Here is a 461,373-nt window from a genome sequence, read left to right as displayed (position 1 = left end):
CAAAAATATCCCCATGTTCCGGACTTCCTCAAGCTGTACGCCGGCCGGGCCCTTCGGTGCCAACCTGGTGGTCAGCATGCGCCCCTTCAGCGCCGGCCAACTGGATCTGGTGCGCAGTATCTGCGCGCGCTACCCGCTGCTGCACGGTGCACCGGTGGCGGCCGGGGAACCGGCGCAATTGGGGATTGCGGATTTGCAGGCGCCGGATTTCGGCGAGGCCGTGGCCGTGCGGGAAGGCGAGGTACCGGTTTTCTGGTCCTGCGCCGTGACCGCCGGCGATGCGCTGCGGGGGGCGAACCTGGATTTCTTTGCGACCAACAGCCCGGGCCATATGCTGGTGACCGACCGGCTCGCGCGGGAGTTGGAAAATATTGCCGCCGGCAGCGAGCCACCCTGGCTGTAAGGCATGCGATGTGCGCCGGGCAGGGCAGGGTGCGCCGCGAAATGAAACCGGAGGCCGCCGTCACGCCTGTCCAGGCGTTCAAACAGGCTCTTACTGCAGGGCTTCGTATACCGCCGTTACCACGGCACCGTAGCGCCCGACGGAAAACAGGTCGCCGATAAAGCGGCCGGCATTTTTGCCGCTCTGGATCACCGGCGAGTGCTTCTTGTTGGTCAGCAGGACTATCCCCAGGTTGAACTCCGGGTCGATCACGGTGAGTGTACCGGTCCAGCCGGTGTGGCCGTAGGCGTGGCTGCTGGCGCCGCTGCCGAACATCCATTCCATTTCCCGGTCGCCATTGGTTCTCCAGCCCAGGGCGTAGCTCGGATCCGCTGCCGAAGGTTGCGTGAAAAGCTCGACGGTCTCGCGATCGAAGAATTCCTGCCGGCCGTAGCCGCCGCCGTTCAGCATCACCTGTAACAGTACCGCCAGGTCGCCGGTGGTGGAAAAGAGACCGGCGTGCCCGGAAACCCCGGCCATGGAATAGAAGGCTTTTTCATCGTGCACCTGGCCGAGCAGCGTGCCGGTGCGGATATTGGGAAAGTCGACAGCGCCGTCGCGGGTATTGCCCAGGGTTTCGGTCGCGGCGAAGTCGCCGGGGCTGAAGCCTTTCTGCAGCGGTACGAAGAGTGTGTGGTCCAGGCCCAGCGGCCGGTAGATCGACTGTTCCACATAGTCGTCGAGCCGCTGTCCGGTGATCCGCTCGACGATAATGCCCAGCAGCATATAGTCCACATCGCTGTAGACATTCCGGGTGCCCGGCGTATAGGCGAGCGGCGTCCTGCTGACCCGGGCGATGGTCCTGTCGCGCTGCTGGGAATAGAGCGCCCCGGCCACCGCCGGGTTGTGGTACTGGGGGTCCGGCGGAAAGCCGGCGCTGTGGTGCAGGATATCCACGATCCGCAGCGAATCCTTGCCCTTGATGGTATCGCCCTCGGTGTCGCGGAATTCGGGCAGGTACTGTTGGACCTTGTCGCGCAGGTCCAGCCTGCCCTCGCTGACCAGTTTTTGCAGGGCGAAGTTGGTCGCGTACATCTTCGTGTTGGAGGCCAGGTCGAACAGGGTCCCGCTCGTCATCGGGGCGAAGGTCGGCAGCGGTGCGGCGCCGGCAAATTTCTGCCGGTAGCCGTAGCTGGTGCTTTTGACGATCTTGCCGTCCTTGATGACGATCAGCGCCGCGCCGGGAAAACCCGCGGCGACTTCGCGCCGGATCAGCGCATCCACCCGTTGCAGTCCGCGGCTGGAAAAGCCGGCTGCTTCCGGGCTCGCGGCCCGGCCCAGGACCGGGTAGCGGATCGGCTCGCCGGCCCGGGCGGCGGATACGAGTAGGGCGAAAGCCGCCAGCAGGCTGAGGGCGCGACCGGCCAGATGGTGCATTGTTGTTCCCAGGTTCTTCTGAAGTGTTCGGGCAACCGGTTTCTGTACCGGCCTGTTTCCGCTTTGCTGCGGGCGCCATGCGCACCGGGATCGCTATTCGTCCGGCTGCAGTTCCGCAAGTACCCGGGTGTTGATTTCGCTGTAGCCGCTCAGTTTATCCGGAAAATACTTCTCCAGCAGTGCCAGCAGAATGGCGCGGGTCTGGTTGTCCACTTCGCCGTCGACCTTCCACGGCCGGAAGTGGTACTGGAAGGCGCGGGTGTAGAGACCGATATCCTCGTCGCTGGCGGTTTCCGGATCGATGCCGTAGCCGTAATCGGACAGCCAGCGGGCAAAGCGCCGGCGGATGCTGTCGCGGTCGCTGCTGGTGTTGCCGCGCAGGTTTTCCAGGTGGCGCTCGGCGGTGTCGTCGTCGTACCAGGCGCCGATACCGGCCGCGGCCAGCTGCTCCCACGGGAAGCGCGGGCCCGGGTCGACTTTCTGGTACGGGCGGATATCGCTGTGGCCGACGACGCGGGTGGGGGTGATTTCCGGGTAGCGCTCTAGAATGCTGTGGGAAAGCGCTATCAGCAGCTCGATCTGGCGATCGTCGAACTCGGGGAAGAAACACACCTCTTCGCCGGCCTTCTGCGCCACCATCTCCACCGGCGGGTGACAGCGGCCTTGATTGACGATTTCGATACCGATGGACTGGTCGTTGACCTGGGTGCGGTCCTCCCATTCCCCCGGGCCCGCGTGCCAGGCGCGCCGGCTCTCGTCCACCAGCTGGTAGACGCGGAGATCGGAGTGCGGATAGCTGGGGTCGCCACTCTCCGGCACCAGGTAGTGGGCGCTCACCGGGTAGGGGCTGGGTTGCGTCAGTATGCGCAGTGAGCTGGCAAAATCCTCGGCGGTATAGTGCATGACCAGGAAGCGCACCCGTTCGCTGGCGTTCTGCGATGCCACTGTCTCGAGCTGGAAATCGCCACTGGCGGCGCTGTTGAAGCCTCCGCCAGCGCCGCTGCAGGCGCTGAGGGTCAGGGTACAGGCGGACGCGATCAGCGCGCTCTTCCAGCCGCGCTTTGTTCCGGTAGTCGGCATTGGGGCTCCTCCAGTCTGATAGCCGGGTCGGGATACTGTACTGGTGGCGGTACCGGAAATGGCCCGGCGAGATCCGGCCGCCAGTCATGGTTATATTTGTCCCTGTCGCGTGCCTTTGCCCCGTAAGGGATCCTTCGGTTGACATAAAAGACAGTTAGTGCGGAATAGTCCGAATATTTATTCCCGCCACTGTGCGCCAGTACCGCCATTAAACATAAATAATTCTTGACCGTCTACATTCTCTGAAATAGTTTATTCCATAAGACAGCGCTGTCTTCGACGCGGGTCGCTCGACCGAAAGTGGATAACTCAATAAAAAAACGACGCGAGGGAATAAGATGCACAAGCTCGATCGGGCCATTCGGTCCGCCAACCAATCACTCGTCCGCCTGGGGTCCCTGGCAGCCCTGGCCATCGCTTCGACGGGCGCCCTGGCACAGGGCGGCGACAACCTGGAGGAGGTCACCGTCGTCGGCATCCGGGCCAGCCTGGAACAGAATATCGACATGAAGCGCAACGCCGACTCGGTGGTGGATGCGATCACCGCCGAGGATATCGGCAAGTTCCCGGACAAAAATGTGGCTGAGGCGCTGCAGCGTGTGCCCGGCGTCTCCATTTCCCGCGATTTCGGCGAGGGTGAGGATGTATCCATTCGCGGCACCGATTCTTCCCTGAATATGACCCTGCTGAATGGCCAGACAGTGGCGACCTCCCAGTGGAAGGTGCTGAGCGCGCTGTCCCGCGGTTTCAACTACGCAATGTTGCCGTCCGACCTGATCGCCAGCGCCGAGGTTTACAAAACCCCGCAGGCGGATATCGACGAGGGGTCGGTGGGCGGCACCATCATCCTGAGCACACGCAAACCGCTGGACATGGATTCCGGTACCGCGTCCGTGAGCCTGGAGAGCCAGTACAGCGAACTGCCGGAGCAGTGGGATCCGTCCGGCTCTGCCATGGCCTCCTGGAAAAACGAGGCCGGCACCTTCGGCGTGCTGGGGGCTGTGGTATTCCAGGATCGCACGGTCGAGCGCCACGGCGCGGAAGTGCTGGGCAACTACAGTGTCTACAACACCGCGGACACCGGCGAAGACGTCTATGTACCCTGGGGGCTGGGGTCCGCGCTGTTCAAGCAGGATCGCGAGCGCCGCGGTGTCGACCTGAACCTGCAGTACCGGCCCGGCGAGCGGTTCGACGCGACCCTGCACTACATGGCCTCGGAGCTGGGTGCCTCCAACAGCAACCAGAATTTCCTGCCGCTGCCGGGCAACGGTGTCCGCGACGGCGCCACCAATAGCCGGGTGGACGAAAACGGCGTGCTGATCGGGGCCGATATCGACGGCTCACAAGTGGGCTCGCACGTAGCCTACGATGTGATCTACCGCGATGGCTCGAGCATGGACACCGACGTGCTCGACCTGGACATGAACTACGATCTCGGCTTCGCCCGCGTTCACGCGCAGCTCGGCCGCACCACTTCCGAGGGCAGGGCCAACGACTGGTTCTACGAGTATTTCAACCAGGCGAACGACGATCGCGTGAACTGGAGTTACAGCAACGAGGGCGGTCCCAGCGGCAGCTTTGCCGACAGCGGCTGGATCACCAACCCCGGCGACGAGCTGGTCCTGAACGGTTACTTCGAATCCCGCATTCTCATGAGCGACGCCGAGGATTACGCCCAGGTCGACACGGAGTTCGATGTGGACTTCGGCCCGGTGGAGCAGATCAAGGTGGGCTACAAGCGCCGCGACCGGGACACCGGCCAGGACCGCGTCAGGACCTACGCCTCCAATCTCGATGCGGCGGGCGGCTACTTCGGTACCGCCGCGGACTTCTGGAGCGGTGCCGTGGTGAGTGGCCTGCACGGCGAGACCGGCTTCGCCCCCGGCGCCTACTTCGATCCGGACCGCGACAAGCTGAACGCCTATTTCGATGCGCTGCCGGACTGCCGGGCCGGCAGTGCGGAACTGTGCTCCAACCGCGACCAGACCTGGTATCCCTCGATCTTCGATATCAACGAGAAAGTGGACGCCGTCTACGTGAAAGCGGACTTTGCCGACGATGCGACCGGTGTTCGCGGCAATGTCGGTGTGCGCTACGTGACCACCGACACCACTTCCGGCGCCTGGAGCTTCTCCGATGAGCAGGGGGATTACCTCTACGACGAGGTCACCTCGGATTACTCCGACGTCCTGCCGAGCCTGAACCTGGCCTGGGACCTGAACGACGATGTGGTGCTGCGCTTTGCCGCCGCCAAGGTGATCGCGCGGCCGAGCCCCAGCCAACTGACGTCATCCGTTTCCCTGACGCCGGAGACCAGCTCTGGCTCGGGCGGCAACCCGGCGCTCAATCCCTACCGCGCGACCCAGTACGACCTGGGGGCCGAATGGTATTTCGCCGACAGTGCCATGGCGGCCGCGACCCTGTTTACCAAGAAGATCGACGACTACATCTTTACCGAGATTCGCGCGGAACAGGTTGTCAGCCCGGACGGCGTGGTCGATATCCAGTCGATGTCGCGGCCGCAGAACGGCCCGGGCGTGGACCTCAGCGGCCTCGAGGCGCAGTTGCAGTACAGCTTCGACAACGGTTTCGGCTTCGTCGGCAACTACACCTACACCGATGTGGGCGACGCGAAGACCGAGGATGGCCCGGTCACGCTGCCGGGTAACAGCGAGCATATGGCCAACCTGAGCGGTTTCTTCGAGAACGAAAAATTCAGCGCGCGCCTGGCCTATAACTATCGCTCCGAGTTCTTCCGCGCAAAAACGGCGGTCGGCAGCCTGTTCCGGGACGAGCAGGCATCGCTGGACGCCCAGTTCAGTTACTACCTGACCGACCAGCTGACGCTGCGTGCCGAGGCCCTCAACCTGGCCAATGAAACGGTCAACGAAATCTTCAAGGTGGACGGCGGTCCCACCCTGCAGGGCAGCGAGTGGGAAAACGGCCGCCGCTTCTTCCTCGGTGCAAACTACAAGTTTTAACGACCCCAACCCGTGAGGGGCCGACGCACCGCCCCGGTGTGGCCCCTCCGGTCTCTGTCTTGCCGGCGCCCTGCGCCGGCTTTTTTCACGCTTTATTCTTTGTTGTTGGGGTGGTCAGAATAATGTATTCTTTCAAATGGGATGATGATTGCGCTGACCGGGGGTTTGGCTGATCGCCATTGAGATGTAATGAAGACAATAACACTGCTTGGGGGCCTGCTTTTCGCCTCGTGGCTGTCCGCCTGTGCCGAATCGGCGGAACCGCCCCGCGAAGCGCCATCCGACGAATTTTTTACCGATGTGCCGGGTATTCGGGAGGAAATGCTCTCCGCTGACTACTGGGTACAGCGCCTCGAAGACGACAGTCTTCGCATGTCCGCCGGAGAGATCTCCGCTTTCAATGCCGGCAACCTCGCGCGCGGTGAGTACCTGCGCGACCTCAGCGCCCTGGGCGATACCCTGGACAGGGTCCGGGTGCTGGCGTTGCTCGACGGCGTCAGTCGGCCCGCCTCCTCCCCCCGCTACCACAGCGACGGATCCCCCGTCTCGGCGGCGGACTACGAACGGCTGCAGGCCAGCGTGCAGCGCGACAGGATCCCCGATACCGTCGATGTCCGCTGGGGGCTGGTCGTGCAGCGCGCGAGCATGCGCAGTTATCCCACCCGGCAGCGGATTTACAAGAGCCCCGCGGGTGGCGACCTGGACCGCCTGCAGGAAACCGGTGTCTTTCCCGGCCAACGGGTTGCGTTGCTGCACGAGAGTGCGGACGGCAACTGGTGGTTTGCGCTCAATTACCACTACGCCGCCTGGCTGCCCAAGTCCGCCGTGGCCACCGGCGACCGGGGCGAGATCGAGCGCTGGGCACATCGCGGGCCGCGGCTGCTGGTGACCGGTGCCCAGGTGCGTACCAACTACAACCCGGAGGATGCCCGCACGTCGGAGCGGCTGCTGGATATGGGGGTGTCACTGCCGCTGTTGAGCGCGCGTCAGGTGGGCCACAATGTGCACGGCCAGAATCCCTACGCCAGCCACATCGTCGAACTGCCGGTGCGCCGGGACGACGGCGGGCTGGGTTTCGAGCCGGCACTGATCGCCCGCAGCCGCGATGTGCATGTGGGGCATCTGCCCTACCGCCCGTCGGAACTCCTGCGACAGTCGTTCAAGTTTCTCGGTGAGCGCTACGGCTGGGGCCACGACTACAATGCCCGCGACTGCACCGGCTTTGTCGGTGAGGTGTTCAAGTCGTTCGGCGTGCTGATGCCGCGCAACTCCGGCCAGCAGGGGCACGGAAAGTTCGCTCCGACCCGTTTCTTCGACGAGGGCGACAGCGCGGCGCGGGAAAGGGCGCTGGCGTCGCTGAAAGTCGGCGACCTGCTCTATATCCCCGGCCATGTCATGATGTATATCGGCCGGGTGGGCGGCGAGCCCTATGTGATCCACGATGTGACCGGCCTGAATTATTTCGACGCAGGCAGGAAGTTCTACAGCGGTACCCTGTCCGGGGTTTCGGTAACGCCGCTGAAACCGCTGATGCTCAGTCGCGAGAAAAGCATCGTCGGCAGTATTTACGCAATAAAAAGCATTATTTGATCGGTACAGTTATGAAAATAGTCGACGTGAAGCTGGGCATGCTCAAAGTGCCTCTGATCACTCCCTTCAAGACCGCGCTTCGCACCGTGGAGTGTGTCGAGGATGTGATCGTGATGCTCGAAACCGATACCGGCCACATAGGCTACGGCAATGCCCCGGCGACGGCTGTGATTACCGGCGATACACACGGTTCGGTCATCGAGGCGATCCGCACCGTTTTTGCCCCGCGGCTGCTGGACCGCAACGTTGCCGACCTGAACCGGCTGACGCGGGAAATCGGCGCGGCGATGATTCACAACACCAGTGCCAAGGCGGCGATCGAGATCGCCCTGTATGATCTTTTTGCGCAGAGCTATAATGCGCCGCTTTACCGCATTCTCGGTGGTGGCGACAACAGCCTGACCACGGACATCACCATCAGCGTCGACTATATCGACAAAATGGTGGCCGACGCCGAAAACGCGGTGGAGCGCGGTTTCGAGATCCTCAAGCTCAAGGTGGGCAAGGATATCGGCCTGGATATCGAGCGGATCAAGGCGGTCTACTCGGCGGTAAAAGGCCGCGCGCTGCTGCGGCTGGATGCCAACCAGGGCTGGAGGCCCAAGGAGGCGGTGCTGGCTATTCGCGGCCTCGAGGATGCGGGTGTGATGCTGGAACTGATCGAGCAACCGGTGAAGGCCTCCGATCTCGAGGGGATGCGCTATATCTCCGAGCGGGTGAAAACCCCGATCATGGCCGACGAAAGTATCTTCGGGCCGCTGGAGGTCATGGAGGTGATCAAGCGTCGCGCAGCCGATATCATGAATATCAAGCTGATGAAAACCGGCGGCATCTCCAGTGCGCTGAAAATCGCCGATATCGCCGGCCTCTACGATGTCGAGTGCATGGTCGGCTGTATGCTGGAAACGAGTATCGGTGTGTCCGCCGCCGCCCACGTGGCCGCGGCCAAGTCCCCGGTAGTGTCAAAACTGGACCTGGATGTGCCCTCCCTGTGCCAGTATGATCCGGTGGTCGGTGGCGCTACCTACAGGGATGCGGATATCATCCTGAACGAAACCCCGGGATTGGGAATAGAAAAAATAGATGGACTGCAATTGCTGTAACAGCACCTGGACGGGCCGGCGGAGCGGTAAGTCATGACGTGTTTACTGAAAATGCGTGCAATGCGCGACCAGATGTCGGTCAACGAACGGAAGCTCGCCGACTTCATCATGGAGAACACCAAGCTGCTGCGCGATTACTCCTCGCAGCAGCTCGCCGATGCGGTGGGTGTGAGCCAGTCCAGTGTGGTCAAGTTTTCCCAGAAGCTCGGTTACAAGGGCTACCCCAGCCTGAAGCTCGCCGTCTATGAGAGTTACGCCGGCGTGCTCAACCATGCCGCCCCTGACGAGGTCTATACCCACCTGTCACAGGCGAACACCCCGATCAGCCAGTTGGGGCAGAAAAAGCTGGAAGTGCTGGAAAATACCGTCAGCATCAATGAACCGGAACAGCTACAGGCGGCGGTGGCCGCCATCCAGTCCGCGCGCTGTATCCAGGTGTCCGCCTGCAGCGGATCGGTGGCGGTGGCGCAATACCTGACTTACCAACTGCTGGAGCTGGGCGCCTGGGCCGTTTTTGACCAGGGTGGCCCGCTGCAGAAAAGCATGGCCGAATCCCTCGACGGGGAAGACCTGCTGTGCATCATCTGCGATATGGGCGGCGAGGAATCCCTGGTGGATATCGCCAACAGCGCCCGCGAGCGGGGCGTGAAGGTGCTCAGTCTCACCCGCTACAATTACAATGCGGCCAGCATTCACGCGGATATCAGTCTCTATGTCATGCCCGCAGAGGAGGAGCAGGCCGTGCAGCGGCTACTGTTCCGCTCGGCGCAGTTGCACGTGATCGAAAGCCTGATCGGCGGCCTGCTGATCGCGGATCAGTAGCCCGCCTCACTCCGCTTCCACCAGTTGCCAGTCGAGGCGGTAGCGCCACTGGTCGAAATACAGGTTGCCGCCGCGCCACTCCACCTCGCCCCGCTGGGAGTCCACGGTTTCCGAGCGGAAATGCTGCTTGGCCGGCACGAACGGCCGGCCGTAATCGGTGTTGAATATCAGCCGGTAGGCATCGAGGCCGCCGAGGTAGAACCAGTTCTCCCGCTCGGAATCGCCGGCCAGCAGGCCGTGGGTCACATCCATCGGCAGCCAGCCGTAGGGCGCGAGATGGAATTCCCCCCAGTCGTGCATGGTGTCGAAGCTCTGCGGTGAAAATTCCCAGCCGGACTGCCAGCGGGCCGGTATGCCGTTCAGGCGCATCAGGGTAATCAGCAGCAGCGTCTGCTGGCCGCAGTCTGCGTGGCCCGCTTCGGCGGCGTACTGGCTGATATTGCGGATGGTGGAATATTCGCGCGCGCCGGCCCAGGGGATGCTGTCCACATACGCAAACAGTTTCTGCGCAATGCGGTAGGGATTGCGCTCGTCGCCGACGATACGCTGCGACAGGGCGCGCAGTTCCGGCGTAAAGCGTATATGCGGCGGGCGCTCGGCCAGGAAGTCCGCCAGTGCCGCACTCGCGGGCGGTGTTTCGACTCGCTGCGGGTCGACCGGTGTAAAGCGGGCGATACTGTCGAAGCGGTAGCTGATACTGAATTCGGTAGGGCCTTCTGCGCTGGCCCGCCGCTCGAAATGGATGGTGCGCTGCGGTGTGCCCGCGGGGGCCAGTTCGTAGTCTGCGGGCGAGTGTTCCAGCAGCTCGATATTTTCCTGCCGCCCGGGCAGTTCCTGCGGGAAGGGCAGCCAGGCGCGAATGGTTTCACCGGCGGGTACTGCGCCCGCGTCGACCGACAGCGTGTAGTCGACCCGGATACGTTTCCTGACCGGTGCCGCAGAGCCGATGACTTCGCGGTGATGCGGGTGTATCCCATAGAGCGGCGCGCCGTCGGCAAATCCCCGGAAATTGCCGCTGCGCCGGGCGGCCTCCGCGGAAACCTGCAGCAGGTTGGACGCGGCCTTGTGGAAGTAGCGGCGCTCGCCGTCGATCACCTTGTTCTCCAGTAATCCCTCGCTGTTCCAGCGGCGAATGTCCTCCTCGCTGGCGTCGGGAATATAGTGGCGAATGGCGGCCGCCAGATCCTTTTCGCGCAGCGTGAACTCCTTCTCGATACGCCGCATCCTCTCCGCTTCGAACAGCAACTGGTGCCGGGTTTTCTCCGGCTGCGATTGGTCCAGCAGCTGCTGGATCCTGGTGCGGGCCTGGCGGTAGTGGCCCTTGTCCACCAGCACCTGCACGCGGTGCAGGTCGCCGCGGCTGTCGGCAATGGCCGATACGAGGGCAAACAGGGTGGAGAAGAGCAGGGCGAGTTTTCGCGGCAGTCGGCGGTCGGACACGGCGGGCTCCGGAAGTTTTTATCGACGTTTTAGAATAATTTATATTTACACGATATTCCTGTATTGATAAATTATTCTGAATGGTCACTTCCGTCAAGTGGTGCTGTAGCGGCGCCCGCTTGCGGCAACAGCATAAACGGCCCGGCAGAGGCTTTACAGGGGGCAACAGAATGCGAACGCAAATTCTCGCCATATCTGCGGTGCTGTTGCTGGCCGCCTGCTCCGGGCCGGCGGAACCCGCCGGGGAAGACGCCGCGTCCCTGGTCGCCCGGGTGCTGCAGGAGGAGCGGGTGCCCGGCGCCGCCGTGGGCATCTGGCAGCGCGGGGAGCCGGTGCTGTTGCGTGGTTTCGGGGTCACCAATGTGGACAATCCCCGCCCGGTCGACCCGCAGACGCTGTTCAAGCTGGCCTCCACCACCAAGGCCTTTACCACCGCCGCGCTGGCGCTGCTGGTGGAAGAGGGCAGGCTGCAGTGGGACAGCCGGGTGGTCGACTACCTGCCGGAATTCCAGCTGGGCGACCCCTGGATCACGCGCGAGTTTCGCGTCGAGGACCTGCTCACCCACCGCTCCGGCCTCGGTGCCGGGGCCGGCGACCTGATGCTGTGGCCGCAGCCGAATCAGTTCACCCGCGCGGACGTGCTGGCCGGGCTCAAGTACCTGCCGGTGACGAAGAAATTCCGCGCAGACTACGCCTACGACAATCTCCTCTACATTGTTGCCGGCGAACTGATCGCCGCGGTTTCCGGGCAATCCTACGAAGACTTTGTGCAGGAACACCTGCTGGCCAGGCTCGGCCTGCGGCACTGCTACGCCGGACCGGTGCCGGAAACGGCCCGCGACAACCTCGCCGACCCCCACCGGCTCGAAAACAACCGGCTGGTGGTGGATACGCCCAACCTCGCCGGCGACCAGCCGATCGTACTGGCGGCGGCCGGCGGCATGCACTGCAGCGCCGGCGATATGCTGCGCTGGCTGCGCACCCTGCTGGCCGGCGGCGTGACGCCCGATGGCGAGCGCATCTTCTCCGAGGAGAGCCGCGATCGCCTGTGGAAACCGGTCACGCTGATGCCGATGTCCGACGAGCGCGCACGGCGCGATGCCGGCCACTTCTACGCCTATGCACTGGGCTGGCGCGTGCAGGACATGCACGGCCTGCGGGTTATCCATCACACCGGTTCCCTGTCCGGCATGTACGCCTGGGCGGCGGTGGTGCCGGAGAAGGACCTGGCGCTGGTGGTGCTGATGAACCGCAGTGCCGGTGTCGCCCGGCAGTCGCTGATCTACGGCCTGCTGAAACCCTACCTGGGGGCGGAACCGCGCGACTGGCTGGCGTACTTCCAGGAGCTGTACGGCGGCGCAGCCGAACCGCTGGAGCCGGAACACTACCCGCCGCCGCAGATCGACTCCGCGGTGGCCGCGCGCGACCTGCCGGGCCGCTACCGCGATCCTTGGTTCGGCCCGATCCGGATCGAGGGCGACAGCGGCGAACTGCGCTGGCGCTCGCTGAAGTCGCCGCGGCTGGCGGGCGGACTGGAAATGGCGGCACCGGGTGTCTGGAGCCTGCGCTGGGACGACCGCAGCCTGCAGGCGGACGCCTGGCTGATGGCCGAGCGGGACGAAACCGGTACCCTGATACTGACCATGCAGCCGCAATCCCGCGGCGTCGATTTCAGTTACGATTTTCCCGACCTGCGCTTCGAGCGGGTCGGCGGCGAGGAGCAACAATGAACAGACGCGACCTGATCAAGGGCCTGGTGGCCGCGCCGCTGCTCGGTGGCCTGGCGGCCTCCGGCGCTGCCGCCGCTCCCTCCACCGGCGAGCTGCGGTTGCCACGGCGCCTCGAGCGGGGCATGACCGTGGGGCTGGTGACGCCGGCCAGCAACGTGTGGGAAAACGAGGATATCCGCTTCGCCATCGACGTGGTGAAGTCCCTCGGTTTCCAGGTCAAGGAAGGGGAGCATCTCTACCGGCGCAGCCAGTACCTGGCCGGGCCGGACGCCGCGCGGGCGCAGGATATCAACGCCATGTTTGCCGACCGCAGTGTCGATGCGGTCTTCTGCCTGCGCGGCGGCTACGGCACACCGCGGATACTGCCGATGCTCGATTACGACAGCATCCGCGAGAATCCCAAGGTGCTGCTGGGCTACAGCGATATCACCGCGCTGCTGAATGCGATTTCACAGCGCAGCGGCATGATCACTTTCCACGGCCCCATCGCCGCGCAGAATTTTACCGACTACACGCTGGAGGAATTCCGGAAGGTGCTGGTGCGCGGACAGTCGCCGGCCGGGATCGGCGCGCCGCCGCCGTTCGAGACGCGCCCCGGAAAGGTGGAGCGCGAAAACCGCATTACCCGTTTCCGCGGCGGTCGCGCACGCGGCCGCCTGATCGGCGGCAACCTGACACTGGTATGCAGCCTGTTGGGTACACCGTTTGAACCGGATTTCCGCGATAAGCTGTTGTTCCTGGAAGATGTCGGCGAGGCGCCGTATCGCATCGACCGGATGCTGACGCAGCTGTGGCTGGCGGGCAAACTGGAGCAGGTGGCGGGCATCGCTTTCGGCAAGTTTACCGAGGCGGATGTCGACGGCAACAGTTTCAGTATCGAGCATGTGCTGCGCGAGCGCTGCGCCGGTCTGGAAGTGCCGGTGGTGCGCGGCCTGATGATCGGTCATGTCGAGGACCAGACGGTGGTGCCCGTGGGGGCCATGGCGGAGCTGGATGGCGATGCCGGCAGTTTGAGATTGCTCGAGCCGGTGGTTCGTTGAAGATGGGCTTGCGGGTTAATTTCGGGTTAATTAAGGGAGCATGGTATCAATAAACGTGCGACTCTAACGGAAAAGAAAATATGAGTGAGATGCGAAGGCCCTGCTACCGGGGGAAGTTTGCGGGACACGCTGTAAATACTTCCCTGTACGCTCGTAATCGACATCCCTGTCTCATACGGTCCCGCAAACTTCCCCCGGTATCAGGGCCGCCACCTGTCTTTCTTATTCGCAACAAGCTGCCCGTTGTCGCTGCTCAATGATAACTCAGGTTTCGCGGTTCAGTTCAGGGAGCCGGGACGGGGTACGCCCTTCTGGGACACGGCTAGGCGCCCCCGCCGTGAATACATCCCTGTAGGCTTGTCCGCGAGGTCCCTCTCGCAGACAGTCCCAGAAGGGCGTACCCGTCCCGGCTTATGCCGTCTCCAACTCCGAAACTTGAGTAATAACCAATAAAAGCCGTATGAATGATTTAACCTGGATTACCCTGTTACCCCCCTTTCTTGCCATCGGCCTGGCACTGCTCACACGGCAGGTATACCTGGCGCTGTTTGCCGGTATCTGGCTGGGTTTTTTCCTGCTCAATGGCTCGGGTTTTTTCCCCTCGCTGGCCGAGGCGCTGGACGGCGTGCTGGCGGTGCTGGCAAATGCCGGCGACGCGCGGGTGGTGGTGTTCACGCTGGTGATCGGCGCGTTTATCGTGACCCTGGAGCGCTGCGGTGCGGTGAGTGGTTTTGTCCAGTTCCTGGAGCGCAGCCGCTGGGTGACCAACGGCAGGCGCGCGCAGTGGATGGCCTGGCTGGTGGGCATTGTCATCTTTATCGAATCCAATATCACCGTACTGGTGGCCGGCACGGTTTCGCGACCGCTGTTTGATCGCTTCCGGATTTCCCGTGAAAAACTCGCCTACATCATCGACTCCACCTCCGCCCCCATCTGCATGCTGATTCCGCTCAACGCCTGGGGCGCGTTCAACCTGGGCCTGCTCGACGGACTGGGCGTGAGCAATCCACTGTCCGTGCTGCTGGCCAGCATCCCGCTGAATCTCTACGCAATCTGCGCCGTCGCCCTGACCGCGTTTACCATCCAGAAAAACTACAACCCCGGCCCCATGGCGGCGGCGGAAGCGCGCACTGCGGCCGGCGACCCGGACGGTATCGAGTTTGCCGCGCACACAGAGGAACACCGCAGGGCCAGGCCGCGGCTGGTCAATATGCTGTTGCCGGTGCTGGTGCTGATACTGGCGATGCCGGCGGGTCTGTGGATCACCGGCGACGGCGAGCTGTTTGCCGGTTCCGGTTCCACTTCCGTGCTCTGGGCCTCGCTGTCGGCGCTGGCCGCGGTATCCATTCTGGTATTGATGCAGCGCATCATGACCCTGGACGAACTCAGCCACACCTGGATGGAAGGGGCGGGGCGCATGTTGCCGTTGGCCGTGATCCTGGTGCTGGCGCTGGCACTCGGCGGCGTGTCCAAGGCGCTGGGAACCGGTGAGTACGTCGCCGGCATGGTGGGCGACAGCATTCCGCTGGCGCTGCTGCCTCTGGTGATTTTCCTGGTCTCAGGTGTGATCGCCTTTTCCGTCGGCTCCAGCTGGGGCACCTTCTCGATCATGCTGCCGATCGCCATCCCGGTGGCATCGGCGCTGGGTGCCGAGCCGGCGCTGTTTGTGGCCGCGGTACTGTCCGGCGGTATCTTCGGCGACCACGCCTCGCCGATTTCCGATACCACCATCGTCTCCTCGCTCGCCTCCGGCACCGAGCATATCGAGCATGTGCGAACCCAGCTGCCCTACGCCCTGCGCGCCGGCGCCATCAGCGCGATCGGGTTTGTCGCGCTGGGCCTGTTCCTGTTTTAGGGGAGATATCGATGCGGTATTGCAGCCTGGTACTGGTCACCGAAGATGCGCCGTTCGGCGAACGCTGGGTCGCCGAGCTGGCCCAGGCCGCCGACAGCGATGGCGACGCGCCCGTGCGGCTGGAATTTTTCCAGACCGGCATCGCCGGCCTGGACGGTTTCCTGCGGCGGGGGGCCACCCAACTGGTGGCCCTGGACGAAGGCAGCCTGGGGGAAGAGGCGCTGGCGGAATGCCACCGTGCGATAAAAAGCCAGCGCGCCGAAATCGACTGCGCCCTGCTGACCACCGGTGCGATCCCGGCGCAGCCCCACGCCTTTGAATGTATCGTCTCCCGCGCCGAACCCAACTACGGTGTCGTCTATCGCACACTGCGCCGCATCCTGCTGCAGCGCACGGCCACGCCGTTTGCCGATGCGCTGAAAGAATACGTCTACGCCGCGCGCGACTCCTGGCACACGCCGGGCCACTCCAGCGGTGACAGCCTCAGCGCCAGCCCCTGGCTGTCGGATTTCTACCGCTTTATGGGCGAGCATATTTTCAATACCGACCTGTCCGTCAGCGTGAAAATGCTCGACTCGCTGCTGGAGCCCGTCAGTGTGATCCGGCAGGCACAGCAGATGGCCGCCGACACTTTCGGTGCCCGCCACAGCTATTTCATTACCAACGGCACCTCCACCTCCAACAAAATCGTACTGCAGCATCTGCTGCGCAATGGCGACCGCGTGATCGTGGACCGCAACTGCCACAAATCCGTCCACCACGCCGCGGTCATGACCGGCGCGCTGCCGGTTTACCTGGAATCCTCGGTCAACCGGCACTACGGCATCTACGGGCCGGTGGCCAGGGCGGATATCTTCGCCGCCATCGACGCCAACCCGTCCGCGCGTATGCTGGTGCTCACCTCCTGCACCTACGACGGCCTGCGCTACGACCTCAAGCCGATTATCGAGCGCGCCCACAGCCGCGGCATCGCGGTACTGATCGACGAGGCCTGGTACGCCCACGGCCGCTTCCACCCGCAACTGCGGCCCACTGCCCTGGAGTGCGGTGCCGACTTCGTGACCCAGTCGACCCACAAGATGCTGTCGGCCTTCTCCCAGGCCAGCATGATCCACGTGGGTGCCGCGGCGGAAGACTTCGACGCGGCCGGCTTCCGCGAAGATATCAACATGCACACCTCCACCAGTCCGCAGTACGGCATGATTGCCAGCCTGGACATGGCCCGCAAGCAGATGAGTATCGAGGGCTTCGAGGTACTGGAGAGAACCCTGGGGTACGCCGAAGCCATCCGCAATTTCGTACACGACGCCACCCCGTTCCGCTGCCTGACGGTCGAAGACCTCTGCAGTGCCGAGCTGGCCGGCGACGGTATCCGGCTGGACCCGACCAAGGTGACCATCGACGTCGGCTGCGCCGGTCTGTCGGCTCCCCGCGCCCAGCAGCAGCTGTTTGGCGAATTCGGCATTCAGGTGGAAAAAAACACCCACAATACCCTGTCGTTCCTGGTCACCATCGGCACCACCGAAAGCAAGGTACTACGCCTGAAGCAGGCGCTGGGAAAACTGGCCGGGACAGCCCCCGGTGGCGAAAACCGCGCGCCGGGAACACAGCCGCTGCCCGCACTCAGTAAAATTGCGGTGCTGCCGCGCACGGCCTATTTCGCCCGCGGCGAAAAACTGGCGCTGAACCGCGGGAGTATCGACACACTGTCGGGCCGCGTGGCCTGCGATGAAGTGGTGCCCTATCCACCGGGTATCCCGCTGCTGGTGCCGGGGCAGGCAATTACCGCGGAAATACTCGAGGCCATCCTGTCCTATGTCTTTGATCGGGCGGACCTGGAAATGCACGGGGTGCGGCGCGTGCAGGGAGAGATTGCGCTGCGGGTGATGTCGCCGGGGGAGGAATCCGATGGTGTTGCTGAAATGCAGCGAATGGCTGGCAAGGGCATAACGTAGGATTCAAGTCATTGACGTCCCGGGCAGACCGGCGCGGGGGTGCCATTGACTGGCTTGTCGAACTCCGAAACTTGAGTTGAGAAATAAGGGGTCGGAAAAGAAAACGATCGCCTGGAGTGAAGGTCCAGCTACCGGGGGAAGTTTGCGGGACCGTATGAGACATGGATGTCGATCCCGAGTGTACATGGATGTATTCACAGCGTGTCCCGCAAACTTCCCCCGGTAGCTGGGCCGCCCGAGGGTCCCCTTATCAGCACCAGGTGGTGGGCCGCTCGCAAAGTTAAGTAACAGTTCGCTTCGCCAAATCGTCCAGCTCTGCGTTGAGAAAGCTTGAAATAACGCTGCTATTCCAGCGCTTTCTCGCCTTGATCTGAACGATTTGGCTGTGCTCCTTTGTTACCGAACTTTACAAGCGACCCACTAGCTCGAGGAAAAAAGATGTATCAATCCGGAATTTTCCGCTATCTATTGGCATTGCCCATTGCGCTGCTGCCCGCTGGTCCGTCACTGGCCGGCAGTGAATTGCTGACCGGCGCCGAACAGCCCGGTCGCTACCTGCCGCTGCTGGAAAACCACAGCGTGGGCCTGGTGGTCAACCAGACCTCGCGCGTCGGCGACCAGCACCTGATCGACTTCCTGCGCCAGCGGGACCTGGATATCGAGCGGATCTTCGCGCTGGAGCACGGTATCCGCGGCGATGTCGAGAACGGCGGCGAGGTGGCCGACGGTGTGGACGGCCCCAGCGGCCTGCCGGTTGTTTCCCTGTACGGCGGCAACCACAAGCCGTCCCGCGAGGATGTGCGCGGCCTCGACTGGCTGCTGTTCGATATCCAGGACGTCGGCGTGCGTTTTTACACCTACATCAGCTCACTGCACTACCTGATGCAGGCCTGTGCCGATTACGGGATACCGCTGATGGTACTCGACCGCCCCAACCCCAACGGCGACTACGTCGACGGCCCCGTGCTGCAGCCGCAATACCGCAGCTTTATCGGCATGCACCCGATCCCGTTGGTGCACGGCCTGACCGTGGGCGAACTGGCGCGGATGATCAACGGCGAGGGCTGGCTCGATGGCGGTGCCCAGTGCGACCTGAGCGTGATTCCGGTGGCCGGCTACCGCAAGCGGATGCGCTATTCGCTGCCGGTAAAACCCTCGCCCAACCTGCCCAACGACCGCGCCATCCGCCTCTACCCGTCGCTGGGGCTGTTCGAGGGCACCAGCGTCAGTATTGGCCGCGGCACGCCCTACCCATTCCAGGTGATCGGCCACCCCGGCGACAACCGTGGGGACTTCTCCTTCAAACCCATTCCCATCCCCGGCGCCAGCGAAAACCCCAAGCACCGCGGCGAATTGCTCCGCGGCGACGACCTGCGTCGCGGCGACAGCGGCGACCGCTTTACGCTCGCCTACCTGCTCGACTGGCGCCGGCGTAGCGGCGAATCCGACCAGGCGTTTTTCTCCCGCGCGGATTTCTTCGACAAGCTGGCGGGCACCGATGCGTTGCGACTCGCCGTGTTGCGCGGCGACAGCGAGGCCGAGATCCGCCGCAGCTGGCAGCCGGCGCTGCAGCACTACCTGCAACAGCGCCGCCCCTACCTGCTCTACCCGGAGTAACGGACGGTGCTTTCCCGCCACAGCAACGAAATTCTCGCCGCCATGCCCGAGGGGCGGCTGGTGGCCGTCGACCTGCTGCGCGGGCTCGCCATCGCCGCCATGGTGGTGGTCAACAACCCCGGCAGTTGGTCCCATGTCTACGCGCCGCTGGCGCACGCCGAGTGGCACGGCTGGACACCCACCGACGTGATTTTCCCGCTGTTCCTGTTTGTTGTCGGCCTGTCGCTGGTGCTGGCCAATGGCGACCGGCGCGAGTTCCCGGCTGTGGGGCGCCGGCAGTGGTCGCGGGCACTGAAACTGTTTGCGCTGGGCCTGTTGCTGGCGGTCTTTTTCTACAATTTCCGCGACGCCGACTACAACTGGCTGCGGGATCGCCTCGAGCGCATCCGCTGGCTGGGTGTGTTGCAGCGCATCGCGCTGGTGTACATCATATGCTGTTACCTGCTGCGCTGGTGTTCGCCGCGCGGGCTGCTGGTGGCCACATTGACGCTGGCGATCGCGCCGTGGCTGCTGATGCTGTGGGTGCCCTACAGCGATGGTGCCGGCGAGATATTTCGCGGCCAGCTGTCGTTCGGCAACCATTTTTCCGCCTGGCTGGACCAGGCGATCCTCGGTAGTACACATGTCTACTACCGGACCGCACAGCCGTTCGCCTTCGACCCGGAAGGACTGCTGACCACACTGCCGGCGGCGGCCACCTGCCTGCTCGGTGTGCTGGCGGGGCTGGGGTGGCGCGCCTCGTCACAGTCGCCGGCGGCGAAAACGCGCCTCGCCGCATACTGGTTACTGGGCGGGCTAGTATTGCTGGCGTTGGGCCAGTTGCTGCACCCCTGGGTACCGGTCAACAAGGCGCTCTGGTCGCCGAGTTTTGTCGCCGTGACCGGCGGCGTATCGCTGATACTGCTGGCCGGCTGTTTTTACCTGGCCGATATCCGCGGGCAGCGCCGGGCGCTGGCGCCGCTGTTGGTGTTCGGGATCAACGCCATCGCCCTGTTCATGCTCGCGGGGATTGTCGGCCGGCTACTGATCGCGATTCCGGTGGGCGACCTGTCGCTGAAACAGTGGCTGTTCAATGGCGTCTATCGGCCGCTGTTCGGTGGCTACGGTGGTTCGCTGGCATTCGCATTGAGCTGCCTGGCGATTTTTTACGGTGCCCTGTGGCAGCTCTACCGGCGCCGGATTATCTGGAAGGTGTGATATGCACTCCAAGCGAGACCCCATTGTCGAGGCCCTGTGCCGCATCCTGCCCGGTGACCGCGTCATCAGCGGATGTGAACGTGTGGCGCCGTTCGAGTGCGATGCGCTGCCGGTATACCGAGAGCGCCCCCGCGCCGTGGCACTGGTGCGCAGCGAAGCCGAGGTGGTGGCGGTGGCCAGGCTCTGCCGCGAGTGGCAGGTACCGCTGGTCTCCCGCGGTGCCGGCACCGGCCTGTCTGCCGGCGCCAGGCCCGATGCCGGCGGCATACTGCTGGTGACCAGCCCCATGGACCGTATCCTGTCGATCGATCCCGATGCGATGACCGCGCGCGTGCAGCCCGGTGTCGTCAACCTGCAGATATCCCGCGCCGCCGCGGCCCAAAACCTGTTCTACGCCCCGGATCCGTCGTCGCAGATCGCCTGCTCCATCGGCGGCAATGTGGCGGAAAACGCCGGCGGCGTGCACTGTCTCAAATACGGGGTGACGGTGCAGAATGTCACCGGGCTGCGCCTGGTCACCATCGACGGCGAAGTACTGACCGCGGGGGGCGATTGCCCGGCGCAACCGGGTTACGATCTGCTGGCACTGGTGCACGGCTCCGAGGGCGGCCTGGGCATCGTCACCGAGGTGACGGTGCGGCTGACGCCACAACCGAGCCGCACGCGCATGCTGATGGCCGACTTCCCGACAGTGCGCGCGGCGGCGGACGCGGTCTCCGCGATCGTGCGTGCCGGCGTGATTCCGGCGGCGCTGGAAATGATGGACGCGCTGGCGATCGAGGCGACGGAAAAATTCTGCCACCCGGGCTACGCGCTCGATGCCGCGGCCATACTGCTGATCGACCTGGACGGCCAGCCGCAGGAGGTGGCCGCGGACATGGCGGTGGTCGAGCCGGTGCTGGCGCGGTCCGGCGCGACGAGGGTCCAGCGCGCCGCCGACGCCGCCCAGCGGGAACTCTGGTGGAAGGGCAGGAAGAGTGCTTTCCCGGCCGTCGGCCGCCTGAGCCCCGACTACTACTGCATCGACGGCACCGTACCGCGCCACCGCATCGGCGATGTACTGGAAGCCATCGATCGCTTCGCCGCGCGCTACCAACTGCGTGTGGCCAATGTCTTTCACGCCGGCGATGGCAACCTGCACCCGATCATCATGTTCAACGGCCGCGAAGTCGACGCCGTGGACCGGGTCGAACACCTGGCTGCGGATATTCTCGAGTACTGTATCGAGGTGGGCGGCACCATCACCGGCGAGCACGGCGTGGGCCTGGAGAAAATCGACCAGATGGCAGTGCAGTTCAGCGATGCGGAAATTGCCCAGTTCCTCGCCGTCAAGGACGCGCTGGACCCCGACCGGCTGCTCAACCCGGGCAAACTGATTCCCACCCTGGCGCACTGCCAGGAATACCGAATGTTGAGAAAATCCGATGGCTGAACGGGATTGCAGCCTGCAGCTGCAGGAAGAGGTCGAGCGGGTATTGCGGGCGGCCGCGGCCGGCGGCGCGGCGGGGGGCCTGGCTATCGCCGGCGGCGCCAGCCGCACCGGTTTCAATCTGCCGCTGGGCGGACATAGGCTGGACGTGGGCGAACACCGCGGCGTGATCGATTACCAGCCGGACGAACTGATGCTGCGGGTGCGCAGCGGCACGCCGCTGGCGGAGCTACAGGCACTGCTCGCCGCCGAGGGGCAGAGGTTTGCGGCCGATATCCCGCAGCCGGGCGCCGCCAGCACCATCGGCGGCGCCGTGGCCAGCGGTTGGGACGGGCCCGCGCGCGCTTTCGGACAGTCGCTGCGGGATTCCCTGATCGGCTGCCGGATGCTGAACGGCCGCGGCGAGATCGTGAATTTCGGCGGGCAGGTGATGAAGAATGTGGCCGGCTACGACCTGTCGCGGCTGCAGGTGGGCGCCCTGGGCACGCTCGGCGTGCTGTTGGACGTCAGCCTGCGGTTGTTGCCGCGGCCCGAGTGCAGCCTGACCCGCAGTTTCCTGGTGCCCGCCGCCGACCTGCCGCAGTGGTGGCAGAAGACGCGTTCGCTGCGCCCGCTGATCAGCGGCGCCTGTCACCGGAATGGACGGCTGTACCTGCGCCTCAGCGGGCGGCGGGCCGCGGTCAGGCCACTGCTGGATTCTCTCGGCGGCGAGGACAGCGATTTCGACTGGAGTGCGCTGCGGGACCTGCGCCACGACTTTTTCTCCGCGGAACAGCTCGCCGCCGTCTACCTGCCGCGGGGCGCGCCGCCGGCGCAATACAGTGGCGACGTCATGGTGGACTGGGAGGGCGCCCGTACCTGGGTGGCCGGTGGCGATCACCCGGCGCTGCAGCGCCGGGCCGGCGAGGCGGGCGGTTTCGTGCGCGTGCTGCGCGGGCGGCCCACGCAGGTTGCGGATAGTGGCCGCGGCTGGCAGCGGCGCATCAGGCGGGCATTCGACCCGCAGGGGATCTTCAATCCCCATCTCGCCGAAACCTGTTTTACCGGTGGGGAGGTGTAGGCCATGCAGGTAAAGCTGGTCGAGGGCCTGGTTTCCGAAAACGATTCCCGGCGTGCGGAAGAGATACTGAATGCCTGTGTGCACTGTGGCTTCTGCACTGCTACCTGTCCCACCTATCTGCTGGAGGGCAACGAACTGGACAGCCCGCGGGGCCGCATCTACCTGATCAAGGAAATGCTGGAAACCGGCGAGGCCGGCGCCGCCACGCGCACGCACCTGGATCGCTGTGTGACCTGCCAGAGTTGCGAGACCACCTGTCCGTCGGGGGTCGAGTACCACCACCTGGTATCCATCGGCCGGGAGACGGTCGAGCGCCTGGCGCCGCGCAGTTTCCCGCAGCGGGGCCTGCGCGCCCTGGTGCGGCAGTTGCTGCTGTCGCCGCGCCTGCTGCGGGTGTTGCTGGGGATGGGGCGGCTGGCCGCGCCGCTGCTGCCGCGCAGGCTGCGCCGCGTCTATTTCCCGTCGCGGCGGGGCGGGCGGGCGCCGGTAGCGGCCGGCGGGGAAGAGGGCCCCGATTCCGGGGCGGTGCTGTTGATGGGCGGCTGTGTGCAGCCGCTGCTGCGGCCGGGCATCGATTCGGCCCTGCAGCGCGTCCTGGCGCACTGCTCGGTACCGGTTCTGCAGGCGCCGTCGGCGGGTTGTTGCGGCGCCGCCAGCTTTCACACCAGCGCCGAGGAACAGGCGCGCGACATGGCGCGGAAAAATATCGATCTCTGGTGTTCGCAACTGGAGCGGCGGCCGCTGCGGGCGATTGTCTCCACGGCTTCCGGCTGCGCCGTGCACCTGAAGGACTACCCGGCGCTGCTGGCCGACGACCCCGGCTACCGGGAAAAGGCGCAACGGATCGCCGCACTGCTGCGCGATCCGGTGGAGCTGGCGGAGGAAGTGCTGCGCGAAACGCCGCTCGACAGCGATCTGCTGGGCGGATTGGACAATACGGTGTTCCATTGCCCCTGCACACTGCAGCACGGCCAGCGCCTCGGCGGCAGGGTGGAGGCGCTGCTGTCGCGCCTGGGGTTGCAGCTGCCGCCGGTGGAGGACGCGCATCTCTGCTGCGGCTCCGCCGGCACCTATTCCCTGCTGCAACCGGGCCGGGCGCGCGCCCTGCGAAAGGATAAGCTGCGCAAGCTGCAGGCGACGGATCCGGAGACCATCCTGACGGCCAATATCGGCTGCCTGCTGCACCTGCAGGGCGGAACGGACAAGCCGGTGCGCCACTGGCTGGAGCTTGTCGCCGATGCGCTGGATGAAAGGACAGTGGGTTAGCGGGCCGCTAGCCCTGTTTTGCCCCGGCGCTGTCGCCCTGTACCTGCTGCAGCGCGCGGCGCAGGAAACCATCGGCGTCGTCCAGGGCTTTTTCCGCGCTGTCTCTTTCGAGCCCGCTGAGGATCATCATGATGGCGATCTTGGCGTTGTGGTCGCACTGGCCCAAGACGCGGTCGGCCTCGGCCAGGGAGGCGCCGGTGGCCTCCATGACGATGCGGCGGGTGCGCCCGCGCAGTTTGGCGTTGGTGGCCTTCACGTCCACCATCAGGTTGTAGAAGCTCTTGCCGAGCCGGATCATGCTGGCGGTGGTCAGCATGTTGAGCACCAGCTTCTGGGCGGTGCCGGCCTTCATGCGGGTGGAACCGGTCAGGATTTCCGGCCCCACCTCCGGCAGGATCCTGATATCGGCCTCATCGGCGATGGCCGCGGTGCGGTTGCAGGACAGGGCGACGGTGGTGCAGCCCAGCTTGCGCGCATGGCGCAGGCCGCCGATCACATAGGGCGTGCGGCCGCTGGCGGCAATACCGACCACGACGTCCTTCTCCGTCAGGCCGATACCCTCGAGATCCGACTGCCCCAGCGCCGGGTTGTCCTCGGCCCCCTCCTGGGCGCGGTACACCGCTTCCCCGCCGCCGGCAATCAGCGCGATCACCATGTCTTCCGGCACGCCGTAGGTGGGCGGGCACTCCACCGCGTCCAGAATGCCGAGGCGCCCGCTGGTGCCGGCGCCCATATACACCAGCCGGCCGCCGGCCTTGAAAGCGTCGACGATGTGATCGACGGCCTCGGCGATCTGCGGAATCACCCGCTCCACCGCCTGCGGCACCTCGCGGTCGGCGACATTGATTTTCTCGAGGATCGAGACGGTGGGCAGCAGGTCGATATCCTGGGTGTCCGGGTTGCGCGCCTCACTGGCGAGCAGACTTAATTCCTGTATGAGATCTTCGTACATTGCGTTTTCCATAGGGGCGGGCCTGCCGGCCGCGGCTGGTGCCCGCCTTGCGTTGCGCCGAATCGGCGGAAATCAAACCAGTTCCATATCCCGCTGTGCCAGCGAGCAGGCGCCGTCCAGGGCCGTGCCGAGCGGGCGCACCAGCCGCGAGCGGAGGTCCGCGGACAGGTAGGGGCTCATTTTCCCGGCCAGGCCTCCCAGCAGGGCCAGCGGCAGTGCCTCATCGTCGCCGGCGGTGCGGATCAACCGCTCGAGGTCGACGGCCGTTTTCCCGACGATATCCTCCGCCAACCGGCTGTGCGGCAGATGTTCGAAAACGGCCGGGGCCAGCGCGGCGTACTCCCGCGAGCCGGCCCGCTGCAGCCAGGGGAGGATCGTCGAGCGCTCGTAGCCGACGTGTTCCATGATATGCCGGCAGAGCCCGCTCGCGGCGCGGCCGTGAATATCCAGTTCCCACAACAGGGCGCGCACCGCACTTTTGCCGATGGCGGCGCCGCTGCCCTCGTCGCCCACGGCCAGGCCCCAGCCGCCGAACTGGCGGATGCTGCCGTCCCGCCCCAGCCGCATGGCCACGGAGCCGGTACCGATCGCCGCCATCACCATGGGCTGGCCGGCACCGGCGCCGATCAGCGATGTCCTGGCATCCGAGGTGACCAGTACACGGGCGTAACCCGCGGCCTGCAGGCGCGTGCGGAGCTGTTCCGCGGCGACCGGGTTGCCCGCCCCCGCGACACCGCAGGCGATGGATACCTGTTTAGGGTCGATGCCGCGCTTTGCCAACAGTTGTCGCCCCAGGCCGACGATGCTGGCGATGGCTTCCGGCAGCTCGCGGCTCAGGGAACTGGCGCCGCTGCGTATTTCAAGCGGCGCCAGGTCGCCGCCGCCGAGCCGCCCCAGGGTCTTGGTGGCACCGCCGTCGATGCCGATGAAATAGTCGCTCATGCACTGGATCCCTCCAATGACCGGTTGTCGATCGAGACGGGCTCGGGCCTGCCCAGGCAGCAGACGGCAAAGGCGATCACGGTGCCCAGGCACAGCTGCCAGGTAAAGGCGATGTCGGTCGGGGCGGCGTCGCTCACCAGGCCGATCATCCAGGGTTGCTGGGCCAGCGTGACGAGAAAGCCCGCGGCCAGCGCCAGGCCGGCGCTGGTGCTGTTGCCGCGGCGGGTAAACAGCACGGTAAAGAAAACGCCCAGCAGGCCCGAGTAGGCGAACACCATCACCGACAGCGCAAAGGTGATCAGCGGCAGTTCGCTGTACTGCTGCCAGTAGTAGCAGACGACGGCCATACCGCCGAGCGCGAGGGCCAGCGCGCACATGGAAATGCGCCCGGCGAGGACGAAGTGGCGGGCCGGTTTATCGATATGGCGCTTGTTCAGCCAGCCGCGGTACAGGTCCTCGGTCAGCACGCTGGCCATGGAATTGAGGCTGGAATTGAGCGTGGACAGGGCGGCCGCCATGACGCCGACGGTCACCAGGCCGCGCAGGCCCTGCGGCATTTCGTTCAGTACATAGTGCATGAAAACGGTGATGTCGCCACCGGTGGGGGCCGGCCCGGCCGCGCCGGCCATCAGGTCCGGGCGCTGGTAGAACACGTACAGCAGCATGCCGATGGCCATGAACACAAACATCACCGGCACCACCATGACCACGGACAGCATCATGGCGCGGGCGCCGTCGCGGGGATTCTTGCAGGTGAGCAGGCGCTGGGAGACATCCTGGTCCAGCCCCAGGGTGGCAAAGTGCAGCAGCACGAAACCGGTGAAGGTGGCCCAGACATTGAACGGGTCGCCGAGGTCCCAGCCCAGGTCGACGACGGCGAGCTTGGAATCCAGGTTTTCGCCGGGTGACTGCAGCGCAGCGTTTATTTCCGGCAGGGGCACGGGGATCTGCGACAGCAGCACGGAGATGACCGCGACAGCCGCGCTGATATACACGGCGCACTGCAGGATATCGCTGTGGATGACCGAGCGCACGCCGCCGACCAGGGTCTGCAGCAGGCCCGCCAGGGTCAGGATCAGCACCGCGGTCACCACGTGGCCCGCGGCGATATCGTTGAACAGGATCATGGAGACGGCGATGGCGGCCATATAGAGCCTGGCGCCGCTGGCAAAGACGCGCCCCACCAGGTACATGGCACCGGCCCGGTGTTTGGTACTGGTGCCGAAACGCGACTGCAGCAGCTCGTAAACGGTGGTGACCCGTTGGGCGTAGAAACGCGGAATCAGCAGCCGGGAGACGATCAGCGCCGCGATGATCGCGCCCAGGTTGGTGAACAGGTAGCTGAAGTCGCCGCTGTAGCCCAGGTCGGGGCCGCCGAGAAACGTGGCCGCGGACTGGATGGTGGCGAGGGTGGAAATGGCCACCATCCACATCGGCATGGTGTTGCGGGCGAGAAAATAATCGCGGCTGTCGGCGGTTTTGCGGCGGCTGAAGAACCAGCCGCTGGCGGCCAGGATTGCACCGTAGAGGGCGAAAATGGCCCAATCAACCAGAGTGAACTGCAACTCCATCGGGGTTTACCCTTGTTTTCTTGTCAGTGGTGGGCGGGCGGGCCGCGCGGCGGACTCACCGCATCCGGGACCGCGTACTGAATTATTCCTGAATCCGGTTATTATTGGTATCATTTATTCTTTGCCAGATCAAAAATATTTACTGTCGATTGCCGCCGCTGTGGGGCTGCACGATTTATTCCGGTGGAGTTCCAGATGGTGGGGTCGATTGCCAAAATCCGCGCGATGCGCGAGTCCATGTCCAATCACGAGCGGCGCATCGCGGATTATCTGCTCGACAATGTCGAGGGGGTGCGCGCGCTGTCTTCGAAGGCGTTGGCAGACAGTGTCGGTGTGTCGCAGTCGAGCGTGGTCAAGTTCAGCCAGAAGCTCGGCTACCGCGGCTATACCGACCTGAAGCTGTCGCTGACGGAATCCCTGGCGCGGACCTCGGTATTGCCGAAGGCGATCCACGGCGATATTTCCACGGATGACGATCTCACCACCGTGGCGCAGAAACTGATTGCGCGGAAAACCGGCTCGCTGAACGAGACCCTGACGGTCAATCGCGAAGAGGTGCTGCTGAATGCGGTCGGCCTGCTTACCGCCGCCGGGCGCATCGTGCTGGCCGGCGTGGGCGCCTCCTCCCTGGTGGCGCGGGACTTTGCCTTCAAGCTGATGAAACTCGGCAAGGCCGTGCTGGCCGAAAGCGACACCCACGTGCAGGTCGCGAATGCGGCCACCCTCGGCCGCGGGGACCTGATCTTTGCCATTTCGGAATCGGGGCTGACCCGGGATGTCATCCGCGTGGCGGAAACCGGTGTGAATTGCGGCGCGGATGTCATTTCCCTGACCGGTTTTTCGCGCAATCCGCTGGCGGAACTGGCGGGGGTCAACCTGTTCTGCCTGTCCGGCGAGGCGGGTGCCCGCAGTTCATCCATCCTCGCGCGCACGGCGCAGCACATGGTGACGGACCTGCTGTTTATCCTGATGTCGCAGAGGGATGTGCGGGCGAAAGAGTTGTTCGAGCGCAGCCGCCAGGCGGTGGAAGTCTTCAGGAATCACAAGCGGATCAATTGAGCGCCACCGACCCGTGCCGGGGTTGCTTTCGTCGTGCAGGAATAATATATTCCTATTGCCTCATCATTTCGCAATAATCCGGTAGTGGTAGTGATCCGGGGCGTTGTGAACTTGGGCGCCGGGCCCGCCGGTTTCGTGGTTAGTGCCGGCGGGCTTGATTGTCACCTTGTTTTTCCAATTCCGGATTTCCCTTCCGATATCGAATTGGCTTTTCAGGGGGGGCTCCGTGCCCCCCCTTTTTTAATCCGCCCTCAACCGAATACCGTCACCGTCTGGCGGGTAAAGGCCACCAGCCTGCCACCGGCATCCCACAATCGCGCCTGCGCGACGCCGTAACCGTCGCCGGCCTGTTCCACTTCCGCCAGGTATTGCCACCAGTCGCCGACGCCCTGCGCCGGCAGCGGCTCAATGAATTCCACTGTCCAGGTCAGTGAGCTGGCCGGTGCCGGCTGTTTCAGCATTGGCAGCAGCGCCGGCGGCCAGGCGTCGATCAGTGCCAGCAGGTGGCTGACGGACGCCGGTGCCTGCGGCGCGTCGCCGCTGAAGCGCACCCAGCCGCCGAGGCGCGGCTCGGGGCTGCCGCTGAAGGGCATGTCGCCGGCGGCGATGCGGTAGTCGAAGTGCCGGGTGAACTCCGGTACCAGGTCGTGAATATAGGGCAGCGCCGGGCTCTCTTCCGGCGCGGAAAATGTCGGCGCCGGGGCCGGGTCCACGGCGATTACGGACTCGCGCCCGCTGCCGAAGCTGGCAAACGCGGCCAGTACCGCAGCGCCGTCCTGGAACGCGCGGCCTTCCACCTGGGTTACGGAGCGGCCGGCGCGCAGCGTGTTGGCACTCACTTCCAGCTCGCCGGTGGCGACGGGGGCGACAAAGGAAAAGGTCAGCGAGCGCAGGCTGGCATCGCCGGTTACCCGGGCGGCCATCTGCTCGTACAGCATGGCCGCCACCAGGCCGCCGAATGTGGCGCGCCCCTGGGACCAGCCGGGCGGGACCTGCTGGCGGCTGGCGCCGTTGCGCCAGAGATTGAGCTGTTCCTCAAAGTTCATGCGGTCTCTCCATCAACCCGTGGCCGGCGGGTATGCCGGCGGCGATACGCAGGGCGCGGGGCAGGGAGGCCACCAGTGCCTCGCCGTGCCCGAGGCCGGGAAACTCGTGGCTGTGGATTTCGAGCCCGGCGGTTCCCGCCAGCGCCTCGCGCGCGGCGGTAAATTCGGCGCTGGCGCGCCGGCGGATGGCGGCCGCCTGCTCCGCCGTCGCATCCCGGGGCACCCGTGCCTCGCGGTCGCCGCGCGCCAGCCATAAGCGGGTACCGGCCGGTGTGGCCTGCAAGCGCGCGACATAGCGCCCGATGACATGCCGGTGCCAGTAGAGCGCCGGACTTACCGGGATATAGTTCTTGAAACCGGCGCGATTGCAGAGCGCGAACAGGGTGAACAGGCCGCCGAAGGAGTGGCCCCAGAGGCTCTGCCTATCGCTGTCCAGTGGAACGCGCCGGGCCACTTCGGGCTTGATGCGCTGCTCCAGCAACTGCAGGAACGCGGCCGCGCCGCCGCCGGGGCGGTCCGGCCAGCGGGGATCCACGGCGATATCCTCGCCGGGAGCGGCCGGTGTGTAGTCGCGCTGGCGCGCGGTCACGTCGAACAGCTTTTCGGTATCGTAGCCCACCATGACCAGCACCGGCGGTTCCGCCTGCATCAGCGGTTGCAGCCAGCGCTCCCGCAGGTGGTGCAGCACGGCGTTGCCGTCGAGCAGGTAGAGCGACGGGAAGCCGGATGCGGGTGACCCGCCGCGCGGTATCGCCAGCCACACGCGGTAGTGGCGCTGCCCGTCCGCGGATTGCAGGGCAAAGGTCTCGAACCGGTAGTGGGCGGAACCCCGGTCGGCCAGGGTCCTGCCCATGGTGCGGCTCAGGTCCGGTTGCGCCCGGGACGCGGCGGGCAGTGCGGTCGCGGCCAGTAGCAGTTGCAGCAGCCGCCGGCGGTCGATGCTTGTAGACGGGGGCATCTGTAGCGACTCAGTTGAAGCTGTGTTCCGCGGTGGGAAACTGCCCGTTCTTGACCTCTTCGGCGTACTGGCGCAGGGCGCCGTGGATATCGCCGGTTTCCCTGAGGAAATTCTTGGAGAACTTCGGCGGTTTTTCCGTCAGGCCGAGCAGGTCGGTGATCACCAGCACCTGGCCGTCGGTGTCGCTGCCGGCGCCGATGCCGATGGTGGGCATGGAGACGGTGTCGGTGATGCGTTTCGCCAGTCGGGACGGCACGCATTCGAGCACCAGCAGGTCGGCGCCGGCCTCGTCCAGTACGGCGGCGTCGTCGAGTATCTGTCCGGCCTGTTCGTCGCTGCGCCCCTGGATGCGGTAGCCACCGAACTTGTGTACCGACTGGGGGGTGAGCCCCAGGTGGGCGCACACCGGGATACCGCGCTCGCTGAGCATCTTCACCGTCTCCGCCAGCCAGGTGCCGCCCTCGATTTTCACCATATGGGCGCCGGCCTGCATGATGCGGGCGGCGTTGGTGAGTGCCTGCTCCGGTGTTGCGTAGGTCATGAAGGGCAGGTCGCCCATGATCAGGGATTTCCTGTTGCCGCGGGCCACGGCCCCGATGTGGTGAATCATCTCTTCCATGGTCACCGGTACGGTGCTGTCGTAGCCCAGCATGGCCATACCCAGGGAATCGCCGATCAACACGGTTTCGACGCCGGCGCGCTGGGCGGCGCCGGCGGTGGGGGCATCGTAGAGGGCGACGCTGGTAAATTTCTCGCCGTCCGCCTTCATCTGGCGCAGTTTGTGGATGGTAACGGGTTTTTCCAATTCGGCTGGAGCGTAAGGCATATCAGACTCCGGGGTTATAGTAGTGGCGGCCGCTGGTGATGGTGAGCATATACTCCACCAGCTGGCGGTAGTCTTCCGGGCGGTCGACGATATCGATCTCTTCGCTGTTGACGATCAGCAGTGGCGCCTCGTCGTAGTAGTGGAAGAAATTGGTGTAGGCCTCGTTGAGTGTGGCCAGGTACTCGTTGCCGATGGCGCGCTCGGCGGCGATGCCGCGGGTGCGGATGCGCTCCTGCAATACATTGAGCGGCGCCTGCAGGTAGACCACCAGGTCGGGTTTGGGCGCCTGCAGGGTCAGGTGTCGGTAGACCTGCTGGTAGAGGGCCAGCTCGTCGGCGTCCAGCGTGACTTCGGCGAACAGCTGGTCCTTCTCGATCAGGAAGTCCGCCACGCGCACCGGTTTGAACAGGTCGTCCTGGCGCAGGGCCTGGATCTGTTGCGAGCGCTCCAGCAGGAAATGCAGCTGTGTCGGCAGCGCAGCGCTCTTGGGATCGCGGTAGAAGCGCTCCAGGAACGGGTTGGTTTCGGGCTGTTCGAGCAGGGTGTCGTAATTGAAAGTGGCGGCGAGCTTTTTCGCCAGCGTGGTCTTGCCCACACCGATATTGCCCTCGACGGCGATAAAGCGGGGCAGGGTCACACCGGAAATGTCCGGCTCGTGGGATTCGTCGGTATCGATTGCCACGGGATTTACTCCTTTCTTGTTTCCGCTCCCGCACAGCACACTGGCCCGGCTCCGGTGAGCGCCCCGCCGTATCAGATTTTCTGCAGCCGGTTCTGCGGGCAGCGCTGCAGCAGCTCTGCGATGGTCTCGCCCGACGGCAGCGTCAGCTCCGGGTCCAGCTCCGCCAGCGGCTGCAATACGAAATTGCGCTCGGCGATGCGCAGATGCGGTACCTGCAGGCGCGGTTCGTCGATGCGTTGCCGGTCGAACAGCAGTATATCCAAATCCAGGGTGCGGGCGCCCCAGCGCACGCTGCGCTCGCGGCCCTGTGCGTTTTCGATCGCCTGCAGCCGGTCCAGCAGTTCCAGCGGCGGCAGATCCGTTTCCAGCTCGGCCGCGGCGTTGACATAGTCGGGCTGTTCGCCCGGCCCCACCGGTGCGCTGCAATAGAAAGAGGAGTGATGCAGCAGTGCGGTGTGCGGAATCCCCGCCATCGACGCCAGCGCGCTTTGCAACTGCTGCCGGGGGCCGGACAAGTTGCTGCCGAGCCCGACAAATACCCGGGCCATTACTGGGACTTCTGTTCGGCCCGCGGGCGACGGCGGCGACCGCCGCGGGAACCGCGGCGCTTGTTGCCGCCGCCGTTGCGCTGCAGTTTGCGCACCATTTCCTGGCGCTGCTCACCGTCGGCCTGCTGGAAATCGGTCCACCACTGGCCCAGTCCGGGCGGGATTTCACCGCACTCTTCGCGCAGCAGCAGGAAGTCGTAGGCGGCGCGGAAGCGCGGGTGTTCGCTCAACCGCTGTGCGCGGCTGCCGCCGCGCTGGGGGAGTCGCTGCTGCAGGTCCCAGATTTCGCGCATGGGAATGGAGAAGCGCTTGGGGATCGCGGTGTGGGCCAGTTGCGAGCCGGTGACTTTCTGCGCCGCCTGGGCCAGCGCCGGTACCGGCGGCGTGCCCTTGCCGGCGATGCGTTGCTGTTCGCTGTAGACCGCGGGCCACAACAGCGCAGCGTAGAGGAAGGCCGGGGTCACGCGCTTGTCGTCGCGGATGCGCTGGTCGGTGTTGCGCAGGGCCAGGTGACTCAATTCCAGCGCCGCCGGCTGGTCCAGCATTGCCGCATTGTCCGGGAACAGGTGGTGCCAGAGGTGGTGGCGCTGCAGCAGTTCGAAGGTGCGCTCGCCGTATCCACTCATCAGCAGCTTGAGGACTTCGTCGAATAGTCGCGCGGGGGCGATATTGCGCAGCAGTGGCGCCAGCTCCTCCAGCGGGGCGGCGGTCTTGTCCTCGATCTCAAAATCCAGCTTGGCGGCAAAGCGTACCGCGCGCAGCATGCGCACCGGGTCCTCTTTGTAGCGGGTGGCCGGGTCGCCGATCATGCGGATCTTGCGCTGCTCGATATCGCGCATGCCGCCGGTGTAATCGTGGATCTCGAAGCCGTCGGTGGTGTAGTAGAGGGCGTTGACGGTGAAATCGCGGCGCACGGCGTCGCTCTCCAGGTCGCCGTAGACGTTGTCGCGCAGCAGCATGCCGTGCTCGGACTGCTGTGCCTCGTGCTCCTCGCCCTCGCTGTGGTGACCGCGGAAGGTGGTGACCTCGATGATCTCGCGGCCGATGCGGGCGTGCAGGATGCGGAAGCGGCGGCCGACGATACGCGAGCCGCGGAACAGCTTCTTGGCCTCTTCGGGGGTGGCGTCGGTGGCCACATCGAAATCCTTGGGGTGGCCACCCAGCAGCAGGTCGCGCACCCCGCCGCCGACGATATAGGCCTGGAAGCCCGCCTCCTGCAGCCGTTTCATCACGGTCAGGGCGGCGCGGCTGATATCGCGGCGCGAAAGGTTGTGGTCGCTGCGGGCAACGATACGGGGGAGGGAGGATCGCCCCGGCTTGCGCCAGCGCTTGATACTACTGATCAGGGAATTGAGCATACGGCTGTCTGTCTTGACTGCTGCCAACGGGGTTTGGCTTCACGAAGGTCCCGTCATTGCCAGAGGTTCTCATGCAGACAGGTCCCGATAAGGGCGGATTCTACCACAGGCAGGCGGCCGCAATCAGGCGGCGGCAAAAGTCGCCGAAAGCGGTATGGAATGGGGGAAAACAAAGGAAAATGGGAATTATTGTTATTAGGATGAAGGCAGCGGCTTCCTTGCGCTATCAATTTGCTGTCTAGCAAACACCCTCTCCCAGGTACAATCAGTCAGTTTGTAACGCGCTTGTCGTTATTTTTGTTGTCTTCTGCTTTATTTTTATTGTTTATTGTTATTTTTTGTTGTTTTTATTGTTCTGGATTCTTCTTCCGGTTTTGGTCCCTGTTTGCTTTTATTCTCGACCGCCCCGTTATTGTTATTGTGTTTCGCCCACTTATTGTCAGTTGTTATTAGGGCTTAAACAGTCATTTATTTTTATTCTTGGCTGTTCTTCTTGTTTGTACTAAGAAGAAAGCATGTAGTGTGCCAACTTTTAAAAGTCTTTATAAATCAATAAGTTACAAATTTGGGGTGGCATTGGGCGACAGCGGGGAGGGATTCTGCGTTACAGATGACGCGGCAGTTGTTACTCGCCGGGAGACTGGGGTAACACTTTCGGTGGTCACCGAAGTGGGACCTACCGGGCGTTAGCGATACCATCCTATCAATGGACAACAAATAAAGACGGGTGTTCGGAAAAGGGGAGCGGGATTTCGTCGGGGGTAGGGTTGGCAGGCGATTGGCCGGTGAAAATGCCTGCGATCACCGGCCGGGGCGATTGATTCAGGCTTCCGCCGCCGTCCGGCGGGTCTTTTTGCGCGGGATACCCAGTTTCTGGCGGCGTTCCCACAGGCACTTGCGGCTGACCCCGAGTTTCTTGGCCAGGTCCGTCTCGCTCATGGTGTCCTGGTGCTCGAGGACGAAGCGGGCGAAGTAATCCTCCAGGGACAGGTCCTCGCGCGGATCCGTATGCAGGCTGCGCGGGTGGCGCTCCGGATCGGCCTCTTCCACCGGAACCAGGTCCAGGTCGATATCCAGCGTGCGGTGATCGATCTCGGCGCTGTTGTCGTCGGTCAGGATGACCGAGCGCTGGATGGCGTTCTCCAGCTCGCGCACATTGCCGGGCCAGGTATAGGTGGTCACGGCCTGGATGGCTTCCGGTGACAGCTTCAGCGTGGGGCGCTCCACGCGCGCGCAGAATTTCTCCAGCAGGTGCTCGGCGATCGACAGCACGTCCTTGCCCCGCTCGCGCAGCGGCGCCAGGGTCATCTGCACCACGTTGATACGGTAGTAGAGGTCCTCGCGGAATTTGCGCTCGGCGGCCAGCTGTCGCAGGTTGCGGTGGGTCGCCGCCACCAGGCGCACATCCACCTTGCGCGATTCCACCGCGCCGATCGGCCGCACTTCCCCTTCCTGCAGCACCCGCAACAGGCGCGCCTGAGCCTCGAGCGGCAGTTCGCCGATCTCGTCCAGGAACAGGGTGCCGCCATCGGCGGCCGCCACCAGGCCCTCGCGGGCTGTCTGTGCGCCGGTAAAGGCGCCTTTTTCGTGACCGAACAGTTCCGCCTCGATCAGGGTTTCCGGGATGGCCGCACAGTTGACCGAGATCAGCGGCTTGCCGGCGCGGCGGCTCTCCTCGTGGATGGCGCGGGCCACCAGCTCCTTGCCGGTACCGGTCTCGCCGTGCACCAGCACGGTGGCGTCGGTGGGCGCCACCTTGTGGATGCGGCCGTAGAGTTCGCGCATCACCGGGCTGTCGCCGATCATGCCGGCGATGGTGCGGCCCGGCTCCCGGCCCGCCGGTGCCCGGGCGCGGCTCTGCTCGGCCTTGCCGATGACCCGGCGCACGGTGGCGATCATCTCGTCGTGGTCGAAGGGTTTGGCGATATAGTCGGCGGCGCCCATGCGCATCGAGTCCACCGCCGAGCGCAGGCTCGCGTAACTGGTCATGATCAGCACCGGGGTGTCGCCGGCCAGCTTCAGCAGGTCGGTGCCCGGGGCGCCCGGCAGGCGCAGGTCGGAAATGATCAGGTCGACCTGGTCGAGGCGGTGTTTGGTGGTCGCCTCGCGCACAGAACCGGCTTCGCTGACCTGGTATCGGTGCCGCTCCAGCAGTTTGCGCAGCGCCGTTCGAATAATGGCTTCATCTTCGACGATCAGGATGTGGCTCATGTGTTACGCCTGGTTACAAAATGCTCAGGAAGCGCCTAGTTTTACCTGCGAGGCGTTTCGATGCAACCCATGATTTCCGGGACTCGGGGGGCGGGGCTCTGAACATGTAGAGAAGTTTCGGTTCGCTTGTCGCCGGGGAGAGCAGAAACGCGGGCACTGCCGGGCCGTTATTCCTGAGGCCCGGCGCGACCGAGTCCCGAGTCCCGAGTCCCGAGTCCCGTCTGTTCCAATGGCAGCTGCACGATAAATTTGGCCCCGCGCCCGGTGTCCGGGTGCGCGGGACTGATCAGTTCCAGTTGCCCGTCGTGTTCCTCGACGATGCTGTAGACCATCGCCAGGCCCAGGCCGGTGCCCTGGCCCGGTTCCTTGGTGGTGAAGAAGGGCTCCAGGATGCGCTCGCGGTGTTCGGCGGAGATGCCCGGGCCGTCGTCTGTCACGGCGATGCAGGCGCAGCCGCGGGCGATGTAGCCGTCGACCCGAATACGGCCGCCGTCGGGGCTGGCGTCGCGGGCGTTGCTGAGCAGGTTGATGAATACCTGGATCAGGCGCTGGTTGTCGCCGGGGGCGAACAGGTCTGTCGGCACGGCGTTGTCGAAGGTGACCTGGGTCTTGTCCCGCTGCAGCGACAACAGTTGTACCGCCTCCTGCACGCAGGCGTAGAGGTCCACCGGCGCGCGTTGTGTCTCCTGGCTGCCGCTGTGGGAGAAATTCACCAGCGAGTGGACGATGCGGCTGATGCGCTGGGTCTGGCTGATGATCTGGTCGGCGGTGTCGCGCACATCGCTGCTGTCGGATTCGAAGTGCAGGTTCTGCGCCAGGCAGGCGATGCCGGTGACCGGGTTGCCCACCTCGTGGGCCACGCCGGCGGCCAGGCGGCCGACCGACGCCAGCCGTTCGCTGTGCATCAGTTCCTGCTCCAGCACCTGGGTCTCGGTGATGTCTTCCAACAGCAGCATCTGCGCGTCGCCGCGCTCCACCCGGGAGCGGCCGCCGCGGCTGCTCTTCAGGCGTGTCTTGTGCAGGTTGAGCCAGTGGCTGTTGCCGCCCAGTTGCACCTGCTGCTTGAAGCGGCTGGCCTCGGTGGAGTCCGCGAACTCGGTCAGCAGTGCCCGCCAGGGCTCCGCCAGGTAATCCAGTTTGGAGCCCAGCACCTCGGCGGCGGTGACGCCGGTCAGGTCCTGCATGGCGTAGTTCCACAACAGGATCTCGCCGTCGCGGCCCAGGGAGCAGGCCGCCAGCGGCAATTCCTCCAGCATCTGCCTGTGGTACAGGCGCAGGCTGTTCAGCTCTGCGGCCAGGCCGGTGAGCTGGTTCTTGTAGCGCGACAGGCGCGTCTCGATCAGGTGGATGTCCTTGTTGGCCGGCTGGTCGCTGTCCTTGAACGGGAAGTGGCGGTCGATGATCTGCCCGGCCAGTACGCGCCCCAGCAGGCCCGACAGGTTGGCCTCGAGCTTGTCGCGCAACTGGCGCAGCGCGTAGGGGCGGCGCTCGTCGTCCGGCAGGTCCAGTTGGCGTAGCGCGCGGTTCACTTCCTGGTTGGCGGTGGCGGCGCCGAGACTGTCGGACAGGCGCAGGCGGAATTCGGCCGCCGACTGCACGTCCAGCTCCAGCCGCAGCGCCTGGCTCAGGGTCTCATCGCTGCACAGGTCGGCGGCGTACTGCTCCAGGCTGGTGGTGCGGGTCAGCAGTGACAGGCCGACGAACAGCAGCACGTTGATCGCCAGCGACAGGGTGGTGACCCGGGTCCAGATCGACATCCCCAGCGGAATCTGGATGTCGGTGCCGGGCAGGGTGATGCCGCTGAGGCCGAAGATGGCCGGCAGCAGCAGGCCGCCGGCCCAGATGCACATGCCCGCCAGCAGGCCGGCGATAAAGCCGCGGCGGTTGCCCTGCGGCCAGTGGATCACCGCGAAGATGCCGGGCAGGAACTGCAGTGAGGCGATGAACGCCAGCAGCGCCAGGTCGGAGAGGGACAGTCGGTTGTTCAGCAGCAGGTAGAAGCCGAACCCGGCCAGGAACATCGCGGCCACCAGCGCCCGCCGCAACCACACCAGCTGGCGGTACATGTTGTCCTCGGAGTGCCAGCGGGTGCCCGGCAGCAGCCAGTGGTTCATGACCATGGTGGACAGCGCCAGGGTCATCATCACCAGCGCACCGGTGGCGGCCGACAGGCCGCCGATAAAGGCCAGGGTGGTCAGGGCCGCGGAGCCGCTGGCGCGCGGTACGGCCAGTGCGAAATACTGCACCGGTTCGGCCACATCCAGCGCGAAGCCGGCCCACATGATCGGGAAGATCGGCAGCGCCATCAGCAGCAGGAACAGCGGGAAACCCCAGCTGGCGTGGCGCAGGGTCTTGGCGGCGGCGCGCTCGGCGACGCTCAGGTAGAAAATGTGGGGCATCGCCACCGCGGTGGCGATAAACACCAGCAGCAGCGTGTGCGACGAGCCCTGTTTGATCGGGGTGTACAGCAGTTGCTGCATGTCGGGGTTCCGGGTCAACCACTGGTCGAGGCCGTTGAAGCCGCCGAAGACGCCGTAGATCGCATAGCCGCCCACCGCCAGCAGCGCCACCAGCTTGACTACCGACTCCAGCGCCATGGCACTGGACAGCCCGGCGCGGCGCTCGCGCGTGGCGCCGTACATGCTGGTGAACACCGCCAGCAGCACGCAGTAGAAGAAGGCGATCAGGTTTTTGCTGGTGACGCCGCTCTCCGCCAGTCCCAGTGCGGCGACGCTGTCGCGGGACAGCAGCGCCAGCGTCTCGGCCACCGCCTGTATCTGCAGTGCGATCAGCGGCAGCAGTGCCAGCAGCATGAACAGGGTGGCGAGGGTGCCGGCCTCGCGGCTGTGGTAGCGGAATACCAGCAGGTCCGCGGGCGAGGTTAACTGGTAGCGCTGTGCCAGGCGCGCCAGCGGCTCCAGCGCCACCGGTGCGAACAGGAACATGGCGCCGGTGCCCAGGTAGTAGGCCAGCACGCCGTAGCCGTACTGCCAGGCCAGGTCGACGATGCCGTAGAAGGTCCAGGCGGACATGGAAACGCCCAGCGACAGCACATAGATCAGCGGGTGGCGCACCCAGCGCGACGGCAGCCAGCCCTTGGATGTGGCGAAGGCGACGAAAAACAGCGCGGCGATATAGGCGACACCGATCAGCGCGATATGCGTCAGTTCAAAACCCATGGTCAAAGCTCATCCGACTTGCGCCTGGCCTGCACGAACACCGCCAGCAGGATCAGCACGAACCACAGGATAAACGGCCGGTACCAGGCCCCGGACGGGTTGATCATCCAGGTGAATATGGTCGGCGAGAAGACGTAGCCCACCAGAACCAGCAGGATTAAAAGCGTGCGGTTGGTCATAAAGGCCGGGACTCGGGACTCGGGACTCGGGACTCGGTCGGAGACATAGGAGGTATCTTCGCTGGCGCGCTAATGACTGAAGCGTGTAAGTATGCCGGGATCTACAGGGAATTTCAGTAGGGTGCGCTGTGCGCACCATTGATCAGGCCGGTGCGCACGGCGCACCCTACTTGAGTCCCGAGTCCCGAGTCCCGAGTCCCGAGTCCCGATCAGGCCAGATGGCGGTTGCGCAGATCTACCTGCCGCCTCTGCCAGCGGGCCGCCGCCCAGCTGAGAATCTGCTCCGGCGTCTCGCCAGAGAGTTGGGCTGGCAGATGAAAACCGAGAAAGCCCAGCGCCGTGCACAGGTTCTTCGATGCGCGGCGGTCGTCTATGGCCGGGGCGTGGTTCTGCTTGCTCAGTTTCTGCTGATTGTCGGGTCCCATCACCAGCGGAAGGTGACCGAACTGTGGCGGTTGTGATCCCAGCAGTTTGAACAGCCGTTGCTGGGCGCCGGTGGTGTCGAGCAGGTCGGCGCCGCGCACCACGTGGCTGATACCCTGGTCGATATCGTCGGCGACCACGGCCAGCTGGTAGGCGTAGAGACCGTCTTTGCGCTTGAGAATGGTGTCGTCGTCGATGTGTTGGCGCTGCGATCCCTGCCAGATATCGTCGAAGATCTCCTCGCCGCCGGCACTTTTCAGGCGCAGGGCTGCGCTGCCGTCGTCGCGCCGTTTTCCCCGGCGGCAGCCGCTGTTGTCGTGGCCGCCGGCTGCGCGGATCTGTGCGCGCGTGCAGCGGCAGGGATACAGCAGGTCCCGCTCGGCCAGTGTTGCAAGGACTTCCTCGTAGAAGCCGTGGCGGCGACTCTGCCACTCCAGCGGGCCCTGCCAGTGCAGGCCGTGGGCGTCGAGGGATTTGAGAATGCGATCGGCAGCGCCGGGTTCTTCCCGCGGCGGGTCCAGGTCCTCCATGCGCACCAGCCAGGTGCCGCCGTGGGCGACGGCGTCCAGGTAGCTGCCGAGGGCGCAGACCAAGGAGCCGAAATGTAGCGGTCCGGTGGGGGAGGGGGCGAAGCGGCCTGTGTAGGGGTGGGGGCTATCCAAGGCGCGGCTTTGATTCCAAGGGGGTGGTGCCAGTAAGAAAATTCCTGGGTGGCAGGACCTTCGCTTTTGGCTTCGGTACTCTTTTGAGCCGAGCTGTAGGGTGTGCCGTGCGCACCATTGACCTGCCGGTGCGCACGGCGCACCCTACTGAGAGTCCCGAGTCCCGAGTCCCGAGTCCCGAGTCCCGAGTCCCGAGTCCCGAGTCCCGAGTCCCGAGTCCCGAGTCCCGAGTCCCGAGTCCCGAGTCCCGAGTCCCGAGTCCCGACAAAAAATCAGCCCGAGATCTGCTTTTCCTTGATCTCCGCCAGGGTCTTGCAGTCCACACACAGGGTGGCGGTGGGCCGGGCCTCCAGGCGGCGGATGCCGATTTCCACGCCACAGGCCTCGCAGAAGCCGTAGTCGTCCTGGTCGATCAGTTCCAGAGTGGCGTCGATCTTCTTGATCAGCTTGCGTTCGCGGTCGCGGGTGCGCAGCTCCAGGCTGAATTCCTCTTCCTGGCTGGCGCGGTCGGCCGGGTCCGGGAAGTTGGCAGCTTCGTCCTTCATGTGGGAAACGGTGCGGTCCACTTCCGCCATCAGCTCGGCTTTCCAGGCCAGCAGCAAGTTGCGGAAATGCTCCTGCTGCTTCTCATTCATGTACTCTTCGCCCTTTTTCTCCTTGTAGGGCTCAAAGCCGTGCAGAGATTCGGTGCTCGCAGCAGTTCTGGGCATAATCGTTGCCTCTCTTTCTTTACGGACCCCCGTTTATGGGGGCGATACCACCAAATTCAATCAGCCTAGTCCGGAATTCTCCGTAGTGATGCATTTTTAACCCACTTGAGCGGGATGCGGTGACCGGCTATTCCTCCCCGGTGCGCCGATACCCCTGGCGACCGAGGGCGAAGAAGCTACCAAATCTCTTCTGTTCGCGCCACAAAATGTTGTCCGGTATATTGCGGCGTCCAAATTGTCAGTTTAGGTCGTCACGTGAAGCTGAATCCCCCCCTGGAAAAGGCCACTCTGCTGCGCCGCTACAAGCGTTTTCTCGCCGATGTCGTGACCGAGAAGGGTGAATCTTTCACAATCCACTGCCCGAATACCGGTTCGATGAAAAACTGCTGGGTTGAGAACAGCCACTGCTGGTACTCGGATTCGGGCAATCCCAAGCGCAAGTACCGCCATACGCTGGAAGTCACCACCACGCCGGAGGGGGCTCTGGCGGGGGTCAATACCGGTCGCGCCAACGCGTTGGTCGAGGAGGCGATCGAGACGGGGGTGGTGGTGGAGTTGCAGGGTTACGACAGCCTGCGGCGGGAGGTCCGCTACGGTGCGGAGAACAGCCGCATCGACCTGCTGCTGGCCGGCGATGGGGGTGATTGCTATGTGGAGGTCAAGAATGTGACCCTGGCCGAGGGCGGGCGCGGCCTGTTCCCGGATGCGGTCAGCAGTCGCGGCACCAAGCACCTGCGCGAGTTGCAGAAGCTGGCCGAGGACGGAGTGCGGGCAGTGCTCTTCTACTGTGTCCAGCACACCGGTATCGAGACGGTGGAGGCGGCGCGGGACATAGATCCGGCCTATGCGGCGGCGCTGGATGGGGCGCTGACGGCGGGGGTGGAGGTGCTGGCGTACCGGGCGCGGATCGATACCGGGGAGATTGTGCTGGCCGAAAATATCCCGTTTATTTGCGGCGCTTCAAACTGTCGCCGTTAGCGTTAGATAGTTCATTGGCGGCACTGCTACCGGTAGCAGCACCTTCGCATCGGCATTGAAGTTCTATTTGGCTACTTGGAAGTGTGGAAAGAACTGTGAAGCCGATGCAAAGGTCCTGATACCGGGGAAGGGTTTTGGGACTGTCTGCGAGAGGGACCTCGCAGACAAGCCTCCAGGGATGGATTCACGGCGTGTCCCGAAACCCTTCCCCGGTAGCAGGGCCGCCACTGGATTGTCTTATTCGCACCAGCTAAACAGGGCGAATACAAGGTTCGCCCCTACAACGAAGACCCTAAACTTTGTAGTCAGTCGGCCATCAACACATAGAGCCCCTCGGGCGAGTGCTCCACCGGCAGCGGTGTCAGCGCATCGCCGGCGCAGGGGCCGGCGATGCACTCGCCGGTTTCGATTTCGAACAGGGCGCCGTGGGAGGCGCACTGGATCAGCGCGCCGTCCGGATCCAGGAACTGGTCTTCCTGCCAGTCGAGGCCGATGCCCTGGTGTGGGCAGACATTTTTATAGGCATAGATCTCGCCGCCTTTCATTACGGCGAAAACATTGTCGACGCCCTCCGGCGTATCCCCCAGGGCAAAACCCTTCGACTGGCCTTCCGCCAACTCGTCATAGCGGCAAAGAAAATATTTCTGCACGGCAACTCTTGTCTGCAATGGATTATTCGGGAGCCGCGAGTGTAACGGATGTGCTTCTCTTTTGCCCGTCGCGCAGATAGCCCATGCTGATCTCATCGCCGGCGCGGTGATTTTCCAGCACATTCAGCAGGTCGTCGTAATTGCGCACCGGTTTGCTGTCCAGTTCGACGATGATATCGCCCAGTTGCCAGCCGCCGCCGCGTGTGCGGTAAACACCGCGCAGGCCGGCGCGCTCGGCGGGCGTGCCCGGCGCCGCGCGCAGTACCGCCACACCCTCGAAGCCATAGCGGCTGGCCCACTGGTCCGGCGCCGACTGGATGCCGATCACCGGGCGCACCAGGCGGCCGTGGGCGATCAGTTCCGGCACTATCTTCTTCACCGTATCCACCGGGATGGCGAAGCCGATGCCCACGCTGGCACCGCTGGGGCTGTAGATGGCGGTGTTGACGCCGATCAGCCGGCCGCGGCTGTCCAGCAGCGGGCCGCCCGAATTGCCCGGGTTGATGGCCGCATCGGTCTGGATCACATTGCGGATGGTGCGGTTGTTGGCCGCCTGGATCTCGCGGCCCAGGGCGCTGACCACACCGGTGGTCAGGGTGGTGTCGAGGCCGAAGGGATTACCGATGGCCAGCACCTTGCGGCCCACGGCGAGATTGTTGGAGGTGCCGGCCACCAGCGGTTCCAGGTGTTCGCGCGGGGCGTCGATTTTCAGTACCGCCAGGTCCTTTTCCGGTGCCGAACCCACCAGCTCGGCGGGCCACTCGCTGCGGTCCTGCAGGGTGATGGTGACCTCGCTGGCGCCCTCGATAACGTGGAAGTTGGTGACCACGTGGCCCTGGTCATCCCAGACAAAACCGCTGCCGGCGCCCTTGGGCACCGTGTGCAGGCGCAGGCTCCAGCGGTCGCGGACCACCGTCTCGTTGGTGACGTACACCACCGATGGGCTGGCGAAGTTGAACACCTGCATGGTGTTCCGCTCGTCGTCGGTGGAGAAGTCGGGAAGTGCCGGGGCGGCCGTGGCCAGGGTGGCCAGCAACAGCAGTGGTGCGGCCAGCAACAGTCTTTTCAGTTTGTTCATGGTCGGCGATCGGGTATTGCGGGTGGGCGGAAATGGTAACCCGGCCGCGGGCCGGGTTGATAGCGGCGTCTTGCGGGGCGGCCTTTACTGCGGCTGGCCCCGCAGTGCCTGGATACGGTCTTCCAGCGGCGGGTGGCTGGCCAGCAGCGCGCCCATGTTGCCGTAGATACCGAAGGCCTTCATATTGCTCGGCAGCGGCTGCTCCCGGCCCGCTTCGGACTCGGACTTGATGCGCTGCAGGGCGGCAATCATCGACTCCCGGTTGGCGAGCGTGGCGCCGGCGTGGTCGGCGCGGTATTCGCGGCGGCGGCTGAACCAGGCCACTACCATCATCGCGAAGACACCGAAGACGATATCCATGACGATCGAGGTCACGAAGTAGCCGATACCCAGCCCCTGCTCGTTGCGCAGAATGACCCGGTCGACGAAGAAGCCCACCAGCCGCGCAAAAAACATCACGAAGGTGTTCACCACCCCCTGGATCAGCGCCAGGGTTACCATATCGCCGTTGGCGACGTGGCCGATTTCGTGGCCGATCACCGCCCGCGCCTCGTCGCGATTGAAGCGCTCCAGCAGCCCGGCGCTCACCGCCACCAGCGCGCTGTTGCGGTTCCAGCCGGTGGCGAAGGCGTTGGCCTGGGGCATCGGGAAAATCCCCACATCCGGCATGCCGATGCCCGCTTTCTGCGACAGCTCGCGCACCGTGTCCACCAGCCACTGCTCGTCGGCGGTCTGCGGCTTGTCGATCACCTGGGTGCGGGTGCTCATGCGGGCGATGGTCTTCGACATCAGCAGCGAGATCAGCGCGCCGCCGATACCGAAAATGGCACACAGCAGGAAAAGGCCGGAGAGGTTCAGGTCGACGCCGTTGGCGGCGAGAATGCCCTGGATCCCCAGCAGATTGAAGATGATGCCAGCCAGGACCATGACGGCCAGGTTGGTCAGCAGAAACAGGCCAATACGCAACATCGGTGCTCTCCATCCAATGCAGTTACGAAAAGTGTAGATAGGGACGCCCGATACGCTTTCAAGACGGCTTGCGCCGAATTGAACGCTCTCTCGGTGACTGGAGGTTTCCGTTTTGCCCGGCGCTCCGCCGCAATCGGGAGATGGGCCGACGCCTGTTAATCTGTATCCTGCGAGGCCAGCAGGCGGTCGGCTTCGCTGGCCAGGCGCTGTTTCAGGTCCGGGTCCAGTTCGTTCCAGTGCACATCCATCAGCGCGCCCTGCAGGGCGTAGAGCAGCACGCGGGAGGCGTTGATACCGCGGCTGCGGATATTGATGAAGGCGTCGACCGGACCCACGCGGTGGAGGTCGTCACGGGAGCGGATACCGATGGAATGGAGGATATTGACGGAGGCGAGGCCCAGGTTTTTCAGCTTTAACAGCTCTGATTGACTCGGGTGCATGGATTATCCCTAACAGGTTGTACTTCCGTGTGTCTGCGGCCAGATCCCGCGGCCGATCCATTGAACATAGCATAAAATACTAATGGGCCAAACGTTCATTAGTATTGGTACTAAAAAGCATCCGGCACGCTGGTTCCCAACGGGTCTGGCGGCGGGTTTGGCATCTGGTAAAGTTGTTGTTCACTTTAGTCCGGTTTGTCCGTTGATTCTGTTTATTGAGGTCTGGTCATGTTGAGCGTGCCGCTGGAACGTATGCTGCTGGGGCTCGGCGACGAGCATGTGATCCTCGAGCCCCGCTCCGGGCAACTGTTGCACCCGGAGGCGCTGGTGGCCTTCGAGCGCCTGGCCGCCGACGCCCGCAATGCCGGTTTTGACCCGTTGGTGGTGTCCGGCTTCCGCAGCTTCGAGCGCCAGCGCACCATCTGGAACCGCAAGGCCTCCGGCCAGCGACCGGTGCTCGACAGCGACGGCGCCGAACTGGATGTAGCGCAGTTGTCGCCGGAACAGATCGTCTACGCCATATTGCGCTGGTCGGCCCTGCCGGGCGGCTCGCGCCACCACTGGGGCACCGACTTCGATGTGGTCGACGCCGCCGCCATGCCGGAGGATTACCGGCCGCAACTGACACCCCGGGAAGTGGCCGACAACGGACTCTTCGGCCCCTTCCACGTCTGGCTGGACGAACGCATCGCCGCCGGCGAAAGTCACGGCCTGTTCCGCCCCTACGCCGAGGACCGCGGCGGTGTGGCGCCGGAGCGCTGGCACCTGAGTTATGCGCCGCGCGCAATCGAGTTGCAGCAGCTGCTGACGCCGGAGCGGCTCTGTGAACAGCTTCAGCGCTGCGAGCTGGAATTGTGCGACACTGTGTGCGATCAGATTGATACGATCTATACGCGCTTTGTCGCGGTGCCGGATCACTGTTACCCGAATTTTGACAAGTAGTTCCCCCTCCCTTTCTGGAGGGGCCCCGGGAGAGGGCGGCTGCCGCTTCCGGTGACCGGAGAGGACCCCAATCATCAACGGCAATATCGAACAGCGGGATATCTGGGGCGCCATGCGCGCCGAGGCCACCGAAGCCGCCGCGGGCGAGCCGGTGCTGGCGAGTTATTTCCACAACACCGTGCTGCGCCACAAGTCCCTGGACGACGCGCTCGCCTATCAATTGGCGTCGGTGCTGGACCACAGCGCCCTGACGGCCACCGCCCTGCAGGAAGTGATCGCCAGCGCGCTCGAACGCGACACGGAAATCGGCCGCAGGATGCGCGAGGATATCTGTGCCTGGTATGACCGCGATCCGGCCTGCGACCAGTACCTGACGCCGTTTCTGTATTTCAAGGGCTTCCACGCGTTGCAGTCCCACCGCGTTGCCCACTGGCTGTGGCGAAACGGGCGGCACACGCTGGCGCTGTATTTCCAGAGTCGCGTGTCGGAGCAGTTTGCGGTGGATATTCACCCGGCGGCCCGCTTCGGCGGCGGTATCATGATCGACCACGCCACCGGCCTGGTGGTGGGGGAGACCAGTGTCGTCGGGGACGATGTTTCCATACTGCACTCGGTGACCCTGGGCGGCAGTGGCAGTGGCGGCGGCGACCGCCACCCGAAGATCGGCCGCGGGGTCATGATCGGCGCGGGGGCGAAAATTCTCGGCCCGGTCAGGATCGGGGCGGGCGTCAAGGTGGCGGCCGGCAGCCTGGTGCTGCGGGATGTGCCCGAACACTCGACGGTGGCCGGCGTGCCGGCGCGTATCGTCGGCAGTAAAAGTGCGGCGGTACCCGCCTACACCATGGATCAGTCGCTGGATTCAGACGACGCTTAAACAAAAAGAGGCAATGCCATGTCGCAACCCACCTACAGTGTGATTTTCCGCGGGGACCTTTTGCCCGGCTACACCGCCGGCGATGTCAAGGCGAACCTCGCGCGCCTGTTCAAGGCCGGCCCGGCGGCAGTGGAGAAACTGTTCAGTGGCCGCCCGCTGGCGATCAAGAAAGGCCTGCCGAAAGCGAAGGCGGAGCAGTTGCAGGCGACGCTGGCCAAACTGGGCGCGCAGGCCGCACTGAAGGCCGAGGGCGAGCCCGCGGCACCGCCACCCCCGCCCGCGGAGGCCGAACCCGCGGCACCGCAAGCGCAGGCAGCAGAGCCCGCTGCAGCGGCTGGCGGCGACTGGGGCCTGGCGCCGATGGAGGGCAACCTGGTCAAGGAACACGAGCGCGAGCGAAAAGAAGCGGTGCAGGTTTCGGTGGATCACCTGAGCCTGAAACCGGCGCAGGGCAATCTGGTTGAAGAGGGCGAGCATCGGCGGAAGCAGCCGGTGATGGTGGATATTCCGGATTGGCAGGTCAATTAGGTTTTTCTGCAGTTCGGGGGAATCCTGTGTTCGTTGTTTGACTCGCTGTGTCATTAGATGAGTCGGTGACGGCAGCAGCGCCTTCGCATCGGCAGCAGGTGCCACAATAGGGCGAATATAACGTATGTCCCTGCAACACAATGCCCACCTGCTGACTAAAGGAGCCTGGTCCGCCCAGCGCGGCTCAGTATTCCAACCGCAACCCTACCCTGAACTGCCGCCCATTTTCATAAAATCCCTGCGGAATCCCTGAGGCGCTGCGGATAGTGATCACTTCATCGGTCAGGTTGACCGCCTCCGCGGTCAGCTGTGTGTAATCGTTCAGCGCCCACTGCAGGCTGGCATCCCACTGGCGATAGGCGGCGGTCTCGCTCTGGGAGCCGGCCACAATGTCGCCGTAGGAGCGCGAGCGGTAGTTGTAGGACAGGCGGCCGCTGAAGCGCCGTTTCTCGAAATAGACACTGGCGTTGAACTGGCTGCGGGAATTGCCCGGCAGTTCCAGTGAGCGGCCGCCGTCGGGGGAGGGGACGCCGGCATCGGTATAGGTGTAGTTGCCCAGCAGGCCGAAGCCGTTGGCGAAGTCCTGCTGCCACTGCAGCTCGAGCCCACGAATATCCGCCCCCGGCCCGTTCTGCGGCCGGGTGATATACAGTGCCTGCCCGTTCACCTGCTCCTTCGCCACGTGGGGATAGACAAAGGTGGATATGTCCTTGAAGAACAGCGTGGCCGCGGCCATCGAGGCCTCGGCGAAATACCACTCCAGGCTCAGGTCCAACTGGTCCGCGCGGTAGGGCTCCAGGTCGGGATTGCCCGCCGCACCCGAGCCGCTGGTCGGATCGATGATGATACCCGGGCTCAGGTCCTGGTAATTCGGTCGCGCCATCACCTGCGCCAGGGCCGCGCGCAGCGACAGATCCTCGGCGGCGCGATAGTGGATATTCACACTGGGCAGCGTATCCCGATAGCGGTTGCGCACCGTCTGCAGCCGGTCTTCGCGGTAGGCGCTGGCCCGCTGGCGGGTTGCCACCGAGCGCAGGCCCAGGTTGCCCGACCAGGGGCCGCGTTCGAAATCGAGCCGGATATATTCCGCCAGGCTGTGTTCGCGAATGCGGAAATGGGCGTTGCGGTCCTCGCGGTACTGCATCAGGCCGCGGTCGTACAGCGGCTGTATGACCGATTGCAGCAGCGCCGGATCGGCGATCGCGTAGCGGGTCAGGGTGGCACTGTTGGCCGCCTGGGCGTTGAGTTCCGGCCCCGGGCCGCCGCTGACCCGATCGAGACCAACCCGTCGCAATATGGCCCAGTCCGGGTGACTGGTATCGATACTGCCGACGGTCAGGTTGTTCTCCACCGCGTGGTTGCGGTATTTGAAGCCGAACCTGACTGCACTCAGCCATGCGCCCGGCAACTGCCGCTCGAAATCCAGCTGGCTGTAGTTTTCGCGGTTCTCCATCGCGCGGATCCAGTCGCGGGAGACCGGCGAGAAGCTGTCCAGGCTCGCCGCATCGAGCGGGTCCAGGTCCAGGTATTCCACTTCCAGCGCATCGCGATCCAGCCGGAAGCGGACCCGGCTGTTGCCGGTAAAGCGGTACAGGCGATCGCGATCGGTGCCGCCGCGGGCCCGGGTGTTGCCGAGTTGCAGGTGACCGGTCCAGGTGTCGCCGCGATAGCGGATGTCCAGGTCGCTGACCGCGGTATCGATATAGGCCCGGCGCTGGATGCTGTCGAGCAGTGCCCCGGTGGAATCGGCGTTGGTCAGGGTGCCGCCCGCGAGCACCGGGTGGCCGTCGTCGGCGGAGATATAGCGCGGCTGTTCCACCGCGGCCGGCGGATCCTCGCGCAGCTTGTAGCCGCCGGGGGAGAACAGGAAGTTGTGGTTGCTGTTGTCGATATCCAGTTCCGAGCGCACCAGGTTCAGCGCGCTGTCCCAGCGCTCCCCCGGTGCCCACTGCAGGGTCAGGTTGGCGGTGGTGTGGGCGCGCTCCTGTTCGAGCAGGGCGCTGCCGCCGCCCCAGATGGCGTACACATCGTCGCGGCTGTTGCCGTCGGTATCGGTCACCCGGTAGAGGGTATTGTCGGCGAAGGTTTCCAGGCCGTCGCGGCGGCTGCGGCGCCGCTGGTGGTTGATCGATGCCAGCAGGCCGAGACTGCCGTCGGCGTTTTTCCAGCTACTCAACAGGGACGCCTGGGGCGCCATTGCGTCCGCCAGTTCACTGTATTGCTGTTCGAAGGAAATATGGGTCTCCAGTGGGTCCATGGCCAGCGGCCGGCGGGTGCGCACGATCACCGTGCCGCCGATACTGCCCTCGTCCAGGTCCGCGCTGGGTGTCTTGTGTACCTCCAGTGATTGCACCAGCTGCGAGGCCAGGGTGGAATAGTTGAAGCCGCGGCTCAGGTTGTCGTTGGCCCACCAGTAGGCGGAGGCCACATGCTGGCCGTTCAGCAGCGTGCGGTTGATATCCTTGTCGGTGCCGCGGATATTGACGTCGCGACCCTCGCCCCACAGCCGGTCCACCGACACGCCGGCGATGCGCTGCAGCGAATCGGCCACATTTCTGTCCGGAAACTTGCCGATATCCTCGGACGTGATAACGTCGACCAGGTTGCCGCTGCGCCGCTTGATCGCCAGGTTGCGCTCCAGCGTGCCGCGCACACCGGTGACATAGGTCTCCTCCAGCGTGCGCCGCGGCCCGCCATCGGGCTCGGCAGAGGTTTCCGGTACGGCGCGGGGCGCGGTGCCGGGCCGCACCACCAGGGTTCCGCCGCTGCCGAAACGGAAATCGAGCTGGCTGCCGTCGAGCAATCGGCGCAGGGCCACGTCGGGCGGCAGCCGGCCCTGAACCGGGAGGCAGTTCCCCTGGGGCAGTATGTCGGTGCGATAGAGAATCTGCAGGTCCGCCTGTTCGGCGAACAGGCGCAGGGCCCGATCCAGGGGCTGTGCCCCGATATCGAAGTCGACCGGCTCCAGGGCGGTGGCCGGCGGTCGCGGTCCGGCGGCCACACAGTCGGCGCCTGTGCTGGCGAGCAACAGTGCAAAGAGGGCGCCGCGCGCGGCTGTGCGCAGGGCTGCCTTTGAGGCTGGAGCGGGCGGTCTGGTCATTATTATCGTTCGAGTAGGGTGGCCCGGCTGCGGGGCCAACGCCCAGAAAATACTCGATTTGATTGCGCGCCCGCAAGCGGTCCGGTCGCGGTGCCGGAAGATAAGAATCATTTTGAAAAAGTTGTCGGGGAAATGCCGGATCCGGCGTTTAGGCCGTTTATGGGGAAGCGTTTGTCCGACGGGGGATCGATGGCCGTATCCAAAGCAAACCTGCGCCTTGTGAGCAGCAAGCCGGAGCCCGCGGACAGCGGCGACCGGGCCTATGTCGAGGAACTGTACACTGCGCACAGCGCGGCCCTGTGCCGCTATATCGCCCGTATGCTGCCGGGTGGGCGGCAGGATGTGGAAGTGATACTGCAGGAAACCTACGTCAAGCTGTTGCGACAGGAGAGCCTGCAGCACCTGCGGGAAAACCCGCGGGCCTACATCTACACCGTGGCCACTAACCTGGTCCGCGACAGCCTGCGCCGCCAGTTGCGCCGCCGCAGCGAGCAGCACCACAGCTACGACGACAGCGAGCACGAAAGCCGTACCCCCTCGCCGCCGGGAGCCGCCGAATGGCAGCAGAACCTGGGCAGGTTGAAACAGTCGCTGCTGGAGCTGAAACCGGTGGTGCGCCGCGTGTTCCTGCTGAGTCGTTTCGAACAGATGACCTATCCGGAAATTGCCGAGACCCTGTCGATCAGTACGCGCAGTGTCGAGCGGCATATGAGCAGGGCGATGGAGCACCTGCAGAGAGAGCTGAGCGATATCCTATGAAGCGCGTCGATGATATGACGGACGAATCGATAGAGAAAGCGGCCGCGGACTGGGTGGCCCGCGAGGACGGCGGCGCATTGAGTGCCGCCGGGCAGCGCGCGCTCGATCGCTGGCTGCGCCAGGACGAGCGCCACCGGCTCGCCTATGCCAACTGCCGCCAGCTTTCGCTGATGACCGGCTTCCTGGCCGACGATGGGGATTTGCGGGCGGAAACGGCGGCAGTGCGCCGGCGCTTCCGGCGGCGCGCCTTCGGCTGGAAGGCGTTGCTGCAGGTGGCGGCCGTCATGTTGCTGGCCCTGGCGGCAACGTGGCTGCAGCAGTATTTTGCCGTGGATTACTACCAGACACAGATCGGCGAACAGCGTGTGGTGCACCTGGAAGACGGCTCCACGCTGATGCTGAACACCGACAGCCGCGTGGGGGTGCGCTATACCCGCGGGCTGCGCGCGCTATTCCTGGAGCGCGGCGAGGCCTTCTTCATGGTGGCGAAAAATCCACAGAGGCCGTTTGTGGTCAATGTGCAGGGCAGCGAGGTACGGGCGCTGGGTACGGCGTTCAATGTGGCCCGGCGCGCCGGCGACGTACGCGTGGCGGTCACCCAGGGCGTGGTGGAAGTGCGGGCCGGGGACGCGGCGGGCAATCGCCGCTCCCTCGCCAGGATGTTGCCGGGGCAGGGCTTCAGCTACAGCCCGGAGCAGCCGCAGGACAACAGCGGCGTGGCACCGGTCAACCTGGAAAAAGTGACCGCCTGGCAGGCCAGCAGGATCTATTTCGACAACGACCGGCTCGACGACGCAGTGGTCGAATACAACCGCTACACCACTCGCAAGATTGTACTGGTGGGCGACGAACTGGCCGGGGAGCGGATCAGCGGTGTGTTCAATATCGGCGACGCCGACGCACTGGCCTTTGCCCTGGAGGAGAGTTTCGGCGCGCGGATCAATAAGAGCGAACAGCGGATCCTGGTATTGCCCGGCCGGGATTGATTCCCCGGCGGTTCACAATTCCGCGATGGAAAAGTGATGGCTGGCGATATCGAAGCCCTCGCGCAGATAAAAACGGTGGGCGGCAAAGCGCTGTACGCCGGAGTCCAGATGCATCTGACCACAGCCGATTTCCCTTGCATAGCCTTTCAGCCATTCGATCAGCAGGCGCCCGGCGCCTGTGGAGCGGCAGTTTTCATCGGTAACCAGGTCGTCGATATAAATGTGCTTTCCCCAGGCCAGTTTCTCGCCCAGGGTAAACCCGGCCACGCACAGGGCGCGGTCGCCCTCGATCACACAGGCCAGCTGGTAGCCGCCCTGTTGTTGCTTGCGGATCTGTGCCTTGATCTGCTCGAGGTTGTACTGGGGGCGGAGCTGCAACAGGGTTTTGGCGGCCGGATCGATTTCACTTTCCGGTGTGAGCAATTGTACTTGCATCGTTATTTGCCCACTCTACTCTAACAGGGCCGCTTGAAACGTTTGCGCAGGCGCTCGGCCTCGATGCGACTGACACATTCCTCGGCGTGGTCGTTGATCAGGCCCATCGCCTGCATGAATGCGTAGACGGTGGTGGGGCCGACAAATTTCCAGCCGCGTTTTTTCAGGTCTTTCGACAGCGCGATGGACGCGGCGGAGGTGGAGGCGGTCTGCGGTGGGGCCAACGCGTCCTCCGCCGGTTCGTAGCGCCAGATATAGGCGGCCAGCGACCCCTCCTGTTGCACCAGTTCGCGGACGCGCCGGGCATTGTTGATGACCGCCTCGATTTTGCCGCGGTGTCGGATTATCCCCTTGTCCCGAAGCAGCCGCTCCACGTCCCTGGCGGTAAATTGCGCCACCCGCTCGAAATCGAAATGGTGGAAAGCCTCGCGAAAGTTTTCCCGCTTGGCCAGTATGGTGCGCCAGCTGAGGCCGGATTGAAAGCTCTCCAGGCAGAGTTTTTCAAACAGGCGGCGGTCGTCCGCCACCGGGAAACCCCACTCTTTGTCGTGGTAATCAAAGAACTCCGGGGTGACGGTGCACCAGCCGCAGCGGAGTCTGCCGTCGGGGCCGGGGATCGGGTTGCTCATTGCGACGCTCCCTGTTGAAAATTGAAACTGAACTGGAGATCAGTCGAGAAGGAAAGCCAGCCGCTCATCCGTTTTCGACGGGCTGATCTCCAGAATCTCTGCGGTGACGATATGTTCGGTCACGAACGGATCGCTATCGACGAACGTCTCGAGGTCCTCGCGGGAAATGTTGTGGGCCAGGATGCCACCGCCCCGGGCCGGCTGCAGGCTTCCCGCCAGCAAGAATACACCGTCGTCGAGCCCCTGTTTCAGCCAGCTTTTATGCGCCTCCATAAACTCGCCCATACGCTCGCGATTTCCGGAAAACTTCAGCAATACGATAAACACGGCAGTCTCCTTCCTGTCATTGGTTGGTTATATCGTCCAGCCATTCGCACATCTGCCCGACCTCCCGCCGGACGAACTTCTCATCCCCAAAGGCGTTGAACAGCGTGGCCACGCCCTGGCTGCGGCTGAGCAGGTGGGCAGCCAGCTGGCCGGCATCCCGCCTGTGGCCCAGCTGCACAAACTGCGATTTCAGCCAGTCGTGAAACAGGGTGAAAAGCTCGTTGGCCTCGCCCTGTGCCGAGTGATTCAGCTTGGCCAGTTCGCTGCTCAGGGTGCCCACGGGGCAGCCATAGTTTCTGATCTTGTCGCCGTTGACCAGCAGGATATGAATGAAGCAGCGGATCCTGTCCCGCGGTGTATCCGCCTGCGCCTGCCAGCTCTCCAGCATTTTCCCGGTATTGGCCAGCCGGTGGCGGATCACCGCGGACAGGATTTCGTCCTTGGATTTGAAGTGGTAGTAGAAATTGCCCCGGGATATCCGCACCGCATCGGCGATATGGGCAAAGGAGGTGTGCTCGAAGCCCTGCTGGTAAAACAGCCGGTCCGCGGTTTCGATGATCTGTTCCCGGGTCGGTTTGCCGCTCAATGGCTGTCTCCCTCGTTGACTGTCCGTCTAGCCCGGATATTTCACCAGGCCGCTTAGTATTCAGCGTAACTCTATGTTTTCGTTAATGTTTTCAGGGATCTCCGCGGGGACAGATTGTCACCGGCCAACGCTGGCCACGCCCTCGCTTGATCTCTGCACGCTCAGCACATTTTTGCGGCTAATACGTGCAGTAAGCATGCATGTACGCCACAAAAATGCACTGAGCGCACAGATCTCGGCGCGATCATCGTGGCCCCTAGTGAAATATCCGGGCTAGGTCGTTTGTCCTAGATGTTAGGTCGACTGTCCTATTGCGTCAACAGTGTGCGGTGCAGAACATAAAAAAGGCGCCCGCAGGGGCGCCCAGGAAGGTGACAACATCGATGCCTGTTGTCAGAAGGACAGGCGCGCGCCCAGGCTGTATCGAGGGCCGTTTTCGTAGAAGCCCACCGGGATGCCGTCGGCGGTGCGCATGTAAATGACCTCGTTGGTGAGATTGACCGCGGTCAGGAAAATATCGACATTGTCGGTGGCCATCCAGTTGGCGGTGGCATCCCACTGGTCGTACTCGTCGGTGACCAGCTGCGAGCCGGAGGTGAGGCCGCCGTAGGACTCGGAGCGCATGTTGTAGGACAGGCGCACACTGAAGTCCGCATTTTCATAATAGGCGGAGGCGTTGAACTGGTCGCGGGAGTTGCCCGGCAGTTCCAGTCGGGTGCCGTCTTCGTTCGCCGGTACCTCGGCATCGGTCCAGGTGTAGTTGGCCAGGGCGCCGAAACCGCTGCCGAAATCGTGCTGTACCTGCAGCTCGATACCCTGGATATCCGCCCCCTTGTCCGCATTGTAGGGGCGGGTGACGTTGATGCGCTCGCCGTCTATTTCCTCCACCTGGGTGTCCTGGAATACGAAGGTACTCAGGTCCTTGTTGAAATAGGTCGCGGCCAGCAGGCTGGCATCGCTGAAGTACCACTCGGCGCCGAACTCGAACTGGTCGGCGAATATCGGGTCCAGCTTCGGGTTGCCGGCGGTGGCGGTGCCGCTGGTGGCGTTGATGACGATATTGGAGCTGAGGTTCTGGAAGGTGGGGCGGGCCATGGCGCGGGACGCGGCGGCGCGCAGTATGATGTCCTCACCGAGGTCGTAGATCACGTTCACACTGGGCAGCGCCTCGCGATAGCTGCGGCCGACGGAGCCGCGCTCGCCGTCGATATAGGCGTTGGAGGTCTGGTCGGTTTCCACCAGGCGCACGCCGAAATTACCGTGCAACCGGCCCCGCTCGAACTCCGCCTGCACATAGCCCGCGGTGATTTCCTCGTTGATTTTGTAGTAGGCCCTGGTGTCCTCGGCGTAGGTCATGGCACCGCTGTCCAGGATGCTGTCGATTTTCTGCCGCGCCAGGCCGATATCCATATAGGCGTATTGGGTCAGGGAGCCGGCGCTGGCGGCCTCGCCGTGCAGTGCCGGACTGGGACCGCTGGAGACGTCCGCCAGCGTGATCGCATTCAGCGCCGCCACCTGTTCGGCGATGGCGGGGTTGGTGACGTCCACTGAGCCGTTCTGTCGATTGTTTTCGATGGTGTGATCGCGGAACTTGAGGCCGGTGCGGATCGCGGTGATAAAGCCCAGCTGCAGATCGAAATTGCCGTCCGCCTGGAAGTAGTTCTCGTCGTCTTCCATGACCCGCACCCAGTCGCGCAGGTTGGCGGCGTTCAGGTGCAGTGCGGTGCCGTCGAGCGGGTCGATGCCGGGAAAGCTGAATTCGTTGGTGTTGGGGCCGAAGTTCAGGTCCTCGGCGCTCTCGCCCTCGAACCAGTAGTTGCGGTCTTTGCTGCTGCCACCCTCGGCACTGGTGCTGCCGGCCTGCAGGTGCAGCTGCCAGCCGTCGCCCTCGTAGTCGGCGGCCAGGTCCAGCACTTCGGATTCGACAAAGGAGTCGCGCACGATCGGTTCGTCGGCGACGCCGATGCTGTCCGGGTTTTCGATGGTGCCGCCCACCAGTGCCCGATTGCCGTCGCTGGTGGGAATGAATACCGGGTCGGTGACCGCATCGCCGTTGGGAATCTTGTAGCCACCGGCCACAAACAGGTAGTTCTGGTTGCTGTTGTCCATTTCCATATCGGAGGACACATAGTTGAGCGTGGTATCCCAGCGCTCACCGGGGCGGAACTGCAGGGTGATATTGGCGGTGTCGCGCTGCCGGTCCTGGTTGAAAATGGCCGAGCCGCCGCCCCAGGGCACATAGACATTGTCCGTGGTGTTGCCGTGCTGGTCGGTGACCGTGTACAGGTCGTTGGTGGGAAACACCTCCAGGCCGTCGCGGCGCATGGTGCGGCCCTGGTTGTTGAACGATGCGAGCACGCCGAAAGTCTCCGCCTCATTCTTCCAGCTCAGCAGGCCGGATACCTGTGGATCCCACTCGCCGGGCAGGTCGCTGTAGACGCCCTCGGTGGACAGGTTCACGGTCAGCGGATCCAGGTCCATCGGCTTGCGCGTGCGCACATTCACCATGCCGCCGATACTGCCTTCATCGTGGCGCGCTTCCGGGCTTTTGTAGACCTCCAGTGAGGACACCAGCTCCGAGGCGAGAATCGAATAGTTGAAGCCGCGGCTGGGATTATCGTTGGCCCACCAGTAGGCCGAGGCCACGTTCTGGCCGTTCATCAGGGTGCGGTTCAGGGTGCTGTCGGTACCGCGCACGAAAATATCCCGGCCCTCGCCCCAGATGCGGTCGACGGAAATCCCCGGCACCCGCTGTAGCGAATCGGCGACGTTTTTATCCGGAAACTTGCCGATATCCTCGGAACTGATGGCGTCGACAATGGAGGTGGCGTCGCGCTTTACGTCCAGCGACTGCTGCAGGCTGCCGCGAATGCCGGTGACCACAACCTCCTCGACGGTGTCGCTCTCCTGCGCCAGTGAGCTGGCGGACAGCAGTGCCACGGCAGTGGCCAGCAGGGTTTTTGGGAGGAAGGGGGGCTTGTGCAATCGGTGCGATGGAAGACGCAGACTGTGCATCGGGTTTCTCCATTCTATTGTTATTGGCATCGATGAAACTTCTCGATTGTTCCGCAGGCGAAAATCCCGGCCTGCAACAGGGGTAAACGCCGGCCGCGATAGAAACCCGCCAGTTTTTTTGCCGCGATAATGGGTGGGGTAACCGCACTCGGGACCCGGCGGCCACGGTGCCCCCGCTGCACCGCACACACCGGTAAAGGCATCTCCCCGGAAAGCGGGGATTGTCATAATCTGCTGCCGTATAAGGGGTTCGCCCGCAATGGCAGTAGACAGGAGAGGTAATGTCGACCGATAACAGAGAGAGGACCGGGGCCTGGCGGGATGTCGGGGAGAAACTGTTCGCCCCCGCCCACTACGGGTTTACCGAACGGCAGGCACTGTTGCAGTTCGTCGCCGGGCAGCCTTTTGCGCAGCTGGTTTCCAACGCCTGCGGCGATCTGCGGGTTACCGCCACGCCGCTGTTTCACGAACCGGAATCCGGCGGGCTCAACTTTATCGGCCATATCGCCCGCCGCAACGCCCACTGCGAAGCGATAGAGGATGGCGAGCGGGCGGTGGCGCTCTTCTGCGGACCGGATGCCTACATATCGCCGCGCTGGTTCCGGGACAGGCCCGGGGTTCCCACCTGGAGTTACCTGTCGGTGCAATTGCGCGGCTATTTCAATGCAATTCGCGACCGGGAGGAGACAATGTCGGTGCTGCGGCGCAGCATCGAGCAGATGGAGGCCCTGGCCCACAGGGATGGGGAGCGTCCCTGGACTCTGTCGGAGGCCCCGGAATCGCTGGTGGAGCGGTTGAGCGAGGGTGTGCTGGCATTCCGCTTTGTGGGTGAACGCATCGAGGGCGTGCGCCGGCTCAACCAGGACAAGGGCGAAGTGGACCGCGAGAGCATCATGGCCGGCCTGTCCGGCTCGCCACAGCGCGGCGCCGCGGCGATTCTGGAACTGATGTCTGCGGAACCGCAGTCATAGCGGCGCCCTCCGGGCCCTCGGGCCCGGCCCCGCCCATGTCTCTGCCAGAGGGGCGGGCCTCCCATTGTTGACCCTTTCTTGACAGTTTTAAAAGCGGTGTGGCAGCCTCGAGTACAGTAGTCGGCCCCCTTGTCCCCGGCTGTGTGCAAGAGGAATCCCCATGTCAGAAGAAGGCCTCCGCCCCGCATCGGCCACTTCGCACCTGCCGTCCCGCAAGGCACTGCCGCCCTTCGAGGCGCTGCGGGCATTCGATATCGTTGCCCGGCTCGGCGGCGTGCGCAAGGCCGCCCAGTACCTGTGCCGGGACCACGCGGTGATCAGCCGCCACCTGCGTACCATCGAGGACCGGGTTGGCTGCCGCCTGATCGAGCGCACGCCGGCGGGTGCGGTGCTGACCGAGGACGGTGCCCGCTACCACAAGCAGGTATCGGCGGCGATCGATTCGATCGCCAACGCAACCATCGAGCTGATGAAGCGCAATGACGACCATCTGCTGTACGCCTGGTGCATGCCCGGCTTCGCGCTGCAGTGGCTGGTGGGGCGCCTGGAGGCCTTCGAGAGCGCCAACCCGGTGTTGGATATCGAGCTGCGACCGGCGGATACGATTCCGGACTTCGAGCGCCATGAGGCGGATGTGGATATCCGCTTCGCGCCTGCCTACGGGCCGCAGTTGCAGTTGCCGCCCAGTGTGCGCACGGCGGAGATCGCGCGGCCGCCGACCGTACCGGTGGCGAGCCCCGGATACCTGTCCCGCAGCCCGGAGATCGAGCATCCGCGGGATCTGCTGTACCATCAGTTGCTGCACGAGGAGAGCTACGACAGCTGGCAGGCCTGGCTCGAGGCCCACGGTCTCGGCAGCGATCTGGAGCTGTCCGGGCCGCGCCTGTGGCACGGGCACCTGACGCTGGATGCGGCCCGGCGCGGGCGCGGCATCGCGTTGACCAACCATTTCGTCGCCGCGGAAGACCTGCAGTCCGGGCAACTGGTGGAAGTGGGGCCGGGCCTGGCCGGCTTCGAGCGGGTGCCGCTCGGTGCCTATCTCTTCATGGCCAGGAGCGACCGCTGGAACGCGCTGCCGGTGCAGCGCTTTCGCGAATGGCTGCTGAAAACCATTGCTTCAGAGTCACCAGGCGATCAGAATGTGGTCGCCTGAGTGACGGCGCCTGTGTTTTATGGCGTGTCTTCGATAATTCTGTCCTAATAAACCCTCTTTTTAAGCCACTTTTTCAACAGTGGTGCTTTTGGCGCACCGCACTTTGCGCATTTGTCATCTTCTGCCAAGCCTTCGGCCGTCCGTATGATCGGGGCATAACTCGATAAAACAGCAGCAGTGAGGTGCATATGCGAATTCCCGTTCAACCGATGGCGGCGAAAATGGCCCTGGGCAGGCTCGGGGCGCGCGGGCGGCAGCTCGTCGCCGCTTCACTGGCTTCCGCGATTCTCCTGTCTCCGGCTGTCCGGGCCGACCAGTCCGGCCTGGCGATGGAGATCAACAAGCGCGGCGAGAAAACCCTGGAGTTCGACTGGCCGATGGTGCGCGTGGGCACCGGTGAATACCCGGCCGGTCCCACCGGTGTCACCGTATTTCATTTCAAGCGCAAGGTGCTGGGTGCGGTGGATGTCAGCGGCGGTGCACCGGGCACCGTCAATGCGGAATTCCTGAAGCTGGGGTACGACCTGCCGGAGCTGGATTCAGTGGTGTTGTCCGGTGGCTCCTGGTACGGGCTGGAAACCGCTACCGCCGTGGCCACCGCGCTCAAGGACGACGGTGTGCGCGATGGCTACGCCTTCGGCGAGGATCCCAATATCGCCCTGTCGGTGGGCTCGATCATCTACGACTTCGGCTCGCGCCGCCTCAACGAAATCTATCCCGACAAGCGCCTGGCCCAGGCCGCCTACCGCGCGGCGGAGACGGGCTGGTTCCCGCAGGGCTCCGCCGGTGCCGGGCGCATGGCGTTGAGCGGTGTCTTCTTCGGTTGCAATGCCCACTCCGGCCAGGGCGGTGCCTTCCGCCAGTTGGGCGACCTGAAAATTGCCGCCTTTACCGTGGTCAATTCCCTCGGCGTGATCACCGACCGCGACGGCAACACCGTGGCCTGCTACCCCGGCAAGAACTGGCCCGAAGACCTGCGCACTGCGGACCTGATGCAGGATTTCCCGCGCAGCCGCGCCGAGGGCTGGGCCGGTGTATCCGCCGATGACCGCAACAAAAACCACAACACCACCGTCAGCCTGGTGGTGGTGAACCAGAAGCTGCCCCACGCGCAACTGCAGCGGCTCGCCAAACAGGTGCACGCCTCCATGTCGCGGGGTATCCAGCCGTTTGCGACCCAGTTCGACGGCGACGTGCTCTACGCCGTATCCACCGGCGAAATGGAAGCGACCGCTGACGACGCCATGTCGTCAGCCGACCTGGGTGCGGTGGCGTCCGAGGTGATGTGGGATGCAATCCTGTCCTCGGTGCCGGAGCAGCCGCAGGTGGTGCCGGCGAAGGACACCCCGGTGCCGGCAAAAGTCCTGCGCGACTACCAGGGCGATTACCACTTCAGCCGCTTCGTGACCCTCAGGGTGCAGCGCAAGGGCGATCGCCTGTTCGCGCGCTCCATCGGCGAACGCGATGCCTACACCATCGGCCGCGACAAGGCGGTGGAGCTGCAGCCGGTTTCGTCCACGCGCTTTACTGTACCCGGCCGCTTCCCGCTGGTTCTGGATTTTTCCCGCGAGGATGAACTGGTGATCAACCCCGGCCAGTGGCAGCAGCTGGGCGAGAAGATCTAGTGGCCGCTTGTAAAGTTCGGTAACAAAAGAGCACAGCCAAATGGTTCAGGTCAAGGCGAGAAAGCGCCGGAATAGCAGCGTTATTTCAAGCTTTCTCAACGCAGAGCTGGACGATTTGGCGAAGCGAACTGTTACCTAACTTTGCGAGCGGCCCACTAGCACTCATTTATTTTACAGGGACTGTCAGTTTGTAAACCCCAAGTAGTACCTGTGACCGGCCGGGTACGCAGTTTCGCCCGGCCTTTTTTATTCCCGATTTTCCCGGATGCCTGTCCGGGCCGATAACAATAAATTCCACTCCAGCGGTGGTGACTCAAAGTCAACAAGATGCGCGGATTTCGCAACTGGTTGGGCGCCGCCGGGCTGCCCTATAGTCGAAAACACAATCCGCCATCGATTAATAATAAGTGGGAAATCGACATGAAACACCATCAATCAGCAGCCGCAAAACTCGCCTGCCTGTCCGCGTTGTTGACGCCGATCAGCTGTGCCATCAGCGCCCAGGTGGCGGCGCAGAGCACCGGCAGCAACAGCTACGCGATCGAAGAGGTCATCGTGACCGCGAGCCGGCGCGAAGAGAGCCTGAGCAATGTGGCCGCCAGTGTCGCGGTCATGAGCCAGGAAAAAATGGATGTGCAGGGCATCCAGTCGGTCGAGGACGTGGCGCGGCTGACGCCGGGGCTGAATTTCTCCCGCCAGAGTTATTTCTCCGGCGCCAATACCGAGATTTCCATCCGCGGCATTTCCTCCGGCGTCGGCGCGGCCACCACCGCGGTCTATATCGACGACGTGCCCATCCAGTCCCGCTCCCTGAGCTTCTCCTCCGCCAACGTCTACCCGCGCACTTTTGACCTGCAGCGGGTGGAAGTGCTGCGCGGTCCGCAGGGCACGCTGTTCGGTGCCAGTGCCCAGGGTGGTGCGGTGCGCTTTATCACGCCGCAGCCGAGCCTGACGGAATCGTCGGTCTACAGCCGCTCAGAAGTGGCCTTTACCGACGGCGGCGACGCCAGTTACGAGACAGGTATCGCCGGCGGTGCGCCGCTGGTGGAAGACGTACTGGGTATCCGCGCCAGTGCCTGGTACCGCCGCGACGGCGGTTGGGTGGATCGCGTCAGCCATGCCGACGGCAGCGGGGAGGAAAATGCCAACGGCGAGGACGCGCGCGCGGCCAAGGTGGCGGTGACCTGGGCGCCGGTGCCGGAACTGCGTATCACACCCTCCATCTACTACCAGAAGAGCGAGGTGGAAGATACCAGCGGTTACTGGGAATCCCTGTCGGACCCCGACGAGGGCGAGTTTATCAACGGCCAGGTCCAGGCCCAGCCGGTGGATGACGAGTATATGCTGTCGTCCGTGGGGCTCACTTACGACTTCCCCGATATGACCCTGATTTCCAACACCTCCTATTTCGATCGCGACCTGCAGCAAGTGCGCGACTACACTGGATTCGATTCCGCACTGCTGAACCCGACCCAGCCTTACGTCACCATCGACGGCCAGATCGCCACCGGCTATTTCTCCGACCAGCAGGAGAATTTCACCCAGGAAATCCGCCTGCAGTCCCTGGATAGCGCCGAGTTCGAGTGGGTGCTGGGCTACTACTACAGCGATGAGGAGCAGTCGGCGCGCCAGCGCAACCAGGATTATTTCTACGAGCAGCTGCTGGGCAACTTCTTCGGCCTGGATTTCGATGCGATGGGCTGGTCTTACCTGGAGGACGGCTTTATCTACGATACGTCTTTCGAGAGCCGCACCAAGCAGCAGGCGCTGTTTGGCCAGATGGATGTCGCCCTGACCGACCGGCTGACCTTCACCCTGGGGGCGCGCGCGGCGGAGTTCGATGTCGAGCATTTCCAGAGTGGCACCGGCCCCTGGTCCGGTGGTGACTTCACCACCGACGAGGACTCCTCGGAAACGGCGGTAACGCCTAAAGTCGGCCTTTCATACCAGCATGACAATGACAATATGTACTACGTGACCGCCGCCGAGGGCTTCCGCCCCGGTGGTGGCCAGGCCCAGGTGGCGGTCACCACCGATGCCTGCCAGGCGGAACTGGCGGCACTGGGCCTGGAGGAAACGCCCACCCAGTATGACTCCGATACGGTCTGGTCCTACGAGATCGGTTCCAAGAACTACCTGTTCGGCGGGCGCATGCAGGTGGATGCCAATGTCTACTGGATCGACTGGAAAGATATGCAGACATCCATCTGGATGAACAGCTGTGGCAGCAGCTTTATCGACAACACCGGCGAGGCCACCAGCAAGGGGATCGACCTGGCGTTGCAGGGCCAGGTCACCGATGCCCTGAACGTAACCCTGAGTGTCGGCTACACGGATGCCACCTACGACGAAACCATCTCCGGCGGCGGGGTGGTCATTGCCGAAAAGGGCGATGCGGTGTTCGACGGCCCGCAGCTGATGGCGACCCTGTCCGCGCAGCAGGATTTCATGTTCGCCGGGCGCGACGCCTTCCTGCGCGTGGACTACTCCTACGCCGGCGAGGGCGAGGACGCCAATCCGGATATATACGGCTACGACCCCGAATTGCCGCCGGTACCGGAAACCGAACTGGTCAATGCGCGCCTGGGGATGGAAATGAACGACTGGAACCTGTCGCTGTTTGTGGACAACCTGACCAACGCCAGCGACGGCCTGAGCCGTTTCCACCATTTCCAGGCCTCGCCGCTGTTTACCAACACCAGCTTCCGGCCGCGCACCATCGGTTTTACCACCACCTATCGCTACTGATCGCACAGGATGCCGGGCGGGGCAGGGAGGCCCCGTTTTCGGTGCCCGGTTCAATTTGGAAAAGCCGTTGTCGGCATGCAGTATGAGGTAAAAAAATGTTGTACAGCGCGAGAAGCACTGCCGAATGGCAGGAACTGGATCGGCGTCACCACGTCCATCCGTTTAATGATATCCGGGCACTCAACCGGCAGGGCACGCGGGTGATCAACCGCGGTGAGGGCGTTTATGTCTGGGATACCGACAACCGCAAGATCCTCGACGGTATGGCCGGGCTCTGGTGTGTCAATGCCGGCTACGGTTGCCGGGAGCTGATCGAGGCGGCGCAGCAGCAACTGGGCGAGCTGGCCTATTACAACAGCTTTTTCCAGACCGCCACGCCGCCCCAGATCGAGCTGGCGCGACAGCTGTCGGAAATCACCCCATCCGGCCTGGATCATTTTTTCTATGCCAACTCCGGCTCCGAGGCCAACGACACCGTCGTGCGCCTGGTGCGGCATTTCTGGAAGCTGCAGGGAAAGCCGGGGAAGAAAGTGTTTATCGGCCGCACCCTCGGCTATCACGGCAGTACCCTGGCCGCCACCAGCCTCGGCGGTATGGCGCCGATGCACGCCATGGGCGATTCGCTGCTGCCGGGGTTCGAGCATATTCCGCACCCGCACTGGTACGCCAGCGGCGGCGACTTGGACCGGGACGAATTCGGCCTGCGCTGCGCGCGATACCTGGAAGAGAAAATCCTCGAGCTGGGAGCGGAAAATGTGGCGGCCTTTATCGGCGAGCCGATCCAGGGCGCCGGCGGGGTGATCGACCCGCCGCAAACCTACTGGCCGGAGATCCAGCGGATCTGCCGGCGTCACGATATCCTGCTGGTGGCCGATGAGGTCATCTGCGGCTTCGGCCGCACCGGCCACTGGTTCGGATCGGACACCTACGATATCCAGCCGGACCTGATGCCGATGGCCAAGGGGCTCTCGTCCGGCTATATGCCGATCTCCGCGGTGGCCTTCAACGATCGCGTGTTCGAGACGCTCAACGGCGGCGGCGAACTGCCCCACGGTTACACCTACTCCGGTCACCCGGTGGCCTGCAGTGTGTCCATCGCCAATATCGAACTGATCCGCCGCGAGGGCCTGGTGGAGAAGGTGCGCGAGGAAAGCGGCCCGTATTTCCGCGCCGGGCTGGAAGAGATCGCCGCAAATCACCCGCTGGTCGGGGAAGTGCGCGGTGCCGGCCTGATGGCGGGGCTACAGCTGGTGCGCGACAAGGCCGCCCGCGAGTTTTTCCCGGCGGAGGAAAAAGTGGCGGTGCGCTGCCGGGACTACTGCATGGAAAACGGCCTGATCCTGCGCGCGGTGGGCAACTCCATGGTGGCCTGCCCGCCGCTGATCATCGGCCGCGAAGAGATCGACGAACTGCTGGCGAAAACCCGGGATGCCCTGGACAAGACCGCCCGCGATTTCGGGCTATTGTAGAGCGACGCAAATACGATGAATACACGGCAGGTCCCCCCGCAACTGATCCGCGATATCTATTCCGGGCACCAGTTTCCCGATGTGCAGACGGAGACTTTCCGCCATACGGACCTGTTGTTCCCGACCCGCAGGATCGCCCGCGGTGAGAAAGCCGTGCCGCTGGAGCGCAGCGACGCGGAATTTCCACCATTGCAGATCCGCTCCCGCGGTGGCACTTTCGACCTGTACGACTACCTGTCGCGCAACCGGGTGGCCGGGTTGCTGGTATTGAAGGATGGCGGGGTCCTGCTGGAAAACTACCAGATGGGCAATATGGACTACAGCCGCTGGCTGTCGATGTCGGTGGCCAAGTCCGTCAGCTCGACCCTGGCCGGCGCAGCCATTTACGACGGTGCCATCGGCGGCCTGGACGACCGCCTGGGGCACTACCTGCCGGCACTCGACGACAGCGCCTATGGCGATGTCACCGTGGCGCAATTGTTGCGGATGTGTTCCGGGGTGCGCTGGAACGAGTCGCCAACGGACCCCGAATCCGACCGCCGCCGCATGCTGGAACTGCAGATCGCCCAGGAGCCCGGGGCCATCCTGGGCCTGATGGCGGGCCTGCCGCGCGCCGCTGAGCCGGGCAGCGCCTGGAATTACAGCACCGGCGAAACCCATGTGCTGGGCGCACTGCTGCGCGCCGCCACCGGCCGGCCGCTGGCGGACTACCTGTCGGAGAAAATCTGGTCGAGAATGGGCGCCGAGGCAGATGCCCACTGGTGGCTGGAATCCCCCGGCGGGCTGGAAGTGGCCGGCAGCGGCATCTGCGCGACCCTGCGCGATTACGGCCGCTTCGGCCTGTTCGTCGCCAACGACGGCGTCATCGACGGCGAGCGGGTGGTGCCGGAAGGTTGGTTCGACCTGGCCGGCGCGCCGGCGGAAGTGAACGGCGAGACGGTCAATTACGGTTTTATGTGGTGGCCGATTCCGGCCCCGGCCGGCTCCCCCAATCGCGGTGCTTTCGGCGCACGGGGGCTGTTTGGCCAGCACATCATGGTCAATCGCCGCGAGCGAGTTGTCGCCGTGGTGTGGAGCGCGCGCTCCAAACCGACCGGTGCCGAGGCGATCCTGGACAACGATTTTTTCAATGCCCTGGTGGAGGCGCTGGCTTGACTGCCGCCTGTCACCTGGCCCGGACATAGCATAATTTTCACAACTCGAGCTTCGGAACTGGGAAACCGGCAAAAAGCCGGGCGGGGCGGCCCTTTGCGGGACCTTATGAGACAGGGATGTCGATTAGAGCGTACATGGATGTATTCACCGCGTGTCCCGCAAAGGGCCGCCCCGGCCACCGAAACTCGAGTCAAAAACTGTCAGGCGCGGCCCGCGGTCGCGATCGGTGCTCGACATGACTCCTGAAACTGTAACCAGCGCTGCTCCCGGAAAGTCCCCGCGGACTTTTCTCGGCCACCCGACCGGGCTCGGCTACATCGTATTCACGGAAGCCTGGGAGCGCTTTTCGTTCTACGGCATGCAGGCACTGCTGGTGCTGTATATGGCCAACTACCTGCTGCACCCCGGGGCGGTGGAGCAGGTGGCCGCTTTTGCCGGTTTTCGCGCGCTGCTGGAAAGCGTGTTCGGCCCCTTGTCGACCCAGGCGCTGGCAACGCAGATTTTTGGTATCTACGGCGGCCTCATTTACCTGGCGCCGATCTTTGGCGGCCTGCTCGGCGACCGGGTGCTGGGACAGCGGCGCGCGGTGGTGCTGGGCGCGGTCATCATGTCTCTCGGGCACTTCCTGATGGCCCTGGAATCCGCTTTCCTGTTCGCACTGCTGGCGCTGGTGCTGGGCTGCGGCCTGCTCAAGGGCAACCTGGCGGCGCAGGTGGGTCGCCTGTATGAAAAAAATGACCAGCGCCGGGATGCGGCTTACTCCATCTACTATGCGTCGATCAATATCGGCGCCTTTATCGCACCCTTGATCTGCGGCACCCTGGGCGAACTCTACGGCTGGCACTACGGCTTTGGCGTCGCCGGCCTGGGGATGCTGGTCGGCACCGCGATCTACCTGGCCGGCCGCGACCGGCTGCCGCCGGACAACCTGGTCCGCAGTGACAGCGGCGATGGCCTGAAGCCGGGCGAGGGACGTGTGATCGTCGGCCTGCTGTTGGTGCTGGCGGTCACGGCACTCTTCTGGACAGCGCAGTTCCAGGTCTGGAATGCCTATGTGCTGTGGATCCAGGATCGCGTCGACCGGGTGCTGTTCGGCGCGACGGTGCCGGTCACCTGGTTCCCGTCCCTAGATTCGCTGGCGGTGCTGGTACTGGCACCGGCGATCATCGCTTTCTGGCGGCGCCAGAACAACCGCCGCCGCGAGCCCGGCGACCTGGACAAGATCGGTATCGGCTGCGGTATTTTCGCGCTGGCCTGTGCCTGGCTGTCCCTGGCCGATGTGCTGTCCGCCGGCGGCCCGGTAGCACTCTGGTGGCCGGCGGTGTTCCACTTTATCTGCGCCTGCGGCTACCTGTACGTGGCGCCCACGGCACTGGCGCTCTTCTCCCGCGCGGCGCCGCCGTCGATCAACGCGATGATGGTGGGGGTCTACTACCTTGGCCTGTTTTTCGGCTCCGTGTTCAGCGGTTTCCTCGGGCGCTTCTACGAGACCCTGCCGGCCGGCGGTTTCTGGTTCCTGCACGCGGTGATTGCCGGCGGTGGTGCACTGCTGGTGTGGCTGCTGCGCCGGCCGCTGTTGCGGCTGCTGGAAACGCCGGCAAGCCCGCGTTCGGAAAGTCGGGCCGATTCGGCGCAGGCGGCGCAGAACGCCTAGCGGGCCGCTCGCAAAGTTAGGTAACAGTTCGCTTCGCCAAACCGTCCAGCTCTGCGTTGGGAAAGCTTGAAATAACGCTGCAGTTCCAGCGCTTTCTCGCCTTGACCTGAACGATTTGGCTGTGCTCCTTTGTTACCGAACTTTACAAGCAGCCCACTAGAATTCCGCCATGTGGTAATGCCAGTTTCGCATGATGGGCAAAGCGGAGCGCGCCCATCAAGGCGGCGAAAGATGCGAAATATGGGCGCACTTCTTATTACACAGGCACAAAAAAGCCGGCGCGAGGCCGGCTTTTGCAGATCGGACGGCGTTCAGCCTTCCTCTTTCAGGTAGCGCTCGCGGGAGGCCAGTACCTCTTTGCGCGCGGCTTCGGCGTCTGCCCAGCCGTCGACCTTCACCCACTTGCCGGCTTCCAGCGCCTTGTAGTTCTCGAAGTAGTGCTCGATCTGCTTGATCAGCAGTTCCGGCAGGTCGCCGATTTCGTTGACGTGGTCGTACAGCTTGGTCAGCTTGGTGTGCGGTACCGCCAGCAGTTTGGCGTCTACGCCGGACTCATCGGTCATGTTCAGTACGCCGACCACGCGCGAGCGGATCACGGAGCCCACCATGACCGGATAGGGCGCTACCACCAGCACGTCCAGCGGGTCGCCGTCCTCGGACAGGGTCTGGGGCACATAGCCGTAGTTGGCCGGGTAGAACATCGGGGTGGCCACGAAGCGATCCACGAATACCGCATCCGCGTCCTTGTCCACTTCGTACTTGATCGGGTCGTGGTTGGCCGGGATTTCGATGATGACGTTGATATCGTTGGGCAGGTCCTTACCTGCAGGGATCTTATCGAAGCTCATTGCTGTTCCTGATTAAAAAGTGGACGAAAAATCGGGAGCGCGGATTATAAACCCTGGACCGCCCTGCGGAAAGTCGCGCAAAACCGTCGACTGCCGCGTCTCCACCGGCAATTCCGGCCCAGGCGGCGCCATCCCTTCGCCTGTCCCGCGCCCGCGGCCGCCCCAGCGGGTCTATCCTGACCAAGACTATCCTCCCATCCCCGCGACTTCGCGATAACAACAATTCGCGATAACGACAACGAGGCCCGCCATGTTGAAACCCCGGGATATCAGGACCGCCGAGGATGCCCGCGGCATCGTCGAGGAGCGCAGTCTCAGCCATGTGAAAGTCGGCCTGTTCGACAACGACGGTGTCCTGCGCGGCAAATACATGAGCCGCGACAAATTCTTCTCCTCGCTGGAGCACGGCTTCTCTTTCTGCGACGTGGTGCTGGGCTGGGACGTCAAGGACCAGCTCTACGACAACGCCCGCTATACCGGCTGGCACACCGGCTACCCGGACGCGCCGGTGCGGATACTGCCGCACAGCTGCCGCGAGCTGCCGTTCGAGGAGTCGACGCTGCTGTTCCTGGCGGAGTTCGACCAGCACGCGGAGGCCGTGTGCCCGCGCGCGACGCTGCGCCGGGTGGTGGAGAAATGCCGCGAGGCGGGCTTCGATCCGCTGGCGTCGCTGGAATACGAGTTCTTCCTGTTCGACGAAACCCCGGATTCCGCCCGTGAGAAAGGCTTTCGCAACCTGAAGCCGTTCACGCCGGACTGGTTTGGCTACTCGGTGATCCGCAACTCGGTACACGCGGAGCTGTATCGGGAGATCCTCGACCTGGCCGAGCGCATGGATTTTCCCATCGAGGGGCTGCACACCGAAACCGGTCCCGGCGTGCTGGAGGCCGCCATCGCCGTGGATGGTGCCGAGGCGGCCGCGGACAAGGCGGGCCTGTTCAAGACCTTCATCAAGGTGCTGGCCCAGCGGCGCGGCCTGATGGCCACTTTCATGGCCAAATGGTCCGGCGATTACCCGGGGCAGAGTGGCCATATCCACCTGTCCCTGCGCGATCGCGACAGCGGCAAGTCCGCCTTCCACGATCCCGGCCAGCCGCGGAATATCAGCGCCGTGCAGCGCCGCTTCCTGGCCGGCCAGCAGCGGCTGATGCCGGAGTTGCTGAGCCTGCTGGCGCCGACCGTCAACAGCTACCGGCGCCTGGTGCCCGGCTTCTGGGCACCCACCGATGCCACCTGGGGGGTGGAAAACCGCACCGCGGCGCTGCGCGTGATTCCCGGTAGCGACAAGTCCCAGCGCACCGAATACCGGCTCGGTGCCGCCGACGCCAACCCCTACCTGGCGCTGGCGGCGGCGCTGGGCTCCGGGCTCTACGGCGTACTGCAACAGTGGGAGCCGGGCGAGCCGGTGGACGGCAACGCCTATGCACTGGAACACCCGCGGGAACTGGCGCTGCCGCGCACCCTGTGGGAATCGGCGCAGCGGCTGAAAACCTCTGAAGCGGCCCGCGAACTGTTCGGCAATGCCTTCGTCGAGCACTTCGCCGCCAGTCGCGAATGGGAGGAGCGCGAGTACCGCCGCCATGTCGGCGACTGGGAGCTGGATCGCTATTTCGAAATTATCTGATCTGGACTCGGGACTCGGGACTCGAGACCGCGAACTTGTCTCGATCACCCATGAACCCTGGAACGGAACTCCATGCAAAAACTCCAGTGCCTATCCCCAATCGACAATTCCATCTACGTCGAGCGCCCCCTGGCCACCCACGACCAGATAGGCTGTGCCCTGGACGCCGCCAGCGGTGCCCAGCCCGCCTGGCGCCATACGCCGCTGGCGGAACGCGTGGCGATAGTGCGCCAGGCGGTCAACCTGCTGATCGATCGCAAGGACAAGCTCGGCGCAGAGCTCTGCTGGATGATGGGCCGGCCGATCCGCTGCGCCTCCGGGGAAATTCTCGGGTTTGCCGAGCGGGCCACCTATATGGCGGATATCGCCGAGTCGGCACTGGCGGATATCCAGTTGCCGGACAAACCCGGCTACACCCGCTTTATCCGCCGCGAGGCGCTGGGCGTCTCGCTGGTAATCGCACCGTGGAATTACCCCTACTTCACCGCCGTCAACGCGGTGGTGCCGTCATTGCTGGCCGGCAACAGCGTCATTCTCAAGCACTCGGCGCAGACGCCGCTGTGCGCCGAGCACATGGTGGAGGCCTTTGCCGAGGCCGGCCTGCCGGCGGGTGTTTTCCAGTACCTGCACCTGAGCCACGGCGACGTGGAACAGCTGGTGCGCGCACCGGAAATTCACCACATCGCCTTTACCGGTTCGGTCGCGGCCGGCACGGCGGTGGAGCGCGCCGCGGCGGGGCGGTTTATTCCGGTGGGGCTCGAGCTCGGCGGTGTCGACCCGGCCTATGTACGCGCCGATGCGGACCTGCCGCAGGCGGTGGCCAGCGTCGTCGACGGCGCCTACTTCAATTCCGGCCAGTCCTGCTGCGGTATCGAGCGCGCCTATGTACACGAGTCGCTATTCGATGAATTTGTCGAGCGCGCCGCGGCGCTGCTGCGCGATTACCGGCTCGGCCGCCCGGACAACCCGGATACCAACCTGGGCCCGCTGGTGCGCGCCGAGGCGGCGGATTTTGTCCGCGGACAGATCGACGAGGCCGTCGCCGCCGGCGCCGTGGCCCATATCGATACCGGTGCATTTTCGCTGGACCGCCGCGGCACGCCCTATATGGCGCCGCAACTGCTGACCAATGTGGACAGCAGCATGCGCGTCATGCGCGAGGAATCCTTCGGCCCGGTACTCGGCGTGCAGAAAGTCCGCGACGACAGCGAGGCGCTGGCGCTGATCAACGACAGCGACTTCGGCCTCACCGCCGCCATCTACAGCCGCGACGAACAGGCCGCAATGGCGCTTGCCGATGCCATCGAAACCGGCACCGTGTTCCTGAACCGCTGCGACTACCTGGATCCGGCGCTGGCCTGGACCGGTATCAAGCATTCCGGGCGCGGTTGTACGCTGTCTTCAGTCGGTTACGAACATGTCACCCGGCCCAAATCCTTCCATTTCAAATCGACCTGAATCCTGTCACCCCATCCCGGTTTGTGGGAAGGGGCCGGGGAAAGAAGAGGGTAGAAGAATGTGGCACCAATCCGTCGACTGGAATTATCCCACCCATATCCGTGTAGGTCCGGGACGTATCTCCGAACTCGCCGGCGCCTGTGAACAGCTCGGCATCCGCGCGCCGCTGCTGGTCACCGATCCGGGGCTGGCGGAGTTGCCGATGGTGCAGCGGGTGCTGGAATCGCTGCGCGGAGAGAAACTGGCAGCCGGGTTGTTCTTCGCCATCAAGGGCAACCCCTGTGGCGAAAATATCGAGGCCGGCGTCGATGCCCTGCGCGCCGGCTGGCACGACGGCGTCATTTCCCTCGGCGGTGGCTCGGCCATGGATGCCGGCAAGGCAATCGCACTGATGGCCGGGCAGCAACGGCCGCTGTGGGATTTTGAGGACGCGGGAGACAATTACCGGCGTGTCGATGTGGATGCCATGGTGCCGGTGATCGCGGTACCGACCACCGCCGGCACCGGTTCCGAGGTGGGCCGCTCGTCGGTGATCACCGATACACAGGCGCGGAAGAAACGCATTATTTTCCACCCGCGCATGCTGCCGGCACTGGTGATCCTGGATGCGGAACTGACGCTGGGGCTGCCGGCAACAATCACCGCGGCCACCGGCATGGACGCGCTGTCGCACAACCTGGAAGCCTTCTGTTCGCCGTCTTTCCACCCGATGGCCGAGGGTATCGCGCTCGAGGGGATGCGCCTGATTCGGGAGAACCTGCCGCGCGCGGTCGCCGACGGCAGTGATCTCGGGGCGCGCCAGCAGATGCTGGTGGCCTCCAGTATGGGCGCCACGGCCTTCCAGCGCGGTCTCGGCGCCATGCACGCGCTGGCGCACCCGCTGGGTGCCCTCTACGATGCGCATCACGGGTTGCTGAACGCGGTATTGATGCCCTATGTACTGCAGGCCAACCGCGCCGCGATCGAAGTGCCGATGGCGCGCCTGGCCCGTTACCTGGACCTGGCACATCCCGGATTCGATGGTGTACAGGACTGGATACTGGAACTGCGCACCGAGATCGGTATTCCCCACAGCCTGGAGGAAATCGGTATCGACAATCGCCAGGTGGAAAAGGTCGGGCGGATGGCGGTGGCCGATGCGGCCGCCGGCGGCAATCCGATTGCGCTCGATGCGGCGCAGTACAGCGCGCTGTTTGAGCGGGCCCTGCGCGGTGTGGTCTGAACGATTATCCCAGTTGGGTAGGGTGCGCCGTGCGCACCGTCTCTGCGTGGTTCTCGGTGCGCAGGGCGCACCCTGCATTTTACCCGGCGGGAAGCCGCACTTTTACGCGGTACTCCCTTCCCGCTTCGATATCCCCGATTCGGGGTCGCGCCAGCGGCGTGCCGTCCACTTGCACCTGCATCGAATCCACGGCCGGATCGCGTTGGTAACTGACCGAGAACTCGGCCCCGCGAAAGCGACGCTTTACCGATGCCCGCGACCACTGTGAGGGCAGCTTCGGCTCGATGTTCAGGGCATCGCCGTCGCCGCGCAACCCGAAGAGGTCCTCGATCACCGAGCGGTACATCCAGGCGCTGGTACCGGTATTGAACAGCTGGCTGGAGCGGCCGGCGGTGCGCGGAAACTGGTAGAAGGCGCCGCGATAGTAATTGGGCACGAATACCGGCATCTGGCCGCGCTGCAGATAGTCTTCCTCGTCCGGCCCCGGCAGCATGGCGCGCATCAGCCGGTAGGCCCGGTCCGCCTCGCCGATTTTATACAGTGCGTGGACGTAGAAAATGGCCGCGTGGTTGTAGACGGAGCCGTTTTCCGCGGCGCCCGGAAACTTCTGCGTTACCCGGCCCACATCCTCGCGCATACCGGTATAGGCCGGGGCCAGCATCATGGCGCCGTAGGGGGTTTCCAGTTGCTCTTCCACCGCCTGCAACAGGCTCTGTCGCTGCGCGGCGTCGGGCGTGTCGGCCAGCAGCGCCCAGCTCTGCGGATTCAGGTAGATGCGGCCCTCCGCATCGTCGGCGATACCGAAGCGTACACCGCCGTCGGTAATGCCGCGCGCGTACCAGTGGCCGTCCCAGAGATGATTGTTTACGGCCTTGTTCAACACCTGCGCGTATTCGAGAAATTCACCGCCCAGTTCCTTTTCATCCACCTGCTGTGCGATTTCCGCCCAGAGCCGGCAGGCGTGGGCACTGGCCAGGGTCAGCCAGCCGGAAACGCCGCGGCCCTGGTAGCCGACCATATTCATCGGATCGCACCAGTCCCCCTGGCCGATATAGCTGAGGTCGCGTTCGTCGCGGGCGGCGAACAGCCAGCGCAGGGCACGGGTAATGCGGTCGAAAACACTGGCGCTGCTGCCGTCCGTGGGGCAGTGGACCACTTCCCGCAAGAGTGCCAGATCGCCGCTCTCGTCCAGGTAGGCTTTCAGGCAGACCGGTAGCCAGACACAGTGGTCGGTGTGTGGCACCCGGTTGATATATTTCAGCTCGGCGGATTCGTCCAGCAGGATACCGTCGGGCATGGAAGCGTCCGCTTTCTGCTGGGACAGCGCCTGCAGGAAAGCCGCGCGGGTGACATCCGGGCGGATATAACTCATGCCCATATTGTCCTGCAGGTAATTGCGGGTCTGCGGGTCCGTGGTCAGGCGATTGACGTCGCCGTGGTAAAAGACCTGGCGCGGCAGCCAGTGATTGACGAAGGTGTCGAAGTGGCTGTCCGGTGTCTCGATACGGATAGCACCTTCGGCGCTGTCCCCGCCGGCCTCCGGTTGCGCGGTCGCGCCGTCGATATAGTCGCGCCGCAGGCGTGCGATCTCGCCGTCGTCCGCCGCCGGGCCGACGAGAAAGCGATAGTTCCCGCGCGCCCCCGGCGCCAGGGTCAGGCGGTATTGCAACGCGGCAACCGGCGTCTCATAGAGTGCTTCACCGTTGGCCAGCTCGGGCCCCCGCAGCGCATCGGGATCGTGCAGGCCGCCCTCGCCCTCGAACTGCTCGCGAATGGTTTCAAAGGCGCAGGGAGCATGGCTGTGCAGCACAAAGGTTTTGTCCTTGTTGCCGATACTTTTGAAGTATTCCTCGACCTTCTGGTAGGGTGCCACGCAACTGGCGACGATCCCGCCGAGGTCGTCGCGGTAGCGCGCCGACTGGTTCATCCAGCTCATATAGCCGATGGGAAAATACAGGTAGACACTCAGCTTTCTCTCGCGCTGCGACTCATTGCCGATGCGCAGGTCCCAGATTTCCAGCGGGTCCTCCTGTGGCAGGCTCAGTTTCAAGTCGGTGCCGATATCCCGGTGGCGGACACGCCACCGGATATCCGACTGGCCGGCGGAAAAGCAGAAGCTGTCCTGTTCGCGTCGCACCGGCTCGTAGGGAATCGAGAACAACTCGCCGCTGACCTCATCCTTGATATAGAAAAAGCGCCCCGGATGATGCGCGTAATAGGGTTGCTCCGGCTGCATGAAGGTTTTCGCTTCCAGGTTGGGGCCGTGCATGTATTTGGCCGGTTCCGGCTGCATAAACTGCGCAGTGGCAAAACCGCGGCAGTTTACCTGGATCATCATTTTGCGATTCCACAGGAAGGCTGCAGCGCGGGGCATTTTGGTTGGGCTCCACAGTTCGAAGCGGTCGCCCTGGCGATTTTCCTTTACCAGCATGATCGGTTTCCCGGTTGACTGAATGTTTGCGATAGAGAGTGGGCGGAAGTGCAGAATGGGCCAAAGCGCACAGCGACGTGCCCATCCCGCGTTGGTCGGGGGTTTCAGCTCAGGGGGCGATCCCTTCGGCATCCCCGCTGTCTTTCTCGGGTCCGCAGTCGGCGGTGTCGCGGTCATCGCGCCGCTGCAGATCCCGCTGTATCTGCGCCAGCTTTTCGCCGCCCAGGTGGTAGAAGCGCAGCGCGCCGATGGAGACGAAGGCGAAGAAAGCCGGTACCAGCGTCTGCAGCCAGACGATCGAGTCCAGCGAGGCATCCTGCTGCATGGTGTTGGCCCGGTAGCCGAAAAATGCCAGCACCCACAGAATACCCGCCGAACCCAGGGCTCCGCCCATTTTCTGGGAAAAGGTGGCGGCGGAAAATGTCATGGCGGTGGCGCGGCGGCCGGTCTTCCACTCGTTGTAATCCGCGGCGTCGGCGTACATGGACCAGGTGATGGGGGATTTGGGACCCAGCGCCAGGCTGATCAGGATATTGAGCACAAACATGGCGACGATCTGCCACGGCCAGTCGGCGCTGTCGCGGATCACGGTGCCCTGTTCGTCCAGCAGCGATACGCTGAAGAGACGCTTTTCATCGGTTTGCTCCGTCGCGGCCCCGATTACCAGGTGGGGCCCGTCGCTCGCGAGGGCTTTTGTCTCGCGGTCGAACCAGAAGGCGCCCGGCAGTTGTTCCACCCACTGGTAGCGGCCGGCTTCGGTGGTGTTATCGCCGAGCAGGTCGGTGGCGTGCAGGGTCTGCGCGCTTTCGCTGGACACAGTGACCACGCCAGTGTTGGCCGGTTTGGGAATAAATGCAAAGGCGACACTCAATGTGCCGACGATCCCCATCAACAGCATCAGCAGCCGCGCCTTGTCCGGCACCAGCCGCGTCAGCCAGGGGGACAGCAGGCAGCCCACGGCGTAGGCCGCCATCTGCACGCCGATGTAGGGCCCCATCAGGTCCGGACGTTCGACAAAATATTTGAAGTAGTAAGTGGCCGAACTGCCGCGGAAAACGATGGTCATCATGATGATCATCGCCAGCGCAAACAGCACCAGCCAGGGGCCGTTACCGGCCAGGTCGCGGATATCTTCGATCGGCCGGGTTTTCTGTTCCGGCGCCGGCTGTATCCGCTCGCGGGTGGTAAAGAAGACGGTAATGAAACAGCCGCTGGCCACGGCGCTGTAGAGTGCCATGGTGACCTGCCAGCCGAGGGCGTCGTTGCCGTCGCCGAAATAGGCCGCCAGGCCGGGGGTGAGGGCGCCGACGACGATGCCGGTACTGTAGGCAAAGAAAAAGCGCAGCCCGAATATCGAGTTGCGCTCCGCGGCATCGGCGGTGAGTACGCCGGCCAGGGACGAGTAGGGTGTGCTCAGTATCGTGTAGCACAGCATCATCATGGTGTAGGTGCCGTAGGCCCACAGCAGTTTGCCGCCGCCATCCAGCGCCGGTGTGGTCATGGTCAGTACCGCGGCGCCGGCCATCGGCAGCGCGCCGAAAAGCAGGTAGGGGCGGAAGCGGCCCCAGCGGCTGCGGGTGCGATCGGCCAGCGCGCCCATCACCGGGTCGGTACAGGCGTCCACGATCTTGGTCACCAGGAACATGGTGCCGGCCGCGGCGGCGGGTATACCGAAGATATCGGTATAGAAATAGGAAAGGTAGGATCCGATGATGATCCAGTAAAAGTTGAAACCGGCATCGCCCACTGCGTAGCCGAGTTTTTCGCCGGCGCCCAGCCTGGCGTTGCGCTGATACTCTGACATCGAGAGCCCCCGTGGTTATTGAAGGCATATCCGCAACGCCAACGCCGGGGAAATCCACAGCGATAACGGGGAATGCCCGGTTTTTATCTCGGGTGGTGCGAGCGACTGATGTATTTTCCCGGTAACTACCCGAACCCTGTCGTCGGTAAGCGGGATCGGTGCGACCACGCTGCCGTAAACTGCGGTGTTCTTTGCCAGGAACTGGGGCCTGGAAAAGGAGCGAGTAGTTCCATTTTTTATTTATCCCGGGATTCTGTCACAAAGCGGCCGCCCGTGCACCGTCCGTTGCCGCAATTCCGGGGGCGAAACCCCGCGAGCCGGCAGCGGGCCCGCCGGGCAGGTGACCGCCCGGAGCCGGGTACCTTGTTGATCACTTGTGAATCGCTCTTCCTGTCCGTGTCGGGGTTGGAGACGGAATTTGTGGGGAGGGTCACATAAAACCGGTCTGAAACGCCCCGTTTCATCTTTTCATCACACTTCCTCTGGCAGGGTTTCTGCTTTGCAAACCCTGTCCGCCAGCGGCGGGCGCCGGGGAGCCGCGGGAGTCTGGCGGCCCCCAATCGTTCAATACGCAAGGAATGACAAGATGAAAAGCACCGTGGTGCTACAGCTGACGCTGTGGCTTTTACTTCTGTCCGGCACCGCCCGCGCAGATTTGTTTTTTTCCGAATATATCGAGGGCAGCAGCTACAACAAGGCGCTGGAGATCTACAACAATACCGGTGCGCCGGTGGATCTCGGGGATTACTCGGTGGCCGTCTACTTCAATGGCGCCACTGCGGCCGGTACCACGGTCTCGCTGAGCGGCAGCCTGGCCGATGGCGAAGTGTTTGTGCTGGCCCATTCGAGCGCCGACGCCGCGGTCCTGGCGCAGGCGGATATGACCTACGGCGGCAGCTTGTTCAATGGCGACGACGCAGTAGAGCTGCGCTACCTGGGCGCTGCCGTGGATGTGATCGGCCAGATAGGTGCCGATCCGGGCAGCCAGTGGGGCGACAGCGGCCTCGGCACCCGGAACCAGACACTGCTGCGCAACCCGGCTGTGGCGGATGGCCGCAGCGATGGTAGCGCGGCTTTCGATCCGTCGCTGGAGTGGACCAGTACCGGCGCCGACAACTTCGACGACCTGGGTCAGCACAACGGCAGCGGTGATGGCGACGACGGAGATGATGGTGGCGACGATGTGGTGTTCGGCAGCTGCGGCGACAGCGCCACCGCCATCAGCGCGATCCAGGGCCCCGGCGCGGCCAGCCCGCTGGTCGGTGAACGCCACGAAGTGGAGGCTGTGGTGGTCGGTGTCTTCCAGGATATCGACACCGGTATGGCCGGCTTCTTCGTGCAGGAGGAGGATGCGGACCAGGACGGTCTCGACACCACCTCCGAGGGCCTGTTTGTCTACGATGCCGGCTTCGGTGTGGCGGTCGAGGAAGGGGACCTGGTGCGCGTCGGCGGTGTCGTCAGCGAGTACTATAACTTCACCGAACTCGGCCAGGTGGACGGTGTCAGCGTCTGCAGCAGTGGCCATTCGGTGACGCCCGCGCAGCTCAGCCTGCCGTTTGCCAGCGCCGATTTCCCGGAGCGCTACGAGGGCATGCTGGCGGACTTCAGCCAGACCCTGACCGTCAACGAAAACTACAACCTGGCCCGCTACGGCGAGCTGGGCCTGTCGTTCGGCCGTCTCCACACACCGACCAATATCGCTGAGCCGGGACCGGCGGCGGTGGCCCAGCAGGCTGCCAACGACCTGAACCGGATTGTGCTCGACGACGGTTCCCCGGTGCAGAATCCGGAGACCATCCCCTATCCGGGATCGGGGCTGAGCGCAGGCAACAGCCTGCGCGCGGGGGCCACGGTGGCCGGCCTGCGCGGCGTGATCGGTTACAGCTTCGATGTCTACCGCGTCTATCCGCTACAGGCGCCGGTGTTCGCCGACAGCAATCCGCGCACGGCGGCGCCGGCACTGCCGGGTGTCGGCAGCCTGCGTGTCGCCAGCATGAATGTGCTCAACTATTTTAACGGTGACGGTGACGGTGACGGTGACGGTGACGGTGACGGTGATGGTGACGGCGACGGCAGCGGCGGCTATCCGACCGCCCGCGGCGCCGATACCGAGGAGGAGTTCCAGCGCCAGCGCGCCAAGGTGATCGCCGCCGTGCTGGGGACCGGGGCCGATATCGTCGGCCTGATGGAAATCGAGAACGATGGCTACGGTCCGGACAGCGCAATCCAGGACCTGGTGGATGGCCTCAACACTGCCGCCGGCAGTCAGGTCTACGCTTTTGTGAACCCGGGCCTGGAAGAATTGGGCACCGACCAGGTGGCCGTGGGCATGATCTACCGCAGCGACCGGGTACAGCCGCTGGGCGGTGCCGAGACCCTGGCCGGCTATCCGTTCGACTACGGCAACCGCCAGCCGCTGCTGCAATCCTTTACCGAGCTGGCCACCGGCGAATCCCTGGCGGTGGCGGTCAACCACCTGCGTTCCAAGGGCAGCTGCCCCGGCGACGGCAGCCTCGACGACGCCCAGGGCGACGGCCAGGGCTGCTGGAACCGGACCCGTATCCAGGCCGCCGACGCGCTGACCGGCTGGATTGCCGGCGACCCCGCCGGCACCGGTGTGGATCGCGTACTGCTGATCGGCGACCTGAACAGCTACGCGCGGGAAAACCCGATCACCGCCATCAAGGCGGCCGGCTATACCGACCTGCTGGCGCAGTTCGGCGGCAGCGGGGTTTACTCCTACGTCTACGGCGCCCAGGCCGGCTACCTGGATCACGCCCTGGCCAGTGCCGGGCTGGCGCCGCTGGTGACCGGTGCCACCAGCTGGCCGATCAATGCCGACGAACCGCGGGCGCTGGACTACAACACCGAGTACAAGAGCGAGGCGCAGCTCGACAGCCTCTACAATGCCGACGCCTACCGTGCCTCGGACCACGATCCGGTGGTGGTGGAACTGGACCTGACCGGCGGCAACGCCGCGCCCAGTGCCGCTTTTACCAGCGAGCAGCGGGGCCGGCATATCCGCTTTACCGATACCAGCAGTGACAGCGACGGCCGTATTGTCGGCTGGCACTGGGATTTCGGCGATGGCGGCACCAGTACCGAGCGCAATCCCCGTCACCACTATCGCGAAGCCGGCAGCTACACCGTGACCCTGTCGGTGGAAGACGATAAAGGCGCCATTTCGACGGCGGAGCACCAGATTTCGATCGCCGATGGCCCGCCACTGCAAGCGCGATTCAGTGTGCGGAAGTTTTTCGGCTGGGTGCGGGTGCAGCACCGCGGCCGCGGAAAGGCGGGTGACCTGAGCTATCAGTGGGATTTCGGCGATGGCAGCACCGCCAGCGGTCCCGTGGCCTGGCACCGCTACGACGGGCGCGGACGCTATGAAATCACTCTGCGCGTCCGCGATACCGGCGGACGTGAAGCCAGCTCGAGCAGGCCTGTCAATGTCGGAGGTTCCTGGTTCTGGCCTTTCCTCCGTTAACAGGAAGACAACTTTATCTGGAAAGCGGGCCCTGTTGGGCCCGTTTTCTGTCTGCCCGAAAATATTTCCCTAGTCGACGCTGTTTTATTGGCGGAATTGATAATAAATGGTGTCGGAGTGAAATTGTTCTTCTGGTGATGCGGCCCTTACTGGGGTAGATTGATCGGCGCTATGCATCGACACAGACGGGCGCATTCGCCTGTGACAACAAGGAGGCGTTGACGGTGATGAATGGACCTTCGTGGGAAAAATTGAGACCGCTGAAAAACTATCTCGATGCGCCGGATAAACCCGGCGTCTATGAAATCGGCTTCAGGAAAGAGGCGTATATCGCCAACCAGGGAACGGCTTTCGGGCTGCACGCGGCGGGATACCCGACGAATTTTTTTCCCATGTATGTCGGCAAGCATGAGGGCTCGATCAGGAAACGGCTGGGGGAACACTTTATCGGTGTGAACGCCCGCGGGGAACACCGGACGGGTTCCAAAGCGAGTAAATCGATCAAGTCATACTATAAAGAGCTACTGCCGAAACTGCAGTCGATGCAGGCGAAAATTCCGGCCGAACTGAGTTTTCCGTTGGAAGGGCTCTACTTCACCTGTATCCCGCTCACGGAGCCGAAAAAATTCGAGTCGATGGTTCGGCTGGGGCATTTCGATTACCCGTGGAATCGCCGCGATGAACGGGCGGCGCGCGAATCGGCAGAGGGGACCGAGAGCCTGGATTTCGGCTATATCTATGGGCAGAAAGCGGTGCGTTTTATCGGTTGAGGTTTTGCGGTGATGGACCGCAAGCGGATCCGCAATTCAGTCGATCACAGTCGCCTTGCTTCCATTTTCGAAACCGGAGAGCCGTCCGGATAGCAACGCCATCTGCCCGTTGATCTGATCGCCTATACCGGGGCCTCCCAGGCCGCCGCAGGACCACTGCACCGCATACCACAGCAGCGACAGGTAGCCGTAGATAATCCGCCAGTGATCGAGGCGCTGCCGGTCCCTGTCCGACGTCGGGCGCTGGAGGTATTCCGCCAGCAGCGTTTCCCGCTGCCCCTTCTTCAGGTGCTGCCCTTCACAGATAACCGCCAGGTCGTAAAAGGGGTCGCCGCTGGCGGCGTATTCCCAGTCGATGGCGCTGAGTCTTCCATCAGTACCGGCGATCAGGTTGTCCGCCAGCAGGTCGTTGTGGCAGAGCACCTTGCCGCTGCCCAGCTCGCCGGCCGCGGCGATGTGCCGCTGTAGCGGCCGGTGCAGGGATTGTAGTGGCCGCAACAGACTGTTGTCCGTATCGATCGAGCGCCGGTAGCGGCCAACCTTGTCGCCGATATCCAGCTCGGCATCGATGGCCGGCAGCTTGTGAATCGCGCGCAACAGGGCCGCCAGTTGCGCGAAGGCGCCGGCGCCGTCCGGACGCCAGTGGTCGCCGGGGATATGGCGGGTGACCAGGTACCGCTGCCCCGGATCACAGTGGACCAGCGGCGCGCACAGCCCGGCCCTGTCCGCCAGGTGCAACGCCTGCGCCTCGGCTTCCCGGTTAAGGTCCAGTGCCTCGCTGATGGCGGAATTAATGCGCAGCACCAGCTGCCGCTCTCCGTCGGCCAGCAGGAAACTGCGGTTGGTCAGTCCGTTCGCCAGCGTGCGGATCAACCTGGGCCTGGTGGCACTCCAGCGCGGCCAGTCGTCCGGGATGATGTCCGTGGCAGGAGCTGTCATTGTGCAGCGCCGCTTTCCGCCATCGAGGGCTGATTGCTCTCGGGAAGCTGCCGCCGGTACAGCGCCAGCCAATTAAAAAACCCGATGATGACGATGATCACATACAGTACGAACAAAACCGCGGTCAGGTACAGTTCCCGGTCGATATACAGATAGATGGCCGCGCCGTCGACGACCACCCAGTAGAGCCAGTTTTCGAGTACCTTGCGGGTAACCATGTAGGTGGTTACCACCGCGCCCCAGGTGGTAAACGAATCGAGGTAGGGCAGTGCGGCATCGGTGTATCGCTGCAGTCCGTAGCCGAACACCAGCGTCAGCAGGCCGACGATCGACAGGGCGGTGATATGGGTGGCCGCCGGCCAGCGGTGAATCTGCAGTTCCCGCCGCTCGGCGCGCCGGTTTTTCCACTGCCACCAGCCGTAGATGGCGATCAGCAGGTAGAAGATCTGCAGCGCCGACTCCATCAGCAGGCTGACGTCCCAGAACAGGAACAGGTAGATTGCCGTGCTGGCGAAGGCCGCGTACCAGCAGAGGATTTTCTCCCGCATCGCCAGCAGCAGGTAGGCCAGCGCCAGTACCACCGCCGCCAGCTCCCACAGGGACATGGCGGCAAATGCGGTGGCGATGGCATCGCGAATTTCGGCGCTAGGCATCGGTGTTGTCCGGGTGCAGGTCGCCGTCGATAAATTTGCACACGAAAATGGCGCGGCCGAACTGCTCGTAGGACCTGCGCATCTCCGCTTTCAGTGTGTCCATCAGCAGGTCGTAGTCGCCGAATACCCGGGTGCTCATGGTGTTGGTGATGACCTGCAGTTGCGGGTGGCCGTTCAGGCGCTCGATAAAATCCTGAATCGCGGGAATATACGCGTCTTTCAGCGGGTACATGCTGATTTCCACGGATAGTTTCATAGTGCTGTTGTTCCAGTCTAGGTTTGTAGAAGTCAGTCAGTTAAGCCACGCTGTCGACGCAAAGGCCCTGATGCCGGGTGCAGCCTTGCGAGACTGTCTGCGAGAGGGACCTCGCGGACAAGCCTACAGGGACGTATTCACGGCGTGTCTCGCAAGGCTGCACCCGGTAGCAGGGCCGCCCCGATATCAACTAAGGCCCGGTGCAATCTCATCTTCCTAATCTTCAGTTGCTTAACTAGCCCGGATATTTCACCAGGCCGCTCAGAATGCAGCGTAACTCTATGTTTTCGTTAATGTTTTCAGGGATCTCCGTGGGGACAGATTGTCACCGGCCAACGCTGGCCACGCCCTCGCTTGATCTCTGCACGCTCAGCACATTTTTGTGGCTAATACGTGCAGTAAGCATGCATGTACGCCACAAAAATGCACTGAGCGCACAGATCTCGGCGCGATCATCGTGGCCCCTGGTGAAATATCCGGGCTAGCCGGCATTAGGCTCCTGCGATGGCCGTCTTTGCCATTCTGTTAAAACGTATAGCTGCCGGAAATACCCGCAATACGCGGCTCGCCCAGCTGGTAGTAGGCCTCCGGCGCATAGCCGTTGGCCGGGTTGTTGCCGAACTGGTTGCTGAAATAGAAGCCGCGGGTGTAGTAAACCTCGTCGGTCAGGTTCCTGCCCCACAGCGACACATCCCAGCGGTCGCCGCTGTAGGTCAGGCGCGCGTTGAACAGCTCGTAGGCGGTGGACTTTTCGTTGTGGCTGTTGGAAAAGTAGAAGTCGTCCTTGCCCTCCATTTCCAGGCGCAACACCAGGTTCGCCGGCAGTGCGTACTCGGCGCCGGTAAAGAACTGGTAGTTGGGCGCGTGAGCCAGGTCGCGGCCGTCCAGGTCCACCGGGGCGAACACCTCGCCGGTGTAGTCGTTGCGCGCATCCACATGGGAGGAGCTGGCGAAGTCCTCGAATTCCGCATTCAGCCAGCCCACCGAGGTAAACAGGCGCAGCCTGTCGGTGGCCCGGTAGTGCAGCTCCGCTTCCAAACCGGTGGTGCTGCCGCCGGCGGCGTTGGTGAGGAAGTCGTCGAAGGAAAAGTCGCCGGGATTGAAGACCGACTGCTTGGCCTGCACGTCGCTGCGGTCCTGGTAGAAGGCGGCCAGTTGCACCTGCAACCGGTTGTCGAGCCAGTTGCCCTTGATACCGAGCTCGTAGTTGAGCAGCTGCTCGGTATCGAACTCGAATACATCGCTACCGATCTGCGGGTTGCCGGCCGAGGCGGAAATGATGCGGCCGTTGACACCGCCGGCCTTGTAGCCGCGAGAGAGGGTGCCGTAGAGCATGGTACCTTGCGACCGGTGGTATTCCAGTGTGATATTGCCGCCCCACAGGTCTTCGTCGGTGGCCGTGGTAACGGCCAGGGAATCGGCATAATCCGCGCTGCGCTGTTCCAGCCGCAGGCCGGTTACCAGGTCGAAGCGCCGGCCGAGGGCGCTACGCAACTGGCCGTAGACGGCGTTGTTTTCGGTATCGAACTGGCTGCGGAAATTCCCGTTGCGCAGCAGCGATTCCTCTTCGCGGCGGATATAAATGCCGGCCACCCAGTCGGTGCTGTCGCCGAACAGCCGGGAGGCGTCGCTGGAGATAAAGCGGACATCGGCGCTGAGGTTGTCCCGGTCGCGGTGGTAATTGTCGGTGGAGCTGTATTCGTCGGGGTGGAAGCCGACGTAGGTCCAGTCTTCGTCGTAGCCGTATTCTGTTTCCGAGTCCGCCAGGCTCAGTACCGATTCGAGGGTAAACAGGTCGCTGCCGGTCCACCGGCCGCTCAGGGCGCCGGCCAGGGTTTCCTGGGTATCCCGGCCCGGCTGGTCGGAAATGGTATGGCGGGAATTGTCCAGTGAGAAGGCATCGTAGCCGTTGTCGACATCGATCTGCAGCAGTGAGAAATCCAGCTGCAGGTCGTCGTTGGCCCGATAGCGCAGCTTGCCGCGCAACATGGATTCGTCGATATCCTGGGTATCGTCGCGGTCCAGGTAGCGGTTCTCGACATAGCCATCGGACTGGCGCGTCTGCGCCGCGAGGCGGTAGGCCAGCTTTTCACCGTTTTCACCGTTTTCACCGAGGGGGCCGCTGGCGACGGCGGACAGGGTGCGACCGCCGTACTGCGCCGCTTCCGCCGATACCCGCGCCATGGGGTCGGCCGACGGCGCGTTGCTGGTCATGGTGATCAGGCCGGCCAGCGCATTGGCACCGTAGACGGTTCCCTGTGGCCCGCGCAGGATTTCCACCCGGTCCATATCCAGGGTACTGGCCGCGAGGCCCAGGCCGGTAAAGTCGATGCCGTCGATAACCAGGCCCACGGATGGGTTGACCGGATCGATAAACTGGCTGCGCTCGCCGATACCGCGGATCTGCACAAAGCGGCCGCGGGAGGCGCCGCTGGCAAAATTCACGTTGGGTGCCAGGTTGAGCAGCTGTTCCAGGTGGCCGGCGCCGCGGGCTTCAATGGTTTTTTCACCGAGCACACTGACGCTGGTGGCGGTTTCCAGTTGCGCGGTTTGGCGGAACTGGCTGGTGACGACGACTTCTTCCAACTCTGTGGTTTCGGGGTTCGCGGCTGCCACGGTGGCGCTGCCCAGGCAGCCGGCCAGGCCGATCCACCAACTGAGCGGTTTTATTCTGGTTGCTCGATTCATGGCTCTCTCTCGGGAATAGCGGAGTGAAAGAGACCCGGTGTGCGACGTGAAGAGGATGTGGTTTGGGGAACCACACTGGGTACCTATTCCTACGCCGGTATTAACCGGATCAGGTTCAAGGGTTTGCCAGACGGAAATTCCGTCTGCATCTCAGGCCGGAGCCACCCCTTAGGTTTTGCGGCGGCGATAGTAGCAGATGAGTGCCGGGGCGGGAAACGATATCGGCGGGCCGCGAAAGACCTGTTGACAGCTTGGGGTACGCCGTTAAAATCCCAGATATGAGATTTTTGTTCTTAAGTGGGAATCATGATGATGTACTCAGAGACCCTGTCCAATTACCTGAAGAAGTTGCGTACCGACAGGGACCTGACGCTCCAGGCGCTGGCGGAGCAGAGCGGTATCAGCCGCGCGTCCCTGTCCCGTATCGAAAAGGGGGAAGTCAGCCCCACTGCCGACACCCTCGGCGCGCTGGCGACGGTCTATGGCCTGCCGATTTCGGTATTGCTGTCGCCGCTGGAGCGGGATTTCGAGCCCCTGATCCGGCGGGGCGACCAGCAGCTTTGGTTGGATGACAGAAACGGGTTCGAGCGGAGAAGTGTCTCGCCGCCCTCCCGCTCGCTGAAATGCGAGCTGGTCGAGGGGGCCCTGTCCCCGAACCAGTCCATCGCCTACAGCGCGCCGGCCATGCCCGGCCAGGAACACCACCTGTTGTTGTTGTCGGGGGCGCTCTCCATCACCGTCGAGGGGAATGTCTATCAACTGAAGACGGGGGACTGTGTCCGGTACAGGCTGTATGGCGCATCGCAGTTTGAAACCGGCCGGCAGGCGGCCAGGTATCTCATTGCCCTGGCGGCGGGGGAGTAGCGCATGTCTGTGTCAATCGAGCTGGTGCGGGGCCGTTCGCTGGAAGGTTGTCTGGATGGTTATCTTGAAGGCCTCGCCGCTATTCTGGTGGACGGTGTCAATTCGGGGGCATCGATCAGTTTCCTGCAGCCTTTTTCCGCGGAGCAGGCAACCGATTACTGGCGACAGGAAGTCTTTCCCGGTGTTATCGGCGGGCAGCGCCTGCTGTTTGTGGCCGTGTTGGAAGGTGAACTGGTGGGCACCGTGCAGTTGGTGACCGGTCTCGTCCCCAATCAGCGACATCGCTGCGAAGTCTCCAGGTTGGTCGTGCTGTCCCGTGCCCGTCGCCGGGGGATTGGCAGGCTGTTGATGGAAGCGGTGCTGGAGCGGGCATCCGCACTGGGAAAAAAACTGGTCACGCTGGATACCCGCAGCGGGGATCCGTCGCAGAAGCTCTACCAGTCCCTGGGCTTCGAGGTGGCCGGGGAGATCCCGGACTTCGCCCTGGACCCGGATCGCCGGCATCTGTCGCCGACCACCTATATGTACAAGCGGCTCTGACGGCATCGGGGACTCTGCGTCGACAAGGTGGTGTATTAGTCCTGTGGAAATTATTTTGACCAAACCCTTCTTTGGAGCCGTCATTCCGGACTCGATCCGGGATCCAGTGAGGGTGCCGCGGTGGCCTGGATTCCGGATCGAGTCCGGAATGACGGTCGTATAAGAGAAATACGGGAGTCTGAAAGGTTGAATCCGCGTTGTTAAAACAATTATCACTCCCTTAAGAACTGACTGTCTATCAGGGCGGCCGCGGGCACTTTTAAGAGTGCCCCTGATGGCCACGTCGATCGGGCCCTGCGCCGTCTCCGCTCACTGCGACGCGCCGCGGTTGATCAGTTGCCGGTAGAAGCGGGTCGCCTTGACCATATTGTCGATACTGATGCGCTCGTTGGTACCGTGGAAGCCGCTGATATCCTGTTTGGTGACCACCATCGGGTTGAAGCGGTAGCTGTCGTCGGCCACGGTTTCGTAGTGGCGGCTGTCGGTGCCGGCAATGGTCAGGCCCGGGGCGACGATCGCCTGGCCGTGAGTGTGGCGGGCGGTTTCCGCCAGGGTGTGGAAAGCCGCCGACTCGCTGCTGGAGACGCGGGAGGCGGGCTGGTGGCGGTGGCGCTCGATGGCCACGCGCTCGTCGTCGATGACCGTCTGCAGGTGTTCGACAATACCGTCGACACTGTCGCGCGGGTGCACGCGGAAATTGACCGTGGCCACGGCCCTGATCGGCAGTACATTTTCCTTGATGCTGGCGGACAGCATGGTCGGCGCGACAGTGGTGTGCAGCATGGCGGCGGTGCTGGGGCTGTCTTCGAGCGCCGAGTCGATCAGGCCGCCGAACAGCCAGCGGTTGGCGAACAGCGCGCGCTGGCCGAAGGGCATGTGCGGGGCCACGGCGTCGAACATGTCGGCCCCCAGCCCTTCCAGCCCGCCGGGCAGCGGGTGTTTCTGCAGTTTCACCAGGGCCCCGGCGAGGATATCCACGGCGGTTTCCCGTGGTGGCATGGACGAGTGGCCGCCCTTGCCGTGGGCAATCAAATCCACGGTCAGGTAACCCTTCTCGGCCACGTTGATACTGGCCACCGGCTGCTCGATACCGGGAATGAATCCATCCAGCAGGAAGGAGCCTTCATCCAGGCTCCAGGCCAGTTGCACGCCGTCCCGTTTCAGTTTTTCCACCACCGCCAGGGCGCCGTTCTCGCCGCCGATTTCCTCGTCGTGGGTCAGGCTGATATAGACGGTGCGCTCGGGCTGGAATCCCTCTGCCAGCAGCCGCGTGGCGGCTTCCATCAGGCCGATGGCGGCGCTCTTGTCGTCCAGTGCACCGCGACCCCAGATATGGGTTGCATCGATATCGCCGCTGTAGGGAGGGTGTTCCCATTCGCTTTCCGTGCCGGGAATCACCGGTACCACGTCGTAGTGGGCGGACAGCAGTACCGGTTTCAGTTCCCGGTTCTTCCCCGGCCAGGTAAACAGCAGCGTGTACTCCTGGCCCGGGGTTTTGCCCAGCCGCTCCGGTGGCAGCGCGCTGTGTACCTGCGGATAGGTGGCGGCGAGCCAGTCGATAAACTGCTCGTACTGCTGCCGCGTTTGCGCTTTGCCCAGCTGTGCGGACACGGTCTGGAAACGGATCGCTTGCGACAGGTGCCGGGATGGTTGGCGGCCTTCCCGCCCCGTATCGGCGACGCGGTCCTGGGTTTCTTTCGGGAGCTGGGGCTGGGGCGGGGCCGCGTAGAGGGCGGTGCGCACCAGCACGACGGCGACCAGCAACAACAGTGCTGCGCCGAGTCCGATCGACAGTTTTTTCATGGTTGCCTCTGGATAGTGTTCGGGAAAATATGTTCTCGCCTTTTTATGTCACCACTGCATTGGTAAATCTCAGCTGGGGACTTTTTCGTGGATTGCATAATGTTGGTCCGTGCTATCGATTCGCTATCTTTTGGACCTGTTGGACTCTTGCACGAAACGCGAAAAGGCCGGGTGGGGTATCGCTTTCCGGGACCGTATGAGACATGGATGTCGATTACGAGCGTAGGGTCGGCCCCGCGAGCGAAGCGAGTGCTTTGGGTCCAGGGATGTATTCACAGCGTGTCCCGGAAAGCGATACCCCACCCGGTCCCGCACTTAGGCTGGTTTCGAGGACTTAAAAGGCCTCCTAAAAGTTGTAACCCAACTCGATACCGTAAGTTCGCGGCGTGCCCGCGAAGTGGGTAATGGTGCCGAAGAAATCCCGCGATGTGGTCGTCAGGTAATCTTCGTCGGCCAGGTTGCGGCCCCAGAGGGCGGCGGTCCAGCTGCCGTCTTCGCTCTCCAGCCCCAGGCGCGCGTTGATCAACTGGATATCGTCCACCCATCCGTACTGCACGGTATCGCCGGTTGCCAGGGTGCGGAACTGCTCATTGTCGGCGGTGTTGTAGTAGTCGTCGCGGAAGGAGTAGTCGATCCGCGCCAGCAGTTCGGCGCCCAGGGCCGGCAGTGGGTGATAGTAGCTGGCCGCCAGGTTGACGGAATAATCCGATGCGCCCGGCAGTTTGTTGCCGCTCACATCGGCACCGTTGGCGCCACCGCCGGGATAGTCGGCGAATTCCGCATCCAGCAGGCCGAAGGCGGCATTGAACTGCAGCCGGTCGGTGGGGCGGTAGGTGAATTCCGCCTCCAGGCCGCGGGTCTCCACTTCGGCGGCGTTGCGGATGCTGATGGAGGTGCGGCCGTCGCCCAGGTCGATAAACTGGTTGACCTGGTAATCGGTGTAGTCGGACTGGAAGACTGCCAGGTTGAAACCCAGGCTGCGGTCCAGCAGCGTGCCCTTCAGGCCGATCTCGTAGCTGTCCACCGTCTCCTTGTCGAAATCGATTCCCGCGTCCACGTCGCCCTGGCTGATGAAGTCCAGGTTGAAGCCGCCGCTCTTGAAGCCGTTGCTGTACTTGACGTAGCCGCTGATATCGTCGGAGAAGCTGTAGTTCAGGTTGACCGTGGGCGAGAAATTCTCGTCGGTGCGCTCGTCCTGCACGCTGGCGGTGGCCATGCCGAAGGCGCCGGAACCGCGGCCGTCGATACGCCAGTCCACCTCCTTGGTCTCCTCCGAATAGCGGAAGCCGAAGCCCAGCTTCCAGCGCTCGGACAGGTCGTAACTACCGTTCAGGAAGGCGGCGTAGCTGTCGGTGTCGACAGTGCCATCGGTGGTCACCGGCAGGTTCGGATCAGTGTAGAACAGCATGGCGCCCAGTTCGGAACTCTTGATCTGGCGCAGGCTGTTGCCTTCCTGCTGGTAGAAGTAGAGGCCGGCCACATACTTCATGGCCGCGCTCTCCGGCGAGATCAGCTGGAATTCCTGGGTCACCTGCTCGTAGCTGTCCGCGTAGGCGAGTTCGGCCAGGTCCAGCTCGGAATAGTCGACGTCGTTGGCGTAGAAGATCTCGGTATCGCGGGACGCGGTGATGGATTTTACGGAATAGCCGTTGCCGAAATCCCGGTTCAGGGTCAGGGCCGCACCGCGGATTTCCCGCTCCTCGCGCGGGTCCAGGTTCATGGCCACGGTATTGTCTTCCGGCGAAGCGGTCTCCGGCACACTGCCGAAGGTATCGGTGACGGCGTCGCCGGTGTAGGAGAGGCGCTCCGTGTCGGTGCCATCCAAAGCCAGGTGGGCGGTAAAGGCGCCGCCGGCATCGTAGAGCAACTGGGCGCGATAGGAGTCGCCGTCCTGCTCGTTGAGGTCGTTGCCGGTGCCCAGGTTTTCTACCAGGCCGTCGCGCTGCTGGCTGTTGACCGAGACCTTGCCGAACAGGTTGTCGGACAGCGGCAGGTTCAGGGACGCGGACAGCTGGCGCGAATTGTAGTTGCCGTATTCGACCCCCAGGCTGCCGCCGAAGGTGTCGTCGGGTCGTTTGGAGATCATGTTGATCGCCCCCGCGACGGTGTTTTTGCCGAACAGGGTGCCCTGGGGCCCGCGCAGTACCTCGATGCGCTCCAGGTCCAGCAGCTCCTGGTTCAGCGCCGGGGACTGGCCCAGGTAGACGCCGTCCAGGTAGACACCCACACGGGTGTCGAAGCCGATATTGCGGCTGTTGGCGCCGACGCCGCGGATGCTGACACTGGAGCTAAAGTCGGTGCCGGAGCTGATCTGCAGGTTGGGCACGAATTCGGCCACCTCCTTCAACTGGCGCACGCCGGTCTGCTCGATATTCTCAGTGCCGAAGTTGGTGATGGCGATGGGCACCTCGGTCAGGCGCTCGCTGCGCTTCTGCGCGGTGACGACGATCTCTTCCAGTTCGGCGGCAGCCGCCCAGGGTGCCATCTGTGCGGCCACCGCGGCGGCCAGGGCCTGGGGCAGGAATCGTGGAGCCTTCATGGAGTCTCTCCTACAGGGGTTATTATTTTCGGGAATGGTGTTGCTTGGCCGGCTGTTGCTGCGGCGTTGCAACCGGTTATAGCGCGGCGATGAACGGAGTGCCTCCGGATTTGCAAACCCGGAGAAAAGCCCTGCATTGCGGATTGCGGGTTTGCAAATCGGGATAAAAATTTTCTTTTAAATCAACAGTTTGCAGGAATTTTTGGGCCCGGTCAGTGGAGCGGCCGCAAACGGGAAAGCGGCGCCTTTTTGCAGGAATCGGCTATCGCCACCGGGCCCGGCTGCGCTAGTCTCTGCGCGACCAAACCGCGGTATGGAGTTTTTATGCGCGCTTATTCCCTGCTCGATCTGTCCCCCATCACCGATAACGGCGACGCCAGGCGGGCGCTGCTGAATTCGCGCGACCTGGCGCAGCACGCAGAGCGCTGGGGCTACCGGCGCTTCTGGATGGCCGAACACCACAATATGGCCGGTGTCGCCAGCGCGGCGACGGCGGTGGCGCTGGGCTTTATCGCCGCCGGCACCGAGCGCATCCGCGTCGCCGCCGGCGGGGTGATGCTGCCCAACCATGCGCCGCTGGTCATCGCCGAGCAGTTCGGTACCCTGGCGGCGCTGTATCCGGAGCGGGTGGACCTGGGGCTGGGTCGGGCACCGGGCACCGACGGTTCCACCATGATGGCGCTGCGCCGCGACCCGCGCCACGCCGCCGACCAGTTCCCGGAGGATGTGCGCGAGCTGCTGCACTATTTCGAACCGCAGAAACCCGGCCAGCGGGTGATGGCGGTGCCCGGTGTGGGGCTGGAAGTACCCATCTGGCTGCTCGGGTCCAGCCTCTACAGCGCCCAGCTGGCTGCAGCTCTGGGGCTGCCGTTCGCGTTCGCGTCGCACTTTGCGCCGCAGATGCTGGGCCAGGCACTGCATCTCTACCGCGAACAGTTCAAGCCGTCGCGCTATCTGGACAGGCCCTACGCCGCGGCCGGTATCAATGTCTTTGCCGCGGATTCCGACGACCGGGGGCGCTACCTGATGACCTCGCTGGAGCAGCAGTTTATCGCCCTGCGCCGTGGTACGCCGGGCCCGCTGAAGGCGCCGGTAGACGATATGGGCAGTGTCGCGTCACCGTCCGAGCGCCAGCAGGTGCAGCAGGCGCTGGCGGAGAGCGCGGTGGGGGCCCGGGATACGGTGGCGGCCTGGATCGATCGCTTCCTGGAGCGCAACCCGGTGGATGAAGTGATCGTGACCGGGGCCATCTACGATCACGCCGCGCGCCTCGAGTCCTTCCGGATCGCGGCCGAGATCCTGCGCGAGCGGTGTTAGCTTGAGGTGTAGCCCGGATGGAGCGCAGCGGAATCCGGGATTGTGGCCGGGTCGGCCCGCTACCGCGCCATCCCGGATTCCGGCGTTACCCCCCTGCCACACTCGACCCGACCGGCAAGCGGATCGCGAGTGGCTTCAAACACTGTCGCCGGCCGCGCGGGCATGGCGGAACTGCCGCGGTGTCTGCTGCAGGCGCTTCTTGAAGTGGTTGAAGAAGGTCGAGTTGGAGTTGAAGCCCGCCTGCAGGCCGATATCGGTGACCGACAGGTGGTCCATCGCATCGTCGCCCAGCAGGCGCGCGGCCTCCTCGACCCGGTGCTGGTTGATGAATTCATAGAACGACTGGCGGGCGAAGCCGTTGATGGTCTCGGACAGGTGGTGGGCCGGTAGCTGCATGGTATCTGCCAGGTCCGCGATTTTCAGGCCCGGCTCCAGGTGCGGCCGGTCTTCCGCCATAACCCGCTGCAGCGCCGCCCAGATGGCCCCGGCGCGGGCCTCCGTCAGGCTGCTGGTCTGGTATTTCTTTTCGCTTTTCCCCTCCGCCGCGGCGACTTCCGGCGCACTGCCCGCTTCGCTGTCCGCCAGATGGATCCTGCGCTGCTGCAGGCCGAACCAGCCCAGCAGCAGGCTCAGCAACAGCGGCGCCATGGCCTGCAGTTGCCCGGGAGTCAGCGCGCGCTCGGCGACGGTCATGCCGTACACCTCGATGGCCACCGCCACGGCCGTGGCGGCCAGGTAGAAATACACCAGGGTGGTGAGCCAGTGCAGGTTCACCTCCTCGATGGCCGAGTAGCTCTCCTTGATACGGCGCAGGTGCGGGCGCAGCAGGCACAGCGCCGCGGTGGCGTAACCGAACAGCGAGGCCATGGCCGTGATCCGGTGTACGAAGCGCGCGCGGTAGATGAGATCGCAGCCCGCGCCGCTGAAGCAGGGCAGGTTCAGCAGCCCGCCGTCGGACAGCGGCAGTTGCAGATACCACAGCAGCGCCATCGCCGGGGCCGGCAGCAGGTGTCGGATGTCGCTCCGGCGCCAGTGGAACTGCGGCCGGGTGAGGGCGCGGGTGTAGAAATACAGCATGGGGCCCTGTAGCAACTGCAGGGAGAAAATCAGGTGGTATTCCCACAACTGCCCGGATTCTTCGGCGATCGGGATCTGCGCGGCGGAAATGATGATGCTGACGAGCAGCAGCAGGGCCAGGCACTGGTTGGCGTTGCGGTTGCCCCAGGGCGCCATCCACAGCAGTAGCGACAGCGTCAGCCCGGTGGCGACACCGAAGAGAATCAGCAGGCTGGAGAGATGGAGAGTGAACTGCATGGGAACCGCCGTTGTTATTGGCGTGATACTAATCGAAAGTCACCCTTGGCAAAACTCGGCGGGAAGAGATCGGCCGGGCCCCCGGTGGTAACCGGATTGTAAAATTGGTCTTCCGAGAGCTGTGTGCACAGCCTCTGGCTGGTTGAAATTTGTTCGTTTTGAAGGTGAGGTGATCGATCCTGAAGTGTTTCCGGTGATGTTCCCGTGCCGTGCAGTGCTTTTCCTGTCTGACCAATTTCAATATCCTGTCAGATCCCTATAATCGGCAGCGGAGCGATTCCCGATTGTGGATCTCTGTGATTGAACGTTTTCTGCACAGGGGCAAGCCGGGCAGTGGCCCGCATTCGGACAAGAGAGCGGATACAGAAAGGAGACCGATCGAATGAAGATTGCATTGATGAACGAATTCAGCCAGGCCGCCAAGAACGCTATCGTGCTGAAGGAACTGGAGGATGTCGCGGGCGAGCTCGGCCACACCGTGTACAACACCGGCATGAGCGACGATAACGACCACCGCCTCACCTACATTCACTTGGGCATCATGGGCAGCCTGCTGCTGAACTCGGAAGCGGTGGATTTCGTCGTCAGCGGCTGTGGCACCGGCCAGGGCGCGCTGATGTCGCTGAACGCCTACCCGGGTGTCAACTGCGGCTACTGCATCGACCCGGCGGACGCCTTCCTGTTTGCGCAGATCAACAACGGCAACGCGCTGTCGATTCCGTTCGCCAAGGGTTTCGGCTGGGGCGCGGAGCTGAATATCCGCTACATGTTTGAAAAGGCCTTCACTGGCGTCAAGGGCCAGGGCTACCCGCCGGAGCGCAAGGAATCCCAGGTGGCCAATGCCGGTATCCTCAATCACATCAAGGAAGCCACGGCCAAAAACTACCTCGACGGTCTCAAGGCCATCGATCCGGAACTGGTAAAAACCGCGGTGGGTGGCGAGCGCTTCCAGGCCTGTTTCTTCGAGAACTGCCGGGATCAGGCGCTGGCGGACTTCGTGCGCGGGGTGCTGGATTCCTGAGTCCGGATAAAGGACGCATGGACGCGTCATCCGGAAAGCCCCACTTCGTCGACGTGGGGCTTATTTTTTGAGGACTTTCGTTAGCGCGCCGGCTTAATTGCTCGGCAGCCAGTCGTCCTCCTGCAGTATCTCCACCACATCGTAGAGTGTTACACAGGTATTGAAAGCGTCCCTGTCGTAACCTCCCGGACTCTCATCGGTCACCAGGCTGTATTCGCCCGGGCAGATAAACTCGAAAATTGACAGGTAGTTATCGACCTGGGGTTCGCTGGCCGTCAGCAGGACCGGAGGTTGGGCTGAGCCACTGTCGGACAGTGTTTTCATATAGGCGACGAGTGCGGCTTCGTGTTCGTCGGTCAGGCCGAGATTACCGACCAGCGGCGAGGGTGACTGCGTCTGTGGAAACTCGGCAGTGGGCCAGCAGTTATTGGCCAGTGCCACGGCCTCTGTCAACTCCGTACCCACAGGAATTTCGTCGCCCAGCATTGCCTCGCATTTGGGTAGTACATCGCGGGTGTTGTACCAGTGCACGACACTTTCGAGGCTTTTATGAAAACCGTTATGCATAAAAGCCTTGACGAAGTTGTTGCTGGCACCTTTGGTGACATTGCGTACAGTCGGTGTTTTGAAGAAGCCATTGCCGGAAAACAGTGCGCCGGTATGCTGATTCAGCCCGGTGTCGATCCCCTGCAGCTTTGGAATCTCCGGATTGGAGGGGACGCCGATATTATGGAAAGCCTGATCGGAGTATACCTGCTGGAGCTCGGCCCCATCATCGTTGTCCGGATCGTCGCTGTGGCAGAAGGCGCATTGCGAGGCCGGTAGATTCGGGTGGGTGCGTTGATCTCCGGGTACAAATGGCGGGTCGACATTGTAGAACAGGTCGTGCCCGAGGTTTTCCTGTGCTGTGAATCCGACCAGTGGAAACCTGCCGTATTCCTTGTCTGGATTGCTGTTCTGCAGCTGGCGTACCCGATGGCAAGTCTGCGGGTTGTAATAGTCCCTGAAGCTGTCGTCCACACAGGCGAGCTCGGATCGGATTGCGCGGTCCCGCCTGGAATCAAAGCGGTTCACATCGGCAAAGTGCTGGTAGGCGCCCACCGCAATGGCGAGGCGTTTGAAACTGATGTCGGTAAAAGTGTCCCCGCCCGCCGCGGTCTCGGTGCTGCAGTTGATATTCACTCCCCAGGAAAGCTGGAACAGCCAGGCATATTCGGAACTGGCGACATGTTCACAGACTACCTGCCGGGAAATATTCTGCTCAACCGGATTGGGAAAGGGGTTCAGCGCCTGGTCACTGATTGCTGAGATAAATCTCTCATATCCCAGCACGTTCGGGTTGATAATATCGTGGAAAATTTCTGTGCCGGCGTGGGGCGCAGCCAGGGGCGGTACAGGCAAGGTGCCGTCTGTTACCGGCTCCCGACCCTGGGCGCGCCCATCCCAGAAATTGCCGCCACAGAGCAGCGGAACGCCGCGATCACAGGCACTGAACGGGGGCGCGAAACTGGCGTAGGTGTTGGTTTGCGGTTTGCGCCTGCCGACGGTTTCCGGGTTGGCGCCGGTGATGGCCACCTGCGTCAGGTTGACTTCCGAATCCGGGCCGGTACCGCCTCTGATGGGGTCGTGACAGGTGACACAGCCCATCACCGGAGGATCTGAAAGTCGCGTATCAAAAAACAGCATTTTCCCGAGTAGTGGTAGCGCAATCGGATTTTTATCACTGTCTTGGGCCGTGACGCTAAAGCTCAGAGCGATAAAAATCGAGTGAAAAGCAATAAAAAACGGTAGCCGGTGTGCTCCACCATGCTGACGCCAAATATTCACAGCTGCCTCCTGGTTCGTCTTTTTCGGAAATATTCGTGCCTAGTGGTCCATGCGGAAAGTTGTGTAACTGTTCGCGTCGCCAAAGCGTCCAGCTCTGCGTTGAGAAAGCTTGAAATAGAACCACTACTCCTGCGCTTTCTCGCCTTGATCTGAACACTTTGGCTGTGCTCCTTAGTCGCCAAACTTTCCGCATGGACCACTAGTGGGCCGCTCGCAAAGTTGGGTAACAGTTCGCTTCGCCAAATTGTCCAGCTCTGCGTTGAGAAAGCTTGAAATAACGCTGCTATTCCAGCGCTTTCTCGTCTTGACCTGGTCTCTTGGTTTACAGGGAGAAATGCCGGGATGATTCAGTAAAAATGCTAGCCAAGAAAATTATTCTGGCTAAGTCCTGCCTGTTTAAAACAAGATAAAGCCCCGCCTTTTTTTGCGGTGCGATTGTAGTGTTTTCGTTTTTGTTGTCTTTTCGTCGTTGGAATATTCAATTTTAAAAATATCCCGTCGACTCCTTTATGAGGCCGTTTGGAAGTGTCTGCATCGGTGATGCCGGGCGTAGTGGCAGGGAATGCCAGCGTTGCGAGTGTCCCGGAACAGTGCCAGTTTCACTTTCCCTGTGCAGGGCAGTGCAAACGACAGCTCGGGTGGGTGAGAAGGCAGCTGGTTAACAGGGGTGCCGAACTGTTCGTCTTGAAAGCTGCCGGATTCGGCAGGTGGGGAATATTGTGCGCGACAGCCCCGGTGCCGGGGTGCCAACAGAGAGCCCCCGACTCAGGTCGAGGGGCTGTTCAGGAGAGGGGCAGTATCAAACGTCGAAGCTTTCCTCGAGTTTCTTTTTCACCAGCACCTTCTTCAGTCTCGCATATTGCGGCACACCGTCTTTGTAGGGCGGGTAGTCCTCGCCCTGGATCAGCGGCAGCAGGTAGTCGCGACCGGCGGCCGTGATATCGAAGCCGTCCTCGCTGATGTACTCCTTCGGCATCATCTTCTCGACGTTGGCGACCTCCGACAGCGGCGCTTCGCCCACAGACCAGCTGTAGTTGTCGCCGGCGCCGCGCTGGATGGTGGGCATGATGGCATTCTTGCCCGATAGCGCCATCTCCACGGCGGCGCGGCCCACGGCGTAGGCCTGCTGCACGTCGGTGGCGGAGGCGATATGGCGCGCGGCGCGCTGCAGGTAGTCGGCCAGTGCCCAGTGGTACTTCAGGCCCAGCTCCTCCTTCACCATATTGGCCAGGGTCGGTGCCACGCCGCCCAGTTGCTTGTGGCCGAAAGCGTCCACGCTGCCGGCGTCGGCGAGGAAGGTGCCGTCCTCATACTGGGCGCCCTCGGAGGCGACAATCACGCAGTAACCTTTTTCATCGACCGTCTTCTGTACCCGCGCCAGGAACTGCGCTCTGTCGAATGCGACTTCCGGCAGCAGGATGATATGCGGCGCATCGCCGTCCGCTTCCCGGGCCAGGGCGCCGGCGGCGGCAATCCAGCCGGCGTGGCGGCCCATGACCTCGAGGATAAATACCTTGGTGGAGGTGTCACACATGGAGGCCACGTCCAGCGCCGCTTCCTTTGTGGAGACGGCCACATATTTGGCCACCGAGCCGAAGCCCGGGCAGTTGTCCGTGACCGGCAGGTCGTTGTCGACCGTCTTGGGGATATGGATGGCCTGGATCGGGTAGCCCATTTTCTCGGAGAGCTGGGAGACCTTCAGGCAGGTGTCGGCGGAGTCGCCGCCGCCGTTATAGAAGAAGTAGCCGATATCGTGGGCCCTGAAAACCTCGATCAGGCGCTCGTACTCGGCGCGGTTCTGCTCCAGGCTCTTCAGCTTGTAGCGGCAGGAGCCGAAGGCGCCGGAGGGCGTGTGGCGCAGTGCGGCGATCGTGTCCACACTCTCCTGGCTCACGTCGATCAGTTCCTCGCGCAGGGCGCCGAGGATGCCGTTCAACCCGGCGTAGACAGTGCCTATTTCATCGCGATGTTCGCGGGCGGCCTCGATAACACCGCAGGCGGAGGCATTGATCACGGCGGTTACACCGCCGGACTGGGCATAAAAGGCATTCTTCTTCGGCATGGTTGTCCTGTTTCGTCATCTGTCATCTGCTAGGTGCGCTTGCGGGTGTTCAAGCCTGCAAAAACTGCGCCCCGGCGACCGGCGGTGACATGCCGGCAGGCGGGGCGCTCGCGGTGCCGGTGGCTCTTTCATCGAGAGCTCTACTCCCCCACAGGGGCGGAGGCCGGCAAATTTGGGGGCGGAGTCTAATGGAATGACGTGGCAAATGCACCGAAAATGGGGGATTTGGCAATTCCCCGCCACTACGGGCGTGATAAGCTTGCGCCGCACATTGCAGGAGTACAAATTTCCGCCATGCATATTCATATTCTAGGTATCTGCGGCACCTTTATGGGCAGCCTGGCGCAACTGGCGGTGGCCGAGGGCCACAAGGTGACCGGCTCGGACGCCAATGTCTACCCGCCCATGAGCACCCAGCTGCAGCAGGCGGGAATCCAGCTGACCGAGGGGTACGACCCGGTGCAACTGGAGCCGGCACCAGACCTGGTGATCATCGGCAACGCGCTGTCCCGCGGCAATCCGGCGGTGGAGGCGGTGCTGGAGCGGGGGCTGCCCTATACCTCCGGTGCCCAGTGGCTCTGCGACCATTTCCTCGGCAACCGCTGGGTGCTGGCAGTCGCCGGTACCCATGGCAAGACCACCACCTCCGCGATGCTGGCGTGGATCCTGGAGAAGGCGGATATGAAGCCCGGCTTCCTGATCGGCGGTGTGCCGGGCAATTTTGGTGTGTCCGCGCGTCTCGGCGAGACACCGTTTTTCGTGGTGGAGGCGGACGAGTACGACACCGCCTTCTTCGACAAGCGCTCCAAGTTCGTCCACTACCGCCCCCGTACCCTGATCATCAACAACCTGGAATTCGACCACGCGGACATCTTTGACGACCTGAAGGCCATCCAGCGCCAGTTCCACCACCTGGTGCGCACCGTGCCCGGCGACGGCCTGATTGTGGCCGCCGCCGACGAGCCGGTGGAGGAAGTGCTGGAGCTGGGCTGCTGGAGCGAGGTGCAGCGCTTCGCCATCGAGGGCGAGGACACGGTGCGCCTGGGCGACTGGCGGGCGGTGGATATCGCCGCGGACGGCGGTAGTTTTGCGGTGAACTTCCGCGACGCCGAGGTGGCCCGTGTGGCGTGGGACCTCACCGGCATGCACAATGTGCGCAACGGCTTGGCCGCGATCGCGGCGGCGCGCCACGTGGGCGTGGAGCCGCAGCTGTCGGCCCTGGCGCTGGGCAGTTTCGAGGGCGTCAAGCGCCGCATGGAGTGCCTGGGCGAGGTGGCCGGTATCCGCGTCTACGACGATTTTGCCCACCACCCGACCGCGATCGAATCCACGCTGAACGGCCTGCGGGCCAAGGTGGGCGACGACAAGATCATCGCCCTGATCGAACCGCGCTCCAACACCATGCGAATGGGCTGCCACCAGAACAGGCTGGCGCAGGCCTGTGCCGGGGCCGATATGGTGCTCTGGTACCAGCCGGAGGGCATGGACTGGTCCCTGGGTGAAGTGGTGCACCACTCGACCGTGCCGGCAAAGATTTTCGACAATATCGCCGCCGGTGTAGAATCCGCGGTCAACCTGGCCGGGACCGGAACGCATATCGTGGTCATGAGCAACGGCGGCTTCGGCGGCATCCACCAGCGACTGCTGGGGGCGCTGGAAGGGAAATACGGCCGGGACTCGGGGAATTGAGGCTTACAGGGCTCGGAAGAAATCTTGGTTCAATCCACCTTCACTAAAACTGTCACTCTCGCCATCACCGGCGCTTCCGGTGCCCAGTACGGCCTGCGCCTGCTGCAGTGCCTGCTGGCCGCCGACGTGCGCGTGTGGCTGTTGATGTCCGATGCCGCACGGGTGGTGATCGGGACCGAGACCGACTGCCAGCTGCCCGACGGTGACAACTCGGCGGTGGAGGCCTACCTGCGCGACCGCTTCGGCGCGCGCGAGGGCCAGATGAAGCTGTTTGCAAAGACCGACTGGTTCTCGCCGGTGGCGTCCGGCACCGGCGCGCCGGCCAGCATGGTGATCTGCCCGGCCAGCGGTGGCACCCTGTCGGCGATCAGTTGCGGGGCGTCCAACAACCTGATCGAGCGCGCCGCGGATGTGGCCCTGAAGGAGCGCCGCCAGCTGATCCTGGTACCGCGCGAGGCGCCCTATTCGGAGATCCACCTGGAGAATATGCTCAAGCTGACGCGCATGGGCGCGGTGGTGCTGCCGGCCAGCCCGGGCTTTTACCAACGCCCGCGGAGTCTCGAGGACCTGGTGGACTTTATCGTCGCGCGGCTGCTGGACCAGTTGGGCGTCGAGCAGGAACTGCTGCCCCGCTGGGGCGAATAGTCCCGCGGGCCGGGATGACAAAGGGAGGGGGATGCCGGTGAAACCGAGCGTGACCATTCATTACTGCGTCCAGTGCAACTGGATGCTGCGGGCCACCTGGATGGCCCAGGAGCTGCTCTACACCTTTGCCGAAGACCTCGGGCAGGTGGCGCTGCAGCCGGGCAGTGGCGGTGTGTTCGAGATCCGCGTCGGCGGGGAGCTGATCTGGGAGCGCAAGCGCGACGGCGGCTTCCCGGGCCCGAAGGAGCTCAAGCAGCGGGTGCGGGACCTGCTGTTCCCGGAGCGGGACCTGGGCCATATCGACAAGCCGTGAACACGGATTGGTAGAGCAGCCGCGCGACTACCTCACTGAATCGATATTTTATCGAGTCGTCCTACCGGTGAAAGGACATCAATAGGGGCGCACCTTGTGTGCGTCCATAGTGGCCAGGGCGCAGAACCCCATACGGCCCCACCAGATTAAGCGAAAACTTATGCTGTCAGCTTTCAAGACCTGTTACGAAAACCTGATCACCCGGCGCCCGAAACTGGTGCTGCTGTTTGTGGCCCTGCTCGCGCTGGGCGCGGCACTGGGGCTGCCGCGCTTCAAGATCGATGCGTCGGCGGACTCGCTGACACTGGAGGCCGACAAGGCGCTCGACTACTACCGCAAAATCGCCGAGCGCTACGCCAGCGGCGATTTTCTCGTGGTGACCTACCGCCATAAAGACGGCGACCTGTTCAGCGACCGCTCCCTCGCCACGCTGCGCGAACTGCGCGACGAGCTGGCGCAGGTGGACGGCGTCAGCAGTGTGCAGTCGATCCTCGATGTGCCGCTGCTGTACAGCCCCAAGATTTCGATTACCGATGTGGCCGACGGCATCCGCACCCTGTCCGCACCCGGCACCGACAAACAGCTGGCGCGGCAGGAATTCCTGTCCAGCCCCATCTACCGCGAATTGATCCTGAGTCCGGACGGCGAGACCACCGCGGTGCTGGTGAACCTGGCGCTGGACAGCCGCGGTATCGAGCTGGTGCGCGAGCGCGACGCATTGCGGCGCAAGCGCAACGAGGAGGGCCTGAGCGCGGAGGAGTCCGCGCGCCTGGAGCAGGTCAGCCAGACCTACCTGCAGCACCGCACTGCCCAGGAGCAGGCCTCGCGGGCGCGGGTCGAGACGGTGCGCGGCATTCTCGACGGCTACCGCGGCGAGGCGGAACTCTTCCTCGGCGGTGTGTCGATGATCACCGCCGATATGATTTCGTTCATCAAGAGCGACCTGGCCGTGTTCGGTGCCGGTATCCTGATCTTTATCGTCGTGACGCTGCTGATCATCTTCCGCCAGCTGCGCTGGGTGTTGTTGCCCCTGACCACCTGCGTGGTGACGGCGGTGACCATGCTGGGGATGCTCAGCTGGCTCGACTGGCGCCTGACCGTGATCTCCGCCAACTTTGTCGCGCTGCTGCTGATCATCACCCTGGCGATCACCATTCACCTGGCGGTGCGCTACCGCGAGTTGGCCGCGCAGCACCCGGAGTGGACGCGGGAACAGCTGGCGCTGGCGGCGGTGCGCTTTATGGCCAAGCCGTGCCTGTACACGGCCCTGACCACCATCGTCGCCTTTATGTCGCTGGTGGTCAGCGGCATCCGCCCGGTGATCGATTTCGGCTGGATGATGACCATGGGCGTGAGCCTGGCGCTGGTGCTGTCGTTCCTGATCATTCCGGCCGCGTTGATGGTGCTGTCGAAGCGCACCGGGGGCAGTGGTGAAGATAACTCCGGTGCCTTCACGCTGAAGTTCTCCCGCTTTGCCCACCGCCGCCGCGCGGTGGTGCTGGGCGTGTCGCTGCTGGCGGCGATCGCCAGCGTCGTGGGGATTTCCCAGCTCAAGGTGGAAAACCGCTTTATCGACTACTTCGACGATTCCACCGAGATCTACCAGGGCATGCTGGTGATCGATCGCCGCCTGGGCGGCACCGTGACGCTGGATATCATTCTCGACAAACCGGAAGAGCAGGAGCAGGCGCTCGAGGGTGGGGAGGATCCGTTCGCCGCGGATGCTGGCGGTAGTGAGGACCCCTTCGCCGCCGACGACCCCTTTGCATCGGGCGCGGATCCCTTCGGCGGTGGTGAGGAGGCCGTCGAGGACAGCTACTGGTTCACCACTGCCGGTCTCGCGAAAATCGAGCAACTGCACGACTACCTCGACGAGCAGCCGGAGATCGGCAAGGTGCAGTCGCTGGCGACCCTGTACAAGGTGGCGCGAGACCTGAACAACGGCCCGCTGAACGACTTCGAGCTGGCGGTGGCGCGCACCAGCCTGCCGGAGGAAATCAGCCAGGTACTGGTGGATCCCTACCTGTCCATCGAGCACAGCCAGGCGCGCATTACGCTGCGGGCGATGGAGACGGACCCGAACCTGCGCCGCGACGAACTGATCAACCGCATCTACCACTACGCCCAGGACGAGATGGGCATTGCGCCGGAAAACATCCACCTGACCGGCCTGCTGGTGCTCTACAACAATATGCTGCAGAGCCTGTTCAAGTCGCAGATCCTGACCCTGGGTGCGGTGTTTGTCGGCATCCTGCTGATGTTCCTGGTGCTGTTCCGCTCCCTGTGGCTGGCGGTGATCGCGCTGGTGCCGAACATGCTCGCCGCCTGTATCGTGCTCGGCGGCATGGGCCTGGCCGGTATCCCGCTGGACATGATGACCATCACCATCGCCGCGATCACCGTCGGTATCGGCGTCGACCACGCGATCCACTACCTGTATCGCTTCCGCGCCGAGTTCGCGAAAGACGGCGATTATGTGGCCACCATGCACCGCAGCCACGCGACCATCGGGCGGGCCATGTTCTACACCGCCATTACCATCATTGCCGGCTTCTCGATCCTGGCGCTGTCCAAGTTCGTGCCGTCGATTTACTTCGGCCTGCTGACCGCCCTGGCCATGTCAGCGGCACTGCTGGGCTCGCTGACACTGCTGCCACTGTTGCTGCTGCTGATCAGGCCGCTGCCGGCACCGGAGGCGCCGGGAAAGCCGTCTGAAGTGGCGGTGGAAGAGGAGAGTCTGGCCAGTTCCTGATCCGGGCGGCAGGTGTTTTCAGTAACTCAAGTTTCGGAGTTGAGAAACCTTGAAAATTGGCACGAAGCCGGGTGGCGTGGCCCTTTGTGGGACCTTATGAGACAGGGATGTCGATTAGAGCATACAGGGACGTACTTGCTGGGGGGCGCCTAGCTCGTGTCCCGCAAAGGGCCACGCCACCCGGCGCCCCGATCTGAACCCCGAAACTTGAGTCAGTAATCGACAGAAAAGCCGCGGACTGCCACGGCTTTTCTGTCTGTGCCTGTCCTGCCCGAAACCGGGATCATTCAGATACCCGCATACCATTCATAACCCCGATCCTCCCAGTAGCCGCCCCGGCCACCGGCGATCGGGGCGAAGCTGTCTACCAGCTCGATCGCCATGATGTACTTCGCCATCTTGTAACCCAATTGCCGTTCCAGCCGCAGGCGCAGCGGCGCGCCGTTGGCGATCGGCAGCGGTGCGCCGTTCAGTTCGTAGGCCAGCAGGGTCTGCAGGTGGTGGGCCTCGTCCAGGTCGATGCTCTCGTAGTAGGGCTCCTGCGCCGGGCCCCAGAGGTCCGCGCAGTGGAAGACCACAAAGCGGGCACCGGGCAGGGGCTCGACGCGCTCCAGCAGCGGCCCCAGGCGCGCGCCGCGCCACTGGCCGATGGCGCTCCAGCCCTCGACGCAGTCGTGGCGGGTGATCTGGCTGCGCGCCGGCAGCGCGCGGATCTCCGCCAGGCTGAGGCGCATCGGGTTTTTCACCAGGCCGCCGATCCGCAGCCGGTAGTCGGCGAAATGGTTCGCGGCCAGTTTGCGGTATTCGGGATTCTGTGGATTCGTCTGGCCGTTGGGGCGGAACACCGGCGAGATGTCGGCTTCCGTGTATTCCCGGGCCAGCGCCTGCCCGGTCAGCGCCCGCTGCAATGTTTCATTGACGGGCTCGACACTTTCCAGCAGCCGCACAAAGCGGTCCGAGCGGGACAGGCGGTCGCAGCCGCCGAGCCATGCGCCGCCCAGCAGGAGCAGGGATTTCAGCGCGCGGCGGCGTTCAGGGTCGGTCATCGCGATTCTCCCGCCGGCGGTTGCCGGGCGCAGCGCGGTAGTCGTAGTGGCCGGTAATCATCGAGCGCAGGTTGTTCCAGGGGCCGCTTACCAGCACCTGGAACACGTGTACCAGCGCAAACAGCACGAACCCCGCCGCGGCCAGGAAGTGCAGGCTGCGCGCCGACTGCCGGCCGCCGAACAGGTCCAGCAATGGTTCCAGTACCGTGTCTATGCGCGGCGACATGCACAACCCGGTCAGCACGATCAGCGGGCCGAGGCCGAAGATCACCGCCAGGTAGGCCAGTTTCTGCAGGATGTTGTAGCGGGTGGCGGCCTCGCCGCTGGCGTGGCGCAGCAGAAGGTGGTCGCGCAGCGACGGGCCCAGTCTGCGCCAGTCGACGCGGCCCGGCCACAGCCGGCGCAGGTGACCGCTGGCGGTGGACCAGGCCAGGTAGAAGGCGGCGTTGATCACCAGCAGCCAGGCGAAGAAGAAGTGCCAGCGGCGCCCCATGGCCAGCCAGCGCGGGCCGGGAATCGTCAGCCAGGCGGGGAAGGCGCGCTGTTCCGGGGCGGCGGCATCCCCGGAGGTGCCGAGCACGCCGCCGGTGTCGAAAGAGCGGCCGAGAACCTCCGTGCGCCCGCGCGGGCCCTCCGGCGTCAGTGTGGCGCCGATGCTGAGCCAGGGATCGTCGAAATCCGACGCGGCGCCCCAGTAGAGCGCCGCGTGGGCATTGAAGATTTGCAGGCCGCTCAACAGCAGTACAAACAGGCACAGGGCGTTGAGCCAGTGGGCGATGCGCACCGGCAGCGGGTGGCGGTAGTAGCGTTGGCGGCTTTCCCGGCCGTCGCGCACGGTTTTTTATCCGCGGGTGCTCAGTCGCTGCGGCTGGTGACTTCCAGCAGGTGGTAGCCGAACTGGGTCTTGATCGGGCCCTGGACCTTGTTCACTTCGCCGGAAAATACGGCCTGGTCGAACTCCGGCACCATCTGTCCCTGGCTGAATTCACCCAGGTTGCCGCCGGAGCGGCCGGACGGACACAGCGAATGCTCTTCCGCCAGGATGCCGAAATCGGCGCCGTCGTCGATCTGCTTTTTCAGGTCCAGGCATTTTTCTTCGCTGTCCACCAGAATATGGCGCGCTGTGGCTTTGGGCATGGGAGCTTCTCCTTGAGACTGTATCGGGACCTGTTGATCTTAGCATCCGGCGGCCAGCGATCTACCGGCCCCGGCCGCCGAGGGCGGCAAAGGTATTGCACTGGTTGACGTCACCGCTCTTGAAGCCGCGCGTGAACCAGTAGGCGCGTTGCTCTGCGCTGCCGTGGGTGAAGGCGTCCGGCGATACGGCGCGACCGGAGCGCTGCTGCAGGCGGTCGTCACCCACGGCCGCGGCCGCCGCCAGCCCCTCTTCCAAGTCGCCGGGCTCCAGCATCTGCCGGTCGCGGTGGGCGTAGAAGGCCCAGACACCGGCGAAGCAGTCCGCCTGCAGTTCCAGCATCACCGACAGCCGGTTGGCGGTGATCTTGTCCGACTGCGCGCGCGCCTGCTGTACCTTCTGCGATATCCCCATCTGGTTCTGCACATGGTGGCCCACCTCGTGGGCAATGACATAGGCAAAGGCGAAATCGCCGGGCGCACCCAGTTGCTTGAGGTCGTTGAGGAAACTCAGGTCCAGGTAGACCTTGCTGTCCGTCGGGCAGTAGAAAGGCCCCACGGCGGCGCTGTTGAGGCCGCAGGCGGAGCGCACCGCATCGCTGTAGAGTACCAGTCTGGGCGGGATATACTCCGAGCCGGCGGCCTGGAACAGCTGGCCCCAGGTATCCTCGGTATCCGCCAGCACCACCGAGACAAAGTCGGCCACCTCGTCGCCGCCGGCACCCGCCTGGCCGGCCTGTCCCGAGTCCACCGACGCCGGCTGTGGCGCGCCGCCCCGGAACAGTTGGCTGTCGCCGAAGAAGAGGTAGAAGGCGGCCAGGGCGGCGAGGATCAGCCAGCCCTTTTTGCTGCGCAGCAGCAGTGGCGCCAGCGCCAGCAGGTTGCCCAGCCCGCCCATACCGCCACCGCCGGATTCGCCGCGGCGGTCCTCGACATTGCTACTCCTGCGACCCTGGCGCCAACGCATGGCTCTTCTCCGAAACCCTGTTTCCAATCAGTCTAGCCCAGTTGGCACATAATTCTTTGTGCGATCGGATGGGCGCAGATGTTATCTTTGTGAATTATCGGTCCCGCAATCAGAAGAGGGTGTTTTGCCGCAGATCCCCCTGTTTCCCCTGAGCCTGGCGCTGTTTCCCGGCGTGACATTGCCGCTGCGCATCTTCGAGCAGCGCTACCTGCGCCTGGTGAGTGAATCGCTGAAGACGGATTCCGGTTTCGGTGTCGCGCTGATCCGCGAGGGCGGCGAGGTGGGGCGCGCGTCCGTGTGGCCGCTGGGCCTGCATGTGAAAATCGTCGACTGGAGCCAGGGGGAGGAGGGACTGCTGCACGTGCAGGTGCGGGGTGGTCGCCGCTTCCGCATCACCGACAGCCACCCCGACGGCGACGGCCTGCTGCTGGCCGATATCGAGTGGCTGCCGGAGCCGGACCTGCAGCCGGTGCCGCAGGAGTGCGACGGCCTGCTGGCGGTGTTGGACGAACTCAAGGAACACGCCACCATGCTGCCGCTGAAGTTCGCGCCGGTGGATTCCGCCGATGCCCTGTCCTGGCAACTGGCGCAACTGCTGCCGCTCGAGGACCGCGTGCGCGTGGAGCTGCTGTCGATCGAAGACCCGCTGGTGCGCCTGGCGGATATCGCCTCGAATCTGGATGAGTGGGCGAAAGAGTAGTTTCGGTCGGGCTCAAGCCACGGTTTCAGGTGGCGGAGAACAATGAATATCGCTGGGGAAGTTGTCCATGGTTTTGGGGGTTTTGTTCGGCTTGCTGTTGGTGCTGGGATCGATTCTCGGCCTGGTGGCCTTTTGCCAGTTGCAGACTCTGCGCAGGGAGGTGGAAGGGCTGCGGGAGCGCCTCTCGCGGCTGTCGTCACAGGGCGAGCCCGCCGCCGCAGCGCCCGCGCCGCCACAGGCGCAGGTGCCGCCGTCCGCCCCCGCCACTGAGGCGCCGCAGCGGCAGAGGGCGGCTCCCGCCGCGCCCGAGCGCCCGCGGCCGGCCCCGAAAAAGCCGCCATCCCGGCTCTGGCTGCGCCTGCGGGAAAACTGGATGGTGTGGCTGGGTGGCGGCTGCGTGGCGCTGGCGGGCATCTTCCTGGCCCGTTACGGCATCGAGCAGGGCCTGCTGGGGCCGGGCGCGCGGGTGACGCTCGGCCTGCTTGCCGCACTGGCGCTGTCCGCGGGTGCCGAGTGGTTGCGGCGCAAGACCGGCGCGCCCCACCCCGCCTTCGCCGCCATGGCCGGCGGCGGAGCCATCACCGCCTTTGCGGCACTGTTGTCCGCGCTCCACCTCTACCAGATGATCGCCCCGGGCGCGACCTTTGCGCTGCTGGCGCTGGTGGGCCTGGTCACCATGTGGATGGCGCGCCAGCACGGGCCGGTGCTGGCCGCCATCGGCATGCTCGGCGCCTACTCGGTGCCGCTGCTGGTGTCCACCGGCGACGGCAATGTGCTGGTGGCCCTGGTCTACAGCCTGATCATCAGCGCCTCGGTGCTGATGCTGTTGCGCGCCGTGACTGCGGCCTGGCTCTGGTGGGGGTTGCTGGCGGGCGGTCTCGGCTGGTGGGCCATCGCCCTGGCCGGCGACCAGGCGCACGGTTGGCGCGGTGCCTACCTGGCCCTGTTCGCCTACGGCCTGATGGCGATCCCGACCGGCGACTGGCTGCTGCGCGGCGATGGCCCCGGCCGCGGGCCGCACCTGTTCCCGGTGCTGTCGCTGCTGTTGCTGATCGCGGCCCAGTGCCTGTCCCTGTGGCGTGAAGGTTACGGTGACAACGCCCTCTGGGCCTGGAGTCCACTGGCGGTACTGTTGTTGCTGGCCGCGCGCCGGCGGCCGCCGATCGCCTTCGCGCCCTGGTTGCTGCTGCTGGGGCAGGGGCTGGCGCTGTTTGTGCAGCGCCTCCACCCGGTCGACGGCCAGTGGTTGCTGCGCCCGCTGCCGGCGGCGGAGCAGGGCGGCTTGCTGCTGTTCGCCGGCGCCACCGCGCTGTTGTTTTCCGCCTTTGCGCTGTGGAACCTGCGCCGTACACAGGCGCGCAGCGCCGCCTACTGGTGGGCCTCGCTGGCAGTCATGCCGCCGCTGCTGGCGCTGCTGCTCGGCTATTCGCTCGCCGGGGATTTCCTCTCCACCGGGCGCTGGAGCCTGCTCGCCGCTGTCTTCGGCGCGGTGGCGCTGGCCCTGGGGGGCCGCGGTGCGTCCGGGCAGTGGCCGCGGCCGGTGGTGGTGTGGCTGTTCGTGGCCGGGCACGCCGGCTACAGCCTCGCCGCCTGCCTGCTGCTGGAGCGGGCCGGGCTGACCCTGGCACTGGCGTTGCAGGTGGTTTCCCTGGCCTGGGTGGTGCGCCGTTTCGAGGTGCCGGCGCTGGGCTGGCTGCTGAAAGGCGCGGTGGCGCTGGTGCTGCTGCGCCTGACCCTGAACCCCTGGCTGGCCGGCTATCCGGCCGACAACCACTGGACCCTGTGGACCTACGGCGGCGCCACCCTGTGCGCAGCCGCAGCGGCGCGCCTGTTGTCCCGCTACCGGGACCTGGCGCGCTGGGCCGAGGGCGCGGCGCTGCACCTGCTGGTACTGACACTGTGGGCGGAGAGCCGCTACTGGCTCTGCGGCGGCGATGCCTTTGCCGGGCACTACGGCCTCGCCGAGGCGGTGATCAACCTGTGGCTGTTCGCCGCGCTGGGAATCGTCTACTACCGCCGCAGTCTGGTGAGCGAGGGGCTGGCGCCGCTGTACCGCGGTTACGGCGCCCTGTTGATGCTGGTCGCGCTGGGCAATTACCTCGCCATTGTCACCCGCACCCTGGCCAGTGAACCCTGGGTGTGGCAGTCGATCTCCGGGCGCCCGCTGTTCAACCTGCTACTGCCCGCCTTCGCCGGGCCGGCCCTGCTGGGCTGGCTCGCCAGCCGCTACTACGAGCCGGCGCTGCGCCGGGCGGCGGGCGTGTTTGCGGCGCTGGCCGGCTTCGTGTGGATTTCGCTGGAGATCCGCCATCTGTGGCAGGGCAGTGTCAGCCTCGGGGGCGGCGTTGCCACCGGCGAGCTCTACACTTATTCCGCAGTCTGGCTGCTGCTCGCCGCCGGCGCGCTGCTGCTGGGCAGCTGGCGTGGCTGGCAGAACTGCTACCGCGGCGGCATGGCGCTGCTGGCGCTGGTGATCGTGAAGCTGTTCATGGTGGATATGGCGGACCTGGAGGGGCTGCTGCGGGTGGCTTCGTTTATGGGCCTGGGGCTGGCGCTGCTGGCGATTGCCTACCTGCACCAGCGGCTGCGAAGCCCGCTCCGCTAGGGCCGCCAGGCAGCGGCAGATTCAGGTATACTGCGCGGCCCGTCGAATACAGCCATGGAGAGCCACAGTGAACAGTCCCGTCGCCGATACCGCCGACCAGCAATCCACCCGCGCGCGGCTGGAGGCAATGGGCCGCGCCGCGCGCGCGGCCGCCCGCGCCATTGCCCGCGCGGACACCGGCACCAAGAACCGCGCCCTGAAGGCCATCGCCGCGCAGCTGGACGCACAGCGCGACAGTATCGCCGGGGCCAACGGGAAAGATATGCAGGCCGGGCGCGACAACGGCCTGGACGCGGCGCTGCTGGACCGGCTGGAACTGACCGATGCGCGCATCGACGGCATGATCGAGGGGCTGGCGCAGATCGCCGAACTGCCGGATCCGGTGGGCGAGATCGAGGATTTGAAATACCGCCCCAGTGGCATCCAGGTGGGCAAGATGCGGGTACCGTTGGGCGTGGTCGGCATCATCTACGAGTCCCGCCCCAATGTGACCATCGACGCCGCCAGCCTGTGCCTGAAATCCGGCAATGCGACCATCCTGCGCGGCGGCAGTGAGGCGCTGCACTCCAACGGCGCCATCGCCGCCTGTATTGCCGCGGGCCTGAAGGAGGCCGGATTGCCAGAGGAGGTGGTGCAGGTGGTGGACACCACCGACCGCGAGGCCGTGGGCGCCATGATCAGCATGCCGGAATACGTGGACGTGATCGTGCCCCGCGGTGGTACCGGCCTGATCGAGCGCGTCAGCCGCGACGCGCGGGTGCCGGTGATCAAGCACCTGCACGGCGTCTGCCACGTCTACCTGGACGACCGCGCCGATCGCGAAAAGGCGTTCAATATTGCGCTGAACGCCAAGACGCACCGCTACGGTGTCTGCAATGCGATGGAGACGCTGCTGGTGGCGGACGGCATCGCCGACGAAATCCTGCCGCGCCTGGCCGCGGCCTATCGCGAAAAGGGCGTGGAACTGCGCGGCTGCGAGCGCACGCAACAGATCCTCAGCGATTGCGTGGCCGCCAGCGAGGCGGACTGGAGCGAGGAATACCTGGCGCCGGTGTTGGCGATCCGTGTGCTGGCGGATATGGACGCGGCCATGGACCACATCGCCGCCTATGGCTCCGGCCACACCGAGGCCATCGTCACCGAGGACTATACCCGCGCGCGGCGCTTTCTCAGCGAAGTGGATTCCAGTTCCGTCATGGTCAACGCCTCCACCCGCTTTGCCGATGGCTTCGAATACGGGCTGGGTGCCGAAATCGGTATCAGCACCGACAAGATTCACGCCCGCGGGCCGGTGGGGCTGGAGGGGCTGACGTCGCAGAAGTGGATAGTGTTGGGCGATGGGCAAATTCGCCAATAAAGGTGCCAATAGGTTGGGGATTGCCCTGGAGTGCCGAGAGCGAGGGCCCTTTCCGGGACCGTATGAGACAGGGACGTCGATTACGAGCGTACAGGGATGTATTCACAGCGTGTCCCGGAAAGGGCCCTCGCTCTCGGCGCGGAGCAGATCAAAGCCGGGCGGAGCCTGGAAATGAGTCATACACGACACACCATCGCCCTCTTCGGCGGCACCTTCGACCCGGTGCATTTCGGCCACCTGCGCATGGCGCTGGAACTGCGCCAGGCACTGGGGTTCGACGAGATGCGGCTGCTGCCCAGCCACCGGCCGCGCCACCGCGAGAGCCCCGGGGTGTCCGCGGAGCACCGGCGGCAGATGCTGGCGCTGGCGCTGGCCGGCTGCGACGAGCTGGCGCTGGACGACCGCGAGCTGCGGCGCGGCGGCGATACCTATACCGTGGATACGCTGGAGGAACTGCGCCGCGAGCTGGGCTGCGATGTCTCGATCAGCTTCTGCATGGGGCTCGATTCGCTGCTGACTCTGCCCGCCTGGCACCGCTGGCAGCGGCTGCTGGAACTGGCGCACCTGGTGGTGGTCGCCCGGCCCGGCTGGCAGTTGCCGCGTCGGGATGCCGGCGGCGCCGAAGCGGCGGTCGCGGAGCTGCTGGAGCGCTGCGCCGGCAAGGCAAAGCAGCTGCACAGCGAGCCCTGCGGGCGGCTGGTGGTGCGGGAGCAGACACTGTTGCCGATCTCCGCCACCGATATCCGCCAACTGATCGCCAGTGGACAGTCGCCGCGCTTCCTGCTGCCGACGGCGGTACTGCAATATATTGAAGACAATCAACTCTACCGACAGGCCGCCGCCGCGGCCGGTGAATGCAAGTAAATGAAAGTGGTTATGCAAAATTTCAAAGAAATCGCCGTGGAGGCGCTGGAAGACCTGAAGGGCCAGGACATCGTGGCCCTGGATGTATCGGAACTTTCCGACGTGATGGAGACTCTGGTTATCTGTACCGGTACCTCCAACCGCCAGGTGAAGTCCCTGGCCAGCAACGTGGTGGACGAACTCAAGAAAGTTGGCGAGCGCCCCATCGGGGTCGAGGGCACCGAACAGGGCGAGTGGGTGCTGGTGGATTACGGCGACCTGGTGGTACATGTGATGCTGGCGGATGTACGCAGCTTCTACGACCTGGAAAAGCTCTGGTCGATGACGCCGAATACCCGCGAAGACGCGGACGGCAGCGACCCGCACACCTCCTGAGCCGCCCGCTGTGAAGATCCGTATCCTCGCCGCCGGCGGCAGGATGCCCGGCTGGGTGCAGCAGGGCTACGCCGAGTACGCCAAACGCCTGCCGCGGGAAATCGCGCTGGAGATGGTGGAAATTCCGCTCGGCAACCGCGGCCAGAAGAACTCGCCGGCCCTGGTCGAGAAGGCCCGCCAGAAAGAGGGCGAGGCCATGCTGGCGGCGCTGGCGCCGCGCGACCATGTGGTGGCCCTGGATGTACAGGGCAAACCCTGGGGCACCGGGCAATTGTCGCAGCAACTCGATCACTGGCGGATGCAGGGCGACAATGTGGCGCTGCTGATCGGCGGGCCCGACGGCCTGGCGCCGGACTGCCTGGCGCGGGCGCAGCAGCGCTGGTCCCTGTCGCCGCTGACCCTGCCGCACCCGCTGGTGCGGGTGGTACTGGCGGAACAGCTCTACCGCGCCTGGACGCTGCTGGCGGGGCACCCCTACCACAAGTGATGAATACGGGATGATGAATGCCATGTCAGTGGAACGGCTCAAGGGCCGCGACCGGCGTTTCTTGCCAGCGAGCAGGTGAATGCGCGGCCACAATTTGTGACCCAGGTATGTCGCTGGTTCGCGTATTCCGCATTCCGCATTCATCATTCCGCATTAAAGCTGTACACTCAGTAGTCAATTAAATACGCGCCAGTCACCGAATCACCCGATGCCCCAGGACCTGCACCTCAAAGATCACCACTCCGAACTGCGGCTGTTTCGCAACCGCATGCTGGTGGCGCTCGTCGGGGTGGCGGTATTGCTGGGGGTGCTGGTGGCGCGTTTCTACAACCTGCAGGTGGTCAACTACGACGACTACCGCACCCAGTCCGACGAAAACCGCATCCAGGTGCGCCCGGTACCGCCCACCCGCGGCCTCATCTACGACCGCAACGGCACCCTGCTGGCGGACAACCGCCCCAGCTACAACCTGTCGATCGTGCACGAGCGGGTGCAGGACATGGACGCGACCCTGGAACTGATCGGCCGCCTGATCCAGCTCGACGACGCCGACGTGCAGAAATTCCGCCAGCGCATGCAGCGCCGCCGCCCGTTCGAACCGATACCACTGCGCTTTCGCCTCAGCGAGGAGGAGATCGCCCGCATCAGCGTGAACGAATTCCGCCTGCCGGGCGTATCGGTGGAGGCGGAACTGGTGCGCTACTACCCGCTGGAAAAACTGTTTGCCCACAGCGTCGGCTATGTGGGGCGTATCAACGAGCGCGAGCTTGGGCGCTTTACCGAGGAAGACGTGCGCCGCTACCGGGGCACCCAGAGTATCGGCAAGGTGGGGCTGGAACGCTCCTATGAGGACCGGCTGCTGGGCGAGGTGGGTTACGAGAATGTGGAAACCAACGCCCGCGGGCGGGTGCTCCGCGTGCTGGAGCGCCACGACCCCAAACCCGGGCAGAGCCTGACCCTGAACCTGGACGCGCGCCTGCAGAAGGTGGCGACAGAGACACTGGGCGACAACCGCGGCTCTGTCGTGGCCATCGATGTGAAAACCGGCGGTGTGCTGGCGTTTGTCAGTAAGCCCTCGTTCGATCCCAACCTGTTCGTCACCGGGATCAGCTTCCAGGACTACCGCGCACTGTCCGATTCCCTCGACGTGCCGCTGTTCAACCGCGCCCTGCAGGGGCAGTACCCGGCCGGTTCGACCCTGAAACCGATGATGGCCCTGGGCGGCCTTGCCGACGGTGTGGTCGACGCCGAATACACCGTCAACGACCCCGGCTACTACGTGTTGCCCAACGACGACCGCCGCTACCGCGACTGGAAGCGCTGGGGGCACGGCAAGAACGTGGACCTGATCCAGGCGATTACCGAGAGCTGTGACGTCTATTTCTACGATATGGCGGCGCGCTGGAATATCGACCAGATGCACGATGTCGCCACCCGCTTCGGCCTCGGCGCCAAGACCGGTATCGACCTGCCGGTGGAGCGCCCCGGTCTCTTTCCATCGCGGGAGTGGAAACGCGGCGCCCGCGGCCTGCCCTGGTTCCCCGGCGACAGCCTCAACGCGGTGCTGGGGCAGGGGTTCGTACTGGCCACGCCGCTGCAACTGGCGGTGATGACCGCCACTATCGCCAACCGCGGCACCCACTACCGGCCACAGGTGGTGAAGGCAGTGGGCGGCCGGGAACAGCCGCCGGAAATCCTGCACCATGTGGAAGCCAGGCCGGAGCACTGGGACCTGGTCTTCAAGGGTATGGAACAGGTGGTCTACAACATTCGCGGTACCGGCAAGGCCGTCGGCAAGGGGCTGGATTTCAAGGTGGCCGGCAAGACCGGCACCGCCCAGGTGGTGGGTATCGCCCAGGGCGAACGGTACGACTCGGAGGCGCTCAAGGAGCGCCACCGCGACCACGCCCTGTTCGTGGCCTTCGCGCCGCTGGACGATCCGCAGATCGCAGTGTCGGTGCTGGTGGAGAACGGCGAGCACAGTAGCGAGGTGGCCCAGCCGGTGGCGCGGGAAGTGTTCCGCGACTGGATGTCGCGGCCGCTGGAGGAGACCGCCGACGCGGGCAATACAGACAGCAACGGGGAGGGGACACGTGGCTAGCCGCGATTACATGCACCGGCTGCCGGATTCCCACGGCGGCCTCAGCCGGCCGGTGAGTTTCTCCCGGCGCTGGCATATCGATGTGCCGTTGCTGGTACTGTTGCTGGTGCTGGCCGGTGTGGGGCTGGTGGTGCTCTACAGTGCCTCCGGCGGTGAAGTGCACTATGTGCGCCGCCAGTCGGTATTCCTCGGCCTGGCGCTGGTAGTGATGCTGGTGGCGGCGCAGATTCCGCTGGATATGTACCGGCGCTGGTCGCCGTGGCTCTATGTCGGCGGTTGCGGGCTGCTGGTGGCGGTGCTGTTCTTCGGGGTTGGCGCCAAGGGCGCGCAGCGCTGGCTGGAGATCGGCGGTTTCCGCTTCCAGCCGTCCGAGGCACTGAAACTGGCGGTCCCCATGTCGGTGGCGGCCTTCCTGCACAAGCGCAACCTGCCGCCGTCCTTCTTCACGGTGCTGGGCGCCCTGGCGATAGTCGGGGTGCCGGCGGCACTGATCGTGCGCCAACCGGATCTCGGCACCGCTATCCTGATCGCGGCATCGGGGATTTTCGCCCTCTATCTGGCCGGGCTCAGCTGGAAGCTGATCGGCGGGGCCCTGCTGGCCCTGGCCGCCGCCGCCTACCCGATGTGGGAGTGGGGCATGCGCGACTACCAGCGCCAGCGTGTCCTGACCCTGTTCGACCCGGAAGCGGATCGCCTCGGCGCCGGCTGGAATATCTTCCAGTCCAAGGCGGCGATCGGTTCCGGCGGCCTCTACGGCAAGGGCTACATGCAGGGCACCCAGTCGCAACTGGATTTTTTGCCTGAAAGTCACACGGATTTTATTATCGCGGTGCTGTCGGAGGAGTGGGGCCTGCGCGGTGCGCTGTTGCTGCTGCTGCTGTATGTGCTGATCATTGCCCGGGGCATCTATATTAGTTTTATGGCCCAGCATGTATTCGGTCGCCTGCTGGCGGGGAGTATTACGCTGACATTTTTTGTCTATGTGTTTGTGAACATCGGGATGGTGAGTGGCCTGCTGCCGGTGGTGGGGGTGCCCCTGCCGCTGGTCAGCCACGGCGGCACCTCTGTCGTCACCCTGATGGCGGGTTTCGGCATCCTGATGGCCATAGGCACCGAGCGGCGCCGGGTATCCTTCTAGGGGAGCCGCCATTCGGGCAGTATAAGAACTTGGACGTAGAGAAGTAGGATATGAGAACAGGAGCGGTTGTTTTGAAGTGGACCACGGGACTTTTGGCTGGAATGGGCATGATGCTCGCCGCCTGCGCTCAGGAAACCGGCCACGGCGACAATGCCAATGCCAAAATCTTCGTCGATTATATGGTGGAGAAACACGACTTCGACCGCGATGACATGATGGTGCTGATGCGCGAGGCCAAGCGCAAGGACTCCATCCTCAAGGCGATCAAGCGCCCCGCGGAGAAGGCCAAGCCCTGGTATGAGTACCGCAACCTGTTCCTGACCCCGGCCAGCATCGCCGGCGGTGTGGATTTCTGGGACAAGAATGCCCAGGCCCTGGCGGAAGCCTCGGAAAAATACGGCGTACCGGCGGAGATGATCGTCGCCATCATCGGCATCGAGACCCGCTACGGCGGCAACATGGGCGGCTACCGCGTGCTGGATGCACTGGCGACCCTGGCCTTCAACTATCCCCGCCGCTCCAAGTTCTTTACCAAGGAACTGGAAAACTACCTGCTGCTGACCCGCGACGAGGGCGTGGATCCCACTGCGCTGAAGGGCTCCTATGCCGGCGCCATGGGCTACGGCCAGTTCATGCCATCCAGCTACCGCGCCTATGCGGTGGATTTCAACGGCGACGGCCACGTGGATATCTGGGAGGACACCGAAGACGCCATCGGCAGTGTGGCCAACTACTTCGCCGAACACGGCTGGAAACGCGGCGAGCCGGTAGCGGTGCTGGCGACGCCGCGCCCCAATGCGGACATGACCGTGGTCAACGATTCCCTCGATCCCAAATGGACCGTCGGCGAACTGGCGGAAAAGGGCTTCACCACCACCGCCCAGGTGTCGCCGGATATGCCTGCCAATGTATTCTCCCTGCAGACGGAGAATGGCAAACAGTACTGGATCGGGTTGAACAACTTCTCGGTCATCACCCGCTACAATCGCAGCCGCCTGTACGCCATGGCGGCCTACGACCTGTCCCAGGAGATCGTCAAGGCGCGGGGCGGCAGGTCATAATATCGGGACTCGGGACTCGGGACTCGGGACTCGGGACTCGGGACTCGGGACTCGGGACTCGGGACTTGAGCGAGCCCCAATTGGGAAGTATTGCCCCCACTCCCTGTGGGAGAGGGGGCGGCCGAAGCACCCGGGGAACCAAAAACAAAACCACTAATCGAACCAATTCAATTTAATCAAACATCTACCAATAAAGTGGCTTGGGGGCGGTAATTTCGCCGCACGCCGGGGGGAATCATGTTTCAGTGCAAAGCGCGACTGGGAGTGGCATTGGCCGCTCTGGTGCTGGCGGCCTGTAGCGGCCAGCCGGGCAGGCCGGCAAAAACGCCGGATCCGGTGAAAGACAGCGGTCCGCCGCAGCCGGTGGATATGCTGGCTACGCCCGAGCCTACCCCGGTACGCGAACCCATCGGCAAGGCCGGCAACAAGTCCCCCTACCGGGTCGACGGCGTCACCTACCGTGTACGCAAGGGCGTCAAAGGCTATCGCGAGAAAGGGCATGCCTCCTGGTATGGCACAAAATTTCACGGAAGGCGCACCGCCAATGGCGAGGTCTACAATATGTACGCCATGTCGGCAGCGCATAAAACCCTGCCATTGCCCAGCTACGCCAAGGTCACCAACCTGGAAAACGGCCGCAGTGTGATCGTCCGTGTCAATGACCGCGGCCCCTTCGTGCCCGGACGCATCATCGATTTGAGTTACACTGCCGCGCAGAAGCTGGGGTATATCAACAAGGGCGTGGCGCGGGTCGAGGTGGTGGCCCTGGACCCGGATACCCTGCCGTCGGCCAATGAAACCCTGGCGGTGGAAAAAGATGTTGCCGCGCGCGAGGTGCTGGCGCAGGATGCGAGCTTCAAACTGCCCGCCAATACGTTCCTGCAGGTCGGCGCCTACGGCAACGCCGACAAGGCCGAGCAGATACGGGCACAGGTTGCGGCGCTGGTCGACTATCCTGTATCCGTCAGTTCTGTGGCGCGTGGCGGGGCGAGGCTCTACCGCGTGCGTATCGGGCCGTTGAGTCAGCAGCGCGCGTTGGTTGCGGCGCGCGAATCGGTCCAGGAGAACCGTCTGGGCGAACCGCAAGTGGTTTACGAGTAATCGAACAGCGTCCGCTGTCAGGAAATTAAAGAACACGAGGAAAAGAGAAGTTCTCCCATGATCAAACGCATCGCTGCCTGCTTAATCCTGTTACTCGGTACCGCACTCGCGCACGCCGAAAAGCCGCTGATTCCGGCGCCGCCGCAACTGGCCGCCACAGCCTATCTTTTGCTCGATGCCCACACCGGCCAGGTGCTGGTGGAGCACAACGCCGACGAGCAGATTCCGCCGGCGAGCCTGACCAAGATGATGACTGCCTACATCGTCTCCGAGGAGATCGAGAATGGCAGCATCAAGGAGGACGACCCGGTGCGCATCTCGGAGAAGGCCTGGAAAAAGGGCGGCTCCAAGATGTTCGTCAAAGTCGGCGACAAGGTGCCGGTCATCGACCTGCTGCGCGGTGTGATCGTGCAATCCGGCAACGATGCCAGTATCGCGCTGGCGGAGTATGTCTCCGGCAGTGAGTCCGTCTTTGCCGAGGTCATGAACCAGCAGGCGGAACTGTTGGGCATGGAGAACACCCACTTTGTCAACGCCACCGGCTGGCCGGCGGATGGGCACCTGACCACCGCGCGCGACCTGGGCACTCTCGCCCGCGCAGTGATCGCAGACCACCCGGATCACTACGATATCTACTCCGAGAAGTATTTCAGCTACGCCGGCATCAACCAGCCAAACCGCAACCGCCTGCTGTGGCGCGATCCGGCCGTGGACGGCATCAAGACCGGCCACACCGAAGAAGCCGGCTACTGCCTGGTGGCCTCCGCCGTGAAGCGCGGCATGCGCCTGATTTCCGTTGTGGTAGGCACCAAAAGTGATGAAAATCGTGCCGCAGAATCCCAGAAACTGCTGGCCTACGGCTTCCGCTACTACCAGACCCACAAGGTCTACAGCAGCAGCGACGTACTGCAGACCGAGCGCGTCTGGGGCGGCAAGGCGCCGGAAGTGGGTATCGCCGTGGCCGAGGATGTCTATGTCACCATTCCCCGCGGCGGTGAGGACAGCATCAAGGCGGACCTGATCATCGACGGCGAACTCGAAGCGCCGCTGGAGAAGGGCCAGCCGGTGGGCAAGGTGGTCGTCACCCTGGACGGTGAAACCGTCGCCGACATCAAGGCCGTCGCCGCCGAAGATGTCGAGAAGGCCGGTTTCTTCAAGCGTATGTGGGATGCCCTGAAGCGCTTTATCATGGGATTCTTTCAGTAAACTGCCGGGACTCGGGACTCGGGACTCGGGACTCGGGACTCGGGACTCGGGACTCGGGACTCGGGACTCGGGACTCGGGACCGCGGAGCCCCAGCTCGGCCAGCGGGCCACAGGCCCGCCCGATCCCGGCACTGGCCAAGCTGCCGCGCCCCCCGGCCATTCCACCTCGCCCTCCCTGTCCACATAACCAGCACCCCTGTATAATCCCGCCCCGGCCGCAGCCCGATCCATCTCCATCCGCGCGGCCCCGGAGAGTGGTATGAGTCAAGATCCCAACCAGCAGCAGCCTTCCAAGATCGAATTCCCCTGTGAAGACTATATGGTCAAGGTCGTCCGCGACGCCGATGACCAGGTGCATGAGTTTGTTCTGGAAGTGATGCGCCGCCACGCCCCGGACCTGGACGAGGAGCGGGTCACCCTGCGCGACAGTCGCAACGGCCGTTTCACCTCCATGACCTTCTATATCGTCGCCACCGGCGAGCCGCAGCTGCGGGCGCTGTTCGAGGAGTTGAAGGCCCATCCCTCAGTACATATGGTGATGTGAGCGTGGCCGTCGTCAGGAACCTGGGCCGCCGCGACTATGAATCCGTCTGGCACGCGATGGCCCACTACACCGACACCCGCGATGGCGACAGCACCGACGAGATCTGGTGCGTGGAGCACGAGCCGGTATTTACCCAGGGCCAGGCGGGCAAGGCCGAGCACCTGCTGGATACCGGCGATATCCCGGTGGTGCAGGTGGACCGCGGCGGCCAGGTGACCTACCACGGCCCCGGCCAGTTGGTGGTCTACCCGCTGCTGGACCTGCGGCGCTGCAAGGTGGGTGTGCGCGACCTGGTTACGGCGCTGGAAACCGCCACCGTGGAGATGCTGAAAAAGTACGACATCGCCGCCGCGCCGCGCCCCGACGCCCCCGGTGTCTACCTGACCGGGGGCCCGCGGGCGGGCCACAAGATCGCCTCCATCGGTTTGCGCGTGCGCCGCGGTTGCAGTTTCCACGGCATCGCCATCAATCTCGATATGGACCTGGCGCCTTTCCTGCGCATCAACCCCTGCGGCTACGCGGGCATGCAGATGGTGCAAATGGCGGAGCTGCTGGAATCGCCCCCCGAGTGGCTGCCGGTGGCCGAAATCTATGTGCGCGCACTACAGCGCGCGCTCGCACTGCCCGAGTCTAACTGGCAACCCCTGGACGAAAACCTGTTTTCCCGATTGGCGCAGAGGATAGAGACGAGCAATGGCTGACAAACCCGACCTGGTACCGGTAAAACGCACCCGCCGCCTGCAACAGGGCGAAAAGCTCCGCGACGGCGACAAGGTGGAGCGCATCCCGGTCAAGGTAATCGCCAGCGACAATGTATTGCGCAAGCCAGACTGGATCCGCGTCAAGGTACCCGCTTCCAGGGAAGTGGAGCGCATCAAGAAAATCCTGCGCTCGCAGAAACTGTCCACCGTGTGCGAAGAGGCCAGCTGTCCGAACCTGCACGAGTGCTTCAGCGGCGGCACCGCCACCTTCATGATCATGGGCGAGATCTGCACCCGCCGCTGCCCCTTCTGCGACGTGGGCCACGGCAAGCCGCTGCCGCTGGACCCGGAAGAACCCAAGCACCTGGCAGAAGCCATCGCCGCCATGAGCCTGCGCTACGTTGTCATTACCTCGGTGGACCGCGACGACCTGCGCGACGGCGGCGCCCAGCATTTCGCCGACTGTATCCGCACCTCCCGCGAGCATTCACCGGACCTGCAGGTGGAAATCCTGACACCGGATTTCCGCGGCCGCATGGATACGGCGCTGGACATTCTCGAGGCCGAGGCCCCGGACGTGTTCAACCACAACCTGGAGACGGTGCCGCGCCTGTACCGCGAATCCCGCCCCGGCGCCAACTACAAGTGGTCGCTGAAACTGCTGCAGGAATACAAGAAGCGCCGCCCGGACGTGCTGACCAAATCCGGCCTGATGGTGGGCCTGGGTGAGGAGAAAGAAGAAATCTTCGCCGTGCTCGACGATATGCGCGAACACGATATCGACATGCTGACCATCGGTCAGTACCTGCAGCCGAGCAAGGAACACCTGCCGGTACAGCGCTACGTACACCCGGACGAGTTCGAGGAGTACCGCCGCTACGCCGAACAGATCGGTTTCAAGCACGCCGCCTGCGGACCGCTGGTGCGCTCCTCCTATCATGCCGACAAGCAGGCGCACGGGGAAAAGGTGGGGTGATCGGTAGAGTGCGCCGCGCGCACCGCAAGACACTGCCGAATACAAAAAAGCGGGTGCGGAAGCCATTCCACACCCGCTTTTTTACGGGCAGTGCCCCTCTGTAGGAGCCTGCCTTGCAGGCGAACAGCATCGTGGCCGGTTAACCATTCGCCTGCAGGCAGGCTCCTACAACGCTTCAGCGGATATACTGATTGATCAGGTTCTCGAACAGTTCCTGCTTGCCACTGGTCGCCGCCGGCTCGCCGTACTCCTGCGCCAGTTCGGCCAGTGCCGCCAGGCCCAGTTCGCCGTTGCGGAAGGCCTGGCCCTTGCCGTCGCGGAAACTCTGGTAGCGTTCCGCCTTCCATGTTTTATAGGGAGATTCCTGCAGCAACCGGTGGGCGATTTCCAGGCCGCGGGCGAAGGTGTCCATGCCGCCGATATGGCCCAGGAAAATATCCTCCATATCCACGGATTCGCGCCGCACCTTGGCATCGAAGTTCAGGCCGCCGCTGCTGAAGCCGCCGTCGGCCAGTACCACCATCATCGCCGTTACCGCATCGTACAGGTCGGTGGGGAACTGGTCCGTGTCCCAGCCGTTCTGGTAATCGCCGCGGTTGGCGTCGATGGAGCCCAACAGGCCGGCGTCGGTGCACATCTGCAGTTCGTGCGCAAAGGTGTGGCCGGCCAGGGTGGCGTGGTTGGCCTCGATATTGAGCTTGAAGTCGCTGTCCAGGCCGTAGTGGCGCAGGAAGCCGATCACCGTCTGCGCATCGAAATCGTACTGGTGCTTGGTGGGTTCCATGGGTTTGGGTTCGATCAGGAAAGTGCCCTTGAAGCCGATGGAGCGGCCGTAGTCCCGCGCCATGCTCAGGAAGCGCGCGAGGTTTTCCTGTTCCATGCGCGTATCGCTGTTCTGCAGGCACATATAGCCTTCGCGGCCGCCCCAGAACACATAGTTCTCGCCGCCGAGGGCGACGGTGGCGTCCAGCGCGGCCTTCACCTGGGCGCCGGCCCGGGCCACTACCTTGAAGTCCGGGTTGGTGGCGGCGCCGTTCATATAGCGCGGGTTGGTGAACAGGTTGGAGGTACCCCACAGCAGCTTGAGGCCGCTGCTCCTCTGGCGTTCCGCGGCGAGTTCCACCATGGTTTGCAGGTTGCGCTCGCTCTCGCGCGCATCGGCGCCCTCGGGGGACATATCGATGTCGTGAAAGCAGTAGTAGGGCACGCCCAGTTTGCTGGCGAACTCAAACGCGGCGTCCATGCGCTGGCGCGCCGCGGTCATTGCGTCCGGGGCATCGTCCCAGGCGAATACCTGGGTGTCGCGTCCGAAAGGATCGGCGCCCTTGCCGCAGAAGGTGTGCCAGTAGCAGACGGCGAAGCGCAAATGCTCTTCCATGGTCTTGCCGCCGACCACTTTATTCGGCTCGTAGAATTTGAATGCCAGTGGGTTGTCGGATTCGCGGCCTTCGAACGGAATGGCGTCGATATCGGGAAAATAGGCCCGCTCGCCGGTAAAAACGGATCTGCTCATCTTCTTTTCTCCTCGGTTTTATTATCTGTTGTCGCTTTCGGTGCATACCGCTTCGCCGACCTGCGGGTGCAGTTGCTGCAGGGTGTCGATGAAGTGGCGGTAGTGTTCGCGGTATTCGGCCGCGGTGTCGGGATCCGGGTTACAGCAGGCCTCGCCGTCTATTTCCAGGTGACGGGCGATGGTGTCGGCGAGGGAGATATCCTCGCCTGCATGACGCTGCAGGGCCCAGACTGACTGCAGCGCTGCGCCCAGGGCGGCGCCCTGGTTGTTGCGCAGCGGCTGCACCGGCAGCTCGAAGATATCCGCAATCATCTGCCGCCAGCCGGGGCTGGCGGCGCCACCACCGGTCAGTCGGACAGCGGAAAAACGCTGCCCGGCGCGGGCGAAGGCATCCAGGCCGCGGCGCAGTGCAAAACTGGCCCCCTCCATCGCGGAGCGGTAGAGGTTGGCGGGTGTGGTGTTGTCGTTGTTCATGCCCAGCAGGCTGGCGCGGGCATCGGGCAAATTGGGGGCCCGCTCGCCGCTGAAAAAGGGCAGGGTGACCAGGCCGTCGGCACCGGGCTTCGATTCCGACAGCAGCTGTTCGCAGGCGTCCAGGTCCCGCCCCAGATAGCCGCGGGTCAGATCCGTGGACAGGGTGCAGTTCATGGTGCACAGCAGTGGCAGCCAGCCGCCGCTGGAGGAACAGAAAGCGGCCAGTTCGCCGCCCGGATCCAGCGCCGCGTTGTCGCTGTGGGCGAACAGGGTGCCGGAGGTGCCGAGACTCAGTGTCAGTACACCGGGCTCCACCGAGCCGGTGGCCAGCGCCGACATCATATTGTCGCCGCCGCCGACGGACACGCGCACACCGGCCGGCAGATCGAATTCGGCCCTGGCCGCTTCGCCCAGGGGCACGCTGTCGCCGGCTTCGAGGATCGGTGGCAGCAGTGGCGACAGGTCCCTGTCCGGATCTATCGCGCCCAACATCCCGGCATCGTACCGACGCCGGAAAATATTCAGGTAGCCGGTGCCGGAGGCATCGCCGCACTCGGTGAAAATCTCGCCGGTCAGATAGAAGTTGAGGTAGTCGTGGGGCAGCAGGATATGCCGCAGTGCATCGTAGGCTTCAGCGTTGTGTTTTTTCAGCCAGGCGATCTTGGAGGCGGTGTAACCGGGCAGTATCGGGTTGCCGACCATATCGACACAGCGCGCTTCGCCGCCGAAGCGCGCGGTGATCTCGTCGCACTCGGTCGCGGTGCTGGTATCGCACCAGAGCTTGACCGGCGCCAGTACCCGGCCGCCGTCACCGAGCGGTACGAAGCCGTGCTGCTGGCCGGATACGCCGATGCCGGCGACGCGCTTGCGCAAATCGCCGGGCAGTTTCGCCATACACTGCCGCAGCGCCGCAAGCCACCACTCGGCGCGCTGCTCGCGGCTGCCATCGGCGCGGCTGTCCAGTTCCAGTGCTGTGCTGCTGACATGGGCCACCTCACCGCGGTCCGCGTCGAAGGCGAGCAGTTTGACGCTCTGGGTGCCGGCGTCTATGCCGAGGAATACACTCATGATGCCGCCTCCCGCACCGGTGCGCCGGCCGACAGCTGTTCCTCCAATGCCCGTTGGTCCTGCACGAACTTGCGGATACCTTCACCGAGCTTCTCGTGGGCCATGGCGTCGCCGTTGTGCTCGAGGCGGAAATCGCTCTCGCCGAGCCCGGCCTCGGCCGGGGCGCTCGCCCCGCCCGGTGTCAGGGCGCGGGGCAGGGAGCCGGAATCCTCCGCCAGTTCACCCAGCAGCTGTGGGCTGATGGTGAGGCTGTCGCAGCCCGCCAGCGCCTCGATCTGGCCGCAGTTGCGGAAGCTGGCCCCCATGACCGTGGTGTCGTAGCCATGCTCCTTGTAGTAGTGGTAGATGCGGCGCACCGACTGCACACCCGGATCTTCCGCCGGGGCGTAGTGGTCGCGGTCGCCGTTCTTCAGGTGCCAGTCGAGTATGCGGCCGACAAACGGTGAGATCAGCGTGACGCCGGCGTCGGCACAGGCGCGCGCCTGGGCGAAACTGAACAGCAGTGTCAGGTTACAGTGAATGCCATCGCGCTCGAGGATTTCCGCCGCGCGAATGCCCTCCCAGGTGGCGGCGATCTTGATCAGCACCCGCTCCGTCGACACCCCCTGCTGCCCGTAGAGCCCGATCAACCGCCGCGCCCGCGCCACGGTGGCCCCGGTGTCGAAGGACAGGCGCGCGTCTACTTCCGTGGAGATACGGCCGTCGATGATCTGCAGTATTTCACTGCCGATTGCCACCGCCAGGTGGTCGCAACAGAGCGCCATCCGTGTGTTGCCGTCGCCGGGCTGGCGTGCGGCCCAGGCCTGTGCAGACGCCACCAGCGGGCGATACTCCTCCAGCGCCGCTGCCTTCAGCAGCAACGAGGGGTTGGTGGTGGCGTCGATGGGGCGATAGCGGCGGATCGCGGCGATATCGCCGGTATCGGCCACTACATCGGTCATGGTTCTGAGCTGGCTGAGTTTATCCATTGTTGTTCCCTGCCGAGGTCGGTCTGGCGGTACATCTGCCGCTGTTGGACTGAAAATGTAAACGTTTACATTTTCAGCTAAGTGTGCCTGAGGTTAACGGAGACTTCTAGGGGAAATACGCGACTTTTTAGTGTCGTCGTGGCAATGGGTGAAAAAGGGGCGGGAGGGGGCGCGCTCGTTTGTGGAATGGTGATCCACGCCAGGCTCGACGATCGCCAGGTCCCAGCCTGGGTTCCGCTGCCGGGAAGTCACCTCGTGACTGGAGTATCGACTGTGATCTTCGTTCACTGCTGCTGCATTGCGCCCGGGGAAGGTGAAAGGTGGGTATCGTAGTAGTGGTTCCCGCCTTCATCCCGGTACTCGTCAACCTGTGAGAGCCCGGCATCCGACAATGCGGCTCTGTACTCCTCGGCTCCCAGGGAGTGTGATCTTCTGCCCGTCAACACGTCTGCCCATACACATGTCTGTGCCGGGGAGGTGAACAGAAACCGGCCGCCCGGGTTCAATGCCGCGGCGGCCTTGAAAATGAGGTCCCGTTGTACTTTCGCAGGCAATAGAAACATCACGCCTATCGCGATCACGCCATCGAACGTCGAAGAAGCGCGAGTCCTCGATAGCCTCACAGGCAACCTGTGCATGGGGTAAGTGGCGGCGAAATGCGGCAATGAGACTTTCCGAAGCGTCTATGCCATACACGGCAAGCCCCTCCTCGGATAATACCGTTGAGATCGGCACTCCCGATCCACAGCCGAGATCCAGAACGGTACCATTTTTGGGGAGGGCACGGGCCCATATCCGAACCGTCGCGGTACCGACGCTCGACTGCTCACGGTGGCGCATGAACTCTGCGGCGGCGGCATCGTAGCCGTTCGATGGGTCGTGGGTTGCCGTGTTGCTCATCAGTTTTGCTCCCGTTTTTTACATCTACAGTTTATAAGGAGTAGTATATTTGGTTTTTCTGGTCTTCATGGGCTTACGTTATTCGCCAGAGTCTGTGGCATGATGCGGTTGTTTGCGTCAGTTGATGTTGATGAACATCCCGATTTTCTCGGAACCGTCGAAAAATTCCGTCTAAATATGTGATTTTTACTTGAGTGATATCAATGACGGAAGCAGAAAATTATCATTCCCAGTATTCAATGATTTTTGAAACCTTATCGCCTTCAAACTCAAAAACTGATAGGTGAATATTTCCGCTGGCAACCTCTAGCCTTTCTACCGCTGCAGCGTCTGACCCTGGTAAAATCCTAAGTACTTTATATCTGCCTTCAGTCAGCTTGTAATGTTTGGTGGTAATATACTTAGCGGCATTGTCATAAAGTTCTTCTCTTGTGTAGGTGCCGCCATAAATTTTATGCACATAAACAAAATCATCCGTATACATATCAAACAATGTATCCAGGTCATTGATAGATGCAGTGGCAAGCATTGCTCTGTTTTGTGCTTTATTTACAGATTTTACTGCCTTTTCGATGTCGATTGAGGAAGTAGTTCCTGCTCCAACACTTGAAGAAATACTAAATGTCAGAAGAATGATAAAAATATTCAGATTCTTCATAAATAATCCAAATTATTTAAGATAACGAAAGCGAAGATAAATGCTGCTAAAAATATAGGAATAAATACCAAACCAATAGCTATACCAAATTTGAATGTACGATTAGCTTGACTCTCAATAAATGCTCTTTCTTCCTTTGAGTAGACCGTCTCGCATCCTGGGCAGACAATCTCGTTATGTTTAACTACATGATCACAATGTGGGCAAGAAGTTGCTCGCTGCTCAAATAATTCTCGTACTGATCCGAAAGTAATCATGCTTTTAAGCCCATCTCTTTAGTTAACTCGACCACACTCGACAGAGAACGAGGACGCAGAAACTGGCAGAAGAAGCGCGTTGCGTAGGCCGTCCGTCAACATGGTCTGGTTATAGGGCAGGGGCAAGCGGCAGCCTCCTTAATCCAGTAGCAATTAATGTGACAAAAAGCGAAGTTACAGTAAATTGGCCTAGCATGTGAATAGCGAGTTTTGGCCAGAAATCTATTTCTTCAGTAAACAAAGGATGCCAGATGTAAATGAGCGTCAAGTTTCCGGGGAATAGAAAAAATCTATACCCAGGCATGCCTCCACCCCACACAGTCCAATTTACGATAAATACAATTAGTCCAACAAGTACTGCTCCGATACCTGCATAAACTGCGATTTTAATTATACTTGGCTGATTCATGGTGCACTATAACGTTGCCAGTGGGAGCGGTGAAGCCAGGCCTTTTTATAAACTCTTTGCAACATACCAATTTTTGCTCTTTCATGTGCTGATCAAGAAATAAGCCAATGAAAACATAATAATTTCCACTGCATAGAATATTTGAGAAATACCAAAGCCGAACTCGACAAGATCCCAAAACAATGATGCCAGCATAATGGCGCCAATCACAAAAAATGTAACTCTTATGTTTTTCCCCTTAAGCAAATCCCAAATTATCCAGGCTATAGCTAGAACCCAAACTGCGTTAATTCCGAGCATAAATGGGTCTCCAAAGCCCGCCTCTTCAAATTCTATTCCATCAAAATAGACAGCAGTTAGCGTCGAGAAGCATGAAACAATTAACGCAACTGCTGCTTTTTTAATGTCAGTAGGAAAATTTAAATCTCCTTGTATGCGGCTTGTAACACTCTAGTGGGCCATGCGGTTAATTCTGTAACGATTGTTTTGCGCGTTCGACCGAAGCCAAAATTTGGCTGGCGGGCTTTGTCCATTTGAACGGCTTTGCGCTCTCCGCGTTATGGGCTTTGATAAAGTTCTCCAGCTTCACCTTTAAGTCTGAAACACTGGTGAATACTCCACGATACAATGCTCGACGCTCCAATTGAGAAAACCAGCCCTCCACAGCATTCAGGCAAGAAGAGCTGGTTGGAGTGAAGTGTAAATGGATGCGAGGATGAGTATCGACCCATTCCCGAATTTCTTTTGTTTTGTGCGCGCTGAGATTGTCCAAAATGATGTGGAGATCCTTATCCGAATTTGTACGTCGATCAATCAACTTCAAGAAGGATAAGAATTCCTTGCTGTTCGTCCGCGCTGCCACTTTCCCAATCACTTTGCCCGTCAAAGTATTAAAAGCTGCGTACAAACTGGCCGTTCCGTGCCTTTTATAATCGTGCGTCCGGCTGCCAATTCGGCTTGGATTGAGCGGGAGACCTGGTTGCGTTCGATCCAAAGCTTGAATCTGTGTTTTTTCATCAACACTTAGAATAATGGCGTTTTCTGGTGGATTCATATACAAACCCACGATGTCTACGACCTTATCAGAGAACTCTGGATCATTGCTGATCTTGAACGTTTTTAATCGGTGTGGACGTAAATCTGCGGCTGCCCAGATCTGCCGAACTTGCCAAGGTGTTATTTCCGCGTATTTGGCCATCAACTCAACGCTCCAATGTGTAGCTTCTTCAGGAATACGTTTTGTTGTCAGGTACAGTACCCGATCTACGACCTCTTTATCGAGTACAGTTGGTCGGCCGCTACGAGGACGCTCAAGTAACCCATTAAGACCTTCCTCCTCAAACCGATTTCGCCAACGGTGAACTGTCTTGGGCGAAGTTCGTTGCGCTTCGGCGACTTCAGTGGGAGTCATGCCTTCGCTGAGCTGCAGAATAATCTTCGCCCGCATAATCTGCCCATGCGGCAGAGTCGTCGAACGGCATAGTTCATTCAGGGCGTCCGTGGTTTCGCTGGAAATTTGAAAAGGTTTTGGTGTGCGCATAAATAGATGATACGCTCACTTGCCCATAAGTTACACTATTTTCCGCATGGACCACTAGTAACCGGCAGCCGAAGCGTAGCGTAGGCTATCCAATGTGCGTCTTTCGCGTGTGATCTATCCTTATTTCGTTAAATTATTTTTGGCACTGTGATTTCCACTGGCTGATTGAACTTAGCCAATTTACCGGACTCGATAATTGAACCACGATGTATGAATGTGCAATACACCTTCCATTGCTCGCTACCTCCCCAGGTAAATGGCCCGAGTTTTTTATAGGTCCCGCCCACCTCGTACCCACTATGCGATAACTTTAGTAATCCACTTGAGTCAGATTTTTCATGGGCTTCATTTATTTCTTGGGCAATTTTATCACTTGGCCATATTCCATTTCCGTTACAACTGGCACTTACTCCAGAAACGGGATCTGCGTCTTGATTTTTAAAAATAATTTGGTAGCTCTTTGAGGGAGTTAATCCATCCCAAGTTACTCTGGTTGCACAGCCAGAGAGCATAAAAATACTAGCGATAAGTACGAATCTCGGCATCATAATTTAACGCTTAGCGTTGGCTGTCGCTCTGCCGCTGTTTGTTAGATGATATTAGTTGCATGACTTACTAATGCCATTTTGAGCCTCTTTCGTTAACCACTGGTAGTGATGTGCCTGCGGATAGTCAGGATAGTGGCTTAATGAGTACACTTTCTTATGGCTAAAAAATTCGCGCCAGACAACCACACCTATTTTACAATTTTTTCGATAGGGCACTCCCTTTGGTATCCGAGCCTCTACAATTTGTCCATCAGCTTCGATATTAACTACTATATCGGATTGGCTTACAAAAGGGTGTTTAACTGACAGAGTTTTCCCATCGATATAGTGGAACTCGCCAAGCATGTAAACATAGGTCAAAAAACTACCGATCACAGCCAATAAAAATATCCCTGTCAGATTGGTAACGCTGCTTTCATTGCATTTTTTTCTAGGATAAAGCCACCAAAAAGCGAAGCCACCTACGGCACCAATAAGAGTAAAACTGCTAATCGATTGAAGGCTATAAACTATAGGCACGTTGTGCTTCGTAAACAGCAAAACTCCTGGAGTGGCACATAAGGCGCCGCCCAGAGCAAAATATGGCCAGCCGTAGATTCTAAATTTATTTAGAATAAGGTAAAGGGGAATACCAATGATGGCAGCACAAGCATAGGCGACAGGCGCTCCAATGATGAAGACGAATATCCCTGCAGGCAGCGCTAGTAGGCTCGCAATACCTATCGGAATTGCTGGAGCTATGGCGAAAGCCTTTGCTACTTCTTTCTTTTCATCAGTCCAGTACATGGTTTGGTTTGATTTCATCTAACGAGGCTGTAGAAAAGCTCCAGCCCCTCCTTGCTGTTCATATTTTAATCAAAATCGCGCTTCTACGTGAATTCTGCACCTGTTCTCCATGACGAAAAGCATTTCAGGGCGCTCTCCGCACGAGAAATTAACATGCTCCAGAATTACTCGAGTTTTTCTACAGCCTGAACGCCCAGCGTTGGCTGTCGCTCTGCCGCTGTTTGTTATGTGCTACGGATTACCGGCCTGGTTGCCACTCTGGGTGCGCGTGAATATGGTCACCGTACTCCAACCAAGAAATCTCATGGGATTTCCAGATACCAAACTCTGCCTTAACCCCAGGATCATCATCTAAAGTAGCTACACGAAGAACGTAATTTGGACTTCCTTCTTTTTCAGCGATTAGCTGAGATCCGCAATTTGAGCAAAAGTACCGAACTTTTCCAGGCGAAGATTCATAACCTGAAATTTTATCCTCGCCCTTTACCCACCTAAAACTCTTCTTTGAAACAGCAGCAGCTGTATTAAATGCAGCTGAATGCGCCTTTCTACACGTTTTGCAGGAGCAATGTTGAATTGGGCTTTCTAGCTTTTCTATTTGATACTGAACCTGACCACACAAACAGCTTCCTTTCATACGAATAATGTTCCTTCAGTACTCTGGCACATAACGCCCTGGTCACGGGCTCGTCGCGCGCACCTTCTTATTAAGTGCCTTCTGAGCCAGCACTCAACCTCTGAATAAGTTCTACGCAGCACAGAGTGGTAAACATATAGCGCCCTGTTTCGGAGGCCACCTCTACCAACACCCCTTCACTATCTAGAACCTTGTCTGCGACAACCCAATCTAGGAATTTTTGCTCCAATTGAAGGTGAGAATAATCTTCACCGAGCATTACCACTTTGGCCGATACATATTGATCTGGACCAGAATCAAACCTGACCGTGTCGCCCAACAATACTCGCTCACCCGATTCGTAGTTCATAAGCACTTAACGCCGCCAGCACGCGAAGCTTTGTAGTGGAGGCGAAGCCGCAACGTAAAAGCCGTCGCTGTGCCTGGCCTTGTGTACGCCCAGCATGGGCATGAACTAATGGTGTGAGAGTCCCCTGTAGGAAGATCACCGTTAAATGACAATTTAACGTCAACCTGAAGAAGGTCGGGTTGGCGACACTGCGCGACGGATGGATCAAGCTTCACTACTCTGATTGAAACGCCCTGTGCGGACCCGCATGCAGGGTGTTGTGGGGAGGACGGGCTAAACACCCGCCCTTACCCGATTAGGTGTCCGCTCCAAGTTCCACCCGAACCCGCTTTGAATGGAGCTGTATCTCTTGCAATCGGCGGAGGAGACTACCGCTATTGATTGCCGAAAGAGACTCGGCATGGACGAACAGCAACTTCACATCGCCGGGCCACCCTGGCCCGCCCCCGGAAATCGCATCCAAGAAGGCAGAGGCGTTTCTACCGAAGAAATCCGCACCTTCAGGACGCACTATATCTATGTATAATTGCCAGAAATCGCTCTCGTCTCTGACATCCTGGCAGTCGATGATTATGGTATCCATACACACCTAACAGTTAATTCAAAAGCCACCGCTGCATATCCCCCAAGCTTCTATCTACAACCGAAAGAAATTCAAAAAGCTTAAAACCTGGTAACAATCAGCAAAATTTGAATTTCCTGCCTGATTTTTATACAGAGATATAAGGCGAAGCCGCCGGCCGCTTTATTCCTTGTTTGGCTATTGATCCTATTGAGTGCTCCTTAAAAGTCAATCACTTACGGAGCGATCTCAGTAGATAGAAGCACGCGGCTTCTGATCCCGCCAAAGTGGTTCACTTGTCCAATTTTGGCTGTACATTTTTTCAGCTTTCTGTCCTGGCTTATTGGGGTAGAGCTGGGGTTTTTACTTGTAGTCTTGTAACTGCAGGGGGGAGTAGTTGCTCGCTGTGGCAACGCCGAAAGCGGCTTGAGAGTTTCCAGGATATTGTCGGCGCTGGGCGAGGTTGTTGTCGGTAATCTCTGAGCTGGACGTCCAGGTTGGAGGACCCGGTGGAGGACCCGGTGGAGGAATAAGTGGTCCGGCATCGGTCGAGTGTGATCTGGAGCCTGGCATCGGCCACGCTTTGATTCGGTTCACCTTCCCGGCACTGATGCGCCAGCCCGCTTGTCACTTGCCCACTTCCCGCCCCCATGCAACAAGGCTGAGACTGAACAGTCGCCCCGCGTCGCGCCCGGAAGCAGCTGCCTGATGTAAGTGTATGCTAACATCCGTTTCCCGCGCGGGTTGCGCCCGTGCCAGTTTTCGAAATGCAAAGTGGGAACCGGGCCGGGGAATCTGGTAATCACCTCCGGCGCCGTCTCCGTGGTAGTCTCCGTTTCGGTGCCGGGCGCCACCCCGCCCAGCGATGTTGATGAAACGAGACAATAAGCATAACGAGGTGATCTATGGCCGGGGTCCAGGTTCCCGTCAGTGATGTGCGTGCGTCCGCCGGTGAGGCGGGGGGCAATTTCCGCTTTGCGCTGACTGCGTTGACTGTTCTGTTCTTTATGTGGGGCTTCCTTACCTGCCTCAACGATATTCTGATTCCGCACCTGAAGGCGGTCTTCGACCTGAGCTACACCCAGGCGATGCTGATCCAGTTCTGTTTCTTCGGTGCCTACTTCACGGTCTCGCTGCCGGCCGGCGCGCTGGTCAAGCGTATCGGCTACCAGAAAGGCATCGTCGGCGGCCTGCTGGTGGCCAGTGTGGGTTGCCTGCTGTTCTATCCGGCGGCGGATTACCATTCCTACCCGCTGTTCCTGGGGGCGCTGTTTGTACTGGCCTCCGGCATCACGCTGCTGCAGGTATCCGCCAACCCTTATGTGACCGCGCTCGGCGATCCGGCCACGGCCTCCAGCCGCCTGACCATGACCCAGGCGTTCAATTCCCTGGGGACCACGGTGGCGCCTTTCTTCGGCGGGATGTTGATCCTGTCCGCGGCCACGGTGGCGGTGGACTCCATGAGCCCGCAGGCGGAGGCCGCGGCGGTGAAGATGCCCTATCTGATGCTGGCCGGTGTACTGGCGCTGCTGGCGGTGATTTTCAGCCGCCTGAAACTGCCGGTCATCGCCTCGCAGGAGGAGGGCGCCGGTGAAGCGGTTGCCGATGCGCCGGCCTGGAGCCACCGCCACCTGGTGCTGGGTGCCGTGGGTATTTTCGTCTACGTGGGGGCCGAGGTGTCCATCGGCAGTTTCCTGGTGAACTTTCTCGGGCTGGACAGTATCGCCGCGCTGGAAGAGGCCCGGGCGGCGCACTACATCGCCTACTACTGGGGCGGTGCCATGGTGGGGCGCTTTATCGGCGCCGCGGTGATGCGCAGCGTCAATCCGGGCACGGTGCTGGCGTTCAACGCCGTTGCGGCGATCCTGCTGGTGGCGGCGGCCATCGCCGGTTCCGGCGCGCTGGCCATGTGGGCCATCCTGCTGGTGGGGCTGTTCAATTCGATCATGTTCCCGACCATCTTCAGCCTGGCGCTGAAGGACCTGGGCCGGCAGACCGGCCAGGCGTCCGGCATCCTGTGCCTGGCGATCGTCGGCGGCGCGCTGGTGCCGCTGTTGCAGGGTGTGGTGGCGGATAGCGCCGGTCTGCAGTTGTCCTTCCTGGTGCCGATTGTCTGCTATGTGTATATCGCCTTCTACGGCCTGAAGGGGTCCGAGGTGGTCGCGAAGTAGCGCCGGGGGCTTGGAAGCAGTGCTGTAGAGCGAAGGAAAGCCTTCTCGTAGGAGGCTGCCGTGCAGGCGAATGTGAATAGAAGACATCGCTCTTTATCGCCTGTAAGGCAGGCTCCTACGGGTGTTGCCTGACTTGGTAGTATTTGGATTGGACAAAAAGCGGGTGTGGGGCCGGACCTCACACCCGCTTTTTTATTGCGTAACTGGCCGGCTCAGTGGCAGGTACAGGTCAGGCACTTGGGGGATTCGCCCTGCCTGCCGACATCGATGCCGTCCGCGGAGCACTCGAAATCGTCGTTGAAGCTGCAGTCCGCCACCTTGCAGGCGCCGACGCCGGCGGCGCGGTGGCTGCGGGTGTGGGTGTCGTTGGTGAAGTAGGTGTCGCATCCGGGGTTGTCGCCATCGCCGATGGTGATGGCGCGGGCGTGACAGCTGTCATCGGTGTTGTAGGCGCAGCTGGCCACGGTGCAGTGGGCGACTTCCGGCATATCGGTGGCAATAATCATAGCGAACCTCGCTGACTGGGTTGCCTCCCAATAGCTTAGTGCCGGGAGCGGGCTCCGGCGAAAGGGCTTTGCCGGATCGATTCCGTCAACAGGCCAGCGGGGCGCAGCACTGGATTCCGGGTCAGGGCCCGGGATGGTGTTGCGCCGAAGTCCGGCTCAGTGCGTCGTATAGGTCAGGCAGTTGGCTTCGCTGCCCCGGTTGCCCACCTGGATACTGTCGGCGGTGCACTCGAAGTCCCGATTGTGGGTACAGTCCTCGATCTTGCAGGCACCCACGCCGGCCGTGCGGCCGCTGTGGGTGTGTTTGTTGCTGTCGAAGAAAGTGTCGCAGTCCGGGTCGTCGCCGTCGCCGATGGTGATGGCGCGCGCGTGGCAGGCATCGTCGGCGTTGTAGGCGCACTGGCTGATGACGCACTTGGCGACTTCGGGCATATCGGTCGCGATGATCATGGCTTTGCTCTCTCTGCTGGGGCTTTTACGTTCGAGTTTAGCAGCCGGCCCGGCCGGCATTGGCCCTGCCATCTCGACCAATTGCCAATGGCGGCCCGACCGGCCGATCGGTTATAAAGATCACTCACGCGTCAGAACAACAAGCCGGAGTGCGCGGATGATCGGCAAGCCCTACCTGCTGTTTTTTGCCCTGGTCTATGTGGCGCTGCTGTTCGTGGTGGCCTGGCGCGCCGAGCACCGCAAGCAGTGGCTGCTGCGCTACCGGCCGCTGATCTATGCGCTGACGCTCGCGGTTTACTGCAGTTCCTGGACCTTCTTCGGCGCGGTCGGCCAGTCGGCCACCAGCACCTGGGACTACCTGCCGATCTACCTGGGGCCGATGCTGCTGTTCCTGTTCGGCGGCGCCTTCCTGCGCAAGCTGATGCTGGTGAGCGAGCGGCAGAAGGTGACCTCCATCGCCGACTTCATCGGCTCGCGCTATGGCAAGAGCCAGGGGTTGTCGGCACTGGTGACGCTGCTGGCGATCGTCGGGAGCCTGCCGTATATCGCGCTGCAGCTGCGCGCGGTGACCATGGCCTGGGATACGGTCGGCGCCGGGCCGGAATCCGGCAGCCTGATCAATCTGGATACCGCCTTCGTCACCGCGCTGCTGATGGGCGTCTTCGCGATGCTGTTCGGCACCCGCCATCTGGAGGGGCGCGAGCGCAACCGCGGTGTGGTGGCGGCCATTGCGCTGGAATCGGTGGTCAAGCTGCTGGCTTTTGCCGCGGTGGCGGTGTTGGCCACCGGGCTGTTGTTCGGCGGCGAGCGCTACGCCGATATCGAATTGCGCCTGGACCCGCTGGTGCCCGATGCCAATTTCCTCACCCAGACACTGCTGGCCACGGCGGCCATCATCTGCCTGCCGCGCCAGTTCCATATGGCGGTGGTGGAGTTCCAGGACCGCCGCGACCTGAAGAGCGCGCGCTGGTTGCTGCCGCTGTACCTGGGGCTCTTCTCGCTGCTGATCCTGCCCATCGCCCTGGCCGGGCAGCCGCTGCTGGCGCAGGGGTTGCCGGAGCCGGACGGCCTGGTGTTGATGCTGCCGATGGAAAGCGGCAGCAGCGTGCTGACACTGCTGGCCTATATCGGCGGATTTTCCGCTGCCACGGGCATGGTGATCGTGGCCGCGGTGACCCTGGCGGTGATGATTTCCAACGAACTGGTGGCGCCGCTGTGGCTGTTCCTCAGCCGCTTTACACCGCTGTCGGCGGCGTCGCTCGGCAACCACCTGCGCCTGATCCGGCGGCTCAGTATCCTGTTGTTGCTGCTGCTCAGTTGGGGTATGCACCGGGCCATCACCGGCGTGGCGCCGCTGGCCTCCATCGGCCTGTTGTCCTTCGCCGCCGCCGCGCAGCTGGCACCGGCGCTGGCCGGCGCCCTCTACTGGCGCCGTGCGCACCGGCTCGGTGTGCTGGCGGGGCTGGTGGCCGGCTACGGCCTCTGGTTCTACTGCCTGGTGCTGCCGGCGGTCTACCCCGGGCACCGGCTGCTGAGCGAGGGGCTGTTCGGGCAGGACTGGCTGCGGCCGCAGCAGCTGTTCGGCCTGGAGGGGCTGGACCCGCTCAGCCACGGGGTCTTCTGGAGCCTGCTGGTCAACCTGCTGCTGTTTGTGGCGGTGTCGCTGCTGTGCCGGCCGCTGGCGCGGGACCGGCGCCAGGCGGAGGCGTTTGTCGAACTGTCGGAGGTCGATAAGGGCGAGGACCTGGACCTGAGCGACATCCAGGTGGGGCAGCTGAAAAGCCTGATGCAGCCGTTCGTCGGCCGCAAACGCCTGGAGCAGATCTGGAACGGCTTCGAGCGCCGCAGCCAGCAGCGGCTGCTGGCGGACGATGCGGCGCCGCGCTTTGCGGTGCAGGAGGCGGAGAGCACGCTGGCCGGTATCGTCGGCTCCGCCACCGCGCACCAGGTGATGGACCTGCTGCGGGTCAATCGCCCCTTCCAGCTGGAGGATATCGCGCGGTTGGTGGACGGCACTTCGCAGAAGCTGCGCTTTTCCCAGGAGCTGCTGCAGACCACGGTGGAAACCGTGGGCCAGGGCATCAGCGTGGTGGATGCGGAGCTGCGGCTGGTGGCCTGGAACCGCCACTATATCGAGCTGTTCGACTACCCGGAGCGGCTGCTGTATATCGGCTGCCCGGTGGAAAAACTCTATCGCCACAACGCCGAGCGCGGACTCTACGGTGGGGGCGTCGACCTGGAGGCCCAGATCGAGCGGCGCCTGGAATTACTGCGCCACGGCAGTGCGCACCGCTTCGAGCGGCGGCTGCCGAACGGCACTATCGTCGAGGTGCGTGGCACGCCCATGCCCGGTGGCGGCTTCGTAACCACCTTTACCGATATCAGCGACTACCGCGCCGCGGTGGATGCGCTGGAGGAAAACCAGCGCACGCTGGAAGAGCGGGTGGCGCAGCGCACCTCGGAGCTGCAGGCCAGCAACGAGGCACTGCAGGCGGAGAACCTCCGCCGCGCCGAAGTGGAGGCGCAGATACGCGAGCTGCACGGGGCCAAGACCCGCTTCCTGGCGCATACCAGCCACGATCTGCTGCAGCCGATCAATGCCGCGCGCCTGTTTATCGCCTCGGCGCAGCAGAAGGCCGCGCGCAGCGACTGGGAGCAGACCCTGGAGGATATGGGGCACGTCGACAGCGCGCTCAATACCGCCGAGCAACTGATCGGCGCGCTGCGCGAGATCAGTCGCCTGGACGCCGGCAACCTGACGCCGAAGCGCGAACATTTCCCCATCGGCGAGTTGCTCGACGCGCTGACGGTGGAGTTCCAGGCCATCGCCGCCAGCCGCGGCCTGCGGCTGCGCTACCGGCCCAGCCGGCTGTGGGTGCACAGCGACCGGCACCTGCTGCGCCGCATACTGCAGAACTTCCTCAGCAACGCGCTGCACTACACCGGCCGCGGCCGGGTGCTGCTGGGCGCGCGCAGGCGCGGCGATGAGCTGGAAATCCAGGTGTGGGACACGGGGCCGGGCATAGCGCCGGAGGCGCAGGCGCAGATCTTCGACGAATTTGTACGGCTCTCTGCCTCCGAGCGGCCGTCGGACAAGGGGCTGGGCCTGGGGCTGGCGATCGCGCGGCGCAGCGCGGAATTGTTGCAGCACCCGATCGGCGTGCAATCCCGCCCCGGGCGCGGTGCCATGTTCTGTATCCGCGTGCCGCTGGGCGCGGCCGATAGCGCCCGGCGGCCGCGCCCGCAGCCACAGCCGGCGGGTGCCGACCTGTCCGGAATCCGCGTGCTGTGCATCGACAACGAGTCCTCGATCCTGCGCGGTATGCACAGCCTGCTGAGCGGCTGGGGCTGCCGGGTGACGGCCGCGCGCTCGCTGCGCGAGGCCCTGGCGGCCTGGCCCGGCGAGCGGCCGCCGCAACTGGTGATTGTCGACTACCACCTGGACCGGGACGAGACCGGGATCGGCGCGTTGCAGGCCCTGAATACACACTGGCGGCGGTCGCTGCCGGGTATCCTGATCAGTGCCGACATTTCCGAACAGGTGCGCGCCGCGGCCGCGGAGTGCGGCTGTCTCTACCTGTCCAAACCGGTCAAACCCGCCGCGCTGCGCAACCTGGTGCGCCGGCTGGCCCGGCGCCGGCCCCCGGTTCACACCAGAACGTAGACAGGTAGGGTGCGCCGTGCGCACCGCGGGGTTGGATGGTGCACACAGTACACCCTACGATTTCCCGAGTCCCGAGTCCCGAGTCCCGAGTCCCGAGTCCCGAGCCTTCAGGCCAAGGCCGGCGAATGTTTCGGCGGCGGGGTGAACTGCCCCGGTGGCTCCACATCCAGGCTGCCCAGCGCCAGCACCGCCTGGGTGCGGGAGTTGACGTCCAGTTTGCGGAACAGCGCCGTCAGGTGCGCCTTGACGGTAGCTTCGGTGACGTGCATTTCGTAGGCGATCTGCTTGTTCAGCAGGCCCTCGGCGAGCATGGTGGCGACGCGGAACTGCTGCGGCGTCAGCGATGCGACCACATCCGCCACGGCCAGCTCCGGGGATTCGCCGGCGCACTGTGCGGCCACGCCGTCGGGCAGCCAGATGTCGCCCGCCAGTGCCTGCCGCAGCGCCGCACTGATGGTTTCCACCGGCGCCGATTTGGGCAGGAAACCGCAGGCGCCGTAGTCGATCGCGCGGCACATGACTTCCGGCTTCTCGTTGGCGGACACCACCATCACCGGCAGTTCCGGGTACTGGCCGCTGAGAAAAATCAGGCCGCTGAAGCCGCGCGCACCCGGCATGTGCAGGTCCAGCAACAGCAGGTCGCAATCGCCGTGTTCGGCCGCGCAGCGCTGCAGGCTCTCCATATCCTCCGCCTCGTGCAGCTCGGCTTCGGGAAAGGCGCTGGCAATGGACTGGCGCAGCGCGCTGCGGAACAGCGGGTGGTCATCGGCGATAATGAATTTACGCACCGTATTATCGGTATTCGAGTGCATACCCATCGCTCCCTCATCGTCAACGGGCCCTCCGGGGAGGGCACATCAGTTTACGGCGGCGGTCCGCCGCTTTCTTATTATTTATAACTATCGGGTACAGCTCTGGGGTACTTCACTTTTGCCGGGGCCTGCCTGCGGGGGATTCGAGGGCCCCGTGTCAGGCGCTCTGCGCCAGCGCCGCGTGTTCCTCGATCAACTGTTGCACCACGGATGGATCCGCCAGGGTGGAAATGTCTCCCAACTGGTCGCATTCGCCGGCGGCGATCTTGCGCAGTATGCGGCGCATGATCTTGCCGGAGCGGGTTTTCGGCAGGCCCGGGGCCCACTGGATCACGTCCGGCGTGGCGATGGGGCCTATCTCGCTGCGCAGCCAGCCGCGCAGTTCCATGCGCATCTTCTCGTCCGGCTCCAGGCCGCTGTTCAGGGTCACGTAGATATAGATGCCCTGGCCCTTCAGTTCGTGTGGGAAGCCGACCACCGCCGCCTCCGCCACCGCCTCGTGGGCCACCAGCGCGCTCTCCAGTTCGGCGGTGCCCATGCGGTGGCCGGAGACGTTGAGCACGTCGTCCACGCGGCCGGTGATCCAGTAGTAACCGTCGGCATCGCGGCGCGCGCCGTCGCCGCTGAAGTACATGCCGTCGAAGGTGCTGAAGTAGGTGTCCACAAAGCGTTGGTGGTCGCCGAACACGGTGCGCATCTGCCCGGGCCAGCTGTCCAGCAGCACCAGGTTGCCCTCGGCGGCGCCGTCGAGAAGTTTGCCGTCGTTGTCCACCAGCGCCGGCCGCACGCCGAAGAAGGGGCGGGTGGCGGAACCGGGTTTCAGCGCGGTGGCGCCGGGCAGCGGCGTGAGCATGGCGCCGCCGGTTTCCGTCTGCCACCAGGTGTCGACGATCGGGCACTGGCCGCGGCCGAAGGTGCGGTGATACCACTTCCAGGCTTGTGGGTTGATCGGTTCGCCCACGGTACCCAGCAGCCGCAGGCTGGACAGGTCGGCGCCGGCCACGGGTTTGTCGCCCTCGGCCATCAGCGCGCGAATCGCGGTGGGGGCGATATACAGGATATTGATGCGGTGGTCGTCGATGATCTGCGCCACACGCGTCACATCCGGGTAGTTGGGCACGCCCTCGTACATCACTGTGGTGGCGCCATTTGCGAGTGGGCCGTAGAGAATGTAGGAGTGGCCGGTGATCCAGCCGATATCGGCCGCGCACCAGTAGCGTTCGCCGCGGCGGTAGTCGAATACGTATTCGTGAGTCAGGGCGGTGTAGGCCAGGTAGCCGCCGCCGGTGTGCAGCACGCCCTTGGGTTTGCCGGTGGAGCCGGAGGTGTAGAGGATAAACAGCGGGTCCTCCGCATTCATTTCCTCCGGCGGGCAGTCGTCGTCCTGCTGCGCGACCAGTTCGCCGTAGTCGCGGTCGCGCCCTTCGTGCCACTGGATCTTGTCGCTGGTGTCATTCACTACCACCACGTTGTCGACGCAGGTTTCCCGGCACAGGGCCACGGCTTTGTCGACATTGTCTTTCAGCGGCACCGGCCTGCCGCCGCGCACGCCGGCGTTGGCGGTGATCAGCGTGTGCGACCTGCCGTCGTCCATGCGCCCGGCCAGCGCCTCCGGAGAGAAGCCGGCAAAGACCACCGAGTGCACCGCGCCGATGCGCGCACAGGCCAGCATGGCCACCGCGGCCTCCGGGATCATCGGCATGTAGATGGTGACCACATCTCCCCTGCGCACGCCGAGGGACTTGAGTCCGTTGGCGAAGCGGCACACATCCCGGTGCAGTTCGCGGTAGCTGATTTCCCGGGAGACGCCCGGTTCATCGCCGATCCACAGGATGGCGGTATCGTCGCCGTGTTCATCCAGGTGGCGGTCGAGGCAGTTGGCGGCCACGTTCAGGGTGCCGTCGGCGTACCAGCGGATATGCAGGTCGTCCCTGGCGAAGGATACGTCCTTGACCCGGGTGTAGGGCCGGATCCAGTCGAGCCGCCGGCCCTGTTCGCGCCAGAAGCCCTCGCTGTCCTCGATGGAGCGGTTGTAGAGTTCGAAATAGGCGCTTTCATTCAGCAGGGAGCGGCCGGCGTAGGCCGCCGGTACGGGGTAGACGGTTTCCTCGGGCACAGTGCACCTCATCATCTTGCCTGTTCTTATTGCCCGCATTCTGCATCGGCCTGGCGAGCGGGCGTATTAGACATAAGTCGAAGGCGCAGGGAGGTTTAGACCAATGGTTAATACCCAAAGCGGCGCAGACAGGTTTCCATCGTCGGTGACAAGGCAGTATTTCGACAACCCGCGCTCGGAGGGAGCTTATGTCGTTTACAAGAATAAAAACCGCCGGCCTGTCCGCAGGCCTGGCGTCGGCGATGATGATTGGCCCGGTGTCGCAGGCGGCCCTGGCCCAGAGCAGTAACGAGGAGTTGCAGCTGCGTATCGAGGAACTGCAGGCACAGGTGAACCGGCTGGCCGCGGAGGCGGAGCAGCAGCGCCGCACCGTGGTGGAGAACCCGGAGCCGGAGCAGCCACAGCAGGGTACGCAGATCGAGATCGGTGGTTTCATGAAGCTGGACAGCGAGTTCAGCGACTACTCCGACGGCAATGCCGCCACCGCCGGCGTGGGCGAGGATTTCCTGGTGCCTTCGACGATTCCCGTCGGTGGTGAGGGCGGTGACACCAAGTTCAATTCCCACGCCAAGTCCTCGCGCCTGTTTATCAAGAGTCGCACAGCGGTGGCCGGCGGCGAGGTGCGGACCCATCTCGAGATAGATGCCATGGCCGGAGGCCAGGGCGATGAACGCATCAGCAATTCCTACGCCCAGCGCCTGCGCCATGCCTATGTGGACTGGCAGATGGACGACCGCCGCAGCCTGTTGGCGGGCCAGACCTGGTCGACTTTTTTCAACGTCGGCGCGCTGCCGGAGGGGATGGACTTTGTCGGCCCGGTGGGTACCATTTTCGAGCGCCAGCCGCAGTTGCGCTACAGCCACAAGATAGGCAACGGCAGCCTGCAACTGGCCGCGGAGAACCCGGCCACAACCCTGTACAACGGTACGGAAAATCCCTACGACGACAGCGGTACACCGGACCTGGTCTTGCGCTACAACAACAGCGCCGGGGATTTCAGCTACTCGGTGGCGTCCCTGAGCCGCGAGCTGAGCTACGACGACGGTGCCGACAATGAATCCGTGCGCGGCCACGCCATCAGCGTTTCGGGCAAATACCAGTTCGGCCGCGACGACATCCGCTTTATGCTGAGCAGCGGCAACGCGCTGGGCCGCTATATGGGCCTGAACGGCTACCGCGCCGGCATTATCGAGGCGGACGGGAATATCGACCTGATCGACCAGAGCGGCGGCTTCGTCGCGCTGCGCCATTTCTGGAGTGAGACCTGGCGCAGCAACCTGGTGCTGTCCGCGTCGCGGGCGGATAACCCGGACACCGTGTCCGACACCACCGCCTCCGCCTACCGCAGTATGCACCTGAACCTGCTCTATTCACCGATACCGAAAATGACCCTGGGGGGCGAATATATCCTGGCAAACAAGGAGGTGGAGAACACCAGCGGGTCGCTGGCGGATGACGAGGGGGAGTTGCAACGGCTGCAGTTTTCTGTGAAATATGTGTTCTGAGTGAGTTTGTCCGGCGCTTCGCAAGATGGGTGGAGCGTTGATGACACAAGGGCATGACAGCATGACTGTATGACTGCATGATCGAGAGTTCCGATAACCGATAATAAGTACGGAGTGATAACAATGAGTTTTGAAAGCGAACAACACGCAGACGATTACTGGAAAGAAAACATACGCCTGATGCTGATACTGCTCGGTGTCTGGTTTGTCGCGTCTTTCTGCTGCGGTATTTTATTTGTCGAACAGCTGAATGCGATCCGCCTGGGCGGCTTCAAGCTCGGCTTCTGGTTTGCGCAGCAGGGATCCATCTATATATTCCTGGCCCTGATCGCGGTCTATGTGGTGCAGATGAACAAGCTGGACCGAAAGTACAGCGTGCACGAGGATGACGAGGCGCCGGAAGCACCGGCGCAGCCGCAACCCGTCGAAGAATTCGGTCAATAGGAGCGCATCATGGATATTCAGACACTTACGTTCCTGATCGTCGGTGCGACCTTCGCGCTCTATATCGGCATTGCCCTCTGGGCCCGCGCCGGTTCCACCAACGACTTCTACGTGGCCGGCGGCGGTGTGCACCCGGTGGCCAACGGCATGGCCACGGCCGCGGACTGGATGTCGGCGGCCTCGTTCATTTCCATGGCCGGCCTGATCTCGTTCATGGGCTACGATGGCGCCGTCTACCTGATGGGCTGGACCGGCGGCTATGTGCTGCTGGCGCTCTGCCTGGCGCCCTACCTGCGCAAGTTCGGCAAGTTCACGGTACCGGCCTTTATCGGCGACCGCTACTACTCGCAGACGGCGCGCACCGTGGCGGTAATCTGCGCGATTTTCGTCTGCTTTACCTATGTGGCGGGGCAGATGCGCGGCGTGGGCGTGGTCTTCTCGCGTTTCCTCGAGGTGGATATCACCTGGGGCGTGATCATCGGTATGGGGATCGTGTTCTTCTACGCGGTGCTCGGCGGCATGAAGGGCATTACCTATACCCAGGTGGCCCAGTACTGCGTATTGATCTGCGCCTACCTGGTGCCGGCGATTTTCATCTCCATCATGATGACCGGCCACGTGATTCCGCAGATCGGCTTCGGCGGTGAGCTGAACGACGGTTCCGGTACCTACCTGCTGGACAAGCTCGATGGATTGTCGGCGGAACTGGGCTTTGCCGAGTACACGTCGGGGACGAAAAGTACCATCGATGTATTTTTCATCACCGCCGCGCTGATGGTGGGCACCGCCGGCCTGCCGCACGTGATCGTGCGCTTCTTTACCGTGCCCAAGGTACGGGACGCGCGCAAGTCCGCCGGCTGGGCACTGCTGTTTATCGCGCTGCTGTACACCACCGCACCGGCCATCGCGACTTTTGCGCGGGTCAATATGATCGATACCATCAACGGCCCGGATGCGCAGGGTACCGCCTACGAAAAGGCGCCGAGCTGGATCGGCAATTGGGAGAGTACCGGCCTGATCAGCTGGGAGGACAAGAACGGTGACGGCAAGATGTTCTACTCCGGCGATGAGCGCAACGAGATGGATATCGACCGCGATATCATGGTGCTGGCAAACCCGGAGATCGCCGACCTGCCGGCCTGGGTCATCGCGTTGGTCGCCGCCGGCGGGGTGGCCGCGGCGCTGTCCACTTCAGCGGGCCTGTTGCTGGTGATATCGACGTCCATTTCCCACGACCTGCTGAAACGCAACCTGATGCCGAATATCTCCGAGAAGCAGGAGCTCGGCTACGCCCGCATCGCCTCGGCGGTGGCCATCTGTATCGCCGGTTACCTGGGGATCAATCCACCGGGCTTTGTCGCACAGGTGGTGGCGTTCGCCTTCGGGCTGGCCGCGTCCTCCTTCTTCCCGGCGATCATCATGGGGATTTTCAGCAAGCGTATGAACAAGGAGGGGGCGATTGCAGGCATGCTGTCCGGTATCACCTTTACCGCGGCCTACATCATCTACTTCAAGTTCATCAACCCGGCCGCGAATACGCCGGACAACTGGTGGTTCGGTATTTCGCCGGAGGGCATCGGTACGCTGGGCATGCTGCTGAACTTTGCTGTGGCCGTCGGGGTCGCGCGTATGACCAGCGACGCGCCGAAGCATGTGCAGGACATGGTGGCGGATATCCGCTTCCCCAAAGGAGCCGGCGAGGCCACTGCGCACTGATGTAGATCCAACCCCCTACCATCCTTGGCGAGGCGCTCTCCCCCAGGAGTGCTCGCCTTTTTTCTGTCAGCCCTGTTCCTGCGGCGTGCGATTTTCAGCGGCACTCCAGGCCATCAACAGCAACTCTTCATCGTCCTTCGGCAACTTGATGGTTTTCTCGGCGTGCAGACCGAGTTTCCTCAGCAGGTTGACGGAGGCTTCGTTGGTGGGTTGGGCGATGGCGACGATGCGTTTCAGGCCGATGGTCTCGCGGCCATAGTGCATCACCGCTTCGGCGGCCTCGAACGCATAGCCCTGGCCGCGGTAAGCCGGCAGGAAGGCGAAACCGATATCCACGTCGTCCAGCCCGTCGCGCTTGACCAGCCCGCAGAGGCCGATAGCGGTGCCGTCTTTCAGTTCGACCTTGTACATGCCGAACCGGTGCTGATGATACATGGCCAGGGGGCCGTCGATGATGTAGCGGCGGGCATCTTCCTCGGTATGTACGCCGCGGTCGCCGACATTGCGCAGGAAGTCCGGGTCGGTCAGCACTGCCAGCAGCAGCGGTGCGTCGTTCTTGTCGAGCTCGCGCAGATTCAGTCGCGGTGTCTGTAGCAGGGTCATGGGGCGTTACTCGCAAAAAACGCTATTCTGCACAAGTGGCGCCGACCTGTCAGCGCAGGCTGTGCAGAAACTGCAGGTGCCGCTCATACTGCGACAGGATATCCGTCAGCAACTGGTCCCGGGTCCAGCCCATGACATCGTAGTCCTGGCCACCTTCGCTCAGGTGCACCTCGGCGCGGAAGTATTTGTCCGGCGAGCCGTCGTCGTAGGTGTCGTCCAGCTCTGCATCGGGGTTGCTGGCGTTGGGCTTCAGGTGCGCCTTGGGGTGAATGCTGTAGAGGAAGTCGACCTCATCGCCCTGGAATACATTCAGGCTCACCACCGAGTTTTCCCCTTCGCTGACCTCGGCCTGGAAGCCGTTTTTCTCCATCTGCGCGGCGAAATCGCGCATGGCGGGAAGGCCAGTGCTCTCGATATAGTCGTGTACCTCCGCCAGGGATGGCAGTTGCACCAGGTTCCTGAGACGCCGCTCCCAGGACACCGGGTTGCGCGCGCTGACCGGCGCCACCGGCGCACTCTGGGCATCGCGCTTGGCGGAATCCGTTCGCAACGCCTTGATCAGCCCGTAGATGGCCACCAGCAGTATCAGTGAGAAGGGCAGGGCACTGGTAATCGCCGCGGTCTGCAGCGAGGCCAGCCCGCCGGCCAGCAGCAGCGCGATGGCCACCACGCCGATGATGGCGGCCCAGAAGATCCTCTGCCACACCGGTGTATCGTCGCGGCCGTGGGAGGCGAGCATATTCATCACCATCGCGCCGGAATCCGCCGAGGTGACGAAGAATATCACCACCAGCACAATGGCCAGCAGCGACAGTACGCCCGAGAAGGGAAACTGCTCGAGAAACTGGAACAGGGCCAGCGACTGGTCTTTCTCGATGATATCGGCCAGGGACTGCAGGCCCTCCTCGCGGATAAAACGGAGTGCCGAATTGCCGAACACCGTCAGCCAGACAATGGTGATCAGGGTCGGCATCAGTAGCGTGCCGACGATAAATTCACGGATGGTGCGGCCGCGGGAAATGCGCGCGATGAACAACCCCACGAATGGCGACCAGCTCAGGCACCAGCCCCAGTAAAAAATGGTCCAGCCACCGATCCAGTCGGTGGGGGCGTAGGCGTAGAGGTTGAAGGTGCGGTTGACCAGCACCGACAGGTAGCTGCCGACATTCTGCACGAATGCCTGGAACAGGAACACGGTGCTGCCGAGTACCAGGATGGTCAGGCACAGGATGGCCGCCAGGCTCATATTCAGTTGTGACAAGCGCTTGATGCCGGCATCCAGGCCGACCACCACCGAGACTGTCGCCACCGAGGTGGTTACCGCGATCAGTATGACCTGGGTGATATTGCTCACCGGAATGCCGAACAGGTGGTTGAGACCGGAATTCATCTGCAGGACACCGAAGCCCAGTGTCGTGGCGGTACCACAGACGGTACTGACAATGGCGAAGACGTCGACCGCATGACCGATGGGGCCGTGGATACGTTCGCCGATAATCGGGTAGAGCGCCGAGCGCAGTGTGAGCGGCAGGTTGTGGCGATAGCTGAAGTAGCCGAGGATCAGCGCCACGCCGGCGAAGATGGCCCAGACATGGAAGCCCCAGTGGAAGATGCTGAGTACCATCGCCTCGCGCGCCGCCTCGACGCTGCCGGCCTGCGCGTCCGGCGGGTTCAGGTAGTGCATTACCGGTTCGGCCACGCCGAAAAACAGCAGCCCGATACCGATACCGGCGGAAAACAGCATGGCGATCCAGGAGCCGTAGCTGTACTCGGGTTTCTCGTGTTCGGGGCCCAGCTTGATATCGCCGAAACGGGACAGGCTGATGACCACCACCGTTACCAGCAGCACGGCCACGATCAGTACGTAGTACCAGCCCATATAGTCGACGATGGCGTTCTGCAGGCTCTGGAAGCGTTGTGTCGCGTCTTCGGGGAAAAAGACCGCGTAGGCCACCAGCAACAGCAGCAGGCCGGTGGAAGTGTAGAAAACCGGTGGGTCGAGTTTGGCCTTCCCGTCGTCTGTCGTTCGCAGTTTCATCGCGTCGCCCGGGCTGAAAATACCGATATCCGGCGCGGAATCCGCCGGAATAAAATGCTGACATTTTCAGGGTAGTCGAAACAGGCGCCGCTGGTGGATTAGTTACCTGAGCTGGCTGGCCATTTGTTGCGGGCGTTGTTGCAACAATGTTGCCGCTGGGTCGACGGTAGGGAAGGGAGCCGGAGACCGCGCATGGCGGCCGCCGGCCATTGCGGATGATCAGCGCAGCGTGTGCAGGAACTGCAGGTGGCGTTCGTACTGGGACAGGATATCCGTGAGCAGCTGGTCATCGGTCCAGCCCATCACATCGTAATCCTGCCCACCCTCGTGCAGGTGCACTTCCGCGCGGAAGTATTTTTCCTCGCTGCCGTCGTCGGTGGTGTCGTCCAGTTTCTGGTCGGAAAAGTCCGCGTGTTCCGGCAGTACGGCACTGGGTTTCAGGTGCGCCTTGGGGTGGAGGCCGTACAGGAAATCCACTTCGTCGCCCTGGAACACCCGCAGGAAAACATAGCTGTTGTCGCCGTGGACGATCTCGGTGGTATAGCCACTCCTGTCCATTTCCTCGGCGAACTCCCGCAGTGCCGGCTCGCCCACATCGCGGATATACTCCCGCACTTCTTCCAGCGATGGCAGCTCGATCAGGTTTCGGAGCCGCCGCCGCCAGCCCACCGGGTTGCGCGCGGTGACCGGCGCGACCGGTGCCGACTGCGACAGCCGCTTGACGGTATCGGTGCGCAGGGCGGAGATCAGCCCGTAGATGGCGATCATCAGGATGACCGAGAAGGGCAGTGCACTGGCGATGGCGGCTGTCTGCAGGGAGGCGAGCCCGCCGGCCAGCAGTAGCGCGATGGCCACGACCCCGATCAGGGCACACCAGAAAATGCGCTGCCACATGGGGGTGTCGTCGCGGCCATGGGATGCCAGCATATTCACTACCATGGCCCCGGAGTCCGCCGAGGTGACAAAGAAGACGATCACCATGATCACGGCGACGAATGAAAACAGCCCGGAGAGTGGGAACTGCTCCAGGAATGCGAACAGTGCCAGCGACTGGTCCTTGTCCACCACCTGGCCCAGCGACGTCAGCCCCTCGTCGAGGATCATGTGGATGGCGGAGTTACCGAAAAACGTCATCCAGAGCAGGGTAACGGCGGCCGGCACCAACATGGCGCCGACAATGAATTCGCGAATGGTGCGGCCGCGGGAGATGCGGGCGATAAACAGCCCCACGAATGGCGACCAGGACATCCACCAGCCCCAGTAGAAAATGGTCCAGCCCCCCAGCCAGTCGGTGGGCTCATAGGCGTAGAGGTTGAAGGTCTTGCTGACCAGCACCGACAGGTAGCTGCCGAAATTCTGCACGAACGCCTGCAGCAGGTAGACGGTACTGCCCAGCGCCATCACCATCAGCAGCAGCAGCGCGGCCAGGCTCATGTTCAGCTCCGACAGCCGCTTGATGCCCACATCCAGGCCCATTACCACCGAAATGGTGGCGAGAATGGTGGTGACCACGATCAGCACCACCTGGGTGGCATCGCCGACCGGTACCCCGAACAGGTGGTTGAGGCCCGAATTGATCTGCAGCACCCCGAAGCCCAGGGTCGTGGCCACGCCGCAGACAGTGCCGACAATGGCGAAAATATCCACCGCGTCACCGATGGGGCCGTAGATGCGCTCGCCGATCATCGGATAGAGTGCCGAGCGCAGCGTGAGCGGCAGTTTGTGGCGGTAACTGAAATAGGCCAGAATCACCGCCACGATCGCATAGATGGCCCAGGCGTGCAGCCCCCAGTGGAAAAAGGTCAGCACCATTGCCTGCTGCGCCGCCTCCACGGTGCCGGTCTCGCCCACCGGCGGCTCCAGGTAGTGCATCACCGGTTCGGCCACGCCGAAGAACAGCAGGCCTATGCCCATACCGGCGGAAAACAGCATCGCGAACCAGGCGCTGTAGCTGTAGTCGGGCTGCGCGTGCTCGGGCCCCAGCTTGATCTCGCCGAAGCGGGATACGCCCACAAATACCACGGTGAGCAGGATGATCGCCACGACCAGCACGTAGTACCAGCTCATATTGGCGACGATACCGGCCTGCAGGGCCTTGAAGAATTCCGTCGCGTTCTGCGGGAAGACAACGGCGTAGGCCACCAGCAGGAGCAGGATCCCGGTCGACAGATAGAAGACCGGGGGATTGAAGTGCCCCTTGGAATTACTAGGCTCAGAGTTCATAGCGCGGTGTCCGGATCAGTACTGCTGTTAATTTTTGCGCCTATCGCGTTTAGCATAGTCGAGCCCATTGTATAGGCAGTTGACAAATATCAAATTGACGATTAATGCTGAAAATATCTAACAAAACGGCCATTCCGCTGACCGAAATCGATATGAGCGCGATGCGCGCCCAGGGTTCAGGGGGCCAGAATGTCAACAAGGTGTCCAGCGCAATCCACCTGCGATTCGACATCCGCGCCTCGTCGCTGCCCGAAGAACTGAAGCAGCGGCTGCTGCGACTGAGCGACCAGCGTATCACCGCCGAGGGTGTTGTCGTGATCAAGGCGCAGCGCTTCCGCACCCAGGAAAAGAATCGCGAGGATGCGCTGGAGCGTCTGCGTACACTGCTGCAAGGCGCCGCCCGGCGGCAGAAGAAGCGCGTCCCCACCAAACCGACCAGGGGCTCGAAGGAGCGACGCCTGAAGAAGAAAACACAGCGCGGACAGGTCAAGGCGCTGCGCGGTAAGGTGCGCGAGTAGCCACCGGCGGCGGTGGCACTGCAGCAAGTTCTTACCAATAACGCGGGAGGGGTATTCTCAGCTTCGACCCCGGCAGTAATACGGAGAGATCATGTCCAAACGTTACGATGCGACGCAACTGAAAGATTTTGCCAGCGCCCTGTTCCAGCGCGCCGGACTGGCGCCGGAGCGCGCCGATGTCCTGGCCGGGGTCTTCCTGCAGGCGGACCTGCTCGGCTTCACCACCCACGGCATGAACCGCGTCGGCAGCAACCTGGGCTGGCTGGAAAGCGGCGAGTCCCGACGCGACGGCGAGCCGGAGGTGATCGCCGATCGCGGCAACTGCTTCAACTGGGATGCAGACTTCCTGCCCGGCCCCTGGGTATTGACCCGCGCCATCGACCACGCGCTCGAGCGGCTGCCGGAACACGGCGTGGTCACGGCGACCATCCGCCGCAGCCAGCATATCGCCTGCCTGGCCGCCTACCTGCCGCCGATCGTCGAGGCCGGCTATGTGGCGATCCTGACCTGCTCCACTCCAGCGGAGAATACCGTCTCGCCGCAGGGCGGCCGGGATCCGCTGTTCTCCGCCAACCCCCTGGCATTCGCCGCGCCCGCCGGCGACTACCCGCTGCTGTTCGATATCAGCATGTCCGTCACCGCCGGCGGCTATGTGGCCCGCGCCAGGCGCGAGGGCAAAACACTGCCCACCCAGTGCCTGAAAGACAGCGAGGGCAATCTCTCCGACGATCCGGCTGCGTTCGAGAACGGCGGCAGCATACTGCCGGTGGGCGGCGCCGACCACGGCTACAAGGGCGCGGCGCTCAGCGCCATGCTGGAAGTGCTGTCCATGGGCCTGGGCGGCTACGGTCGCGGCGACGAATCGGCCAGGGGGGACGACGAGGCCAACTCGGTCTTCCTGCAGATCATCGACCCGCAGGCCTTCGGTTCCCGGGGGGACTTCCTGCGGCAGACGGTGGCGCTGTGCGACCTGTGGGAGCAGGGACGCAGCGACAGCAGCGATTCCCGTTTGCGGGTGCCGGGCCAGCGCGCCTGGGCCGCGCGCGCGCGGCAGCTGCGCTTGGGTGTGGAGCTGTACCCGACCATCATGCAGGACCTGCAGGCCTGGGCCGACAAATTCGACGTCCCGCTGCCGGAGCCCCTGAATCCCTGAGCTTTTCTTTATAACGCCAGTTCCGGAGTTCGGGATTGCGGCCCGGCACCGATCCCGGATTCCGGCGCAGCGCACCTCTAACCGGGCTACGCCCTGTAGGAGCCTGCCTTGCAGGCGAATGGATCGCGGCCCCATTCTTTATAAGAGAGAGAACACCGGATGATCAGAAAAATCGGAGAAACGGAAATACAGGCCGTGCACCGGGCGGCCTGCCACTGCGGCGGGGTGCAATACGAACTCGAACTGCCGCGGGGCATCGCCGAGCCGCGACGCTGCGATTGCTCCCTGTGCCGGCGCCGCGGCGCCATCGTCGCCTCGGTGCCGCTGGCCGGGCTGCGTATCCTGCGCGGCCGCGAACAACTGAAACTCTACCAGTTCAACACCATGACCGCAGAGCACTACTTCTGTGGTAACTGCGGTATTTACACCCACCACCGGCGCCGCTCCAACCCCGACGAATACGGTTTCAATATCGCCTGCCTGGAGGGCGTCAACCCGTTTGCCCTGGGCGAGGTACCCACCGACGACGGCATCAATCACCCGGCGGACCGGGAGCGCTGAATGTGACGGGAATCCATTGCCAGTGTGCTCGGGTTTGTCGAGCTTGAAAAACTGAAAGCACCTGCACCTGCTGGTATTCCGTTTCGCGCAATCGTAGCCCGGATGGAGCGCAGCGGAATCCGGGACCGGGGCGCCCCGGCACTGCAATCCCGGATTCCGACGCTGCGCACCTCCATCCGGGCTACGCGCTTGATCGCGACTACCGGCTGCTCCTACATTTCTGAGGGTCCCGAGTCCCGAGTCCCGAGTCCCGAGTCCCGAGTCCCGAGTCTCGAGTCTCGAGTCTCGAGTCTCGAGTCCCGAGTCCCCTACCGGTAGGGCGACAGTGCCTGCACTTCCTGGTATTCCGCCTCGCGCAGCGCCAGTTCGTACTCGAGATCCTCGATCTGCATACCCAGTTCGCTGTGGCGGTCCTTGAGTCGGGCGACTTCCGCCAGCAGTTCGATGCGCTCGTCCCGGGTGGCCTCGTCGCTGACCAGGCGCGCGCTCATTGCGGCGATATCGTCGAGCAGGTGTTCGCGTTCCTGCTCGCGGTCGTGGATGGCCCCGGAAACCTCGTTCAGCGCGGCCTGCACCCGATAGATATCGCGCCCGGCCTGGTAGGCGGCCAGGAATGGCGGCTCCAGGCCCGCCGGGCAGACACCGTTGTAGGTGCGGCCCGAGCGGCCCAGGCGGTAACCGCGCTGGTCGGTGCAGTAGAGACGGAGGCCCTCGTTGCGGCCGGCGCGGTAGGCGCCGGTATCGGGGCGCACACCGTATTCGGCACAGGCCTGGCGGCGCTCGCCCAGTTGCGCCACTGTCAGCCCGGCGGCGCCGTCCTCAAAGCCGAGGGCGTGCCAGTCGGCCACCAGGCACTCCTCTTCGCTCATGCTGGCACAACCACCGGTCAGTATCACCAGCCCCGCTATCGCTATTTTTTTGTGGATCTCAATCACTGCTCGCATCCGTCTGCGTTTTTCGGCTGCAGATTATCGCACCAAAGCTGTCTGGATCCTGAAGCTGGCCACAAAAAAATGGAACGCCTGTTGCAAGTTGATCGGGAAAGTGAGCGTCGCCTTTGCTGCCCCCGTTGGCGGGAAAGCATCGGGGCGCACAAGTCTACGGGAATGCCGCGGGTTTGGCGCCGTTCCGTACTACGATAGGTGGTGCATATAACTGAGAAGAAGAGGAATTGCCGATGAATGATTTTGTCCGCATGACAGCGATGGAGCTGTTGCAAGGGTATGAAGACAAGTCATTTTCCCCGGTTGAAGTCACCGAAGCCCTGCTGAAACAGATCGAGCGCTGCAATCCGGCCGTCAACGCCTATTGCCTGGTGGATGCGGAAACCACCCTGGCATTCGCGCGCGAGTCCGAGAAACGCTATGTCGATGGCAAGCCGCGCGGGCAGCTCGATGGCGTACCAGTGGCGGTCAAGGACGTATTCCTCACACCCATGTGGCCCACGCTGAAAGGCTCCAGGACAGTCCTGCCCGAATCCACCATGGGCAAGGAGGCACCCTGTGTCGCGGCGTTGAATCGCAACGGCTACGTGCCGCTGGGCAAGACTACCACCCCCGAATTCGGCTGGAAGGGGGTCACCGACAACCCCATCGACGGCGTCACCCGCAATCCCTGGAACCCCGAGAAAACCGCCGGCGGATCCAGTGGCGGCAGCGCCGCGGCCGTACCGCTGGGCATGGGGCCGCTGGCGCTGGGCACCGACGCCGGCGGTTCCATCCGCATCCCGGCCGGCTTCTGCGGCCACGTGGGCCTGAAGCCCAGCTTCGGCGAAGTGCCCCACTGGCCGGCAAGCCCCTTCGGCACACTGGCGCACGCCGGCCCCATGACCTGGACAGTGACGGACTGCGCGCTGATGATGAATGTGATCAGCGAGGCCGATCTCCGCGACACCAACGCGATTCCGCGGCGCAATATCGATTACCTGGAAGCCATTGCCGGCGAGCCGAAGGACCTGCTCAAGGGCGTGCGCATCGCCTACAGCGCGACGCTGGGCTACGTCAATGTGGACCGGGAGGTGGAGGAGACGGTGCGCGAGGCCGCGCACCTGCTGCAGAGCCTGGGTGCGGAGGTCACCGAAGTGGCGCCGGGCTTCGACGATCCGCTGGCGGCCTTCGGCCACCTTTTCTACGGCGGCGCGGCCAATGCGCTGCGCAATCTCGGCAAGCGCCAGCGTGCGCTGATGGATCCGCAACTGGTGGGGGTGGCGGAAAAGGCGGCGCAGCTGACGATGCTGGACTACCTGGCGGCGGTCAATGAGCGCACGGCGCTGTGCGAGCGCATGGCCAACTTCCACCGCAAATACGACCTGCTGCTGACGCCGACCCTGCCGATCACCGCCTTCAAGGCCGGGCGCGAGGTGCCGGAAGACTGGCCCAGCACCCGCTGGCCGTCGTGGACGCCGTTTACCTACCCGTTCAACATGACGGGCCAGCCGGCGCTGTCGGTACCCTGCGGGTTTTCCTCCGATGGCCTGCCGATCGGCCTGCAACTGGTGGGCAGGCGCTTCGACGATGCATCGGTACTGCGCGTCGGCCAGGCCTACCAGCTGGCCGCACCGCTGACGGACAAGCGCCCGGAGCTCTTCCATACCGGCGCCACCGAGGGGGAAAAAGCGTGAGTCGGCTGGATTTTGATTTCTATGAGTCCGAGGATCCGGTCTGGAACCCGGCGCTGTTGACGATACCGGTGCCCGGTATCCGCAAGATGGTGAACCTGGCGGCGACCATGGACGATGTGATCCACCTGTCCATTGGTCAGCCGGACGCACCGGCGCCGCCACACGTGATACAGGCCGGTGTGGATGCACTGCAGGCGGGCCAGACCGGTTACACCATGGACGCCGGCCTGCCGGAGTTGCTCGATGCGTTGGCCGAGTACAACAGCGAGCGCTACGGCCGCAGTATCTCACCGGAAAATATTCTCGTGACCACCGGTGCCACCGAGGCCATCTACCTGGCGCTCACCGCCGTATCCGCGCCGGGCCGGGAGTTTATCGTACCGGACCCGTCCTTCATGCTGTACGCACCGCTGATCCGCATGCACGGCGGCGACGTGCGCTATATCCCCACGCGCGCGGAAAACAATCACCAGCTGGATCCGCAGGATGTGATCGATGCGATCGACAACAACACCCACGCGATCGTCCTCAACTCCCCCAGCAACCCCACCGGCACCGTCTACCCGCGGGAAACCGTGGAAACCATCGTGCAGGAGGCGGCCTATCGCGGTATCTACGTGATCAGTGACGAGGTCTACGACCACCTGGTATACGACAACCGCGACTACGCCGGCGTACTCAGCTGCTGCTCGGACCTCGACCATGTGATGATCATCAGCAGCTTTTCCAAGACCTTCAGCATGGCCGGCATGCGTATCGGCTGGCTGATCGCCAGCCAGGGCGCGATCCGCAAACTGCGCCGCTACCACATGTTCACCACCACCGTTGCCAACACCCCCTGCCAGTGGGCCGGTGTCGCCGCGCTGAAAGGCCCGCGCGCCTTTATCGACGACATCCGCGAGACCTACAAGCAGCGCCGCAATCGCCTGGTGCAACTGGTGGAGCAGACCCCGCACCTGGAAGGCTATATGCCCGAGGGCGCTTTCTACCTGTTTCCCTCACTGCCGGAAGGCGTCAACGGCAACAACGTCGCCCTGCGCATGCTGCGCGAAACCGGCGTCTGCACCATCGCCGGCGACACCTTCGGCGAATCCTGCCGCAATGCCCTGCGCTTCAGCTATGCCACTTCGATCGAGAATATCGAGCGGGCATTCGAGCGGATTATTCCGTGGATGGAGCGGCAGGATTTTGGGTGATTCATTGAGACAGATTTCTTTAAGGTCATGTCAAACCAGAGATCAGTTTTGCATATGCCTGCCTGTGAGTTTGTCGAGAGAATTGGTTTCTTTCTGAGATTCAAGGGAACTTTCTGTTGTAGCCTTTGCGCCATGCACCAACGACACCAAAACAAAACTCAACAACATCAGCAGGTACCAGGACGACAGCTTGGCCATGGGTACCATGCTCCAGGTATCGGATTGGTTGGGATAGATCCAGATATTGACAAAGGTGGCGATATTCTCGGCAAACCAGATGAACAGTGCTACCAGGAGCCAGCCAAGCAGCAATGGCATTCGCCGATAGACTGAGTCCACCCTGAAATAAATCTGTGTTCGCCAGAATAGGAATAGTGTGCAGCCGAGTAGTAGCCAGCGCAGGTCCGGAATGAAGTGATGGGTGAAGAAGTTCAAGTAGATCAGTGCTACCAGGGCGATTGCCCAGCGGTTGTCGGGATAGCCACTGTAGCGGAATTCGAAAATTCGCCAGATCCGTGCGAGATAGCTGCCCACCGCGCTGTACATAAAGCCGGTAAACAGGGGGACATTGCCGATGCCAAATACATAGGCTTCCGGATACACCCAGGAGCCGATGGCGTCGGCGGTCTTGAACAGTTCCATGACGGTCGCCACCAGGTGGAAGACGACAATCACCAGTGCCTCGCGCAGGGTCTCGAACCTGCACAACAGTAGAAACAGTTGAAAACCGATGGCGGCGAGGAAGATAAAATCGTAGCGATGCAGGGTTTCCAGTGGGTACCAGTACTTGGTGATGATCATCACTACCAGCAGAAAGCCACCGAACATGCAGGCGTAGGCCTGTTTGAGGCCGAACAGCCAGAATTCTCGAAGTAGGGGATACAGCGGCACGCCTTTAACCTTGCTTGTCCTGAACCAACTTGACCGGCCACCCGGCAGTCAACAGTTTATCAGGCAATTGACTGCGGCAGGCAGCAATATCAGGCAAAACCGGTCAACAGCCCCCCATCCGCCAGCACTGTGGTCCCGGTGATATAGGATGCCTCCCCGGACGCCAGCCACATGGCCACCCGAGCTATTTCCTCCGGTTCCGCCACCCGTTTCACCCCCCCCGCACGATACTGTTGGCCCTCGCCACCGCCGCTTCGTTCTGCCCGGTGGCGCGGCGGAACATGGGCGTGTCGGTTATACCGGGCGCGACTACATTGATGCGCAGCCCCCGCTCGGCGTAATCCTGGCTGGCGCTCTGGGCCAGTGCCTCGAGGGCGCGCTTGCTGCTGGCGTAGGCGGCACCGCCCGGGCGGGTGGCATAGGCGTGTTGGGACGAGGTGATGACGATGCTGCCACCGCCGGCCTTGAGCATTTCCGGAATCTGGTATTTCATCGCCAGGAAGACACCGCGCAGGTTGGTGTTGTGGATCCACTCCCATTCCTCCAGCTCGATCTCGTGCAGCGGTTTGAAAGTGACTTCGCCGGCGTTGTTGAAGGCGATATCGAGCTTGCCGTAGGTGTCCACCGTCTCGTGGATAAATCTCTGCACCTGTTCGGGCCTTGTGACATCGGCGTGGATATAGCGCACCTCGCCGCCGGCCCGGCGGATCGCTTCGGCGACCTGTTCCCCCAGTTCTTCCCGCCGGCCGCAGAAGGTCACGCTCGCGCCCTCGGCGGCGAACAGCCGCGCAGCGGCCGCGCCGATTCCGGAGGTAGCACCGGTAATGGCGACCACCTTGCCGGTAAAGCGCGCTTTTTGTGTGTCGCGGTCGTCGCTTTGGGCTGTTGCCGGTATCGCAGAGGCGGCCGTGGTACCCAGGGCCGCCGCGCCCAGTTTCAGAAAGTTGCGCCGTGGATTGCTCATCAGTCTCTTCCGTCGCGGTCATTGGCTTTGGTCTGTCGCCGGTTACTCTGCCGCAGTCACTCGCATGGAATAAATCCGTGTTCCGGCAAGGTATTCGTGATTGTCGGTCAACAATGTATCGTGACCGCGTGGTAGGCTGGATCACCGATCGAATGACATCAGGGGAATCGCCATGCCGCTGGATACGTCCGCCATCGCCGTATTCGCCAGCGTTGTGAAGCACTCGAACTTTGCGCGTGCGGCGGAAGAGCAGGGGATGACGCCCTCGGGCGTCAGCCGGGTGATCTCGCGACTGGAGGAGCGCCTGGGTGTGCGGCTGCTGCAGCGCTCTACGCGGCGCCTGTCACTGACCGAGACTGGCGCGGCGTTTCACCAGCGGGCATTGCAGATACTGCGGGATCTGGACGAGGCCGAGGTGGAGGCCTCGGCCGCCAGCCTGCAGCCGCGCGGGCTGCTGCGGCTCAATGCCCCGGTGGTATTCGGCCGCCAGCATATCGCGCCGCTGTTGCGGCCGCTGCGGGCCAAGTATCCGGAGCTGTCGGTGGAGCTGACGCTCAGCGATCACTTTGTCGACCTGATTGAGGAGGGCGTGGATCTCGCGGTACGTATCGGCGCGCTGTCGGATTCGCGCCTGATCGCGCGGCGCCTGTGCGCCAACCGCCGCCTGCTGGTGGCCAGCCCGGATTACCTGAAACACCGCGGTACGCCGCGGGCGGCGGCGGACCTGGACGATCACGATTGCCTGGTATTCACCGCCCTGGACAGGCCGCACCAGTGGCGGCTGGTTGGCCCCGAGGGGCCGGTGACCGTTTCCGCCGCCGGGCCACTGGTCTGCAACAACGGCGAAGTGCTGACCGAGGCCGCCAAGGACGGTCTCGGCATCGCCCTGGGCGCCACCTTTTCCGTATCCGGCGCGCTGCGCTCCGGTGAGCTGGTGCGGGTGTTGCCGGACTACGAATTCGAGTCCACGGCCATCTATGTGATCTACCCCTCCACCCGGCAGCTGTCCCGCAAGGTGCGCGCGGCGGTGGATTTCCTGGCGTCCGCCTTCGACGGCGTGCCGGCGTGGGACACCGCCCTGCCCGGGGAGGTGCCGGGTTTCGCCGCCAGGGCCTGATTGCACCATTCGTGAACCGGGGGCAACAAACCCTTGATCGCAGCCCGCTTTTTCCCCGATGCCGCTGCCGCTAGATTCTTTTCTCGGCCAGCAATCGTTGATTGCTGAAGGAAAATATGGGGGAGGCGGAATTGAAGGTGGTGCAGCGGATTCTTTTCAGACTGCTACTGGCGGCATTCGCGGTGAATGTCACTGCCGCCGAGTTGCCAGACAGTATCCTGAGCGGGCTGGACGCGACAGTGATCGCTGCGGTGGCCGACGGCGACTTTGTCGGCGGCAGCTATGCCAGTGGCGAACTGGCGCCCCTGTTCGCCGGCTATCGGGATCGGCTCCTGCTGCTGCGCCGCTCGGGCGACCGCTGGTGGCGCGAGTGGCTGCCGGTTTCCAATTCGGTTGCGGCACCGCCGGAAGTCCTGACGCTGTCGGCAGGCGGCCGCACGGCGTTTGTGATCGAGCGACTGGCGCCCCGCGGAACCGGGGCGAGCCGTATCGCCGACCTGGCGCCGGGACGGCGGCTGTTTGCGATCGCACTGCCGCCGGGTGCGCCGGCGACAATCGCCGACAGCGTCGCCCTGGGGGATTACCCGGAGGCGCTGGATCTGAGTCCGGACGGTCGCACCGTCGCTGTGGTTTCCAACAGCGGTGGCAGGAGCCTGCTGCACTTGGTGCCGGTCGCCGACAACCGCTTTGCCGCCCCGCAGCAATTCGATCTGGGTGAGATGCTGGAAGACGGGCGGGAGATTTACGCCAGCAATATCCACTGGCACCCGTCGGGCCGCTCGCTCGCGGTCAACCTGAACACCCGGAATCGGGTGCTTTTCCTTTCCTTGCGCAACAGCGACGAAACATTTTCCCTGCAGCCCTGGGGTGAGCCCGTAGCGGTGGGAACTGATCCTTTCGTCGGTCGCTTTACACCGGGTGGCCGGTACTACATCACCTCCGACTGGGGGCGCGATTTCGGTGCCGTTGATCTCGCCGGCCGCCTGCCCGAGAAACCGTCGCGGCTGAGCGTGATTCGGCTCGCCGATCCGGAGGCGTCGGAACCCCGCCACCGGCTGCTGCACTCCGTGCACTCGGGGCAGTCCGCCGAGGGGTTGGCGATCAGCGCCGACGGTCATCTGGTCGCCACGGTAAATATACGCGGCACGCCCTTTCCCGAACAGAGTCCCCGTTTCCAGCGCCGCGCTTCGGTGTCCCTGTTCCGCTTTCGTGCCGACGCCGGCCGACTGGAGAAAGTCGCCGACACCCCCTTTGCCGGAATCCTGCCGGAAGGGGGCGCCTTCGATCCGTCCGGAAAGTATTTTCTCGCCAGCGTCTTCGAGTACCGCGACCGCGAGGGCGGCGGTATCGAGCTATTTCGGGTGGAGGAGGACGGCTTGCGGCCGCTGGGGCGGATCGCGATGCCGCACGGGGCACACCATATTGCTATCGCCCATTGAGAGAGGCAGAGAAACTGATGCTGAAATGTTCACGGAAATATTGCCTGGTCGCTATTGCTGCCACCCTGTTGTCGCCGCAGACGCTCGCCGAAGAGGCGCCCACTGCGGGCCCGGGCCACCGGCTCGACGATGCACTCTATCAACTGGCGCCCACCGCAGTGCTGGCGCAGGGACTCTACGAAGGACCGACACCGTTTCGAGAGCTGCTGCGCTTCGGGGGCTTTGGTCTCGGCGGTATCAACCCCATCGACGGCGAGATCATTATTGTCGACGGTGTCGTCTATCACGCGAGTCACCGCGGTGGAAAACTACGTCGAGTGGAGCCGGGCGAAAAAAGTCCTTTCGCCTATATTAAGAATTTTCGCGAGGATCGTCGCCTGGAGCTGCCGGCGGCGGCCAGCCTCGATGAGTTGATACGGGAAATCGAGCAGCAGTTGCCGAGCCCGAACCTGATATATGCCCTGCGTATCGAGGGCCGCTTCGACTACCTGAAGCTGCGCAGTGTGCCGCGGCAGAAACCGCCCTATCCGCCCATCGACAAAGTGGTGAAGCAGCAGTCTGTCTACGAACACCGGGATCTGGTCGGCACCATCGTCGCCCTGCGGCTGCCCGGCTATCTCGCCGCGACGTCCGGCCGTGGCTTCCATATGCACTTTGTCGATGCGGAGCGCCGCCTCGGTGGCCATGTGTTGGACCTGCGCAGCCCGGCGCTGTCGGTGCCGGTGGACGAGAGTCGCGGCCTCAACCTGATATTGCCGGACAGCCCGGCGTTCGATAAGGCGAATTTCGGCGCCTCCGCGGATGCTTCCGGCGCCTACCGGCGCGCCGTGCGGCCGCGAGACTAGACTGAAAGTCCGGCAACCGAAAACGGCTTCACCCCGGACTGCGCATGAGTCTAGATCCCCTGTCCCCGGAACAACTGTATCGACACTGCCCGCTGGAATGGCTGGAACCCGAACCCGCGGCGGCGGATACCCAGGAGGGCGCCCGCCTCGGCCAGCAGCGAGCCCTGGAGGCGCTGGACCTGGCGCTGGACCTGTCCGGCAAGGGTTACAACCTCTATGTCGCCGGTTCCGTCGGGCTGGGCAAGCACCACCTGGTCGGCGAGCGTATCGATGCCTGGGCCAGGGGGCGGGAGCCGGCCGACGATCTCTGCTATGTGCACAACTTCGACGCCGAGCACCGGCCCAGGGCTCTGGTACTGCCCGCCGGTACCGCGCGCCAGTTGCAGCGCGACACCGAGAGCCTGCTGGAGCACCTGCTCACCGCCATTCCCGATATTTTTCGCAGCGACGAGTATCGCGCGCGTCGGGAAGAATTGAAAAAGGAAGTCGAGGATCGGGAGGAGGCGGCCTTCTCCGAGCTGACGGAACGGGCGGCGGAACTGGATATCGGGCTGGTGCGCACCCCGCAGGGGTACACCATCGGGCCGCAGAAAGAGGAAGACTTTATCAGTCCGCAGGAGTTCTCCGGTCTGCCGGAGGGGGAGCAGGAACGGCTCAAGGAAAGTATCGACAAGGTCAATGCCGACCTCAAGAAAACCCTGGGCCGCGCGCTTCGCTGGCACGAGGAGCTGGCAAAAAAGCTGAAGCGCCTGAACCGCGAATACCTGCACCTGACCCTGGACGAGCGTATCGAGTGGCTGCGCCGGCGCTACCAGCGGCTCGAACAGGTGCAACACTTTATCGACAATATCAAGCGCGACGTGATCGACAATGCCGACGATTTCCGCGCTGCCGGCGAACGGGGCGAGAAGGAGGACATCTCCGTCGGCAAGCTGATCCGCCTGCGGGAGTTCACCCGCTTTCGCGTCAATGTGCTCGTCGACAACGGCGATGCCGACGGCGCGCCGGTGGTCTACGAGGACAATCCCACCTATATCAACCTGTTGGGGCGCATCGAGCACGAATCGCAGATGGGCGCCCTGACCACCAATTTCAGCCTGATCAAGGGCGGAGCCCTGCACCGGGCCAACGGCGGCTGCCTGATACTGGATGCGCGCCGGCTGTTGATGGCGCCCTTTGTCTGGGAGACCCTGAAGCGGGCCCTGCGTTCCCGGGAAATCAAGATACAGCCACTGGAATCGCAACTGGGGATGCTGTCCACCATCACCCTGGAACCGGAACCGATCCCACTGAACGTGAACGTGGTGCTGATCGGCGAACGCTGGCTCTATCACCTGCTGAAGATGCACGATCCGGAATCGTCGCAGCTGTTCAAAGTCTACGCGGATTTTGCCGAGGACATCGCGCGCGAGCGCGACAGTGTGGCCGCCTACGCGCAGCGTATCCACACCATGGCACACGAGGAAAAACTGCGGCCGCTGTCGAGAAAAGCCGTGGCGCGGGTGGTGGAGCAGGCGTCGCGCTCGGCTGGCGATGCGGAGAAGCTGTCACTGCACGGCGAGCGGCTCTCCGACCTGCTGCGCGAGGCGGATTACTGGTGTCGCCGCGAAGGCGCCGAATGGGTAAGCCGGGAACATGTGCAGAAAGCCGTGGAGCAGCGCGAGTACCGCCAGCGACAGATGCAGGAGCGTGTGCAGGAGGCGATGGAGCGCGACATCCTGATGATCGAAACCAGCGGCCAGCGGGTGGCGCAGATCAACGGCCTGGCGGTGACCGCGATCGGTGACACCGCTTTCGGTCGCCCATCGCGCATCACGGCGACCGCGCGGCTCGGTAGTGGCAAGATGGTGGATATCGAGCGGGAGACGGAGCTGGGCGGCCCCTTGCATTCGAAAGGCGTGCTGATCCTGGGTGCCTTTCTCGCCAATCGCTATGTGCCTTCGGAGCCGCTTTCCCTGTCCGCGAGCCTGGTGTTCGAGCAATCCTACGGACCCATCGATGGCGACAGTGCCTCGCTGGCGGAACTCTGTGCACTCCTGTCCGCTATTGCCCGGGTACCGCTGCGCCAGAATTTCGCCGTCACCGGTTCCGTCAACCAGTTGGGGCAGGTGCAGGCGATCGGCGGCGTCAACGAAAAGATCGAGGGCTTTTTTGATCTCTGCCGCGCGCGCGGCCTGAGCGGCGATCAGGGCGTAGTGATTCCCGCGGCCAATGTGCAGCACCTGATGTTGAAAAGCGCCGTGGTGGAAGCGGTGCGTTCGAACCGCTTTGCGATCCATGCGGTGGATCGTGTCGATAGCGCGCTGTCGCTGCTCACCGGTCTGGAGGCGGGCGTTGCCGACGAGCGCGGAGACTACCCCGAGGAGTCCTTCAACGGGCAGGTACGGGGGCGGCTGCAGCTACTGGGGAAAAAGCACTCGGATTTGTTGCGGCAGGATCTGGACCGGCTGGATCCGGAGGAGTAGCTGCGGCGGCAACAGGAACAGGGGGCCCGCGAAATGCGGGTTCTTAATACAACCGCCAGCCCCGCGGGCTGGCGGACAATCGCGCAGTGACCGTTTCCTGACGGCGGTCAGTGCACATCCAATACCATCGGCGGTAGAGTCAGTTCCTGCAGTAGCGCATTCCCGATGGGGAACCGCTCAATCGTGGGGCAGGCACTGTTCGCGACCAGGTCGAGATCATCCGCGCGCCGGTCCAGGTCGTTGAAGGTGCGCATGATGGACGGCTGTCGCGGATCCGGCAGTGAAATACCGGTGAGAAAACCCGAGAGTATCGCTTCCTGCCCCGGCTGGGTATTGTAGTGCAGGTGTGCGAAGTTGGTGCCGGTTTCCAGGGTGTGGCAGCCGCTGCAGGTATCAAAGGCAACCTGGAACATGGCCTCGTCCGGGTCCGGCGGCGTCAGTGGAAAAGGCGTATTCCACAGGATCGGCGCCGGTGCGCGGCCGGCCAGGAAGTCGGTACCGCCGAAATCCTCCGGTACCGTCAGGTTGGGCCAGTGGGTATTGATGTAATCGGCCAGCAGGGCGCTGTTGTTGTGAATCTGCTGTGGTTCCTGTTTTACTGTCGTCTGTTCCAGGATGCCGCCGGATTGATTCAATACGAACTCACGCAATTCCCAGCCGGGAGAGGCGGGCAACAGCTCGTTTGTCCGTACCTGGCTGATGGCGCTGCCATTGGGGCGGGAGGGTGCGGCGCCGGCCGCGCTGAACATTTCGGTCAGGGCTGCGAGGTCGCTGTTGTAGTTGGCAGAACTTTCCAGGTCCTTCCACTGTTGTGCCCAGTGCCGGACATTGTCGCAGCCCGAGATGGGCACCTTGTATTCCAGGATGATGGTTTTTCCCAGGCTGTTGCAGTCGCCGTCGTGCAGCGAGAACACGAAGCGGCCCTCTCCGGCATCGCCGCCGCCATAGATGGCCTGGCCGCCACGCAGGTCGAGGCGCAGTACCACGCCCAGCAGCTTGAAGGGGCTCTGGTCCGGCAGCAGCGGGGCCCCGGGTCCACCACTGCGGATTTCCCAGTCTCCAATCACTTCGTCGTAGACGTTCGGCCTGGCCGGTACCGATTGCCCATTGATAACCAGGTTTGTATTCCACTGGTCAAATAGCGCCTTGATGAAATCGGACGTCGGCATGGTGCCGTTGCTGATGTTTTCCATCAGTTTCCAGAAGGTCCACTCGCCGACCGGATTGCCACTGGGCTGTTGGTTGGTGGACTGGCAGGACCAGGTGCGCGAAGGGTCGTTGACAACACTCAACTTCCTGATCATCAGCGATTCGTCTATGTTCGCCCTGGAACCGCTTCCGGAATCGGCGGGAAGGCCGATGGGCAGCCCGTGTACGGGGATTGGGAAATCCACGTCGAACTCAAAGCGGCCCGGGTCGGTTGGCAGGATAAATTCGCGGGTTTCCCTGCCAATGGTTTCCTTTACAAAAACTTCTTCTCCCTCGAGAAAGGTGACCTGGTTGCCGATGATCCGGCGTCCGCCGGGCTCGAAAATACTGCGCTCGCGTTCCGCACTCACCTTGCCGAAAATCTCGTTGGCTTTGGCCAGCAGCTCAAAATCCATTTCCGTCTCGATCGAAAACCAGCCGTCCCCCTCTTTGCTGTCGCCATTCTCCCCATTATCGGACAGCGTAAAAGGTTTTCCATCGATAATCAGGTCCAGCTGGCTGCCGGGTTTCCGGTCGGGGAAGAGCGCGGAGATGACCGCGACATTGTCCTTTTTGCGGCGTAACCGCAGCTCTTCTGGTTTGGGGTTGGCCAGGTTCTCCTTGTCGTCCTGGGCCACAGCCCCGCCTGTCGTTGTTGCCAAAAGTGTCGAAAATAGTGTCGATAACAGTAACGGGTAACGCATTCTTATTTCTCCCACAGAAAGATGTAGTAATAATTGATTGTTTCTGTTTTCTGGAAACAGTCTGGTTACAGAGGTGAATAAAAGACATCGCTGAGACACCGGTCCAGGAGTTGGATCGTCTCTCACTGTCCGGTGGTAAGCGTGAAAAGTGTATCAACAGGTTTGCTTTGTATTTTTTATATTTTTGTTTTCATTTTGTATTTGTGAACTTGGTTGTTTTTCTGGAGAGTTTGTAAGAATTAAATTTAGTAGTGCGTGCCAATATTTATTTTCTGTTGTTTTTCCTGAATGAGTGGGTCGATTTTTTTACGGATTAAATTATTTTTTTTGAGAAAAGACGTGTTTTCTTTCTCAGTTATACCGTCCGGGGGTGTTTTCATGTGCCGGCCGGGCAGAGGTTTTTTCCAGGGGGCGGAAGAGTGTCCAGCGACAAATATCGCCGGCAACTCGTCTCGCCGCGACCGGGCTGACAGAAGCCAGCGGAGTGCTTTCCCAACCCGCCCGGACCACAGCCGTTCTCTGTCTCCACAGGCCGGATACCAGGGGGACAGGGGCGCGTTTCTGTCTGTTTTTTGTTCGGATGACGCTGCTCACGGGAACCATCGCAGGAAGATGATTGCACTGCCCGGGGGAATTATCCGAAATAAATTACCTAAATGGCGCTTAAATCATTATCAGTTGTAACGGCTTTCACACTTCCCGGCGAAATTTTTTGTGATTTGCGCCCGAGTATTGCCCGCCCACAGGGGTTTCAATACCCTGACTGCACTCATTCGGTGCAATGCTTCTGACTGAGAACAATAATAATCACCACGCCAAGGGTATTCGACGGCGTGATCCTCACACGATAACCATAAGAGAGAGGACGGGCATATCATGCACTCACCTTCATTCAAACCACTGTCGCTGGCGATAGCGGCCGCACTCGCACTGCCGGTTTCCGGCGCCCTGGCCCAGGAAGAGGCCACTCCCGCCGCGGACGACCGCGCAATGGAAGAGGTCATCGCCACCGGTACCCGCCGGGAGGGCGTTTCCCCGACCGAGACACTGTCACCGGTGGATGTCGTCGGTGGCGGTAACCTGGAGAACCAGGCCAGTTTCGACCTGACCGAATCCCTGGCCAAGGTGGCGCCGTCGTTCAATACCCAGCGCTTCCCGATCGCCGACGGCACCGCCTTTATCCGCCCGGTGAGCCTGCGCAACCTGTCACCGGACCAGACCCTGGTGCTGGTCAATGGCACCCGCCGGCACCGCTCGGCACTGGTGAACCTGCAGTTGGCGCCGCTGGGAACCAACAACCAGGGCGCCCAGGCGGTGGATTTCTCGGCGATTCCGGCCGCGGCCATCGAGCGGGTGGAAGTGCTGCGCGACGGCGCCTCGGCCCAGTACGGCTCCGATGCCATCGCCGGCGTGGTCAACGTGATCCTGAAGGACGATGCCGAGGGCCTGAGCCTGTCGGCGCAGACCGGCGAATATTTCGAGGGCGACGGCACCCGCAACAGCCTGGCGGCCAACGCCGGCTTCGCGCTCGGCGAACGGGGTTTCGTCAACGTGACCGTGGAGCACTCCACCGCGGACAAGACCTGGCGCGGTGGCGCGCGGCCGGATGCGGAATTTGTCGGCTCGGTGGTCGGTGTCGACAATGTGCCCCTGGATGGCCTCGGTCAGCGCTGGGGCGATCCCGAGGTGGAAACCACCAAGCTGTTCGTGAATACCGGTTACGATATCGGCGACAGCGCCGAGCTGTATGGCAACTTCGGCTACTCCGACAATTCCACCATCTCCGATTTCTTCTATCGCGAACCGGTGCTGGATCCCGAACATGAATTTGCTGCCCGCGCCACGCTGCAGGCGGATGCAGACGATGACTTTATGCCCGACCCGGCACCCCAGTCGCTGATCGACAGTATCGCCGCCCAGGGCCTGAACCCTTCCGACTACCTGGTGGCGGACGACTCCAGTCCCAGCGGCTATGTCTTGCGCAACCCGATCTACAGCCAGTTCCCGGGCGGCTACAACCCGCAGTTCGGTGCCGATATCAGCGATATTTCCGCCGTTGTTGGCGCCCGCGGCGAGCTGGCCTCCGGTATGAGCTGGGACCTGCGCGCGCGCACGGCCGAGAACGAGGTGTCCTATGTGCTGAAGGATTCCATCAACCCGAGCCTCGGTGCCCTGTCGCCGACCAGCTTCAACCCGGGCACACTGACCCAGGAGGAGACCAGCCTCAACGCGGACTTCGTGCAGCCGCTCGAGATCGCCGCGCTGGCGGCGCCGCTGAACCTGGCATTCGGTGCCGAGTGGCGCGAGGAAACCTACAAGATCGGTGCCGGTGACGAGGCCTCCATCGCCGTGGGTCCGACCGCGGCGGTCTTCGGGGTCGGCTCCGATGGCTTCCAGGGCTTCCCCACCGAGGCGGCCGGCAGTTACAGCAGCGAGAGTATGGCGGCCTATGTGGACCTGGAGGCGGATGTCACCGAGCAGTTGACCCTGGGGGCGGCCCTGCGTTTCGAGGACTACGACCTGTTCGGTTCCACCTCCGACTGGAAGCTGTCCGCCCGCTACGACTTCAACGAGGCCTTCGCGCTGCGCGCCACCGCCAACACCGGTTTCCGCGCACCCACGCCGGGCCAGGTGAACACGCTGAATATCACCACCACGGCGAATTCCGATGGCGGTCTGGTCCCCAGCGGGGTCTATCCGGTGAACCACCCGGTAGCGCAGGCTCTTGGTGCGGTGGAGCTGAAACCGGAGGAATCCCGGAGCTTTACCATCGGCGCGGTGATCAATCCGCTGGACAACACCAGTATCACTGTCGATTACTACAACATCGATATCGAGGACCGCCTGGCGCTGCGCAACAACACCATCGGCAACGGCGATCCGAATGATCCGGATTTCCCTGATCCCGATGGTGTCAATGAACTTGCAATTTTACAGAGTGCAGGCATAGAGGATGCAGAGCTGTTATTTGACAGCGAGGCCAACTACTTCACCAATGCCTTCGATTCCGAGGTGAGCGGTATCGATCTCGCCATCACCAGCGATTTTGCCCTGGCCGGCGGCCTGTTGACCGTGGACCTGCGCCACAACTTCAACGAGCAGGAAGTCAAAAAGGTGGCCCCGAACACCATCAATGCCACGCGCGTATTCGATTTCGAAAACCAGGTGCCCAACCAGCGCAGCACCCTGACGTTCGATTATGACACGGGCGGTATCTTTGCCGGCTACCTGCGGTTCAATCGCTACGGCGGCTGGGAGTCCACCGGCGGCCAGCTGGAGGCAGACGGCAACGATACCTCCAATGCCACCGCCTACGGCGCCGAGATACTGACGGATATCGAGGCCCGCCTTACGCTCGCGGAAAATTACACCGTCGCCATCGGCGGCGAGAATATTTTCGACGTGGAGGCGGACGAGGAGGGTAATTTCGTACTGCGGGAGATCTTTGGCGTGCGCCAGTCGCTGACGTCACCGTTTGGCTTCAACGGCGGCTTCTGGTACCTGCGCGCCGCCGCGAATTTCTGATCTGTGCGAAAGCCTGTGACAGGGCCCGGCAGCGCCGGGCCCTGTTTGATTTTCCGTTGGACGGCACTCCGTTGGACGGCATCCCGTTGGACGGCATTCCGTTGGACGGCACTCCGTTGGACGGCACCCCGCCAGTCTTCAGGTGGAGCGCTGGGAATCCCCTCCGGTCACCTGCGCCTGCTGCAGTAACAGTTCCGCCGTCTTCGCCGCGTTGTAATCCATGATCAGTTGCGGCTCGTCGGTAAAGACCCCGTCCGCCCCCATTGCCGCGACCAGCTGCAGGTCGGCGATATTGTTCACGGTAAACACATAGTTTCTCAGCCCGCGGCGCCGGCCGTCGGCGATCAGCTCGGCGTCGACAAAATCCAGGTTCAGGTGCATTGAATAGGCCTGCAACGGTTCGGCGCAGGCGGCCAGGTCCAGGGGGATACCGGCCAGCAGCACGCCGCGGCGCACTTCCGGAATCAGCTGCAGGCATTCGTGCAACTGGCGGTGGTCGAATGAGGAGATCAGGTACTGCTCGAAACCGGAGCCGCTGTCGCGCACATAGGACTCCAGTTCCCGCGCCACCAGCGCGGCGCAGCCGGGCCCCTTGAGCTCGATATTGAGCTGTACATTGTTGCCCACCAGTTCCAGCACCTCGCGCAGGGTCGGTACATTGGCACCGCAGGGCAGCAGCTTCTCGCGCAGGGTCTCGGGGCACATATCGGTGAGCAGCTCGCTGCCGGCGATCAGGCGCCCCAGGCGGCGGTCGTGTTTTACCAGCAGCTGACCGCCGATGTTCCAGATATCGATCTCGATACCGTCTACATCGAATTCCAGTGCGTGGGCGATGGCGCCGAGGGTATTTTCCGTGGCCCGCTGGCGGTAGCCGCGGTGGGCGAAACAGAAGAGGGTGCCGGGTGTCTGCATGGTGGCAGTCTCGCAGAGCGATGGAACACAGTTTCGAATGGCAGTGTGCTCCCAGAGTATGACGTCGGGATTACACCTTCACCAGCGCGGCGCTTCAGGTCGCAGGATTCTGGCGTTGATTCCCGCCGCTTTGAAGGGGAGCTCAATCCCCGGCCAGGGCGCGGTAACGGCCGCGGTGGAAGACCAGGGGCTCGCCGCCATCGGCGCTGAACTCCAGCACTTCCCCCAGCAGGATGGTGTGGTCGCCACCCTCGACGCACTGCGCCAGGCGACAGTGGAAACGGGCGGCGCAGTCCTCCAGCAGCGGTACCTGGTCGGGGCCCGCGTGCCAGTGCACCTGTCCGAATTTGTCGGCGCCGCGGCCGGCGAACAGGTTGGAGATATGCTGTTGGTCGGCTTTCAGCACGTGCACGGCGAAATGCCCGCCGCGGGTAAAGGCGTCGTAGCCCAGCGCCTGCCGGTCGATGCTCCACAGTACCAGCGCCGGGTCGAGGGATACGGAGTTGAAGCTGTTGACGGTCATGCCCACCGGCTGGCCGGCCGCGTCTCGACAGGTCACCACGGTCACCCCGGTGGCGAACTGGCCCAGGGTATCGCGCAGGGCGCGGCTCTGTTCGGCCGGCGAGGGGATGGTGGGGCTGCTGTCTGTGGTCATACCGTCGTTCATTTTTTGTGCAAATTTCATCTTGGCGGCCATTCTACGGCAAAAATGCCGTCAATGCCCATTTCACCCCGCAGCGCTCCGCCGGAAAGCCCGTAGGCCGCAGTATTCAGCGGCGGGCGGGCCCCTGCGGGGTGGTGGTGCAAGGCCTACATCAGTGGCGCACACTCGGCTGACAGTTCTTCCCGGGCGGCAATGGCGGATCCGGTCAGGGCAAAGCCCAGCAGGCGTCCGGCCGCGTCGCGAAACTCGGCCCTCACTCCTTCCGCGGACGCGTCGATCTGCCATTGGCCCTCGGCGCCCGCGCGGGGCGGGCAGACGGTGGTGGGGCGCAGGGTGGTCTTGACCGCGACCGGGATGGCGCCGTAGTGCACCTCCCTGGCATCTCCGGCCAGGGTTGCGGCCAGCGCGCGGGCGCAGGCCATCAGTGGCGCGACGAAGTAGAGCTGGTGGCCGTCCACTTCTGCGCAGTCGCCGAGGGCATGGATATGCGGGTCGCTGGTGCGCAACTGACGATCCACGGTGATACCGCGGGCGGTGTCCAGCCCGGCGGCCTCGGCGAGGCCGGTGTTGGCCTGCAGGCCCAGCGCGGCCAGGGCGATATCCGCTTCCAGGGTTTCGCCGTTGTCCAGCCTGGCGCGAATGCCGGCACCGCTGTATTCGAGGGCAGTGACCCGGCTGTTGCCGTGGAAGCGCACACCGGCGCCTTCCAGTGTGCGTTGCAGGTCGCGGCCGGCGGGCTCGGGCAGCAGCGTGGCCAGCGGCCAGTCGAGCGGATCCACCATCTCCACCTGGTAGCCGGCCTGGACCAGGTCGTTGGCGAACTCGCAGCCGATCAGGCCCGCACCCAGCAGCAGCACCCTGCGCCGGCCCACCAGTGCGGTGCGGAAGCGGTGGTAGTCTTCCAGGCTGTTGATGCGGAACAGGCGCGCGGTGCCGTCGCCGTCGATATTGGGCAACGGGCGGCAGCCGGCGCCGGTGGCCAGCACCAGCTTGCCGTAGTGCAGTTCCGCCGTGTGGCTGCCGTTTGCCGGCACCAGGGTCAGGATTTTGGCTTCGGCGTCAATATTGGAGACGTGGGTGTGCACCAGGATCTCCGCGTTCAGTTCCCGCGCCATGTCCTCGGCGGATGAGGTGGCCAGCTGTTGCGGGGTCTTGCCGTGGGCCAGCGAGGCGGACAGCAGCGGTTTGGAGTAGAAGGTGCCGTCGTCGCCGCTGACCATCACCAGTGGTGTGGTTTTGTCCAGTTTGCGGAATTCGCGCGCGAGGTTGTAGCCGGCCAGGCCGGTACCGACGATGACCAGCGGTTCTCGACCGGTGGGCAGGGCGCTGTCGGCAGCTGCGGGCTGCGGCGCGGGTTCCGGCCCGGAAACCAGCACCATATCGAACTCGTCCTTGCCCACGCCGCACTGCGGGCAGCACCAGTCCTCGGGGATATCCTCCCAGCGGGTGCCGGGGGCTATGCCATCCTCCGGCCAGCCCCTGGATTCGTCGTAGACCCAGCCGCAGACCATGCACTCCCAGATGCGGTTGCCGGTGCGATCGGGAGCGGTCTCCCGCGCGGCTGCCGCGGCGCCGCTGGCGGCCGCGGGGGCGATGGGCGCTTCCTGCGGCTCCGCCTGGCCGGAGGTCGCCGGCTGCATCTCGAAGTCCTCTTTGGCGGCGCCGCACTCGGGGCAGTTCCAGTCGTCGGGAATGTCCTCCCAGCGGGTGCCGGGGGCAATGCCGTCCTCCGGCCAACCCTTGGCTTCGTCGTAAATCCAGCCACAGATCTGGCATTCCCAAACGCGGTATTCGGACATTGGTTCTCCCGTAAAACTAGAACACTTGGGTTGCGGGGCCTCGTTCAGGGCGCCGGGGCGGGGTGGGCCTTTCCGGGACTGTCTGCGAGAGGGACCTCGCGGACAAGCCTACAGGGGCGTATTTACGGCGTGTCCCGGAAAGGCGCACCCCGCCCCGGCTTTGTGCCATCGGCAGGGGCTCGAACCCGAATAACAGAAAACCCGACGATGGCCCTATGCCGTGCGTGAACAAGTCCCGCTTTGGTAGATGCGAAGGCTCTCACGCTGCTTTCACAGAGAGATTGACTATGGTCGGGTTAACAAAAATCTGGCCGGGGAGTGTAAGGAAAATCCGCCGCGAAGTCGCTACTCGGTATCCCGCTGGGCGATATTGGTCAGGGCGCTGTGGTAGATCTCGGAGATCTCCTCCGGCCCGGAGATGGAAACCCCCAGGTCGTGCACCAGGCCGTCCCGCAGGCCGTAGACCCAGCCGTTGACCGACAGCGACTGGCCGCGGCGCCAGGCATCGCGCACGATGGTGGTCTGGCAGACGTGGATCACCTGCTCCAGCACATTGAGTTCACACAGCAGGTCGGTGCGCTCCTTCTGGGCGAACAGGTCGAGCAGTGTATGGTGCTTGTCGCGCACGTCCTGGATGTGGCGCAGCCAGTTGTCGATCAGGCCCAGCTGGCTGTTCTCCAGCGCGGCCTGGACGCCGCCGCAGCCGTAGTGACCGCAGACGATAATATGCTTTACCTTGAGGATCTCCACTGCGTATTGCAGCACCGACAGGCAGTTGAGGTCCGTGTGCACGACCACATTGGCGACGTTGCGGTGCACGAAGAGTTCGCCCGGCAGCAGGTTGACAATCTGGTTGGCGGGCACGCGGCTGTCGGCACAGCCTATCCACAGGTAGTCGGGAGACTGCTGTTCGGAGAGCTGCAGGAAGAAATCCGGGTGTTCCTCACGGGTTGCGAGGGACCACTGCCGGTTGTTTTGCAGAAGGTGGTCGAGAGGGCGCAAGGCGATTTCCAATGTGACTGTAAGTCCATTAGCCTTGCAGCATATCCGCTTTGCCGCCTGCGGCCAAGTGCAACCCGGCTGGGAGCGAGGGAATATGACGAGACGAATCCGCAGAATACCGAAGCGGCGCTGGCGCTCCCACCGCGCCGGCCCCCACAACCGGCACCGTATCCGCGTGCGCTGGTTGCTGGCGCAGCGGACCCGCATGCGCAACTACCTGCGTCGCTTCCGCAAGCTGGATGAAGATCAATGGGAAGATCCGAATAATGGGGAGCATCGATGAGTGACATTGCCACTGCGCTGACAACGCGGGTTGCGGACTATCGCAATCCGGATCACGCCGCCGATATCCTGCGGTTGATGGACGAGTATGCGCGGGACCCGTTCGGCGGCGGCGAACCGCTGTCGGATCTCCACCGCGAACAGCTGGTGGACCGGCTGGCGGAGTTCCCGGGCGCTTTCAGTGTGCTGGCCCATCTCGAGGGGCGGGCGGTTGGCCTGGTGAACTGTTTTACCGGTTTCTCCACGTTCGCCTGCCGGCCACTGGTCAATGTTCACGATGTGGTGGTCAGTGAAAGTGTTCGCGGCAGCGGCGTCTGTACGGAAATGCTGGATCGGGTTGCGCGGGAGGCAAAAAGTCGCGGCTGCTGCAAGCTGACGCTGGAAGTGCTCGGGAAGAACCTGCCGGCACAGATCGCCTATCGCAGGTCCGGTTTCAGGCCCTATACCCTGGACGAGGAACTGGGTCAGGCGGAATTCTGGCAGAGATACCTTTAGGCCGGCGTTTCATGCGCCCCGGTGCCACTCCCGCGCGGCAGGGATCCATGGCGGCTTTGCCGGCGGCGGAGTGACCCAAAAAATCGAACGGATTTCCCGGAAGAGGCGAGGAAATCCGTCCGACATCTTTCGTTACTTTCTTCACATCGCGAGCCGACCGGTGCGGCGAGACACCGTTCCCTGTGCAATACTTTTTATTGTGGTTACCGAGTCAGCGAAAAGATATTTCCGCTGCAATGCATTACTTTAGTGCACGGACGCACAGGGAGGAGGTTAGCGATGCGATTGAGCTCCACTTTAGCGCAGGGACGCTACTACTACAGTTGCGATGGACGTGAAATGCCGGTTCAGGACAGCTGGCAGTTCGGCCGGGACGGCGATGGTCACCGTGTGCTGATCAGCCAGCGGCTGGTCGGCGAACAGGGATACGGCATGGAGGTACGCGCGCGACTCAGCGAGGGGCTGGTGAGTGAGTGCCTCGTCCGCTGGCGCGACGAAGTCGACGAAGTCGAGGCGCAGTATCGCCTGAGAGCGGGCGACGGCGCTGAACCGCAACTGGGCGACGAAATCGAGGCGGACTGGACCGGACCCAATGGCCCCCAGCGGGCGCAGGTAGCGGGGCGCGGAAGATTGCTGTTTCCGCTGATGCGGATTTTCATGGGACCGCTGCTGCTGAAGCTGGAGCCGTTTCGCGAGGGTCTGGAAATCGTCTCCCCGGATATTGTCGATCCGTCTCAGCGCGGCAAGCTGCTCGCGCCCCGTATCAGCCACCGCAGCGCCCGACTGATGGCCGGCGATGCCGCCACCCAGGGCGCCCAGGAACTCGGCGCCGATGTCAGTGGTTACATCTACCAGGGCGACGAGGCGGAACGGGATGTTCACTGCTATGTGGACGGTCGCGGGCTCCTGGTCGGTTACGACTGGCCGTCGAGCACCGGGCGCCTGTGGCAGGTGCGCCTGCGGGACCTGGAGTGGTCCGCGCAGCTCGGGCAGCTCTGTTAACCCTGCCCCCATTCGGTTGGCTGCAGGAGCCGGCAGCCGCCAGCCGCTCGCGGTCCCGCACAACCGCTTCTAAGCTATTCGGGTAACTGGCTTTAACAAGGAGTAAAAGCCCGTGCCCCGTTTTAGTTCCAGACGGTCTGTGGTATCCGCCTTCCCGTTGTTTCTGTTGTTTCTCACGACTTCCTGCTTCACCCCGCCCGCTCTTGCCGCGCCAGTTTCCCTGCTGCTTCCCGGTCGCGAGGCGGGAAGTTTGATCCGGGAATCCTTCGGCTCGGAGACCGGGTTGGCGGCGCCGTCGCGCGGCAGCGCCGGTATCGCGTTCAGCGACCGGGCGGCGCTGGTGCGCGGAGTGGTCGACGACCGCCTGTCGCTGATACCGCACAAGAGAAATTATCTTTTGCCGGCGGTTTTCCGGCTCGACGGCGACAGCGAGCCGGTCGATCCGGATGGGGAAATCTCCGATACCGAGTTCGAATTCCAGTTGTCGGTGCAGGTTCCGCTGTGGAGTGGCGTTATCGGCGAGGATTCCTTTGTCAGCCTCGCGTACACCAATCGCAGCTACTGGCAGGCCTACACGGCCAGCGCACCGGTGCGGGAATCCAATCACGAGCCGGAGCTGCTGGTGACCTGGCTCAGCGACTGGAGCTTGTGGGGATTCGACTGTGTTACCACGCAGGTGGGAATAAGTCACCAGTCCAACGGCAGGGGCGACGAACTTTCGCGGAGCTGGAACCGCATCTACAGCAGGTTCGTATTCGAGCGCGACGATTACTTTGTCAGCTTCAAACCCTGGTACCGGATACCCGAGGAGCGGGAAGGCGATGACAATCCACATATGGATCGCTATCTCGGCAATTTTGAGCTCGACCTGGGATACCGCGGGGATTTTTTCAGCACTTCGGTGATGGTGCGCAACAACCTGCGCTCCGACAACCGCGGGGCCGTCGAGATGCGCCTGGCCTTTCCCCTCGGGGGCCATATCAGCGGTTACCTGCGCTACTTTAACGGTTACGGCGAGAGCCTGATCAACTATGACAGGTCCATCCAGTCGATCGGCATCGGTATAGAGTTGGCCCGCGGCCTGTGAATACAAAGTGGGGCGTGCCAGTTCACGGGATTTTTCACGCTGTGGCGATAGTTTGGGAAACGGCCTGCCTTTCGGTGTAAGCTTGCGACAGATTTGATCGGAGCGCCGCAGGAGAGGAGCCGTTGTCGCATAACCCACTACCCCGCTGTATCACAATTTTTACGATAATTGGCTTTCACTCCCTCTGTGCCCAGGCAGCTCCCCAGCAGTCCGGGGCCGGCGAATGGTTGCAGATTCCCACGGAGACCGCAGGCCAGGTGGAAGCGGAGACGCTGACACTCAAGCAGCGCGAGGAGGTCTGCCTGCGCGAGCAGCTGTTGGTGGCTCCCGCCAGCACGACACTCGAGGAAATGCGCCGCTTCTGTGCCGAACAGGTGCGCAGCGCGCCGGAAGAGCAGGAGCAGCGGCCGGTATTTGCGACAGCCTCCGAAGCGCCGCAAGAGCAGGCGCCGGATGAGCCGCGGGTGAGTTTCGCCGCCCAGGCGATCCGCGAGGCGGCCAATAACCCGTTTACGCTGGCGTCTCACAAGACCAATTACCTGTTGCCGCTGGTCTACAATCCTTCGCCGAACAAGGCCGGTCTTGAGGACGTGGATATCGAGGGGCAGCCGGTCGATCTCGACCGGGTGGAAGTCCAGTTCCAATTGTCGGTACAGGTACCCATCTGGCGCGGGTTTCTCGGTCAGGCGTCTTTCATGAGCGTCGCTTATACCAACCGCAGTTTCTGGCAGGCCTACAACTCTGACGATTCGTCTCCGTTTCGCGAGACCAACCACGAGCCGGAATTGATCATGACCTGGCTGAATGACTGGAGCCTGTTCGGTTTCCAGAATGTCGCCAACCAGCTGGCGTTCAATCACCAGTCCAACGGCCGCAGCGAGCCGCTGTCGCGCAGCTGGAACCGCATCTACGCCAATTTCCTTTTCGAGCGGGAGCAGTATTTCTTCAGCTTCAAACCCTGGTACCGGATCCCCGAAGACAGGGAGGACGACGACAACCCGGATATCGAGGATTACCTCGGCCATTTCGAGTTGACCGGTGGCTACCGCACCGATGGGCACAGTTTCTCCATGTTGCTGCGCAACAACCTGCAGTCGGACAATCACGGTGCGGTGGAGCTGCGCTGGAGCTTCCCGATGGGCAGCCGGGTGCGCGGTTATGTGAAGTATTTCAACGGTTACGGCGAGAGCCTGATCGACTACGATGAATCGGTGCAGACGCTGGGGATCGGCTTCGAGCTGGCGCAGGGGTTTTAGATTGACGATGAACGCGGACAAATTTTCCCGGATCAAATTTGGACAGTCGAAACCGTCGTAGGGTGCGCCGTGGCAGACAACTGCTCCATGCGTTCTCTGCATGACCGCCGTCCTTGGCGGTCTCGCGCCGTTGATCGGGCTTGTGGGGGGCCGAAATTCGGTTCGTAAGCAGGTTTCGGGCCTTCAAGTACGGCCGGGCTATTCTGTTCTTGACCTTGACGGTGCGCACGGCGCACCCTACTTGAGTCCCGAGTCCCGAGTCCCGAGTCCCGAGTCCCGAGTCCCGAGTCCCGAGTCCCGAGTCCCGAGTCCCGAGTCCCGAGTCCCGAGTCCCGAGTCCCGAGTCCCGAAATACATGAGCTTCGAAGATCAGTATCGCCTCAGCGCCCACGCAGTAATCACCAACGAACTGGGTGAAGTGCTGCAGCTGCGCGCCACCTACGCCGATCGCAACTGGGGCTTGCCCGGTGGTGCGCTGGACCCCGGTGAGACGGTGCACGAGGCATTGTTGCGCGAGTGCCGGGAAGAACTGGGGCGCGCTGTGCGGATCGACTACCTGAGCGGCGTCTACTACCACCGCGTCTACAGCTCCCACGTGTTTATCTTCCGCGCCCACTTCGATGACTCGGGCTCGATCACCCTGTCCGACGAGCACTCGGAAATGGCCTATTTCCCGCTGCTGGAACTGTCGCCGGTGCAGCGCCAGCGGGTTGCAGACTGCCTCAATTTCGACGGTCGGGTCCAGAGCGCAAAATTCTAACACCCTCTGCTTTTGCGGCATCAGATCTCGCTTAACTGTCATCTTTTGGCAAAAGTCGCCAAATCTCGCCCGCCCGAGGAATTCCCTGAACAGCTCCTTTAGTATCTTGCCTGCGGCCTGAGGGGCGCGCCGCCGCGCCCGCCGGGAAAATATTGAAAATTAAAGAAAATCAATAAGTTAACTGGACGAGGCAGCAGCCCGCTGCGTTATCCGGGCTATGCTGATGGATGAGAACTATGGGTTTGGATCTGAAGATGCCTGATCTGGGCAACCTGGGCGACAATGTCCAGCCGCTGGAATGCCGCGTGGCGCTGATCAGCGCCGACCGCCAGTTGGCCAGCGACTGGGTCAATGCGCTCAATATCACCGCCGCACAACACGAGAACCCGTTCGGGCTGCGCTTCGAGGCGGTAGACGCCGATGCCGCCGAGCGCCTGATCCGCGAGGAGGACAGGCTGCAGGCGCTGATCGTCGACGCCGGCGCGGAAGCCGGCGGCCTGGCCGCGGCCGAGGCGCTGGTGGACAGGCTGCACGGCCTGCGCTCGCAGCTGAACGTCTTCCTGATGGCGCAGAGCGTATTCGAGGGGCAGGGCTGTGCCGTGTCCGTATCCGTGCGCCAGCGCTTCGACGAACTGTTCGACCGTCGCGAGGGCAACTTCAACCAGATGTTCCGCCTGGTGCAGGCGTTTATCGCCCGCCGCGCCTCCACGCCCTTCGCCGACACCCTGAAGGAATACGTCTTCTCCGCCCGTGATGCCTGGCACACCCCCGGCCACTCCGGCGGCGACAGCCTGCGCAACAGCCCCTGGGTGGGGGATTTCTACCGCTTTATGGGTGAGCATATCTTCAACACGGATCTCTCGGTGTCCGTGCAGGTGCTCGACAGCCTGCTGGAGCCCCACTCGGTGATCCAGGAGGCCCAGGACCTGGCGGCGCAGGCGTTCGGCGCCGAGCACACTTTCTTCCTCACCAACGGCACCTCCACCGCCAACAAGGTGGTGATCCAGCAGATTCTCGGTGGTGGCGGCAAGATCATCGTCGACCAGGCCTGTCACAAGTCGGTCCACCACGCCATCGTCATGAACCGCTGCGAGCCGGTGTACCTGAAGTCCACGCTGCACCCGCAGTTCGGCATCTACGGCCCGGTGCAGCGCGCCGATATCGAACAGGCGCTGGACGAGCACGGCGATGCCAGCCTGCTGGTGATCACCTCCTGCACCTACGACGGCCTGCGCTACGACCTGAAGCCGATCATCGACTACGCCCACGAGCGCGGCGTCAAGGTGCTGGTGGACGAGGCCTGGTACGCCCACGGCTACTTCCATTCGGAACTGCGCCCGACGGCGCTGGAGTGCGGCGCCGACTACGTGACGCAGAGCACCCACAAGATGCTGTCGGCCTTCTCCCAGGCCAGCATGATCCACGTGCAGGACCCGGACTTCGACGAGTTCCGCTTCCGCGAAAACCTGAACATGCACGCCTCCACCAGCCCCCAGTACGCGATGATCGCCAGCCTCGACGTGGCGCGCAAACAGATGGCGATGGAGGGCTACAGCCGCCTGCGCCAGTGCCTGCAGATGGTGGAGACACTGCGCCGGGCCGTGGACGACACCGGCGTGTTCCGTGCCCTGACCCGCGAGGACCTGATCCCGGCGCCGCTGGCGGACGACAACATCCGCCTGGACCCGACCAAGGTCACCATCGATATCTCCGCCAGTGGCTACTCCGGCAAGGAGATGCAGATCAAGCTGTTCGACCAGTACGGCATCCAGGTGGAGAAGACCACCTACAACACCGTCACCGTGCTGGTAACCCTGGGCAGTACCGAGAGCAAGCTGCTGCGCCTGATACACGCCCTCAAGCAACTGGCGCGCAGCGCCCGCAGGCGGCCGAATACCGGCACACCGCGGCGGCTGCCGGAGTTCACCCGCCTGACCTGCCTGCCGGCGGACGCCTACTTCGCCGACACCGAGGAGCTGCCGCTGATGGACAACGGCGCGCTGGCGGAGAAACACCTGATCGGCCGCACCAGTGCCGATGAAATCGTGCCCTATCCGCCGGGGATTCCGGTGCTGGTGCCGGGCCAGGAAATCTCCGCGCAGATAGTGCAGTTCCTGCAACAGCTGTTGCAGGGGCAGAACGCCACTGAAATCCACGGCCTGATATTCCGCTCCGACGAGCCGATGTTGCGGGTGGTCAAGGAGCGCGGGGAAACAGGCGGGAAGAAACCGCGGAAGAAGAACGCTTCCAGATAGGTTGGTTCGCCTTTCCTGTAGGAGCCTGCTGGCAGGCGAAAAGATCGAGCCCTCGCCGGCCATTCGCCTGCGAGCAGGCTCCTGCGGGGCGGGCATGGTGCAGTCGTCGGCTGCGATCTTTTGGTATCCTGCGCCCAGTCGATCTCCAATAGCCAGAATTCCTGTTCTATGCGAAGCCTGCACTGGGAAAATACCCACGCCGCCCTCTGGCGCGCCAGACACCAGCGCCTGAAGCCGGTCACCCGCCCGGACCCGATCCGCCTGGAGCAGTTGCTCGGTATCGAGCACCAGAAACAGCAACTGCTGGAAAATACGCGGAGATTCCTGCGCGGCGAACGCGCCAACCACGCGCTGCTGTGGGGTGCGCGCGGTACCGGGAAATCGAGCCTGATCAAGGCATTGCTGAATGAATGCGCCGCTGACGGGTTGCGCTGTGTCGAGGTGGATGTATCGGACCTCGACGACCTGCCGGAAATCGTCGACCTGCTGGATACGGAATCCGCCCGGTCCTACCGCTTCATCCTCTTCTGCGACGATCTCTCTTTCGAGCAGCGGGACCTGCGCTACAAGCAGCTGAAAACGATTCTCGCCGGCTCGCTGGAACTGCCGCCGGACAATATCCTGCTCTACGCCACGTCCAACCGCCGCCACCTGTTGCCGGAGGACGCGCGGGACAACGAGCAGACGCGGGTGGTGGGCAATGAACTCCACCACGGTGACAACGTCGAGGAGACGCTGTCGCTGGCCGACCGTTTCGGCCTCTGGCTCAGCTTCTACCCGGCGGACTGGAAAACCTACCTGGAAATCGTCGACGCCTATTTTCCCGATCACAAAGGCGACCGCGGGGAACTGCATCGGGCGGCCAAGCAGTTTGCGATGCTGCGCGCCAATCACAGCGGTCGCACGGCGGAGCAGTTTTACTTCAGTTACCGGCGGTAACCGGTTTTGCCGGAATCGATAGACCATCCCGGATGTCGGTAACAGGCGTCATTCCGGCTGCGGGTCTGTGGGAGAGTTCCGGTGGGGAAGACGTTTTTTCCCGGCCTCCCGGGGGGTAAAACCAAATTGCCTCTTGAACGCCGTGGCAAAATTGGCGGGGCTGGTGTAGCCGGCCATATCACTGGCCCGCTGCACGCTGACGGAGTCCCTCTGCAGCGCTGCCAGCGCCTGTTCCAGCCGCACCCGGCGCAGGTACCCGAATACACTCATGCCCTCCGCGCGGCGGAACAGCCGCTGCAGGCCACTGGCGCTGACGCCGGCCTCGCGGGCGATATCGTCGACGCTCAACAACCGGCCCGGCGCTGAGATCATCAGCTCCCTGGCCCGCTGCAGCCGCACCCGATCGCACCGCTTCAGGGCGTTGCCGTCGCCGCGGCGATTTTCCCCCGTCATGCCGGAGACCGCCTCGAGCATCAGCTCCACCGCGCGCGACTCCTGGTGGAGCCGGAGCAGTTCCGGCGAATAGGCGGGCGGTTCAAACAGCTCCCGGAGGCGCCGCACCAGCCCCGGTGTCTGCTCCCACTGGTAGGATTCGATGCGCCTCCCGCCCAACCGCGTGCCCAGCGGATTGCCGCGCTGTTCGGAACCGTGGAAATCCAGCCACCCCACTGTGGCTGTGAGTACCAGATATTGTGTCCGCTGCGGTCCCTTTGCCGTTCGCCGGAAGCTCTCGGCCTCCCGCCTGGCCACGGCGGCCGCAGCCACCTGGCCGTTCGCGCCGGCCTTGAAATGGAAGAGGCGATCGCCGAATTGTGTCTCGACTTGTCCGTGCAGGAAGAAGATGCAGGTCAGCCCCGCGGGCTGGTGGGAGTGGGTCGTAAACGCGGTTTCCTCGAAGGTGTCGCCGGTCTGCAGGAACAGCCCCGGCCGCAGATCCCTCCGCTGGCGCCGGCCCCGGACCAGGATGTCGTCTGGCGAAACCCGGTCACTGTGGACCTCCAGCGAGATGTCTTTGCGCAGCGAGAAGTCGCGAACCCGGATAACCGCTTCGGGATCGCGGTCGGAAATTCTGGATGCTTTTTGATCTGTCATCTGTGAACCGGGCAGTCGAGGCTGGGAATTCTATGTGTTTTTCTGTCAGTCAAAGGATTTTGACTGTTACGCAAAGGTTTTGAATTGCCAATTGATCGGGATCTTCTTATAGTTGCGGCCACAATTCAAATGCAAATGATAAGTACTATTAACTGCGTATCCCCGGAGCGATCCCGGGGCTGAATGTTTGCCTTTCCTGCTCACAACGTCGTCAATCGGAGTTTCCATGGCTTTGCGAATTCCCGCGCATTCCCGTCTTTTTGCTGCCACTTCACTGCTGGTGCTCGCCATTTCCCAGGCCAACGCCCAATCCCGGGAGGCCGGGGAGAGTGACCTGGAGCAGGTGGTGGTCACCGCCACCGGCCTGTCCACCGCCTCCTCCTCCACCAAGACCGGGGTGCCGATCATGGAGTCGCCGCAGACCATCTCGGTCATCAGTCGCGAGGAGATCGACCTGCGGGCGGCGTCCACCATTGCCGATGCGCTGTCCTATTCCGCCGGCGTACAGCCGGAGCCCTCCGGCATCGACAGCCGTACCGACGAAATTTCCGTACGCGGTTTCGGCGCCGGCGGCTTCTCGTCCAACAACAACTTTGTCGACGGCCTGCGCCTACCGGCCGGCGGCCAGTGGACGCGCTTCGGCTTCGACACCTTCGGCCTGCAGCAGGTCGAGGTGTTGAAAGGGCCGTCCAGTGTGCTCTACGGCCAGGTGGCACCGGGCGGCATGGTCAATATGGTCACCAAGCGCGCCGGCAGCGACGCCACGCAGGAACTGCAGGTGCAGGGCCAGGGTTACACCGACCTGGACAATGTGTCGGGCCGCATCGCCGCGGATTTCGGCGCGGCGCTGAACGCGGACGGCACCCTGCACGGGCGCGTCGTCAGCGTGGCCGAGGACGGCGGCACCCAGGTGGACGACGTGGACAACAGCCGTTACTACCTGTCCCCGAGTGTGACCTGGACGCCCAGCGAGCAGACCTCCTGGACCTTCCTGACCCAGTACCAGCGCGACGAGGGCGGCGCCACCTTCCAGTTCCTGCCGGCGGCCGGCACGCTGGACTCCTCCAACGGCGATTACATCGACAACGATGCCAATATCGGCGAGCCGGGCTGGAACACCTTCGACCGCGACCAGTTGCTGGTGGGCTCTTTCTTCGAACACGAGATCAATCCCAACCTGACACTGCGCAACAATGCGCGCTACACCCATGTCGATACCCTCTACCGGGTTACCGTGCTGTCCGGTGACACCGTGGCCGACTGCGCCGCCACCACCTATGGCGAGCAGTGCATCGACGGCCAGACCATCGGCCGTCGGGCGGTGCAGGGCGACGGGGAGAGCGACGGCTACGCCATCGACACCCAGCTGGAAGGCCGCTTCGATACCGGCGCGCTGAGCCATACCCTGCTGGGTGGGCTCGACTACTTCCAGACCGAGTGGGAACACTATCGCGACGTGGTGATGCTGCCGGGTCTGCCTCGCGGCCAGGTGGATCCGCTGTGGGATATCTTCGATCCCGAGCCGCGCGGCGCCGCCGACTATGTCGCCAACCTGACGCCGCAGATATACGGCGCCGCCGAGAGCGAGCAGACCGGCCTCTACCTGCAGGACCAGATCAGTGCCGGTAACCTGCGCCTGTCCGTGGGCGGCCGCTACGACTCCGCCGAAGACGAAAACACCGATCTGCTGACCGGGGAGACCTTCAGCACCGAAGCCGAGGAGTTCACCTGGCAGGCCGGTGCCGTGTACCTGTACGACAACGGCCTGGCCCCCTACGTCAGCTACTCGGAATCCTTCCTGCCACAGGTGGTGGATCCGTCGCAGACACTGGGCGGTGTGCTGTTCGACCCGACCACCGGTGAGCAGATCGAGGCCGGGCTGCGCTACCAGAGCGGGCGCAATATCTACCTGAGTGTCGGTGCTTTCGATATCACCCAGCAGAATGTCTCCATCGCCGACCCGGACGGCAGCCTGTGCGGCCGCCGTGTCTGCCGGGTGCAGACCGGCGAGGCGCAGGTGCGCGGTGTGGAGTTCGAGGGCAGGGCGTCCCTGGCTTCCGGTACCACGCTGATCGCGTCCGCCTCGCGCCTGGACGCGGAGGTGACCCGCTCCGCCGACGCCATTGTCGGCAATACACTGCCGCAGGTGCCGGAAGTGCTGGCGTCGCTGTTTGTCGATCACCGTATCGAGCAGGGCGCGCTGGCGGGTCTCGGTTTCGGCGCCGGCGTGCGCTACACGGGCGAGAGCTACGGCGATACCAACAATACCCTGGAGATCGGCGGCTACACCCTGTACGACCTGCTGATGCGCTACGACCTGGGGGTGTCCCGGCCGGAACTGGACGGCGTGTCCGTGTCGCTGAACGCGCGCAACCTGTCCAACGAGCGCTATGTGGTGACCTGCACCACCACCCAGTCCTGCTTCTATGGCCAGGGGCGGGTGGTGCCCGCGCGGCTGCAGTACCAGTGGTAAGCCTATAGATCATTGTGGGATGGGCAAAGGGGCGCAGCGCTTTGCCCATCCTGCGAGACTGTTACGCAGATGGAGAAAATTTCATTGATCGTTTTTCTTCTCGTATCCGCCGCTGGCCTGATGGCGCTGGGTGCTCTGGCGCTCTATCTGGCCAGCCCCAACCAGCGGCTGTTATCCCGCCCGCTGCCGCGGCGCCCACTGGCCGCCGCTGGCGGCGCCATGCTGGCGGTTTCGCTGTACCTGCTGCTGCAGTACTCGGGCGCGGCGGCGGCTGTATTTATCCTGGTGACCGGCGCCATGCTGGTGTGGACGGTATTGCCGATGGCAATCGCCTACTGGCGCCACGGGCGGAATCCGGCCAATGCGGGCAATAAAGCGGGGAGGGCCGCGCGATGAGCACGCAGAAACTGACCAGCCGCAACTGGTTTGGCAAGGCCAGTGCCGGCGCCATTCCGGGTTTTGCGCTGTCCCTGGCACTGTGCGGTCTCTTTGCCCGATTCGGCCCCGGTGAAGTGGGTTTTTTTTCCGCCCAGGCGCAGGTGACCATGTGGCTGATGTCGCCGCTGTGGGCCTGCATCCTGAGTTTCTGTTTCCTTTTTCAATCCGGTGCCCGCGCCTGGCTGTGGCTGGGCGGGGCCAACGTTGTCCTGTGGGGGCTGCTTTATGGCAGCGCACTCCCGGTCGGTTAGGCGATCATTATGAAAATTCGCAGTGATATTATCCGCATGTATCGCGATATCCACAGCTGGGTGGGAATCGTCTGCGGTCTCGCCCTGTTTATCGCTTTCTACGCCGGCGCCATCACCATGTTCGAGACGCCGCTGCAGCGCTGGGCATCGCCGCCGGTGCAGTTCGATCGGCCCACGCCACTGGAGAAAACCCCCGAACTGGTGGAGAGGGTACTGGCGGAATATCCCGAGGCCGCGGGCCGCTACGAAATCGTACTGCAGACCAGCCCGGAGCGGCCCGCGCGCATGAGCTGGAGCACCGGACCGCGCGGCGGCGGCACCACCTACTTTGCCAACCTGGGCGAAGACGGCACCCTGCAGGTGAACAGCGAGGGCCCGTCTGCAGTGGGGCAACTGGTGGACGACCTGCACCGCCAGGTGGGGCTGCCGTTCGATCACGAAATTTCCGAATCGATCATGGGCACGGTGTCACTGCTCTATTTTATCGCGCTGGTTTCCGGTGTGATCGTGCTGCTGCCGACGCTGGTGAAGGATCTGTTTATTCTCCGCATCGGCAAGAACCTGAAACGCCTGTGGCTGGATTTCCACAACGCCCTGGGGCTGTTCAGTTTGCCATTCCATATCATCATGGCACTGACGGCGGTGGTGTTCGCGTTTCACCACCAGTTCTACGATGCCCAGCGCGCGACGCTCGGCGGCGGTGGCCGGCCGCCGGCGGAAGCGCACGCAGAAGTACCAGACGGGGCAGAAGCGCTGTCGCCGCTGGCGATCATCGCCCGCCTCGAGGAGCAGGCACCGGCGTTTCGTCCCGCCACTCTGCAGTATCACTTCGAGGAGGAGCACGGCCTGGAACTGCGGGTGGGCGGGGTGAACCCGCGCTATGGTATGCGCGGTTCCACCATGGGCTTTGCCGGCGTGGATCCCTATAGCGGCGCGTTGACCATGACCGGTTATATGCCCGGCGAGCAGGACGGCTGGTTCGCCACCGTCACCAGTTTCTTCGCATTGCATTTCGGCAATTTCGGCGGCAACCCGGTGCGCTGGGGTTACTTTATCCTCGGCCTGGCCGGCGCCGTGCTTTTCTACACCGGCAACCTGTTGTGGATCGAAACCCACCGCAAGAAACGCCGCAAGGGCTACGAGGATCGGGAGGTCAGGCAGACCCGCGCGGCGAAGGTTCTCGGCGCACTGACGGTGGGCATTTCGCTGGGCTGCGTGGCCGGTATTTCATTGACCATCGCCGCGGCCAAGCTGCTGCCACAGTGGGTGGATAATGTGGCCGGCTGGCATTTCGGCCTCTATTACGCGGTCTTCTTGTCGGCCATCGCCTGGGCCTTTGTCCGCGGCGCGGCCAGGGGCTCTGTCGAGCTGCTGTACGCCTCTGCCGCGGCGACCCTGGCGATTCCCTTCACGAGCCTGGTTTCCGCCGTGGTGCCTGGCCTGGGCTGGAACCACGGCGGCTCGACTTACCTGATCGATCTGGTGGCTGTGGCCGGCGTTTTCGCGCTGGTTGCACTTGCGCGCAAGACCGCGCAGAGAATCCGCAGCGCGCCTGAGGAGAGTATCTGGTTCGCGGGCAGGACGGTGCGGGGCGCCGCGAAGGATACCGGTCCGGTCGGGGTTTCCTCCACGGCCTGAGTTTTATCCGGGATAGCGCATTCAGTCCCGGAGGGTATCCTGTTCCCCCGCCTTGCCGGTCGCATAGCGAATGCCGCCCAGGATATGTTGCATAAACAGCGGATCCCGATAGCTTTCGCCGGTATGCCCGCCGGCGGTATAGAATGCGCGTCCACCATCGTATTCGTGGTACCAGGCAATAGGGTGGTGCTTGCCGTTCTCCCCGCCGCTGTAGGTGGACTCGTCCAGGTTCATCAGTATCCGGATATCCGGGTTGATGGACTTGAAGTTGTACCATTCGTCGAAGCGCCGCCAGCGATTGCCGTCCAGCGCCGCCTGTAAAAAGCGGGTGGCGGGGTGGTTGAAATCCAGCACGACTTTCTCCGCTTCCTGCTGTTCCGGGTGGCTGGCGAAGTAGGCGCCCACCAGCTGGTTGTACCAGGGCCAGTCGTATTCCGTATCCGCGGCGGAATGAATGCCGACAAAGCCGCGACCGGAACGGATATAGCGTTCGAATGCCCGGCGCTGTCGGTCGTTGAAGATATTGCCGCTGGTACTCAGGAAAACCACCGCGTCGTAGCTGTCCAGCGTATCGTCGCTGAACAGACCGGCATTCTCCGAAATGTCCACCGCGAAGCCCTCCCGCTGCCCGAGCTCCAGCAGCGCCTTCTTGCCGTCGATAATGGAATCGTGGCGCCAGCCTTCGGTTTTGGAGAAGACCAGAATGCGGGATTTGTCCACGGGTTCCGCCGCCATGGTCAGTGCTGGAATCAGCAGCGCGATGGCGCTGAGGGCGGCGGTAACGAAATGAAGTTTTTTGTTCTTGTCCGGCATTAGGGTTCCCCGATTGAATTGCGCCTGTCCGTGAAGTCTCTCAGAATAGGGCACTGATTTGAACGCGCTTTGGAGAGCTGGGCCATGAGCAGTCGCCCGCTACGACGTTTCTTCTGGCTGGGCCTGGCCTGGATTTCCCTGGGCCTGGCAATGGCCGGTGCCGTTTTGCCGCTGTTGCCGACGACTCCCTTCCTGCTGCTGTCGGCCTGGTCGGCGACCAGGGGGTCGCCGCGGTTGGCGCGGTGGCTGCACGAGCACCCGCGTTTCGGCCCCATGCTGCGGGCCTGGCGCGAGGAGGGCGCGGTCCCGCGCTCGGCCAAGGTCTCGGGGATGGCGCTGATGCTGTGCAGCTGGTCGGTGCTGTTCTGGTTGGGGGCGGACTGGAAACTGCTGGCCGTGCTGGGGCTGTTTTTCGCCGCCGGCGGCACCTGGCTGGCAACCCGGCCGCTGCCGGGTGGGGAGCGCTAATGGCGGGCCCAATCTGGATCAAACACCTGCATATTACCCTGGCCGCAATTTCGGTCACATTTTTCGCGCTGCGTTTTTGCGCCCGGCAAGCGGACGCGGCCTTTATGCGCGCGCTGTGGGCGCGGGTGGCGCCACACCTGATCGATACGCTGTTGCTGGCAAGCGGTGTGGCCCTGGCACTGATCTACCGCCTGTCGCCGCTGGAAACACACTGGCTATTGGTGAAGTTGTCGCTGCTTGTGGGCTATATCGGCGCGGGTATGATCGCGATGAAAGCGGCGGATAGCGGGCGGCGTTTGATTTACGCTTCGCTGGCGCTGTGTTTTGTGGTCGGGATGGTGTGGATGGCGGTGTTCAAACCTTTCTGAGGCATCGGCACGGAGCCGGTTTGCAGGATGGGCATCCAGCGCCCCGCCGATAGGCGGGGGCCGGAGCCGGGGAGGCGCCGTTTAGACAGCCAGTGGATTGCCCCGCTCGATCAGCGTTTTCACATCCAGCCCGGTGGGCAGGGTGCCGGTATTGTGCGCGCCCCGGCTGTCGAGGCGCGAGGCGATAAAGGCCTCCGCCACGGCGCTGTTGCCGCCCTGCACCAGCAGGTGCGCCTGCATCGCCAGGGCCATCTGGTCCACCAGGTGACGGGCGCGGTACTCGACCTGCTCCATATCCGCCAGCTGGTTTTTCAGGTTGTCGACCGCCCTGTCCAGCAGCGGGTCGGCGCCGGCGCTGTCCGCCAGTTCGTCGAACCAGTGATTGATGACCGCGGGTGTCTTGGCGATTGCGCGCAGTACGTCCAGCGCCTGGATATTGCCGGAGCCCTCCCAGATCGCATTGATCGGCGCGTCGCGGTAGAGGCGCGCGGTGATGAAACTCTCGATCACACCGTTGCCGCCCAGGCACTCCATCGCCTCGTAGGCGTGGTGCGGGGTGCGCTTGCAGATCCAGTATTTGCCCACCGCGGTGCCGAGGCGCATCAGCATTTTCTCGTGATCTTTGTCCAGGTGGTCCATGGCGCGCGCCATGCGCATGGTCATGGCCGCGGAGCCCTCCACTTCCAGCTGCAGGTCGGCGAGCACATTCTGCATCAGCGGCTGGCCGATCAGGGGCCTGCCGAACGCGTTGCGCTGACTGGCGTGATAGATGGCCTGCACCACGGCCTGGCGCTGGCCGCCGGAGGAGCCGATCATGCAGTCGAAGCGGGTGGTGGCGACCATCTCGATGATCGCGTTGACGCCGCGCCCTTCCTCGCCCACCAGCCAGCCGAGTGCGCCGCGCAGTTCTATCTCCGAGGACGCGTTGGACACATTGCCGGCCTTGTTTTTCAGCCGCTGTACCTGGATCGGGTTCTTGCTGCCGTCCGGGCGCCAGCGGGGCACCAGGAAGCAGGACAGGCCGGCGTCTGTCTGTGCCAGCATCAGGAAGGCATCGCACATGGGCGCGGAGGTAAACCATTTGTGGCCGACCAGTTCGTAGCTGCCGTCGCCCACCGGTGCGGCGGTGGTGGTATTGGCGCGCACATCGGAGCCACCCTGTTTCTCGGTCATGCCCATGCCGATGGTCAGGTGGGATTTGTCCGCGTACGGGCGGTTGCTGGGGTCGTAGCCGCGGGCGGTGATCTTCGGCAGCCACTCGTCGGCCAGCGCCGGCGTCAGGCGAATGGACGGCACCGAGGCAAAGGTCATGGTCACCGGACAGCCGTGGCCGGCTTCCACCTGGCTGTGCAGGTAGTACTTGGCCGCGCGCGCCACATGGGCCCCGGGGCCGGGGTCGGTCCAGGGCGCGCTGTGTAGCCCCTCGCTCAGGGCCAGCTGCATCAACTGGTGATAGGCCGGGTGGTAGCGCACCAGGTCGACGCGGTTGCCGATGCGATCGTCGGGCTCGAAGAGCGGTTTGAACTCGTTGGCGTCATAGCCGCGCTCTATCCACTCGCGGCGACCGCAGATCTCGCCGTAGCGTTGCAGGTCGTCCTCGGCCCAGTGGCCGCCGTTGTGCTGCACGGCATCGCGCAGTGCGGCGTCGCCGGCGTAGAGGTTGTGGCCGGTCAGCGCCTTGCTCTGGTTGAATACCTCGTGGGTACGGGCGAGTGCGGAGGGGGAGGGTGTTTTGCTCATGGGTCCTGTCTCTGGTGTCTTCACGCGGCGCTGCTGTTGGAAAGATTAGCTTCCGGAGCGGGTCTTGCCGATATGCTAGTGCCATTGGGGTCGCGGGTCTTGCCCATTTGTGACGACGCTATTTACCGTGCCGCCCACTGGCGCGCAGATACAATATTCTGGCGGTCGACGATAAACGCACGCCGCCGATCCTCCTGTCGTAGGCATGCCCACATCCGATCAATTCCTATTGCTGACAGCGTTGTCATCCAGGCGCTTGAGCGGATAGTATTCCCGCAGCGGCCTCCCGCCGGTACGCCGGCGAGTCGCGGTTGTTCAATATGAAATAAGAAGGAAGTAAAACAGGTGACAGAAAAACTCAGAAACACGTTGTACCGGAGTGGGAGCCTGCTGGGGCTGCTGGCGGCGCTGGTGCTGTCCGGATGCGGATTACTCGGCAATGAAGGAGATCGGGTGCAGGCGCCGGTCCCGGCCGCCAGTCCGTCGGAGCTGGCGGTGATCGCCTACTATACCGGCGACGGTCGCGATCTCGAGCGCTACGATTTCGACAAAATGACCCACCTGATCTACAGCTTCGTGCATCTCGACGGCAACCGCGTGACGTTTGACGGCCCGGAAGCGGTGGCCGCCTACCGCCGCCTGCTGGACCTGAAAACACAGTATCCGCACCTGAAGGTGATGTTCGCGCTCGGCGGTTGGGGCGGTTGCGAGACCTGCTCGCCGGTCTTTGCCGATGCGGACAACCGCCGCGCCTTCGCGCAGTCGGTGGCGCAGATGCTGGAAACCGTCGGCGGCGACGGTATCGACCTGGACTGGGAGTACCCGGCCATCGAGGGGCACCCGGGCCACCCGTACAGTGCCGGCGACCGGGAAAATTTCACCGCGCTGGTGCGGGAACTGCGCCGCGCGCTCGGCGGCGATGCCCTGATCAGCTTTGCCGCCGGCGGTTTTGACGAATTTCTGCAGAAGTCCGTCGACTGGCAACAGGTGATGCCGCTGGTCAACAATGTCAACCTGATGTCCTACGACCTGGTCAACGGTTTCAGCACCGTCACCGGTCACCACAGCCCGCTGTATTCCACCGATGCCCAGAAGCAGTCCACGGACAATGCAGTCCGCTACCTGCTGGCGCAGGGGGTGCCTTCACAGAAAATCGTGATCGGTGCGGCCTTCTATTCCCGCGTCTGGGACGGGGTGGTAGGGGCGGATAACGGTCGCTACCAGAGCGGCGAGCATATCGCCGGATTGCCGTTCCGGGAACTGACACAGACCTACGACGAAGACGGCGGCTATCAACTTTTCTGGGACGAGAGCGCGCAGGCACCCTATGCCTACAGCGCGGATAAAAAACGCTACGCGACTTTCGACAACCGCCGTTCGGTCACATTGAAAACCCGCTATGCGAAGCTGCGCAATCTCGGCGGCATCATGTTCTGGCAACTGCCCGGCGACAGCGACAAGCGCGGGCTGGTGGACGCCATCTACGCCGAGAAAACGGGTCGCTGAGGGCCCCTCAACTCTCTCCGCGGCAGCCCACCAGTGGCTGCCGCTGCCGCGTTTTGACGACGCAATCGCCACCGATTCATCCCCGAGACTCGTTCATATCCCTTACCACCACGCCGGATCTGGAGCTGCCGGGCGAGTTCACCGACAACAGCTACAAAGACGATGCTTACACCCGCTGGGTTATGTTTGACGCCTACGATTTTCAGATGGGCAGCACGCCGGCCACCGCGCGTCTGATCCTCAACAACCTCACCGATGGGTATTACTACACCCTGCGCTCGTGCTGGTCGAGTATGCTCAGCGAGCCCTCCAATGTGGTGGACTCACTCAGTGTAAGTTTCCGATGCGCCGCCGTTCGTTCCGCGTAGGGCGCGTTTCAGTTTCGACCCGCACCGGGCGCTGAGCCTGAGGCTGTTGTTGCTGGTGTTTGTCTGGAGCTCGGTGTACATGAATCTGTGGGGTAGCCTGTACCTGCATATCACCCGCCAGGGTCTGGAATTCCATCCACCCTGGTACCACTTCGCCGACCGCGAGGCCAGCGCACCACAGCCGGAGCGGCACGCGCGGAGGGCGATGGGGGCATTATTAATTAGGTAGCGCAAGCACTGGTCCCAGCGGCGGGAGAAAAACGGTCGCGTGCGTGCTATCTTCTCGGCATCAGTTTTTTTCGATGACCGGTGGCCACCAGCTGCCGTCGAGGACCGAAGGCGGAATTTCTTTCGGCCAGTAGAGGCGGAACATGGGGATAAATTTCGCATCCGGCGCAGGCAGCCAGTTGGATTCCTTCTCCGCGCCGGGGTTTTGTTTCTGCAGGTATAGGCTGATAGAGCCATCCGGATTCTTTTTCAGGTTGTTACGTTCACTGAGCGTGTAACGGTTCAGTGGATTGGGTACGAAAAAATATTCGTCATCGTACATCGTCAGTGACCAGAAGCCGTTTACCGGTGGCAGGTCTTTCTCCGATTTAAAGTGGATTACATAGTCGTGTTTTGAGGCGTCCAGTGGCTCGCCGTCGGCATCTGTCTGTCCCACCGGGTAGACAGCGTCTTTGGGTGCGTTGGCGGGAATGCCAAATGCGGACAGCCAGGCGCGCGCCATGTAGTCAGTGCCGTAGTGGCCGACCTTGAGGTTGACCAGCCAACCGTTGTTCATTTTGCCCGACTCCCTGGTGTAGTCGACAATCTGCTTCCAGGCGGTGGCGGGTGCCTGACGGATGGCTTTGGCAACCGCCGGTTCGAAATTTTCCAGATCAAAGGATTTGCCGGGCGCCAAGCCTATTTTTTTCATTTTTTCCACGATCGGAGCATCTTCCGGCGTGGGCGGATTGTTTTTCATCAGCCGCGCCATCCAGCTGAAATAACGTCCTGCATCCAGCGCATTTACCTGATCCCGAACGGCGGTTTTCATATCTATTTCTGGGTCCACGGTGGCGTGCGGAGGAATGTAGGTTTTTCCCCAGTAACTGAGTGGGTAGAGCTTGTACTGGTCCTGCAGCGCCCAGACTTTTTTATAGTCTTCCGGGGTTCCTGTGGAATAGGTACGGCCAAGGATCCACAGCGAAGCCGTGGGTGACTTTACCTCCTTTATGCCATCGGGTAGCTCACCACGCCAGTTGGGTCCGGTGATGACATAGGTCTGCGCTTTCTGACCAGTGGTGCGTGACCCCGGGGCGAATATCACCGGCACCCAGGCGTCGTAAAACTCCCACACATAGTAGCGTTCCCCCATATCAGGCCAGCTTATGATCCAGGGTTCCTCGGAAACATCGATGAAAGCGTTGGAGTAGAGCGTGTCGGCATTGGGAGCGGTGACGTCTCGGAACTTGGCGGAGGGGTATTTACGCAGGTTGGCAAACTGTCCCATTGGGGCATGCTTGTCGGTAGGTTTGGCTACGTTGGTCATTACCCTGCGGGTCATTTCCACGGAGATCAGGGAGTAGCCGTAGAGGTAGGCCTCGATGGCAATCTGTTTTGCTTCGTCCGGTGTGAGTTTTGTCGTGGTGGCAACGGAAAAACAGGATGTCATTGCTATTGCTGCTGCCAGGTAGACGCGGGTGATCATGCGCCATGTCATCGGCGATTTCATCGGACGTTGTTCCTGTGGTTTGGCTGATCTGAGGGTACTGGAAGTACGGCGAGGGAGGGTGCGAGATCGGGTCACCCCCGCACAGGAAAGACTAGTTCACTATTCTGCGCGCTGCTCATGAACTTTCGTGGAAACGATATCCTTGCGGATGGCGGCGGCAGGATGGGCAGGTTTGAAATCGACAGACCGCTCTCGAGGTCATAGCGGGAGCGGTCAATCACCCGTGAGTTTCAGTTGCGTCTGATGAGTGGTTCTGTAACTACTGCCGAATCAGCTCGAACTGCTGGTTGCTGTTGCCGGCGATACAGGTCCACTGGAAAATATTGGCCCCGTCCGCGGTGGATATGCCCTCCACATCCAGGCACCGTTCGCTGTTACGATTGATGATCCGCCAGCGACCGGTACCGGCACTCTGGAAACGGAACTGCTGGTTACTGCCGCCCCAGTATTCCCACAGCATGACATTGCCGCCGTCGCTGGTGGAGAAGGAATCCACATCCAGCGCCATGGCCGGCGCATTGACTGGCGAGACGCGGTGCCAGATACCGTCCACCGTGGAGATATTCCATTTCTGGCAGTCGTTGTCGAGCCAGGTCCACTGCTGCACATTGGTGGCGCCGGCAGTGCCGCAGTTGGTGACGTCCAGGGTCTTGCCGCTGTGCACCGGCACTATGCGGTAGGTACCGTTGACGGTGCCGTTGTTGTCACCGGAGCCGCCGTCATCGCCACCGCTGCTGCAGTTGGAACCCTTGTTCACGCCGGCGCAGGCGATAACGTGGTCCTTGACGCTGCCGGTCGCATCGAGGCTGTAACTGTAGGGCGGGTCGTAGGTGGTGGTGGAGGCCATGCTGTCGCCGGCGACTATGCCGTCGCCTTCCTCCCAAGTCACGTTGCTGAGGCTGTTGCCGCGCGCATCCCAGTAGCCGATGTCGTCGCTGTAGAAGGACACCAGCGGGTTCTGCGCATTCTCGAACACATTGTTTTCCACCCGCAGCAATGCGCCCATGCGCGAGTTGATGCCGGTGCTGATGACGTTGTTGTAGTAGTTGTTATAGATGTGTCCGTAACCGAAACGGAACAGCGGTGCGCGGGAATTGATGTTCTCCCAGCGGTTGTGGTGGAAGGTCACGTAGCGGTTGCCGCTGTCGCTGTCGGAGGAGCCGTGCAGCGATGCCTTCCAGCTGTCGTGGAAATAGTTGTAGGAAATGGTGATGTACTCGGCGCCGCTCTTGCTGTCCACCAGGCCATCGTAGTAATCCTTGTCCACATCCAGCGACGCGTAGATTTCGTTGTGGTCCACCCAGATATTGTTGGCCGGACCCTCGATACTGATGCCGTCCTTGTCCCCGGTGTCCACCTCGTGGATGGTCAGGTTCTGGATGACCACATTGCTGGCGCGCCAGATCTTGATCCCGATACCGTCGAAACGACCATTGCCGCCGACACCGATGATCGACACATCGCTGGCATCCTTGACGTTGATCTTGCTGTCCGACGAATTGCCCGGTGTGATGGTGCCGTCGATGTAGATGGTAATCGGCCCCGAGGCATTGTCGATCGCATCCTGCAGGGCGGTGCCGTTATTGACGGTCACGGTACTGCCGCCGGCGCCGCCGGTGGTGCCACCGTTGAGGCTGGCAAAGCCGCCCGGCTGGGCCAGGGCACAGAGGGGAAGCGCAAGCAGGGCAAACAGGCAGTTGCGCAATACGGGTTTTATGGAGTGATTGATCATCGCTGCTTCTCGTCCTTTTATTGTTTGAGTTTTGAGCCAATTTCCCGGCCGCGCTGTGAACCAGCACTGTCGCTGGATTCGGCTCGCCATTCCGGGCAATGGGTACGGCATTCATTGCCAGACCAATACGGTAAAATTACCGTAGTATGGTAAGACAATAATTGCATGAGCTTTTCTGGTGCGCAATGCGGGAGGCCTGGCCAAAAAGGGGCGAAAATCGACTGTCGTCTGTCAAATAAATTTCACTAGAGTCTGTATTTGATTGAAATAAAAGGGTTTTATTGTTGTGGGCTTTAATTGTTCAGGGCGAGAGAGTGGTCGCTCCTGGCATCGGAGTAAACCTCTAATTGTGTACTGGGTTCAAAATTGTCATACCAATCGACGTATTTGGTGTTGCCGCTGGCGTAGTCCGGTCGTCTGGCTGGGGCGGGGAGCATGTTGAGTGTCGGTTTGGGAGGATAAGAAAAAGCGGGCATTAATGGATGCCCGCTTTTCTGCCGGTGAGACGTTGACGTGCAGCGACGTCGTCTCTGGATGAGCGATCCCGAATCAGGGGATGCTGTAGGTGATCGAGTTGGATACCTGCTGGTAGCTACCGTCGACAAACTGTTGCAGGTAAACCTCGATCGTGCTGCCGCTGGTATTGGAGTAATAGGTGTAGCTGAGCTCATTGGCTGCATTGCGCTCCAGGACTACACTGCCATTTTTCTCGATGACCCACTGCAGGTTGTCGCCCAGTTGGCCGCTTCGGGTCAGCTGGTAGTTGCCATCGACACTCAGGCTGTAGGGATACTGTTCCCCTTCTGCCTGGACGGTGTACTCGACGGTGTTGGATACGACGGTGTAGTAGCCATCCACAAACTGTTCCAGCCAGACGCGATAGTGACTGCCGGGGCTGTTGTTGTAGTAGGTATAGGTAAGCTCATTGGCTGCGTTGCGCTTGAGCGCGATCTGGCCGTCTTTTTCAATGACCCACTGCAGGTTTTCGCCGAGCTGGCCGCTGCGGCTCAGTTGGTATTGCCCATCCATGGACAGGCTCCAGGGGGCGGCTGTTACGCTGTACTCAACAATATTGGAAACTATCTGGTAGTTGCCGTCGACAAACTCCTGTAACCAGACGCGGTAGTGGTTACCTTCAGTATTGTTGTAATAGGTGTAAGTGAGTTCATTGGCGGCGTTGCGCTGTAGTACCACCTGGCCATTTTCTTCCACCACCCACTGTACCTGGTCGCCCAGCTGGCCATTTCGGGCGACTTCGAAGTGTTGGTCGGCACTCAGGTTGAATTGGCTTTGACCGGCCTGGTATTCGACAGTGTTCGATACAACACGGTACTCGCCGTCGATAAACTGCTGCAACCAGACCCGGAATTGACTGCCCCCGGTATTGTCAAAATAGGTATAGTTGAGTTCGTCGGCGGCATTGCGTTGGAGAACCACCTGTCCGTCCTTTTCGATGACCCACTGCACGCTATCGCCCAGGTAGCCTGAGCGTTCGAATTGATAGCCGCTGCCGAGGTTCAATTCAAACAGGTCGGTAATGCCGGGAGTATATTCAACCCGGTTTGAAACCTGTTGGTATTGGCCATCGATTAATGCCTGCAGCCAAACCCGGTAATCACTGCCGGACAGGTTGCTGAAGTAACGGTACTGCAGCTCGCCGGCGGCATTGCGTTGTAAAACGACCTGGCCATCCTTCTCGATGACCCAGCTGAGATCATCACCGATTTCGCCATTGCGGTGTACCGTAAAGTCATGATCCATGACTATGTGGTGGCTGTAGGAGGGGTCTTCCCCTGTGGAAATGGTGAGGTCAAAGTCCTCGGTCTCACCGTAGGTGTAGTTGCCGCAGGGGCCCGGTTGGCTGCCGTACTGCATTACCACTCGCAACCTGGTTTGACCCGGCGCGGTTGTGGCGGGGAGGTCGAACGTCAGGTCGCTGCTGTCGCTGCCGGCATGGCTGAAAACCTGCTCACTGTTGCTGAAGGTTTTGTCGCCGTCGGCGTCCAGCCAGACTCCCCAGTTTTCCACAAAGCCGGTATTGAGCATGCCGGGAGTCAGGGTCATGGTGTTGTTGCTGGCCAGGAGCTCAATGTCGCTTTCCGGGTGTATGTAATAGCCGTTGTTGTTTCCGGAGGTGAAGGCCTGGCCATTCAGGCTGACGGCCTCTATCCATTCGTAGTTTGTGTTGCTTCCCTCGGAGCTGCAGTAATCTGTGGCCGCAAGAGCGCTGCTGCCGACTGCCAGGCCGGCTGCCAGTATCAGGCATTTGAAAAAATTGATTTTCATGATACTTCATTTCCTTTTGAACGTGGGGACTGCTCATCCAGGCAGTCGCTCGAGTATAAATAGTTGCCTTGAAAAATAAAGCTTGTGCGCGGAGGGACGGTTGTAATGGCAGGTTCAGGGACTGGTGTTCAACTGAAATACTGGTAGTGGGGAGAGGGTAGGCGCGCAACCTCAGATGCTGCGCTTGCCGGACAGGTTCAGGGTCAGTTCCAGCAGCCCGGTCCAGGGATCCTGGTCCTTGCCGCCCTTGATCGCATTGTCCACGGCGCGGGCGCGCAGTAGCAGGCCTTCCAGTTGCCGCGGGTGCAGTCGCGACAGGGCGGATTGCACCAGTGGCTGGCGCTTCTGGATGCGCACCAGGCGCACGATCGGCTGGCCCTGGTCGAGCTTTTCGCCAATTTCCAGCAGGCTGCGGATTTCCCGCGCCAGTGCCCAGAGCACCACCGGCGCTTCCACGCCCTCGGCACGCAGGCCGTGCAGTGTCTTGATGGCCGCCTCGGCATCGGCGGCCAGCGCCCGGTCGATCAGCCCGAACACATCGTAGCGGGCGGAGCTGGCCACGGCGTCGCTCATGGTCGCGGCGGTAATCAGGTTGTCGCTGCTGAGCAGTTTGAGTTTTTCGATTTCCTGGCTGGCGGCGAGCAGGTTGCCCTCGACCCGGGAGGCGAGAATCTGGATGGCCTCCGGTTCGGCGTCCAGGCCGGCGGCGCGCAGGCGCTGGTGGATCCAGCGCGGCATTTCCTGTGCGTCCACGGGCCAGACCTGGATCAGTACACCTTTTTGATCCAGTGTCTTGATCCATTTGCTGTTCAGTTGGGAGCGGTCCAGTTTCGGTAGCACCAGTAACAGCAGCAGGTCGTCGCTGGCGAGCCTGGCGAATTCCTGCAGCGCCTTGCTGCCCTTGTCGCCGGGCTTGCCGCCCGGCAGGCGCAGTTCGATGACCTTCCGCTCGGCAAACAGCGACATGCTGCCGGCCGAGGCGAGCAGTTGCCCCCAGTCGAAATTGTGTTCGGCATGCAGCAGCTCGCGCTCGCTGAAGCCGGTATCCCTGGCCGCGGCGCGGATGCTGTCACAGCATTCCTGCACCACCAGCGGTTCGTCGCCGGAGACGATATAGATCGGCAGCAGGCCCTTGTTCAGGCTCTGCGGTAACTGGCGGGGGTTGATTCTCATCAGTAGCTTCTGTCTTCCGCGGTGGCACTGACATCGATACGGCGCAGGCGGTCGATGATACGGCCGATCAGTTCGCGGCGCATTTCCTCGCGCATCAGGCGCTCTTCTTCGCCCTTACTGACAATCTCGTCGTCGTCCCATACCAGGGTGCGGTAGACATCCGCCTCGGCGTTGTTCAGCAGCCAGCGGCCGCCGCTGTCGCGCACGCTGTAGAGGGCACTGGTGATCAGTTCGTATTCCGAGGCGCGGCCCTTGGCATCCACCGACACGGTGCGCTTGCGCTCGATTTCCTCGTGGATGATGAGGGCGTAGTCCGCTTGCTCCGGCGTTGGCGCCATGGGCACGCCGGCGTTCTGCAGCAGGCGGGTCAGCTCTTCGGCAATATCACTGCGCGGGTCCTGGGCGGAGATATACAGCTCGCTGCCCGGTGGGAAGTTTTTCGGCGCGCCGCGCAGGTGCCAGCCGCAGCTGGTGGCAGCGATGATGAGTAATGGCAAAATGCAGCTGGTTATTTTCTTCATGGTATGTCTTGTTATCGATTGCGGGGCGAGCCGGCATGGCAGGGTGCGCCGTGCGCACCACCGGGGTCAACGGTGCGCAGGGTTCCCCCTGCGCGAGTCCCATTATTTGGCAACAATATTGACCAGCTTGCCCGGCACCACGATCACTTTGCGCACCGTGGCGTCGCCGATAAATTTCTGCACGTTTTCACTGGCCAGCGCCAGCTTTTCCAGCGCTTCCCTGTCGGCGTCCGCCGGCACATCCAGTTTCGCGCGCACCTTGCCGTTGACCTGCACCACCAGCGTGATGGACGAGCGCACCAGGGCATTTTCGTCCACCAGCGGCCACTGGGCATCCACCAGCGGCGTATCGTTGCCGAGCGCTTGCCACAGCTGGTGGCAGATATGTGGCGTGACCGGGGCCAGCAGCAGCACCGCGGCGTGCAGCGCCTCGTGCTCCACCGCCAGGCCCCGATCGCTGTCGCGCTCGGCCAGCCTGCCGACATCGTTCAGCAGTTCCATCACCGCGGCGATGGCGGTGTTGAACGTCAGGCGGCGGCCGTAGTCGTCGCCGACCTTCTGGATGGTCTCGTGGGTCTTGCGGCGCAGTTGCTGCTGTTTGTCGGACAGCGATGCCTGGTCGATTGTTGCCGGCTTGCCTCCGGCCGCGATATGGCCGTGTGCCGTTTTCCACAGCTTGCGCAGGAAGCGGCTGGCGCCCTCGACACCGGCGTCGTGCCACTCCAGGGTCTGCTCCGGCGGTGCGGCGAACATGGTGAACAGGCGCACGGTATCCGCGCCGTACTGCTCCACCGCCGCGTGTGGGTCGATGCCGTTGTTCTTGGACTTGGACATCTTGACCACACCGCCGGCAACCACTTCCTCACCGGTGGCGCGCTCGACGGCCTTGATCGGTTTGCCCTTGTCGTCGCGCTGCACGTCCACATCGGCCGGGTTGATCCAGCTTTTGTGGCCATCCTTTTCCCTGTAGAAGGATTCCGCCAGCACCATGCCCTGGCACAGCAGCTGCTTGAAGGGCTCGTCGCTGTCGACCAGGCCCTCGTCGCGCATCAGCTTGTGGAAGAAGCGCGCGTACAGCAGGTGCAGGATGGCGTGCTCGATGCCGCCCACATACTGGTCCACCGGCAGCCAGTAGTTGGCGCGCTCCGGGTCCAGCATGCCCTGCTCGAAATCCGGGCAGGTGTAGCGGGCGTAGTACCAGCTGGATTCCATAAAGGTGTCGAAGGTGTCCGTCTCGCGCTCCACCGGCTCGCCGTTCAGTTCGTCCTTGCACCATTCCGGGTCGGCCTTGATCGGCGAGTGTACGCCGTCCAGCTCCACGTCCTCCGGCAGCAGGATCGGCAGCTTGTCCGCCGGTACCGGGATCTCGCCGCCGTCGGGCAGGTTGAACATCGGAATCGGTGCGCCCCAGTAGCGCTGGCGGGACACGCCCCAGTCGCGCAGGCGGTAGTTGGTGGTCACGCGGCCCTTGCCGGCGGACTTCAGGGCCGCGGAAATGGCGTCGAAGGCGGCATCGAAGTCGAGGCCGTCAAAGCCGCCGGAATTGACCAGCTTGCCCTTTCCGGTGAAGGCCTCTTTCTCGAGATCGATCTCCTCTCCGTTTTCAGGCGCCACCACCTGCTCGATCGGCAGGTTGTATTTGCGCGCGAATTCCCAGTCCCGCTGGTCGTGTGCCGGTACCGCCATCACTGCGCCGGAGCCGTAATCCATCAGCACATAGTTGGCCACCCACACCGGGATCTCGTCGCCGGTGATCGGGTGGATGGCCACAAGGCCGGTGTCCATGCCCTTTTTCTCCATGGTGGCCATGTCGGCCTCGGACATGGACTGCTTCTTGCACTCGGCGATAAAGGTTTTCAGTTCCGGGTTGCCCTCGGCCAGCGCCAGCGCGATCGGGTGTTCGGCGGCCAGGGACACGTAGGTCACGCCCATCAGCGTGTCCGGGCGGGTGGTGTAGACGTCGAAGTGGTCCACGCCGGCGATCGTTTCAGGCAGCGCGAAGGTCAGCTCCACGCCCTTGCTCTTGCCAATCCAGTTGCGCTGCATGGTGCGCACCTGTTCCGGCCAGTGGGGTAGCTTGTCCAGGTCGGCCAGCAGTTCCTCGGCGTAGTCGGTAATCTTGATAAACCACTGCGCCAGTTCGCGGCGCTCCACGGTGGTACCGCAGCGCCAGCAGCAGCCGTCCTCGACCTGTTCGTTGGCCAGCACCGTGGCGTCATGGGGACACCAGTTGACCGCGGAGTTCTTCTTGTACACCAGGCCCTTCTCGTACAGGCGGGTGAAGAACCACTGTTCCCAGCGGTAGTAGGACGGCTGGCAGGTGGCCAGTTCGCGCGACCAGTCGAAGCCGAAGCCCAGGGCCTTGAGCTGGCCCTTCATGTAGTCGATATTGGCGTAGGTCCACACAGCCGGCGCGGTCCTGTTCTGGATGGCGGCGTTCTCGGCCGGCAGGCCGAAGGCGTCCCAGCCCATCGGGTGCAGTACATTCTTGCCCTGCATGCGCTGGTAGCGGGAGATGACGTCGGTAATCGTGTAGTTGCGCACATGCCCCATATGCAGCTTGCCGCTGGGGTAGGGGAACATGGACAGGCAGTAGAACTTTTCCTTGCTGGCGTCCTCTGTCACTTCAAAGCTCTGCTGTTCCTCCCAGAACTGCTGGGCGGAGGCTTCGACTGCGGAGGGGTTGTACTGCTCTTCCATCGATTGGGGACCTATACTCTGTGATCGAAAATTGTGGGGAAATGCCCGGAATCTCGCCTGGGCCTTCCCCGACCGGGTTCGCCCGCGGCATCAGATGCTTTGCCAAACGCGGGATTATAGGAGGGATACAGTGACGAAGGAACCGAAGTTGCCGCCGGAGGAGGATCTGGCGGAGGAACTGCGCCGGGATCTGGAAGATCTGGTGGAGGGGGAACTGGCGGTGGAAGACCTGACCGCCAACAAGGTCGCCTTCCTGCGTGCCTGGTTAAAAGATGACCTGCACCGCGCAGCGGACTACCTGCGCGGGCTGGGGGGCGAGCTGCAGACGCTGGAGGAGCGCGGCGGCAGCTGGCTGCTGGACAGTGCCGACCCCACCGAGACCGCCTGGCCCAACCTGATGCGCTGTATCAGGGCGGGCAAGCCCTGGGCCCTGGCCGGCGAGCGCACCGTGGCCGGGGAGGAGCTGCAGTGCCTCGGCTGCGGCTACCGCGCGCTGCCGCCGGAGAACAGCCAGATCACGCCCTGCCATCGCTGTGGCTATGGCTGTTTCCGCCAGATTGAGGGTGGCCTGGAAGAGTAAGCGCCGGGCTTTTGGAAGTTCTGGGGCGGGCCGTACCCCGCCCGGCCTTCAGCGCTTTGTGGCAACTATCGACTGTGAAGTTTAAGGACAATAAATGGAGTTCCACGCCATCTTGACCACCCTGGTTATGCCTCCGCTCGCCCCCTTGCTGGGCCTGCTGTTGGCTTTTATCTTCTGGTGTTTTCCCGCCGCCTCGCCTTTCGCAAAACTGTCATTGCCGCTGGCTATGCTCTCGGCCGCCACGCTGTGGATATGCGCGACACCGGCATTTTCCGCCTGGCTCGGGGGGCAGTTGGGCAAGGCGGTACGGGATCCCGAGGCGGTGCCCCAAGCTGTGGTGATCCTCGGTGGAGGCCGTTACCGGGATGAGAAATCCGGTAACGAACGCCTGTCGGCCACCAGCCTGGAGCGGGTCGCCTGGGCTGTGGACAAGGCACCGGAACCGCTGCCGGTCATGGTGTCCGGCGGTCGCGTATACGAGCGGGAGCAGGCCTCCGAGGCGGAATTGATGGCGGAGCTGATGCAGAAATTGTTCCGGCGGCCGGCAACCTGGCGCGAGAATTGCAGTCGTACCACGGCCGAGAATGCGGTCAATTCGGCGGCGCTGCTGCACGACTCCGGCATCGAGAGCGTGGTGCTGGTCACCCACTGGTGGCATATGCCCCGGGCGGCCAGGGTGTTCGCCCGCGCCGGTATTCAGGTACAGCCGCTGTCGGTGGGCGGCGCAGAGGAGCTGTTGCCGCGGGCGCAGACGGGATTGCTGCGCTGGTTGCCGAGCGCGGCGGCGCTGCTGCGCACCCAGGTCTACTGGCGGGAACTGCTGGCGCGGGCCTGGTACTACTGGCGGCCCCTGCCGCCGGTGCGCGCATGCTGAGGCCGTATGCGACAGGCGCAAGGAACCATCGGTGAAGCGCGGGTTCCTATGGAACGGGCCAACTGCAGGCCGAACGGGAGTCACCTTATGCGCTTGTCGGACCCGCTAGGCGGACATAAGATGGCAGGCCTCACAGTGGCTGCCTTTGTTGTTTATTGTCGATCAGGAGTCGTTGGCTGTGAGCAGCAATAACAATAAAAGAGGTACTTTGAGATGACGGGTATTCCTTCATCCTTCTCCCCCATTCAACTGCACAACCGTCTCAACCGACCGGTACAGATCGGCTTCAAGCGCACGGTCCAGGACGGCCGCGAGCTGGTTTTCCTCTGTGCGGGTAGTGAGGGGACGGCTCAGGTGAGCAAGAATTTCGAGACCTTTGCCGGGCAGATAGTGCGGGAGTTCCGCCTGGAGCCGGCCGAGGTCGACTTCGTCGAGTTGCGCTGCGATGGCGAGGAGCGCCACTGGTACCGCTGGCACGCCCAGTGGGTGGGCTCGGCGCCGATGGAGTGTCGCGCGGAGCTGGTGGTGGGCGAGTCCGGCCGCCGCTACCTGGCGCAGGCGCTCGGTCGCAGCGAGGAGGCGGCGTAGGGGCAATCCCCCTGCGTGCCGTTAGCCGGTTTGGCAGCAGCGTCGCCGCTGGGCCAGTTTATGAATGTTCAGGCCTGCGCTTTCTTCGCGTGTCCGTTCTTCTGCAGCAGGTCCGCGAGTGCCTGTTCCAGGGTCGGAAACCGGAAACTGTAGCCGCTGTCCAGGGCGGTACCCGGCTCCATCTTCTGGCTCGCCAGCAGCAGTTCCTCCGCCATATCCCCGAACAACAGCTTCAACAGCCAGGCCGGTGCGCGCATCAGGGACGGGCGGTGCAGTTGCCTGCCCAGCAGGCGGGTAAAGCTGTTGTTGGTGACGGCCTCCGGGGCGCAGGCATTGAACGGGACGCAGAGGTGGTGGTCGATGGCGTGCAGCATCAGGCCGATGATGTCCTCCTCGTGAATCCAGCTCATCCACTGCTCGCCGGAACCCATCGGCCCGCCCACGCCCAGGCGGAAGGCCGGCAGCATCTGCGCCAGCGCGCCGCCGCGGGTGGAGAGCACGATTGCCGTGCGCATGGTGCCGACACAGATACCGGCTTCCTGCAGGGGCAGGGTGGCCGCCTCCCAGTCGCGACACAGTTGCGCGGCGAAGCCCCCGCCGGGGGGGCTGTTCTCCCGCAGCAGGTCTCCACCGCGATCGCCGTAGTAGCCCACTGCCGAACCGGACAGGAAATAGCGCGGGCGCCGGGCCTGGGACAGGGACCAGTGCACCAGTTTCTCCGTGGTGTCCAGGCGTGAATTGCGGATTTCTGCGCGTCGTTTTTCCGTCCAGCGGTGTGTGATCGGTTCGCCGGCCAGGTTCACCACCACATCGACCGGGGTGTCCACATCCTCGGGTTCCCGACAGCCCGAGGCCGCCTCGCCGCAGAGTTTGTGCACCTTGTCGGGTTTCCGGCTCAGGACAGTCAGAGTGTTGCCCCGCGCCAGCCACTGTTGGCAAAACAGCCGGCCGATCAGGCCCGTGCCACCGCTGATTAGACAATGCATAGAAGAGGGCATCCGTGCCGCCATTTTGAAGTAATTTGTCTGCAGCATAGCAGTCGAAGCCAGCAATGACGGGCGCTGGCGGTGGTTGATGCGATATATGTGCAATTTAAGGGTAGCTTCCGGCGCCGGGTGGAAGCCCGGCGTCGAAGTGTCGTTGCGACAGTGTCAGTCAGTCGGGAAGCTCGCCCGCCAGCGGGCTCTCGGCGACAGCCCTTTTCCTGCGACGCAACAGCACTGCGCCCGCCAGCATCGGCAACGCCAGGGCAAAGACTGCAGAAATTCCCGCCAGCATAAAGGGCGTATTGCCGCGCATCGCCGAGACTTCGCCCACCAGCGTGGCCTGCTCGAACTGGGGCAGTCTGCGGGTGATCCGGCCGCGGGGATCGACGATGGCGGTGACGCCGGTATTGGTGCCGCGCACCAGGTAGCGACCGGTTTCCAGTGCGCGCATCTGCGCCATCTGCATGTGCTGCAGTGGGCCGATGGAGTCTCCGAACCAGGCGTCGTTGCTGATGGTCAGCAGCACCTGCGACGAGAGTGCGCTGTCGGCCACCATGCGCGGGTAGACGATTTCATAGCAGATCAGCGGTGCCCAACTGGTACCGGCGGCGTGCAGCGGCTGCTGCCCCTCCGCTCCCGGTCGAATGAACGAGGTGGGCAGGTCGAAGAACTCGATGGTGCCGCGAATCCATTCCTCCAGCGGTACATATTCGCCGAACGGCACCAGGTGGCGTTTGTGGTAGACCTGCGGGCTGCGGCCGAAGACGGCCGCCGAGTTGTGGATGATCCTGCGGTTGCTGTCCGTGTCCTGCTGGTCGTAGAGCAGGCCGCTGATCAGGTCGATCTGTGTCTTTTCCGCGTTGCGCTGCAGTGCTTCCATCAGGTTGGGCGCCTGGTGGTACAGTAGCGGCAGTGCGGCTTCCGGCCAGATGACGACGTCCACACCCCGGGCGCTGAGCTCCTGGGTGCCTCTCTGGTAGCGGCTGATGGTTTCGCCGCGGAACTCCGGCAGCCACTTTTTCTCCTGGGGAATATTGGCCTGTACCAGCCCCACCTCGAGGGTCTCGCCCTCGGGATGGGTCCAGTTCACCTGGGTCAGCAGGGCACCGGCGGGCCAGGGCAGGGCGGCGGCCAGCAGCAGGGCGATGCTGGATTTTTCCCTGATCGGTGTGAGTCGCCCGCTCACAAGCAGTGCGATCACCGCGCTGGTGAGCGCCAGCAGCAGGCCGATACCGTAGACACTGAGCACCGGGGCCCAGCCCGCCAGCGGTGTGTCCAGGTGTGCGTAACCGGCGAACAGCCAGGGGAAGCCGGTAAAGACCCAGCTGCGCAGCCATTCGCTGGCGAACCAGAGCGCGGCGAAGGCCAGGGCGAAGCTGGCGCGATTGTCGGTAAAGCGGCCGAGAAAGCAGAACGGCAGTGCCAGCAACACTGCCAGCACGGCGGCGAAGCCGCCGGTCAGCAGCAGGCCCAGGGGCACCGAGGAGTTGCCGAAGTGGGTGATGGAGACATAGACCCAGGACGCGCCGGTGCCGAACAGGCCCAGGCCGTAGCAGAAGGCGAGCCAGAAAGCGCGCCTGCCCGGCAGTCGCTGTTCGCCGGCGGCGCGCAGGTAGAGCCAGGCGAGCAGTGCCAGCGACAGCAGGCCGCAGATCCAGTAGCCGTAGGGGGCGAAGGAGAGGGTCAGCAGGCCGCCGGCAAAAATCGCCAGTGCTGAGTGTTTAATCACCGGTTTCACTCTGTTTACCGCTCTCGCTACTCCGCATTACTCTCAGCAGGTGAATTTGCCGGTTATCGGCGTAAAGTACACGAAAGGTGAAACTGCCCAGGCGGGTGATCTCGTCGCGCCCCGGCAGGTGGCCGAAGGACTGCATGATCAGGCCGCCGATGGTGTCGAATTCCTCGTCGCTCAGTTCGGCTTTGAAGTACTCGTTGAACTCCTCAATGGGGGTGAGGGCTTTGACGATAAAGTCGTTTTCGCCCACTTTGCGGATAAAGCTGTCCGCCTCTTCCTCGTCGGTTTCGTCTTCGATCTCGCCGACGATCTCCTCGAGGATGTCTTCAATGGTGACCACGCCGGAAACGCCGCCGTACTCGTCGATCACCACCGCCATATGGTAGCGGTTCTCACGGAATTCCCGCAGCAGGATATTCAGGCGTTTGCTCTCGGGAATGATATTGGCGGGGCGGATGATATCTTCCAGGCGGAACTCGCCCACGCCCTTCAGCACCAGTGGCAGCAGGTCCTTGGCCAGCAGTATGCCGCGAATGTCGTCGACGCTGTCGCCGATGACCGGGAAGCGGGAGTGGCCGGATTCGATGATCTTGGGGAGGAATTCCTCCGGTTTGTCCTGCAGGCTGACGACCACCATCTGCGAGCGCGGGATCATGATCTCGCGCACCTGCTGGCTGGAGACATCCAGCGCGCCCTCGATGATGGACAGGGCCTCGGCGTCGACCAGCTGGTTCTCCGCGGCGTCCTTGATGATATCCAGCAGTTCATCGCGGGACTTGGGTTCTGCCGAAAAAGCCCCGAACAGCTTTTCCAGCCAGTTCTTCTCACCCTTGCTGGGTGAGGGACTACTTGGGGGTTCGTCAGTGGTCATGGAAGTGGCCATGCTCCGGGTTTCTCTCACTCTTACATTAGTGGGCTGCTCGCAAAGTCAGGTAACAGTTCGCTTCGCCAAAGTTACCGAACTTTACAAGCAGCCCACTAGTCACTGGTTTCAGCGGCGGGAAAGCCGCCGCCGTTGTCTATTCCTGTACTTCTGCCGGGATATAGGGATCTGTAAACCCCAGCCCCTCCAACAGGCTGGTTTCCAGGCCCTCCATGATCTCCGCGTCCGCATCCTCGATATGGTCGTAACCCAGGAGGTGCAGTGTGCCATGGACCACCATATGTGCCCAGTGCGCGGTGGTGGCTTTGCGCTGCTGTTCCGCCTCGCGGGCGACAACGGGGGCACATATTACAAGATCGCCGAGCAATGGGAGATTTAAATCCTCCGGCAGCTCGGCGGGAAAGGACAAAACATTGGTGGGCTTGTCTTTGCCGCGGTACTGGTGGTTCAGTTCCCGGCTCTCGTCTTCATCGACGATGCGTACACTGAGTTCCGCCCCGGCGCGGCGGTCTGCCAGCGCGGCGGTGGCCCAGCGGTGGATCTCATCGTCGGAGGGGAGGCCGGTGCAGCGGCTCGCGCGCTGCACCTCGAGGGTGAGTTCGGTCATGATCGCGATCACATCGGCGGGCGGCGGCCTCAGGCCGCGTCTTCGCCCGGTTTGCCGGCCCTGCCTTCCAGGGAGAGGGCCTCGCGCTCGGCTTCGTGGGCGTCGTAGGCCTCGACAATGCGCTGCACCAGTGGGTGGCGCACCACATCCTTGGCGCCGAAGTGGGTGAAGCTGATGCCGTTGACCTTGCCCAGTACCTCGATCGCATGGCGCAGGCCGGAGGACTGGCCGCGGGGCAGGTCCACCTGACTGGGGTCGCCGGTGATCACCGCGGTGGAGCCGAAGCCGATGCGGGTCAGGAACATCTTCATCTGCTCGCGGGTGGTGTTCTGGCTCTCATCCAGGATCACGAAGGCGTTGTTCAGGGTGCGGCCGCGCATATAGGCCAGCGGTGCCACCTCGATCACGTTGCGCTCGATCAGCTTGCCCACCGTCTCGAAACCGAGCATCTCGTAGAGGGCGTCGTAGAGCGGGCGCAGGTAGGGGTCCACCTTCTGGCTCAGGTCGCCGGGCAGGAAGCCAAGCTTTTCGCCGGCCTCTACCGCCGGGCGTACCAGCAGGATACGTTCGACATCGTCCTTCAGCAGCGCTTCCACGGCGCAGGCCACCGCCAGGTAGGTCTTGCCGGTACCGGCCGGGCCTATGCCGAAGTTGATATCGTTGGTCTGCACCGCGCGCACATACTTGCGCTGGTTGCCGCCGCGCGGTCGTACAGAGCATTTCTTGGTGCGGATCAGTACCACTTTCTCCGCCTCGTCTGCCTTGTCGTTGCCGCCCTGCTGCAACTCCTCGACACCGGACTGCTGCAGCGCCAGGTGGATCTCCTCCGGCGTCAGGTGGTCGCGGGTATCGGTTTCCTGATACAGGAAATTCAACAGTTCACCGGCGGCGCGGGCCGTTTCCGGCTCGCCGTAGAAGGCAAACTGGTTGCCGCGATTGCGGATCTCGATATCCAGTCGCTGTTCTATCTGGCGCAGGTGTTGGTCGAATTGGCCACAGAGGTTGGCCAGGCGGCGGGCGTCGTTGGGCTCAAGGGTGATACTGTGAGCGAGGGTATGTGTTTCCAAATTGGTTTCCGGCACCTTTATCTGGGGGATTCATTGCTAGGGTATACCCATTTTCCCGGTAGGGGAAAGGGCAGAGTGTGACGAATGGGTTCTAACTGGTTCTAGGACTTATAACATGGTGGTATTACAGTTCCGGGACTCGGGACTCGGGACTCGGGACTTAGCGTAGGGTGCGCCGTGCGCACCGTCACCGGGTCCGATCGAAGGGCGCTCCCCTCTCCCTAACCCTCTCCCGGTGGGAGAGGGGACTGTACGGTGCCCGATCTAAATCAGCGGCCCATCCAGCTCCGAGTCCACCAGCGTGCCCCGCAGCGAGTTCGGCAGCGCCTCTTCGATCAGCACATCGGCAAACTTGCCGATCAGCGCCAGGTCGTCGCAGCGGAAGTTGACCACGCGGTTGTTCTCGGTCCGGCCCTGCAACTGGCCCGGATCCTTTTTCGACACGCCGGTCACCAGCACCCGCTCGGTGTTGCCCACCATGCGCCGGGCGATTTCCGCCGCCTGCTGGTTGATACGGTGCTGCAGCAGCTGCAGGCGTTGTTTCTTGACGGCTTGCGGAGTGTCGTCGGGCAGGTCCGCCGCCGGGGTGCCCGGCCGCGCGGAATAGATGAAGCTGAAGGAGATATCGAAACCCACGTCCTCGATCAGCTTCATGGTGTCCTCGAAGTCCCGGTCGGTCTCGCCCGGGAAGCCGATGATAAAATCGGACGACAGGCAGATATCCGGACGGATCCGGCGCAGGCGGCGGATCTTGGATTTGTACTCCAGTGCCGTGTGGCCGCGCTTCATCGCCATCAGGATACGGTCGGAGCCGCTCTGCACCGGCAGGTGCAGGTGGTTCACCAGCTCCGGCACCTGGGCGTAGACATCGATCAGCGCATCGGAGAACTCCACCGGGTGGGAAGTGGTGTAGCGGATGCGGTCGATACCGTCGACGGCGGCCACGTAGGTGATCAGCTCGGCGAAATCGACGATCTGGCCATCGTCGCCGGGGGCGCGGTAGGCGTTGACATTCTGGCCCAGCAGGTTGACCTCGCGCACGCCCTGGTCCGCCAGGTGGGCCACTTCCTCCAGCACGTCCGCCACCGGGCGGCTCACCTCCTCGCCGCGGGTGTAGGGCACCACGCAGAAAGTGCAGTACTTGGAACAGCCCTCCATGATGGACACGAAAGCGGTGGCGCCATCGGCCTCTGGCTGCGGCAGGCGGTCGAACTTCTCGATCTCCGGGAAGGTCACGTCCACCACCACGGCACCGTTCTTCTGTTCACGGGTCTGCATCATCTCGGGCAGGCGGTGCAGGGTCTGCGGGCCGAAAATCAGGTCCACGTAGGGCGCGCGTTTGGAGATGGCATCCCCTTCCTGGCTGGCCACACAGCCGCCGACGCCGATGATCAGGTCGGGATTTTTTTCCTTCAGGTGCTTCCAGCGGCCCAGTTGGTGGAACAGTTTTTCCTGCGCTTTCTCGCGGATGGAACAGGTGTTGACCAGCAGCACGTCGGCGTCTTCCGGGTCGTCGGTGGGCACCATGGCGTGGGACTCCCCCAGCAGGTCGCGCATGCGCGCCGAGTCGTACTCGTTCATCTGGCAGCCGTGGGTCTTGATGTAGAGCTTTTTCACCCCGGTGCTTTCCGGGGTTTCGGTCAGTTCGGAAGACATAGATCGCCTGGTTAAAAACTGGTCAATCGAAAAGGTGGGGCATTATAGCGGCCCCGTTCCGGACTGCATAGACGGGGCTGGGGGCGACTGCTATGCTTGCCCGCTTTTTCGAGGCCGACGTCAGGCTACCATTGGTGGGGCGAAAGCTCCCTTTTTGAGATCTCTATGGCGAACCCGATTTACAAAGTCATCTTCCACAACCAGAGCCAGGTGTACGAACTCTATGCCCGGGCCATCTACCAGAGCGATATGTACGGCTTTATCGAGGTGGAGGAGTTTGTCTTTGGCGAGAAGTCGCAGCTGGTGGTGGACCCCAGCGAGGAAAAGCTCAAGTCCGAGTTCAACGCGGTGACCCGCTCCTATATCCCGATGCACAGCATCGTGCGCATCGATGAAGTGGAGAAAGAGGGCACCGGCAAGATCGTGGAAGTAAAGGGCGACAAAGTGGCCCAGTTTCCCTTCCCCGCCCCCGGCCGCCCGCCGGTGGATACCGAGTAGATCGACCGGCGGCGACGCTTCCGACGCCGCCGTCCCTCCCTCCCGACGGTAATCGGTGCGCCCCGGGGCGCCGCCTTCAACTGCTTTACCCTTTTGTACCCCCGTGCGCCGGCGATTTGTCGCATGTGCGGCGCAGGGTTTCGCCTGCGTGGCTATTCTGTAAACAGAGAGTTCTGCTGCCCTGTTCTTGCAGGTAAGTGAAATTGGGCCGGCCCGGCTCTGGGAACTGAACCCCAAGTCTTGAGTTGGAAAGTACCTAAAAGTGGGATGTATTTAGGTGAAGTCGATGACCTCCATACCGGCAAGCAAATCAGCGATCTCCGCCCTCAAGCTGGAGCAGCGCGTCGAGCGGGATGTGAAAGCGGGGATTCCGGAGCTGGACCGGACCCGGCACACGGAGAGCGAGGAGAGTATCCGCGCCTATGTCGCCAACGAAGTGGTCGGCAAGGTGCACCGCAAGCGCCAGGACGAAATTGACGAACAGGCCGGGGCGCGCAACGAACTGCACATCCGCCAGCTCTACCAGGAACTGGGCAATACCGACCGGGAGCTCAGCAAGAAGATCGAAAGCCGCAAGTCGGCGCTGCTGCAGGAACTGCAGCAATCGGCCCGGGACCTGGCTTCCGCGCGCGCCGACCTGGAGATATTCCGGCACAACAACGGTCTCACCCGCGATGCCGAATACCGCGAATCGAAACTGCTCCACTACGCCACCATCTTTTTTATCGTTATATTCGAAACCGGGCTGAACGCCTTCTTCCTGTCCCGCGGCAGCGAACTGGGGCTGCTGGGTGGGTTTTTCCAGGCCTTTATCCTGTCGCTGGTCAACCTGGGCCTGGCGGTGTTTATCGCCTCTTCCCTGCGCAACCTGTTTCACGTCCATATTCTGCGCAAGCTCTGTTTCGGGGTGCTGTTTGTCGCTTTCTCTGCCGCATCGATTTATTTCGTGCTGGGAGTCGGGCACTACCGCGAGGCGCTGGAGGCCAACCCGTTCACCGCTTCCCAGGTGGCCGTGACCAGCCTGTGGGCGGACCCCTGGGGCATCCGCGATTTCAACTCCTGGATCATGGTGATTGTCAGCGCCATCGCGCTGTCTGCCCTGGTGGCGAAATTCTTTGTGGTCGAGGACCGCTACCCGGGCTACACGGCAATTTCGCGGCGGGTCAGGGATCTGCAGAGACGCTGGCTGGAACTCTGTGGCGACGCCTTCAACGAGGTCGGTGACGCGGTCGATGAAACCCAGCAGGTCCTGTCGGAAAAGGATCGCCAGCTCCGCTCCCAGTTTATCCAGTTCAAGGCCAGTATCGAGCGCAGCGAGGAAATCCGCCGCGAATACGAGGAGGATATCGCCCGCGCTCAGGCACTGCTGGACGAGCTGGTGCGTTACTACCAATCGCACTCGGCGCGGATCATGAACCGGCGCGCGGCCTATTTCGGCGAGTTGCTGCGATTTGAATTGGGCACACTGCCGAAACTCAATACGGTCGGCCTCGACCAGCACCGCGAGGAGCTGCAGTTTTTCGAGAAGATGGTGGCGTCCCTGGATCGGGAGTATGCGGCGGCCATGGAGCTGATCGGCGAACGCTGGGAAAAGGCCCGTGCGGATATCCGTGACTTTATCGGCCGGGTCGAACGGGAAAACGGGTTGGGTACGCCGTGACGAGGCGTTCGCGCAGCCGGTTTTCGGCGGAGGATCGCAAGGGGCTGCTGCTGTTCGCCGCCGGTATCGCGATACTGGTGGTGCTGGTCGCGGTGGTGCTGCAGAAACTGCTGTCGGCGGAAAACGCCTACGACCGGCACACACTCTGCAATGAGCGCCTGCCGCGGCAGGTCCACCACCTGTTTATTATCGATGTCTCGGATGCCATGTCCGCGCACCAGAAAAATTTCCTCAACCGGCATATATCGCGCCTGCTGGAAATGTCCGGGATCAATGACCGCTTTACCGTGTTCGTGCTCGACGAGCGCTACGCGGGCCTCTCCGATCCGATCGTCGATCTGTGCAAACCCAGGTCCGCGGAGGACGTCAGCGGCCTGACGGCGAACCGGCTGTTTGTCGAGGACCTCTACCGGAAGCGTTTCGAGGTGCCGCTGCAGACGGCCATTGCCGATACGGTCTCCGCCGGGGATCAGCCCATTTCCCCGATCTACGAGGCGCTGTCCGATGTTGCCGCGCTGAAACGCATTGATCCGCGCGCCGACGAGGTCAACCTGACGCTGGTCAGCGACATGATCCAGAACTCCCGCGCCGGCTCCGTTTTCCACAGCGGGCCCTCGGCGATCGAGCAGTTGCCGCTGATCGACCTGCGCCGCGCCAAAACGCGAGTGCTGTGGCTGAGCCGCGAGAAATACAAGCGGTACCAGACGCCGGAACTGGAGACCAGCTGGGAAGACTATCTGGCCAGCGTGTCGCGCTTCGACCAGATCGAAAGGGTCCGGAACTGATTGGCACTAAGTTAAGGCTCGGGACGGGCCCGCTACCGGGGGTTCTTTGCGGAACACGCCGTGAATACATCCCTGTAGGCTTGTCCGCGAGGTCCCTCTCGCAGACAGTCCCGCAAAGAACCCCCGGTAGCGGGCCTTTCGCATCAGACTTATTGGCTTAACTTAGTGCCATTCGGTCCGGAACCGTTTGGTCTTCTCGGTTTGTGGCGTGGACTGGGGCACCGGATGAGGCGCCGGGTTCCGCCCTGAAATAAATTCTTCACCAAAAAATCCCTTTTTTGTAAGAAAAGTCGATCAAGGTATCCCAAACCTCCAATTGGGACCTTGGCATGAGCAACCGCTATCGCGCACTGTGGATTTCCGATGTTCACCTGGGCAGCAGGGACAGCGAGCCGCAACGGCTGGCGGATTTCCTGGCCCAGAACCGCGCCGATACCGTTTACCTGGTCGGCGATATCTTCGATATGAAAGCGCTGGCACAGGGCCGGGGCAGCTGGTGCCAACACTCCTCGATGCTGATGGGGATGCTGGCGGAACTCAGCAGTCAGACCCCCGAGGTGATCTATGTGCCCGGCAATCACGACGCGCCCATGCGCAGCTGGGCCGGCAAGCGGATCGGCAATATCCGCGTGGAGCGCGACTGGGTGCACGAATCCGCAGACGGCAAGCGCTACTGGGTGACCCACGGTGACCAGTTCGAACACGCCATCGATATCAATCCCATCAGCTACCACATCGGCGACCACAGCTACTACCTGATGCTGCGCCTGAACCGCTGGATCAATTACTGGCGCGGTCGCTTCGACAAGCCCTGGTGGTCGCTGGCCAACCATGTCAAAAACCGCGTGCAGGCGGCCAGGCGCATGATGAACAGTTTCGAGGACGTGGCGATTCGCGAGACCGCGCAGCGCGGCCTGGACGGCGTTATCTGCGGCCATATCCACCGCGCCGCGCTGCACCGCAGGAGCGGTGGCGAGGGCCCGGTGACCTACGCCAATTGCGGCGATTGGGTGGATTCCATGAGCGCCGTGGTGGAGCAGTCCGACGGCAGCCTGGATCTGTTGCACTGGCATCGCACGCCGAAAATCGCGCGCATCATGACCGAGGCGGTGGCCGCATGATTCAGTTGGAAAGTCTGCTGCAGAGCAATCCCTGGTACAGCGCCGCGCCGCAGAAACCGGCGCGGCGGCTGGTGTCGGCAACCCTGAAGAAAATCTGCTGCGAGCAGCAGTTGCAGGAGTTCGGGCGGCTCTATCCGCACCTGGGTGGATTGGATTTTATCCGCCAGGTGTTCGCGTTTTTCGATTTCCGCTACGACCTGAACCCACTGGAGCTGGAGCGGATTCCCGACAGTGGGCCGCTGGTGATCGTGTCCAATCACCCGCTCGGCAGCCTCGACGGCCTGGCGCTGATCGATATGGTGGCGCGGGTGCGCAGGGACGTAAAAGCGGTGGCCAGCCAGTTGTTGTGGAATATCGAGCCGCTGCGTTCCTACCTGCTGCCGGTGGACAATTTCAATGGCCGCACGCGCCGCGGTGATGTCGAGGGTATTTACGATCACCTGCGCGCCGGCGGTGCCATTATCGTTTTCCCGGCTGGCGAGGTGTCGCGCCTGACGCCGCAGGGAGTGCGCGACGGTCGCTGGAATCCGGGGTTCGCCCGCTTCGCGGAAAAGACCGGTGCGCCGATACTGCCGGTGCAGGTGCGCGGCCGCAATTCGCTGTGGTTTTACGGCCTGTCGATGGTCAACCGGCCGCTGTCGACCCTGTGGCTGATCCGCGAGATGTTCAAGCAGAGCCACGGCAGTATCGATATCCGTATCGGCAGCCCGGTAGAGGCGGAACATTTCCGCCACTGGCCGCTGACACCGCGGGCCCAGGCGCGCCTGTGGCGCCAGCATGTCTATCGCCTGCATAAATCGCCGCGCCCGTTGGGGCCGGAGATTATCGCCGCCGCCGAATCGGCGGACGATGTAATAGGGGTCATCGACACCTGCGATACGCTGGTGCAACAGGGCGAGTTCTCGGTCAGGCTGTACCGCCAGCGGCCCGATTGCCCGGTGATGCGCGAACTGTCCCGCATTCGCGAGATCGCCTTCCGCGCGGTGGGCGAGGGCACCGGCCAGAGCCGCGACTGGGATGCCTTTGACGCCCACTACGATCACCTGCTGCTGTGGGACAACAGCCGCCGCCAGATCGCCGGCGCCTACCGGTTGGCGAAGACCGACAAGCTGGCACCGGAACAGATCTACAGCGGTACGCTGTTCAATTATCCCAGGCCGCCGCAGCAGTGCCTGCCCGGTTCCGCGGAGCTGGGGCGCAGTTTCCTGTTGCCGGAGTACTGGCGTGGTCGCGGCCTGGATCTGCTATGGTGCGGTATCGGCCAGTGGATCGCGCGCAATCGCGTGCGCTACCTGTTCGGGCCGGTGTCCATGCCGGGCAATTTCCCGGCGCGCGCCAAGTCGGCGATCGTGCGCTATTTCCTGCACCACTTCGCCACCGACAATCCGCTCGGCGATGCGCGCCTGCCGTTTTCCGAGGCGCGCGATGACCTGCCGCCGCTGGGCGGCGATGCCGGCGAGGATATGGTGCAGTTGAAAAAGATCCTGAAAGAAGAGGGCGTGATGTTGCCGCCGCTATTCAAGAAGTACACCGCGGTGACAGAGCCCGGCGGGACCAGTTTCCACGCCTTCAATGTGGATCCGGATTTCTGCGATTCGGTGGATGGGCTGGTGGTGGTGGATCTGGAGAAGATGGATCCGAAGTTTTCCAAACGCTACCTCGGTGCTTGAATTTTCCACCCCGGGCCGGACTCTTTCACCGTAGGATGGGCAAAGCGTAGCGTGCCCATCAATCCCGAGCGGCAGGGTGCGCCGTGCGCACCGCTCATCGGGCTGGTGGGGCGTCCGCAGATGGGCTCGTAAGCATGCTTCGGGACGGCCCCGCTCCCGGTGGCTGTTTGCTCAACAGCCTCATCGGCACAAATCGGCAGGGCCGCCGATTTGGACGCCGCAGGCGCCCGAAGGGCGAGGGACATGGATGTCCCGAGTCAATCGTTTCACAAACAGCCCCCGGCTGCAGGGCCTTCACATCTGGCTTGGATGTTCTTTTTGGGCTTGATCGGGGGCGCACCCTACCTGAGAGTCCCGAGTGATTCGCGCCATCCCTGGCGCTTACCGCTACGCGGGCGCCTTGCGGCGTCCAAAATTGTTCCCGACAATTTTGTCCCGAGTCCCGAGTCCCGAGTCCCGAGTCCCGAGTCCCGAGTCCCGAGTCCCGAGTCCCGAACCTACGCCGCCTCCAACTGCTTGCGCACACTCGCCAATTTCACACACAGCACAAATACCGACATGGCCGTGTCCACTTCCTCCAGCGGCGGGAAGCTGGGGGCGATGCGGATATTGGTGTCTTGCGGGTCCTTGCCGTAGGGGAAGGTGGCGCCGGCCGGGGTCAGCTTGACGCCTGCGTCCGCGGCCAGCCTGACCACTTCGGTGGCACAGTCCGGGCGGGTATTGAAGGATACGAAGTAGCCGCCTTTCGGTGTTTCCCATTCGCCCAGGTCTGAATCGCCGAAGGCCTTTTCCAACTGGCCCAGCACACATTTGAATTTCGGTTTCAGGATTTCGGCGTGCTTCTGCATGTGCGCCTTGAGCATGGTGAACTCGGCGAAAAAGCGCGAGTGGCGCAGCTGGTTCACCTTGTCCGGGCCGATGGTCATGGCCTGCATCTGCTGTTTCAGCGACGCCAGGTTGGCGGGGCTGCTACTGACAAAGGCCACGCCGGCGCCGGCGAAGGTGACCTTGGAGGTGGAGGCGAACTGGATCACCGAGTCGGCGGTGTCGTTGGCCAGGGTGGCGCTGCGGATACCGGGCAGGTTGACCTGCTGCTCCAGGTCGTGGATCGCGTAGGCGTTGTCCCAGAAGATGCGGAAGCCGGGGTTGGCGATCCCGCCCAGTTGCGCCAGGCGATCGACGGTGTCGGCGCTGTAGGTGACGCCGGTGGGGTTGGAGAATTTGGGCACGCACCAGATACCGATGATATCGGAGTCCTCGCGCACCAGTTTCTCGACCGTGTCCATATCGGGGCCGGTGTCGGTCATGGGCACGTTGACCATGCCGATGCCCAGTTGCTCACAGATGGCGAAGTGGCGGTCGTAGCCGGGCACCGGGCAGAGGAATTTCGGCTCTTTCAGCTCGCGCCAGGGGGTGTTGCCGGCAAAGCCGAACAGGTAGCCGGTCAGTACCGCGTGGTACATCAGCGTCAGCGAGCTGTTGCCGCCGGCCATCACTTCCTCACTGGGAACCTGCAGGATATCCGCACCCAGGTCGCGGGCGCAGGCGAGGCCGTCCAGGCCGCCGTAGTTGCGGGTATCGGTGCCGTCTGCCGCGCGGTAGTCGCCGTTCAGGATGCCGTCGAGCTTGTCGGCCAGGTGGAGCTGGTCGGCGGACGGTTTGCCGCGGGTGATGTCCAGGCTGAGTTCGTGTCCGCAGATTCGCTGGTACTGCGCACTCAGTTCCTTTTCCCACTCTTGCAGTTGTTCGCGGCTGGCGGAGTCGATATGCACGGTTTGTCCTCGATTTGGCTTATGGGAGGCGGGAGCTTAGCAGGCGCGGGGCGGATTCGTCAGCTCCGGTGGCCAGTGCGCCCGGGGCGAGCGGCGCGAATGGGCCCGGATCAAGAAATGTGATCACGTGTTCTCTTGCAGGGAGGCCGCGCGTAGCCCGGATGGAGCGCAGCGGAATCCGGGAAGGGCGATACGGGCATGGGTGCAGTGGCCCCGGCTTTCACTGCGTTCCATCCGGGCCAATCAGGCAATTATCTTGCTGTCGGCCCGGGAGTCAGCGATTGGCCAGCTCGCGGAAGTCCTGCGCATATTCGCGCAGTGTTTCGCTCAGGTGCTGTTGCTGTCGCGGTGTGGTGCTGGCCAGTATTTTTTCGCTCAGGGCGCGCGCGCGCTGGTGCCGCTCTTCCTGCATCTGCCGGTACTCGCCCGGCCACAGCTGTTCCGGGTTCAGCATCAGGTCGCGCAACTGCGACTGGTAGTTGTCCGGTCTGCGTCGCAGCAGTTCGATAAAGCGCGCCTGCCACTTGGCCCGTTGCCGGTCCCGCAACTGCGGGTTGTAGCTCACCTCTGCCACCCAGGCGGCGATCAGCCTTTCCTGTTCATCGCTGAGGGAGCCGAGCCAGCGTTCGCTGTGTTTGCGGATCTGTTTTTGGCGGCGCCGCTGCACTTTCTCCGGGGACTCCCGCCATTTTTCCAGGGATTCCGCGCGCTTTTCCCGCAGGTTTTCCTCCAGCTCGTCGATCTGCTGTCGGTCCAGGGTGCCGGCCAGCGGGATCAGCAGGTCGTAGAATTGCGTGCTGGCGGTCTCCCAGTAGCCGCGCGCGGTGTCTTCGACGGCCTCCAGCCGCACGGCTTCCAGGTTGCCGCTGTCCACCTGCCCGGCCAGCTGTTCCATGGAATCGGCATAGCGGGGCAGTTGGGTCTGGCGGTGCCAGGCCAGGAAACTGTCGAGGGCGGTCTGTAGCTGATCCTCCTGCTCGCGGTTCAGGTCCACGTAGTCGTCCAGCTGCCAGCGCAGCCAGCGGTCGAGTTGCCCGTAGGCGAACTGGATGCTGGAGCAACTGCCGAGCAACAGCAGAATTGACAGTAGAGCGGTCGTGCACAGGATCCGAAATGCGCAGTTCGAAGCGAGCCGGGCCGGGTGAGTCATTCGTTGCATCCCTGTAATGAGTAACCCGCCGCTATTCTGGCAGGCCCATGGACACAAGCATAGCCGCCCCCATAGCACTCGCGCGCAACCGGTGGCGCCGGCACTACTGGATCCAGACCTCGACCCGGCTGTTTTTCACCGGCGCGTGCTCCCGGTTGGCGGTCAGCGGTGCGAAGGCGCCCAGCGCCAGGATGTGGCTGTCGCCCAGCTGGTGGTCGCGCAGCAGCGCGCCCTGGACCTTGAGGGCGCGGAAGCGGGAAATCAGGTCGGCGATATTGTCGTTGGATTTGCGGTCGGAGAATCCGACCAGGGTCAGGTCCAGTTGCTGTCCGGATCCTTCCATATAGTGTTCCAGCCGCCGCAGGTCCTTGAGCGCGCGGTTGTCGAGTTCCGCGCTGCCGTCGGTAAAGCGGAAGGAGATGCTGAGGCGCCGGCCGCTTTCCATCAGCGCGCGATAGGACTCGGGCGCGTTGGGGTAGGGCGTCATTTTCAGTGCCACCGGTGTCAGGTTGATGAAGCCGGTGTCCGCCACCAGTTGCTGACCCGGGCCGGATTCCACAAAGTGCAGGAAGGCGTCCACGTGGGGTTTGTGCTCGCCGGGATTCCTGTACAGGTACAGGCGCCGCGTCAGTGGGAAGTCCTCGGTGGCGATGATGCCGCTGTCTGGGACCACCGCGGCCAGGTTGCCGGCCTTGATCGCCACCTTTTTGACGCCATCGGCATCGGCGTAGGGGAGGTAGCCGATGGCACCGCGCCGCTCCTGCACCAGCCGCTCGGTTTCGGCATTGCCGGATACCTCGCGGACTCCGCGGGCCGCCGGTCGGCCGCCGCCGAAGACTTCGCCGTCGAAAGTGGCGCGGGTGCCGGATTCGGTGTCCCGGTGCAGTGGTTGGATCGGCAGGTCGGCACCGCCCAGTTGGCGCCAGTTGCGGATTTCGCCGCTGTAGATCTGCGCCAGTTGGGCGAGGGTCAGTTGGGAGATGGGGTTGTCCGGATGTACGGCCACCACCAGCGCGTCCAGCCCGATCACATGCTCCGCCGCGGCGCCGGTGAGGTCGCCGAAGCGTTCGAGCATTTTTACTTCCTTCGGCTTTATCCTGCGCGAGGCCATGCCGATATCGGCGCTATTCTTGTCCAGCGCCTTGAAGCCGGTGCTGGAACCCAGGGCGACGATCGGTACCTCGACCGCATTGCCGGCCAGCCGGGCGCTGATCCAGTGCCGTTCGCCGTCGCTGCGCTGCTCGATGCCGGTAGCGTCTAGACTTTGCAGGTACCCCTTCACCAGTCGCGGTGCCAGCTCGGCGCCGATGGTGTTGGACCCGGTCATCCGGAACAGGGTCTGCGCTTCCTGTGCCGGTGCAGCCAGTACCGGGCAGGAGAGCAGGGCGGTCAGCAGACCGTATAGCCACAAGCCCTTCATATCCAATGATCTCTCGCTCTGGGTGGGCTTCGGGAGAGCGCAGAATTCACTTTCCCGATCCTTGTTGTTATGGGTTGGCAGTCTGCGCGCGATCTGGCGCACAATTCAAAGCGGCTGCTTTATCGCAGAAAAGTGTGACGTGCGTATTGCAAGCTGGCGCCGGGGGTTGAAGAAAGGTGACATGGGCAGGACAGAGCGCGCCCCAATGACATGGGAGAACAAGTTTTGATCAAGCCGGGCCCTGTTTACGCCTGCGGGCGCAATTTTTTATGGAAATGGGATGACAACGCTGTCATTTGTCCTGTAGTATCCCTTCCATATTGGCACTGGCGCCCCTTGGCCGGGTATCGGCCCGGGAACGCGATGATCGCGTCCCGGTGCATTGCCGTGCCGGCGCGCCGATCGGGCTTCCCCTGGGGGAAATCGTGTGGGAAGCCCGGTGAAGACACATAACAATACGAAATCTTAGAGGCCGGTACAGATGGTTGCTTTGAGAGACAGGGACATACTTTTTATTGGTGTTGACGGCGGTGGCAGCAAGTGCCGCGCGTCTATCGTCGACGCCGACAATCGCCTTCTCGGCACCGGAGTTGCCGGTCCCGCCAACCCGCTGCACGGTTACGCCCAGACCATAGATTCCATCGCCCGCTCCGCGGCCCTGGCCCTGGCCGATGCCGGGCTGGCGCCGGAAACCCTGGGCAAGCTGGTTGCCGGCGTGGGGCTGGCGGGGGTGAATATGCCGCGCCTCTACAACGAAATGGCCTCCTGGGCCCATCCCTTCAAGAAAATGTACCTCACCACCGATCAGCACTCCGCCTGTCTCGGCGCCCATCGCGGCGGCGACGGTGCGGTCATCATTGCCGGTACCGGATCCGTCGGTTACGCCTGGGTCAATGGTGAGAGTACCCTTCTGGGCGGGCACGGTTTCCCGCACGGGGACAAGGGGAGTGGCGCCTGGATGGGAATGGAAGCGGTGAAATACCTGCTGATGGCCCTCGACGGCCTGGCAGAGGATTCGCGCCTGAAGGGCGAACTGCTGAAGATGCTCGAGAGCAGTACGGCCAACGAGGTATTCGAGAAGATCGGCGGCAAATCCTCCAGCCACTACGCGCGCCTGGCGGTGCCGGTGATCGAGTGCGCCGAGGCCGGCGATCCGGTGGCGGTGGCGATCGTTCGCGACGGCGCCGGCTATATCAGCGACCTGGCCGACAAGCTGCTGGAGCTGAATCCGCCGCGGCTGTCGATGATCGGCGGCCTGGCGCCGCGCCTGCGCCGCTGGCTCGCGCCACATGTGGTGAAGCGCCTGGCCGAGCCGCTGGATCCACCCGAACTCGGCTGTGTCTATTTTGCACAGCAGTCCCTGGCCGGAGAGGCCAGCGCGAGCAAGCCGGCCGCCAAGAAGGCCGGCAGCAAAGCACTTTACGGATAACGGAAGCAGAAATCCTATGACCGCAGCAACTACTGCCGAGACAACACAGGGTGACAGCGCCATGGCCACCACCGTGATGGAAACCGAGGCCCGCGAGGCGCCGGAGCGCATCGCCGGGCAACTGCAGGCCAATGCCGGCATCATGGCACAGCTGGGTGAACGGCTGCGCCGCGAGCCGCCGAAGTTCGTGATGATCGTCGGCCGCGGTTCCTCCGATCACGCCGGCGTCTTCGCCAAGTACCTGATCGAGATCGAGACCGGGGTGCCGACGTTTGCCGCGGCGCCCTCTGTCTCCAGTGTCTACGGTCGCAAGTTGAAGCTGGACGGGGCGCTGGTCATCGTGATCTCCCAGTCCGGCCGCAGCCCGGACATTCTCGCCCAGGCGCGTATGGCCAAAGAGGCGGGCGCCTATACCGTGGCGCTGGTCAACGATGAATCCGCGCCGATCAAGGATATCGTCGACCAGATGGTGCCGCTGAAAGCCGGCCCGGAAAAAGCCGTGGCCGCCACCAAGAGCTACCTGGCGACACTGTCGGCCGTGCTGCAACTGGTGGCCAACTGGACCGAAGACAAGGAATTGCTGGAAGCGGTGGACAAGCTGCCGCAGACCCTGAAGGAAGCGGTTGCGGCCGATACCCAGCTGCGCCCGGAGGACCTGGCGGCGGTCAAGAACCTGGTGGTGTTGGGGCGCGGCCCCGGCTACGGCATTACCCGCGAGTTGGCGCTGAAGCTCAAGGAAGTCTGCAATATCCACGCGGAGTCCTTCTCCAGTGCGGAATTCCTGCACGGCCCGGTGACGCTGGTGGAGCAGAAGCTGACCGTGGTCAATGTGCCGATCGAGGACGAATCCTTCGAGGCCCACAGCGAGCAGATCGCCGATATCATCCGCCGCGGCGGCACCCTGGTGAACCTGCATGTACCGAGCAAGGGCGTGCACCCGCGCGTGGCGCCGCTGGCACTGCTGCAGCGTTTCTATATCGATGTGGCCCACGTGGCGGTCAGCCGGGGGATCAACCCGGACGAGCCGGCGGGGCTGAAGAAAGTCACCCAGACACGCTGATTGCCGGAAGTGGAGGTTGACGTGACGCGCACATTTATCGCGGAGCAGCTTTTCGACGGTGAACAGGTTCACCGCGATATTCCGCTGGCGATCGACGACCGCGGCTGCATCCAGTCGGTCGGTGGCCAGGCCCCCGCCGCAGCCGAGCGGCTGCGCGGTCTGCTGGCGCCGGGCCTGGTGGATGTGCAGGTCAACGGTGGCGGCGGTGCGCTGTTCAACAACGATCCCAGTGTCAACGCGCTGGGCAAAATGAGTGCGGCGCACGCGCGTTTCGGTACCACCGGTTTCGTGCCCACGCTGATCACCGATCAGCTGGATGTAATGCGGAAGGCCGCCGATGCGGTCAGCGACGCGCTGCGCGAAGGGGTGCCGGGCGTGCTGGGCGTGCACTTCGAGGGGCCGCACCTGAGTACGCCCAAGAAGGGCACCCACGAGGAAAAATTTATCCGGCCCCTCAGTGACGAGGAGCTGGCCCTGTACGGTCGCGACGACCTGGGGATCAAGGTTGTGACACTGGCGCCGGAAAATGTCGCGGTCGGGGATATCCGCAGGCTGGTGGACCTGGGGGTAAAGGTGTGCCTCGGCCACTCCAACGCCGACGGCGCCACTGCATCCGCGGCGGTGGATGCCGGCGCGACCGGTTTTACGCACCTGTACAACGCCATGTCGCCGCTGCATTCCCGCGAGCCCGGCATGGTGGGCACGGCGCTGATCCGCGACGAAGCCTGGTGCGGCCTGATCGCCGACGGCCACCACGTCTGCGCCGAGGCCATGACACTGGCCCTGAAAGCCAAGCCCCGCGGCAAGGTCCTGCTGGTGACCGATGCCATGTCACTGGTGGGCAGCAGCGAGACCAGCTTCCCGCTGTTTGACCGGGTGGTGACGAAGCAGGGCGATAAACTGACGTCCACCACCGGTGAGCTGGCCGGCTCGCACCTGGACATGATTTCCGCGGTGCGCAATATCCGCGACTGGTGTGGGGTGGCGTTGACCGAGGCGCTGCGCATGGGCGGGCTTTACCCGGCGCAGTTCCTGGGGATGGATGCCGGCCGTATTCGCGTCGGCGACAGTGCGGACCTGATACTGTTGGACGACGAATTGCGGGTTCGGAGAACCTGGATTCAGGGCAAGGAAGTATTTGCAGTGTAGGGGCCTGCCCGCGGGCTCCTGCTGACGACTATAACGATAAAAGGTGCTCCCTATGGAAACTGCAGTTATTGACGAAGGCCGGGTCGGGGCCAAAAGCAGCCTGGTCCCCATGCTGATCATCGGCATGCTGTTTTTTATTTTCGGCTTCGTGACCTGGCTGAATGGTGCGTTGATTCCGTACTTGCAGACTGTCTGCAGCCTGACCTCTTTTGAGGCCATGCTGGTCGCCTCTGCGTTCTATATTGCCTATACCGTAATGGCGCTTCCGATGGCGGCCATTATCGAGCGCACCGGCTACAAGGCGGGTATGGCTTTGGGGTTGGCACTGGTCGGCGTAGGCGCGCTGATTTTTATTCCGGCGGCCTATAGCCGCATGTTCGGTGTTTTCCTGCTCGCCCAGTTTGTCGTGGGCTCAGGCCTGACCATTCTGCAGACCGCGTCCAATCCCTATGTTGTGAAACTCGGCGCACCGGAAACGGCGGCGGTGCGGATCAGCATCATGGGGCTTCTCAACAAGGGAGCCGGGATTGTTGCGCCGCTGGTGTTTGCGGCCCTGGTTCTGTCCGGCATCACAGGCATCTCGGACACTGAACTGGCAGTGCTCAGTGACGCTGCCAGGGATAGTAAGTTGGCTGAGTTGGCCGGACAGTTAGTGAGCCCCTACGTCGGCATGGCCATCCTCGGGTTTGCCCTTGCCGTCGCCATGATGTTTGTGCCTTTGCCCGATATCGAAGACGAGGTCATCGAGGGGCAGGAAGAGGTCGCGGTTACCCTCCCTGTTCTGCTGAAATTCCCGCAGTTGATCCTCGGCTCCATTGCGCTGTTCTTCTACGTCGGTGTGGAAGTGATCGCGGGTGACGCTATTGGGCTGCTGGGCAAGCAGGCCGGTGTTGGCGCCGCGACGGCCTCCAAGCTCACTGCCTATACGATGACTTTCATGGTGGTGGGCTATGTGTGCGGTATTGCCGCGATTCCGCGCTTTATCAGCCAGCAAGTCGCGTTGTTTATTTCCGCTGTGCTGGGGATTGTGTTTACGGGACTGGTGATGACCGGTTCCCTAGACAGCACCGCCCTGTCTGCGGCGAGCCTGTCCCACGTGGGCCTGCCGGAAGTGCCAAATGCCGTGTTCTTTGTTGCCCTGCTGGGTTTCGCCAATGCCATGTGCTGGCCGGCAATCTGGCCGCTGGCTTTGGACGGACTTGGCAAATTTACTTCCAAGGGCGCAGCACTGCTGATTATGGGGATTTCAGGCGGTGCAATTCTGCCCCCATTGTATGGGCACTTCGCCGATACCGGTGATGGTCAGGCCGCCTACGTGATTGCGATTCCGGCCTACCTGTTCATCATGTTTTACGCGCTCAAGGGGCACAAGATGCGTCGCTGGAGTAAAGGTTAGTCGCCTGCGCCCCCGCCGCTAAGTGGGGCGCCGCCCAGTGTGCCGGGCCCAGTGTGCCGGGCACTGCAGATTGTGTGGTTCAGTCTGATTTTATTGTTGTTTTCTTTTTGGTTCTCGTCATCTTTGCCCTCCTTGTGAGGGCATTTTTTTATGCGGAATACGCGACTTGACCCGGTGTATGGCGTGGCAGTTACAGGTCGTGATCAAGCGTCGGAGAAAGCTCGGCGGCGAAACGCGGTGCAGCACATGCTGTTGCGCATTCCTGCAACGCGTCCCCGCGCTTCACCCGCTTCGCGGGCAGCCTGCGGCCGTGCAAACCTGCTCCCGGCAGAGTTGTCCGCACTCGTTATTCATCATTCATGATTTCAACCGGCGCCGGCCCGCTGGAGTCCCGCACCACCAGCTCTGGCGTAAACTCGCGTTTGATGCCGGCCTCCTTGCTGGCCGAACCGCTCTCGGTCGCCTTGCCGCGGGTCCGGCTCAGCAGCAGTGCCGCGGCGCACTTGGCGATTTCGTTGTTGGGCTGGTGGGCGGTGGTCAGTTTGGGCCAGGTCTGGCGGGAGAAGGGGCTGTCCTCGAAGCCGACGATCGACAGCTGTTCGGGAATGGCGATATTCATCAGGCGGGCGGCGAACAGCGCACCGGCCGCCATTTCGTCATTGCTGGCGAAGATGGCCGTGGGCGGGTTGTCGGACTGCAGCAGCTTTTTGGCACCGTTGACACCCGAGTCGAATGAGTACTCCCCCTTCAGGACCAGTTCCCGCTCGACGATGATACCGGCGTTCTGCATCGCGCGGCGATAACCGTCCAGGCGGCCGTGGGTGGAGACGTGTTCCTCGCCGCCGCAGAGAAAACCGATGCGCCTGTGGCCGTGCTGCAGCAGGTGGCGGGTCAGGTCGTAGGCGGCGGCGCTGTCGTCCACCTGGATGCAATTGCCCTCGTCCTCGAGCGCCGCTTCGCTGGACACGATGCGGACATAGTCGACCTCCAGGCGCTTGACCGTATCGATCACCGATTGGGTTTCGGAGAAGGGGGGCGTCAGCACCAGGCCGGCGATCTTCGAGTGTTCCACCAGGTCCTGCAGTTCCCGGTGCACCGTCGGGGAGCCGGCGTTGCTGGGGTGAATCAGCAGCTCGTAGCCGCGCGCCTTGCAGGCCTCGAGTATGCCGTTCTGCATGTCGATTACATAGTAGGCGTTGGGGTTGTCGTAGATGAAAGCGATGGTGTAGGAGCGGGTCCCGGCCAGGTTGCGCGCCGCCAGGTTGGGCTGGTAGTTCAGTTCCGAGACGGCGTCCATCACCTTCTTCCTGGTGGCGGGGCGTACCGACGGCTCGTTGTTGATCACCCGGGAGACGGTCTTGATCGATACGCCGGCTCGCGCGGCGACATCGTTGATGGTCACTTTCATCTGTGGCGCTGGTCCTTGTTGTTTGGGCGGCGCTGGTGGCCTGTTCGGCGCTGCTCTGGCCGAGTCCGGCATTCTAGCAGTAAATGGCGGTGAGTTTGTCCTGTGCGCGGGCGGCGCCGGCGCTGTCGCGCTTCCGGGTTTGTTTGCGGCGCCTGGTTACAGATGAAATTGACAGGGCGGGGTCGCTGTGGGAATCTCACTTCTTTATGACAGCGCTGTCATAACGCTGTTGCCGGGATTCGTAATTTCCCCGGCGGTACGGCAGCGGCGCCACAAAAACAATAACCGGCACCCGCATCCCGTCGCGGGGCCGCATTCAGAGGGGTTCTCTATGGATATCACCCAACTTTCCACCTGGCAGCAGCTGGAAACCCAGGCCCGGCAGATGCGCGGTCGCCACCTGCGGCAGCTCTTCGCAGAGGAGCCGCAGCGGGCGGCGCGCTACTCGCTGGAGCTGCCGGAATTCCTGTTCGATTACTCGAAGAACCTGGTCGACGATGAGGTTCTTGTAAATTTATTACAGTTGGCCCGGGATACCGACCTGGAGGGCCTGCGGGCCAGAATGTTCTCCGGAGCGCCAATCAATGGCACCGAGGGGCGCCCGGTTCTCCACCCGGCATTGCGCGGCGGTTTACCGGATCCGGTTGAACTGGACGGCGGTCCGGTGGCGGATCTGGTGGAAACCGAGCTGGGGCGCTTGAAAGAGTTTGTAAATTTACTACATAATGGCGGCGTGACAGGATACACCGGCAGGCGGATTACCGATGTGGTCAATCTCGGTGTCGGCGGCTCCCACCTCGGCCCGGAAATGGTGATCGGGTCGCTGCGGGCCTACCGGCGCGACGATGTGCGTGTGCACTTCGTTTCCAATGTGGATGGTGCCGAACTGGCGGATGTGCTGGCCGGGCTGGATGCCGAGACCACCATGTTCGCGGTGTCTTCAAAGACCTTCGGCACCACCGAGACCATGACCAATGCGCGCAGCGCGTTGCGCTGGTTCGGCGAGTTGGCGCCGCGGGAAGCGGTGTTGCAGAAGCACTTTGTGGCGGTGACGGCCAGCCCGGAAAAAGCGCGCGAGTTCGGTATCGAAGCTCAGCGCGTTTTTCGGTTCTGGGACTGGGTCGGCGGGCGCTTTTCGCTCTGGTCGGCGATCGGTCTGCCCATCGCCATTGCCGTGGGCTTCGACCGTTTCCGCGAACTGCTGGACGGCGCCGCGTCGATGGACCGGCATTTCCACGAGGCGCCGCTGGAGAAAAATGCGCCGGTATTGATGGCGCTGCTGAGTGTCTGGTACTGCACTTTCATGCGCTACCCGGCGCACGCGATCCTGCCCTACGAGCAGGCGCTGCACAGGTTGCCGGCGTACCTGCAGCAGGCGGAAATGGAGAGCAACGGCAAATCTACCACCAGGGCAGGGGAGGAGGTCGGTTACGCAACCGGCCCGCTAATATGGGGCATGCTCGGTATCAACGGCCAGCACGCCTTTTACCAGTACCTCCACCAGAGCCCGGAAGTGGTGCCGGCGGACTTTATCGGCAGTGTCGCACCGGGGCACGACCTGGAAGGGCATCACGAGATACTGCTGGCGAACATGCTGGCGCAGAGCCAGGCATTGATGAACGGCGTCGACCGAGAGCAGGTGAGTGCCGGGCTGGCGGCTCGGGGATTGGGCGAAAAAGAGATCGAAAAACTCGCTCCATTCAAGGTGCACAAAGGCAACAGGCCGAGCAACACCATCCTGTTGCGGAGGCTGGATCCGCGCTCCCTGGGTGCCCTGGTGGCGTTGTATGAGCACAAGATTTTTACGCAGGGCGCGATCCTGCAAATTTATTCGTTCGATCAGTGGGGCGTGGAACTGGGCAAGGGGCTGGCCGCGGCACTACAACCACAGTTGGAGAGCGGTGAACTGCACCATCAGGATGCCTCCACCGCCGGCCTGATCGACTACTACCAGCGGGTGAGCAAAGGTGCCCCGGCGCCCGAGCCCGCCAGTTGAACAATAGGCAAAAGGGTTATGGTTCACAGCAAGGTTCAAGCAGTTACCGAGCGGATTATCGAACGCAGTGAGGAGACGCGGGCGGAATACCTGGCGCAGGTCGATCGGGCCCACTTTGAGGGCCGTGCCGCCAGCCACCTGTCCTGCGGCAACCTGGCGCACGCGATCGCCGCCTCCACGGACGAGGACAAAAAGCTGATCGCGTCCGGGCGCGGCCCCAACCTGGCGATCGTCAACGCCTACAACGATATGCTGTCGGCGCACCAGCCCTACGGTGCCTACCCGCCACTGCTGAAGGAGGCCGCGGCGCGCAACGGCGCCACGGCGCAGGTTGCCGGCGGCGTGCCGGCCATGTGCGACGGCGTGACCCAGGGCCGCGCGGGCATGGAACTGAGTCTTTTCTCCCGCGATGTGATCGCCATGTCCACGGCCATCGCGCTGTCCCACGATGTGTTCGAGGGCGGCATGTTCCTGGGCATCTGCGACAAGATCGTGCCCGGGCTGGTGATCGGCGCACTGGCGTTCGGCCACCTGCCGGCCATGTTCGTGCCGGCGGGCCCGATGCCCACCGGCATCTCCAACTCGGAAAAGGCGCGTGTGCGCCAGCTCTACGCCGAGGGCAAGGTCGGCCGCGACGAACTGCTGGCGTCCGAGAGCGCCTCCTACCACAGTCCGGGTACCTGCACTTTCTACGGCACCGCCAACTCCAACCAGATGCTGGTGGAGATCATGGGGCTGCAGTTGCCCGGCAGTTCCTTTGTCAATCCGGGCACCGACCTGCGCAATGCGCTGACCAACGAGGCGGTGAAGCAACTGGTGCAGATTACCGAGCCCAGCCGCCATACGCCGATCGCCAAGGTCCTGACCGAGAAGGCCTTCATCAACGGCATTGTCGGCCTGCTGGCCACCGGCGGTTCCACCAACCACACCCTGCACCTGGTGGCCATGGCGCGCGCCGCCGGTATCCAGCTCACCTGGCAGGATATGGCGGAGCTGTCGGATGTGGTGCCGCTGCTGTGCCATGTGTATCCGAACGGCACCGCCGATATCAACCACTTCGCCGCCGCCGGCGGCATGCAGTTCCTGATTCGCGAACTGTTGGGCGCGGGCCTGCTGCACGACGATGTGCACACCGTTCTCGGCGACTCGGGCATGGCGCCCTACTGCGAGGATCCGTTCCTCAACGAAGACAGGACCGGGGTGGTCTGGCGCCCGACGGTGGAGGAGACCGGCGATGCCGATATCCTGCGCCCGGTCAGCGATCCGTTTTCCGGCCACGGTGGCCTGCAGCTGCTCGAGGGCAATATTGGCCGCAGTGTGATCAAGGTGTCGGCGATCAAGCCGGAATACCGCACAGTGAAAGCGCCGGCCATTGTGTTCCACGACCAGGATGCCCTGCTGGAGCGTTTCAAGGCCGGCGAACTGGAAAAGGATTTTGTCGCCGTGGTCCGCTTCCAGGGGCCGCAGGCCAACGGCATGCCCGAACTGCACAAGCTGACCCCGACCCTGGGCGTATTGCAGGACCGCGGCTTCAAGGTGGCGCTGATTACCGATGGCCGTATGTCCGGTGCCTCGGGTAAGGTGCCGGCGGCGATTCACGTATCGCCGGAAGCGGTTGAAGGCGGTCCCATCGCCAAGATCCGCGACGGCGACCTGATCGAGCTGGACGCCGAAGCCGGTGTGCTGCGCGTGCATGTCGACGACGCCGAGCTGGAACAGCGCCAGGCGGCCGAGTGCGATCTCTCCGGCAGCGCCCGCGGCATGGGGCGCGAGCTGTTCGCCAATATGCGGGCGATCGCCAGCGGCGCCGAGAGCGGCGCAAGTATTCTCTACTGAACAATCGCGTGGAGAACGGAAGAACGCGATCTACAAACAGAGCAAAAAATATGGCTAATGCTTTTGACATGGTGTTGTTTGGCGGCGGCGGGGACCTGTCGCTGCGCAAACTGATTCCCGCGCTCTACCGGGCGCACAAGGAGGGCGGCCTGGCCGAGGGCAGCCGTATCCTGCCGATCTGTCGCCGCCAGGGGGACGTGGACAAATATCTGGAGACCGCCCAGGACGCCCTGAAAACGCATCTGCGCGAGGGCGAGTACAGCGACGCGGTCTGGCAGGAATTCAGCCAGATGCTGCGCGCGGTGGCGGTGGATATCGCCAAGCCGGATGAGCAGTGGGACCAGCTGGCGGATATTCTCGGTGGCGACGAAGAGCGGGTGCGCCTGTTCTACCTGGCGATCCCGCCGGCGGTATTCGGTATCTGCTGTGAAAACCTGTCGCTGAAAGGGCTGATCAACGAGCAGTCCCGCGTGGTGGTGGAGAAGCCGCTGGGCTACAACGCCGAGACCTCCGACGAGATCAACAGCAAGATCGCCAGCTACTTCCCGGAAAGAAGCATTTTCCGTATCGACCACTACCTGGGTAAGGAAACGGTACAGAACCTGCTGGCGCTGCGTTTCAGCAATGTGCTGTTCGAGCACCTGTGGGATGCCAAGACCATCGACCATATCCAGATCAGCATTTCCGAGACCGTCGGCCTCGAGGGCAGGGCGGGTTTCTACGACGAGACCGGCGCGCTGCGCGACATGGTGCAGAACCACCTGCTGCAGCTTTTGTGCCTGATCGCCATGGAATCCCCCAACAGCATGTCGGCGAAGAACATCCGCGCCGAGAAGATCAAGGTGCTGGAAGCGCTGCGCCCGCTGGTGGACGAAGCGGTGGACGAAAATATCGTTCGCGGCCAGTACGTCGCCGGTGGCCTGGGTAGCCAGCTGGTACCCGGTTACCTGGAGGAGCTGGAGGCCGCCACCAGCAGCACCGAGACGTTCGTCGCCATCCGCGCCCATATCGACAACTGGCGCTGGGCCGGCGTGCCTTTCTATCTGCGCACCGGCAAGCGCATGGAGAAGCGCTGCGCGGAAATCGTGATCCAGTACAAGGATGTCTCCCACCACGTGTACGACGAATCCGCCGGCCCGGTTCTCCCCAACCGCCTGGTAATCCGCCTGCAGCCGGAAGAGAGCATCAAGCTGATCCTGATGGCGAAGAAAATGGACAGCCTGACCATGGAACTGCAGCCGGCCGAGTTGAACCTGACCCTGTCGGACACTTACGACAGTTTCCGCAGCGACGCCTACAAGCGCCTGATGCTGGACGCGGCAGCGGACAATCCGGCGCTGTTTATCCACCGCGAGGAAGTGGCCGCTGCCTGGGCCTGGGTCGACCCGATCATCGAGCACTGGCGCGAGATCAACAGCCAGCCGCAACTGTACCGCGCCGGCAGCTGGGGCCCGCAGGCCGCCAACGAACTGCTGGACCGGGACGGTCGCCACTGGTTCAACGCACAGTAAACGCCCGTCGACGGGCGAATGGAATTTCTCATGGTAGAAGAAAAATTTTATTCCGATCGCGAGCGCCTGGTACAGGCGCTGACCCAGGACTGCGCCAGTGCGCTGCAGCGGGGTATCAAGGAGCGCGGCCAGGCGAGCTTCCTGGTTTCCGGCGGCAGCACACCGGAACCCGCCTACCGCGCCCTGTCGAAGCGGCCGCTGCCGTGGCAGCAGATCAATGTCGCGCTCGTCGATGAGCGCTGGGTGGACAGAACGGAGAAAGGCAGCAACCAGGCGTTTATCGAGAAAAGCCTGTTGCAGAACAACGCTGTCGACGCGCCTTTCCTGGGCATGAAAACCCCGCACGCCACCGCCGCCGAAGGCGAGGCCGACTGCGAACGCGCCTACGCTGAGCTGCCGCGCCCGTTCGATGTCTGCATTCTGGGAATGGGCGGCGACGGCCACACCGCGTCGCTGTTTCCCCACGCCGACGGCCTGGAGGCGGCACTGGACCCGCAGGCGACGCAACTCTGCCGGGCCATCACCGCGAACAGGAGCGAGGTCACCGGCGAACACGTCGAGCGTATGACCCTGAGCCTCGCTGCCATTCTGCAGTCGCACGATATAAAGCTGCTGATTACCGGCGATGAAAAGCTCAAGGTCTATCGCGAGGCGCTGCTCGGCAGCGACGAACTGGCAATGCCGGTGCGCAGTATTCTCAAGCAGGGGCTGAAGCCGGTCACTGTCTACTGGGCACCGTGAGGGCCCCGGCGCGCGTTGCCGGGCCAATCGTAGGGTGCGCCGCGCGCACCGGTAAGAAGGAATCTGGAATTTAACGATGCAAAACAATCTCTCCGCAGTACTGGAACAGGCCGGCGTAGTGCCGGTGCTGGTGATCGACAAAGTTGAAGATGCGCTGCCGCTGGCGGAGGCGCTGGTAGAGGGCGGCCTGAACGTACTCGAAATCACGCTGCGTACCGAGGCGGCACTGGCCGCGGTGGAAGAGATTGCCCGGCACCTGCCCGATGCCCATGTCGGCACCGGCACGGTCCTGAACGGGGACGATATCCAGCGCTCCGTCGACGCCGGTGCGAGTTTCCTGGTCAGCCCCGGGGCCACCGGGTCGCTGCTGGATGCGGCGGAAAAGACCGAAGTGCCGCTGCTGCCCGGGGCCGCCAATCCCTCTGAAGTCATGCGGCTGCTGGAGCGCGGCTACCGCTACCAGAAATTCTTCCCGGCCCAGGCCGCCGGCGGTGTGCCGATGCTGAAATCCATCGGCGGTCCACTGGCTCAGGTTCAGTTCTGCCCCACCGGTGGTGTCGGCCCGGGCAACGCCGCGGATTACCTGGCACTGCCGAACGTGGTCTGTGTGGGGGGCTCCTGGATGGCGGCGCCGAAACTGGTGCAGGCAAAAGACTGGCCGGAGATCACCCGCCTGGCGAAAGAAGCGAAATCGCTGAAGGGACAATAGGGTTTTGGTCCCGATACCGAGAGTGCAAGTAACAAATTCAATAAATCGAGGCTAGCGAGATGAAAATCAAAATTGCCATCAATGGCTATGGCCGCATCGGCCGCAATGTCACCCGCGCTATTTACGAATCCGGCTATGGCGATCGCGTCCAGCTGGTGGCCATCAATGACCTGGCGCCGGTGGAATCCAACGCGCACCTGACCCGCTACGACACCATTCACGGACGCTTCAACACCGAGGTGGCCGTCGACGGCGAATCCCTGGTGATCGGTGGCGACCGCGTGCGTGTCTGCCAGGAGCGCGACCCGTCCCAACTGCCGTGGGAAGAGCTGGGTGTGGACCTGGTGCTGGAGTGCACCGGCCTTTTCACCACCAAGGACACCGCTTCTGCGCACCTGAAAGCCGGTGCCAAGGCCGTTCTGATCTCCGCGCCTTCGAAGGACGCGGACCTCACCGTGGTCTACGGTGTGAACGACGACAAGCTGACCGCCGATCACAAGATCGTATCCAATGCGTCCTGCACCACCAACTGCCTGGCACCGGTGGCCAAGGCGCTGCACCGCGAGCTGGGTATCGAGCGCGGCTTCATGACCACTGTGCATGCCTATACCAACGACCAGAACACCCAGGACGCGGTGCACAAGGACATCTATCGCGCCCGCGCCGCCGCCGACAACATGATCCCGACCAAGACCGGTGCCGCCGCGGCGGTGGGCCTGGTGCTGCCGGAACTGAAGGGGCTGCTGGACGGCATGGCCGTACGCGTACCGGTAAACAATGTGTCCCTGGTGGACTGCCAGTTTATCGCCAGCCGCGAAACCACCGCGGACGAAGTCAACGCGATCATGCAAAAGGCGGCCGAGGCGAGCGGCGGCGTGCTGACCTTCTGTGACCAGCCGCTGGTATCCGCGGATTTCAACCACACCACCGCATCCAGCCATTTCGACGGCAACCACACCCGCGTCAACGGCAACCTGGTGAAGGTAATGGCCTGGTACGACAACGAGTGGGGCTTCTCCCATCGCATGCTCGACACCAGCCTGGCCATGGCCGAGGCACTGGAGTTGCAGAAGGCCGCGCAACCCGCCTGAACACTGAACTTCCCTCTCCCGACTGCGGGGGAGGGGCCAGGGGAGAGGGCAAGCCTCTCCCGATATTTGAGACAAGCCCTGATAGATCCCTATGATTCGCCACACCAAAATCGTCGCCACTCTCGGCCCCGGTACCGACAAGCCTCACGTAATCGAGGAAATGGTCCGCGCCGGTGTCAACATCGTGCGCCTGAACTTTTCCCACGGCAGCCCCGAAGATCACCGCAAGCGCGTGGAGGAAGTGCGGCGGGCGGCTACCGCCCAGAACAAGATGGTCGCTGTGCTCGGCGATCTGCAGGGGCCCAAGATCCGTATCGCGCGCTTTGCCGAGGGCAGCGTGTGGCTGGAGAACAACAGCGAGTTTGCGCTGGACCTGGATTGTCCGTCCAACGGCGGCGACGAAACCCGGGTCAGTGTCGACTACCCGAGCCTGATCAGCGACTGTAAGCCGGGCAATATCCTGCTGTTGGACGACGGCAAAATCCGGCTGGAGGTCACCGGTACCACGCCGCAGAAACTCTTCTGTCGCGTGCTGCAGGGCGGCAAGCTGTCGAACAACAAGGGCATCAACCTGCTGGGTGGCGGCCTCTCCGCGCCGGCGCTGACGGAAAAGGACTACCGCGATATCAAGCTGGCGGCAGAGCTGGAGGTGGATTTCCTCGCCGTGAGCTTCCCGCGCTGTGCGGAGGATCTGGAAACCGCCCGCAATGCCATGCTCGAGGTCGGCAGCCAGGCGGCCATCGTGGCCAAGGTCGAGCGGGCAGAGGCGGTCGCCGACGACGAGCAGATGGACAACCTGATCCTCGCCGCCGATGCCATCATGGTGGCGCGCGGCGACCTGGGTGTGGAGATCGGAGATCCGGCCCTGATCGGCGTGCAGAAGAAGCTGATCAACCGGGCCAATGCCCTGAACCGCGGCGTGATCACCGCGACCCAGATGATGGAATCCATGATCACCAGCCCGACCCCGACCCGCGCCGAGGTGATGGACGTGGCCAATGCGGTGCTGGACGGAACCGACGCGGTCATGCTGTCGGCGGAAACCGCTGCCGGCGACTATCCGGTGTCCGCGGTCGAGTCGATGAGCGAGGTGATCGTCGGCGCCGAGCAGTATCTGGGCAGCGTGCCGCGCCCGGCCGCCAGCCAGAGCGCCTCCGATCGCATCGACACGGTGATTGCCCAGGCGGCCATCGACGTGGCCGCGCGGATCGAGAACCTGTGCGCGGTGGCCGCCCTGACCGAGTCCGGCCGCACCCCGCGCATCATGTCCCGCGCCACCACCCAATTGCCCATCTACGCGCTCACCCGCCACCCGCGCGTCGCGCGCCAGCTGGTGCTGCTGCGCGGCGTGGAGCCGGTCGGGTTCGACCCGGCCTCGGTGCCGCTGGGGCACCTGACGGATTCGATCATCGAGGTACTGGGCTCCCGCCTGGACCTGCAGAAAGGGCAGCGGGTCCTGATCACCCAGGGCGAACGCCTGAATACGGGGGGCCACACCAACTCCATGCGTATCAAGGAAATCGAGTAACCCCCCGCCGGGATATCCGTGCTGCCGCCGCTCACTGGCGGCAGAACGGATGTTCCAGGCCCGCCTTCGCGTCCCGATGTTCCCCGTTGATTGAAACCCGGCCTTCGCCGGCTGGCTGTTACCGCTAAAGTTGTCTTTAGTGACTTTTTACCCGTTACGTCTTCCGCTCTTCCTGTCGCCTGATGGCTATTCGTAACCTCTTGTTTTAGTTTATTTTTTCCTGCGATGAACACAAAACAGCCAAATGGCAAAGTGGAAACGGACGAAGGGTCCTGCAAATTGCCGGTAAAGCAGTAGCATTTTATTTTTTTTGTGTGTATTGTCGTTCGTGAGAATGACAGCGCTATCATAAAAACGAATGACAGCGCTATCATTTTGCGGTACAAGGTGAAAAAAATTTCTAACCAAACCTTTATATCAATAAAAAAGGAAGGGGAAATCGATGCTCAAGCGCAACAAACTCGCACTCTCCGTCAGTGCAGCTGTACTGAGTGGCGGCCTCGCAGCTCCGCTCGCAATGGCCCAGGATGCCTCTCTGGAAGAGATTACCGTTACTGGTATTCGTGGTGCCCTGCAGGATGCCGTCAATATCAAGCGGGACGCGACCGATCTGGTCGATGCCGTGTCTGCTGAAGATGTCGGCAAGTTCCCGGACTCCGACGTAGGTGAAGCACTGGGTCGTATTCCCGGGATCACTGTTGGTCGCTCATTCGGCCAGGGTGCCTCCGTATCCATTCGTGGCGCGGCGCCGACGATGACGCTGACCCAGTTGAACGGTCAGAACGTTGCATCTACCGGTTGGTTCGACAATATTCCCGTCGATCGCAGCTTCAACTATTCCCTGCTGCCGGCGGAGCTGATTGGCGGTATCGAGGTGTACAAGTCTTCTCGCGCCGACCTGAACGAAGGTGGGATCGGCGGTACCGTCATTGTTAAAACCCGTAAACCGCTGGACCTGGATGCCAATACTGCCTGGATCGGTACCCAGGGTCGCGTCGGGACTATCAGTGACGAGGTAGCCCCGGAAGTTTCCGGTCTTTACAGCTGGAAAAATGACTCAGAAACTTTCGGTGTGTTGGTTTCCGCTGCTGTTGAAGACCGTGAATACGTTCGCCGCGGTACCGAATCCGATTATCGCTGGTCTGGCGATGTGGCCCCGACCACCTTCCTGCAGGATCAGGAGCGCAAAGCTTTTGATGTAACTCTGCAATACGCCCCGACCGACGCGCTGTCTTTCACCCTGCATGCCATGTCCCTGGATTTGCAGGCGGACAACACCAACAACAGCCTGTATCTCTTTACTCTGGCTGGTCTCGAAAATGGCAGCACTACTTGCCACTCTACCAACGCCGCGGGTCTGTGCGTATCCAGCACAACCGAGAACGCGCCGGACTTCCGCGGTGATCCGGGCAGTGAGATTGCCGCCAATACTTTCAATCAGACCTGGGGTCGGAAGTCTTCCATGGGTTCCGATACCTTTGACTTCAGCACCGAGTATGAAGGTGACGGTTTCAGTGTCAGCGGCAGTATTGGTTCCACCAAGGCGGATGGTGGTACCGACTTCACCACCAATTTCCAGGACATCAGTGCGACCCAGCCCAAGTGGGAAGGTTCCATTGATGCCTCTGGCAAAGAGATCCAAATCGACACGACCAGTGATCCCAGCCAGACGGTGGACGACTTCGCCGACACCATGGGACCGCAAGGCTGGGCGGTCGCCAGTGGCCCGGCAGAAGATGAAGAAAGTTATGCTCAGTTGGATGTCGAGTTCGATCTGAACGCGGGAATTCTGACCTCCTTCAAAACTGGCGTACGCTGGACTGATCACGATGTCAATCGCCGCAAATACAGAGGTGTACTGAGTGACCCGATTCAGGTTCCGACATCAGACCTCTATAGCGGAGAGTACGAAGTTGGTCAGGACGGTTTTACTGCACCGAAACCCGATCTGGATGCAATGGTTGCCCTGACCCGCGAAAGTCTTGATAAGTGGGTGGAAGAGCGCGCGGGTTACTCCGACCTGAACGAAGAGAATACCGCCTTGTACGGTATGTTCAACTTCGAGTCCGGTGCCCTGAGCGGTAACTTCGGTCTGCGTTACATCTCTAGCGACGTCTCCCGTACACAGTACGATCTGGACGGCACAGACCCCATGGCGGATGAGATCGCTGCGAACATTGGTTACGCCTACTCCTTGTCTACTTACAGTTCTGACTACAGTGATGTGCTGCCAAGTGCTACCGTACGCTATGAGCTGTCGGAGGATTGGGTTCTACGTGCCTCTGCGTCGCAGACTATCAGCCGCCCCAGTTACGACGATATGCTGGTGACTTACAGCGGTTTTGCCGACGACCGTGATAACAACCAGACTCAGCGCTTTGGTAGTGAAGGCCTGCAGCCGATGAAGGCAACCAGTGCCGACATCGCGCTTGAGTATTACTATGGCAATGGCAATCTGGTCTCTGCAACTTATTTTGTGAAGTCCATTGATGATTTTGTGACCTCCGAGATTCTGGTTGACCAGCAGATCGGTCTTGAAGATCCGGCCGGTGGTGACTCTTGGGCGGTCGAAACCCTGAAAAATACCGGTGGTGCAGACATTCAGGGGATAGAGCTGCAAATCCAGCACGCGTTTGACAACGGCTTTGGTGTAGCTGCCAACTATACATACACCGATGCCGAAGCGCCGAAGGATGCGTTTATGGATCAGTTACCGATCTTCACCGAGTCTTCAGAAAATGCATATAACCTGGTAGGTTATTGGGAGAACGATACATTCTCTGCACGTGCGGCATACAATTACCGTTCCGAGTACCTGATCCGTGACGGCGGTTACTGGTACGGTAACCGCATGCACGATGACTTCGGTTCTCTGGATCTCAGTTTTTACTGGTATGCTACCGACCATCTGGATGTTACCTTTGAGGCCATCAATGTTCTCGAGGAAGATGACATTCAATACGGCGCTGCTAGTGCGGAAAGCTCCTCGACCGGTATGAAAGCTCCCCTTCAGGAGGGGTTCCCGGCTTGGTCGTTCCAGGGCGAAGCAGTGTACCAGTTGGGTGCCAGCTACAAGTTCTAAGAGCGTGAGCTAAGGAAAGGCCCAGCATTCAGCTGGGCTTTTTTTTGCCCCGAGATAAGTGATATACAGGGTTCAGGATATAAATCACTTGAGTAAATGATTAGTCTGAATATGCAAACTCTTGAAATTGGTGATGAAAAAAGGAAAGTCATGGTTGTTGATGACTTTCTCGAGAATCCAGAGGATTTGGTTGCGTTCTCGAAGAGTGCGAAATTTGCTCCGTGGCCTATGGCTGCGGAGCGCAAGGGATATCCGGGTGTCAGAACTGCAGCGCCTGATAATCATGCGGCCTTCATCATGGATCGTATAGATCCCCTGATTCGAGAGCAGTTTGATATACCTTTGTCGAGCGAGCTCAAGATTCACCAAGAGACTCTCAATTTAATTACTGTACCTGAAGAGGAGCTGGGTCCATTGCAGAGGGCTCCTCATTTTGATACAAGTAACCCGGCACTCTTTGCTGTCTTGCTGTATCTCTGCGATGAAAGTCACGGCGGAACAGGCTTTTATCAGCATAAAAGTACAGGCTATGAATCTATAACGCCTGAAAGGTGTGAGCATTATTTGGATTGTTGTTATTACGAGTTCAATAAATATCGCAGGCCCAAGAAATATTGCTCTGAATCAGATGACTTGTTTTCCAGGATTGGGTTTGTATCTGCGAAATTCAACCGTTTGGTGGTTTATCGCGGGGTAATGCTGCACAGCGCGAATATCTTAAGTGAGAAAAGTATAAGTTTCTGTCCCGACACAGGGCGATTAACAGCGAATCTTTTTGTTACCTATGACTGATTCTTTTTCTGTTATGTTTTGATCTGTCAAATCGGTTGTCGGGCTTGTAAGTCAGCGGTGTGCTCTGCAATTTTAGCTTGGCTGGAGCGGATTGTGTAGTGGAGAGCCGCGCTATCCACAGTGTATTAGTTCGATGGTTGCGGCCGGATTCGGTGTGTATAGCTGCTCTATGTGCTCCGCCGGGGTAGATGTATTGCCTGGCTGTAGGTGCGGGGTCTTATAAGGAAGCCACGAGTCAGGTGTTTCCCTTTTCCTTTAAGGCAAATATACTGTCCGCTTATTGAGCAGAATAAACAATCAATAACAGGTATAGATGTATGTCTGATCAACAACCCCCCAAAATCGTCCCCCTGCGCAGCGACGTCCACGGCAAACTGAAAGTCCGCGAGCTGGGCACCTTCGAGCATGTCAAGAGTGCCCATATGGTCCCGGTGACCGCGCACGAGTTTTCCCGCCTGGGTGCGGAATACCCGATCGTTTTTGTCAAGAATTCTGATACCGACCAGTTCCAGGCCGTGGCGCTGATGGGGCTGAAGGTGGGGGAAAACCTGTTCGTGGATGGCGAGAAGTGGAAGGGGGTGTTCGTCCCCGGTGCCGTCCGCAATCACCCGTTCGTGCTGGCGCCCGTTGGTGAGAACAAGGAGCAGCTGATGGTCGGCCTGATCGAGGGCAGTCCGGTGGTCGGCGAGGAAGAGGGCAATGCGCTGTTTTCCGAGTCCGGCGAGGAGACCGACTACCTGAAGGCCAAGAAGGAAAACCTGGTCGGCTATCTCGAGAGCGAGCAGATGACCCGGGCCTTTGTCAGCGTTCTGGCAGAGAAGGACCTGCTGGCTTCCCAGAATGTGTCCGTCACCGCCGGTGGTGAGAAGATCAACCTGGGTGGGGTCTATATCGTCGACGAGAAGAAGCTGGGCGAGCTAAGCGAAGAGGATTTCGCCGATTTCCGCAAGCGCGGTTTCCTGCCGGCGCTGTATGCGCAGCTGGGCTCCATGCACCAGTTCTCAAGGCTGGCAAAGATGCACGCAGAGGGCTGATACCGGTTGTTTGGGGCCCTCTGGGGCTCCGTTCCGGCCCGCTGCGCCGTTCGGGTGGCGGGTCCCGGTCGATGAATAACGGGGTGGGGAGCCTCTGTCCCGACCCGATAATAAAGTACTTCATTTCCTCTCTGGCTCTTCTATGCGCGCCTCTCTGCTGTGGGTCTGGCTTTGCTGGCTGGCCGTGTTCTACGGTGCCTGGCTGTTACTGGTGGTCGGCCTCGATCTCTGGAGTCTTGTCCGGGAGCACTGGCCGATGGCCCTGTCCATGGCCATCGGCAGCTATGCCGCTGGTTCCACGCCGATGGGGGGTGGCACGGTGGGCTTTCCGGTGCTGGTGCTGCTGTTCGATATGCCCGCGAGTCTCGGTCGCGATTTCAGTTTTGCGGTCCAGTCGATCGGTATGGTCAGCGCCAGTATCTTTATCCTGTGCCGGCGCCAGGCGTTGGCCTGGTCGATGCTGCGCGGGGCGCTGATCGGTTCGCTGGCGACCATTCCCCTCGGTATCCTGTTCTTTGCCCCTATCGTGCCCGAACTGTGGGTGAAGCTGGTGTTCGCAGTGTTGTGGGGCAGTTTTGGTATCTTCCACCTGTACCGCCTGAATGAGATCACGGCCCTCGAGCGCGCCGGCGATGGGCGTTGTCCACGGGATTTCCGTGTGGGTTTGTTATCGGGGGCCGTGGCCGGTTTTTCGGCGGTGTCGGTCACCGGTGTCGGGATCGATATGGTGATCTATACCGCGCTGGTGGTGCTGAGCCGCGTGGACCTGAAGGTGGCCATTCCCACTTCGGTGGTGATCATGGCTTGCGGTTCGCTTATTGGCGTGGCCGTAAAGTCACTGAGTGGCGATTGGCAGCCGGGGGTGTTTGGCAACTGGCTGGCCGCCGCGCCGGTGGTTGCGCTGGGGGCGCCGCTGGGTGTGTTCGTCGTCGGTCTGATCGGCCGGCGCTCCACGCTTCTGGCGGTCGCTGTGCTGTGCGTGGGGCAGTTTGCCTGGATCTGTGTCGCCGAGCGGGAGGCGCTGGGCGGGGCAGGGTTGCTGGTGGCCTTGATGGCCGTGGGTGCCTGCCTGCTGGCCTTTGAGCGGTTGCGGCGTGTGGGGTTGCGGATGGCCGAGGGGGGCCGGGAGCATTCGGAAGGGCTGTTTAGCCGGGCTGGTCGCTCAGCAATCGGGCGGAATACTGCAAAAATTCGTCCAGATGCTCTCTGATCACGGCTTCGACAATGGGAATTTGAAGTTTCTAGTATTCGTGCACGGCAATATTGCGGAAGCCGACCATCTTCTTTAGTTGCCCTAGGCTCGGGTGATTTTCCCGGCATCGGCGAGCAACTGGAAAATATCCCGCGAACTCTGGGCTATGCCGAGTCCCTCTGCCTGGATCAGGTGTTGCCGCATGTCCAAAGCTGCTTCACAGGCACGTTGAATGTTCAGGATGGCTGCATCCTGGCGGGTGTGGTCTTCGGCAAAGGTGTCAGGGTTCTTGTCGTACTCTTCCCGGACGCGCTGAACGCAGCGTTCAATCTGCACCGTCCATCGATTCGTTCGCAGGGTTGGGCTGTGTTTGCAAGCTTAACGCAGGAGAGTGGCAGTGGGGAGTTCGAGTCGCCGGCGACTTTCCGCCAGTAGGGAAGAAATGGCTGGGGCGGTAGGATTCGAACCTACGCATGACGGGATCAAAACCCGCTGCCTTACCGCTTGGCTACGCCCCAGTATCAGGACTGTGAAGCGACTGCTTACAGTTTGAAAATGGTAGCAAGGGGGAGACTTGAACTCCCGACCTCAGCATTATGAGTGCTGCGCTCTAACCGGCTGAGCTACCTTGCCACTGACTACTGTCCCGGTTATTTTTGCCTTCTGGCCTAACCGAGGGCGCGCATTATCAGGCCAAGGGGCGGGCCTGTCAAGACCCATTTTAGTAATTTAATCAGTAAGTTAGCGAAACTGTCGCGCCCTTAGCGGCGGCGCCCGATAGCGGCCAGCAGCGAGCCCGCCACCACCGCCATGGCGCCGATCCAACTGATCCAGTTCAGTGGTTCCACCTCGATATAGTCCGGCCAGGCGCGCCCGATCAGGGCGCTGAGCGCCAGGGTCATCAGTGGCACCAGGGCCAGGGTCGCACTGACCCGGGAGGCTTCCCAGGCGGCCATGGCTCTGGCGAAGGCGCCGTAGGCGATCAGGGTGTTGGCGGTCAGGAAAGCCAGCAGAACCCAGCCGAGGGTGCCCAGGTTGACGACACTGGCCGGTTCGGCCATCGGCAGGAAGCACAGGGTGCCGGCCAAGTAGATCAGTACCAGCAGGCTCTGCGGGCGGGTGCTGGTGACGATCTTTTTCTGGAAGAAGCCGTACACGGCCCAGGTGGTGGCGGCGACCAGGATAAAGCCGACGCCGAGCAGGTATTCCCGATTGGCCCCGCTGACCAGCTCCTGTAACCGCTGGTTGAAAAACAGCGGCAGGCCGGTGGCCACCATCGCAACGCCCAGCCACTGGCGCGGGGAGAAGCTCTCGCCGAGCCAGATCACGCTGGCGATCAACAGCAGCAGTGGTGCCACCTGGATCAGCACCTGTACGGCGCCGGCGGTGATATAGCTGAGGCCGGTGGCGTAGGCGATGTAGTTGCCCAGCAGGCCGAGTACGGCGAATACGGTCAGCGGCAGCAGCCTGCGGGTAAACAGCTGGTCCAGGTGCAGCTGGCGCGTCCAGCCGTAGTAGGCACCGGCCAGCAGCGCGGCACCGGAGAAGCGGTACCAGGTGACGGTGGCGGCGCTGATATCGCCCAGCAGGCCTTTCATGGCAATGGGCAGCAGGGCCCACATAAAGGCGGTGGTCAGTGCCAGGGGCAGACCGACTTTCCAGTTGGATTGGGGCATGATTTCTTCCCGGCCCGGCTCTCGAAGATGGGGGGCGGCGCCTGGTTTGATGGGGTGGTGGGGAGTGGGCTTCGCTCTCTCCCTCGGGCCCCTCTCCCTGGGGAGAGGGGAGCTGAATCGGGGGCGCCGCGCACACCGTTGGCTGGTTGGTGCGCACGGCGCATCCTACTTGAGTCCCGAGTCCCGAGTCCCGAGTCCCGAGTCCCGGTCTTTAAACGTTGAAACGGAAGTGAATCACGTCGCCGTCTGCGACCACGTAATCCTTGCCTTCCAGGCGCCACTTGCCGGCGTCCTTGGCGCCGGCCTCGCCGTTGTTGGCGATGTAGTCGTCATAGCCGACCACTTCGGCGCGGATAAAGCCCTTCTCGAAATCCGTGTGAATCCGGCCCGCCGCCTGCGGTGCCGTAGCGCCCAGCGGGATGGTCCAGGCGCGCACTTCCTTGACGCCGGCGGTGAAGTAGGTGTGCAGGCCCAGCAGTTCGTAGCCGGCGCGGATCACGCGGTTCAGGCCCGGTTCGTCCATGCCCAGCTCTTCCAGGAACTCCTGTTTCTCGTCGTCTTCCAGTTCGGCAATTTCCGCTTCCAGCTTGTTGCAGATGGGCACCAGCACTGCGTTTTCCTCCGCGGCGATGGCAGCCACCGCGTCCAGGTGCGGGTTGTTCTCGAAACCGTCCTCGTCGACGTTGGCGATATACATGGTGGGTTTCAGGGTCAGCAGGCTCAATTCGCGCAGGGCTGCCTGGTCTTCTCCGGACAGGCCGAAGGAGCGCAGCGGTTTGGCTTCATCCAGGTGCGGCTGGATCTTCTCCAGCAGCGCTTTCATCTTGATGGCGTGCTTGTCCTGGCCCTTGGCGGCGCGGGTGAATCGCTGCAGGGCCTTTTCCACGGTATCCAGGTCTGCCAGCGCCAGTTCGGTGTTGATGACCTCGATGTCCGATACCGGGTGCACCTGGTTGGCCACGTGGATGACGTTGTCGTCTTCGAAGCAGCGCACCACGTGGGCAATGGCGTCGGTCTCGCGGATGTTGGCCAGGAATTTGTTGCCCAGGCCCTCGCCCTTGGAGGCGCCGGCAACCAGTCCGGCGATATCGGTGAACTCCATGGTGGTGGGGATCACTTTCTCCGGCTTGACGATCGCGGCCAGTTTATCCAGCCGCGGGTCCGGCACCGGCACCACGCCGGCGTTGGGCTCGATGGTACAGAAGGGGAAGTTCTCGGCGTCGATGCCGGCCTTGGTCAGGGCATTGAACAGCGTGGATTTGCCCACGTTGGGCAGGCCGACGATACCGCAAGTGAATCCCATAATTTGCTATCTCGATGATTGATCGCCTGCGAGGCAGGCTCCCACAGTGCCGGGAGCCGGCCCCGCAGGAGGTTAGGAGTTTTTCCCGGGTCCCGAGTCCCGGGTCCCGGGGCCCGGTTTTGAGTGGAGATCTTTCATGGCCGCGCCCCAGTCGCCGGCGGCGGCACCGGGCATTGCGTCGATGGCGCGGTCGATGGCTTCCGCCAGTTGTTCCTGCTCCTGTCTGGGCGCGCGCTGCAGGACGTAGTTGACCACTTCGCGGGCGTTGCCCGGGTGGCCGATGCCGAGGCGCAGTCGCATGAAGTCGCGGTTGTTGCCCAGTGCGGAGATGATGTCCCGCAGGCCGTTGTGCCCGCCGTGTCCGCCGCCGGCTTTCAGGCGCGCGGTGCCGGGGGGCAGGTCGAGCTCGTCGTGAGCGACCAGGATGGCCTCGGGAGGAATCTTGAAGAAGTGTGCCAGCGGGCCGACGGACTGGCCGCTGCGATTCATGTAGGTAGTGGGGATCAGCAGGCGGATATCCTGCCCGCCGATCCGTACCCGGCCGCTGAGGCCGTGGTACTTTTTGTCGGGCGCGAGCTGGCTGCCGTGACGGCTGGCCAGCTCGGTGACGAAGTCGGCACCGGCATTGTGGCGCGTCCGGTCGTATTCGGGGCCGGGATTGCCCAGCCCCACAATCAACTGGATTGGCGTGTCCGGTGCCTTGGCCAAAATAGTGCGCCTTACTCTTCGCCGCTTTCGCCTTCTGCTTCCTCACCCTCGGCTTCGGCTTCAATGGCGCCGCGGGGCTTGTGTACGGAAGCAACAACCAGGTCGTGGTCTTCGCCGTGGGTCAGGTCCACGGATTCCACGCCTTGCGGCAGTTTGACGTCGGAGATGTGCAGTACGCCGTCCATGTCCAGGTCGGCCAGGTCCACTTCGATGAACTCCGGCAGTTTGGAGGCGGGGGCACTGATTTCCAGTTCGGTCAGGGTGTGGGAGACGATGCCGCCGGCCTTGACGCCTTTGCAGGTTTCTTCATTCAGGAAGTGCAGCGGCACTTTGATGTGAACCTTGGTGTTGGCGGAAACGCGCTGGAAGTCCAGGTGGTAAATGATCTGCTGGGACGGGTGACGCTGCAGGTCGCGCAGGATGACCTGCTCTTTCTTGCCGTCTACGTCCAGGTTCAGCACGGAGGAGAAGAAAGCTTCGCTCTCCAGGGCTTTCCACAGTTCGCGGGCCAGTACGGAGACGGATTGCGGCTCGGCCTTGCCACCGTAGATGATGCCGGGTACGCGACCGTTGCGACGCAGGCGGCGGCTCGCACCTTTCCCTTCGTCGCTGCGGACGCTGGCGTTCAGTTTGATATCAGACATGGGTTAAACCTCGGGTTGTCTGCCCAGGGCGACCTGCGACCGGAACGCCCTGGCGTTGTTGCAAATCGGGCCGGGATCATCGCGGGCCCAATAGTAAGCGCCCGGCAGAGCTGCCGGGCGGGCGCGTATTCTACGGGAATTGGTGGGAGGGCGCCAGTGGGGCGAATCCTGTGTTCGCCCTGCTTGTTAGAGTCGCTCGGGCAGTGGCGGTGAGAGAGCTCAGTGGCGGCGCTGCTACCGGTAGCGGTCTGCCAGACACGCTGTGAATACATCCCTGTACGCTCTTAATCGACATCCCTGTCTCATAAGGTCTGGCAGACCGCTACCGATATCAGCGCCTTCTCATCGGCTTTGGCGTTTTTTACGGGCCTTAAGCGAGGGCGCGAAAAGAATAGTGAGGCCAATGTGAAGGCTCTGCTGCCGGGGAAGCTTTCGGGACTGTCTGCGAGAGGGGCCTCGCGGACAAGCCTCCAAAGATGGATTAACGGGGGGCGCCTAGCTCGTGTCCCACAAGTAGCTCCCGGCAGCAGGGCCGCCACGGAGCCAGCTTAATCGCACCATTCCGGGTATCGAAATGCCCCAATCAAAAGGGCGAACACAGGGTTCGCTCTTATGTGAAGAGGGAGGGAGTTCTCCCCGGTCAGCGGAACATCGCCGACAGCGATTCCTCGTTGCTGATGCGGCGCACGGATTCGGCCAGCATGGCGGACAGGGTCAGCTGGCGGATCTTGGGGGCCTGTTCCATCTTGTCGCCGAGCGGGATGGAGTCGGTGACCACCAGTTCATCCAGCACCGAGTTGTTCAGGTTGTCGATCGCCTTGCCGGACAGCACCGGGTGGGTGCAGTAGGCGATGACTTTCTTGGCGCCGTGGTCTTTCAGGGCATTGGCGGCGTTGCAGAGGGTGCCGGCGGTGTCGACCATGTCGTCCACCAGCAGGCAGGTGCGGTCGTTGACTTCGCCGATGATGTTCATCACCTCGGCCACATTGGCGGCCGGGCGGCGCTTGTCGATGATCGCCAGGTCGCACTCCAGGCTCTTGGCCACGGCGCGGGCGCGTACCACGCCGCCGATATCCGGGGAGACCACCACCAGGTCCTCGTAGTTCTGGCGCTCGATATCGTCCAGCAGCACCGAGGAGCCGTAGACGTTGTCCACCGGCACATCGAAGAAGCCCTGGATCTGCTCTGCGTGCAGGTCCACGGTCAGGACCCGGTCGATGCCCACGCTGACCATCATGTCCGCCACCACCTTGGCGGAGATCGGCACCCGCTGGGAGCGGACGCGGCGATCCTGGCGGGCGTAGCCGAAGTAGGGCACCACCGCGGTGATGCGGCCGGCGGAGGCGCGGCGCAGGGCGTCCACCAATAGGATCAGCTCCATCAGGTTGCGATTGGTGGGCTGGCAGGTGGACTGGACCACGAAAACGTCGCGGCCGCGCACGTTATCGGTGATTTCTACTGCAATCTCGCCGTCGGAAAAGCGCTTGACCACCGCTTCGCCCATGGGGATCGCCATATGGTCGACAATTTTCTGTGCCAGTTCCGGGTTTGCGTTACCGGTAAAGACCATCAAGTCAGCCACTGCGAGTTCCTTTGGTTTCGTTTATACAAAAGGGTGAAAGGTAGTTTAGATGCCCGTGTTTGTGAAAGCTGTATAGGTATAGTGCGCAGTACACCTTTTGCTGTTTGCGACACAGGCGGTCGCGTAAGGATAGAGTCGGGAAATGGCTGGGGCGGTAGGATTCGAACCTACGCATGACGGGATCAAAACCCGCTGCCTTACCGCTTGGCTACGCCCCAGCATCATTGCGCCGATACCTTTCAGGCTCCGGCTGCAATTTTCGCGAGTTGGCGATGGGCTGGGGATTGCTGTACCCCGGTGGCGACAAAGCCACGCCATCTGTCCGGCAGGTCTGCAAGTGCCTCTGCGGCTGCAGTTGCCGAATCGAACGCTGCGAATACGCAGGCCCCGGTACCGGTCAGTTGCGCCCTGGCAAACTGTTGCAGCCACTCTCTGGTCGCGCGGATTTCCGGGTAGAGGTGTTCGACCAGTGCCTGACAATCGTTGCCCGAATGCTGTTCAAGCCAGCGACTGTCGAGCCGCCCCTCACGAAGGTGCGGTAATGTAATTGCGGCGGAATCTCTTGTCAAACCCGGATGGCCGAATACCGCTGCGGTGCTCACGGAACAGTCGGGCATCACCACCAGGTAGTGGTGTCTTGCGGTTTCCACCGGTGTCAGTTGTTCGCCGACACCTTCCGCCCAGGCGGTATGCCCGCGCACAAAGACGGGCACATCCGCACCCAGCGCGCGGCCGAGTTGCGCCAGCCTGTCCAGTGACAGATTGCACTGCCAGAGTTGATTGAGGCCCAGCAGCGTGGTCGCCGCATCGCTGCTGCCGCCGCCGATGCCGCCGCCGTGGGGCAGTTTTTTCTGCAGTGTGATATGGACGCCGCTGCGGCAGCCGCTCTCCGCCTGCAGCAGGCGCGCGGCGCGATAGACCAGGTTCTGTTCCAGCGGTATATCGAGCGCGCCCGCCTGCACACTGACTGCGTCGTCGTGGCGCAATTCAAACGCGAGTTCATCGCCCCAGTCCAAAAGCTGGAACAGCGTCTGCAGTTCGTGGTAGCCGTCCGGCCGGCGGCCGATGATGCGCAGGATCAGGTTGAGTTTGGCGGGGGCGGGCAGAAGCATGATGTGGAAGCGGAATGATGAATGCGGAGTGCAGAATATAAACGTTCGCGAGCCATTCCGCATTCATCATTTATTGTTCCGCATTGTCAAAAGACCCATTCCTTGATCACCAGTGTCACCTTCACCGGCCCCGCTGCCTGGTTGCTGGTGGCCTTGATTTTGGTGGGCAGTACGTAGGGGCCGCGACTCTCGTAACCGCTGAAATTCAGTATCCAGCCGGCCTGCTGCAGGCTCTGCAGTTGGCCGCTGGCGTTGCGCTGTTCGCTGGCGTCGCCACCGGGGGCGACCAGGCCGCGGACCCAGTAGTACATTTCATCGATCGGCAGTGGCCAGCCCAGGGTCTGCATGGTCAGTTGTGCCGGGCTGCGGGCGTGTACCGGCGGCTCGTCGCCGCGCTGCAGGCTGACCCCGGCGGGGCTGCCGCTGATCACCGTGGCGCCGGCGCCCAGGGGGCCGCTCAGGTGGATGCGGTAGCTGGGGGAATTCTGCTGCTCCCAGGTCAGGTTGGCACTGCCGCTGTCCTCCGGCGCGCGCACGCCGATCTTGCCCTTGATGGTCCAGCGCTGCAGCTGCTCCACTGACGGTTGCTCCGCCGATGGCTGTTCCGCCGGGGCGGGTGCGGATGGTTCGGGCTTCTGGCTGCTACAGGCGGCCAGAAGCAGGGCGAAGCAGCCGAGCAGCAGTTTCGCCCCGCGGGGGAGTTTCCGCACGAGTTCCGTCATTTCAAGATTCCGATGCATGCTGTTCCAGTGACTCATTGATTTGCAGGCGCTTCATCGCGGCGGGGATGATCTTGCTCTGCGGGTTCTTCTCCAGGCCGTCGCGCCACACCTGCATGGCCCGGTCGCGGTAGCCCTGGACCCAGAGAACCTCTCCCAGGTGTGCGGCTATCTCGTGATCGGGCAGTTTTTCCAGCGCCTTCTCCAGGTGCTTGACCGCCTCGCCGTGGTTGCCGAGACGGTACTGTACCCAGCCCATGCTGTCGATGATTGCCGGGTCGTCGGGCCGCAGTTCCAGCGCCTTGGTGATCAGTTTGTGGGCTTCGTCCAGGCGCTCCTCGTCCTCGATCAGCTTGTACCCCAGGGCATTGAGGATGGTGGGGTTGTCGGGATCCTGCTGCAGCAGCTTGCGCATGCCGCGCTCGAACGCATCACTGTTGCCCAGCCGCTCGTTGACCAGCGCGCGGGCATAGATCAACCGGCCGCTGTCGGCGTGTTCCCGCACCGCCTGGTCGAGCAGCGCCAGGGCGCGCTGCTGGTGATCGTGTTCCTGCAGCAGTTTGACTTCCATCAGGTAGAAGTGTTCAGACTGCTCCGGGTGGCGCTGGCGCAACTCGGCAAACCAGTTACTGTTGTCCCGCTCGCGACCGCTCGTCGCCAGCAACTGGGTGCCGCGGGTAATGGCCGGTACATAGTCGCTGCCCGGTTCCACCTGCTTGAAGTGGGCCACGGCGGTGTCGGTGTCATTGGCGCGGTCGGCGATGCCGCCGAGGTAGAAGTGTGCCGCGGACTCGTGCTCGCCCAGTGCCAGCAGTCGCTCGAACAGGGGTTTGGCCTCGCTGTAGTTGTGCGTTTCGAAACGGATCAGCGCCAGCGACAGGATCATGTTGGCTTCGCGGGGGTGCTGCTTGACCAGCTCGGTAAATTCCCGCTGCGCCGCGTCCAGGTCCTCGCGGATCAGCAGGCGCGCGTACTGCAGGCGGATACGGCTCTCGTCCGGGTAGATGCTGACCAGTTTCTCCAGCAGTGCCAGTGCCTCGTCGCGCTTTCCCTGGTCGACGAGGATATGGCTCTCGAGCAGTGGCGCGTCCTGGTTGTCCGGGTGCTGTTCCTGCACGCGCCGCACCAGGGCCAGGGCGCGGGGGTAGTCCTCGGCGGCGCGCAGCATCATCGCGTGGGCCAGCGCCACTTCGCCGTTGTCCGGATACTGTTCCGCCAGCTGCGCGAATTCGGGCAGCATGGCATCGGTCAGCTCGCGGTTGGAAGTGGCGGTCGCGGCCAGGGATTGCAGCGGTGCATCGCCGCCCAGTGCCAGTGCCTTTCTGGCGTGCACCAGGGCGTCGTCCAGGTCGCCGGCCAGGGTCAGTTCGGCGGTGGCCGCCAGCTGTGCCTCCGGGTTTTCCGGTTCCAGTTGCACCCACAGCTGCGACGCGCGCAGCGCCGCCCGGCGCGCGTTGAGAAAGCGGGCGATGCGGGTGGCGCGGGCGGCGACACCGGCGTCCTGGGTGCGCTCCGCCTGGAAGTAATAGTTGGCCAGGGCCACGTCGTACTGCTCGCGATTGCCGGCCACTTCCGCTACCAGCAGGGTGTAGAAGGCATCGATGGGGAAGGCGCGGGTTTCCGGTTCACTGGCGTCGGTTACCGCGCTTTCCGCTGGCGGGGAACCGGCGGAGGCGAGCTGTTCCGGGGCCCGTTTCTGTTCCTGCTGGAGGGTACAGGCGCCGAGCAGCAGGCAGATGGCGGCACCCAGCAGCGGGCGGGAGCGGTGGCTGTTTGTGGCTGAGAACATAGGGGCGTGTCCATACGTTGACGCCGCGCGGGCCTTTGCGCGGGGTTGCGGTTTATCGTCGAATGGGTACCTGTCATTCTAGTCGCGATTTCCACGCACAGCCGCGCCGGGGCTCCCGATTCCCCATCCCTGCGCGCAATTAAACCCGGCCCCGGGTGCCCCGAAACCCGGTCATGGGCCCAATTAAAGGCGCTCCCGACCTTGCAAGCCGTGCGGCCGACCGCGAAAATGCGCCCCCGACAAAGGAACGCCGACAGGAATCTATGCCAATCCTCGCCCTGGGTATCAATCACGACAGCGCGCCGGTGGAAGTGCGCGAGCGGGTGGCGTTTGCCCCGGAAGTGATGCCCGCTGCGCTGGCCGAGGCGCGCAGGGTGCTGGAATGCCCGGAGCTGGCCATCCTCTCCACCTGCAATCGCACCGAGATCTACGGCGAAGTGGCCCCGGAGCGGCTGCTGGACTGGCTGGCGGAGTACCACCGGGTGCCGCGTGAGCAGTTGGATACCTGCAGCTACAGCTATACCGACGAGGCCGCGGTGCGGCATATGATGCGGGTGGCCTGCGGGCTCGACTCGCTGGTCCTCGGCGAGCCGCAGATCCTTGGGCAGATCAAGTCTGCCTACGCGGTCGCGCGCGAGAGCGGCAGCGTCGGCAGCCTGCTGCACAGCATCTTCCAGCAGGTGTTCGCCGTGGCCAAAAGGGTGCGCACCGAGACCGCCATCGGCGAGAACCCTGTGTCCGTCGCCTACGCCGCCGTCTCCCTGGCGTCGCGGATCTTTACCGACCTGGGCAAGCAGACCGCGCTGCTGATCGGCGCCGGCGAGACCATCGAGCTGGTGGCGCGCCACCTGCTGGAGCAGGGCGTCGAGAAGCTGATCGTCGCCAACCGCACCCTGAACCGGGCCGAACAGCTGGCGGAGAACTTTGGCGCCGAACCGATCCTGTTGGCGGATATTCCCGACTACCTGCCGCGGGCGGATATCGTCATCAGCTCCACCGCCAGCCAGTTGCCGATCCTGGGCAAGGGTGCGGTGGAGTCGGCGCTGCAGCAGCGCCGCCACAGCCCGGTGTTCATGGTGGATATTGCCGTGCCGCGGGATATCGAGCCCCAGGTGGGCCAACTGGACGACGTCTATCTCTACACCGTCGACGACCTGCGCGGCGTCATCGACGAGGGCCGCCGCTCGCGGGAAAAGGCCGCAGAGGCCGCCCACGAGATCGTCGAGGCCGCGGCGGCGGAATTCATGCGCGAGCGCCGCTCGCTGGGTGCCGTGGATGTCATCCGCAGCTACCGTCAGCAGGCCCAGTCGCTCAGCGACGGCGAGCTGGAGCGCGCGCTGCAGCAACTGGACAAGGGCGGCGACCCGCGGCGCCTGCTGGAACAGCTGGCGCGCTCGCTGACCAACAAACTGATTCACGCCCCCACGGTCAGCCTCAAGCGCGCGACCGCCGAGGGCGATCCGGAGCGGCTGCGCCTGGCGCGGGAAATCGTCGGCCTGGAGCCGCCCACCGAACCTGAGAAATAAAAACGGATGAAAGACTCGCTACTGAACAAGCTGGAAAACCTGGTGGAGCGCCACGAGGAGGTGTCCGCACTGCTCGGCGATCCGGGTGTGATCGGCGACCAGGACCAGTTCCGCGACCTGTCCCGCGAGTACTCCGAACTGGAAGAAGTGGTCCAATGCTATGGCCGCTACCGCCAGGTGCAGGAGGACATGGCCGCGGCGCGGGAGATGCTCGACGAGAGCGATGCGGAAATGCGCGAGATGGCGCAGGAGGAACTGCGCGAGGCGGAGGCGCAACTGGCACCGCTGGAGCGCGAACTGCAGGCACTGCTGTTGCCGCGCGACCCGAACGACCGCAAGAACGTGTTCCTCGAGATCCGCGCCGGCACCGGCGGCGACGAGGCCGCGATCTTCTCCGGCGACCTGTTCCGCATGTATTCCCGCTACGCGGAAAAACAGGGCTGGCGCATCGAGATCATCAGTGAGAACCCCGGTGAACACGGCGGCTACAAGGAAATCATCACTCGCGTGTCCGGCGACGACGTCTACGCGCGGCTGAAATTCGAGTCCGGCGCCCACCGTGTGCAACGGGTGCCGGAAACCGAGTCCCAGGGCCGCATCCACACCTCCGCCTGTACCGTGGCGGTGATGCCGGAACCGGACGAGCGCGACGCGGTGGAGATCAGCAAGTCGGACCTGCGTGTGGACACCTACCGCGCCTCCGGCGCCGGCGGCCAGCACGTGAACAAGACGGATTCCGCCGTGCGCCTGACCCATATTCCCACCGGCATCGTGGTCGAGTGCCAGGACGAGCGCTCCCAGCACAAGAACCGCGCCAAGGCCATGGCACTGCTGCAGGCCAGGCTGTCCAGTGAGCAGGAAGCCGCCGCGGCGCGGGAGATCTCCGACGCGCGCAGGAACCTGGTGGGCAGCGGCGACCGCTCGGAGCGCATCCGCACCTACAACTTTCCCCAGGGCCGCGTCACCGACCACCGCATCGGCCTGACCCTGTACAAGCTGGATGAAGTCATGCAGGGTGGTTTGGCAGAGGTGATCGAGCCGCTGCGCACCGAGCACCAGGCGGATCAGTTGGCGGCACTGGGGCAATGACGATTTTGCCCCTCTCCATCTGGACGAGGGGCCGGGGGAGAGGGAATCCGAAATGGCCACCATCAAACAGAACCTCGCCCGCAGCGCCGGACTCGAGGGCAGCGACAGCGCCCGCCTCGATACCGAGCTGCTGCTCGCCCACTGCGTCGGCCGCGACCGCACCTGGCTCTATACCTGGCCCGAGTACGAACTGGCGCAAGCCGAACAGCGCGCGTTCGATACGCTGTTCGAGCGCCGCGAAAACGGCGAGCCGGTGGCGCACCTGCTGGGCGAGCGGGAGTTCTGGTCGCTGCCGCTGAAAGTCGATGCCTCCACGCTGATCCCGCGACCGGAAACCGAGCTGCTGGTGGAGACGGCACTGGAGTTCTGCCCCGCAGAAAAACTGCGCGCGCTGGACCTGGGCACCGGCACCGGCGCCATCGCGCTGGCCCTGGCCAGTGAAAGGCCGGGTTGGCAGGTGCTGGCTGCGGAAAAGTCCGCGCAGGCCGCAGCGCTGGCCGAGGAAAACCGCCGCGCGCTGGGGCTCGACAATGTGCAGGTATTGCAGAGCGACTGGTTTGCACAGATAGCCCCACAGGAATTCGAGCTGATTGTCAGCAACCCACCCTATATCGATGCCGAGGATCCACACCTGGACGAGGGGGATGTGCGCTTCGAGCCGCGCTCGGCGCTGGTGGCGGATCGCGGGGGGCTGGCCGATATCGAGAGGATCGCGCGAAAAAGCCGGCGCTACCTGAAGACCGGCGGTTGGCTGATGCTGGAGCACGGCTGGCAGCAGGCCGAAGCGGTTCGCGGAATCCTGGCTGCGGCCGGTTTCAAGCGTATCGAGAGCCGCAGGGACTTGTCCGGCTGGGAGCGCTTGACCCTGGGGCGGCACAAGTGAATGACCGGCAGACCGGAATGGCCGCTCCCGATATTCGATCCGCCTGTCGCTATTTCGTGATTTTCTGAAGGACTCCCGCCATGCACGACCACGTCCACCACCGCCGCGGCAACGGCCATCTGCGCCCCCTGGTCTGGGGCCTGGTCATCACCCTGGCATTCGCGATGGTGGAGGCCATTGGCGGCTGGGTGTCCGGTTCACTGGCGCTGATGGGGGACGCCGGGCATATGGCCACCGATGCGCTGTCGCTGGCCCTGGGCGCGGTGGCGGCACTGCTGGCACAGAAGCCGGCGGACCGGGAGCTGTCGTTCGGCTGGGGGCGCGCGGAAGTGCTGGCGGCGATTGTCAACGCGGTATTCATGCTGCTGATCGTGGCCGCTATCACCTATGCCGCGATCCACCGCCTGCAGGATCCGCAGCCGGTCAAGGGCGGCACCGTCATGCTGATCGCGCTGGTCGGCCTGCTGGTCAATGTGCTGGTGGCCTGGACCCTGCACCGGGGCGAACAGACGCTGAATATCCGCGGCGCGCTGCTGCACGTAATGGGAGACCTGTTGGGCTCGGTGGCGGCGCTGGTCGCCGGTGCGGTGATCTATTTTACCGGCTGGACGCCGATCGACCCGCTGCTGTCGCTGCTGATCTGCATCCTGATCCTGGTTTCCAGTATGCGCCTGTTGCGCGATGCGGTGGACGTGCTGATGGAGCGGGTACCGAGGGAACTGAGCCTGCCGGTAGTGGGCGAAACCATGGCCGCTGTCGACGGTGTGCGCTCGGTGCACGACCTGCATATCTGGCGCCTCGATTCCAGGTTCATTTCCCTGTCCGCGCATATTGTCGTCGACGACCTGCCGGCCTGGCCGGCGGTACTGGAACGGCTGCGCGAGACGCTGATCCTACGCTTCGATATCGAACATATCACCCTGCAGCCGGAACCGATTTCGATGGGCAACCAGCCGCTGGCGACGATCAGTGAACCGGAAAAATAGCGGCGCATTGGTATTATCCCAATGCGTTGTATCGCATTAACGTCATGCCAGAATAGGTCTCGTCCTGTGCCGGGTGCAGGACCGCTCCAATGCTTGCCAAGTCCCCGTGCAACCTAATCTTCCAGGCCTCAATTTGACTCAGCGGCATCACACCACTTATTCATCATCACTCTCGGCGTCGTGCACCTCGGCCTCCGGGGCGCCCTCATCGGTGGGCGGTGCCTCGGAGGCGTCCGCCGGCGGTTCACCGCCATTCGCATCCGGCTGTGTTGTTGCCGGTTCACTTTCCGCGGTCACTTCCTCCGGCTGGCTGATCTGTTCCTGCGGCGCCTGGATGCCGATGTGGTAGGCGGCGAAACCGGGTTGCACCACCTGGTTCATGGCCATGCCCAGGATGCGGCCGTTGTATTGCGAGCGGATTTCCTTGCGCACATTGGTGATCGGGTTGGTGACGGTGCCGAGCAGGTCGCCCTTGCGCACGAACTCGCCCAGTTCCACTTCACTGAAAATGATGCCGCCGGTGGTGGCGCGCTGCCAGGTGGAGTTGTAGTAGACGGGTTCCGGATCGCCCCAGAGGCGGAACTTGCTGACCATTTCCAGCTGGTTCAGCAGCGTGCGGATGCCCTTGACGCTGTGGCTCACGGAGCGCTCGTCCAGCACCATCGGCGCGCCCGCCTCCAGTGTCACGGTGGGAATGCCGGCCTCCACCGCGGAGCGTCGCAGGGTGCCGCTGGCGCCGTCGCTGTGCAGCACTACGGTCGAGCCGAAGCCCTTGGTCAGCTTGACCACCTTGGGATTGGTGAGGTCGGCCCGCAGCTGTGGCAGGTTGGTGCGATAGAAAGAGCCCGTGTGCAGGTCGACAATCGCGTTGCAGTGCTTGACCACTTCGTTGAAAAACGAATAGGCGATACGCGAGGCCGAGGAGCCGTCCGGGTGCCCGGGAAAGTGCCGGTTCAGGTCGCGCCGGTCGGTCAGGTAGCGGGAACCGCGGTGGAATCCCTGCAGGTTGACGATGGGTACGCCGATCACCGCGCCGTGCAGCTTTTCCTTGTCCAGGTTGTACATGACCCGACGCACCGTCTCGATACCGTTCAGTTCGTCGCCGTGGATGGCCGCGGTCAGGCACAGGGTCGGGCCCGGATGGGCGCCGTTGACCACCAGCACCGCGGTGGCGCTGTAGACGCCCTCGAAATGCTGGCTCGGCGACCAGGCCAGGCGGGTGGAGGTGGCGGGAGCGACTTCGGAACCGAGCAGGCGCAGCGGCTTGGCGGTCTCCGGCTCGCTCTGCTGCTCCCCATCCGCTTCCGCGGGTTTCTGCGCGGCTGCGGTGTCGCCGCTATCCGCCGGCGCAGGCTGTTCGGGTTGCGGCTGCCGATCTTCAACCACCGGCTGGTCCAGTTCCAGGTTTTCCGCCTGCGGTACCGGTTCCCGATCCGCGCTATCCGCTTCGTCGCTAGGGGCGCTGTCATCCGCCGCTGCGGGTGTTTCGGTTGTTTCCTCCACCAGCGGTTGATCCAGCTCCAGGTTCTCCGCCTGTGGCACCGGCTTCTCATCGGCCGTCCCGGTTTCGCCCGTGGTGGTGTCGTCGCCGCTATCCGGGGCCGCATCGGGGGGTTCATCGTGCTCTCCGGCCAGCGGTTGATCCGGTTCCCGCCCTTCCGCCTTGGGCGCCGGCTTTTCGCCGTTGCTGTCGCCGTTCCCGCCCGGCTGTTTTGTGCTTGGTGTGCCCGCTTGCTCTTCCGCTTCCGGCACTTCGGTGTCCCGCGGCTCTGCGCTGCTTTCGGTCCAGCCGAATGCCGGTGCGGCCGCCAGCAACAAAGCGAAATACAGGGGGCGGCGGGTCTGGCTCAGGGGTGAGCGCGGATGCATGCGGTGACTCCAGATCGGAAAAACAGTGTGTTGGAAATTACGACGGGATTATAGCCAATGGGTTCCCGGGGGAATGCGTTGCAGTTGGCGAACTATGCGCTCAGCGTCTTGCGGCTTGTGCGCCACAAGCGCATGCCGAGCAGGATGGAGGCCACGCCGAGGCCGATACAGATACCGGTCCAGTAGCCGTAGACGCCCCAGAGATTTTCCCCCAGCCAGTAGGCGGACGTCAGGCCCACCAGCCAGTAGGAAAACAGCTGCAGGTACATGGGCACGCGGGTGTCCCGGTAGCCGCGCAGCGCGCCCCAGGCCATGGCCTGGGCCACATCCACCAGTTGGAAGGCGGCGCACAGCAGCAACAGGTTGGTGGCCACGGCGATGATATCCGCATTGGCGGTGTAGGCCTGGACAAACGGGTAGCGCAGCGCGATCAGCAGAACACCGGTGGCAAGCGCGTACAGCAGGCCGCTGCCGACACCCACCAGGCTGGCGAAGCGCGCCCGTTTCGGCCGCCCCTGGCCCAGCAGCTGGGCCACGCGAATACTCAGTGCCTGCGCCAGGGCCAGGGCCACCAGGTAGAAAATGGATCCGACATTGAGGCCTATCTGGTGGGCGGCGACGATGGTGGCACCGTAGGGCGCCAGCAGAATCGTCAGGCTGGCAAAAAAGGTGACCTCGCTGGCGGCGCCGACACAGATCGGCAGCCCCACGGCCAGCAGGTGGCGCTGGGTCGGCCAGTGGGGCTTCGGCGGCAGCGCTTTCAGTTCCAGTGCGCGGTAGGCGGGATCGTTGCCGGCGTGCCAGAACAGGGCCGCGGCGATGGACCAGCTCACCAGCGCCGTGGCCCAGCCACAGCCGGCGCCGCCCATGGCCGGAATCGGCCCGGCGCCGAACACCAGGATGATATCCAGCGGAATGTTCAGTACCGCCGCCGCCAGGTAGATCCGCATCACCGGACGTACCTGGCCCATGCCCTCGCAGTAGCCCCGCGCCGCGGTGCCCATGGCAAACGGCAGCGTGCCGGTGGCCAGTGCCAGCAGGTACTGTTGCAGTACCTGGCGCACCGGTTCCTCGGTGTCGATCCACTGGCTCCAGTAGGGTACTGCCAGCAGCGCGCCCACGATAACCAGGCCGATCACCAGTGCGATCCACAGGGCCTGCTGCAGTTGTTGTGCCGCGCCCCGTTCGTCCCGCCCGCCGCGCAGGTGGGCGACGATCGGCGAGACCGCCGCCAGCAGGCCCATGATTGTGACCGCGCAGACGGCCCAGATGCTGGATCCCAGCGCCAGTCCGGCCAGGTCCACCTCGCCGGCGCGGCCGGCGACGATGGTGTCGGTCACGCCCATGCTGACGACTGCCAGGTTGCTGACCACCAACGGGCCGCCGAGGGTGGCCAGGCGCGAGAGATCGGTGGCGATGGCCCGTCTGTATAGCTTGATCATTGGCAGGGGATTGTCCGCTGGGGTGGGCTATCTTGCAGGGATAGCAAAAAAACGGGCTGAATTATGGATGGCGAAACCGGGCGGTTCAATCGGTGGTACGGCTTCTTGCTGCGCGCGGTCCGCTCCGTGGATTGGCTGGCGCCGCTGTTGCTGCGGCTCTACCTGGCACCGATCTTTATCCTGTCGGGCCTGAACAAGCTGCGCGACATCGATACCGTCGCCGCCTGGTTCGGCAACCCGGACGGGGGGCTGGGACTGCCGGCGCCGCTGCTGATGGCCTGGCTCGCCACCCTGGCCGAGCTGCTGGGCGGTATCGCGCTGTTGCTGGGGCTGGGGGTGCGGCTGGCGGCGATCCCGCTGCTGGTGGTGATGGCGGTGGCCGCGGTCAGCGCCCACTGGCAGTACGGCTGGTCGGCGCTAGCGGACGACACCCTGGTGATGCCCTGGGAGTGGCGCCGGGACCTGATCGAGGAGGGCCTGGAGCGCAGGGCGAAGGCGGTGGAACTGCTGAAGGAGTACGGCCGCTACGAGTGGCTGACCGGGGCCGGCAATTTCACTGTGCTGAAGAATGGCATCGAGTTTGCCGCGACCTATTTCCTGATGTTGCTGACGCTGCTGACCACCGGTGCCGGGCGCTTCGTCAGCGTGGATTACTGGGTTGCCCGGCGCCGCGAAAATAACCATTCGGGTCGGCCACGAGTTAGATGATATACTCGCCGCCTATTTAATAATCACCTGAGCGAGTATTGGCCCTTGATAGGAAAGTTGTTTCGCAGATCCACCGACAAAGACGCGTCCACCCAGTCATCTCCCACAGCGGAGAAACCTGCCGGTTCGGAGAGCCGGGGCGAGAGCGCCGGGGACAAGTCCCGCCGCCGCGACAACCGGGGCGGCGCCGGCAGGGGTGGCAAGGGCAATAGCCGCACTCGCGGCAGGAGCGGCAAGCCCGCCGCGCCGCGCCAGCCCTGGTCCCTGGACCAGTTCCAGGTACCGGAGCAGGAGGGCAAGGTCCGCTTCCACGACCTGGACCTGCCGCTGGACCTGGTGCACGCCATCAGTGACCTGGGCTTCCAGTACTGCTCGCCGATCCAGGGCCGCTCGCTGCCGCACACGCTGAACGGTCACGACCTGGTGGGCAAGGCCCAGACCGGCACCGGCAAGACCGCCGCCTTCCTGATCACCATCATCGACGACCTGCTCAAGAACCCGTTCGAGGGGGAGCGCTACGCCGGCGAGGCGCGGTCGTTGATCATCGCGCCCACCCGCGAGCTGGTGATGCAGATCGCCGACGATGCCAAGGCCCTGTGCAAGTACACGGACCTGGAGATCCACACGCTGGTGGGTGGCATGGATTACCAGAAACAGCAGCGCAGGTTGAACGAGAGCCTGGTGGATATCCTGGTGGCCACGCCCGGCCGCCTGCTGGACTTCGCCAGCAATCGCGACTGCTTCCTGGACCAGGCGGAAATCCTGGTGATCGACGAGGCGGACCGCATGCTGGACATGGGTTTTATCCCGCAGGTGCGTCGCATCGTGCGCCAGACCCCGCGCAAGACCCACCGCCAGACGATGTTCTTCTCCGCCACTTTCACCCCCGAGGTCGATTCACTGGTGGATCAGTGGACCGAGGAGCCCGTCATCGTCGAGATCGAGCCGGAGCGGGTCGCCACCGACTCTGTCGAGCAGCACGTCTACCTGGCGGCGAGCGAGGAAAAGTACAAACTGCTGTACAACATCCTGCAGAGCGACGAGGTGGAGAGCCTGATCGTGTTCGCCAACCGCCGCGACCAGTGTCGCCGCCTGCACGAAAACCTGATTGCCCACGGTATTCCCGCCGGCCTGCTGTCCGGGGAGATTGCCCAGAACAAGCGCGTGCGCACGCTGGAGGATTTCAAATCCGGTGTGACGCGGGTGCTGGTGGCCACCGATGTGGCTGGCCGCGGTATCCATATCGACGGCATCAGCCACGTGGTCAACTTCACCCTGCCGGAAGAGCCCGAGGACTATGTGCACCGCATCGGCCGCACCGGCCGCGCGGGCAAGACCGGTACCTCCATCAGCTTCGCCTGTGAAGATGACGCCATGCGCCTGGAGCCGATCCAGGAGTTGCTGGGGGAAGCGCTCCGCTGTGAGCAGCCGCCGGAGGCACTGCTGGCGGAGCCGCCGAAGGTAAAGGTGAAGCGCAGCAGCGGCCCGGGTGGCGGCAAACGCGGCCCGCGTCGCGGCGGAAATCGCCCGCGGCATTGAAATCGGGCGCAGCCCGGACATAAAAAACGGAGGCATTGCCTCCGTTTTTTATGGTCGTCCCGTTTCGCCGGGGAGTAGCCTGCCCCGAGTCCCGAGTCCCGAGTCCCGAGTCCCGAGTCCTCAGTCGATATATTCCACCGCCTTCACCACCTTCTGCACCCCGCCGATGCTGCGGGTAACCTCTGCCGCGCGCTCGGCTTCGGCGCGGGTCAGCAGGCCCATCAGGTAGACGACACCATTTTCCGTGATGACCTTGATGCGGCCGCTGTCGACCTCCTCGTTGGCCAGCAGCACACTTTTCACCTTGGTCGTCAGCCAGGCGTCACTGCTGCTGGCGAGGAAGGAGACATTGCCGCGCACCTGAACCTCGTTGTATACCTGGCGCACATTCTGTATCTGTTGCGCGGTGCGCCCGGCGAGCAGGCGCAGCTCGTTGTCCTGCACCTGGCCGGTCAGCAACACCACGCCGTTGAATACATTGATGTTGATATTGGACGCTTTCAGGTCCGGGTGCGCCTTGTTGATGTTGACCGTGGTGATGGTCTCGATCTTGCGGTCATCCATATAGGTGCCGAAGGAGCGCTCGCCGGGGTCCTGTTCGATGGGGCCATCGTGTGTGGCTTCGAGCACGGTGGCGCAGCCAGACAGGGTTCCAGCCAGGAGCAGGGCGGTCAAAAGTCGGTTGATCATCGGTTTTTTTCTCATCGGTTCATTCCTCGTAGCCACCGAACAGGCTGTTGTCGATCAGGTCGCACAGGCAGAAAATGGTCAGCAGGTGCACCTGGTGTACCTCTGCTGCGACTTCAGACGGCACGCGGAGTTCAATGTCATCGGTATCCAACAGTGCGGCGCAGTTGCCGCCATCGCCACCGGTCAGGGCGAGAATGCCCATATCGCGATCGCGCGCCGCGCGCATGGCCTGTATCAGGTTGGAGTCGTTGCCATCACTGCTGACAATCACCAGCAGGTCCCCGGGCTGGCCGAGCGTGCGCACCGGCCTGGCAAAGGTTTCCGCGCGGCCGTGATTGTGCGCAACGGTGCCCAGCGTGGTGCCGTCGGCACAGAGCGCAATGGCGGGCAGGCCCGGTCTCTCGCGCTCGAAACCGCCCAGCAGCTGGGAGCAGAAACTCTGCGCGAGCGCACTGCTGACGCCGTTGCCACACAGCAGGAGCTTGTTTTCGCCCAGCAACGCGTGGACGATCATATCGCTGGCTTCGGCCACCAGGGGCGCCAGCAATTCGCCGGCGTTCATGGTGGCCTCGAGACTGCGATGAAATAGGGTTACGACTCGCTGTTCCATTGATTCCTTGATCGATTCCTTAAACGCCTTCGCAGGCCGGGTTATGCCGCTGCGGAAAAAGCCGCGCTGGGCCTGTGGGCCGCCTTGTCAGTGTGCACCGAAGGCGTCTTTAATCCACTGGATATTCGGCGTTTCGCCCTCCGCCGCTCCGTCTATGGCAACCACGTCGAAGCGGCAGGGGCAATCGGGTTTGTATCGCTGCAGGTAGCTGTCCGCGGTGGCCAGCAGCTTGCGCTGTTTGCGCGCGTCGACGGTGGCGCTGGCAGAGCCGTAGCGGCTGCTGCGGCGATAGCGCACTTCCACGAACACCAGTGTCTCGCCGTCCCGCGCTATCAGGTCGATTTCGCCGAAGCGACTGCGGTAGTTGCGGGCTTCGATCCTGAGGCCGGCCCGCTGCAGGTGGCGCGCGGCGGATTCCTCCATGCGCGCGCCCAGTTCGCCCGAAGGCTTAAAACGTTTCACGGTTCCCGGTCAGTTCGAGGTCCACGTCCACAGCCGGTGGTGTCCGGGGTTCCGCGGTGGTGACCGGCACCGGTGCACCCTTGTCGATACGGGCCCAGATCTGCTCGCGCACGATTCGGCCGTCGGCGGTCAGGCTCAGGGCGCCGGTCAGGCCGTGCACGCGCTGCTGCGGGAACTGGCGCAGCATCGGCAGCCGAGGATAGAGGCGGAAGGCGTCGGCGCCCAGCGCGTAGAGCCGCGCGAAGGCCGGCGCCGGCGACGCCTGCCGCTCGATATTCTGCTTGGTGCGGTTGCCGCTCTCGAACAGCCACGGCAGCGCGGTGAAGTGGATGCCATTCATGTCGCGGTCGCGGCCGCGATTGATATTGCCGTCGAATACCTGCGAGGTGGCGTAGATGGGCAGGTCGCCGGCATAGAAGAAGGTCAGCATCGGGTTGATCTGGCGCGCCTGCTGGGACTGGGCAAAGGTGACGATCATGTCCACATCGCCGCGGCGGCGCGGAACGAACTCCAGCGGTGCGGCCAGCTTGCGGCGCAGGGCGCTCTCGCGGGATTTGCTGTCCGGGATCAGCAGTGTCTCGCTGACCATCTTGGAGAAGTTGCTGTTGTCGTAGAAGGTACGGCTGACGCTGACACTGCCGCCAAGGCGCTCCCACTCGCGGCGAAATGCCTGCTCTCCGCGCTGGCCCCAGCCGGCGTCGGTGGCCAGGATCATTGCCTGGCGGTGGCCCTGGCGATAGGCGTGGCGGGCCACCTGGCGCGCCTCGTCCTCGATCGCGAGGCCGAATTGCACCAGGTCACCGGTGAGGCGGGCGCCGTCCTCCGCGCCGTCCGCGGCGTAGTTCAGCGCCAGCGTCGGCACCGGCAGCTTCTCGGTGGCCAGCAGGTTGGCGACCTTGCGCTTGTCCAGCGGGCCGACGATGGCCTGGGCGCCGTCGTCCACGGCACTCTGGTAGATCTCTTCAAACGGCCGCTCGCCGCCGGTGTCGTAGACCTGCACGTTCGGGGTCGGCGCACCGGCGTCCAGTGCGGTGTAGTAGGCGGCCATGAAGCCGTCGCGGATGGCACGGCCGGCGCTGCCCAGCGGGCCGGACAGCGGCAGCAGTACGGCGATGCGGTCCGGGCGTTGCGAGGCGAGCTGTTCCAGTAGGCGCAACGCCTCCGGCGGGTGGCTGGCGGCGCTGTGGTGCGGCCACTGCTGGCGCCAGCGATTGAGTGCGGTCAACTGCGAGCTGATATCGGTCTGGGTGTCGCGGCCGAGCAGGGCCAACTGGTACCAGCCGCGCATCTGCGGATCGATACTCTCGTCGGCGCGCTGGTGCAGCTCGCTGGATGGCAGTTGGGTCAGCAGCAGCCAGAAGTCGTCGTTGTTTGCGGCGATGTCCTCCTCGCTGGTGGCCATATCGGCGATCTGGCGGCGCTCGGCGATGGCGCTGTCCAGATCGCCCAGCAGCCCCCACAGGTCCGCGCGCAGGTCGCGCAGGGGCAGGGCGGTGTCCGCGGGCAGCCGCAGCCAGGTGTTTTCCAGGCGCGGCGCCGTGGCCAGGTCCAGGGCGCGGAAGAATTCGTCGTCGGCGGCCAGCAGGCTGCCGTAGACCTTGGCATAGCGGGCGTACTGGACGTCTTCCAGATGTTCCGGCTCGATTTGGGTAACGGCCTCTCTCGCGGTCGCGTTATCGCCCAGCTCGTATAGAATGGCCGCCGCCTGCAGCCGCCGCTGGTCGCGCAGCGGCGCCGGCAGCGCGTCGGCGCTGTGCAACAGGCGCACGGCATCGCTGCGGCTGGCGGTTCCGGAACCGGTTTGCACCGGTTGCGAGGCGTCGGGCCGCGGTGTCTGGGTCTGGCACGCGGCCAGGGCCAGGGCCAGGGCGCTGGCCGCCAGCCGGGTAATGATCGGGGTCGCGCGCCGGGACAGGGCGGACATACTGTTCTCCCGCAAAATGTAACTCTTCTTAGGACTATGGGGTCGTGAATTATGGGGACGGATCAGGCGCTGCTTTATATTGTTGCCACGCCCATTGGTAACCTGGCCGATATGGTACCGCGAGCGATTGAAGTTCTACAATGCGCCGATCTGGTTGCGGCGGAGGACACGCGTCACAGTCAGCGGCTTTTTGCCCACTTTGCGATCGATACGCCGCTGGTCGCATACCATGACCACTCGGACGACAAGCGCACCGGGCAACTGCTACAGAAGCTGGAAGAGGGGCAGACCATCGCGCTGATCTCCGATGCCGGCACGCCGCTGATCTCCGATCCCGGCTATCGACTGGTGCGAGAGGCCCGCAACCGCGGTGTGCGCGTGGTGCCGATCCCCGGCGCCTGCGCCTTTGTCGCCGCCCTCAGTGCCGCCGGCCTGCCCAGCGACCGCTTCAGTTTCGAGGGTTTCCTGCCGGCGAAGGCCGGTGCGCGGGAAAAGGCGTTGCGGGAACTGGCGGGCGATCCCCGCACGCTGGTTTTCTACGAGGCGCCACACCGGGTGGCGGATACGCTGGAAGCGATGGCCGTGGCGTTCGGCGGCGATCGCGAGGCGGTTATTGCCCGGGAGCTGACCAAGGCCTTCGAAACCATGTACCTGGCACCGCTCGATGAGCTGACGGCCTGGGTGCGCGCCGATAGCAACCAGCAGCGCGGCGAGATAGTACTGCTGGTGCGGGGCGCGGAGCGCCGCAGGGATTCGGCGCTGGATGGCGAGGCCGAGCGGGTCATGAAACTGCTGCTGGCCGAGTTGCCACCCAGGCGCGCCGCGGCGTTGGCGTCCGAGATTACCGGCGCCAACAAGAAGGCGCTGTACAACTGGAGCCTGGAGCAGAAGTAGCGGCGTGGCGCCGGACCGGAAATCTGTCCGGAATTCGGCCGACACCGGCATTCCGCGCGCATTTCTCCTTGCCTTCCATTCCCGGCCCCATTAATCTCCGCCGCCGAGCTGGCCGGGCAATCGCTGTTTCCCTTCGGGGGAGTGGAGGAAAGTCCGGGCTCCGCAGGGTGGGACGCCAGGTAACGCCTGGGAGGTGTGAGCCTACGGAAAGTGCAGCAGAGAGCAGACCGCCGATGGCCCTCAGATTTCGGTTTGGGGGCACAGGTAAGGGTGAAAGGGTGCGGTAAGAGCGCACCGCGCGGCTGGTAACAGTCCGCGGCACGGTAAACCCCGTCCGGAGCAAGACCAAATAGGCCCCCTACAGGTGTGACCCGCACCGGGGGCGGGTAGGTCGCTTGAGGTGTCTGGTGACAGGCATCCCAGATGAATGATTGTCGCGGGCGGTTCGCCGTCCGACAGAACCCGGCTTACAGGCCAGCTCAATAGATTGATCCGGATCGCGTAAGGGAATTGCCTCCCTTTCGCGGTCCGTCTGGCGGGGCCGCAGGGTTTGTCCGTCAGCAGCACTGAAAGCCTCGGGCAGTGCCCGGGGCTTTTGTGCTATTGCTGCTGCGCCTGGGCCGCTGCAGCGAAGGCCTGCATCAGCTTGCCGATCTCCGCCTTGTGTTCGGCCGCCGCGTTCAGGTCCTCTTCGGTCAGGCATGGAAAGTCGGACTCGAAGTCGGCCTTCAGTTCCTCTGCCGCATCCGGCGCGCGTTTGACCAGATTCTGCAGCACTGTCTGCTTCATGCCGGCGGAGAAGCCGGTCATGGTGACCTGCAGGTAGACGGCGTACTGCTCGGCGCTGTCCAGTCCGTGTTTCCTGGCGATGGCATCGACTGGCTCGTAGACATCGTGCTCCTGCATCTTCTCCTTGATGAAGGACTGTCTTATTTCCATATCGCAGCGTTCGGCTTCCGAAGCCGGCTTGTTGCTGGTGCTTTCCTCTTCCGAGGAGAGGGAAGACTGCTGCAGCAGTGGAGCGATCTCCGGCGAGGCTGCCTGCAGTTTCTTCAGGTTATCCGCCGTAATGACCGTGTCGGCGTGGGCCGGCAGGCCGGCGGCCAGTGTCAGCAGTGCAGCGGCGGTCAGCGGCAGTTTTTTCATGTTTTTCATGGAGCGCTCCTTGTCATCTGGTTGATCCGTATTTTGCCGAATCGCGACAGTACAGCTTTGACTGTCGGCCTGGCAAGCGGGCCGCCCCGCAAGCCTGTCTCCGCACTGAAACGCCCGCCAGATATTCAATTTGGTATCAGTGTTCGCTAACAGTCTTCGATTCAGTCGCATTCCCTCGAAACTTAAAGTAACTTCTGAAGTTGAATAAGTAAGTGCTTGCTCAACTTTGCAGTTGTTGCTGCAAAAATCGCCTGTCTATTTGTTGCCCACCGCTGCAGGCCGCGAAATTACTGGGATTTCGCGCTCCTTTGCCGTTGATTTCCTTGACTTTAAGCGGGCCAGATTTATAGTGTCGGAAGTGGAGAAAAGTGGAATTTTGTGGGTCAGAGTGGTTTATCAGGGGGCGTGAGTGGGTATTTACACCGCGATAATGAAAATCACGCTCAGGATTGTATAAAAATCCGCCAGAATTTCTCCCGTTTAAATCGGCGCGCCGGCAGCGGTTTCCACCTGCGCATTTGCGAGCAACGCACTTGGACGAAAAGTGTACTTAGGCAGCCACGCAATCAATATGGACGCCAAGGGGCGTCTGGCCATTCCGGCGCGGGTCCGCGACACGCTGCTGGAGGATTGCGGTGGACGCCTGGTGGTGACGGCCCACACCGAAGAGCGCTGCCTGCTGGTGTATCCCGAACCCCAGTGGCAGGAGATTCTCCCGAAGATTGAAGCGCTTTCCAGCTTCAACAAGGTGGCGCGCCGGGCTCAGCGGCTGTTGATCGGTTACGCCTGCGAGCTGCAGGTGGACGGCAACGGCCGCGTACTGATTCCGCCGACCCTGCGCGAGTACGCCAGCCTGGAAAAGAAACTGATGCTGGTGGGGCAGGGCAAGAAACTGGAACTGTGGAGCGAAGAGGGCTGGATGTCCTGGCTCGACGATAGCGAAGGCGAGGGCGAGATGCCGGAGGAGATGGCTTCTCTCTCTCTTTAAAGAAGAGGGCACAGGGTGTCTCAGGATCTGCATCGCAGTGTGTTATTGCGCGAGGCCGTGGACGCCCTGGTGATCGACCCGGGCGGTTTTTATATCGACGGCACTTTCGGCCGCGGCGGCCACAGTGCGCTGGTGCTGGAAAAGCTGAATGACAACGGTCGCCTGTTGGCGGTCGACAAGGATCCGCAGGCAGTGGATTTCGCCCGTGAGCGCTTCGCCGGCGACGCGCGCTTTTCCATCTGGCACGGCTCCTTCGCCGATATGGACGAGGCCGCCGGCGATCGCGCCGGGCAGGTGACCGGCATCCTGCTGGACCTGGGCGTTTCCTCGCCGCAGCTGGACCAGGCCGAACGCGGTTTCAGCTTTATGCAGGACGGCCCGCTGGATATGCGCATGGACACCAGCCGCGGCCCGAGTGCGGCGGACTGGGTCAACAGCGAAGCGGAAGCGGAGCTCGTCCGGGTTTTCAAGGAATACGGCGAGGAGCGTTTCGCCCGCCGCATGGCGGCGGCCATCGTGCGGCGCCGGGCGGAAAAGCCGTTCGAGCGCACGCTGGACCTGGCGGAAGTGGTCAAGGCGGCCAACCCCGCCTGGGAAAAAGGCAAGCACCCGGCGACCCGGGTCTTCCAGGCGATCCGCATCCATATCAACGGAGAACTGGACGATCTGCAGGACGCGCTGGAGAAATCGCTGCAATTGCTCGCCCCGGGCGGGCGCCTGGTGGTGATCAGCTTCCACTCGCTGGAAGACCGGATGGTAAAGCGGTTTATCCGCGAAAAGGAACGCGGCCCCAAGCTGCCGCGCGGCCTGCCGGTGATGGACAGCCAGATCGAGAAAACGCTGCGCTCGGTGGGTAAGGCGGTCAAGGCGAACGAAGTCGAGGTGGATGAAAACCTGCGCTCCCGCAGCGCGGTGATGCGGGTGGCCGAGAAACTCGGCGGGACCGCGCCGTGAGCAGAGGCCGCAAATTGCTGCTGGCGCTACTGTGGCTCGGCGCCATGGCCTCGGCCCTGGCGGTGGTCCACACCACACAGCGCAGCCGCGCGCTGACCGCGGAATTGGTGGAAGCGCAGAAAACGCGCGACGAACTGCGTTACGAACAGGAGCGGTTGCTGCTGGAAAAAGGCGCCTGGTCCGCCTACAGCCGCATCGAGAAGGTCGCGCGGGAAGAGCTGGAAATGCATGTGCCGGCGCCGGACGAACAGGTGCTGGTACCGGCGGAATAGACAATAGAACCGGGCTGGAACGGAGCCCTGTGTAGGAGCCTGCCCTGCAGGCGAAAAAGCAGGGCCCACTAGCACCAACAGATAAAGCGATAGGGATGGGAGCGCCATGGGCGCAGTGAAGAAACAGCAGGTCAAACCGGGTATCGCCCGCTGGCGCTTTGCACTGGTGGCGCTGCTGCTGTGCCTGCTCGCCCTGTCGCTGGTATTCCACCTGGCGCGCCTGCAGGTGCTGCCGGAGGCCGAGCGCGGCTACCGCTTCCTGCAGGACCAGGGCGACGCGCGCACCATCCGCACCGAAGAGATCGCCGCCTACCGCGGCTCCATCGTCGACCGCAACGGCGAGCTGCTGGCGGTGAGCACGCCGGTGCACAGCCTCTGGGCCAACCCGCAGTTGCTGCGCGAGGCCGGTGCCGACGAACTGCGCCGGCTGGCGGCGGCACTGGAGATGAAACCGGCTGCCCTGGCCAAGCGCCTGGAAAAATACCGCAGTAAAGAATTCATGTACCTGGCCCGCCACCTGGCCCCCGAACAGGCGCAGCAGGTGCTGGCACTGGATACCGCCGGCGTCTACAGCAAGAAAGAGTACCGCCGCTTCTACCCGGCGGGCGAAGTGACCGCACAGCTGCTCGGCTTCACTAATATCGACGACAGTGGCCAGGAGGGCATGGAACTCGCCTACAACCAGTGGCTGTCCGGCCAGCCCGGCGCCCAACAGGTGGTCAAGGACCTGAAAGGCCGCACCGTGCAGGACCTGGCGGTCGTGCGCGAGGCGCGACCCGGCCAGGACCTGCGCCTGTCCATCGACTTGCGACTGCAGTACCTGGCCTACCGCGAGCTGAAGCGCGCCGTTTCCGAAAATGAGGCCGCCTCCGGCTTTATGGTGATCCTGGATACCCGCAGTGGCAACGTTTTGGCGATGGCCAACCAGCCGTCCTTCAACCCGAATAACCGCCGCGGCCTGAACGCCGCGGCGATGCGCAACCGCGCGCTGATCGACCAGTTCGAACCCGGCTCCACGGTCAAGCCGATCACTGCACTGGCGGCGCTGGAGAGCGGCCGCTACCAGCCGCACACGCCGATCGATACCAGCCCCGGCTATATTCGCGTGCCCGGCAAAACGCTGCTCGATCACCGCAACTACGGTGTGATCGACCTGACCCGAGTGATCACCAAATCCAGCCAGGTGGGCATCACGAAAATCGCCCTGGACCTGGAACCAAACAATATCCGCGGACTCTTTTACCGGCTGGGGCTGGGGGAGGCGGTCGGCACCGGCTTCCCCGGCGAGGCGGCGGGAATCCTGCCCAGCCGAAGTCGCTGGCGGCCAATCGAGCGGGCCAATTTCGCCTTCGGCTACGGTTTAACGGTGAACTCGGTGCAGCTTGCACAGGCCTACAGTGTCATTGCCAACGCCGGGCTCAAGCGCCCGGTTTCGTTGGTTTTAAGCGGTGCCAATCCCGAGGCTGAGCCCGAGCAGGTAGTCGAGGCACCACTGGCGCGGGAAGTGACGGCCATGCTGGAGACGGTCATTACCCCGGCCGGCACCGGCACACGAGCCGCGGTGGAGGGCTACCGGGTGGCCGGCAAGACCGGCACAGTGCACAAGGTGGGCAGCGGGGGCTACGAGGACAGCCGCTACCGTTCTGTGTTCGCCGGTTTTATCCCGGCGGACCGGCCGCGACTGGCCGCGGTGGTGGTGATCGACGATCCCCGCAATGCCAAATATTACGGTGGCGAAGTGGCCGCGCCGGTGTTCGGATCCGTGATGGCCGGCGCCATGCGCCTGCTGCAGGTGCCGCCCACAGAAGTGGATTCGCCGGAGCGGCAACTGGCGGTTCAGCTGAGCGAGAGAGGTACAGAGTCGTGAATCAGCGTCCCGAAACACAAAACAGTCAGTCCCGGAAGGTATCGAAGGCATCGAAGGTATCGCTGCAGGAGCTGGTGCCCGGCTATGCCGGTATTCCCGACGTGGCGGTGTCCGGCGTGGCACTCGACAGCCGCCAGGTTGAGCCGGGCGATGTCTTTATGGCGCTGCGCGGCAGTGTCGTGGATGGGCGCGAGTTTATCGGCGCCGCTATCGCCGCCGGCGCGGCCGCGGTGCTGGCGGACGCCGAGCAGCTGCACTGCGATATCCGCGAGGGCATCCAGGTGGTCAGCGTGCCGGGTCTGGCCAAGCGCGTGGGCGAAATCGCCGCGCGCTTCTATGGCAACCCGACCGAAGACATGTACCTGGTGGGCGTGACCGGGACCAACGGCAAGTCCACCTGCGCCTACCTGACCTCGCAACTGCTGGCGCGCCATTTCGGCGCCGCCGGGGTCATGGGCACTATCGGCAACGGTATCTGGAAAGACGGCCAAATCGAGCTGCACGAAACCGGTCTCACCACACCGGACCCGGTGCGACTGCAGGCGGACTACGCCGATTTCCGTGATCGCGGCGTGGACGCCGCGGCCATGGAAGTGTCCTCGCATGCGCTGGCCCAGGGGCGGGTACACGGCCTGATTTTCGATACCGCCATCTTTACCAACCTGTCGCGGGACCACCTGGATTACCACGGCAACATGGCCGCCTACGGCGCCGCCAAGGAAAAGCTGTTCGGCCTGCCAAAGCTGAAACGTGGCGTGATCAATATCGACGACCCGTTCGGCGGCCAGTTGGCGGAGCGCTGCAAGATCCGCGGCCTGCGCGTGATCACCTACGGCCTGCAGGCCGGAGACCTGCACGTCACCGACCTGCAGCGCCATGACAGCGGCTTCTCGGTGCAACTGACCTCGCCCTGGGGCGACGGCGAACTGAACGCGCCGCTGATCGGCGACTTCAATATCCACAATGCACTGGCGGTGGTGGCTGCGGCGGCCGCCGGCGGCATGCCCTTCGAGGAAATTCTCGCGGCCTTCCCTACCATCAAACCGGTACCCGGCCGAATGGAGCGGGTACGGGTGGACGGTGCCGATGAGGTCAGCGTGCTGGTGGACTATGCCCACACACCCGAGGCGCTGCGCGCGGCGCTGGCGGCGGCGCGGCCCTACTGCCGCGGCAGGCTGTGGTGCGTATTCGGCTGCGGCGGCGACCGCGATAGCGGCAAGCGCGCGCCCATGGGCCGCATCGCCTCGGAGATGGCCGATCATGCCATCGCCACCAGCGACAATCCGCGCAGCGAGGACCCGCAGAAAATCATCGACGATATTCTCGAGGGCGCCGCCAGCAATATTGAAACGGAAGTGGACCGCGCCAGTGCCATCGCCCGCGCAGTGGACGCCGCCGCGCCCGGCGATATCGTGCTGATCGCCGGCAAGGGCCACGAGGACTACCAGATTATCGGGGCGGAAAAAATTCACTTCTGCGACCGCGAACAGGCCACCGCCGCGTTGCGCAAACGCGCCGATCGCGTCGAGGGGGAGGCGAAATGATCCACCCGCTCTCCCTGCAACAGCTACAGGAGCGTTTTGGCGGCGAGCTGGTAAACGGCTCGGTGCCGTTCGATCGCGTCTGCACCGACACCCGCGCGCCGGATGAACGCGCGCTGTTTGTCGCGCTCAAGGGAGAGAACTTCGACGCGCACGACTTTGTGGCCGACCTGGAAGGCAAAGTGCTGGGTCTGGTGGTCGAGCGCGAAATCCCCGACTGCCGACTGCCGCAGTGGCGGGTGGCGGACACCACCGTGGCCCTCGGGCAGATCGGCCGGCTGTGCCGCGAGCAGTTTGAGGGCCGCACTATTGCCATTACCGGCTCCTGCGGCAAGACCACGGTCAAGGAAATGCTGGCGGCTATTTTCGGCCAGCGCCACCGGCCCTGCGTCACTGCCGGCAACCTGAACAACCACTTCGGCCTGCCGATGACACTGTTCGGCCTGCAGCCGGAACACGACGTGCTGATTCTCGAGATGGGGGCCAGCGGACCGGACGAGATCGGCTACCTGTGCGGTATCGGCGTGCCGCAGGTGAGCGCGGTTAACAATGTGATGCCGGCGCACGTGGAGGGTTTCGGCTCCGTGGACGCCATCGCCGCTGCCAAGGGCCAGATCTACACCGGCCTGGAAACAGGTGGCACAGCGGTGATCAACGCCGACGACAACTACGCGGATTACTGGCGCCAGCGGCTGCCGGACGGCGTGCGCGAACTGGATGTGGGCCTGGGGCACGGCTGCGCCGTGCACGCGGACAATATCGAACTGGACGCCCAGGGACGGCCGGCGTTCGACCTGGTGATCGAGGAACTGGCGCACCCGGTCAGGCTGCAGCTGCTCGGCGAACACAATGTGCACAATGCGCTGGTCGCCGCCGGCTGCGCCTTCGCCGCCGGTCTCCCGGCGTCGGAAATCGCCAGCGGCCTGGGTCTGGCGGCCGGTGTGCAGGGCCGCATGCAGGAGCATCGCACCGCTGCCGGCGCCACCGTGATCGATGACAGCTACAACGCCAACCCGGGCTCGGTGGCGGCGGCGATCGAGCTGCTGGCGCAGCGCCCCGGCAGGAAAATCCTGGTTCTGGGGGATATGGCAGAACTGGGTGCGGACGCCGGGGAAATGCACCGGCAGGTCGGCGAACTGGCGCGCGAGCGCGGACTGGATGCGCTGTTTACGCTCGGCCCACTGGGCAATGCCGCCAGTGTCGCCTTCGGCGAGGGCAGGCATCTGCCGCTGCACAATTTCCGCGATCGCGCACCGCTGTCGGCGGCGCTCGCCCGCGAACTGAATGAACACACCACAGTGCTGGTGAAAGGTTCCCGCAGTGCTCGTATGGAACTGGTAGTGCAGGCACTTACCCAGGACACACCTGCAAAAGACGGGAACGACTGAGAGGTATAACGATGCTGCTCTGGCTGGCAGAACTATTACAACAACATGTGAGCACCTTTGCGGTGTTCAACTACCTGACTGTGCGCGCCATCCTGGCAGCGCTGACGGCGCTGGGCATTTCCCTGATCGTGGGCCCGCGCATGATCACCTGGCTGAACCAGCTGCAGGTGGGCCAGGCGGTGCGCGACGATGGCCCGCAGACCCACCTGAGCAAATCCGGCACGCCCACCATGGGCGGTACGCTGATCCTGGCCGCAATTTTTTCCTCGGCACTGCTGTGGTCGGACCTGGACAACCGTTTTGTCTGGGTGACACTGATCGTCACTTTCATTTTCGGCGCCGTGGGCTTTGTCGACGATTACAAGAAAGTCGTGCACAAGAACCCGCGCGGCCTGATCGCACGCTGGAAATATTTGTGGCAGTCCATCGCCGGTATGGGCGCCGCGCTCTATCTGTACATGAGCGCCACCAGCCCGGCGGAGACCCAGTTCTTCGTGCCCTTTTTCAAGGATATTGCCATCGACCTGGGGCCGGTGTTCTTTATCCTGCTGACCTATTTCGTGGTGGTGGGGTCGAGCAACGCGGTCAACCTGACAGACGGCCTGGACGGCCTGGCGATCATGCCCACGGTCATGGTGGGCGGCGCGCTGGGTGTCATCGCCTACCTGGCCGGTCACGTGGAGTTCGCCACCTACCTGCATATTCCGTCGATCACCGGCGCCGGCGAGCTGGCGGTCTTCTGCGCCGCCCTCTGTGGTGCCGGGCTCGGGTTTTTGTGGTTCAACACCTACCCGGCCCAGGTTTTCATGGGCGACGTGGGCGCGCTGGCACTGGGCGCGGCGCTGGGCATTATCGCGGTGATCACCCGGCACGAAATCGTGCTGTTCATCATGGGTGGCGTGTTCGTGATGGAAACGGTCTCGGTGATCCTGCAGGTGGCGTCCTTCAAACTGACGGGCAAACGCATTTTCCGCATGGCGCCGCTGCACCACCATTTTGAACTGAAGGGCTGGCCGGAGCCGCGGGTGATCGTGCGTTTCTGGATTATCACGGTGGTGCTGGTACTGGCCGGCCTGGCAACACTGAAATTACGTTAAGAGTTAAACGAAACGCTATAGAAGCAAGACGATAGACGTAGCATGGGCAAAGCGAAGCCTGCCCATCAAGACCGACGAACAAATGAAAAGACAATTTTCGGGCCGATAAACGAATGACACTGATCGCGACCTCGGAGAAAAAAGTGGTAATCGGCATGGGCGCAACCGGGCAATCGGTTGTGCGCTACCTGCTGCGCGCCGGTTTTTCGCCGCTGGTTGCGGACAGCCGCGCCGAGCCGCCGGGGCTGGATAAGTTCCGCCGGGAGTTCCCGCGGGTGCCGGTGGAAACCGGCCCACTGAATGCGGATACCCTGCTTGCCGCCACCGAGATCGTCGCCAGCCCGGGGGTCGCGCTGGCCGAACCGGCGCTGCAACAGGCGGCCGCAGCCGGTATCCCGATTGTCGGCGATATCGAGTTGTTCGCGCGCGAGCTGGAAAAGCTGGAGCAGCCGCCGCAGCTTGTCGCCATCACCGGCTCCAACGGCAAGAGCACCGTGACCACGCTGGTGGGGCAGATGGCGGAAGAGGCCGGCGTCACTGTCGCCGTGGGCGGCAATATAGGTGTGCCGGTGCTGGATCTGCTGGCGCAGCCGCTGCCGGCGCTGTTCGTGCTGGAACTGTCCAGCTTCCAGCTGGAAACCACGAGCACGCTGGCACCGACCGTGGCCACCATCCTGAACCTGAGTGCGGACCATATGGATCGCTACGACAGCATGGTCGACTACCATCGCGCCAAGCAGCGTATCTACCGCAATGCGCAACAGCTGGTGGTCAACCGCGCGGATCCGCTGACACGCGGGCCCCTGTCGAAACACAGCCGCGAGTGGAGCTTTGGCCTGGACCAGCCGGACCTGCGACAGTTCGGCCTGCGCGAGGTCGACGGGGAAACCTGGCTGGCACAGGGCTTCGAGAAACTGCTGCCGCAGGCAGAGCTGGCAATGGTGGGCAGCCACAATGTGGCCAATGCACTGGCGGCCCTGGCATTGGGCAATGCCGCGGAACTGCCGATGGCGGCGATGCTGTCGGTATTGCGCCGCTTCAACGGCCTGGCGCACCGCTGCGAGCGGGTCGCGGACCTGGACGGCGTCACCTATGTGAACGACTCCAAGGGGACCAATGTGGGTGCCACCCGCGCGGCGCTGGAAGGCCTGGCCACCGGGACGCAGAAAATCGTGCTGATCGCCGGCGGCGACGGCAAGGGTGCGGATTTCGCCCCACTGGCCGAATCCGCGGGTGCGCTGCGGGCACTGGTTGCCATCGGTGTCGACGGCGAAAAAATCGCGCAGGTGTTTGCCGGCAAAACCGAAATCGAGTCCGCGGCCTCCATGGACGAGGCCGTGGCCAGCGCGCGCGCACTGGCACAGAGTGGCGACTATGTGCTGCTGTCACCGGCCTGCGCCAGCTTTGACATGTACCGCAATTTCGAGGCCCGCGGCGACGACTTCCGCCGCGCCGTCCGCGAACTGGCCGGGGCGTCGCAGCCCGCAGGAGGCGCCGCGTGAATCCGGCACAGGCGGAAAAGCTGCAGTTGGAAAAGAACGTCGATTGGCTGCTGCCGTTCTGCGTGCTGGCCCTGGTCAGTATCGGCGTGGTGATGGTCGCCTCTGCCTCCATCGCCTTCGCGGCGGATATTTACGGCGACCCCTGGTATTTCCTCAAGCGCCACCTGCTTTTCCTGGCGGTTGGCGCCGCGGCGGCGCTGGTGGTGAGCCAGGTGCCGCTGTCGGCCTGGTCCAAACTGTCCTGGCCGCTGCTGGTGTTTGCCTGCCTGTTGCTGCTGGCGGTACTGGTGCCGGGCATCGGCCGCGAAGTGAACGGCAGCCGCCGCTGGCTGGCCTTCGGCGGCTTTACCGTGCAGCCGGCGGAAGTGGCGAAGTTCTGCCTGCTGGTATTTTTTGCCAGCTTCCTGACCCGCCGCAACCAACAGCTGCGCCACTGGAGCAGCTTTATGGTGCCGGTGGTGATCCTCGGCGTCGTGGCACTGATGCTGCTGGCGCAACCGGACTTCGGTTCGGTGGTGGTGATTTCCGGCACGGTGCTGGCGATGGTGTTCCTGGCCGGCGCGCGCCTGCCGCACACTTTCTTGCTGGTGGCACTGGCGGCCAGCGCGCTGGCGTTGCTGGCACTGATGAGCCCCTACCGGCTGCAGCGGTTGACGACCTTCCTGGATCCGTGGCGCGACCAATTCGCCGGCGGTTACCAGTTGACCCAGTCGCTGATTGCCTTCGGTCGCGGGGAATGGTTCGGGGTCGGCCTCGGCAACAGTGTGCAGAAACTGTTTTACCTGCCGGAGGCGCACACGGATTTTATTTTCGCCATCCTCTCCGAGGAGTGGGGCATGGCCGGCGGGCTGGTGGTGATCGGGCTGTTCGCGGCCCTGACCTGGTCGCTGCTGCGGCTGGTGCGCGAGGCGCTGGCACAGCAAAAATTCTTTGCCGCGCTGCTGGCGTTCGGCATCGCGGTGCTGCTGTCCGGACAGGCGTTCGTCAATATGGGCGTGGCTTCCGGCCTGCTGCCCACCAAGGGACTGACGCTGCCGTTTGTCAGCTCCGGTGGCAGCAGCCTGGTGATCTGTTGTGCACTGTTTGCGCTGGCGCTGCGGCTGCAGGCCGAGTTGCGGCTCGAGACAGATGATGAGAAAGAAAGTGGCGGCACCATTCGCCAGTTGCCAATTTTCAACCCGCTGCAACTCGGGGACAGAAACGTTAAAGGGGAGGCGGCCTGATGGTTGAACAGAACGCGCCGCAGCCTGCGGATTTCTCCGGCAAGAAGTTCCTGGTGATGGCCGGCGGGACCGGCGGTCACGTATTTCCGGCGCTGGCCGTGGCGCGCGCTCTGCAGGCGCAGGGCGCGTCGGTCGAGTGGCTGGGTACCCGGCGCGGTATCGAATCACAGCTGATTCCGGAAGCGGATATTCCGCTGCACTTCATCACTGTCGAGGGGGTGCGGGGCAGGGGCAAGTTGGCGCTGCTGAAGGCCCCGCTGCAGATTGCCCGCGCCGTCGGTCAGGCGCGCGCGGTGGTCAAATCGGTGGCGCCGGATGCGGTGCTGGGTTTTGGTGGTTTTGCCACCGGTCCCGGTGGCGTCGCCGCGCGGATTGGCGGTATTCCGCTGATCATCCACGAACAGAATGCGGTGGCCGGCACCACCAACCGGTTGCTGGCGCGCATCGCCAACCGGGTGCTGGAAGCTTTCCCGAGCGGTTTGCCCGGTGGCCAGCAGGTGGGTAACCCGGTACGCGACGAAATCGCGCAGTTGCCGGAACCGGAATCGAGGGTGGCACAACAGCGGCCGCTGCGCCTGCTGATACTGGGTGGCAGCCTGGGGGCGGTGGCAATCAATGAACTGGTGCCCCAGGCCATCGCGCTGTTGCCGGAGGAGCTGCGGCCGAGCGTCGTGCACCAGGCCGGCAAGCGCCACCTGGATATTGCGCGCGGCGCCTACGAGCAGGCGGGCGTCGAAGCGGAAGTGGTGCCATTTATCGCCGATATGGCCGCGGCCTATTGCAACGCGGACCTGATTATCTGTCGCGCCGGTGCGCTGACAGTGTCGGAAATTGCCGCCGCCGGTGTCGGCGCCATCATGGTGCCCTTCCCGTTTGCGATCGACGACCATCAGACCAAGAACGGCGAATGGTTGCAGAAAGCCGGCGGCGGCATCGTGCTGCAGCAGGAGTCGCTGACCGCACAGCAGCTGGCGGAACAGTTGACCGACCTGTTCGCGCAACCGGAAAAATTACAGGCAATGGCCACGGCCGCGCGCCGCGCGGCGGTGACCGATGCGACACAGCGGGTGTTGGCCGCCTGCGCCGAAGAGACAGCAGCGCCCGCGGCGCCGGCTAAGGGGCACTGAGGTAGAGGGTTATGTCCACAGAGCACACGATAGAAAACAACCGTTACGGCGTGCCCACCATGCGCCGCATCCGCCGCATTCACTTTATCGGTATTGGCGGCGCGGGTATGAGTGGTATCGCCGAGGTGCTGCAGAACCAGGGCTACGAGGTTTCCGGCTCCGATCTCAAGGAGTCCCCGGTCACCGAGCGTCTGCGGGAGCTCGGCGTCAGGGTCCAGATCGGCCACGGCGCGGACAATGTGCGCAATGTGGATGTGGTGGTGAACTCGTCCGCGGTGCACGGCGACAACCCGGAACTGGTGGCGGCGCGGGACAACCGCATTCCCATTGTGCGCCGTGCCGAGATGCTGGGTGAACTGATGCGCTACCGCTACGGCATCGCCGTGGCGGGTACCCACGGCAAGACCACCACCACCAGCCTGATCGCGTCGATCTTTGCCGCCGATAAAAAGGATCCGACCTTTGTGATCGGCGGTCTGGTCAACGCCGCCGGTGCCAACGCTGCACTGGGCGAGAGCCGCTACCTGATCGCCGAGGCGGACGAGAGCGATGCGTCGTTTATCCACCTGCAGCCGATGGTAACGGTAATCACCAACATCGATGCAGACCATATGGAAACCTATGGCGGTGATTTCGAGAAGGTCAAACAGATCTTCGTCGACTTCGTGCACAACCTGCCGTTCTACGGCCTGGCGGTAGTCTGTGGCGATGACGAGCATATTCGCGAGGTGATGCCGCAATTCTCGCGCCCGGTCTCCACCTACGGGTTCGACGAGGGCAACGATTTCCGCATTGTCGAGGTACAACAGGAGCCGCTGCGCAGTCATTTCAAGGTGCAGCGTCCGGACGGGAAACCGCTGGAAGTCTGTGTCAATACCCCGGGCATCCACAATGTGCTGAACGCGACCGCGGCGATAGCGGTGGCCACCGAAGAGGGCGTCAGCGACGAGGCCATCCGCGAGGGCCTGAAGGGTTTCCAGGGCGTCGGCCGCCGCTTCCAGATCTACGGCGACTACGCGGTAACCGACGAACCCGGCGCAGAGAAAGTAATGCTGGTGGACGATTACGGCCACCACCCGCGCGAAGTGGGCGCCACCATCCAGACGGTGCGCGACGGCTGGCCGGATCGCCGGCTGGTGATGATCTACCAGCCGCACCGCTACACCCGCACACGCGACCTGTTCGACGATTTCGTCGATGTGCTGTCGCGGGTGGACAAGTTGATCCTGCTGGACGTTTACAGCGCCGGTGAGCAGCCGATCCCCGGCGCCGACGGTCGCACCCTGGCGCGCAGCCTGCGCAACCGCGGCCTGGTGGACCCGATTTTTGTCGAGACCATCGAACAGGTACCGCCGGTGCTGGCAGACCTGCTGGAGCCGGGCGATATCGTATTGACCCAGGGCGCGGGCAATGTCGGTGCCCTGTCCCAGCAACTGGCCAAGTGGCGGTTGGGGGAGAGGGGCTGATGCGGAATGACCGGCTACCAGCCTCTGTAGGAATCTGCCTGCAGGAGAATATTGACGGGCCTCCGCAGCCGTTCACCTGCAGGCAGGCTCCTACAGGGAATGCGTAGGATGGGCAAAGCGCAGCGTGCCCATCAAAAAAAGAAAAAGCCGGCTCGCGGTGCGCGCCCGATTGCGGACGGCATCGAGGGCGAAGGCCGCAACTGGCGCCCGCTGCTGATTGTGGTTCTGGCCGTGGCCACGCTGGCCGGTGCCAGTTACGGCGGCCTCTGGCTCTGGCAGCGGGCACCGGTGGAGGAACTGAGCCGGGTCGATGCGCTGGAGCAGGTGCGGGTCAAGGGGCCGTTTCACGCGGTGACCCAGCGGCAGGTAGAAGAGATATTGCTGCCGCATTTGAGCGGCGGTTTTTTCGGCGCGGATATCAGTGCAATGCGCGCGGCGCTGCTGGAAAGCCCCTGGATCACCGGCGCCTCGATCAGCCGGCGCTGGCCGCGAGGGGTGGAAGTGGCGGTGGAGGAAGCCCGGCCGCTGGCGGCCTGGGGCGAGGACAAACTGCTGGTGGCGAGCGGCGAACTGCTGCCGCGGCCGGCGCATATGGAAACCGGCCGCCTGCCGGAGCTGGCGGGGGACGAGGAGCTGGTCGAGCGCATCGTCGCACAGTACCAGGCACTCGCGGGGTTGCTGACCACGCGGGATATGGAAGTGAAGAGGTTGTCCTTTGACGACCTGGCCGGATGGCGGCTGGAGCTGGTATCCGGGGTGGAACTGCACCTGGGGCACGATGAACTGCTGGAGCGGGTGAATCGCTTCCTCAGCCTGAGCCGCGGTGTTCTGTCGCAACACCTGGACAAGGTGGCGCGGGTGGATGCCCGCTACAGCAATGCGGTGGCGGTGCAGTGGAAGGACGATAAAAAGTAGATGAAGTGAATTGCGGGGGTCGCACAGCGTACCCGCAGGGACAACAGAATATAAATGCTAACGCTGCGCCCTGGCCCGTTATTGGGAATGCGGTCCGGAGTACAGTTCAGCGAGGTTGGTACAAAAATGACACAAGCATCCGATCACCGCATGATCGTGGGTCTGGATATCGGCACTTCGAAAGTGGTCGCGATTGTCGGCGAGGTCTACGGCGATGGCGAACTGAATGTCGTCGGTATCGGCTCGCACCGCTCCACCGGCATGAAGCGCGGTGTGGTCGTGAATATCGAGTCCACGGTGCAGTCGATCCAGCGCGCGGTGGAAGAGGCGGAACTGATGGCCGGCTGCGAGATTCACTCGGTCTACGCCGGTATTGCCGGCAGCCATATCCGCAGCCTGAATTCCCACGGCATCGTGGCGATCAAGGATCGCGAAGTGACGCAGCAGGATGTGGACCGGGTAATCGATGCCGCGCGCGCGGTGGCGATTCCCGCGGACCAGAAAATCCTGCACACGCTGCCGCAGGAATACCTGATCGACAACCAGGAGGGCGTCAAGGAACCGCTGGGCATGTCCGGCGTGCGCCTGGAAGCCAAGGTACACCTGGTCAGCGGCGCGGTGAATGCGGCACAGAATATCGAAAAGTGTATCCGCCGCTGCGGCCTGGAAGTCGAAGACGTGATTCTCGAACAGCTGGCCTCCAGTTACGCGGTACTGACCGACGACGAAAAGGAACTGGGCGTGTGCATGGTGGATATCGGCGGAGGTACCACCGATATCGCCGTGTTCACCGGCGGTTCCATCCGCCACACCGGCGTGATACCGATTGCCGGCGACCAGGTGACCAACGATATCGCCATGGCGCTGCGCACACCGACGCCGCACGCCGAGGAGCTGAAAATCAAATACGCCTGCGCGCTGGCCAAACTGGCCCGCGAGGGGGAAACCATCAAGGTGCCGAGCGTCGGCGACCGCGAACCGCGGGACCTGTCGCGCCAGGCGCTGGCCGAGGTGGTGGAGCCGCGCTACGACGAACTGTTCACGCTGGTGCAGGCGGAACTGCGCCGCAGTGGTTTCGAGGACCTGTGTGCGGCGGGCGTGGTGCTGACCGGCGGCTCTTCAAAAATGGAGGGCGCGGTGGAACTGGCCGAGGAAATTTTCCATATGCCGGTGCGCCTGGCGGTACCTCAAGGTGTAGCCGGGTTGACCGATATTGTCAGCAATCCGATTTACTCCACCGGCGTGGGCCTGTTGATGTACGCCATGCGCCAGGAAGAAGTGGGCGGGGGCGTGAAACAGCGGCCGCAGCGGGACGACAACCCCTGGTGGGACAAGGTCAAGCACTGGTTCCGCGGGAATCTGTAGAGATGTGGAAAGCGGTCGCTCCCGTAGCGGAGGCGACCGCGCAGGATGGGCAAAGCACAATGTGCCCATCGCGAAAGATCAGGAACGAACAACAATTTTTGACATGAGCAAAAAAGGGGAACAGAGATGTTCGAACTAGTCGATAGCGTACAGGATAAGCCTGTCATCAAAGTGATCGGTGTCGGCGGCGGTGGCGGCAATGCTGTGAAGCATATGATCGTCAGCGAAGTGGAGGGTGTGGATTTCATCTGCGCCAATACGGACGCCCAGGCACTGAAAGATATCGAGGCGCGCACTATCCTGCAGCTGGGTAACAGCATTACCCGCGGGCTCGGCGCCGGCGCCAACCCGGATGTGGGCCGCCAGTCGGCGATGGAAGACCGCGAGCGGATCGCCGAGGTACTGCAGGGTGCCGATATGGTGTTTATCACTGCCGGCATGGGCGGCGGTACCGGCACCGGCGGCGCGCCCATCGTGGCGGAAGTGGCCAAGGACCTGGGTATCCTGACCGTGGCCGTGGTCACCCGCCCGTTCAAGATCGAGGGACGCAAGCGTTCGCAGGTGGCGGAAGAGGGCATTCTCGAGCTGCGCGACAAGGTCGACTCGCTGATCACCATTCCCAACGACCGCCTGCTCGAGGTGCTGGGCAACAAGATCACCATGAAGGCCGCCTATAAGGAAGCGGACAACGTGCTGCTGGGCGCGGTGCAGGGCATTGCCGACCTGATGATCCGCCCGGGCATCATGAACGTGGACTTCGCCGATGTACGCACCGTGATGTCCGAGATGGGCATGGCGATGATGGGCTCCGGTTCCGCCGTGGGCGAGAACCGCTCCCGCGAGGCCGCCGAGAAGGCCGTGCGCAGCCCGCTGCTGGACAACGTCAACCTGCAGGGCGCCCGCGGTATCCTGGTGAACATCATCACCGGCAGCGAGGAGGGCGGTTGCCAGGAACTGACCCTGGGCGAGTACTCCGAAGTGGGTGAGATCGTGCAGGAGATCGCCTCCGACGACGCCACCGTGGTAATCGGCACCGCCGTGGACGACAAGCTGGGCGACGAGATGCGCGTAACCGTGGTTGCCGCCGGCCTGGGCGATGGCGCCCAGCAGAGCGCGCGCCCGACCAAGGTGGTGGACAACACCCGCCGCCAGGAACTGCGCGAGCCCCGCGAAGGTCAAAGCGCCATGGGCAATCAGGGTGCGATGCCCGGCCGCGAGGCCGCCGAGACCCGCGCGCGCGCGGAGAGCGAGCGTCCCAAGCGCCAGGCGCCGGCGTTGAACCCGGCGGATGCGGATATGGAGTACCTGGATATTCCGGCCTTCCTGCGCCGCCAGGCGGACTAGTATGGTCGGGACTCGATCATGACTATGCGGCCTGACAGCCGGCACTCTGTGGGAGCCTGCCTTGCAGGCGATTGAATTGGCCCCGCAGTGGTCATCACCCGGAAGGTAGTCTCTTTCGGGGAGAGGCCGGAAAGCCGCCGTACCGGGGCAGCACACCGCTCATGTCACCCGGCCCCGGCCGGGCTGCCCCGGTGGCGGCTACAAAACCCGGTTTATCAGCCGGGCTTCATCGATTGGCTCGAGCTATCGTTCGGGTTAACAATTTTTAACAGCGTCGGAACCACTTCGCACCTTAGAATTGCGCTGATTGAACAACGGAAATCGCGATAGCAATATGGCGCCGCAGTCTTCGCGCTGAGCTATCCTGAGAATATGGGGCGATAAACTGCAGTGACCATGCCGCCAAATATAGTTTTGGCGTTGATTTTCTGGTACTATCGCCTGCTTGCCGCGGCCCCTGTGCCGCCTACCGACTGGGAAAAGACAGATACATGATCAAACAGCGCACCCTCAAAAATGCTATTCGCGCCACTGGCGTGGGGCTCCACACCGGCAAAAAGGTCGTACTGACCCTGAAGCCGGCGCCTGTGGACACCGGCATTGTGTTCCGTCGGGTCGACCTGGATCCGGTGGTTGAAATCGAAGCCCGCGCCGAGAATGTGGGCGATACCCTGCTGTCCACCACCCTGGTCAAGGACGATGTGCGCGTCGCCACCGTCGAGCACCTGCTGTCCGCCATGGCGGGCCTGGGCATCGACAACGCGATCGTCGAGCTGAGCGCCCAGGAAGTGCCGATCATGGACGGCAGCGCCGGTCCCTTCGTATTCCTGATCCAGTCTGCGGGTATCCAGGAGCAGTCGGCGGCGAAGAAATTCCTGCGCATCAAGAAGCCGGTTACCGTGGAAGAGGGCGACAAAGTGGCCCGCTTCCTGCCGTTCAACGGCTTCAAGGTGTCTTTCACCATCGATTTCGACCACCCGGTTTTCCAGGGCCGCAACCTGAGCTCCTCGGTGGACTTCTCCAGCACCTCCTTCGTCAAGGAAGTGAGCCGTGCGCGCACCTTCGGTTTCATGCACGAGATCGAGTACCTGCGCTCCAAGGGCCTGGTCCAGGGCGGCAGTGTCGACAACGCCATCGTGATCGACCAGTACCGTATTCTGAACGAGGGCGGGTTACGATACGAAGACGAATTCGTGAAACACAAGATCCTGGACGCCATCGGCGACCTCTATCTGCTGGGCACCAGCCTGATCGGCGAGTTCGAGGCCTACAAGTCCGGCCACGCCCTGAACAACAAGTCCCTGCGCAACCTGATGGCGCAGGAAGACGCCTGGGAAATGGTGACGTTCGAGGACGAAGAGGAAGCACCGATCTCCTACATCAAGCCGATACTGGCGGTCTGAGCCAGATCGGAACCGAAAGCCGGCACGAAAATTGCCGGCTTTTTCATAGGGGACTTCCCTGCGCCCCATCCGCCTCGCGGGCAGCCTTTGGCTGTACAAGACGGCACTCCTGCCGTTTTGTGGTTTATGTGGGGGACTCCCACCGGCGGATTTGCAGGGTGCGCGGTGCGCACCGCAAACGTGCGCCGTTAACATTTTTGTCAGCCGGCCGGTGTTACATTGGATGAAACGGTCGGTTACCTGCCATCGGAAAGGCGTGAACGCGGGGTGCGAAAGAGAAGGCCCCGGCGACAAGCATAGAAAACAACAAACAGCGAATTTCACACGCCTGTTATGAAGATAATCCTGGTCAACGAGCGCGGCGGTACGCGCACCTTCGGCTTTGGCGGCCTGAGCAGGGCGCTGCTGGGCCTGTGCCTGCTGGGTCTGCCGGTGGGCGCCTTCCTGATCGGCGCCAACCTGCCGGTGGCGGAAACCGACGTGTTCGATTCCCGCACCGCCAAGGCCTGGAGTAAGGCGCTGCGCAAGCAGCAGGAGCAGATCGACGAAGCGGACCGCGAGGCCCGCGAGCAGCTGACGGCGCTGACCGTCAAGCTGGCCGAGATGCAGGCCCGCCTGACCCGCCTGGACGCGATGGGCGAACGCCTGACCACCGCCGCCAAGCTGGACGAGGGCGAGTTCCAGTTCGGCAGCGCCCCGGCCGTGGGCGGCCCCGAGGACCCGGCCTTCGCCGGCGCCTCCGAGATGCCCTACCAGCCGCCGGAATTCCTCGACGTGATCGGCGATCTGTCCGACCAGATCGAAAACCGCGAAATGCAGCTCGGCACCCTGGAGTCACTGCTGGCCAACCGCCACCTGCAGGAAGAGCAGTTTATTGCCGGTCGCCCGATTGCCCGCGGCTGGATGTCCTCCCGCTACGGTTACCGCACCGATCCCTTTACCGGCCGCCGCACCTGGCATAACGGCCTCGATTTCGCCGGCAAGAACGGCTCCGACGTGGTGTCCGTGGCCGCGGGTGTGGTCACCTGGGCCGAGGACCGCTACGGCTACGGCCAACTGGTGGAAATCAACCACGGCAATGGCTACAAGACCCGTTACGGTCACAACAGTGAACTGAAGGTCAAGCTGGGCGATGTGGTCAAGAAGGGCCAGATTATCGCCCTGATGGGTTCCAGCGGCCGCTCCACCGGCCCGCACGTACACTTCGAGGTGTACAAGAACAACCGCCCGGTCGACCCCGCCAGCTATATCCGCCGCACCGGCCGATAGCAACTATCCTCTTCAATACTGCGCAGCCGCCGGCACTCCGCAGGAGTTGCCAGTCGCTGCGCCTTCCTGTTTACTTGCACCCCTCGTTGCAAAGCGCGCTCAAAGGGGGCAGGTATCGAAATTCCCACCGGTCCTGAAGGCCGGCAGCGCAAATAAAATCAAGTGGTTTCTGGATAATGATTGGCAAACTGATTAAATCGGTCTTCGGTTCTAAAAACGACCGCGAACTCAAGCGTATGCGCCGCGCAGTGACAAAGGTCAACGCGCTGGAGGAAGAGTACCGGGGGCTCGACGACGCCGCCCTCAAGGCCAAGACGGAAGAGTTCAGGAAGCGCCTGGCCGACGGCGAAACGCTCGACCAGATACTGCCGGAGGCCTTCGCCGCCGTGCGCGAGGCCAGCGACCGCACCCTGGGCCTGCGCCACTTCGATGTACAGCTGATCGGCGGCATGACCCTGCACGAAGGCCATATTGCCGAGATGCGCACCGGTGAGGGCAAGACCCTGGTAGCCACGCTGCCCGCCTACCTGAATGCGCTGGAAGGCAAGGGCGTGCATATCGTCACCGTCAACGACTACCTGGCCGGCCGCGACGCCAACTGGATGCGCCCGGTATACGAATTCCTGGGCCTGGCCGTGGGCGTGATCGTGTCCCAGCAGCACCCGGAGGACAAAAAGGCGGCCTACCAGGCGGATATCACCTACGGCACCAACAACGAGTTCGGCTTCGATTACCTGCGCGACAACATGGTGCTGCGCCAGGAAGACCGGGTACAGCGCCCGCAGAACTTCGCCATTGTCGACGAGGTGGACTCCATCCTGATCGACGAGGCGCGCACGCCGCTGATCATCTCCGGCGCCGCTGAGGATTCCTCCCATCTATACCTGGCCATGAACAAACTGGTGCCGCAGTTGAAACGCGCCGCGGATGAAGAGGGCGCCGACGGCCACTACAGCGTGGACGAGAAAACCCGCCAGGTGGAGCTGACCGAGGACGGCCACCAGCTGATCGAGGAGCTGCTGTCCCGCAGCGGCCTGATGAAAGAGGATGAGTCCCTGTACGCGCCCGGCAACCTGGGCCTGCTGCACCACGTGCACGCCGCCCTGCGCGCGCACGTGCTGTTCCACAAAGACGTGGACTATATCGTCCAGAACGGCCAGGTGGTGCTGATCGACGAACACACCGGCCGCACCATGCCCGGCCGCCGCCTGTCCGAGGGCCTGCACCAGGCGCTGGAGGCGAAGGAGCAGGTGCAGATCCAGAGCGAGAGCCAGACCCTGGCTTCCACCACCTTCCAGAACCTGTTCCGCTTCTACCCGAAGCTGTCCGGCATGACCGGCACCGCGGATACCGAGGCGTTCGAATTCCGCCAGATCTACGGCCTGGACGTGGTGGTGATCCCCACCAACAAACCCAAGCAGCGCGACGACCTCAACGACCTGGTCTACCTGACCAAGGAAGAGAAGATGGAAGCCATCGTCGAGGACGTCAAATACTGCCGCGACAAGCAGGCGCCGATCCTGGTCGGCACCGCGTCCATCGAGACCTCCGAGGAAATGTCCCAGCGCCTGACCCGCGCCGGCATCAAGCACCAGGTGCTGAACGCCAAGTACCACGAGCGCGAGGCGCAGATCATCGCCCAGGCCGGCCGGCCCGGCAACGTCACCATCGCCACCAATATGGCCGGCCGCGGTACCGATATCGTGCTCGGCGGCAACTGGGAGGCGGCCGTCGAGGAGCTGCGCGAACAGAAGGGTGAGGAACCCGGTGAAGCGGAAATCGCCAAGCTGAAAGAGGAGTGGCAACAGCGCCACGACACCGTGATCGAGGCCGGCGGCCTGCACATCATCGGCACCGAGCGCCACGAGTCCCGTCGCATCGACAACCAGCTGCGCGGCCGCGCCGGCCGCCAGGGCGACCCTGGTGTAACCCGCTTCTACCTGTCCCTGGAAGACAACCTGATGCGGATCTTCGCCTCCGATCGGGTGAAGAATTTCATGCAGATGCTGGGCATGGAGAAGGGCGAGGCGATCGAGCACCGCATGGTCTCCAACGCCATCGAAAAGGCCCAGCGCCGTGTGGAGGGCCGCAACTTCGATATCCGCAAACAGCTGCTGGAATACGACGACGTCGCCAACGACCAGCGCCAGGTGATCTACAGCCAGCGCAATGAACTGCTGGAAGCGGAAAATATCAGCGACACCATCGAGGCCATCCGCGAGGATGTGGTCAACGACATCATCTCCGGCTCCGTGCCGCCGCAGAGTGTCGAGGAGCAGTGGGATATCCCGGGCCTGGAGAAACAGCTGGCCGGCGAACTCGCGCTGCCGCTGCCGGTCCAGCAGTGGCTGGACGAAGACCGCACCCTGCACGAGGAATCCCTGCGCGAGAAGATCGTCACCGAAGCGCAGGCCGCCTACAAGGCCAAGGTGGAGCGCATCGCCGAATCCTCCGGCGACGCCAACCTGATGCCCACCATCGAGCGCCAGATCATGCTGCAGGTGCTGGACCAGCTGTGGAAGGAACACCTCTCCAGCATGGATCACCTGCGCGCCGGTATCGGCCTGCGCGCCTACGCCAACAAGAACCCCAAGCAGGAGTTCAAACGCGAGTCATTCCACCTGTTCCAGAGCATGCTGGAAAACCTCAAGCACGAAGTCGTGCGCGTGCTCGCCCATGTGGAGCCGATGACCCGCGAGCAGATGGAAGAGATGGAACAGCGCCGCCTGGAGCAACAGCGCAAGCAGCAACTGGAACTCCAGCACGCCCAGGCCTCGGCAATGCCGGAAGCGGAAACCCCGGAACAGCAACCGATGCCGGAACCCCTGCGCCGCGGCCCCAAGGTCGGCCGCAATGACCCCTGCCCCTGCGGCTCCGGCAAAAAATACAAGCAGTGCCACGGCAAGCTGGCCTCGTCCACCCAGACCTGATCCCTGTTCCCCCTTTCCCCTCCGGGAAGGGGGAACACCGAGTTCCAGCCTGGCGGGCTCACCGCCCGGATGACTCAAATTACATAAGAACCCGTCATACCGGCGACTGCCGGTATCCAGTGCCCGCCACTTCCCCCACCTGGATTCCGGTCTGCGCCGGAATGACGAAGGGAAGGAAATCATTCCGTAGGAGCGGCCCACGGCCGCGATAAAAATGACCGAAACTCCAATCGCGCAAATCCCCGGCATCCGCCTCGCCACCGTCCCTGCCAATATCAAGAACTGGCAACGGGACGACCTGCTGCTGATCGAGCTCAACGAAGGCGCTGCCGTCTCCGCCACCTTTACCCAGAACGCCTTCTGCGCGGCTCCGGTCACGGTGGCGAAAGAACATATCGCCAGTGGCAATATCCGCGCACTGCTGGTCAATGCCGGCAACGCCAACGCCGCTACCGGCGAACGCGGCCTGCGCGACGCCCGCGCCTGTTGTGGCGCCGCCGCCGAAGCGTTGCATATTGCCGCGCGGCAGGTTCTCCCCTTCAGTACCGGCGTCATCGGCGAACACCTGCCGCTGGAAAAAATCCTGCAGGCCATACCGGTGGCCGCCGATCATCTCGACGGCGCCGGTTGGGAAGCGGCCGCCCGCGCCATCATGACCACCGACACGCGCCCGAAAATGGCCAGCCGCACGGTGGAGATTGCCGGCGAGCAGATCCGCATCGCCGGGATCGCCAAGGGTGCCGGCATGATCCAGCCGAATATGGCCACCATGCTCGCCTACGTGGCCACCGATGCCGCCGTCGCGCAGCCGCTGCTGGACGAACTGGTCAGGGAGGCCGTACAGGCCTCCTTCAACCGCATCAGTATCGACGGCGACACCTCCACCAACGATGCCTGTGTCCTGATGGCCAGCGGCGCCACCGGCCCGCTGCTCGGCGACCCCCGCAGCCCGGAATACGAGCGCCTGAAAAACGCCATTACCGAGGTGCATATCGAACTGGCCCAGGCCATCGTCCGCGACGGCGAGGGGGCCACCAAGTTCGTCACCGTGCAGGTGCGCGGCGCCGCCTCCAGCGACGAGGCGCTCAGGGTGGCGTTTGAAGTGGGCGAATCGCCGCTGGTCAAAACCGCCCTCTACGCCTCGGATCCCAACTGGGGCCGGCTGGTGATGGCCATCGGCAATGCCGGTGTCGAGGGCCTGGATGTGGAAAAGGTGAATATCCACCTGGGCGACGTCCAGGTAGTGGAGGCCGGCGGCCGCGCGGCGAGCTACACCGAGGAGGCCGGCGAAAAGGTATTCTCGGAGCCCGAGTTCACCATCGCGGTCGACCTCGGCCGCGGCGACTGCAGCGAGCATATCTGGACCTGCGACTTCTCCCACGAGTACGTCACCATCAACGCCGAATACCGCACCTGAGGCCTGTATGGGAAAAGTCATTCATGTCGCCGTGGGTGTGGTCGTGCGCGAAGACGGCCGCATCCTGATCGCCCGCCGCCCCGACCACCTGCATATGGGCGGCCGCTGGGAATTTCCCGGCGGCAAAGTGGAGGAGGGCGAAACGGTCCAGCAGGCGCTGGCCAGGGAGCTGCGTGAAGAAGTGGCACTGGAAGTCCGCCAGCTGCAGCCCCTGACAGAGATCCGCCACGACTATCCGGAAAAGACCGTGCTGCTGGATACCTGGTGGGTCACGGAATTTGAGGGCGAGGCCGAGGGGTCGGAAGGCCAGCAGGTTATCTGGGTGGCGGTCGATGAACTGGAAAACCGCCGCTTTCCGGACGCCAACGGTCCGATTCTGGAAGCTATCCAGTCTGCAAAACATGCCTGAGACCTCGATACTGGATCCCGGATCAAGTCCGGGATGACGACTATCACTTCATCGCCATTCCGGCGAATGCTGGAATCCAGGGCACCGGGAGCCGCCGTCGACGACTGTCACTCCGTCGTCATTCCGGCGAAGGCCGGAATCCAGGGCACGGGGAGCCGCCGTCGACGACTATCACTCCACCGTCATTCCGGCGAAGGCCGGAATCCAGAGAACAGAGCTCCCGCCACCGGCCCCTGCATCAATCCGGGGATGGCGACTCCGCCGGACCAACCCCCTCAATGCCGCGTCTTGGAAGGATCCAGATCCTCACTCAACACATCATCGTAAACCGGCTGCCCCGGAATCTTGTGTCCCTCGCTGGCCCACTCCCCCAGGTCGATCAGCTTACAGCGCTCGCTGCAGAAGGGCCTGAATGGGAATTTCTGGTTCCACTCGATGGGTTTCTTGCAGGTGGGGCAGTTGAGGGTAGGTGTATCTTTAGCCATGGATGTAACATTAAAAACAGATAGATGTAATGGTCAGGGTCAGCTACTTCCCAGCAGCCTGCGTTGTAGGAGGCTCTGCATATCCCTGCGGCCGTCGGCGGTCAATTGCACATAGACGTTTTTGGCTGTTACACGGTAGATACAGCGATAGGGTCTGAAAAATACCTCCCGGTAGTCACGAATACCGAGGGCAAGCAGTTCCGGGGGGAAGGCCCCACGCTGGGGATTGTCTGTCAGGCTTCCAAGTACTTCTTCAATCTTGTCCATCACGTATTCAGCCCTCCCGGGCACATCGTGCCGGTCGATGTAATCACCGATCTCTTCAAGGTCGGACAGGGTACTCTCCGTCAACAGGACCCTAAATGGCATCAGGTGGATTCCCGCCGTCGACGTACTCGCTTGAAGGCGTCGGAGAGAGGTATAACCCGGTCATCTTCAATCTCGCGATTGCCCAGAGCCAGAATCTTCAGCAAGGCCAGGGTTTCCTGCATCTGCTCGTAGCTCTCGATATCCTGCATAACCACCTTGGCCTCGCCATTCTGGGTAATGACCAGTGGCTCGCCCTGCTTTCCCAGGTCGCGCACGATTTCGGCAGCGTGGGCTTTCAGGTAGCTGATGGGTTTGATCTGGCTGGATAGTTTCACGGCCGCTCCTCCGAAGCTGGAAGACTGAATATAGTCTAAATTTGGTACCACAACAAGGAGGCTGAAGAGTGTTGCCATGAGAAGCCGGCGGGGCGCATTAGCCTGCCAACTGGAGATAGTGTTGGTGCAGGGTTTCCACCTGGGATTTTAAATCGGTCAGTTCTCCCGAGTTATCCAGTACATCATCTGCCTTTTCAAGCCGCGCCTCCCTCGAAAGCTGCGCCGCCATAATCTTGCGGATCTGTTCCGGATCATTGCCATCCCGTGCACTGGCGCGCTGCAGCTGCAGTGCCTCCGGCAGGTCCATCACGCAGACCCGGTCCACCAGCGCTGTCTGCCCGGACTCGATCAGCAGCGGCGACTCCAGGATCGCATAGGCGCTCTCGCTGGCGTCCAGCGCCCGCACAATTTCCTCGCGGATCAGCGGATGCAGCAGCCCCTCCAGCCAGGCGCGCTCGGCGGGGTTGTCGAAGATCAGCGCGCGCAGCCTGGCCCGATCCAGCGCGCCGGTGTCCCGCAACACATCGGCGCCGAAGTGCTCCGCAATCCCGGCCAGCGCCGGCTGCCCGGGCTCCACCACAACCCGCGCCGCCCAGTCCGCATCCACCACATTGATTCCCAGGTCCCGGAAACAGGCCGCCGCCGCAGACTTGCCGCTGCCGATTCCCCCGGTCAAACCCACAATAAACAAGGCGATCCTCCACTCTGTGCCGGAGCGGCCCATGGCCGCGATAAAGGCCAATCAACCCCAAATGATAAACCGCCGGGACCGCGCAACTGTAGCCCGGATGCAGCGCAGCGGAATCCGGGAACCCAACCGGGAATGCCCAGCCCCAACTCGGCCAAGCAGCCAAAGGCCCGCCTCAACCGAGCCCGGAAAACCCCAGATACCATCCCACAATCTGTTCTCCCCACAACATCGCAATCCACCCGGCTCCGGCCAGGTAGGGACCAAACGCAATCGGCAGGTTCCGGTCGCGCCCGACAATCGCACTCCAGGCCAGCCCTGCCACCGCGCCCACGGCGGCGGAAAGCAGGATCACCAGCGGTAACATCTGCCACCCGAACCAGGCCCCGATGGCCGCCAGTATCTTGAAGTCCCCAGCGCCCATTCCCTCCCTGCCGGTCACCAGCTTGAAGAGATGGTACACCGCCCACAGCGCCAGGTAACCGGCCACGGCCCCGATCACCGCCTCCTGCAGCGGCACAAACACGCCCCAGAGATTGATCAACAGCCCGCCCCACAGCAGCGGCAGGGTGATGGTATCCGGCAGCAACTGCTTGTCAAAGTCGATCCCGGTCAGCGCTACCAGCGCCCAGGTAAACACACAACCGGCCAGCGCCTGCCAGGTAAAACCCAACTGCCAGACAACAACGGCTGTCAGGATACCGGTCACCAGCTCCACCACCGGGTAGCGCCTGGAAATGGCCGTACCACAGAATCGGCACTTGCCACCCAGCATCAGGTAACTCACCAGCGGCACATTGTGCCAGGGCTTGATCTCCGCATCGCAGTTGGGGCAGTGGGAGTGGGGCAGGACCAGGTTGAAGGATTCCGCCAGCTCTTTCTTCTCCGCCGGGTCCGGCTCGGTTTCAAAATAACTGTAGAAATCGCGCTTGTACTCGCGCTCCATCATGATCGGGAGGCGGTAGATGACGACGTTCAGGAAACTGCCGACCAGCAGGCCCAAAATAAAAGCGCTGCATAAAAGCAGCGCCGGGTATGAGATTAAAGTTTCGAGCATTCTTATTTATACGACCTGGCCCAGCTGGAAAATGGGGAGATACATTGCAACCATAAGGCCGCCAACCAGTATGCCCAGCACGGCCATGATCATCGGCTCCAGGAGGGTTGTCAGGTTGTCGACCATATTGTCGACCGCCTCTTCATAGAAGTCTGCCGCTTTGGCCAGCATCTCGTCCAGGGCGCCGGATTCCTCGCCGATCGCAGCCATTTGTACGAGCATGGTCGGATACAGGCCGGATGCCCGGAGAGCACCATTGAGAGGAATACCTGTTGCCACAGAGTCGCGGATTTTCAAGGTGGCTTCCTCGTAGAGGCTGTTCCCTGTGGCCCCTGCAACGGATTTCAAAGCATCAATCAGAGGAACGCCGGCAGCGAAGGTCGTGGAAAGAGTGCGGGCGAAGCGTGCAGAGATAGAGTTATAGGTAATTGTTCCCAGAATAGGGAGCTTTAACATCAACCTGTCGAAAAACTCGGCCACTTTCCTGTTTCGTTTTTTTGCTTCAATGGTGCCGCCGATACCTACGACTACGCAGATCAAGGCAATAAACCAGTTGGCTTGCATCCATTCAGACATTCCTACTACTAGCTGGGTGAATGCGGGCAGGTCTGCCCCAAAGCTGGAGAAGGTCTCGGCAAACTGGGGGACCACTTTGATCAACAGGATTGAAGTTACAACAATTGCAACCACGATAACGGCAATCGGGTAAGTCATGGCCTTTTTGATTTTGGCCTTCAGCGCTTCCGTTTTTTCCTTGTAAGTCGCGATCCTATCCAGCATCGTCTCCAGTGCACCGGATTGCTCGCCGGATGCCACCAGGTTGCAGAATAGATCGTCGAAATACAGGGGGTGTTTGCGAAGAGCATCCGCAAAGGCAGTGCCCGAGGCTACGTCGTCACGAATCTTGAATACCAGTGACTTTACCCCATCATTGTCGAGGCCGTCCGCAACAATCTCGAAGCTCTGCACCAATGGCACACCGGCTTTCATCATGGTCGCCATCTGGCGAGTAAAAAGGGCAATATCGGCCGGCTTTACTTTCTTGTTTCCGCCAAAAAGGGGTTTCGGCTTTTTCTGTACCCGATTGGCGATAATCCCCTGGCGTCGCAATTGAGCCTTGATCAGCGCCGGGCTGGCGCCGTTGATCTCTCCCTCGACCTTGTTGCCTTTACTGTCCACCCCTTTGTAGACGTAAGCGACTGCTGTGGCATTGGCCATGGTTGTTATTCCCGTTCGTTATCGGCATGGCCCTTGCCACGCCCCTCTGTAACTTTTCATCTATAGCAGAAGCACTGCTTTGAGTCTGGTCCGGTTCGACTGTCCATCTATTCGATTTCGAGAGCACCCGTAGGATGGGCAAAGCGCAGCGTGCCCATCATCCAGCGCTGGTGGCTGATAAATCTAATCCTTGGTCACCCGGTTCGCTTCCTCCAGGCTGGTGACTCCCATCACCACCTTCCTAAGTGCCGAAATCCGCAGGTTGTTGAATCCTTCCTCTCGTGCCTGGTCGGCAATCTGGATCGAGTTACCACCTTCCATTATAATTCTGGAGATGCCGTCAGTGATGCGAACCACTTCATACACGCCTACACGGCCCTTGTAGCCCTTGGAGCAGTGCTCACAGCCCACGGGTTGATAAATCTTCCACTCTTTCTGATCAATACCCACAGACCCGAAGCCTTCTTGCTTCAGCACTTCATCTGGCAGGGTGATCGGCTTCTTGCATTCGTTGCAGAGTCTTCTCGCCAGGCGCTGCGCAATAATCACACTGACCGAGGTGGCGATATTGAAGGTCGGGACCCCCATATTCATCAGACGGGTCAGTGTTTCCGGGGCAGAGTTGGTATGCAGGGTGGATAACACCAGGTGTCCCGTCTGCGCGGCCTTGATTGCAATCTCCGCGGTTTCCAGATCCCGAATCTCCCCCACCATGACGATATCCGGGTCCTGCCGGAGGAAGGAGCGCAGCGCTTCGGCAAAGTTCAGGCCGACCTTATTGGAGACGTTGACCTGGTTGATACCTTCCAGGTTGATCTCCACCGGATCCTCGGCGGTGGAGATATTGCGCTCCGGAGTATTCAGGATATTCAGGCCCGTGTAGAGGGATACCGTCTTGCCCGAGCCCGTGGGACCGGTCACAAGAATCATACCCTGTGGCTGGGCCAGGGCATCCATATAGATCTTTTTCTGGGCATCTTCATAGCCGAGGGCATCAATCCCCAACTTGGCTGACGAGGGGTCCAGGATCCGCAGCACAATCTTTTCCCCCCAGAGGGTGGGCAGGCTGTTGACCCGGAAGTCGATGGCCTTGGTCTTGGACAACTTCATCTTGATCCGGCCATCCTGGGGGACACGGCGCTCGGAGATATCCATTTTGGACATCACCTTTAGCCGTGCGGAGATGCGGGTGGCGAGTTGAATCGGGGGCTTGGCCACCTCGTGCAGGACACCGTCAGTGCGCAGGCGTACCCGATAGCTCTTCTCATAGGGTTCAAAGTGAATATCGGAAGCGCCAGTGCGGATAGCATCCAGAAGTACCTTGTTCACAAAGCGTACAACCGGTGCCTCATCTCCTCCCGGCTCGTCGTCACTTTGCTCCTTGCTTTCATCGGCACCGACCTCAAGGCCATCAAGCTCCTCGTCGTCTATGCCCTCCAGGCCGGCTCCCATATTGCCACTGTCAGACAGATAGCTGTCGATAGCCTTGGCCAGTTTATCTGCTTCAACCAGGACGGCATCAGTATTGAGCCCTGTATTGAAGTTGATCTCATCCAGGCCCGCCAGATTGGTAGGATCCGCCACGGCGACAAAGAGCCGGTTGCCGCGCTTGTACAGGGGGAGAGCGAAGTGCTTACTGATCAACTTTTCATCAACAACACCTTTGGGCACAAGCTCGAAATTGTAGGCGCTGAGATCAAACAGGGGGGAGCCGAAAGCAGAGGAGGCGATACCGGCCAGTTCGCGGCTCTTTACCAGTTTGGCTTCCACCGCATGCTGGGCAAAAGTCTGGTTTTCCCTGCGCGCGGCCTTGGCTGCGGAATCGGCCGTCGTTTCGTCGAGAATGCCATCCGCTACCAACCTTTTGGCCAGGCCGCTTAATTGAGTACTGCTCATTAAATGGTCGCTTGATGTGTTGGTGATTTTTTATGCTGTTAAATTGACGGGAGCCTGAACGGTGAAAATAGAAGGAAACCAGCCCATCCGCTCAGTCTGCCGTCAAGCCACTCAATATATCGAATATACCTATGTGAGCCAAACACTTAAGTCTAAAGAGTGACTATCGGAAGAGACGGCGTACCGGGAAAGTCGATTGGTCCGAAGGTGACGATAATTGTCACTGACTGCCGACGCCGGTCAGAAGGTGAAATGGCATCCATTGTGGTCCGTTAGCAAGAAGTGACTTTGCTCCCAATTGTGAGTCTCATGTTAGTTTTGGCGCTTGCCACAATTGGCACAAACCTTGTATCTTGTTTCGCGACTTCCTCACGGGATGCTCTCCCTAACGGGATTCACCAAACCAAAAGTCTGTATGGAGACGGTTACAATGAAGAAACAACAGGGTTTTACTCTTATTGAATTGATGATTGTTGTGGCGATCATCGGTATCTTGGCCGCTGTGGCATTACCTGCCTATCAGGATTACACCACTCGTGCAAAAGTGAGTGAGATTATGGCTCAGTTGGCGGCCATGAAAAACTCCGTTACTGAGTGCATGACAACTTCTAATGATATCACTGGTTGTGATGATGTAGGTTCTGGTATTGATAAAACCGCAGTTGAAGGTACAGATTATATAACAACGGTAGCAGTAACTGCGCCTGCGGCGGCTGGCACTGGTGCTAGTATCCAAATTACGCCAGACTGGACTGCACTTGGTGCGGCTAGTGCGTCAACTACTGTCACTTTTTCTGCGACTCAATGTGATGGCGGCATTAAATGGCAGTGTGGTATTTCTGATACTACAGAAGGTAAGTATTTTCCGGCCTCTTGTCGTCAGACCGTTTCTGCCCCGCAATGTGCAGCTGCAGGTCCCTAAATATTAATATAGTGTGATGAAGTTAAGTCTTGGCTGGCTCGTCTCGCTATAAATAGACCCCCCCCCCCGCTTCATGCGGGGGCTGTTTTTTCTGAGCGAATAGTAAAGTTGGGGCAAGAAAGAGTTGGTTGTAGAGATCAAGCCTCGGCGTAACAATATACTAGTTTGTACTCTACATTTAGATTGATACAGAATGGCTCGGAAAAGGAGAGCCCTCCTTAGTATAGATAGATTACTGCAGGCCTAAGTCTGATGCTTTCCTTTGAAAGGGAGGGGGGTTGCCCGAGTTTGATGAGGATGGCAAAGCCCAAAGTCAAAATCAAGGATAAAGAGGCTGTAAATAATTGAGAGTGTAACTGCCTGTGGTTATTGGTAATGGTAATCGCGGCCAAGCGATCACCAAATTCAATCATAAAACGGTTCAGCGCTAGCTTCCAGTTGCGGATGGGCATTGTCCACTTTTTCGTTGCAGGTTGCATTGCCAAGAAGACATAAGCAATCGATAAGCCTCACCTAAAATCCTGCCTCTCTTCCAGGCATGCTCCTAGCTTTCCATGATCAGGGGGGCACCTGCACCTGCAGAGCAGGTCAGATTTCTGACTGCAGCACATTCACGCCTAAGGATAGTGGCCTGGCCCGGGCGGCCTATTGCCAGCATAACCTGAAGCTCAGAATCTCCACATACTGGCACCACAAGCAGAAGAAGGATCGGCATAAACTGGTGCCTGTATCAACTCCGGCTGAAATTAGCCGCGGTAGTAACGTGCAATACCCGCCGGGTCAAGTTTATGGCGAGCAGCGCCACACCAGAGAGTATTCAGGGTTTATTTTGGGTGGCCAAGAGCGTCTGAACCTGGCGCCCGGGTAGCAAAAAAGCGCCGTCCCCGGCGCAAGTAAAGCATGGGGTAGGGGGGAGCTGCGTCCGTCGACGAGTTATTGTCAAATCTGGTGTATGCCGTCAGGCGGCGACCCCGTCTGATTGATCGGTTACTGCCTCTCCATTCCGGAACTGGACGTTGTTCACGACCAGCTCCAGTTGCTTAAATCCTTTGATTTTCTTCCAGCGCTTCTCAGCGGATTGCAGCAGCTTGAAGACCATCGCCAGTGTCGTGTCCCGTGATCCGCAACCGCGGCTTTTCTTCGTCCTCAACCGCACCGTGGAGAACGTCGACTCGATCGGGTTGGTGGTGCGCAAGTGCACCCAGTGCTCCGCCGGGTAGTCGTAGAACGCCAGTAGCTCTTCGCGGTCTTTTTGCAGGCACCCCATCGCCTTCGGGTACTTCGCCTCAAAGCGCGTCAGCGTGCGGTCAAAGGCCTTGTGGGCCTGCTCACGCGTCTCGGCTTGGTAGATCTCGTGCAGGGCAGACTTGACCTTGGGCTGGACTTATTTCGGCAGCTTGTCCAGTACGTTGGCGGTCTTGTGTACCCAGCAGCGTTGATGCCCTGCTTCCGGATAGACCTTCGTCAGTGCGTTCCAGAAGCCCAGGGCACCGTCGCCTACCGCCAGTTTGGGCGCGGTATCCAGCCCCCGTGTCTTCAGGCCTCGCAGCAGCTCCAGCCAGCTGGCCTCCGATTCCCGGTGGCCGTCCTCCACCGCCACCAGTTCTTTGCGGCCGTGCTCCGTGACCCCGATGATCACCAGCAGACACAGCTTGTCGTCCATGCGGACACGGCTGTAGATGCCATCGGCCCACCAGTAGACGTAGCGCTTCTGGCTCAGGTCGCGGCGCTGCCACGCACGGTGTTCCTCCTGCCACTGAGCCTTGAACCGGGACACGGTGTTGGCGGAGAGGCCTTTGGCCTGCTCGCCTACCAGTGCCTGCAGCGCTTCCTGGAAGTCGCCAGTGGAGATCCCGCGCAGGTAGAGCCAGGGAATCAACTCATCGAGGCTCTTAGCACGCTTGAGGTACGGCGGCAGCAGCGTGCTGTTGAACTTGATGCCGGAGCCACTGCGATCTCTGACCTTGGGCACCTTGACCTCGACATCGCCTACACCGGTCTGGATGGCCCGCTGTGGCAGGTGGCCATTGCGCACCACTGCCTGGCGGCCATCCTCCGTCTTGAGATCCCGGTACTGCTGCAGCAGCGCCTCCAGCTCTGCCTCGACCGCCGCGGTGATCAGCGCTGAGGCGCCCTTGCGGATCGTCTCGTGGAGCGGGTCCAGGCCCTCTGACTCTGGTTGTGAAAGAACATGCAAGGTAGACTTGTCCATGGCGTACTCCTCTTGTTGGTTGTGATCGTCGTGGTGATCAACCAACAGGGTACGCCATCTTTTTAGCCTACCGCCATACACCAGAAATCAGCATAACTCTCCGTCGACCGCAGATCGAGTAAATAACATACAAAATGTCCGCCGAGCTACTACTGTGTCCATCAGTACTTGGCTCCGCTCACAACAGGATGAGGTCGTGAGAAATACAGGTTAGGGTCAGGCTTACCCAAATGGTTGCTTTTTAGAGTTTTCGTGCTGAATTGCCTGAGTGTAGAAATCCTGCTGGGTTGTAGTGGCCCCGAGGTCGGAAAATGCCGCCGAAACCGGCGGCTATGGATGGCTCAGATGTCCATACTGAGCGAGATACTGCTTAGGGACAGATCAGAGTCTTCGGTATTGTAAAGAGTATGCTCCAGTGAATAGGTCCACCTGCCAATACGCCAGTTGACAAAGCCTCCGTAGAAGGGATCGCCGCCGTCTGTTTCGTCTTTCAGCCGCTCTTCCCGGTAGGAAATGGAATAGCTTTCCTGCTCGCCTTCGGAGTTCAGTTCCATACCCTGGTCCTGGTAGCGGAAGATCACATCCGCTTCGGTGCTCCAGAATGCATAGCCGGCGCGCAGGCCGCCGGACAGTGGCCTGCCGACATCGGTGCTGAGTACTGCGCCCAGTGTCTTGGCGGTACCACTGATTTTGCTCGAGTACCTCATCGTTTCCACGCCTTCGATGCCGATGGTCTCAATATCGCCATAGGCATTGCTATAGGCGTAGCCCTTCTTCTCCTCGCCAAAGTTGATATAGCTGGCCTCGAAAGCGATGTGGGGGCTGAGTCGATAACCCAGGCCGAAGTTGTAACCACGTGGGTAATCGAAGTCCACGTCTTCCGTGATGCCGAGATCCGTTTCTATCTCATTGGCAAGAAACTCTTCAACGGATTCGTCATCCGCGGTGGTGATGCCAAAACCGACGCGGGTATACCACTCTCCCTCGATGGCCTGGGCGCTGGAGGCGAAAGCGGTGGTGGCCAAGGCGGCCAGAGCTAGCTTTTTCAAGGAAACTCTCCTGTTGTCATTTATTTATTAAAGTTCCCGATAGTGTGATGTGTTTCACGTTTTGTTGATTGCTTTTATATTTTTGGCTTTCGGATTGTGCTTTGCAGGCTTGCTATCGGTTCGTAGAAGTAGCCAAGCCCGCTTTTTCTGCAGTATTTCGGATTACCCCATAACCCTTATCCGAGGCCGGTATAGGATAATATTCTTTTCTATTTGCTGTCCATGTCACATTGCGACAGTGAAATGTGTCCTGGCCGGGTGATGTCGCAGTAGAAAAGGTGATGAAGGAGGAGGTTTTGCTGCGCGCTCAGTGAAAGCTCCTGACCGCCTGAATTTCCTCCCAGGCCAGGCAGGTCAGTTTCTGCCCCACCAGGTGGATCACCGGGTAGGCGTCCGCGGTTTCCGGGGTGCTGATCTGTACAGTACCCGCGATCTCCAGGATATTGCCCCGCTTGATTTCCGCCCGGTAGCGCTGCTGGACCTTTTCCCATAGTACGACATTGATAACCCCGGTCTCGTCTTCCAGGGTCAGGAACATTACGCCGGAGGCGCTGCCGGGGCGCTGGCGGCAGGTGACCAGGCCGAGCACGGTGGCCCGCTGGCCGTTTTTGTAGTGGGCCAGTTGTTGGGCCGTGTTGTGCCCGCGGAACCTGTCGCGCCGGCGCAGCAGGGAAATGGGGTGGTCGCGCAGGGTCAGGCCGGTGCTGTTGTAGTCGCTGTAGCTGTTGTCTTCGGTGGAGTTGCCGGGGGTGTGTTTGGTGGCGGCGTCATCTTCCGCGTCCGGGGTGAAGGACTGCCAGGTATTCAGGTAGCGGTTTTCGCTCAGGCTCCTGAAGGCGTCGGCACTGGACAGGGCGGCGAGCTGGTCCTGGGGCAGGCGGGTGAGGGTGCGGAATTGGGCGAGGGAGGTGAAGGTGGTGTTTTCTCTCCGGGTGGTGATGGTGGTTGCAGTGGATTCGTCCAGGTCTTTGATCAGGCGCATGCCCAGTCTCAGGGCCGGTTGCTCTTCGTCGGTGGTTTTGATGGGCACGCTGCGCTTTGCCCATCCTGCGGAAGTCGGGAGGCTGGATGCTGACGGTCGGTTTGAGGTGGATCGCGGCCATGGACCGCTCCCGGCCGGACCGCTCCCGCAGGGAGTAGTGCTGGTTTCCGCCTTCGGCGTCCCAATTCGCTGCGGGCGAATTTGTCCCGCGCTTGGTGCCAGGGTGTGGTGCCAGTGGCTGTGGAGGATATCGATGGGCAGCACCTTCACGTTGTGGCGCTGGGCGTCGTAGACCAGTTGGGCCGGGGCGTAGAAGCCCATGGGTTGGCTGTTCAGCAGGCCGCAGTAAAAGGCTGCCGGGTGGTGGTGTTTGATCCAGGCGGAGAAGTAGGCCAGCAGGGCGAAGCTGGCGGAGTGGGATTCAGGAAAGCCGTAGGCGCCGAAGCCTTTCATCTGGTTGAACAGCTGTTCCGCGAAGTCGGGGCTGTAGCCGTTGGCCTGCATGCCGCAGACCAGTTTGTCGCGAAATTTGTACAGGTCGCCGTTCTTGCCCCAGCTGGCCATGGCGCGGCGGAGTTCGTCGGCCTCGCCGCCGCTGAAACCGGCGGCGACCATGGAGAGCTGGATTACCTGCTCCTGGAAGATGGGGACACCTTTGGTGCGCTCCAGCACTGGCCTGAGGTTATCGTGGGGGTAGGTGACCGCTTCCCGACCGTGTTTGCGGCGCAGGTAGGGGTGGACCATATCGCCCTGGATCGGGCCGGGGCGGACGATCGCGACTTCGATCACCAGTTCGTAGAAGTTTTCCGGCCTGAGCCTGGGCAACATGCTCATCTGCGCACGGGATTCGATCTGGAAAACGCCGACCGTGTCGGCGCGGCAGATCATGCCGTAGACGGCCGGGTCTTCCCGCGGGATATCCTGCAGCCGGTACTTGGGGCCGTAGAGGGCGATGTAGTCCAGGGATTTGCGCAGCGCGGTGAGCATGCCCAGCGCGAGGATATCCACCTTCATCAGTTTCAGGTCTTCGATATCCTCCTTGTCCCACTGCACGATGGTGCGGTCTTCCATGGCGGCGTTTTCCAGTGGCACCAGGCGGTACAGCGGCTGCTCGGTAATCACGAAGCCGCCCACATGTTGTGACAGGTGGCGGGGGAAGCCGTGGATCTGCTGCAGCAGTTGCGGCAGCGCCTTGCCGATGGTGCTGTGCGGATCGATGCCGACTTTCTGCATCTGCTGCGGGAAGTCTTCCATTTTGTCCCACCAGGCGCGCTCGGCGATCAGCTGTTCGATGGTGGCCGGGCCAATGCCCAGGGCCTTGCCGATATCCCGCAGGGCGCTCTTGAAGCGGTAGCTGATCTTGGTGGCGGCGAGGCCGGCGCGCTCGCGGCCGTATTTCCGGTAGATATACTGGATGATCTCCTCGCGCCTTTCGTGCTCGAAATCCACATCGATATCCGGCGGCTCGTTGCGCTCGCGGGAGATAAAGCGTTCGAACAGCAGCTGGATATTTTCCGGATCCACTTCGGTGATCTGCAGGCAGTAGCAGACCACCGAGTTGGCGGCGGAACCGCGGCCCTGGTAGAGGATGTACTGGCTGCGGGCGTACTGGACGATATCGTGAATGGTCAGGAAGTAGTGCTCGTACTCCAGGTCGGCGATGATCCCGAGTTCCCTTTCGATCTGCGCGGCGATGCGTTCGCTCGGCCCTTGCGGCCAGCGTTTCGCCGCGCCGGCTTCGACCAGTTGCCGCAGGTGGGCGCTGACGCTTGTTTCGGTTGGCAATACCTCGGAGGGATACTGGTAGCGCAGTTCACTGAGGCAGAAACGGCATTGTCCGGCGATGGCGACGGTATTGTCGATCGCCTCCCGTGGATGCAGGGCCGCGATATCCTCCAGCCTGCGCAGGTAGCGTTCGGCGTTCTGCCCGATGCGGTGGCCCAACTGGTCCAGGGTGCAGTGGTGGTAGTTGGCATTGAGCACATCCTGCAGGGGCTTGCGGCTGCGGCAGTGCATCAGTGCGGCGCTGGTGGCGACCAGGGGCAGTTGTTCCCTGCGGGCAAAGGCTATCAGCTCGCAATTGTGACGGTTCTGCTGCGGCAGCAGGTGGTTGCTGAAGGCGATGTAGAGGCGCTTGCCGAAATGCGTTTTCAATGCCCGGGGGATTGCCAGCGGCTGCCGGTGGGGCAGCCAGATGGCGATAGTTTCACTGCAGAGGTCGAAAAGGTCCTGGAGGTGTGTGCGGTAGCTGCCTTTTTCCTCGCGCAGGCGCGAGCGGGAGATCAGTTGGCAGATCTCGCTGTAGGCGGTCTGATTGGGGGCGAGCAGGACCAGTTGTTCCCCTTCCTGCAGGCGGAAGAGGCTGCCGCAGATCAGTTTGAGCCCGGTTTGCGGATCCTGGATCGCGCCGGGGGGGCGCTGGGTTTCTGCTTTCAGGTTTTGCAGTTCCTTGTAGGCGCGGACGACGCCGGACAGGGAACATTCGTCGGTGATGGCCAGGGCTTTGTAGCCCAACCGGTGTGCGGTTCGAACCAGTTCCTGCGGGTGGGAGGCGCCCTGCAGGAAGGAGAAGTTGCTTTGGCAGAAGAGTTCGGCGTACTGCATTGGGCGTCACTCGTATGTAGATCGAAATCGTTATCCTGGGTTTGATCCGGGATCCAGTTGAAGGGCCCCGTTCGCTGGATTCCGGCCTTCGCCGGAATGACGGTATGGGGCGTCGTCATCCCGGACTTGATCCGGGATCCAGTTGAGGGGCCCCGTTCGCTGGATTCCGGCCTTCGCCGGAATGACGGTTGTGGGGCCTCGTCATCCCGGACTTGATCCGGGATCCAGTTTAAGGAGCCCCGTTTGCTGGATTCCGGCCTTCGTCGGAATGACGGTGTGGGGCGTTGTCATCCCGGGCTTGATCCGGGATCCAGCTGAAGGGCCCCGTTCGCTGGATTCCGGCCTTCGCCGGAATGACGGTGTGGGGCGTCGTCATCCCGGACTTGATCCGGGATCCAGCTGAAGGGCCCCGTTCGCTGGATTCCGGCCTTCGCCGGAATGACGGTATAGAGATGTCGTCATCCCGGGCTTGATCCGGGATCCAGCTGAAGGGCCCCGTTCGCTGGATTCCGGCCTTCGCCGGAATGACGGTATAGAGATGTCGTCATCCCGGACTTGATCCGGGATCCAGTTTAAGGAGCCCCGTTTGCTGGATTCCGGCCTTCGCCGGAATGGCGGTATAGAGATGTCGTCATCCCGGACTTGATCCGGGATCCAGTTGAGGGGCCCCGTTCGCTGGATTCCGGCCTTCGCCGGAATGACGGTTGTGGGGCCTCGTCATCCCGGACTTGATCCGGGATCCAGTTGAGGGGCCCCGTTCGCTGGATTCCGGCCTGCGCCGGAATGACAGTGTGAGGCCTCGTCATCCCGGACTTGATCCGGGATCCAGTTGAGGGCCCCGTTCACTGGATTCTGGTCTTCGCCGGAATGACGGTGTGGGGCGTTGTCATCCCGGACTTGATCCGGGATCCAGTTAAAGGGCCCTGTTCGGTGGATTTTGGCATCGGGTTAAAGTACTTCGGGATAGAGGTCTCGCCAGTATGGGTTGAACTGTTCGATTAAGTTGAGCTTCCAGGCTCTCTTCCAGTTTTTGATGGCCTTTTCTCTACTGATTGCATTTTCCATGCTGCTATGAAGCTCGTACCAGACGAGATTTTTAACAGCGTATTTTTTGGTGAAGCCGTCGACAAGATCATTTTTGTGTTGCCATATCCTCTGTACAAGACTGGAAGTAACACCGGTATAAAGCGTGCCATTGCGTTTGCCGGCAAGGATATAAACGCACGGTTGCCTGTCCATTGCTCACTTCTCCAATTTGTCATGCATAGACCCCATGCAGGAACCAATCCTCTGAAGTCAAATCCTGAAACACCCAGTAAAGCCCCCCTTGTTCCCCGCGGGCGATGTAGTAATCCCGGCCGTGGCGGCCGTGCTGCCACCAGTAGCCGTCAATACGTTCCGGGCCCTGCAGCAGCTGGATTTCGCCGCGGTAGAAAAGCCGGTGATCGCGGCTCTGGATCCTGTCCGGGCGCGGCAGCAGCCAGGTGGGGCGGGGGGCGTTGAGCGGTTGTAGCTGGTGGCCCCTTTTTTGGTGGCCGCTCTGCAGCACCAGGGTGTCGGCGCTGGCCCAGGCCTGTTCCGGCAGGTAGCTCTCTTTCAGGGTGACGCCGGACAGTGCCTCGTGGCCGAGGCGGGCCTTGAGTTTGTCCAGCAACTGGTGGCTGCGTTGCAGCTGGGTGTCTTTGCCGAAGAGGTCGTCATCGAGGTTGCCCTGGTCCATGGGCAGCAGTCGATCGCAGGTCAGGGTCAGGGCCTGTATCGGCTGTTCCAGTGTCAGTTTTTCCAGTTGCAGCCTGGTCAGCGCAATCAGGCGTTGTGGGTCCAGCAGCGGGCGGGCGGTTTCCACGCTGAAGACCTTGCAGCCCCGCTGGCCGAAGTCCAGTTTCCAGCGCAATTGCTGGCAGTAGAACTGGCGGCGCTGGAGTTGCTGGCAGAGCTCGCGCACCAGGCGGCCGGCGGGAAACAGCAGTTGCTCGCTGTTATCCAGCGGGCTGGGGAAAAACAGCTCGCTGTGGAATTCCGGCGGCGGCGTGTAGCTGGGGACCGGGTCGTGGCGGCCGCCGTTCAGGCGCGCCAGGTAGTCGACAAAGCCGCGGCCGAAGCGGCTGCCCACCTCGGACAGGGGAATGGCCAGCAGCTGGCTGACCCGCTTGATGCCGCAGGCGTAGAGCTTGGCGATGGTCTTGTTGTCGCAGTCGAGCAGCTTGCTGGGGGAGAAGCTGATCCACTGGCGCCACTGCTGTGTGGTGGGCGGTGTTTCGGCTTCCCGCAGCCACTGGCGGTGTTCCGGCAACTGGCTGAGCATGTGGGCGGCGCTGGGGCTGTGGCCCAGGCCCATAAAGGCACTGATGCGCATCTGGTGCAGCTCGCGGCGCAGCTGTTGCAGCAGCGGTTGCAGGCCGCCGCTGGCCTTGAGGCAGCCGGAGAGTTCCAGGTAGAGGCAGGCGAAGCGGCTGTCGCCGGCATCGATGGAGCCGGCGGCCTGGGGGGACACCACCGGGGTGAAGCTGTAGCCCCACTGGGCCAGTTGTTGCAGTTGTTGCGCTTCCCGCTGGGTATCCCGCTGCAGTAGCTGCAGGTCGGCGCAGAGGGCGCAGGCGGTGGCGATGGTGAGGCCGGTTTCCACACCGCGCCCGGCGGCGTTGCGGTTGGCGTCTACGATCAGTTGTTCTTCCACCACGGCCTGGGCCGTCTGCTGGGTGCTGTCGCGCTGGGCGCGGGTCAGGACTTCCAGGGGGAGTTTGGGGAATTGGATGCAGAGCCAGAGCATGGGTGTTTTTCCGTGTTTGGGCCCGGATTCCGCTGCGCTCCATCCAGGCTACGCAGTTGGGGGGACTGGCGTAGGGTGCACTGTGGTTGTTGGAGCCGTAGCCCGGATGGAGCGCAGCGGAATCCGGGATTGCCTGAATGCGCCCCCAGGAGGCAAAGTCTCAATGCAGCGGCTGGTCGCGCCGGGTCAGGTCCGGGCTGCGGGCCAGGTGGAGCTGCTGGCCGGAGCGGCCGCCGAGCTGCTTCAGCAGTTTGACCGCCAGTTGCTCGCCGTCGCTGCCGAGGGACAGCCGCAGGCTGGCCGGGGAAGGGGCATCGGCGACGCTGGTGGGACGGAAGTGGAAATGGCTGCAGTCGCCCTCGCGGGCGGCGAGCTGCAGGCGGCGCAGGTCCTTGTCCGCCGGCGGGCGGCCGCACTGCCAGCTGAGCAGGGCGCCGCAGCAGCCGGATTGCAGGGACTGTTCGACGGCCCAGAGTGCGTCCTTCTGGCCGCGCGGGTGCAGGATTAGCAGCTTTTCCAGCTGTACACCGGCGCTGGCGAGCGCCGGGGCGTAGGGAATGAAAGGGGGATTGACCAGTACCACCATCTGCTCGCGCCGGGTCATTTCCGCCAGTGCCGGCAGCAGCAGGGACAGTTCCCCCACACCGGACTGATTGACCAGCAGCTCGGTGGTGGCGCCGCGGGGCCAGCCGCGGCCTGTGAGCAGGGCATCGAGGGCGGCGTGGCCGGTGGGCACGCCGCTGCGCCGGCGCTTGTGCTCGTTGGCGGCCTGCCAGATATCCGGCCGCGCCAGCAGCCGGCCCAGCCGCTGCTGTCTGGATTCTTCGCTTAACATCTTGTTTTGCAAAAGGTTTTCGGCGTTGCTCACGATCTTTGGCCCTCTTTTCGCACCCCGTCGGGATGTTGACTGTATATTTGTACAGCATTTACTGGCAATTTATACAGTAGTTGGTTCGGGGCAACAAGGGGGCAAATCGCCGATTGGCACTTTTTTGCACAGTGCAAACCGGCTATTATTCCGCCTCTTAAAAACAGCCACAAAATGTATACCCAGGGGGGGCCGAGTGAGTATCAAGTCCGACAAGTGGATTCGCCGGATGGCCGAGCAGCACGGCATGATCGAGCCGTTCGAGGCCGGCCAGGTGCGCCAGAACGGCAGCGGTGAGCGGTTGATCTCCTACGGCACCTCCAGCTACGGCTACGATGTGCGCTGCTCCGGCGAGTTCAAGATCTTCACCAATGTGCATTCCGCCACCGTGGATCCGAAGACCTTCGATGAGAACAGCTTTGTCGACGTGGAGGGGGACTCCTGTGTGATCCCGCCCAACTCCTTCGCGCTGGCGCGTACGGTGGAGTACTTCCGCATCCCGCGCTCGGTGCTGACCATCTGCCTGGGCAAGTCCACCTACGCCCGCTGCGGCATCATCGTGAATGTGACGCCGCTGGAGCCGGAATGGGAGGGGCACGTGACCCTGGAGTTCTCCAACACCACCAACCTGCCGGCCAAGATCTATGCCCACGAGGGTGTGGCGCAGATGCTGTTCTTCGAGTCCGACGAGGTCTGCGACGTGTCCTACAAGGATCGCGGCGGCAAGTACCAGGGCCAGCGCGGCGTGACCCTGCCGCGGGCCTGAGCCCGCCTCCCGGGCCGCAGTGCCGGCCCCTGTATGCCGATGAATGAATCTTCCCCCAACCCGCTGCCCGACGCCGTCGATGTCCTGGTGATCGGCGCCGGCGCGGCGGGACTGATGTGCGCGGCCACCGCCGGGCAGCGTGGCCGCCGTGTGCTGGTGCTGGACCATGCCAATAAGGTGGGCAAGAAGATCCTGATGTCCGGCGGCGGCCGCTGCAATTTCACCAACCTGTACACTGCGCCGGAAAACTTCTACAGCGAAAACCCGCACTTCTGCAAGTCGGCCCTGGCCCGTTACACCCAGTGGGATTTTATCGCGCTGGTGGAGCAACACGGCATTCCGTATCACGAGAAGACCCTCGGCCAGCTGTTCTGCGACAACAGGTCGAAAGATATCGTCGACCTGTTGCTGGCGGAGTGTCGCGCGGCCAGAGTGCAGGTTCGCACACGCTGCGATATAGAATCGATCGTCGCGGAAGAGGGCGGCTATCGGCTGGAGACGGGTCTGGGCAGTGTGCGCTGCGAGTCCCTGGTGATCGCTACCGGCGGCCTGTCGATCCCGACCATGGGCGCCACCGGCTTCGGCTATGATATTGCGCGGCAGTTCGGGCTCGATATCGTGCCCACCCGCGCGGCGCTGGTGCCCTTTACCCTGCACGGGCGCCAGTTGGAAAGCCAGCGGGAACTGCCCGGCAGTGCGCTGGCGGTTACCGCCCGTTGCGGCGATGGTGCCTTCAGCGAGCAGATGCTGTTTACCCACAAAGGCCTCAGCGGCCCGGCGGTACTGCAGATATCCAGCCACTGGCGCGAAGGGCAGAAGGTAAGCTTTGACCTGGCGCCGGGGGTCGACCTGTGCGAATGGTTACAGCGGCAGCGAGCGGAAAAGCCGGATACCCATTTGCACAATGTACTGGCGGAGCTGTGGAGTAAAAAGCTGGTCCAGTATTTTCTGCAGCGCCGGCGGCTAGAAAGCCGGCCGCTGAAGCAATACAGTGAAAAAGCGCTGGCGGAAACCGGCAAGCAGTTGCAGAACTGGCAATTGGTGCCCGCCGGCACCGAGGGTTACCGCACGGCGGAAGTGACCCTGGGCGGAGTCAATACCGATGGGGTTTCGTCCAGGACCATGGAATGCAAGCAACAGCCGGGGCTCTATTTTATCGGCGAGGTGCTGGATGTGACCGGCTGGCTGGGCGGGTACAATTTCCAGTGGGCCTGGGCTTCGGGGCATGCGGCGGGTGAGGTGGTGTAATCCCGGATTCCGCTGCGCTCCATCCGGGCTACGATACTGACGTTTCGCCGGCGTGTTGGTGTACACGGCGCATCCTGCGGAAAATTGCCTGCGGGGCAGGCTCCTACACGGAGATTCGGGACATGGGCGATGTAGTTCCCTTCAAGAAGAAGACCGCGTGGCAGAAACACAAGGGCAAAAGCCTGTGCCGCGAGGGTTTTCACAAGTGGGTTGTGGTAACCGAGCGCAAATTTGATGTGAGGCAGGGCAAGCTGGTGACAGAATACCGTTGCCAGCGCTGCGGCAGGGAAAAAACCAGACTGTTGTAAAAAACGGGGGACCCGCAAGCGGATTCCCCGTTTTCTGGTTGTGGCCGGTTAGCGGCGTTCGTAGACGCGGCGGCCGTGCCGGTCGTAGTAGTAGCGACGTTTCTTCTCGCGGTCGTAGAGCCAGCCCCCGGCGCCGCCGAGAATGGCGCCCGCCGCGGTGGCACCGGCGTCACCGCCGCTGATCAGGGCCCCGGTCACTGCACCGATACCGATACCGGAACCGACGCGGCGGTCGGTATCGCTCATATTGGCGCAGCCCACTGTGGTCAGACTGGCCGCGAGCAGTGAGGCCAGCCCCATACGTCTGACGGATTGAATTCGCATAGAAACTCCCGCTAATGCGTTGCTCTGGGATTACCCGCGCAAGTGTATGGTGGTGGAAACCCATCGACGAAAATTTTTTACCCCGAACGGGAAACCCGCATGTTGGAGAAACAGGACCTGTTGGATATCGCCCGCACACCCATGCCGTTCGGCAAGTACGCGGGGCGGGTGCTGATCGATCTGCCGGAAGAGTATCTGCTCTGGTTTGCCAAAAAGGAATTCCCGGCCGGACGCCTGGGCAAGCTGATGGCTCTGACCCTGGAGATAAAGATCGAGGGCCTCGAGGGATTGGTAAAGCCGCTGAAACAGTAGCCGTTCCCGAGTGGCGTAGCCCGGATGGAGCGCAGCGGAATCCGGGGGACGCTGCAAAAAGTTTGGAACCGCGCCGGCGGACACTAATATAAAAGTACCTGGGTAGGAGCAGTCCCCGAAGGAAAAGGGGAGCAAGAAGAAGCGGTCCGCAACGGGAGACTGGACTGACCCGTAAATAGACCCACAGCGGGTGACCACTGGTCTGAAACGACTTCAGCGAGGTGAACAGCGGGAGTAGAGCCAGTCAGCTTCGTAAGAGGGAGCGGTCGAAATGAATTCGGCCGCTTTATTTGTTTGTGTCTTTTGTCCCCCTTGCCCCCCTAACCCTTCCAGCGCCCCCAGTCGGGAAAGCTTGGCGCCAAATTGTGACCAATAAGTCATTTTCGACATTGCACTGTGCCCGGTGTTTATCGCACGCTTCGGGCAAAGCCATCAGTAAATACCAGCAATAGTACCAAATGTGCTGAGGCGGACTTTGCAGGCCGCGAACGCTTTTGAGGCACCGGTACATGCCGGTAGACCGGCTTGCCCAACGTTGGTGCCTGCCCCGATCCCTGCCGGAAAGCGGTCACCAATACCTCTCTCCAATAGCTCTCCCCAATACCTTCCCCCACCTCCCCCGTCCCTTCTGTAAAGCTAACCATTCGGACAGGTTTTTTGGCACGATTGTTGCTTTGTCGATCTGATGTTGTCCTTGTGGTCAACATTCGGAAAGTTTTAACTTTGGTGTCACATTTCTCCCAGAGAATAGCGCCGCATGGACTTCCGTCCCCACAGCTACGACGGAAAACGATAAATACCAAATTACAACGACGGTCGTTGTCCCAGGCCATCTGACCAATGAGGAGAACTACATGAAACGCAGCTCTTTTCCGCGTGGACTCTTATCCGCTGCGGTGATCTCGACGATGGGCGTAGCGCCCATGGCCCTCGCCCAGGAAACCAGTACTGCCATCCGCGGTGTCGTGACCGATGCCGATGGCCAGCCGGTGGATAACGCCAGGATCATTGCCATTCATACCCCTTCCAACAGCCGTCGTGAAATTCTCTCCAGTGAATCCGGCCGCTTCAGCCTGAACGGCCTGCGCGTGGGCGGACCCTATACCGTGCGTGTGGAGTCCGAAGAGGGCGAAGAGGTATTGAACGACATCTACCTGACCCTGGGTTCCCCCCTGACCCTGCCCATCGACCTGGGGGATGCGGGGATCGAACTGAACAGCGTCGAAGAGGTGGTGGTCACCGCCGAGGCACAGGTTTACACCAACCGCGGTTCCAGCGGTGTCTTCGGGGAAGACCAGATCGCCAACTCGGCCACCTTCAACCGCGACCTGAAGGATGTGATCCGCTCCAATCCGCTGGCCGTGGTCAGCCCGAACGGTGTCGAGCTGAGCATCGCCGGCAGCAACCCCAAGTACAACTCGCTGACCGTCGACAGCGTGGGTATCAACGATACCTTCGGCCTGAACGATAACGGTTATCCCAGCGCCCGCCCGCCGATCTCGCTGGATGCGGTGGAGCAGATCTCCATTGAGTACGCCCCCTTTGACGCCCGCAAGGGCAACTTCGCCGGCGGTAATATCAACGCCGTGACCAAGTCCGGTACCAATGAATTCCACGGCAGTGCCTTCTTTGAATCCGTGCCCTGGGCGGGTACTGCAAAAGACGACCGGTTGCCGAGTGACGGTTCGGTAACCGAGTACGATATCGACAACGAGGAGGAAACCTACGGTGTCTCCTTCAGTGGTCCGCTGGTGCAGGACAAGCTGTTCTTCTTTTCTTCCTATGAAAAATGGGAAGAAGAAGTCGCGTTTGACTACAACCTGGACACACTGGCAAATCACGATGTCACTACCGAGGAGGCGTCGCGCGTACTGGGCATCATGGAAGATGTCTACGGCTTGAGCGATTCCATCGGTTCCGCGCCGTCCCCCGATGAAGACGAGAAGCTGCTGGTCAAGCTGGACTGGAATATCAGCGACAACCACCGCGCGGATTTCACCTATAGCAACCAGGAAACCCGCTCCGCCCGGAATTACACCGAGTACAGCGATACCCTGAACCTCTCGTCCAATCTCTGGACCCTGGCCCAGGACACCACCTACTACACCTCCCACCTCTTCTCCGACTGGAGCGACGCCTTCAGCACCGAGGTAAACCTGTCCTACAAGGAGTATGAACAGGCTTCCCTGACCAATTCGAACTGGGGCGAAGTCAATATCCGCACCGACAATGGCTCTATCGTTGCCGGCCAGGATGAGAATCGCCAGGCCAACATACTGGCCAACGAGGTGTGGAACTTCGGTGTGCACGGCATTTACACCGCGGGCGGTGTCCAGTACCGCTTCGGTGCCGAACTCGAGGATACCTGGAACTACAACGTCTACGGCCGCGACTCTGCGGGTACCTGGGGCTTCGACAGCATCGATGATTTCGAAAACCAGGTCATATCGAGCCTGGAGTACAGCAACGCCTATACCAACGATGTCCAGGATATCGCCTACGATGTCGACAGCACCAAATACTCCCTCTACGGCGACGTGACCCTGGAGCCCTTTGCGGATTTCGAACTGGTCGCGGGCCTGCGTTACGAAACACTCAGTGTCGGCAGCACGCCCAACCGCAACAGCAACTTCGAGGAAACCTACGGTTACGCCAATACGGAAGACCTGGACGGCCGGGATATCTGGCTGCCGCGGGTGGGCTTTACCTGGGACCTGCGCGAAGACCTGACCCTGCGCGGTGGCGTCGGCCGCTTCAGCGGTGGCATGCCGCTGGTATGGGTATCCAACGCCTACACCAATGACGGTACCACCAAGGATGCCTCTTATTTCACCAGCCTCGATCCCAGTACCGTGGATTTCACCCGGGTTCCGCAGGTGGCCATGGACGACCTGGCTCCGGGAGCCGGCAGTACCAACAATATCGACCCGGATTTCGAACTGCCGTCCGACTGGCGCTACCAGCTGGCCGCGGACTACGCCTTCGACATCCCGGGTCTGGGCAACGACTTCAACTGGAGCACCGAGCTGACCTATGTGGATCGCGAGAACTCTGTCTACTGGCGCGACCTGTCGCGGGTCGACAGCGGCGAGCGCACACCGGACGGCCGTATTATCTGGGACAATATCTATAACGGCACCGAGTTCGAGGGCAACTACGACCTGGAGCTGACCAACGTCGACAACGGTGGCCGCAGTGTTATCTGGAGCACCGCGCTGGACAAGGTGTTCGACAACGGGCTGTCTTTCAACCTGTCCTACACCCACCAGGACATCACCGAGGTCAACCCGGGCACCAGCTCCACGGCGGAATCCAACTACCAGTACGAAGTGGTGGAAAGCCGTGGCGTACCGCTGGAGGGCACCGCCTACTACGAGATCGAGCACCGCTTCGTGCTGAACCTCGGCTACCAGACCGAGTTTGTGGAGGGCTATGCTACCAATTTCAACCTGTTTATGGAGCGTCGCTCCGGGCGTCCCTTCTCCTGGACCCTGGGTTCCTACCAGGATGGCGGCCTCGGCGACCAGCCGAGCTTTGACGACTCCGACGTCTACCTGGCCTATATTCCCTCCGGCGCCGACGATCCGGCGGTGGATTTTGAAAGCGGCCTGAGTTACGACGAGGTCATGGCGATTGCACAGGCGGCGGGCGTGGCCGGTTCCGCCGGCGGCTATACGGACAAGTACTCCGACAATATGCCCTGGGTCACCACCATGGACCTGGCCATCACCCAGGAAGTGCCCGGCTTCATGCCGGAGCATCGCGGGCTGGTCTACCTGACGGTCGACAACTTCGCCAACCTGTTGAACGATGACTGGGGCAAGGTGTACGACATCGAGTATCCGCAGCAACTCCTGTTCGACTACGACGTCAACGACCAAGGTCAGTACGTCTACTACGAGCCTTTCGGCGGCCTGAATACCAAAAACTACAGCCGCTTCCAGACGGAAGAGTCCACCTGGCGCGTGAAGCTGGGATTGAGATACAACTTCTGATCAATGTATCGGAAGCTGATCCGGAGCCGGCGCCCTGCGCCGGCTTTTTTGCTTGCAGACCCGGGACCGCGAAATTCCGGGGCTCCGCAGAAGAACAGTTGCAGTAAACAGAACGGGAGTGACCGTATGATCACGAGAAGACAATATCGGCAGGGCGGAAGCCTGTCCGCAGCGCTGTTGGCAATGGCCGTACTGTGGCTGGGCCTTGCCCACAATACCCTGGCAGCCCAGGATGGCGAGACCATCCGGCTGACCCTGCTGCATACCAATGACAACCACGGCCGTTTCTGGCCCAACCAGTACGGCGAATACGGCATGGCTGCGCGCAAGACCCTGGTCGACAGGATCCGCGCGGAAGTGAAAGCCGACGGTGGCTACACCCTGCTGCTGTCCGGCGGCGATGTGAATACCGGGGTGCCCGAGTCCGACATGCAGGATGCCGAGCCGGATTTCCGCGGCATGAGCCGTATGGGATATGACGCCATGGCAGTCGGCAACCACGAGTTTGACAACCCGCTTGGGGTGATCAGGAAGCAGCAGGGCTGGTCCAGTTTCGACTTCCTCTCGGCCAATATCTACGACCGCGACGGCCAGCGGCTTTTCAAGCCCTACAGGATTTTCAACAAGGGCGGTATGCGCATCGCGGTTGTCGGCCTGATTACCCAGTCCACCAGTTATATCGGCAACCCGGAATACGTCGAGGGGCTCGACTTTGTGCTACCGGAAAAGGAGATGGCCCAGCTGTTGCCGAAACTGGAAGAGAAAGCCGACCTGGTGATCGCGCTCACCCATATGGGCCACGACATGGAGGCAATCGGCACTGATGTGGCCCTCGCCAGGGCGGTAAACGGTATCGATATTATTGTCGGTGGCCACTCCCAGCAGCCGGTATGTATCGACAAAAAAGGTGAGCTGGTTGCGGATTACCGACCCGGAGAGCCCTGCAAGCCCGACCATGAAAACGGTACCTGGATAATGCAGGCGCACGAATGGGGCAAGTATGTCGGCCGCGCGGATCTGATTGTCGGAAGGGACTCCGTCGAACTGGTCGATTATCGGCTGGTCCCCGTCAACCTGAAAACCGGGAAGGGCGAGGAGCGGCAGTATGTCCAGGCCAGTATCTCCCCGGATGTGGAATTACAGGCATTCCTGAAGGATTACCAGGACAAGGGGGGCGCCGCCCTGCGCGAGGTCATAACCCGCGCGGAAGAAACCTTCGATCGCGGCGACAGGCGCGAAGCCTCCAATGTCAGCCCGCTCGGCAGTATGATTACCCGGGCATTCCAACAGTTCGCGCGAGCGGACATCGCCATTACCAACAGCGGCGGCATCCGGGACAACCTGTACCAGGGCGAGGTCACCGTCAAGTCGCTGATGCAGGTCATGCCATTTGCCAATACCATCGGTTATGTGGACCTCAACGGCGAGGAACTGCGCCAGTACCTGCAGGCGGTCGGGTTGTTGGATGGCAACCGGCGGGGGATCCAGTACACCGGCCTATCCTTCCGGGAGAACGGCGAGCTTGTTATCGGTTCGGAAAGCCAGCCCCTGGATCCGCAAAAGGTTTATCGGCTGGCCACCAACAGCTTCCTGGCCGCGGGTGGCGACGGCTATCCGCCGCTGCTGGAGAAGCCCACTTACGTGAACAGCGGGGTTGTGGATTTTACCGCGGTGCAGCAATTGCTGGCCGGGCGCGAGAGCATAACGCCAGCGGATTTCTGAAGTGCCGCCCTCCATCTCCGGGGGCGTCTGGAGCCGGCGTACCTTTCTGTGGTGTGTCCTGTGCTGTGTCCTGTGGTGCGTCGCATCCGCTCGGGGTTGTGACGGAATCCGGGGATTGCCCGCTTCGGTCCGGCGCGTGAAACCGTTCAGCCGGGCTATTTAAGCACCCCGTGCAGGATCATGCGGCTCACGTCCTCGATCGCCTCCTCCCGCTGCGCTTTCGTCAGGCGCTTGTTGCCGTTCAATATGCGGATCTGGTAATCGTAGTCGGCGTAGTACTGGGTCGTGGCCCAGATCATATTGAGCATGCTCTGCGGGCTGACCGCATGGATGCTGCCGTCGTCGATCCAGGACTGGATCCGCTGCAGCACCGTGTCGTCCCAGGTGAGCAGCGCCTTGCGGATCTCCCTGCCCATCACCGGGCCGCCCTGGATCACCTCCATGGCCCACATCTTGGAGCCCTTGGGGCGGGTAAACGAGTGCTCCATTTTCGCGCGGATATAGGAGCGCAGTACTTCCCCCGGGTCCGACGAGCGATTGAAGATCTCCGCGTCCTTCTGCCAGCCCTCGAGGACATCCCGCAGCACCACGGTGTAGAGGTCCTGCTTGGTCTTGAAGTAGTAATGCACATTGGCCTTGGGCAGGCCGGCCCGGTCGGCAATTTCCTGGGTGGAGGTGCCGTTGAATCCCTTTTCCGAAAACAGCGCTTCTGCCGCGGCGATGATCTGGCGGGTGTTGGCTTCGCGAATACCCGACTTCCTTGCTGTGCCGGGCTTTTTCTTCTCTGGCATATCTCTGGGGCGTACTGGCAATTGACTGCGGGCCATTCTCTCACAGGCGACCCCCGGGCGGCTATTTGGCGGTGCCGAACAGGCGGTCGCCGGCGTCGCCGATGCCCGGCAGGATATATCCGCTGTCGTTCAGCTCCCGGTCCAGGGCGGCCGCGTAGACAGTGACGTCCGGGTGTTCGGCCGCTATGGTGGCCAGCCCCTCGGGCGATGCCAGCAGGCAGACAAAGCGGATATTCCTGGCACCGTGGCTCTTTATCTTGTCGATGGCGGCGCAGGCGGAATGCCCGGTGGCCAGCATCGGGTCAACCACCAGGCACAGGCGGTTGGAAAGCTGCTTGGGCGCCTTGAAGAAATATTCTACCGCTTCCAGTGTCTCGCTGTCCCGGTAGAGGCCGATATGGCCGACCCGCGCCGAGGGCACCAGTTCCAGCAGCCCGGACAGCAGTCCGTCCCCCGCGCGCAGTATGGAGAAGAAGCAGAGCTTCTTGCCGGACAGCGTCGGTGCTTCCATTTCCTCCAGCGGTGTCTCGATATTCTTGCTGCTGAGAGGCAGGTCCCGGGTTGCCTCGTAGCCCATCAGCAGGCTGATCTCCTTCAGCAACAGCCGGAATTTGCCGGCGGTTGTATCGCGATCCCGCATGATCGTCAGCTTGTGTTGGATAAGGGGGTGGTCAATCAGGACGAGGTTTTCACTCATTGTTCTATACCCTTTTTTATGTCAGTTATTGTCGGCCCGCAGGGGGTGATACTCGAGAGCAACATCCGCGGCAAAGGAAGAGAGCAGGGTGGCCAGTAACTGCCGCTGGCTGATATCGGCTGTCGACTCCACCAGTACACAGCGGGCCAGTTTTGTAAAAGCTGCCGGCAGGGCGCCGGGGCCAAGTGCCATGCGCATGTTCGACAGTGCGGCGTGCAGTGGTGACAGTCCCGGGTTGTGCGCGGCATTCTCCGCGTAGCTGCCGGAAAATACCGAGCCGTCTTCGAGTTGCAGTGCGCAGCCAGCGCGGTTACCCGTGTAGGGCGCATAGGAAAAGCGCGCGGCTTCCAGGGCGTCGAGAAACAGCGGGTCGGCGCCATCGATCGCGGATGGCAGTGTGGCCGGGGCATCGTTCACCGCCATCATGTTGCCTTTATGACCGAGATCGGTGGGGCCGAAGGCGCCGGGCAGCAGCGCGGCTGTATCGGTCTCGCAGTAATCGCGTCGGGCACCGTCCGGGAAAACGACTCTCAGCGGGCGGGATTCGGACAGCTCGTGCAGGAACTGCCGGCAGAGGCCGCAGGGGGGCGCGGAGACTGCCAGGCTGGAAAGACCCGGCTCGCGACTGTTCCAGGCGTTGGCCACTGCGGCCTGTTCCGCGTGCAGGCTGTAGCAGAGGGCGCGTCCGGGAAATTCCATATTGGCGCCCAGGTAGAGCTGCGCATAGCCGTGGGAGTCCTCGCGGGTGCCGCGCGCCACCGCGCCGACCGGATAGCGGGATACCGGGGCCACTCCATAGGCGGCCGCCACCGGTACCAGTCGCAGCATCAGTTGTTCGACATCGATCTCCAGGGCCTCGCAGGTATGGCGCACCACCGCCGCACTGATGATGCCGCCATTGCCGGCGGCCCGCCCTATAGTGGCACGAAGCCGTCCGGGAAAATCCTGCAGTGCTGTCTCGGTCGTCGGGGAATTTTCTTGCATGTTGTTGGTTGTTGCCGGGTTACAGGGAGACGAAGAACCCGGCCAGCGCCGCGCTCATCAGGTTCGCCAGGGTGCCGGCCAGTACGGCTTTCAGTCCCATGCGGGCAATCTCCGGCCGGCGCGACGGCGCCAGGCTGCCGAGACCGCCCAGCAGTATGGCGATGGAGGAAAAATTGGCGAAGCCGCAGAGTGCAAAGGTGACCACGATCTGCGCGTGGGGGGACAGGGCCTCCTTGTGATCGATGAAATCCGCGTAGGCGACAAATTCGTTGAGCACCAGTTTCTGCCCGATCAGGCTGCCGGACGTGATGCTCTCGGACCAGGGAATCCCCAGCGCGTAGGCGATGGGAGAGAAAATGGTGCCGAGGATGCCCTGCAGTGTCACGTCCGGCAGCCCGAACCAGCCGAAAATACCGCCGATAGCGCCGTTGATCAGCGCGATCAGCGCGATAAAGGCGATCAGCATGGCGCCGATATTGACTGCCAGTTGCATACCGCTCAGTGCGCCGCTGGCCGCCGCATCAATCACGTTGGCCGGCCGCTCGCTGTCGTCGAAGACGATATTCTGGTTGGTATCCTGCAGGCTTTCCTGCTCCGGGACCATCAGCTTTGCCATCAACAGGCCGCCCGGTGCCGCCATAAAGCTGGCCGCAATCAGGTATTTCAATTCCACGCCCATGTTCGCGTAGCCCACCAGCAGTGAACCGGCAATGGAGGCCATGCCACCCACCATGACCGCAAACAGTTCCGAGCGGGTCATGCCGGCAATGTAGGGGCGGATAATCAGCGGTGCTTCGGTCTGGCTGACAAAAATATTGGCGGTGGCGGAAAGGGATTCCGTGTGCCCGGTTCCCATTACCCGGTGGAGGAAGGTACCGATGATGCCGACAATTCTCTGCATGATGCCCAGGTAGTAGAGCACGGCCACCAGGGAGGAGAAAAAGATCAGGACGGGAAGCACATTGAAAGCAAAAATAAAGCCGAGCTTCTGCCGGCCGAGATCGCCGAACAGGAAGGCGATACCGGCATCGGCATAGTCGATAACATGCTGTACCCCTTCCGATAGTGAGGCCAATGCGGCCTGCCCGGCGGGTATATAGAGCACCAGGGCGGCGAAGCCGGCCTGTATCGCGAAGGCCGCGCCGACCGTGCGCGGCTTGATGGCCCTGCGATTTTCGGAAAACAGGATCGCAATTGCCACCAGGGCAAGCATACCGATCAAACTCATATAAGTGCCTGCTGGAGCTGTGCACCGGAGCGGGGAGGGCAGCTCGGTTTATTCGTATAGGCCTCGGCACACCGCCTGGAAATTATCAGAAGCAGATTATCCGGTCAATTTGCCCGCTTCCGGAGTGCCCCGGAATCACTGGGCCCCGGGGCTCCGAAGCTGCAAAAAGTGGACCAACTGGTTAGGATTGAACTATGATATTCCGATCGGCAAAAACACCGCAATAAAACTGCAACAACAGGACAAGTACAATAATGCTGGCTCAGGAAATCATTCATGCCAAGCGCGAGGGCGGGATCCTGTCCGCGCGGCAGATCGAGTTTTTCATCGAGGGCATGGTGAATGACAGCATCACCGAGGGCCAGGTGGCCGCGCTGGCGATGGCGATCTTCTTCCGCGGCCTGGAGCGCCCGGAATCCGTGGCGCTGACACGGGCGCTGCAGGGGTCCGGCACCACCCTCGACTGGTCGGCGCTGGACCTGCCGGGGCCGGTGGTCGACAAGCATTCCAGCGGTGGTGTCGGCGACAAGGTCAGCCTGATGCTGGCCCCGATGCTCGCCGCCTGTGGCACTTTCGTGCCGATGATTTCCGGCCGCGGCCTCGGCCACACCGGCGGTACCCTCGACAAGATGGACAGTATTCCCGGCTACAACACCAGTCCGGATATTTTCACCTTCCAGCGGGTGGTCGAGCGGGCCGGCTGCGCCATCGTCGGCCAGACCGCGGAGCTGGCTCCCGCCGACAAGCGCCTCTATGGTATTCGCGATGTCACCGCCACGGTGGAATCGGTGCCGCTGATTACCGCCTCCATCCTGTCGAAAAAACTCTCCGCCGGCCTCGACAGCCTGGTCATGGATATCAAGACCGGCAGCGGTGCCTTCGCCGACAATTTTCCCATGGCGGTGGAATTGGCAAACAGTATCGTTGAAGTCGGCGAGGGGCTGGGCCTGCCGATCTCTGCGCTGATTACCGATATGTCGCAGGTACTCGGTCCCAGCGCGGGCAATGCACTGGAAGTGCGCGAGGTGATCGACTATCTGCGCGGCGACTTCCGCGATCCGCGCCTGCACCAGGTGGTGGTGGCACTGGGGGCGGAATTGCTGCAACTGAGCGGCCGCGCCGACGGGCAGCGGCAGGGTAGTGACATGATGGAGCGGACCCTGGACGACGGCTCCGCCTGCGAATATTTCAGCAGGATGGTGGTGGAACTGGGCGGCCCGGCGGATCTGCTGGAACGGCCGGACAAACACCTGCCCGCGGCGCCGGTGGTGGTATCGGCTTACCCGGAAGGTGCCGGCACCATTGCCGAAATCGATGTGCGCGCGGTGGGCAATGCCGTGGTGGAGTTGGGTGGCGGTCGCCGCCGCGCCTCGGATCCGGTGGATCACCGTGTAGGCCTGAGCGATATCCGCGCGCCCGGCGACAGCGTCAACACCGATACACCGCTGGCGATGATCCACGCTGCCAGCGAAGCGGATGCGGAGCGGGCCGGGGAGCGGCTGCGCCGGGCATTCCGCCTCGGCGATGCCGATATAAAATCGCGACCGGTGATCCTGGAGCGGTTCGGCGGGCGCGGGGCTAACTGACATGTCCGCGATGGAAGCGCCTGCGAGCCCAAGTGCACCGCGCGCCTTTATCCTGGTGATGGATTCCCTCGGTATTGGCGCCACCGCCGATGCCGCGCGTTTCGGCGACGCCGGTGCCAATACCCTCGGCCATATCGCCCGGGGCTGTCACCGCGGGCAGGGCGACCGGGACGGATTGCGCCGCGGCCCGCTGGCCATTCCCAACCTGCTGCGCCTGGGGTTGGGGCATGCGCTGCAAGAGTGCACCGGTGCCCCGGTCGAGGGCATCGAAATGCCGCCATCGGTCACCGGTGCCTATGGCCACTGTGCCGAAGTCAGTGCCGGCAAGGACACTCCCAGCGGCCACTGGGAAATCGCCGGCCTGCCGGTCGAGTTCGACTGGACCTGTTTCCCCGACACGGTACCCGCGTTTCCCGAAACCCTGAGCGACGAACTGGTCCGCCGCGGCCGCCTGCCCGGTATTCTCGGCAACTGCCACGCCTCCGGCACGGCGATTCTGCGGGAGCTGGGCGAGGCGCATATCCGCAGCGGCAAACCGATCGTCTACACATCGGCGGATTCGGTATTGCAGATCGCTGCCCACGAGACCCATTTCGGCCTCGAACGCCTGCTGTCGTTGTGCGAGATCGCCCGCGAAATGGTGGATCCGCTGAATGTGGGCCGGGTCATCGCGCGACCCTTTGTCGGTGACAGCGCCGACACTTTCGCGCGCACCGGCAACCGCCGCGACTACACCACGCCGCCGCACGGGCCCACACTGCTGGATGCGCTGCAGCACGGCGGTGGCGACGTGGTGGCGGTGGGCAAGATCCGCGATATTTTTGCCGGCCGCGGGATTGGCCGCAGCATCAAGGTTCACGGCAATATGGCATTGTTCGATGCCACCCTCGAGGCCGCGCGCGAACAGCCGCACAAACCGACGCTGGTATTTACCAATTTTGTCGATTTCGACACTCTCTACGGTCACCGCCGCGACCTGCCCGGTTACGCCGCCGCGCTGGAGGCCATGGACCGGCGCCTGCCGGAGCTGGAGGCGCTGCTGCGCCCCGGCGATATCGCGGTGATCACCGCCGATCACGGTTGCGATCCCAGCTGGCCCGGCAGTGATCACACCCGCGAACATATCCCAGCGCTCTTCTTCGGCCCCGGTGTTTCGCCCGGCAGCCTGGGCCTGCGCCACAGCTTTGCCGACATCGGCCAGACCCTGGCCGGGTTTTTCCGGCTGGCGCCCCTCGGCAGTGGCCAGTCTTTTTACCCACAGTTGAACCCGAACGGAAGGTGACGCCTATGAAGGCTGCGAATAACGTGCTGCGGGACGCACACAACGCCGCCGGGAGCCGGCGGCCAAGCCGGAAGCAGGAATCCCCTGCGACTGCGGGGCAGGTCGCCAACCCGGGCGTCGCCTTTACACCCGGATGGCTGGCGGATATCCGCGTCAACCGCAGCGCCGCCGAACGGCGCATCGCCTCGTTGAGCGCGCGCCGCTCGCTGACGGAAAACTGGCGCGCCGCCTGGCTGGTGAAAGCGATCAGCTGCATCGACCTGACGACGCTATCCGGCCAGGATACCCCCGGCCACGTGCACCGCCTCTGTGCCAGGGCGCGCATGCCACTGGCGCCGGCACTGCAAAAAGCGCTCGGAATCGAATCGCTGCAGCTCACCTCCGGCGCCGTCTGCGTCTACCACCAGATGGTGGAAACCGCAGTGCGTGCCCTGCACGGCAGTGGTATTCCCGTGGCCGCCGTGTCTACCGGTTTTCCCGCCGGCCTGTCGCCGATGGAAACCCGCGTCGCGGAAATCGGGGCCTCGGTCGCCGCCGGTGCGCGGGAAATTGATATTGTTATTACCCGCGCCCAGGTACTGAACGGCGACTGGGAATCCCTCTACCGGGAGATCCGGGCCTTCCGCAACGCCTGTGGCGATGCCCATATGAAAACCATTCTCTCCACCGGCGAGCTGGGCAGCCTAAACAATGTCGCCCGCGCCTCGATGGTGGCGATGATGGCCGGCAGCGACTTTATCAAGACCTCCACCGGTATGGAATCCACCAATGCGACACTGCCGGTGAGCCTGGTGATGTTGCGCGCGATCCGGGACTACGAAGCGCTGACCGGATACCGGGTGGGTTTCAAACCCGCCGGTGGTATCTCCACCGCCGAGGCCGCGCTCAGCTACCTGGTGCTGGTCAAGGAAGAGTTGAGGGATGCCTGGCTGACACCGCAACTCTTTCGCTTCGGCGCCTCCAGCCTGCTGGGGGATATCGAGCGGCAGTTGTCGCGGTTTGTGTGGCCATAGGTGGAGTGCCCGCGGTGACGCCCCTAAGCTTCCTTATTGACACTGCGGGCCCCAAAGTTAAAACAGTGGAAATCTCCTTATGCAGGTCGCGGAAATTTTTAGCACCATGAGCTATGGCTCCGTCCCGGAAAGTACGGCAAAAATTGATTTCTGGCTGAAAAGCCACCGGGACGGCTTCGGGCTTTTTATCAATGGCGAATGGGTGAATACGACGGAAAATTTCGACAGCGTCAACCCAGCCAATGGCAGATGCCTGGCCGGAATCGCCGCCGCCAGCAGCGACGACGTGGATGCCGCGGTGCAGGCCGCGCGCGCGGCACAGCCGGCCTGGGAAGCACTGGGAGGCCGTGGTCGCGCCCGTTATCTCTACCGTCTCGCACAGTTGTTGCAGAAGCGCGCACGCGAATTTGCCGTACTGGAATCCCTGGATAGCGGCAAGCCGATCCGCGAAGCCGGCGGTGTGGACATCCCCCTGGCCATCCGCCAGTTGCATCACCATGCCGGTTGGGCGCAGCTGATGGAGACGGAATTTCCCGGCCAGTACGCCCTGGGTGTCGCCGGGCAGATTGTTCCCGATAGTTCCCCACTACTGGCGGCCATGCAAACAATTGCCCCGGCGCTGGCCGCCGGCAACGGTGTGGTGCTGAAACCGGCGGAGCGCACCAGTCTTACCGCACTGATGTTTGCCGAGCTGTGTGAGGACGCCGACCTGCCACCGGGTGTAGTCAATATTGTGACCGGCGACGATAAGGCCGGCGGATACGTGGTGGATCACCCGGGGATCGACGCGATCGCTTTTGCCGGCTCCGCAGAACAGGGACGCGATATTCGCAACCGCGCTGCCGGTAGCGGCAAAAAACTGAACCTGGAAGCGGTCCTAAAACTCCCGTTTATCGTATTCGAAGATGCGGACCTGGATGCGGCCGTGGAGGGACTGATGGAGGCCGTCTGCGGCAACCGGGGCCTGGCGGGTATACAACTGCTGGTCCAGGAGGGAATCGAACAACGGGCCATCGACAGGGTCCGCGCACGCATGGAAAAACTGCGTGTCGGCGATCCGCTGGATAACAATACCGATCTGGGCGCGTTCGACCCCGCCTGTCGCGAGCACATCGCCAGACTGGTGGAGCAGGGCGTGGGCGACGGCGCCGACCTATGGCAGGCGGGTTCCGACGACCGGCAAGAAAGTGGTTGTTATCCTCCGACACTGCTGGGCGGTGTCGAGCCGACCAATATCGTCGCCCGTGAGCCGATCCCCGGGCCGGTGGTCACGGTCACCAGTTTCCGCTTGCCGTCCGAGGCGGTGGAACTCGCCGGCGGCGGCCCCGCCGCCAGCCTCTGGTCGGAAAATATCAATCGCGCCCTGGACGTGGGGCCACAACTGAAAGTCGCCGAAGTCTGGATCAATAGCGGCAACCCGTGTGACACCGCAGCCGATGCAGGTCGCGATGGCATTGAAGAATACCTGCGCCCGCCATTCGAACTCACCGATACCGAATCCGCACCGGCCGCTGCCGGTATGGCCACGGTGGCCGATGCGGCAGCCGTTGCCGCCCCACCGCCCGAGGCCAGGCACTATATCGACGGCGGGCAGGTATCGCCAGAAAACGGCGAGTTCATGGCGGTCACCGATGCCGCCGGCCGAACCTGCGGCTACGTCGCCGAGGGGAATCGCAAGGACATCGACAGGGCCGTGCGGGCCGCCTCCAGGGCCGAGGGCTGGAGCCGCAGCAGCGGTTTCGACCGCGGGCAGAGACTCCGCCAGTTGGCGGACAGCCTGCACGACCGACAGGCGGCATTGATTGCGCGGTTGGAGCGCACCACTGGCGTCTCCGGCGAGGCGGCCGTTCGCGAGTTCGAGACCGGCCTGAGTCGCCTGTACACCTACGCCGCCTGGGCCGATAAATTCGGGGGCGCGGTACAGTTGCCTTCCCGCGCCGGCCTTGTACTGACCGTCAATCAAGCCCTGGGGGTGGTCGGGATCGGCTGTCCGGATCGGCTGCCGCTGTTGTCGCTGGTCTCGTTGCTGGCGTCGGCGCTGGCAGCCGGGAACCGCGTGGTACTGGTGCCTTCGGAAAAATGCCCGCTGGTTGCAACGGATTTCTTTCGGGTTCTGGAAACCGCGGAGATTCCCGCGGGTGCGGTCAATATCGTGACCGGCGCGCGCGACGCACTGACGCAGGCGCTTGCCGAACACGAGTGGGTGGATGGCCTCTGGTGCTTCGGCCATGCCGCCGGCTGCAGATCGGCGCAGCAGACCGCGACCCGCACCGGTAAACGCGTCTTGGCAGGCAATGGAAGCGTTCCCGACTGGCTCTCCCGCGAGGCGGGAGAGGGACGGTATTTCCTGCGCGCAGCCTGTCGGGTAAAGAGACTCTGGATTCCCTGCGGCGACTAACGGGATTGACTGACGCGCGCCTTTGCAACTGCCTGTCGCCACCGGGAAAGGGCGCTTACTGTCCCCAGATAGACTCTACATATTCCGGGTGATCGATAAAGGGATTGCGATTGCCCTGGAAACTGTAGGCCGCCTCGTTGCGGTCCGACTCCCACTGGCTCACCGGGTCGGCGTTGTGCCAGTCGATCAGCAGTTGCAGCGCCCAGTCCTCGAACACCTGGTCGCTGGAACCATCCAGCATGGCGTCGCTATAGTTGCTGTTGTTTTGCCAGCCGGCAATCATGTTCTGGTAGCGGGTGGCCATATAGAAATAGGCCCGGGCCAGGTCGCCCTTGAACTCGTCGATGGGCTCGAACACCGTGCCGGTATAGCCCTGGCTGGACTGGCCGCTGCCGAGCCTGCTGCCGTTGCTGGATACCGCGCTGGTGGTGGCCACTTCGCCATAGGGGTAGCTGCTGCGGATGGCATTGACGTAGCCGTCGGAAGCGAAAATATGATGCACGTCGGTATTCATCGGCGCCACGGCACCGCCAAACCAGGAGCGCGGGAAACTGTGCTCGCGGTTGTAACAGTCGCCCTCACCGCTGTAGTTGCCGCACTGGTCGCTGACGGCAGTATAGTGATAGGGATCGCTGCCGCCGGGATTTTCCGAATAGATATCCAGGATGGAACCGTCCTGTTCGTAGTAATAGTCCAGGTCATTGGCCGCATAGAAGTCCCACAGGTCGCCGTAGCTGCGCGCGTTGTGACCGCGGACGATATTGTGTAGCGCCGTCTTCAGGGTATAGCCACTCAGCCCGTCGGCGGTATCGTAGTAGCTGCCGCCGCCGCTGGAGCCACCGCTACCCGAACCGCCACCCGAACCGCCGCTACCGCTGTCTCCCGGTTCAAACGCATCCACGTAAACGACTTCCGAGCCGTCGAATCCCGACCGGTCGTAGAAGCGCAGCCCCACTTCGATGGTGCCGCTGCCGCTAGGTGTAAAGCTGTAGCTGAGCTGCTGCCACTGGCCCGTCTGCGTATAGTCGGTGTAATTCCGGTAACCGTTGACATAGAGCCGCGCGGCGGTGCTGCCCTCGGTGTGGTAGAGCCACACGGAAAAATCGTAGGTCTGTCCAGCGCTGACGCTGACTGTCTGGCGCAGGTCCGTCGACGACTGGGTGCCCGTCATTACCGTTACCGCCGCCGCCGAGCTACCGCTGTAAACTGTGGCGTTGGTCCGTTCTACGTCGATACCGGAGTCGATCGTGGTCCAGCTGTCGGGGCTGCCGCCACTCCAGTTTTCAAAGCCACCGTTGGCTACATCGGCATTCGCCCACTGGCTCAATACCGCTGAAAATAATAAAGCGCCTGTGTATTTATACATTGCTATTGTCCTGCTAATGAATCTCTCGGGAACCGTGAGACTTCCCTCGGGTTACCGCTACAGCGCTGGTTGATCCGCGGGGTGTCCTGACAGGTTGTTGAAAAAAAGTTCTCCCGGGTTTTTCATCCGATATTTACGACACGGGACTGCCAACCCTCCACGAAAAACCAAACAATGACGTGCTCGATTTACGTTCCGGCCTTGCATGAGCACACCCGCGGGTCGAGCCCACTTCTGCCCGAGAACCGATCAGTTTCCAGGCAGCTGCGAAGCCGTTGCTGTGCTGCGTGGCGGGCATTGACAGTGGGTCGCTCGCAAAGTTATGAGGCCCCGGAAGTGTCGTCAAGCGGACATCGAGCAACGAGATCGATCGCGGGGTCTGAAGTACAGTAACGTGCGTATATGACAATATTTAGAGTGTTTCGGATACTATGGTTTCACTGCTACCCGCATTGATTGCTCTGCTGGTATATAAACTAATAATGAGTCTGGATTTCCTATGTCAACAGAATTTTGGCCGACAGAAGATTTAGTGACAAGCCGTAAAAATAGTGTACATACATAACAAAATCTAGTGATATTCCTTCTCTTAATTCTTGGTTTCCAGATTTGTATCAATACAATATCTGCGCCAACAATAGCGTGAAATAACCTGTAAACAAAGAATGATTAGATTTGAGACGCAGGAAGTAGGAAGAGGCCAGTGTAACATTACAGAAATTAAATGTTCATAAGTTCACGGTGCTATCAGCGTTGAAAGCAGAAAAATTTTTCGGTAGATTTATATTCTAATAAGAGAATGGTAATAAAATGGATTTTGAAAGTATTGGCAGGATGCCAATTTCCGGCTTCGATTGCCTTCTGGAGCCCACCACAGTTAAAGGCAACAATACTGGTGGATTTAACTGTGGCTTCTCTCTCTCCGATTTCCTTTCACGCTACCTGGTGGGAAACGGCGCCCTGCGCGAATCCAGGCACATATCCAGAAAACGCCTGTCACTGGCCAATATAGTTCCGGCCGCTTCGGATGCGGAGACCCTTGGATTGCTGTGGCAGGTCCGTCAGTACGGTCAGGCAAAAGGCCTGCTGGCCAAAAAAGATCGTTTCTCTCTGGCGGACTTGTGCCAAGCCAACAGGATGCTCACTCCCGGGCACTCCGACGCGGGAAAAATAAGGCGGAAGCAAAACTATGTTGGCGGGAAGACCCCGGAGAGTGCCTTCTACGTTCCGCCCCTTCCACGGGCGGTTTCGGCACTGATGACGGAGCTTCTGTAATTCCTGAATGGCGACGGACTTTCCATTGAAAAGCGGGCCTTGCACGGCCATATCAAATTCCTGTGCATAAATCCCTTAAGTGAAAGTGTTGGTCAACAAATTGCAAATTGTGCATCAGATATTGAAAGGGATTATAGAATGGCGATTGATAAATGCGAGTGACCTTACTTTTGCCAAAAGAGAGACGAGCCTGGCGGCCAGTAGCGAATAGCGCGAATATGATGGAAATGGAAGAAGAGTTAAAGCCCTGGGGGCTGGAGAGAAACACCTTTCTGACGGTGATGCACCTAAGTCAGCTAGTCGGTATTTTTATGCCGGGCCTTGGGTTTATCCTCCCTGTCGTCATGTGGGTCTGTTACAAAGACCGATGTGAGGAAATCGATCGTCATGGCAAGGTCATTGTCAACTGGATGATCAGCTTTTTGATCTACACATTGATTTGTGTAGTGCTGGTTCTCATTGTCATCGGGATATTCGGTCTGCTCGTGCTTGTTTTGCTGAATGTGATTTTTATCGTTATTGGTGCTGTCAAAGCCAGCGAAGGTAAGCTGTGGCCCTATCCGCTGAGTATCAGTTTCTTTCAGGTGTGGGGACCCGTAAAGAGAACTTCATGAGGCGCGATCGGCCCACTAGTGGTCCATGCGGAAAGTTTGGTGACTAAGGAGCACAGCCAAAGTGTTCAGATCAAGGCGAGAAAGCGCAGGAATAGTGGTTCTATTTCAAGCTTTCTCAACGCAGAGCTGGACGCTTTGGCGACGCGAACAGTTACACAACTTTCCATGGGCCACTAGGTGACGGCGGTTGGCAGTGTGATACAGGCGTTGACTGCGCGGTAGTGGATGCGTCCACCGGCCAGTTCACCCAGCGTTGCCGCGCAAGCGCCTGTACTCGCGCAGATAGCGCAACAGTGTGGTGTCCGTGGTGGCTGCGGCTTCCTCGATCATCAGGTTCCGATTCAGAACAAATTCCACCTGTGGCTCCAGCAACTTGCTTCCCGCTGTTGGCAAAATCCTGCGGCAGCCACGCACATCGATAATGCGTTATCCGTCACGGAAAAATGATTAACGCGTCACGATGGACATTATGGTTGTGACTTTCCTTTAAATTCTGCCTATCCACCCTGGTTTTTCGGCAAGTTCAACGGTAACGTGAAAAATAGATGACATCGCTGTCATTCTTTGTTTTGAAATGACAGCGATGTCATCAATGCTTGCAAGCTCGCTACAGGAGGAATCGGACCCGGGAAAGGATGGCTCCGGGTCCGCTTGATCGGGGCTGGCGGAAGTAACACCGGTCCCGGATCGACACTGATAAAAGATAACGTACAAGGTGACAATCAATGAAAGGGCTCAATGTCAGCCACTGGCGCCGCGCACTGCTTGCGCTGGGTCTCGCCAGTTCCCCCGCGCTCGCCGCACCGGGCGCGCCCACCATCGACTGGATGGAAACCAGCTTCGCCATTATCGAAGTGGACGAGGCGGCCACTGCCTACGAGGATCTGGTCACCATCAACGATGCCGCCGAGGTGCCGGTCTCCTGGTCCAGGTGGTCCGGTGACGCCGCCACCAGTGCCCGCTACCTGCTCGATGGTGAGGTGGTGCTGGAACAGAGTATCAGCGGCGATACCCAGAGCGGATCGGCCACGCTGCAAGTGGCCGAGGGCGGCCAGTACGACCTGCAGGTAGCACTGTGTAACGACGACGGCTGCAGCAGTTCCGAGATAACTGAAATCATCGTGGCCGACACCGATGGCAGCCACCTGGACCCGATTGCGCTCACCGCCGGTGAAAACAACCAGCCGTACACGAACACCAGCGACTCGGTAGTGGGCACCTACTTTGTCGAGTGGGGTGTCTACGGGCGCAAATTCTCCGTAGACAAGATTCCGGCCTACAACCTGACCCATATTCTCTACGGCTTTATCCCCATCTGCGGCGGCGATGGTATCAACGACAGCCTGAAGCAGATCGACGGCAGCTTCCAGGCACTGGAGCGCTCCTGTTCCGGCCGCGAGGATTTCAAGGTGACCCTGCACGATCCCTTTGCCGCAGTGCAGAAATCCCAGCAGGACCAGGAATTTTCCGATCCCTACAAGGGCAACTTCGGCCAGTTGATGGCGCTGAAACAGGCCTACCCGGATCTGAAGATACTGCCGTCGATCGGCGGCTGGACCCTGTCCGATCCCTTTTTCTTCTTCGGCGACGAGGCAAAGCGCCAGACTTTTGTCGATTCCGTGGAGGAATTCCTGCGCACCTGGAAATTCTTCGACGGTGTGGATATCGACTGGGAGTATCCCGGTGGCCAGGGGGCCAACCCGGATCTGGGTAATGCAACCACTGACGGCGAGACCTATCGGATCCTGATGCGGGATCTGCGCGCCATGCTCGATGAACTCGAACAGGAAACCGGCCGTGAGTACCAGCTCACTTCCGCGGTGGGGGCCGGTACCGACAAGATCGAGGACATCGACTACGCCGGTGTCGAACAGTACATGGATTATATTTTCGCCATGACTTACGACTTCTACGGCGCCTTCAGCCTGGAAAACCTCGGTCACCAGACCGCAATCTATCCCCCCAGCTGGAACCCGACCGACGGCTATAACACTGATACCGGTGTTCAGGGGCTGCTGAACGCGGGTGTTCCCGCCAATAAACTGGTGCTGGGTGTGGCCATGTACGGCCGCGGCTGGACCGGCGTTTCCGGCTGGGACGGCAATGATCACCTGACCGGCACCGCCACCGGCGCTGTCGCCGGCACCTGGGAAGCGGGCGTCGTGGACTACCGCGATATTGCCAACAGGATTGCCAGTGGCGAGTGGGAGGAATACTACGACGCTACCGCCGAGGGACCCTACATCTTCAAGCCGGATACCGGCGACCTGATTACCTACGACAACGAGCGTTCGGTACTGGCCAAGGGCGCCTACGCCCAGTCCAACAACCTGGCCGGCCTCTTCTCCTGGGAAATCGATGCGGACAACGGCGACATTCTCAACGCCATGCACGAGAGCCTGGGGCACGGCGATGGCCAGGATAACCGCACACCCGCAGCCCGCGCCGGCGGCGACCTGGCAGTGGATAGCGGTGCCGAAGTCTCTCTCGACGGCAGCGATTCCAGCGATCTGGACAGCGATCCGCTGACCTACGCCTGGCGGCAGCTCGACGGTACTTCCGTGGACCTGCAGGATGCTGACAGCGCGCAGGCCAGCTTTACCGCGCCGACCCTGGCCGGCGACGAGGTGCTGACCTTCGAGCTGACAGTATCCGACGGCAGTGCCAGCGACAGCGACACGCTGCAGGTGACCGTCGCCGCCGAGCAGGCCAATCGCGCCCCGGATGCCGACGCCGGTGCCGACCAGATTGTCGTGACGCCAGCCGCGTCAATTGCCCTGGATGGCAGTGTCTCCAGTGACCCCGATGGCGACAGCCTGAGCTACAGCTGGAACCAGATGGGTGGCGCGAGCGTCTCCCTGAGCGACACCGCGGTCGCCGGCCCGGTATTCTCTGTCGACGCCGTCGGCGCGGAAGAAGAGCTGGTATTCGAACTGACGGTCAATGACGGCGCGCTGTCCGATACCGATACGGTGAGCGTATTCCTGTTGCCGGAAGACGGCAATTCCGCGCCGGAAGTCAGCCTGCCCACGGTAGAACCGGTAGCAGAGGGCGACAGCGTCACCATTTCTGCCAATGCCAGCGACGCCGACGGCGATTCCCTGAGCTACAGTTGGAGCGCACCGGGACTGGATCTGGCCGCCGACGGTGCGACAGCAACCGTGACCGCGCCACAGGTTGAGGCCGACAGCACCTTTACCGTCAGCGTGACTGTCAGCGATGGCATTGCCGCAGGCAGTGCGCAGGTGGAGGTGACCGTTCTCGACCAGGGCGGCGACAACGGTTGCAGCGCCAGCGATCCGAATGCCGGCGATTACCCGGCCTGGCAGTCCGGCGCCACCCATCTGGGCGGCGACCGGGTAAGCCATGAGAGCCTGGTCTGGGAAGCCAATTACTGGACCCAGATGGAACCGGGATTCACCGCTGCCGACTGGACTCTGGTCAGCGACGTTGAAGTCCCCTGGAGTGCCCGCACCGCCTATAACGGCGGCGACGAGGTAAACCACGGGGGGCTGCGCTACCGAGCCCAGTGGTGGACCAGGGGGGAAGAGCCCGGCACCGCCGGTGCCTGGGTGGAAATCGGCCCGGCCACCTGTAACTGATTGATCGCCCCTCACAGGGTGAATGCGGTAGAAAGGGCGCTTCGGCGCCCTTTTTTTTGCTTTGCCGGGGGAAGGTGTAAGTGGACTGCCAGCAGTTCCGGTCGGGACTCGCCGCGGACACCGACCCGGTGCGAGTCGCAAGCGGTCGGGACGTGGGTGGAGGGATGCAGGGGCAAGGGCCGATCGCGAAAAAAGGGCGACCCGGGGGGAGGGGTCGCCGGAAGGGAAAGACCGTCAGGCTGGTTCGTAGAGGGTGTAAAGTTCGTTCTCTTCCAGTGAGATGCGGCGGGTCAGGGCCTCTCCCACTTTCTGGTAATCGCATTCAAAGCTCTGCAGCATCTGCCCGGAAAAGGCCTCGTGGTTGTATCGTTTGCAGAAGTGCATTACCGCGCTGGCAATGTCATTCATATCGGTGCGGAAATCCTTTACCACCTGCAGGGTGTGTATATCTTCCGCCAGGTGCTGCTCCAGGTACACGTAGAAACGGACATTCTCCTTGATCAGGTGGGCCTGGAAACCGGACTTGAACAGCGTCAGCAGGTGCGCCAGCTGGCGGAAATCCCGCTTCTGGTAACCCTCGTCCCAGATGCGCTGGAAGAGTGTCTCCAGGGTTGCGTGGTCTTTTTTGAGTGAGTTGACCAGGGTGGGGTCGAAGCTGATGGTACGTCTTGGGGCTCCAGCGGTGTGATTGCTGCGGAGGTAACTCTCTTCCCGCGAGGTGTCGTCACCGCGGAACAGGCCGGTAAAGAAACTGAGCATTTTCCGCCTCCCTGTTATGCCGATGTATTCCTGTCGCCCGTCCGTTCCCGGTGGGGCCTTGGGGTCCGGGAAGCGGTGATGCAGGCGTTTTCATCGACAGAAAATAGTCCACTTGACACGGGCGCTGCGGGTTTCCCGCTCGTATTGGGATGGCAGTCAAATTTTAGCAAGGAGAAAGGCGCCAGAGATTTTCCGGCTGTCTGTGGAAGGTAACAGGGGGGATTTCCACAGCCGATTCTGTTGCCGGTTGGAAATGCCCCCCGGCATGCTCACAGGGGAATGCGAACCACCACGCCGCCCATGGTTTCGCCCAATTCAAAATCCGTGCGCGGGCTGTCGATATGTTCGTTGTGGCAGCTGACGCAAGCTGGTGATACCGCCACATCCGGGTAGATGGCAGTGAAATATTCGGTATCGCCCAGGGTTTCGCGTCCATAGAAATTCTCGCCAGGATTGTCGATCACGAACTGCAGCCCCTGTTTTTCCAGTTCCGTGCGGGGCTTGTTCTGCTTGTTGATGGCCCACAGGGACAGCAGCGCGTAATTGAAGCCGGCCTCCTTCTCCGCCACCCGCTCGGCACCCATGCGCATCATCTGCGCCGGCAGCGGCAGCGCCTTGGCATCTTTCCAGTGTTCGTCCGCGGTGATCACCTTTTCCTCGTTCTGCAGGCGGTTGACCACATTGTTGGTGTAGCTGGCGCGGTCGGCCTCGATCACGGCAAAGATGGCGTCGGCCATCCGCTCCGGGGCGATGCCCTGTTTCTGGCTGCAGGCGGCCAGCAGGGCGGCGGTGGCGACGATACAGGCGGCAATACGCATGGTTTTCCCCTCCTATCGGGATTTTTTGTTGTCAGAGATGTGGGCGATCCGCTTGCGGATCAGGTCGAAGGTCTCGTGGGAGCCGGTCGGCGCGCGATTGAAGTTGTCCGCGATCAGCGCCTCGTCCGCCAGTGCGGACAGCGCGAACTCGGCGCCGTGGCAGTTCAGGCATACCGGCAGCATTTTTTCGTTGGGGCGCAGGTTGTGGTTCTGGTTGTGATTGACCAGCACGCGCCCGCCGCGGCGTTCCCGCGGCAGGTGACAACCGGCGCAACTGACACCGTCCGCCGCGCCGGCGTTCCACTGTCGGAAGTGCGCGGACTCCCGGAACGCGAGACTGTGCCCGTCGCTGTGGCAGCCGAGGCAGGCTTCCACCGCGGCAAACTGCAGGTCGGTTTCGTGCGGTTCGTGGCAACTGGTGCAGCTGAGTTCGCCGGTGGCCGATTCGTGCATCGGCAGCAGCGCCTGTTGCGGCGACATGGCGCCCACGCGTTCGACAAAACCCGCCGGCAGTTTCGGGGAGAGGCGCATGCCGTGTTTGCCGCGGGTAAATGCCCGGCGCTGTTCGCGGTGGCAGTTGCCGCACTGTGCAGCGATTTCCGCGGCGGAGAACTGCATCTGCCCGCCGGTGTGGCAGCCGCTGCAGTTCACGTCTACGCGGGCGTGCGGGCCGCCCGCCCAGGCCGCGGCGATCTCCGCGGAAGCTGCGGCAATATCCGCATCCGCGGCCCGCAGCGTTTTGCGCTGCGGATGTTCCCGCAACCAGGCCTGCATCGCGGTGCGCTCGGGCAGTTGCGCATCGGGCAGGATTTGCGGCTGGCCGGCGTGGGCGACGAGGAAATCCTCGTACAGGTTGCGGTTGTCGTGGAAGTTGTGGCAGCCGGCACTGGCGCAACTGTCGAAGGCGAACCCGCTGTGGCTCCCGCGGTCTTCGGCGATATCGCTGTGGCAGTGGAAACAGAAGTCGCCGGCCAGGGTGACGCCCATGTCGCGGGTGATCTCGGGCTTGTGCTCCACGTGGCAGGTGACACACTGGCGCGCGTCCAGTTTGCCGAGTAGCGCGGCGTTGCGCGGATCGAGAAATTTCGCCCGCGGGTGTGAGTCGTCTGCCATTTCCAGCTCTTCGGCGTGGCAGCCGAGGCAGGCCCGCTGCATACCATCGGCGCCGGAGAAACCGTCGCCATGGCAGCTGCTGCAGGCCATTTCAATCTGGTGATGGCCGTGGCTGGGTTCGCCGCTGATAAACAGCGCCCTGTCGGACAGCTCCAGGTTGTACGTCGCCGATACGGCGATCAGCAGGGTGACAACAACCCCCCAGTGCCAGAAGCGAAAGTGCCAGGACCTGAATCGATAACCTTTCATCAGAAGTAGTACACCGCCAGTATGTGGTAGCCGATCAGCGCGGGCAGGGCCCATAAAAGCGCGTAGTGGATACGCGACCACCACTTGCGGTGTTCGCGCAGTTTCATATCCGTCCAGTGGTGATTGCGGGCCATGAACACACCCACCAGGGCACCGGTGGTGGTGGCGGCGAGGAAGTCCAGCATCAGTATCAGGTTGAGGTTTTCACCCAGGCGGAAGCCGGTGTGGATCACCAGGGCCAGCAGTGCCGTACACCCGATGACGCTGTGCACATAGCGCCAGTGATCCACGTGACCGTAGCTGAGCCGGCGCCAGCGTTTGCGCAGGCTGAGAGTCGCGGTGAGCAGGCAGCAGGTGAGCAGGCTGTAGCCGCTGACCTGCTTCCAGAAGTTGTCGTACCACAGCGTCTGCCAGTACCAGTGGCTCTGCACACTTTCGGAAATGGGCGCTGGCGGCATCAGCAGGGCCAGGGCGATCAGCAGCAGGGAAATGATCGAGGTCACCAGGATGCCGCGCGCGTGCCGCATCACCAGGTTGGGGGCGGGGGTGTCCAGCAGTTCCGCCACCAGCGGGCGGCAGCTGCCGCATACCGAGCCGGCGTTGGTTTCCCGCTGCAGTTCCGCCAGGGTGCGCTTGCCGCGGGAGATGGCCTCGCAGAGTTGCCCCTTGCTTATATTGTTGCACTGGCACACCAGGTAGCTGTCGGGCTGTGCCTTGAGGCCCCGCAGTGCCCGCTTTTCCCACAGTTGGCCGTCGCGCTCGAAACGTTGCAGGGCGCGGTCGCCGACGGCTTCTCCATCGGCTACGGCCCGGCGCAACCGGTCGGCTTCGTCCCAGCTGCCGATATACACGGCGCCGACCAGGCGCTGGTTGCTGACCCGCAACAGCCGGTAGAGGCCCCTGAAACGATTGCGGTAGACATACACCTGCTGGTCCGCGCCGGTTTCACCGATCACGGCGCAGGGAATATGGGCGATCTTGAGCTGGATATCCGTGGGGCTGCCGCGATAGGGGAGCGGTTCGGTATCCGCAACGGGTGAGATCTCATCGCGGCAGATATGGGCGCAGCAGGCCTGCGCCTGCTCGTAGCCGGGGCGCACAAACTGGTAGATCCGTTGTGCAAACTCGGCGCACTCGCCCACGGCATAGATATCGGGGTCCGAGGTGCGCATCCACTGGTCGGTTGCGATACCGCGGCGGGTTTCCAGCCCGCAGGATTCCGCCAGCGCCACGGCCGGGCGGATACCGGTGCAGAGCACCACCGCGTCCACCGCCAGGCGTTCGCCGCTGGCGAAACGCACCGCCTGCACGCAGTCGTCGCCCTCGATGGCGTTTACCGGTTCACCGGTCTTGAGTTCGACACCCAGCGCCGCCAGTGCGCCCTGCAGGTACTCGGCGCCCTCAGTGCCCAGCAACCCGCCGAGCATCTGCCCGCGGGATTGCAGGGTGACGCGATTGCCCTGGGTCTTGAGTGCTGCTGCGGCCTCGAGGCCGAGGGCGCCGGCGCCGATCACGCAGATGTGTCGGCTGTCGTCGCGCAGGCGGATCAGGGCCTGTGTGTCGCGCAGGCTGCGGAAGGGGTAGACCTTGGGCAGGTCGATGCCGGGGATGTCCGGGGTGGCCGGCTCCGAGCCGGTGGCCAGCACCAGCCTGTCGTAGGGCTGGCGGTTGCCGTCGACATCGATCAGGGTTTTCGCCCCGCGGTCGATGGCGGCGATACGGCGATTGTCGAAGGTGGCCAGGCGGCTGTCGGGCGCTGTATTTACCGGGTTGTCCAGCTCCGCGAGGTGGACGTGGTCGGCCAGGTACTGGGACAGTTTGACGCGGTTATAGGGGGCGGTTGCTTCCTCGCCGAAGACCACCACCTGGGCCCGCCGGCTGTACTCCAGCAATTTTTGCGCGCAGCGGACGCCGACGGGGCCGTTGCCGACAACCGCGTATACCGGATAGTCCGCGCCGGCATCCAAGGCTGTGCCTGTGGACGTTTGAGAAGATGCTGGTACCTCGAGTTCATCGGCCATGATTCCCCCGGGAAAGACTGCTGTCGGTCACTGGCTGTGTCCCGTTCCTGGATTTTTTTTGTTATTGCCCGAGTGTTGTTTCCAGTCTTTTATTCTAATAATTATTCTTAATATAGAGTGTAAATGCTTATTATGAAAATAAAAAGAAAAAAACGCCATGCGGTCTGGAGCGGGAGAAGCGGTGGGGCTGTGCCGTCCCGGCACGGCCCCGGAAGCGTAATTACGCCGGTTGGTAGAGGGTGTAGAGTTCCTGTTCCTCGAGGGATACGCGGCGGGTCAGTGCCTCGCCGATCTTCTGGTAGTCCCGCTTGAAGTCGCGGATCATCTCCGCGGTGTAGGCCTCGTGGGTGTAGCGCTTGCAGAACTGTACCACCGCGTTGGCGATTTCATTCATGTCGGCGCGGAAGTCCTTCACGATCTGCAGTGTGTGCACATCGTCGGTCAGGGTCTGTTCCAGGTAGACGTAGAAGCGCACATTCTCCTTGATCAGGTGTGCCTGGAAGCTGGATTTGAACTGGGTCAGCAGCTCGGCCAGCCGGTGGTAGTCCTGCCGTTCGTACCCCTCCGACCAGATGCGCTGGAATATATCCACCAGCGCGTGGTGGTCCTTCTTCAGTGAATTGACCAGTGTCGGGTCGTAGCCGATGGTGCGGTTCGATTTGGCACCCGCCTGGGTACTGCGCGTGTAGCGTTCGTCGCCGGCATCGCTGTCGCCGCGAAACAGGTCGGAAATGAAGTTGAACATGAATGGCTGCCCTTGTGGTTGTCGTGATAGAGGTCGGTACACCGCTGGTCGATATGGCCTGTCACCCTTTTTCCAAGGAAAGGGGGATTCTAGGACCCCGGTTCTAATTTTTTGCGAAAAACTAGAGTAAAAAGCATTGAAATGCAGCGCGCCAATTCAAGTTTGGGAAGTCGGTCACGTTTTTGCGGAAGAGAAATGCGGGAAGGCTGTGGAGAGGGCGCAACGCAGGTGCACCGGCGGTGGGCGAACAATAAAAAAGCCGGCGCTGGGCCTAATGCCGATCAGTTAAGCCACACAGTCGCGGCAAAGGCCCTGATGCCGGGGGCAGCCTTGCGAGACTGTCTGCGAGAGGGACCTCGCAGACAAGCCTGCAGGGACGTATTCACGGGGGGGCGCCTAGCCCGTGTCTCGCAAGGCTGCCCGCGGTAGCAGGGCCGCCCCAATGCCAGCTAAAGCCTCGCACAATCTCTCCTGCCAGGCCTTAACCTGTTGAACTGACCGGCATTGGGCGCTGGGCCGGGTTGTCTGGCTGGGCGATGGCCCCTCTACTTGCGCTGTTCCAGCGGCACATAGTCGCGCTGGGTGTAGCCGGTGTACAGCTGGCGCGGGCGGCCGATCTTGTAGGGGTTGGAAATCATCTCGTTCCAGTGCGCAATCCAGCCGGCGGTGCGGCCGGTGGCGAAAATCACCGTGAACATATCGGTGGGGATGCCGATCGCCTTCATGATGATGCCGGAGTAGAAGTCCACGTTCGGATAGAGTTTCTTCTCCACGAAGTAGTCGTCTTCCAGCGCGATCTTCTCCAGTTTCTTGGCGATGCGCAGCAGCGGGTCGTTCTCCGCTCCCATGGCCCCCAGCACGTCGTCACAGATGCCCTGCATCACGCGCGAGCGCGGGTCGAAGTTCTTGTACACGCGGTGGCCGAAGCCCATCAGGCGGAAGGGATCGTTCTTGTCCTTGGCCTTCTTCACGTATTCGTCGATACGGCTCTCGTCGCCGATTTCCTGCAGCATGTTCAGCACCGCCTCGTTGGCGCCGCCGTGCGCCGGGCCCCACAGGGTGGCGATACCGGAGGAAATGCAGGCAAACGGGTTGGCACCGGAGGAGCCGGCCAGGCGCACGGTGGAGGTGGAGGCGTTCTGCTCGTGGTCCGCGTGCAGCAGGAAGATGATGTCCATTGCCTTGGCGACGACCGGGTCGATCTTGCTCGGCTCGCAGGGCGTGCCAAACATCATGTGCAGGAAGTTCTCGGAGTAGCTGAGGCTGTTGTCCGGGTACATGAACGGCTGGCCCTTGGAGTGCTTGTAGCACATGGCGGCCAGGGTCGGCATCTTGGCGATCAGGCGGTCGGCGGAGATACGGCGGTGTTCCGGGTCGGTAATATCGAGGGAATCGTGATAGAAGGAGGCGAGGGCGCCGACCACGCCACACATCATGGCCATCGGGTGGGCGTCGTAGCGGAAGCCCTTGAAGAAGTTGACCAGCGACTCGTGCACCATGGTGTGGTTCATGATGCTGCTGACATAGTCTTTCTTCTGCTGCGGAGTCGGCAGTTCGCCGTTCATCAGCAGGTAGCAGGTCTCCAGGTAATCGGAGTGCTCCGCCAGCTGTTCGATCGGATATCCGCGATGCAGCAGCTGCCCTTTGGCGCCGTCAATATAGGTGATCTCGGATTCGCAGGAGGCGGTGGACATAAAGCCCGGGTCGTAGGTGAACAAGCCCTTGCCAGCGAGGCTGCTGACGTCGACAACGTCGGGGCCGAGGGTGCCGGAGCGTACGGGCATTTCAATGGCGCCGTCGGTACCGTCGACCGTGAGTTGCGCTTTCTTATCGGACATTGCGGACTCCTAAATACTGTTCTTGTGCCGGCTCCTTTGCGGCCGGATTTGTCGCCAAATCGGGCACGGGCCCGCATTTCTCACAAATCTCCCGCCGCCGGGATTCCAGGCAGTGCCACGGGGCCTTCACCGGGGAGGGGCCGGCGTTCCGCCCGCGCGCTCACCGTTTTGTGAAGGCCGCCAGTGACGCATCCTGGAGCCGCTTCGTTGCGGAAATCTGTGAGAAATGCGAGCCGGCCGGGCTTCTGAGCGGGGCCAAACTTAAGTGGCACGCCGCAAATTGTCAAACCAAACGGGGTGGACGGCCGGTCTCAAAACAACAGGAAATGCGGCAGGCGCCACTGCTGATAGAGCTTTTACCTGTATCGCGGAAGCTTTCTCCGCGGAAATTTCGCTCCCGGCCGCCCCCGGGATAGGGGGGGGAACTGCGGGGGGTGATGACTACAGATCGGGGGACGTTCGTTGTGTTTTTGGGATCGAATGCCTATAATCCGCGCGGCTTGCGCCATGGTAAGGCCACTTTGTACAAGGCTTCAGCAGGTCGAGTGCAAAGTGATCAGCAAGCAGGGCGCCTCTAGAAATCGTAGCGAGTGGTGGCTAACGGTGGTCACCGGAGCGGCGTGCACTTGGATGCGCGTGCATCGCGACCGGGCTGGCGTGCCAGCATCGCCAAGCGCGCAGGATTTATAGAGGTACCCGGTAGCTCGCCCCTCCATTCTGAAAGCAAACGGGCGCCCGGTCGTTCAGGGCAACAAGGTGTTTTTCCTGTGAACAAAAGCAGACCTGTCAATCTAGACATCTCCACTATCAAGCTTCCCGCTGCCGCTCTGGTTTCCATCTTGCATCGACTCTCCGGCGTGGTCCTTTTCGCCGTTGTGGCACTGCTCCTTTGCATGCTCGATGCCAGCCTGGAATCCGAGCAGGGCTTCGCCGACGTAGCGGCGGCCTTCAGCAGCATTCCCGCCAAGCTCATTCTGTGGGCCTCACTGGCGGCTCTTATCTACCACCTGCTGGCTGGCATCCGCCACCTGTTTATGGACATGGGGATCGGGGAATCCCTGGAAGGTGGTCGCCGCGGCGCTGTCGCGGTGCTGGTCCTGAGTGCAATCCTGATTCTGTTGGTGGGGGTGTGGTTATGGTAAGAACAGTAACGAGTTTTGGTCGCAGCGGTACCTTCGACTGGCTGTACCAGCGTGTCACCGCGGTCGTGCTGATCGCCTACACCCTCTTTATAGTGGGTTTCATCTTTCTTAGTGACGACTTCGGCTACCAGAGCTGGTCGGCACTGTTTGCCCAGCCCTGGATGCGCATCTTCAGCCTGGTAGCGCTGATCTCCACCGTTGTTCATGCCTGGATCGGCCTCTGGTCCGTGGTCACCGACTACATCACCAACCGCATGATGGGCGGCAAGGCCACTGTGCTGCGCCTGCTGGTGGAAGTGCTGTTGGCCGCGGTTGCCGTGATCTATGTGGTGTGGGGCGTCGAAATTCTGTGGGGTGTGTAACTGATGGCGAATATGAGAACCATAAGCTTTGATGGCATTGTAATCGGCGGCGGCGGCGCGGGTATGCGCGCGGCCCTGCAAATGGCCCAGTCCGGCTTCAAGACTGCGGTCATCACCAAGGTGTTCCCGACCCGTTCGCACACCGTCTCCGCCCAGGGCGGCATCACCTGCGCCATTGCCAGTGCCGATCCGCAGGACGACTGGCGCTGGCATATGTACGACACCGTCAAGGGCTCCGACTATATCGGCGACCAGGACGCGATCGAGTATATGTGCTCGGTGGGTCCGGAAGCGGTATTCGAACTGGAACACATGGGTCTGCCGTTCTCCCGTACCGAGCAGGGCCGTATCTACCAGCGCCCGTTCGGCGGCCAGTCCAAGGACTTCGGCCGCGGCGGCCAGGCGGCGCGCACCTGCGCGGCTGCGGACCGCACCGGCCACGCGCTGCTGCACACCCTGTACCAGAACAATGTCAAGCACGACACTGTATTCCTGAACGAGTGGTTTGCCATCGACCTGGTGAAGAACCAGGACGGCGCCGTGGTGGGCGTGATCGCCATGTCCATCGAGGACGGCGAAGTCGTATTTATCAAATCAAAGGCCACGGTATTCGCCACCGGCGGTGCCGGTCGCATCTACGCCTCCACCACCAACGCGCACATCAACACCGGCGACGGTGTGGGCATGGCCCTGCGCGCCGGTTTCCCGGTGCAGGATATCGAGATGTGGCAGTTCCACCCCACCGGTATCCACGGTGCCGGCGTGCTGGTGACCGAGGGTTGCCGCGGTGAGGGCGGCTACCTGATCAACAAGGATGGCGAGCGTTTCATGGAGCGCTACGCCCCCAATGCCAAGGACCTGGCCTCCCGCGATGTGGTGGCCCGCTCCATGGTATTGGAAATCCTGGAAGGCCGCGGTGCCGGCCCGGACGGCGACCACGTGTTCCTGAAACTCGATCACCTGGGTGAGGAAGTGCTGCACTCGCGCCTGCCGGGCATCTGCGAGCTGGCCGAGACCTTTGCCCACGTGGATCCGGTCAAGGCGCCGATCCCGGTGGTGCCCACCTGTCACTACATGATGGGCGGTATCCCCACCAATGTGCACGGCCAGGCCCTGACCCAGGACGCCGCCGGCAACGACCAGGTGGTCGACGGCTTCTACGCCTGCGGCGAAGTGGCCTGTGTCTCCGTTCACGGAGCCAACCGCCTGGGCGGCAACTCGCTGCTGGACCTGGTGGTCTTCGGCCGCGCTTCGGGCCTGTTCATCGAGCAGGCGCTGCGCGAGGGCATCGAGGCCCGCGAGGCATCCGACTCCGATATCGAGGCCGCCATGTCGCGCCTGAACCGCCTGGAAGAGAGCAAGGAGGGCGAGAAGGCCGCCGACCTGCGCAAGGAGCTGCAGGGCGTGATGCAGAACCACTTCGGTGTATTCCGCCGCGGCGACTATATGGCCGAGGGTGTGAAGAAACTGGAAGACCTGCGCAGCCGTATCGAGAATGTGCAGCTCACCGACAAGAGCCGCGCCTTCAATACCGCCCGTATCGAGGCGCTGGAACTGCAGAACCTGCTGGAAGTGGCCGAGGCCACGGCCATCGCCGCCGAGGTCCGCACCGAGAGTCGCGGCGCCCACGCCCGCGAGGACTACCAGGAGCGCGACGACGAAAACTGGCTGTGCCACTCCATGTTCTTCCCTGCGGAAAAACGTGTCGGCAAGCGCGCGGTCAACTTTGCGCCCAACACTGTGGAAGCTTTCGAACCGAAAGCTCGCACCTATTAATTCGGGAGCGGAAATACGACAATGTTGAAAGTAAGCATTTACCGTTACAACCCGGAGACTGACAAAGCTCCTTACATGCAGGACTACGAACTGGACACCCAGGGCAAGGACCTGATGGTGCTCGACGTGCTGGAGCTGCTGAAAGCCGAGGATCCGACCCTCTCTTTCCGCCGCTCCTGCCGCGAGGGTGTATGCGGCTCCGACGGCATGAATATCAGTGGCAAGAACGGCCTCGCCTGCACCACGCCGATCTCCGAGGCCGCCAAGGGCAAGAAGAAGCTGGTGCTGCGCCCGCTGCCGGGCCTGCCGGTAATCCGCGATCTGGTCGTGGATATGGAGCAGTTCTACGAGCAGTACAAGAAAATCGAGCCGTACCTGCAGAACGATACCCCGGCACCGGCCATCGAGCGCCTGCAGAGCCCGGAGGACCGCGAAAAGCTGGACGGCCTCTACGAATGCATTTTATGCGCCTGCTGCTCCACCGCCTGTCCGTCTTTCTGGTGGAACCCGGACAAGTTCATCGGCCCGGCCGGCCTGCTGCAGGCCTATCGCTTCCTGGCGGACAGCCGCGACGAGGCCACCGACGAGCGCCTGTCCAACCTGGACGACCCGTTCAGCGTCTTCCGTTGCCACGGTATCCAGAACTGTGTGAACGTTTGCCCGAAGGGTCTCAACCCGACCCGCGCAATCGGCCACATCCGCAATATGCTGTTGACCCGTGCTGTGTAGCGGGGAAAGCAGAACCAAGCCCGGTTGGGCCCGCACCGCGGGCCCGGCGCCAATGGCGGCGCCTATCCAACTAGAAAGCTGGCCAAAGAGCCAGTCACAAGAAAAGGGGAGATCGCTCTGTGCATCTCCCTTTATTATGAGTGAAAGGAAAGCGCAGTGCCGAAGCCGCGCACTGCAATCGAGGTAGGCATCAAAATGCACGAAAGTACCATGGAGCAGCTGTGGCGTAGCTCCCACATCTCCGGGGGCAACGCCGCCTACGTGGAGGAGCTGTACGAAACCTATCTGCACGATCCCAACGGCGTGCCGGAGGAGTGGCGCAGTTACTTCGACAGCCTGCCCAGGGTCAGTGGTGGCAGCGACGTATCCCACTCGGCGGTGCGCGCCCACTTTGAACTCCTGGCCAAGAACCGCTCCCGCCCGCTGGCCGCTCCCGGCGCCGGCTCCATCAACATCGAACACGAACGCAAGCAGGTCAAAGTCCTGCAACTGATCAACTCCTACCGCCACCGCGGCCACAAGAAGGCCACCCTGGACCCACTGGGCCTGATGGCGCGGGAGCAGGTTCCGGATCTGCAGCTGAATTACCACGGCCTGACCGAGGGCGATTTCGACACCACCTTCCAGACTGGTGATCTCTTCTTCGGCAACGGCGAGGCGACGCTGCGCGAGATTGTCGGGGGCCTGAACCGCACCTACTGTGGCAACCTGGGTGCGGAGATCATGCACCTGTCCAACCTGGACGAGCAGCACTGGTTCCAGCAGCGCCTGGAGCGCAGCCTGTCCACGCCGAACTTCGGTGCCGATGTACGCACTGAAATCCTGCAGCGCCTGTCGGCGGCGGAGGGCCTGGAGCGCCACCTGGACTCCAAGTACCCGGGCACCAAGCGTTTCGGTGTCGAGGGCGGCGAGAGCCTGATCCCGATGCTGGACGCGCTGATCCGCCGCTCCGGCACCTACGGTGTCAAGGAAGTGGTGATGGGCATGGCCCACCGCGGCCGCCTGAACACGCTGGTCAATATCCTGGGCAAGAACCCGTCGGACCTGTTCGAGGAGTTCGAGGGCAAGAAGACCCTGGATACGTCCGGCGACGTGAAGTACCACCAGGGCTTCTCCTCCAACGTGATGACGCCGGGCGGCGAGGTGCACCTGGCACTGGCCTTCAACCCTTCGCATCTGGAGATCTGTGCGCCGGTCGTGGTGGGCTCGGTGCGCGCGCGCCAGGATCGCCGCGGCGACAACACCGGCGAGAAGGTAATGCCGATCAATATCCACGGCGATGCCGCCTTTGCCGGCCAGGGCGTGGTGCAGGAAACCCTGCAGATGTCCCAGACCCGCGGTTTCTATACCGGCGGTTCCGTGCATATCGTGCTGAACAACCAGGTGGGCTTCACCACCAGCAAACGCGAGGACGCGCGCTCCACCGAGTACTGCACCGATGTCGCCAAGATGATCGATGCCCCGGTACTGCACGTGAACGGCGACGATCCGGAAATGGTCGTGCTGGCCGCGCTGCTGGCGGTGGACTACCGCTACGAGTTCAAGAAGGACATCGTCATCGACCTGGTCTGTTACCGCCGCCGCGGCCACAACGAGACCGACGATCCGTCCGGTACCCAGCCGCGCATGTACCAGACCATCCGCAAGCACAAGACCACCCGCACTCTCTATGCGGAAAAGCTGGTCGGCGAGGGCGTGCTGGACAAGCCGGCCGCGGACAAGCTGGCCAACGACTACCGCGACAAACTGGATCGCGGTGAGGATGTGGCCACCGGGCTGGTAAAACAGCCGGACGAATCCATGTTCGTGGATTGGGGGCCCTACCTGAACCACGACTGGCAGACCCCGGCGGATACCGGCATGGAGCTGGCGAAGCTGAAAGATGTGGCCAAGCGTATGACCACGGTGCCGGACGGCGTGGTCATGCAGCGCCAGGTATCCAAGATCTACGAGGACCGCCGCAAGATGGCCGGCGGCGCCCAGCCGCTGAACTGGGGCATGGCGGAGACCCTGGCCTACGGCACGCTGCTGGAACAGGGTTACATGATTCGCCTGACCGGTGAGGATGTGCGCCGCGGGACCTTCTCCCACCGCCACGCGGTGGTGCACAGCCAGAAGGACGGCTCCTGCTACGTCCCCTTGCAGAATATGTACGAGGGCCAGCCGGCGTTCGATATCTACGACTCGCTGCTGTCGGAAGAGGCGGTGCTGGCGTTCGAGTACGGCTACGCCACCACCACGCCCGGGTCGCTGATCATCTGGGAGGCCCAGTTCGGCGATTTCGCCAACGGTGCCCAGGTGGTGATCGACCAGTTCATCACTTCCGGTGAGCACAAGTGGGGCCGCATGTGCGGCCTGGTGATGTTGCTGCCGCACGGTTACGAAGGGCAGGGCCCGGAGCATTCCTCCGCGCGCCTGGAGCGTTTCATGCAGCTGTGCGCCGAGCACAATATTCAGGTGTGCAACGCCACCACTCCGGCACAGATCTTCCACCTGCTGCGCCGCCAGGCAATCCGCCCGATGCGCCGCCCGCTGGTGATCATGAGCCCGAAGTGGATCCTGCGTCACAAGCTGGCGACTTCCAGCCTGGACGAGCTGGCCAAGGGCCGGTTCCAGAATGTGATCCAGGACGACGGTGTGGATGCGGCCAAGGTCAAGCGACTGGTGCTGTGCTCCGGCAAGGTTTACTACCATCTGCTGGAAGCGCGTATGGAGAAGGAGCAGGACGATGTGGCCCTGGTGCGCATCGAGCAGCTGTATCCCTTCCCGGACGAGGAATTTGCCGAGGCGGTTTCCGCCTACAAAAACCTCGAGAGCGTGGCCTGGTGCCAGGAGGAGCCCATGAACCAGGGCGCCTGGTATCACAGCCAGCATCATCTGCACCGCCTGCTGGCGGAGATAAATCCGAAGCTGGAGCTGGAATATGTCGGTCGCGCGGCCTCCGCTGCCCCGGCTGCCGGTTATATGTCCACGCACCTGGAAGAGCAGAACAAGTTCATCAACGAGGCGCTGACCGTCAAGTAAATGACGGGATCCGCCGCTCTTCTTTCTGCCATCTCCCGTTCGCGGGAGAGTGCAGGAAGGGGGAGCCAAGAAATTTACGCAGAGACAATCTCAGGATACAGGAACAATGACGATCGAGATTAAAGCGCCAACTTTCCCCGAATCCGTTCAGGACGGCAGCATCGCCACCTGGCACAAGAAGCCCGGTGAAGCCGTGTCCCGCGACGAGCTGATCGTGGATATCGAAACCGACAAAGTGGTACTGGAAGTGGTCGCCCCGGCCGACGGCGCCATCAGCGAAATCATCAAGGATGAGGGCGACACCGTCCTGTCCAACGAAGTGATTGCCAAATTCGAGGAAGGCGCCGGTGGCGGCGCGTCCAAAGACGAGGGTGGCAAAGAGGAAGCCGCGGAAGAGAAGAAAGAGGAAGCGCCGAAAGAAGAGTCCAAAGGCGATGGCGATCAGCTGGTGAATCCGGCCGCGCGCAAACTGGCGGATGAGAAGGGCGTGGATCTGTCCTCCGTGAAAGGCTCCGGCAAAGGTGGCCGCATCACCAAGGAAGATGTGCAGAAGGCCGAAAAGGCCCCCGCTGCCGCACCGGCTGCGGCTGCCGCGGAAGTCAGCACTTCCGGTGGCGAGCGCGTCGAGAAGCGCGTACCCATGACCCGCATGCGCAAGCGTATCGCCGAGCGCCTGCTGGATGCGTCCCAGTCCACGGCCATGCTCACCACCTTCAACGAGGTGAACATGAAGCCGGTCATGGACCTGCGCAAGAACTACAAGGACCTGTTTGAGAAGAAGCACAACGGTACCCGCCTGGGTTTTATGGGCTTCTTCGTGAAAGCGGCGGTGGAAGCGCTGAAGCGCTACTCGGCCGTGAATGCGTCCATCGACGGTAACGATATCGTCTACCACGGTTACCAGGATATCGGTGTTGCGGTTTCTTCCCCGAAAGGCCTGGTGGTGCCGATTCTGCGCAACGCGGAGAATATGGGCCTGGCGGATATGGAGAACAATATCCGCGACCTGGGTGTGCGCGCCCGCGACGGCAAGCTGTCCATCGACGAGATGACCGGTGGCACCTTTACCATCACCAACGGCGGTGTCTTCGGCTCCCTGCTGTCCACGCCGATCCTGAACCCGCCGCAGACCGCGATCCTGGGCATGCACAAGATCCAGGAGCGCCCGATGGCGGTAGACGGCAAGGTGGAAATCCTGCCGATGATGTACCTGGCGCTGTCCTATGATCACCGCCTGGTCGATGGCAAGGAAGCGGTCGGCTTCCTGGTCGCGATCAAGGAAATGATCGAGGATCCGGCGCGGATTCTGCTCGAGGTTTAACGGCGGCTATTTCTGGCTCCGTGGCGGCGCTACTACCGGTATTGTTTTGCGAGACACGCCGTATATACATCCCTGTAGGCTTGTCGGCGAGGTCCCTCTCGCCAACAGTCTCGCAAAACAATACCGGCATCAGCGCCTTCGCATTGGACTTTAATGTCGTCACAGAACTGATGTAAGAGCGGGCCATGCCCGCAATCGCGGCCGCAGGCCGCACATTGAATACACCAAAAAATCTGGAACTGATCATGTCTGAAAAATTTGACGTAATCGTAATTGGCTCCGGTCCGGGGGGATACGTAGCAGCAATCCGCGCCGCACAGCTGGGTCTGAAAACCGCCTGTGTGGAAAAGTGGACCAATAAAGATGGCAAAGTGGTCAACGGCGGTACCTGCCTGAATGTCGGCTGTATCCCGTCCAAGGCGCTGCTGGACAGCTCCTGGAAATACCACGAGGCCAAAGACTCCCTCGACGTACATGGCATCGACACCGGCAAGGTGAAGATCGATGTGAAGAAAATGATCGAGCGCAAAGACGGCGTCGTGAAGCAGATGTCCGGTGGTATTTCCGGCCTGTTCCAGGCCAACAAAGTGACCTCCATCGAGGGCACCGGCAAGCTGCTGGCGGGCAAGAAGGTCGAGGTCACCGACCACGACGGCAAGACCACCACTTACGAAGCGGACAATGTCATTCTCGCATCCGGTTCCGTACCGGTGAACATTCCGCCGGCTCCGGTGGACAACAAGATCATCGTCGATTCCACCGGTGCGCTGGAATTCAGCGAAGTGCCGAAGCGCCTGGGTGTGATCGGCGCCGGCGTTATCGGCCTGGAACTGGGTTCCGTCTGGAGCCGCCTGGGTTCCGACGTGGTGGTCCTGGAAGCGCTGGACAACTTCCTGTCCATCATGGACCAGCAGATTGCGAAGGAATCCCAGAAGATCCTGAAAAAGCAGGGCCTCGATATCCGCCTGTCCTGCCGTGTCACCGGCACTGAAGTGAAGGGCAAGGAAGTGGTCGTCACTTACCAGGACAAAGATGGCAATGAGCAACAGGAAACCTTCGACAAGTTGATCGTGTGCGTCGGCCGCCGCCCTTATACCGAAGGCCTGCTGTCCGAAGATGCCGACGTGAAGATGGACGAGCGCGGTTTCATCTATGTCAACGATCTGTGCATGACGTCCGCTCCGGGTGTCTGGGCGGTCGGCGACGTGGTGCGCGGCCCGATGCTGGCCCACAAGGCCTCCGAGGAGGGCGTGGTGGTCGCCGAGCGCATCGCCGGCCAGAAGCCGATGATGAACTACGATGTGATCCCCAACGTGATCTACACCCACCCGGAAATCGCTGCGGTCGGCCGCACCGAGGAACAGGTGAAAGCGGACGGCGAGCCCTACAACGTGGGTGTCTTCCCGTTCGTTGCCTCCGGTCGCGCCGTGGCCGCGAACGAAACCGCGGGTATGGTGAAACTCATTGCCCACGCGGAAACCGATCGTGTGCTGGGCGCCCATATTGTGGGCCCGTCCGCGGCGGATCTGGTGCAGGAAGTGGCCATCGCGATGGAATTTGGCTCCAGCGCCGAGGACATTGGCATGACCGTATTCGGTCACCCGACCCTGTCCGAGGCGGTGAAGGAAGCTGCGCTGGCGGCCAACGGTCACGCGATCCATATCGCCAACCGCAAGAAGCGCAAATAATTTCGGGACTCGGGACTCGGGACTCGGGACTCGGGACTCGGGACTCGGCACGAACTCCCCCCTCTCCCCTCGGGAGAGGGGCCGGGGGAGAGGGGGGTAACCCCACCTCTAAATTTTTACTGATGAATTGGTATCAACTATGAACTTGCATGAGTATCAGGGCAAACAACTGTTTGCGGAATACGGATTGCCGGTTTCCAAAGGCATTGCAGCGGAAACCCCGGCAGCGGCAGCAGCGGCAGCAGACGAAATCGGCGGCGACAAGTGGGTGGTGAAAGCCCAGGTACACGCCGGCGGCCGCGGCAAGGCCGGCGGTGTAAAGCTGGTGGACTCCAAAGCCGAGATCGAAGAATTCGCCAAAAAGTGGCTGGGTAACAATCTGGTCACCTACCAGACAGACGAAAATGGTCAGCCGGTTTCCCGCATTCTCGTTGAGAGCTGCACCGACATCGACCAGGAGCTGTACCTGGGTGCGGTCGTGGACCGTTCCACCCGCCGTATCGTTTTCATGGCTTCCACCGAGGGCGGCGTGGAAATCGAGAAGGTCGCGGAAGAAACTCCGGAAAAAATCCTGAAGGCCACCATCGATCCGCTGGTGGGTGCACAGCCCTACCAGGCGCGCGAGCTGGCGTTCAAGCTGGGCCTGAACCCGACCCAGGTGAAGCAGTTCACCAAGATCTTCCTGGGCCTGGCGAAGATGTTCCAGGAAAAAGACCTGGCACTGCTGGAAATCAACCCGCTGGTGATCACTGACGAAGGCAACCTGCACTGCCTGGATGCCAAGGTTGTGATCGACGGTAACGCCCTGTACCGCCACGCGGACCTGCGTGAAATGCACGATCCGTCCCAGGAAGACGCGCGCGAAGCGCACGCGGCCAAGTACGAGCTGAACTATGTCGCGCTGGACGGCAATATCGGCTGCATGGTGAACGGCGCCGGCCTGGCCATGGGTACCATGGATATCGTCAATCTGCACGGCGGCAGCCCGGCCAACTTCCTGGACGTCGGCGGCGGCGCGACCAAAGAGCGCGTGGTGGAAGCCTTCAAGATCATCCTGTCCGACGAGAACGTCAAAGCCGTCCTGATCAATATCTTCGGTGGTATCGTGCGCTGCGACATGATCGCCGAAGGCGTGGTCGGCGCGGTGAAGGAAGTCGGCGTAAAAGTGCCGGTGGTCGTTCGCCTGGAAGGCAACAATGCCGACCTGGGTGCCGAAGTGCTGAGCAACAGCGGTCTGAACATTATTGCGGCTACCAGCCTGACTGATGCTGCCGAGCAGGTGGTTAAAGCTGCGGAGGATAAATAATCATGTCAGTACTGATTAACAAAGACACCAAAGTGATCTGCCAGGGCTTCACCGGCTCACAGGGCACTTTCCACTCCGAACAGGCGATCGCCTACGGTACCAAGATGGTCGGCGGTGTGACCCCGGGCAAGGGCGGCCAGGAACACCTGGGCCTGCCGGTTTTCAACACTGTCAAGGAAGCGGTTGAAGCCACCGGTGCGGAAGCGTCTGTGATCTACGTGCCCGCGCCTTTCTGTAAGGATTCCATCCTGGAAGCGGCCAACGGCGGTATCAAGCTGATCGTCTGCATCACCGAGGGTATCCCGACCCTGGACATGCTGGACGCGAAAGTGAAATGCGACGAGCTGGGCGTGCGCCTGATCGGCCCCAACTGCCCGGGCGTGATCACTCCCGGTGAATGCAAGATCGGCATCATGCCGGGCCACATCCACAAGCCGGGCAAAGTGGGCATCGTATCCCGCTCCGGCACCCTGACCTACGAGGCGGTCAAGCAGACCACCGATCACGGCTTCGGCCAGTCCACCTGCGTGGGCATCGGCGGCGACCCCATCCCGGGCTCCAACTTCATCGACATCCTGGAGATGTTCGAGAAGGATCCGCAGACCGAAGCCATCGTCATGATCGGCGAGATCGGCGGTACCGCGGAAGAGGAAGCGGCGGCCTACATCAAGGAGAATGTCTCCAAGCCGGTGGTTTCCTACATCGCCGGTGTCACCGCTCCTCCCGGAAAGCGCATGGGCCACGCCGGTGCGATCATCTCCGGAGGTAAAGGCACTGCGGACGAGAAATTCGCCGCACTGGAAGACGCCGGTGTCAAAACCGTGCGCTCCCTGGCCGAGATCGGCGACGCGCTGAAAGAAGCTGCCAAGTGGTAAGCTGAGATCGGGATACGGGAACTCCGCGCTCCCACCCCGAAAAAAGGGCCGCCCCGCAAGGGGCGGCCCTTTTTGCATCCGGCGGAACAATATACAGGGCAGGGCCCGCGACCACTCCTATACTGAAATCCGCTGCAGGGGGAGTAAGGGAAATCCGGCTGGTTGCCGCGGCCAACAGCAGAGTGTTGATGAGCAAGAAAGTCCTATTGATCGCCGCACTGCTGGCTGTCGGCCTGGCGTTTTACTGGCTCGATCTGCACCAGTGGTTGACGCTGGAGAACCTGAAGCGGCAGCAACAACAGTTTGAGACCTGGCGGGACGCATCGCCGCTGGCGATGGGGTTGCTGTTTACTGCGGTCTATATCCTGGTTACCGGCCTGTCCGTGCCGGGGGCGATCATCCTGTCGCTGGCTGTCGGCGCCCTGTTCGGGCTTTTCTGGGGCACCCTGATTGCCTCATTCGCATCGAGTCTCGGTGCCACCATCGCTTTCCTCACCTCCCGCTATCTGCTGCACGACTGGGTGCAGTGGCGTTTTGGCGGGCGCCTGCGGGCGGTCTACCGCGGTATGGAGCGGGACGGGCGTTTCTTCCTGTTTGCACTGCGGCTGGTGCCTGTCTTTCCATTTGTGCTGATCAATATCCTGATGGGCCTGACCCGTATCCGGATCTGGCCCTTTTACTGGATCAGCCAGGTCGGCATGCTGCCGGCGACGATGATCTACGTGAATGCGGGTACCCAGTTGGGGCGGATCGATGGGCTGTCCGATATCCTCTCGCCGGAACTGGTTCTGTCCTTCGCCCTGCTGGCGTTATTCCCGCTCTTGGCCCGCTGGCTGCTGAACCTGGTTAGGCGCGAGCGGACCGACCGCTCGTGAAATGCCGCCGGGCTCCTCTCAGAGCGCCGACGCCGCCGCGGCCGTTTCCGCCTTCACGGTCGCGACATCCGCCAGGGCTTCCGCCTCCTCGTCGTTGGCCGCGGCCAGGCGCTGTTCCTCGATACGGCTGTTCCAGGTCAACAGGGCCTGGTAGTGGCGGATATTCTGCACATAGGTGACCGGTTCCCAGCCGCGGGCGTAGCCGTGCTTGGTGTGTTTGTAATACTGGCGTTTGGCCAGCAGCGGCAGGTGATCGCGCACGTCCTGCCAGCGGTCCGGGCTGCCGCCCATTTTCTCGGTCAGGACGCGCGCGTCCTCCAGGTGGCCGTAGCCGACGTTGTAGGCGGCCAGGGCCATGAAGGTGCGATCCGGCTCGCGGATACGTTCGGGGATCTTGTCGCGGATCTTGACCAGGTAGCGGGCGCCGCCCTCGATGCTTTCCTCCGGGTCCAGGCGGTTGACGCCCAGTTCGCGCGCGGTGCCGCGGGTCAGCATCATCAGGCCGCGCACGCCGGTGCGGGAACGGGCCCGTGGGTTCCAGTAGGACTCCTGGTAGCTGAGTGCCGCCAGCAGGTGCCAGTCCAGGTCGTAGTCGGTGGCCACCTTCTGCAGTTCGTCGCGCCACTTGGGCAGCCGCTCGCGGGTGCGCCGGGCGAAAGCCTGGGCGCCGCCGGCGTTCAGCTTGCTGACGTGGCCGAAGAATTCCTCGCGCAGTTCGGCCACCAGTCCACTGGTGTTGGCCCGCAGCATGAAGCGGCGCGCGGCGCGGTAGAGGCTGTCATCCTCGCCTTTGGGAAAGGCCCAGGCCACCGGCTGGAACTGGGTCAGGTTGAAGGCGGGGTAGGTGTTGGCGTAGAGGCCGCGGTGGACCGAGTAGGCGTTGGAGTCGACGATAGCGTAGTGGTATTCGCCCTCGTTGACCATTTCGATCAGTTCCATCGCGTCGACATCGGAAATCTCGTCCCATTCCAGCTCCGGGTAGCGCCTGGAGAGCCGGCGCAACTGCTCGGCGTGGGCACTGCCGGCGATGACCGCCACGTGCTTGCCCTGCAGGTCGGCGATGGAGGTGGGGCGGTCCTCGCCCAGGCGGTAGATCACCTGCTGGCGGATCTCGAAGTAGGACGGGGTGAAGCGTACCTGCTCGCGGCGTTCCGGGGTCACGGTGAGGCCGGCGGCAGCCAGTTGGGCGCCCTCCTGTGGGTCCTGCAGGCGGGAGAACATCCGGTTCAGGTCGTGGACGTCGCGAATTTCCAGCGCCACGCCCAGTTCCTGGGCAAAGGCGCTCAGCATGCCGTACTCGAACCCGGTATGGGCGCCGCTGGCATCTTCGTAATAGGTGGTGGGACCGTTCTGGGACAATACGACCAGTTTGCCGGATGCCTTGACCTTCTCCAGCGTGTCCGGCGTCTTGCTCGCCACGATCAGCGAGGCGCAACAGGCCAGCACCAGACCCTTGGTCAGGCGGCGGCTGTAGCGCAACAGGCGGCTTTTCATGATCATAGGCAGTCCCCTCTAATCCTTTAGTTATCGCTTTTTATTTCAGCGGGTACCGACGGTGCTCTTCCTGAGCGGCGGGGCCGGTACAAAGGCTGCCAATTTTACCTCATTTGGTGACAGATTGCCCAAATTGGAGAATTGGCAGTGTGATCTGTGGAGTTGCATCTATGGGCTAATTTTAGTAGATCAACCCGCTCCCCTGGCCGAGCGGATGATTTATCCGCCAGTTTCGTTGCCGCGCGCCAATTGTCCGGCGGGGCAGTTTCCGTGGTGCCGGGGCAGTGTTGGAGCGGCCCGGCTTCGGGTACAATGGCGCCCTCTCCAATCCCCGGGGCCTTGCGCGATCTTTCACTGCGCCGGGGCTCCAACCAGGTTCCAGTTCAGACAAGAGGCAAACTCCCGCAATGCTAGTTCTGCGTGGTGCTCCCGCACTGTCGAAATTCCGCCACCAAAAGTTACTCAACCAGCTGCGCGCCCTGCAGCCCTCGATCGAAGAGATCTACGCCGAATATGTCCACTTCGCTGATACCGACGAGCTGGACAGCGACGACGAGGCGGTGCTGGAGCGCTTGCTGCAGTACGGCCCCACCGAGGAAAAGCACAAGCCCCGGGGCGAGCTGCTGCTGGTGGTGCCGCGCCCGGGCACCATCTCGCCCTGGTCCTCCAAGGCCACCGATATCGCCCACAACGCCGGCCTGGCGCAGATCCATCGCCTGGAGCGGGGTATCGCCTACTATGTTACCGGCATTGAATTAACCGATGCTGAACGGACGAAACTCGCGCCGCTGTTGCACGATCGCATGGTGGAGGCAGTGCTGGGCGACCTGGAGCAGGCCGCGCAGCTGTTCCGCGAGGAGGCGCCGCGCCAGTTGGCTGGTGTCAACCTGCTCGACGGCGGCCGCACGGCGCTGGAGGAGGCCAATGTCAACCTGGGCCTGGCGCTGGCGGCGGATGAAATCGACTACCTGATGACGAGCTTCCAGGAATTGGAGCGCAATCCCACCGATGTGGAATTGATGATGTTCGCCCAGGCGAACTCCGAACACTGCCGCCACAAGATTTTCAATGCCTCCTGGACCATCGACGGCCAGGAGATGCCGCACTCCCTGTTCGGCATGATCAAGAACACCTATCGCGTCGGCGGCGACAATGTGCTGTCTGCCTACGCCGACAACGCCGCGGTGGTGGTGGGCAGTGAAGCGGGCCGTTTCTATCCCGATCCGGAGACGAAGGAATACGGCTTCAGCGTCGAACCCATCCACCTGCTGATGAAGGTGGAGACCCACAACCACCCGACCGCCATCGCACCCTTCCCGGGCGCCGGCACCGGCGCCGGCGGCGAGATCCGCGACGAGGGCGCCGTGGGCCGCGGCTCCAAGCCCAAGGTGGGCCTGACCGGCTTCACCGTCTCCAACCTGCAGATTCCCGACCACCTGCAGCCGTGGGAGGTGGATTACGGCAAGCCGGAGCGCATCGTCACGCCGCTGGAGATCATGATCGAGGGGCCCATCGGCGGCGCCACTTTCAATAACGAATTCGGCCGCCCGAATATCTGCGGCTATTTCCGTACCTTTGAAGAGGATTTCGGCGGCGAGCGCCGCGGCTACCACAAGCCGATCATGATCGCCGGTGGCTACGGCAATATCCGCGAGGCGCATATCGACAAACCGGAGTTTGCGCCCGGCGCCAAACTGGTGGTGCTCGGCGGTCCGGCCATGCTGATCGGCCTGGGCGGCGGCGCCGCCTCCTCCATGGCCAGCGGCACCAGCTCCGAGCAGCTGGATTTCGCCTCGGTGCAGCGCCAGAACCCGGAAATTGAACGCCGCTGCCAGGAGGTGATCGACCAGTGCTGGCAGCAGGGGGACAAGAACCCCATCGCCTTTATCCACGATGTCGGTGCTGGCGGCCTGTCCAACGCCTTCCCGGAACTGGTGAAGGACGGCGGTACCGGCGGCAGGTTCGAACTGCGCGACGTGCCCAATGACGAGCCGGGCATGAGCCCGCTGGAAATCTGGTGCAACGAATCCCAGGAGCGCTACGTGCTGGCGGTGATGCCGGACGATCTGGAACGCTTTGAGGGCATCTGCGCGCGCGAGCGCGCGCCCTACGCAGTGGTGGGCGAGGCCACCGAGGACAAGCGACTGCTGCTGAACGACAGGAAGTTCGACGCCAAGCCGGTGGACCTGCCCATGTCGGTGCTGTTCGGCAAGCCGCCGAAGATGCACCGGGAGGCGGAAAAGCGCGTGGTCGAGACAAAGGCGTTTGAGACTGCGGGTATCGACCTGAACGAGGCCGCCGAGCGGGTACTGCGCCTGCCGACGGTGGCCAGCAAGAGTTTCCTGATCACCATCGGCGACCGCACGGTAACCGGGCAGGTGTCCCGCGACCAGATGGTGGGTCCTTGGCAGGTGCCGGTGGCGGACTGTGCCGTAACCACGGTCTCCTACGACAGCACCGCCGGCGAGGCCATGGCCATGGGGGAGCGCACCCCGGTGGCACTGCTGGACGCGCCGGCCTCCGGCCGCCTGGCGGTGGGCGAGGCGATCACCAATATCGCCAGTGCACCGATCGCCAAACTCTCGGATATCAAACTGTCGGCCAACTGGATGTGTGCCGCCGGCCACCCGGGCGAAGAGGAAAAACTCTACCGCACCGTGGAAGCCGTGGGGATGGAGCTGTGCCCCGAATTGGGTATCACCATTCCGGTGGGTAAGGACTCCATGTCCATGCGTACCGCCTGGAATGACGGCCAGGAAAAGGCGGTTACGGCACCGCTGTCACTGGTTATCTCCGCCTTCTCGCCGGTCACCGACGTGCGCAAGGTGGTGACGCCGCAGTTGCGTCGTACCAAGAAAGGCGAGAGCGAACTGATTCTGGTGGACCTGGGGGCCGGCAGGAACCGCCTCGGCGGTTCGGCCCTGGCGCAGGTCTACAACCAGCTCGGCGAGGAGCCGGCGGACCTGGACGACCCCCGCCGCCTGAAAGGCTTCTTCGACGTCATGCAGGAACTGCTGGCGGAGGAGAAGGTTATCGCCTATCACGACCGCTCCGATGGCGGCCTGTTTACCACACTGGCGGAGATGTGTTTCGCCGGCCGCGTGGGGATGGACGTGGAAATCTTCGATCTGGGTGAGGACCCGATCGCGGCACTGTTCAGCGAGGAATTGGGTGCGGTGCTGCAGGTGCCGGCCAGCGACGCCGGTATGCTGGTGCGCCGCTTTGCCTCCGCCGGTGTGCCGGCGCACCGCATCGGCAGCCTGAACGACGAGGGCCTGTTGCGGATCACCCGCGAGGATACCGAGATCTTCCGCGGTGGCCGCGCCCGCATGCAGGAGGTCTGGTCCGAGACCAGTTACCAGATCCAGTCCCTGCGCGACAACGCCGACTGCGCCGCGCAGGAGTTCGCCGCCATTGCCCGCGAGGACGACCCGGGCCTGTCGGTGCAGTTGACCTACGATATCAACGAGGACATCAGCGCGCCCTATATCAAGAAAGGCGCGCGGCCGAAGGTGGCGGTACTGCGCGAGCAGGGCGTCAACAGCCAGGTGGAAATGGCGCACGCCTTCCACCGCGCCGGCTTCAATGCCGTGGATGTGCACATGAGCGATATTCTCGCTGGGCGCATAGCGTTGAATGACTTCAAGGGCCTGGTGGGCTGCGGCGGTTTCTCCTACGGCGACGTACTCGGTGCCGGCGAGGGCTGGGCCAAGACGATCCTGTTCAACGATCGCGCGCGCGACCAGTTCGAGGCGTTTTTCAACAGGAAGGATACCTTCGGCCTGGGGGTGTGCAACGGCTGCCAGATGTTCTCGGTGATCAAGGAACTGATCCCCGGCGCCGATCACTGGCCGCGCTTTGTGCGCAACCTGTCCGAGCAGTACGAGGCGCGTTTTGCGCTGGTGGGGATCGACGATTCCCCCTCGGTATTGTTCAAGGGTATGGCCGGTTCCATCATGCCGGTGGCGGTGGCCCACGGTGAGGGACGGGTGGAGTTCGCCGATGAAAAGGCGCTGGAGGCCTGCGAAAAATCCGGCACCATCGCCATGCGCTACCTCAACAACCGGCGCGAGGTCACCCATACCTATCCGGCCAACCCCAACGGTTCGGCCAACGGCATCACCTCGCTGTGCTCCGAGGACGGGCGCGTCACCATCATGATGCCGCACCCGGAGCGGGTCGCCCGTGCGGTCAGCAACAGCTGGCACCCGGACGACTGGCAGGAGGATTCCGGCTGGATGCGCCTGTTCCGCAACGCGCGGGTTTTCGTCGATTGAGGCGCACTCCGCGACTGTTGAAAAACCCGCTCAATAGAGCGCAATGCCGGTCAGTTGAACGGGTTAAGGCCTGGCAGCTGAGATTGCGCGAGGCTTTAGCTGGCATTGGGGCGGCCCTGCTACCGGGTGCAGCCTTGCGAGACACGCCGTGAATACGTCCCTGTAGGCTTGTCTGCGAGGTCCCTCTCGCAGACAGTCTCGCAAGGCTGCCCCCGGCATCAGGGCCTTTGCCGCGACTGTGTGGCTTAACTGATCGGCATTGTTCAATAGAGCGGGTTTTTTATAGGAGAAAATGCGTTTTTGGTATGCCCCCGCTATTGTCCGGGCGGGGTACAGCTTGCCTCCTGGACGGCCATCTCTCTTATTTCCTGCTACACTTGAAAAGTTATTCACAATAATTTTTTACAGATGGTGAAGCTTTCGCAACCAGTTGCAGTACCCTCCCACCCGTTTTTTTACCCGGCGGCGCCGGCATTTTGTCCCCGCCTGTCCCCGAGCGATGATCGCGATGAGCCGCCGGCGATCCACTGCACTGCTCCCAGAATCCCAGTTGGCGTCGCCCGCAGTGGCGTCAATCGTAACCGAACACCGTATTGAGTAATGACCCGTCGAGGAGGTCACCATGGCTTACAACGAAACTCTGGCAGAAAAAGTACGTGTGTTGTTGAAAGAAAATGAGGGGCTTTCGGAAAAACAGATGTTCGGCGGCCTCGCCTTTATGCTGAACGGCAACATGGCCTGCGGCGTGGTTGGCGAGGAACTGATGGTGCGGGTAGGGCCCGACAACTACCAGGAGGCGCTGGCCGAGCGCTACACAAGGCCGATGGATTATACCGGCCGACCACTGAAAGGCATGGTTTATGTGGAAGAGGACGCAGTGGCTGCGGACCTGAATGACTGGGTCAACCGCGGGGCAGATTTCGCCAGCACCCTGCCGCCGAAATAGACGGCATTGCATGGCGCATGGGAGTCAGGCGACCAGGATCATCACGGCCAGGCCGACAAACATTGCCGGCCACCACCATTTGCTGCCCTCGAGGTAGTCCAGCAGTGAAAAGAAGCCGAAAGCCAGCAGGAACGAGATGCCGCTGGCCGCGAGCAGCCAGAGGCTGAAACCGCCGAAAATACCGCCCAGGATCAATACCGCTGCGCCCCAGATCAGCGAGCAAAGCATGACATTGCCGGTCTGGATAAACGCGTAGACCAGTGCGATCAGCAGTGGGATTTTTACAAGCATGATTGTCCGTTTTCGGTAGCGGTATCGCAGTCTGCTGCATCTGTAGGGTGCGCCAATCCACCTGAGGCAAAGCTATATGGCGGTATGCCCACTCTACCAGAACATTGCGCACCCTGTGGAGCTTCGTGCATCAACCGTCCCCGTTTTTTAACCGGTTGTCAGGTGCCCGCTGATCGACAGTTCCCGGATCCCCCAGGCCGCGTGCCACAGCAAATTCTCCAGGCGCGCGGTATCCACCGGGAACTTCTACTTCACAGGCCGAGCGTTGACTGTTACCTGCGTTGGTAGGCCTCCCAGTCCTCTGTTGTATCGATATCGATAGCGCCGTTGGCAAGCGGCACTGTGGTGATCGTCTCGTGCGGATTGCGCAACAGGTCGCGCGCGCCGCGATCGCCGCGCAATGCCATTAGCTGCGGAAAGATTCGGCGTGGAAAAATTGCCGGCGCACCGCGGCGCCCGGCGTAGAAACTGCAAACGACATCATCGGCGCGCCGATCCCGGCTACTGATCAGTTGCCGGATATCGGTCTCATCGATCGCCACCTGGTCCGCCAGTAGTACCAGTGCCGCGTCGCAGTCACTCTGCAACTGGCGCACTGCAAAGGCGAGTGAGCTGCCCATGCCCGATTGCCAGTCGCGGTTTTCCCGAAGGTCCAGGTGTGGATGTGCCGCCACCAGTTCGCGGTGCCAGGCGCCGGTGATGATCAGTGGTGCGGGCAGGGCGAGCGATGACAGCTTATCGATACACTGTTGCAGCAGTGTTTTGCCATTTCGGCGCAATAGCAATTTGCAGTCGCCGAAACGGCGCGAGGCGCCGGCGGCGAGAATGATTGGCTGAATGCTGTCCATGGTGGAACCTGCCTGTTTATTGTCGTGCGCAGGGCGTGCCCCCGTTAGGAGGTTGGCGGTTTTCAGCCTTCGGCACTCTTTTCCAGGCCCCGGATGGTGGGCAGATGATGTTCCGAAGTGTTTCTTTGCAGGTCGCTCAGACTAGTGGGCCGCTCGCAAAGTTAGGTAACAGTTCGCTTCGCCAAATCGTCCAGTTCTGCGTTGAGAAAGCTTGAAATAACGCTGCTATTCCAGCGCTTTCTCGCCTTGACCTGAACGATTTGGCTGTGCTCCTTTGTTACCGAACTTTACAAGCGGCCCACTAGCGGCATCGGCGCCGTGCAAAACCGCGTGCAGTTCCGCGCAGGTGGCGAGTGCAATGCTCTCCGGCACTTCGCCTCCCAGGTTCAGGCCGATCGGTGCGCGCAGCGGTGTTGCCAGCCTGCTGTTGAGCTGCTCCAGTGTCAGGCCGGCCTGTTCCAGTACCCGGTTGCGGCGGCTGACCGGACCCAGAAGTCCCAGGTACTTCAGGGGTTGCGGATGCAGTACCCGCAGGGAAGCGGCATCCAGCTCCAGGTTGTGATTCATGACCACCGCCGCATCGACCCGGGCAAGGTCCAGTTGAGTGGGCAACTCGTCGGGATGACAGCGATAAGCGCTGCAGTCCGGGAAATAGGCCGCGCGACCGTTGGCCGGTCGCGGATCGCACAGGCTGACCTGCCAGCCCTGGGTACGAAACAGTTGCGCCATCGGCTGTGCGTCGGCGCCGGCACCCATCAGCAGGATATGGGGAACCGGGGTGACCGCTGTCTGCAGCCACTGGCCATCTGCGCGCTCGATCAATTGTGCCCGCCCGGTGGTTGTTTCCGCGGGGATAATCTCTGTCTCGCTTTCACCGTCGGCGGGGATTTTCTGCAGGTAGTAACAGGGCTGGCGTTGCTGCAACTGTACGCGCAGCCGTTCCAGTTGCAGGAATCCGTTTTCGGCGTTCAGCGGTTGCAGCAGGATATGCACGGTGCCGCCGCAGCCGATCCCCAGTTGAAAGGCGAAGTCGTCCTCGTCGCTGCCGTCGTAGCACAGGGTTTTGGCCTGCCCGCTGCTCATGACCCGGTGTGCGTGGCGCTGGATATCCGCTTCCAGGCAGCCGCCGCTCAACAGGCCGTAGTGCCGCCCCAGATCGTCGAACAGCATGATGGCACCGGCCTTGCGATAGCAGGGGCCGATGGTTCTGTAGACGGTCCCGAGTACCCAGTTGCGGGCGCTTCTCTGCTCGTACCAGAGATCCAGCAGTGCGTGGAGCTGATTTGCCATGGTGGCTGCGTTGCTCATTCTTGTTGGGTGGTCGCAAGATGGTAGCGGCTCGGGTGAATAGTTCAATAATGGTTGCGGGACTCGGGACTCGGGACTCGGGACTCGGGACTCGGGACTCGGGACTCGGGACTCGGGACCCGCAGACTTCCCTCGGGAGTGGGCCGCCACTGGTTTTTATGCTGGTATGGCGGTCGCTGTTTTACACCCGCCCCTCCATGTTACCTTTAACATGACTATTAAAGTGGAAACTAGAGCTTTTAGTCGCATTTAGGCCATTTAGTGGCTTCTTTTGCATCTATTAATATTTTTTTGGTTTTAAGTTGAAAAAGCAGCTATTATTGTTTTTTAATATACTTAAGAGCTTAAAATAGAGCTATTATGAGCTTTCTGGGAAAGTCTGATCGCCAGATACTGGAGACCCTCGGCGAACGCCTGCGCCGCCACCGCCTGCACCGGGACATCACCCAGGAGCAGCTGGCGGAGCGGGCCGGCCTGTCCGTGTCGACCATCAAGGGGCTGGAGGCCGGCCGCGGGCGGCTGGACAGCCTGATTGCGGTGCTGCGGGAGCTGGGGCAGTTGGACGGGCTGGAGACTTTCCTGCCGGACCCGGGTATCAGCCCGCTGCAACTGGCGGAGCGGCAGGGGCGCCCGCGGCAGCGGGCCAGCCGCACGTCGGCGCAGAAAACTCCGCCAGCAAAGAAAGATAAACCGCAATCCGACTGGTGAGTGCCATGGCCGAAGCCATAGAAACCGCAACCGTCAATCTCTGGGGCCACCGCGCCGGGGCCGTATCCTGGCACCCGGATGGCTACGGCGTGTTCGAGTACGACCCGGACTTTATCCAGCAGGGGCTGGACCTGTCGCCGATCCAGATGCCCATCGACAGCGGTGGGCGCATCTTCTCCTTCCCGGGTCTGAACCGCGAAACCTACAAGGGGTTGCCGGGCCTGCTGGCGGATTCGCTGCCGGACAAATTCGGCAACGCCATTATCGACGCCTGGCTGGCACGGCAGGGACGCACGCCGGGAGACTTCAGCCCCATCGAGCGGCTCTGCTACACCGGCAACCGGGGCATGGGCGCGCTGGAGTTCGAGCCCTCCGTGGACGGGCGCTTCCTGGAGTCCGCGCCGGTCGAGATTGCCGAGCTGGTGGAGCTGGCCCAGTCGGTGACCCACCGCCAGGAAGGGCTGGCCTCGCACTTTGGCGGCGACGACAGCGCCGGTGCGCTGGGGGATATCCTGCGGGTGGGCACCAGTGCCGGCGGCGCCCGCGCCAAGGCGGTAATCGCCATGAATGGCAGCGGCGACGTGCGTTCCGGCCAGGTGCCGGCGCCGGAGGGCTACGACTACTGGTTGCTGAAATTCGACGGCGTGGACGATATCGAACTGGGCGCATCCCAGGGCTTTGGCCGCATCGAATACGCCTATTACCGGATGGCGCAGGCCGCCGGTATCGACATGATGGAATCGCGCCTGCTGGAAGAAAACGGGCGCGCGCACTTTATGACGCAGCGTTTCGACCGCATCGATGGCGAAAAACGGCATATGCTCAGCCTGTGCGGTATCGCCCACCTGGATTTCAATATGGCCGGTGCCCACTCCTATGAGCAGGCCTTCGCCGTGATGCGCGAACTGCGCCTGCCCAAGAGCGAGGCGATCCAGCAGTACCGCCGTATGGTGTTCAATGTGCTGGCGCGCAACCAGGACGATCACACCAAAAATATCGCCTTCCTGATGAATCGCGACGGCGACTGGCAGTTGTCGCCCGCCTTTGATCTCACCTACGCCCACAACCCCGGCGGCCAGTGGACCAATCGCCACCAGATGAGCCTTAACGGCAAACGCGATCACTTCGGGCTCGAGGATCTGGTGGCGGTGGGGGAATCCATCAGTATCAAGAAGCCACAGGACCTTGTCGCCGAAGTGGCCGCTGCAGTGGCGCGCTGGCCGGAGTTTGCCGGGCGCGCCGGGGTGCGCGAGGACTTCGTACGGGAAATCGCGGCCAATCATCGCCGACTCGCCTGAGCTTTCAGGTCTCCGGGCAGGCGACTTCGAGACCGTCTCGACTATGCTTAGCGCAGGTCAATCGAGGAGATCCCGCGGTGAGGGCCCACTGGGAACACTTCAGCCACCGGGCGGATATGGGCGTGCGCGGCTGTAGCGCGACCCTGGCCGGGGCGTTCGAGCAGGCCGCCCTGGCGATGACGGCGATCATTACCGATCCGGCGCAGGTGAAGCCCGCGGAGCGGGTGGATATCCGCTGCGAAGGCGGTGATCCCGAGCTGCTACTGGTGGACTGGCTGAACGCGCTGGTGTTTGAGATGGCCACGCGCAAACTGCTTTTTTCGCGCTTTAACGTGACACTCGATGATGGACGACTCGGCGGTATCGCCTGGGGCGAGCGGGTGGACCGGGAAAAGCACCAGCCAGCGGTGGAAGTGAAAGGCGCAACCTATACTGCGCTGCGGGTGAATCGATTACCGGATGGCGCCTGGCTGGCCCAGTGCGTCGTCGATGTGTGAGGTGCCCGTGAGCAGAGCCTACTCCCTCAAGCAGGAATCCGAATTCAGCTGGCGCCTCGAAGCCAGCGGCAATATGCGCGTGCCCGGTATCATCTATGCCGATGAAACACTGATTCGCGGTATGGACGACAAGGTATTCGAGCAGCTGTGCAATGTCGCCAGCCTGCCCGGGATCGTACAGGCCGCTTACGCCATGCCAGACGCTCACTGGGGCTACGGCTTTCCGATCGGCGGCGTGGCCGCATTCGATGCGGACGAGGGTGGCGTGGTCTCTGCCGGTGGTGTGGGTTTCGATATTTCCTGTGGTGTGCGTGCGCTGCGCACTGGTCTTACCGTCGACGAAATTGAGCCGGTCAGGGAGCGGCTGGCCAATGCGCTCTTCCGGAATATTCCCGTCGGCGTCGGCAGCACCGGCCTCGTTCATCTCGACGATGATGGCATGAGCGCGATGTTGAAAGGCGGTGCCCGCTGGGCGGTGGAGCAGGGATTCGGCAACCCGGCAGACCTGCAGTATATCGAGGAGCACGGCTGCATGGCCGGTGCCGACCCGATGGAGGTCTCGCCGCGCGCGCGGAAGCGCCAGGCGGATGAAATGGGTACCCTGGGTTCCGGCAACCACTACCTGGAAGTGCAGCGGGTGGCGGAGATCTTCAATCGGCGTATCGCCGATGTCTTCGGCCTCAGGGAAAACGATGCAGTGGTTTTTATTCACTGTGGCTCCCGCGGGCTTGGCCACCAGATAGGGACGGAATTCCTGAAGTATATGGTGCTTGCCGCCAGTAAGCACGGTATCGAATTACCGGATCGCGAACTGGCCTGTGCACCGATCAATTCCGAGCTGGGACGGGCCTATCTCGGCGCCATGCGCGCGGGCATCAACTGCGCGCTGGCCAATCGCCAGATCATTACGCACCTGACGCGGCAGGTGTTCGCCGATATTTTGCCGGCGGCGGACCTGACGCTGTTGTTCGATGTCTCCCACAACACCTGCAAACTGGAAACACACCCGCTTGGCAGTGAGATGCGCAAACTGTACGTGCATCGCAAAGGTGCCACCCGCGCCTTTGGTCCCGGCCATCCGGATATCCCCGAGACACTGCGCGCCGTGGGCCAACCGGTGTTGATCGGCGGTTCCATGGGAACTGAATCCCATATCCTCGCCGGTTCCGAAACCGGCGCCGGGCTGTCTTTCAATTCCGCCTGTCACGGCGCCGGTCGCGCCATGAGCCGGCACCAGGCGACAAAACGCTGGCGCGGGCGCAGCCTGGTGGACGAGCTGGCGCAGCGCGGCATCCTTATTCGCAGCCCGTCCATGCGCGGCGTCGCAGAGGAGGCGCCCGGGGCCTACAAGGATGTACGCGCGGTGGTAGACGCGGCGGAAAAGGCCGGGTTGGCACACAAGGTTGCGCGCGTGGAGCCGCGGATCTGCATCAAGGGTTGAGGGGCTTTGCTACTGTCCCGACCGGCGTGGCCCTACACTGATCGGAGCAGCGATGGATCAGAGAGGCCGGGCGTATGGCTAGCGTGACGCTGAACAATGGTGTCGAGATACCGCAACTGGGCTTCGGTACCGTCTCCATCGACGATTGGCAGGCGGATAATTCCTATGTCACCGATACCATTCTGAAAGCCATGGCCATTGGCTACCGGCATTTCGACACCGCTTCTGTCTATGGTAACGAACGTGCACTGGGCCGCGCCATGCGGGAATCCGGCCTGCCGCGCCAGGAGCTGTTTATTACCAGCAAGGTCTGGGATACCGAGCAGGGCAGGGGAACAGCCGATGCCTTTGCGAGAAGCCTGGAGCGGTTGCAACTGGATTACCTGGATCTCTACCTGGTGCACTGGCCGGTACCCGCCTACACCCGCGAGACCTGGCAGGCGATGGAAACCCTGTACGGCGCAAAGAAAGTTCGCGCTCTGGGCCTGTCGAATTTCCGCAAATCCGATATCGAACAGATTGCAACCTTCGCCGAGGTAAAGCCCACCTGTAACCAGATTGAGCTACACCCCTACCTGACCCAGAGAGAGATGGTGGAATACTGCCGGTTCCACAGGATTGCCGTCTGCTGCTGGTCGCCGCTCGGCTCCGGTAGCTGGAGCGGTGTGGAGATCGGGGAGAAGCCGGTGTCGGATCCGGTGATTCTCGAGCTGGCGGAAAAGTATGGCGTGTCTCCGGCACAGATCATCCTGAAATGGGATGTCCAGCAAGGCCGCATCGTCATTCCCAAATCGGAGACGCTCGATCATATCCGCTCGAACTTCCTGCTGGATGATTTCGAGTTGCGAGTCGAGGAGATCGGAAGCATCGACAGCCTCAACCGCGATCACCGCTTTGGCGGCGATCCGGATACGGCGCATGAAGGGAACCGGAAAGTGAACGTTCCCGAATAACCTGTCCCGCCGCGAGACGATCGATCCATTCAAAGCGCCTGCAGAAACCGATCGCTTCTGGGCAGAAAATAATTGTCGTAATCGAGCGACAGCAATACCGAGCGGGTGCGGCCGAGAATTTCGCGTCTCGGTACCAGGCCGATCACGCGCGAGTCGGCGCTGTTGTCCCGGTTGTCTCCCAGCACCAGGTAGGAATCCCGCGGTATGCGAACCGGTGCAAAACTGTCCATCGCCGAACCGCCTTTGCGCAACCGCACCAGGTGTTCGATACCGGACAGGTTTTCGCGCATGTCCCGCGACAGGCTGGTCTCGCCGGCGGGTTCGTAGGTAATGGATTCGCCGTTGATGCTGAGACGGTTGTTGTGCAGCGCTACGGTATCACCGGGAATTCCGATCACCCTTTTTACCAGCCGGTTGTCGCTGGCTTCGGAATCGAATACCACGATATCGCCGCGCTGTGGCTCCCCCAGTCTCGCCAGGGAAATATGGGTGAACGGTAGGCGGAGATCGTAGGCCATGCGGTCGACGAGGATATAGTCTCCCTCGAGGATGGTGGGTTTCATGGAGCCGGTGGGTACATGGTTCCAATCTGCGCAGGCGCTGCGAAAAATGAACATCAATGCCAGGAAAACCAGTATGGAGCGGTTTTCCCTGAGTATACGCGCGAGTCCCTGTTTCACGACCAATTCCCTCTGTGCAATGGTTGGAGAATTATTGGAAAACAGAAGCGGGCAGGAGTTCCGGACGGAACCCAGCAGGGTTCCGCCGAATTCCCAAGGGTTACGGTGCGCCCAGTTCCCAGCTGCCGCGCTGGTAGTCGAGCACCGCCATACGGCTCTGGTCCAGCAGTTGCAGCGACTGTACGCGATAGGGGCCGTCCAGGCCGGACGCGGCCAGCCGCGCCATATCCACTGGCACGGACATCTCCCGGCGGCCGGCTTCCAGCCACTCGGCGCTGTAGCTCAGCACGATCGGCAGGTAGTCGCCATTCCGGTCGCGGCCCTGGACCAGTGCGCGCGCTTCGTAGCGGCCCGGCTGCCGGATGTCCAGGTCCAGGCGCAGGCCGCGGGTGTCGCTGTAGACGGAGGCGAGGTCGGCGGTCGGTTGGAAAATATCCGTTGCCACCGTGGCCACCCGCTCCACCAGCGCACCGCTGGCACTGCGGATGCGGGATGCCACCTCGACCTCCCACAGTTGCCCCGGGGCGCCGGAATCGCTGACGCGGATCGGCCAGTCCACCCGATATTGATTTCCCCGCATCTGCCCGCCGAGTACATAGCGCTCGCCACCGGGCGCCACCAGCGTGGCGGAGATGGAATCGATCTGCGCGCGGCCGCCGGCGTGAGCGTCGAGCAGCAGCCGCCCGTCGCGGGAAAAGCGCGTCTTCGGCGCCTGCACCTGCAGTGTGGTATCGCTGTGTTTATCCAGCACATAGACCACATACCGGCTATTCGCCGCGGCATTGCCGTTGGCGTGCAGCGTCAGCTTGCCGTGGCCCATGTCGGCCGGTACCCGCATCGCGTGGGCGCGGCGATAAAATGCAGGCATGATCTGGCGCAGGCCCTGGGACATGCGGTGCAGGGCGATACTGTCGTCGTTCACCGAGCGACGCTGGGCGCCGTTGGAGAGTGTCATGCCTTTGGGTATCTCCCGCCGGGTCACGCGGGCACCTTTGGCGACGCCGTCCAGTGGTGTGATCTGGATTACCGCGCGATCCGCGTCGGTAACCAGTTCGATGCCGCGATTGAGTTCCGCGCCGCTGACTTTGCGGAAAAAGCTGCGGCTTTCCCGCGCAATGGCGGTATCGGCCAGGCGCTGTTCCGAGCCTGGATCGACATACTGGGAAAAGGTCACGCTCTCGCGGCTCCGGTTGGCCAGTTGCTGTGCCTGGAGTGCAGCGGCAGTCAGCGCGGCCGCGATGGCGAGGGGGACCGCGATAAATGTCTTGAATGATTTCATGGTGGTTCCCTCAGATATCGTTGCGCAGGATGACGTCGAGATTGAAGCACTTGCGCCGGCTCTGGTTGTGGCTCAGCGGCTCGCCGTCGCGGGTGCGGGCGTTGTCGTAAAACCAGAGATTGCCCGCCGCGTTTTGCGAAGTGCAATTGAGGAAACCGTCGGAGCAGCCGTCGAGCCACTCCTGGGTCACTTCCAGGCCGACGTTCTGGGTGTAGCCGCCGCAGTAGCTGTCCGAGTCGACCACCGAGCTCTCCACATCGGTGCCCACCACATTCCAGAAACCGACCGGCAGCGACGGCCGGCCGGCGGTGCCCTGCAGCCAGTTCTGGTTGTAGTGTTCCATCCAGCCGGTCTGTTGCATTTCCACCGCGTCGTTCTGGTAGCCGAGCAGCCAGCCCACCGCGGCCTCGAACACATTGCCGGTCATCACCGCATCTGCCAGCGGTGTACCGGCGCTGGAGGCCGCCAGTGCGTTGACCCAGCGGGTGTTGTCGATAATGGTTGGATAGCGGCTGTCCCAGGTGGGATTGGACAGGATCCAGCGCATCACGTTGCCGCCGTTGGAGTGGGTGATCACCACCAGGTCGTCGATACTCCTGCCGGTGATGAAATCGTACAGCTGCGTCGCCAGGCACCCGGCCGCGGCGTCGTCCCACATATACTCCTCGAAGTTGCAGTTGACGATCAGCAGGTTGTCGCCGTTGGGAAGCCCCTGGCGTACGGATTCCACCATTTCCGATGTCCAGTAGTCACTGTACGCATCTGACTGGTTGCCGGTGCCGTGCACCAGCGCCAGTCCGGTGGTTGCCAACGCCGCGCCGGGCAGGGCGACAAGCAGTGCCAGGCTCGATAACAGGATTCTGATTTTTATTCGCAATGTCTTCACCTTTTTATTGGTTTTATGTTTGAAACAACAACGGCTGAATCATAAAAGCAAACGCAAGACAGAAAGGTTTCAGGAGTGGCGCGGGGAAAAATTTCTGGCGCTGAATTCCAGTAGTTGTGCGACCGTTCAGTCTATTGTGGGAAGAGTGTGCGCGGGTTCCGGAATTTCCGCGGCGGGATCATCGAATTTTTTCCAGCTGGTGGGTCGCGTTATCCACCGGCGAGCCGGTGGGAGAATCCGGGCTCCATTGATGGTATAAAATGATCATTTTACTCTCCGCGCATGGATACCAGAATCAAGCTTATTTCCGCCGCATTTCCGGCGGGGCTTTCCTGGGCGATTGCATTGCCATCGTCCTCGCGGCACACCTGACCGAGCGGGTCGGCGCCCGCGCCATTGCAATGGTTGCAGCGCTGGTGGCGGCCGTGGGGATGGCCGGGATTGCAGCGGCGCCCTCCGCAGCCTGGCTTGCCGGCGCGGTGATGCTGGCGGGATCCAGCACAGGGCTGGCTTCACCACCCATGGCCGCAGCGGTGGCCGCGGCTCTCCGACCCGATCGACAGGACTCCGTCAATACGGTGATCAACGCCGGTACAAGTGCGGGGGTGGTGCTGTCCGGACCGGTGGCGTTGTTGATGGCGGGGCAGTGGCGGTTGGCTTTCGCCATTTTTTCCGCAGAGGTTGAGGCACAGGAGAAAGCTGTTTTGTTGACGAGAGGTTGCTGCCGGGACAGCGGCTAACGCCCGCTCACTGGGTTGGCGCTGCGACCGGTCTTTTATCAGTGGATTCCAGGCCTTCGCGGCGTGGGAAAAGCCATATCGATACCAATGCAGCGATTCCCAGCAGCCAGCTGTACTGAATACTTTCCAGCAATTCAAGTGGTGAGATACCCGCCAGCGAAGACGCCAGCAGCACCTGTGCCCCGTAGGGTAACAGTCCCTGTACAACGCAGGAGAAGATATCCAGCAGGCTGGCACTGCGCCGCGGATCCACGCCATAGCGCGCGGCGATATCCTTTGCCAGGTCACCGGTCAGCAGGATGGCGACGGTGTTGTTGGCAGTGCAGGCATTGGTCAGTGCCACTGCCGTACCGATGCCGAGTTCGCCGGCAGCGGGGTTGCGCGAACCCTTTGCGTGCAGGCGGGCGATACGGTCGATCCCGTTGGCGAGCCAGGCGAGGCCGCCGCCGCTTTTCATCATGGCGCCCAGGCCGCCGATCAGCAGCGACAGAACCAGTATTTCCTGCATGCCGGCGTAGCCGGCGTAAATATCCCGCGACAGTTTCACCAGGCTGTAATCCGGCTGCGACCCCAGGCCGATGGCGCCGGCCAGCAGGATGCCACTGAACAGCACCAGCAATACGTTGACCCCGAGTACTGCCAGCACCAGCACTGCGATATAGGGCAGTGCGCGGATCAGTTCGTAGTCCCCGCTTTCCGGCACGGTGGCGCTGCCGCCGGCAAAGTACAGCCACACCAGCGTTGCCAGTGCCGCCGGCAGGGCGATACGGAAATTCATGCGAAATTTGTCCCGCATCGCCACGCCCTGGGTGCGGGTGGCGGCGATGGTGGTGTCGGAAATGATCGACAGGTTGTCGCCGAACATGGTCCCGCCCACCACGGTGCCCACGGTCAATGGCATCGGCAGTGCTGTCGCGTTGGCGATACCCACAGCGATGGGCGCGATGGCGGCGATGGTGCCCACAGAAGTGCCCATGGCAGTGGCGACAAAGGCGGTGATGGCGAACAGGCCCGGCAATACCAGCGCCGGTGGGATAACGCTGAGCCCGAAATTTACCGTCGCATCCACGCCGCCGATCGCCTCGGCCACACTGGCAAAGCCGCCGGCCAGCAGGTAGATCAATGCCATGGTGACGATGGTGTGGTCGCCGACACCGCGGACAAATGTCTCGATACACTCGTTCAGTGACCCGCGGGCCAGCAGTACTGCCAGTGCGATTGCCGGCAGAATCGCCACCGGCGCGGAGATCTGGTAGAAGGCCATCTCCGTTCCCTGCATCGAATACCAGAGACCACTGCCGAGAAACAGGGCGAGGAACAATCCGAGTGGCAGGAGGGCGAGGGGAGAGGTTTTGGCCATGGATACTGCTTTGGCTGGAGGTGGAACAACGGGTAAAGGGCGGCGATTATATAGAGCAGCAGTGAGGCGGGAAATAATTCTTTCGCCGCGCGCGCAAGCCTCCGGTTATATGCCAGCCATCCCGCTGGCCACCTCACGCGGGAATTGGGGTGTGGTGCTGTTCGCTTTGCCACGCCTCGGGCACGCTGCCCCGGATATGTTCCAGAAAGGCGCGCACCCGTCGCGGTTGGCGGCCGTGGGAGTAGAGCAGCCAGGCGGGACGCGTCGGCCCCCGCCAGTCCGGCAGGCAGCGCTGTAGCGTATCGGGATGTGAACGGGAGCGCAGAGCCACCTGCCAGTCCGGCATCAGGCCCAGGCCGTGGCCGCGGGCAATGGCGTCGGCCTGGATGACGTATTGATCCACGCGCATACAGGAAGACTGCAGTGCGACCGGGTAGGTACCTTCGTCGCGGTGTTGCAGCAGCAGCCCCTGGTCGCCGTCACCGAGCATGTCTACCCAGTCGTGATCGTCGAGTTGCCGCGGATGTTGCGGTATACCGCGGCGCCGGAAGTAGTCCGGGTGGGCGTAGATTCCCTGGCTCAGGTTGCCCAGGGGTTCCTGTCGCAGGCCGCGTCCGGCCGCCGCCCCCAGCCACAGGTAGATACGGTCCTCCGGGCCGGCCTCGGGTTCCTCCATCTGTGTCTGCAGGCTCACTCGCACCCGCGGGTGTTGTAGTAGAAATGTCTCCACCACCCGGGCGAGCCAGCCGCGAATAAAGGCTTCGTGGGAGTACAGCAGCAGTTCCCCGCTGACTTCCCCGTGCAGCTCTTCCAGTTCCTGCCGACCGCGTTCGGCCAGCTTCAGTATCTCGCGGCAATAGCGGTAGTAGACGCGGCCCGCCTCCGTGGGGATCAGGCGGTTGCACTCCCGCCGCAGCAGTGACTGCCCCAGGGAAGCCTCAAGCTGCCGGATGCGCCGGCTCAGGGTGGACTTGGACAGGTCCAGCTCCCGCGCCGTGGCGGTCAGGCTGCCGGAGCGGATCACCGCGGAGAATACGCTCAGTTCTCTCAGGTCGTGCAACCCTACCTCCAACCATCTGTACCAGTATCCAGCCGACAGTTTGCCGCAAACCCCGTTGCATGAATCGCAACACCATGTTCGGGATTTTACTCTATTTGTCGACAATGAGAAACATTATCATTCGCGAAAAATGACACAAATGACAAGGAGTTACGGATATGGTCGCCCAGGCCTCCTCGCACAGGATCCTTATGAACCGCCCTTTTGCCCGCCCGCTGCTGTTATCCGCGGCCGTTGCCGCCGCCCCGGCGCTGGCGGACGAGACCAGTGAGATGGAAAACCTCGTGGTCACCGCCTCCGGGCACGAGCAGGCGCTGGTGGACGCGCCGGCCTCGATCAGCGTGATCGACCGCGAGCAGCTGGAGCAGCGCGCCTATCGCGATGTGACCGATGCACTGAAAGACCTGCCCGGAGTCATCATCACCGGTGGTGAGTCCGGCGGCGACAGTGCCGATATCAGCCTGCGTGGAATGCCGGCTGGCTACACATTGATGCTGGTGGATGGCAAGCGCCTGTCCGGTCGCGAGAGTCGCCCCAACAGCGATGGTCCCGGTGAGGAGCAGAACTGGCTGCCGCCGGTGGAGGCCATCGAGCGCATCGAAGTAGTACGTGGCCCCATGTCCACGCTCTACGGTTCCGACGCTATCGGCGGTGTGATCAATGTCATCACGCGCAAGGTGCCCGCGCAGTGGAACGGCAGTGTACAGGTCGACAGTATCATCCAGGACAACAGCGCTTCCGGGGATATGGCACAGGCCAATTTTCACCTGAGCGGCCCGCTGGTGCAGGACAAGCTGAGCCTGCAACTCTACGGTCGAAAGTACCAGCGCGACGAGGACAGCATCGTCAACGGCTACAATGAAACCGACGTGCAGAGCGTTACCGGCCGCCTGGCTTATACGCCCAGCGAGAATCATGAAGTCCTGCTGGAGACCGGCACTACGGAGCAGGAGCGGACCTCCCTGGTGGGCCAATCCGGACCCACCGAGGGCTGCCGCGGTGGTTGTAGCGACGCCTTCAACGAATACAACCGCGATTTTATCTCCATCACCCATAACGGCAGGTTTGAAAGTGGCGACCTCAGCTCTTTTGTGCAGCGGGAGGTCACCGAAAATATCGGCCGCCAGATGGAGATTGCCAACCTGGTGGCGAAGAGCAGCTACGTCATGCCCCTGGGGGATCACACCCTGGTGTTGGGCGCTACCTATGAAGCGGAAGAGCTGGACGATTTCACCTCCAACCAGATATCCGATCGCACCCATATCGAGAGCTCCCGCTGGGCCTTTTTCGGCGAAGATGAGTGGGCCCTGACGGACAGTTTCGCCCTGACTGCCGGCGTGCGCCTGGACGACGACGAAAACTTCGGCAGCCACGCCAGTCCGCGCCTCTACGGTGTGTGGAAGCTGGCCGAGCGCTGGACACTGAAAGGCGGTGTTTCTACCGGATACAATTCCCCCGGCCTGCGCCATCTCACTGCCGACTGGGGGCAGTCCAGCCGCGGTGGCGATGTTTACGGCAATCCGGACCTGGAACCGGAAACCTCGATCAACAAGGAAATAGCCCTGCACTTCCAGGGCAGCGATGGTTTCAGCGCCGGCATTACCCTGTTCCACAATGACTTTGAAGATAAAATCAGCCGTATCGACTGCCCCGAAGATATCTGCGACGCGGGCCCCAACCAGTTCGGTTCCACACCCACCTATCGCATCAACATCGACGAAGCGGTAACCCGCGGTGGTGAAATTTCCGTGGCTACCGAATTGACCGAACGCTTCAAAATCAACGCCAGCTACACCCACACCGATTCCGAACAGAAGACTGGCGAGTACCGTGGTGAACCGCTGGCACAGTTGCCGAAGAACATGGCTTCCGTGAGCACCGACTGGCGTGCCAGCGATGCGTTGAACCACTGGCTGCGTGTCACCTATCGCGGCGAGGAGAGCCAGCCGACCACCGGCCCATCCAGCGGTTCATTGATCGCACCGTCCTATACCTTCGTCGACACCGGTCTCAATTATGCACTGTCTGAAAGCACCAAGTTGAAAGCCGGTATCTATAACCTGCTCGACGAGGAGGTCACTTACGATGAGTACGGTTTTGTCGCCGATGGTCGTCGCTACTGGCTGGGCGTCAACTACCGGTTCTGATTTCCGGATTCCGCTGTGCTTCATCCGGGCTACCCGCGACATAACCCGAAGAGGGCGCAGCCCGAATATAGCTGCCGGAAGGCAGGGCTCTTTCGCGGGAACAACAATTGTCAGATGGCGCTCAGCCGGGAGATGTTGAAATACAGTGACTTTTTCATTGGGAAGCGTCCGCCAGTGGCACTGGATCAGTTCGGCAGGATGCCTGGTGGGCATGCTGCTTTTTGCCGTTACCGGGATCACCCTGAACCACGCGGCGGAGATTTCCGTGGAAGCCGAGATCGTCAGCCTCGAGACCCAGGTGCCGGCAGAGTTGCTGGAAGGCTGGCAGCCGTCCGCCACCGATACGCCGCAACTGCCGGCGGCGGTGATGCACTGGCTGGCGGCGGAGTACGGAATTGACATACCGGGTGGCCGGCGGGGCGAGTGGGACAGCGGCGAGTTTTACCTGGCCATGCCGCGCCCGGGAGGCGACGCCTGGCTGTCGCTGATACCGGAGAACGGAGAGTTGATCTACGAGCGCACCGACCGCGGCTGGATCGCCTACTTCAATGACCTGCACAAGGGGCGCGACAGCGGCGTTGTGTGGAAGTGGTTTCTGGATGTCTTCGCGATCGCCTGTGTGATCTTCTGCCTGACGGGCTTCTGGCTGCTGTGGCAGCAATCCTCACGCCGCGTATCCACCTGGCCGATTACAGCACTGGGGGTGTTGGTGCCGCTGGTGATCGCGCTGGCATTTATCCATTGATCGTCTCCATAGAGGGCATCCACTGAGAGTATTCATTGATAGGGAGCTAGCAATATGCGCAAGAAATTATCCGGCAAATCCAAAGCCGTTGCCCTGCTGGGGGCACTGCTCGCCAGTGGCTGGGCCCAGGCCCAGAGCCTGCAGCTCAGCATCGAAATCCCGCGCCTGAAGGTGGCGGAGTACCATAACCCCTATGTGGCCGTATGGCTGGAGGACGAATCCCGCAACGCCACCCAACTGGCGGTCTGGTACGACCTGGGGATGCGCAACGACGAAGGCGAGAAGTGGCTCAAGGACCTGCGGCAGTGGTGGCGACGCGGCGGCCGCGCCATGGATGTACCGGTTGACGGTATCACCTCCGCCACCTACGGCCCCGGCGAGCACAAGTTGAAAGTAGCACTGGACCGGGAAGAACTCGCGGCACTGGAACCCGGCAACTACCGCCTGCGCGTCGAGGCGGCACGGGAGGTCGGCGGTCGCGAGCTGGTGGATATCCCGCTGACCTGGCCACTGGATAAATCGGCGCTGCCGCTGACCGGCCGGGGGGAGTCCGAATTGGGCAATATCCGTATCGCGCTGACCGATTGAGAAACTGCCCGGTTTTTTGTTCCGGGTAGGGTGCGCCGTGCGCACCGGCCGGACGGAGCCGGCCGATAGGGTGCCCACGACGCACCCCAACGTTATCTTTAACCAGGAGAGATCCGATGAAAAAAAGCCTAGCCGCAAAAGTCCTGCTGACCGCGGCGGTCGCCGCCGGTACCGCCATGCAGGCCCAGGCGCACCGCGCCTGGATCCTGCCCGGTGCCACCGTGCTGTCCGGCGACGACCCCTATGTCACTTTCGATGCCGCGGTCTCCAATACCATTTTCTTCCCGGACCATGTCGCACTGCGAATCGATGGCCTGCAGGTACGGGGACCGGGTGGTGAATCACTGGCGTTGGAAAACGCCAGCAGGGGAAGATACCGCAGTACCTTCGACCTGCAGCTCAAGGAAGAAGGTACCTATAAAGTGAGCACCGCCTCCGCGGGCCTGCGGGCTTTCTGGCGCGATGCCGACGGCAAGCGCCATATGTGGCCGGGCCGCGGTAAAACCGCCGACGATTCCGAATTCGATTCCGCCGTACCCCGGGATGCGAAAGATCTGCGCGTGTATCGCGGCTCCCGTCGCATCGAGACCTTCGTCACCGCCGGCGCGCCCAGCGACGATGTCTTCGCGTCCACCGGTGTCGGCCTGGAGCTGGTACCGGTCACCCATCCGAACGATCTCTACGCCGGGGAAAGCGCGCAGTTCAAACTGCTGATCGACGGTGAGCCGGCACAGGATGCAGAGGTGGTGCTGGTGCCCGGCGGCAGCCGCTACCGCGACAGCCAGGAAGAGATCACTGTGAAGTCCGACGGCGCAGGCCTGTTCAGCGTCACCTGGCCGGCGGCTGGCCGCTACTTTATGGAGGCCGAGTACGAGGATGATAAAGCCGCTGCGCCGGCCACCAGACGCCGCGGCCAGTACGCCGCGACTTTCGAAGTGCTGCCGTTGTAGGTCGGGGAAAGCACGGTGACGGAGTTCCTGCGAAACGCCCTGGCGGTGGTTGCGATCGTCGCCTGGTGTGCCTGGGTTTTCGGGCTTTACTGGCGGCAGCGGCGCGCGCGTCCGGCCGCGCCGCTGGACGGCGCCGCGCTGGTGGCCTATGCCAGCCAGGGCGGCACCGCGGAAGCGCTGGCCCGGCAGCGGGCCGAGCTGCTCGGGGCGGATGGCGAAGTGCAGCTGCTGCCGCTCAGTGGCGTCTCGCGCGAGACACTGCTGTCCGCGCGCCGGGCGCTGTTTGTGGTCAGCACCTACGGTGAGGGCGAGCCGCCGGACAACGGTCGCCGCTTTGCCCGCATCTACCTGGGCTCGGCGGGTTCACAATCGCTGGATCTGTCGCACCTGTCCTACTCGGTCGTCGCACTCGGCGATCGGGCCTATGCGAATTTCTGCGCTTTCGGCCAGCGTGTCCACGACGGCCTCGCGGCCATGGGCGCGCGGGCACTGGAACCGCTGGAACGGATCGACAGTGGCATTGCGGATGGAATGCCGGCAGTCCCATCGATCCGGGATGATGACCGCGCGCAGCCGGGCGCCCAGTACTGGCAGCTGGTGGATCGCCAATTGCTCAACCCCGGCAGTCCGGGCAACCCGCTCTACCGCATTGTGCTGCGCGCCTGCGGGCCGTTGCCCCTCTGGCGCGCCGGCGATATTTTCGTGGTGCGCCCGCGGCTGGCGCGGCAACAGGTGGAGCAGTGGCTCGTGCGGCACGGCCTGGATGGTACCACCCGGATAACCGTTGCCGGCCGCTCGCAGACACTGGTGGACTGGCTGGGTGAACGGCAGCTGTCGGACAGACTGGACGATGCCCGGGTGCTGCTGTCCGCCGATGATATTGCCGGCTGGCCGCTGTTACCGGAGCGGGAATATTCCGTGGCGTCGTGCCCGGAGGAGGGCAGACTGGTGTTGCTGGTGCGCCAGCAGCTGGACGAGCAGGGCAATCCCGGCCTCGGTTCCGGCTGGCTTACCCGCTACGCCGTTATCGGAGACTTTGTGGCCGGTCGTATTCGCAACAACGCCAGTTGCCGGACACCGGACCACGGTCGCCCGCTTCTGTTGATCGGCGCCGGCAGTGGCCTGGCGGGCCTGCGCGCGCAGCTCGCCGAGCGGGCCCTGCACGGCAGCCCCGGCAGGGCCTGGCTGATTATCGGTGAGCGCAGCCCGGAATCGGACTGCCAGCTGGTCGATGAAATTGCAGCCTGGAAAGAGGCGGGGATCATTGCCCGCTGCGATCGGGCCTTCTCCCGCGGCACCGATGATGCACGCTATGTGCAGCATATTCTCACGTCCAATGCCGACGAAGTGCGTTCTTTCCTGTCCCGCGGGGCGGATATCTACGTCTGCGGCAGCATGGCCGGCATGGGCGAGGGCGTGCACGAAGTGCTGCAGTTCCTGCTCGGCGACGATACCGTGGAGCAACTGATCGAGGCAGGCCGCTACCGGCGCGATCTCTACTGACTATCTGCCATGGACCGCCAGAAAGGTATCCGGCGCCGCGTCCACCGAGAGCTCGAACTCCTATCAGGCGGGTATCCGGCTCCGGAGTTTGCCGCGCTGCCCGGCCGGCACTGGAAGCCGGAGCGGATGATCGAAGGGAGAGACTGAACGGGAACGTTGGAGCCGGTACCGTCTGCGGAATAGACAGAAGTTGCTATAGTTTCACAGGAGTTTCACAGGGATGCGATTTCCCTCCCGACCGACAATATGGAGACGGCCATGAAAGATCTGCTAAACCGCTGGCAGCCCCGGGTGCTGAGCCTGTTGCGCATCGTGACGGCTTTCCTGTTCATGCAGCACGGCGCGCAGAAAATACTGGGTTTTCCGGCACCGCAGCGTCACCCATTCGAGCTGTTTTCACTCTCCGGCGTGGCCGGCATACTGGAGTTGTTCGGCGGTTTCCTGATGCTGATCGGACTCTTCACCCGCCCCACCGCATTTGTGCTGTCGGGCCTGATGGCGTTCGCCTACTTTATAGCGCACGCGCCCCAATCGTTCTGGCCCCTGACGAATGGCGGCGAGTCAGCAGTGCTTTTCTGCTTTGTGTTCCTGTACCTGTTCGTCGCCGGCGGCGGCAGTTGGAGTGTCGATCAGCTGAGAGGCAGGCGCTGAAGGGTGCCTGCCCTGCTATCTACAGATCGTTTGCGGGGTGCATTGTGATGGCTGCGGAGAACTCATTGCCGTTTAACGGCTCTTCAAGAGGCCGTTACCAGATACTGGGACGGTTGCCCGGGAGAAACCATTGGCATCGTGCTCGGGCGGTACCCGTGCTCCCTTACCGTCAGGGCCAATTCCAGCCGCGAGGTCACATTGAGAAGACGCATCAGGTCGAAAACATAATTCTTGATGGTACCCTGGCTCAACTTCAGGTAGTTGGCTATCCGTTTGTTTGAATAGCCTGCCAGCAGCAGGTCGACGACGTCTTTCTGCCGCCGGGTCATGTTGGCAATGGCCCGTGATGCTTCGCTCTGGGAGCCAAAGGGAAACACTCCTTCCTGGAAGCTGGAGCATATATCGCACTCCCCGGATGCAACCAGCGTTATCGCCCGGTTGATATTGCTGACGCTGTCATCTTTCAGTATGTAGCCGTTGTTGCCGCAGCGACCGAGACGGTCGGCCACCAGCCTGTCAGGCAAATTGGATATGACCAGGGTGCGCAGCGAGCGCCTCTTTGCCAGCTGGATGAAATCGGCTATCGACTGGACATCTCTGTCACTGCTTAAACCGATTATCACCAGGTTGACTTTCGGGGCAAGATCATCGCGAAGGAACTTCTGTGCATCGCATAGACTTTTCCTCCGGTAGAGGCGCCAATCGGGGAAGCTCTCCTCAACCATGGAACTGATACCCAGGAGGGATATATAGTTCTCGTCGAAAATTAAACAGTTGGTAGCCATCTGATGTATCTTCCTTAATACTTTTACAGGGTACGCATGCTTACGAGGGAATAAAAATATCCTCTATCCTTGCGCCAAAATACCGGGCGATCCTGAACGCCAGCGGCAGGCTGGGGTCGTACTTTCCCGATTCGATGGAGATTACTGTCTGGCGGCTTACTTCCAGGACATCTGCCATCTGTTGTTGGGTGAGTTGTTGCTTCTGGCGGTATGCCTTTAACCGGTTCTTCATGGTGCGCCTCAGTGCCCACTAGCAGTTGGCGAGATTGTCGGAAAACAGTTGCTCTACATGGTCATTGAGGGTTTTGGCCGGTTCGAAGTACTCAAGTTTCAGCTTTTTGCGGCTGGTTTCGTCGTCAAATTCCAACGGGAAGTTGACATTGTTTGAAATGTAACTGCGGCGCATCCCAATCAGTGGCGCAATAAACCAGAGCAGCCATTTGGGTGCCTCGTTGGTCGGAAGTTTGTCGCTGATATTGAAGCGCTCTGCATCGATCAGGCGCGCGATATCCAGCAGGCGCAGGCTCTCCGAGACCACGATGTAGCGGGCCTGGTCCTCGCCGTCCAGGGCGGCTTTTATATGCGCCTCTGCAACATCCCTTACGTCGACCAGGCCGAGCCACAGCCGCGGTACGCCCTTGCGGAAAGAGCCGTTGATGAACTGCCGCATCATATTGATGCTGGTGCTGTCTACGCGTCGCGATAGTGACGGGCCGAAAATGGCGCCCGGATGGATGGTGACCAGGCTCCAGCGCTGTTGTTTTTCCTGCTGTTGCCAGGCCCATTGTTCAGCCTGGGTTTTGGCGTAGGCGTAGGGGTTGCTGGCGAGGCTGGAACTGCGGTTGATATCGTCCGGTTTTACCAGTGACGCCCCTGCCTCGTTGACTTCGCGAGCGTTGTCGTACAGGGCCACGACACTGCTGGTCAGGACCACCCGCCTTACCGACGGTGTTCTCTCGACACTGTCGATTACATTCTGGGTTCCCTCCAGGGCCGGCCGCAGCAACTGTTCTTCGGGGAATTTGGCCTCCTCAAACAGATAGGGAGAGGCGGTATGGATTACCAGGGAGCAGCCCTCCATCGCGGGGTCAAAGCTCTTGGGAACGAGCAGGTCGGCTTCGAACAGTTTCAGCTTTTGCGGGTACTCCGCCGCAAGTTCAAGCAGGTGTTCGATCTTGTCCCGGTCGTGCAGGTTTCGCACCGTACCGTGCACCTCCAGCCCCTCGCGGAGCAGGTATTCGACGACCCATGACGCCAGGTAACCGCTGGCTCCGGTGACCAGTACTCGTTCACTCATTGTTGTTCCCTCATCTAACATCGCAATTTTGATTTATCCCCGGGGCCAATCCCTGCCTGCGGGCCCAGTTCACGATTGGGCTTTGGTTGTCAGGGCCGGTAGCGCCTGTCACTCAGCGACAGGCTGATCGCCCATACTGCGAGGACCAGCAGCATCGCCCAGAAACTGTTGAAAGCCGGCAGCAGCCTGTTCACCTGCAAGACGCCGATCATGGCGAAAAGCGAGAGCAGGACCGGCAGCGCAATGGCGCATGCCTGCCGATGGAGGCTCTGGTGAAATTCGTCGCAACGGCGGTAAAAGAAGTGCACCAGGAATACCAGCCCTGCGGCGGCCAGCAACAGGCCCCCGATAATCAGCCAGCGACTGACCTCTGCCTGCAGGTAGAGCGGTGCGAATGAAGCCGCTATTCCCGCAGCCAACAGAATCAGGCCGATCAGTATCCGGGCCAGGTAGGCCGGGCTCAGCCTGACTACATCTTCATCTTCTTTCGACATGGAGTGCTCCACCTCTTCGTATCGTTGCCGCGGCATGTAAAGCAGTCTTTACATGCTATGGAGCGGCTTACCGCATGTCAAGTGTGCTTTACAGTCAATATGATGAGATTGACGCCTCATCCGGCAGAGCTGCCGGTTGTTGTTCCCGGTACTGTTGCGGCCGGTTTTTCAGCGTGTCCCCGATTACGGCGGATAACTCCGCGGCGGCTTCCGCCAGGAAGAAGTGACCGCCGCGGAGCCGGTGGTGGCGATAGTCGGTGCTGGTTTCGCTTTGCCAGGCCCGCACCCAGTCCTCCCGCACTCCCGGATCATCAGCGCCATGCAGGCTGGTTATCGGAATCTGCAGCGGCGGACGGGGCAGGTACTGGTATCTGTCCAGTAGCCGAAAATCGGCGCGGAGTATCGGCAATACCAATTGCAGCAGCTCCGGTGTATCGAAGATGGCGGGGTGCAGGCCGCCAAATCGGCCGATGCGTTCGAGAAACTCCCGATCCGGCAGATGGCTGTAGCGCTCGTATTCTCCATCGAGGGCTGGAGCACCCCGCGCGGCGACGAACAGGTGCTGTGGTCGCGGTCCGGCCCCCGCCATCTGTCGGTGTGCCAGCTCGAAAGCCAGCAGCGCTCCCATGCTGTGGCCGTAGAGCGCATAGGGCCCGGTTACCGACTGTTGCAATTGTGCCTGCAGGCAGTCGAGCATGGGCATCAGCCGATCGATCGGCGGTTCACTGAAACGCTGCTCGCGACCCGGCAGTGACAGGACATGGAGTTCAATCTCCCCGGCGACATGCTCGCGCAGTGAGTGAAAGCCGGTGGCACCGCCGCCGGCATAGGGCAAACAGAACAGTTGCATGATTTGCCTTTAAAAAAAATAATCGAAATAGAGCATCAGCCGGTCCTTCTCTTCAAACTGGCCGAAGACCCCCTTGCTGTTACCGGCGTAATTTTCGTACTGGAGATAGGCTGAAAGCCGGTCGTCAAAATCGTACATGACCCGCCCGCGAAAGGCGGAGTCGCGATCGTTCAGACTGTACAGGAATAGTCCTTCAATGCGCCAGATCTGGTTGGTAAAGTCGCGACTGAAGTTGAGGGTCAGGGTGGAATCCACTTTGTCACGCACCAGCCCTTCGTCGTTTCCGCTGATCACGCTCTGGAACAGCTGGGCGCTGACGAAGTGATCGGTCCAGCCATACCAGTCGATGCCGAGTACATAACTGAAGTCCTGGCGCCGCTCGATTCCCTGGTTCTGTTGGATATCTTCGCTGAGAATGTAGCGATGGCTGTCAAAAGCATATTCGCCGCGATAGACAAATTGTCCGGAGGCAGCGGAAAAGCTGCCTCCCAACGTATGGGTGCGTTCGTAGGAGGGTTGGAAGCTTACCAGTCCTTCATCGCCGACCCAGCGGCGCCGGACGACCTGTTCGTCGTTGTAGTGGTAGAGATAGTTGAACGACAGGTCCCAGTTATCGACGACTCTACTGATCTTTGCACCGTAATCGGCGTCTTCCACCCAGTCGCCATCCGGTCGTTGCAGTGGCTCTACGCTGATGGCGGTGGTCGACGGCGGTGGTGAGGCAATGATCTTGGGGGATGTGAGAAAATAGCCATCGGGATCTGCGACATAGTCGCTGTAGGTATTGTCGGGGATCCACAGTAGCTGCAGCTGTCCCCAGTCGGTGCGGCGTTGATAGTTGGCCATCCACAGTGGAATACGCGAGTCGATTGGCTCGGCCATGATGAAATCGCGAAAATCCACCGGGTTGACGAGGTCCATTACCCGCAACCCGTCGGCCGCCCCCCAGAAGACCTGCTGCTTGCCCAGCGTCATGTAGCCGTCGCCGACGCGGGTCTGCAGGTGCAGTTCAAACGGATCGGCGCTGACATAGTCGTTGTAGCGATGTATTTCGGATGCTTCGGAGCGTTCGACCTGGTCGTTGTAGGCGGCGTCAAACTGTCCGGGCGAGAGCAGGACTCTCGGCTTGAACACGATTTCGGTGCTGTCACCGTAGCTCAGCTCCCACTCCGGTTGCAGCCTGATCAGGGACCGGTCGTAGTCGTTGTGGGTCTGGCTGCTGTGCTCGACGCGTACCCGGCCACCGAAGTCTTCAAGCTCCAGTGCGTCGGCGTTGCAGATTGTGGCGCTGGATAAAAGCGTAACTGCTGAAAGAATGGGGATTTTTTTCATGGTTTCCCACTGTTTGGCCAGCCCCTGCCCGAATGGCAGGGGCTGGCTGGATTGGTGGTTAAAGTTGCTGGTTGGCAACATAGCTGCGGGTGAAGACGTTTTCGGGTATCCCTTCATCGACCTTGAAATCGTTGAGCAACACGGTGGTCTTGTGTCCCGTGGCCTGGGTCGTCATCTCGATGCGCATCGGGCGCCACACTGTTTTACCGCCCTCCGCGGGGTAGGGCCTGACGTCCGATGACGTCCGGATCTTGAAGAGTTCGCCGTTCTTGTTGAAATAGTGCTCCTGGATCGCCGCAAAGTGCTCCTGGTCAACCCAGATGATCCGCTTGCTGTTTTCACTCTCGCGAATCTGGTGCTCGGTAACCGGAATGGCTTCGATCACCCAGCAATGCTTTTCCACGCCCAGCGCATCCTCGATGGTCTCCTCGCGCAGGAGGGTATATTCATGGTTCTTGGAGCCGACCACGCCGTCGGCGATCTCGAAGTCCTCGTAACTGAAGTCGGTACCCATGAAACTCTCGCTCTTGTTGGAGGCCGATATCCGGCGTACCCGTTTCAGGGCGGGCAGGTAGAGCCAGCGGTCGTCGTCTTCGGTGATCTCCTCCTTCTCCAGGGTCAGGATTCGTACATCTTTTACGTCCCGGGGGGAGCTGAACTCCAGGTAGGTTTTGCGGGCCAGCTGGTTGCTGTCGTCGATCAACATCAGCACATCGCGTACCCGCTTGTCGCCCCGGGCGTTGGTCAGTGTCATCTTCATGTTGGACTGTTCGGTGATGCTTTTCCGGGACGCCTCGTTGGCGAGCATGACCTCTCGCGGTGACAGGGCTTCCTTCTCCGCTTCTGTCATGTCTGATAGTTCGATGCCGATTGCCATCGCCTGTGAGCAGGCGCCGAGTAGCAAAGAGAGAATACCAATACGGCTTTTCATAAATCCTCCTGGGATAAAGTGGGTAGATTATTGGGGGGCCATTGCCGTTTCTGTTCTTTCGGGAGCGATTCCCGGTTCCGTCGTTTCGCCGGCAGTACCGCGCGATGCGAAGCGTGGTTTTGTCAGCAGTAACAGGACCGGCACCAGCAAGACAACGCTGATCGAGGTGGCCATCATCGAAATGGCGAGCAGGTAGCCGAAGTTCTTGACCACCACAAAACCGGAAGCGGTTACGACAAAGAAGCCCACCGCATTGGTAATGGCGTCGTAAATGATCGAGCGGCCGACGAGCATCTGTGTCTTGTGGCAGGCCTCGGGGATGTCGCTGTTATTTTCCCGCCTGTGGACCCGCAGTCGGTCGAGGTAGTGCAGGGAAAAGTCAATGCCGATCCCCGCCATGACCCCGGAAATACACGCCGCGGCGATGTCCAGGCGGATACCGGCGAAGCCCATGACCCCGAAGGTGACCAGGCCGCCCATGACCACGGGAAGAACGGCGATAAAGCCGGCACTGATTGCGCGGTAGATCAGGGAGACGAAGAAAATGATGATGCAGACCGACAGGATGATATTGAGAACCTTGCCCTTCACCACATATTCCGATTGCGCGATCCAGAACAGCGTGTCGCCACCGAACTCGACGTTGGCACCCTGCGGCAGGTTTGCACTCCAGAAATCCCGTGCCTGCCGGTAGAGACGGGCGTGGTCATCCGGGTCGGATGTGTTCAGCGTGACCTGGATACGGGCGCGCCGGTAGTCGTAGTCAACCAGGTTGGCGAAGTCGCCCGGTGTGCCGGAGATGTCGTACAGGAACAGGTACTGTGCGATCTCATTCCGGGTGTCGGGGATCCTGCCGACGCCACCCCATTCCGGATTCAGGGACTTGGCCACCTGCATCACCACATCGGAGAAGGAAGTGGCGTGGCCCACGCCCGGCTGCTCTTTCATGAACGCCTCGAATTCGGCGATTTTTCGCAGGTACTCCGGGGATTTGATGCCGCCGGATTCGGGGGCCTCCACCATGACGCTGAGCACACGCACGCCGCCCAGGTTATCGCCGAACTTGTCCAGCGAAACCTTGCCGCGATGGCCGTCTGGAAAAATGCTGGCGACATCGAGACCGGTTTCAATGCGCTGGATACCGAAGACCGACAGGGTGGCGACCAGGGCGAAGGCGGTCAGTACCAGGAGGGGACGATTCAGGCTCAACCAGGTCATCCGCTGCAGTACGCCGGTGAGCCAGCGGGTGCCGCGCAGGTTGTCGGTGTCGCGCACCTGGATCTTCAGCATGGCAAGTAGGGACGGGATCACCGTGGCGCACAGGAACAGTGAAAACAGGATAGCCACAGAGAATATGATGCCGAACTCGCGGATGGAGAGTACATTGAACACCACCAGGCTCATGGCGCCGAGGGAACTGGTAATGCCGGCGAGGAACAATGGCCTGCCCAGGTGCTCGACCGCTGAGAAAGCGGCCTGTTTCGGCGAGAGACTGCCGTTGTCGCGCGTGGCCGCATAGTAATGCAGCATGATGTGGATACTGAAAGAGCTGCCGATGATGACCAGCAGTGCGGGCAGCATTGACGAAACCACACTCTGTTTCAGGCCGATATGCCCCATGAAACCCAGTGTCCAGACGATGCTGATTACGATCGAGAGCCAGGGCAGCGCCACCCCCCGCGGCGAACGCAGGAAGAAATACAGCACGGCCATGATCATCAGCAGCGACAGTGGCGTCAGCAGGTTTGAGTCTGCCTGCACGCCGGAATCGATCTCCTCTGAGAAGATTTTCTCGCCGGAGGCGTACAGGGTTTCCGGGCCCTCGTACTTGCGGATCAGGTCGTAGACCTGGCGATACACGGTCGCCTGGTCGGCGCCATCTTTCAGGTTGGCGACAATGGCGGTGAAACGGTGATCGTCGGATACCAGCGCGCCGCGAATCATGTCGTTGCCATCGACTTTGCGTTGCAGCGCTGCAATCTCTTCCGGGGTGGCCGGAACCTCTTTCATCAGTGTGCCGATGGCAAGGCCTTCGTCAGTGCCCACGACATTGTTGACGGTCGACAGGCTGGTGATTTCATTGGGAATCACATAGTCGACTTTTTCCAGTTCAAGCGACAGGTCGGCAACCTTCTGCAGGGTGTCGGTGTTGTAGATGTTGTCGGTTTCTATACCGATCAGGATGGCGCTTTTGTCGCCGAAGATCTCGTCGATACGTTCCTTGGTCGCCACGATCGGGTCGGATTCCGGCAGCTCGGAATCCGAGTTGTTGCGGATTTCCAGTTTGGGCAGCCCCAGGCCGAGCAAAACCGTTGCGATCAACAGGCCCAGCAACGTGGTGCGGGGCCAGTCGATTATCGCTTTAAAGTACCACTTCATCGTCAATCTCCTTGGCAGATTCATTTTCTGGTGGGTGGGGGAAGTGGGCGGCCCGTTTGCCGGTTTGAGCCTGGGGGATACCCGGCAGTAACCGCGCTGACAGATCGCTCTGCAGTAATGGGAGTTCGGTTTCCTTGTAGCTGGCGTCCACGTAGCCATCGGGCCTCACCAGGGCGACGAGGCCGGCGCTACCGCGCCAATCGCGCGGTCGTTGTGCAAAGTAGCGCGCGGTAGGCCCCTGCGGTGAGGGCGCGCGTTCCTGGTCGAAGGCTATCTCCATCGAGGCCGCGACCGCCGGGTAACTGGACACGCAGCTGCCCAGTGCTGACTGCAGTTCGGTATCCGGTTGGCCGTCAGTGAAGTGCAGCAGGCAGTAGCCCGAAGCGGACAGCTGCTGATGCAGGCGCAGCTTGTCGCCGGCGCTGTCTAGCAATGGCAGATCGGGCAGTCTGCAGCCCGCAAGCGCTGGCCGGCCGGCGTCGCGTCGCCAGGCCGGGCCGCAGTCGCGATAGTGCACCGCCAGCCCCGAGGCATTGAGGGAGAGTTTTTTCTGCAGGCGTGGCGAGGGGAACAGCAGTGGCATCAGCAGGCGCGACAGGCCGGTCTTGATCGGGTTGTTGCTGGCAAAGCGGCGGGTCATGGCATCGGTGCTGGCCAGCACCTGCTCGGCGACTTGCCGGCGTTCGGTTTCGTAGCTGTCCAACAGGTCGGCGGATGCCCACCCCCTGTAAACCATGGCCAGCTTCCAGCCCAGGTTGAAGGCGTCCTGCAGGCCGGTATTCAGGCCCTGGCCACCGATGGGGCTGTGAATATGGCAGGCGTCGCCGGCGAGGAAGATCCGGCCGTGCCGGAAGCGGTCGGCCAGGCGCCGGTGGTAGCGGGTGGTGCTGATCCAGTCCGGTTCCGACAGTCTTACATCGGTGAAGCCCTTGTGTGCCAGCAGGTCGTGCACCTGGTCGAGTGTCGGCGGCCGCTCGAACTGTCCGGTTTGCACGTCGGTGACCACCCGGTGTCGGCGCCCGGCAAATGGCATCACCATCAGGTAGCCGCGGCGCGACAGGAACGTATGGGCCTCGTAGTTGTTGCCGGACCAGTGCAGACGCGCGTCGACTACCAGGAATTCACTGTCGTAGGTGTCGCCACCGAAACCGACCTGCAACAGTTTGCGAACGCGGCTGTGGGCGCCGTCACAGCCGATCGCGTATTCGTGTCGCGAGCGGAGACCGGAACCCAGGCTCAGGGTAACCCCGTCGTCATCCTGGGCCAGCAGGTTCAGCTGCTCGCCCCAGTGGACCTGGCCGCCCAGTTCCTGCAGGCGTCCGCGGAGAATTTCCTCCAACTGGTATTGGGGCAGGCTGACAAAGTAGGGGAAGGCGTTGTCCAGGTGCCTGAAATCCAGTGTCCCCAGACGCTGTTGCCCGGAGTAGAGGTTCATCCGGCGGATAGCGCGACCCTGTGCCACCACGGCATCACTGATCCCGATCTGGCGGAACAGCTCCAGGGTTCTGGCGTGCAGGGCAAAGGCCTTGGATATTTTCGCCTTGCGGATTTCGCGCTCGTAGACATCGACATCGATGCCCTGCTGGCGCAACAGGCAGGCCAGGGTCAGGCCCACCGGACCCGCGCCGACAATTGCTATGGTCATAGGGCAGCACCTTGTTGTTGCAATGGGGCCGGGCTCCGCTGGTCGTTGCGGTGCAGTGGATCGAAGGTGAGGTAGTAGGCGAAGTCGGCGGCATCGAGCATGGCCAGGTCGCCCTCGCTGTCGCCGTACACGTGCAGTTCGTAGCGGTCGAGATCGCCCAGTTGGAATTCCAGGCAGCGAAGCTTTTCCGGTCCCTGGCAGTGGGTGCCGAGCAGTTCGCCGGTCAGGCGGCCGCGCCCGTCGACTTCGAATTCGGAACCGAAAACGGTATCGATACCGACGCTGGCGGCCCAGGGGCGCAGGTAGCTGGCGGCGCTGTTGCTGACCAGCAGCAGGCGGTGGCCCCGCGACTGGTGCTCCTCGAAGGAGCGCAGGGCGTCGGCCCGTACCCAGTCGGGGATCTGTTCCAGTGCAAACCGTCGGCTCAGGGCGAGAAAGCGCTGTTCATCGATGCCTTTCAGCAGGCGGCGTATCAACACTTCCCGCGCCGACATCACCGGTTGGTTGCGGTAGTAGATGCCGATGATCCAGGGAATCATGGTCACGGTCGTGAACCAGAATTTCCAGGGTCCGCTCAACAGGCGGAGGAAGCGCCAGAAGGTGTGGCGGTCGGTGATGGTGCCGTCGAAATCGTACACCGCCACCACCGGTTTACCGGTCTCTGTCATGGTGGTTATCCCGCAATAATGGCCTGGCCGTCGCGCAGGTCGTCGTAAGTGGAAGCCGCAAAGATCACCGCCTGCGACTGCAGGGTGCCGATTACCTGTCCGGCCTGGATAAACTGAACCGACGCCGCGGCGCGTTCCAGCACGCCTTCCGTGTATTGGCACCGGGAAAATTCCAGGCCGGCGAATACGGCTTTGTTCAGTTCGGCAAAGCGGCCGAAGCTGCAGTTCATGTCGTTGAGGATGAATTTATGTCCCAGGGGCACGTCGAAGTGGCGGTGCACTATCGCGGTGGCGGCCTGCCGGGCCGCTTCCACTAAATAGAGTCCCGGCACATGGTCCTGCGCGTGTTCGTAGTGATAGGGGTGCTCGCTGTCCTGGGTGATTTCGGCAATAAACCGCTGTGCACCCAGGCGATCGATGCGGGCCACCAGGACATTGCGCTCTTCGCGCTTGTGAACCCAGTGCCGGTCCAGCCGCTGCAGCGCGGGGAACTGTGAACTCGTCTCCCAGTTTCGCGCGGCGGCGATGAATTCGGCCTCTTCTTTATCGACGTCAGTGATGGGTGCCGGTGCGCCGCTGCCCGCGTCGGCGTGCTGCACTTTCTCGATAAGCTCACCGACACTGCCGCCGCTGAAGTAGAAACTGAGTGGCACCCCGGCCGCGGCGCCAAAGCGCTTTTTCAGTGAGGCATTGAATTCGGCCAGCATCATCGATTCCATCTGCAGGTCGCGCTGGAATTGCATCTGCGGCCGGATTTCCGCGGCGGGGCGGTGCGCGAAATCGGCGATGTGGGCCAGCAGTTCGTCGCGGGAGACGGAAGTTGCCGGCCGCGTTGCCACCGGTGTTCGCTCGTCGGTGTCGATCCAGCAGCGGGTGCGCGCAAACGGGTAGGTGGGGACGGGCTGTTTGCGATACGGCAGGTGCCGGTAAACCGCCGGCCAGTCGATATCGATACCCGCACAGTAGGCGCGCGCCAGGCTTCCCCAACAGGCCTGTTCCATGTCGCGCGGGTCGCCGTCGGTGCGGATATCCAGTCCCGGTGGCGGTGTCGCGGGGCTGTCCGATGGCGCGGGCCAGCTGTCGGCATCGAGGTATTCCAGGCGGCTGACATGCCCGCCGCTGTGGCAGTCGATGACTATCGGCAGGGGGATCGGATTGTCGGGCGCGGGCGCGTTTCCGGCGGCCTGGTGCAGCAACAGGTCGAGGCACTGGTCGAGCCGCAGTGCGCCCTGGGCACGGGCGGCGATAGCCAGGTTGTGGTTGTCGCAGGCGATGGTCGCCAGCGGCAGGCCGGCGTCCCGCAGCCACTCGGCAAAGCTGAGCAGGGCCAGTGTATTGCCGCCGACGGATACATCGCCGTCGAGGTCGAGCGCCGCGCGGCGCTCGTGCAGCCGCGCCCGCAGCGATTGCTGTCGCTGCCAGAGACACTGTTGCAACAGCCCCGGGGATTCGCTCGAGACCTGCCACGCGCTGCCAAACAGTCCCAGGGTTGAAGCCGCTTCGCCCCGGTCGCAGGGGGTGAGCCCGCTGTCTTCGCCCAGCCACCAGGCGCCGCGCACCGGGTGGTGACGCCGCCCTGCGGCGGCGGTGATGGCGGCGTTCGCGAGGTGCCCGCTCAGGTCCGGCAGCCTTTTGTGCCAGGCGGCGGTCAGCTGTCGCAATTGCGCATCACTGGCGGCGGACAGCGGCAGCAGCAGCGGGAAAATGGCGGCTTGCTCGCCGCGGGCCGCTTCCGGCTCGCGGTAATGTTCCAACACCAGGTGCGCGTTGGTGCCGCCGATGCCGAAGGAGCTGACGCCGGCAATCCGCCGCTGCCGTTCGCCCGGCCAGTCGACCGCTTCGCGGTTAATCCGGAACGGTGTCTGTTGCAGCGGGATATTCGGGTTGGGGCGCCGGAAATTGACCAGCGGTGGAATGCGTCCCTCGCGCAGGGCGTAGGTGGCCTTGAACAGGCCCGCCATGCCGGCGGCCGCTTCCAGGTGGCCGATATTGGCCTTGACCGATCCCAGGTAACAGCTCTGCGGGGCGGCGCCATCCGACTGGTAGAGTTCGGTCAGTGCGGCCACCTCGATGGGATCGCCGAGCGGGGTCGAGGTGCCGTGGCCCTCGACATAACCGATCTGTGTCGCCGACACGCCGGCATCCGCCAGCGCCTCGGCCAGCGCGTCGATCTGGCCGTCGGTGCTGGGGGCGGAGAAACTGACTTTGCCGGCGCCGTCGTTGTTGACGGCACTGCCGCGAATCAGGGCGTAGATATGATCGCCGTCGGCCACCGCGTCCTCGACCCGTTTGAGTAGGACCACGCCGGCGCCACTGCCGAATACCGGGCCGCTGCCGTCGGCATCGTAGGGGCAGCAGCGGCCGTCGCGGGAACTGATGCCGCCCTCCTGGGCCAGATAGCCGGTCAGCGCCGGGATATTGATCTTGGCCGCGCCGCCCAGTGCCATGTCGCACTCGTAATTCTGCAGCGCCCGACAGGCCTGGTGCACCGCCACCAGCGAGGTGGAGCAGGCGCTGTTGACGGCCACGCTGGGGCCGGTGAGATTGAGTTTGTAGGAAACCCGGGTGGCGGCGTACTCCTTGTCGTTGCCGAGCAGTATCTGCAGGCCGGAGAGCTGGTCGTCCGGGTCTATCTGCCCGCGCAGGTTGTTGACCAGGTAATTGCAGTAGCCGGTGCCCAGGTAGACGCCGACTTTGCCCCCGGCGGATTCGGGCCGGTAGCCGGCATCCTCGAAGGCCGAGTGACACAGCTCCAGCAGTATCCGCTGCTGCGGATCGATGATACTGGCCTCGCGATGGCCGTAGCCGAAGAAGCCGTGATCGAAGCAGTCGCTGTCGGCCATGCCGCTGGCGACGGGCACATAGCCCGGTTCCGACCTGAGGGCCGCGCTGACACCGGCGGCATCCAGCTGTTCGTCGCTGAGCCGGGTCAGCAGGGAGCGCCCCTCGAGCAGGGCGTGCCAGAAGTCCTCCAGGCTGTCTCTGCCGGGCATGCGCCCGGCCATACCGACGATGGCGATGCGGCCCTCCTGTTCGGGCGTCAGTGTCGCGTCCATCTCACACCTCCTCGCCGGTTGTCTGGGGCCGGCGCCGGCGGCCGCGCGCCGCGGCGCGCTTGGCGGCACGGTCGCGGTTGGCACTGACGTCCACTTTGCCGCCGTCCTCTTTTTCCAGGTGGGTTACCAGGCTGCGCAGGGTGGGGAAGCGGAACAGGTCGGTGACCGCCAGCTCGCGTCCCAGCTCCTCCTTGAAACGCTTCTGGATCTTCACCATATGGATGGAGTTGGCCCCCATCTCGAAGAAGTTGCCCTCCACATTGATACGTGGCAGTTCCAGAATGTCTGCCAGCACCTCGGCGAAGCGTTTTTCCGTGGGCGTCTCCGGCGCTACATAGTGTTCCTCGAGTGCCTTTGTCACCGCCTTGCCGGAATTCTCCCGCAGCTGTTTGCGATCCACCTTGCCGTTGTCGGTGAGCGGCAGTGACTGGTAGAGCACTACCCGCGTCGGCACCATATGCTCCGGCAGGCGCCCGGCCAGGTACTGCAGCAATTGCTCTTCCAGCGGCAGGTCCGTTTCCTGCGCGTCGTTGTCGGGTTTCTCCAGCCAGTAGTGGGTCTGCGCCTCGGTGATGGCGCCGCCGGTGAAGCTGTGCAGGACCTGGTGGGAATCGCCCAGTTGCAGGGCGCGGCGGAATTCGTCGCTCTCCTGCAGGCCGCCCACCGGGCACAGCCCCAGCAGGTGATCCACCGCCGAGCCCATCAACAGCTGCCCCATGTAGCCGGCTTCCAGCAGGCAGAAGTCCCGCGCCACCTCGCCGTACATCGGCGCGATGGCATCCAGGTCCGCCACCAGGAAGACACTGAAGGCCGCGGCCTGGTAGAGGGGATTGAGGTAACCGGCGTAGAGATCGCTCTCGGCACCGGTGGGCGGCGCCAGTTGCACCAGTGCGCCGGCGTCCGGATCCAGGTAGTAGTAACCGCCGGCCAGGCCGTCCACGGCATCCGGCTTGATAAACAGGTAGGCCTGCACCGGGTAGAGGCCGCCGGCGGACGGATAGCGGTATTTGGGCAGTACCTGGCCCTCGAGGCGGGTCAGCGAAAGTCCGCCCAGCAGGGCTTGCAGCGCGGCGGCGGTGGCCCGGCCATCGTAGCGGCGGAAGCTCTGGCGGCGCAGGTAGTCGCGTTCGTCGCCGCCGCTGTCCAGCGAATGTCGCTCGCCGTCGAGGCGGCGGCGGCCGTGCTCACTGAGGGTGAACTGCAGCCGCTCCACGGCGTTGGTGATGACGCCCTGTTGTTCCTCTTCACTGAGGAAGTCGGCGGTCTTGTTGGCCTGGGCGAAGTCGCCGGCACCGCTGTGGGACACGTGGGCAACCAGGTGTTTCTGCAGCCCCTCGCCGGCATCCACGACCACCGCGTTGTCGACGCCGTCGAATTCCTGCAGGGCGTGTTCTATTTCGCCGGCCTCGATCCGCTGGCCGCGGATTTTCATCTGGAAATCCTTGCGGCCGACGAACTCGATGCGCCCGTCCGGCAGGTAGCGGCCCAGATCGCCGGTGCGGTAGATGGGCTCACCGGTCTGGGGATGGGGTGCGAAACTGCGTTCGGTGTTTTCCCGGTCGCGCCAGTAGCCCGGCGACACGCACTCGCCGGCGCAGCAGAGTTCCCCCGGCACCCATACCGGACAGGGTTTGCCGCCCTCGCCGAGCACGAAGTAGCGGCTGTTGCGGATGGGTTTGCCGTAGGGAACGCCGCTCCAGTCCGGTGTGGCGTCGTTCATGAAATTCCAGATATTCCACACCGTGGTCTCGGTCGGCCCGCCGATACTCAGGCAGTCGGCGCCGGGAGCAATGGCGTGAATACGCTGCGGCAGTGCCGGCGATACCCAGTCGCCGCCCAGGATTACCGCGCGCAGTGTCGGCAGCGCCGCCCGCGCAGTGTCGCCCTCGACCGATTCGAGCAGCATGTCCATCAGCGCCGGTACCGAGTTCCACAGGGTGACCGAGTGCGCCTGCAGCAGCGCCAGCCAGTGGCCGGGTTCGCGGCGCTTGTCCTCGTCGGGCATGACGATGGCGGCACCGGCGCTGAGGCAGCCGAACAGGTCGTAGACGGACAGGTCGTGGTTCAGGGCGGTGATATTGAAGGCCCGGTCCCCGGGACCGACGTCGAAGTGTCCGTTGGTGTGTTCGACCATGTTCACCACGTTGCGGTGGCTGATCATCACGCCCTTGGGCTTGCCGGTGGAGCCGGAGGTGTAGAGCACATAGGCGAGATCGGCCTGCTTCTGCAGCGGTGCCAGGTCGTCGCCGGCCGGGGCTTCGGCGGTGGCATCCACGGTCAGCACTTCAATGGTGTCGGGCCAGTCCAGGCCAGTATCGGCGCAGTCGAGCAGCAACTGGCACTCGCCGTTTTCCAGCAGGTAGTCGATGCGGCTGCGCGGCTGCCGGATGTCCACCGGCAGGTAGGCGCCGCCGGCGATCAGGATCGCCATCACCGCCAGCACCTGTTCGGCGCATTTGGGCATCGCCACGGCCACCAGCTGGTTGGGGCCCAGGCCGCGCCGGCGCAACTCGGCGGCCAGCGCATTGGCGCGGCAGCGCAGCTGTTCGTAGCTGAGCGTCGTGCCGCCGGCGATCACGGCCGGTTCGTGCGGATGGCGCGCGGCGGCGCGGTAGAAGCCCTCCTGCAGCAGCCAGTCGCCCACCGGCGCCGCGGTATCGTTGGCCTCCGCCATCAGCGCCTGCTGTGCCGCCGGCACCAGGTTGCAGTGCGCGCTCTGCCAGTCTTCGGGGGATTCGGCCAGGCGGCCGATCATCTGGCAGTAGGCGGAGAACATCCGGTCGATCATGCCCTCGGGGAAGAGTTCCTCCACCGCGTCCCAGTTGAACTCCAGGCCGCCGCTCTCGTACCAGACGTGCACGTCGATCCAGACCTGTGGCGTCTGGCTGATGGTGTATTTCACTTCGCCCAGTTCGCTGCCGATCATGGATTTCAGCGACGAATCCCACTCGTCCACGCCCGAGGGCAGGCTGGTGTAGACACAGGGGTAGGCGCCCGCGGAGATGCGGCCGCGGGTCTGGTTGATCATGCGCAGTATCTGCACGCCGCTGATGTGGTGGTGCTGCAGCCCCTCCATCAACTGGCGCTGTACATCCCGAACCCGCTCGACGAAAGACTGTGTCCGGGAATAATCGAACTCCACCAGCGTGAAGGAGGAGAAGTTGCCCAGCACATGGTTGACGTCCGGGTGCCAGTCCTGGCGATTGAAGACCGGAACGTTGATACAGAAGCGCGGGCTGCTGCTCCAGGTGGCCAGCACCTCGCCGTAGACGGCCAGCAGCGTGGCGGCCTGGGTCAGGCCGTGGGTCTGCATGGTTTCCTTGAAGCGGCTCCAGTCCGCCACCGAGAGGCCGCTCTCCCAGCGTTTGCTGCGATGGTTTTTTACCTGGGACGGCTTCTTCACCAGCGGCAGTTCCGGCGCCGGGGCGATATCGCGGATGCGCTGCTGCCAGTATTCCAGGCTGCGCCGGTAGGCGGCGGTGCCCTCCTGGGCGCGCTGGGTCAACAGGTAGTCGCGGAAGGTCAGCGTCAGTTCCGGCAGCGGCTGCTGCGGCTCCCGGTAGAGCAGAATCAGTTCGCGGAACAGGATCAGGAAGCTGCGGAAATCCAGGAAGGTGCCGTCCACACTCAGGTGCAGTCGCACGCGGTTGCCGTCGAGCAGCGACGCGCGCAGGTCGAAAGCGGGCCAGGTTTCCAGCGGCAGTACCTGGTGGGACATTTCCTCGCGGGTGGCGAGCAGCGCTTCCTCTCGCGCCTGCGGGTCCAGCTGGCGCAGGTCGTTCACGCGGATGCGGTAGGGCTCGACGCTCGCGGCCACTACCTGTTCGCCGCTGGGCAGGATACAGGCGCGCAGCATGTCGTGGCGGCTCACCAGGCGTTGCCAGGCGGTTTCGAAGCGCGCCAGGTCGAGTTGTTCGCTCTCGATTTCCTTGTAGCCGTGCAGCGACATGCCGCCCAGGTCGAAGACCCCGGTGCGACCGATCCAGTAGGCCTGCTGCATGTCGGTGATCGGGAAGGGCTGGAAGCGCTCGGATTCCGACTGTACCAGCGGTACGGTTTCCTCCGCCTGCGACAGGGCGCCCTGGCTCTTCAGCGCCGACTCCTGCAGTTGCGCCAGCGTCATGCCGCCCATCATGTCGGCGATGGCGATATCGGCACCGAAGCGTTTCTGCAGTTTGCTGCGCAGGTCCACCGCGATCAGCGAGTCGACCCCGAGGGCGGTGAGTTCCCGCTGCGGGTCGTCGAGTGCCCCGGCCTGGCAGCCGAGTGCCCGGGCCACGGTTGCCAATGTCTCACGCCGCAGGTAATCGGCGCGCTCTTGCGGTGGCAGCTGTCGCCAATCGTCGGCGTCGCTGTCTTCCGGCTGCAACCGCGACTGCAGTTCGGCAAACAGCTGCCGCGGTGGTTCGGTTTCCAGGTAGCGCGCCCAGTCCACCTGGATCAGCCCCTGCACTTGCTGGGGCAGGGCCAGGGCGCGATCGAGAGCGTCCAGGCCGCTGTCGCGGTCGAAGGCGGTAATGCCGCGCTCGCGGTAGTAGCGCTGCACGGCCGGATCCAGGCGGCTGGCCATGCCGATATCCGCCCAGGGCCCCCACAGCAGGCTCTTGCCGGCCGGGTGGTTGCCGAGGGCCGCATTCAGGTAACTGTTGGCCACGGCGTAGGCGGCCTGGCCCTGGGTGCCGAGCAGGGCGGACATGGAGGAAAAGCCCACCAGCTGTTCCAGCGGCTGGTCGGCCAGCGCCCGCAGCAGGTTGTCGGTGCCCTGTACCTTGGCTGCCAGTACGGCCGCCACGCTGTCTTTATCGAGTGCATCCAGTGGCTGGTCGCGCACGGTTCCGGCGGCGTGCAGCAGGCCGTTCAGTTGCACACCGTCGGCGCGCAGCGCCGCCGCCCAGGCATCGACCGCGGCGGCGTCGGCGATATCGCAGCGCACCGCGTGGACCGCGATCCGGCGCCGGGCGCAGTGTTCGGCAAAGCGCTGCACCGCCTCGCCGGGCTCGCTGCGGCCCAGCAGGTACAGACCGGTGGCGCCGCGCTCGGCCAGGTATTCGGCCGCGGCCAGGCCCAGGCCGCCGAGCCCGCCGGTAATGGCGTAGTTGCCGCGGATCTCGCGCGCCGCCGGCGCCGGTACCGGGCGGCTGTGCAGAACCATGGCGTGCGGTCCGTCGGCGGTCAGTGCCAGTTCCTCGGCGCCGCTCGCCAGGGCGCGGCCCAGCGCTTCGCAGAGTGCCGCACTGGTGTCGAATTCCGTCGCCAGGTCTATCGCCCGGCACTGCAGTGTCGAGCCCTCGCTGCGGGCGACGCGCAACAGTGCCGGCAGGGCCGATGCCGCCGGTTGCACCGGCATCCCCAGGTCGATGGCGCCGCCGCGGGTCAGGCATACCAACCCGCCGGGCAGCGACCGCGCCTGCAGCACCCGCACCAGCGAGGCGAGGCGCGCGACCTCCCGCTCCAGGCCGGCGTCGGTATCCGGCTGGTAGAGGACGCCGGTGGGCGTGGAGGTGACGGCCTGCAGCAGTTCCCGCCACTGGCTGTCCAGCTTTTCCGGGTCGGCACCCAGATGCTGCGGGTCGATGTACTCGTGGTCAATTGCGGCAAAGTCGTCGCGCAGCGACGCGGCGCCGATCACCAGCCAGGGTCGGTCGGCGTCGGGCCACCGGTAGTCGTCCGCGGTGACGAGCGGCTGCCATTCGGGCGTCAGCAGCGGCTGCGCCGGGGCGCCGGCGCGCAGCATCCGGAACAGGCCCCGCTCGTCGGTGACGCGCGCCTGGAAACCGACGATCTCGGCGACGATCTGGCCGTCGCCGGTAAACAGGGTGATATCGCCGAGTACGCGTTGGCTGTCCGGATCCGGGGATTCGCGCAGCGTGGCGGCGCACCACAGGTCGCGGTTGTTGCTGCCCGGGCTCAGATAGCGGAAGCGCTCCACGGTGAAGGGGATATAGATCCGGCCGCGGTTGAGGTGGGTGTTATCGCCGCTGGCGCAACAGGCGATCAGCTGGAAGCAGGAGTCGATCAGCCCCGGGTAGAGACCGTAGTCGTCTGCGCCGTCGGGCAGCGCGGGAACCCGCATGCGCGCGACCACCGTCCGGCCCCGCTGCCAGCCCTCGTCGATCCAGCAGAAAGCGCTGCCGAGGGTGTAGCCCTGGTCCCAGAACTCGCGGTAGAACTCGTCGCCGGAAATATGGCGTTCGTGATTGCTGGGATATTCAAACCAGCGCGGCTGCGCCTCGCTGGACGGTGTCGCGGCGGCGGTGTCGAGGCGGCCCTCGGCGTGCAGTGTCTGCGCGCTGCCCTCCTCGAGCAGGCGCCTGAGCTGCAGCCGGTAACCGTCCTCGCACTTCTGGACATAGAGCTGCATCATCGCCAGCTCGCCGTCCGCCATCGCAATGGCCTCCGGGAACAGCAGGTCGCGCAGCTCGAAGTCGCTGTGGCCACAGGTATCGGTGGCCGCCAGCAGCATCATGGCGACGTGGGATGCGGCCGGTACCACCACCTGCCCATAGAGCCGGTGGTGGTCCAGGTAGGCGGGTGTGTGCGGCTGCCAGTTGGCCATGTAGAGGTGGCCGTCGCTGTCGGGAACCGGCAGGTGCAGGCCCCGTAATGGGTGTCCCGCCGTCGGGGCCGGCAGTGATGCGCGCGCACCGCCCTCGAGCCAGAAACGCTGTTTCTGCAGCGGGTGGCCGGGCAGCGCCAGCGGTGCGGGGCCGCCGGTCGGGAAGAGTGCGCGCCAGTCCAGGTCGCGACCGCTGCGGTAGAGCCCGGCCAGGGCCTGGGACAGGGGCTCCCAGCACTGCCCCTGGCGCAGGCTGGGCAACCACAGTGACGACTCCCCCTGGATACAGCGACGGCCCATGCCCAGCAGGGTGGCACTGGGCCCGACTTCCAGGTAGGCGCCGACGCCGGCGGCGGCCAGGTGCTCCATGCCGCCGAGGAAATTGACCGGCGCGGCGACGTGCTCCACCCAGTATTCGGCGCTCTGCACCCGCTCGCGCTCCTCGCGACCGGTGACATTGGAGATGAGGGCATAGTGCGGCGCGCGGTATTCGAGCCCCTCGGCCACGGCGCGGAACTCCGCCAGCATCGGTTCCATCAGCGGTGAGTGGAAGGCGTGGGAGACATTCAGCGGCTGGCACATGACATTGTGCGCCTCCAGCTCGCCGGCCAGGCGATCGATCGCATCCGCGGCGCCGGAGATCACCAGGCTGTCGGGGCCGTTGAAGGCCGCCACCGACAGGCGCTCGCCGGCGCGCAGCAGCGGTTCCACCTCGGCCCGGGGGGCCAGTACCGCGAGCATCTTGCCCGGTTCGTCCAGCGCCGCCATCAGCCGGCCGCGCGCGCAGATCAGGGTGGCGGCGTCTTCGAGGCTGAAAACCCCGGCGATGCAGGCGGCGGCGTACTCGCCAACGCTGTGCCCCATCACATAGTCGGGCTCTATCCCCAGTGACAGCCACAGCCTGGCGAGGCTGTACTCGAGGGCAAACAGCGCCGGCTGGGTGTAGCGGGTATCGTCCAGTTGCCCGCTGTCTTCCCCCCACAGCAGTGATGTCAGCGGCCGGTCCAGGTGTGCCTCCATGGCGACGGCACAGTGGTCCAGTGCCGCGCTGAAAACGCGATTGTCCCGGTACAGCGCCTCGCCCATGCCCGCATACTGGGAGCCCTGTCCGGTAAACAGAAAGGCCAGCGGGCCGTCGCCGTTGTCGGCGGTTGGCTCGCCGTCGCCGGCCAGCGACGCGGCCATCTGCTCGCGCAGTTCCGCACAGCTGCCGGCGTGGAAGGCCGCGCGGTGGGGATAGTGGTTGCGCCCGCGCGCCAGGGTGCGGGCGAAGGTCGCCACGGAAACTTCGCGCTGGCCGAGCAGTTGGCAATAGCCTTGCAGCAGTGATTGCAGTGCCTCGCGGCTGCGGGCCGAGACGACGATGGGCAGCGCATGCGGCTCGCCGGCCTGCGTTTCCCGCTGCTGCGATTCCGGCGCGGCGACGATCATATGGGCGTTGGTGCCGCTGAAGCCGAAGGCGCTGATGGCGGCCGTGGCGCGGTCGCTCTCCGGCCAGTCGGTGATCTCGGCCGGCAGTGCCAGGCGCGACCGGTCGGCGTCGATCTTGTCGTTCCAGTCGCCGCAGTGGAGGTTCGGCGGGATCTTCCGGTGCTGTAGGCACAGCACCACCTTGATCAGCGCGGCGATCCCGGCCGCCGACTCCGCGTGGCCGATATTGGATTTCAGCGCACCCAGGTAGAGCGGGTGTTCGGCGCTGTGGTGCCGCCCGTAGATCCTGTCCAGCGCCTGGACCTCGATCGGGTCGCCCAGTGCGGTGCCGGTGCCGTGGGTCTCCACCAGCTGGATGTCCTGCGGCGTCACCCCGGCGCTGTCCAGCGCGGCGCGGATGACCTCTTCCTGGGCGGGCCCGTTGGGGGCGGTGAGGCTGCTGCTGCGGCCGTCCTGGTTGACCGCCGAACCGCGGATGACCGCCAGAATGCGATCGCCGTCGCGCTCTGCGTCCGCCAGGCGTTTCAGCACCACGGCGCCGCAGCCCTCGGCGCGGACGTAGCCGTCGGCGTCACCGGAGAAGGTGCGGCAGCGGCCACTCGGGGACAGCATGTTGGCCTTGGACAGGGAGACAAAGGTATCGGCGGACACCAGCACGTTCACACCGCCGGCGATGGCCAGTTCGCTCTCGCCATTGCGCAGGCTCTGGCAGGCCAGGTGTACCGCCACCAGGGAGGAGGAGCAGGCGGTGTCCACCACCAGGCTGGGGCCCCGCAGTCCCAGGCTGTAGGCAATGCGCCCGGCGATCACGTTCAGTGCGTTGCTGCTGGCCACGTGGCCGCTGTTGTCGTCGGAACCGGCGGCGTAGCAGTGCTGCATGTATTCGTTGTCGCCCACTCCCATGAACACGCCGGTGCCGGATCCGGACAGGGTGTCGGCGGCGATGCCGGCGTGTTCCAGCGCGCGCCAGCTGGTCTCCAGTGCCAGGCGTTGCTGGGGGTCCATGGTCTCCGCCTCGCGCGGCGAGATACCGAAGAACTGCGGGTCGAACTGGTCCACGCCGTCCACCACGCCGGCGCTGAGGCTGTAGCTTTTCTGCGGCTCCCGGGGCCCGCCCAGGTAGGTGGCCGGATCCCAGCGGGCGGCGGTGTCGTCGCTGACGCCGTCGCGGCCGGATTCCAGCAGGTTCCAGAAACGCTCCGGGTCGTCGCTGTGTCCCGGCAGGCGGCAATCCATGCCGACGATGGCGATATCCGCAGTTGCCTGCGGCTGCACGGTAGCGAGTTTTTCCTGTTGCCGGGCGAGCAGTTTCAGCAGCTGGCCCTTGGATAACTTATCGATGCTGTTCACGCTGGTTCCTTGTGCTCATGTGGTCGTTCAAGAGGCTTCGTCAATTTGTTCCATCAACTCGGCGGGCATGTCCCGCAGCATTTGCGACAGTGCCGCGCGCTCGTCGGCGGTCAGCTCTTCTGCCTCTGTCTGCGGGTAGAAACTGGATTCGATAAAGTCGGCGATGGCGCCGGCCGAGGGGTAGTCAAAGATCAGGGTGGCGGGCAGCTTCACACCGAAAAACGCCGACAGGGTGCTGGTGACATCCACCGCCATCAGTGAGTCGATGCCCATTTCCTGCAGTGGCTGGCGCCGGTCGAAGCGGGCCGGTTGCTGTCCCTTGAGCACTTTCCGCACATGCTCCTCGACCGTGCCGGAGATCGCCTGTGAGCGCGCCTTGCCCCGCAGTTCCGAGAACGGCAGCACCTCTGGTGCCGGTGCCGCCGGCGCGTCGCCGGTCGCCACCTGTTCGCCGAACAGGGGCGACAGCAGCGGAACCCGGTGGCGGGCCTCCAGGGCCGCGCGGAAGGTGTCCGGCACCAGGTCGCAGACGAGCTGCTGCCACTGTGGGCGCTGCCAGATGGCCTGCAGCCAGGGCTCCAGCGATGCCGCCGGCATCGGCTGCAGGCCCCAGGCGCGGGTATCCGGCAGCTCGCCGGCGGCGGCCATGCCCACCTCGGCCCAGGGGCCCCAGTTGATCCCCACGGCTGGCAATCCGCGCCGCTGGCGCAGGTGCACCAGGCCGTCGAGGAAACCGTTGGCGGCCGCGTAGTGCGCCAGCCCGGCACTGCCCCAGACAGAGGAAATGGAGGAATAGAGCACGAAGTGCTCGAAGGGGTAGTGCTCGCCGAGACGGTGCAGGTTCCAGGCACCGGCGATCTTTGCGGCGCAGATCCGCTGGATCGCATCGGCGTCGAGGTCGCGGAAATCGCACAGCGCCGAAGTGCCGGCGGCGTGGACCACGGCCGTGACCGCTGGCAGGTCGTGGCCGAAGCGGCTGGCGAAGTGCTCCACTGCCGCCGCATCGGTAATGTCGAGGGATTCCACTGCAATCTCCACTCCGGCGCGGCGCAACTCGTCCAGGATTTTGGCCGCATCCGGCGTGACCCGGTTGCGCCTGCCGCTCAGCACCAGCCGGCGCACCCCCTGGCGCGCACAGCTGCGGGCCAGGGCCAGGCCCAGCCCTCCGAGGCCGCCGACAATCCAGACCGCCGGCGGCGCCTTCGCGGTCGCCTCTTCGGGCGCGGGCGGCGCTGCGGGCAGCAGCCGCTCGGCGCGCAGCTGTCCGCCGTCGAGCCACAGGCACTCGAAGTCGGGCCACTGGGGCAGCTGTGCCAGCCCCTGTGCCAGTTGCTGTTCGGCGCAGTAGAGCAGGGAGCCGATATGCTCCGGGTGTTCGTGGCTGGCGGTGCGCAGGCAGGCCCGCAGGGGCGACCAGTAGAGGTTGTCGCCGTCCGCATCGGCGCCGTCGGCGAGCGGCAGGCACAGGTGGTAGCGGGCGCGCCACGGCAGCAGTTGCTGCACGCTGGCGATCACCTGTTGCAGCAGGGCCGCGGCCCGCTCGGGGCAGTAGTCCTGCGGATCCGTGTGGTAGCAGCGCAGGTCCACCAGGCTGAAACCATCGGGCCAGCGCTGCGCGAGGGCGCGCGCGCTATCCGTGTCCAGGGCCCCGGCGGGCAGGCATTCGATCTCCGCACGGGATTGCCATTCGGCGATGGGGGAGCCCGGGGGCAGGCGTTCCGGCAGCAGCAGTACCAGCTGGCTGGCGGCGGTAGGATTCGCGGCGCCGGCAACGGCCTGCCACTGTCGCTCGTAGGCGGCCGGTTGTGTTGGTGGCCGGTCGCTGTCGCGGCGACTCGCGCGGGTCCAGAGGCGACGGCGCTGGAAGGCGAAGTTGGGTGCCGTCGGCGTTTGCCGGCGCGATTGCGGGTAGATGCGCGACCAGTCCAGCGATGCCCCCAAACGGTAGGCGAGACCCAGTTGCCGGTTGAAGCCCCGCTGCAGCCAGCTGTCCAGGTCGGCGGTTTCGGGGAAGGCGACGATATCCGCTGTGGCCGGCCGGGTCGCCAGCGCCAGCACGGCGCAGTCCGCGGGCGCCGGTGGGGGCGCGATCGAGCGGTGGCGGGCGGCATCGATGTCGTCGATCCGCGCGTGTTTTGTCGGGGTATCGCTGCCGGCCCACAGGATCGGGTAGCGGCCTGTGGCCAGTGTCCCGGGCGCCGTGTCCCCATCGAGCCACTGCGACAGCTGTTGCGGCGTCAGTATTTCGGCGAACAGGGCGGCCGCCAGTGCCCCGCGGCCGCTGGCGCAAAGATATTCCGGCTGCAGGCCGAGATTGCGCCAGGTGGTCGCCAGCCCGTATTGCAGTAGCAGGTCGGCGGGCTCGCCGGGTGCGTGGCCGGCGTCGGCGAGCTGTTCCTGCAGGGGCTGGATAGCCTGTCGGAACAGTGGCCAGCGCAGGTAATACTCGAGTGTCGACCGGGCTTCCGCGGGTGCCAGCGCCAGTTCCGGGAAGTCAAAACGCCAGCGTTTTGCGGAGCCGTTTTCGGGCGGGGACAGTCGCAGTGCGGAGCGGATTTGTCCGATCAGTTCGTCCGCGCTGTCGCCGCTGCAGGCGAACCGTTGGGCGAAATGATCCCGGTGTACGCAGCTGCTGCGCAGCAGGGCGGGCAGGTCGTCGCTGCGCCCGAGTGCCGCCTCCCAGGCCGCTAGGTTGTCGATCAGCCCGGCGCGGGTGGGGGCGGAGACACACAGCAGTGTCCCGGGTCCGGCGTGGATCGCGGCCGGGTGATCCGGCGCGCTGTCCGTTTCGGGATCGCCCAACAGCAGGCTGACATTGGTGCCGCTGAGCCCGAAAGCGTTGATCGCCGCCAGGCGCGGCGGGCCGCTGCGCCGCCAGGGTTGCTGTGCCGCCAGCAGTTCCCACTGGTACTTGTGCCAGTGGATCAGTTGGTTGCGATCTTCCACCGGCGGGTCGGGGTAGAAGTGCCCGTCTTTCAGCATGGCGGTGACGCGCAGCATCGCCGCTGCGCCGGCGGCGGCTTCCAGGTGGCCCAGCTGGCTCTTCAGGGCGCCCAGGCGCAGCGGTGTCCCGCGCTCGCGGGCGAGTACATCGCCGATGGCATGCAGCTCGATGGGATCGCCCAGGCGGGTACCGGTGCCGTGGGTTTCCACATAGTCGATCTCGCCGGGCTCGCGCCCGGCCTGGCGCAGCAGCGACTCGAGCAGTTCCCGCTGGGCACGGCCGCTGGGCGCGGTCAGGCCGTTGCTGCGACCGTCGTGATTGGCGACGCTGGCGTGAATCACTGCCTGAATGCGATCGCCGTCGGCGCGCGCCTCGGCCAGCGGTTTCAGCAACAGCATGGCGCAGCCCTCGCTGCGGGCGTAGCCGTCGGCGCAGTCGGAGAAGGTCTGGCAGCGCCCCCTGGACGAGAGCGCACCCAGCGCCTCGCGGGTGGCGAAGGTCTCTTCCGAGAGCAGCAGGTTCACACCGCCGGCCAGAGCCATGGTCGCCTCGCCCCGCTGCAGGCTCTGGCAGGCCAGGTGCACCGCCATCAGGGACGAGGAGCAGGCGGTATCCACCTGCATGGCCGGACCGCGCAGGTCGAAGCTGTAGGCGATGCGCCCGGCGGCGACGCTGCGCGCCGTACCCAGCGTGTTGAAACCGTTGATGGCGTTGTCGCCGCCGGAGGCAATGGTGTGCAGCTGGTAGTCGTCACTGCTCATTCCCACGAATACGCCCAGGGGCTGCCCCTTGACCGCCACGCGCGTATAGCCGGCATCGGCCAGCGACCAGTAGGCGGTCTCCAGCAACAGTCGCTGTTGCGGGTCCAGTTCCGCTGCCTCCTGTTCGGAAATGGAGAAAAAGCCGGGATCGAACTGGTCGACGTCCTGCACCAAAGGGCTTTGCCAGTCGCCACCGGCCTCGCCGAGGCGGGCACTCATATCGCCGGTATGCCAGGGCCGGCCGGCGCGCAGCTGGTGCGACAGCTGCCCGAGGGAATCCACCCCGCAGGGAAGCCGACAGCCGATGCCGATCACGGCGATTGCCGATTGTTGATCCTGTTTCAGCCGGCTGTTTTCCTGTTGCAGCTGCTGCAGCCGGCGGTAGAGTTTTTTCAGTAACTGGTCGGTGTCTGTACTTTCTTTCATGGCCTTGGCTCCGCAGTCGTCACGACAGTTCCCGTTCCAGCTGTCGGCGCAATTCGGTGCCCGACAACTGTTCCAGGTCCCGATCGGCTGCGGTATGCGGTGCCGGGTGTGCGGTGTTGCCGAGTACGCTGCAGAAGTCGCCGACTTCCGGGTACTGCCAGAACAGGGCCGCATCCACCGGGCGTTGCAACTGCCGGCTCAGGTATTCGGCCAGGCCCACGGCATCCACGGAAGTCAGGCCGACATCGATAAACAGCTCGTCGGCTTCAACCGACGCGGTGGTTTCCAGGTGTTGCTGGCAGTAGTCGCGAATTGCCTGCAGTATCGCGTCGGCATCGGCTGCCTGTGGCGGCTCCGCCGCCGGTGCCTGCCGCAGTTGGTCGAGCAGGCTGAGCTCGCCCTGCAGGTAGGCCTGTTTGTTGCGCTGGCGTTGCACTTTTCCGCTGGTGGTTTTCAGCAGGGTCGTGGGGCGCAGCAGGCAGACGTCGTAGACGTTGAGTTCGCACTCTCTGGCCACCGCAGCGCGGATTGCCTTGATGACTGAATCGGCGCGATAGCTTTTCAGGGCGGTTCGGTGTATTTCCTGAACCACAACGATCCGCTCTTCGCCCTCGCGGTCGATACTGAACACGGCGCTGCCGCCGGGTTTCAGGGCCGGGTCGGCCTGTTCGACCACCAGTTCTATATCCTGTGGAAAATAGTTCCGGCCGTTGACAATGATGGTGTCTTTGATACGGGCGGTAATATAGAGCTCGCCGCGCGCGTCGAGGAAACCGGAGTCGCCGGTGCGCAGGTAGGTTCTGTCGGGGGATTCGCCCTCGATGGCAGCCTGGAAGGTTGCCCGTGTTTCCTGTGTCTTGCCCCAATACCCGGCGGCGACGCTGCCGCCGTGCAGCCAGATTTCGCCGATGTGATCGCCGTCGGTGCGCCGGCGGGTGTCCGGGTCGACGATGACCACCTGTTGATCGCCGACGACCTGGCCCACCCCGACCATTGTGGTCTCGGGACGTCCACTGCTCGCTTTCTTTATTTCCCCTTTGAGGTAGCCTTCGCGATCCAGGTCGAGCAGTGTCGGTACGCGAATGTCGGCGTTGCCCGATACCATCAGCACGCCCTCGGCGAGGCCGTAGCAGGGAAGCATGGCGTCCTCCCGGTAACCGTGGGGTGAATAGGCTGTCCGGAACTTCTCCAGCGTGGACGGCCGTACCGGTTCGGCGCCATTGAAGGCGCAGCGCCAGGAATCCAGCTGCAGGTTGCGGCAATCCGTCGGCGAGTAGCGGTCGGCGCAGAGCGCGTAGGCGAAATTCGGCGCGCCGCTGGTGGTTGCGCCGAAGTGGTCGATCGCCTTGAGCCAGCGCAGGGGCTGCTGCAGGAACGCGGCCGGCGCCATGAAATTGAACGGTGCCCCGAGGTAGAGCGACTGCAGGGCACAGCCGATCAGGCCCATATCGTGAAACAGTGGCAGCCAGGAAACGTAGCGGGTATCGCCGTCGTTCTTGAAACCGGTCTGCAGAACTCTCTGGTTGTGTAGCAGGTTGGCGTGGCTGACCATGACACCTTTTGGTGCGCCGGTAGAACCGGAGGTATATTGCAGAAAGGCGAGATCCCCGGCGGCGATGGTCGCGGTCCGGGCGGCGACACTGCTGCCGGAAAAAGCACCGTCGGCGTCGATCCGCAAAAAGGGATTGCCATCCGGCCGCTTGCGGTATTCCCGGCTGAAGCGCGACTCGAGTTTGGCGAACTGCTCTCCGCTGCTGAGCATGGCCGCCGCCTCGCAGTCGCGTGCCATGCCGTACACCCGTTGCCAATCGGCATCCTTGCGTCCCGGCAGGGCTGCGGGTACCGCGACGATGCCGCCGTATATGCAGGCGATGAATGCCTGGATGAAACGGTTTCCGGCGGGAAACAGCAAAAGAACCCTGTCGCCCTGCTGGACTCCTGCCGAGTGCAGTAAGTGCAGGATTCTCCGCGCCGCCCAGTCCAGTTCCGCGTAGGAGCACGGGTCCTGGCTGTCGATTTCACCGTTGTGCAGAAAGTTACTCGCCAATCTCTGGGGGTGAATGGTTACCCGTGTCTCGATAATGTCTTTCAGATTGTCTTTCTGTATTCCGTCCGGAATACGTCTGAATCCCTGGTCGTCAAACATCCTGTTTTCCCGCCCCGTTTTCAAAGGTTGGTATGAATAATGAGAGAAATGGAATTTTTTTTGTGCTGCCTTGTCTTGGCGGAAAGCACTCTATAGGCACGGGGTGACTCTTGCTATGTGTCTTAGTGCACCTAACCTTTATCAGGGTTGACAGTTTTGGTGGGGAGATCCGGAGGGGAATCGGTGATTACTTTTTCGAATATCCAAAGGTGGATGATTTTTTATTTTAAATCGGCGCCGCTAGGTGAGATCTTTTTAATCAATGACTGATGTCTCTGTTCTGTCATCAAGAGTCTAGACAAAAGAAAAAGGAAAGCTAGGATGTTGTTCGCGGAAAATTTGCGGGAGCTCGCGAAATCTTTCGCTGCTAGATAGTCAGTAAAGAATGGATTATATTTTCAGAATTCTCAGGGGCACGACGTTGACCGAAACAAGTCAAATGGTTTCCACAGCCACTATTGATGACCAGGCTATTCATGTGTGGTCACTGAATTTCAGCGACCTGTCCAGGTCCTGGTTGGATGACAGACTGTCGTGGTTGAGTGCAGAGGAACAGCGGACTGCGGGACGCCACCGTTTTCGCTATGCCTACCTGGCCGGGAAACTGTTCTTCCGCTGCCTGCTGAGCCATTACTGCGACCTGCCGGTGCACCGGCTGCCGCTGGCCTATGGCGCCTACGGCAAGCCGCTGCTGCAGGGATTCGATCTCAGCTTCAATCTCAGCCACAGCCGCGATGGCGCCGTGATGGCAGTCAGCCGACAGCGGCGGCTGGGGATTGATGTGGAAGAGCTGTCCCGGAGCATCGACATTGAAAGCATCGCCTCCGAGTATTTCGACGAGGCCGAGACCCGTTGCTTGGACTCTGCTGCGGACAGCGAGCGACCATGGTCTTTCCTGTATTTATGGACACTGAAGGAGGCCTTCTTCAAGGCGCTGGGCTCCGGTTTAAGTGACGATATCAGCAGGGTCCGCTTTCGACTGGGCGATGGGCGAATCGCGATGGAGGTGGTGGACGGCACTGAGTGTCCGCGCGACTGGCAGTTTGCACTGTGGCAAAACCCACACTCGCTGCGTGGGCGCTGTTCCGTGGCCCTCGCCTATGAGGGGCGGAAATCACTGCCGGTGGTCTGGTTCGACGGCAGCCGGCTGATGTCGGGCGCGCCGCCGGAGGGCGTGACCTGTGTGCCGTATATGTTGTCCCGGGCGGTTGACGATCTCTCGCGCCGGCCCGAACCGATGGTTCTATAGTGCCGGTTGCCGGCCGTCGCTGCCGTCGTTGCAGATGGACTGCCGGCGGCAGCCGCTCCAATACCTTGCTATTTACGCCAGGAAACGTTCTTCTATCTCTATCCGGGGACCGCTGAGCCGTTCCCCGCCGACTATCCAATAAGAAGATCCAAGGTAGCAAGGAATGAAAAAATTGACCCTCCTGGCCGCGGCCGGTGTGCTGGCGGCGTGTTCCGGCGAAAACCCGGACAGTGAATCGCCGCGGGCCACCGGTTCTGCGGCCGAAGTGCAAGCAGTCAATATCGAGTATCCGCACACCCGCCAGGGGGATGTGGTGGACACCTACTTCGGCACACCGGTGGCGGATCCCTACCGCTGGCTGGAGGATGACCGCAGCGAGGAGACCGGCGACTGGGTAGAGGCCCAGAACAAGGTGACCTTCGGTTACCTGGGCGCCATTCCCTATCGCGACAGCCTCAAGCAACGCCTCGAGGCGCGCTGGAACTACGAAAAAGTCAGCCGTCCCTTCCGCGAGGGGCAATACACCTACTTCTACCGCAATGACGGCCTGCAGGACCAGTATGTGGTCTGGCGCAAGAAGGGCGATGGCGAGGCGGAAGTCTTCCTGGACCCGAACGGGTTCAGTGAGGATGGCACCACCTCGCTGGCGTCACTGGAGTTTTCCCGCGATGGTTCCATCGCCGCCTACTCCATTTCCGAGGGCGGCAGCGACTGGCGCAAGATTATCGTGATCGACGCGGAGAGCGGCGAGCAGCTGGAGGAGCCGTTGGTGGATGTGAAGTTCTCCGGCATCTCCTGGAAGGGCAACGAGGGCTTCTACTACTCCAGCTACGACAAGCCGGAAGGCAGCGAACTGTCGGCCAAGACCGACCGGCACAAGCTCTACTACCACAAGCTGGGCCAGCTCCAGTCCGCGGATCGGCTGGTATTCGGCGGCACCGAAGCGGAGAAGCGCCGCTATGTGCAGGGCTATGTCACCGAAGACGACCGCTACCTGGTGATCGCGGGTGCCGAGTCCACCTCCGGCAACGACCTGTTTATCCGCGACCTGGCCGAACAGCAGGCGCCGCTGGTACCGGTGTTGACGGACTTCGGCTCGGACACCTATGTGATCGACAATGTCGATAGCAAACTGTACCTGGTAACCAACCGCAACGCGCCCAACAAGAAAGTGGTCACCGTGGACGCGGCCGCGCCGGCACCGGCAAACTGGCAGACCTTTATCCCGGAGACGGAAAATGTGCTGACCGCCTCTACCGGTGGGGGCTACCTGTTTGCCGAGTATATGGTGGATGCCCTGTCAAAGGTCTACCAGTACGACTACAGCGGCGAGCGGGTACGCGAAATTTCACTGCCCGGCCCCGGCAGTGCCAGCTCCATCGGCGGCAAGCGTGAGGAAGAAACCCTCTACTATTCCTTCACCAACTACAAGACGCCGTCCACTCTATTCTCCCTGGATGTGGACAGCGGTGAATCCAGCGTTTACCGCAAGTCCGGTGCCGACTTCGACAGCGATCGCTACGAGTCCAAACAGGTGTTCTACAAATCCAAGGACGGCACCAGGGTGCCGATGATGATCACCTACAAAAAAGGCATTGAACTGAACGGCGAGAACCCCACCATCCTGTATGGCTACGGCGGCTTCAATATCAGCCTGACGCCATCCTTCAGTATCGCCAATGCCGTGTGGCTGGAACTGGGCGGCGTCTACGCGGTGCCCAACCTGCGCGGCGGCGGCGAGTACGGTAAAAGCTGGCACAAGGCGGGTACCAAGCTGCACAAGCAGAATGTATTCGATGACTTTATCGCCGCGGCCGAGTACCTGATCGACAAAAAATACACCTCCAGCAATTACCTGGCGGTACGCGGCGGTTCCAACGGCGGCCTGCTGGTGGGCGCAGTGATGACGCAGCGACCAGACCTGTTCCAGGTCGCGCTGCCGGCGGTGGGCGTCATGGACATGCTGCGCTACCACACCTTCACCGCCGGTGCCGGCTGGGCCTACGACTACGGCACCGCGGAGGACAGCGAGGCGATGTTCGAGTACCTGAAGGGCTATTCGCCGGTACACAATGTGGAGGCGGGAGTGGAGTACCCGGCCACGCTGGTGACCACCGCCGATCACGACGACCGCGTGGTGCCGGCACACTCTTTCAAGTTTGCCGCCGAATTGCAGTCCAAGCAGGCGGGACCGGCGCCGACGTTGATTCGTATCGAAACCAAAGCGGGTCACGGCGCGGGGACGCCGGTGTCCAAACAGATCGAGCAGTACGCCGATCTGTTCAGCTTTACGCTCTACAATATGGGCGTCGAAAAGCTGGCTCTCTGACAGCTCTCCACAGACCCCGGGGCCGGCGCCAATGCGCCGGTTACCAGTCCATCTTCCGGCGGATGAACGCCGCCAGCTTTTCACCGTTGGCAACATGCTGGGCAATGCGCGGGTGCTGGCCGTAGCCGGTGTACTCGAAGAAGAGTGTGTCCAGCTTTTCGTCATCGAACTCGGTGCGCATCCGATCCACAGCCGCGCGGATATAATCCGGCCACTTGTCGTTGGTGGTGGCATCCATGCTGCCGAGTGCGCAGATTATCTGTGTGTCCGGGTACTCGGTGCGGATTGAACGGACGAAATCCACGTAGGCATCGATGCGCTCGACATCGGACGGCAGGGGGTCCAGGCGCTTCTCCCGGTCGACCAGCCAGCTGTCGTTCTGGAACAGGTTGATCACCACCACATCCGGTGTCCATTGTTCAAAATCCCATTGGCTGTCGTTGTCGCCCACAGCGCTCAGCTGGTCGTAATACTGTGGCATGGTGAATGGAAACCAGCTCACCATGATGCCGATGCCGCTCTTGCAGATGGTATGCAGCTCCGCATCCAGTGCTCGCGCGGCCACCGAGCCGTAGGCCCAGTAATTGTTCTTCTCCGATGCCAGGTCGTCGCGGCCGTTGTCCGCACCCTCGTTGCCCATACCGCAACTGATGGAATCGCCGTAGATCTCCATGCGGCGCTGCGGTCGTTGTGGTGGCGGCAGCAACTCGCCGCCGTCTGCCAGCAGCAGGCCCCTGAAAGCGGTGGCGCCCTCCACGCCCTCGGTGCGCTTGTAGATTTCCACCGAGTGCCGGCCGGGCGCCAGGTCGTAGCCGACCTGGTAGCGGTGCTCGCCCTGTTTGGTCTGCAGCACGAAGGGGTGGCGTTTGTTGCCATCCACAATCACGTTGTAATAATTGTTGCCCTGGCGGTCATCCAGCACCAGGCCCAGGCTGGTACCGGTAAAATTGGCCCTGATGCTGCTGCCGGGCCATGACAGCAGTGGCGCCTTGCGGTCGCTGAAATCGATGCGGCCGGTATATTGCAGTTCCGCCGTATCCGCGTCGATACGCGTGGCGGCCGCGACGTGGGCGGTGAGCAGGGACAGGCAGACTGCGGCGGCGAGGTGATTTATTCTTTTCATGGTTCTGTTATTCCGGTCGTAGTGGTGGCAGAGCATACAACGCGGCCCGCTGACGGGTAAAATCCAGGCACCCGGCGCAACATCCGAACAGCGCACTAGAATTCCTGTATGGAACAGCGGGAAGCGCGACCGGCGGTTATGTCCACTCTGCTCCGGGTCGGCCGGAACACCAGCGGCCGGGACCTGGTGGTGGGCGATGTGCACGGCCATCTGTCGCAGCTGCGGCGACAGCTGGACACGCTCGACTTCGATCCGGCGGCCGATCGCCTCTTCTTTGTCGGCGATATTGTCGACCGCGGTCCCGATGGCGAGGCCCTGCTGGCAATGGTCGACCAGCGGACCTGCTTCAGTGTGCTCGGCAATCACGAGGCGATGATGATCGCCGGCTATGAAGACGCGAGTGCCGCCGAACTGCATCGCGCAAACGGTGGCGACTGGTTCTACCGCCTGCCGGAGGCACGGCGGCGGCAGTGTGTGACAGTGGCACGGCGCTGGCCCTGGGCCATCGAGGTGGAGACCGGCAATGGTTGCACCGGGCTGGTGCATGCCAATGTCCCCGACAGCAACTGGAACGAAGTGGTGCGTCTGTTGCAGGCGATGGACCGGCGCTGGCGTGACGGCGCGCCACTGACCGAGCACGGTGTGGCGTTCGCGGCGCAGAGGATACTGTGGAACCGCTCACTGATCCTGCGTTTCTACAGCGAGGTGCTCGAATCCGGCGACAACCGGCAACGGCTCGAAGATCACCTGGCCAGTGGCGACGGCGGGCGGGAATGGGTTGCGCCGGGGCCGGCGGAGTTGCTGGCGCCGTTCTGGATAACCGGTATCGACGCCGTATGTATGGGACATACCTATGTGCCCACGGCAATCCGTGTCGGCAAATGCCATTTCCTGGACAGTTACCGCGGGGAACCGGGCGAGGCGCTGAGCCTGCTTTGCATCAATCGCTGAGTGGATGCAATATAATCTGCGATACTTTTCCGAGAGAGTTCACTGTGGCTGTGCCGGGGCGGCGCCTCGTCCCGGCGCCGGATACCCGTTTTCCTGCCGAGGCACCGTGCCCGCGTTTGAGCGTTATGTCGAACACCATTGAATTGAAGTCGGTTCCTTCCACCCTGTCTTTCTACCTGCGGGCGCTTACCGCGAGGAAGTCCGGCCGGATTCCGGAAGAGGAGAGCGAGTTGGGTCGCGCTGTCCTGAAGGGCCGGCGCGTCGATGCGCGGGCGCTGCGCGCATACCGGGAAGTATGCGGTTTCCCCGCCGCCGACAGCCTGCCGGCCACCTATCCGTTCGTGCTGGCGGCGCCGCTGCATATGGAGCTGCTGGTGTCCGATACCTTTCCGCTGCCGGTGATGGGGCTGGTGCACCTGCGCAACAGCATCAGCCAGCTCCGGCCCATCGGCAGTCGCGAAAAACTCGATATCGAGTGCACCCTGAGCGGCCCGCGCCCGGCCGCGCGGGGCCTGGAGTTCGACCTGTACACCGGGGTTTTCGCCGCCGGTGAACGGGTCTGGGAATGCGTGACCACCATGCTGCGGCGCGACACCACCCGCAGGGCGGGACGCCGCCCCGAGGCCAGGCGCAAAACGGCCGGTTTCGAGCCGGATTCGGTGATCGACTGGTCCGTGCCTGCCAATACCGGCCGCCGCTACGCCCGGGTCTCCGGCGACAGCAACCCGATCCACCTGTCGGCACTGACCGCGCGGCTGTTCGGTTTCCGGCGCGCCATTGCTCACGGTATGTGGACCAAGGCCCGCTGCCTGGCCCAGCTGGACAGCCTGTTGCCGCGGGATGCCTTTCGGGTGAGTGTCGAGTTCAAGCAGCCGGTATTCCTGCCCGGCGGGGTCCAGTTCCAGCACCGGCGCGGGGGCGATGTCATCGAGTTTTCGGTCAGGGACGGCGCGGGCAGGAAACCGCACCTTTCGGGAAGCGTCGCGCCGCTGTGGCAACCACTTGATAGCTGACGCCAAGGCGTAAGCTGTCCGGACACCGAAAAAACTTCCGACCGATCTGCATTGGCTGCCGGGGTCCGGAGAGCCCTGGCATCTCAAGCTTCCAGAGCACCGCCCGTCGCGACGGCCTTTCCCCATCTTCATCTACGCTTGGATAGCGATGGCGTTCTCGCAGCGTGCCCGCCCCAAAACTGTTGTCGACAAACAACCTTATCCCGACTCCCGGAATCCAAGCTTCGGAGTCGATAAATGTGGGGTAGCGGCACAAAGCCAGGTGGGATGGCCCTTTGCGGGACCTTATGAGACAGGATGTCGATTAGAGCGTACATGGATGTATCCACCGCGTGTCCCGCAAAGGGCTATCCCAGCTGGCGCCCTGTTCTGAACCCCGAAACATGTGCTCTGAAGATTGAGGAACGACGCAATGGGAACAATCACCACCAAAGATGGCGCTGAGATTTATTACAAGGATTGGGGGGAAGGGCAGCCGATAGTCTTCCACCACGGCTGGCCGCTGAGTGCGGACGACTGGGATGCGCAGATGCTCTATTTTGTCAATCGGGGATTCCGCGTCGTCGCCCACGACCGCCGCGGTCACGGCCGCTCCAGCCAGATCGCGACCGGCCACACCATGGAGCAGTATGTACTCGATGCGGCGGCGGTAACGGAGCACCTGGGGCTGAGTGACGCGGTGCATATCGGCCACTCCACCGGCGGCGGTGAGGCGGCCAGTTATGTGGCGCGCTTTGGCAAGGGCCGCGTGGCCAAGCTGATCATGGTGGCGGCGGTGCCGCCGATCATGGTGAAGAGCGATTCCAATCCGGAGGGCACGCCGATCGAAGTCTTCGACGATTTCCGCAAGCAGCTTGCCGCCAACCGCTCGCGGTTTTATTTCGATGTGGCCGGCGGTCCCTTCTACGGCTTCAACCGCAAGGGTGCGGATGTCTCCCAAGCGGTGATCGAGAACTGGTGGCGGCAGGGCATGATGGGCAGTGCCCTGGCCCACTACGAAGGCATCAAGGCGTTTTCCGAAACCGACTTTAACGAAGACCTGAAAAAAATCGATGTGCCGACACTGGTGATGCAGGGCGACGACGACCAGGTGGTCCCCTATGAAGACGCCGCGTTGAAATCCTCCAGGATTATCAAGAATGCCACGCTGAAGATATACGAGGGCTACCCGCACGGCATGCTTACTACCCACGCCGATGTACTCAATCCCGATATGCTCGAATTTATCCAGAGCTAGTGGGCCATGCGGAAAGTTGTGTAACAGTTCGCTTCGCCAAAGCGCCCAGCTCTGCGTTGAGAAAGCTTGAAATAACGCTGCTATTCCTGCGCTTTCTCGCCTTGATCTGAGCGCTTTGGCTGTGCTCCTTTGTTACCGAACTTTCCGCATGGCCCACTAGTGTTCCGTGTGGAAAGCTGTGTAGCAGTTCGCTGCGCCAAAGCGTCCAGCCCTGCGTTGAGAAAAACTTGGAATAGAGCCACTATTCCTGCGCTTTCTCGCCTTGATCTGAACACTTCGGCTGTGCTCCTTGGTTACCGAACTTTCCGCGTGAACTGTCAGCACTTTAGATTCCCCTGCCATCGGAGGCGGGGCGATCGGGCTTTCCGGGAAGGACCCCGGGGCGAAATTTTCCGACGTCCAGGTGACACATCATGAAGCTGGCCGGTCTCGACCGTATCGACCGATTTACTTTTCTCTGTTCCATTGGCCTGTTGCTGCTGGTCACGGTGCCGCTGATCCTGTGGCCCGAGGCCGGTGCCGTGTGGGTGGCACAGGCCAAGGGCTTCATGACCGACAAACTCGGTTCGCTCTACCTGTTACTGGGGCTCGCCGCGTTGGGGTTTATGCTCTATGTGATTTTCAGCGATATCGGCAATATCCAGCTGGGTGACCCGGGTGAGAAACCCGAGTTTGCCACCGGCTCCTGGGCGGCGATGCTGTTCTGCGGCGGTATCGGCGCCAGCATTCTCTACTGGTCGCCGATCGAGTGGGCCTACTATTACCAGGATCCGCCATTCCAGGCCGAGCCCGGCAGCGAGACGGCGGTGCGCTGGGCCGCTACGTACGGCATCTTCCATTGGGGGTTTATCGCCTGGTCCATCTACCTGATACCGGCGCTGCCCATTGCCTATTTCTTTTACGTACGCAAAAACCCGGTGTTGAAAATTTCCACCGCGCTGATGCCGGTCATCGGCGAGCGCCGGGCCCAGTCGACGTTCGGAAAACTGATCGATGTACTGTTTATTTTCGGCCTGCTGGGCGGCGGCGCCACCACACTCGGGCTGGCGGCACCGCTGATCACGGAGGGGCTCAGCAATCTCACCGGCCTGCCCAAGACCATCGGCACCCAGATTGGCGTGCTGCTGGCCTGCACGGCGCTGTTTGCCTACTCGGCCTACGCCGGCCTGTCGAAAGGCATCAAGGTGCTGTCCAATTTCAATTTCTGGGGCGCGCTGGCACTGCTGGCATTCATCTTTCTCGCGGGCCCCAGCATATTCATGTTTGAGACCGGCCTGGATGCGTTCGGCCGCATGTTGTCACATTTTTTTGAGATGGCGGCCTGGACCGAACCCTTCGGCGGCCTGGCGCAGTTTGCCGACACACACTTCCCGCAGGACTGGACCATTTTCTACTGGGCCTGGTGGCTGGTGTTCGCGCCCAGTATGGGACTGTTTATCGCCCGTATCTCCCGCGGCCGCACCATCAAGCAGATGGTGGTGGGCTCGATCTTCTTCGGCTCCATGGGCTGCTTCCTGTTCTTTATGGTGTTCGGCAACTACGGGTTGTTCCTGCAGTTGTCCGGGGAGCTGGATGTCGTGGCCATGCTCAACAATAACGGCCCCACGGCAGCCATTTTCGCCATGCTGGAAACCCTGCCGTTGTCGACGTTGGTCATCGCCGTATTCACACTGCTGGCGGTGGTATTTACCGCGACTACTTTCGACTCCATCTCCTACATCCTCGCCTCGGTGGTACAGTCCGATATCGGCGAGGAGCCGCTGCGCTGGAATCGCCTTTTCTGGGCTTTCGCGCTGTCGTTCCTGCCGGCTACCCTGATGTTTCTCGGCGGCCTGGGCACGTTGCAGACCGCGGCGATTGTCGGTGGCCTGCCGCTGCTGCTGATTACGGTAATGCTCGCCTGGTCGGCGGTGGCCGCTGCACGTGTCGACCTGATGCACCATCCGGAATACCAGGACCCGATAATCAATATCGAGGAGGTGCCGGATATTGACCCCTGGTCCGACGAGGGCATCGCCTTCAAGCGCTTCGAGACCGATAAGGTGCAGGCCGGGGAGGCCGCCCAGGCACAGCGGGATGCGATGGATGCGCTGATGAATTACAAGGCCGAGCTGAACCAGTCCGGCGAGGATCCGGAATCGGAACCCCACGCCACCCGATTGGCGGAACTGGAGGCGGAAGTGGTGACCGCCGCCGAACGCAAGGCCGATGCCACCCGCCGCGCCCAGGCCGCCTGGGAGGATTTCAAACACGCGATGTCGGAGCGGGATGCGCGCCTGCAGCTGGAGGGCGGGAAGACAAAGGCTCCCTGACCCGGAATCGCCCCCTGAAAGCCGGTCGAGGCCCGTTTCGGCCGGTTTTTCATCGATACATTTCTTAACCCAAATTAACCGCAGTTAGCCCTCCCTTACGTTGATCCCGCTACTATAAAGCCGTCGACGCAAACAGCGCGGCAATAACGATTATCGAACCCAGCAGCGAGGAGCTCGCCATGAAAAAGCAAACCTGGAAACAAGCGATTACCGGTCTCGGCCTCGCCGTGGCACTGAGTGCTCCGGTCCTGGGATTGGCCGGGGATTTCGGCCACGGCCACAGGCACGGCGACAAGGGGCCGATGGTGCACAAGCGCTTCGAGAGGATGGCCGAAGCGCTGGCGCTGACCGACGAACAGAAAGCCCGCATCCGCACAGGGCGCGAGGAGGCACACAAAGAGCGCCGCGAACTGGCCGGGCGCGAACGCGACCTGCACCGGCAGATCAGGGTCGCCCTCGATGACAACGCCGATCAGAAAAAACTGGACGCACTCGCGCAGCAACTGGGTGTGTTGAAGGTGCAGCAGATGCAACAGCGCCGCGACAACCGCGAGCAGTTCTTTGCCATTCTGACCGACGAACAGAAAGCGGAACTGGCGGAGATACGGGAAAAGCGCATGGAAAAGCGTCGGCAGCACCTGAAGGATCGCCTGGAGCGGCTGGAAGAGCGGGGTTCCCGCAAACTGCAAAGCTGATCGCAGACCGGCAGATACCGACCGCACACCGCGCCCGGTTCGGGCGCGGTGTTTCGTTGTGCCAAAAGGATGTAGTTATTGTGCTGTACGGCAACCCCGGATCAGGATCGGTTTGATTGCCCGGTATGTGGTGCGCGGTTGAAATCCGCAAAGGCCGCCTCCAGCCGCTCTGCGGCGCTGTACTCGCCGCAGCTGCGCAGTATTTCGATCACGCACTCGGCGGTACACAGGCCGCCTTCGGGCTGGTTGCGCCGCAGCCTGTAGCTGGAGGCGTTGGCGGCCGCCAGTTGTACGCGCGGCGCGGTGTGCAGGTAGGGGCTGTGGTTGTATATTTTTCGCGCCTCCTGCCAGGTGGCGTCGATCAGGATTACCCGGTCGAAATCCTCGAGCCGCGCAGGCGTCGCGTCCCTGCCGGGGTATACCAGCGCGGCTTCGCCGCGCTCGATCGCGCCCACCAGGGCCGGGTCCGGATGGCGGCGCGCCCAGATTGTGCGTCGCACACTATTTCCACATTGCTGCAGCGCCAGCGCACCGGTATTCGTCTTGCGGTCGCGTTCGCGCTCGTGGGTCAGCAGGGTGATCTCCATTCTTTCTCTGCCAGTCTACCTGTCGCCCACTATTGTATTGCGATATGCGGCGCTCCGCCCGCACATAAAATGCAAAACAGCCATCGTAGCCCGGATGAAGCGCAGCGGAATCCGGGGAATCGGTCACCCCGGGGCTACTTCATCGGCAGCCGGTACTCGGGGTTGAACTCCAACCTTCTCGCATGCCGGTATTTATCCTGCCAGTAGTAGCCGTCCAGCTCCGAGATGGTCACTCCCCTGGACGTCGAGGCGTGAAAGAATTTGTTGTCCTCGATATAAATGCCCACATGCCGGACCTTGTAGCCGGTCCTGAAAAATACCAGGTCCCCGGCGCGCAGCTCGCTGCGTTTTACCGGCCTGCCGGTCTGGGCCTGGTAGCGGGTGGTGCGCGGCAGTTCGATACCGAACTGCTCGCGATAGGTGGTGTAGACCAGGCCGGAACAGTCGACACCGCGCCTGCTCAGGCCTCCCAGCAGATATCGGGTGCCTTTCCACTGCCGGTGCTGGCTGTAGATTTTCTCCTGCACTGTCTGCTGGTCTGTGGCTGGGGGGATGGACGGAGTCGGTGCTGCGGCCTCTTCGGCGGGTTGCCGGTATGGGGACAGGCCGCAGCCCGCTGTCGCGGCTGCAAGGAAGGCGATAACGGGTAACAGCAGTTTTACATTCATACGGTTTGGCCGGGAATCCGCTGGTCAGAGGGTGGCCCACCAAGCTACGGCATCGGCCTGAATGCTAGCTGAACATCCGTGCGTTGGCCCGGTGACCGGCGGTTCCCCGGGGCAGGGCGCGTCAGGCTGTCACTCCGCGGCCGGGCCTTGCGCCAGCGCCTTCAGCTTTTTGACGGCCGCGCGGACGTGGGTTTCCCCGGTGGTGCTGTCGACCCGGAAAGAGGGCTTCTCGGCGCCGTAACCGCCCACTGCGGCGTCCGCCGCAGTGGGCACATAGCGCAGGTCGCCGTTGCTCATACCGATAAAGAAGGTCGATTCAACCGGGCTGGCGTCTTTCAGTTGCCGCCCGAGGGCGTCGAAGTACTCGCCGGGGAAGCTCACCAGGGAAATGGCGGGGGTGAGCAGCAGTACGCCGATCTCCGCCTCGGGTTCCCGGAATGAAATGGTATCAAACCGGAAGTGGCCCTCGCCGCGGAAGTCCCGCAGTTGCTTCGTTGCCCGCACTGCGCCATCGGCCAATACCCGGCCCAGTCTCCGCGCCTGTACCTGCGCCGCCTCGAATGGCTTGGTATCGGCGTGATAGGGATTCACATCACCGCCGGCGCCCATGAAAAACATGGTGTGTCCGCCGGCGCGCTTTTCAAACGACCGTCGCAGGAAACCGGGGTAATCGGCGGAGACGACGGCTCTGTCCAGGTCCATGGTGACGACCGGGTGGGCGCTGTAATTGAAGATGGTCAGGAAGGGCTGCCCGTCCCGGTCCCTGAGCTGGATGATGCCCAGGGTGTTGTCCACGGCGCGATTGGGAGTGCGCCCGGGATTGGTCCACAACATCTCCACCTGGCCATCGCGAATGATCCGGCGATTGTACGCCTCGTCGACCGGTATCCGGGTTGCGCCGATGGTGACCGGTTGCAGCCGGCTGCCCGCAGTTTCGACAGCCCGGATGACCTGACTGCGAACCTTATCGAGTTGCCTGTCAGCCAGGAAGCCGCCGTGGGTGTGTGTCGCGGCCACCACTATATGGTCGAAACCGCGCCGGTGCAGTTCCCGTTCGATCGCGCGGAAGTCCGCCTCGCGCAGTACCAGCAGGTCCGCTGATACCAGTGCCAGCCGGTGGCTGCCGTCCGTGAGCACGGCGGCGTGGAGTTGGAGCGCATCGCCAATGGACTCCACGGTGCCGCTGCCGCCGCCGACCAGGCCCATTTGGTCGCCGGGCTGCGGGGTGATATCCGCGGCGGCGAAGCCCGCGCGGTATTCTGCGGCGAGGGCGCCGGTCGTGCAGCACAGGATTGCCAGCAGGAGGAGCAGTCGAATGGTCATGGAGAGAGTCGATCCCGTGTCGATCAGGCCAGCGCCTGTTTGAAAGTATCCCGGTACCGGCGCGACAGGTTCAGCAGCTTGCCGCAGCGCAGCTGCACCTCACCGTCGCCGCTGGACTGGAGGCTGATATGTTCGATGGCGTTGTGATTGACCACCAGGCCGCGGTGAATACGGCTGAACCCCACCGGCGCCAGCCGTCCGGCGATTGCGCCCAGGGTGCTCCGCAGCGGGTAGATACGCCCGCGACTGTGCAGGTTCACATAGTTTCCGGAGGATTCGATCCAGTCGATCTCCGCCACCCGCACCAGGAATTCCCTGTCCAGTTTCCTGACCAGGAAGTGTTCCGGCACTTCCGGGCCGGAGGGCGCATCGGTCCCCGTTTCCTGTTCCGCAATCAGGCTGGCTTCGCCCTTGAGGCGGCTGTAGGTCAACCGGAATACGTGGTACAAACAGAAGAACATGGCATAGCCCCAGGCATCCTTGCGGTATTCGTACCAGAATTCCCGCAGGCCGGGGCCGAAGTTGTAGTCGCTGCCGTCCAGTGCGTAGATCAGTTCGCGCATCGCGATCATCAGCGTTACGTGGGCTGCGGCAAATACCAGGCTTGCGACCAGGTGCCAGCCGAGCTGTCGGACCGGTCGGGCCAGGCGCGGGGGGTTGCGGCGGTAGGCGAAGAGCAGGAAAGGAAACAGCAGCAGGATACTGAGGGCGCTGGTGTACTCCCAGGCAAAGGGCTCCCACAGGTGGATATCGGGCGTGCCGTCGCGGCTGTGTTCCATCCACACCGAGGAGGCGTTGATGGTATTGTTGATGAAAAAATAAACGGCCAGCGCCAGGTAGACATACCGTGTCCGGTGCCGGTCGAACCGCTCGATCCACCGGTTGAGAGACGGGGGCGGCTGCTGTGTCGCCCGATTTTCGTGTTTGTCGTTCATCCAGTTACTGGCACCACTGCCGCTTGCCGGCCTGTTTTTTATCCCACCATACCACCGCCTGTCCCCGGGACGGGGCGGGATGGCCTCTTTCGTGCCCCGCCGGCTGGCGCCTTGCCAGAATGCTGCAACCTGATAACCGACGGAGCAAAATCATGACACAACCCGGCACACAGCGTCGATACGATATCGACTGGCTGCGCACCCTGGCATTCGCGGTGCTGATCCTGTACCACCTGGGTATGTACTATGTGGCCGACTGGGGCTGGCATCTCAAGAGCGGGCAGACGTCGGAGTGGCTGCAGAACCTGATGATGCTCACCGCCCCCTGGCGCATGTCGCTGCTGTTCTTTATCTCGGCGCTGGCGCTGGCCCTGGTGCAGCGGCGCGGCGGCCTGCAACTGGCCGGACTGCGCAGCCGGCGGCTGCTGGTGCCGCTGCTATTCGGCATGTTCGTGATCGTGGTGCCGCAGGTGTATATCGAGGCGCGCAGCCAGGATCTGGTGGGGCCGGGTTTCTTCCGCTTCTGGGGCCAGTACATCAACCCGCGCACCGACCTGCTGAGCGAACACCACACACCCATCGGCCTGCTGACCTGGAACCACCTCTGGTTCCTGCCGTACCTGTGGCTGTACAGCCTGTTGCTGTTGCCGCTGCGCAATCCGCTGCGGCGGCTGTCGCGGGGCGGGGGCTTCCAGCGGATTCCGCCCCTGGCTGCGATCGCCGCGGCGGTGCTTGTCCTGATGCTCGTGTGGCTGTGCCTTCACGCGCGCTTCCCGTCCACCCACGCGCTGCTGGACGACTGGTACAACCACGGGCGCTACCTGCCGGTCTTCGTGTTCGGCTACCTGTTTGCGCTGCAGCCGCACTGGTGGCAGTTTGTCATTGACCGGCGCCGGGCATTCCTGTGCCTGGCCGTCGCCTGCTACCTGCTGATCATCGCCGACCGCAACGGAATCTTCCCGACCCTGGAGGCCGACTTTGATGCGTACCTGGAAGTGCGGCTGATGGTTGGCGCCGTGGTGGCCCTGAACCACTGGGCCTGGATCTTCTGCGTGGTGGGTTATGCCGGCCGCTACCTGAACCGGCCGAACCCGCTACTGCGCTACGCCAACCCGGCCATACTGCCGTGGTACATGCTGCACCAGACGCTGATCATCGTGTTCGCCTGGTGGCTGAAGCCGCTGGCACTGCCGCTCGGGTTCGAGGCGCCGGTATTGCTGGCGCTGACGGTCGCGGGTTGTCTCGGTGGCTATGCGGTGATCCGTCGGGTAAGTGTATTGCGTTGGCTGTGCGGGATGTCCGTGGGGAAGGGCCGGGAAACGATTCCCGGGCCAGAGCTTTCCCGCCAGGCGGCCGGCTGAGTATTCCGGAAATATTCCTGTAATGGTTCGTACGCTTCAGCGCTTCTGGAATCTCTTGTAGTTTCAGGACAATGAAAACAGTCACTGTTAATCCTGCAAAAGAAAATACACGTCAATGCTGAGAACGGGTTGGGAAATAATAATTTCCTCTGTTGATCGGGATGGGAAATCCCGTACGGTTGTCGCGAAGTTTCAATCAATCGTCGCCATGCGCCCCGTTGAAAGGGAAACACAACAATAACCGACCTGGATCAAATTATGACAAGGAAACAGTTTTTATTGGCGATTGCCATCTGCTGTGTCGGCCTGTCGACGCTGTCGGCCCGGGCAGCAGAGGGATCCCCTGGCCTGAACGCAAGGCTGGCGGCAGAAGAGCAGCGTCTCCTGCCGCAGCGGCAGGCCTATCGACAGTTTCTCTCCGACGCCTATGCTGCCTACCCGTCGATCCCGCCCGGCACCCTGGAAGCCATCGCCTATGTTCAGAGCCGCTGGGTCCACCTGGATCCGGATCGGAATAGCGGTACGGGCAGTCACCAGCATATGCCGAAGGCCTACGGGGTTATGGGACTCTACGCCGGGGATGGAATGGCCGACCAGGTGTCCACAGCCTCTGCAATAACCGGCCTGACGGTGGAGCAGATCAAGCGCGATCCGGGAGCGAATATACTCGCCGCGGCGGCGTTGCTGGATTCGGAGTTGCGCAGGGAGGTCGATCGGCTGGATCTGCTGCGCGGAGGAATGATCCGGCGGCCCGCGATGGAGGATATGGTACCGGCGCTGAAGCGCTATTCCGGTTTGTCCGAATATCCGCAGGAAAATGTTGCGCAGGAATATGCCCGCACCAGCTTTGCCTATGATGTGCTCCTGACCCTGGACCGCGGTGTGGACGACCGGGGCATCCGTGTGCCGGAAAAGGCAATCGCCTGGGAACGTGCCTTTACACCGCGGCAGCTGACGACTTTGCGTGCCCCTTTCGTGCGGTTGCAGGTGACAGAAGACGCACTGGAGACCCGCGAGTATCGCCTGGACCCGATCACTGAAACACTCCAGCGCAAGGGGCCGGCACCCGATAGACTGGAGCCGCAGGGCCCGGATGCCGGTCTGCGGGGGTCGCAGGATCCGGAGAGCAGCATCGAGCCGCAGAGCCTCCTGGGTACCCAGAGCGCCGATTACGGGCCGGCGCTCTGGGTGGCCTCTCCCTACTACCACTCGCGTTCCTCCTATGGCTCCACCACCATCCACACGGCCCAGGGGAGCTACGCCGGCACGATCAGCTGGTTCCAGAACAATCCCTACTCGGTCAGTGCGCACTATGTCATCCGCAGTTCCGATGGGCAGGTAACGCAGATGGTGCGCAACCACCATGCGGCCCATCACGTCGGCGTGCACAACGGCACCACGCTCGGCATCGAGCACGAGGGATATGTCAGCAACAGCTCCTGGTATACCACGGCGATGTACAACAGCTCCGCGGCCCTGGTGCGCAGTTTCTGCAACAGTTACGCCGCCATCAACTGTGCCAACGCTTACAGTGGGCCGGCGCATAGTGACGTGGTGGTGCTGCCTTCCTCCATCGATGTAAAAGGGCACCAGCACTACACCAGCCAGACCCATACGGATCCCGGTATCAACTGGAACTGGTCGCACTACTATGCGCTGCTCAATCCCGGCAGCGGCGGTTCCACCACCGTGCTGGATTCCTTCGAGAGCAGTGAAGGACATTTCTATACCAGCCCCACGTACTCGGGCAGTACTGTCGGGGTTTCCACCCAGTCCACGGCTACGCGGGATTGCAACAACCGTTACCAGGGCAGCTGTTCATTGCGGGTCGCATTGCGGGACGATACCGGCAGTAGCAGCGACTGGGCGGTGCGGTTGCTCTCCGGGGCCGGCAACCCGGGCGCCAATGTGCCACTTTCCGGTGACGGTCGTATCGGCTACTGGGTGTATGCCGCGGCCAGTGGCATGCGTGTATCGATCGGTATCGACGACAGCGACGGCACCGAGCGCGGCTACAGCAAGAGCCTCGCCGCCAACAGCTGGACCTTTGTCGAATGGGATCTGGGTGACAGCGACGACTGGTACGCCTGGGTCGGCGGGGCAAACGGCAGCATCGATGCGGGCACCGTGACCCTGGATGCTGTCTGGATATTGCGTGACCCGGATACGGCCTACAATGTGAATCTGTATCTGGACGGGGTACAGGTTCAGGACTGAGCCCGGCGCCGGCCATTGAAGGGGTGCAGCAATTGCTGCACCCCTCAAAGCAGTCTGTCTGAAGCGTATCGGAATTAAACTTCCTGCGCGGTCGGACGGAACAGTATTTCGTTGATATCCACATCCTCCGGTTGGCTGATGGCAAACGCCACAGCGCGGGCGAAAGCGTCGGCGGGGATGGCCACTTTCTCGTAGAACGCTTTCATGCCCTCGGCGACTTCCGGATCGTTGATGGAATCGTTGAGCTCGGTCGCCACGGCCCCCGGCGAGACGATGGTGCTGCGGATATTGTAGGGCGTCATTTCCATGCGCAGGCCTTCGGAGATGGCGCGCACGGCGTGCTTGGTGGCGCAGTAGACGGTGCCGGGCGGCAGTACCTTGTGCCCTGCGACAGAAGACACGTTGATGATGTGACCGGATTTCTGTTGCTGCATATGCGGCAGGACGGCGGCGATACCGTAGAGGACGCCCTTGATATTGACGTCGATCTGCTGGTCCCATTCCTCCACGCGCAGTTTCTCCAGCGGTGCCTGTGGCATGATACCGGCATTGTTGAGCATCACATCGACACGGCCGTGGGTATCAATGGCCGCCTTTACGAGCGCTTCCACTTGGTCGCGCTCGACCACGTCGGTCGTCACGGCCAGGGCCTTGCCCCCGTTCTGGTTGATTTCGTCCGCCAGCTGCTGCAGGCGTTCGGTGCGGCGGGCACCGAGTACCAGGGTGGCGCCTTCGGCCGCCAGGTGACGGGCGGTGGCTTCGCCCAGGCCGCTGCTGGCACCGGTGATGACAACGACTTTGCCTTCGATGTTGTTGCTCATATGCATAACTCCCAGGGATTGTGAATCGGGTTCGCTGGTGTCGTTCAACGTGGCGGTATTGTCCCTGCCGCGCGCCGAGTGCGCGACTGTATTCCTCTGGCATTCTTGCCTATTACGATGGCGTTATAAGCACAGGGGCAAGAGAGTACCCGGAAAACGGCACAATCCGGTTTCGCTCCGGAGTAGCCGGCAGGAAGCTGCCGCTTGAGAGCCGCCAGCCAGCTGCCGGGTATTGGCCGCTGCCGGTAATGATATGGTCGGTTGGCGAAAGCGGCGGGGCGGGATTCCCTTCCCGGAGGCGATGTTCAGAATCGGGATAGCTCATCGCGCAGGTCCCGCTCCAGTTCGGCGGCTTCGGTAATCCAGACGCTGCCGTCCGGGGCCGGGAAGACACCGATCTCGATGCCGTCCCGCTCCAGGCCGGAAAGCCACTTTTTCAGGAACTGGGGCAGGGCGATGCTCTTTGGCGTGAGGTCGCTGTCGTCGCCGGCATAGATCGCGGCAAATTCCGCTGCGGGCCATACCGGCAGGTACTCGAAACCGCCCTGTTCGTCGGCGTGTAGTTTCAGGAAGTGTTGCTCACTGTTGACCAGGATCCAGACCTCCCGCTCCTCGCCCACCAGGTCCAGGAAAACTTCGTAGCGGTCTTCGGTATCCAGTTCCAGGATGGCTTGCTGTTCTTCTTTGCTCATGGTGCGATCTGCTTTCCCGGTAAGTACTCCGGCAGGAGTGAACGATAGAGGAAGGGACAGGCCAACGTCTGCCGACAGGAGCCCGCGCTTATGCATGGATTATACGGTAATGTCAGGGATCTACGGTCTCCAAACTGCCTGAAACAATCCGCAGAGGCACCTACACATTCAGCAGTAGGTGCTCGCGTTCCCAGGGTGAGATCTCCCGGTGGAACTGGCGCAGCTCTTTTTTCTTGACTTCCGTATACAGCAGGCAGAAGTCCCCGCCCAGGGTCCGGTGAATTTCCTCCGCATCCTCAAAGATACGCAGTGCTTCATCGAAGGTGGTGGGGATATAGGCCTGTGCCTGCTGGCTGTCATCCAGTTCGCCCTCCGCGGGCGCGCCGGGGTCGATTCTGTTGACCATCCCCAGGTATCCGCAGGCCAGGCTGGCGGCAATCGACAGGTAGGGATTGGTATCCACGCCGATCACCCGGTTCTCCAGGCGCCGGTCCCGGGGCCCGGAGTGTGGCACCCGCAGGCCCGTGGCGCGGTTGTCGTAGCCCCAGGCCAGGTTGGTCGGCGCGCTGGAGTTGGCCGCCGACTCAAAGCGCCGATAGGAATTGACGTTCGGGGCAATCAGCGGCATCACCTCGATCAGGTGTTTCTGGGTGCCGCCGACAAAATGGTGGAACAGCTCCGTCGCCTCACCCCGATCATCGGAAAAAATATTCTGGCCGCTGGCAACATCCACCACGCTCTGGTGTACGTGCATGGCGCTGCCGGGCTGGTCGCGCATGGGCTTGGCCATAAAGGTGGCGAAGATGCCGTTGTTCAGCGCCGCCTCCTTGATGATGCGCTTGAAATAGAACACCTGGTCCGCCAGCAGCAGCGGGTCGCCGTGGGTGAGATTGAATTCAACCTGGCCCGCGCCATCTTCCTGGATCACCGATTCGATATGCAGGCCGGCGGCCTCGGCATAATCGTAAATGGTATCGATCACCGGGCCGTACTCGTCGACGGCCGACATGGAGTAGGACTGCAATGCCGTACCGGAGCGCCCGCTGCGGCCGACTGGGGGCTGTATCGGCTCGTTGGGATCGATATTGGGCCTGGTCAGGTAGAACTCCAGCTCCGGAGCTACCACGGGCTTCCAGCCGCGCTGCCCGTACAGGTCGATCACATGCTTGAGGATATTCCGCGGCGCGCAGGCAATCGGCCTGCCGTCGAATTCCTGCAGGTCGTGAATGATCTGCAATGTGGCCTGCTTGGCCCAGGGCGCCGCCATGGCCGTGGACATATCCGGCACCAGCACCATATCGCTCTCGGCCCACTGGTTGGCGATATCCATTTCCACATCCTGGCCGGTGATGGTCTGGTAGAAAATGGAAATCGGCAGGTAGAGCGGCTTGTCCGGTGAGAAATTCTTCAGCGGCATCGCCTTGCCGCGGGACATGCCGTTCAGGTCCGGGACGATACACTCCACCTCGTCCAGCCTGCGGCCATTGCGATAGGCCTGGAAGGCCGGGGGTAATTCGTCCAGCCAGGTACGGCTGTCGGGCTGACTCATGGTGGCTCCGGGGGATAACGGTGCCGACAGTGTAACCGAAATGCTGTTGAAGGGGGCGGGTGGTGGGCCGGCTCTCCAGGGAAGGTATTGCCGGACTGTTGGCCGGGACATCGTTCCCGTCCGGTCTCGAATCATGAGAGCCAGGCGCTATGGATATGGCGAATTCAGGTGGGGCGCACAGGTCTCGCTCAGGAAAGTAAACGGGTCTTCGGTAGAGGCTACTGCGAGTCAGCCACCCCTGCCACCGGGACCGGCGAAGAACCAGATAACCAGGCCGATAACAGGCAGTATCAACACGACCAGTATCCAGATCAGCTTCCTGAGCCCAGAAGCGGAGCTCTGCAGGATCTTGATGATGGCGTAGATATCGGCAATAAAGATCAATAGCCCGAGAACGCTTTCCATGATGACGTCACTCTCCGGAATATTCTGTCTGCTATAAACTGGCAAGTATAGACGCTGGATGCCGGTATGTGGATGTGAAGGCTCTCGTCGTGGATATCTCCCTGTTAGTAAATACTTCGGTATCAAAGGCGGGTCTATTTATGACGGGTTACGCAGTATGTTTAAATACTCAAGTTTCGGAGTTGAGAAACCTTGAAAATTGGCACAGAGCCGGGTGGCGTGGCCCTTTGCGGGACCTTGTGAGACAGGGATGTCGATTAGAGCGTACAGGGATGTATACACAGGGGGGCGCCCAGCTCGTGTCCCGCAAAGGGCCGCGCCACCCGGCCCCCCGATTTGAACCCCGAAACTTGAGTTAAATAAACGTCAAAAAACGGATCTCCTCTTTTCGCCCACTTTTGTCTGGATACCCGTCGCAATCGGTTAGTGATCACTATGGAACAGATCATCTCGAACCCAATGGCGCTGCTGGTGATGGTGGGGCTCGTCTCGATTGCGTGCCAGTACCTCGCCTTTATGCTGAAGCTGCCGGCGATACTGCCGCTGCTGCTGGCCGGGCTGGCGCTGGGCCCGATGACCGGTGTGCTCGATCCCGATGCGCTGTTCGGCGACCTGCTGTTTCCGCTCGTATCCCTGGCGGTGGCCATTATCCTGTTTGAGGGGGCGCTGACCCTCAAGTTTTCGGATCTCGCCGGGCACGGTGTCATGGTACGCAACCTGTGTACATTGGGCGCGCTGGTGACCTGGCTGGTCGCCACGCCGGCCGCCTACTATGTGCTCGGCATGCCGATGCAACTGGCCGCGCTGTTTGGTGCCATTGTCACGGTCACCGGGCCGACCGTCATCGTGCCGATGTTGCGTTCGGTGCGGCCCAATACCCGAATCTCCAATATCCTTCGCTGGGAAGGCATCGTCATCGACCCGATCGGGGCGCTGCTTGCGGTGCTGGTGTACGAGTACATTGTCGCGTTGCAGGATGCCGTTGGCCACACGGTGGTGATTTTCCTGCAGGTAGTGGCGATCGGTTTTGGCATCGGTTCCCTGATGGGGTACTTCCTGGGCGCGCTGCTCAGGAACAACTGGGTCCCCCACTACCTGCGCAATACCGCGGTTCTCACGCTGATGCTCGGCGCCTACGCCGCCTCCGACCTGATGTCCCATGAGTCCGGCCTGCTGACGGTAACCGTAATGGGCCTCTGGATGGCCAATATGAAAGGCCTGGACGTCGACGATATCCTCGAGTTCAAGGAAACCCTCAGCGTCCTGCTGATCTCGGCGCTGTTTATCCTGCTGGCCGCACGTGTGGAGTTTTCCGCGCTGGCGCAGTTGGGGTGGGGCGCGCTGCTGGTATTGGTGGCGATCATGTTCGTTGCCCGGCCGCTGTCCGTGTTCCTGTCATCGCCCGGGTCGGGATTGAACTGGCGCGAGCTGGCGATGCTCAGCTGGATTGCGCCGCGCGGCATCGTCGCCGCCGCGGTGTCGGCCCTGTTTGCGCTGAAGCTGGATGCGCTGGGGCTGGCCAAGTCCGAGCTGCTGGTGCCGATGGTATTTCTGGTGATTATTGTCACCGTCGTGTTCCAGAGCCTGACGGCCAAGCCCGTCGCCAAGCTGCTGGATGTCCGCGCGCCCTATCCCAACGGTTACCTGTTGTTCGGCGGCGGCAGGTTTGCGCGGCTGCTGGCAAAAGACCTGGTGGAGAAGGAGGTGCCCGTCATCATTGCGGATACTAACTGGGACGCCCTGCGCGAGGCGCGGATGGAGGGTATCTCCACATACTACGGCAACCCGATCTCGGAGCACGCCGGCCGGACCCTGGATCTCTCCGCCATTGGCACGGTGCTGGTGCTGTCACCCTACAAACAGCTCAACCCGCTGGTGACCTATCACTTCGAGCACCTGCTCGGCAAAGGCTCGGTACTCGGCCTGAGCCCCGGCGCACCGGAAGAGCGGGCCAGCCACCGGGTATCGGAGGACTACGCGAAAAAACTGGAGCTGTTTTCCGAGAGCGCCACTTATGGCCGCCTGGCCAGCCTGGTGGCGAAAGGGGCTACGATCAGGACGACGGGCCTGACGGAAAGCTTTGTGGTTGAGGACTACAGACAAAAATATGGTAACCGCGCCATATGGCTGTATGCGGTGGATCCGCAGGGCAAGATCCATATCTGTACGGTTTCGCATGAGTTTGAGCTTAAGGCTGACTGGCAGATTGTCAGCCTTGTGAGTTCCGCATAGACCAATGCTGCGTATTTTCATCCTTGTGAACAAGAAAAACACTATTGGCCGGGCCGTTGATCCTGATACCGTGTCGATGTAGATACATTCTGGTATCGGTGGTTACACCTTCAATTTTTCTTATGAAAATGTTCATGAAAAAACGATGGTTTCCATCGATAGTGAAAAAACTACACCAGAGTAATACACTGGTTTTAGCTATTCTCGCTTAATCTGAAAATCTACCGAAAGTTCGGCCTCGTACTGGATTTCATCAAAAGAGGATGTCTGATAAGAAGAGGGTTCCGCGGATTGTGACTCGTAGCCGTTTCGTGCTCTTCGGACTGCGGTAACAACCACTTCCTCTAGAGCCATGGCACCGCGGGTGGCCTGGAAGCCCGCGTTTGAATTGCGAATCCCGATTGGGGTCAGCTTGATACCAAGTGTCTGCTCATAGGTCGCTTTCTGGTCCATGATCCGTTGCAGGGCCAGCGACTTTACCTGCTTGTTGTATTCCTGCTCCTTCGAGTGCTCGAAGGTGGTATCGGAGAGCTCTACCTCCTGATTCTGGTCTGCCAGCCGCGCTATGGCCTCGAGTTGGGATTCCTCGTCGATCGTGATCGCTATCCGGTTGATCACCTTGTAGCTGCTGGGAGTGCTGCCGAGCCAGCCGTACTGGGGAGAGGATGAGAACTTGGAGTTCCTGATCTCTTCCCGCGGAATACCGGCGGCGTTGAGCGTATTGCCAAGCCTCTCCCGCAGAGTGCTGTTACTCGCAATGGCGTCGGCCAGCTGTTTCTCTTCGGTGCTGACTACCAGGCTTACAATCGCCTTGTCAGAATAGGCTTTTTTCTCCGCGTTGCCATGGATGGTGACGATATTGTCCGAAGGGTACAGGAGTCCACGCAGGTCCTGTGGTGTGCCCTTGATTTCCGGGGCGGCGTGGCAAAGGGCGGAGAGTAGGGCTGTTGCCAGGAGTATGATCTTATTCATGGTAATTTTTCTTATATGGTGGATGAAGGGGGTGATACCAAAAAGTGAACCTGTCCTCTATATCCCCAGGCTGGGTATCGAGTGTAGATGGAACTACGGGCCGTGGGCAACCAGAGACTCTGGCCCTATTGATTCAGGTTTGGGTAGCGTAGAATCACCGGCTCTGATCCCACTGATTCCCCCGCGAGCACTTACCATGAAACCCTGGATCGAACTCGGCACCGCCCAGATCCCCAATAACGGCGGCATACTCACGCTGCGCCAGCGCGATCGGGAGTTCTCCATTGCCCTGAGCGGCCCGCGCGGTGAGCTGATGAACAGTCGCCGCTTTAACAGCGAACGGGAGCTTTCGCTGCTGGGCTGTGCCCATCTGAAACAGCGCGAGAGTGCCCGGGTGGTAGTGGGCGGTATGGGCATGGGGTACACCCTCGCCGCGGCCCTCGAGGTACTGCCGCCCAGTGCGGAGGTGATTGTCGCCGACCTGATCCCCGAAGTAGTGAAGTGGAACCGCGGGCCATTGGGAGACTGCGCCGGCCGACCGCTGGACGACAGCCGCTGTAAGGTGCATATCGGTGATGTCGGTGAGTTGCTGGTAAAGGGCGATGGCGACTACGACGCCGTGCTGCTGGATGTCGACAACGGCCCCGAGGGGCTGACCCACAGCGACAATAACTGGCTCTACTCCCTGGATGGCACCAGCTGTATCTACGAGAGCCTGGCGCCGGGCGGCATGTTGGCGGTGTGGTCGGCCGGGCCGGACTCCTTCTACGTTCACCGGTTGAGGAAAACCGGCTTTGATGTCGAGGTCAAGACGGTGCGTGAGCGCCCCGGCAAGGGGGCGCGGCATACGATATTTCTGGCAAAGAAAACCGCCGTGTGAGACACAGGGGTAGGTAGACCAGGACAAGCTTTGAGAATTTTTTCTGCTTGGTGGCTATATATGCCGAAAATTTTACTCTGCTATTTCAATTTCTCAACACAGCGGCGGGGACTTATCAGATTATAGTGGCGGAGCTTGCTGCATGGATCGCTAAGCTTCAAGGAGAGCCTCAATTGTTTTTTTCATATAGGAAACAAGTGTCTCGAAGTCATTCTGTTTCTCTTCCCATCGATCTTCAATCTTTCCGAGATAGCCTTCACGAGCGTACTTCAATAACATCGCGTGGCTGGATGGTGCTTGCCTTTCTGCCCAGATTGCCGCCAAATCCTTTGGCGCAATGTCACCAGTAGCAGCAGTCAGCCACATCCGTGACAAGGTCAAAACTACATTGCGTTCATCACCCGTTGCCTCCCCTAAAAGAGTGGGCAAAGAATCTCGAATTGCCTTTCGGATATCAGTGATTGGTACCGGATCGAAAACCTCATCAGCATTGCTCCCGCACAACGCCAGGCTGTTATCGACTACCTTTTTAACACAATCGCAAGGTCGGGGTCGCGGGCAGGTTCCGGAATTTTTCCGGTTTCGAACTCCCCTCGTAACCACTCACCGTATATTAGCTCAGCCCGAGGCGGAAATTGCCATGGTACAACAGCAGAGGTCGTTACAACAGTCAGCTCTACCGGCCTGTCGGACTGTGGATTCCCGATCGCGCCCGAGACATTCATCAACTGAGTAACCAGGGCTTCTCTTTGCAGAAAAGTAGGCGGCTCAGTAACCGCGACCAAGATATCTACATCACTGTCACGCTTTAAACCGCCGACAACAGCGGAACCGAAAAGGTAAATACCAATGATCGAATCGCTAAGTATATTTTCAGCGACCAACTGTGCTTGTTTCGCTTCATCAGGAATTACTGGGTTCACCCTTCTTCTCCGGCAAGAATAGTGCTCGAATAATCATGGGTGAGTAGATCTGTTGCTGGTGGGAAAATCATAAACTTCCGCCCAGATTGCAGATCTTTGGCTCGAAAATGGGCGTGATCAGGAGAGTTGTGCGCATGGTGGTGATTGGGCGTCGAAGTATTGTGTCAAATTCAAGACCTGACCCCTTCGCTTTCTGCACCCTTAAGGTGTTGCCAGATCGATGAGAAAGACAGGCCTATCTGATTATATGGTAAGATCCATTGATGATCTTCTGACAGCAGCCAGTCCTTTACTCTTATTCCCTAGACAAGTCTATCTCCCTTGGGTACATCGCTTTCCCTGTACAGGGTGGGATGGCTGGTGTCGGTTGTCGGCCTTGCCAATGCTCCTTCGAATTCCTTGATGATATCTCTTAGGTCATCCATCGTTCTAAATTTATGGACGTAGGCTTCCTTTGCCATACTACTTCCGATGCTTTATATGGCTAATTCCGAGAATGAAATAAACGTCAAAAATAGATCTGTTCCCTTTACCCTAAGCAGGCTGCGGTATCTCGTCGCCTGGCTCATAGAGCACTCCGTCTACCTGCTTTTTGAATATACCTCTTGAAATAAGTTCATCAATAGCTCGTTGGTATGTTTTCGGTGTTATTCCTAAATTGGCTTGCACTTCTTTGTGAATTCCTGTTGGCCATGGTTGTGGCGGCATCTGACTTTTAACTTGCTCGAGTATTTCTTCTGATATAGGTAATTTCTGGGAGATGATTCGTATTCTAATTCGATCAGAATTTCTCTTTACTCGAACTAGAGATCCACAATTTCGGCATCGATGGTCAGATTTTGATCTATGAGCTGTCGAAAGCTCCTGCTGGAATACTGAACCGCAACCAGGGCAATCAAGGTCTTCTATTACTAGCTTTGGTACTTCTAAAATAGTTTTTTTGTCTTTCTTAGTGAAGGTTGATACCAACTCGATTCCACATCCAGAGCACCGGATTTCACGAATGTTATCCTTCACTTGATACTGCCCATAACTGTTCTCATATCCGCAAGATGGACAGTTGGCTGAAGTTCTTCCAGTACTAGTCCTCCTAGTAGACAGTGATGAACCTGTAATCTCACGCACTAAGGTACGCACCTCTTTTCTTAATGAATCGAGTTCCTCTCGATTGACGCGGTCGTCAATATCATTCGCTCCCTCTTTCCAATGCGATTCCAGAGTCTGTACCCGGTCGATTAATGCTTGTACCTCAGCTTCTCGGGATTCCCGTTCCTCTTTCTGCTCCTCCAGTTCTTCGTCAATAACACCTCTCCAATCATTTAGCGTAGTATCATTGACTGATCTTAATGTATGTAAAATATGGACTGCGCTACTAATTCTTTCAATTCTATAAGTCGATATGTCTTTTGGGGATCCGTCAAGATCGATATTAAGAGCATCCTGCAAATAGCCCGCAAGTCTGTTCAGTTGAATGGAAACGTTGTTAACCTTCTCCGCCGCATTAAGTGCATATGTGCGAAGATTGCTCTGATGTAATTCTTTAACTTCTGTAATTGCTTTTTCATTTGATTTTTCTGCATAGATATGAGCAACAATCCAGGAGCCAGCAATCGAAAGAATGGCAAGCAATGTGCTCAACAAGCCAACTTCGCGCGAAGTCAAATCGCCGAGTGATAGGAAGAGCAAATTTAAAGATATTGCCAATACCAGTATGCCTATCAAAATTTTTCTAAACATGCAGATTCCTTGTATTCTCAGCCATCTGGCTCAGCTGTTCGTACCTTGGCGAGATTTTTGGGGTAGAAGTGAAGCTCCAAAAAAGAGAAGCAAGGAGTTCCGGGGCAGTTGTGGCTATTTTTTATACACTAAGTACTCATTTTGTCAATGTATTGTTCAGTTAGCAAGACATTTTCCATCCAGTTTACTGTTAACCTTACAAGAAGCTTCAAGTCAGTGATATCCTGTTCTTCCCACTTTCGAATATAATGCGTCTCATCATTGCCAAGCCAAGCTGCTCGCAATGCGCATGCTTTTACATTTTGGTCATCGATGTGATCAGAAATGCACTTTCCTAGCATTAACCTCTTAATAGAGTCTGTATTTTCCGGTTTTTGGTATATTAAAAAATCTTTTACCAAAAATTCCAATGCTTTTCTTAGCCCAATCCCGACAAGCTGAGGTAGATTCTCTGACTCCGCGTGTAGAGCTTGGTTGTAGATATCAACGAACGAAGGAGAAACTTCTGATATTGAACTTGAAAACACTTCTTTTTTGGGAGAAATTGGCGCCAGGCCTACAAGATAAAAATGTGGGCGCGCTCCGGAGGGCTCACCCGATGCCGTGTAAGTTGCAATAATTAGCTCTTGGCATGTTGAACTTGTACATCGGAAAACAGATTGGACTTTTTTCTGCTGACCAATATATGCAGACGTCACATGTTTTGGGTGAATACTCTTGTGGCAAGTAGGGCAAAGGTCTGGCTCTGACGTCAAACGAACGTTGTGGTTACTTCCCTGCATACTTGCTGCGTTTATATCTAAGTGCATTTTTTCTCCAGATACATAATACTTATGTCGTGGTCTCGAAGACCGATATCGTAGCGACTACTATCTGCGACAGTTATACGGTTCCGCTTCATTGCCCCCCTCCGTGCTAGCTCTTTCATATGATGAGGTTCGGACAAAACTTCTATTTTCTTCACTCTTGACGACTCATGTCCCAATCAGCCGAGGTGTTGTCGATTATGGCTAGTTAGCTGATTTTGCTGAGACTTTTAGCCATGTGCCCATAGAACTAGAAATAACGATCATCCGGGCTGTTCTTCCAGTTCAGCAACAAAAAAAGCGGGCTTTCGCCCGCTTTAAATACCTCTCTTCCTGTGAGCGACTACTTTTTCCTTTTGTAGTAATTCACTTGTCAGCCGGTGCTCACCACTGCAACGCACCGCCAGTCTGGTATTCAATCACCCGCGTCTCAAAGAAGTTCTTCTCCTTACGCAGGTCCATAATCTCGGACATCCACGGGAAGGGGTTCTGGGCGCCCGGGAACTGTTCTTTCAGGCCGAGCTGCGACAGCCGGCGGTTGGCGATAAAGTGGAGGTATTCCTCCATCATATTGGCGTTCATGCCGAGTACGCCGCGGGGCATGGTGTCGCGGGCGTAGGCCACTTCCAGTTCCATGCCTTCCAGGATCATCTGCGCCACTTCCTGCTGGAATTCCGGGGTCCACAGGTGCGGGTTTTCCAGTTTGATCTGGTTGATGACGTCGATGCCGAAGTTCAGGTGCATGGACTCGTCGCGCAGGATGTACTGGAACTGCTCAGCCACGCCGGTCATCTTGTTGCGGCGGCCCATGGACAGGATCTGGGTAAAGCCGCAGTAGAAGAAGATGCCCTCGGTCACGGCGTAGAAGGCGATCAGGTTGCGCAGTAGTTCCTGGTCGGTCTCCGGGGTGCCTGTCTTGAAGTTGGGATCGCCGATGGACTGGGTGTGCTTCAGGCTCCAGGCCGCTTTCTTGGCCACGCTGGGTACTTCGCGGTACATATTGAAGACTTCGCCTTCGTCCATGCCCAGGGATTCCACGCAGTACTGGTAGGCGTGGGTGTGAATGGCTTCCTCGAAGGACTGGCGCAGCAGGTACTGGCGGCACTCGGGGTTGGTGATATGGCGGTAGATGGCCAGCACCAGGTTGTTGGCCACCAGGGAGTCGGCGGTGGAGAAGTAGCCCAGGGAGTATTCCACGATGCGGCGCTCGTCCTCGGTCAGACCTTCGGGGTCTTTCCACATGGACACGTCCTTGTTCATGTTCACTTCCTGCGGCATCCAGTGGTTGGCGCAGCCGTCCAGGTATTTCTGCCAGGCCCAGTCGTATTTGAACGGTACCAGCTGGTTGAGGTCGGCGCGGCAGTTGATGATGCGTTTTTCATCCACTTCGATGCGCGCGGCACCCATTTCCAGTTCTTCCAGGCCCGGGGCCGGGTCCATGTCGGCGACGGCGGCGCGGGCGGCTTCCACGGCGTCTGAGGCTGGTTTGGAAACCGTGGATTGGGCCGCGGGCGACGCCGGAGCGCTGTGGCTTTTCTCTGCGCTGTGGGCACCATATGAGGTTCCCGGTTCGCGTACTTCTTGTTGCAGCGTGTCCGGCGCCGGTCGCGGTTCGGTGCTTTTCTTGGGTTGTGACGGTTGTTCGAGATCGTCCCAGCTGAGCATATGTTTGCCTTTCCGTCTTTTCGTGCGTGTGTGTTCGGTGTCTGGTCTGTTTTGGTCGGCTGTCGCCGACTTGCCGAGCTGGCGGCGGGCGCTCCCGAGCTCGGCGTTCCCAGGGGCGGCTTCGCCGCGTTCACCTGCAAGCAGGCTCCTGCATGTGGGGGGTAGGGCGCTGCCGAGCCCCGGTCCGGATTTGTTTTCCGCCGCGGTTTTGCGGCGGTGGACCGGGGTCGGTGCGCATGGTCTTGGCCACTTGGGCGGTCGACGCTCTCCCCCGAGAGTTTTATTCGCCTGCCAGCAGGCTTCCTACAGTCTGTCTTCTGGCCTCTGTCGCCGGCCTGCCGTTATTACTGGCAGGCTTCGCAGTCCGGGTCGTCCAGGGAGCAGGCCTGGGGGACCGGGGCTGCCTGCGGTTCGGCGGCCGGGCTGGCGGCGGTGCCGTTGCCAACGCCGGCGCTGACGGCGTTCAGGTTGCCACTGGCGACGGTGGATTTTTCCGTGCTGGTGGCGGCCAGGGCGCGCAGGTAGTAGGTGGTCTTCAGGCCGCGGTACCAGGCCATGCGGTAGGTCAGGTCGAGTTTGCGACCGTCGGCACCGGCGATGTACAGGTTCAGGGACTGCGCCTGGTCGATCCATTTCTGGCGGCGGCTGGCGGCGTCCACGATCCAGCGCGGTTCCACTTCAAACGCGGTGGCGTATTTGGCTTTCAGGTCCGCCGGCACGCGCTCGATTTTCTGTACCGAGCCCTCGTAGTATTTCAGGTCGTTGACCATGACCTGGTCCCACAGGCCGCGCGCTTTCAGGTCGTGGACCATGTAGGGGTTCACGACGGTGAATTCGCCGGACAGGTTCGATTTCACGTACAGGTTCTGGTACGTGGGCTCGATGGACTGGGATACGCCGGTAATGTTGGCGATGGTGGCGGTGGGGGCGATGGCCATCACGTTGGAGTTGCGCATGCCCTGCTTTTTGACCTTGCCGCGCAGGTTGTCCCAGTCGAGCGTGCTGTTGGTGTCCTGCTCGATAAACTGCTCGCCGCGCTGCTCCGCCAGGATCTTGATGGAGTCCAGCGGCAGCACGCCCTTGCTCCACAGGGAGCCGTTGTAGCTCTGGTACTTGCCGCGCTCCTTGGCCAGGTCGCTGGAGGCGGAGATGGCCTCGTAGCTGATGGCTTCCATGGAGGTATCGGCGAACAGCACCGCTTCGTCACTGGCGTAGGAGATACCGGCGCGGTAGAGCGCGTCCTGGAAGCCCATCAGGCCCAGGCCGACCGGACGGTGGCGCATGTTGGACTGGCGCGCGGTGTCGACGGAGTAGTAGTTGATGTCGATCACGTTATCCAGCATGCGCACGGCGGTCTTGACGGTCCTGGACAGTTTGGCCCGGTCCAGTTTGCCGTCTTTACCGATATGCTGCGCCAGGTTCACGGAACCCAGGTTGCACACGGCGATCTCGTCGTTGGCGCTGGTGTTCAGGGTGATCTCGGTGCACAGGTTGGAGCTGTGTACCACGCCGGCGTGCTGCTGCGGGCTGCGCAGGTTGCAGCTGTCCTTGAAGGTGATCCAGGGGTGGCCGGTCTCGAACAGCATGCCCAGCATCTTGCGCCACAGGTCCACCGCGCGCACTTTCTTGTGCAGCTTCAGCTTGCCTTCGGCGGCCAGTTTCTCGTAGTGCTCGTAGCGCTCCTCGAAGGCGGCGCCGAACAGGTCGTGCAGGTCCGGGCAGGTGGCCGGGGAGAACAGGGTCCAGTCCTTGTCTTCGAACACGCGCTTCATGAACAGGTCCGGCACCCAGTTGGCGGTGTTCATGTCGTGGGTGCGGCGGCGGTCGTCGCCGGTGTTCTTGCGCAGCTCGAGGAATTCCTCGATATCCAGGTGCCAGGATTCCAGGTAGGCACAGACGGCGCCCTTGCGCTTGCCGCCCTGGTTGACGGCCACGGCGGTGTCGTTGGCCACTTTCAGGAAGGGCACGACGCCCTGGGATTTGCCGTTGGTGCCCTTGATGTAGGAGCCCAGTGAGCGCACCGGCGTCCAGTCGTTACCCAGGCCGCCGGCCCATTTGGACAGCATGGCGTTGTCCTGGATGGCGCCGTAGATGCCGTGCAGGTCGTCCGGCACCGTGGTCAGGTAGCAGGAGGACAGCTGCGGGCGCAGGGTGCCGGCGTTGAACAGGGTGGGCGTGGAGCTCATGTAATCGAAGGAGCTCAGCAGCTTGTAGAACTCCACCGCGCGATCGTTCTTGTTGTCTTCGTTGATGGCCAGGCCCATGGCCACGCGCATGAAGAAGATCTGCGGCAGCTCGAAGCGGATCTCGTCGCTGTGCAGGAAGTAGCGGTCGTACAGGGTCTGCAGGCCCAGGTAGGTGAACTGGTGATCGCGCCCGGCATCGATGGCCGCGCCCAGTTTTTCCAGGTCGAAGGTGGCCAGCGCCGGGTCCAGCAGTTCCAGTTCGATGCCTTTTTCCACGTAGGCGTGCAGCGCCTTGCCGTAGAGGGTTTTCATCTCTTCCTGGGTGGCGGCCTTGGCCACGCCGAGGAAGCGCAGGGCTTCGCTGCGCAGCTTGTCCAGCAGCAGGAAGGCGGTGGCGTAGGTGTAGTTGGGCTCCTGTTCCACCATGGTGCGCGCGGTGATCACCAGCGCGGTGTTGATGTCCTCCTCGGACACGCCGTCGTAGAGGTTGCGCAGCGCCTCGCTGAGGATGGCCTCGCTGTCCACGTCTTTCAGGCCCTCGCAGGCCTCGTTGACGATGGTGCGCAGGCGCTCCATGTCCAGCGGGATGCTGCTGCCGTCTTCCAGCCGTACGCGGATGCTCGGGTGGGCGTCGGCGGCGGCCGCTTGCTGTTCGGCCTGCTGTTCCTTTTCCCCGGCGCGCTCGGCGCGCAGGCGGGCGTGCTCTTCGCGGTAGAGGACATAGTCGCGGGCGATCTTGTGTTCGCCGGCGCGCATCAGGGCCAGTTCCACCTGGTCCTGGATTTCCTCGATATGGATGGTGCCGCCGGAGGGCATGCGGCGGTTGAAGGTGGCGCTGATCTGGCCCACCAGTTCCTGCACCTGCTCGTGGATGCGGCTGGAGGCCGCGGCGGTGCCGCCCTCGACGGCGAGGAATGCCTTGGTGACCGCCACGGAGATCTTGCTGTCGTCGTAGGGTACAACGGTGCCATTGCGTTTGATGACGCGAATCTGGCCCGGTGCGGTAGCGGCGAGGGTGGTGCCGCCGGCCTGGTCCTTGGTGCTGCCTGTTTTTTCTGCAGGCACAGATTGAGAGCGCTCAGTCTCAGTGTGCATGGAGATCTCCGCAAAGAGTGTTACTGTTTTTTCCGCTTCTGTCCGCCTGGACAGCGCCGCTCGAACGAGTGGACTTGTGCAGAACGGGTCCGTCGTTTCCCCATCCGGATACCGCTGTGGGTAAGCCGGGATGGATACAGGCCGCTTTGACGTCGGCCGGATGCCGGTGAGAGCACCTGGCTTTCGAGTGCCTGCGGCGGATAATCCGTTCCGCCTGATTACCTCTGATCTGCCTGGAATCAGGCGTGTCTGACTGATGGCGCCGCCGCGGCCTGTCGACAGGGTTATCGACCGCTTCGCGACAACGTTGAGTCGGAATTCAACCCCACCAGATTGGGGTTCCGTTCGGCCCGAACCCCTATATATTGGGTGCGCGCCTCAACTGAGCAACAAGATAATGCGGTAGGGGGGCTAATTCAAGGCGAATAACCTTGTGGTTAACTGTGGATAATTTGTGGGTAGGGCCGCTACGTCAGTGGACACTTTCGCGCCAGCGCCCGTCACTGCTGGCGGTGGTTGAATGCTGTACAGCAGAATTTCATCCGCTGGAGCGCTAAGAATATTTTTTAATAGTCAGCGCCCCTCAAATTAACCACGGCAATAACCATTTCGCGTTGATCAGGTGTTGAGCAAAGTGGTACTCGAATGTGCAGCCCTGGTGGCGTTTATTTCATTCGTATGGCTGTGCCGTTCGAAAACTGATCAGGGCGGCGGTGATGCGGGCTGAACCGTCATTCCGGCGGAGGCCGGGATCCAGGCGCCGGGCGGGGCCACTGGATCCCGGGTCGAGCCCGGGATGACGGGGCGGGGCCGGGATGGACCCGGCATGACGGGACGGGCCCGGATGACGGCTGGTGCGCGGCCGAGCGGCCGGGTGGCAGCGGCTTATCCGCGACCTTCCACTGTCAGTTGCTCTGCTCCTGCAGGAACTCCATCAGTGCCTTCTGCGCGTGCAGGCGGTTTTCGGCCTCGTCCCAGACCACGGAGATGCGGTCGTCCTCCAGCAGCTCGCCGCTGACTTCCTCGCCGCGGTGGGCGGGCAGGCAGTGCATGAAGATGGCGTCGCTGTTGGCGCGGCCCATCAGCTCGTGGTCCACCAGGAAGCCGTCGAAGGCGCGCTTGCGCTCCTTCTGTTCCGTCTCCTGGCCCATGGAGGCCCAGACGTCGGTGGCCACCCAGTCGGCGCCGCGCACGGCATCTTCCGGCTTGCGCACGATGGAGACGCGGTCGCCGGCCGCGGCGAGAATCTGCTCGTCCGGTTCGTAGCCGTCCGGGCAGGCGATGCGCAGTTCGAAGTCGCACTGGCGCGCGGCGTTGATATAGGAGTGGCACATGTTGTTGCCGTCGCCCACCCAGGCCACCACCTTGCCGGCGGGGTTGCCGCGGTGCTCGACGTAGGTCTGGATATCCGCCAGCAGCTGGCACGGGTGGTAGCTGTCCGACAGGGCGTTGATGACCGGCACCCTGGAATACTCGGCGAAACGCTCCAGCACGTTGTGGCCGAAGGTGCGGATCATCACCATGTCCACCATGCGCGAGATGACTCGCGCGCTGTCCTCGATCGGCTCGCCGCGGCCCAGTTGGGTGTCGCGCGGCGACAGGAACAGGGCGCTGCCGCCCATCTGCGCCATGCCCGCCTCGAAGGACACGCGGGTGCGGGTGGAGGACTTCTCGAAAATCATGCCCAGCACCTTGTCGCGGAAGGGCTCGGTGGCGATGCCCTGGTTGCGCAGTGCCTTCAGCTCGATGGCGCGTTCGACGACGCCGCTCAATTCCTCTTTGGACAGGTCCAGCAGGGTCAGGAAATGTCTGGTTGCCATAAATAGGTTCCCCCTAACAGTTTGCGGCGCCCCGATCAGGCCGCGCGCCGGGTAAAGGCTTTTATCAGTGTGCCGACGGTATTCGCGATCTGCCCGCACTCGGCGTCGGTGAGCGTCAGTGGCGGCAGCAGGCGCACCACATTGCCGGCGGTGACATTGATCAGCAGCCCCTCGGCGCGGGCCAGTTCCACCAGCTCGGCGCAGGGGCGATCCAGTTCGATGCCCACCAGCAGGCCCAGTCCGCGGATCTCGCGGACCGCGTCGCAGCCGGCCAGCTGTTGGCGCAGCTGCTCCAGCAGTTGTGCACCCAGCTTGTCGGCGCGCTCGATCAGCCATTCGCCCTCCAGCGTCTCCAGCACCGCCAGGCCGGCGCGGCAGGCCAGCGGATTGCCACCGAAGGTGGAGCCGTGGCTGCCGGCGGTAAACAGCTCGGCGGCTTTGCCGCGCGCCAGGCAGGCGCCGATGGGCACGCCGTTGCCGAGGCCCTTGGCGGTGGTGACCACGTCCGGCAGGATATCGTTGTGCTGGTAGGCGAACAGCTTGCCGCTGCGGCCGTTGGCGGTCTGGATCTCGTCCAGCATCAGCAGCCAGTCGCGGCGATCGCACAGGTCGCGCAGCCGGTTCAGGTAGTCCGGTGCCGGCACGTTGATGCCGCCTTCGCCCTGCACCGGCTCCACCAGCACGGCGACGATGTCATCGTGCTCGATCGCCAGCTTCTCGATCGCGGCGACATCGTTGTAGGGTACGCGCAGGAAGCCCTCCGGCAGCGGCGCGAAGCCCTGCTGGATCTTCTCGTTGCCGGTGGCGGTCAGGGTGGCGAGGGTGCGGCCGTGGAAGGCGCCCTCCATCACGACTATCTTGGGCACCGCGTGGCCGCGCTCGTTGCCGAGCCGGCGCGCCAGCTTGATGGCCGCCTCGTTGGCCTCGGCGCCGGAGTTGGAGAAGAACACATTGTCCATGCCGGACAGGTCCACCAGCCGGTCCGCCAACTGCTCCTGGGCCGGGATGTTGTACAGGTTGGAGACGTGCAGCAGGGTGCGCGCCTGGTCGTGCAGCGCTTGTGTCACGGCCGGGTGGCAGTGGCCCAGGCCGCAGACGGCGATGCCGGACAGCGCATCCAGGTATCGTCGGCCGGTGTCGTCCCACACGTAGTTGCCTTCGCCCTTGACCAGGGTCAGGGTTCTGTTTCCGTAGTTCTGCATCAGTGCGGGAGTGGCCACTGTCTTTCTCCTTGGTCGGCCTTGAAAAAATCGAGCCGGCAATACTAGCACAGGCGCGTTGCCGCGCCAGACGCCGCGCGCGCAGAGGGGGCCATTTGGGTTACAATGCCGCCCTCGCAAACTTGTGACGGGGCCGGGCCCCATCGGGCAGCCGATGGCGGTGGCGGGCCGGAATTCCTTCAAACCGAGGTTAGTCATCCCTATGGATACACTGGAAAACATCAAGCAGCAGATCGCCGAGAACGCCATCCTGCTCTACATGAAAGGCAGCCCCAACGCACCCCAGTGCGGCTTTTCGATGCGCGCCTCCCAGGCTTTGATGGCCTGCGGCAAGCGCTTCGCCTATGTGGATGTACTGTCCAACCCGGATATCCGCACCGAGCTGCCCAAGCACGCCAACTGGCCGACCTTTCCGCAGCTGTGGGTGAAGGGGGAGCTGGTCGGCGGCTGCGATATCATCATGGAGATGTACGAGAGCGGCGAGCTGAAGACGCTGGTGGACGAGGCCGCGCCCGAGAGTGAGGGCGGCGAGTAAGTTTGCCGCCGGCCGGAACGAAAAAACCGCGGCTCGCCGCGGTTTTTTTGTTTGTGGGGGCAGTGAAAGCTGCAGGAGGCGAACCCTGTTTCCGCCCCTGTAGCCAAAGCCCGGGAAATCGTTACCCGGCACTTTCCATCTGTGTCTGCAGGTAGTTCTGCATGCCCACCTTGTCGATCAGCTCCAGCTGGGTCTCCAGCCAGTCGACGTGTTCCTCTTCGGAGTCGAGGATTTTTTCCAGCAGCTCGCGGCTGCCGTAGTCGCGTACCGACTCGCAGTATTCGATGCCGTCGCGCAGGTCGGGGATGGCTTTCTTTTCCAGTTTCAGGTCGCACTCGAGCATTTCCCTGGTGTCTTCACCGATCAGCAGTTTGCCCAGGTGCTGCAGGTTGGGAATGCCCTCTAGGAACAGGATGCGCTCGATCAGCCAGTCGGCGTGTTTCATCTCGTCGATGGACTCGTCGTACTCGTGCTTGCCCAGCGCTTTCAGGCCCCAGTTGTCGTACATGCGGGCGTGCAGGAAATACTGGTTGATGGCTACCAGTTCGTTGCCCAGTACCTTGTTCAGATGTTCGATAACCTTGGGATCGCCTTGCATTGCTTTTTGCTCCTGTGGCTCCGCCGATGGACGGTGTGGTTGCGCGCGCGTCCGACTGGATATGACAGGGTCGGCGCCGTTATGACGGTGGAGTTTGCTTTCCCAATAAAACCAAGTCAAGCGCAATAAATGGCTTTTTTTAAGGGGTTAAAGAGTGAAAATTAACGGAAATTGGGCCTAAAAATAAAACGAGAACGATTGCCGTTAACGCTCCGGCTGCCGTTTTGTCAGCGCGCGATCAATCGACGGATACCGAGAATCTTTTTGTTGATGGTATTGCGGTCGAACTGGTCGCCGACAAATTTATCACAGTCTTCCGCGAGCCGGTCCAGGTAGGCATCGAGTGCCCGGCGGTCTTCGAGGCGGGTGCATATCTGCGCCAGTTCATCGAGCTTGTTCAGCAGGTGCCGCATTACCACGCCGCTGGAGCGCCCGTACTCGCGGATTTCGTCGAATGCGGCATCCAGCAGGTCGGCAAAATCCAGCACACTGGTGACCAGCCGCAGTCGCCCGTCTTGGTCGCGGAAACAGTTCGGCAATTGCGGGCGTTGCAGCACCTTGCCGATCCCGTCCACCAGCCGGTCGATACAGGAGTAGGCGGTAAAGGGGTCGTTGATACCGGGCGACAGCGCGCGCACGGCGATCTGCGCCAGTTGATGGATGGAGAAGACGATGTCCTCCTCGGCGGTGGGTTGGTGGCCGGTGCTGATGGTGCCGTCGACAAACGATGTGATCGCCTCGCTGTCGATCTGCCGGGGCGGCTGGTAGATGCGCGCGATGCGCGACCAGTGGTGAATATAACTGCCCGGATGGCAGTCGAGCACGATGCAGCTGTCGTGTTTCTCCGCCCAGTCGAACAGCCGCTGTCGGTCGATCGACAGTACGTAGCCACCGATGTCGCCGTAGATGTTCAGGTAATCGTCGCCGAGGGGCAGGTGCTCGACATCGCAGCAGTCGGCCCTTTCGTCGGGGTGCCGCTCGCCGGGGTAGTGCCGGTCGATGGCTTCGCTGAATTCGCGGTTGATGTGGTAGGTGACATTGTCCACCTGGATCGACAGCGCCACGTTGTGGATGAAGTATATCAGCACGGCGATGCTGATCAGCGACAGCAGCACCGCCATATGCACAGACAGGTCATGGCTCGGTGCGCCGAGGTCGGCGGCGTTGATGCCGCGCATGGTCATCAGGGCGTAGACAAAGGTGGCGAGAAAGATACCGAGGGAGAACTGGGTGCCGCGATCGCGCATGAAATTGCGCACCAGGCGCGGGCCGAACTGGTTCGAGGCCAGGGTCAGGGCGACGGTGGTAATGGAGAATACGGTGCCGGTCACGGTGATGGTGGAGCCGGCGATGGTGGCCAGCAGCGAGCGGGCGCTGTCCGGGTCCTGGAGGCTGATCCAGCCGAAGCCGGACAGGTCGCCGATGCGGATATGGGCGTCGAATACCTGCAGGCCCTCGGACAACAGCAGCGCGGCGACCATCATCATTGCCGGGATCAGCCAGAAGCTGGCGCGCAGTTGCTCGGCGAGGTGCAGTAACCGCTGTTTCATCGCAGACCTGTGCTCGGGCGGGTGGACGCGTCACCCGGAGAGTGTCCGCTAAAGATAGGTCAGCATTGGGGCGCCGGACAGGCTGGGAGATCGGCGCGGGGAGGGGAAGCGGGTCCCGGGATCAGCCGGCGGAGTAGAAGAGGCCGTTGTTGGCATTGGCGATCACGCCGCCGGCCATGGTCTCCTCGATGATCTCCTGGGTCAGCTCGGCGCAGCGGCCGCACTGTGAGGAGACGCCCAGGTGGCGACGCAGGGCCTTGACCGAGGTGGAGCCGTCGTACACCGCCTCCTTGATCTGGCGGTCGGTGATGCCTTTACAGATACATACGTACATCGTCGCTGGAACCTGGCGCAAAAAACGCTTCGTTGTGTGAGTGCGGGAGATCGTATTGCAGTTGAGAATGAGTGTCAATAAGATTCTATCGCGCTCATAAATTATTCTAGTTGTACTTTTCGCGATCGGTACGCCAAGTGTGACCAGTGCAGTGAGGCGGTTCATACTCCTGCCAGCAATCGTTCCCCGCAGACGCTTGAAGACGCATTTATCGACGCCATATAAAAATTTAATGGGACTGATAGTCGGCCCTGTGTATCATAGCTGCCCACTATCAATCCCTATTCGATTTATAGCGATTGCATATAAATTGATCAACTTCACCTTCATAAAACACTCACCACTAGGAATGAGGAGGTTCTCATGGCAGTTCTGGTAGGCAAGCCGGCACCGGACTTCACCGCCGCTGCGGTACTGGGCAACGGCGAGATCGTTGAAAACTTCAACCTGACGGAAACCATCAAGGGCAAGAAGGCGGTTGTCTTCTTCTACCCGCTGGACTTCACCTTCGTGTGCCCGTCCGAGCTGATCGCATTCGATCACCGCCTGGCCGAGTTCGAGAAGCGTGGCGTGGAGGTGATCGGTGTTTCCATCGATTCCCAGTTCTCCCACAACGCGTGGCGCAACACCCCGATCAACGAAGGCGGTATCGGCCCGGTCAAATACACCCTGGTAGCCGACACCAAGCATGAAATCTGCCAGGCCTTCGACGTCGAGTCCGAGGGCGGCGTGGCTTTCCGCGGTTCCTTCCTGATCGACGAAGAGGGCACTGTCCGCCACCAGGTGGTCAACGACCTGCCGCTGGGCCGCAACGTGGACGAAATGCTGCGTATGGTCGACGCACTGGCGTTCCACCAGGAGCACGGCGAAGTCTGCCCGGCCGGCTGGCAGGAAGGCGACAAGGGTATGAACGCCTCTCCGGAAGGTGTGGCCTCTTACCTGGCCGAGAACGCCGAGCAGCTGTAAATCTCCGGCTTGCTCGCGGCGGCGGGTGCGGGTCACCCGCCGCCGGAAAAACCGCCGCCTGGCGGTTTTTTTGTGCCCGGAAATCGCCGCTGGCAACGGTGGTCGAGAGGGTGGGGCGACTGCCGCACGGCCGCAGTGGGCGCGCTTTGGCGCGATGAGTGTGCGGCAGGTCCGATTTCCGATTACAATGATGCACTCCATTCGACCGGACAGACGGAGAGAATCTTTTCGCCGGCTGCTAGTCTTAAGGGAACCCCTGAACAAGTCCCTGGCCGGCTCCGAGTTCCGGCTCAGCGGCTTCCGAAGAACAGTATTGCCGCGGCGGCTCGAAGTACGGCATGAAAGCTTCATTCTTTTTGTATCCACTCGCCCTATGGCGCCGGCACACTGCGCTGCTCTGTGCCCTGATGCTGACCGTCTGCACGGCGTCCGTACCGGCGCGCGCGGACCTGCAGAACAGCGCCGCTGAATTCGATCGCTACTTCCGCCAGTTGATGAAGGCGAAGAGCATCCCCGGTGGTGCCTACGTCATCGTACAGGGTGACCAGGTGGTGGCCATGGACACCTACGGCGTGCGGATCAAGGGCAAGCGCGGCAAGGTCGATCGCCACACGGTGTTTCGGCTGGCGTCGGTATCCAAGACGTTCGCCGGCAGCATGGCCGCGGTGCTCGAGCACGAGAAGAAGTTCAGCTGGGCGGATCGGGTGGTCAGTTTTGTGCCCGAGCTCAGCTTCAAGACCCCGGGCCTGTCGCGGCAGTTGCAGATCCAGCACCTGCTCAGCCACTCCTCGGGCCTGACACCCAATGCCTACGACAACTACCTCGAAGACAACAAGCCGCTCAGCAAGATCCTGCCGAAGTTCGCCAATATCGACCCGCGCTGCAAGCCCGGCAAGTGCTACGGCTACCAGAATGTGCTGTTCAGCCTGATCGAGGATGTGATCTACAAGGCCACCGGCATTACCTACGAGCGCCAGCTCAAGGACCGCTTTTTCACGCCGCTGAAAATGGACGACGCCTCCCTGGGCTGGGAGAGTTTTATGGCGTCGGACAACCGCGCCGCGCCGCATATCCAGACCGGCCGTGGTTGGGCCGCGGTGAAGGTGGAAAAGGAATACTACCTGGCCGCGCCGGCGGCCGGCATCAACGCCAGCATCTCCGATATGGCGCAGTGGCTGAAGGCGCAGATGGGCTATTTCCCCAAGGTGCTGTCGCCGGAGGTGATCGCCGATATCACCACCGAGCGGGTCGAGACCCGGCGCCATATGCGCCACCGCATCTGGCGCGACTACCTGTCCCACGCCGGCTACGGCCTCGGCTGGCGCCTGTACACCATGGGCGATGACCGCATCATCTACCACGGCGGCTGGGTGGCCGGCTTCCGCGCCGCGGTGGCCTACTCGGAGAAGCAGAAGATCGGTATCGCCATCCTGATGAACGCCGAGTCGCGCGTCATCGCCGATCTGACGGCCAATTTTGTCGTTGATATCACCGGCAACGGCAAGCTGGCCACGGCCATGGCCAACAAGTAGGCCTCCGGCACCCGAACCCGGCACCTGAATGCAGAGGCTGTTGACCATTGATCCCCGGCCGCCCTTGAAACCCCGCCAGCCACCCCTATATCTCCTCCCTGTTTCGATCAATCTGTACGGGGAGACCAATCCATGACCGTTGAGGCCCATAAAGAGAGCCACGGTTTCCAGACGGAAGCCAAGCAACTGCTGCACCTGATGATCCACTCGCTCTACTCCAACAAGGAGATCTTCCTGCGCGAGCTGGTATCCAATGCCTCCGACGCTGCCGACAAGCTGCGCTTCGAGGCCCTTTCCAGGCCGGAGCTGCTCGAGGAAGATCCCGAGCTGCGCATCCGTATTGAATTCGACAAGGAAGAGGGCACTCTCACCCTGACCGACAACGGCATCGGCATGAGCCGCGACGAGGTGATCGAGAACCTCGGCACCATCGCCCGCTCCGGTACCGCCAGCTTCCTGCAGAATCTCACCGGCGACCAGCAGAAAGATGCACAACTGATCGGCCAGTTCGGTGTGGGCTTCTACTCCGCGTTTATCGTCGCCGACAGGGTGGAGGTATTCACCCGTCGCGCCGGGCTGGATGCTTCCCAGGGCGTGCACTGGGAGTCCAGTGGCGAGGCCGAGTACTCGGTGGAAAATGTCGAGTGGCCGCAACGCGGTACCCGCGTGGTGTTGCACCTGAAGGACGAGGCCAGGGAATACGCCGACGGCTGGCGTCTGCGCTCTATCATCAAGAAGTACTCCGACCATATCGCCATCCCGGTGGAGATGCTGAAAGAGCAGCCGCCGGCCGCCGAGGAGAAAAAAGAGGAGGAAGCGCCTGCGGCTCAAGGTGAAAAGGCCCCCGAGTTCGAGACCATCAACGCCGCCCAGGCCCTGTGGACCCGCCCCAGAAGCGAGGTGAAGTCCGAGGAGTACAAGGAGTTCTACAAGCATATCTCCCACGACTTCGACGACCCGCTCACCTGGAGCCACAACAATGTCGAGGGCAAGCTGGACTACACCAGCCTGCTGTATATCCCCGGCCGCACACCGTTTGATCTGTACCAGCGCGACGCCGCCCGCGGCCTGAAATTGTACGTGCAGCGCACCTTCATCATGGACGATGCCGAGCAGTTCCTGCCGCTGTACCTGCGCTTCGTCAAGGGGGTGCTGGACTCCAACGACCTGCCGCTGAACGTCTCGCGCGAGATCCTGCAGCGGGACCGCAATACCGACGCCATCAAGACCGCGCTGACCAAGCGCGTGCTGGATATGCTGGGCAAGCTGGCGAAGAATGACGCGGACCAGTACCAGAAGTTCTGGGACATGTTCGGCAATGTACTGAAAGAGGGCCCGGCCGAGGACTTCTCCAACAGGGAGAAGATCGCCAAGCTGCTGCGTTTCTCCACCACCCATACCGACGAGCCGAAGCAGGATCAGTCCCTGGAGGACTATATCGGCCGCATGAAGGATGGCCAGAAACATATCTACTACGTCTGCGCCGACAATTTCGTTACCGCCAAGTCCAGCCCCTATCTGGAAGTGTTCCGCAAGAAAGGGATCGAGGTACTGCTGCTGACCGACCAGGTGGACGAGTGGTTCGTCGGCCATATGAACGAGTTCGACGGCAAGCAGTTCCAGGACGTGGCCAAGGGCGCGCTGGACCTGGGGGAAGCCGAGACACAGGACGACAAGGCCGAGCGCGAGAAGGTCGAGAAAGAGGCCGGCGCGCTGGTGGAGCGGGTCAAGGAAGTGCTGGAAAACCGCGTCGAGGAAGTGCGCGCAACCACGCGCCTGGTGGACTCCCCGGCCTGCCTGGTGGTCAGCGAACAGGATATGGGCCCGCAGATGCGCCGCATCCTCGAGCAGGCCGGCCAGGCGTTGCCGGAGGCCAAGCCGATTTTCGAGGTGAACCCGAATCACCCGCTGGTGCAGCGCCTGGACCAGGAGCAGGACGAGGACCGTTTCGCGGACCTGACCAATATCCTGATGGACCAGGCCAGCCTCGCCGCCGGCAACCAGCTCTCCGACCCGGCCGACTACGTGCGTCGCCTGAACGCGCTGTTGCTGGAACTCAATAGCTAAGCTATTGGGATTCGCCCCGGATTCCGGCGCTGCGCGCCTGCATCCGGGCTACGCCGTCACTCGGGTAGCCCGGATGGAGCGCAGCGGAATCCGGGAAAGGCGTCGCCCCTTGTGCCCGCGTTGCCTCCCTGCGCGATTGTGCGCTTTCTGTACGATCTGACCCAATTCCACATTTTTGTCCCGCCGTCATTGGGCTGCCACCGCTGCCCCTCTATAATCCGCCAAACGCAAGAATAAGATGTACCGGTATGACGACACAGCAAGACCCCACTCCGACGACGACCGAAGCCTCCCTGCCCATCGCCGTACTGGGCGGCGGCAGTTTCGGCACGGCCATCGCCAATATCGTGGCCGGCAATGGCCACGACACGCGCCAGTGGATGCGCGACCCGGAACGCGCCCAGGCCTGCCGGGACACGGGGGAGAACCACTACTACCTGCCCGGCGTGCCCCTGCATCCGGACCTTAAGGTCACCAGCGATCTGGAGTGGGCCATCGACGGCTGCAAGATCGTATTCGTGGCCATTCCCAGTAAATCCTTCCGCGAAGTGGTGCAGAGAGTGGCGCCGCTGCTGGAGGCGGGTACCATCCTGATCTCCACCACCAAGGGCATCGAGCACGACAGCTTCCACCTGATGAGCGATATCCTGCGTGAAGAGACCAGCGGTATGCGCATCGGCGTGCTGAGCGGTCCAAACTTCGCCAAGGAAATTGTCGGCGGCCACTACACCGCCACCGTGATCGCCAGCGAGGACGAGAGTCTCTGCCAGGCCATCCAGAAGGTACTGCACTCGGAAACTTTCCGCGTCTACTCCAGCAACGACGTCTTCGGCGTGGAACTGGCCGGTGCGCTGAAAAATATCTACGCCATCGTTACCGGTATGGCCGCGGCGCTCGATCGCGGGCAGAACACCATCAGCCTGCTGATCACCCGTGCGCTGGCGGAGATGATGCGCTTCGCCGAGGCCATGGGGGCGGACCCGATGACCTTTATCGGCCTCGCCGGTGTCGGCGACCTGATCCTGACCTGCTCCTCCGACCTGAGCCGCAACTACCGTGTCGGTTACCTGGTGGGCCGTGGCCGCGCACTCGAAGAGGCGGTCGCGGAAATCGGCCAGGTGGCCGAGGGGGTCAACACCGTGCGCCTGATCAAGCACAAAGCCGACGAAATGGGCGTCTACATGCCCTTGGTTTCCGCGATTCACGCCATATTATTTGAAGAGCGGCCGATTCCGGAGGTGATTCGCGATTTGATGTCGGGCGCGCAAACCTTTGATGTGGCCTACTCGGCCAAACCCTGATCCCGCCCTGGGGCGC

362 protein-coding genes, 3 tRNA genes, 1 other RNA gene, 2 pseudogenes and 1 riboswitch (1 of these 369 only partly in view) are annotated in these 461,373 nt (G+C 62.5%); of the genes and pseudogenes, 191 read left to right on the top strand and 177 right to left on the bottom strand.

From position 1 onward, the window contains the following. Window positions 1-403, top strand: the end of a protein-coding gene (locus tag MWN76_RS01835; RefSeq protein ID WP_250458861.1) for a putative hydro-lyase. 404 nt of this gene lie to the left of the window's left edge; 403 of the gene's 807 nt are visible here — the last part of the coding sequence; its start codon lies off the left edge, out of view; the stop codon is at window positions 401-403. A 90-nt stretch (window positions 404-493) separates the two neighbouring features. Here MWN76_RS01835 and pbp4b read toward each other — a convergent pair whose 3' ends face one another. Then, window positions 494-1,819 carry a penicillin binding protein PBP4B gene (pbp4b, locus tag MWN76_RS01830; RefSeq protein WP_250458859.1) on the bottom strand — a complete coding sequence of 442 codons (1,326 nt, stop codon included), beginning with the start codon at window positions 1,817-1,819 and terminating at the stop codon, window positions 494-496. A gap of 93 nt (window positions 1,820-1,912) precedes the next feature. Then, a complete protein-coding gene (locus tag MWN76_RS01825; RefSeq protein WP_250458857.1) occupies window positions 1,913-2,899 on the bottom strand; it encodes an N-acetylmuramoyl-L-alanine amidase in 987 nt (328 codons plus the stop codon). A 338-nt stretch (window positions 2,900-3,237) separates the two neighbouring features. Between MWN76_RS01825 and MWN76_RS01820 the strand changes: the two genes are divergently transcribed. From MWN76_RS01820 to MWN76_RS01805, 4 genes are all read left to right on the top strand, one after another. Then, on the top strand, window positions 3,238-5,880 hold the full coding sequence (locus MWN76_RS01820) for a TonB-dependent receptor (RefSeq protein ID WP_250458855.1): 2,643 nt from the start codon (window positions 3,238-3,240) through the stop codon (window positions 5,878-5,880). 189 nt (window positions 5,881-6,069) lie between these two features. Next, a complete protein-coding gene (locus tag MWN76_RS01815; RefSeq protein WP_250458853.1) occupies window positions 6,070-7,470 on the top strand; it encodes an SH3 domain-containing protein in 1,401 nt (466 codons plus the stop codon). Between the two features lie 11 nt (window positions 7,471-7,481). Continuing rightward, window positions 7,482-8,573, top strand: a complete 1,092-nt coding sequence (locus MWN76_RS01810) for a dipeptide epimerase (RefSeq protein WP_250458852.1) — start codon at window positions 7,482-7,484, stop codon at window positions 8,571-8,573. Window positions 8,574-8,606: 33 nt separating this feature from the next. After that, window positions 8,607-9,395, top strand: a complete 789-nt coding sequence (locus tag MWN76_RS01805) for a MurR/RpiR family transcriptional regulator (RefSeq protein ID WP_250458851.1) — start codon at window positions 8,607-8,609, stop codon at window positions 9,393-9,395. A gap of 6 nt (window positions 9,396-9,401) precedes the next feature. Here MWN76_RS01805 and MWN76_RS01800 read toward each other — a convergent pair whose 3' ends face one another. Continuing rightward, window positions 9,402-10,835 (bottom strand): transglutaminase-like domain-containing protein, encoded by a 1,434-nt coding sequence (locus MWN76_RS01800; RefSeq protein ID WP_250458850.1) that lies wholly within the window; start codon window positions 10,833-10,835, stop codon window positions 9,402-9,404. Window positions 10,836-11,005: 170 nt separating this feature from the next. Between MWN76_RS01800 and MWN76_RS01795 the strand changes: the two genes are divergently transcribed. The 9 genes from MWN76_RS01795 to glcF all read left to right on the top strand — a co-directional run bounded on the left by MWN76_RS01795 (window position 11,006) and on the right by glcF (window position 23,984). Beyond that, entirely contained in the window at window positions 11,006-12,565 is a 1,560-nt protein-coding gene (locus MWN76_RS01795; RefSeq protein WP_250458848.1) for a serine hydrolase, read from the top strand. Further along, window positions 12,562-13,605 (top strand): S66 peptidase family protein, encoded by a 1,044-nt coding sequence (locus tag MWN76_RS01790; RefSeq protein ID WP_250458846.1) that lies wholly within the window; start codon window positions 12,562-12,564, stop codon window positions 13,603-13,605. Before MWN76_RS01795 ends, MWN76_RS01790 begins: the two co-directional genes overlap by 4 nt. Window positions 13,606-14,065: 460 nt before the next feature. Continuing rightward, entirely contained in the window at window positions 14,066-15,460 is a 1,395-nt protein-coding gene (locus MWN76_RS01785) for a Na+/H+ antiporter NhaC family protein (protein ID WP_250458844.1), read from the top strand. Between the two features lie 11 nt (window positions 15,461-15,471). Beyond that, window positions 15,472-17,415, top strand: a complete 1,944-nt coding sequence (locus MWN76_RS01780) for an aminotransferase class I/II-fold pyridoxal phosphate-dependent enzyme (RefSeq protein WP_250458843.1) — start codon at window positions 15,472-15,474, stop codon at window positions 17,413-17,415. 438 nt (window positions 17,416-17,853) lie between these two features. Continuing rightward, window positions 17,854-19,032, top strand: coding sequence for an exo-beta-N-acetylmuramidase NamZ family protein (locus MWN76_RS01775; protein WP_250458842.1), 1,179 nt, complete (start codon window positions 17,854-17,856; stop codon window positions 19,030-19,032). A 6-nt stretch (window positions 19,033-19,038) separates the two neighbouring features. Then, the gene (locus MWN76_RS01770; RefSeq protein WP_250458841.1) at window positions 19,039-20,229 is read left to right on the top strand and encodes an acyltransferase family protein; all 1,191 of its coding nucleotides are present in this window, start codon (window positions 19,039-19,041) and stop codon (window positions 20,227-20,229) included. Window position 20,230: 1 nt separating this feature from the next. Continuing rightward, window positions 20,231-21,661, top strand: a complete 1,431-nt coding sequence (locus tag MWN76_RS01765) for an FAD-linked oxidase C-terminal domain-containing protein (RefSeq protein ID WP_250458840.1) — start codon at window positions 20,231-20,233, stop codon at window positions 21,659-21,661. Further along, window positions 21,654-22,718: a glycolate oxidase subunit GlcE gene (glcE, locus tag MWN76_RS01760; RefSeq protein ID WP_250458839.1), complete on the top strand. Its 1,065-nt coding sequence runs from the start codon at window positions 21,654-21,656 to the stop codon at window positions 22,716-22,718. Before MWN76_RS01765 ends, glcE begins: the two co-directional genes overlap by 8 nt. 3 nt (window positions 22,719-22,721) lie before the next feature. Continuing rightward, complete coding sequence (glcF, locus tag MWN76_RS01755; RefSeq protein WP_250458838.1) at window positions 22,722-23,984, top strand: glycolate oxidase subunit GlcF; 1,263 nt, start codon at window positions 22,722-22,724, stop codon at window positions 23,982-23,984. A 7-nt stretch (window positions 23,985-23,991) separates the two neighbouring features. Here glcF and murQ read toward each other — a convergent pair whose 3' ends face one another. The 3 genes from murQ to MWN76_RS01740 all read right to left on the bottom strand — a co-directional run bounded on the left by murQ (window position 23,992) and on the right by MWN76_RS01740 (window position 27,449). After that, complete coding sequence (murQ, locus tag MWN76_RS01750) at window positions 23,992-24,936, bottom strand: N-acetylmuramic acid 6-phosphate etherase (protein WP_250458836.1); 945 nt, start codon at window positions 24,934-24,936, stop codon at window positions 23,992-23,994. 72 nt (window positions 24,937-25,008) lie between these two features. After that, entirely contained in the window at window positions 25,009-25,878 is an 870-nt protein-coding gene (locus tag MWN76_RS01745; RefSeq protein WP_250458834.1) for a glucosamine kinase nucleotide-binding domain-containing protein, read from the bottom strand. Next, the gene (locus MWN76_RS01740; protein ID WP_250458832.1) at window positions 25,875-27,449 is read right to left on the bottom strand and encodes a sodium:solute symporter; all 1,575 of its coding nucleotides are present in this window, start codon (window positions 27,447-27,449) and stop codon (window positions 25,875-25,877) included. The genes MWN76_RS01745 and MWN76_RS01740 overlap by 4 nt, the downstream gene beginning before the upstream one ends. Window positions 27,450-27,644: 195 nt before the next feature. Here MWN76_RS01740 and MWN76_RS01735 point away from each other — a divergent pair, with 195 nt between their 5' ends. Continuing rightward, window positions 27,645-28,508 carry an SIS domain-containing protein gene (locus MWN76_RS01735; RefSeq protein WP_250458831.1) on the top strand — a complete coding sequence of 288 codons (864 nt, stop codon included), beginning with the start codon at window positions 27,645-27,647 and terminating at the stop codon, window positions 28,506-28,508. Between the two features lie 251 nt (window positions 28,509-28,759). Here MWN76_RS01735 and MWN76_RS01730 read toward each other — a convergent pair whose 3' ends face one another. The 11 genes from MWN76_RS01730 to dksA form a co-directional block, all read right to left on the bottom strand. Then, window positions 28,760-29,554 carry an acyl-CoA thioesterase gene (locus MWN76_RS01730; protein ID WP_250458829.1) on the bottom strand — a complete coding sequence of 265 codons (795 nt, stop codon included), beginning with the start codon at window positions 29,552-29,554 and terminating at the stop codon, window positions 28,760-28,762. Beyond that, entirely contained in the window at window positions 29,544-30,512 is a 969-nt protein-coding gene (locus MWN76_RS01725; RefSeq protein ID WP_250458827.1) for an alpha/beta hydrolase, read from the bottom strand. Before MWN76_RS01725 ends, MWN76_RS01730 begins: the two co-directional genes overlap by 11 nt. A gap of 10 nt (window positions 30,513-30,522) precedes the next feature. Continuing rightward, window positions 30,523-31,338, bottom strand: coding sequence for a 3-methyl-2-oxobutanoate hydroxymethyltransferase (panB, locus tag MWN76_RS01720; protein WP_250458825.1), 816 nt, complete (start codon window positions 31,336-31,338; stop codon window positions 30,523-30,525). A gap of 1 nt (window position 31,339) precedes the next feature. Then, the gene (locus MWN76_RS01715) at window positions 31,340-32,014 is read right to left on the bottom strand and encodes a deoxynucleoside kinase (protein WP_425606582.1); all 675 of its coding nucleotides are present in this window, start codon (window positions 32,012-32,014) and stop codon (window positions 31,340-31,342) included. 77 nt (window positions 32,015-32,091) lie between these two features. Then, window positions 32,092-32,568, bottom strand: a complete 477-nt coding sequence (folK, locus tag MWN76_RS01710; protein WP_250458821.1) for a 2-amino-4-hydroxy-6-hydroxymethyldihydropteridine diphosphokinase — start codon at window positions 32,566-32,568, stop codon at window positions 32,092-32,094. Then, a complete protein-coding gene (pcnB, locus tag MWN76_RS01705) occupies window positions 32,568-33,926 on the bottom strand; it encodes a polynucleotide adenylyltransferase PcnB (RefSeq protein ID WP_250458819.1) in 1,359 nt (452 codons plus the stop codon). Before pcnB ends, folK begins: the two co-directional genes overlap by 1 nt. 822 nt (window positions 33,927-34,748) lie before the next feature. Further along, window positions 34,749-36,137 (bottom strand): sigma-54-dependent transcriptional regulator, encoded by a 1,389-nt coding sequence (locus tag MWN76_RS01700; RefSeq protein WP_250458818.1) that lies wholly within the window; start codon window positions 36,135-36,137, stop codon window positions 34,749-34,751. Between the two features lie 167 nt (window positions 36,138-36,304). Continuing rightward, window positions 36,305-39,316, bottom strand: a complete 3,012-nt coding sequence (locus MWN76_RS01695; protein ID WP_250458817.1) for an ATP-binding protein — start codon at window positions 39,314-39,316, stop codon at window positions 36,305-36,307. Between the two features lie 2 nt (window positions 39,317-39,318). Beyond that, window positions 39,319-39,495 carry a hypothetical protein gene (locus tag MWN76_RS01690; RefSeq protein WP_250458816.1) on the bottom strand — a complete coding sequence of 59 codons (177 nt, stop codon included), beginning with the start codon at window positions 39,493-39,495 and terminating at the stop codon, window positions 39,319-39,321. 209 nt (window positions 39,496-39,704) lie between these two features. Then, window positions 39,705-40,580 (bottom strand): tRNA glutamyl-Q(34) synthetase GluQRS, encoded by an 876-nt coding sequence (gene gluQRS, locus MWN76_RS01685; RefSeq protein WP_250458815.1) that lies wholly within the window; start codon window positions 40,578-40,580, stop codon window positions 39,705-39,707. Window positions 40,581-40,852: 272 nt separating this feature from the next. Then, entirely contained in the window at window positions 40,853-41,290 is a 438-nt protein-coding gene (gene dksA, locus MWN76_RS01680; RefSeq protein WP_250458814.1) for an RNA polymerase-binding protein DksA, read from the bottom strand. Between the two features lie 255 nt (window positions 41,291-41,545). Here dksA and sfsA point away from each other — a divergent pair, with 255 nt between their 5' ends. Further along, window positions 41,546-42,268 (top strand): DNA/RNA nuclease SfsA, encoded by a 723-nt coding sequence (gene sfsA / locus MWN76_RS01675; protein ID WP_250458813.1) that lies wholly within the window; start codon window positions 41,546-41,548, stop codon window positions 42,266-42,268. A gap of 305 nt (window positions 42,269-42,573) precedes the next feature. On the opposite strand, the gene MWN76_RS01670 is transcribed toward sfsA, so the two are convergent. The 4 genes from MWN76_RS01670 to MWN76_RS01655 form a co-directional block, all read right to left on the bottom strand. Further along, window positions 42,574-42,918 (bottom strand): Rieske (2Fe-2S) protein, encoded by a 345-nt coding sequence (locus tag MWN76_RS01670; protein ID WP_250458812.1) that lies wholly within the window; start codon window positions 42,916-42,918, stop codon window positions 42,574-42,576. 22 nt (window positions 42,919-42,940) lie between these two features. Continuing rightward, window positions 42,941-43,996, bottom strand: a complete 1,056-nt coding sequence (locus tag MWN76_RS01665; RefSeq protein ID WP_250458811.1) for a S1C family serine protease — start codon at window positions 43,994-43,996, stop codon at window positions 42,941-42,943. A gap of 84 nt (window positions 43,997-44,080) precedes the next feature. Beyond that, window positions 44,081-44,965 carry a protease HtpX gene (htpX, locus tag MWN76_RS01660; protein ID WP_250458809.1) on the bottom strand — a complete coding sequence of 295 codons (885 nt, stop codon included), beginning with the start codon at window positions 44,963-44,965 and terminating at the stop codon, window positions 44,081-44,083. Between the two features lie 155 nt (window positions 44,966-45,120). Continuing rightward, window positions 45,121-45,405 carry a TfoX/Sxy family protein gene (locus MWN76_RS01655; protein ID WP_250458807.1) on the bottom strand — a complete coding sequence of 95 codons (285 nt, stop codon included), beginning with the start codon at window positions 45,403-45,405 and terminating at the stop codon, window positions 45,121-45,123. A gap of 228 nt (window positions 45,406-45,633) precedes the next feature. Here MWN76_RS01655 and MWN76_RS01650 point away from each other — a divergent pair, with 228 nt between their 5' ends. The 3 genes from MWN76_RS01650 (at window position 45,634) to MWN76_RS01640 (ending at window position 47,749) form a co-directional block, all read left to right on the top strand. Further along, window positions 45,634-46,347 (top strand): M15 family metallopeptidase, encoded by a 714-nt coding sequence (locus tag MWN76_RS01650; protein WP_250458806.1) that lies wholly within the window; start codon window positions 45,634-45,636, stop codon window positions 46,345-46,347. A gap of 112 nt (window positions 46,348-46,459) precedes the next feature. Further along, window positions 46,460-47,221 (top strand): serine O-acetyltransferase, encoded by a 762-nt coding sequence (gene cysE, locus MWN76_RS01645; protein WP_250458805.1) that lies wholly within the window; start codon window positions 46,460-46,462, stop codon window positions 47,219-47,221. 18 nt (window positions 47,222-47,239) lie between these two features. Further along, window positions 47,240-47,749 carry a hypothetical protein gene (locus MWN76_RS01640; protein WP_250458804.1) on the top strand — a complete coding sequence of 170 codons (510 nt, stop codon included), beginning with the start codon at window positions 47,240-47,242 and terminating at the stop codon, window positions 47,747-47,749. Between the two features lie 184 nt (window positions 47,750-47,933). On the opposite strand, the gene MWN76_RS01635 is transcribed toward MWN76_RS01640, so the two are convergent. Further along, on the bottom strand, window positions 47,934-50,849 hold the full coding sequence (locus tag MWN76_RS01635; protein WP_250458803.1) for a TonB-dependent receptor: 2,916 nt from the start codon (window positions 50,847-50,849) through the stop codon (window positions 47,934-47,936). Between the two features lie 189 nt (window positions 50,850-51,038). Here MWN76_RS01635 and MWN76_RS01630 point away from each other — a divergent pair, with 189 nt between their 5' ends. Beyond that, a complete protein-coding gene (locus tag MWN76_RS01630; protein WP_250458802.1) occupies window positions 51,039-51,608 on the top strand; it encodes an RNA polymerase sigma factor in 570 nt (189 codons plus the stop codon). Continuing rightward, window positions 51,605-52,594, top strand: a complete 990-nt coding sequence (locus tag MWN76_RS01625; RefSeq protein WP_250458801.1) for a FecR family protein — start codon at window positions 51,605-51,607, stop codon at window positions 52,592-52,594. The genes MWN76_RS01630 and MWN76_RS01625 overlap by 4 nt, the downstream gene beginning before the upstream one ends. Window positions 52,595-52,606: 12 nt before the next feature. On the opposite strand, the gene MWN76_RS01620 is transcribed toward MWN76_RS01625, so the two are convergent. From MWN76_RS01620 to MWN76_RS01600, 5 genes are all read right to left on the bottom strand, one after another. Continuing rightward, on the bottom strand, window positions 52,607-53,029 hold the full coding sequence (locus MWN76_RS01620) for a GNAT family N-acetyltransferase (protein WP_250458800.1): 423 nt from the start codon (window positions 53,027-53,029) through the stop codon (window positions 52,607-52,609). A 20-nt stretch (window positions 53,030-53,049) separates the two neighbouring features. Further along, window positions 53,050-53,658, bottom strand: coding sequence for a DNA-3-methyladenine glycosylase I (locus tag MWN76_RS01615; RefSeq protein WP_250458799.1), 609 nt, complete (start codon window positions 53,656-53,658; stop codon window positions 53,050-53,052). Window positions 53,659-53,697: 39 nt separating this feature from the next. Continuing rightward, entirely contained in the window at window positions 53,698-53,985 is a 288-nt protein-coding gene (locus MWN76_RS01610; RefSeq protein WP_250458797.1) for a YciI family protein, read from the bottom strand. A gap of 16 nt (window positions 53,986-54,001) precedes the next feature. Further along, on the bottom strand, window positions 54,002-54,571 hold the full coding sequence (locus MWN76_RS01605) for a TetR/AcrR family transcriptional regulator (RefSeq protein ID WP_250458795.1): 570 nt from the start codon (window positions 54,569-54,571) through the stop codon (window positions 54,002-54,004). 393 nt (window positions 54,572-54,964) lie between these two features. Beyond that, window positions 54,965-57,586 carry a TonB-dependent receptor gene (locus tag MWN76_RS01600; RefSeq protein WP_250458794.1) on the bottom strand — a complete coding sequence of 874 codons (2,622 nt, stop codon included), beginning with the start codon at window positions 57,584-57,586 and terminating at the stop codon, window positions 54,965-54,967. A 281-nt stretch (window positions 57,587-57,867) separates the two neighbouring features. On the opposite strand from MWN76_RS01600, the gene MWN76_RS01595 reads away from it, so the two are divergent. The 7 genes from MWN76_RS01595 (at window position 57,868) to MWN76_RS01565 (ending at window position 68,361) form a co-directional block, all read left to right on the top strand. Next, on the top strand, window positions 57,868-58,557 hold the full coding sequence (locus MWN76_RS01595; RefSeq protein WP_250458792.1) for an FMN-binding negative transcriptional regulator: 690 nt from the start codon (window positions 57,868-57,870) through the stop codon (window positions 58,555-58,557). Between the two features lie 160 nt (window positions 58,558-58,717). Further along, complete coding sequence (locus MWN76_RS01590) at window positions 58,718-59,710, top strand: LysR substrate-binding domain-containing protein (RefSeq protein ID WP_250458790.1); 993 nt, start codon at window positions 58,718-58,720, stop codon at window positions 59,708-59,710. A gap of 188 nt (window positions 59,711-59,898) precedes the next feature. Next, window positions 59,899-61,335 (top strand): P1 family peptidase, encoded by a 1,437-nt coding sequence (locus MWN76_RS01585; protein WP_250458788.1) that lies wholly within the window; start codon window positions 59,899-59,901, stop codon window positions 61,333-61,335. A gap of 420 nt (window positions 61,336-61,755) precedes the next feature. Next, window positions 61,756-64,083, top strand: a complete 2,328-nt coding sequence (locus MWN76_RS01580) for a TonB-dependent receptor (RefSeq protein WP_250458786.1) — start codon at window positions 61,756-61,758, stop codon at window positions 64,081-64,083. A 95-nt stretch (window positions 64,084-64,178) separates the two neighbouring features. Beyond that, on the top strand, window positions 64,179-65,552 hold the full coding sequence (locus MWN76_RS01575) for an aspartate aminotransferase family protein (RefSeq protein WP_250458784.1): 1,374 nt from the start codon (window positions 64,179-64,181) through the stop codon (window positions 65,550-65,552). A 15-nt stretch (window positions 65,553-65,567) separates the two neighbouring features. Then, window positions 65,568-66,707 (top strand): serine hydrolase domain-containing protein, encoded by a 1,140-nt coding sequence (locus MWN76_RS01570; protein WP_250458782.1) that lies wholly within the window; start codon window positions 65,568-65,570, stop codon window positions 66,705-66,707. Between the two features lie 235 nt (window positions 66,708-66,942). Next, a complete protein-coding gene (locus MWN76_RS01565) occupies window positions 66,943-68,361 on the top strand; it encodes a peptide MFS transporter (protein WP_250458781.1) in 1,419 nt (472 codons plus the stop codon). A 311-nt stretch (window positions 68,362-68,672) separates the two neighbouring features. Here the strand turns inward: MWN76_RS01565 and ppa are convergent, their stop codons facing one another. After that, entirely contained in the window at window positions 68,673-69,209 is a 537-nt protein-coding gene (ppa, locus tag MWN76_RS01560) for an inorganic diphosphatase (protein ID WP_250458780.1), read from the bottom strand. A 250-nt stretch (window positions 69,210-69,459) separates the two neighbouring features. On the opposite strand from ppa, the gene MWN76_RS01555 reads away from it, so the two are divergent. The 3 genes from MWN76_RS01555 (at window position 69,460) to MWN76_RS01545 (ending at window position 73,513) form a co-directional block, all read left to right on the top strand. After that, the gene (locus MWN76_RS01555; protein ID WP_250458779.1) at window positions 69,460-70,833 is read left to right on the top strand and encodes a glutamine synthetase family protein; all 1,374 of its coding nucleotides are present in this window, start codon (window positions 69,460-69,462) and stop codon (window positions 70,831-70,833) included. Between the two features lie 72 nt (window positions 70,834-70,905). Further along, on the top strand, window positions 70,906-72,291 hold the full coding sequence (locus tag MWN76_RS01550; RefSeq protein ID WP_250458778.1) for an aldehyde dehydrogenase family protein: 1,386 nt from the start codon (window positions 70,906-70,908) through the stop codon (window positions 72,289-72,291). A gap of 58 nt (window positions 72,292-72,349) precedes the next feature. Next, the gene (locus MWN76_RS01545) at window positions 72,350-73,513 is read left to right on the top strand and encodes an iron-containing alcohol dehydrogenase (protein WP_250458777.1); all 1,164 of its coding nucleotides are present in this window, start codon (window positions 72,350-72,352) and stop codon (window positions 73,511-73,513) included. A gap of 79 nt (window positions 73,514-73,592) precedes the next feature. On the opposite strand, the gene MWN76_RS01540 is transcribed toward MWN76_RS01545, so the two are convergent. Beyond that, window positions 73,593-75,941, bottom strand: coding sequence for a GH36-type glycosyl hydrolase domain-containing protein (locus MWN76_RS01540; RefSeq protein ID WP_425606581.1), 2,349 nt, complete (start codon window positions 75,939-75,941; stop codon window positions 73,593-73,595). Between the two features lie 112 nt (window positions 75,942-76,053). Further along, entirely contained in the window at window positions 76,054-77,748 is a 1,695-nt protein-coding gene (locus MWN76_RS01535; protein WP_250458775.1) for an MFS transporter, read from the bottom strand. Window positions 77,749-78,334: 586 nt separating this feature from the next. Here MWN76_RS01535 and MWN76_RS01530 point away from each other — a divergent pair. Further along, complete coding sequence (locus tag MWN76_RS01530; RefSeq protein ID WP_250458774.1) at window positions 78,335-81,235, top strand: ExeM/NucH family extracellular endonuclease; 2,901 nt, start codon at window positions 78,335-78,337, stop codon at window positions 81,233-81,235. A gap of 227 nt (window positions 81,236-81,462) precedes the next feature. Continuing rightward, window positions 81,463-82,005, top strand: a complete 543-nt coding sequence (locus MWN76_RS01525; RefSeq protein ID WP_250458773.1) for a hypothetical protein — start codon at window positions 81,463-81,465, stop codon at window positions 82,003-82,005. A 36-nt stretch (window positions 82,006-82,041) separates the two neighbouring features. Here the strand turns inward: MWN76_RS01525 and MWN76_RS01520 are convergent, their stop codons facing one another. The 4 genes from MWN76_RS01520 to MWN76_RS01505 form a co-directional block, all read right to left on the bottom strand. Continuing rightward, window positions 82,042-82,944: a choline kinase family protein gene (locus MWN76_RS01520; RefSeq protein WP_250458771.1), complete on the bottom strand. Its 903-nt coding sequence runs from the start codon at window positions 82,942-82,944 to the stop codon at window positions 82,042-82,044. After that, window positions 82,941-83,597, bottom strand: coding sequence for a nicotinamide riboside transporter PnuC (gene pnuC / locus MWN76_RS01515; RefSeq protein WP_250458769.1), 657 nt, complete (start codon window positions 83,595-83,597; stop codon window positions 82,941-82,943). The genes MWN76_RS01520 and pnuC overlap by 4 nt, the downstream gene beginning before the upstream one ends. Continuing rightward, complete coding sequence (locus MWN76_RS01510) at window positions 83,590-83,853, bottom strand: YkoF family thiamine/hydroxymethylpyrimidine-binding protein (RefSeq protein WP_250458767.1); 264 nt, start codon at window positions 83,851-83,853, stop codon at window positions 83,590-83,592. Before MWN76_RS01510 ends, pnuC begins: the two co-directional genes overlap by 8 nt. 525 nt (window positions 83,854-84,378) lie before the next feature. After that, on the bottom strand, window positions 84,379-86,541 hold the full coding sequence (locus MWN76_RS01505; protein ID WP_250458766.1) for a TonB-dependent receptor: 2,163 nt from the start codon (window positions 86,539-86,541) through the stop codon (window positions 84,379-84,381). Window positions 86,542-86,610: 69 nt separating this feature from the next. Next, window positions 86,611-86,720, bottom strand: a riboswitch (TPP riboswitch). 127 nt (window positions 86,721-86,847) lie between these two features. Here MWN76_RS01505 and MWN76_RS01500 point away from each other — a divergent pair. Both MWN76_RS01500 and MWN76_RS01495 read left to right on the top strand, forming a co-directional pair. Next, window positions 86,848-87,405 (top strand): helix-turn-helix domain-containing protein, encoded by a 558-nt coding sequence (locus MWN76_RS01500; RefSeq protein WP_250458765.1) that lies wholly within the window; start codon window positions 86,848-86,850, stop codon window positions 87,403-87,405. Between the two features lie 3 nt (window positions 87,406-87,408). Further along, on the top strand, window positions 87,409-87,945 hold the full coding sequence (locus tag MWN76_RS01495) for a GNAT family N-acetyltransferase (protein WP_250458764.1): 537 nt from the start codon (window positions 87,409-87,411) through the stop codon (window positions 87,943-87,945). A 309-nt stretch (window positions 87,946-88,254) separates the two neighbouring features. Here MWN76_RS01495 and MWN76_RS01490 read toward each other — a convergent pair whose 3' ends face one another. Further along, window positions 88,255-89,748, bottom strand: a complete 1,494-nt coding sequence (locus tag MWN76_RS01490) for a M20 family peptidase (protein WP_250458763.1) — start codon at window positions 89,746-89,748, stop codon at window positions 88,255-88,257. Window positions 89,749-90,094: 346 nt separating this feature from the next. After that, complete coding sequence (locus tag MWN76_RS01485) at window positions 90,095-92,287, bottom strand: TonB-dependent receptor (protein ID WP_250458762.1); 2,193 nt, start codon at window positions 92,285-92,287, stop codon at window positions 90,095-90,097. Window positions 92,288-92,611: 324 nt separating this feature from the next. On the opposite strand from MWN76_RS01485, the gene MWN76_RS01480 reads away from it, so the two are divergent. Continuing rightward, window positions 92,612-93,604, top strand: coding sequence for an LLM class flavin-dependent oxidoreductase (locus MWN76_RS01480; RefSeq protein ID WP_250458761.1), 993 nt, complete (start codon window positions 92,612-92,614; stop codon window positions 93,602-93,604). Between the two features lie 135 nt (window positions 93,605-93,739). Here the strand turns inward: MWN76_RS01480 and MWN76_RS01475 are convergent, their stop codons facing one another. Beyond that, window positions 93,740-94,918 (bottom strand): helix-turn-helix transcriptional regulator, encoded by a 1,179-nt coding sequence (locus MWN76_RS01475; protein WP_250458760.1) that lies wholly within the window; start codon window positions 94,916-94,918, stop codon window positions 93,740-93,742. A 382-nt stretch (window positions 94,919-95,300) separates the two neighbouring features. Here MWN76_RS01475 and MWN76_RS01470 point away from each other — a divergent pair, with 382 nt between their 5' ends. Beyond that, entirely contained in the window at window positions 95,301-95,939 is a 639-nt protein-coding gene (locus MWN76_RS01470) for an RpiB/LacA/LacB family sugar-phosphate isomerase (protein ID WP_250458759.1), read from the top strand. Between the two features lie 93 nt (window positions 95,940-96,032). Here the strand turns inward: MWN76_RS01470 and MWN76_RS01465 are convergent, their stop codons facing one another. Together MWN76_RS01465 and MWN76_RS01460 are read right to left on the bottom strand one after the other, a co-directional pair. Further along, the gene (locus tag MWN76_RS01465; RefSeq protein WP_250458758.1) at window positions 96,033-97,625 is read right to left on the bottom strand and encodes a cytochrome-c peroxidase; all 1,593 of its coding nucleotides are present in this window, start codon (window positions 97,623-97,625) and stop codon (window positions 96,033-96,035) included. 940 nt (window positions 97,626-98,565) lie between these two features. Continuing rightward, window positions 98,566-99,828, bottom strand: coding sequence for a 6-phosphofructokinase (locus MWN76_RS01460; RefSeq protein ID WP_250458757.1), 1,263 nt, complete (start codon window positions 99,826-99,828; stop codon window positions 98,566-98,568). A gap of 294 nt (window positions 99,829-100,122) precedes the next feature. Here MWN76_RS01460 and mpl point away from each other — a divergent pair, with 294 nt between their 5' ends. From mpl to MWN76_RS01440, 4 genes are all read left to right on the top strand, one after another. Continuing rightward, window positions 100,123-101,517: a UDP-N-acetylmuramate:L-alanyl-gamma-D-glutamyl-meso-diaminopimelate ligase gene (gene mpl, locus MWN76_RS01455; protein ID WP_250458755.1), complete on the top strand. Its 1,395-nt coding sequence runs from the start codon at window positions 100,123-100,125 to the stop codon at window positions 101,515-101,517. Between the two features lie 24 nt (window positions 101,518-101,541). Next, window positions 101,542-102,162, top strand: a complete 621-nt coding sequence (locus tag MWN76_RS01450) for a flavin prenyltransferase UbiX (protein ID WP_250458754.1) — start codon at window positions 101,542-101,544, stop codon at window positions 102,160-102,162. Window positions 102,163-102,193: 31 nt separating this feature from the next. After that, window positions 102,194-102,475 carry an Rdx family protein gene (locus MWN76_RS01445; protein WP_250458753.1) on the top strand — a complete coding sequence of 94 codons (282 nt, stop codon included), beginning with the start codon at window positions 102,194-102,196 and terminating at the stop codon, window positions 102,473-102,475. Between the two features lie 160 nt (window positions 102,476-102,635). Further along, window positions 102,636-105,227 (top strand): efflux RND transporter permease subunit, encoded by a 2,592-nt coding sequence (locus MWN76_RS01440; RefSeq protein WP_250458752.1) that lies wholly within the window; start codon window positions 102,636-102,638, stop codon window positions 105,225-105,227. A 287-nt stretch (window positions 105,228-105,514) separates the two neighbouring features. On the opposite strand, the gene MWN76_RS01435 is transcribed toward MWN76_RS01440, so the two are convergent. The 4 genes from MWN76_RS01435 to ypfJ all read right to left on the bottom strand — a co-directional run bounded on the left by MWN76_RS01435 (window position 105,515) and on the right by ypfJ (window position 108,374). Then, window positions 105,515-106,273 (bottom strand): molybdopterin-binding protein, encoded by a 759-nt coding sequence (locus MWN76_RS01435; protein ID WP_250458751.1) that lies wholly within the window; start codon window positions 106,271-106,273, stop codon window positions 105,515-105,517. Continuing rightward, on the bottom strand, window positions 106,260-107,108 hold the full coding sequence (locus MWN76_RS01430) for a cytochrome b/b6 domain-containing protein (RefSeq protein ID WP_250458750.1): 849 nt from the start codon (window positions 107,106-107,108) through the stop codon (window positions 106,260-106,262). Before MWN76_RS01430 ends, MWN76_RS01435 begins: the two co-directional genes overlap by 14 nt. Before the next feature lie 20 nt (window positions 107,109-107,128). After that, window positions 107,129-107,410 carry a peptidylprolyl isomerase gene (locus MWN76_RS01425; protein ID WP_250458749.1) on the bottom strand — a complete coding sequence of 94 codons (282 nt, stop codon included), beginning with the start codon at window positions 107,408-107,410 and terminating at the stop codon, window positions 107,129-107,131. Between the two features lie 61 nt (window positions 107,411-107,471). Continuing rightward, window positions 107,472-108,374, bottom strand: a complete 903-nt coding sequence (gene ypfJ / locus MWN76_RS01420; protein ID WP_250458748.1) for a KPN_02809 family neutral zinc metallopeptidase — start codon at window positions 108,372-108,374, stop codon at window positions 107,472-107,474. A 124-nt stretch (window positions 108,375-108,498) separates the two neighbouring features. On the opposite strand from ypfJ, the gene MWN76_RS01415 reads away from it, so the two are divergent. The 14 genes from MWN76_RS01415 (at window position 108,499) to lipA (ending at window position 123,590) form a co-directional block, all read left to right on the top strand. Next, window positions 108,499-109,074: an LON peptidase substrate-binding domain-containing protein gene (locus tag MWN76_RS01415; RefSeq protein ID WP_250458747.1), complete on the top strand. Its 576-nt coding sequence runs from the start codon at window positions 108,499-108,501 to the stop codon at window positions 109,072-109,074. Window positions 109,075-109,141: 67 nt separating this feature from the next. Then, on the top strand, window positions 109,142-111,679 hold the full coding sequence (locus tag MWN76_RS01410; protein WP_250458745.1) for a DUF2339 domain-containing protein: 2,538 nt from the start codon (window positions 109,142-109,144) through the stop codon (window positions 111,677-111,679). A gap of 67 nt (window positions 111,680-111,746) precedes the next feature. Further along, on the top strand, window positions 111,747-113,036 hold the full coding sequence (locus tag MWN76_RS01405) for a glutamate-5-semialdehyde dehydrogenase (protein ID WP_345780041.1): 1,290 nt from the start codon (window positions 111,747-111,749) through the stop codon (window positions 113,034-113,036). 171 nt (window positions 113,037-113,207) lie between these two features. Further along, window positions 113,208-113,900, top strand: coding sequence for a nicotinate-nucleotide adenylyltransferase (gene nadD, locus MWN76_RS01400; protein WP_250458743.1), 693 nt, complete (start codon window positions 113,208-113,210; stop codon window positions 113,898-113,900). A 12-nt stretch (window positions 113,901-113,912) separates the two neighbouring features. Next, window positions 113,913-114,275: a ribosome silencing factor gene (gene rsfS, locus MWN76_RS01395; RefSeq protein WP_250458741.1), complete on the top strand. Its 363-nt coding sequence runs from the start codon at window positions 113,913-113,915 to the stop codon at window positions 114,273-114,275. Window positions 114,276-114,285: 10 nt separating this feature from the next. Then, a complete protein-coding gene (gene rlmH, locus MWN76_RS01390) occupies window positions 114,286-114,762 on the top strand; it encodes a 23S rRNA (pseudouridine(1915)-N(3))-methyltransferase RlmH (RefSeq protein WP_250458739.1) in 477 nt (158 codons plus the stop codon). Between the two features lie 208 nt (window positions 114,763-114,970). Next, on the top strand, window positions 114,971-116,863 hold the full coding sequence (mrdA, locus tag MWN76_RS01385; RefSeq protein ID WP_250458738.1) for a penicillin-binding protein 2: 1,893 nt from the start codon (window positions 114,971-114,973) through the stop codon (window positions 116,861-116,863). Further along, window positions 116,856-118,001 carry a rod shape-determining protein RodA gene (gene rodA / locus MWN76_RS01380; protein WP_250458736.1) on the top strand — a complete coding sequence of 382 codons (1,146 nt, stop codon included), beginning with the start codon at window positions 116,856-116,858 and terminating at the stop codon, window positions 117,999-118,001. The genes mrdA and rodA overlap by 8 nt, the downstream gene beginning before the upstream one ends. Window positions 118,002-118,072: 71 nt before the next feature. Further along, window positions 118,073-119,062 (top strand): lytic murein transglycosylase B, encoded by a 990-nt coding sequence (gene mltB / locus MWN76_RS01375; protein WP_250458734.1) that lies wholly within the window; start codon window positions 118,073-118,075, stop codon window positions 119,060-119,062. A 237-nt stretch (window positions 119,063-119,299) separates the two neighbouring features. Then, a complete protein-coding gene (locus MWN76_RS01370; RefSeq protein ID WP_250458732.1) occupies window positions 119,300-120,163 on the top strand; it encodes a septal ring lytic transglycosylase RlpA family protein in 864 nt (287 codons plus the stop codon). Between the two features lie 57 nt (window positions 120,164-120,220). Continuing rightward, window positions 120,221-121,369 (top strand): D-alanyl-D-alanine carboxypeptidase family protein, encoded by a 1,149-nt coding sequence (locus tag MWN76_RS01365; protein WP_250458731.1) that lies wholly within the window; start codon window positions 120,221-120,223, stop codon window positions 121,367-121,369. A 259-nt stretch (window positions 121,370-121,628) separates the two neighbouring features. Continuing rightward, on the top strand, window positions 121,629-121,913 hold the full coding sequence (locus MWN76_RS01360) for an HP0495 family protein (protein WP_250458730.1): 285 nt from the start codon (window positions 121,629-121,631) through the stop codon (window positions 121,911-121,913). Continuing rightward, window positions 121,910-122,614, top strand: a complete 705-nt coding sequence (lipB, locus tag MWN76_RS01355) for a lipoyl(octanoyl) transferase LipB (RefSeq protein WP_250458729.1) — start codon at window positions 121,910-121,912, stop codon at window positions 122,612-122,614. The genes MWN76_RS01360 and lipB overlap by 4 nt, the downstream gene beginning before the upstream one ends. After that, window positions 122,607-123,590, top strand: coding sequence for a lipoyl synthase (gene lipA, locus MWN76_RS01350; RefSeq protein ID WP_250458728.1), 984 nt, complete (start codon window positions 122,607-122,609; stop codon window positions 123,588-123,590). Before lipB ends, lipA begins: the two co-directional genes overlap by 8 nt. Window positions 123,591-123,765: 175 nt before the next feature. Here the strand turns inward: lipA and xylA are convergent, their stop codons facing one another. The 12 genes from xylA to MWN76_RS21235 form a co-directional block, all read right to left on the bottom strand. Further along, window positions 123,766-125,103, bottom strand: coding sequence for a xylose isomerase (xylA, locus tag MWN76_RS01345; RefSeq protein WP_250458727.1), 1,338 nt, complete (start codon window positions 125,101-125,103; stop codon window positions 123,766-123,768). Between the two features lie 21 nt (window positions 125,104-125,124). Continuing rightward, window positions 125,125-126,645, bottom strand: a complete 1,521-nt coding sequence (gene xylB, locus MWN76_RS01340) for a xylulokinase (RefSeq protein ID WP_250458726.1) — start codon at window positions 126,643-126,645, stop codon at window positions 125,125-125,127. Then, window positions 126,642-127,613 (bottom strand): transaldolase, encoded by a 972-nt coding sequence (gene tal, locus MWN76_RS01335; protein ID WP_250458725.1) that lies wholly within the window; start codon window positions 127,611-127,613, stop codon window positions 126,642-126,644. Before tal ends, xylB begins: the two co-directional genes overlap by 4 nt. 363 nt (window positions 127,614-127,976) lie before the next feature. Continuing rightward, window positions 127,977-128,453, bottom strand: coding sequence for a class I SAM-dependent methyltransferase (locus MWN76_RS21240; RefSeq protein WP_425606580.1), 477 nt, complete (start codon window positions 128,451-128,453; stop codon window positions 127,977-127,979). Between the two features lie 283 nt (window positions 128,454-128,736). After that, window positions 128,737-129,171, bottom strand: a complete 435-nt coding sequence (locus tag MWN76_RS01330; protein WP_250458724.1) for a nuclear transport factor 2-like protein — start codon at window positions 129,169-129,171, stop codon at window positions 128,737-128,739. A gap of 747 nt (window positions 129,172-129,918) precedes the next feature. After that, on the bottom strand, window positions 129,919-130,137 hold the full coding sequence (locus MWN76_RS01325) for a hypothetical protein (protein ID WP_250458722.1): 219 nt from the start codon (window positions 130,135-130,137) through the stop codon (window positions 129,919-129,921). A 166-nt stretch (window positions 130,138-130,303) separates the two neighbouring features. Continuing rightward, complete coding sequence (locus MWN76_RS01320; protein ID WP_425606573.1) at window positions 130,304-131,377, bottom strand: IS630 family transposase; 1,074 nt, start codon at window positions 131,375-131,377, stop codon at window positions 130,304-130,306. Window positions 131,378-131,505: 128 nt separating this feature from the next. Further along, on the bottom strand, window positions 131,506-131,925 hold the full coding sequence (locus tag MWN76_RS01315; RefSeq protein WP_250458720.1) for a hypothetical protein: 420 nt from the start codon (window positions 131,923-131,925) through the stop codon (window positions 131,506-131,508). Window positions 131,926-131,976: 51 nt separating this feature from the next. After that, entirely contained in the window at window positions 131,977-132,729 is a 753-nt protein-coding gene (locus MWN76_RS01310; protein WP_250458719.1) for a hypothetical protein, read from the bottom strand. A gap of 220 nt (window positions 132,730-132,949) precedes the next feature. After that, complete coding sequence (locus MWN76_RS01305) at window positions 132,950-133,348, bottom strand: GFA family protein (protein ID WP_250458717.1); 399 nt, start codon at window positions 133,346-133,348, stop codon at window positions 132,950-132,952. 70 nt (window positions 133,349-133,418) lie between these two features. Then, window positions 133,419-133,697: a hypothetical protein gene (locus MWN76_RS01300; RefSeq protein ID WP_250458715.1), complete on the bottom strand. Its 279-nt coding sequence runs from the start codon at window positions 133,695-133,697 to the stop codon at window positions 133,419-133,421. Window positions 133,698-133,992: 295 nt separating this feature from the next. Beyond that, window positions 133,993-134,280 (bottom strand): barstar family protein, encoded by a 288-nt coding sequence (locus MWN76_RS21235; protein ID WP_425606572.1) that lies wholly within the window; start codon window positions 134,278-134,280, stop codon window positions 133,993-133,995. 884 nt (window positions 134,281-135,164) lie between these two features. Here MWN76_RS21235 and MWN76_RS01295 point away from each other — a divergent pair. Then, window positions 135,165-136,430 (top strand): sugar MFS transporter, encoded by a 1,266-nt coding sequence (locus MWN76_RS01295; RefSeq protein ID WP_250458713.1) that lies wholly within the window; start codon window positions 135,165-135,167, stop codon window positions 136,428-136,430. 212 nt (window positions 136,431-136,642) lie between these two features. On the opposite strand, the gene MWN76_RS01290 is transcribed toward MWN76_RS01295, so the two are convergent. Further along, window positions 136,643-136,936 carry a DUF1540 domain-containing protein gene (locus MWN76_RS01290; RefSeq protein ID WP_250458711.1) on the bottom strand — a complete coding sequence of 98 codons (294 nt, stop codon included), beginning with the start codon at window positions 136,934-136,936 and terminating at the stop codon, window positions 136,643-136,645. Between the two features lie 156 nt (window positions 136,937-137,092). Further along, window positions 137,093-137,386 (bottom strand): DUF1540 domain-containing protein, encoded by a 294-nt coding sequence (locus MWN76_RS01285; RefSeq protein ID WP_250458710.1) that lies wholly within the window; start codon window positions 137,384-137,386, stop codon window positions 137,093-137,095. Window positions 137,387-137,543: 157 nt separating this feature from the next. On the opposite strand from MWN76_RS01285, the gene MWN76_RS20875 reads away from it, so the two are divergent. Then, window positions 137,544-141,050, top strand: coding sequence for a hybrid sensor histidine kinase/response regulator (locus MWN76_RS20875; protein WP_284500006.1), 3,507 nt, complete (start codon window positions 137,544-137,546; stop codon window positions 141,048-141,050). Between the two features lie 107 nt (window positions 141,051-141,157). Here MWN76_RS20875 and MWN76_RS01275 read toward each other — a convergent pair whose 3' ends face one another. Both MWN76_RS01275 and acs read right to left on the bottom strand, forming a co-directional pair. Further along, complete coding sequence (locus tag MWN76_RS01275) at window positions 141,158-141,862, bottom strand: response regulator transcription factor (protein ID WP_250458709.1); 705 nt, start codon at window positions 141,860-141,862, stop codon at window positions 141,158-141,160. Between the two features lie 157 nt (window positions 141,863-142,019). Further along, window positions 142,020-143,993, bottom strand: a complete 1,974-nt coding sequence (gene acs / locus MWN76_RS01270) for an acetate--CoA ligase (protein ID WP_250458708.1) — start codon at window positions 143,991-143,993, stop codon at window positions 142,020-142,022. A 173-nt stretch (window positions 143,994-144,166) separates the two neighbouring features. Here acs and MWN76_RS01265 point away from each other — a divergent pair, with 173 nt between their 5' ends. From MWN76_RS01265 to MWN76_RS01255, 3 genes are all read left to right on the top strand, one after another. Continuing rightward, the gene (locus MWN76_RS01265) at window positions 144,167-145,483 is read left to right on the top strand and encodes a DcaP family trimeric outer membrane transporter (RefSeq protein ID WP_250458707.1); all 1,317 of its coding nucleotides are present in this window, start codon (window positions 144,167-144,169) and stop codon (window positions 145,481-145,483) included. A 123-nt stretch (window positions 145,484-145,606) separates the two neighbouring features. Next, window positions 145,607-145,927: a DUF4212 domain-containing protein gene (locus tag MWN76_RS01260; protein WP_250458706.1), complete on the top strand. Its 321-nt coding sequence runs from the start codon at window positions 145,607-145,609 to the stop codon at window positions 145,925-145,927. 9 nt (window positions 145,928-145,936) lie between these two features. Continuing rightward, entirely contained in the window at window positions 145,937-147,643 is a 1,707-nt protein-coding gene (locus MWN76_RS01255) for a sodium:solute symporter family protein (RefSeq protein WP_250458705.1), read from the top strand. 66 nt (window positions 147,644-147,709) lie between these two features. Here MWN76_RS01255 and MWN76_RS01250 read toward each other — a convergent pair whose 3' ends face one another. The 3 genes from MWN76_RS01250 to MWN76_RS01240 all read right to left on the bottom strand — a co-directional run bounded on the left by MWN76_RS01250 (window position 147,710) and on the right by MWN76_RS01240 (window position 152,507). Beyond that, the gene (locus MWN76_RS01250; RefSeq protein ID WP_250458704.1) at window positions 147,710-148,246 is read right to left on the bottom strand and encodes a GNAT family N-acetyltransferase; all 537 of its coding nucleotides are present in this window, start codon (window positions 148,244-148,246) and stop codon (window positions 147,710-147,712) included. Window positions 148,247-148,295: 49 nt separating this feature from the next. Then, window positions 148,296-150,284: a BCCT family transporter gene (locus MWN76_RS01245; RefSeq protein ID WP_250458703.1), complete on the bottom strand. Its 1,989-nt coding sequence runs from the start codon at window positions 150,282-150,284 to the stop codon at window positions 148,296-148,298. Between the two features lie 219 nt (window positions 150,285-150,503). Beyond that, window positions 150,504-152,507, bottom strand: a complete 2,004-nt coding sequence (locus tag MWN76_RS01240) for a BCCT family transporter (protein WP_250458702.1) — start codon at window positions 152,505-152,507, stop codon at window positions 150,504-150,506. 104 nt (window positions 152,508-152,611) lie between these two features. Here MWN76_RS01240 and arfB point away from each other — a divergent pair, with 104 nt between their 5' ends. The 3 genes from arfB to MWN76_RS01225 all read left to right on the top strand — a co-directional run bounded on the left by arfB (window position 152,612) and on the right by MWN76_RS01225 (window position 154,739). Further along, window positions 152,612-153,025 carry an alternative ribosome rescue aminoacyl-tRNA hydrolase ArfB gene (gene arfB / locus MWN76_RS01235; RefSeq protein WP_250458701.1) on the top strand — a complete coding sequence of 138 codons (414 nt, stop codon included), beginning with the start codon at window positions 152,612-152,614 and terminating at the stop codon, window positions 153,023-153,025. Between the two features lie 91 nt (window positions 153,026-153,116). Continuing rightward, on the top strand, window positions 153,117-154,178 hold the full coding sequence (locus MWN76_RS01230) for an Ldh family oxidoreductase (RefSeq protein WP_250458700.1): 1,062 nt from the start codon (window positions 153,117-153,119) through the stop codon (window positions 154,176-154,178). Window positions 154,179-154,337: 159 nt separating this feature from the next. Next, window positions 154,338-154,739 carry a GFA family protein gene (locus MWN76_RS01225; RefSeq protein WP_250458698.1) on the top strand — a complete coding sequence of 134 codons (402 nt, stop codon included), beginning with the start codon at window positions 154,338-154,340 and terminating at the stop codon, window positions 154,737-154,739. A gap of 308 nt (window positions 154,740-155,047) precedes the next feature. Here MWN76_RS01225 and MWN76_RS01220 read toward each other — a convergent pair whose 3' ends face one another. Beyond that, complete coding sequence (locus MWN76_RS01220) at window positions 155,048-155,674, bottom strand: DUF2799 domain-containing protein (RefSeq protein ID WP_250458697.1); 627 nt, start codon at window positions 155,672-155,674, stop codon at window positions 155,048-155,050. 242 nt (window positions 155,675-155,916) lie between these two features. Here MWN76_RS01220 and MWN76_RS01215 point away from each other — a divergent pair, with 242 nt between their 5' ends. Next, window positions 155,917-157,359 (top strand): amidase, encoded by a 1,443-nt coding sequence (locus MWN76_RS01215; RefSeq protein WP_250458696.1) that lies wholly within the window; start codon window positions 155,917-155,919, stop codon window positions 157,357-157,359. After that, on the top strand, window positions 157,356-158,555 hold the full coding sequence (locus tag MWN76_RS01210) for a pyridoxal phosphate-dependent aminotransferase (protein WP_250458695.1): 1,200 nt from the start codon (window positions 157,356-157,358) through the stop codon (window positions 158,553-158,555). The genes MWN76_RS01215 and MWN76_RS01210 overlap by 4 nt, the downstream gene beginning before the upstream one ends. A gap of 42 nt (window positions 158,556-158,597) precedes the next feature. Here MWN76_RS01210 and MWN76_RS01205 read toward each other — a convergent pair whose 3' ends face one another. The 3 genes from MWN76_RS01205 to MWN76_RS01195 form a co-directional block, all read right to left on the bottom strand. Further along, entirely contained in the window at window positions 158,598-159,446 is an 849-nt protein-coding gene (locus MWN76_RS01205; protein WP_250458694.1) for a DUF817 domain-containing protein, read from the bottom strand. Between the two features lie 89 nt (window positions 159,447-159,535). Further along, window positions 159,536-159,652, bottom strand: coding sequence for an SDR family oxidoreductase (locus MWN76_RS01200; RefSeq protein ID WP_250458693.1), 117 nt, complete (start codon window positions 159,650-159,652; stop codon window positions 159,536-159,538). Window positions 159,653-159,657: 5 nt separating this feature from the next. Further along, window positions 159,658-160,410, bottom strand: a complete 753-nt coding sequence (locus MWN76_RS01195) for an SDR family NAD(P)-dependent oxidoreductase (RefSeq protein WP_250458692.1) — start codon at window positions 160,408-160,410, stop codon at window positions 159,658-159,660. A gap of 172 nt (window positions 160,411-160,582) precedes the next feature. Here MWN76_RS01195 and MWN76_RS01190 point away from each other — a divergent pair, with 172 nt between their 5' ends. The 4 genes from MWN76_RS01190 to MWN76_RS01175 all read left to right on the top strand — a co-directional run bounded on the left by MWN76_RS01190 (window position 160,583) and on the right by MWN76_RS01175 (window position 166,276). Next, the gene (locus MWN76_RS01190) at window positions 160,583-161,527 is read left to right on the top strand and encodes a LysR family transcriptional regulator (RefSeq protein WP_250458691.1); all 945 of its coding nucleotides are present in this window, start codon (window positions 160,583-160,585) and stop codon (window positions 161,525-161,527) included. Window positions 161,528-161,628: 101 nt separating this feature from the next. Then, window positions 161,629-162,966: a lactonase family protein gene (locus MWN76_RS01185; RefSeq protein ID WP_250458690.1), complete on the top strand. Its 1,338-nt coding sequence runs from the start codon at window positions 161,629-161,631 to the stop codon at window positions 162,964-162,966. A gap of 17 nt (window positions 162,967-162,983) precedes the next feature. Further along, window positions 162,984-163,811 (top strand): acetolactate decarboxylase, encoded by an 828-nt coding sequence (gene budA / locus MWN76_RS01180; RefSeq protein WP_250458689.1) that lies wholly within the window; start codon window positions 162,984-162,986, stop codon window positions 163,809-163,811. Between the two features lie 44 nt (window positions 163,812-163,855). Next, window positions 163,856-166,276: a Lon protease family protein gene (locus tag MWN76_RS01175; RefSeq protein ID WP_250458687.1), complete on the top strand. Its 2,421-nt coding sequence runs from the start codon at window positions 163,856-163,858 to the stop codon at window positions 166,274-166,276. A gap of 107 nt (window positions 166,277-166,383) precedes the next feature. Here MWN76_RS01175 and MWN76_RS01170 read toward each other — a convergent pair whose 3' ends face one another. After that, window positions 166,384-168,102: a hypothetical protein gene (locus tag MWN76_RS01170; protein WP_250458685.1), complete on the bottom strand. Its 1,719-nt coding sequence runs from the start codon at window positions 168,100-168,102 to the stop codon at window positions 166,384-166,386. A 942-nt stretch (window positions 168,103-169,044) separates the two neighbouring features. Here MWN76_RS01170 and MWN76_RS01165 point away from each other — a divergent pair. Then, window positions 169,045-171,693, top strand: a complete 2,649-nt coding sequence (locus MWN76_RS01165; RefSeq protein WP_250458683.1) for a TonB-dependent receptor plug domain-containing protein — start codon at window positions 169,045-169,047, stop codon at window positions 171,691-171,693. A 138-nt stretch (window positions 171,694-171,831) separates the two neighbouring features. Here MWN76_RS01165 and MWN76_RS01160 read toward each other — a convergent pair whose 3' ends face one another. The 4 genes from MWN76_RS01160 to can all read right to left on the bottom strand — a co-directional run bounded on the left by MWN76_RS01160 (window position 171,832) and on the right by can (window position 176,070). After that, complete coding sequence (locus tag MWN76_RS01160) at window positions 171,832-172,605, bottom strand: glycerophosphodiester phosphodiesterase (RefSeq protein WP_250458682.1); 774 nt, start codon at window positions 172,603-172,605, stop codon at window positions 171,832-171,834. A gap of 142 nt (window positions 172,606-172,747) precedes the next feature. After that, entirely contained in the window at window positions 172,748-173,290 is a 543-nt protein-coding gene (locus MWN76_RS01155; protein WP_250458681.1) for a flavin reductase family protein, read from the bottom strand. A 125-nt stretch (window positions 173,291-173,415) separates the two neighbouring features. After that, the gene (locus tag MWN76_RS01150) at window positions 173,416-175,068 is read right to left on the bottom strand and encodes an FAD-dependent oxidoreductase (RefSeq protein WP_250458678.1); all 1,653 of its coding nucleotides are present in this window, start codon (window positions 175,066-175,068) and stop codon (window positions 173,416-173,418) included. Window positions 175,069-175,413: 345 nt separating this feature from the next. Continuing rightward, window positions 175,414-176,070: a carbonate dehydratase gene (gene can, locus MWN76_RS01145; protein ID WP_250458676.1), complete on the bottom strand. Its 657-nt coding sequence runs from the start codon at window positions 176,068-176,070 to the stop codon at window positions 175,414-175,416. A gap of 94 nt (window positions 176,071-176,164) precedes the next feature. On the opposite strand from can, the gene MWN76_RS01140 reads away from it, so the two are divergent. From MWN76_RS01140 to MWN76_RS01105, 8 genes are all read left to right on the top strand, one after another. Beyond that, complete coding sequence (locus tag MWN76_RS01140; RefSeq protein WP_250458675.1) at window positions 176,165-176,353, top strand: hypothetical protein; 189 nt, start codon at window positions 176,165-176,167, stop codon at window positions 176,351-176,353. Continuing rightward, window positions 176,350-176,847, top strand: a complete 498-nt coding sequence (locus MWN76_RS01135) for a GNAT family N-acetyltransferase (protein ID WP_250458674.1) — start codon at window positions 176,350-176,352, stop codon at window positions 176,845-176,847. The genes MWN76_RS01140 and MWN76_RS01135 overlap by 4 nt, the downstream gene beginning before the upstream one ends. A 279-nt stretch (window positions 176,848-177,126) precedes the next feature. After that, window positions 177,127-177,849 carry a hypothetical protein gene (locus tag MWN76_RS01130; RefSeq protein ID WP_250458673.1) on the top strand — a complete coding sequence of 241 codons (723 nt, stop codon included), beginning with the start codon at window positions 177,127-177,129 and terminating at the stop codon, window positions 177,847-177,849. A gap of 250 nt (window positions 177,850-178,099) precedes the next feature. Further along, window positions 178,100-178,936 (top strand): phospholipase A, encoded by an 837-nt coding sequence (locus MWN76_RS01125; protein ID WP_250458672.1) that lies wholly within the window; start codon window positions 178,100-178,102, stop codon window positions 178,934-178,936. Between the two features lie 227 nt (window positions 178,937-179,163). Further along, window positions 179,164-180,192, top strand: coding sequence for a phospholipase A (locus MWN76_RS01120; protein WP_250458671.1), 1,029 nt, complete (start codon window positions 179,164-179,166; stop codon window positions 180,190-180,192). A gap of 355 nt (window positions 180,193-180,547) precedes the next feature. Continuing rightward, a complete protein-coding gene (locus MWN76_RS01115) occupies window positions 180,548-180,952 on the top strand; it encodes an NUDIX hydrolase (RefSeq protein ID WP_250458670.1) in 405 nt (134 codons plus the stop codon). A 236-nt stretch (window positions 180,953-181,188) separates the two neighbouring features. Next, window positions 181,189-183,207, top strand: coding sequence for an aminotransferase class I/II-fold pyridoxal phosphate-dependent enzyme (locus tag MWN76_RS01110; RefSeq protein WP_250458669.1), 2,019 nt, complete (start codon window positions 181,189-181,191; stop codon window positions 183,205-183,207). A 168-nt stretch (window positions 183,208-183,375) separates the two neighbouring features. Then, a complete protein-coding gene (locus MWN76_RS01105) occupies window positions 183,376-184,146 on the top strand; it encodes an ATP-binding protein (RefSeq protein ID WP_250458668.1) in 771 nt (256 codons plus the stop codon). Window positions 184,147-184,194: 48 nt separating this feature from the next. Here MWN76_RS01105 and MWN76_RS01100 read toward each other — a convergent pair whose 3' ends face one another. Beyond that, complete coding sequence (locus tag MWN76_RS01100; RefSeq protein ID WP_250458667.1) at window positions 184,195-185,238, bottom strand: helix-turn-helix transcriptional regulator; 1,044 nt, start codon at window positions 185,236-185,238, stop codon at window positions 184,195-184,197. 226 nt (window positions 185,239-185,464) lie between these two features. Here MWN76_RS01100 and MWN76_RS01095 point away from each other — a divergent pair, with 226 nt between their 5' ends. From MWN76_RS01095 to MWN76_RS01080, 4 genes are all read left to right on the top strand, one after another. Beyond that, entirely contained in the window at window positions 185,465-187,711 is a 2,247-nt protein-coding gene (locus MWN76_RS01095) for a TonB-dependent siderophore receptor (protein ID WP_250458665.1), read from the top strand. A gap of 84 nt (window positions 187,712-187,795) precedes the next feature. Further along, a complete protein-coding gene (locus MWN76_RS01090; RefSeq protein WP_250458663.1) occupies window positions 187,796-188,107 on the top strand; it encodes a hypothetical protein in 312 nt (103 codons plus the stop codon). Further along, window positions 188,104-188,400, top strand: coding sequence for a hypothetical protein (locus MWN76_RS01085; RefSeq protein WP_250458661.1), 297 nt, complete (start codon window positions 188,104-188,106; stop codon window positions 188,398-188,400). Before MWN76_RS01090 ends, MWN76_RS01085 begins: the two co-directional genes overlap by 4 nt. A 9-nt stretch (window positions 188,401-188,409) precedes the next feature. After that, window positions 188,410-190,038 carry a PepSY-associated TM helix domain-containing protein gene (locus MWN76_RS01080; protein WP_250458659.1) on the top strand — a complete coding sequence of 543 codons (1,629 nt, stop codon included), beginning with the start codon at window positions 188,410-188,412 and terminating at the stop codon, window positions 190,036-190,038. A 21-nt stretch (window positions 190,039-190,059) separates the two neighbouring features. Here MWN76_RS01080 and MWN76_RS01075 read toward each other — a convergent pair whose 3' ends face one another. Then, on the bottom strand, window positions 190,060-190,851 hold the full coding sequence (locus MWN76_RS01075; RefSeq protein WP_250458657.1) for a ThuA domain-containing protein: 792 nt from the start codon (window positions 190,849-190,851) through the stop codon (window positions 190,060-190,062). Between the two features lie 84 nt (window positions 190,852-190,935). Here MWN76_RS01075 and MWN76_RS01070 point away from each other — a divergent pair, with 84 nt between their 5' ends. Both MWN76_RS01070 and MWN76_RS01065 read left to right on the top strand, forming a co-directional pair. Continuing rightward, window positions 190,936-191,319, top strand: a complete 384-nt coding sequence (locus tag MWN76_RS01070; RefSeq protein ID WP_250458655.1) for a YbaN family protein — start codon at window positions 190,936-190,938, stop codon at window positions 191,317-191,319. Beyond that, the gene (locus MWN76_RS01065) at window positions 191,319-191,687 is read left to right on the top strand and encodes a SirB2 family protein (RefSeq protein WP_250458653.1); all 369 of its coding nucleotides are present in this window, start codon (window positions 191,319-191,321) and stop codon (window positions 191,685-191,687) included. Before MWN76_RS01070 ends, MWN76_RS01065 begins: the two co-directional genes overlap by 1 nt. An 81-nt stretch (window positions 191,688-191,768) precedes the next feature. On the opposite strand, the gene MWN76_RS01060 is transcribed toward MWN76_RS01065, so the two are convergent. Further along, window positions 191,769-193,427: an acyl-CoA dehydrogenase family protein gene (locus MWN76_RS01060; RefSeq protein ID WP_250458651.1), complete on the bottom strand. Its 1,659-nt coding sequence runs from the start codon at window positions 193,425-193,427 to the stop codon at window positions 191,769-191,771. Window positions 193,428-193,772: 345 nt separating this feature from the next. On the opposite strand from MWN76_RS01060, the gene MWN76_RS01055 reads away from it, so the two are divergent. The 3 genes from MWN76_RS01055 to MWN76_RS01045 all read left to right on the top strand — a co-directional run bounded on the left by MWN76_RS01055 (window position 193,773) and on the right by MWN76_RS01045 (window position 195,530). Further along, window positions 193,773-194,933, top strand: coding sequence for a glycoside hydrolase family 18 protein (locus tag MWN76_RS01055; protein WP_250458648.1), 1,161 nt, complete (start codon window positions 193,773-193,775; stop codon window positions 194,931-194,933). A gap of 53 nt (window positions 194,934-194,986) precedes the next feature. Further along, a complete protein-coding gene (locus MWN76_RS01050) occupies window positions 194,987-195,301 on the top strand; it encodes a hypothetical protein (RefSeq protein WP_250458646.1) in 315 nt (104 codons plus the stop codon). Window positions 195,302-195,380: 79 nt separating this feature from the next. Further along, window positions 195,381-195,530: a hypothetical protein gene (locus tag MWN76_RS01045; RefSeq protein WP_250458644.1), complete on the top strand. Its 150-nt coding sequence runs from the start codon at window positions 195,381-195,383 to the stop codon at window positions 195,528-195,530. Window positions 195,531-195,590: 60 nt separating this feature from the next. Here MWN76_RS01045 and MWN76_RS01040 read toward each other — a convergent pair whose 3' ends face one another. The 6 genes from MWN76_RS01040 to leuS form a co-directional block, all read right to left on the bottom strand. Next, entirely contained in the window at window positions 195,591-197,018 is a 1,428-nt protein-coding gene (locus MWN76_RS01040; RefSeq protein WP_250458642.1) for a DUF1254 domain-containing protein, read from the bottom strand. Window positions 197,019-197,277: 259 nt separating this feature from the next. Further along, a complete protein-coding gene (locus MWN76_RS01035; protein WP_250458641.1) occupies window positions 197,278-198,750 on the bottom strand; it encodes a pectate lyase family protein in 1,473 nt (490 codons plus the stop codon). A gap of 549 nt (window positions 198,751-199,299) precedes the next feature. Then, window positions 199,300-201,036, bottom strand: a complete 1,737-nt coding sequence (locus MWN76_RS01030; protein ID WP_250458639.1) for a GEVED domain-containing protein — start codon at window positions 201,034-201,036, stop codon at window positions 199,300-199,302. A gap of 171 nt (window positions 201,037-201,207) precedes the next feature. Continuing rightward, the gene (holA, locus tag MWN76_RS01025) at window positions 201,208-202,209 is read right to left on the bottom strand and encodes a DNA polymerase III subunit delta (RefSeq protein WP_250458637.1); all 1,002 of its coding nucleotides are present in this window, start codon (window positions 202,207-202,209) and stop codon (window positions 201,208-201,210) included. Further along, window positions 202,209-202,730, bottom strand: a complete 522-nt coding sequence (locus tag MWN76_RS01020; RefSeq protein WP_250458635.1) for an LPS-assembly lipoprotein LptE — start codon at window positions 202,728-202,730, stop codon at window positions 202,209-202,211. Before MWN76_RS01020 ends, holA begins: the two co-directional genes overlap by 1 nt. Window positions 202,731-202,832: 102 nt before the next feature. After that, a complete protein-coding gene (leuS, locus tag MWN76_RS01015) occupies window positions 202,833-205,430 on the bottom strand; it encodes a leucine--tRNA ligase (RefSeq protein WP_250458634.1) in 2,598 nt (865 codons plus the stop codon). 130 nt (window positions 205,431-205,560) lie between these two features. On the opposite strand from leuS, the gene MWN76_RS01010 reads away from it, so the two are divergent. From MWN76_RS01010 to MWN76_RS01000, 3 genes are all read left to right on the top strand, one after another. After that, entirely contained in the window at window positions 205,561-206,010 is a 450-nt protein-coding gene (locus MWN76_RS01010) for a zinc ribbon-containing protein (RefSeq protein WP_250458633.1), read from the top strand. A 94-nt stretch (window positions 206,011-206,104) separates the two neighbouring features. Next, entirely contained in the window at window positions 206,105-206,884 is a 780-nt protein-coding gene (locus MWN76_RS01005) for a YdcF family protein (RefSeq protein WP_250458632.1), read from the top strand. Window positions 206,885-207,097: 213 nt separating this feature from the next. After that, the gene (locus MWN76_RS01000) at window positions 207,098-207,472 is read left to right on the top strand and encodes a hypothetical protein (RefSeq protein WP_250458631.1); all 375 of its coding nucleotides are present in this window, start codon (window positions 207,098-207,100) and stop codon (window positions 207,470-207,472) included. A gap of 68 nt (window positions 207,473-207,540) precedes the next feature. Here MWN76_RS01000 and MWN76_RS00995 read toward each other — a convergent pair whose 3' ends face one another. The 6 genes from MWN76_RS00995 to miaB all read right to left on the bottom strand — a co-directional run bounded on the left by MWN76_RS00995 (window position 207,541) and on the right by miaB (window position 214,406). Beyond that, complete coding sequence (locus MWN76_RS00995; protein ID WP_250458630.1) at window positions 207,541-208,458, bottom strand: TIGR01777 family oxidoreductase; 918 nt, start codon at window positions 208,456-208,458, stop codon at window positions 207,541-207,543. Between the two features lie 169 nt (window positions 208,459-208,627). Beyond that, the gene (gene lnt / locus MWN76_RS00990; protein WP_250458629.1) at window positions 208,628-210,187 is read right to left on the bottom strand and encodes an apolipoprotein N-acyltransferase; all 1,560 of its coding nucleotides are present in this window, start codon (window positions 210,185-210,187) and stop codon (window positions 208,628-208,630) included. Beyond that, entirely contained in the window at window positions 210,180-211,076 is an 897-nt protein-coding gene (locus tag MWN76_RS00985) for a CorC family transporter (protein ID WP_250458628.1), read from the bottom strand. Before MWN76_RS00985 ends, lnt begins: the two co-directional genes overlap by 8 nt. A gap of 136 nt (window positions 211,077-211,212) precedes the next feature. Then, a complete protein-coding gene (gene ybeY, locus MWN76_RS00980) occupies window positions 211,213-211,683 on the bottom strand; it encodes an rRNA maturation RNase YbeY (RefSeq protein WP_250458626.1) in 471 nt (156 codons plus the stop codon). 29 nt (window positions 211,684-211,712) lie between these two features. After that, entirely contained in the window at window positions 211,713-212,750 is a 1,038-nt protein-coding gene (locus tag MWN76_RS00975; protein ID WP_250458625.1) for a PhoH family protein, read from the bottom strand. A 264-nt stretch (window positions 212,751-213,014) separates the two neighbouring features. After that, window positions 213,015-214,406 carry a tRNA (N6-isopentenyl adenosine(37)-C2)-methylthiotransferase MiaB gene (gene miaB / locus MWN76_RS00970; RefSeq protein WP_250458624.1) on the bottom strand — a complete coding sequence of 464 codons (1,392 nt, stop codon included), beginning with the start codon at window positions 214,404-214,406 and terminating at the stop codon, window positions 213,015-213,017. Window positions 214,407-214,571: 165 nt separating this feature from the next. On the opposite strand from miaB, the gene MWN76_RS00965 reads away from it, so the two are divergent. The 5 genes from MWN76_RS00965 (at window position 214,572) to olsF (ending at window position 220,140) form a co-directional block, all read left to right on the top strand. Beyond that, window positions 214,572-214,904, top strand: a complete 333-nt coding sequence (locus MWN76_RS00965; protein ID WP_250458623.1) for a DUF1820 family protein — start codon at window positions 214,572-214,574, stop codon at window positions 214,902-214,904. 286 nt (window positions 214,905-215,190) lie between these two features. Then, complete coding sequence (locus MWN76_RS00960; RefSeq protein ID WP_250458622.1) at window positions 215,191-216,564, top strand: hypothetical protein; 1,374 nt, start codon at window positions 215,191-215,193, stop codon at window positions 216,562-216,564. Beyond that, window positions 216,561-217,349: a hypothetical protein gene (locus MWN76_RS00955; protein ID WP_250458621.1), complete on the top strand. Its 789-nt coding sequence runs from the start codon at window positions 216,561-216,563 to the stop codon at window positions 217,347-217,349. The genes MWN76_RS00960 and MWN76_RS00955 overlap by 4 nt, the downstream gene beginning before the upstream one ends. Before the next feature lie 329 nt (window positions 217,350-217,678). Then, window positions 217,679-218,470 (top strand): UDP-2,3-diacylglucosamine diphosphatase, encoded by a 792-nt coding sequence (locus MWN76_RS00950; RefSeq protein WP_250458620.1) that lies wholly within the window; start codon window positions 217,679-217,681, stop codon window positions 218,468-218,470. Further along, window positions 218,467-220,140 (top strand): bifunctional ornithine lipid synthase OlsF, encoded by a 1,674-nt coding sequence (gene olsF / locus MWN76_RS00945; RefSeq protein ID WP_250458619.1) that lies wholly within the window; start codon window positions 218,467-218,469, stop codon window positions 220,138-220,140. Before MWN76_RS00950 ends, olsF begins: the two co-directional genes overlap by 4 nt. A 497-nt stretch (window positions 220,141-220,637) precedes the next feature. Here the strand turns inward: olsF and MWN76_RS00940 are convergent, their stop codons facing one another. From MWN76_RS00940 to MWN76_RS00930, 3 genes are all read right to left on the bottom strand, one after another. Beyond that, window positions 220,638-221,912 carry an aspartate aminotransferase type Ic gene (locus MWN76_RS00940; RefSeq protein ID WP_250458618.1) on the bottom strand — a complete coding sequence of 425 codons (1,275 nt, stop codon included), beginning with the start codon at window positions 221,910-221,912 and terminating at the stop codon, window positions 220,638-220,640. A 274-nt stretch (window positions 221,913-222,186) separates the two neighbouring features. Next, window positions 222,187-223,062 (bottom strand): DUF6279 family lipoprotein, encoded by an 876-nt coding sequence (locus tag MWN76_RS00935; protein ID WP_250458616.1) that lies wholly within the window; start codon window positions 223,060-223,062, stop codon window positions 222,187-222,189. 103 nt (window positions 223,063-223,165) lie between these two features. After that, window positions 223,166-224,482, bottom strand: coding sequence for a substrate-binding domain-containing protein (locus MWN76_RS00930; RefSeq protein ID WP_250458615.1), 1,317 nt, complete (start codon window positions 224,480-224,482; stop codon window positions 223,166-223,168). Between the two features lie 481 nt (window positions 224,483-224,963). On the opposite strand from MWN76_RS00930, the gene nagK reads away from it, so the two are divergent. From nagK to MWN76_RS00910, 4 genes are read left to right on the top strand one after another with little or no spacing between them, the layout of a single operon-like run. Further along, entirely contained in the window at window positions 224,964-225,911 is a 948-nt protein-coding gene (gene nagK / locus MWN76_RS00925) for an N-acetylglucosamine kinase (RefSeq protein WP_250458613.1), read from the top strand. A gap of 16 nt (window positions 225,912-225,927) precedes the next feature. After that, complete coding sequence (gene nagB-II / locus MWN76_RS00920; protein WP_250458611.1) at window positions 225,928-226,971, top strand: glucosamine-6-phosphate deaminase NagB-II; 1,044 nt, start codon at window positions 225,928-225,930, stop codon at window positions 226,969-226,971. A 21-nt stretch (window positions 226,972-226,992) separates the two neighbouring features. Next, a complete protein-coding gene (gene nagA, locus MWN76_RS00915) occupies window positions 226,993-228,120 on the top strand; it encodes an N-acetylglucosamine-6-phosphate deacetylase (protein WP_250458610.1) in 1,128 nt (375 codons plus the stop codon). 52 nt (window positions 228,121-228,172) lie between these two features. Continuing rightward, the gene (locus MWN76_RS00910; protein ID WP_250458609.1) at window positions 228,173-229,516 is read left to right on the top strand and encodes a sugar MFS transporter; all 1,344 of its coding nucleotides are present in this window, start codon (window positions 228,173-228,175) and stop codon (window positions 229,514-229,516) included. Window positions 229,517-229,862: 346 nt separating this feature from the next. Here MWN76_RS00910 and MWN76_RS00905 read toward each other — a convergent pair whose 3' ends face one another. Next, entirely contained in the window at window positions 229,863-230,924 is a 1,062-nt protein-coding gene (locus tag MWN76_RS00905; RefSeq protein ID WP_250458608.1) for a LacI family DNA-binding transcriptional regulator, read from the bottom strand. 331 nt (window positions 230,925-231,255) lie between these two features. Here MWN76_RS00905 and pgi point away from each other — a divergent pair, with 331 nt between their 5' ends. From pgi to MWN76_RS00850, 11 genes are all read left to right on the top strand, one after another. Then, on the top strand, window positions 231,256-232,920 hold the full coding sequence (pgi, locus tag MWN76_RS00900; RefSeq protein WP_250458607.1) for a glucose-6-phosphate isomerase: 1,665 nt from the start codon (window positions 231,256-231,258) through the stop codon (window positions 232,918-232,920). 18 nt (window positions 232,921-232,938) lie between these two features. After that, window positions 232,939-234,756: a phosphogluconate dehydratase gene (edd, locus tag MWN76_RS00895; RefSeq protein WP_250458606.1), complete on the top strand. Its 1,818-nt coding sequence runs from the start codon at window positions 232,939-232,941 to the stop codon at window positions 234,754-234,756. 50 nt (window positions 234,757-234,806) lie between these two features. Next, the gene (gene zwf / locus MWN76_RS00890; protein WP_250458605.1) at window positions 234,807-236,267 is read left to right on the top strand and encodes a glucose-6-phosphate dehydrogenase; all 1,461 of its coding nucleotides are present in this window, start codon (window positions 234,807-234,809) and stop codon (window positions 236,265-236,267) included. A gap of 30 nt (window positions 236,268-236,297) precedes the next feature. Then, a complete protein-coding gene (gene pgl, locus MWN76_RS00885; protein ID WP_250458604.1) occupies window positions 236,298-237,008 on the top strand; it encodes a 6-phosphogluconolactonase in 711 nt (236 codons plus the stop codon). 76 nt (window positions 237,009-237,084) lie between these two features. After that, entirely contained in the window at window positions 237,085-237,717 is a 633-nt protein-coding gene (locus tag MWN76_RS00880) for a bifunctional 4-hydroxy-2-oxoglutarate aldolase/2-dehydro-3-deoxy-phosphogluconate aldolase (protein WP_250458602.1), read from the top strand. A 59-nt stretch (window positions 237,718-237,776) separates the two neighbouring features. Further along, window positions 237,777-238,808 (top strand): type I glyceraldehyde-3-phosphate dehydrogenase, encoded by a 1,032-nt coding sequence (gap, locus tag MWN76_RS00875; RefSeq protein ID WP_250458601.1) that lies wholly within the window; start codon window positions 237,777-237,779, stop codon window positions 238,806-238,808. Between the two features lie 91 nt (window positions 238,809-238,899). Next, a complete protein-coding gene (gene pyk / locus MWN76_RS00870; protein WP_250458599.1) occupies window positions 238,900-240,336 on the top strand; it encodes a pyruvate kinase in 1,437 nt (478 codons plus the stop codon). 442 nt (window positions 240,337-240,778) lie between these two features. Continuing rightward, window positions 240,779-243,418: a TonB-dependent receptor gene (locus MWN76_RS00865; protein ID WP_250458598.1), complete on the top strand. Its 2,640-nt coding sequence runs from the start codon at window positions 240,779-240,781 to the stop codon at window positions 243,416-243,418. A 111-nt stretch (window positions 243,419-243,529) separates the two neighbouring features. Next, on the top strand, window positions 243,530-244,210 hold the full coding sequence (locus MWN76_RS00860; protein WP_250458596.1) for a DUF6445 family protein: 681 nt from the start codon (window positions 243,530-243,532) through the stop codon (window positions 244,208-244,210). A 317-nt stretch (window positions 244,211-244,527) separates the two neighbouring features. Further along, on the top strand, window positions 244,528-245,244 hold the full coding sequence (locus MWN76_RS00855; protein WP_250458594.1) for a SapC family protein: 717 nt from the start codon (window positions 244,528-244,530) through the stop codon (window positions 245,242-245,244). A 142-nt stretch (window positions 245,245-245,386) separates the two neighbouring features. Further along, window positions 245,387-246,454: a sulfite exporter TauE/SafE family protein gene (locus MWN76_RS00850; protein ID WP_250458592.1), complete on the top strand. Its 1,068-nt coding sequence runs from the start codon at window positions 245,387-245,389 to the stop codon at window positions 246,452-246,454. An 84-nt stretch (window positions 246,455-246,538) separates the two neighbouring features. Here the strand turns inward: MWN76_RS00850 and hepT are convergent, their stop codons facing one another. The 12 genes from hepT to MWN76_RS00790 all read right to left on the bottom strand — a co-directional run bounded on the left by hepT (window position 246,539) and on the right by MWN76_RS00790 (window position 255,969). Beyond that, window positions 246,539-246,772 carry a type VII toxin-antitoxin system HepT family RNase toxin gene (hepT, locus tag MWN76_RS00845; protein ID WP_250458591.1) on the bottom strand — a complete coding sequence of 78 codons (234 nt, stop codon included), beginning with the start codon at window positions 246,770-246,772 and terminating at the stop codon, window positions 246,539-246,541. A 107-nt stretch (window positions 246,773-246,879) separates the two neighbouring features. Then, window positions 246,880-246,954: transfer RNA gene (locus MWN76_RS00840), tRNA-Gln, on the bottom strand. 38 nt (window positions 246,955-246,992) lie between these two features. Then, window positions 246,993-247,069, bottom strand: a tRNA-Met gene (locus MWN76_RS00835). Between the two features lie 128 nt (window positions 247,070-247,197). Beyond that, on the bottom strand, window positions 247,198-248,112 hold the full coding sequence (locus MWN76_RS00830) for a DMT family transporter (protein ID WP_250458590.1): 915 nt from the start codon (window positions 248,110-248,112) through the stop codon (window positions 247,198-247,200). A gap of 211 nt (window positions 248,113-248,323) precedes the next feature. Beyond that, on the bottom strand, window positions 248,324-249,415 hold the full coding sequence (ychF, locus tag MWN76_RS00825) for a redox-regulated ATPase YchF (protein ID WP_250458588.1): 1,092 nt from the start codon (window positions 249,413-249,415) through the stop codon (window positions 248,324-248,326). A 72-nt stretch (window positions 249,416-249,487) separates the two neighbouring features. Continuing rightward, a complete protein-coding gene (pth, locus tag MWN76_RS00820; RefSeq protein WP_250458586.1) occupies window positions 249,488-250,123 on the bottom strand; it encodes an aminoacyl-tRNA hydrolase in 636 nt (211 codons plus the stop codon). An 11-nt stretch (window positions 250,124-250,134) separates the two neighbouring features. Next, window positions 250,135-250,767, bottom strand: coding sequence for a 50S ribosomal protein L25/general stress protein Ctc (locus MWN76_RS00815; RefSeq protein ID WP_250458585.1), 633 nt, complete (start codon window positions 250,765-250,767; stop codon window positions 250,135-250,137). A 640-nt stretch (window positions 250,768-251,407) separates the two neighbouring features. Beyond that, complete coding sequence (locus tag MWN76_RS00810; RefSeq protein WP_284500033.1) at window positions 251,408-252,337, bottom strand: ribose-phosphate pyrophosphokinase; 930 nt, start codon at window positions 252,335-252,337, stop codon at window positions 251,408-251,410. 155 nt (window positions 252,338-252,492) lie between these two features. Next, window positions 252,493-252,567: transfer RNA gene (locus MWN76_RS00805), tRNA-Gln, on the bottom strand. Between the two features lie 21 nt (window positions 252,568-252,588). After that, window positions 252,589-253,461, bottom strand: a complete 873-nt coding sequence (gene ispE / locus MWN76_RS00800) for a 4-(cytidine 5'-diphospho)-2-C-methyl-D-erythritol kinase (protein ID WP_250458583.1) — start codon at window positions 253,459-253,461, stop codon at window positions 252,589-252,591. Between the two features lie 86 nt (window positions 253,462-253,547). Beyond that, window positions 253,548-254,183, bottom strand: coding sequence for a lipoprotein insertase outer membrane protein LolB (gene lolB, locus MWN76_RS00795; protein ID WP_250458582.1), 636 nt, complete (start codon window positions 254,181-254,183; stop codon window positions 253,548-253,550). A gap of 1 nt (window position 254,184) precedes the next feature. After that, window positions 254,185-255,969, bottom strand: coding sequence for a tetratricopeptide repeat protein (locus MWN76_RS00790; RefSeq protein ID WP_250458581.1), 1,785 nt, complete (start codon window positions 255,967-255,969; stop codon window positions 254,185-254,187). A 263-nt stretch (window positions 255,970-256,232) separates the two neighbouring features. Between MWN76_RS00790 and hemA the strand changes: the two genes are divergently transcribed. From hemA to MWN76_RS00770, 4 genes are all read left to right on the top strand, one after another. Next, entirely contained in the window at window positions 256,233-257,495 is a 1,263-nt protein-coding gene (gene hemA / locus MWN76_RS00785) for a glutamyl-tRNA reductase (protein WP_250458580.1), read from the top strand. Window positions 257,496-257,501: 6 nt separating this feature from the next. Then, window positions 257,502-258,584: a peptide chain release factor 1 gene (gene prfA, locus MWN76_RS00780; protein ID WP_250458579.1), complete on the top strand. Its 1,083-nt coding sequence runs from the start codon at window positions 257,502-257,504 to the stop codon at window positions 258,582-258,584. Window positions 258,585-258,636: 52 nt separating this feature from the next. Then, window positions 258,637-259,467 (top strand): peptide chain release factor N(5)-glutamine methyltransferase, encoded by an 831-nt coding sequence (gene prmC / locus MWN76_RS00775; RefSeq protein WP_250458578.1) that lies wholly within the window; start codon window positions 258,637-258,639, stop codon window positions 259,465-259,467. An 80-nt stretch (window positions 259,468-259,547) separates the two neighbouring features. Next, window positions 259,548-260,453: a cation diffusion facilitator family transporter gene (locus tag MWN76_RS00770; protein ID WP_250458576.1), complete on the top strand. Its 906-nt coding sequence runs from the start codon at window positions 259,548-259,550 to the stop codon at window positions 260,451-260,453. A gap of 156 nt (window positions 260,454-260,609) precedes the next feature. Here the strand turns inward: MWN76_RS00770 and MWN76_RS00765 are convergent, their stop codons facing one another. Together MWN76_RS00765 and MWN76_RS00760 are read right to left on the bottom strand one after the other, a co-directional pair. Continuing rightward, on the bottom strand, window positions 260,610-262,322 hold the full coding sequence (locus MWN76_RS00765; RefSeq protein WP_250458574.1) for a succinylglutamate desuccinylase/aspartoacylase domain-containing protein: 1,713 nt from the start codon (window positions 262,320-262,322) through the stop codon (window positions 260,610-260,612). A 92-nt stretch (window positions 262,323-262,414) separates the two neighbouring features. Then, window positions 262,415-263,764, bottom strand: a complete 1,350-nt coding sequence (locus MWN76_RS00760) for an MATE family efflux transporter (protein WP_250458572.1) — start codon at window positions 263,762-263,764, stop codon at window positions 262,415-262,417. Between the two features lie 105 nt (window positions 263,765-263,869). On the opposite strand from MWN76_RS00760, the gene MWN76_RS00755 reads away from it, so the two are divergent. Together MWN76_RS00755 and rhlB are read left to right on the top strand one after the other, a co-directional pair. Further along, window positions 263,870-264,472 carry an HvfX family Cu-binding RiPP maturation protein gene (locus MWN76_RS00755; protein WP_250458570.1) on the top strand — a complete coding sequence of 201 codons (603 nt, stop codon included), beginning with the start codon at window positions 263,870-263,872 and terminating at the stop codon, window positions 264,470-264,472. Window positions 264,473-264,529: 57 nt separating this feature from the next. After that, on the top strand, window positions 264,530-266,011 hold the full coding sequence (rhlB, locus tag MWN76_RS00750; RefSeq protein WP_250458568.1) for an ATP-dependent RNA helicase RhlB: 1,482 nt from the start codon (window positions 264,530-264,532) through the stop codon (window positions 266,009-266,011). A gap of 120 nt (window positions 266,012-266,131) precedes the next feature. Here rhlB and MWN76_RS00745 read toward each other — a convergent pair whose 3' ends face one another. The 4 genes from MWN76_RS00745 to MWN76_RS00730 form a co-directional block, all read right to left on the bottom strand. Continuing rightward, window positions 266,132-266,716: a BON domain-containing protein gene (locus tag MWN76_RS00745; RefSeq protein WP_250458566.1), complete on the bottom strand. Its 585-nt coding sequence runs from the start codon at window positions 266,714-266,716 to the stop codon at window positions 266,132-266,134. A gap of 4 nt (window positions 266,717-266,720) precedes the next feature. Beyond that, window positions 266,721-267,311, bottom strand: coding sequence for an SIS domain-containing protein (locus MWN76_RS00740; RefSeq protein WP_250458564.1), 591 nt, complete (start codon window positions 267,309-267,311; stop codon window positions 266,721-266,723). A gap of 87 nt (window positions 267,312-267,398) precedes the next feature. Then, window positions 267,399-267,773: a YraN family protein gene (locus MWN76_RS00735; RefSeq protein ID WP_250458563.1), complete on the bottom strand. Its 375-nt coding sequence runs from the start codon at window positions 267,771-267,773 to the stop codon at window positions 267,399-267,401. Next, a complete protein-coding gene (locus MWN76_RS00730) occupies window positions 267,760-269,697 on the bottom strand; it encodes a penicillin-binding protein activator (protein WP_250458562.1) in 1,938 nt (645 codons plus the stop codon). The genes MWN76_RS00735 and MWN76_RS00730 overlap by 14 nt, the downstream gene beginning before the upstream one ends. Window positions 269,698-269,748: 51 nt before the next feature. On the opposite strand from MWN76_RS00730, the gene rsmI reads away from it, so the two are divergent. Together rsmI and rnpB are read left to right on the top strand one after the other, a co-directional pair. After that, complete coding sequence (gene rsmI / locus MWN76_RS00725; RefSeq protein ID WP_250458561.1) at window positions 269,749-270,591, top strand: 16S rRNA (cytidine(1402)-2'-O)-methyltransferase; 843 nt, start codon at window positions 269,749-269,751, stop codon at window positions 270,589-270,591. 104 nt (window positions 270,592-270,695) lie between these two features. Next, window positions 270,696-271,077, top strand: an RNA gene (gene rnpB / locus MWN76_RS00720) — RNase P RNA component class A. Window positions 271,078-271,191: 114 nt separating this feature from the next. Here the strand turns inward: rnpB and MWN76_RS00715 are convergent. Beyond that, on the bottom strand, window positions 271,192-271,746 hold the full coding sequence (locus MWN76_RS00715) for a hypothetical protein (RefSeq protein ID WP_250458560.1): 555 nt from the start codon (window positions 271,744-271,746) through the stop codon (window positions 271,192-271,194). 544 nt (window positions 271,747-272,290) lie between these two features. On the opposite strand from MWN76_RS00715, the gene mraZ reads away from it, so the two are divergent. From mraZ to mutT, 19 genes are all read left to right on the top strand, one after another. Then, the gene (gene mraZ / locus MWN76_RS00710; RefSeq protein WP_250458559.1) at window positions 272,291-272,734 is read left to right on the top strand and encodes a division/cell wall cluster transcriptional repressor MraZ; all 444 of its coding nucleotides are present in this window, start codon (window positions 272,291-272,293) and stop codon (window positions 272,732-272,734) included. Window positions 272,735-272,749: 15 nt separating this feature from the next. After that, window positions 272,750-273,688 (top strand): 16S rRNA (cytosine(1402)-N(4))-methyltransferase RsmH, encoded by a 939-nt coding sequence (rsmH, locus tag MWN76_RS00705; protein WP_250458558.1) that lies wholly within the window; start codon window positions 272,750-272,752, stop codon window positions 273,686-273,688. Then, complete coding sequence (ftsL, locus tag MWN76_RS00700) at window positions 273,685-273,960, top strand: cell division protein FtsL (RefSeq protein WP_250458557.1); 276 nt, start codon at window positions 273,685-273,687, stop codon at window positions 273,958-273,960. Before rsmH ends, ftsL begins: the two co-directional genes overlap by 4 nt. Window positions 273,961-274,066: 106 nt before the next feature. Next, the gene (locus MWN76_RS00695) at window positions 274,067-275,827 is read left to right on the top strand and encodes a peptidoglycan D,D-transpeptidase FtsI family protein (protein ID WP_250458556.1); all 1,761 of its coding nucleotides are present in this window, start codon (window positions 274,067-274,069) and stop codon (window positions 275,825-275,827) included. Then, window positions 275,824-277,371 carry a UDP-N-acetylmuramoyl-L-alanyl-D-glutamate--2,6-diaminopimelate ligase gene (locus MWN76_RS00690; RefSeq protein ID WP_250458555.1) on the top strand — a complete coding sequence of 516 codons (1,548 nt, stop codon included), beginning with the start codon at window positions 275,824-275,826 and terminating at the stop codon, window positions 277,369-277,371. The genes MWN76_RS00695 and MWN76_RS00690 overlap by 4 nt, the downstream gene beginning before the upstream one ends. Further along, a complete protein-coding gene (locus MWN76_RS00685; protein WP_250458554.1) occupies window positions 277,368-278,756 on the top strand; it encodes a UDP-N-acetylmuramoyl-tripeptide--D-alanyl-D-alanine ligase in 1,389 nt (462 codons plus the stop codon). The genes MWN76_RS00690 and MWN76_RS00685 overlap by 4 nt, the downstream gene beginning before the upstream one ends. Window positions 278,757-278,767: 11 nt before the next feature. Next, window positions 278,768-279,853 (top strand): phospho-N-acetylmuramoyl-pentapeptide-transferase, encoded by a 1,086-nt coding sequence (gene mraY, locus MWN76_RS00680; protein WP_250458553.1) that lies wholly within the window; start codon window positions 278,768-278,770, stop codon window positions 279,851-279,853. Between the two features lie 113 nt (window positions 279,854-279,966). Next, on the top strand, window positions 279,967-281,355 hold the full coding sequence (gene murD, locus MWN76_RS00675; RefSeq protein ID WP_250458552.1) for a UDP-N-acetylmuramoyl-L-alanine--D-glutamate ligase: 1,389 nt from the start codon (window positions 279,967-279,969) through the stop codon (window positions 281,353-281,355). Continuing rightward, window positions 281,352-282,578 (top strand): putative lipid II flippase FtsW, encoded by a 1,227-nt coding sequence (gene ftsW / locus MWN76_RS00670; protein ID WP_250458551.1) that lies wholly within the window; start codon window positions 281,352-281,354, stop codon window positions 282,576-282,578. The genes murD and ftsW overlap by 4 nt, the downstream gene beginning before the upstream one ends. Beyond that, the gene (gene murG / locus MWN76_RS00665; protein WP_250458549.1) at window positions 282,578-283,705 is read left to right on the top strand and encodes an undecaprenyldiphospho-muramoylpentapeptide beta-N-acetylglucosaminyltransferase; all 1,128 of its coding nucleotides are present in this window, start codon (window positions 282,578-282,580) and stop codon (window positions 283,703-283,705) included. Before ftsW ends, murG begins: the two co-directional genes overlap by 1 nt. An 11-nt stretch (window positions 283,706-283,716) precedes the next feature. Then, on the top strand, window positions 283,717-285,171 hold the full coding sequence (murC, locus tag MWN76_RS00660) for a UDP-N-acetylmuramate--L-alanine ligase (RefSeq protein ID WP_250458547.1): 1,455 nt from the start codon (window positions 283,717-283,719) through the stop codon (window positions 285,169-285,171). 108 nt (window positions 285,172-285,279) lie between these two features. Then, window positions 285,280-286,086, top strand: a complete 807-nt coding sequence (locus MWN76_RS00655) for a cell division protein FtsQ/DivIB (protein WP_250458545.1) — start codon at window positions 285,280-285,282, stop codon at window positions 286,084-286,086. 126 nt (window positions 286,087-286,212) lie between these two features. Then, window positions 286,213-287,451, top strand: a complete 1,239-nt coding sequence (ftsA, locus tag MWN76_RS00650; RefSeq protein ID WP_250458544.1) for a cell division protein FtsA — start codon at window positions 286,213-286,215, stop codon at window positions 287,449-287,451. Between the two features lie 126 nt (window positions 287,452-287,577). Further along, on the top strand, window positions 287,578-288,795 hold the full coding sequence (ftsZ, locus tag MWN76_RS00645) for a cell division protein FtsZ (RefSeq protein WP_250458543.1): 1,218 nt from the start codon (window positions 287,578-287,580) through the stop codon (window positions 288,793-288,795). A gap of 491 nt (window positions 288,796-289,286) precedes the next feature. Then, complete coding sequence (gene lpxC / locus MWN76_RS00640; protein ID WP_250458542.1) at window positions 289,287-290,198, top strand: UDP-3-O-acyl-N-acetylglucosamine deacetylase; 912 nt, start codon at window positions 289,287-289,289, stop codon at window positions 290,196-290,198. A gap of 333 nt (window positions 290,199-290,531) precedes the next feature. Further along, the gene (locus MWN76_RS00635; RefSeq protein WP_250458541.1) at window positions 290,532-291,467 is read left to right on the top strand and encodes a M23 family metallopeptidase; all 936 of its coding nucleotides are present in this window, start codon (window positions 290,532-290,534) and stop codon (window positions 291,465-291,467) included. A gap of 176 nt (window positions 291,468-291,643) precedes the next feature. Further along, window positions 291,644-294,397, top strand: a complete 2,754-nt coding sequence (gene secA, locus MWN76_RS00630) for a preprotein translocase subunit SecA (protein ID WP_250458540.1) — start codon at window positions 291,644-291,646, stop codon at window positions 294,395-294,397. Window positions 294,398-294,611: 214 nt separating this feature from the next. Continuing rightward, window positions 294,612-295,814 (top strand): bifunctional glutamate N-acetyltransferase/amino-acid acetyltransferase ArgJ, encoded by a 1,203-nt coding sequence (argJ, locus tag MWN76_RS00625; RefSeq protein WP_250458539.1) that lies wholly within the window; start codon window positions 294,612-294,614, stop codon window positions 295,812-295,814. Between the two features lie 7 nt (window positions 295,815-295,821). Further along, complete coding sequence (gene mutT, locus MWN76_RS00620) at window positions 295,822-296,223, top strand: 8-oxo-dGTP diphosphatase MutT (RefSeq protein ID WP_250458538.1); 402 nt, start codon at window positions 295,822-295,824, stop codon at window positions 296,221-296,223. Window positions 296,224-296,498: 275 nt separating this feature from the next. Here mutT and yacG read toward each other — a convergent pair whose 3' ends face one another. The 7 genes from yacG to pilB form a co-directional block, all read right to left on the bottom strand. Next, a complete protein-coding gene (gene yacG / locus MWN76_RS00615) occupies window positions 296,499-296,708 on the bottom strand; it encodes a DNA gyrase inhibitor YacG (protein ID WP_250458537.1) in 210 nt (69 codons plus the stop codon). A gap of 39 nt (window positions 296,709-296,747) precedes the next feature. Continuing rightward, the gene (locus tag MWN76_RS00610; RefSeq protein WP_250458535.1) at window positions 296,748-297,077 is read right to left on the bottom strand and encodes a type II toxin-antitoxin system RelE/ParE family toxin; all 330 of its coding nucleotides are present in this window, start codon (window positions 297,075-297,077) and stop codon (window positions 296,748-296,750) included. Then, window positions 297,077-297,352, bottom strand: a complete 276-nt coding sequence (locus MWN76_RS00605; protein WP_250458533.1) for a type II toxin-antitoxin system Phd/YefM family antitoxin — start codon at window positions 297,350-297,352, stop codon at window positions 297,077-297,079. The genes MWN76_RS00610 and MWN76_RS00605 overlap by 1 nt, the downstream gene beginning before the upstream one ends. A 97-nt stretch (window positions 297,353-297,449) precedes the next feature. Further along, window positions 297,450-298,034: a dephospho-CoA kinase gene (coaE, locus tag MWN76_RS00600; RefSeq protein WP_345780044.1), complete on the bottom strand. Its 585-nt coding sequence runs from the start codon at window positions 298,032-298,034 to the stop codon at window positions 297,450-297,452. Between the two features lie 181 nt (window positions 298,035-298,215). Beyond that, the gene (locus MWN76_RS00595) at window positions 298,216-299,097 is read right to left on the bottom strand and encodes a prepilin peptidase (protein ID WP_250458529.1); all 882 of its coding nucleotides are present in this window, start codon (window positions 299,095-299,097) and stop codon (window positions 298,216-298,218) included. Window positions 299,098-299,103: 6 nt separating this feature from the next. Further along, entirely contained in the window at window positions 299,104-300,315 is a 1,212-nt protein-coding gene (locus MWN76_RS00590) for a type II secretion system F family protein (RefSeq protein ID WP_250458528.1), read from the bottom strand. 183 nt (window positions 300,316-300,498) lie between these two features. After that, window positions 300,499-302,211 (bottom strand): type IV-A pilus assembly ATPase PilB, encoded by a 1,713-nt coding sequence (gene pilB / locus MWN76_RS00585; RefSeq protein WP_250458527.1) that lies wholly within the window; start codon window positions 302,209-302,211, stop codon window positions 300,499-300,501. A gap of 430 nt (window positions 302,212-302,641) precedes the next feature. On the opposite strand from pilB, the gene MWN76_RS00575 reads away from it, so the two are divergent. Beyond that, the gene (locus tag MWN76_RS00575; protein WP_284500003.1) at window positions 302,642-303,133 is read left to right on the top strand and encodes a pilin; all 492 of its coding nucleotides are present in this window, start codon (window positions 302,642-302,644) and stop codon (window positions 303,131-303,133) included. Window positions 303,134-304,091: 958 nt separating this feature from the next. Here MWN76_RS00575 and MWN76_RS00570 read toward each other — a convergent pair. The 6 genes and pseudogenes from MWN76_RS00570 to imuA form a co-directional block, all read right to left on the bottom strand. Further along, window positions 304,092-305,345, bottom strand: a pseudogene (locus MWN76_RS00570) (IS256 family transposase). A gap of 341 nt (window positions 305,346-305,686) precedes the next feature. Beyond that, the gene (locus MWN76_RS00565; protein ID WP_250458525.1) at window positions 305,687-306,394 is read right to left on the bottom strand and encodes an outer membrane beta-barrel protein; all 708 of its coding nucleotides are present in this window, start codon (window positions 306,392-306,394) and stop codon (window positions 305,687-305,689) included. Between the two features lie 307 nt (window positions 306,395-306,701). Beyond that, the gene (locus tag MWN76_RS00560) at window positions 306,702-309,980 is read right to left on the bottom strand and encodes an error-prone DNA polymerase (protein ID WP_250458523.1); all 3,279 of its coding nucleotides are present in this window, start codon (window positions 309,978-309,980) and stop codon (window positions 306,702-306,704) included. A gap of 948 nt (window positions 309,981-310,928) precedes the next feature. After that, the gene (locus MWN76_RS00555; protein ID WP_250458521.1) at window positions 310,929-311,219 is read right to left on the bottom strand and encodes a GIY-YIG nuclease family protein; all 291 of its coding nucleotides are present in this window, start codon (window positions 311,217-311,219) and stop codon (window positions 310,929-310,931) included. Between the two features lie 19 nt (window positions 311,220-311,238). Beyond that, entirely contained in the window at window positions 311,239-312,750 is a 1,512-nt protein-coding gene (locus MWN76_RS00550; protein WP_250458519.1) for a Y-family DNA polymerase, read from the bottom strand. A 160-nt stretch (window positions 312,751-312,910) separates the two neighbouring features. After that, window positions 312,911-313,585, bottom strand: coding sequence for a translesion DNA synthesis-associated protein ImuA (gene imuA / locus MWN76_RS00545; protein ID WP_250458517.1), 675 nt, complete (start codon window positions 313,583-313,585; stop codon window positions 312,911-312,913). A 229-nt stretch (window positions 313,586-313,814) separates the two neighbouring features. On the opposite strand from imuA, the gene dcd reads away from it, so the two are divergent. The 3 genes from dcd to MWN76_RS00530 all read left to right on the top strand — a co-directional run bounded on the left by dcd (window position 313,815) and on the right by MWN76_RS00530 (window position 315,940). Further along, on the top strand, window positions 313,815-314,384 hold the full coding sequence (dcd, locus tag MWN76_RS00540) for a dCTP deaminase (RefSeq protein ID WP_250458516.1): 570 nt from the start codon (window positions 313,815-313,817) through the stop codon (window positions 314,382-314,384). Between the two features lie 39 nt (window positions 314,385-314,423). Next, the gene (locus tag MWN76_RS00535; protein WP_250458515.1) at window positions 314,424-315,632 is read left to right on the top strand and encodes a BaiN/RdsA family NAD(P)/FAD-dependent oxidoreductase; all 1,209 of its coding nucleotides are present in this window, start codon (window positions 314,424-314,426) and stop codon (window positions 315,630-315,632) included. A gap of 122 nt (window positions 315,633-315,754) precedes the next feature. Then, window positions 315,755-315,940, top strand: a complete 186-nt coding sequence (locus MWN76_RS00530) for a hypothetical protein (RefSeq protein WP_250458514.1) — start codon at window positions 315,755-315,757, stop codon at window positions 315,938-315,940. 48 nt (window positions 315,941-315,988) lie between these two features. On the opposite strand, the gene MWN76_RS00525 is transcribed toward MWN76_RS00530, so the two are convergent. Further along, a complete protein-coding gene (locus MWN76_RS00525) occupies window positions 315,989-316,264 on the bottom strand; it encodes a hypothetical protein (RefSeq protein ID WP_250458513.1) in 276 nt (91 codons plus the stop codon). Between the two features lie 99 nt (window positions 316,265-316,363). Between MWN76_RS00525 and MWN76_RS00520 the strand changes: the two genes are divergently transcribed. The 3 genes from MWN76_RS00520 to ushA all read left to right on the top strand — a co-directional run bounded on the left by MWN76_RS00520 (window position 316,364) and on the right by ushA (window position 322,293). After that, window positions 316,364-316,576 (top strand): DUF3820 family protein, encoded by a 213-nt coding sequence (locus MWN76_RS00520; protein WP_250458512.1) that lies wholly within the window; start codon window positions 316,364-316,366, stop codon window positions 316,574-316,576. Between the two features lie 854 nt (window positions 316,577-317,430). Next, complete coding sequence (locus tag MWN76_RS00515; RefSeq protein WP_250458511.1) at window positions 317,431-320,571, top strand: TonB-dependent receptor; 3,141 nt, start codon at window positions 317,431-317,433, stop codon at window positions 320,569-320,571. 126 nt (window positions 320,572-320,697) lie between these two features. Next, window positions 320,698-322,293, top strand: coding sequence for a bifunctional UDP-sugar hydrolase/5'-nucleotidase UshA (gene ushA, locus MWN76_RS00510; RefSeq protein ID WP_250458510.1), 1,596 nt, complete (start codon window positions 320,698-320,700; stop codon window positions 322,291-322,293). Window positions 322,294-322,448: 155 nt separating this feature from the next. On the opposite strand, the gene MWN76_RS00505 is transcribed toward ushA, so the two are convergent. The 4 genes from MWN76_RS00505 to MWN76_RS00490 form a co-directional block, all read right to left on the bottom strand. Then, a complete protein-coding gene (locus tag MWN76_RS00505; protein ID WP_250458509.1) occupies window positions 322,449-323,084 on the bottom strand; it encodes a TetR/AcrR family transcriptional regulator in 636 nt (211 codons plus the stop codon). Between the two features lie 61 nt (window positions 323,085-323,145). Continuing rightward, window positions 323,146-323,781, bottom strand: coding sequence for a uracil phosphoribosyltransferase (gene upp, locus MWN76_RS00500; protein ID WP_250458507.1), 636 nt, complete (start codon window positions 323,779-323,781; stop codon window positions 323,146-323,148). A 21-nt stretch (window positions 323,782-323,802) separates the two neighbouring features. Next, window positions 323,803-324,765, bottom strand: coding sequence for a cytidine deaminase (gene cdd / locus MWN76_RS00495; RefSeq protein ID WP_250458506.1), 963 nt, complete (start codon window positions 324,763-324,765; stop codon window positions 323,803-323,805). Between the two features lie 19 nt (window positions 324,766-324,784). After that, window positions 324,785-325,993, bottom strand: a complete 1,209-nt coding sequence (locus tag MWN76_RS00490; RefSeq protein ID WP_250458504.1) for a NupC/NupG family nucleoside CNT transporter — start codon at window positions 325,991-325,993, stop codon at window positions 324,785-324,787. A gap of 254 nt (window positions 325,994-326,247) precedes the next feature. Here MWN76_RS00490 and deoA point away from each other — a divergent pair, with 254 nt between their 5' ends. The 4 genes from deoA to MWN76_RS00470 all read left to right on the top strand — a co-directional run bounded on the left by deoA (window position 326,248) and on the right by MWN76_RS00470 (window position 332,272). Continuing rightward, the gene (deoA, locus tag MWN76_RS00485; RefSeq protein WP_250458502.1) at window positions 326,248-327,579 is read left to right on the top strand and encodes a thymidine phosphorylase; all 1,332 of its coding nucleotides are present in this window, start codon (window positions 326,248-326,250) and stop codon (window positions 327,577-327,579) included. Between the two features lies 1 nt (window position 327,580). Next, complete coding sequence (locus MWN76_RS00480) at window positions 327,581-328,861, top strand: phosphopentomutase (RefSeq protein ID WP_250458500.1); 1,281 nt, start codon at window positions 327,581-327,583, stop codon at window positions 328,859-328,861. Between the two features lie 5 nt (window positions 328,862-328,866). Beyond that, the gene (gene deoC / locus MWN76_RS00475; RefSeq protein ID WP_250458498.1) at window positions 328,867-329,874 is read left to right on the top strand and encodes a deoxyribose-phosphate aldolase; all 1,008 of its coding nucleotides are present in this window, start codon (window positions 328,867-328,869) and stop codon (window positions 329,872-329,874) included. Window positions 329,875-329,980: 106 nt separating this feature from the next. Then, complete coding sequence (locus MWN76_RS00470; RefSeq protein WP_250458496.1) at window positions 329,981-332,272, top strand: aldehyde dehydrogenase family protein; 2,292 nt, start codon at window positions 329,981-329,983, stop codon at window positions 332,270-332,272. Between the two features lie 55 nt (window positions 332,273-332,327). Here MWN76_RS00470 and MWN76_RS00465 read toward each other — a convergent pair whose 3' ends face one another. Continuing rightward, the gene (locus tag MWN76_RS00465) at window positions 332,328-333,638 is read right to left on the bottom strand and encodes an endonuclease (RefSeq protein WP_250458494.1); all 1,311 of its coding nucleotides are present in this window, start codon (window positions 333,636-333,638) and stop codon (window positions 332,328-332,330) included. A gap of 810 nt (window positions 333,639-334,448) precedes the next feature. On the opposite strand from MWN76_RS00465, the gene MWN76_RS00460 reads away from it, so the two are divergent. The 3 genes from MWN76_RS00460 (at window position 334,449) to MWN76_RS00450 (ending at window position 339,129) form a co-directional block, all read left to right on the top strand. Beyond that, the gene (locus MWN76_RS00460; protein WP_250458493.1) at window positions 334,449-334,913 is read left to right on the top strand and encodes a hypothetical protein; all 465 of its coding nucleotides are present in this window, start codon (window positions 334,449-334,451) and stop codon (window positions 334,911-334,913) included. A 218-nt stretch (window positions 334,914-335,131) separates the two neighbouring features. Beyond that, a complete protein-coding gene (locus tag MWN76_RS00455; protein ID WP_250458492.1) occupies window positions 335,132-335,527 on the top strand; it encodes a DUF4870 domain-containing protein in 396 nt (131 codons plus the stop codon). A gap of 725 nt (window positions 335,528-336,252) precedes the next feature. Further along, entirely contained in the window at window positions 336,253-339,129 is a 2,877-nt protein-coding gene (locus MWN76_RS00450; protein ID WP_250458491.1) for a glycosyl hydrolase family 18 protein, read from the top strand. 234 nt (window positions 339,130-339,363) lie between these two features. Here the strand turns inward: MWN76_RS00450 and MWN76_RS00445 are convergent, their stop codons facing one another. From MWN76_RS00445 to gltA, 6 genes are all read right to left on the bottom strand, one after another. Further along, window positions 339,364-339,888 (bottom strand): hemerythrin domain-containing protein, encoded by a 525-nt coding sequence (locus MWN76_RS00445; protein WP_250458490.1) that lies wholly within the window; start codon window positions 339,886-339,888, stop codon window positions 339,364-339,366. A 269-nt stretch (window positions 339,889-340,157) separates the two neighbouring features. Next, window positions 340,158-340,706 carry a Tll0287-like domain-containing protein gene (locus tag MWN76_RS00440; RefSeq protein ID WP_250458489.1) on the bottom strand — a complete coding sequence of 183 codons (549 nt, stop codon included), beginning with the start codon at window positions 340,704-340,706 and terminating at the stop codon, window positions 340,158-340,160. A 12-nt stretch (window positions 340,707-340,718) separates the two neighbouring features. After that, window positions 340,719-342,068 (bottom strand): cytochrome c3 family protein, encoded by a 1,350-nt coding sequence (locus tag MWN76_RS00435; RefSeq protein ID WP_250458488.1) that lies wholly within the window; start codon window positions 342,066-342,068, stop codon window positions 340,719-340,721. Then, window positions 342,068-344,089 carry an FAD-dependent oxidoreductase gene (locus MWN76_RS00430; protein WP_250458487.1) on the bottom strand — a complete coding sequence of 674 codons (2,022 nt, stop codon included), beginning with the start codon at window positions 344,087-344,089 and terminating at the stop codon, window positions 342,068-342,070. Before MWN76_RS00430 ends, MWN76_RS00435 begins: the two co-directional genes overlap by 1 nt. Before the next feature lie 220 nt (window positions 344,090-344,309). Further along, entirely contained in the window at window positions 344,310-344,834 is a 525-nt protein-coding gene (locus MWN76_RS00425; RefSeq protein WP_250458485.1) for a hemerythrin domain-containing protein, read from the bottom strand. 545 nt (window positions 344,835-345,379) lie between these two features. After that, window positions 345,380-346,672, bottom strand: coding sequence for a citrate synthase (gene gltA, locus MWN76_RS00420; protein WP_250458484.1), 1,293 nt, complete (start codon window positions 346,670-346,672; stop codon window positions 345,380-345,382). A gap of 767 nt (window positions 346,673-347,439) precedes the next feature. On the opposite strand from gltA, the gene sdhC reads away from it, so the two are divergent. The 10 genes from sdhC (at window position 347,440) to MWN76_RS00370 (ending at window position 359,770) form a co-directional block, all read left to right on the top strand. Beyond that, the gene (gene sdhC / locus MWN76_RS00415) at window positions 347,440-347,814 is read left to right on the top strand and encodes a succinate dehydrogenase, cytochrome b556 subunit (RefSeq protein ID WP_250458483.1); all 375 of its coding nucleotides are present in this window, start codon (window positions 347,440-347,442) and stop codon (window positions 347,812-347,814) included. Next, window positions 347,808-348,176 carry a succinate dehydrogenase, hydrophobic membrane anchor protein gene (gene sdhD, locus MWN76_RS00410; protein ID WP_250458482.1) on the top strand — a complete coding sequence of 123 codons (369 nt, stop codon included), beginning with the start codon at window positions 347,808-347,810 and terminating at the stop codon, window positions 348,174-348,176. Before sdhC ends, sdhD begins: the two co-directional genes overlap by 7 nt. Before the next feature lie 3 nt (window positions 348,177-348,179). Beyond that, the gene (gene sdhA / locus MWN76_RS00405; protein ID WP_250458481.1) at window positions 348,180-349,952 is read left to right on the top strand and encodes a succinate dehydrogenase flavoprotein subunit; all 1,773 of its coding nucleotides are present in this window, start codon (window positions 348,180-348,182) and stop codon (window positions 349,950-349,952) included. A 21-nt stretch (window positions 349,953-349,973) separates the two neighbouring features. After that, window positions 349,974-350,681 (top strand): succinate dehydrogenase iron-sulfur subunit, encoded by a 708-nt coding sequence (locus MWN76_RS00400; protein ID WP_250458480.1) that lies wholly within the window; start codon window positions 349,974-349,976, stop codon window positions 350,679-350,681. A gap of 195 nt (window positions 350,682-350,876) precedes the next feature. Continuing rightward, window positions 350,877-353,705 carry a 2-oxoglutarate dehydrogenase E1 component gene (locus MWN76_RS00395; protein ID WP_250458479.1) on the top strand — a complete coding sequence of 943 codons (2,829 nt, stop codon included), beginning with the start codon at window positions 350,877-350,879 and terminating at the stop codon, window positions 353,703-353,705. A gap of 106 nt (window positions 353,706-353,811) precedes the next feature. After that, the gene (odhB, locus tag MWN76_RS00390) at window positions 353,812-355,026 is read left to right on the top strand and encodes a 2-oxoglutarate dehydrogenase complex dihydrolipoyllysine-residue succinyltransferase (protein ID WP_250458478.1); all 1,215 of its coding nucleotides are present in this window, start codon (window positions 353,812-353,814) and stop codon (window positions 355,024-355,026) included. A 245-nt stretch (window positions 355,027-355,271) separates the two neighbouring features. Then, complete coding sequence (gene lpdA, locus MWN76_RS00385; protein ID WP_250458477.1) at window positions 355,272-356,714, top strand: dihydrolipoyl dehydrogenase; 1,443 nt, start codon at window positions 355,272-355,274, stop codon at window positions 356,712-356,714. Between the two features lie 139 nt (window positions 356,715-356,853). After that, window positions 356,854-358,020: an ADP-forming succinate--CoA ligase subunit beta gene (gene sucC, locus MWN76_RS00380; protein ID WP_250458475.1), complete on the top strand. Its 1,167-nt coding sequence runs from the start codon at window positions 356,854-356,856 to the stop codon at window positions 358,018-358,020. A 2-nt stretch (window positions 358,021-358,022) separates the two neighbouring features. Next, window positions 358,023-358,895, top strand: a complete 873-nt coding sequence (gene sucD / locus MWN76_RS00375; protein ID WP_250458473.1) for a succinate--CoA ligase subunit alpha — start codon at window positions 358,023-358,025, stop codon at window positions 358,893-358,895. Window positions 358,896-359,083: 188 nt separating this feature from the next. After that, the gene (locus tag MWN76_RS00370) at window positions 359,084-359,770 is read left to right on the top strand and encodes a TVP38/TMEM64 family protein (protein WP_250458471.1); all 687 of its coding nucleotides are present in this window, start codon (window positions 359,084-359,086) and stop codon (window positions 359,768-359,770) included. Window positions 359,771-359,788: 18 nt separating this feature from the next. Here MWN76_RS00370 and mltF read toward each other — a convergent pair whose 3' ends face one another. Beyond that, window positions 359,789-361,270 (bottom strand): membrane-bound lytic murein transglycosylase MltF, encoded by a 1,482-nt coding sequence (gene mltF / locus MWN76_RS00365; RefSeq protein ID WP_250458470.1) that lies wholly within the window; start codon window positions 361,268-361,270, stop codon window positions 359,789-359,791. Between the two features lie 401 nt (window positions 361,271-361,671). Here mltF and purL point away from each other — a divergent pair, with 401 nt between their 5' ends. Beyond that, complete coding sequence (purL, locus tag MWN76_RS00360; protein WP_250458469.1) at window positions 361,672-365,541, top strand: phosphoribosylformylglycinamidine synthase; 3,870 nt, start codon at window positions 361,672-361,674, stop codon at window positions 365,539-365,541. A gap of 622 nt (window positions 365,542-366,163) precedes the next feature. After that, window positions 366,164-366,487 carry a TfoX/Sxy family protein gene (locus MWN76_RS00355; RefSeq protein WP_250458468.1) on the top strand — a complete coding sequence of 108 codons (324 nt, stop codon included), beginning with the start codon at window positions 366,164-366,166 and terminating at the stop codon, window positions 366,485-366,487. Between the two features lie 24 nt (window positions 366,488-366,511). Here the strand turns inward: MWN76_RS00355 and MWN76_RS00350 are convergent, their stop codons facing one another. The 3 genes from MWN76_RS00350 to MWN76_RS00340 form a co-directional block, all read right to left on the bottom strand. Then, the gene (locus tag MWN76_RS00350) at window positions 366,512-366,778 is read right to left on the bottom strand and encodes a hypothetical protein (RefSeq protein ID WP_250458467.1); all 267 of its coding nucleotides are present in this window, start codon (window positions 366,776-366,778) and stop codon (window positions 366,512-366,514) included. 272 nt (window positions 366,779-367,050) lie between these two features. After that, complete coding sequence (locus MWN76_RS00345) at window positions 367,051-367,626, bottom strand: nucleotidyltransferase family protein (RefSeq protein WP_250458466.1); 576 nt, start codon at window positions 367,624-367,626, stop codon at window positions 367,051-367,053. 225 nt (window positions 367,627-367,851) lie between these two features. After that, window positions 367,852-368,916: an XdhC family protein gene (locus MWN76_RS00340; RefSeq protein WP_250458465.1), complete on the bottom strand. Its 1,065-nt coding sequence runs from the start codon at window positions 368,914-368,916 to the stop codon at window positions 367,852-367,854. Window positions 368,917-369,294: 378 nt separating this feature from the next. Here MWN76_RS00340 and MWN76_RS00335 point away from each other — a divergent pair, with 378 nt between their 5' ends. The 5 genes from MWN76_RS00335 (at window position 369,295) to MWN76_RS00315 (ending at window position 373,831) form a co-directional block, all read left to right on the top strand. After that, window positions 369,295-369,642 (top strand): helix-turn-helix domain-containing protein, encoded by a 348-nt coding sequence (locus tag MWN76_RS00335; RefSeq protein WP_250458464.1) that lies wholly within the window; start codon window positions 369,295-369,297, stop codon window positions 369,640-369,642. Window positions 369,643-369,647: 5 nt separating this feature from the next. Further along, a complete protein-coding gene (locus tag MWN76_RS00330; protein WP_250458463.1) occupies window positions 369,648-370,940 on the top strand; it encodes a type II toxin-antitoxin system HipA family toxin in 1,293 nt (430 codons plus the stop codon). 77 nt (window positions 370,941-371,017) lie between these two features. Next, window positions 371,018-371,437 carry an archease gene (locus tag MWN76_RS00325; RefSeq protein WP_250458462.1) on the top strand — a complete coding sequence of 140 codons (420 nt, stop codon included), beginning with the start codon at window positions 371,018-371,020 and terminating at the stop codon, window positions 371,435-371,437. Window positions 371,438-371,444: 7 nt separating this feature from the next. Continuing rightward, window positions 371,445-372,878, top strand: coding sequence for an RtcB family protein (locus MWN76_RS00320; RefSeq protein WP_345780040.1), 1,434 nt, complete (start codon window positions 371,445-371,447; stop codon window positions 372,876-372,878). A gap of 74 nt (window positions 372,879-372,952) precedes the next feature. Continuing rightward, the gene (locus MWN76_RS00315; protein ID WP_250458461.1) at window positions 372,953-373,831 is read left to right on the top strand and encodes an aldo/keto reductase; all 879 of its coding nucleotides are present in this window, start codon (window positions 372,953-372,955) and stop codon (window positions 373,829-373,831) included. Window positions 373,832-373,860: 29 nt separating this feature from the next. Here the strand turns inward: MWN76_RS00315 and lepB are convergent, their stop codons facing one another. From lepB to MWN76_RS00300, 3 genes are all read right to left on the bottom strand, one after another. Next, window positions 373,861-374,511, bottom strand: coding sequence for a signal peptidase I (gene lepB / locus MWN76_RS00310; RefSeq protein ID WP_250458459.1), 651 nt, complete (start codon window positions 374,509-374,511; stop codon window positions 373,861-373,863). 100 nt (window positions 374,512-374,611) lie between these two features. Continuing rightward, window positions 374,612-375,790 carry a DUF4785 domain-containing protein gene (locus MWN76_RS00305; protein ID WP_250458457.1) on the bottom strand — a complete coding sequence of 393 codons (1,179 nt, stop codon included), beginning with the start codon at window positions 375,788-375,790 and terminating at the stop codon, window positions 374,612-374,614. 10 nt (window positions 375,791-375,800) lie between these two features. Beyond that, window positions 375,801-376,667, bottom strand: coding sequence for a hypothetical protein (locus MWN76_RS00300; RefSeq protein ID WP_250458455.1), 867 nt, complete (start codon window positions 376,665-376,667; stop codon window positions 375,801-375,803). Between the two features lie 269 nt (window positions 376,668-376,936). On the opposite strand from MWN76_RS00300, the gene MWN76_RS00295 reads away from it, so the two are divergent. Further along, the gene (locus tag MWN76_RS00295) at window positions 376,937-377,416 is read left to right on the top strand and encodes an MFS transporter (RefSeq protein ID WP_250458454.1); all 480 of its coding nucleotides are present in this window, start codon (window positions 376,937-376,939) and stop codon (window positions 377,414-377,416) included. 7 nt (window positions 377,417-377,423) lie between these two features. On the opposite strand, the gene MWN76_RS00290 is transcribed toward MWN76_RS00295, so the two are convergent. Both MWN76_RS00290 and MWN76_RS00285 read right to left on the bottom strand, forming a co-directional pair. Beyond that, on the bottom strand, window positions 377,424-378,776 hold the full coding sequence (locus tag MWN76_RS00290; protein WP_250458453.1) for a Na+/H+ antiporter NhaC family protein: 1,353 nt from the start codon (window positions 378,774-378,776) through the stop codon (window positions 377,424-377,426). Between the two features lie 133 nt (window positions 378,777-378,909). After that, window positions 378,910-379,836, bottom strand: coding sequence for a LysR family transcriptional regulator (locus tag MWN76_RS00285; RefSeq protein ID WP_250458448.1), 927 nt, complete (start codon window positions 379,834-379,836; stop codon window positions 378,910-378,912). A 191-nt stretch (window positions 379,837-380,027) separates the two neighbouring features. Here MWN76_RS00285 and MWN76_RS00280 point away from each other — a divergent pair, with 191 nt between their 5' ends. From MWN76_RS00280 to MWN76_RS00255, 6 genes are all read left to right on the top strand, one after another. Continuing rightward, entirely contained in the window at window positions 380,028-381,983 is a 1,956-nt protein-coding gene (locus tag MWN76_RS00280) for a ligand-gated channel protein (RefSeq protein ID WP_250458446.1), read from the top strand. Window positions 381,984-382,128: 145 nt separating this feature from the next. Continuing rightward, entirely contained in the window at window positions 382,129-382,728 is a 600-nt protein-coding gene (locus MWN76_RS00275; RefSeq protein ID WP_250458444.1) for a PepSY-associated TM helix domain-containing protein, read from the top strand. 54 nt (window positions 382,729-382,782) lie between these two features. Continuing rightward, the gene (locus MWN76_RS00270; RefSeq protein WP_250458442.1) at window positions 382,783-383,316 is read left to right on the top strand and encodes a DUF2271 domain-containing protein; all 534 of its coding nucleotides are present in this window, start codon (window positions 382,783-382,785) and stop codon (window positions 383,314-383,316) included. 116 nt (window positions 383,317-383,432) lie between these two features. Continuing rightward, complete coding sequence (locus tag MWN76_RS00265; RefSeq protein WP_250458440.1) at window positions 383,433-384,266, top strand: DUF4198 domain-containing protein; 834 nt, start codon at window positions 383,433-383,435, stop codon at window positions 384,264-384,266. A gap of 15 nt (window positions 384,267-384,281) precedes the next feature. Beyond that, window positions 384,282-385,769: a flavodoxin domain-containing protein gene (locus MWN76_RS00260; protein ID WP_250458438.1), complete on the top strand. Its 1,488-nt coding sequence runs from the start codon at window positions 384,282-384,284 to the stop codon at window positions 385,767-385,769. 258 nt (window positions 385,770-386,027) lie between these two features. Continuing rightward, window positions 386,028-386,420, top strand: coding sequence for a DoxX family protein (locus MWN76_RS00255; protein ID WP_250458437.1), 393 nt, complete (start codon window positions 386,028-386,030; stop codon window positions 386,418-386,420). A gap of 83 nt (window positions 386,421-386,503) precedes the next feature. Here the strand turns inward: MWN76_RS00255 and MWN76_RS00250 are convergent, their stop codons facing one another. From MWN76_RS00250 to MWN76_RS00185, 14 genes are all read right to left on the bottom strand, one after another. Further along, window positions 386,504-387,205 carry a response regulator transcription factor gene (locus tag MWN76_RS00250; RefSeq protein ID WP_250458436.1) on the bottom strand — a complete coding sequence of 234 codons (702 nt, stop codon included), beginning with the start codon at window positions 387,203-387,205 and terminating at the stop codon, window positions 386,504-386,506. Window positions 387,206-387,245: 40 nt separating this feature from the next. Continuing rightward, on the bottom strand, window positions 387,246-387,437 hold the full coding sequence (locus MWN76_RS00245; protein ID WP_250458435.1) for a helix-turn-helix transcriptional regulator: 192 nt from the start codon (window positions 387,435-387,437) through the stop codon (window positions 387,246-387,248). An 18-nt stretch (window positions 387,438-387,455) separates the two neighbouring features. Next, the gene (locus MWN76_RS00240) at window positions 387,456-388,502 is read right to left on the bottom strand and encodes an NAD-dependent epimerase/dehydratase family protein (protein ID WP_250458434.1); all 1,047 of its coding nucleotides are present in this window, start codon (window positions 388,500-388,502) and stop codon (window positions 387,456-387,458) included. Between the two features lie 89 nt (window positions 388,503-388,591). Continuing rightward, window positions 388,592-389,032, bottom strand: a complete 441-nt coding sequence (locus MWN76_RS00235; protein ID WP_250458433.1) for a hypothetical protein — start codon at window positions 389,030-389,032, stop codon at window positions 388,592-388,594. 58 nt (window positions 389,033-389,090) lie between these two features. Then, window positions 389,091-389,846 (bottom strand): thioesterase II family protein, encoded by a 756-nt coding sequence (locus MWN76_RS00230; protein WP_250458432.1) that lies wholly within the window; start codon window positions 389,844-389,846, stop codon window positions 389,091-389,093. Between the two features lie 9 nt (window positions 389,847-389,855). After that, entirely contained in the window at window positions 389,856-391,178 is a 1,323-nt protein-coding gene (locus MWN76_RS00225) for a hypothetical protein (RefSeq protein ID WP_250458431.1), read from the bottom strand. A gap of 58 nt (window positions 391,179-391,236) precedes the next feature. Beyond that, window positions 391,237-392,109 carry an outer membrane lipoprotein-sorting protein gene (locus MWN76_RS00220; protein ID WP_250458430.1) on the bottom strand — a complete coding sequence of 291 codons (873 nt, stop codon included), beginning with the start codon at window positions 392,107-392,109 and terminating at the stop codon, window positions 391,237-391,239. Between the two features lie 27 nt (window positions 392,110-392,136). Continuing rightward, complete coding sequence (locus MWN76_RS00215) at window positions 392,137-394,488, bottom strand: efflux RND transporter permease subunit (protein WP_250458428.1); 2,352 nt, start codon at window positions 394,486-394,488, stop codon at window positions 392,137-392,139. Then, window positions 394,472-396,133, bottom strand: coding sequence for an FAD-dependent monooxygenase (locus MWN76_RS00210; protein WP_250458427.1), 1,662 nt, complete (start codon window positions 396,131-396,133; stop codon window positions 394,472-394,474). Before MWN76_RS00210 ends, MWN76_RS00215 begins: the two co-directional genes overlap by 17 nt. After that, a complete protein-coding gene (locus tag MWN76_RS00205; protein WP_250458425.1) occupies window positions 396,130-396,801 on the bottom strand; it encodes an HAD-IB family hydrolase in 672 nt (223 codons plus the stop codon). The genes MWN76_RS00210 and MWN76_RS00205 overlap by 4 nt, the downstream gene beginning before the upstream one ends. 5 nt (window positions 396,802-396,806) lie before the next feature. Further along, the gene (locus tag MWN76_RS00200) at window positions 396,807-399,857 is read right to left on the bottom strand and encodes a beta-ketoacyl synthase N-terminal-like domain-containing protein (RefSeq protein WP_250458424.1); all 3,051 of its coding nucleotides are present in this window, start codon (window positions 399,855-399,857) and stop codon (window positions 396,807-396,809) included. Window position 399,858: 1 nt separating this feature from the next. After that, window positions 399,859-409,194: a non-ribosomal peptide synthetase/type I polyketide synthase gene (locus MWN76_RS00195; protein WP_250458423.1), complete on the bottom strand. Its 9,336-nt coding sequence runs from the start codon at window positions 409,192-409,194 to the stop codon at window positions 399,859-399,861. Window positions 409,195-409,221: 27 nt separating this feature from the next. Next, on the bottom strand, window positions 409,222-413,325 hold the full coding sequence (locus MWN76_RS00190) for an SDR family NAD(P)-dependent oxidoreductase (protein ID WP_250458422.1): 4,104 nt from the start codon (window positions 413,323-413,325) through the stop codon (window positions 409,222-409,224). Window positions 413,326-413,344: 19 nt separating this feature from the next. Further along, entirely contained in the window at window positions 413,345-415,471 is a 2,127-nt protein-coding gene (locus MWN76_RS00185; protein ID WP_250458421.1) for an AMP-binding protein, read from the bottom strand. 478 nt (window positions 415,472-415,949) lie between these two features. Here MWN76_RS00185 and MWN76_RS00180 point away from each other — a divergent pair, with 478 nt between their 5' ends. Together MWN76_RS00180 and MWN76_RS00175 are read left to right on the top strand one after the other, a co-directional pair. Beyond that, window positions 415,950-416,720, top strand: a complete 771-nt coding sequence (locus tag MWN76_RS00180; protein WP_250458420.1) for a 4'-phosphopantetheinyl transferase family protein — start codon at window positions 415,950-415,952, stop codon at window positions 416,718-416,720. Between the two features lie 163 nt (window positions 416,721-416,883). Continuing rightward, a complete protein-coding gene (locus MWN76_RS00175; RefSeq protein WP_250458419.1) occupies window positions 416,884-419,049 on the top strand; it encodes a prolyl oligopeptidase family serine peptidase in 2,166 nt (721 codons plus the stop codon). A 40-nt stretch (window positions 419,050-419,089) separates the two neighbouring features. On the opposite strand, the gene MWN76_RS00170 is transcribed toward MWN76_RS00175, so the two are convergent. Further along, window positions 419,090-420,172, bottom strand: a complete 1,083-nt coding sequence (locus tag MWN76_RS00170; RefSeq protein ID WP_250458417.1) for an SGNH/GDSL hydrolase family protein — start codon at window positions 420,170-420,172, stop codon at window positions 419,090-419,092. Window positions 420,173-420,310: 138 nt separating this feature from the next. Here MWN76_RS00170 and MWN76_RS00165 point away from each other — a divergent pair, with 138 nt between their 5' ends. The 5 genes from MWN76_RS00165 (at window position 420,311) to MWN76_RS00145 (ending at window position 426,380) form a co-directional block, all read left to right on the top strand. Continuing rightward, window positions 420,311-421,123 carry a metallophosphoesterase gene (locus tag MWN76_RS00165; RefSeq protein ID WP_250458416.1) on the top strand — a complete coding sequence of 271 codons (813 nt, stop codon included), beginning with the start codon at window positions 420,311-420,313 and terminating at the stop codon, window positions 421,121-421,123. Window positions 421,124-421,248: 125 nt separating this feature from the next. Continuing rightward, the gene (locus MWN76_RS00160; protein ID WP_250458415.1) at window positions 421,249-422,136 is read left to right on the top strand and encodes a MaoC family dehydratase; all 888 of its coding nucleotides are present in this window, start codon (window positions 421,249-421,251) and stop codon (window positions 422,134-422,136) included. Window positions 422,137-422,548: 412 nt separating this feature from the next. Then, window positions 422,549-423,373, top strand: coding sequence for an alpha/beta fold hydrolase (locus MWN76_RS00155; protein WP_250458414.1), 825 nt, complete (start codon window positions 422,549-422,551; stop codon window positions 423,371-423,373). Between the two features lie 413 nt (window positions 423,374-423,786). Then, a complete protein-coding gene (locus tag MWN76_RS00150; protein ID WP_250458413.1) occupies window positions 423,787-425,685 on the top strand; it encodes a BCCT family transporter in 1,899 nt (632 codons plus the stop codon). A gap of 179 nt (window positions 425,686-425,864) precedes the next feature. After that, entirely contained in the window at window positions 425,865-426,380 is a 516-nt protein-coding gene (locus MWN76_RS00145) for a Spy/CpxP family protein refolding chaperone (RefSeq protein WP_250458412.1), read from the top strand. A gap of 101 nt (window positions 426,381-426,481) precedes the next feature. Here MWN76_RS00145 and MWN76_RS00140 read toward each other — a convergent pair whose 3' ends face one another. From MWN76_RS00140 to MWN76_RS00125, 4 genes are all read right to left on the bottom strand, one after another. After that, entirely contained in the window at window positions 426,482-426,967 is a 486-nt protein-coding gene (locus MWN76_RS00140; RefSeq protein WP_250458411.1) for a tRNA-uridine aminocarboxypropyltransferase, read from the bottom strand. A 134-nt stretch (window positions 426,968-427,101) separates the two neighbouring features. Further along, on the bottom strand, window positions 427,102-427,635 hold the full coding sequence (locus MWN76_RS00135; RefSeq protein WP_250458410.1) for an NlpC/P60 family protein: 534 nt from the start codon (window positions 427,633-427,635) through the stop codon (window positions 427,102-427,104). 129 nt (window positions 427,636-427,764) lie between these two features. Then, complete coding sequence (locus MWN76_RS00130; RefSeq protein ID WP_250458409.1) at window positions 427,765-428,958, bottom strand: hypothetical protein; 1,194 nt, start codon at window positions 428,956-428,958, stop codon at window positions 427,765-427,767. A gap of 23 nt (window positions 428,959-428,981) precedes the next feature. Then, window positions 428,982-429,893 (bottom strand): LytR/AlgR family response regulator transcription factor, encoded by a 912-nt coding sequence (locus tag MWN76_RS00125; RefSeq protein ID WP_250458407.1) that lies wholly within the window; start codon window positions 429,891-429,893, stop codon window positions 428,982-428,984. 152 nt (window positions 429,894-430,045) lie between these two features. Between MWN76_RS00125 and MWN76_RS00120 the strand changes: the two genes are divergently transcribed. After that, window positions 430,046-431,254: an acyltransferase family protein gene (locus MWN76_RS00120; protein ID WP_250458405.1), complete on the top strand. Its 1,209-nt coding sequence runs from the start codon at window positions 430,046-430,048 to the stop codon at window positions 431,252-431,254. 258 nt (window positions 431,255-431,512) lie between these two features. Beyond that, the gene (locus MWN76_RS00115; protein ID WP_250458403.1) at window positions 431,513-433,471 is read left to right on the top strand and encodes an N-acetylmuramoyl-L-alanine amidase; all 1,959 of its coding nucleotides are present in this window, start codon (window positions 431,513-431,515) and stop codon (window positions 433,469-433,471) included. Window positions 433,472-433,545: 74 nt separating this feature from the next. On the opposite strand, the gene MWN76_RS00110 is transcribed toward MWN76_RS00115, so the two are convergent. From MWN76_RS00110 to MWN76_RS00095, 4 genes are all read right to left on the bottom strand, one after another. After that, window positions 433,546-434,292 (bottom strand): SDR family oxidoreductase, encoded by a 747-nt coding sequence (locus tag MWN76_RS00110; protein WP_250458401.1) that lies wholly within the window; start codon window positions 434,290-434,292, stop codon window positions 433,546-433,548. Between the two features lie 305 nt (window positions 434,293-434,597). Next, entirely contained in the window at window positions 434,598-434,984 is a 387-nt protein-coding gene (locus tag MWN76_RS00105) for a DUF2750 domain-containing protein (RefSeq protein ID WP_250458399.1), read from the bottom strand. A 160-nt stretch (window positions 434,985-435,144) separates the two neighbouring features. Next, window positions 435,145-436,533, bottom strand: coding sequence for a glutamine synthetase family protein (locus MWN76_RS00100; protein WP_250458397.1), 1,389 nt, complete (start codon window positions 436,531-436,533; stop codon window positions 435,145-435,147). 228 nt (window positions 436,534-436,761) lie between these two features. Continuing rightward, the gene (locus MWN76_RS00095) at window positions 436,762-436,938 is read right to left on the bottom strand and encodes a PLDc N-terminal domain-containing protein (protein ID WP_250458395.1); all 177 of its coding nucleotides are present in this window, start codon (window positions 436,936-436,938) and stop codon (window positions 436,762-436,764) included. A gap of 435 nt (window positions 436,939-437,373) precedes the next feature. Here MWN76_RS00095 and MWN76_RS00090 point away from each other — a divergent pair, with 435 nt between their 5' ends. Then, on the top strand, window positions 437,374-439,170 hold the full coding sequence (locus MWN76_RS00090) for a cation:proton antiporter (RefSeq protein WP_250458393.1): 1,797 nt from the start codon (window positions 437,374-437,376) through the stop codon (window positions 439,168-439,170). A 198-nt stretch (window positions 439,171-439,368) separates the two neighbouring features. Here the strand turns inward: MWN76_RS00090 and MWN76_RS00085 are convergent, their stop codons facing one another. Next, window positions 439,369-440,142: an SIMPL domain-containing protein gene (locus MWN76_RS00085; RefSeq protein ID WP_250458392.1), complete on the bottom strand. Its 774-nt coding sequence runs from the start codon at window positions 440,140-440,142 to the stop codon at window positions 439,369-439,371. Window positions 440,143-440,338: 196 nt separating this feature from the next. On the opposite strand from MWN76_RS00085, the gene MWN76_RS00080 reads away from it, so the two are divergent. Beyond that, window positions 440,339-441,022 (top strand): spermidine synthase family protein, encoded by a 684-nt coding sequence (locus MWN76_RS00080; RefSeq protein WP_250458391.1) that lies wholly within the window; start codon window positions 440,339-440,341, stop codon window positions 441,020-441,022. A gap of 150 nt (window positions 441,023-441,172) precedes the next feature. Here the strand turns inward: MWN76_RS00080 and MWN76_RS00075 are convergent. From MWN76_RS00075 to MWN76_RS00045, 7 genes and pseudogenes are all read right to left on the bottom strand, one after another. After that, window positions 441,173-441,945: pseudogene (locus MWN76_RS00075) on the bottom strand (aminoglycoside adenylyltransferase family protein). Between the two features lie 534 nt (window positions 441,946-442,479). Next, on the bottom strand, window positions 442,480-443,682 hold the full coding sequence (locus MWN76_RS00070; protein WP_250458390.1) for a hypothetical protein: 1,203 nt from the start codon (window positions 443,680-443,682) through the stop codon (window positions 442,480-442,482). Between the two features lie 128 nt (window positions 443,683-443,810). Beyond that, window positions 443,811-444,491 carry a hypothetical protein gene (locus tag MWN76_RS00065; protein ID WP_250458389.1) on the bottom strand — a complete coding sequence of 227 codons (681 nt, stop codon included), beginning with the start codon at window positions 444,489-444,491 and terminating at the stop codon, window positions 443,811-443,813. Window positions 444,492-444,872: 381 nt separating this feature from the next. Beyond that, window positions 444,873-446,153 (bottom strand): ribonucleotide-diphosphate reductase subunit beta, encoded by a 1,281-nt coding sequence (locus tag MWN76_RS00060; RefSeq protein WP_250458388.1) that lies wholly within the window; start codon window positions 446,151-446,153, stop codon window positions 444,873-444,875. A gap of 344 nt (window positions 446,154-446,497) precedes the next feature. Continuing rightward, on the bottom strand, window positions 446,498-449,434 hold the full coding sequence (locus tag MWN76_RS00055; RefSeq protein ID WP_250458387.1) for a ribonucleoside-diphosphate reductase subunit alpha: 2,937 nt from the start codon (window positions 449,432-449,434) through the stop codon (window positions 446,498-446,500). A 905-nt stretch (window positions 449,435-450,339) separates the two neighbouring features. Then, complete coding sequence (gene argF, locus MWN76_RS00050; RefSeq protein ID WP_250458386.1) at window positions 450,340-451,254, bottom strand: ornithine carbamoyltransferase; 915 nt, start codon at window positions 451,252-451,254, stop codon at window positions 450,340-450,342. Between the two features lie 35 nt (window positions 451,255-451,289). Next, the gene (locus MWN76_RS00045; protein ID WP_250458385.1) at window positions 451,290-452,474 is read right to left on the bottom strand and encodes an aspartate aminotransferase family protein; all 1,185 of its coding nucleotides are present in this window, start codon (window positions 452,472-452,474) and stop codon (window positions 451,290-451,292) included. Window positions 452,475-452,676: 202 nt separating this feature from the next. Between MWN76_RS00045 and grxD the strand changes: the two genes are divergently transcribed. Next, window positions 452,677-453,009 carry a Grx4 family monothiol glutaredoxin gene (gene grxD, locus MWN76_RS00040; protein WP_250458384.1) on the top strand — a complete coding sequence of 111 codons (333 nt, stop codon included), beginning with the start codon at window positions 452,677-452,679 and terminating at the stop codon, window positions 453,007-453,009. A gap of 121 nt (window positions 453,010-453,130) precedes the next feature. Here grxD and bfr read toward each other — a convergent pair whose 3' ends face one another. The 3 genes from bfr to MWN76_RS00025 form a co-directional block, all read right to left on the bottom strand. Further along, a complete protein-coding gene (gene bfr, locus MWN76_RS00035; RefSeq protein ID WP_250458383.1) occupies window positions 453,131-453,607 on the bottom strand; it encodes a bacterioferritin in 477 nt (158 codons plus the stop codon). A gap of 227 nt (window positions 453,608-453,834) precedes the next feature. Continuing rightward, complete coding sequence (locus MWN76_RS00030; protein WP_250458382.1) at window positions 453,835-455,157, bottom strand: DUF2254 domain-containing protein; 1,323 nt, start codon at window positions 455,155-455,157, stop codon at window positions 453,835-453,837. Window positions 455,158-455,278: 121 nt separating this feature from the next. Next, window positions 455,279-455,491: a bacterioferritin-associated ferredoxin gene (locus MWN76_RS00025; RefSeq protein WP_250458380.1), complete on the bottom strand. Its 213-nt coding sequence runs from the start codon at window positions 455,489-455,491 to the stop codon at window positions 455,279-455,281. Window positions 455,492-455,854: 363 nt separating this feature from the next. Here MWN76_RS00025 and MWN76_RS00020 point away from each other — a divergent pair, with 363 nt between their 5' ends. The 4 genes from MWN76_RS00020 (at window position 455,855) to MWN76_RS00005 (ending at window position 461,357) form a co-directional block, all read left to right on the top strand. Next, a complete protein-coding gene (locus MWN76_RS00020) occupies window positions 455,855-456,457 on the top strand; it encodes a peroxiredoxin (protein WP_250458378.1) in 603 nt (200 codons plus the stop codon). Window positions 456,458-456,795: 338 nt separating this feature from the next. Continuing rightward, the gene (locus MWN76_RS00015; protein ID WP_250458376.1) at window positions 456,796-457,989 is read left to right on the top strand and encodes a serine hydrolase domain-containing protein; all 1,194 of its coding nucleotides are present in this window, start codon (window positions 456,796-456,798) and stop codon (window positions 457,987-457,989) included. Between the two features lie 132 nt (window positions 457,990-458,121). Then, on the top strand, window positions 458,122-460,056 hold the full coding sequence (htpG, locus tag MWN76_RS00010) for a molecular chaperone HtpG (RefSeq protein ID WP_250458374.1): 1,935 nt from the start codon (window positions 458,122-458,124) through the stop codon (window positions 460,054-460,056). A 248-nt stretch (window positions 460,057-460,304) separates the two neighbouring features. Beyond that, a complete protein-coding gene (locus MWN76_RS00005) occupies window positions 460,305-461,357 on the top strand; it encodes an NAD(P)H-dependent glycerol-3-phosphate dehydrogenase (RefSeq protein WP_250458372.1) in 1,053 nt (350 codons plus the stop codon). Window positions 461,358-461,373 lie beyond the last annotated feature (16 nt).

The organism is Microbulbifer litoralis, assembly GCF_023634065.1.
GTDB lineage: Bacteria > Pseudomonadota > Gammaproteobacteria > Pseudomonadales > Cellvibrionaceae > Microbulbifer > Microbulbifer litoralis.
Note: the sequence above shows the minus strand (reverse complement) of the source record. Positions and strands in the feature narration are given on the sequence as shown.

Bases quoted from the DNA above. Each gene is read 5' to 3' on its own strand.
- MWN76_RS00270 (WP_250458442.1), top strand. From the start codon at position 382,783: ATGCGCAAGAAATTATCCGGCAAATCCAAAGCCGTTGCCCTGCTGGGG.
- ushA (WP_250458510.1), top strand. From the start codon at position 320,698: ATGATCACGAGAAGACAATATCGGCAGGGCGGAAGCCTGTCCGCAGCG.
- MWN76_RS00450 (WP_250458491.1), top strand. From the start codon at position 336,253: ATGAAAGGGCTCAATGTCAGCCACTGGCGCCGCGCACTGCTTGCGCTG.
- MWN76_RS01080 (WP_250458659.1), top strand. From the start codon at position 188,410: ATGAAAATTCGCAGTGATATTATCCGCATGTATCGCGATATCCACAGC.
- MWN76_RS00480 (WP_250458500.1), top strand. From the start codon at position 327,581: ATGTCCGCGATGGAAGCGCCTGCGAGCCCAAGTGCACCGCGCGCCTTT.
- MWN76_RS00770 (WP_250458576.1), top strand. From the start codon at position 259,548: ATGCACGACCACGTCCACCACCGCCGCGGCAACGGCCATCTGCGCCCC.
- MWN76_RS00370 (WP_250458471.1), top strand. From the start codon at position 359,084: ATGAGCAAGAAAGTCCTATTGATCGCCGCACTGCTGGCTGTCGGCCTG.
- MWN76_RS01135 (WP_250458674.1), top strand. From the start codon at position 176,350: ATGAGTGACATTGCCACTGCGCTGACAACGCGGGTTGCGGACTATCGC.
- olsF (WP_250458619.1), top strand. From the start codon at position 218,467: ATGATTCAGTTGGAAAGTCTGCTGCAGAGCAATCCCTGGTACAGCGCC.
- MWN76_RS01600 (WP_250458794.1), bottom strand. From the start codon at position 57,586: ATGCACAGTCTGCGTCTTCCATCGCACCGATTGCACAAGCCCCCCTTC.
- MWN76_RS00165 (WP_250458416.1), top strand. From the start codon at position 420,311: ATGTCCACTCTGCTCCGGGTCGGCCGGAACACCAGCGGCCGGGACCTG.
- MWN76_RS01040 (WP_250458642.1), bottom strand. From the start codon at position 197,018: ATGAAATCGCCGATGACATGGCGCATGATCACCCGCGTCTACCTGGCA.
- MWN76_RS01215 (WP_250458696.1), top strand. From the start codon at position 155,917: ATGAATGATTTTGTCCGCATGACAGCGATGGAGCTGTTGCAAGGGTAT.
- glcF (WP_250458838.1), top strand. From the start codon at position 22,722: ATGCAGGTAAAGCTGGTCGAGGGCCTGGTTTCCGAAAACGATTCCCGG.
- MWN76_RS01190 (WP_250458691.1), top strand. From the start codon at position 160,583: ATGCCGCTGGATACGTCCGCCATCGCCGTATTCGCCAGCGTTGTGAAG.
- MWN76_RS00150 (WP_250458413.1), top strand. From the start codon at position 423,787: ATGAAGCTGGCCGGTCTCGACCGTATCGACCGATTTACTTTTCTCTGT.
- MWN76_RS00020 (WP_250458378.1), top strand. From the start codon at position 455,855: ATGGCAGTTCTGGTAGGCAAGCCGGCACCGGACTTCACCGCCGCTGCG.
- arfB (WP_250458701.1), top strand. From the start codon at position 152,612: ATGCTGAAAATATCTAACAAAACGGCCATTCCGCTGACCGAAATCGAT.
- MWN76_RS00005 (WP_250458372.1), top strand. From the start codon at position 460,305: ATGACGACACAGCAAGACCCCACTCCGACGACGACCGAAGCCTCCCTG.
- MWN76_RS01195 (WP_250458692.1), bottom strand. From the start codon at position 160,410: ATGAGCAATCCACGGCGCAACTTTCTGAAACTGGGCGCGGCGGCCCTG.
- MWN76_RS01030 (WP_250458639.1), bottom strand. From the start codon at position 201,036: ATGAAAATCAATTTTTTCAAATGCCTGATACTGGCAGCCGGCCTGGCA.
- MWN76_RS01110 (WP_250458669.1), top strand. From the start codon at position 181,189: ATGGGTTTGGATCTGAAGATGCCTGATCTGGGCAACCTGGGCGACAAT.
- rsmI (WP_250458561.1), top strand. From the start codon at position 269,749: ATGGGGACGGATCAGGCGCTGCTTTATATTGTTGCCACGCCCATTGGT.
- MWN76_RS01295 (WP_250458713.1), top strand. From the start codon at position 135,165: ATGGCCGGGGTCCAGGTTCCCGTCAGTGATGTGCGTGCGTCCGCCGGT.
- MWN76_RS01320 (WP_425606573.1), bottom strand. From the start codon at position 131,377: ATGCGCACACCAAAACCTTTTCAAATTTCCAGCGAAACCACGGACGCC.
- pnuC (WP_250458769.1), bottom strand. From the start codon at position 83,597: ATGCCTAGCGCCGAAATTCGCGATGCCATCGCCACCGCATTTGCCGCC.
- sdhA (WP_250458481.1), top strand. From the start codon at position 348,180: ATGGCGAATATGAGAACCATAAGCTTTGATGGCATTGTAATCGGCGGC.
- sucC (WP_250458475.1), top strand. From the start codon at position 356,854: ATGAACTTGCATGAGTATCAGGGCAAACAACTGTTTGCGGAATACGGA.
- MWN76_RS00295 (WP_250458454.1), top strand. From the start codon at position 376,937: ATGATCATTTTACTCTCCGCGCATGGATACCAGAATCAAGCTTATTTC.
- cysE (WP_250458805.1), top strand. From the start codon at position 46,460: ATGCGCGCCGAGGCCACCGAAGCCGCCGCGGGCGAGCCGGTGCTGGCG.
- MWN76_RS00025 (WP_250458380.1), bottom strand. From the start codon at position 455,491: ATGTACGTATGTATCTGTAAAGGCATCACCGACCGCCAGATCAAGGAG.
- MWN76_RS01650 (WP_250458806.1), top strand. From the start codon at position 45,634: ATGTTGAGCGTGCCGCTGGAACGTATGCTGCTGGGGCTCGGCGACGAG.
- MWN76_RS01245 (WP_250458703.1), bottom strand. From the start codon at position 150,284: ATGAAACTGCGAACGACAGACGACGGGAAGGCCAAACTCGACCCACCG.
- sucD (WP_250458473.1), top strand. From the start codon at position 358,023: ATGTCAGTACTGATTAACAAAGACACCAAAGTGATCTGCCAGGGCTTC.
- MWN76_RS01790 (WP_250458846.1), top strand. From the start codon at position 12,562: ATGAACAGACGCGACCTGATCAAGGGCCTGGTGGCCGCGCCGCTGCTC.
- MWN76_RS00095 (WP_250458395.1), bottom strand. From the start codon at position 436,938: ATGGAAAGCGTTCTCGGGCTATTGATCTTTATTGCCGATATCTACGCC.
- MWN76_RS00985 (WP_250458628.1), bottom strand. From the start codon at position 211,076: ATGGCCACTTCCATGACCACTGACGAACCCCCAAGTAGTCCCTCACCC.
- MWN76_RS20875 (WP_284500006.1), top strand. From the start codon at position 137,544: ATGATCGGCAAGCCCTACCTGCTGTTTTTTGCCCTGGTCTATGTGGCG.
- MWN76_RS00730 (WP_250458562.1), bottom strand. From the start codon at position 269,697: ATGTCCGCCCTGTCCCGGCGCGCGACCCCGATCATTACCCGGCTGGCG.
- gap (WP_250458601.1), top strand. From the start codon at position 237,777: ATGAAAATCAAAATTGCCATCAATGGCTATGGCCGCATCGGCCGCAAT.
- MWN76_RS01500 (WP_250458765.1), top strand. From the start codon at position 86,848: ATGATGATGTACTCAGAGACCCTGTCCAATTACCTGAAGAAGTTGCGT.
- MWN76_RS00060 (WP_250458388.1), bottom strand. From the start codon at position 446,153: ATGCTCAGCTGGGACGATCTCGAACAACCGTCACAACCCAAGAAAAGC.
- lpxC (WP_250458542.1), top strand. From the start codon at position 289,287: ATGATCAAACAGCGCACCCTCAAAAATGCTATTCGCGCCACTGGCGTG.
- MWN76_RS01020 (WP_250458635.1), bottom strand. From the start codon at position 202,730: ATGAAGAAAATAACCAGCTGCATTTTGCCATTACTCATCATCGCTGCC.
- MWN76_RS00305 (WP_250458457.1), bottom strand. From the start codon at position 375,790: ATGAAATCATTCAAGACATTTATCGCGGTCCCCCTCGCCATCGCGGCC.
- MWN76_RS01140 (WP_250458675.1), top strand. From the start codon at position 176,165: ATGACGAGACGAATCCGCAGAATACCGAAGCGGCGCTGGCGCTCCCAC.
- nadD (WP_250458743.1), top strand. From the start codon at position 113,208: ATGAGTCATACACGACACACCATCGCCCTCTTCGGCGGCACCTTCGAC.
- hemA (WP_250458580.1), top strand. From the start codon at position 256,233: ATGCCAATCCTCGCCCTGGGTATCAATCACGACAGCGCGCCGGTGGAA.
- upp (WP_250458507.1), bottom strand. From the start codon at position 323,781: ATGAGTGAAAACCTCGTCCTGATTGACCACCCCCTTATCCAACACAAG.
- MWN76_RS01625 (WP_250458801.1), top strand. From the start codon at position 51,605: ATGAAGCGCGTCGATGATATGACGGACGAATCGATAGAGAAAGCGGCC.
- MWN76_RS01595 (WP_250458792.1), top strand. From the start codon at position 57,868: ATGTCGACCGATAACAGAGAGAGGACCGGGGCCTGGCGGGATGTCGGG.
- MWN76_RS01100 (WP_250458667.1), bottom strand. From the start codon at position 185,238: ATGACAGATCAAAAAGCATCCAGAATTTCCGACCGCGATCCCGAAGCG.
- MWN76_RS00110 (WP_250458401.1), bottom strand. From the start codon at position 434,292: ATGAGCAACAACATCGAAGGCAAAGTCGTTGTCATCACCGGTGCCAGC.
- MWN76_RS01325 (WP_250458722.1), bottom strand. From the start codon at position 130,137: ATGCTCGGAATTAACGCAGTTTGGGTTCTAGCTATAGCCTGGATAATT.
- MWN76_RS00490 (WP_250458504.1), bottom strand. From the start codon at position 325,993: ATGAGTTTGATCGGTATGCTTGCCCTGGTGGCAATTGCGATCCTGTTT.
- MWN76_RS00740 (WP_250458564.1), bottom strand. From the start codon at position 267,311: ATGGAACAGCGAGTCGTAACCCTATTTCATCGCAGTCTCGAGGCCACC.
- MWN76_RS01065 (WP_250458653.1), top strand. From the start codon at position 191,319: ATGGCGGGCCCAATCTGGATCAAACACCTGCATATTACCCTGGCCGCA.
- MWN76_RS00745 (WP_250458566.1), bottom strand. From the start codon at position 266,716: ATGAGAAAAAAACCGATGATCAACCGACTTTTGACCGCCCTGCTCCTG.
- MWN76_RS01535 (WP_250458775.1), bottom strand. From the start codon at position 77,748: ATGTCAGAGTATCAGCGCAACGCCAGGCTGGGCGCCGGCGAAAAACTC.
- MWN76_RS00315 (WP_250458461.1), top strand. From the start codon at position 372,953: ATGGCTAGCGTGACGCTGAACAATGGTGTCGAGATACCGCAACTGGGC.
- MWN76_RS01470 (WP_250458759.1), top strand. From the start codon at position 95,301: ATGAAGATTGCATTGATGAACGAATTCAGCCAGGCCGCCAAGAACGCT.
- ybeY (WP_250458626.1), bottom strand. From the start codon at position 211,683: ATGACCGAACTCACCCTCGAGGTGCAGCGCGCGAGCCGCTGCACCGGC.
- deoA (WP_250458502.1), top strand. From the start codon at position 326,248: ATGCTGGCTCAGGAAATCATTCATGCCAAGCGCGAGGGCGGGATCCTG.
- grxD (WP_250458384.1), top strand. From the start codon at position 452,677: ATGGATACACTGGAAAACATCAAGCAGCAGATCGCCGAGAACGCCATC.
- MWN76_RS01240 (WP_250458702.1), bottom strand. From the start codon at position 152,507: ATGAACTCTGAGCCTAGTAATTCCAAGGGGCACTTCAATCCCCCGGTC.
- MWN76_RS00960 (WP_250458622.1), top strand. From the start codon at position 215,191: ATGACCTCCATACCGGCAAGCAAATCAGCGATCTCCGCCCTCAAGCTG.
- mpl (WP_250458755.1), top strand. From the start codon at position 100,123: ATGCATATTCATATTCTAGGTATCTGCGGCACCTTTATGGGCAGCCTG.
- bfr (WP_250458383.1), bottom strand. From the start codon at position 453,607: ATGCAAGGCGATCCCAAGGTTATCGAACATCTGAACAAGGTACTGGGC.
- MWN76_RS01265 (WP_250458707.1), top strand. From the start codon at position 144,167: ATGTCGTTTACAAGAATAAAAACCGCCGGCCTGTCCGCAGGCCTGGCG.
- MWN76_RS01150 (WP_250458678.1), bottom strand. From the start codon at position 175,068: ATGTCCGAATACCGCGTTTGGGAATGCCAGATCTGTGGCTGGATTTAC.
- MWN76_RS00290 (WP_250458453.1), bottom strand. From the start codon at position 378,776: ATGGCCAAAACCTCTCCCCTCGCCCTCCTGCCACTCGGATTGTTCCTC.
- MWN76_RS00930 (WP_250458615.1), bottom strand. From the start codon at position 224,482: ATGAAGGGCTTGTGGCTATACGGTCTGCTGACCGCCCTGCTCTCCTGC.
- ppa (WP_250458780.1), bottom strand. From the start codon at position 69,209: ATGAGCTTCGATAAGATCCCTGCAGGTAAGGACCTGCCCAACGATATC.
- MWN76_RS00790 (WP_250458581.1), bottom strand. From the start codon at position 255,969: ATGTTCTCAGCCACAAACAGCCACCGCTCCCGCCCGCTGCTGGGTGCC.
- MWN76_RS00865 (WP_250458598.1), top strand. From the start codon at position 240,779: ATGCTCAAGCGCAACAAACTCGCACTCTCCGTCAGTGCAGCTGTACTG.
- MWN76_RS01495 (WP_250458764.1), top strand. From the start codon at position 87,409: ATGTCTGTGTCAATCGAGCTGGTGCGGGGCCGTTCGCTGGAAGGTTGT.
- MWN76_RS01465 (WP_250458758.1), bottom strand. From the start codon at position 97,625: ATGCTGTTTTTTGATACGCGACTTTCAGATCCTCCGGTGATGGGCTGT.
- MWN76_RS00240 (WP_250458434.1), bottom strand. From the start codon at position 388,502: ATGAGTGAACGAGTACTGGTCACCGGAGCCAGCGGTTACCTGGCGTCA.
- MWN76_RS00080 (WP_250458391.1), top strand. From the start codon at position 440,339: ATGAAACCCTGGATCGAACTCGGCACCGCCCAGATCCCCAATAACGGC.
- MWN76_RS00935 (WP_250458616.1), bottom strand. From the start codon at position 223,062: ATGACTCACCCGGCCCGGCTCGCTTCGAACTGCGCATTTCGGATCCTG.
- MWN76_RS00255 (WP_250458437.1), top strand. From the start codon at position 386,028: ATGAAAGATCTGCTAAACCGCTGGCAGCCCCGGGTGCTGAGCCTGTTG.
- MWN76_RS01615 (WP_250458799.1), bottom strand. From the start codon at position 53,658: ATGAGCAACCCGATCCCCGGCCCCGACGGCAGACTCCGCTGCGGCTGG.
- MWN76_RS01585 (WP_250458788.1), top strand. From the start codon at position 59,899: ATGCGAATTCCCGTTCAACCGATGGCGGCGAAAATGGCCCTGGGCAGG.
- MWN76_RS00175 (WP_250458419.1), top strand. From the start codon at position 416,884: ATGAAAAAATTGACCCTCCTGGCCGCGGCCGGTGTGCTGGCGGCGTGT.
- MWN76_RS01570 (WP_250458782.1), top strand. From the start codon at position 65,568: ATGAATACACGGCAGGTCCCCCCGCAACTGATCCGCGATATCTATTCC.
- budA (WP_250458689.1), top strand. From the start codon at position 162,984: ATGCTGAAATGTTCACGGAAATATTGCCTGGTCGCTATTGCTGCCACC.
- MWN76_RS01000 (WP_250458631.1), top strand. From the start codon at position 207,098: ATGACGGGTATTCCTTCATCCTTCTCCCCCATTCAACTGCACAACCGT.
- zwf (WP_250458605.1), top strand. From the start codon at position 234,807: ATGGCTAATGCTTTTGACATGGTGTTGTTTGGCGGCGGCGGGGACCTG.
- leuS (WP_250458634.1), bottom strand. From the start codon at position 205,430: ATGGAAGAGCAGTACAACCCCTCCGCAGTCGAAGCCTCCGCCCAGCAG.
- htpG (WP_250458374.1), top strand. From the start codon at position 458,122: ATGACCGTTGAGGCCCATAAAGAGAGCCACGGTTTCCAGACGGAAGCC.
- MWN76_RS00250 (WP_250458436.1), bottom strand. From the start codon at position 387,205: ATGGCTACCAACTGTTTAATTTTCGACGAGAACTATATATCCCTCCTG.
- MWN76_RS01665 (WP_250458811.1), bottom strand. From the start codon at position 43,996: ATGAACAAACTGAAAAGACTGTTGCTGGCCGCACCACTGCTGTTGCTG.
- MWN76_RS01630 (WP_250458802.1), top strand. From the start codon at position 51,039: ATGGCCGTATCCAAAGCAAACCTGCGCCTTGTGAGCAGCAAGCCGGAG.
- MWN76_RS00965 (WP_250458623.1), top strand. From the start codon at position 214,572: ATGGCGAACCCGATTTACAAAGTCATCTTCCACAACCAGAGCCAGGTG.
- gltA (WP_250458484.1), bottom strand. From the start codon at position 346,672: ATGTCCGATAAGAAAGCGCAACTCACGGTCGACGGTACCGACGGCGCC.
- MWN76_RS00400 (WP_250458480.1), top strand. From the start codon at position 349,974: ATGTTGAAAGTAAGCATTTACCGTTACAACCCGGAGACTGACAAAGCT.
- MWN76_RS00140 (WP_250458411.1), bottom strand. From the start codon at position 426,967: ATGGAGATCACCCTGCTGACCCACGAGCGCGAACGCGACCGCAAGACG.
- MWN76_RS01575 (WP_250458784.1), top strand. From the start codon at position 64,179: ATGTTGTACAGCGCGAGAAGCACTGCCGAATGGCAGGAACTGGATCGG.
- MWN76_RS01490 (WP_250458763.1), bottom strand. From the start codon at position 89,748: ATGAAAAAACTGTCGATCGGACTCGGCGCAGCACTGTTGTTGCTGGTC.
- MWN76_RS00235 (WP_250458433.1), bottom strand. From the start codon at position 389,032: ATGCCGCGGCAACGATACGAAGAGGTGGAGCACTCCATGTCGAAAGAA.
- murC (WP_250458547.1), top strand. From the start codon at position 283,717: ATGTCCACAGAGCACACGATAGAAAACAACCGTTACGGCGTGCCCACC.
- pcnB (WP_250458819.1), bottom strand. From the start codon at position 33,926: ATGCTCAATTCCCTGATCAGTAGTATCAAGCGCTGGCGCAAGCCGGGG.
- MWN76_RS00995 (WP_250458630.1), bottom strand. From the start codon at position 208,458: ATGCATTGTCTAATCAGCGGTGGCACGGGCCTGATCGGCCGGCTGTTT.
- imuA (WP_250458517.1), bottom strand. From the start codon at position 313,585: ATGTTAAGCGAAGAATCCAGACAGCAGCGGCTGGGCCGGCTGCTGGCG.
- glcE (WP_250458839.1), top strand. From the start codon at position 21,654: ATGGCTGAACGGGATTGCAGCCTGCAGCTGCAGGAAGAGGTCGAGCGG.
- MWN76_RS01475 (WP_250458760.1), bottom strand. From the start codon at position 94,918: ATGCAGTTCACTCTCCATCTCTCCAGCCTGCTGATTCTCTTCGGTGTC.
- MWN76_RS00880 (WP_250458602.1), top strand. From the start codon at position 237,085: ATGCAAAACAATCTCTCCGCAGTACTGGAACAGGCCGGCGTAGTGCCG.
- MWN76_RS01305 (WP_250458717.1), bottom strand. From the start codon at position 133,348: ATGAAAGGAAGCTGTTTGTGTGGTCAGGTTCAGTATCAAATAGAAAAG.
- MWN76_RS01795 (WP_250458848.1), top strand. From the start codon at position 11,006: ATGCGAACGCAAATTCTCGCCATATCTGCGGTGCTGTTGCTGGCCGCC.
- pgi (WP_250458607.1), top strand. From the start codon at position 231,256: ATGGATATCACCCAACTTTCCACCTGGCAGCAGCTGGAAACCCAGGCC.
- MWN76_RS00070 (WP_250458390.1), bottom strand. From the start codon at position 443,682: ATGTTTAGAAAAATTTTGATAGGCATACTGGTATTGGCAATATCTTTA.
- MWN76_RS00200 (WP_250458424.1), bottom strand. From the start codon at position 399,857: ATGGACGCGACACTGACGCCCGAACAGGAGGGCCGCATCGCCATCGTC.
- MWN76_RS00460 (WP_250458493.1), top strand. From the start codon at position 334,449: ATGGATTTTGAAAGTATTGGCAGGATGCCAATTTCCGGCTTCGATTGC.
- MWN76_RS01155 (WP_250458681.1), bottom strand. From the start codon at position 173,290: ATGAAATTTGCACAAAAAATGAACGACGGTATGACCACAGACAGCAGC.
- MWN76_RS01095 (WP_250458665.1), top strand. From the start codon at position 185,465: ATGGCTTTGCGAATTCCCGCGCATTCCCGTCTTTTTGCTGCCACTTCA.
- MWN76_RS01580 (WP_250458786.1), top strand. From the start codon at position 61,756: ATGAAACACCATCAATCAGCAGCCGCAAAACTCGCCTGCCTGTCCGCG.
- MWN76_RS01740 (WP_250458832.1), bottom strand. From the start codon at position 27,449: ATGGAGTTGCAGTTCACTCTGGTTGATTGGGCCATTTTCGCCCTCTAC.
- MWN76_RS00685 (WP_250458554.1), top strand. From the start codon at position 277,368: ATGATCCACCCGCTCTCCCTGCAACAGCTACAGGAGCGTTTTGGCGGC.
- MWN76_RS00435 (WP_250458488.1), bottom strand. From the start codon at position 342,068: ATGAAAGGTTATCGATTCAGGTCCTGGCACTTTCGCTTCTGGCACTGG.
- ychF (WP_250458588.1), bottom strand. From the start codon at position 249,415: ATGGGATTCACTTGCGGTATCGTCGGCCTGCCCAACGTGGGCAAATCC.
- MWN76_RS01230 (WP_250458700.1), top strand. From the start codon at position 153,117: ATGTCCAAACGTTACGATGCGACGCAACTGAAAGATTTTGCCAGCGCC.
- MWN76_RS01745 (WP_250458834.1), bottom strand. From the start codon at position 25,878: ATGAGCGACTATTTCATCGGCATCGACGGCGGTGCCACCAAGACCCTG.
- pyk (WP_250458599.1), top strand. From the start codon at position 238,900: ATGATTCGCCACACCAAAATCGTCGCCACTCTCGGCCCCGGTACCGAC.
- MWN76_RS00115 (WP_250458403.1), top strand. From the start codon at position 431,513: ATGACAAGGAAACAGTTTTTATTGGCGATTGCCATCTGCTGTGTCGGC.
- MWN76_RS00395 (WP_250458479.1), top strand. From the start codon at position 350,877: ATGCACGAAAGTACCATGGAGCAGCTGTGGCGTAGCTCCCACATCTCC.
- MWN76_RS00440 (WP_250458489.1), bottom strand. From the start codon at position 340,706: ATGCGTATTGCCGCCTGTATCGTCGCCACCGCCGCCCTGCTGGCCGCC.
- MWN76_RS01260 (WP_250458706.1), top strand. From the start codon at position 145,607: ATGAGTTTTGAAAGCGAACAACACGCAGACGATTACTGGAAAGAAAAC.
- MWN76_RS01250 (WP_250458704.1), bottom strand. From the start codon at position 148,246: ATGACCCTGCTACAGACACCGCGACTGAATCTGCGCGAGCTCGACAAG.
- MWN76_RS01700 (WP_250458818.1), bottom strand. From the start codon at position 36,137: ATGAGCCACATCCTGATCGTCGAAGATGAAGCCATTATTCGAACGGCG.
- mutT (WP_250458538.1), top strand. From the start codon at position 295,822: ATGGGAAAAGTCATTCATGTCGCCGTGGGTGTGGTCGTGCGCGAAGAC.
- MWN76_RS00330 (WP_250458463.1), top strand. From the start codon at position 369,648: ATGGCCGAAGCCATAGAAACCGCAACCGTCAATCTCTGGGGCCACCGC.
- MWN76_RS01810 (WP_250458852.1), top strand. From the start codon at position 7,482: ATGAAAATAGTCGACGTGAAGCTGGGCATGCTCAAAGTGCCTCTGATC.
- MWN76_RS01105 (WP_250458668.1), top strand. From the start codon at position 183,376: ATGCGAAGCCTGCACTGGGAAAATACCCACGCCGCCCTCTGGCGCGCC.
- MWN76_RS01045 (WP_250458644.1), top strand. From the start codon at position 195,381: ATGAATCTGTGGGGTAGCCTGTACCTGCATATCACCCGCCAGGGTCTG.
- yacG (WP_250458537.1), bottom strand. From the start codon at position 296,708: ATGGCTAAAGATACACCTACCCTCAACTGCCCCACCTGCAAGAAACCC.
- MWN76_RS01555 (WP_250458779.1), top strand. From the start codon at position 69,460: ATGTTGAAACCCCGGGATATCAGGACCGCCGAGGATGCCCGCGGCATC.
- pbp4b (WP_250458859.1), bottom strand. From the start codon at position 1,819: ATGCACCATCTGGCCGGTCGCGCCCTCAGCCTGCTGGCGGCTTTCGCC.
- MWN76_RS00535 (WP_250458515.1), top strand. From the start codon at position 314,424: ATGAATGAATCTTCCCCCAACCCGCTGCCCGACGCCGTCGATGTCCTG.
- holA (WP_250458637.1), bottom strand. From the start codon at position 202,209: ATGAGAATCAACCCCCGCCAGTTACCGCAGAGCCTGAACAAGGGCCTG.
- MWN76_RS01815 (WP_250458853.1), top strand. From the start codon at position 6,070: ATGAAGACAATAACACTGCTTGGGGGCCTGCTTTTCGCCTCGTGGCTG.
- htpX (WP_250458809.1), bottom strand. From the start codon at position 44,965: ATGTTGCGTATTGGCCTGTTTCTGCTGACCAACCTGGCCGTCATGGTC.
- MWN76_RS01780 (WP_250458843.1), top strand. From the start codon at position 15,472: ATGCGGTATTGCAGCCTGGTACTGGTCACCGAAGATGCGCCGTTCGGC.
- MWN76_RS00335 (WP_250458464.1), top strand. From the start codon at position 369,295: ATGAGCTTTCTGGGAAAGTCTGATCGCCAGATACTGGAGACCCTCGGC.
- MWN76_RS01655 (WP_250458807.1), bottom strand. From the start codon at position 45,405: ATGCACCCGAGTCAATCAGAGCTGTTAAAGCTGAAAAACCTGGGCCTC.
- MWN76_RS21235 (WP_425606572.1), bottom strand. From the start codon at position 134,280: ATGGATACCATAATCATCGACTGCCAGGATGTCAGAGACGAGAGCGAT.
- MWN76_RS01075 (WP_250458657.1), bottom strand. From the start codon at position 190,851: ATGCCGGACAAGAACAAAAAACTTCATTTCGTTACCGCCGCCCTCAGC.
- MWN76_RS01695 (WP_250458817.1), bottom strand. From the start codon at position 39,316: ATGGGTTTTGAACTGACGCATATCGCGCTGATCGGTGTCGCCTATATC.
- MWN76_RS01360 (WP_250458730.1), top strand. From the start codon at position 121,629: ATGAGTCAAGATCCCAACCAGCAGCAGCCTTCCAAGATCGAATTCCCC.
- MWN76_RS21240 (WP_425606580.1), bottom strand. From the start codon at position 128,453: ATGCGCCACCGTGAGCAGTCGAGCGTCGGTACCGCGACGGTTCGGATA.
- MWN76_RS00550 (WP_250458519.1), bottom strand. From the start codon at position 312,750: ATGCTCTGGCTCTGCATCCAATTCCCCAAACTCCCCCTGGAAGTCCTG.
- ispE (WP_250458583.1), bottom strand. From the start codon at position 253,461: ATGCTTCTGCCCGCCCCCGCCAAACTCAACCTGATCCTGCGCATCATC.
- MWN76_RS01255 (WP_250458705.1), top strand. From the start codon at position 145,937: ATGGATATTCAGACACTTACGTTCCTGATCGTCGGTGCGACCTTCGCG.
- MWN76_RS01480 (WP_250458761.1), top strand. From the start codon at position 92,612: ATGCGCGCTTATTCCCTGCTCGATCTGTCCCCCATCACCGATAACGGC.
- MWN76_RS01060 (WP_250458651.1), bottom strand. From the start codon at position 193,427: ATGAGCAAAACACCCTCCCCCTCCGCACTCGCCCGTACCCACGAGGTA.
- MWN76_RS00065 (WP_250458389.1), bottom strand. From the start codon at position 444,491: ATGCACTTAGATATAAACGCAGCAAGTATGCAGGGAAGTAACCACAAC.
- MWN76_RS01085 (WP_250458661.1), top strand. From the start codon at position 188,104: ATGAGCACGCAGAAACTGACCAGCCGCAACTGGTTTGGCAAGGCCAGT.
- MWN76_RS01175 (WP_250458687.1), top strand. From the start codon at position 163,856: ATGAGTCTAGATCCCCTGTCCCCGGAACAACTGTATCGACACTGCCCG.
- MWN76_RS00830 (WP_250458590.1), bottom strand. From the start codon at position 248,112: ATGCCCCAATCCAACTGGAAAGTCGGTCTGCCCCTGGCACTGACCACC.
- MWN76_RS00160 (WP_250458415.1), top strand. From the start codon at position 421,249: ATGTCGAACACCATTGAATTGAAGTCGGTTCCTTCCACCCTGTCTTTC.
- MWN76_RS00635 (WP_250458541.1), top strand. From the start codon at position 290,532: ATGAAGATAATCCTGGTCAACGAGCGCGGCGGTACGCGCACCTTCGGC.
- MWN76_RS00145 (WP_250458412.1), top strand. From the start codon at position 425,865: ATGAAAAAGCAAACCTGGAAACAAGCGATTACCGGTCTCGGCCTCGCC.
- MWN76_RS00170 (WP_250458417.1), bottom strand. From the start codon at position 420,172: ATGAAAAGAATAAATCACCTCGCCGCCGCAGTCTGCCTGTCCCTGCTC.
- MWN76_RS01165 (WP_250458683.1), top strand. From the start codon at position 169,045: ATGCACTCACCTTCATTCAAACCACTGTCGCTGGCGATAGCGGCCGCA.
- lipA (WP_250458728.1), top strand. From the start codon at position 122,607: ATGGCTGACAAACCCGACCTGGTACCGGTAAAACGCACCCGCCGCCTG.
- MWN76_RS00595 (WP_250458529.1), bottom strand. From the start codon at position 299,097: ATGCTCGAAACTTTAATCTCATACCCGGCGCTGCTTTTATGCAGCGCT.
- nagB-II (WP_250458611.1), top strand. From the start codon at position 225,928: ATGACCGCAGCAACTACTGCCGAGACAACACAGGGTGACAGCGCCATG.
- MWN76_RS00190 (WP_250458422.1), bottom strand. From the start codon at position 413,325: ATGAAAGAAAGTACAGACACCGACCAGTTACTGAAAAAACTCTACCGC.
- MWN76_RS00425 (WP_250458485.1), bottom strand. From the start codon at position 344,834: ATGTTCAACTTCATTTCCGACCTGTTTCGCGGCGACAGCGATGCCGGC.
- MWN76_RS00225 (WP_250458431.1), bottom strand. From the start codon at position 391,178: ATGAAAAAAATCCCCATTCTTTCAGCAGTTACGCTTTTATCCAGCGCC.
- MWN76_RS01225 (WP_250458698.1), top strand. From the start codon at position 154,338: ATGATCAGAAAAATCGGAGAAACGGAAATACAGGCCGTGCACCGGGCG.
- murQ (WP_250458836.1), bottom strand. From the start codon at position 24,936: ATGTACGAAGATCTCATACAGGAATTAAGTCTGCTCGCCAGTGAGGCG.
- MWN76_RS00525 (WP_250458513.1), bottom strand. From the start codon at position 316,264: ATGCGAATTCAATCCGTCAGACGTATGGGGCTGGCCTCACTGCTCGCG.
- MWN76_RS00280 (WP_250458446.1), top strand. From the start codon at position 380,028: ATGAACCGCCCTTTTGCCCGCCCGCTGCTGTTATCCGCGGCCGTTGCC.
- MWN76_RS00445 (WP_250458490.1), bottom strand. From the start codon at position 339,888: ATGCTCAGTTTCTTTACCGGCCTGTTCCGCGGTGACGACACCTCGCGG.
- MWN76_RS01640 (WP_250458804.1), top strand. From the start codon at position 47,240: ATGTCGCAACCCACCTACAGTGTGATTTTCCGCGGGGACCTTTTGCCC.
- MWN76_RS00185 (WP_250458421.1), bottom strand. From the start codon at position 415,471: ATGTTTGACGACCAGGGATTCAGACGTATTCCGGACGGAATACAGAAA.
- MWN76_RS00105 (WP_250458399.1), bottom strand. From the start codon at position 434,984: ATGAGCAAAGAAGAACAGCAAGCCATCCTGGAACTGGATACCGAAGAC.
- MWN76_RS01785 (WP_250458844.1), top strand. From the start codon at position 14,066: ATGAATGATTTAACCTGGATTACCCTGTTACCCCCCTTTCTTGCCATC.
- ftsZ (WP_250458543.1), top strand. From the start codon at position 287,578: ATGTTCGAACTAGTCGATAGCGTACAGGATAAGCCTGTCATCAAAGTG.
- MWN76_RS00765 (WP_250458574.1), bottom strand. From the start codon at position 262,322: ATGCATCCGCGCTCACCCCTGAGCCAGACCCGCCGCCCCCTGTATTTC.
- MWN76_RS01290 (WP_250458711.1), bottom strand. From the start codon at position 136,936: ATGATTATTGCCACCGATATGCCGGAAGTCGCCCACTGCACCGTGGCC.
- MWN76_RS01365 (WP_250458731.1), top strand. From the start codon at position 120,221: ATGATCAAACGCATCGCTGCCTGCTTAATCCTGTTACTCGGTACCGCA.
- secA (WP_250458540.1), top strand. From the start codon at position 291,644: ATGATTGGCAAACTGATTAAATCGGTCTTCGGTTCTAAAAACGACCGC.
- MWN76_RS00905 (WP_250458608.1), bottom strand. From the start codon at position 230,924: ATGAAAGTGACCATCAACGATGTCGCCGCGCGAGCCGGCGTATCGATC.
- MWN76_RS01525 (WP_250458773.1), top strand. From the start codon at position 81,463: ATGAATGGACCTTCGTGGGAAAAATTGAGACCGCTGAAAAACTATCTC.
- pgl (WP_250458604.1), top strand. From the start codon at position 236,298: ATGGTAGAAGAAAAATTTTATTCCGATCGCGAGCGCCTGGTACAGGCG.
- MWN76_RS00430 (WP_250458487.1), bottom strand. From the start codon at position 344,089: ATGGCCGATGAACTCGAGGTACCAGCATCTTCTCAAACGTCCACAGGC.
- sdhD (WP_250458482.1), top strand. From the start codon at position 347,808: ATGGTAAGAACAGTAACGAGTTTTGGTCGCAGCGGTACCTTCGACTGG.
- MWN76_RS00590 (WP_250458528.1), bottom strand. From the start codon at position 300,315: ATGGCCAATGCCACAGCAGTCGCTTACGTCTACAAAGGGGTGGACAGT.
- MWN76_RS00555 (WP_250458521.1), bottom strand. From the start codon at position 311,219: ATGGACAGGCAACCGTGCGTTTATATCCTTGCCGGCAAACGCAATGGC.
- MWN76_RS01510 (WP_250458767.1), bottom strand. From the start codon at position 83,853: ATGAAACTATCCGTGGAAATCAGCATGTACCCGCTGAAAGACGCGTAT.
- MWN76_RS00135 (WP_250458410.1), bottom strand. From the start codon at position 427,635: ATGAATGTAAAACTGCTGTTACCCGTTATCGCCTTCCTTGCAGCCGCG.
- MWN76_RS01725 (WP_250458827.1), bottom strand. From the start codon at position 30,512: ATGCCCCCGTCTACAAGCATCGACCGCCGGCGGCTGCTGCAACTGCTA.
- MWN76_RS01620 (WP_250458800.1), bottom strand. From the start codon at position 53,029: ATGCAAGTACAATTGCTCACACCGGAAAGTGAAATCGATCCGGCCGCC.
- rsfS (WP_250458741.1), top strand. From the start codon at position 113,913: ATGCAAAATTTCAAAGAAATCGCCGTGGAGGCGCTGGAAGACCTGAAG.
- purL (WP_250458469.1), top strand. From the start codon at position 361,672: ATGCTAGTTCTGCGTGGTGCTCCCGCACTGTCGAAATTCCGCCACCAA.
- MWN76_RS01315 (WP_250458720.1), bottom strand. From the start codon at position 131,925: ATGATGCCGAGATTCGTACTTATCGCTAGTATTTTTATGCTCTCTGGC.
- MWN76_RS00810 (WP_284500033.1), bottom strand. From the start codon at position 252,337: ATGGTCTTTACCGGTAACGCAAACCCGGAACTGGCACAGAAAATTGTC.
- MWN76_RS00345 (WP_250458466.1), bottom strand. From the start codon at position 367,626: ATGGACAGCATTCAGCCAATCATTCTCGCCGCCGGCGCCTCGCGCCGT.
- cdd (WP_250458506.1), bottom strand. From the start codon at position 324,765: ATGCAAGAAAATTCCCCGACGACCGAGACAGCACTGCAGGATTTTCCC.
- MWN76_RS01730 (WP_250458829.1), bottom strand. From the start codon at position 29,554: ATGAACTTTGAGGAACAGCTCAATCTCTGGCGCAACGGCGCCAGCCGC.
- MWN76_RS01825 (WP_250458857.1), bottom strand. From the start codon at position 2,899: ATGCCGACTACCGGAACAAAGCGCGGCTGGAAGAGCGCGCTGATCGCG.
- MWN76_RS01285 (WP_250458710.1), bottom strand. From the start codon at position 137,386: ATGATCATCGCGACCGATATGCCCGAAGTCGCCAAGTGCGTCATCAGC.
- MWN76_RS01690 (WP_250458816.1), bottom strand. From the start codon at position 39,495: ATGACCAACCGCACGCTTTTAATCCTGCTGGTTCTGGTGGGCTACGTC.
- MWN76_RS00030 (WP_250458382.1), bottom strand. From the start codon at position 455,157: ATGAAACAGCGGTTACTGCACCTCGCCGAGCAACTGCGCGCCAGCTTC.
- xylB (WP_250458726.1), bottom strand. From the start codon at position 126,645: ATGAGTGTATTCCTCGGCATAGACGCCGGCACCCAGAGCGTCAAACTG.
- MWN76_RS01445 (WP_250458753.1), top strand. From the start codon at position 102,194: ATGCCGGTGAAACCGAGCGTGACCATTCATTACTGCGTCCAGTGCAAC.
- MWN76_RS01520 (WP_250458771.1), bottom strand. From the start codon at position 82,944: ATGACAGCTCCTGCCACGGACATCATCCCGGACGACTGGCCGCGCTGG.
- MWN76_RS01115 (WP_250458670.1), top strand. From the start codon at position 180,548: ATGAGCTTCGAAGATCAGTATCGCCTCAGCGCCCACGCAGTAATCACC.
- MWN76_RS00520 (WP_250458512.1), top strand. From the start codon at position 316,364: ATGTTGGAGAAACAGGACCTGTTGGATATCGCCCGCACACCCATGCCG.
- edd (WP_250458606.1), top strand. From the start codon at position 232,939: ATGGTTCACAGCAAGGTTCAAGCAGTTACCGAGCGGATTATCGAACGC.
- murD (WP_250458552.1), top strand. From the start codon at position 279,967: ATGACACTGATCGCGACCTCGGAGAAAAAAGTGGTAATCGGCATGGGC.
- MWN76_RS00215 (WP_250458428.1), bottom strand. From the start codon at position 394,488: ATGAAGTGGTACTTTAAAGCGATAATCGACTGGCCCCGCACCACGTTG.
- miaB (WP_250458624.1), bottom strand. From the start codon at position 214,406: ATGTCTTCCGAACTGACCGAAACCCCGGAAAGCACCGGGGTGAAAAAG.
- MWN76_RS00695 (WP_250458556.1), top strand. From the start codon at position 274,067: ATGGGCGCAGTGAAGAAACAGCAGGTCAAACCGGGTATCGCCCGCTGG.
- MWN76_RS00355 (WP_250458468.1), top strand. From the start codon at position 366,164: ATGGCTTACAACGAAACTCTGGCAGAAAAAGTACGTGTGTTGTTGAAA.
- MWN76_RS00455 (WP_250458492.1), top strand. From the start codon at position 335,132: ATGATGGAAATGGAAGAAGAGTTAAAGCCCTGGGGGCTGGAGAGAAAC.
- MWN76_RS00715 (WP_250458560.1), bottom strand. From the start codon at position 271,746: ATGAAAAACATGAAAAAACTGCCGCTGACCGCCGCTGCACTGCTGACA.
- argF (WP_250458386.1), bottom strand. From the start codon at position 451,254: ATGGCAACCAGACATTTCCTGACCCTGCTGGACCTGTCCAAAGAGGAA.
- MWN76_RS01550 (WP_250458778.1), top strand. From the start codon at position 70,906: ATGCAAAAACTCCAGTGCCTATCCCCAATCGACAATTCCATCTACGTC.
- MWN76_RS00610 (WP_250458535.1), bottom strand. From the start codon at position 297,077: ATGCCATTTAGGGTCCTGTTGACGGAGAGTACCCTGTCCGACCTTGAA.
- MWN76_RS00205 (WP_250458425.1), bottom strand. From the start codon at position 396,801: ATGACAGAGACCGGTAAACCGGTGGTGGCGGTGTACGATTTCGACGGC.
- MWN76_RS01370 (WP_250458732.1), top strand. From the start codon at position 119,300: ATGTTTCAGTGCAAAGCGCGACTGGGAGTGGCATTGGCCGCTCTGGTG.
- MWN76_RS01775 (WP_250458842.1), top strand. From the start codon at position 17,854: ATGTATCAATCCGGAATTTTCCGCTATCTATTGGCATTGCCCATTGCG.
- MWN76_RS01765 (WP_250458840.1), top strand. From the start codon at position 20,231: ATGCACTCCAAGCGAGACCCCATTGTCGAGGCCCTGTGCCGCATCCTG.
- MWN76_RS01070 (WP_250458655.1), top strand. From the start codon at position 190,936: ATGAGCAGTCGCCCGCTACGACGTTTCTTCTGGCTGGGCCTGGCCTGG.
- MWN76_RS00125 (WP_250458407.1), bottom strand. From the start codon at position 429,893: ATGAACGACAAACACGAAAATCGGGCGACACAGCAGCCGCCCCCGTCT.
- MWN76_RS00515 (WP_250458511.1), top strand. From the start codon at position 317,431: ATGAAACGCAGCTCTTTTCCGCGTGGACTCTTATCCGCTGCGGTGATC.
- MWN76_RS01300 (WP_250458715.1), bottom strand. From the start codon at position 133,697: ATGAACTACGAATCGGGTGAGCGAGTATTGTTGGGCGACACGGTCAGG.
- MWN76_RS00350 (WP_250458467.1), bottom strand. From the start codon at position 366,778: ATGCTTGTAAAAATCCCACTGCTGATCGCACTGGTCTACGCGTTTATC.
- panB (WP_250458825.1), bottom strand. From the start codon at position 31,338: ATGCCTTACGCTCCAGCCGAATTGGAAAAACCCGTTACCATCCACAAA.
- MWN76_RS00910 (WP_250458609.1), top strand. From the start codon at position 228,173: ATGGAAACTGCAGTTATTGACGAAGGCCGGGTCGGGGCCAAAAGCAGC.
- MWN76_RS00155 (WP_250458414.1), top strand. From the start codon at position 422,549: ATGGGAACAATCACCACCAAAGATGGCGCTGAGATTTATTACAAGGAT.
- MWN76_RS01005 (WP_250458632.1), top strand. From the start codon at position 206,105: ATGGAGTTCCACGCCATCTTGACCACCCTGGTTATGCCTCCGCTCGCC.
- tal (WP_250458725.1), bottom strand. From the start codon at position 127,613: ATGGATAAACTCAGCCAGCTCAGAACCATGACCGATGTAGTGGCCGAT.
- MWN76_RS01330 (WP_250458724.1), bottom strand. From the start codon at position 129,171: ATGAAGAATCTGAATATTTTTATCATTCTTCTGACATTTAGTATTTCT.
- MWN76_RS01160 (WP_250458682.1), bottom strand. From the start codon at position 172,605: ATGCAGACACCCGGCACCCTCTTCTGTTTCGCCCACCGCGGCTACCGC.
- MWN76_RS01460 (WP_250458757.1), bottom strand. From the start codon at position 99,828: ATGCCGAAGAAGAATGCCTTTTATGCCCAGTCCGGCGGTGTAACCGCC.
- MWN76_RS00120 (WP_250458405.1), top strand. From the start codon at position 430,046: ATGACACAACCCGGCACACAGCGTCGATACGATATCGACTGGCTGCGC.
- MWN76_RS00220 (WP_250458430.1), bottom strand. From the start codon at position 392,109: ATGAAAAGCCGTATTGGTATTCTCTCTTTGCTACTCGGCGCCTGCTCA.
- MWN76_RS01035 (WP_250458641.1), bottom strand. From the start codon at position 198,750: ATGATCAATCACTCCATAAAACCCGTATTGCGCAACTGCCTGTTTGCC.
- MWN76_RS00530 (WP_250458514.1), top strand. From the start codon at position 315,755: ATGGGCGATGTAGTTCCCTTCAAGAAGAAGACCGCGTGGCAGAAACAC.
- MWN76_RS01735 (WP_250458831.1), top strand. From the start codon at position 27,645: ATGGTGGGGTCGATTGCCAAAATCCGCGCGATGCGCGAGTCCATGTCC.
- odhB (WP_250458478.1), top strand. From the start codon at position 353,812: ATGACGATCGAGATTAAAGCGCCAACTTTCCCCGAATCCGTTCAGGAC.
- MWN76_RS00055 (WP_250458387.1), bottom strand. From the start codon at position 449,434: ATGCACACTGAGACTGAGCGCTCTCAATCTGTGCCTGCAGAAAAAACA.
- MWN76_RS00100 (WP_250458397.1), bottom strand. From the start codon at position 436,533: ATGAGTCAGCCCGACAGCCGTACCTGGCTGGACGAATTACCCCCGGCC.
- MWN76_RS01440 (WP_250458752.1), top strand. From the start codon at position 102,636: ATGCTGTCAGCTTTCAAGACCTGTTACGAAAACCTGATCACCCGGCGC.
- MWN76_RS00950 (WP_250458620.1), top strand. From the start codon at position 217,679: ATGAGCAACCGCTATCGCGCACTGTGGATTTCCGATGTTCACCTGGGC.
- MWN76_RS01310 (WP_250458719.1), bottom strand. From the start codon at position 132,729: ATGAAATCAAACCAAACCATGTACTGGACTGATGAAAAGAAAGAAGTA.
- MWN76_RS00815 (WP_250458585.1), bottom strand. From the start codon at position 250,767: ATGTCTGATATCAAACTGAACGCCAGCGTCCGCAGCGACGAAGGGAAA.
- xylA (WP_250458727.1), bottom strand. From the start codon at position 125,103: ATGAGCAGATCCGTTTTTACCGGCGAGCGGGCCTATTTTCCCGATATC.
- MWN76_RS01635 (WP_250458803.1), bottom strand. From the start codon at position 50,849: ATGACCAGACCGCCCGCTCCAGCCTCAAAGGCAGCCCTGCGCACAGCC.
- mrdA (WP_250458738.1), top strand. From the start codon at position 114,971: ATGCCCCAGGACCTGCACCTCAAAGATCACCACTCCGAACTGCGGCTG.
- nagK (WP_250458613.1), top strand. From the start codon at position 224,964: ATGGTTGCTTTGAGAGACAGGGACATACTTTTTATTGGTGTTGACGGC.
- acs (WP_250458708.1), bottom strand. From the start codon at position 143,993: ATGATGAGGTGCACTGTGCCCGAGGAAACCGTCTACCCCGTACCGGCG.
- lolB (WP_250458582.1), bottom strand. From the start codon at position 254,183: ATGACGGAACTCGTGCGGAAACTCCCCCGCGGGGCGAAACTGCTGCTC.
- ftsA (WP_250458544.1), top strand. From the start codon at position 286,213: ATGACACAAGCATCCGATCACCGCATGATCGTGGGTCTGGATATCGGC.
- prfA (WP_250458579.1), top strand. From the start codon at position 257,502: ATGAAAGACTCGCTACTGAACAAGCTGGAAAACCTGGTGGAGCGCCAC.
- deoC (WP_250458498.1), top strand. From the start codon at position 328,867: ATGAAGGCTGCGAATAACGTGCTGCGGGACGCACACAACGCCGCCGGG.
- lpdA (WP_250458477.1), top strand. From the start codon at position 355,272: ATGTCTGAAAAATTTGACGTAATCGTAATTGGCTCCGGTCCGGGGGGA.
- MWN76_RS00340 (WP_250458465.1), bottom strand. From the start codon at position 368,916: ATGGCAAATCAGCTCCACGCACTGCTGGATCTCTGGTACGAGCAGAGA.
- MWN76_RS00245 (WP_250458435.1), bottom strand. From the start codon at position 387,437: ATGAAGAACCGGTTAAAGGCATACCGCCAGAAGCAACAACTCACCCAA.
- MWN76_RS00575 (WP_284500003.1), top strand. From the start codon at position 302,642: ATGAAGAAACAACAGGGTTTTACTCTTATTGAATTGATGATTGTTGTG.
- mltF (WP_250458470.1), bottom strand. From the start codon at position 361,270: ATGATCATGAAAAGCCGCCTGTTGCGCTACAGCCGCCGCCTGACCAAG.
- MWN76_RS00015 (WP_250458376.1), top strand. From the start codon at position 456,796: ATGAAAGCTTCATTCTTTTTGTATCCACTCGCCCTATGGCGCCGGCAC.
- MWN76_RS01410 (WP_250458745.1), top strand. From the start codon at position 109,142: ATGGTTTTGGGGGTTTTGTTCGGCTTGCTGTTGGTGCTGGGATCGATT.
- MWN76_RS00230 (WP_250458432.1), bottom strand. From the start codon at position 389,846: ATGCAACTGTTCTGTTTGCCCTATGCCGGCGGCGGTGCCACCGGCTTT.
- MWN76_RS01565 (WP_250458781.1), top strand. From the start codon at position 66,943: ATGACTCCTGAAACTGTAACCAGCGCTGCTCCCGGAAAGTCCCCGCGG.
- MWN76_RS01425 (WP_250458749.1), bottom strand. From the start codon at position 107,410: ATGCCCAAAGCCACAGCGCGCCATATTCTGGTGGACAGCGAAGAAAAA.
- argJ (WP_250458539.1), top strand. From the start codon at position 294,612: ATGACCGAAACTCCAATCGCGCAAATCCCCGGCATCCGCCTCGCCACC.
- ypfJ (WP_250458748.1), bottom strand. From the start codon at position 108,374: ATGCGTTGGCGCCAGGGTCGCAGGAGTAGCAATGTCGAGGACCGCCGC.
- MWN76_RS00760 (WP_250458572.1), bottom strand. From the start codon at position 263,764: ATGATCAAGCTATACAGACGGGCCATCGCCACCGATCTCTCGCGCCTG.
- MWN76_RS00655 (WP_250458545.1), top strand. From the start codon at position 285,280: ATGGGCAAAGCGCAGCGTGCCCATCAAAAAAAGAAAAAGCCGGCTCGC.
- MWN76_RS00850 (WP_250458592.1), top strand. From the start codon at position 245,387: ATGCGCGCCTCTCTGCTGTGGGTCTGGCTTTGCTGGCTGGCCGTGTTC.
- pilB (WP_250458527.1), bottom strand. From the start codon at position 302,211: ATGAGCAGTACTCAATTAAGCGGCCTGGCCAAAAGGTTGGTAGCGGAT.
- MWN76_RS01275 (WP_250458709.1), bottom strand. From the start codon at position 141,862: ATGCACTCGAATACCGATAATACGGTGCGTAAATTCATTATCGCCGAT.
- MWN76_RS00130 (WP_250458409.1), bottom strand. From the start codon at position 428,958: ATGACCATTCGACTGCTCCTCCTGCTGGCAATCCTGTGCTGCACGACC.
- folK (WP_250458821.1), bottom strand. From the start codon at position 32,568: ATGGCCCGGGTATTTGTCGGGCTCGGCAGCAACTTGTCCGGCCCCCGG.
- mraY (WP_250458553.1), top strand. From the start codon at position 278,768: ATGCTGCTCTGGCTGGCAGAACTATTACAACAACATGTGAGCACCTTT.
- MWN76_RS00085 (WP_250458392.1), bottom strand. From the start codon at position 440,142: ATGAATAAGATCATACTCCTGGCAACAGCCCTACTCTCCGCCCTTTGC.
- MWN76_RS01805 (WP_250458851.1), top strand. From the start codon at position 8,607: ATGACGTGTTTACTGAAAATGCGTGCAATGCGCGACCAGATGTCGGTC.
- MWN76_RS01485 (WP_250458762.1), bottom strand. From the start codon at position 92,287: ATGAAGGCTCCACGATTCCTGCCCCAGGCCCTGGCCGCCGCGGTGGCC.
- MWN76_RS00860 (WP_250458596.1), top strand. From the start codon at position 243,530: ATGCAAACTCTTGAAATTGGTGATGAAAAAAGGAAAGTCATGGTTGTT.
- dksA (WP_250458814.1), bottom strand. From the start codon at position 41,290: ATGCCCAGAACTGCTGCGAGCACCGAATCTCTGCACGGCTTTGAGCCC.
- MWN76_RS00855 (WP_250458594.1), top strand. From the start codon at position 244,528: ATGTCTGATCAACAACCCCCCAAAATCGTCCCCCTGCGCAGCGACGTC.
- MWN76_RS00465 (WP_250458494.1), bottom strand. From the start codon at position 333,638: ATGTATAAATACACAGGCGCTTTATTATTTTCAGCGGTATTGAGCCAG.
- prmC (WP_250458578.1), top strand. From the start codon at position 258,637: ATGGCCACCATCAAACAGAACCTCGCCCGCAGCGCCGGACTCGAGGGC.
- MWN76_RS00265 (WP_250458440.1), top strand. From the start codon at position 383,433: ATGAAAAAAAGCCTAGCCGCAAAAGTCCTGCTGACCGCGGCGGTCGCC.
- MWN76_RS01545 (WP_250458777.1), top strand. From the start codon at position 72,350: ATGTGGCACCAATCCGTCGACTGGAATTATCCCACCCATATCCGTGTA.
- MWN76_RS01435 (WP_250458751.1), bottom strand. From the start codon at position 106,273: ATGACCGACCCTGAACGCCGCCGCGCGCTGAAATCCCTGCTCCTGCTG.
- murG (WP_250458549.1), top strand. From the start codon at position 282,578: ATGGTTGAACAGAACGCGCCGCAGCCTGCGGATTTCTCCGGCAAGAAG.
- MWN76_RS00505 (WP_250458509.1), bottom strand. From the start codon at position 323,084: ATGCCAGAGAAGAAAAAGCCCGGCACAGCAAGGAAGTCGGGTATTCGC.
- MWN76_RS00210 (WP_250458427.1), bottom strand. From the start codon at position 396,133: ATGACCATAGCAATTGTCGGCGCGGGTCCGGTGGGCCTGACCCTGGCC.
- MWN76_RS00560 (WP_250458523.1), bottom strand. From the start codon at position 309,980: ATGCAGTACGCCGAACTCTTCTGCCAAAGCAACTTCTCCTTCCTGCAG.
- MWN76_RS01530 (WP_250458774.1), top strand. From the start codon at position 78,335: ATGAAAAGCACCGTGGTGCTACAGCTGACGCTGTGGCTTTTACTTCTG.
- MWN76_RS01505 (WP_250458766.1), bottom strand. From the start codon at position 86,541: ATGAATCGAGCAACCAGAATAAAACCGCTCAGTTGGTGGATCGGCCTG.
- MWN76_RS01590 (WP_250458790.1), top strand. From the start codon at position 58,718: ATGTCAGAAGAAGGCCTCCGCCCCGCATCGGCCACTTCGCACCTGCCG.
- MWN76_RS00090 (WP_250458393.1), top strand. From the start codon at position 437,374: ATGGAACAGATCATCTCGAACCCAATGGCGCTGCTGGTGATGGTGGGG.
- MWN76_RS01130 (WP_250458673.1), top strand. From the start codon at position 177,127: ATGCGATTGAGCTCCACTTTAGCGCAGGGACGCTACTACTACAGTTGC.
- MWN76_RS01820 (WP_250458855.1), top strand. From the start codon at position 3,238: ATGCACAAGCTCGATCGGGCCATTCGGTCCGCCAACCAATCACTCGTC.
- MWN76_RS00470 (WP_250458496.1), top strand. From the start codon at position 329,981: ATGAGCTATGGCTCCGTCCCGGAAAGTACGGCAAAAATTGATTTCTGG.